The organism is Kocuria flava (assembly GCF_001482365.1).
Lineage (GTDB): Bacteria > Actinomycetota > Actinomycetes > Actinomycetales > Micrococcaceae > Kocuria > Kocuria flava.
In genome coordinates, this window is record NZ_CP013254.1 from 2,684,672 (window position 1) to 3,140,678 (window position 456,007).

Annotated in this window: 408 protein-coding genes, 14 tRNA genes, 2 other RNA genes and 5 pseudogenes (2 of these 429 cut by a window edge); 126 read left to right on the forward strand and 303 right to left on the reverse strand. The window is 75.0% G+C overall.

From position 1 onward, the window contains the following. Positions 1-979, forward strand: the 3' portion of a protein-coding gene (gene valS / locus AS188_RS11950; RefSeq protein WP_058859043.1) for a valine--tRNA ligase. Its footprint begins 1,658 nt before the window's first position; 979 of the gene's 2,637 nt are visible here — the last part of the coding sequence; the start codon falls outside the window, past its left edge; it ends in the stop codon at positions 977-979. A gap of 134 nt (positions 980-1,113) precedes the next feature. On the opposite strand, the gene AS188_RS11955 is transcribed toward valS, so the two are convergent. The 6 genes from AS188_RS11955 to AS188_RS11980 all read right to left on the reverse strand — a co-directional run bounded on the left by AS188_RS11955 (position 1,114) and on the right by AS188_RS11980 (position 6,454). Then, positions 1,114-1,719: a mycothiol-dependent nitroreductase Rv2466c family protein gene (locus tag AS188_RS11955; RefSeq protein ID WP_058859044.1), complete on the reverse strand. Its 606-nt coding sequence runs from the start codon at positions 1,717-1,719 to the stop codon at positions 1,114-1,116. Between the two features lie 65 nt (positions 1,720-1,784). Then, positions 1,785-3,080 (reverse strand): ATP-dependent Clp protease ATP-binding subunit ClpX, encoded by a 1,296-nt coding sequence (gene clpX / locus AS188_RS11960; RefSeq protein WP_058859045.1) that lies wholly within the window; start codon positions 3,078-3,080, stop codon positions 1,785-1,787. Between the two features lie 139 nt (positions 3,081-3,219). Continuing rightward, positions 3,220-3,897, reverse strand: coding sequence for an ATP-dependent Clp protease proteolytic subunit (locus AS188_RS11965; RefSeq protein WP_058859046.1), 678 nt, complete (start codon positions 3,895-3,897; stop codon positions 3,220-3,222). A 55-nt stretch (positions 3,898-3,952) separates the two neighbouring features. Next, entirely contained in the window at positions 3,953-4,576 is a 624-nt protein-coding gene (locus AS188_RS11970) for an ATP-dependent Clp protease proteolytic subunit (protein WP_058859908.1), read from the reverse strand. A 264-nt stretch (positions 4,577-4,840) separates the two neighbouring features. Continuing rightward, positions 4,841-6,277: a trigger factor gene (tig, locus tag AS188_RS11975; protein WP_058859047.1), complete on the reverse strand. Its 1,437-nt coding sequence runs from the start codon at positions 6,275-6,277 to the stop codon at positions 4,841-4,843. 104 nt (positions 6,278-6,381) lie between these two features. Further along, positions 6,382-6,454: transfer RNA gene (locus AS188_RS11980), tRNA-Pro, on the reverse strand. 206 nt (positions 6,455-6,660) lie between these two features. On the opposite strand from AS188_RS11980, the gene AS188_RS11985 reads away from it, so the two are divergent. Both AS188_RS11985 and AS188_RS11990 read left to right on the forward strand, forming a co-directional pair. Next, positions 6,661-6,731 (forward strand) — tRNA-Gly (locus tag AS188_RS11985). Between the two features lie 1,054 nt (positions 6,732-7,785). Then, positions 7,786-8,457, forward strand: coding sequence for a class I SAM-dependent methyltransferase (locus AS188_RS11990; RefSeq protein WP_058859048.1), 672 nt, complete (start codon positions 7,786-7,788; stop codon positions 8,455-8,457). A gap of 237 nt (positions 8,458-8,694) precedes the next feature. Here AS188_RS11990 and AS188_RS11995 read toward each other — a convergent pair whose 3' ends face one another. After that, positions 8,695-9,582, reverse strand: a complete 888-nt coding sequence (locus AS188_RS11995) for an Fpg/Nei family DNA glycosylase (RefSeq protein WP_058859049.1) — start codon at positions 9,580-9,582, stop codon at positions 8,695-8,697. Next, the gene (locus AS188_RS12000; RefSeq protein WP_058859050.1) at positions 9,583-10,101 is read right to left on the reverse strand and encodes a ribose-5-phosphate isomerase; all 519 of its coding nucleotides are present in this window, start codon (positions 10,099-10,101) and stop codon (positions 9,583-9,585) included. Between the two features lie 196 nt (positions 10,102-10,297). Here AS188_RS12000 and pepN point away from each other — a divergent pair, with 196 nt between their 5' ends. After that, positions 10,298-12,868 carry an aminopeptidase N gene (pepN, locus tag AS188_RS12005; protein WP_058859051.1) on the forward strand — a complete coding sequence of 857 codons (2,571 nt, stop codon included), beginning with the start codon at positions 10,298-10,300 and terminating at the stop codon, positions 12,866-12,868. A gap of 128 nt (positions 12,869-12,996) precedes the next feature. Further along, complete coding sequence (locus AS188_RS12010; RefSeq protein WP_058859909.1) at positions 12,997-13,416, forward strand: globin; 420 nt, start codon at positions 12,997-12,999, stop codon at positions 13,414-13,416. Positions 13,417-13,452: 36 nt separating this feature from the next. Here the strand turns inward: AS188_RS12010 and AS188_RS12015 are convergent, their stop codons facing one another. Together AS188_RS12015 and AS188_RS12020 are read right to left on the reverse strand one after the other, a co-directional pair. After that, a complete protein-coding gene (locus tag AS188_RS12015) occupies positions 13,453-14,121 on the reverse strand; it encodes a DUF8185 domain-containing protein (RefSeq protein WP_058859052.1) in 669 nt (222 codons plus the stop codon). Between the two features lie 5 nt (positions 14,122-14,126). Then, complete coding sequence (locus AS188_RS12020) at positions 14,127-14,693, reverse strand: acyl-CoA thioesterase (protein WP_058859053.1); 567 nt, start codon at positions 14,691-14,693, stop codon at positions 14,127-14,129. A 167-nt stretch (positions 14,694-14,860) separates the two neighbouring features. Here AS188_RS12020 and AS188_RS12025 point away from each other — a divergent pair, with 167 nt between their 5' ends. After that, entirely contained in the window at positions 14,861-15,751 is an 891-nt protein-coding gene (locus AS188_RS12025) for an acyl-CoA thioesterase (RefSeq protein ID WP_058859054.1), read from the forward strand. Between the two features lie 284 nt (positions 15,752-16,035). Here the strand turns inward: AS188_RS12025 and ettA are convergent, their stop codons facing one another. From ettA to mptB, 5 genes are all read right to left on the reverse strand, one after another. Continuing rightward, positions 16,036-17,718: an energy-dependent translational throttle protein EttA gene (gene ettA, locus AS188_RS12030; protein WP_058859055.1), complete on the reverse strand. Its 1,683-nt coding sequence runs from the start codon at positions 17,716-17,718 to the stop codon at positions 16,036-16,038. Between the two features lie 89 nt (positions 17,719-17,807). Then, positions 17,808-18,320, reverse strand: a complete 513-nt coding sequence (locus AS188_RS12035; protein WP_058859056.1) for a single-stranded DNA-binding protein — start codon at positions 18,318-18,320, stop codon at positions 17,808-17,810. A 244-nt stretch (positions 18,321-18,564) separates the two neighbouring features. Further along, positions 18,565-18,795 carry a hypothetical protein gene (locus AS188_RS12040; RefSeq protein WP_058859057.1) on the reverse strand — a complete coding sequence of 77 codons (231 nt, stop codon included), beginning with the start codon at positions 18,793-18,795 and terminating at the stop codon, positions 18,565-18,567. Between the two features lie 329 nt (positions 18,796-19,124). Next, positions 19,125-19,200 (reverse strand) — tRNA-Arg (locus tag AS188_RS12045). A gap of 91 nt (positions 19,201-19,291) precedes the next feature. Continuing rightward, positions 19,292-20,857: a polyprenol phosphomannose-dependent alpha 1,6 mannosyltransferase MptB gene (gene mptB, locus AS188_RS12050; protein WP_058859058.1), complete on the reverse strand. Its 1,566-nt coding sequence runs from the start codon at positions 20,855-20,857 to the stop codon at positions 19,292-19,294. A gap of 353 nt (positions 20,858-21,210) precedes the next feature. Here mptB and orn point away from each other — a divergent pair, with 353 nt between their 5' ends. The 3 genes from orn to def all read left to right on the forward strand — a co-directional run bounded on the left by orn (position 21,211) and on the right by def (position 22,710). Further along, the gene (gene orn / locus AS188_RS12055) at positions 21,211-21,813 is read left to right on the forward strand and encodes an oligoribonuclease (RefSeq protein WP_058859910.1); all 603 of its coding nucleotides are present in this window, start codon (positions 21,211-21,213) and stop codon (positions 21,811-21,813) included. Positions 21,814-21,967: 154 nt separating this feature from the next. Continuing rightward, positions 21,968-22,040 (forward strand) — tRNA-His (locus AS188_RS12060). A 97-nt stretch (positions 22,041-22,137) separates the two neighbouring features. After that, the gene (def, locus tag AS188_RS12065; protein WP_058859059.1) at positions 22,138-22,710 is read left to right on the forward strand and encodes a peptide deformylase; all 573 of its coding nucleotides are present in this window, start codon (positions 22,138-22,140) and stop codon (positions 22,708-22,710) included. Between the two features lie 61 nt (positions 22,711-22,771). Here the strand turns inward: def and AS188_RS12070 are convergent, their stop codons facing one another. Continuing rightward, positions 22,772-23,545 (reverse strand): YaaA family protein, encoded by a 774-nt coding sequence (locus AS188_RS12070; protein WP_058859060.1) that lies wholly within the window; start codon positions 23,543-23,545, stop codon positions 22,772-22,774. 126 nt (positions 23,546-23,671) lie between these two features. Further along, positions 23,672-24,268 carry a LysE/ArgO family amino acid transporter gene (locus tag AS188_RS12075; protein WP_058859061.1) on the reverse strand — a complete coding sequence of 199 codons (597 nt, stop codon included), beginning with the start codon at positions 24,266-24,268 and terminating at the stop codon, positions 23,672-23,674. Between the two features lie 71 nt (positions 24,269-24,339). Between AS188_RS12075 and AS188_RS12080 the strand changes: the two genes are divergently transcribed. Together AS188_RS12080 and rnpB are read left to right on the forward strand one after the other, a co-directional pair. Further along, positions 24,340-25,257, forward strand: a complete 918-nt coding sequence (locus tag AS188_RS12080; RefSeq protein ID WP_058859062.1) for a LysR family transcriptional regulator ArgP — start codon at positions 24,340-24,342, stop codon at positions 25,255-25,257. A 13-nt stretch (positions 25,258-25,270) separates the two neighbouring features. Further along, positions 25,271-25,653, forward strand: an RNA gene (gene rnpB / locus AS188_RS15665) — RNase P RNA component class A. Positions 25,654-25,689: 36 nt separating this feature from the next. On the opposite strand, the gene AS188_RS12085 is transcribed toward rnpB, so the two are convergent. Further along, the gene (locus tag AS188_RS12085; RefSeq protein WP_058859063.1) at positions 25,690-26,424 is read right to left on the reverse strand and encodes a zinc ribbon domain-containing protein; all 735 of its coding nucleotides are present in this window, start codon (positions 26,422-26,424) and stop codon (positions 25,690-25,692) included. After that, positions 26,421-27,314, reverse strand: a complete 894-nt coding sequence (locus AS188_RS12090; RefSeq protein ID WP_058859064.1) for a Nif3-like dinuclear metal center hexameric protein — start codon at positions 27,312-27,314, stop codon at positions 26,421-26,423. The genes AS188_RS12085 and AS188_RS12090 overlap by 4 nt, the downstream gene beginning before the upstream one ends. Positions 27,315-27,389: 75 nt before the next feature. On the opposite strand from AS188_RS12090, the gene msrA reads away from it, so the two are divergent. The 3 genes from msrA (at position 27,390) to epsC (ending at position 29,791) form a co-directional block, all read left to right on the forward strand. Continuing rightward, positions 27,390-27,977 carry a peptide-methionine (S)-S-oxide reductase MsrA gene (gene msrA, locus AS188_RS12095; protein WP_083529432.1) on the forward strand — a complete coding sequence of 196 codons (588 nt, stop codon included), beginning with the start codon at positions 27,390-27,392 and terminating at the stop codon, positions 27,975-27,977. 134 nt (positions 27,978-28,111) lie between these two features. Continuing rightward, positions 28,112-29,047, forward strand: coding sequence for a cysteine synthase A (cysK, locus tag AS188_RS12100; protein WP_058859065.1), 936 nt, complete (start codon positions 28,112-28,114; stop codon positions 29,045-29,047). 159 nt (positions 29,048-29,206) lie between these two features. Continuing rightward, a complete protein-coding gene (gene epsC, locus AS188_RS12105; RefSeq protein WP_058859066.1) occupies positions 29,207-29,791 on the forward strand; it encodes a serine O-acetyltransferase EpsC in 585 nt (194 codons plus the stop codon). Positions 29,792-29,900: 109 nt separating this feature from the next. On the opposite strand, the gene gndA is transcribed toward epsC, so the two are convergent. The 5 genes from gndA to AS188_RS12130 all read right to left on the reverse strand — a co-directional run bounded on the left by gndA (position 29,901) and on the right by AS188_RS12130 (position 33,457). Next, a complete protein-coding gene (gene gndA, locus AS188_RS12110; RefSeq protein WP_373865647.1) occupies positions 29,901-31,361 on the reverse strand; it encodes an NADP-dependent phosphogluconate dehydrogenase in 1,461 nt (486 codons plus the stop codon). A gap of 49 nt (positions 31,362-31,410) precedes the next feature. Further along, positions 31,411-31,483: transfer RNA gene (locus AS188_RS12115), tRNA-Val, on the reverse strand. A gap of 119 nt (positions 31,484-31,602) precedes the next feature. Beyond that, positions 31,603-32,505: an NAD-dependent protein deacetylase gene (locus AS188_RS12120; protein WP_058859067.1), complete on the reverse strand. Its 903-nt coding sequence runs from the start codon at positions 32,503-32,505 to the stop codon at positions 31,603-31,605. A gap of 18 nt (positions 32,506-32,523) precedes the next feature. Beyond that, positions 32,524-32,982, reverse strand: coding sequence for a peroxiredoxin (locus AS188_RS12125; protein ID WP_058859068.1), 459 nt, complete (start codon positions 32,980-32,982; stop codon positions 32,524-32,526). A gap of 58 nt (positions 32,983-33,040) precedes the next feature. After that, positions 33,041-33,457, reverse strand: coding sequence for a DUF3052 domain-containing protein (locus tag AS188_RS12130; protein ID WP_058859069.1), 417 nt, complete (start codon positions 33,455-33,457; stop codon positions 33,041-33,043). A gap of 380 nt (positions 33,458-33,837) precedes the next feature. On the opposite strand from AS188_RS12130, the gene aceE reads away from it, so the two are divergent. The 6 genes from aceE (at position 33,838) to AS188_RS12160 (ending at position 41,883) form a co-directional block, all read left to right on the forward strand. Next, positions 33,838-36,576, forward strand: coding sequence for a pyruvate dehydrogenase (acetyl-transferring), homodimeric type (gene aceE / locus AS188_RS12135; protein ID WP_058859070.1), 2,739 nt, complete (start codon positions 33,838-33,840; stop codon positions 36,574-36,576). A gap of 78 nt (positions 36,577-36,654) precedes the next feature. After that, the gene (locus AS188_RS12140) at positions 36,655-37,935 is read left to right on the forward strand and encodes a PucR family transcriptional regulator (protein WP_083529433.1); all 1,281 of its coding nucleotides are present in this window, start codon (positions 36,655-36,657) and stop codon (positions 37,933-37,935) included. A gap of 78 nt (positions 37,936-38,013) precedes the next feature. Next, positions 38,014-38,928, forward strand: coding sequence for an ACP S-malonyltransferase (locus tag AS188_RS12145; RefSeq protein WP_058859071.1), 915 nt, complete (start codon positions 38,014-38,016; stop codon positions 38,926-38,928). 108 nt (positions 38,929-39,036) lie between these two features. Further along, complete coding sequence (locus tag AS188_RS12150; RefSeq protein WP_058859072.1) at positions 39,037-40,104, forward strand: beta-ketoacyl-ACP synthase III; 1,068 nt, start codon at positions 39,037-39,039, stop codon at positions 40,102-40,104. Between the two features lie 164 nt (positions 40,105-40,268). Continuing rightward, positions 40,269-40,514 carry an acyl carrier protein gene (locus AS188_RS12155; protein ID WP_017833742.1) on the forward strand — a complete coding sequence of 82 codons (246 nt, stop codon included), beginning with the start codon at positions 40,269-40,271 and terminating at the stop codon, positions 40,512-40,514. A 109-nt stretch (positions 40,515-40,623) separates the two neighbouring features. Next, entirely contained in the window at positions 40,624-41,883 is a 1,260-nt protein-coding gene (locus AS188_RS12160; protein ID WP_058859073.1) for a beta-ketoacyl-[acyl-carrier-protein] synthase family protein, read from the forward strand. Positions 41,884-42,106: 223 nt separating this feature from the next. On the opposite strand, the gene AS188_RS12165 is transcribed toward AS188_RS12160, so the two are convergent. The 25 genes from AS188_RS12165 to ftsY form a co-directional block, all read right to left on the reverse strand. Then, the gene (locus AS188_RS12165; RefSeq protein WP_058859074.1) at positions 42,107-42,610 is read right to left on the reverse strand and encodes a DUF3145 domain-containing protein; all 504 of its coding nucleotides are present in this window, start codon (positions 42,608-42,610) and stop codon (positions 42,107-42,109) included. A gap of 353 nt (positions 42,611-42,963) precedes the next feature. After that, complete coding sequence (locus AS188_RS12170) at positions 42,964-43,923, reverse strand: tyrosine recombinase XerC (RefSeq protein ID WP_058859075.1); 960 nt, start codon at positions 43,921-43,923, stop codon at positions 42,964-42,966. 10 nt (positions 43,924-43,933) lie between these two features. Continuing rightward, complete coding sequence (gene dprA, locus AS188_RS12175; protein WP_058859076.1) at positions 43,934-45,130, reverse strand: DNA-processing protein DprA; 1,197 nt, start codon at positions 45,128-45,130, stop codon at positions 43,934-43,936. A 31-nt stretch (positions 45,131-45,161) separates the two neighbouring features. Then, on the reverse strand, positions 45,162-46,664 hold the full coding sequence (locus AS188_RS12180) for a YifB family Mg chelatase-like AAA ATPase (protein ID WP_058859913.1): 1,503 nt from the start codon (positions 46,662-46,664) through the stop codon (positions 45,162-45,164). A gap of 474 nt (positions 46,665-47,138) precedes the next feature. After that, positions 47,139-48,506, reverse strand: a complete 1,368-nt coding sequence (locus tag AS188_RS12185) for a hypothetical protein (protein WP_058859077.1) — start codon at positions 48,504-48,506, stop codon at positions 47,139-47,141. An 89-nt stretch (positions 48,507-48,595) separates the two neighbouring features. After that, complete coding sequence (locus AS188_RS12190) at positions 48,596-48,964, reverse strand: YraN family protein (protein WP_101852139.1); 369 nt, start codon at positions 48,962-48,964, stop codon at positions 48,596-48,598. 236 nt (positions 48,965-49,200) lie between these two features. Then, a complete protein-coding gene (locus AS188_RS12195) occupies positions 49,201-49,554 on the reverse strand; it encodes a DUF2469 domain-containing protein (protein WP_058859078.1) in 354 nt (117 codons plus the stop codon). Then, positions 49,551-50,345, reverse strand: a complete 795-nt coding sequence (locus AS188_RS12200) for a ribonuclease HII (protein WP_058859079.1) — start codon at positions 50,343-50,345, stop codon at positions 49,551-49,553. The genes AS188_RS12195 and AS188_RS12200 overlap by 4 nt, the downstream gene beginning before the upstream one ends. After that, entirely contained in the window at positions 50,335-51,171 is an 837-nt protein-coding gene (lepB, locus tag AS188_RS12205) for a signal peptidase I (protein ID WP_083529436.1), read from the reverse strand. Before lepB (AS188_RS12205) ends, AS188_RS12200 begins: the two co-directional genes overlap by 11 nt. Before the next feature lie 62 nt (positions 51,172-51,233). Next, positions 51,234-51,908, reverse strand: coding sequence for a signal peptidase I (gene lepB / locus AS188_RS12210; RefSeq protein ID WP_186815356.1), 675 nt, complete (start codon positions 51,906-51,908; stop codon positions 51,234-51,236). A 16-nt stretch (positions 51,909-51,924) separates the two neighbouring features. Next, positions 51,925-52,314, reverse strand: a complete 390-nt coding sequence (rplS, locus tag AS188_RS12215; protein WP_058859080.1) for a 50S ribosomal protein L19 — start codon at positions 52,312-52,314, stop codon at positions 51,925-51,927. Between the two features lie 188 nt (positions 52,315-52,502). Then, positions 52,503-53,312, reverse strand: a complete 810-nt coding sequence (gene trmD / locus AS188_RS12220; protein WP_058859081.1) for a tRNA (guanosine(37)-N1)-methyltransferase TrmD — start codon at positions 53,310-53,312, stop codon at positions 52,503-52,505. Further along, positions 53,312-53,899, reverse strand: coding sequence for a ribosome maturation factor RimM (gene rimM / locus AS188_RS12225; protein WP_058859082.1), 588 nt, complete (start codon positions 53,897-53,899; stop codon positions 53,312-53,314). The genes trmD and rimM overlap by 1 nt, the downstream gene beginning before the upstream one ends. 122 nt (positions 53,900-54,021) lie before the next feature. Continuing rightward, complete coding sequence (locus tag AS188_RS12230) at positions 54,022-54,267, reverse strand: RNA-binding protein (RefSeq protein WP_058859083.1); 246 nt, start codon at positions 54,265-54,267, stop codon at positions 54,022-54,024. Between the two features lie 2 nt (positions 54,268-54,269). Next, positions 54,270-54,695 carry a 30S ribosomal protein S16 gene (rpsP, locus tag AS188_RS12235; protein WP_058859084.1) on the reverse strand — a complete coding sequence of 142 codons (426 nt, stop codon included), beginning with the start codon at positions 54,693-54,695 and terminating at the stop codon, positions 54,270-54,272. Positions 54,696-54,866: 171 nt separating this feature from the next. Then, positions 54,867-56,048: an ABC transporter permease gene (locus AS188_RS12240; RefSeq protein ID WP_058859085.1), complete on the reverse strand. Its 1,182-nt coding sequence runs from the start codon at positions 56,046-56,048 to the stop codon at positions 54,867-54,869. Continuing rightward, entirely contained in the window at positions 56,045-56,986 is a 942-nt protein-coding gene (locus AS188_RS12245; protein WP_083529437.1) for an ABC transporter ATP-binding protein, read from the reverse strand. The genes AS188_RS12240 and AS188_RS12245 overlap by 4 nt, the downstream gene beginning before the upstream one ends. A gap of 151 nt (positions 56,987-57,137) precedes the next feature. Beyond that, positions 57,138-57,821 (reverse strand): response regulator, encoded by a 684-nt coding sequence (locus AS188_RS12250; protein ID WP_058859086.1) that lies wholly within the window; start codon positions 57,819-57,821, stop codon positions 57,138-57,140. Beyond that, complete coding sequence (locus tag AS188_RS12255) at positions 57,818-59,278, reverse strand: sensor histidine kinase (protein ID WP_147050540.1); 1,461 nt, start codon at positions 59,276-59,278, stop codon at positions 57,818-57,820. Before AS188_RS12255 ends, AS188_RS12250 begins: the two co-directional genes overlap by 4 nt. A gap of 73 nt (positions 59,279-59,351) precedes the next feature. Beyond that, positions 59,352-60,629: a hypothetical protein gene (locus AS188_RS12260; protein ID WP_058859088.1), complete on the reverse strand. Its 1,278-nt coding sequence runs from the start codon at positions 60,627-60,629 to the stop codon at positions 59,352-59,354. A 61-nt stretch (positions 60,630-60,690) separates the two neighbouring features. Continuing rightward, positions 60,691-61,176 (reverse strand): NUDIX domain-containing protein, encoded by a 486-nt coding sequence (locus AS188_RS12265; protein WP_058859089.1) that lies wholly within the window; start codon positions 61,174-61,176, stop codon positions 60,691-60,693. Positions 61,177-61,183: 7 nt separating this feature from the next. Further along, positions 61,184-62,773, reverse strand: coding sequence for a signal recognition particle protein (gene ffh / locus AS188_RS12270; RefSeq protein ID WP_058859090.1), 1,590 nt, complete (start codon positions 62,771-62,773; stop codon positions 61,184-61,186). Between the two features lie 204 nt (positions 62,774-62,977). Beyond that, positions 62,978-63,316, reverse strand: a complete 339-nt coding sequence (locus AS188_RS12275; protein ID WP_058859091.1) for a P-II family nitrogen regulator — start codon at positions 63,314-63,316, stop codon at positions 62,978-62,980. Between the two features lie 44 nt (positions 63,317-63,360). Further along, on the reverse strand, positions 63,361-64,716 hold the full coding sequence (locus tag AS188_RS12280) for an ammonium transporter (RefSeq protein WP_083529592.1): 1,356 nt from the start codon (positions 64,714-64,716) through the stop codon (positions 63,361-63,363). A 227-nt stretch (positions 64,717-64,943) separates the two neighbouring features. Beyond that, a complete protein-coding gene (gene ftsY, locus AS188_RS12285; RefSeq protein ID WP_058859092.1) occupies positions 64,944-66,077 on the reverse strand; it encodes a signal recognition particle-docking protein FtsY in 1,134 nt (377 codons plus the stop codon). Between the two features lie 57 nt (positions 66,078-66,134). On the opposite strand from ftsY, the gene AS188_RS12290 reads away from it, so the two are divergent. Continuing rightward, positions 66,135-67,340, forward strand: a complete 1,206-nt coding sequence (locus AS188_RS12290; RefSeq protein WP_058859093.1) for an MFS transporter — start codon at positions 66,135-66,137, stop codon at positions 67,338-67,340. A gap of 27 nt (positions 67,341-67,367) precedes the next feature. Here AS188_RS12290 and smc read toward each other — a convergent pair whose 3' ends face one another. Further along, the gene (gene smc / locus AS188_RS12295) at positions 67,368-70,988 is read right to left on the reverse strand and encodes a chromosome segregation protein SMC (protein ID WP_058859094.1); all 3,621 of its coding nucleotides are present in this window, start codon (positions 70,986-70,988) and stop codon (positions 67,368-67,370) included. 247 nt (positions 70,989-71,235) lie between these two features. Between smc and AS188_RS12300 the strand changes: the two genes are divergently transcribed. The 3 genes from AS188_RS12300 to AS188_RS12310 all read left to right on the forward strand — a co-directional run bounded on the left by AS188_RS12300 (position 71,236) and on the right by AS188_RS12310 (position 76,269). Next, positions 71,236-72,261 carry a 3-oxoacyl-ACP synthase III gene (locus tag AS188_RS12300; RefSeq protein WP_058859095.1) on the forward strand — a complete coding sequence of 342 codons (1,026 nt, stop codon included), beginning with the start codon at positions 71,236-71,238 and terminating at the stop codon, positions 72,259-72,261. Between the two features lie 61 nt (positions 72,262-72,322). Further along, positions 72,323-75,109, forward strand: a complete 2,787-nt coding sequence (locus AS188_RS12305) for an alpha/beta fold hydrolase (protein ID WP_083529438.1) — start codon at positions 72,323-72,325, stop codon at positions 75,107-75,109. After that, a complete protein-coding gene (locus AS188_RS12310) occupies positions 75,106-76,269 on the forward strand; it encodes an NAD-dependent epimerase/dehydratase family protein (protein WP_058859096.1) in 1,164 nt (387 codons plus the stop codon). Before AS188_RS12305 ends, AS188_RS12310 begins: the two co-directional genes overlap by 4 nt. Before the next feature lie 51 nt (positions 76,270-76,320). Here AS188_RS12310 and mutM read toward each other — a convergent pair whose 3' ends face one another. From mutM to coaD, 5 genes are all read right to left on the reverse strand, one after another. Further along, a complete protein-coding gene (gene mutM, locus AS188_RS12315; protein ID WP_058859097.1) occupies positions 76,321-77,262 on the reverse strand; it encodes a bifunctional DNA-formamidopyrimidine glycosylase/DNA-(apurinic or apyrimidinic site) lyase in 942 nt (313 codons plus the stop codon). Between the two features lie 32 nt (positions 77,263-77,294). Continuing rightward, the gene (gene rnc, locus AS188_RS12320) at positions 77,295-77,993 is read right to left on the reverse strand and encodes a ribonuclease III (protein WP_058859098.1); all 699 of its coding nucleotides are present in this window, start codon (positions 77,991-77,993) and stop codon (positions 77,295-77,297) included. Positions 77,994-77,998: 5 nt separating this feature from the next. Then, a complete protein-coding gene (rpmF, locus tag AS188_RS12325; protein WP_058859099.1) occupies positions 77,999-78,202 on the reverse strand; it encodes a 50S ribosomal protein L32 in 204 nt (67 codons plus the stop codon). A 2-nt stretch (positions 78,203-78,204) separates the two neighbouring features. After that, a complete protein-coding gene (locus AS188_RS12330) occupies positions 78,205-78,720 on the reverse strand; it encodes a YceD family protein (RefSeq protein ID WP_230780467.1) in 516 nt (171 codons plus the stop codon). A 159-nt stretch (positions 78,721-78,879) separates the two neighbouring features. Then, positions 78,880-79,347 carry a pantetheine-phosphate adenylyltransferase gene (coaD, locus tag AS188_RS12335; RefSeq protein WP_058859100.1) on the reverse strand — a complete coding sequence of 156 codons (468 nt, stop codon included), beginning with the start codon at positions 79,345-79,347 and terminating at the stop codon, positions 78,880-78,882. An 83-nt stretch (positions 79,348-79,430) separates the two neighbouring features. On the opposite strand from coaD, the gene AS188_RS12340 reads away from it, so the two are divergent. Continuing rightward, positions 79,431-80,654, forward strand: coding sequence for an aminotransferase class I/II-fold pyridoxal phosphate-dependent enzyme (locus AS188_RS12340; RefSeq protein ID WP_058859101.1), 1,224 nt, complete (start codon positions 79,431-79,433; stop codon positions 80,652-80,654). 28 nt (positions 80,655-80,682) lie between these two features. On the opposite strand, the gene AS188_RS12345 is transcribed toward AS188_RS12340, so the two are convergent. From AS188_RS12345 to thiL, 5 genes are read right to left on the reverse strand one after another with little or no spacing between them, the layout of a single operon-like run. Further along, entirely contained in the window at positions 80,683-82,020 is a 1,338-nt protein-coding gene (locus AS188_RS12345) for a UDP-glucose dehydrogenase family protein (protein ID WP_058859102.1), read from the reverse strand. Between the two features lie 27 nt (positions 82,021-82,047). Continuing rightward, positions 82,048-82,680, reverse strand: coding sequence for an RsmD family RNA methyltransferase (locus AS188_RS12350; protein ID WP_058859103.1), 633 nt, complete (start codon positions 82,678-82,680; stop codon positions 82,048-82,050). 37 nt (positions 82,681-82,717) lie between these two features. Continuing rightward, positions 82,718-85,027: an ATP-dependent DNA helicase RecG gene (locus AS188_RS12355; protein ID WP_058859104.1), complete on the reverse strand. Its 2,310-nt coding sequence runs from the start codon at positions 85,025-85,027 to the stop codon at positions 82,718-82,720. 7 nt (positions 85,028-85,034) lie between these two features. After that, positions 85,035-86,015, reverse strand: coding sequence for a DAK2 domain-containing protein (locus AS188_RS12360; protein ID WP_307725712.1), 981 nt, complete (start codon positions 86,013-86,015; stop codon positions 85,035-85,037). Further along, complete coding sequence (gene thiL, locus AS188_RS12365; protein ID WP_058859106.1) at positions 86,005-87,087, reverse strand: thiamine-phosphate kinase; 1,083 nt, start codon at positions 87,085-87,087, stop codon at positions 86,005-86,007. Before thiL ends, AS188_RS12360 begins: the two co-directional genes overlap by 11 nt. A gap of 61 nt (positions 87,088-87,148) precedes the next feature. Here thiL and AS188_RS12370 point away from each other — a divergent pair, with 61 nt between their 5' ends. From AS188_RS12370 to AS188_RS12380, 3 genes are all read left to right on the forward strand, one after another. Further along, positions 87,149-87,628, forward strand: a complete 480-nt coding sequence (locus tag AS188_RS12370; RefSeq protein ID WP_058859107.1) for a DUF3515 domain-containing protein — start codon at positions 87,149-87,151, stop codon at positions 87,626-87,628. 256 nt (positions 87,629-87,884) lie between these two features. Continuing rightward, positions 87,885-88,487: a hypothetical protein gene (locus AS188_RS16960; RefSeq protein WP_058859108.1), complete on the forward strand. Its 603-nt coding sequence runs from the start codon at positions 87,885-87,887 to the stop codon at positions 88,485-88,487. A gap of 81 nt (positions 88,488-88,568) precedes the next feature. Then, on the forward strand, positions 88,569-89,177 hold the full coding sequence (locus AS188_RS12380) for a class F sortase (RefSeq protein WP_058859109.1): 609 nt from the start codon (positions 88,569-88,571) through the stop codon (positions 89,175-89,177). Positions 89,178-89,192: 15 nt separating this feature from the next. Here AS188_RS12380 and AS188_RS12385 read toward each other — a convergent pair whose 3' ends face one another. From AS188_RS12385 to leuC, 6 genes are all read right to left on the reverse strand, one after another. Then, a complete protein-coding gene (locus AS188_RS12385; RefSeq protein WP_058859110.1) occupies positions 89,193-90,350 on the reverse strand; it encodes a D-alanine--D-alanine ligase family protein in 1,158 nt (385 codons plus the stop codon). Continuing rightward, positions 90,347-91,435, reverse strand: a complete 1,089-nt coding sequence (locus AS188_RS12390) for an NAD(P)H-dependent glycerol-3-phosphate dehydrogenase (protein ID WP_058859920.1) — start codon at positions 91,433-91,435, stop codon at positions 90,347-90,349. Before AS188_RS12390 ends, AS188_RS12385 begins: the two co-directional genes overlap by 4 nt. Before the next feature lie 137 nt (positions 91,436-91,572). Further along, positions 91,573-92,319: a lysophospholipid acyltransferase family protein gene (locus tag AS188_RS12395; RefSeq protein ID WP_058859111.1), complete on the reverse strand. Its 747-nt coding sequence runs from the start codon at positions 92,317-92,319 to the stop codon at positions 91,573-91,575. A 10-nt stretch (positions 92,320-92,329) separates the two neighbouring features. Then, positions 92,330-93,646: a UDP-N-acetylglucosamine 1-carboxyvinyltransferase gene (gene murA / locus AS188_RS12400; RefSeq protein WP_058859112.1), complete on the reverse strand. Its 1,317-nt coding sequence runs from the start codon at positions 93,644-93,646 to the stop codon at positions 92,330-92,332. A 173-nt stretch (positions 93,647-93,819) separates the two neighbouring features. Continuing rightward, on the reverse strand, positions 93,820-94,419 hold the full coding sequence (leuD, locus tag AS188_RS12405; protein WP_058859113.1) for a 3-isopropylmalate dehydratase small subunit: 600 nt from the start codon (positions 94,417-94,419) through the stop codon (positions 93,820-93,822). A 30-nt stretch (positions 94,420-94,449) separates the two neighbouring features. Then, positions 94,450-95,928 (reverse strand): 3-isopropylmalate dehydratase large subunit, encoded by a 1,479-nt coding sequence (leuC, locus tag AS188_RS12410; RefSeq protein WP_058859114.1) that lies wholly within the window; start codon positions 95,926-95,928, stop codon positions 94,450-94,452. A gap of 249 nt (positions 95,929-96,177) precedes the next feature. Here leuC and AS188_RS16610 point away from each other — a divergent pair. Further along, positions 96,178-96,822: pseudogene (locus AS188_RS16610) on the forward strand (IclR family transcriptional regulator); the annotation flags it as partial. A gap of 97 nt (positions 96,823-96,919) precedes the next feature. On the opposite strand, the gene AS188_RS12415 reads toward AS188_RS16610, so the two are convergent. The 7 genes from AS188_RS12415 to AS188_RS12445 all read right to left on the reverse strand — a co-directional run bounded on the left by AS188_RS12415 (position 96,920) and on the right by AS188_RS12445 (position 104,482). Continuing rightward, complete coding sequence (locus AS188_RS12415; protein WP_058859115.1) at positions 96,920-98,608, reverse strand: GTPase; 1,689 nt, start codon at positions 98,606-98,608, stop codon at positions 96,920-96,922. After that, complete coding sequence (locus tag AS188_RS12420; RefSeq protein ID WP_058859116.1) at positions 98,605-100,377, reverse strand: dynamin family protein; 1,773 nt, start codon at positions 100,375-100,377, stop codon at positions 98,605-98,607. Before AS188_RS12420 ends, AS188_RS12415 begins: the two co-directional genes overlap by 4 nt. A 72-nt stretch (positions 100,378-100,449) precedes the next feature. Further along, positions 100,450-101,370, reverse strand: coding sequence for an NADP-dependent oxidoreductase (locus AS188_RS12425; protein WP_058859117.1), 921 nt, complete (start codon positions 101,368-101,370; stop codon positions 100,450-100,452). Between the two features lie 119 nt (positions 101,371-101,489). Continuing rightward, a complete protein-coding gene (locus AS188_RS12430; protein WP_058859118.1) occupies positions 101,490-101,684 on the reverse strand; it encodes a DUF2795 domain-containing protein in 195 nt (64 codons plus the stop codon). A gap of 62 nt (positions 101,685-101,746) precedes the next feature. After that, positions 101,747-102,523, reverse strand: a complete 777-nt coding sequence (locus AS188_RS12435; RefSeq protein WP_058859119.1) for an esterase/lipase family protein — start codon at positions 102,521-102,523, stop codon at positions 101,747-101,749. Further along, the gene (locus tag AS188_RS12440) at positions 102,469-103,257 is read right to left on the reverse strand and encodes an alpha/beta fold hydrolase (RefSeq protein WP_058859120.1); all 789 of its coding nucleotides are present in this window, start codon (positions 103,255-103,257) and stop codon (positions 102,469-102,471) included. The genes AS188_RS12435 and AS188_RS12440 overlap by 55 nt, the downstream gene beginning before the upstream one ends. A 103-nt stretch (positions 103,258-103,360) precedes the next feature. Then, positions 103,361-104,482 (reverse strand): carboxylate-amine ligase, encoded by a 1,122-nt coding sequence (locus AS188_RS12445; protein ID WP_236944981.1) that lies wholly within the window; start codon positions 104,480-104,482, stop codon positions 103,361-103,363. A 225-nt stretch (positions 104,483-104,707) separates the two neighbouring features. Here AS188_RS12445 and AS188_RS12450 point away from each other — a divergent pair, with 225 nt between their 5' ends. From AS188_RS12450 to AS188_RS12460, 3 genes are all read left to right on the forward strand, one after another. After that, positions 104,708-105,721, forward strand: a complete 1,014-nt coding sequence (locus AS188_RS12450; RefSeq protein WP_058859122.1) for a TerC family protein — start codon at positions 104,708-104,710, stop codon at positions 105,719-105,721. A 119-nt stretch (positions 105,722-105,840) separates the two neighbouring features. After that, positions 105,841-107,079: a heparan-alpha-glucosaminide N-acetyltransferase domain-containing protein gene (locus AS188_RS12455; protein ID WP_058859123.1), complete on the forward strand. Its 1,239-nt coding sequence runs from the start codon at positions 105,841-105,843 to the stop codon at positions 107,077-107,079. 42 nt (positions 107,080-107,121) lie between these two features. Next, a complete protein-coding gene (locus AS188_RS12460) occupies positions 107,122-107,772 on the forward strand; it encodes a GNAT family N-acetyltransferase (RefSeq protein WP_058859124.1) in 651 nt (216 codons plus the stop codon). Here the strand turns inward: AS188_RS12460 and AS188_RS12465 are convergent. Further along, a complete protein-coding gene (locus AS188_RS12465) occupies positions 107,673-107,930 on the reverse strand; it encodes a hypothetical protein (protein ID WP_058859125.1) in 258 nt (85 codons plus the stop codon). The genes AS188_RS12460 and AS188_RS12465 overlap by 100 nt on opposite strands. A 52-nt stretch (positions 107,931-107,982) precedes the next feature. Further along, entirely contained in the window at positions 107,983-108,432 is a 450-nt protein-coding gene (locus AS188_RS12470; RefSeq protein ID WP_058859126.1) for a hypothetical protein, read from the reverse strand. A gap of 270 nt (positions 108,433-108,702) precedes the next feature. Here AS188_RS12470 and AS188_RS12475 point away from each other — a divergent pair, with 270 nt between their 5' ends. Continuing rightward, a complete protein-coding gene (locus AS188_RS12475; RefSeq protein WP_058859127.1) occupies positions 108,703-109,134 on the forward strand; it encodes an OsmC family peroxiredoxin in 432 nt (143 codons plus the stop codon). Positions 109,135-109,209: 75 nt separating this feature from the next. Here AS188_RS12475 and AS188_RS12480 read toward each other — a convergent pair. The 11 genes from AS188_RS12480 to AS188_RS12530 form a co-directional block, all read right to left on the reverse strand. Beyond that, positions 109,210-109,285: transfer RNA gene (locus tag AS188_RS12480), tRNA-Glu, on the reverse strand. Between the two features lie 198 nt (positions 109,286-109,483). Then, positions 109,484-109,556, reverse strand: a tRNA-Glu gene (locus AS188_RS12485). Positions 109,557-109,579: 23 nt separating this feature from the next. After that, positions 109,580-109,651 (reverse strand) — tRNA-Gln (locus AS188_RS12490). 109 nt (positions 109,652-109,760) lie between these two features. After that, positions 109,761-111,275 carry a glutamate--tRNA ligase gene (gltX, locus tag AS188_RS12495; protein ID WP_058859128.1) on the reverse strand — a complete coding sequence of 505 codons (1,515 nt, stop codon included), beginning with the start codon at positions 111,273-111,275 and terminating at the stop codon, positions 109,761-109,763. Between the two features lie 53 nt (positions 111,276-111,328). Beyond that, on the reverse strand, positions 111,329-112,102 hold the full coding sequence (locus tag AS188_RS12500; protein ID WP_058859129.1) for a fumarylacetoacetate hydrolase family protein: 774 nt from the start codon (positions 112,100-112,102) through the stop codon (positions 111,329-111,331). A 74-nt stretch (positions 112,103-112,176) separates the two neighbouring features. Beyond that, entirely contained in the window at positions 112,177-113,286 is a 1,110-nt protein-coding gene (locus AS188_RS12505) for a branched-chain amino acid aminotransferase (RefSeq protein WP_058859130.1), read from the reverse strand. Positions 113,287-113,398: 112 nt separating this feature from the next. Then, positions 113,399-114,475: a 3-isopropylmalate dehydrogenase gene (locus AS188_RS12510; protein ID WP_058859131.1), complete on the reverse strand. Its 1,077-nt coding sequence runs from the start codon at positions 114,473-114,475 to the stop codon at positions 113,399-113,401. Positions 114,476-114,563: 88 nt separating this feature from the next. After that, a complete protein-coding gene (metG, locus tag AS188_RS12515) occupies positions 114,564-116,126 on the reverse strand; it encodes a methionine--tRNA ligase (RefSeq protein ID WP_058859132.1) in 1,563 nt (520 codons plus the stop codon). A 130-nt stretch (positions 116,127-116,256) separates the two neighbouring features. Continuing rightward, positions 116,257-117,282 (reverse strand): ketol-acid reductoisomerase, encoded by a 1,026-nt coding sequence (ilvC, locus tag AS188_RS12520; protein WP_058859133.1) that lies wholly within the window; start codon positions 117,280-117,282, stop codon positions 116,257-116,259. A 95-nt stretch (positions 117,283-117,377) separates the two neighbouring features. Next, positions 117,378-117,887 carry an acetolactate synthase small subunit gene (gene ilvN / locus AS188_RS12525; RefSeq protein WP_058859134.1) on the reverse strand — a complete coding sequence of 170 codons (510 nt, stop codon included), beginning with the start codon at positions 117,885-117,887 and terminating at the stop codon, positions 117,378-117,380. A gap of 3 nt (positions 117,888-117,890) precedes the next feature. After that, complete coding sequence (locus AS188_RS12530; protein WP_058859135.1) at positions 117,891-119,783, reverse strand: acetolactate synthase large subunit; 1,893 nt, start codon at positions 119,781-119,783, stop codon at positions 117,891-117,893. Between the two features lie 451 nt (positions 119,784-120,234). Between AS188_RS12530 and AS188_RS12535 the strand changes: the two genes are divergently transcribed. Further along, a tRNA-Lys gene (locus AS188_RS12535) sits at positions 120,235-120,307 on the forward strand. Between the two features lie 313 nt (positions 120,308-120,620). On the opposite strand, the gene AS188_RS12540 is transcribed toward AS188_RS12535, so the two are convergent. Beyond that, complete coding sequence (locus AS188_RS12540; protein ID WP_058859136.1) at positions 120,621-121,142, reverse strand: MarR family winged helix-turn-helix transcriptional regulator; 522 nt, start codon at positions 121,140-121,142, stop codon at positions 120,621-120,623. 305 nt (positions 121,143-121,447) lie between these two features. On the opposite strand from AS188_RS12540, the gene bcp reads away from it, so the two are divergent. From bcp to AS188_RS12590, 10 genes are all read left to right on the forward strand, one after another. Next, positions 121,448-121,921 (forward strand): thioredoxin-dependent thiol peroxidase, encoded by a 474-nt coding sequence (bcp, locus tag AS188_RS12545; RefSeq protein WP_058859137.1) that lies wholly within the window; start codon positions 121,448-121,450, stop codon positions 121,919-121,921. Positions 121,922-121,965: 44 nt separating this feature from the next. Then, positions 121,966-122,052: transfer RNA gene (locus AS188_RS12550), tRNA-Leu, on the forward strand. 76 nt (positions 122,053-122,128) lie between these two features. Beyond that, positions 122,129-123,775 (forward strand): ABC transporter substrate-binding protein, encoded by a 1,647-nt coding sequence (locus AS188_RS12555; RefSeq protein ID WP_083529440.1) that lies wholly within the window; start codon positions 122,129-122,131, stop codon positions 123,773-123,775. 116 nt (positions 123,776-123,891) lie between these two features. Beyond that, a complete protein-coding gene (locus AS188_RS12560; RefSeq protein ID WP_083529441.1) occupies positions 123,892-125,376 on the forward strand; it encodes a malate:quinone oxidoreductase in 1,485 nt (494 codons plus the stop codon). Positions 125,377-125,556: 180 nt separating this feature from the next. After that, positions 125,557-128,706 carry an efflux RND transporter permease subunit gene (locus tag AS188_RS12565; protein WP_058859138.1) on the forward strand — a complete coding sequence of 1,050 codons (3,150 nt, stop codon included), beginning with the start codon at positions 125,557-125,559 and terminating at the stop codon, positions 128,704-128,706. Between the two features lie 326 nt (positions 128,707-129,032). Then, positions 129,033-129,467 carry a MarR family winged helix-turn-helix transcriptional regulator gene (locus AS188_RS12570; protein ID WP_058859139.1) on the forward strand — a complete coding sequence of 145 codons (435 nt, stop codon included), beginning with the start codon at positions 129,033-129,035 and terminating at the stop codon, positions 129,465-129,467. Between the two features lie 168 nt (positions 129,468-129,635). After that, on the forward strand, positions 129,636-130,751 hold the full coding sequence (locus tag AS188_RS12575; protein WP_058859140.1) for a YihY/virulence factor BrkB family protein: 1,116 nt from the start codon (positions 129,636-129,638) through the stop codon (positions 130,749-130,751). A 14-nt stretch (positions 130,752-130,765) separates the two neighbouring features. After that, positions 130,766-131,563 carry an alpha/beta hydrolase gene (locus AS188_RS12580; protein ID WP_058859141.1) on the forward strand — a complete coding sequence of 266 codons (798 nt, stop codon included), beginning with the start codon at positions 130,766-130,768 and terminating at the stop codon, positions 131,561-131,563. A gap of 148 nt (positions 131,564-131,711) precedes the next feature. Next, complete coding sequence (locus tag AS188_RS12585; protein WP_058859142.1) at positions 131,712-132,842, forward strand: S-(hydroxymethyl)mycothiol dehydrogenase; 1,131 nt, start codon at positions 131,712-131,714, stop codon at positions 132,840-132,842. After that, positions 132,839-133,510: an MBL fold metallo-hydrolase gene (locus tag AS188_RS12590; protein ID WP_058859143.1), complete on the forward strand. Its 672-nt coding sequence runs from the start codon at positions 132,839-132,841 to the stop codon at positions 133,508-133,510. The genes AS188_RS12585 and AS188_RS12590 overlap by 4 nt, the downstream gene beginning before the upstream one ends. Before the next feature lie 97 nt (positions 133,511-133,607). Here AS188_RS12590 and AS188_RS12595 read toward each other — a convergent pair whose 3' ends face one another. Further along, positions 133,608-134,906, reverse strand: a complete 1,299-nt coding sequence (locus AS188_RS12595) for a hypothetical protein (protein WP_058859144.1) — start codon at positions 134,904-134,906, stop codon at positions 133,608-133,610. A 152-nt stretch (positions 134,907-135,058) separates the two neighbouring features. Between AS188_RS12595 and AS188_RS12600 the strand changes: the two genes are divergently transcribed. Further along, complete coding sequence (locus tag AS188_RS12600) at positions 135,059-136,117, forward strand: ADP-ribosylglycohydrolase family protein (protein ID WP_058859145.1); 1,059 nt, start codon at positions 135,059-135,061, stop codon at positions 136,115-136,117. Here AS188_RS12600 and AS188_RS12605 read toward each other — a convergent pair. The 8 genes from AS188_RS12605 to clpS form a co-directional block, all read right to left on the reverse strand. Then, positions 136,086-136,727: a 3'-5' exonuclease gene (locus AS188_RS12605; RefSeq protein WP_058859146.1), complete on the reverse strand. Its 642-nt coding sequence runs from the start codon at positions 136,725-136,727 to the stop codon at positions 136,086-136,088. The two genes, AS188_RS12600 and AS188_RS12605, sit on opposite strands and share 32 nt — an antisense overlap. Before the next feature lie 23 nt (positions 136,728-136,750). Continuing rightward, positions 136,751-137,617, reverse strand: coding sequence for a phosphotransferase family protein (locus AS188_RS12610; RefSeq protein ID WP_058859147.1), 867 nt, complete (start codon positions 137,615-137,617; stop codon positions 136,751-136,753). Between the two features lie 22 nt (positions 137,618-137,639). Further along, the gene (gene rdgB, locus AS188_RS12615; protein WP_058859148.1) at positions 137,640-138,296 is read right to left on the reverse strand and encodes an RdgB/HAM1 family non-canonical purine NTP pyrophosphatase; all 657 of its coding nucleotides are present in this window, start codon (positions 138,294-138,296) and stop codon (positions 137,640-137,642) included. After that, a complete protein-coding gene (rph, locus tag AS188_RS12620) occupies positions 138,289-139,074 on the reverse strand; it encodes a ribonuclease PH (protein WP_058859149.1) in 786 nt (261 codons plus the stop codon). Before rph ends, rdgB begins: the two co-directional genes overlap by 8 nt. A gap of 10 nt (positions 139,075-139,084) precedes the next feature. Then, complete coding sequence (locus tag AS188_RS12625; RefSeq protein ID WP_083529443.1) at positions 139,085-139,945, reverse strand: MBL fold metallo-hydrolase; 861 nt, start codon at positions 139,943-139,945, stop codon at positions 139,085-139,087. 54 nt (positions 139,946-139,999) lie between these two features. After that, the gene (gene murI, locus AS188_RS12630) at positions 140,000-140,929 is read right to left on the reverse strand and encodes a glutamate racemase (RefSeq protein WP_058859150.1); all 930 of its coding nucleotides are present in this window, start codon (positions 140,927-140,929) and stop codon (positions 140,000-140,002) included. Between the two features lie 126 nt (positions 140,930-141,055). Continuing rightward, complete coding sequence (locus AS188_RS12635; protein WP_058859151.1) at positions 141,056-141,613, reverse strand: DUF2017 domain-containing protein; 558 nt, start codon at positions 141,611-141,613, stop codon at positions 141,056-141,058. A gap of 1 nt (position 141,614) precedes the next feature. Beyond that, complete coding sequence (clpS, locus tag AS188_RS12640; protein WP_058859152.1) at positions 141,615-141,968, reverse strand: ATP-dependent Clp protease adapter ClpS; 354 nt, start codon at positions 141,966-141,968, stop codon at positions 141,615-141,617. 106 nt (positions 141,969-142,074) lie between these two features. Here clpS and AS188_RS12645 point away from each other — a divergent pair, with 106 nt between their 5' ends. Together AS188_RS12645 and AS188_RS12650 are read left to right on the forward strand one after the other, a co-directional pair. Continuing rightward, entirely contained in the window at positions 142,075-143,370 is a 1,296-nt protein-coding gene (locus AS188_RS12645; RefSeq protein WP_058859922.1) for a nicotinate phosphoribosyltransferase, read from the forward strand. A 40-nt stretch (positions 143,371-143,410) separates the two neighbouring features. Beyond that, on the forward strand, positions 143,411-144,019 hold the full coding sequence (locus AS188_RS12650; RefSeq protein WP_058859153.1) for an isochorismatase family protein: 609 nt from the start codon (positions 143,411-143,413) through the stop codon (positions 144,017-144,019). 54 nt (positions 144,020-144,073) lie between these two features. Here the strand turns inward: AS188_RS12650 and AS188_RS12655 are convergent, their stop codons facing one another. From AS188_RS12655 to AS188_RS12680, 6 genes are all read right to left on the reverse strand, one after another. Then, positions 144,074-145,879: a DEAD/DEAH box helicase gene (locus AS188_RS12655; protein ID WP_058859154.1), complete on the reverse strand. Its 1,806-nt coding sequence runs from the start codon at positions 145,877-145,879 to the stop codon at positions 144,074-144,076. 303 nt (positions 145,880-146,182) lie between these two features. Beyond that, a complete protein-coding gene (locus AS188_RS12660) occupies positions 146,183-146,515 on the reverse strand; it encodes a DUF3039 domain-containing protein (RefSeq protein WP_083529445.1) in 333 nt (110 codons plus the stop codon). Positions 146,516-146,578: 63 nt separating this feature from the next. Further along, positions 146,579-148,228 carry a hypothetical protein gene (locus tag AS188_RS12665; RefSeq protein WP_236944982.1) on the reverse strand — a complete coding sequence of 550 codons (1,650 nt, stop codon included), beginning with the start codon at positions 148,226-148,228 and terminating at the stop codon, positions 146,579-146,581. Further along, on the reverse strand, positions 148,210-149,067 hold the full coding sequence (locus tag AS188_RS12670) for an ABC transporter ATP-binding protein (RefSeq protein ID WP_083529446.1): 858 nt from the start codon (positions 149,065-149,067) through the stop codon (positions 148,210-148,212). Before AS188_RS12670 ends, AS188_RS12665 begins: the two co-directional genes overlap by 19 nt. Positions 149,068-149,184: 117 nt before the next feature. After that, on the reverse strand, positions 149,185-150,141 hold the full coding sequence (locus AS188_RS12675) for a tetratricopeptide repeat protein (RefSeq protein WP_083529447.1): 957 nt from the start codon (positions 150,139-150,141) through the stop codon (positions 149,185-149,187). Positions 150,142-150,345: 204 nt separating this feature from the next. Next, a complete protein-coding gene (locus AS188_RS12680) occupies positions 150,346-150,690 on the reverse strand; it encodes a hypothetical protein (protein ID WP_058859156.1) in 345 nt (114 codons plus the stop codon). Positions 150,691-150,785: 95 nt separating this feature from the next. Between AS188_RS12680 and nucS the strand changes: the two genes are divergently transcribed. Beyond that, on the forward strand, positions 150,786-151,481 hold the full coding sequence (gene nucS, locus AS188_RS12685) for an endonuclease NucS (protein ID WP_058859926.1): 696 nt from the start codon (positions 150,786-150,788) through the stop codon (positions 151,479-151,481). A 267-nt stretch (positions 151,482-151,748) separates the two neighbouring features. Beyond that, positions 151,749-151,952, forward strand: coding sequence for a cold-shock protein (locus AS188_RS12690; RefSeq protein ID WP_058859157.1), 204 nt, complete (start codon positions 151,749-151,751; stop codon positions 151,950-151,952). A 95-nt stretch (positions 151,953-152,047) separates the two neighbouring features. Here the strand turns inward: AS188_RS12690 and murA (AS188_RS12695) are convergent, their stop codons facing one another. From murA (AS188_RS12695) to AS188_RS12765, 15 genes are all read right to left on the reverse strand, one after another. After that, positions 152,048-153,322: a UDP-N-acetylglucosamine 1-carboxyvinyltransferase gene (gene murA / locus AS188_RS12695; RefSeq protein ID WP_058859158.1), complete on the reverse strand. Its 1,275-nt coding sequence runs from the start codon at positions 153,320-153,322 to the stop codon at positions 152,048-152,050. A 127-nt stretch (positions 153,323-153,449) separates the two neighbouring features. Beyond that, positions 153,450-153,722, reverse strand: coding sequence for a F0F1 ATP synthase subunit epsilon (locus tag AS188_RS12700; protein ID WP_083529448.1), 273 nt, complete (start codon positions 153,720-153,722; stop codon positions 153,450-153,452). A gap of 2 nt (positions 153,723-153,724) precedes the next feature. Then, positions 153,725-155,191, reverse strand: coding sequence for a F0F1 ATP synthase subunit beta (gene atpD, locus AS188_RS12705; protein WP_058859159.1), 1,467 nt, complete (start codon positions 155,189-155,191; stop codon positions 153,725-153,727). Between the two features lie 52 nt (positions 155,192-155,243). Next, on the reverse strand, positions 155,244-156,158 hold the full coding sequence (locus tag AS188_RS12710; RefSeq protein ID WP_058859160.1) for a F0F1 ATP synthase subunit gamma: 915 nt from the start codon (positions 156,156-156,158) through the stop codon (positions 155,244-155,246). Between the two features lie 60 nt (positions 156,159-156,218). After that, positions 156,219-157,844: a F0F1 ATP synthase subunit alpha gene (gene atpA, locus AS188_RS12715; protein ID WP_058859161.1), complete on the reverse strand. Its 1,626-nt coding sequence runs from the start codon at positions 157,842-157,844 to the stop codon at positions 156,219-156,221. Between the two features lie 121 nt (positions 157,845-157,965). After that, on the reverse strand, positions 157,966-158,778 hold the full coding sequence (locus AS188_RS12720) for a F0F1 ATP synthase subunit delta (protein ID WP_058859162.1): 813 nt from the start codon (positions 158,776-158,778) through the stop codon (positions 157,966-157,968). Next, the gene (locus tag AS188_RS12725; protein ID WP_058859163.1) at positions 158,778-159,329 is read right to left on the reverse strand and encodes a F0F1 ATP synthase subunit B; all 552 of its coding nucleotides are present in this window, start codon (positions 159,327-159,329) and stop codon (positions 158,778-158,780) included. The genes AS188_RS12720 and AS188_RS12725 overlap by 1 nt, the downstream gene beginning before the upstream one ends. 47 nt (positions 159,330-159,376) lie before the next feature. After that, entirely contained in the window at positions 159,377-159,580 is a 204-nt protein-coding gene (gene atpE / locus AS188_RS12730; RefSeq protein ID WP_017833261.1) for an ATP synthase F0 subunit C, read from the reverse strand. A gap of 106 nt (positions 159,581-159,686) precedes the next feature. Beyond that, positions 159,687-160,478 (reverse strand): F0F1 ATP synthase subunit A, encoded by a 792-nt coding sequence (atpB, locus tag AS188_RS12735; RefSeq protein WP_058859164.1) that lies wholly within the window; start codon positions 160,476-160,478, stop codon positions 159,687-159,689. A gap of 33 nt (positions 160,479-160,511) precedes the next feature. Then, a complete protein-coding gene (locus AS188_RS17545) occupies positions 160,512-160,988 on the reverse strand; it encodes an AtpZ/AtpI family protein (protein ID WP_236944983.1) in 477 nt (158 codons plus the stop codon). Next, positions 160,985-161,335, reverse strand: a complete 351-nt coding sequence (locus AS188_RS12745) for a hypothetical protein (RefSeq protein ID WP_058859165.1) — start codon at positions 161,333-161,335, stop codon at positions 160,985-160,987. The genes AS188_RS17545 and AS188_RS12745 overlap by 4 nt, the downstream gene beginning before the upstream one ends. Then, positions 161,332-162,456, reverse strand: a complete 1,125-nt coding sequence (locus AS188_RS12750; RefSeq protein WP_058859166.1) for an MraY family glycosyltransferase — start codon at positions 162,454-162,456, stop codon at positions 161,332-161,334. The genes AS188_RS12745 and AS188_RS12750 overlap by 4 nt, the downstream gene beginning before the upstream one ends. After that, positions 162,453-164,336: a polysaccharide biosynthesis protein gene (locus tag AS188_RS12755; RefSeq protein ID WP_058859167.1), complete on the reverse strand. Its 1,884-nt coding sequence runs from the start codon at positions 164,334-164,336 to the stop codon at positions 162,453-162,455. The genes AS188_RS12750 and AS188_RS12755 overlap by 4 nt, the downstream gene beginning before the upstream one ends. Before the next feature lie 56 nt (positions 164,337-164,392). Next, positions 164,393-165,223 (reverse strand): glycosyltransferase, encoded by an 831-nt coding sequence (locus AS188_RS12760; protein ID WP_307725717.1) that lies wholly within the window; start codon positions 165,221-165,223, stop codon positions 164,393-164,395. Then, positions 165,220-166,131: a glycosyltransferase gene (locus AS188_RS12765; protein WP_058859168.1), complete on the reverse strand. Its 912-nt coding sequence runs from the start codon at positions 166,129-166,131 to the stop codon at positions 165,220-165,222. The genes AS188_RS12760 and AS188_RS12765 overlap by 4 nt, the downstream gene beginning before the upstream one ends. Before the next feature lie 307 nt (positions 166,132-166,438). Here AS188_RS12765 and AS188_RS12770 point away from each other — a divergent pair, with 307 nt between their 5' ends. Beyond that, complete coding sequence (locus tag AS188_RS12770; protein ID WP_058859169.1) at positions 166,439-167,419, forward strand: NAD-dependent epimerase/dehydratase family protein; 981 nt, start codon at positions 166,439-166,441, stop codon at positions 167,417-167,419. A 184-nt stretch (positions 167,420-167,603) separates the two neighbouring features. Here the strand turns inward: AS188_RS12770 and AS188_RS16615 are convergent, their stop codons facing one another. The 9 genes from AS188_RS16615 to argS all read right to left on the reverse strand — a co-directional run bounded on the left by AS188_RS16615 (position 167,604) and on the right by argS (position 179,683). Next, positions 167,604-168,665: an L-threonylcarbamoyladenylate synthase gene (locus tag AS188_RS16615; RefSeq protein ID WP_083529449.1), complete on the reverse strand. Its 1,062-nt coding sequence runs from the start codon at positions 168,663-168,665 to the stop codon at positions 167,604-167,606. After that, positions 168,662-169,546 (reverse strand): peptide chain release factor N(5)-glutamine methyltransferase, encoded by an 885-nt coding sequence (gene prmC, locus AS188_RS12780; protein WP_058859170.1) that lies wholly within the window; start codon positions 169,544-169,546, stop codon positions 168,662-168,664. Before prmC ends, AS188_RS16615 begins: the two co-directional genes overlap by 4 nt. Positions 169,547-169,559: 13 nt before the next feature. Next, positions 169,560-170,642 (reverse strand): peptide chain release factor 1, encoded by a 1,083-nt coding sequence (gene prfA / locus AS188_RS12785; RefSeq protein WP_058859171.1) that lies wholly within the window; start codon positions 170,640-170,642, stop codon positions 169,560-169,562. 117 nt (positions 170,643-170,759) lie between these two features. Beyond that, on the reverse strand, positions 170,760-172,745 hold the full coding sequence (gene rho, locus AS188_RS12790) for a transcription termination factor Rho (RefSeq protein ID WP_058859172.1): 1,986 nt from the start codon (positions 172,743-172,745) through the stop codon (positions 170,760-170,762). A gap of 320 nt (positions 172,746-173,065) precedes the next feature. Continuing rightward, positions 173,066-174,028 (reverse strand): homoserine kinase, encoded by a 963-nt coding sequence (thrB, locus tag AS188_RS12795; RefSeq protein WP_058859173.1) that lies wholly within the window; start codon positions 174,026-174,028, stop codon positions 173,066-173,068. Between the two features lie 7 nt (positions 174,029-174,035). Further along, positions 174,036-175,145: a threonine synthase gene (gene thrC / locus AS188_RS12800; protein WP_058859174.1), complete on the reverse strand. Its 1,110-nt coding sequence runs from the start codon at positions 175,143-175,145 to the stop codon at positions 174,036-174,038. Between the two features lie 96 nt (positions 175,146-175,241). Next, positions 175,242-176,585 (reverse strand): homoserine dehydrogenase, encoded by a 1,344-nt coding sequence (locus tag AS188_RS12805; RefSeq protein ID WP_373865639.1) that lies wholly within the window; start codon positions 176,583-176,585, stop codon positions 175,242-175,244. After that, on the reverse strand, positions 176,586-178,043 hold the full coding sequence (gene lysA / locus AS188_RS12810) for a diaminopimelate decarboxylase (RefSeq protein WP_058859175.1): 1,458 nt from the start codon (positions 178,041-178,043) through the stop codon (positions 176,586-176,588). After that, the gene (argS, locus tag AS188_RS12815) at positions 178,040-179,683 is read right to left on the reverse strand and encodes an arginine--tRNA ligase (protein WP_162629134.1); all 1,644 of its coding nucleotides are present in this window, start codon (positions 179,681-179,683) and stop codon (positions 178,040-178,042) included. Before argS ends, lysA begins: the two co-directional genes overlap by 4 nt. A gap of 156 nt (positions 179,684-179,839) precedes the next feature. Here argS and AS188_RS12820 point away from each other — a divergent pair. Continuing rightward, positions 179,840-179,912 (forward strand) — tRNA-Arg (locus AS188_RS12820). A 206-nt stretch (positions 179,913-180,118) separates the two neighbouring features. Here the strand turns inward: AS188_RS12820 and AS188_RS12825 are convergent. From AS188_RS12825 to AS188_RS12845, 5 genes are all read right to left on the reverse strand, one after another. Continuing rightward, on the reverse strand, positions 180,119-181,456 hold the full coding sequence (locus tag AS188_RS12825; protein WP_058859177.1) for an APC family permease: 1,338 nt from the start codon (positions 181,454-181,456) through the stop codon (positions 180,119-180,121). A 73-nt stretch (positions 181,457-181,529) separates the two neighbouring features. Beyond that, positions 181,530-181,904 carry a hypothetical protein gene (locus AS188_RS12830; RefSeq protein ID WP_147050670.1) on the reverse strand — a complete coding sequence of 125 codons (375 nt, stop codon included), beginning with the start codon at positions 181,902-181,904 and terminating at the stop codon, positions 181,530-181,532. A 95-nt stretch (positions 181,905-181,999) separates the two neighbouring features. Next, positions 182,000-182,827 carry an ABC transporter ATP-binding protein gene (locus tag AS188_RS12835; RefSeq protein ID WP_058859179.1) on the reverse strand — a complete coding sequence of 276 codons (828 nt, stop codon included), beginning with the start codon at positions 182,825-182,827 and terminating at the stop codon, positions 182,000-182,002. Between the two features lie 3 nt (positions 182,828-182,830). Beyond that, complete coding sequence (locus AS188_RS12840; protein ID WP_058859180.1) at positions 182,831-183,769, reverse strand: ABC transporter permease; 939 nt, start codon at positions 183,767-183,769, stop codon at positions 182,831-182,833. Positions 183,770-183,953: 184 nt separating this feature from the next. Further along, the gene (locus tag AS188_RS12845) at positions 183,954-184,949 is read right to left on the reverse strand and encodes an ABC transporter substrate-binding protein (RefSeq protein WP_058859181.1); all 996 of its coding nucleotides are present in this window, start codon (positions 184,947-184,949) and stop codon (positions 183,954-183,956) included. 200 nt (positions 184,950-185,149) lie between these two features. Between AS188_RS12845 and hrpA the strand changes: the two genes are divergently transcribed. Next, entirely contained in the window at positions 185,150-189,244 is a 4,095-nt protein-coding gene (gene hrpA / locus AS188_RS12850; protein WP_058859182.1) for an ATP-dependent RNA helicase HrpA, read from the forward strand. A 77-nt stretch (positions 189,245-189,321) separates the two neighbouring features. On the opposite strand, the gene AS188_RS12855 is transcribed toward hrpA, so the two are convergent. After that, a complete protein-coding gene (locus AS188_RS12855) occupies positions 189,322-189,750 on the reverse strand; it encodes an HIT family protein (RefSeq protein WP_058859183.1) in 429 nt (142 codons plus the stop codon). Positions 189,751-189,875: 125 nt separating this feature from the next. Further along, positions 189,876-190,538, reverse strand: a complete 663-nt coding sequence (locus tag AS188_RS12860; protein WP_058859184.1) for an MBL fold metallo-hydrolase — start codon at positions 190,536-190,538, stop codon at positions 189,876-189,878. 109 nt (positions 190,539-190,647) lie between these two features. Here AS188_RS12860 and AS188_RS12865 point away from each other — a divergent pair, with 109 nt between their 5' ends. Beyond that, the gene (locus AS188_RS12865; protein WP_058859185.1) at positions 190,648-191,076 is read left to right on the forward strand and encodes a Fur family transcriptional regulator; all 429 of its coding nucleotides are present in this window, start codon (positions 190,648-190,650) and stop codon (positions 191,074-191,076) included. Positions 191,077-191,089: 13 nt separating this feature from the next. After that, positions 191,090-192,037, forward strand: a complete 948-nt coding sequence (locus tag AS188_RS12870) for a diacylglycerol kinase family protein (protein WP_083529451.1) — start codon at positions 191,090-191,092, stop codon at positions 192,035-192,037. Positions 192,038-192,047: 10 nt separating this feature from the next. Here AS188_RS12870 and AS188_RS12875 read toward each other — a convergent pair whose 3' ends face one another. The 3 genes from AS188_RS12875 to AS188_RS12885 all read right to left on the reverse strand — a co-directional run bounded on the left by AS188_RS12875 (position 192,048) and on the right by AS188_RS12885 (position 196,087). Next, positions 192,048-193,130, reverse strand: coding sequence for a hemolysin family protein (locus tag AS188_RS12875; protein WP_058859186.1), 1,083 nt, complete (start codon positions 193,128-193,130; stop codon positions 192,048-192,050). After that, the gene (locus AS188_RS12880) at positions 193,127-194,455 is read right to left on the reverse strand and encodes a hemolysin family protein (RefSeq protein WP_058859187.1); all 1,329 of its coding nucleotides are present in this window, start codon (positions 194,453-194,455) and stop codon (positions 193,127-193,129) included. Before AS188_RS12880 ends, AS188_RS12875 begins: the two co-directional genes overlap by 4 nt. Before the next feature lie 165 nt (positions 194,456-194,620). Beyond that, positions 194,621-196,087 (reverse strand): GuaB1 family IMP dehydrogenase-related protein, encoded by a 1,467-nt coding sequence (locus tag AS188_RS12885; protein ID WP_058859188.1) that lies wholly within the window; start codon positions 196,085-196,087, stop codon positions 194,621-194,623. A gap of 62 nt (positions 196,088-196,149) precedes the next feature. Between AS188_RS12885 and AS188_RS17865 the strand changes: the two are divergent. From AS188_RS17865 to AS188_RS17870, 4 genes and pseudogenes are all read left to right on the forward strand, one after another. Beyond that, positions 196,150-196,455, forward strand: a pseudogene (locus AS188_RS17865) (hypothetical protein); the annotation flags it as partial. A 20-nt stretch (positions 196,456-196,475) separates the two neighbouring features. Further along, positions 196,476-200,132, forward strand: a complete 3,657-nt coding sequence (locus AS188_RS12890) for a multifunctional oxoglutarate decarboxylase/oxoglutarate dehydrogenase thiamine pyrophosphate-binding subunit/dihydrolipoyllysine-residue succinyltransferase subunit (RefSeq protein ID WP_418000809.1) — start codon at positions 196,476-196,478, stop codon at positions 200,130-200,132. A gap of 52 nt (positions 200,133-200,184) precedes the next feature. After that, positions 200,185-200,784, forward strand: a complete 600-nt coding sequence (locus AS188_RS12895; RefSeq protein ID WP_058859189.1) for a GDSL-type esterase/lipase family protein — start codon at positions 200,185-200,187, stop codon at positions 200,782-200,784. A gap of 151 nt (positions 200,785-200,935) precedes the next feature. Beyond that, positions 200,936-201,010 (forward strand): 50S ribosomal protein bL37, encoded by a 75-nt coding sequence (locus AS188_RS17870; RefSeq protein WP_095343185.1) that lies wholly within the window; start codon positions 200,936-200,938, stop codon positions 201,008-201,010. A 122-nt stretch (positions 201,011-201,132) separates the two neighbouring features. On the opposite strand, the gene rsrA is transcribed toward AS188_RS17870, so the two are convergent. Both rsrA and AS188_RS12905 read right to left on the reverse strand, forming a co-directional pair. Next, entirely contained in the window at positions 201,133-201,399 is a 267-nt protein-coding gene (gene rsrA, locus AS188_RS12900) for a mycothiol system anti-sigma-R factor (RefSeq protein WP_058859190.1), read from the reverse strand. Between the two features lie 2 nt (positions 201,400-201,401). Then, positions 201,402-202,088: a sigma-70 family RNA polymerase sigma factor gene (locus AS188_RS12905; RefSeq protein WP_058859191.1), complete on the reverse strand. Its 687-nt coding sequence runs from the start codon at positions 202,086-202,088 to the stop codon at positions 201,402-201,404. 351 nt (positions 202,089-202,439) lie between these two features. Here AS188_RS12905 and AS188_RS12910 point away from each other — a divergent pair, with 351 nt between their 5' ends. The 4 genes from AS188_RS12910 to hisN are packed head-to-tail and all read left to right on the forward strand — an operon-like array spanning position 202,440 to position 206,315. Continuing rightward, positions 202,440-202,979, forward strand: coding sequence for a DoxX family membrane protein (locus AS188_RS12910; protein ID WP_058859192.1), 540 nt, complete (start codon positions 202,440-202,442; stop codon positions 202,977-202,979). 16 nt (positions 202,980-202,995) lie between these two features. Continuing rightward, positions 202,996-204,360, forward strand: a complete 1,365-nt coding sequence (gene aroA / locus AS188_RS12915) for a 3-phosphoshikimate 1-carboxyvinyltransferase (RefSeq protein WP_058859193.1) — start codon at positions 202,996-202,998, stop codon at positions 204,358-204,360. Continuing rightward, positions 204,350-205,459, forward strand: coding sequence for a ribosome small subunit-dependent GTPase A (gene rsgA, locus AS188_RS12920; protein ID WP_058859194.1), 1,110 nt, complete (start codon positions 204,350-204,352; stop codon positions 205,457-205,459). Before aroA ends, rsgA begins: the two co-directional genes overlap by 11 nt. A 55-nt stretch (positions 205,460-205,514) precedes the next feature. Then, positions 205,515-206,315 carry a histidinol-phosphatase gene (hisN, locus tag AS188_RS12925; RefSeq protein WP_058859195.1) on the forward strand — a complete coding sequence of 267 codons (801 nt, stop codon included), beginning with the start codon at positions 205,515-205,517 and terminating at the stop codon, positions 206,313-206,315. Between the two features lie 135 nt (positions 206,316-206,450). Here hisN and AS188_RS12930 read toward each other — a convergent pair whose 3' ends face one another. The 4 genes from AS188_RS12930 to prfB form a co-directional block, all read right to left on the reverse strand. Next, the gene (locus AS188_RS12930; protein ID WP_058859196.1) at positions 206,451-207,140 is read right to left on the reverse strand and encodes a DUF4190 domain-containing protein; all 690 of its coding nucleotides are present in this window, start codon (positions 207,138-207,140) and stop codon (positions 206,451-206,453) included. A 163-nt stretch (positions 207,141-207,303) separates the two neighbouring features. Further along, positions 207,304-207,687: a transfer-messenger RNA gene (ssrA, locus tag AS188_RS16620) on the reverse strand. An 82-nt stretch (positions 207,688-207,769) separates the two neighbouring features. After that, positions 207,770-208,252 carry an SsrA-binding protein SmpB gene (smpB, locus tag AS188_RS12935; protein ID WP_058859197.1) on the reverse strand — a complete coding sequence of 161 codons (483 nt, stop codon included), beginning with the start codon at positions 208,250-208,252 and terminating at the stop codon, positions 207,770-207,772. A 218-nt stretch (positions 208,253-208,470) separates the two neighbouring features. Then, positions 208,471-209,592 carry a peptide chain release factor 2 gene (gene prfB / locus AS188_RS12940; protein ID WP_058859198.1) on the reverse strand — a complete coding sequence of 374 codons (1,122 nt, stop codon included), beginning with the start codon at positions 209,590-209,592 and terminating at the stop codon, positions 208,471-208,473. Between the two features lie 101 nt (positions 209,593-209,693). On the opposite strand from prfB, the gene AS188_RS12945 reads away from it, so the two are divergent. Then, entirely contained in the window at positions 209,694-210,854 is a 1,161-nt protein-coding gene (locus AS188_RS12945; RefSeq protein ID WP_058859199.1) for a glucose-1-phosphate adenylyltransferase family protein, read from the forward strand. 14 nt (positions 210,855-210,868) lie between these two features. Here the strand turns inward: AS188_RS12945 and AS188_RS12950 are convergent, their stop codons facing one another. From AS188_RS12950 to AS188_RS12990, 9 genes are all read right to left on the reverse strand, one after another. After that, positions 210,869-211,336 (reverse strand): pilus assembly protein TadG-related protein, encoded by a 468-nt coding sequence (locus AS188_RS12950; RefSeq protein WP_058859200.1) that lies wholly within the window; start codon positions 211,334-211,336, stop codon positions 210,869-210,871. Continuing rightward, positions 211,333-211,806 (reverse strand): hypothetical protein, encoded by a 474-nt coding sequence (locus AS188_RS12955; RefSeq protein WP_236944984.1) that lies wholly within the window; start codon positions 211,804-211,806, stop codon positions 211,333-211,335. The genes AS188_RS12950 and AS188_RS12955 overlap by 4 nt, the downstream gene beginning before the upstream one ends. Beyond that, a complete protein-coding gene (locus AS188_RS12960) occupies positions 211,787-212,134 on the reverse strand; it encodes a TadE/TadG family type IV pilus assembly protein (RefSeq protein WP_058859201.1) in 348 nt (115 codons plus the stop codon). The genes AS188_RS12955 and AS188_RS12960 overlap by 20 nt, the downstream gene beginning before the upstream one ends. A gap of 170 nt (positions 212,135-212,304) precedes the next feature. Then, a complete protein-coding gene (locus AS188_RS12965; RefSeq protein WP_058859933.1) occupies positions 212,305-212,496 on the reverse strand; it encodes a hypothetical protein in 192 nt (63 codons plus the stop codon). Between the two features lie 112 nt (positions 212,497-212,608). Further along, the gene (locus tag AS188_RS12970) at positions 212,609-213,556 is read right to left on the reverse strand and encodes a type II secretion system F family protein (RefSeq protein WP_058859202.1); all 948 of its coding nucleotides are present in this window, start codon (positions 213,554-213,556) and stop codon (positions 212,609-212,611) included. Continuing rightward, positions 213,553-214,410 carry a type II secretion system F family protein gene (locus AS188_RS12975; RefSeq protein ID WP_058859203.1) on the reverse strand — a complete coding sequence of 286 codons (858 nt, stop codon included), beginning with the start codon at positions 214,408-214,410 and terminating at the stop codon, positions 213,553-213,555. Before AS188_RS12975 ends, AS188_RS12970 begins: the two co-directional genes overlap by 4 nt. Further along, positions 214,407-215,663, reverse strand: coding sequence for a TadA family conjugal transfer-associated ATPase (locus AS188_RS12980; RefSeq protein WP_058859204.1), 1,257 nt, complete (start codon positions 215,661-215,663; stop codon positions 214,407-214,409). The genes AS188_RS12975 and AS188_RS12980 overlap by 4 nt, the downstream gene beginning before the upstream one ends. Before the next feature lie 260 nt (positions 215,664-215,923). Next, positions 215,924-216,340, reverse strand: coding sequence for a DUF2304 domain-containing protein (locus AS188_RS12985; RefSeq protein WP_058859205.1), 417 nt, complete (start codon positions 216,338-216,340; stop codon positions 215,924-215,926). 31 nt (positions 216,341-216,371) lie between these two features. Further along, positions 216,372-217,037: a glycosyltransferase family 2 protein gene (locus AS188_RS12990; RefSeq protein ID WP_236944985.1), complete on the reverse strand. Its 666-nt coding sequence runs from the start codon at positions 217,035-217,037 to the stop codon at positions 216,372-216,374. 141 nt (positions 217,038-217,178) lie between these two features. Here AS188_RS12990 and AS188_RS12995 point away from each other — a divergent pair, with 141 nt between their 5' ends. Then, a complete protein-coding gene (locus AS188_RS12995; RefSeq protein WP_058859206.1) occupies positions 217,179-219,302 on the forward strand; it encodes a DUF6541 family protein in 2,124 nt (707 codons plus the stop codon). A 90-nt stretch (positions 219,303-219,392) separates the two neighbouring features. On the opposite strand, the gene AS188_RS13000 is transcribed toward AS188_RS12995, so the two are convergent. The 6 genes from AS188_RS13000 to AS188_RS13025 all read right to left on the reverse strand — a co-directional run bounded on the left by AS188_RS13000 (position 219,393) and on the right by AS188_RS13025 (position 226,002). Then, the gene (locus AS188_RS13000; protein ID WP_058859207.1) at positions 219,393-220,148 is read right to left on the reverse strand and encodes an ABC transporter ATP-binding protein; all 756 of its coding nucleotides are present in this window, start codon (positions 220,146-220,148) and stop codon (positions 219,393-219,395) included. Further along, positions 220,148-221,008: an ABC transporter permease gene (locus AS188_RS13005; RefSeq protein WP_058859208.1), complete on the reverse strand. Its 861-nt coding sequence runs from the start codon at positions 221,006-221,008 to the stop codon at positions 220,148-220,150. Before AS188_RS13005 ends, AS188_RS13000 begins: the two co-directional genes overlap by 1 nt. Next, positions 221,008-223,017: a glycosyltransferase gene (locus AS188_RS13010; protein WP_058859209.1), complete on the reverse strand. Its 2,010-nt coding sequence runs from the start codon at positions 223,015-223,017 to the stop codon at positions 221,008-221,010. Before AS188_RS13010 ends, AS188_RS13005 begins: the two co-directional genes overlap by 1 nt. Further along, positions 223,014-224,201 (reverse strand): UDP-galactopyranose mutase, encoded by a 1,188-nt coding sequence (gene glf / locus AS188_RS13015; protein WP_058859210.1) that lies wholly within the window; start codon positions 224,199-224,201, stop codon positions 223,014-223,016. The genes AS188_RS13010 and glf overlap by 4 nt, the downstream gene beginning before the upstream one ends. A gap of 104 nt (positions 224,202-224,305) precedes the next feature. After that, the gene (locus AS188_RS13020; RefSeq protein ID WP_058859211.1) at positions 224,306-225,484 is read right to left on the reverse strand and encodes a glycosyltransferase family 4 protein; all 1,179 of its coding nucleotides are present in this window, start codon (positions 225,482-225,484) and stop codon (positions 224,306-224,308) included. A gap of 107 nt (positions 225,485-225,591) precedes the next feature. Continuing rightward, positions 225,592-226,002 carry a hypothetical protein gene (locus AS188_RS13025; protein WP_058859212.1) on the reverse strand — a complete coding sequence of 137 codons (411 nt, stop codon included), beginning with the start codon at positions 226,000-226,002 and terminating at the stop codon, positions 225,592-225,594. Positions 226,003-226,325: 323 nt separating this feature from the next. Between AS188_RS13025 and AS188_RS13030 the strand changes: the two genes are divergently transcribed. Further along, positions 226,326-226,574: a WhiB family transcriptional regulator gene (locus tag AS188_RS13030; RefSeq protein WP_017833636.1), complete on the forward strand. Its 249-nt coding sequence runs from the start codon at positions 226,326-226,328 to the stop codon at positions 226,572-226,574. 87 nt (positions 226,575-226,661) lie between these two features. Here the strand turns inward: AS188_RS13030 and AS188_RS13035 are convergent, their stop codons facing one another. The 3 genes from AS188_RS13035 to AS188_RS13045 are packed head-to-tail and all read right to left on the reverse strand — an operon-like array spanning position 226,662 to position 230,266. Further along, complete coding sequence (locus AS188_RS13035; protein WP_058859213.1) at positions 226,662-228,218, reverse strand: sensor histidine kinase; 1,557 nt, start codon at positions 228,216-228,218, stop codon at positions 226,662-226,664. Between the two features lie 48 nt (positions 228,219-228,266). Continuing rightward, positions 228,267-229,613, reverse strand: a complete 1,347-nt coding sequence (locus tag AS188_RS13040; protein WP_112254985.1) for a CpaE/TadZ family protein — start codon at positions 229,611-229,613, stop codon at positions 228,267-228,269. Next, positions 229,610-230,266, reverse strand: a complete 657-nt coding sequence (locus tag AS188_RS13045) for a hypothetical protein (RefSeq protein ID WP_058859214.1) — start codon at positions 230,264-230,266, stop codon at positions 229,610-229,612. Before AS188_RS13045 ends, AS188_RS13040 begins: the two co-directional genes overlap by 4 nt. Positions 230,267-230,525: 259 nt before the next feature. Between AS188_RS13045 and AS188_RS13050 the strand changes: the two genes are divergently transcribed. Beyond that, positions 230,526-230,741, forward strand: a complete 216-nt coding sequence (locus AS188_RS13050; protein WP_058859215.1) for a helix-turn-helix domain-containing protein — start codon at positions 230,526-230,528, stop codon at positions 230,739-230,741. 12 nt (positions 230,742-230,753) lie between these two features. On the opposite strand, the gene AS188_RS13055 is transcribed toward AS188_RS13050, so the two are convergent. Then, the gene (locus AS188_RS13055; RefSeq protein WP_058859216.1) at positions 230,754-231,317 is read right to left on the reverse strand and encodes a hypothetical protein; all 564 of its coding nucleotides are present in this window, start codon (positions 231,315-231,317) and stop codon (positions 230,754-230,756) included. A 449-nt stretch (positions 231,318-231,766) separates the two neighbouring features. Here AS188_RS13055 and AS188_RS13060 point away from each other — a divergent pair, with 449 nt between their 5' ends. Together AS188_RS13060 and AS188_RS13065 are read left to right on the forward strand one after the other, a co-directional pair. Next, a complete protein-coding gene (locus AS188_RS13060; protein ID WP_058859217.1) occupies positions 231,767-232,711 on the forward strand; it encodes a hypothetical protein in 945 nt (314 codons plus the stop codon). Between the two features lie 38 nt (positions 232,712-232,749). Then, positions 232,750-233,268: an Rv3235 family protein gene (locus AS188_RS13065; RefSeq protein WP_147050525.1), complete on the forward strand. Its 519-nt coding sequence runs from the start codon at positions 232,750-232,752 to the stop codon at positions 233,266-233,268. 247 nt (positions 233,269-233,515) lie between these two features. Here the strand turns inward: AS188_RS13065 and secA are convergent, their stop codons facing one another. From secA to AS188_RS13115, 10 genes are all read right to left on the reverse strand, one after another. Further along, complete coding sequence (gene secA, locus AS188_RS13070; protein WP_058859218.1) at positions 233,516-236,227, reverse strand: preprotein translocase subunit SecA; 2,712 nt, start codon at positions 236,225-236,227, stop codon at positions 233,516-233,518. 167 nt (positions 236,228-236,394) lie between these two features. Continuing rightward, entirely contained in the window at positions 236,395-237,081 is a 687-nt protein-coding gene (gene hpf / locus AS188_RS13075) for a ribosome hibernation-promoting factor, HPF/YfiA family (protein WP_083529594.1), read from the reverse strand. Between the two features lie 103 nt (positions 237,082-237,184). Then, positions 237,185-237,970: a ComF family protein gene (locus tag AS188_RS13080; protein WP_058859219.1), complete on the reverse strand. Its 786-nt coding sequence runs from the start codon at positions 237,968-237,970 to the stop codon at positions 237,185-237,187. A gap of 227 nt (positions 237,971-238,197) precedes the next feature. Beyond that, positions 238,198-239,916 (reverse strand): LpqB family beta-propeller domain-containing protein, encoded by a 1,719-nt coding sequence (locus AS188_RS13085; RefSeq protein ID WP_236944986.1) that lies wholly within the window; start codon positions 239,914-239,916, stop codon positions 238,198-238,200. Next, entirely contained in the window at positions 239,913-241,808 is a 1,896-nt protein-coding gene (mtrB, locus tag AS188_RS13090; RefSeq protein WP_236944987.1) for an MtrAB system histidine kinase MtrB, read from the reverse strand. The genes AS188_RS13085 and mtrB overlap by 4 nt, the downstream gene beginning before the upstream one ends. After that, on the reverse strand, positions 241,805-242,488 hold the full coding sequence (mtrA, locus tag AS188_RS13095; RefSeq protein ID WP_058859220.1) for an MtrAB system response regulator MtrA: 684 nt from the start codon (positions 242,486-242,488) through the stop codon (positions 241,805-241,807). The genes mtrB and mtrA overlap by 4 nt, the downstream gene beginning before the upstream one ends. A gap of 220 nt (positions 242,489-242,708) precedes the next feature. After that, complete coding sequence (locus tag AS188_RS16970) at positions 242,709-243,761, reverse strand: uroporphyrinogen decarboxylase/cobalamine-independent methonine synthase family protein (protein WP_147050603.1); 1,053 nt, start codon at positions 243,759-243,761, stop codon at positions 242,709-242,711. Continuing rightward, entirely contained in the window at positions 243,758-244,159 is a 402-nt protein-coding gene (locus AS188_RS13105; protein WP_058859221.1) for a chorismate mutase, read from the reverse strand. The genes AS188_RS16970 and AS188_RS13105 overlap by 4 nt, the downstream gene beginning before the upstream one ends. Before the next feature lie 10 nt (positions 244,160-244,169). After that, positions 244,170-245,369 carry a tRNA 2-thiouridine(34) synthase MnmA gene (gene mnmA / locus AS188_RS13110; protein ID WP_083529453.1) on the reverse strand — a complete coding sequence of 400 codons (1,200 nt, stop codon included), beginning with the start codon at positions 245,367-245,369 and terminating at the stop codon, positions 244,170-244,172. A 70-nt stretch (positions 245,370-245,439) separates the two neighbouring features. Further along, on the reverse strand, positions 245,440-246,654 hold the full coding sequence (locus tag AS188_RS13115; protein WP_058859223.1) for a cysteine desulfurase family protein: 1,215 nt from the start codon (positions 246,652-246,654) through the stop codon (positions 245,440-245,442). 42 nt (positions 246,655-246,696) lie between these two features. On the opposite strand from AS188_RS13115, the gene AS188_RS13120 reads away from it, so the two are divergent. After that, complete coding sequence (locus tag AS188_RS13120; protein WP_058859224.1) at positions 246,697-247,164, forward strand: tRNA (cytidine(34)-2'-O)-methyltransferase; 468 nt, start codon at positions 246,697-246,699, stop codon at positions 247,162-247,164. 120 nt (positions 247,165-247,284) lie between these two features. Here the strand turns inward: AS188_RS13120 and AS188_RS13125 are convergent, their stop codons facing one another. After that, complete coding sequence (locus tag AS188_RS13125; protein ID WP_058859225.1) at positions 247,285-248,697, reverse strand: S1C family serine protease; 1,413 nt, start codon at positions 248,695-248,697, stop codon at positions 247,285-247,287. A gap of 261 nt (positions 248,698-248,958) precedes the next feature. On the opposite strand from AS188_RS13125, the gene AS188_RS13130 reads away from it, so the two are divergent. Together AS188_RS13130 and AS188_RS13135 are read left to right on the forward strand one after the other, a co-directional pair. Then, the gene (locus AS188_RS13130) at positions 248,959-250,992 is read left to right on the forward strand and encodes a TPM domain-containing protein (RefSeq protein ID WP_058859226.1); all 2,034 of its coding nucleotides are present in this window, start codon (positions 248,959-248,961) and stop codon (positions 250,990-250,992) included. A 134-nt stretch (positions 250,993-251,126) separates the two neighbouring features. Beyond that, positions 251,127-251,870 (forward strand): PspA/IM30 family protein, encoded by a 744-nt coding sequence (locus AS188_RS13135; RefSeq protein ID WP_058859227.1) that lies wholly within the window; start codon positions 251,127-251,129, stop codon positions 251,868-251,870. Between the two features lie 190 nt (positions 251,871-252,060). Here the strand turns inward: AS188_RS13135 and AS188_RS13140 are convergent. The 3 genes from AS188_RS13140 to AS188_RS13150 form a co-directional block, all read right to left on the reverse strand. Continuing rightward, positions 252,061-252,137 (reverse strand) — tRNA-Met (locus tag AS188_RS13140). Between the two features lie 46 nt (positions 252,138-252,183). Continuing rightward, positions 252,184-255,156: a UPF0182 family membrane protein gene (locus AS188_RS13145; protein ID WP_058859228.1), complete on the reverse strand. Its 2,973-nt coding sequence runs from the start codon at positions 255,154-255,156 to the stop codon at positions 252,184-252,186. Between the two features lie 145 nt (positions 255,157-255,301). Then, positions 255,302-256,372: a YlbL family protein gene (locus AS188_RS13150; protein ID WP_058859229.1), complete on the reverse strand. Its 1,071-nt coding sequence runs from the start codon at positions 256,370-256,372 to the stop codon at positions 255,302-255,304. Between the two features lie 225 nt (positions 256,373-256,597). Between AS188_RS13150 and AS188_RS13155 the strand changes: the two genes are divergently transcribed. After that, complete coding sequence (locus tag AS188_RS13155; protein WP_058859230.1) at positions 256,598-257,998, forward strand: zinc-dependent metalloprotease; 1,401 nt, start codon at positions 256,598-256,600, stop codon at positions 257,996-257,998. Here AS188_RS13155 and AS188_RS13160 read toward each other — a convergent pair. Further along, a complete protein-coding gene (locus tag AS188_RS13160; protein ID WP_058859231.1) occupies positions 257,926-258,540 on the reverse strand; it encodes a M48 metallopeptidase family protein in 615 nt (204 codons plus the stop codon). The genes AS188_RS13155 and AS188_RS13160 overlap by 73 nt on opposite strands. A 366-nt stretch (positions 258,541-258,906) precedes the next feature. On the opposite strand from AS188_RS13160, the gene AS188_RS13165 reads away from it, so the two are divergent. Then, a complete protein-coding gene (locus AS188_RS13165) occupies positions 258,907-259,617 on the forward strand; it encodes a ubiquitin-activating E1 family protein (protein ID WP_058859232.1) in 711 nt (236 codons plus the stop codon). On the opposite strand, the gene AS188_RS13170 is transcribed toward AS188_RS13165, so the two are convergent. Together AS188_RS13170 and nudC are read right to left on the reverse strand one after the other, a co-directional pair. Then, entirely contained in the window at positions 259,590-261,503 is a 1,914-nt protein-coding gene (locus tag AS188_RS13170) for an ATP-dependent helicase (protein WP_373865620.1), read from the reverse strand. The two genes, AS188_RS13165 and AS188_RS13170, sit on opposite strands and share 28 nt — an antisense overlap. Further along, a complete protein-coding gene (gene nudC, locus AS188_RS13175; protein ID WP_058859939.1) occupies positions 261,497-262,564 on the reverse strand; it encodes an NAD(+) diphosphatase in 1,068 nt (355 codons plus the stop codon). The genes AS188_RS13170 and nudC overlap by 7 nt, the downstream gene beginning before the upstream one ends. 101 nt (positions 262,565-262,665) lie before the next feature. On the opposite strand from nudC, the gene AS188_RS13180 reads away from it, so the two are divergent. Continuing rightward, entirely contained in the window at positions 262,666-263,958 is a 1,293-nt protein-coding gene (locus tag AS188_RS13180; RefSeq protein ID WP_058859233.1) for a phosphotransferase, read from the forward strand. Here AS188_RS13180 and AS188_RS13185 read toward each other — a convergent pair. Both AS188_RS13185 and AS188_RS13190 read right to left on the reverse strand, forming a co-directional pair. After that, the gene (locus AS188_RS13185; protein ID WP_083529455.1) at positions 263,934-267,500 is read right to left on the reverse strand and encodes an ATP-dependent helicase; all 3,567 of its coding nucleotides are present in this window, start codon (positions 267,498-267,500) and stop codon (positions 263,934-263,936) included. The two genes, AS188_RS13180 and AS188_RS13185, sit on opposite strands and share 25 nt — an antisense overlap. A 35-nt stretch (positions 267,501-267,535) precedes the next feature. Then, positions 267,536-271,129, reverse strand: coding sequence for an ATP-dependent helicase (locus AS188_RS13190; RefSeq protein ID WP_058859234.1), 3,594 nt, complete (start codon positions 271,127-271,129; stop codon positions 267,536-267,538). A gap of 125 nt (positions 271,130-271,254) precedes the next feature. On the opposite strand from AS188_RS13190, the gene AS188_RS13195 reads away from it, so the two are divergent. Next, positions 271,255-272,094: a 3'-5' exonuclease gene (locus AS188_RS13195; RefSeq protein WP_083529456.1), complete on the forward strand. Its 840-nt coding sequence runs from the start codon at positions 271,255-271,257 to the stop codon at positions 272,092-272,094. Positions 272,095-272,149: 55 nt separating this feature from the next. On the opposite strand, the gene hemL is transcribed toward AS188_RS13195, so the two are convergent. The 8 genes from hemL to hemE are packed head-to-tail and all read right to left on the reverse strand — an operon-like array spanning position 272,150 to position 281,061. Then, the gene (hemL, locus tag AS188_RS13200) at positions 272,150-273,466 is read right to left on the reverse strand and encodes a glutamate-1-semialdehyde 2,1-aminomutase (protein WP_058859235.1); all 1,317 of its coding nucleotides are present in this window, start codon (positions 273,464-273,466) and stop codon (positions 272,150-272,152) included. Positions 273,467-273,515: 49 nt separating this feature from the next. After that, positions 273,516-274,526 carry a porphobilinogen synthase gene (hemB, locus tag AS188_RS13205; RefSeq protein ID WP_058859236.1) on the reverse strand — a complete coding sequence of 337 codons (1,011 nt, stop codon included), beginning with the start codon at positions 274,524-274,526 and terminating at the stop codon, positions 273,516-273,518. Next, positions 274,523-275,473: a uroporphyrinogen-III synthase gene (locus AS188_RS13210; RefSeq protein ID WP_058859237.1), complete on the reverse strand. Its 951-nt coding sequence runs from the start codon at positions 275,471-275,473 to the stop codon at positions 274,523-274,525. The genes hemB and AS188_RS13210 overlap by 4 nt, the downstream gene beginning before the upstream one ends. A gap of 5 nt (positions 275,474-275,478) precedes the next feature. Beyond that, complete coding sequence (gene hemC, locus AS188_RS13215; protein ID WP_373865619.1) at positions 275,479-276,420, reverse strand: hydroxymethylbilane synthase; 942 nt, start codon at positions 276,418-276,420, stop codon at positions 275,479-275,481. After that, positions 276,417-277,625 (reverse strand): ferrochelatase, encoded by a 1,209-nt coding sequence (locus AS188_RS13220; protein WP_058859239.1) that lies wholly within the window; start codon positions 277,623-277,625, stop codon positions 276,417-276,419. The genes hemC and AS188_RS13220 overlap by 4 nt, the downstream gene beginning before the upstream one ends. After that, positions 277,622-278,362, reverse strand: coding sequence for a hydrogen peroxide-dependent heme synthase (gene hemQ, locus AS188_RS13225; protein WP_083529457.1), 741 nt, complete (start codon positions 278,360-278,362; stop codon positions 277,622-277,624). The genes AS188_RS13220 and hemQ overlap by 4 nt, the downstream gene beginning before the upstream one ends. A 3-nt stretch (positions 278,363-278,365) precedes the next feature. Further along, positions 278,366-279,883, reverse strand: coding sequence for a protoporphyrinogen oxidase (hemG, locus tag AS188_RS13230; RefSeq protein WP_058859240.1), 1,518 nt, complete (start codon positions 279,881-279,883; stop codon positions 278,366-278,368). Next, a complete protein-coding gene (hemE, locus tag AS188_RS13235; protein WP_058859241.1) occupies positions 279,880-281,061 on the reverse strand; it encodes a uroporphyrinogen decarboxylase in 1,182 nt (393 codons plus the stop codon). The genes hemG and hemE overlap by 4 nt, the downstream gene beginning before the upstream one ends. Before the next feature lie 127 nt (positions 281,062-281,188). On the opposite strand from hemE, the gene AS188_RS13240 reads away from it, so the two are divergent. The 5 genes from AS188_RS13240 to AS188_RS13260 all read left to right on the forward strand — a co-directional run bounded on the left by AS188_RS13240 (position 281,189) and on the right by AS188_RS13260 (position 286,426). Further along, complete coding sequence (locus tag AS188_RS13240; protein ID WP_058859242.1) at positions 281,189-282,523, forward strand: glutamyl-tRNA reductase; 1,335 nt, start codon at positions 281,189-281,191, stop codon at positions 282,521-282,523. A 41-nt stretch (positions 282,524-282,564) separates the two neighbouring features. Then, entirely contained in the window at positions 282,565-283,185 is a 621-nt protein-coding gene (locus AS188_RS13245; RefSeq protein ID WP_058859243.1) for a TetR/AcrR family transcriptional regulator, read from the forward strand. 55 nt (positions 283,186-283,240) lie between these two features. Next, a complete protein-coding gene (locus AS188_RS13250) occupies positions 283,241-283,477 on the forward strand; it encodes a DUF3107 domain-containing protein (protein WP_058859244.1) in 237 nt (78 codons plus the stop codon). 349 nt (positions 283,478-283,826) lie between these two features. Then, the gene (locus AS188_RS13255) at positions 283,827-285,572 is read left to right on the forward strand and encodes a DEAD/DEAH box helicase (protein WP_083529459.1); all 1,746 of its coding nucleotides are present in this window, start codon (positions 283,827-283,829) and stop codon (positions 285,570-285,572) included. Next, positions 285,569-286,426 (forward strand): DNA-methyltransferase, encoded by an 858-nt coding sequence (locus AS188_RS13260; protein WP_058859245.1) that lies wholly within the window; start codon positions 285,569-285,571, stop codon positions 286,424-286,426. The genes AS188_RS13255 and AS188_RS13260 overlap by 4 nt, the downstream gene beginning before the upstream one ends. A gap of 113 nt (positions 286,427-286,539) precedes the next feature. Here AS188_RS13260 and AS188_RS17255 read toward each other — a convergent pair whose 3' ends face one another. From AS188_RS17255 to AS188_RS13270, 3 genes are all read right to left on the reverse strand, one after another. After that, on the reverse strand, positions 286,540-286,671 hold the full coding sequence (locus AS188_RS17255) for a putative transporter small subunit (RefSeq protein WP_211268303.1): 132 nt from the start codon (positions 286,669-286,671) through the stop codon (positions 286,540-286,542). Positions 286,672-286,694: 23 nt separating this feature from the next. Then, positions 286,695-288,389, reverse strand: a complete 1,695-nt coding sequence (locus AS188_RS13265) for a sodium:solute symporter family protein (RefSeq protein WP_058859246.1) — start codon at positions 288,387-288,389, stop codon at positions 286,695-286,697. A gap of 329 nt (positions 288,390-288,718) precedes the next feature. After that, entirely contained in the window at positions 288,719-289,570 is an 852-nt protein-coding gene (locus AS188_RS13270; protein WP_058859247.1) for a PHP domain-containing protein, read from the reverse strand. A gap of 99 nt (positions 289,571-289,669) precedes the next feature. On the opposite strand from AS188_RS13270, the gene AS188_RS13275 reads away from it, so the two are divergent. After that, positions 289,670-291,244, forward strand: coding sequence for an aminopeptidase P family protein (locus tag AS188_RS13275; RefSeq protein ID WP_058859248.1), 1,575 nt, complete (start codon positions 289,670-289,672; stop codon positions 291,242-291,244). 116 nt (positions 291,245-291,360) lie between these two features. On the opposite strand, the gene AS188_RS13280 is transcribed toward AS188_RS13275, so the two are convergent. After that, entirely contained in the window at positions 291,361-292,386 is a 1,026-nt protein-coding gene (locus AS188_RS13280) for a YflT domain-containing protein (protein ID WP_058859249.1), read from the reverse strand. Between the two features lie 109 nt (positions 292,387-292,495). Here AS188_RS13280 and AS188_RS13285 point away from each other — a divergent pair, with 109 nt between their 5' ends. Genes AS188_RS13285 through AS188_RS13295 form a run of 3 tightly spaced genes read left to right on the forward strand, consistent with a single transcriptional unit; the run spans position 292,496 to position 295,560 of the window. Next, positions 292,496-293,794 carry a magnesium transporter MgtE N-terminal domain-containing protein gene (locus tag AS188_RS13285; protein WP_058859250.1) on the forward strand — a complete coding sequence of 433 codons (1,299 nt, stop codon included), beginning with the start codon at positions 292,496-292,498 and terminating at the stop codon, positions 293,792-293,794. Continuing rightward, positions 293,787-294,374, forward strand: coding sequence for a DUF1003 domain-containing protein (locus tag AS188_RS13290; RefSeq protein WP_058859251.1), 588 nt, complete (start codon positions 293,787-293,789; stop codon positions 294,372-294,374). Before AS188_RS13285 ends, AS188_RS13290 begins: the two co-directional genes overlap by 8 nt. Continuing rightward, a complete protein-coding gene (locus tag AS188_RS13295) occupies positions 294,367-295,560 on the forward strand; it encodes an Mrp/NBP35 family ATP-binding protein (protein ID WP_373865618.1) in 1,194 nt (397 codons plus the stop codon). Before AS188_RS13290 ends, AS188_RS13295 begins: the two co-directional genes overlap by 8 nt. A 42-nt stretch (positions 295,561-295,602) precedes the next feature. Here AS188_RS13295 and AS188_RS13300 read toward each other — a convergent pair whose 3' ends face one another. Together AS188_RS13300 and AS188_RS13305 are read right to left on the reverse strand one after the other, a co-directional pair. Continuing rightward, positions 295,603-295,953 (reverse strand): twin-arginine translocase TatA/TatE family subunit, encoded by a 351-nt coding sequence (locus AS188_RS13300; RefSeq protein ID WP_058859252.1) that lies wholly within the window; start codon positions 295,951-295,953, stop codon positions 295,603-295,605. 34 nt (positions 295,954-295,987) lie between these two features. Then, positions 295,988-296,671, reverse strand: coding sequence for a hypothetical protein (locus tag AS188_RS13305; RefSeq protein WP_058859253.1), 684 nt, complete (start codon positions 296,669-296,671; stop codon positions 295,988-295,990). A gap of 269 nt (positions 296,672-296,940) precedes the next feature. On the opposite strand from AS188_RS13305, the gene AS188_RS13310 reads away from it, so the two are divergent. Beyond that, entirely contained in the window at positions 296,941-297,573 is a 633-nt protein-coding gene (locus AS188_RS13310; RefSeq protein WP_058859945.1) for an O-methyltransferase, read from the forward strand. 250 nt (positions 297,574-297,823) lie between these two features. Here the strand turns inward: AS188_RS13310 and AS188_RS16625 are convergent, their stop codons facing one another. The 3 genes from AS188_RS16625 to AS188_RS13320 all read right to left on the reverse strand — a co-directional run bounded on the left by AS188_RS16625 (position 297,824) and on the right by AS188_RS13320 (position 299,733). Next, positions 297,824-297,991 carry a DUF3117 domain-containing protein gene (locus AS188_RS16625; protein ID WP_083529460.1) on the reverse strand — a complete coding sequence of 56 codons (168 nt, stop codon included), beginning with the start codon at positions 297,989-297,991 and terminating at the stop codon, positions 297,824-297,826. 153 nt (positions 297,992-298,144) lie between these two features. Further along, a complete protein-coding gene (locus tag AS188_RS13315; RefSeq protein WP_236944989.1) occupies positions 298,145-299,449 on the reverse strand; it encodes a hypothetical protein in 1,305 nt (434 codons plus the stop codon). Further along, positions 299,446-299,733, reverse strand: coding sequence for a DivIVA domain-containing protein (locus AS188_RS13320; protein ID WP_058859254.1), 288 nt, complete (start codon positions 299,731-299,733; stop codon positions 299,446-299,448). Before AS188_RS13320 ends, AS188_RS13315 begins: the two co-directional genes overlap by 4 nt. 117 nt (positions 299,734-299,850) lie before the next feature. On the opposite strand from AS188_RS13320, the gene AS188_RS13325 reads away from it, so the two are divergent. The 4 genes from AS188_RS13325 (at position 299,851) to AS188_RS13340 (ending at position 303,297) form a co-directional block, all read left to right on the forward strand. Continuing rightward, on the forward strand, positions 299,851-300,639 hold the full coding sequence (locus AS188_RS13325; RefSeq protein WP_058859947.1) for an amino acid ABC transporter ATP-binding protein: 789 nt from the start codon (positions 299,851-299,853) through the stop codon (positions 300,637-300,639). Positions 300,640-300,705: 66 nt separating this feature from the next. Continuing rightward, complete coding sequence (locus tag AS188_RS13330) at positions 300,706-301,560, forward strand: glutamate ABC transporter substrate-binding protein (protein WP_058859255.1); 855 nt, start codon at positions 300,706-300,708, stop codon at positions 301,558-301,560. A 172-nt stretch (positions 301,561-301,732) separates the two neighbouring features. Continuing rightward, positions 301,733-302,419, forward strand: coding sequence for an amino acid ABC transporter permease (locus tag AS188_RS13335; protein ID WP_058859256.1), 687 nt, complete (start codon positions 301,733-301,735; stop codon positions 302,417-302,419). Further along, the gene (locus tag AS188_RS13340) at positions 302,419-303,297 is read left to right on the forward strand and encodes an amino acid ABC transporter permease (RefSeq protein WP_058859257.1); all 879 of its coding nucleotides are present in this window, start codon (positions 302,419-302,421) and stop codon (positions 303,295-303,297) included. Before AS188_RS13335 ends, AS188_RS13340 begins: the two co-directional genes overlap by 1 nt. Positions 303,298-303,424: 127 nt before the next feature. Here the strand turns inward: AS188_RS13340 and dapE are convergent. Continuing rightward, positions 303,425-304,537 (reverse strand): annotated as a pseudogene (dapE, locus tag AS188_RS13345) (succinyl-diaminopimelate desuccinylase); the annotation flags it as partial. A 109-nt stretch (positions 304,538-304,646) separates the two neighbouring features. Between dapE and dapD the strand changes: the two are divergent. The 3 genes from dapD (at position 304,647) to galE (ending at position 307,960) form a co-directional block, all read left to right on the forward strand. Then, positions 304,647-305,603: a 2,3,4,5-tetrahydropyridine-2,6-dicarboxylate N-succinyltransferase gene (gene dapD, locus AS188_RS13350; RefSeq protein WP_058859258.1), complete on the forward strand. Its 957-nt coding sequence runs from the start codon at positions 304,647-304,649 to the stop codon at positions 305,601-305,603. A 277-nt stretch (positions 305,604-305,880) separates the two neighbouring features. Next, the gene (locus AS188_RS13355; protein WP_058859259.1) at positions 305,881-306,804 is read left to right on the forward strand and encodes a hypothetical protein; all 924 of its coding nucleotides are present in this window, start codon (positions 305,881-305,883) and stop codon (positions 306,802-306,804) included. A 139-nt stretch (positions 306,805-306,943) separates the two neighbouring features. After that, positions 306,944-307,960 carry a UDP-glucose 4-epimerase GalE gene (gene galE / locus AS188_RS13360; RefSeq protein WP_058859260.1) on the forward strand — a complete coding sequence of 339 codons (1,017 nt, stop codon included), beginning with the start codon at positions 306,944-306,946 and terminating at the stop codon, positions 307,958-307,960. 157 nt (positions 307,961-308,117) lie between these two features. Here galE and AS188_RS13365 read toward each other — a convergent pair whose 3' ends face one another. The 5 genes from AS188_RS13365 to fdxA form a co-directional block, all read right to left on the reverse strand. Then, a complete protein-coding gene (locus AS188_RS13365; RefSeq protein WP_058859261.1) occupies positions 308,118-308,483 on the reverse strand; it encodes an A1S_2505 family phage non-structural protein in 366 nt (121 codons plus the stop codon). Between the two features lie 100 nt (positions 308,484-308,583). Then, positions 308,584-309,810 (reverse strand): IS110 family RNA-guided transposase, encoded by a 1,227-nt coding sequence (locus tag AS188_RS13370; RefSeq protein ID WP_058857733.1) that lies wholly within the window; start codon positions 309,808-309,810, stop codon positions 308,584-308,586. Positions 309,811-310,224: 414 nt separating this feature from the next. After that, positions 310,225-311,523, reverse strand: a complete 1,299-nt coding sequence (locus AS188_RS13375) for a citrate synthase (RefSeq protein WP_083529461.1) — start codon at positions 311,521-311,523, stop codon at positions 310,225-310,227. A 176-nt stretch (positions 311,524-311,699) separates the two neighbouring features. Beyond that, positions 311,700-312,788: a succinyldiaminopimelate transaminase gene (gene dapC, locus AS188_RS13380; RefSeq protein WP_058859949.1), complete on the reverse strand. Its 1,089-nt coding sequence runs from the start codon at positions 312,786-312,788 to the stop codon at positions 311,700-311,702. A 53-nt stretch (positions 312,789-312,841) separates the two neighbouring features. Next, complete coding sequence (gene fdxA / locus AS188_RS13385) at positions 312,842-313,171, reverse strand: ferredoxin (protein ID WP_058859262.1); 330 nt, start codon at positions 313,169-313,171, stop codon at positions 312,842-312,844. A 226-nt stretch (positions 313,172-313,397) separates the two neighbouring features. On the opposite strand from fdxA, the gene AS188_RS13390 reads away from it, so the two are divergent. Beyond that, on the forward strand, positions 313,398-313,598 hold the full coding sequence (locus AS188_RS13390; protein WP_058859263.1) for a putative acetyltransferase: 201 nt from the start codon (positions 313,398-313,400) through the stop codon (positions 313,596-313,598). Between the two features lie 180 nt (positions 313,599-313,778). Here AS188_RS13390 and AS188_RS17550 read toward each other — a convergent pair whose 3' ends face one another. Continuing rightward, positions 313,779-315,197, reverse strand: a complete 1,419-nt coding sequence (locus AS188_RS17550) for a PIG-L family deacetylase (RefSeq protein ID WP_236944990.1) — start codon at positions 315,195-315,197, stop codon at positions 313,779-313,781. A gap of 22 nt (positions 315,198-315,219) precedes the next feature. Next, entirely contained in the window at positions 315,220-317,127 is a 1,908-nt protein-coding gene (gene typA / locus AS188_RS13400; RefSeq protein ID WP_058859950.1) for a translational GTPase TypA, read from the reverse strand. Between the two features lie 1,258 nt (positions 317,128-318,385). Here typA and AS188_RS13405 point away from each other — a divergent pair. Continuing rightward, complete coding sequence (locus AS188_RS13405; protein WP_169798000.1) at positions 318,386-319,747, forward strand: HNH endonuclease signature motif containing protein; 1,362 nt, start codon at positions 318,386-318,388, stop codon at positions 319,745-319,747. A gap of 131 nt (positions 319,748-319,878) precedes the next feature. Here AS188_RS13405 and AS188_RS13410 read toward each other — a convergent pair whose 3' ends face one another. From AS188_RS13410 to AS188_RS13420, 3 genes are read right to left on the reverse strand one after another with little or no spacing between them, the layout of a single operon-like run. Continuing rightward, positions 319,879-320,577: a maleylpyruvate isomerase family mycothiol-dependent enzyme gene (locus AS188_RS13410; RefSeq protein WP_058859265.1), complete on the reverse strand. Its 699-nt coding sequence runs from the start codon at positions 320,575-320,577 to the stop codon at positions 319,879-319,881. Between the two features lie 4 nt (positions 320,578-320,581). Then, a complete protein-coding gene (locus AS188_RS13415) occupies positions 320,582-321,985 on the reverse strand; it encodes a winged helix DNA-binding domain-containing protein (protein WP_058859266.1) in 1,404 nt (467 codons plus the stop codon). Continuing rightward, positions 321,982-323,406, reverse strand: coding sequence for an MFS transporter (locus AS188_RS13420; protein WP_058859267.1), 1,425 nt, complete (start codon positions 323,404-323,406; stop codon positions 321,982-321,984). Before AS188_RS13420 ends, AS188_RS13415 begins: the two co-directional genes overlap by 4 nt. 233 nt (positions 323,407-323,639) lie before the next feature. Here AS188_RS13420 and AS188_RS13425 point away from each other — a divergent pair, with 233 nt between their 5' ends. Beyond that, a complete protein-coding gene (locus AS188_RS13425; RefSeq protein ID WP_058859268.1) occupies positions 323,640-325,229 on the forward strand; it encodes a cation:proton antiporter family protein in 1,590 nt (529 codons plus the stop codon). Between the two features lie 12 nt (positions 325,230-325,241). Here AS188_RS13425 and AS188_RS17555 read toward each other — a convergent pair whose 3' ends face one another. Beyond that, positions 325,242-325,664: a cation transporting ATPase C-terminal domain-containing protein gene (locus tag AS188_RS17555; protein WP_236945131.1), complete on the reverse strand. Its 423-nt coding sequence runs from the start codon at positions 325,662-325,664 to the stop codon at positions 325,242-325,244. Between the two features lie 100 nt (positions 325,665-325,764). Beyond that, positions 325,765-327,981 (reverse strand): annotated as a pseudogene (locus tag AS188_RS13430) (cation-translocating P-type ATPase); the annotation flags it as partial. Positions 327,982-328,049: 68 nt separating this feature from the next. Between AS188_RS13430 and AS188_RS13435 the strand changes: the two are divergent. Continuing rightward, positions 328,050-328,784: a YoaK family protein gene (locus AS188_RS13435; protein ID WP_236944991.1), complete on the forward strand. Its 735-nt coding sequence runs from the start codon at positions 328,050-328,052 to the stop codon at positions 328,782-328,784. A gap of 183 nt (positions 328,785-328,967) precedes the next feature. Here the strand turns inward: AS188_RS13435 and AS188_RS13440 are convergent, their stop codons facing one another. After that, entirely contained in the window at positions 328,968-329,846 is an 879-nt protein-coding gene (locus AS188_RS13440) for an aminoglycoside phosphotransferase family protein (RefSeq protein WP_169798001.1), read from the reverse strand. Between the two features lie 128 nt (positions 329,847-329,974). Between AS188_RS13440 and zupT the strand changes: the two genes are divergently transcribed. Then, complete coding sequence (gene zupT / locus AS188_RS13445; RefSeq protein ID WP_058859270.1) at positions 329,975-330,760, forward strand: zinc transporter ZupT; 786 nt, start codon at positions 329,975-329,977, stop codon at positions 330,758-330,760. 91 nt (positions 330,761-330,851) lie between these two features. Here zupT and AS188_RS13450 read toward each other — a convergent pair whose 3' ends face one another. Both AS188_RS13450 and AS188_RS13455 read right to left on the reverse strand, forming a co-directional pair. After that, positions 330,852-332,528: an amidohydrolase gene (locus AS188_RS13450; protein WP_058859271.1), complete on the reverse strand. Its 1,677-nt coding sequence runs from the start codon at positions 332,526-332,528 to the stop codon at positions 330,852-330,854. Between the two features lie 34 nt (positions 332,529-332,562). Continuing rightward, entirely contained in the window at positions 332,563-333,195 is a 633-nt protein-coding gene (locus AS188_RS13455) for a mismatch-specific DNA-glycosylase (RefSeq protein ID WP_058859272.1), read from the reverse strand. A gap of 153 nt (positions 333,196-333,348) precedes the next feature. Between AS188_RS13455 and AS188_RS13460 the strand changes: the two genes are divergently transcribed. The 4 genes from AS188_RS13460 to AS188_RS13475 all read left to right on the forward strand — a co-directional run bounded on the left by AS188_RS13460 (position 333,349) and on the right by AS188_RS13475 (position 336,028). Beyond that, the gene (locus AS188_RS13460) at positions 333,349-334,050 is read left to right on the forward strand and encodes an alpha/beta hydrolase family protein (protein ID WP_236944992.1); all 702 of its coding nucleotides are present in this window, start codon (positions 333,349-333,351) and stop codon (positions 334,048-334,050) included. A 159-nt stretch (positions 334,051-334,209) separates the two neighbouring features. Next, entirely contained in the window at positions 334,210-334,623 is a 414-nt protein-coding gene (locus AS188_RS13465) for a hypothetical protein (protein ID WP_058859273.1), read from the forward strand. A gap of 58 nt (positions 334,624-334,681) precedes the next feature. Further along, entirely contained in the window at positions 334,682-335,530 is an 849-nt protein-coding gene (locus AS188_RS13470; RefSeq protein WP_058859274.1) for an SRPBCC family protein, read from the forward strand. A 213-nt stretch (positions 335,531-335,743) separates the two neighbouring features. Beyond that, entirely contained in the window at positions 335,744-336,028 is a 285-nt protein-coding gene (locus AS188_RS13475; RefSeq protein ID WP_058859275.1) for a hypothetical protein, read from the forward strand. Positions 336,029-336,229: 201 nt separating this feature from the next. Here AS188_RS13475 and selB read toward each other — a convergent pair whose 3' ends face one another. From selB to AS188_RS13490, 3 genes are all read right to left on the reverse strand, one after another. Beyond that, positions 336,230-338,014: a selenocysteine-specific translation elongation factor gene (selB, locus tag AS188_RS13480; RefSeq protein WP_058859276.1), complete on the reverse strand. Its 1,785-nt coding sequence runs from the start codon at positions 338,012-338,014 to the stop codon at positions 336,230-336,232. A 2-nt stretch (positions 338,015-338,016) separates the two neighbouring features. Beyond that, the gene (selA, locus tag AS188_RS13485; protein ID WP_058859277.1) at positions 338,017-339,333 is read right to left on the reverse strand and encodes an L-seryl-tRNA(Sec) selenium transferase; all 1,317 of its coding nucleotides are present in this window, start codon (positions 339,331-339,333) and stop codon (positions 338,017-338,019) included. Between the two features lie 46 nt (positions 339,334-339,379). After that, a tRNA-Sec gene (locus tag AS188_RS13490) sits at positions 339,380-339,474 on the reverse strand. 193 nt (positions 339,475-339,667) lie between these two features. Between AS188_RS13490 and selD the strand changes: the two genes are divergently transcribed. After that, the gene (selD, locus tag AS188_RS13495) at positions 339,668-340,684 is read left to right on the forward strand and encodes a selenide, water dikinase SelD (protein WP_058859278.1); all 1,017 of its coding nucleotides are present in this window, start codon (positions 339,668-339,670) and stop codon (positions 340,682-340,684) included. 181 nt (positions 340,685-340,865) lie between these two features. Here the strand turns inward: selD and nrfD are convergent, their stop codons facing one another. Genes nrfD through fdh form a run of 3 tightly spaced genes read right to left on the reverse strand, consistent with a single transcriptional unit; the run spans position 340,866 to position 346,342 of the window. After that, complete coding sequence (gene nrfD / locus AS188_RS13500; RefSeq protein WP_058859279.1) at positions 340,866-341,957, reverse strand: NrfD/PsrC family molybdoenzyme membrane anchor subunit; 1,092 nt, start codon at positions 341,955-341,957, stop codon at positions 340,866-340,868. Continuing rightward, a complete protein-coding gene (locus tag AS188_RS13505; RefSeq protein WP_058859280.1) occupies positions 341,954-342,958 on the reverse strand; it encodes a 4Fe-4S dicluster domain-containing protein in 1,005 nt (334 codons plus the stop codon). Before AS188_RS13505 ends, nrfD begins: the two co-directional genes overlap by 4 nt. Beyond that, positions 342,959-346,342, reverse strand: a complete 3,384-nt coding sequence (gene fdh / locus AS188_RS13510; protein WP_147050596.1) for a formate dehydrogenase — start codon at positions 346,340-346,342, stop codon at positions 342,959-342,961. Positions 346,343-346,448: 106 nt separating this feature from the next. Between fdh and arfB the strand changes: the two genes are divergently transcribed. Continuing rightward, on the forward strand, positions 346,449-346,889 hold the full coding sequence (gene arfB, locus AS188_RS13520; RefSeq protein ID WP_058859282.1) for an alternative ribosome rescue aminoacyl-tRNA hydrolase ArfB: 441 nt from the start codon (positions 346,449-346,451) through the stop codon (positions 346,887-346,889). 85 nt (positions 346,890-346,974) lie between these two features. On the opposite strand, the gene AS188_RS13525 is transcribed toward arfB, so the two are convergent. The 9 genes and pseudogenes from AS188_RS13525 to ychF form a co-directional block, all read right to left on the reverse strand. Continuing rightward, positions 346,975-348,927 carry an AAA family ATPase gene (locus AS188_RS13525; RefSeq protein ID WP_058859283.1) on the reverse strand — a complete coding sequence of 651 codons (1,953 nt, stop codon included), beginning with the start codon at positions 348,925-348,927 and terminating at the stop codon, positions 346,975-346,977. Between the two features lie 150 nt (positions 348,928-349,077). After that, the gene (locus AS188_RS13530) at positions 349,078-350,244 is read right to left on the reverse strand and encodes a 5'-methylthioadenosine/S-adenosylhomocysteine nucleosidase family protein (RefSeq protein WP_147050598.1); all 1,167 of its coding nucleotides are present in this window, start codon (positions 350,242-350,244) and stop codon (positions 349,078-349,080) included. 255 nt (positions 350,245-350,499) lie between these two features. Next, positions 350,500-351,282, reverse strand: a complete 783-nt coding sequence (istB, locus tag AS188_RS13535; protein WP_058859285.1) for an IS21-like element helper ATPase IstB — start codon at positions 351,280-351,282, stop codon at positions 350,500-350,502. Further along, a pseudogene (gene istA / locus AS188_RS13540) lies at positions 351,279-352,893 on the reverse strand (IS21 family transposase). The gene istB and the pseudogene istA overlap by 4 nt, the downstream one beginning before the upstream one ends. Positions 352,894-353,083: 190 nt before the next feature. After that, a complete protein-coding gene (locus AS188_RS13545; protein WP_058859286.1) occupies positions 353,084-353,905 on the reverse strand; it encodes an alpha/beta fold hydrolase in 822 nt (273 codons plus the stop codon). Further along, positions 353,905-354,225: a HigA family addiction module antitoxin gene (locus tag AS188_RS13550; RefSeq protein ID WP_058859953.1), complete on the reverse strand. Its 321-nt coding sequence runs from the start codon at positions 354,223-354,225 to the stop codon at positions 353,905-353,907. The genes AS188_RS13545 and AS188_RS13550 overlap by 1 nt, the downstream gene beginning before the upstream one ends. A gap of 102 nt (positions 354,226-354,327) precedes the next feature. After that, a complete protein-coding gene (locus tag AS188_RS13555; protein WP_058859287.1) occupies positions 354,328-354,882 on the reverse strand; it encodes a GNAT family N-acetyltransferase in 555 nt (184 codons plus the stop codon). Positions 354,883-355,226: 344 nt separating this feature from the next. Continuing rightward, a complete protein-coding gene (locus AS188_RS13560) occupies positions 355,227-356,774 on the reverse strand; it encodes an Abi family protein (protein WP_058859288.1) in 1,548 nt (515 codons plus the stop codon). Positions 356,775-357,151: 377 nt separating this feature from the next. Next, complete coding sequence (gene ychF, locus AS188_RS13565; protein ID WP_058859289.1) at positions 357,152-358,237, reverse strand: redox-regulated ATPase YchF; 1,086 nt, start codon at positions 358,235-358,237, stop codon at positions 357,152-357,154. A gap of 237 nt (positions 358,238-358,474) precedes the next feature. Between ychF and AS188_RS13570 the strand changes: the two genes are divergently transcribed. From AS188_RS13570 to AS188_RS13580, 3 genes are all read left to right on the forward strand, one after another. After that, positions 358,475-359,440 (forward strand): ABC transporter ATP-binding protein, encoded by a 966-nt coding sequence (locus tag AS188_RS13570; protein WP_058859290.1) that lies wholly within the window; start codon positions 358,475-358,477, stop codon positions 359,438-359,440. After that, entirely contained in the window at positions 359,437-360,198 is a 762-nt protein-coding gene (locus AS188_RS13575; protein ID WP_058859291.1) for an ABC transporter permease, read from the forward strand. The genes AS188_RS13570 and AS188_RS13575 overlap by 4 nt, the downstream gene beginning before the upstream one ends. A gap of 64 nt (positions 360,199-360,262) precedes the next feature. Beyond that, positions 360,263-361,522, forward strand: coding sequence for a DNA recombination protein RmuC (locus AS188_RS13580; RefSeq protein ID WP_058859292.1), 1,260 nt, complete (start codon positions 360,263-360,265; stop codon positions 361,520-361,522). Positions 361,523-361,543: 21 nt separating this feature from the next. On the opposite strand, the gene AS188_RS13585 is transcribed toward AS188_RS13580, so the two are convergent. Then, positions 361,544-362,626 carry a 4-hydroxy-3-methylbut-2-enyl diphosphate reductase gene (locus AS188_RS13585; RefSeq protein ID WP_058859954.1) on the reverse strand — a complete coding sequence of 361 codons (1,083 nt, stop codon included), beginning with the start codon at positions 362,624-362,626 and terminating at the stop codon, positions 361,544-361,546. A gap of 10 nt (positions 362,627-362,636) precedes the next feature. Beyond that, on the reverse strand, positions 362,637-363,563 hold the full coding sequence (locus AS188_RS13590) for a hypothetical protein (protein WP_058859293.1): 927 nt from the start codon (positions 363,561-363,563) through the stop codon (positions 362,637-362,639). 80 nt (positions 363,564-363,643) lie between these two features. Between AS188_RS13590 and xseA the strand changes: the two genes are divergently transcribed. Both xseA and AS188_RS13600 read left to right on the forward strand, forming a co-directional pair. After that, positions 363,644-365,131 carry an exodeoxyribonuclease VII large subunit gene (gene xseA / locus AS188_RS13595; RefSeq protein WP_083529465.1) on the forward strand — a complete coding sequence of 496 codons (1,488 nt, stop codon included), beginning with the start codon at positions 363,644-363,646 and terminating at the stop codon, positions 365,129-365,131. A gap of 83 nt (positions 365,132-365,214) precedes the next feature. Continuing rightward, positions 365,215-365,484 (forward strand): exodeoxyribonuclease VII small subunit, encoded by a 270-nt coding sequence (locus AS188_RS13600; protein ID WP_058859294.1) that lies wholly within the window; start codon positions 365,215-365,217, stop codon positions 365,482-365,484. A gap of 16 nt (positions 365,485-365,500) precedes the next feature. Here AS188_RS13600 and AS188_RS13605 read toward each other — a convergent pair whose 3' ends face one another. The 4 genes from AS188_RS13605 to AS188_RS13620 form a co-directional block, all read right to left on the reverse strand. Next, on the reverse strand, positions 365,501-366,370 hold the full coding sequence (locus tag AS188_RS13605) for a PPK2 family polyphosphate kinase (protein WP_058859955.1): 870 nt from the start codon (positions 366,368-366,370) through the stop codon (positions 365,501-365,503). Between the two features lie 44 nt (positions 366,371-366,414). Beyond that, positions 366,415-367,632, reverse strand: a complete 1,218-nt coding sequence (locus AS188_RS13610; protein WP_058859295.1) for a pyridoxal phosphate-dependent aminotransferase — start codon at positions 367,630-367,632, stop codon at positions 366,415-366,417. 64 nt (positions 367,633-367,696) lie between these two features. Next, positions 367,697-368,824, reverse strand: a complete 1,128-nt coding sequence (locus tag AS188_RS13615; RefSeq protein ID WP_058859296.1) for a glycine betaine ABC transporter substrate-binding protein — start codon at positions 368,822-368,824, stop codon at positions 367,697-367,699. Continuing rightward, complete coding sequence (locus AS188_RS13620) at positions 368,821-369,333, reverse strand: NUDIX hydrolase (protein ID WP_236944993.1); 513 nt, start codon at positions 369,331-369,333, stop codon at positions 368,821-368,823. The genes AS188_RS13615 and AS188_RS13620 overlap by 4 nt, the downstream gene beginning before the upstream one ends. Positions 369,334-369,592: 259 nt before the next feature. On the opposite strand from AS188_RS13620, the gene AS188_RS13625 reads away from it, so the two are divergent. Further along, positions 369,593-370,633, forward strand: a complete 1,041-nt coding sequence (locus tag AS188_RS13625) for a magnesium and cobalt transport protein CorA (RefSeq protein WP_058859297.1) — start codon at positions 369,593-369,595, stop codon at positions 370,631-370,633. A 7-nt stretch (positions 370,634-370,640) separates the two neighbouring features. On the opposite strand, the gene AS188_RS13630 is transcribed toward AS188_RS13625, so the two are convergent. Next, a complete protein-coding gene (locus AS188_RS13630; protein WP_058859956.1) occupies positions 370,641-371,345 on the reverse strand; it encodes a DedA family protein in 705 nt (234 codons plus the stop codon). A gap of 133 nt (positions 371,346-371,478) precedes the next feature. On the opposite strand from AS188_RS13630, the gene AS188_RS13635 reads away from it, so the two are divergent. Together AS188_RS13635 and AS188_RS13640 are read left to right on the forward strand one after the other, a co-directional pair. Further along, positions 371,479-372,510 (forward strand): mechanosensitive ion channel family protein, encoded by a 1,032-nt coding sequence (locus AS188_RS13635; RefSeq protein WP_058859298.1) that lies wholly within the window; start codon positions 371,479-371,481, stop codon positions 372,508-372,510. After that, entirely contained in the window at positions 372,507-372,827 is a 321-nt protein-coding gene (locus AS188_RS13640; RefSeq protein WP_058859299.1) for an antibiotic biosynthesis monooxygenase family protein, read from the forward strand. Before AS188_RS13635 ends, AS188_RS13640 begins: the two co-directional genes overlap by 4 nt. Positions 372,828-372,837: 10 nt before the next feature. Here AS188_RS13640 and AS188_RS13645 read toward each other — a convergent pair whose 3' ends face one another. Continuing rightward, a complete protein-coding gene (locus AS188_RS13645; RefSeq protein WP_058859300.1) occupies positions 372,838-373,725 on the reverse strand; it encodes a LysR family transcriptional regulator substrate-binding protein in 888 nt (295 codons plus the stop codon). A 506-nt stretch (positions 373,726-374,231) separates the two neighbouring features. On the opposite strand from AS188_RS13645, the gene AS188_RS13650 reads away from it, so the two are divergent. After that, a tRNA-Ala gene (locus tag AS188_RS13650) sits at positions 374,232-374,304 on the forward strand. 105 nt (positions 374,305-374,409) lie between these two features. Here AS188_RS13650 and AS188_RS13655 read toward each other — a convergent pair. The 4 genes from AS188_RS13655 to galU form a co-directional block, all read right to left on the reverse strand. Then, positions 374,410-376,398 carry a CYTH and CHAD domain-containing protein gene (locus AS188_RS13655; protein ID WP_058859301.1) on the reverse strand — a complete coding sequence of 663 codons (1,989 nt, stop codon included), beginning with the start codon at positions 376,396-376,398 and terminating at the stop codon, positions 374,410-374,412. Between the two features lie 263 nt (positions 376,399-376,661). Further along, on the reverse strand, positions 376,662-377,576 hold the full coding sequence (locus tag AS188_RS13660) for a hypothetical protein (RefSeq protein ID WP_373865636.1): 915 nt from the start codon (positions 377,574-377,576) through the stop codon (positions 376,662-376,664). A 160-nt stretch (positions 377,577-377,736) separates the two neighbouring features. Next, positions 377,737-378,369: a GNAT family N-acetyltransferase gene (locus AS188_RS13665; protein WP_058859302.1), complete on the reverse strand. Its 633-nt coding sequence runs from the start codon at positions 378,367-378,369 to the stop codon at positions 377,737-377,739. Positions 378,370-378,383: 14 nt separating this feature from the next. Beyond that, positions 378,384-379,298, reverse strand: a complete 915-nt coding sequence (gene galU, locus AS188_RS13670) for a UTP--glucose-1-phosphate uridylyltransferase GalU (RefSeq protein ID WP_058859303.1) — start codon at positions 379,296-379,298, stop codon at positions 378,384-378,386. A 196-nt stretch (positions 379,299-379,494) separates the two neighbouring features. Between galU and AS188_RS13675 the strand changes: the two genes are divergently transcribed. The 3 genes from AS188_RS13675 to cpaB all read left to right on the forward strand — a co-directional run bounded on the left by AS188_RS13675 (position 379,495) and on the right by cpaB (position 381,504). Continuing rightward, a complete protein-coding gene (locus tag AS188_RS13675) occupies positions 379,495-380,196 on the forward strand; it encodes a 5-formyltetrahydrofolate cyclo-ligase (protein ID WP_058859304.1) in 702 nt (233 codons plus the stop codon). Positions 380,197-380,253: 57 nt separating this feature from the next. After that, positions 380,254-380,583 carry an FmdB family zinc ribbon protein gene (locus AS188_RS13680; RefSeq protein ID WP_058859305.1) on the forward strand — a complete coding sequence of 110 codons (330 nt, stop codon included), beginning with the start codon at positions 380,254-380,256 and terminating at the stop codon, positions 380,581-380,583. A 174-nt stretch (positions 380,584-380,757) separates the two neighbouring features. Next, positions 380,758-381,504, forward strand: a complete 747-nt coding sequence (gene cpaB, locus AS188_RS13685; RefSeq protein ID WP_083529469.1) for a Flp pilus assembly protein CpaB — start codon at positions 380,758-380,760, stop codon at positions 381,502-381,504. Here cpaB and AS188_RS17260 read toward each other — a convergent pair. From AS188_RS17260 to groES, 11 genes are all read right to left on the reverse strand, one after another. Further along, positions 381,473-381,799 carry a hypothetical protein gene (locus tag AS188_RS17260; RefSeq protein ID WP_058859306.1) on the reverse strand — a complete coding sequence of 109 codons (327 nt, stop codon included), beginning with the start codon at positions 381,797-381,799 and terminating at the stop codon, positions 381,473-381,475. The genes cpaB and AS188_RS17260 overlap by 32 nt on opposite strands. Further along, positions 381,789-385,604, reverse strand: a complete 3,816-nt coding sequence (locus AS188_RS13695) for a DEAD/DEAH box helicase family protein (RefSeq protein ID WP_058859307.1) — start codon at positions 385,602-385,604, stop codon at positions 381,789-381,791. Before AS188_RS13695 ends, AS188_RS17260 begins: the two co-directional genes overlap by 11 nt. Positions 385,605-385,717: 113 nt before the next feature. Beyond that, complete coding sequence (gene guaA, locus AS188_RS13700) at positions 385,718-387,316, reverse strand: glutamine-hydrolyzing GMP synthase (protein ID WP_058859308.1); 1,599 nt, start codon at positions 387,314-387,316, stop codon at positions 385,718-385,720. 64 nt (positions 387,317-387,380) lie between these two features. After that, a complete protein-coding gene (locus tag AS188_RS13705; protein ID WP_058859309.1) occupies positions 387,381-387,977 on the reverse strand; it encodes a DUF3817 domain-containing protein in 597 nt (198 codons plus the stop codon). Then, the gene (locus tag AS188_RS13710) at positions 387,974-388,927 is read right to left on the reverse strand and encodes an SURF1 family cytochrome oxidase biogenesis protein (protein WP_058859310.1); all 954 of its coding nucleotides are present in this window, start codon (positions 388,925-388,927) and stop codon (positions 387,974-387,976) included. The genes AS188_RS13705 and AS188_RS13710 overlap by 4 nt, the downstream gene beginning before the upstream one ends. 75 nt (positions 388,928-389,002) lie before the next feature. Further along, positions 389,003-390,124: a GuaB3 family IMP dehydrogenase-related protein gene (locus tag AS188_RS13715; RefSeq protein WP_058859311.1), complete on the reverse strand. Its 1,122-nt coding sequence runs from the start codon at positions 390,122-390,124 to the stop codon at positions 389,003-389,005. Positions 390,125-390,164: 40 nt separating this feature from the next. Then, positions 390,165-391,691 (reverse strand): IMP dehydrogenase, encoded by a 1,527-nt coding sequence (guaB, locus tag AS188_RS13720; RefSeq protein ID WP_058859312.1) that lies wholly within the window; start codon positions 391,689-391,691, stop codon positions 390,165-390,167. 89 nt (positions 391,692-391,780) lie between these two features. Beyond that, on the reverse strand, positions 391,781-393,871 hold the full coding sequence (locus AS188_RS13725; protein WP_058859313.1) for an acyltransferase family protein: 2,091 nt from the start codon (positions 393,869-393,871) through the stop codon (positions 391,781-391,783). A 194-nt stretch (positions 393,872-394,065) separates the two neighbouring features. Continuing rightward, complete coding sequence (locus AS188_RS13730) at positions 394,066-396,144, reverse strand: acyltransferase family protein (RefSeq protein WP_058859314.1); 2,079 nt, start codon at positions 396,142-396,144, stop codon at positions 394,066-394,068. A gap of 150 nt (positions 396,145-396,294) precedes the next feature. Then, positions 396,295-397,902 (reverse strand): chaperonin GroEL, encoded by a 1,608-nt coding sequence (groL, locus tag AS188_RS13735; RefSeq protein ID WP_058859315.1) that lies wholly within the window; start codon positions 397,900-397,902, stop codon positions 396,295-396,297. A gap of 152 nt (positions 397,903-398,054) precedes the next feature. Then, positions 398,055-398,351, reverse strand: coding sequence for a co-chaperone GroES (groES, locus tag AS188_RS13740; RefSeq protein WP_047801805.1), 297 nt, complete (start codon positions 398,349-398,351; stop codon positions 398,055-398,057). 447 nt (positions 398,352-398,798) lie between these two features. On the opposite strand from groES, the gene AS188_RS13745 reads away from it, so the two are divergent. The 6 genes from AS188_RS13745 to AS188_RS13770 all read left to right on the forward strand — a co-directional run bounded on the left by AS188_RS13745 (position 398,799) and on the right by AS188_RS13770 (position 405,192). Continuing rightward, positions 398,799-399,797, forward strand: coding sequence for a siderophore ABC transporter substrate-binding protein (locus AS188_RS13745; RefSeq protein WP_058859316.1), 999 nt, complete (start codon positions 398,799-398,801; stop codon positions 399,795-399,797). 98 nt (positions 399,798-399,895) lie between these two features. After that, positions 399,896-400,882 carry an ABC transporter permease gene (locus AS188_RS13750; protein ID WP_058859317.1) on the forward strand — a complete coding sequence of 329 codons (987 nt, stop codon included), beginning with the start codon at positions 399,896-399,898 and terminating at the stop codon, positions 400,880-400,882. Beyond that, positions 400,875-401,936: an iron chelate uptake ABC transporter family permease subunit gene (locus tag AS188_RS13755; protein WP_083529470.1), complete on the forward strand. Its 1,062-nt coding sequence runs from the start codon at positions 400,875-400,877 to the stop codon at positions 401,934-401,936. Before AS188_RS13750 ends, AS188_RS13755 begins: the two co-directional genes overlap by 8 nt. Then, positions 401,933-402,688: an iron ABC transporter ATP-binding protein gene (locus AS188_RS13760; RefSeq protein WP_058859318.1), complete on the forward strand. Its 756-nt coding sequence runs from the start codon at positions 401,933-401,935 to the stop codon at positions 402,686-402,688. Before AS188_RS13755 ends, AS188_RS13760 begins: the two co-directional genes overlap by 4 nt. Before the next feature lie 40 nt (positions 402,689-402,728). Continuing rightward, positions 402,729-403,976, forward strand: a complete 1,248-nt coding sequence (locus tag AS188_RS13765; RefSeq protein WP_058859319.1) for a THUMP-like domain-containing protein — start codon at positions 402,729-402,731, stop codon at positions 403,974-403,976. 70 nt (positions 403,977-404,046) lie between these two features. Beyond that, on the forward strand, positions 404,047-405,192 hold the full coding sequence (locus AS188_RS13770) for a glutamate--cysteine ligase (RefSeq protein ID WP_058859320.1): 1,146 nt from the start codon (positions 404,047-404,049) through the stop codon (positions 405,190-405,192). An 18-nt stretch (positions 405,193-405,210) separates the two neighbouring features. Here AS188_RS13770 and tsaD read toward each other — a convergent pair whose 3' ends face one another. The 5 genes from tsaD to alr are packed head-to-tail and all read right to left on the reverse strand — an operon-like array spanning position 405,211 to position 409,319. Further along, positions 405,211-406,299, reverse strand: a complete 1,089-nt coding sequence (tsaD, locus tag AS188_RS13775; RefSeq protein WP_058859321.1) for a tRNA (adenosine(37)-N6)-threonylcarbamoyltransferase complex transferase subunit TsaD — start codon at positions 406,297-406,299, stop codon at positions 405,211-405,213. Then, positions 406,296-406,778: a ribosomal protein S18-alanine N-acetyltransferase gene (gene rimI, locus AS188_RS13780; protein WP_058859959.1), complete on the reverse strand. Its 483-nt coding sequence runs from the start codon at positions 406,776-406,778 to the stop codon at positions 406,296-406,298. Before rimI ends, tsaD begins: the two co-directional genes overlap by 4 nt. Before the next feature lie 32 nt (positions 406,779-406,810). Further along, positions 406,811-407,485 (reverse strand): tRNA (adenosine(37)-N6)-threonylcarbamoyltransferase complex dimerization subunit type 1 TsaB, encoded by a 675-nt coding sequence (tsaB, locus tag AS188_RS13785; protein WP_058859322.1) that lies wholly within the window; start codon positions 407,483-407,485, stop codon positions 406,811-406,813. 41 nt (positions 407,486-407,526) lie between these two features. After that, on the reverse strand, positions 407,527-408,105 hold the full coding sequence (gene tsaE / locus AS188_RS13790; protein ID WP_058859323.1) for a tRNA (adenosine(37)-N6)-threonylcarbamoyltransferase complex ATPase subunit type 1 TsaE: 579 nt from the start codon (positions 408,103-408,105) through the stop codon (positions 407,527-407,529). Then, complete coding sequence (alr, locus tag AS188_RS13795) at positions 408,102-409,319, reverse strand: alanine racemase (protein ID WP_058859324.1); 1,218 nt, start codon at positions 409,317-409,319, stop codon at positions 408,102-408,104. The genes tsaE and alr overlap by 4 nt, the downstream gene beginning before the upstream one ends. A gap of 153 nt (positions 409,320-409,472) precedes the next feature. Here alr and AS188_RS13800 point away from each other — a divergent pair, with 153 nt between their 5' ends. Continuing rightward, positions 409,473-410,729, forward strand: a complete 1,257-nt coding sequence (locus AS188_RS13800) for a glycosyltransferase (protein ID WP_058859325.1) — start codon at positions 409,473-409,475, stop codon at positions 410,727-410,729. Then, a complete protein-coding gene (locus tag AS188_RS13805) occupies positions 410,726-411,523 on the forward strand; it encodes a phosphatase (protein ID WP_058859326.1) in 798 nt (265 codons plus the stop codon). The genes AS188_RS13800 and AS188_RS13805 overlap by 4 nt, the downstream gene beginning before the upstream one ends. Positions 411,524-411,675: 152 nt before the next feature. Here AS188_RS13805 and AS188_RS13810 read toward each other — a convergent pair whose 3' ends face one another. The 11 genes from AS188_RS13810 to AS188_RS13860 all read right to left on the reverse strand — a co-directional run bounded on the left by AS188_RS13810 (position 411,676) and on the right by AS188_RS13860 (position 429,077). After that, entirely contained in the window at positions 411,676-412,761 is a 1,086-nt protein-coding gene (locus tag AS188_RS13810) for an inositol-3-phosphate synthase (RefSeq protein ID WP_058859327.1), read from the reverse strand. Between the two features lie 172 nt (positions 412,762-412,933). Continuing rightward, positions 412,934-413,626 carry a LysE family translocator gene (locus AS188_RS13815; protein ID WP_058859328.1) on the reverse strand — a complete coding sequence of 231 codons (693 nt, stop codon included), beginning with the start codon at positions 413,624-413,626 and terminating at the stop codon, positions 412,934-412,936. A gap of 20 nt (positions 413,627-413,646) precedes the next feature. Further along, entirely contained in the window at positions 413,647-414,672 is a 1,026-nt protein-coding gene (gene mgrA, locus AS188_RS13820; RefSeq protein WP_058859960.1) for an L-glyceraldehyde 3-phosphate reductase, read from the reverse strand. A gap of 153 nt (positions 414,673-414,825) precedes the next feature. After that, the gene (treZ, locus tag AS188_RS13825) at positions 414,826-416,709 is read right to left on the reverse strand and encodes a malto-oligosyltrehalose trehalohydrolase (protein WP_058859329.1); all 1,884 of its coding nucleotides are present in this window, start codon (positions 416,707-416,709) and stop codon (positions 414,826-414,828) included. Beyond that, positions 416,709-419,066, reverse strand: coding sequence for a malto-oligosyltrehalose synthase (treY, locus tag AS188_RS13830; protein ID WP_058859330.1), 2,358 nt, complete (start codon positions 419,064-419,066; stop codon positions 416,709-416,711). Before treY ends, treZ begins: the two co-directional genes overlap by 1 nt. A gap of 99 nt (positions 419,067-419,165) precedes the next feature. Then, positions 419,166-421,352, reverse strand: a complete 2,187-nt coding sequence (gene glgX / locus AS188_RS13835; RefSeq protein ID WP_058859331.1) for a glycogen debranching protein GlgX — start codon at positions 421,350-421,352, stop codon at positions 419,166-419,168. Between the two features lie 158 nt (positions 421,353-421,510). Then, the gene (locus AS188_RS13840; RefSeq protein WP_058859332.1) at positions 421,511-423,073 is read right to left on the reverse strand and encodes an NAD(P)H-hydrate epimerase; all 1,563 of its coding nucleotides are present in this window, start codon (positions 423,071-423,073) and stop codon (positions 421,511-421,513) included. Beyond that, positions 423,070-423,477 carry a holo-ACP synthase gene (locus AS188_RS13845; RefSeq protein ID WP_058859333.1) on the reverse strand — a complete coding sequence of 136 codons (408 nt, stop codon included), beginning with the start codon at positions 423,475-423,477 and terminating at the stop codon, positions 423,070-423,072. Before AS188_RS13845 ends, AS188_RS13840 begins: the two co-directional genes overlap by 4 nt. Positions 423,478-423,835: 358 nt before the next feature. Beyond that, the gene (gene glmS / locus AS188_RS13850) at positions 423,836-425,713 is read right to left on the reverse strand and encodes a glutamine--fructose-6-phosphate transaminase (isomerizing) (protein ID WP_058859961.1); all 1,878 of its coding nucleotides are present in this window, start codon (positions 425,711-425,713) and stop codon (positions 423,836-423,838) included. Positions 425,714-425,841: 128 nt separating this feature from the next. Next, positions 425,842-427,008, reverse strand: coding sequence for a mannitol-1-phosphate 5-dehydrogenase (locus tag AS188_RS13855; protein WP_058859334.1), 1,167 nt, complete (start codon positions 427,006-427,008; stop codon positions 425,842-425,844). Then, on the reverse strand, positions 427,005-429,077 hold the full coding sequence (locus AS188_RS13860) for a PTS mannitol transporter subunit IICBA (RefSeq protein ID WP_058859335.1): 2,073 nt from the start codon (positions 429,075-429,077) through the stop codon (positions 427,005-427,007). The genes AS188_RS13855 and AS188_RS13860 overlap by 4 nt, the downstream gene beginning before the upstream one ends. A gap of 160 nt (positions 429,078-429,237) precedes the next feature. On the opposite strand from AS188_RS13860, the gene coaA reads away from it, so the two are divergent. The 3 genes from coaA (at position 429,238) to mscL (ending at position 431,594) form a co-directional block, all read left to right on the forward strand. After that, positions 429,238-430,194, forward strand: a complete 957-nt coding sequence (gene coaA, locus AS188_RS13865; RefSeq protein WP_058859336.1) for a type I pantothenate kinase — start codon at positions 429,238-429,240, stop codon at positions 430,192-430,194. A gap of 4 nt (positions 430,195-430,198) precedes the next feature. Continuing rightward, positions 430,199-431,098 (forward strand): M15 family metallopeptidase, encoded by a 900-nt coding sequence (locus tag AS188_RS13870; protein ID WP_058859337.1) that lies wholly within the window; start codon positions 430,199-430,201, stop codon positions 431,096-431,098. 127 nt (positions 431,099-431,225) lie between these two features. Beyond that, complete coding sequence (gene mscL / locus AS188_RS13875; RefSeq protein WP_230781382.1) at positions 431,226-431,594, forward strand: large conductance mechanosensitive channel protein MscL; 369 nt, start codon at positions 431,226-431,228, stop codon at positions 431,592-431,594. 93 nt (positions 431,595-431,687) lie between these two features. On the opposite strand, the gene glmM is transcribed toward mscL, so the two are convergent. From glmM to fusA, 36 genes are all read right to left on the reverse strand, one after another. Further along, a complete protein-coding gene (gene glmM, locus AS188_RS13880; RefSeq protein ID WP_058859963.1) occupies positions 431,688-433,043 on the reverse strand; it encodes a phosphoglucosamine mutase in 1,356 nt (451 codons plus the stop codon). 161 nt (positions 433,044-433,204) lie between these two features. Next, positions 433,205-433,711 carry a 30S ribosomal protein S9 gene (gene rpsI, locus AS188_RS13885; protein ID WP_058859338.1) on the reverse strand — a complete coding sequence of 169 codons (507 nt, stop codon included), beginning with the start codon at positions 433,709-433,711 and terminating at the stop codon, positions 433,205-433,207. A gap of 38 nt (positions 433,712-433,749) precedes the next feature. Beyond that, the gene (gene rplM, locus AS188_RS13890) at positions 433,750-434,193 is read right to left on the reverse strand and encodes a 50S ribosomal protein L13 (RefSeq protein ID WP_058859339.1); all 444 of its coding nucleotides are present in this window, start codon (positions 434,191-434,193) and stop codon (positions 433,750-433,752) included. A 264-nt stretch (positions 434,194-434,457) separates the two neighbouring features. Further along, positions 434,458-435,387 carry a tRNA pseudouridine synthase A gene (locus AS188_RS13895; RefSeq protein ID WP_169798002.1) on the reverse strand — a complete coding sequence of 310 codons (930 nt, stop codon included), beginning with the start codon at positions 435,385-435,387 and terminating at the stop codon, positions 434,458-434,460. Between the two features lie 129 nt (positions 435,388-435,516). Beyond that, entirely contained in the window at positions 435,517-436,278 is a 762-nt protein-coding gene (gene rplQ / locus AS188_RS13900) for a 50S ribosomal protein L17, sunset domain variant (RefSeq protein ID WP_058859340.1), read from the reverse strand. Between the two features lie 67 nt (positions 436,279-436,345). Next, the gene (locus AS188_RS13905; RefSeq protein WP_058859341.1) at positions 436,346-437,353 is read right to left on the reverse strand and encodes a DNA-directed RNA polymerase subunit alpha; all 1,008 of its coding nucleotides are present in this window, start codon (positions 437,351-437,353) and stop codon (positions 436,346-436,348) included. Positions 437,354-437,456: 103 nt separating this feature from the next. Then, positions 437,457-437,861 carry a 30S ribosomal protein S11 gene (gene rpsK, locus AS188_RS13910; protein ID WP_058859342.1) on the reverse strand — a complete coding sequence of 135 codons (405 nt, stop codon included), beginning with the start codon at positions 437,859-437,861 and terminating at the stop codon, positions 437,457-437,459. A gap of 93 nt (positions 437,862-437,954) precedes the next feature. Then, positions 437,955-438,323, reverse strand: coding sequence for a 30S ribosomal protein S13 (gene rpsM / locus AS188_RS13915; protein WP_058859343.1), 369 nt, complete (start codon positions 438,321-438,323; stop codon positions 437,955-437,957). A 167-nt stretch (positions 438,324-438,490) separates the two neighbouring features. Beyond that, entirely contained in the window at positions 438,491-438,604 is a 114-nt protein-coding gene (gene rpmJ, locus AS188_RS13920) for a 50S ribosomal protein L36 (RefSeq protein ID WP_017833320.1), read from the reverse strand. 52 nt (positions 438,605-438,656) lie between these two features. Continuing rightward, positions 438,657-438,878 carry a translation initiation factor IF-1 gene (infA, locus tag AS188_RS13925; protein ID WP_017833319.1) on the reverse strand — a complete coding sequence of 74 codons (222 nt, stop codon included), beginning with the start codon at positions 438,876-438,878 and terminating at the stop codon, positions 438,657-438,659. Between the two features lie 273 nt (positions 438,879-439,151). Continuing rightward, complete coding sequence (gene rlmN, locus AS188_RS13930; RefSeq protein ID WP_058859344.1) at positions 439,152-440,300, reverse strand: dual-specificity RNA methyltransferase RlmN; 1,149 nt, start codon at positions 440,298-440,300, stop codon at positions 439,152-439,154. A 47-nt stretch (positions 440,301-440,347) separates the two neighbouring features. Beyond that, entirely contained in the window at positions 440,348-441,178 is an 831-nt protein-coding gene (gene map, locus AS188_RS13935; RefSeq protein WP_058859345.1) for a type I methionyl aminopeptidase, read from the reverse strand. Between the two features lie 111 nt (positions 441,179-441,289). After that, on the reverse strand, positions 441,290-441,853 hold the full coding sequence (locus AS188_RS13940) for an adenylate kinase (protein WP_058859346.1): 564 nt from the start codon (positions 441,851-441,853) through the stop codon (positions 441,290-441,292). Between the two features lie 67 nt (positions 441,854-441,920). Beyond that, the gene (secY, locus tag AS188_RS13945; protein ID WP_058859347.1) at positions 441,921-443,231 is read right to left on the reverse strand and encodes a preprotein translocase subunit SecY; all 1,311 of its coding nucleotides are present in this window, start codon (positions 443,229-443,231) and stop codon (positions 441,921-441,923) included. Positions 443,232-443,487: 256 nt separating this feature from the next. Continuing rightward, positions 443,488-443,976, reverse strand: a complete 489-nt coding sequence (gene rplO, locus AS188_RS13950; RefSeq protein ID WP_058859348.1) for a 50S ribosomal protein L15 — start codon at positions 443,974-443,976, stop codon at positions 443,488-443,490. A 1-nt stretch (position 443,977) separates the two neighbouring features. Beyond that, a complete protein-coding gene (gene rpmD / locus AS188_RS13955) occupies positions 443,978-444,187 on the reverse strand; it encodes a 50S ribosomal protein L30 (RefSeq protein ID WP_058859349.1) in 210 nt (69 codons plus the stop codon). Further along, positions 444,187-444,918, reverse strand: a complete 732-nt coding sequence (gene rpsE / locus AS188_RS13960; RefSeq protein ID WP_058859350.1) for a 30S ribosomal protein S5 — start codon at positions 444,916-444,918, stop codon at positions 444,187-444,189. Before rpsE ends, rpmD begins: the two co-directional genes overlap by 1 nt. Next, positions 444,915-445,286: a 50S ribosomal protein L18 gene (gene rplR / locus AS188_RS13965; RefSeq protein WP_058859351.1), complete on the reverse strand. Its 372-nt coding sequence runs from the start codon at positions 445,284-445,286 to the stop codon at positions 444,915-444,917. Before rplR ends, rpsE begins: the two co-directional genes overlap by 4 nt. Positions 445,287-445,288: 2 nt before the next feature. Beyond that, positions 445,289-445,825, reverse strand: a complete 537-nt coding sequence (rplF, locus tag AS188_RS13970; RefSeq protein ID WP_058859352.1) for a 50S ribosomal protein L6 — start codon at positions 445,823-445,825, stop codon at positions 445,289-445,291. 25 nt (positions 445,826-445,850) lie between these two features. Next, the gene (gene rpsH / locus AS188_RS13975) at positions 445,851-446,249 is read right to left on the reverse strand and encodes a 30S ribosomal protein S8 (RefSeq protein WP_058859353.1); all 399 of its coding nucleotides are present in this window, start codon (positions 446,247-446,249) and stop codon (positions 445,851-445,853) included. Between the two features lie 79 nt (positions 446,250-446,328). Further along, the gene (gene rplE / locus AS188_RS13980; protein ID WP_058859354.1) at positions 446,329-446,898 is read right to left on the reverse strand and encodes a 50S ribosomal protein L5; all 570 of its coding nucleotides are present in this window, start codon (positions 446,896-446,898) and stop codon (positions 446,329-446,331) included. Then, entirely contained in the window at positions 446,898-447,242 is a 345-nt protein-coding gene (gene rplX / locus AS188_RS13985) for a 50S ribosomal protein L24 (protein ID WP_058859355.1), read from the reverse strand. Before rplX ends, rplE begins: the two co-directional genes overlap by 1 nt. 2 nt (positions 447,243-447,244) lie before the next feature. Beyond that, positions 447,245-447,613, reverse strand: coding sequence for a 50S ribosomal protein L14 (gene rplN, locus AS188_RS13990; RefSeq protein WP_017833306.1), 369 nt, complete (start codon positions 447,611-447,613; stop codon positions 447,245-447,247). Between the two features lie 345 nt (positions 447,614-447,958). After that, positions 447,959-448,249 carry a 30S ribosomal protein S17 gene (rpsQ, locus tag AS188_RS13995; protein WP_058859356.1) on the reverse strand — a complete coding sequence of 97 codons (291 nt, stop codon included), beginning with the start codon at positions 448,247-448,249 and terminating at the stop codon, positions 447,959-447,961. Further along, positions 448,246-448,518: a 50S ribosomal protein L29 gene (gene rpmC / locus AS188_RS17730; protein ID WP_058859357.1), complete on the reverse strand. Its 273-nt coding sequence runs from the start codon at positions 448,516-448,518 to the stop codon at positions 448,246-448,248. Before rpmC ends, rpsQ begins: the two co-directional genes overlap by 4 nt. Positions 448,519-448,520: 2 nt before the next feature. Then, positions 448,521-448,937 (reverse strand): 50S ribosomal protein L16, encoded by a 417-nt coding sequence (rplP, locus tag AS188_RS14005; protein WP_058859358.1) that lies wholly within the window; start codon positions 448,935-448,937, stop codon positions 448,521-448,523. After that, positions 448,938-449,768, reverse strand: coding sequence for a 30S ribosomal protein S3 (gene rpsC, locus AS188_RS14010; RefSeq protein ID WP_058859359.1), 831 nt, complete (start codon positions 449,766-449,768; stop codon positions 448,938-448,940). Beyond that, positions 449,769-450,134: a 50S ribosomal protein L22 gene (rplV, locus tag AS188_RS14015; RefSeq protein WP_058859360.1), complete on the reverse strand. Its 366-nt coding sequence runs from the start codon at positions 450,132-450,134 to the stop codon at positions 449,769-449,771. Between the two features lie 52 nt (positions 450,135-450,186). Then, positions 450,187-450,468: a 30S ribosomal protein S19 gene (gene rpsS, locus AS188_RS14020; protein WP_058859361.1), complete on the reverse strand. Its 282-nt coding sequence runs from the start codon at positions 450,466-450,468 to the stop codon at positions 450,187-450,189. Between the two features lie 12 nt (positions 450,469-450,480). After that, complete coding sequence (rplB, locus tag AS188_RS14025; RefSeq protein WP_058859362.1) at positions 450,481-451,320, reverse strand: 50S ribosomal protein L2; 840 nt, start codon at positions 451,318-451,320, stop codon at positions 450,481-450,483. Positions 451,321-451,350: 30 nt separating this feature from the next. Beyond that, the gene (rplW, locus tag AS188_RS14030) at positions 451,351-451,656 is read right to left on the reverse strand and encodes a 50S ribosomal protein L23 (RefSeq protein ID WP_058859363.1); all 306 of its coding nucleotides are present in this window, start codon (positions 451,654-451,656) and stop codon (positions 451,351-451,353) included. Then, on the reverse strand, positions 451,653-452,276 hold the full coding sequence (gene rplD, locus AS188_RS14035; RefSeq protein ID WP_058859364.1) for a 50S ribosomal protein L4: 624 nt from the start codon (positions 452,274-452,276) through the stop codon (positions 451,653-451,655). The genes rplW and rplD overlap by 4 nt, the downstream gene beginning before the upstream one ends. Positions 452,277-452,282: 6 nt before the next feature. Then, positions 452,283-452,939, reverse strand: a complete 657-nt coding sequence (gene rplC, locus AS188_RS14040; protein ID WP_058859365.1) for a 50S ribosomal protein L3 — start codon at positions 452,937-452,939, stop codon at positions 452,283-452,285. Positions 452,940-452,955: 16 nt separating this feature from the next. After that, the gene (rpsJ, locus tag AS188_RS14045; protein WP_003803825.1) at positions 452,956-453,264 is read right to left on the reverse strand and encodes a 30S ribosomal protein S10; all 309 of its coding nucleotides are present in this window, start codon (positions 453,262-453,264) and stop codon (positions 452,956-452,958) included. A 506-nt stretch (positions 453,265-453,770) separates the two neighbouring features. After that, a complete protein-coding gene (gene tuf / locus AS188_RS14050) occupies positions 453,771-454,961 on the reverse strand; it encodes an elongation factor Tu (RefSeq protein ID WP_058859366.1) in 1,191 nt (396 codons plus the stop codon). A gap of 162 nt (positions 454,962-455,123) precedes the next feature. Then, positions 455,124-456,007, reverse strand: partial view of an elongation factor G gene (gene fusA / locus AS188_RS14055; protein WP_058859367.1) — the end only. It continues 1,231 nt past the right edge of the window; only the last 884 of its 2,115 coding nucleotides appear in the window; the start codon falls outside the window, past its right edge; its stop codon occupies positions 455,124-455,126.

A 456,007-nucleotide genomic window follows, 5' to 3' on the forward strand; every position in this document is an offset into this window, starting at 1 on the left:
GGCCCACGAGATCATCCGCACCTGGCTGTTCTCCTCCGTGGTGCGCGCCGACTCCCTCACGGACTCGCTGCCGTGGAGCGACGCGACGATCTCGGGCTGGGTCCTGGACCCGGACCGGAAGAAGATGTCCAAGTCCAAGGGCAACGTGGTCGTGCCCACCGACACCCTGGAGAAGTTCGGCTCCGACGCCGTGCGCTACTGGGCGGCCTCCGCCCGGCTCGGCGCGGACACCGCCTTCGACGAGGGGCAGATCAAGATCGGGCGCCGGCTGGCGATCAAGCTGCTCAACGCCTCGAAGTTCGTCCTCGCCCAGGGCGTCACGGAGGCCTCCGTGCTCGGTGCCGGGGCCGACGCCGGCACGGTCGCCGACCCCCTCGACCGGTCGCTGCTCGCGCGGCTGGCCACGGTCGTGGAGCGGGCCACCGAGGCGTTCGAGAACTACGAGTACGCCCGCGCCCTGCAGCTGGCGGAATCGTTCTTCTGGACCTTCACCGACGACTACGTCGAGCTGGTCAAGGACCGGGCCTACGGCGCCCGCGGGGAGGCCGCCCAGGCCTCCGTGCACGCGGCCCTGGCGACGACGCTGGACGCACTGCTGCGGCTGTTCGCCCCCGTGCTGCCCTTCGCCACGGACGAGGTGTGGTCCTGGTGGCGCGCCGGCTCCGTGCACCGGGCCCCGTGGCCGGACGTCGCCGCGCTCGCCCCCCTCGCCGAGGGGGCGGACCCCGAGCTGCTCACGACCGTGGGCGAGGCCCTCTCCGGACTGCGCAAGGCCAAGTCCGAGGCGAAGGTCAAACAGCGCACCGCCGTGCGCACCGCGGTGATCACCGGCTCCGCCGAGGAGGTCGCCCGGCTCGAGGCGGGTCTGGGCGACCTGCGCGCCGCCGGCAACGCCGCCGAGCTGCGGCTGGAGGCCGGTGAGGCCGGGGTGGGCGTGCGCGACGTCGAGCTCGCCCCCGCCGAGGAGCCCGTCCGCTGACGGGCGCGCCGTCCCGGGGCCGCGCGTCCCGGGACGACGCCCTCCCGGCACGCCCCGGGCACGACGAGGGCCCGGCCGCTCACGGGAGCGGCCGGGCCCTCGTCGTGCCGGCGGACGGGTGCCCGGCGGGCGCCTCAGTCGAAGATCGGGTCGACCGTGCGGGAGCGCTTGAGCTCGAAGAACCCGGGGTAGCTCGCCAGGGCCACGGCGCCGTCGAACACGCGCCCGGCCTCCTCGCCCGTGGGCGCCGGGGAGAGCACGGGCCCGAAGAAGGCGGTCCCGTTGACGGCGATCACCGGGGTCCCGACGTCGTCGCCCACGCGGTCCTGGGCCTCGCGCTGGGCGGCGCGCACGAGGTCGTCCCAGCGCTCGTCCCCGGCGGCCTCCGCGAGCTCGGCGGGCAGCCCGACCTCGGCCAGGGACTCGGCGATCACCACTGCGAAGTCCTTCTGCCCGCCCGGGTGGATGCGGGTGCCCATGGCGTCGTAGAGCGCCTTGACGCACGCCGGGCCGTGCTGTTCGCGGGCGGCGACCAGCACGCGCACCGGGCCCCACGCCGAGCGCAGGAAGCGCTTGTAGCCCTCCGGCAGCTCGTCGCGGCCCTCGTTGAGCGCGGCCAGGGACATGATCCGCCACTCCACCTCGACGTCGCGGACCGTCTCCACCTCGAGCATCCAGCGCGAGGTCATCCACGCCCAGGGGCACGCGGGGTCGAACCAGAACTCCACCTTCTCAGCCATCCGTCATCCTCTCGTCGATCGGTCCCCGCCGGGCCGGCGGGGCCTCCGGGGAGTACAGCCGGGGCTCAGGCGGTTTTGTTCCGCTGCTGCTCCTCGCGGATCATCTCGTGGGTGATGATCTCCGGCTCGGCCTCCTTGGCGACCGCCTCGGCGGTGACGAGCACGGCGGCGATGTCGTCGCGGCTGGGCAGCTCGAACATCACCGGCTGCAGGACGTCCTCGAGGATGGCGCGCAGCCCGCGGGCGCCGGTCCCCCGCCGGATCGCCAGCTCGGCCACGGCGGTGAGGGCCTCCGGGTCGAAGGTCAGCTCGACCCCGTCGAGCTGGAACATCTTCCTGTACTGCTTCACCAGGGCGTTGCGCGGGGTGGTGAGGATGCAGGTGAGGTCGTCGACCGTGAGCTCCCGCAGCGTGGTGACCACGGGCAGGCGGCCGATGAACTCCGGGATGAGGCCGAACTTCAGCAGGTCCTCGGGCATGACGTCGGCCATCACGTCGTCGCGGGGGGCGGCCTCCTTGAGGGCGGCGCCGAAGCCGATCGAGGCCCGCCCCGCCCGGGAGTCCACGATGTCCTCGAGCCCGGCGAACGCGCCCGCCACGATGAACAGCACGTTCGTGGTGTCGATCTGGATGAACTCCTGCTGGGGGTGCTTGCGCCCGCCCTGCGGCGGCACGGACGCGACCGTGCCCTCGAGGATCTTCAGCAGCGCCTGCTGCACGCCCTCGCCGGAGACGTCCCGGGTGATGGAGGGGTTCTCGGACTTGCGGGAGATCTTGTCGATCTCGTCGATGTAGATGATGCCCGTCTCGGCGCGCTTGACGTCGTAGTCGGCGGCCTGGATGAGCTTGAGCAGGATGTTCTCGACGTCCTCGCCGACGTAGCCGGCCTCGGTCAGGGAGGTGGCGTCGGCCACGGCGAAGGGGACGTCGAGGCGGCGGGCCAGCGACTGCGCGAGGTAGGTCTTGCCGGAGCCGGTGGGGCCCACGAGGAGGATGTTGGACTTGGAGATCTCCACGTCCTCGTCCCCGGCGGCGGTGGCCAGCGACAGCGGCTTGCCGCCCTCGCCGGCGCGCACGCGCTTGTAGTGGTTGTACACCGCCACCGACAGGGCGCGCTTGGCGCGGTCCTGGCCGATCACGTACTGCTGGAGGTGCTGGTAGATCTCGTGGGGGGTGGGCAGCTCCTGCTGCTCGAGGTCCTTGACCTCGCTCAGCTCCTCCTCGATGATCTCGTTGCACAGCTCGATGCACTCGTCGCAGATGTAGACCCGCGGGCCCGCGATGAGCTTGCGCACCTGCTTCTGGCTCTTGCCGCAGAAGGAGCACTTGAGCAGGTCCGCGGTCTCGCCGATGCGCGCCATGAATGAAGTCCTCTGGTCAGGGTACGGAGGTCCTCGACCCAGGATAGGCGAGGACCGGGGAGGCGCCCAACACCGCGACGCCCCGGGGCGCGGCGACCGCTCGGGTCGCCGCGCCCCGGGGCGAAGGCCGTCCGGCCGGTCAGCGGGTGACGGTCGCGGGCTTGTTCGCCTTGCGCGACTCGAGGACGTGGTCCACGATGCCGTACTCCTTGGCGGCCGCTGCGGTGAGGATCTTGTCGCGCTCGATGTCGCGGTTGACCTCCTCGGCGGTCTTGCCGGAGTGCAGCGCCAGGGTCTCCTCGAGCCACTCGCGCATGCGCATGATCTCGTTGGCCTGGATCTCGATGTCCGAGGCCTGCCCGCCGCCCTGGCCGGACATCGCCGGCTGGTGGATGAGCACGCGGGCGTTGGGCAGCGCCAGGCGCTTGCCCGGGGTCCCGCCGGCCAGCAGCACGGCCGCCGCGGAGGCGGCCTGGCCCAGGCACACCGTCTGGATCTCGGGACGGATGTACTGCATGGTGTCGTAGATCGCGGTCATCGCCGTGAACGACCCGCCCGGGGAGTTGATGTACATCGTGATGTCCCGGTCGGCGTCCTGCGCCTCGAGCACCAGCAGCTGGGCCATGACGTCGTCGGCCGAGGCGTCGTCGACCTGGACGCCCAGGAAGATGATGCGGTCCTCGAACAGCTTGGTGTAGGGGTTCTGCCGGCGGTAGCCGTACGGGGTGCGCTCCTCGAAGTCGGGCAGCACGTAGCGGCTGGTCGGCAGGGCGGCGGCGGAGCCGGCCGTGGACGTCGGTCCGTGGGTGGTGATCATCGTCCTCTTCCTCGAAGGTCTCGGGTGTGCTGCCGGGCGTGCGGGAGGCCCGGCGCTACTGCTGGTCGTCCTGGCGGTCCTGGTCCTTCATCGTGCCGCCGCCGCCGGCCATGGCCCCGGCCGAGCTGGCGATGTGGTCGAAGAAGCCGTACTCGAGGCCGCGCTGGGCGTCGAACCAGTTGTCCCGGTCGTTGTCGCGCAGGATGGTCTCCAGGCTCTGGCCCGTCTGCTCGGCGGTCAGCTCGGCCAGGCGGTGCTTCATCGACAGGATCAGCTCCGCCTGGACCTTGATGTCGGAGGCGGTCCCGCCCATGCCGCCGGAGGGCTGGTGCATGAGGATCCGGGCGTTGGGCGTCGCGTAGCGCTTGCCCTTGGTGCCGGAGGACAGCAGGAACTGGCCCATGGACGCGGCCAGGCCGGTGGCGACCGTGACGACGTCGTTGGGGATCAGCTGCATGGTGTCGTAGATGGCCATGCCCGCGGTGACGGAGCCGCCCGGGGAGTTGATGTAGAGGAAGATGTCCGCCTGCGGGTCCTCCGCCGAGAGCAGGAGCATCTGCGAGCAGATGAGGTTGGCGTTGTCGTCGCGCACCTCCGAGCCCAGCCAGATGATCCGCTCCTTCAGGAGCCGGTTGTAGACGAAGTCGTCCTGGGCGCCCACCACGGTGGTGCCCTGCATGCGCGGCGCGGAGGAGCGGGGGGAGCCGGAGAACGGCTCGTGAGCGGAGGTCATGGGACGATACCTCTTTCCTGCGTGGGGTCCGGTGGGATCTCTGAGACAGCACACTAGTGCCCGCCCCGTCCCGGCCCCCGCCCCCGGCGGGGTTGTTCGCTGATGGCGCATGGTGCCCGGCCCCCGGCCACGGACGAGGGCGCCGCCGTCCCCTGCTCGGGAACGACGGCGCCCTCGTCGCGTGCCGCCCGGTGCGGGCGGCTCAGCGGGTCACTTCGCGGAGTCGGCGCTGTCCGCGGACTCGGCGGAGTCGGCCGACTCGGGCGAGTCGGCGGACTCCGGGGACTCGGCGGAGCCGTCCTCGGCGCCCGGGGTCGGGGCGGCGGTGGTCTCCTCGGGAGCCGGCTCACCGGCCTCCTCGCCCTGGGGGCTGACGAAGGAGGACAGGTCCACGGCGTTGCCCTCGGTGTCGGTGACGGTCGCGTACTCCAGCACCTTGGCCAGGGCCTTGCGGCGGCGCACCTCGCCGACCATCATCCCGGCCTGCCCGGAGGAGTCCAGCAGCTGCGCGAACTGGTTGGGGTCCATGCCGTACTGCTGGGACATGCTGATGATGTAGTCGATCAGCTCGGACTGCTCGACGCCGATCTCCTCGGCCTCCGCGACCGCGTCCAGCACGATCTCGTTGCGGAACGCGGACTCGGCGTTGCGGCGGACCTCGTCGCGGTGCTCCGCGGTGTCGTGGTCGGCCTCGGCCTGCGGGTTGTCGAAGTGCTGGGTGATCTGCTCCTCGATCACGGACTCCGGCACGGGGACCTCGACCATCTCGATCAGCTTCTCGAGGACCTTGTCGCGGGCCTCGACGCCCTGGTCGACCACGGAGGACTCGGCGGCCTGCTTCTTCAGGTCGGCCTTGAGCTCCTCGATGGTGTCGAACTCGGAGGCGAGCTGGGCGAACTCGTCGTCGGCCTCGGGCAGCTCGCGCTCCTTGACGGCGGTGACCTCGACCTTGACGGTCGCCTTCTCGCCGCTGTGCTCGCCGCCGGCGAGCGTCGTCTCGAAGGTGGCGTCCTCGCCGGCGGACAGGCCGGTGATGGCCTCGTCCATGCCGTCGAGCATGGTCCCGGCGCCCACCTGGTAGGACAGGTCGTTGGCGGCGTCGACCTCCTCGCCGTCGATGAGGGCCTGCAGGTTCAGGGTCACGAAGTCGCCCTCGGCGGCCGGGCGGTCCACGGTCTTGAGGGTGCCGAAGCGGGCGCGCAGCTCGTCCAGGGCGTTCTGCTCGTCCTCGGCGGAGGCCTCGCGGGCCTCGACCTCAACGGCCAGGCCCTTGTAGTCGGGCAGCTCGATCTCGGGGCGCACGGTGACGTCGATCTCGACCTTGGCGTCGGCCTCGCGGGCGCTCTCCTCCGGCTTGGCCAGGACCTCGACCTTCGGCTGGGTCAGCGGGGTGATCTCGTTCTCGGCGAGCGCCTGCTGGAAGAAGGTGTTGAGGCCCTCGTTGAGCGCGTTCTCGACGACGAAGTCGTAGCCGACGCGCTGGTCGATCAGGCGCGCGGGCACCTTGCCGCGGCGGAAGCCCGGGACCTGGATCTGCTCGGCGAGCGACTTGTAGGTCTGGTCGATGAACGGCTTGAGTTCCGCGAACGGGACGTCGACCACGATCTTGACCTGGGTCGGGTTGAGTTTCTCGACGGCGCTCTTCACTCGCTGTACTCCTGGTGGTAGTCGGTTGGATGTGCTCTGGACCGCGCGGCGGTCCGGACAGTCAGAAAGCAGCTGCCCAGCTGGGCCGGGCAACCGCTCCAACGTCGGGGCGACAGGACTCGAACCTGCGATCTCCTGCTCCCAAAGCAGGCGCGCTAGCCACTACGCTACGCCCCGGTTCCTGCAGCCTGCGCTGCGACCGCGTGGCCCGGCGCTCGGCACGGACCACGGGGAGTCTACCGGTAGCCCGGACCGGGCCGCGACCTGACCCGCCCGCCGTCGCCCGTTCCCGCCGGGCCGTGAGCGCGCACGGGAGGCCCGCCGGGACGGACGGGAATTTGACACCGCGCCCGCCGCGCCGGTTAATGAAGAGGCACCCGCACGGGGATGTAGCTCAATGGTAGAGCCTCAGTCTTCCAAACTGATTACGCGGGTTCGATTCCCGTCATCCCCTCCCCCGCCCGGTACACCGGGCCCCGAGCGCCCCGGTCCCGCTGGACCGGGGCGCTCCTCCCGTTCCGGCTTCGTCGGCCCCGCCCCCGCACCGACCTCCGCCCCGGTCCGGCTGGACCGGGGCGCTCGCCCCGTTCCGGCTTCGTCGGCCCCGCCCCCGCACCGACCTCCGCCCCGGTCCGGCTGGACCGGGGCGCTCGCCCCGTTCCGGCTTCGTCGGCCCCGCCCCCGCACCGACCTCCGCCCCGGTCCGGCTGGACCGGGGCGCTCGCCCCGTTCCGGCTTCGTCGGCCCCGCCCCCGCACCGACCTCCGCCCCGGTCCGGCTGGACCGGGGCGCTCGCCCCGTTCCGGCTTCGTCGGCCCCGCCCCCGCACCGACCTCCGCCCCGGTCCGGCTGGACCGGGGCGCTCGCCCCTTTGCAACCCCGCTGGCCCCGGGCCTTCACACCTGACGCCCCGGTCCCTGGGTGCACGGTGGTCCAGTCTTCCGGTGATCCGCTGCGCTCGGTCCGCGGTCTCCACCCCCGTCCCGCCACCACTGACGCCGAGCCCCCTCTGGTCCGGCATTTCCCCCGTCGCGCAACGGGGGAAATGCCGGACCAGAGGGGGCTCGGCCGCTGGAATGGGGAATCGACGTGAGGACCTGCGCCGGGCAGGGGGACTCGACGGCAGCCCGGTAACAGCTATGGGGACTCGGCCGTCGACAGGGGGATTCGGCGACAGCACCCGCGATGGTCGTGGGGACTCGGCGGTCGACGTGGGAACCCAGCGGCGACCCCTGCGGCAGGCACGGGAGCTCGACTGCCCGGGTGGGGGCGCGGCGCCAGCCCCCTGCAGCGGGCTTGGGGGCTCGGCTGTTCACCTGGGGACTCGGCGACAGCACCCGCAATGGTCGTGGGGACTCGGCGGTCAGGTGCCGCCGACGGGCGCGGGGTCCGGCGGAACGCGGTGCCGCGGCGGAGCTGCCACGGCGGGGTACCGCGGCCCGGGGCCGCGGCCCGGGGACAGCGCGGTGCCCGGGACACCGGGGGCGGACCGGGCGTATCCTGCCGCCATGTCCAGCTGCTGCGGGCCCGCGGGCTACGAGCGCGTCTTCGGCCCCCGGTTCGCCCACCACCTGGCGCGCCGCTACCGCCGCCGCGGCCTCGACCGCACGGCCCGCAAGGTCGCAGGCCTGCTCACCGCGCAGGGGATCACCGGCGCCACCGTCCTGGAGATCGGCGGCGGCGTCGGCGACCTGCAGCTCGAGCTGCTGCGCCGCGGGGTGGAGCGCACCACGAACCTCGAACTGGTGGACTCCTACGAGGCCGACGCCGCCGCGCTGGCCGCCGCGGCCGGGCTCGGCGACCGGGTCGTGCGCCGCCGCACGGACCTCGCCGTGGATCCGGGGGCCGTCGGCGTCCACGACGTCGTGGTGCTGAACCGGGTGGTGTGCTGCTACCCCGACCACGAGCGGCTCCTGACCGCTGCGGCCGGCCGGACCGGGCGCCTGCTGGTCTTCAGCCACCCGCCCGGCGGAGCGCTGGGGCGGGCGGCGGCCGGGGCCCTCAACCTGGTCTACCGCGCGGCGGGCTCCCCGTTCCGCAACTACGCCCACTCCCCCGCGGCCATGCTCGCCGTGCTCGACCGGTGCGGTCTGGAGCCCGTGGTCTCGCTCCGCGCCCCGGTCTGGCGCGTGGTGCTCCTGGCCCGCACCGGACCCGGGCGGGAGCACGCCGGCGCGTGAGCCCCTCGGCAGGCAGGAGCACCCCGGCAGGCAGGAGCACCCCGGCAGGCAGGAGCACCCCGGCCACCCCGCCGGCAGGAGCACGCCGGAGCGTGCGCCCCGCCCTGGTCCGGACGGCGCCGTCGGATCAGCGGCGCCGCGGCACGGGCGAGTGAGGGCGGAGCGCCTGCGGCACGACGGCAGGGGCGAGCCGGGGTGGACCGCCGACGGGGCGCACCGCCGGGAGGGCGGCGGGGCTCAGCGCTGGCAGGTGGGGCACCAGTAGAGAGTGCGCGCCTCGAGCGGCGCCGCCGCCACCGGTGTCCCGCAGCGCCGGCACGGGAGCCCGGTGCGCCCGTAGACGTAGTGGGCGTGGTCGGGCCAGGCCCGCTCCTCGGGGATCCCCGGACGGTCGACGGGGTCGGTGGTCACGATCCGGCCCAGCCGCACGCCGGTGCGCATCAGCGCGACGTTCTCCGCCCACAGCTCCTCCGCCGTCGCGCGGTCGAGCGAGCGACCCGGGGCGGCCGGGTCCACGCCGCGGCGGAAGAGCGACTCGGCGCGGAAGATGTTGCCGATCCCGGCCACGACCGCCTGGTCCATCAGCAGCGCCCCGACCGGCCGGCGGCTGCGGGCGAGCGCCGCCAGGAACGGCTCCGGGTCCGCCGCCGGGTCCAGCGGGTCGGGGCCCAGCCGGGCCCGGGCCGCGTCGGCCTCGGCGCGGGTCTCGAGCACGCACAGGGAGGGCCCGCGCAGGTCGGCCCACCCCTCCTCGCCGACCAGCCGCACCCGCACCGCCCCGACCGGCGGGGGCACCGAGAGCGGGCCGTCGGCGGGAGTGTCGTCGTCGTCCTCCCGCTCCCCGATCCGGCGCGGGGCGCCGATGGAGGAGGCCCCGCGGAAGCGCTCCGTGCCGCCGAAGCTCCACGCCCCGTACAGGCCCAGGTGCGAGCGCAGCACCCGGTCCCCGGCGAAGTCGAGGAACAGCTGCTTGCCGTGCGCGCGGGCGTCCTCGAGCACGGCGCCGTCCAGCGCCGCCGCCCCGGCCGCGAAGCGGCCCTGGGGGGAGCTGACGGCCAGGGCCTGGCCGGCGAAGCAGTCGGCGAACTGGCGGGCGAGGCGGTGGACCGAGTGGCCCTCGGGCACTCAGGCGCCCCGGGCGGGGAACGTGCGCGGGGCGAGGTCCTCGAGCCGGCCCGCGACCGTGCCGGTCGTCTCGTACTCGGCGATCTGGCCGATCCGGCGCACGTGGCGCTCGTCGCCGGAGAAGGGCTCGTCGAGGAACGCGGTGACGATGGCCAGCGCCTCCTCCTGCGAGTGCTGGCGCCCGCCGACGGCCACGACCTGGGCGTCGTTGTGCTGGCGGGCCAGGCGGGCGGTGTCCAGGTTCCAGGCGAGGGCGGCGCGGATGCCCGCCACCTTGTTCGCGGCGATCTGCTCGCCGTTGCCCGACCCGCCCAGCACGATGCCGAGGGCGTCCAGGCCCTGCTCGCGGTCGGCCCGTACCGCGAGCGCCGCGGCGATGCAGAACGCCGGGTAGTCGTCGAGGGCGTCGTACTCGGCCGGGCCGTGGTCGACGAGCTCGTGGCCGGCGGCGGTGAGCTGCTCGACGAGGTAGCGGGAGAGGTCGAGGCCGGCGTGGTCGGTGGCGATGTGGACGCGCATGGGCGGGTGCTCCTGGGCTCACGGGGACGGGGAGGGGCCCGCCGCGGCGGGCCCCTCCCAGGGTAGTCGGCGCGGGGAGCGCCCGGAGGGCCCGTGGGCTCCCTGGCCGGGACGGGGACGGCTGTCATAATGGGGGAATTCCCGCGGCCGGGAGGCCGCGGTCGTCCCCCTGACCCCGACGAGAGGACGGCACGCCGTGCCCGGAACCAACCTGACCCGCGAGGAGGCCGCCGAGCGCGCCTCGACCGTGGCGGTGGACGCCTACGAGGTGGTCCTCGACCTCACGCGCGGGGAGCGGATCTTCCGGTCGACGACGACGGTGCGGTTCCGGGCGACCCCCGGCGCCTCGACCTTCGTGGACGCGATCACCGACGCGGTGCACTCCGTGGTGCTCAACGGCCGGGCGCTGGACCCGGGCGAGGTCGCCGACGGCGCGCGGATCCGGCTCGGGGAGCTCGCGGAGCACAACGAGCTGACGGTGGACGCGGACTTCCGGTACATGACCACCGGCGAGGGCCTGCACCGGTTCGTGGACCCCGTGGACCAGGAGGTCTACCTCTACTCCCAGTTCGAGGTCGCCGACACGCGTCGGGTCTTCGCCGTGTTCGAGCAGCCCGACCTCAAGGCCCGCTTCGCCTTCACGGTCACCGCCCCGGCCCACTGGACGGTGGTCTCCACGCAGCCCACCCCCGAGCCGGAGGCCGCCGGGGAGGGCGCGGCCACGTGGCGCTTCGCCCCCACTCCCGTGGTGCCCTGCTACGTCACCTCCCTGATCGCCGGGCCCTACGCCTCCGTGCACGACGAGCTCACCAGCGCCGACGGCCGGCGCATCCCGCTGGGGCTCTACGCGCGGCGGTCCCTGATGGACCACGTCGAGGCCGAGGAGATGTTCGCGATCACCAGGGCGGGCTTCGCGTTCTTCGAGGCGCAGTTCGGCCGGGCCTACCCGTTCGAGAAGTACGACCAGCTGTTCGTGCCGCAGTTCAACGCCGGGGCGATGGAGAACGCCGGGGCCGTGACCTTCGTGGAGCTCTACGTCTTCCGGTCCAGGCCCACGCAGGCGCGCGTGGAGCGGCGGGCCGTGACGATCCTGCACGAGCTGGCGCACATGTGGTTCGGGGACTTCGTGACGATGCGCTGGTGGAACGACCTGTGGCTCAACGAGTCCTTCGCGGAGTACATGTCCACGCTCGCCGCCGCCGAGGCGACCCGGTTCACCGCGGCCTGGACGACCTTCGCCGCCGGGGAGAAGTCCTGGGGCTACGAGCAGGACCAGCTGCCCACGACCCACCCCGTGGTCGCCCCGATCCGTGACCTCGAGGACGTGCTCGTCAACTTCGACGGCATCACCTACGCCAAGGGCGCCTCGGTGCTCAAGCAGCTCGTCGCCTGGGTCGGCCAGGAGCAGTTCATGGCCGGGCTCGCCGAGTACTTCCGGGCCCACGCCTGGGGCAGCACGGAGCTGTCCGACCTGCTGGCCCAGCTGGAGCGGGCCAGCGGGCGCGACCTCGACGACTGGTCGGCGAAGTGGCTGGGCACCGCCGGGGTCAACACGCTCGTGCCGGTCGTGGCCGAGGACGACGACTGCGTGATCCGCTCCTTCCGGATCGAGCAGACCGCCCCGGAGGAGCACCCCGTGCTGCGCCCGCACCGGCTGGCGATCGGCTTCTACGACCACCTCGACGGCCGGCTGGTGCGCACCCACCGGCTCGAGCTCGATGTCGACGGGCCCGTCACCGAGGTGCCCGAGCTCGTCGGGCGGGAGCGCCCCGACCTCGTGCTGCTCAACGACGACGACCTCGCCTACGCCAGGATCCGCCTGGACGAGCCCTCGCTCGACACCGCCCTGACCCACCTGGGCACCTTCGAGGACTCGCTGCCGCGCGCCCTCGTGTGGGGCTCGGTGTGGGACGGCGTGGACGACGGCGAGACCGCCGCCCGCCGCTACGTGGAGCTGGTGCTCGGCAACATCGCCCGGGAGACCGAGTCCACGACCCTGCAGGTCCAGCTGCGCCGGCTCGAGACGGTGCTGGAGGGCTACGTGGCCGCTCCCGCCCGCGAGGCCGTCCAGCGGGAGGCCGCCGAGCGGCTGCAGGAGCTGACGGAGTCGGCGGAGGCTGGGTCCGACCACCAGCTGCAGTTCCTGCGGGCCTTCGCCCGGCAGGCCCGCACCCCCGCCCAGCTCGACGTGCTCGAGGAGCTGCTGGCGGGCCGGCGCGAGCTGCCCGGCCTGCCCCTGGACACCGACCTGCGCTGGGCCGTGCTGACCGGCCTGTGCGCCGGCGGCCGCCGGGGCGAGGCCGACGTGGACGCGATGCTGGCCGAGGACAACACCGAGAACGGGGCGATCGCCGCCGCCCGCGCCCGCGCGGCGGTGCCCACCGCGGAGGCCAAGGCCCGCGCCTGGCAGCGGATCATGGTCGACGGCGACCTGCCCAACTCGCTGCAGGAGGCGGCGATCGACGGCTTCCGCACCGCGGCCGACCCGGCGCTGCTCGAGCCCTACGTGGGCCCCTACTTCGCGGCCGTCCCCCAGATCTGGCGCACCCGCACCCACGAGCTCGCCCAGCAGATCGCCGGCGGGATGTTCCCGAACCTGCCCGAGCCCTCCGTGCTCGTGGCCGCGGACGCGTTCCTCGCCGAGCTGCCCGAGGACCTGCACGGGCTGCGCCGGATCGTGCTCGAGCAGCGCGACGCGGTGCACCGCGCCGTGCGCGCCCAGCAGGTCGACGCCCGGGCCGGGGCGGCCGCGCAGGTGCAGGCGTGAGCGCCGCGCAGGACCGGGGTCCGGCGGAGCGCCCCGCGGACGGGCCGGCGACGAATCCCGAGGCGGCCGCTCCGGCCGGGGCCCGCTCCTTCGCGGTGGGCGTGCCGCTCTCGCAGGTGCGCCGCCCGGTGCCGCAGGTCGGCGACGGCCGGGAGCAGGCCGAGGCGGGTGCGGCGTCGTCGTTCTACGACCAGGTCGGCGGGCACGAGACGTTCGCGAAGCTCGTCCACGAGTTCTACGCGCGGGTCGCGGCCGACGAGCGCTTCCGGGCGCTGTACCCGGAGGAGGACCTGGGCCCCGCCGAGGAGCGGCTGCGGATGTTCCTCGAGCAGTACTGGGGCGGGCCGACCACCTACTCCGAGCAGCGCGGCCACCCCCGGCTGCGGATGCGGCACATGCCCTTCCCCGTGGACACGTGGGCCCGGGACACGTGGCTGGCGCACATGCGGGCGGCCCTGGACACCCTCGAGCTCTCCCCGCTGCACGACGGGATCCTGTGGGACTACCTCGACCGGGCGGCCCACGCGATGATCAACCGGCCCGGCTGAGCGGGCCGCGCCCGGCCGCGGCTCGGTGCGGTCCGCTCAGCGGCGGGCGAGCACGTGCCCGCCGGGGGCGCTCAGGCGCACCCAGCGCCCGTGCTCGGCGACCGCGACCGGCGCGCCCGGGGGCACGAAGCCCAGCGACCAAGCGGCGAAGGCCGCGCCCTCGGGCACGGGCCCGCCCGTGAGGGCCGCCTCCAGCGGCGCGGCCCAGGAGGCGGGGCGGCCCCAGACCCGGGCGCGCACGGCGTCGACGACGGCGCCCCCGGCGTCCTGCGGGACGGCCCGGGCGACCTCGGCGACGCCCTCCCGGGCGGCGGCGCGCACGGCGTCGCCGGGCAGCCGGCCGACGGGGGTCCAGCCCCCGAGCGGCGGGGCGATCCCGGCCCAGGAGACGCCGGCGTCCACGGGCGGCAGCCCGACCTCGGTCGTGCCCGCCTCCTGGCGGGGGAGCCGGTCGAGGACCCCGCCCAGGGGCACCGTCACGTCGAGCTCGAGCTCCTCGGCCAGGGCCACAGCCCGCAGGCCGAGCACCGTGGGGGTGCGGTCCAGCAGCCCGCGGGGCTCGAGCACGCACACGGTCGCGCCCAGCGCCCGGCCCCGGGCCTGGAAGCGGACGGCCCCCTGCGGGTCGACGCCGCGGGCGCGGGTGAGGAAGGTGCGCAGGTCGGCGACGTCGCGCGGGTCGGTCAGCGGCAGCGAGCGCCCCACGGGCCTCACTCCCCCGCCGGGGCGGGCCGGCGGGCGAAGCGGGTGGGCTCGTCGGCCCACCGCGCGAGGGCCGCGCGCTGGGCGGCGTCCAGGCGCGAGGGCCGCCCCGAGGACCGCTCGATCTGCACGACGACGGTCTGGGCCACGGCGTAGACCCGCGAGCCGTCCTCCTCCTGCACGGCGTAGTCGAGCACGAAGCTCGACCCGCCGACCGCGGAGACCCACACCCGCACGAACACCGGCTCGGCCCGCCACAGCAGCTGCTCGGTGTACTCGGCCTCCTGGCGGCCGATCACGGTCAGCCGCTCCCCCACCAGGTCGCGGAAGGACAGCTGCCCCGTCCCGTCGGCGGCCGGCTCGTCCGGCGCGGGTCCGTCCTGCGCGGTGCCGGGTCCGTCCTGCGCGGTACCGGATCCGGCGGCCGCGGCAGGACCGGCGTCTGACGGCAGGGGCAGGCGCATGAGCCGCACGCGGGCGTCCTCGAGGTACTGGAGCATGGTGACGTTGTTGACGTGGCCGTAGCTGTCGATGTCGCCGAAGCGCATCTGGACGGGGATCAGCAGGGAGGGCATGGTCCCATCCCATCACATCCGGTCCGGCCGTCCCGTGCCGCAGGGCCGCCCGTCCCGCATGCCGCGGGCCCCGCCGCAGCCGGCCCGGGACGCCCCGCGGCCCGGGACGCCCCGCGGCGCGGGGCGTCCGACCGGGCGGGCGGGGGCGCTGGACTAGGGTTGACGCCATGACCTACAGCGCGATCGACGACCCGACGCAGGCCCTGGTGGAGATGCTCGACCTGGCGGACGGGGGCGGTGCCCGCACCCTGGAGGACATCTTCGTGGGCCACACGGTGATGAGTCCCCGCTCCCGCGTCTACGGTGGGCAGGTGCTGGCCCAGGCGACCACCGCGGCGATGCGCACGGTCGACGAGGAGCGCGTCGTGCACTCCCTGCACGCCTACTTCCTGCGCCCCGGGGACGTGTCCGAGCCGATCACCTTCGGCGTGGAGCGCATCCGCGACGGCCGCTCCTTCTCGGCCCGGCGCGTGCACGCCTACCAGCGCGGCAGGGCGATCCTCTCGGCGATCGCCTCCTTCCAGGTCCCCGCCGCGGGGCTGGAGCACCAGGACGAGGCCCCGCGCGGGATGCCCGACCCCGAGTCGCTGCCCAGCGCCCGGGAGCTGCTGGGCCACATCGACGCCCCCGAGGCCCGTGCCGTGGCCTACGAGCGGCCCTTCGACATCCGCTACATCACCGAGCCGATCTACTTCCGCCCCGACCGGAGCGGGGAGCCCTACAACGCGGTGTGGATCAAGACGCTCAAGCCGCTGCCCGACGACCCGGACGTGCACCGGGCGGCCCTCGCCTACGCCAGCGACTACACCCTGCTGGAGCCGGTGCTGCGCCTGCACGGGAAGACGTGGGTGGAGCCGGGGATGAACATCGCCTCCCTCGACCACGCCATGTGGTGGCACCGCCAGGCCCGGGCCGACGAGTGGGTGCTCTACGTCCAGTCCTCCCCGAACGCCTCCTCGGCCCGCGGCCTCGGCGTGGGGCGGATGTTCACCCGCGACGGCGTGCTCATCGCCACGACCGCCCAGGAGGGCATGCTGCGGTTCCCCGAGTTCTCCTGAGGCGGGACCCGGTCCCGCCGTCCGGCGGGGACCGCGCCGGCCGCGGCCCGCCCGCCGGCGCCTGAGCACGTCCGGATCCGCGCACGACGACGTCCATGCTCGCCGGGTTCCGAGCGCGCCCTGATTCGCGCACGACGACGTCCGCGCACGACGGCGTCCGCACACGACCGAGGGCCGGTCCGCGCACGCGCGCGGACCGGCCCTCCGGTGCCGCGGTGGCCGCGGACCCGCCGCGGCCACCGCACCCGGTGCGGCCGCCGGGGCGGACGGCACCGGGCGGCGGGTCAGTCGCGGGTCAGGCGGCGGTGGGTGACCCGGTGCGGGCGGGCGGCGTCGGCCCCGAGGCGCTCGACCTTGTTCGCCTCGTAGGACTCGAAGTTGCCCTCGAACCAGTACCAGCGGTCGGGCTCCTCCTCGGTGCCCTCCCACGCGAGGATGTGGGTGGCGACCCGGTCGAGGAACCACCGGTCGTGGGAGACGACCACGGCGCAGCCCGGGAACTCCAGCAGGGCGTTCTCCAGGGAGGCCAGGGTCTCGACGTCGAGGTCGTTGGTGGGCTCGTCGAGCAGCAGCAGGTTGCCGCCCTGCTTGAGGGTCAGCGCGAGGTTGAGCCGGTTGCGCTCCCCGCCGGAGAGCACCCCGGCCTTCTTCTGCTGGTCCGGGCCCTTGAACCCGAACGCGGAGACGTAGGCGCGGGAGGGCATCTCCACGTTGCCGACGTTGATGTAGTCCAGCCCGTCGGAGACGACCTCCCACAGGGACTTGTTCGGGTCGAGGTTCTCGCGGTTCTGGTCGACGTAGGAGATCTTGACCGAGTCGCCGACCTTCAGCTCGCCGCCGTCGAGGGGCTCCAGGCCCACGATGGTCTTGAACAGGGTGGACTTGCCGACGCCGTTGGGGCCGATCACGCCCACGATCCCGTTGCGCGGCAGCGAGAACGACAGGCCCTTGATCAGGGAGCGGTCCCCGAAGCCCTTCTGCAGGTCCTTGGCCTCGATCACGAGGTTGCCCAGGCGCGGCCCCGGCGGGATCTGGATCTCCTCGAAGTCGAGCTTGCGGGTCTTCTCCGCCTCGGCGGCCATCTCCTCGTAGCGGGCCAGGCGGGCCTTGGACTTCGCCTGGCGGCCCTTGGCGTTGGAGCGCACCCACTCGAGCTCGTCGGCCAGGCGCTTGGCCTGCTTCGCGTCCTTCTTGCCCTGCACCTCCATGCGGGCGCGCTTGGTCTCGAGGTAGGCCGAGTAGTTGCCCTCGTAGCCGTAGAGCCGGCCGCGGTCGACCTCGCAGATCCACTCGGCGACGTGGTCGAGGAAGTACCGGTCGTGGGTGACGGCCATGACGGCGCCGTGGTAGTCCTTCAGGTGCTGCTCGAGCCACAGCACGGACTCGGCGTCCAGGTGGTTGGTGGGCTCGTCCAGCAGCAGCAGGTCCGGCTTCTGCAGCAGCAGCTTGCACAGCGCCACGCGGCGGCGCTCACCGCCGGAGAGCACGGAGACCTCGGCGTCCGGCGGCGGGCAGCGCAGCGCGTCCATCGCCTGCTCGAGCTGGGAGTCGAGGTCCCACGCGTTGGCGGCGTCGATCTCCTCCTGCAGCCGGCCCATCTCCTCCATGAGGGCGTCGAAGTCGGCGTCGGGCTGGGCCATCTCCTCGGAGATCTCGTTGAAGCGGTCGAGCTTGGCCTTGATCTCGCCCACGCCCTCCTCGACGTTGCCGAGGACGGTCTTCTCCTCGTTCAGCGGCGGCTCCTGGAGCAGGATGCCGACGGTGTAGCCGGGGCTCAGGCGGGCCTCTCCGTTGGAGGGCTGGTCGAGGCCGGCCATGATCTTCAGGATCGTGGACTTGCCGGCCCCGTTGGGGCCCACGACGCCGATCTTGGCGCCCGGATAGAACGACATGGTGACGTCGTCCAGGATGACTTTGTCGCCCACGGTCTTGCGGGCCTTGGACATGGTGTAGATGAATTCCGCCATGCCCTCCAGGCTACCCTCCCGGCGCCCGGGCACGGGCGGGCCGCCGGGGTCCGGGCGCCCCGGCGGCCGCCCGGTGCGGGCTCCCCGCCTCAGGCGGGGGCCCGGTCCTCGCCGGCCCCGGCGGGCTGCGCCTCCCGGAGGAGCTCGCCGGTCTCCGGGTCGACGCCCTCGGGCGCCGTCCCTTCTGCCCCGTCCGCCGTGGCGGCGGGGTCGCCGGGCCGCTCGCGCTCCCCGGCCGCGGCGGCGGTGACGGTGCGCTGGAAGCACGCGGTGCCCAGGGCCAGGTCGTGGCCGATCGAGACGGCGTCGACGTCGACCGCGGTGTGCCGGCCGTTCTCGCCGTCCCAGAAGCGGACCTTGAGCCGGCCGACGACCACGACCGGCTGGCCCTTCTTCAGGCTCGCGAGCGCGTTGAGGCCGAGGCCGCGGAAGGCCTGGACCGTCAGCCAGTTGGTGTGCCCGTCGCGCCAGGTGGAGCTCTGGGCGTCGAACCACCGCGGCGTCGAGGCCAGGCGGAAGGTCACGACCACGGTGCCGTCGGGCAGGCTGCGGGACTCGGGGTCGGTGGCCACGTAGCCGCGGACGGTGATCTGCTCGGTCATGGGTGCTCCTTCGGGCGGCGGCCGGACGGCCGGGTCGGGCCCCGGGTGCTCGGGGTCCGCCCAGCCTGACCGTCCCGACCCCGCAGGAGCGCGGGACCGGCGGCGCCTGTGGACGACGACGGCGCCCGGCCCGGCGACCGGGCTCCTGGGGAGCGAGGTCACCGGGCCGGGCGGGCCGCGGCGGGACCGTGGTGGCCGCAGCGGCCGGCGGCCCGCCGTCGTGCCGTGGTGCGGGCCGGGGCCCTCAGGCCACGAGGGCGGGACCGATGTCGATCCCCCCGCCGTCGACGTCGAGCCGGACGCAGTCGCAGCCCAGGGCCCGGCGGGCGAGCTCCTCGACCCGCGCGGGGTCGCAGTCCTCCCCGAGCCGGCTCGCGATGAAGTCGCGGGTGTCGGCCTCGGCCTCCTCGGACGTGTCGTAGTGGAAGTGGCGCGGTCCCCCGCCGACCCATCTGCGCGTGACGATGACGCTCATCCCGATCCCCCAGTGCTCTCGTGCCGGTGCTCGTGCGGCGCGCCCCGCCCGTCCCCCGGCGCGGGCGCCGCCCGGGGGCCGTCCCGCCCGGAACTGAGATGGCGGACCCCCGATGCTGATTAATGTATGCAAATCCACGGGGGTGTGCTGTCCCCTCTTCCGCGCCGGGACACGCTTCCGGGGCCGGCCCGGCGGTGCCCGGTCCCGGCCGGGTGCACCCGGGCCGGGACCGGAGGGGGCCCGGGCCCCGGGCGTCCCCGGGACGGAGCAAGCGCCCCGGACCGGGGTCCGGGGCGCTGCGGGCGGGATCGGGGACGACGTGCATGCTCTGGTGCCCCAGGAGGGAATCGAACCCCCGACCAAGAGATTAGAAGGCTCCTGCTCTGTCCGCTGAGCTACTGGGGCGGGACACCGGGCCGGGCCCGGACGCCGCCGGGAAGTCTATCAACACGGCCCGGCCGGCACGGGTGCGGCACGGGTCCCCGACGACCGCCCGTCAGATGACCGCCTGGGCGGGCGGCGGGGAGTAGCGGCCTCGGAAGAGCCGGCGGGTGGCCGGGTCGATGAACCACAGGTACACCCCGTAGGACAGGGCGACGACGGAGGCGATCAGCCGGCCCGAGCTCAGGTCGAGGTCCAGGTAGGGGAAGACGTCGATCTGGTCGGAGACGGCGTAGACCATGAAGAAGGCGGTGAGGAAGAACAGGATGTCGACCTGCCAGTCGCTGCGGATGCCGGTGACGGCGAACAGGGGGATCAGCCACACCACGTACCAGGCCTGGATCATCGGGGACAGCAGCACGATCGTCGCGAAGGCCCAGGCGAGCCGGCGCACGAGCTTCTCGTCGCGGCCGCGGAACATCAGCCAGAGGATCACGGGGACCGCGAGCGCCTGGAAGAACGTGTGCACGGTGTCTCGCCACTGCCCGGAGTCGGCGCCGATCGTCGCGGCGAAGGACGCGGCGAGGCTGCCGAGGAAGCCGACGGGGGCGTACCAGATCCACACCGAGCCGGGGGTGGACATCGCCGCGACCCAGCCGAAGCCGAAGCCGTTGACCAGGCCCATCAGCCCGAGCAGCGCCACGGACAGGGCGAGGGTGAGCGCCCAGATCACGAAGCGCCGCGGCCAGGACGCCCCGCGCCCGGCCCAGAGCAGGCCGATGAAGGGCAGGAGGACGAGGGTGATGGGCTTGATCGCCACGGAGAGGGTCACCAGGACCGTCCCGGCGACCCCGCCCTTCCAGGTGCGGTGCGCCGCGGCGACGTAGGTGCCGGCGAGGGCCAGGGCGATCATGATCGCGTCGTTGTGCACGGCCACCACGAAGTTCGTGAGGAACAGGGGGTTGGCCACGCTCAGCCACAGCGCGCGGGCGGGGTTGATCCCGTGCAGGCGGGCCAGCCGCGGGATCAGCCACATGCACGCGAGCACGGCGAGCACGCACAGGGCCCGGAACAGCAGCACGGCGGCGTCGGGGTCCGCCCCCGTGACGGCCACGACGAACTGCTCGATCCACAGGAACAGCGGCCCGTACGGGGGCGGGGACTCCGACCACATCTGGTCGGCGCCGAGCTGGAAGAAGTTGTCGATGGTGGACACGCCGTGCTCGTAGGGGTTGAGCCCGCTCTCCATCACGCGGCCCTGGCCGATGTAGGAGTAGACGTCGCGGCTGAACAGCGGCACGGCCACCAGCATGGGCGCCGTCCAGGCCGCGATGGCGGCGAGCACCCACCGGCCCGACCCGGGCCCCCACCGGTTGAGCTTCTGCCCGAGCCGCAGCCACTCGCGCACCAGCAGCATCCCGCCCACGGCCACGAGCAGGATGGAGGCGATCACCCCCGTGGTCGTGTAGCGCATGGCGATGATCAGCGGCTCCTGGCGCAGCGGCGACACGGAGGCCAGCCAGCCGACGCCGAGGGAGCCGGCGAGGAGCATCAGGGAGCCGACGGCGCCCATCACGACGGTGCGCAGCGGCGAGCCGGAGACGTACTGGGAGCCGCCGGGCAGGGCGAGCGGGGTCCGCTCGCCCGCTGCGGCCGGGCCGGTCCTCGAGGTGGTGCGCACTGCTCTCCCAGTCGTGCCCGTCCGGTGCCGAGGGGTGCCGCGGCCGGGCGGAGCGCGGACCCGAGGTCCTCCCGATCCTATCCCCGCCCCCCGGGCGGCACCCGCCGACGGGCCCGGACGGCACCCGCGGGCCCCGACGGGTCCGGACGGGCACTCGGGGGCGCCCCGGGGCGTGCGTGCGCCCCCGCCCCGGACCGGGACGGTCCGTCCGGGCGACCGGGACCGCCCGCCCGGGCGCCCCGCCCGACGCCCCGGGGCGGCGCGCACGATAGATTGGCGGGGTGGCTACGACGAACGGACGCGCGAACACCAACGGACGCCCCAACGGGCGGATCGTGTGGATCGACTGCGAGATGACGGGACTGTCCCTGGAGCACGACGCCCTCATCGAGGTCGCCGCCCTGGTGACAGACGACGAGCTCAACGTGCTGGGCGAGGGGGTCGACGTCGTCGTCCGCCCCGACGAGGCGGCGCTCGCGCAGATGGGCGAGTTCGTGCGCGGCATGCACACCGCCTCCGGGCTGCTCGAGGAGCTGCCCCGCGGCGTGAGCATGGCCGAGGCCCAGGAGCAGGTCCTGGCCTACCTCCGCCAGTGGGTGCCGGAGCCCGGGAAGGCCCCGCTGGGCGGGAACTCCGTGGGCACGGACCGGACGTTCCTGGTCCGCGACATGCCGGAGGTCGTGGCGCACTTGCACTACCGGGTGATCGACGTCTCCACCATCAAGGAGCTCGCCCGCCGCTGGTACCCGCGCGCCTACTTCCAGGCCCCCGCCAAGACCGGCAACCACCGCGCCCTGGGCGACATCCGCGACTCGATCGACGAGCTGCGCTACTACCGCCGGGCCGTCTTCGCCGCCGACCCGGGGCCGGACTCCGAGACCGCCCGGGCGATCTCCGCCGAGATCACCGCCTCGCGCACGGGCGCCGAGCCCGCGGCGGAGACCCCCGAGGCCTGAGGCCCCGACGCCCGGCAGGGACCCCCGGGCCGCGTCCCCGCGCCGGTCCCCGGCCGGGAGCGGATCCCGGGCCCGTCCGGTGCGGAGCACCGCCGGCGATGGGGTACACTCGTAGGCGTTGCCCAGCGGAACGCGCTTCCGCGGGGTGTCCATGGTGGGCGTAGCTCAGTCGGCAGAGCGCCTGGTTGTGGTCCAGGAGGTCGCGGGTTCAACCCCCGTCGCTCACCCTTCGCGCGAAAGGCCGCCCCGGGGTCCCCGGGGCGGCCTTTCGTCGTCGTCCGTCCCCGTCCCCCGCGCCGCCGGCGCGGTGAGAGGAAGACCGCCGTGGCCGTCCGTCCCGTGGTGATCACCGGAACCCCCGTCCTGCACCGTCCCGCCGCCCGGGTCACCGCGTTCGACGACGAGCTGCGCGCCCTGGTCGAGGACATGTACGAGACGATGGACGCCGCCCACGGCGTGGGCCTGGCGGCCCCGCAGATCGGCGTGGGCCTGCGGATCTTCACCTACGCCTTCCGCAACGACGACGGCGTCCCCCCGCGCGGCGTCCTGGTCAACCCGGTCCTGACCCTGGGGAAGGTCTCGCAGGAGGCCCCCGACCCGGACGAGGAGGCCGAGGGCTGCCTGTCCGTGCCCGGGCACAGCTGGCCGCTCAAGCGCGCCGACTGGGTGCGGGTGGCCGGCTTCGACGCCGGGGGCCGCCCCGTGGACTTCGAGGCCAACGGGTGGTTCGCCCGCGTCATGCAGCACGAGTACGACCACCTCGACGGCAAGCTCTACGTCGACCGGCTCAACGACAAGTGGGGCCGCAGGGCGCGCAGGGCGGTCAAGGCCGAGGGCTGGGGCCACGGCGGGAGCAGCTGGCTGCCGGGCGTCGACGAGGACCCCTTCGGCCACTGACCCGCACCACCGGGGCGGGGCCGCTCCCGTCCGCGGAGGCGGCCCGCGCCCGGAACGGGGCTCAGTCCTCGGTGCGCACCACCACGAGCTCCCCGGCGGAGCGGGCCGTCGGCCCGGTGAGCTCGGCGTCCCAGCGCTCGCGGGCGGCCGCGAGCAGCTCCTGCGGCGACCGCGCCGGACGCCCCGCGGCGGCGCGCTCGACGAGGTGGCGGGCGAGCAGCCCGCGGGTGTGCTTGGCCATGTGCGAGACCACCGTCCGCTTCCCGTCCCGTTCCCGGACGACCTTCACCGCCACCGTCCGCTCCCGGGGACCGCGCCAGGCCGCGGCGTAGGCCGCCGACCGGCAGTCGACCACGACCCCGTCCCCGGCCGCCGGGCCCAGGACGGCGGGCAGGTGGCGCTTCCAGTGGGCGGCGAGCCGGCCCAGTCCGGGCAGCTGCGTGCCCATGGACAGCCGGTAGGCGGGGATCCGGTCGGCGGGCCGCACCGCGCCCCACAGCGCCGAGACGACGACGAGCGAGGCCTCCGCCGCCGCCCGCTGCGCGGGGGTGAGCCCCGCGGGGTCGAGGGCGTCGTAGAGCACGCCGGTGTAGACCTCCAGGGCCGGTGCGGCCGGTTCCTGCGCCAGCCGGGTGTTGCGCTCCACCTCGGGGCGCAGCCGCTCCCCCACCCCCAGGACCTCGAGGGCGTCGGCCCGGGCGCTCGCCCGCTCCAGGTGCGCGAGGACCTCGCGGCGGGCGGCCCCCAGCTCGGGGAAGGACAGGGTGTCCGGGCCGGCGGGGGCGCCGGCGGCGGGGGCGGTCTTGGTCTCGGAGGGCGGCAGCAGGATCAGCACCGCAGCAGTCTAGTGCGCCGGCCCGGGCCCCGCCGTGCCCGCCCGGGGCCGTCCCGGATCCGCCGGAACGCCGTCCCGGACCGGGGACCCGCAGCACCGCACGCCCGCGGGCGCCGGACTCCCGGCTCAGCCCCGGACCAGGCCCACGGCCAGGACGAGCATGACCACCCCGACGCCCAGGTCGACCGCCCGCCACGTCCGGGGGCTGTCCAGCACGCCCGACAGCGCGCGGGCACCCCAGCCCAGGGCGGAGAACCACACGAGGCTGCCCGTCACGGCGCCGGCGGCGAAGACCCAGCGCCCGCCCGCGCCCTCCTGGTTGGCGAGACCCCCGAGCAGCACCACGGTGTCCAGGTAGACGTGGGGGTTCAGCCAGGTCAGCGCGAGCGTCGTGGCCACGACCGTCCCGCGCGAGCGCGGCGCCTGCGCGGCCGGCGCCGCCGGCCGCAGCGCCGAGGCGAAGGAGCGCGCCGCCCACCAGGCCAGGTAGGCCGCCCCGCCCCAGCGCAGCACCTCCAGGGCCGTCGGGAACCGGACCACGAGCGCGCCGATCCCGGCCGTGCCGCCGAGGATGAGCACGGCGTCGCTCGCCGCGCACAGGGCCACCACCACGCCCACGTGCTCGCGCCGGACGCCCTGGCGCAGCACGAACGCGTTCTGCGCCCCGATCGCGACGATCAGCGCCAGCCCGGTCACGAGGCCCGTGCCCCAGATGCTCCACATGCCGTCGAACGCTAGTGTCGCGGCGCGGTGCAGACAAACGAAGGATCCTGAGCCTTCATTAGACTTTCTTCATGCACCTCGAGCACCTGCGCGCCCTGACCGCCGTCGTCGACGAGGAGTCCTTCGAGGCGGCCGCCGACCTGCTCCGGATCTCGCCCTCGGCCGTGAGCCAGCGGATCAAGGCCCTCGAGGCCTCCGTGGGACAGGTCGTGGTGCGCCGCGGCAGCCCCTGCACCCCCACGGAGGCCGGCGCCGTGCTGCTGCGCACGGCCCGGCAGGTGCAGCTGCTCGAGGCCGAGGCCCGGCACGCCCTCGGTCTGGGCGCGGCCGACCGGACGGTCACGCCGGTGGCCGTCAACGCCGACTCCCTCGCCACCTGGTTCGTGCCCGTCCTGGCCGAGGCGGCCGGCTGGGCGGACACGGTCCTGGACCTGCGGGTGGAGGACCAGGACCACAGCAGCCGGCTGCTGCGCGGCGGGGAGGTCCTCGCGGCCGTGACCTCGGACCCCGCGCCGGTGGGCGGGTGCCGGGTCGAGCCGCTGGGGGCGATGCGCTACCTGCCGGTCGCAGCCCCCGGGCTGCTCCGCCGCTGGGGCGCCGGTCCGGCGGCCGCGACGGGCGCCGCGGGCCTCGACTGGGCCCGCGTCCCCGTGCTGCGCTTCAACGGCAAGGACGACCTGCAGCTGCGCGCCCTGCGCGCCCTGGGACTCGACCGCTCCCCGCCGGCGCACACCGTCCCCTCCTCGGAGGCGTTCCTCGCCGCCGTGCGGGCGGGCCTGGGGTGGGGCATGGTCCCCGAGCTCCAGCTGGGTGCGGAGCTCGCCGACGGCTCCCTGGTCCTGCTCGCGGAGCACGCCCCCGAGGACGTCGTGCTGCACTGGCAGACCTGGACGCTGGCGTCCGGGCGGCTGGACCGGCTCGCCGCGGCCGTGCGGGACGCGGCCCGGCGGCGGCTGCGCCCGGCGCCCGCGGTGCCGTCCGGCGGGTAGACTGGGCGGCGGACAGGCCGGCCGGGTGACCGCGGGCCGCGGCCCCCGGGGCCGCGGCGCGAGGAAAGTCCGGGCTCCGCAGAGCAGGATGGTGGGCAACGCCCACTCGGGGGAACCCGCAGGACAGTGCCACAGAGAACAGACCGCCCGCACCGCCGGTGCGGGTGAGGGTGAAAAGGTGGTGTAAGAGACCACCAGCGCGCCGGGTGACCGGCGCGGCTCGGTAAACCCCATCCGGAGCAAGGTCGGACAGGGTGCGCTCGAGGGCTGCTCGCCCGAGCACCCGGGTGGACCGCTCGAGCCCGCCGGCAACGGCGGGCCTAGATGGATGGTCACCGCCACGGTCCGGGCAACCGGCCGTGCGCACAGAACCCGGCTTACAGGCCGGCCTGTCCCCCGCTCCTCCCGCGTGCCCGTGCGCACCGGCCCGCCTCAGGAGCGGACCAGGATCACCCCGCACTCCGGGCACACGAGCACCTCGTCCGCCGCCGCCGACCGGAACACGGCGGCGTCGGTGGGGCTCAGCGCGCTGCCGCACGACCCGCAGGCCGTGCCGCGCAGCTCCGCGGCCGCGGGCCGCTCGGCCGCCCGGCCGGTGCGGATCCGCTCGTAGCGCCCCACGAGCTCGTCGTGCCCCACCGCGGCCGCGACCTCGGGGCGGCGCGCCGTCAGCTGCGCGCGCTCGGCCACCAGGGCCGCCCCCTCCTCGTCGCGGGCGGCCACCCGCCGCCGGGCCTCGGCGTCGGCCTCCTTCAGCCGCGGCGTCACGGCCGCCCGGTGGGCCAGCGCGTCGTCCATCTCCTGCATGAGCGCGAGCTGCGCGTCCTCCGCCTCGGCGAGCTGCCGGGTGCGGGTGTCGAGCTCGTGCTGCAGCCCCATGAGGTCCTTCGCGGAGCCGCCCTGCTCGAGCCGGGCCCGGTCCGTGTCGATCGAGGCCTGCACCCGCGCCACCTTCTCCTCGGCCGCGGTGAGCCGTTGCGCGACCGCCTGCTCGGCGGCGTCCAGCTCCTTCGCGGCCGCGACCGCCGCGGCCCGCCGCTGCAGGGCGCGGGCGGTCTCCGGGGCCTCCCGCAGCTCCGTGATGCGGGCGGCGATCCGCCGCAGCCGGGCGTCGAGACGCTCGAGCTCCAGGAGGGCTCGCTGCTGCTCGGGGGTGGCGCGGGTCATGCGGTTCCTCCTGCGGTCGGGCCGGGGGTCTCGAGACGGAAGTCCCAGGGATCGGTGCGCCGCGCGGAGACGACCACCTCGACGTCGTGGCCGCGGGCGGCGAGGGCCTCGCGCAGGGCCGCGGCGGCCGCCGGCAGCCACAGCCACTCGCTGGCGAAGTGCGAGAGGTCCACGAGGTGCGGGAGGCCGGAGCCGCCGGGACCCGTGGCGGCCTCGCGGGCCTCGGAGGCGGGGTGGTGGCGCAGGTCGGCGGTGACGTAGACGTCCGCGCCCGCGGCCCGGACCTCGTCGAAGAGCGAGTCCCCGGCGCCGCCGCAGACGGCCACGCGCCGCACGGGCGCGTCCGGGTCGCCGGCCACCCGCACGCCGTGGGCGGTGGCGGGCACGGCCCGCGCCAGCCGCTCGGCCAGCTCCCGCAGCGGGACCGGCTCCGGAAGCTCCCCCACGCGGCCGAGGCCGGCGGCCGGGTCCGCGGGGTGCGGGACCAGCGGCGCCGTCGCCGTCAGCCCCGCCGCCCGGGCGACGGCGTCGGAGACCCCCCCGGGGGCGGAGTCGGCGTTGGTGTGGCAGGTCAGCAGCGCGCAGCGGTTCTCGACGAGCTCGTGGACCACGGCACCCTTGAAGCGGTCGGCGGCCACGGAGGTCACGCCCCGCAGCAGCAGGGGGTGGTGGGTCAGCAGCAGGTCGTGGCCCCCGGACACGGCCTCCGCGACGACCTCGGCCACGGGGTCGACGGCCAGCAGCACGCGGCGCACCGGCTGCTCCGGGCGCCCGGTGACCAGCCCCGAGGCGTCCCACGGCTCCTGCAGGTGCAGCGGCCACAGCTGCTCGACGACCTCCAGGACCTCGGCGAGGGCGGGCGCGGGGGCGGGGGTGCGGGGCGGGCTCATGGGCCCAGTCTAGGGACAGCCCCGCCGGCGGCGACGGGGCGGGAATGCTCCCGGCGCGCCGCTGTTGTACCGGGCATGGCCTTCTCCCCGACCGACGACGACGCCACCGCCCCGACCCCCGTCCGGGAGGGATCCTCCTCCCTCACCTACGTGCTCGCCGGCGGGTGCTTCTGGTGCCTCGACGCGGTGTACCGGGTCACCCGCGGCGTGACCGAGGTGGTCTCCGGCTACACCGGCGGCGCGCAGCCGGACCCCGGGTACTACGCCGTGTGCAGCGGCACCACCGGCCACGCCGAGGCCGTCGCGGTGACCTTCGACCCCGCCGTGGTGCCCTCGGAGGTGATCCTCGACCTCTTCTTCACCGGCCACGACCCCACGACCCTCAACCGCCAGGGCTACGACGTCGGCACCCAGTACCGCTCCGCGATGTTCTTCGCCGACGACGCGCAGCGCGACGTCTTCCGGACCGCGATCGAGCGCGCCCAGGAGCACTGGAGCGACCCCGTGGTCACGACCCTGGAGCCCCTCGGGCCGTTCTGGCCGGCCGAGCCGGAGCACCAGGACTTCTACGCGCGCCAGCCCTGGAACGGCTACTGCCAGGTGATCATCAACCCGAAGCTGGCCAAGGTCCGGAAACGTTACTCCGCGTGGCTTACCGCGTAGTAGCGGTTGCGGCCCGTGGCTAGGCTGAGCTAGGACCGCGCCGCCGGCCCGCCCGCGGCGCCACGAGCACCACCCGTACGAGACCGTCCCCGAGCCCGTCGCACGAGACCGCGGGCAGAAACCGAGGTACCCCCATGGCGAAGATCTACTCCGACGTCACCGAGATCGTGGGCCGCACCCCCCTGGTCCGCCTCAACCGCCTCGACGAGGGCCTGCCGGGCAACGTCGCCGTCAAGCTCGAGTTCTACAACCCGGCCAACTCGGTCAAGGACCGCATCGGCGTGTCCATCATCGAGGCCGCCGAGAAGGCCGGTGCGCTCGAGCCCGGCGGCACGATCGTCGAGGGCACCTCCGGCAACACCGGCATCGCCCTGGCCATGGTCGGCGCGGCCCGCGGCTACAAGGTCATCCTCACGATGCCCGAGACCATGTCCACCGAGCGCCGCGTGATGCTGCGCGCCTACGGCGCCCAGATCGTGCTCACCCCCGGCTCCGAGGGCATGCGCGGGGCCGTGGAGAAGGCCCAGGAGATCGTCGACACCACCGAGAACGCCGTGCTGGCCAGCCAGTTCGCCAACGAGGCCAACCCCGCGGTGCACTACGCGACGACCGGGCCCGAGATCTGGGAGGACACCGACGGCGCCGTCGACGTCTTCGTCTCCGGCGTGGGCACCGGCGGCACCATCACCGGCGCGGGCCGCTACCTGCGCGAGCAGAAGCCGGACGTGCGCCTCGTCGTCGTCGAGCCCGCCGACTCCCCGCTGCTGACCGAGGGCAAGGCCGGGCCCCACAAGATCCAGGGCCTGGGCGCCAACTTCGTGCCCGCGATCCTCGACCGGGAGATCTACGACGACGTCTACGACGTCACCGTGGAGGACTCCGTGCGCACCGCCCGCGAGCTCGGCACCAAGGAGGGCATCCTCGGCGGGATCTCCTCCGGGGCCATCGTCTGGGCCGCCCTCCAGGAGGCCGCGAAGGAGGAGAACCGCGACAAGCTGATCGTCGCGATCGTCTGCGACTTCGGGGAGCGCTACATCTCCACCCTGCTCTACGAGGACATCCGCGGCTGAGCCCGCGAGCCCACGGCCCGCCCGCCCGGGAATAGCGATGCCGCTGTGCGGTGTTGCCCCCGGATGTGGGCGGGCCGTCGGCACGCCCCGGCCCCTCCCGCGGGGCCGCACGCCCGCCCGGCGGGCCGACCACCGACCCCGGAAGAACAGAGGACAGCCGTGAGTTTCTGGAGCAGACTCTCCGAGGACCTGAAGACGGCCCGCACGCACGACCCGGCCGCCCGGTCCGACGTGGAGATCGCGCTCAACTACTCCGGGCTGCACGCCATCTGGGTCCACCGCCTCACCCACCGGCTGTGGCAGCGCCCCGACCGCCGGCTGCTGGCGCGCACCCTGTCCCAGCTCGCCCGCTTCCTCACGGGCGTGGAGATCCACCCCGGCGCCTCGATCGGGCGGCGCTTCTTCATCGACCACGGCATGGGCGTGGTGATCGGCGAGACCGCCGAGATCGGCGACGACGTCATGCTCTACCACGGGGTCACCCTGGGCGGGCGGTCGCTGGCGAAGGTCAAGCGCCACCCGACCGTGGGCGACCGGGTCGTCATCGGCGCCGGCGCGAAGGTGCTGGGCCCCATCGAGATCGGTGCGGACTCCGCGATCGGCGCCAACGCCGTGGTGGTCAAGGACGTGCCCGAGGACTCCATCGTCACCGGGATCCCCGGCAAGGTGCGGCCCCGCACACCCGAGAAGAAGCAGCCCCTCGTGGACCCGTCGACCTACATCGACCCGGCCATGTGGATCTGAGCCGCTGCACCCTCCGGAGCGCGCCGAGGGGCGGCGTCCGGTGGTTCTCCCGCGGGGGGAGCCACAGGACGCCGCCCCTCGTCGTGCGCTGGGCGCGCGCGGGGTGGGCTCAGGCGATGACCTCGGAGCGGTCCCCGGACCACAGGGTGTGGTAGGCCCCGGCGCTGGCGTCGTCGACGCGCCGGTAGGTGTGGGCCCCGAAGTAGTCGCGCAGCCCCTGGGTCAGGGCCGCGTTGAGCCGCGGGCGGCGCAGGGAGTCGTAGTAGGCCAGGGTCGAGGAGAACACCGGGGCCGGGATCCCGCGCTCCACCGCCCGGGCCACCACCCGCCGCCACGCCGGCAGCGCCGCCTCCAGGGCGGTGGTCACCGCCGGGGCGAAGAGCAGGTTCGCCGGGGCGGACTCCCCGGCGTAGGCCTCCATGATCGTCTCCAGCAGCTGGGCGCGGATGATGCACCCCTGCCGCCACAGCGAGGCGATCGCGGCCAGATCCAGCTCCCACCCGTACTCGGCCCCGGCCAGGGTGAGCATGTCCAGCCCCTGGGCATAGGCCACCAGCTTCGAGGCGTAGAGCGCCTGACGCACATCCTCCACGAACCCCGCATCCCCCACCACGTCCTCGGTGGTGGCCCCCACCCCGGCCGGCAACAGGCGCTGGGCCTGGGCGCGCATGGCCGGCTCGGCCGAGGACAGCGCCCGGGCGAAGACCGACTCGGCGATCCCCGTCACCGGGCTGCCCAGGGCCAACGCCTCCTGCACCGTCCAGGTGCCGGTGCCCTTCTGCCCGGCCGCGTCCACGATCACATCGATCAAGGGCTTACCCGTGCGCGCATCGACCTGACCCAGGACCTCGGCGGTGATCTCGATCAGGTACGAGGCCAGCTCCCCGGTGTTCCACTGGCGGAACACTTCCGCCTGCTCCCCCGGCTCCAGCCCGGCCACCGAGCGCAGCAGCTCGTGGGCCTCCCCGATCACCTGCATGTCGGCGTACTCGATGCCGTTGTGCACCATCTTCACGAAGTGCCCCGCCCCGTCCGGACCGATCCACGCACAGCACGGGGCCCCGTCCTCGGCCCTCGCCGCGATCGACTCCAGCATCGGCCCCAACGAGGCATAGGACTCCTGCGGACCCCCCGGCATGATCGAGGGACCCAGCAGCGCCCCCTCCTCCCCGCCGGAGACCCCCACCCCCACGAAGTGCAGCCCGACCGCGGCCAGCGCCGCCTCCCGGCGGCGGGTGTCCTGGAAATACGAGTTGCCCCCGTCGATCACGATGTCCCCCGGGTCCAGCAGCGGCACCAGCGCCTCGATCACCGCATCCACCGGCCCCCCGGCCTTGACCATCACCAGGATCCGCCGCGGGGACTCCAACGCCCCCACCAGCTCCTCCAACGACTCCGTGCGCACGAACGAGCCCTCGTGCCCGTGCTCGGCCAGCAGGGCATCGGTGCGCGCCACCGACCGGTTGTGCAACGCCACCGTGTACCCCTTGCGGGCGAAGTTGCGGGCCAGATTCGCCCCCATCACCGCCAGACCCGTCACACCGATCTGCGCCTTCTTCATCTCAGCCACCATGACACCCACCCTATTCGAGGGCGGGCGGGGCGAAGAACGGGGGCAGTGGGTCCTACCGGGATCGAACCGATGACATCCACGGTGTAAACGTGGCGCTCTACCAGCTGAGCTAAAGACCCTGGACAACCGGGTGGACGGTTTGTGCAACCGCCAGCACCCGGTTCCCGAACAGGCTACTCGACGCTACTCATCGGTAACCGGCGGTTCTCGCGTGACCTTCGCCACGTCCGCGGCCATTCTAGGCGGCTCCGAGGGCGGCTTCGAGGGCGGTGAGGAACTCCCCCGCCCGGGCGTCGATCTTGACCCGTGCCGACCCGTCCGCGCGGGTCCGGCCGTGGTTGGCGATGAGCACGGGCCGCCCGGCGCGCACCGCGTGCCGCACGAAGCGCCGCCCGGAGTTGACCGTGAGGGAGGAGCCGACCACGAGCAGCGCCTCCGCGGCGTCGACCATCCGCAGGGCCCGCAGCACCCGGTGGCGCGGCGCGTTCTCGCCGAAGAAGACGACGTCGGGCTTGAGGATCCCGTCGCAGACCGGGCAGTCGGGCACCCGGAAGCCGGCCGTCTCGGTGATGACGGCGTCGGCGTCCGGGGCGAACTCGATGTCCTCCGGGGAGGAGAGGGAGTCGTAGAACCCGGGGTTGAGCTCGTCGAGGACGTCGGAGAGCACGGCGCGCGGGATGCGGGTGGCGCACTGCAGGCAGCGCACCACGGAGTAGCGCCCGTGCAGGTCGACGACGTTCACCGAGCCCGCCGCCTGGTGCAGGCGGTCGATGTTCTGGGTCACCACGCCCGTGACGACCCCCCGCTCCTCGAGCCGGGCGAGCACGGTGTGGCCCGGGTTCGGGCGGGCCTCGGCGAGGTGGCGCCACCCGTACTGGTTGCGTGCCCAGTAGTGGCTGCGGCGTGCCGGGCTGGAGAGGAAGTCCTGGTAGGTCATCGGCGTGCGCGGCGCGGCGCCCGGGCCCCGGTAGTCGGGGATGCCGGAGTCGGTGCTGATCCCCGCGCCGGTGAGCACCGCGGTGCGGCGCCCGCGCAGCAGGTCCACGGCCGCCGGGAGCCCGGTGCCGAGGTCGGCGGCGTCCGGATCGGGGAACTGGTCGGGGACCTCGGGGCGGCCGTAGCCGGTGCGGAGGGTGCGCATCGGGGGCGTCCTGGCGGCTCAGCCCGCCAGCCGGGCCAGGGCCGCGCGGTAGGACGCGAGCTCCCGCGGGGTGCCGGGCTCGGAGCGGAAGGCGTCGACGACGGTGCCGCCGGCGTCCAGCACGAACGTGGCCCGCTCGGCCATCCCCGAGTCGGCGTCGAACACGCCGTAGCGCTGGGCCACGGCGCCGTGGGGCCAGAAGTCGGAGAGCAGGTCGAAGTCGAAGGACTCCTCGCGGGCGAAGGCCCGCAGCGCGTACTTCGAGTCCGTGGACACCGCGAGCAGGCGCACCCCGGCGTCCTCGAAGACCGACAGGCTGTCCTGCAGCTGGCACAGCTCCCCGGTGCACACGCCGGAGAAGGCGAAGGGGTAGAAGACGAGGGCCACGGGCCGCCCGCGCAGCGCGCTGAGCGTCACGGGCTCGCCGTACTGGTTGTCCAGCGTGAAGTCCGGCGCCGGACTGCCGATCTCGGTCATGCGGGCTCTCCAGGGGTCCGGGAACGGCCCGGCCCGGGAGGGACGGCCGTGGGGCGGCTCAGGTGTTGCGCTTGGGCATCAGGCGGGTGGCGGACCAGTCGGAGCTCACCCGCGCCGTGGTGGTCACGTGCAGGCCGGCGGTCGGGGCCGCGTCGTTGACCTCGGAGGGCGGGACGTGGCCGTCCCGGCCGGCCTTGGGGGTCAGCAGCCACACCACGCCGCCGTCGTCCAGCGTGGTCTGGACGTCGACGAGGGTGTCCACCAGGTCGCCGTCGCCCTCGCGGAACCACAGCAGCACGGCGTCGACGACCTCCTGGTCGTCCTCGTCGAGCAGGTCGCCGCCGACGAGCTCCTCGATCCCCTCCCGGAGGTCGAGGTCGACGTCCTCGTCGTAGCCGAACTCCTGGATGTAGTCGCCATCCTTGAAACCGAGCTGGACTACCGCGTCACCCGCGGCGGTCTGGGCCTCGCTCACTGCTTGCTCCTTCTGGGATCGGGCCGACGGTCGACGACCACGCACTGCGTGCCGGTGCGGGGCTCCGCCCGGACCGGCCCCGCGGGCCGGGCCGGATACCGGCTTCACCCTCCAGACAACACCGGATCAGGGCCGCTTTCAAGCTCCCGGCCCCTCCGGCGCCCCCGCGTCCGTCCCGCGGGGCGCCGTGGAACGGGCTCGCCGCGGTGTGGAACGATGGACCCGACAGACACCGTGCGCACCGCACGGACCCGTCGGCGCGACCCGCCGGCGGGGCGGGCGGGGCGTCCCGGCGGCGCGAGCTCCGGGCCCCCGCACGCACCTGCGCGCGCGCCCGCCCGTGACCGCATCTCGGGCAGTCCCACGAAGAGAGGTTGAACGTGCCTTCATCCAGCAACCACCACATCCTCAGCGGCTTGACCAACAACCTGGAGGACTCCGACAACGAGGAGACCCAGGAGTGGCTCGAGTCCTTCGAGGACCTCATCGAGACCCAGGGGACGGCGCGGGCGCAGTACATCATGCGTGCCCTGCTCCAGCACGCGGGCACCCGCAGCGTGGGCGTGCCGATGGTGACGACCACCGACTACGTCAACACGATCCCGGTGGACCAGGAGCCGGAGTTCCCCGGCGACGAGGAGATCGAGCGTCGCTACCGCGCGATCAACCGGTGGAACGCGGCCGTGATGGTGCACCGCGCCCAGCGCCCCGAGATCGGGGTCGGCGGGCACATCTCGTCCTACGCCGGTGTGGCCACCCTCTACGAGGTGGGCCTCAACCACTTCTTCCGCGGCCCGGAGCACCCGGGCGGCGGGGACCAGGTGTTCTGGCAGGGCCACTCCTCCCCGGGCAACTACGCGCGCGCCTACCTCGAGGGCCGGCTCAGCGAGGAGGAGCTCGACGGGTTCCGCCAGGAGAAGACGAAGGCCCCCCACGGGATCCCGTCCTACCCGCACCCGCGGAACATGCCCGACTTCTGGCAGTTCCCGACCGTGTCGATGGGCATCGGTCCCATGAACGCGATCTACCAGGCGCAGTTCAACCGCTACCTGCACCACCGCGGGATCAAGGACACCTCGGAGCAGCGCGTCTGGGCGTTCCTGGGCGACGGCGAGATGGACGAGCCGGAGTCGCGCGGGCTGCTCCAGCTGGCCGCCAACGACAAGCTGGACAACCTGACCTTCGTGGTCAACTGCAACCTGCAGCGCCTGGACGGGCCGGTGCGCGGCAACGGCAAGATCGTCCAGGAGCTGGAGGCCTTCTTCCGCGGGGCCGGCTGGAACGTCATCAAGGTCCTGTGGGGCCGCGAGTGGGACCAGCTGCTCGCCAAGGACGAGGACGGCGAGCTCGTGCGGATCATGAACGAGACCCTCGACGGCGACTACCAGACCTACAAGGCGGAGTCCGGGGGCTTCATCCGCGACCACTTCTTCGGCCGCTCCCCGCGGACCAAGGAGCTCGTCGCGGACATGACCGACGACGAGATCTGGGAGCTCAAGCGCGGGGCCCACGACTACCACAAGGTCTACGCCGCCTACCGTGCCGCCGTCGCCCACGAGGGCCAGCCGACCGTGATCCTGGCCCAGGGCGTGAAGGGCTACGGGCTGGGCAGCCACTTCGAGGCCCGCAACGCGACCCACCAGATGAAGAAGCTGACCCTGGAGGACCTGAAGAACTTCCGGGACCACCTGCGCATCCCGGTGACGGACGAGCAGATCGAGGACGACCTCTACAACGCCCCGTACTACCACCCGGGCCCGGACTCCCCGGAGATCAAGTACCTGCTCGAGCGCCGCAAGGAGCTCGGCGGGTTCCTGCCGGACCGCCCGCACGCCCAGCGGGAGATCGCCCTGCCCGGTGCGGCGGCCTACGCCTCGGCGAAGAAGGGCTCCGGGAAGCAGATGGCGGCCACCACGATGGCCTTCGTGCGGATCCTCAAGGACCTGCTGCGCGACAAGGAGTTCGGCCACCGGATCGTGCCGATCGTCCCCGACGAGGCCCGCACCTTCGGCATGGACTCCTTCTTCCCCACCGCCAAGATCTACAACCCCAACGGGCAGAACTACCTCTCCGTGGACCGCGAGCTCATGCTCGCCTACAAGGAGTCCCCCCAGGGCCAGATCCTCCACGCCGGGATCAACGAGGCCGGCTCCACCGCCGCCTTCACCGCCGCCGGCACCTCCTACGCCACCCACGGCGAGCCCATGGTCCCGGTCTACATCTTCTACTCGATGTTCGGCTTCCAGCGCACCGGCGACTCCTTCTGGGCCGCCGCCGACCAGATGACCCGCGGGTTCATCATCGGCGCCACCGCCGGGCGCACCACCCTCACCGGCGAGGGCCTCCAGCACGCCGACGGCCACTCGCCCATCCTGGCCTCGACCAACCCGGCGGTCGTCCACTACGACCCCGCCTACGGCTACGAGATCGCCCACATCGTGGAGCGCGGGCTCGAGCAGATGTACGGCACGGGCGACGAGGACCACGACGTCATGTACTACCTGACGGTCTACAACGAGCCCTACCAGCAGCCGGCCGAGCCGGAGGACGTCGACGTCGAGGGCATCCTCAAGGGCATCTACCTGCTCGCCCCCGCCCAGAAGGAGGGCCCGCGCACGCAGCTGCTGGCCTCCGGCGTGGCCGTGCCGTGGGCGCTCGAGGCCCAGCGGCTGCTCGCCGAGGACTGGGGCGTCTCGGCCGACGTGTGGTCGGTGACCTCCTGGGTGAACCTGCGCCGCGACGGCGTGGCCGCCGAGCAGCAGGCGTTCCTGAACCCGGGCGAGGGCAGCCGCACGCCGTACGTGACCCAGCAGCTGGCCGGGGCCACGGGTCCGGTCGTCGCGGTCTCGGACTTTAGCTCGGAGCTGCCGGACATGATCCGCCAGTTCGTCCCGAACGAGTTCGCCTCCCTGGGCGCCGACGGCTTCGGCTTCTCGGACACCCGCGCCGGCGCGCGCCGGCACTTCAAGATCGACTCCCACTCGATCGTGGTCCGCGCCCTGGAGATGCTCGCCAAGCGCGGCGAGGTCGACTGGCGCGCCCCCGGCGAGGCGATCGAGAAGTACCGGCTGAACGACGTCACCGCCGGCACGAGCGGCAACGCCGGCGGGGACGCCTGAGTCCTGTCCGCCCCCCGCGCCCCGGCAGCCCCTCGCGGGCGGCCGGGGCGCGGCCGTGCGTGCTCTAAGCTCGAGGGCATGGCCGGACAGGACGGGAACACCACGACGCGCTGGCTGCGCACCTCGCGCCGGCGCACCCCGGACCGCTCCCGCTCCCGTCCCGTGGCCCCGCCCCACCCCCGCACCCTGGAGAACCTCAAGGCGCACCTCGGGGCGATCTCCACGGCCGCCGTCCGGCGCCTCGAGACCGACCTGCCGTGGTTCGGGCAGCTGCGCGCCGACGAGCGCTCGGAGCTCGGGCTGGTCGCCCAGCGCGGGATCTCCTCCTTCGTCCGGTGGTACGAGGACCCCGAGGAGCCCCTGTGGGTGCTCACCCAGGTGTTCCGCGAGGCCCCCACCGAGCTCACCCGGGCCATCTCCCTCCAGCACGCGCTGCAGCTGCTGCGCATCGTCGTCGACGTCGTCGAGGACAAGGTTCCCGAGCTCGCCAAGCACCACGACGAGACGGCCCTGCGGGAGGCCGTGCTGCGCTACTCGCGGGAGGTGGCCTTCGCCGCCGCCGACGTCTACGCCCGGGCGGCCGAGAACCGCGGCTCCTGGGACGCCCGGCTGGAGTCCCTCGTGGTCGACGGGATCCTGCGCGGCGAGCACTCCGACTCCCTGCGCTCCCGCATCGCCGCCCTGGGCTGGGCCTCGACCGGGCCCGTGACGGTCCTCACGGGCCCCGCCCCCGAGGGCACCGGCCCCACCACGGTCGCCCGGGTGCGCAAGCTCGCGGCCCGGTGGGCGAAGGACTCGCTGGTGTCCATCCAGGACGACCGGCTCGTGCTGATCCTGGGCGGGGTCGAGGAGCGCGAGCAGGCCCTCGAGAAGCTGGCCGCCGCCTTCGGCCCCGGGCCCGTGGTGCACGGGCCCGAGGCCCCGTCGATCTTCGAGGCCGGTGCGGCCGCCCGGCTCGCCCACGCCGCCCTGTCCGTGGCCCCCGCGTGGCCGGCCGCCCCGCGGCCGGTGCCCTCCGAGGACCTGTGGCCGGAACGGGCCATGGCCGGGGACGAGGCGGCCCGCACCGCCATGGTCGAGTCGATCTACCGGCCGCTGACCCGCTCGGCGACGGGGCTCGTCGATACCCTGTCCACGTACGTGGCGGTCGGCCACTCCCTCGAGGCGACGGCACGGGAGCTGTTCGTCCACGCCAACACGGTCCGCTACCGGCTGCGCCGGATCTGCGACCTCACCGGGTGGGACCCGCTGGTCCCCCGGGACGCCTTCGTGCTGCACTGCGCGCTGGTCGCCGGGCGGCTGGCGGACTCGTGCCGGCCGATCGACACCTCCGCGCCCGCCGCCGCGGCCGTCTTGTAGCTTCCCTACAAACGGCGCCCTGCGGCTTGGTGGCCTCCGCGCCACGTCACGGGAGGGCGTTCTTGCCAAGCTGGGACGGTGATCGCCATCGTCTGCCCTGGACAGGGCTCCCAGAAACCCGGATTCCTCACCGACTGGCTCGCGCTCGACGGCGTGCGCGCCCACCTCGGGCGGCTGAGCGAGGCCGCCGGGCTGGACCTCGTCCACTTCGGCACCGAGGCCGACGAGGAGACGATCAAGGACACCGCCGTGGCGCAGCCGCTGATCGTCGCCGCGGGCCTCGTGGCCGGGCGCCTGCTCGCGGACCGGCTCGGCGCCGAGCGCGAGGACCTGGTCTACGCCGGTCACTCGGTCGGGGAGATCACCGCCTCGGCGCTGGCCGGGGCGCTCACGGAGGACGACGCCATGGCGTTCGTCCGCACCCGGGCCACCGCGATGGCCGAGGCCGCCGCGGCCGTGCCCACCGGCATGAGCGCGGTCCTCGGCGGCAAGGAGGACGAGGTCCTCGCCGCGATCGAGGCCGCCGGGCTGACCCCGGCCAACGCCAACGGCGGCGGGCAGGTGGTGGCCGCCGGGACCCTCGAGCAGCTGGCCGCGCTGGCCGAGCACCCGCCGGCCCGCGCCCGGGTGGTGCCGCTGAAGGTCGCCGGGGCCTTCCACACCGAGCACATGGCCCCCGCCCTCGAGCCGCTGCGCGCGCTGGTGGACCGGCTCTCCCCCGCCGACCCGGTGCACCCGCTGTTCTCCAACGCCGACGGCGCCGCCGTGGCCTCGGGCGCCGCGAACCTCGACTCCCTCGTCGCCCAGGTCTGCCGGCCCGTGCGCTGGGACCTGTGCATGGCGGCCCTGCTCGAGCGCGGCGTGGACCAGCTCGTCGAGCTGCCCCCGGCGGGCACGCTCACGGGCCTCGCCAAGCGCGGCATGAAGGGCGTGCCCGCCCTGGCCGTCACCTCGCCGCAGGAGCTGGAGCAGGCACGGAGTATCCTTGCCTGACGTCCACCAGCACACCGGCCCCGCCCCCGGACCGGACCAGCCGAACGCCTGCCGCCCCCCGTGGGGCCGGCCCGCCGCGCCCGGCCGCACGAAGGAGCAACGACACCCGTGGTGACCCTGCAGCAGAACAAGACCAACGCGCACTCGCGCATCCTCGGCCTCGGCGCCTACCGCCCGGACGTGATCGTCACCAACGACGACGTCTGCCAGTGGATCGAGTCCTCCGACGAGTGGATCCAGCAGCGCACCGGCATCCGGACCCGCCACCGGGCACCGGAGGACGTGAGCGTGCTGGACATGTCCGAGCACGCCGCCCGTGAGGCCCTGGCCGCCGCCGGCATCGAGCCGGGCCGGCTGGGGGCCGTGATCGTCTCCTCGATCTCGTTCCCCTACCTGACCCCGTCCGCGGCCGCGGCCCTGGCCCACCGCCTCGGCGCCACCCCGGCCCCGGCCTACGACATCTCGGCGGCCTGCGCCGGGTACTGCTACGGCATCGCCCAGGCGGACGCCCTCGTGCGCTCCGGTGCGGCCGAGCACGTGCTCGTCGTCGGCGTCGAGAAGCTCTCGGACGTCATCGACAACGGTGAGCGCTCGATCTCCTTCCTGCTCGGCGACGGCGCCGGCGCGGCCGTGGTCGGCCCCTCCGACACCCCGGGCATCGGCCCCTCGGTGTGGGGCTCGGACGGGTCGAAGTGGGACGCGATCCGGATGACCCACCCCCTGACGGACATCCGCGCGGTGGAGCAGGGCCGGGAGCGCACGCCCTCCGCGGACCTCGAGGACCCCGCCACGGGCCGGATGCGCGAGGACGCCACCCTGTGGCCGACCCTGCGCCAGGACGGCCAGACGGTGTTCCGCTGGGCCTCGTGGGAGGTCGCGAAGCGGGCGCAGGAGGCCATGGACGTGGCCGGCGTGCAGCCCGAGGACATCGCCGCCTTCGTCCCGCACCAGGCCAACATGCGCATCATCGACCAGATGGCCAAGACCCTGAAGCTGCCGGAGTCCGTCGTGATCGCCCGCGACATCGCCGAGGCCGGCAACACCTCGGCGGCCTCCGTGCCGCTGGCGGCCCACCGGCTCCTCGCCGAGCACCCGGAGCTGTCCGGGAAGCTGGCCCTGCAGATCGGCTTCGGCGCCGGGCTCGTCTACGGCGCGCAGGTCGTCGTCCTGCCCTGATCCGGCACGGGCGCCGCCCGCCGCGGCGGCCCCCGAAGTCGTCGTAGGGTTGGACGGCACACCCGTAGTCCCCCGCCCCGGCCGGGGCGGGACAGATGCACCCGGCACCCGTCCGGGAGCGACCGCGACCGGCTGCCCCGCAGCCGAACAGAAAGGAAGCCACCATGGCGAGCAAAGAAGAGATCCTGACCGGCCTGGCCGAGATCGTCAACGAGGAGACCGGCCTGGAGACCGAGGCCGTGCAGCTCGACAAGTCCTTCACCGAGGACCTCGACATCGACTCGATCTCGATGATGACGATCGTCGTCAACGCCGAGGAGAAGTTCGACGTGACCATCCCCGACGAGGAGGTCAAGAACCTCAAGACCGTCGAGGACGCCGTCAACTTCATCGACAACGCCCAGGCCTGAGCCGCCCGGTCGCCGGGGCGGGCAGGGCCCGCACGGCCCGCCCGCCCCACGACCCCGCACCCCGGGGCTCCCCCGCCGCCGCATCCCCAGGACACGAGGAAGTGCACTCATGACCCGCAAAGTAGTCGTCACCGGCCTCGGTGCCACCACGCCCATCGGCGGAACCGTGCCGGAGGTGTGGCGCGCCGCCACGACCGGCGTCTCGGGCGTCCGCGCCATCGAGCACGACTGGGTGGACACCTACGACCTCGGCGTGCGCATCGCCGCGCCCGTCTCGACGCCCGCGAGCGAGGTCCTCTCCCGGGTCGAGGCCAAGCGCCTGGACCCCTCGGGGCAGCTCTCCGTGATCGCCGCGCGCGAGGCGTGGGCCGATGCGGGGTTCTCCGCCCCCAACGCCGAGGACGCGGACGAGGTCGACCCCGACCGGTTCGCGGTCGCGTTCGGCACCGGCATCGGCGGGGTGTGGACCCTGCTCGACGCCTACGACACCCTCAAGTCACGCGGCGCCCGCCGCGTCATGCCCCTGACCGTGCCGATGCTCATGCCCAACGGCAACGCCGCGGCCGTGGGCATGGACCTGCGGGCCCGTGCCGCGTCCATCACCCCCGTCTCGGCGTGCGCCTCCGGCACCGAGGCCTTCTACCAGGGCATGAACCTCATCCGCTCCGGCAAGGCCGACGTCGTGGTGGTCGGCGGGGCCGAGTCCGCGATCCACCCCGTGACCATCGCGGCGTTCTCGTCGATGCAGGCCCTCTCCCGCCGCAACGACGAGCCCGAGCGCGCCTCGCGGCCCTACGACACCGCCCGCGACGGCTTCGTCATGGGCGAGGGCGCCGGCGCCGTGGTCCTGGAGTCGGAGGAGTTCGCGGCGGCGCGCGGCGCGCGGGTCTACGCCGAGCTCGCCGGCGCCGGGCTGACCTCGGACGCCTTCCACATCACGGCCCCCGACGAGGAGGGCCGCGGCGCCGCCCGGGCGCTGCAGGAAGCCATGACCACCGGGGAGTTCTCCGCGACCGACGTCCGGCACGTCAACGCCCACGCCACCTCGACCCCGAAGGGCGACGCCCCGGAGGCCAACGCCCTGCGGCGGGCCTTCGGCGACGCCGTGGACGCGATGTGCGTCTCGGCGACGAAGTCCATGACCGGGCACATCCTGGGCGGTTCCGGCGCGGTCGAGGCCGTGCTGACCGTGCTGGCGGTCCACCACCGGCTCGCCCCGTGCACGATCAACCTGGAGAACCAGGACCCGGAGATCGACCTCGACGTCGTGACCGAGGCCCGCGAGCTGCCGGCCGGCGACTTCGTGGCCGTCTCCAACTCCTTCGGCTTCGGCGGGCACAACGCCGTGGCGGCGTTCCGCACCGTCTGAGCCCGACCGCACCACCCCGCACGACGACGGGCCGCCCTCGGAGGAGGGCGGCCCGTCGTCGTCGCGCAGCCGGCCCGGCTGCGGTGGGGCGGCCGCTGCGGGGTCCTCGCCGCCGGCCGCACCGGGGGCCGGGTGCCCGCGCCGTCGTCGCCCCGGAGCCCGGCCGCCCCGGAGGTCGGGCGAGGGGACGCCCGCGGTGCGGCCGGGGCCCCGGGGGTGCCGGTCAGCTCACGCGGTGCAGCCAGCGCACGGGGGCGCCCTCGGCGGCGTGGCGGAAGGGCTCCAGCTCCTCGTCCCAGGCCTCCCCCAGCGCGAGCGAGAGCTCGTTGAGCACGAGCAGGGGATTGCCGCCGGCGGTCTCGTAGGCGAAGCGGATGCGGTCCTCGGAGACCACGATGTTGCCGGCGGTGTCCGTGGTGGCGTGGAAGATCCCGAGGTCCGGGGTGAAGGACCACCGGGCGCCGTCGTGGCCCCGGGAGGGGTTCTCGGTCACCTCGAAGCGCAGCCGTCCCATGGTGCGCAGGGCCGAGGCGAGCAGCGCTCCCGTCCCGGCGGGACCGGACCACTCGAGCTCCGCGCGCACGGATCCGGGCTCGGCGTTCTGCGGGGTCCACTCGAGCTCGGTGCGCTGGCGCGCCACCGCCTCCAGTGCCCACTGGATGTGCGGGCACAGGGCCCGCGGCGCGGAGTGCACGTAGAGCACACCGCGCGTGCTGGGTGACGACATGACCTGTTCCTCCGTCGTGTAGGTACGTCTTCCCCAACGCCCTGCACGGAGCTCGCCGACCCGTGGGGCCGGTCGCGCGCGGCGCGCCCGGCCATGCAGTTGTCCGTCGCGTCCGCGGTGCCGTGCGGGGTTCGAGGTCCGCGCGGGTGCGGTCGCTCCGCCGGTCGCCCCGGGTCCCCGCCGCCGGCCCCGGGCTCTCGGGGTCGGGGCCGTGCACCGGGTCGTCGAGGACGATCCTGGGCTCATTCTTTAGCACGTTTCACCGGGGCGTCAACCGTGGCGTGGGCCGCTGCGGCGGCGCGGAGCCGCCGCGGGCGCCGCCTCGGGGCCCGGGCCGCTGCGGCGCCCCTCGCTCAGGCCCGCGGGTGGGCCTGCCGGTAGACCGCACCGAGGCGGTCGACGGAGACGTGCGTGTAGATCTGGGTGGACGCCACCGAGGAGTGGCCGAGCAGCTCCTGGACCGTGCGCAGATCGGCGCCGCCGTCGACGAGGTGGGTCGCGGCGGAGTGGCGCAGCGCGTGCGGTCCGCGCGCCGCCGTGTCCGGGACGGTGCCCAGCTCGCGCTCGACGACGCGGCGGATCTGCCGCACGTCGATCCGGCCGCCGCGGGAACCGAGGAAGAGGGCCGGTCCGCCGCCCGGACCGGCGAGCACCGGCCGGTGCCGCAGCCACAGCTCCAGCGCGTCGTCGGCGGGGGCCCCGAAGGGCACGCTGCGCTGCTTGTCCCCCTTGCCCACGACGGTGAGCACCCGGCGCGCCCGGTCGACGTCGTCGACGTCGGCGCCGGCGAGCTCGGCGACCCGGGCGCCGGTCGCGTAGAGCAGCTCCAGCAGGGCGCGGTCGCGGGCGGCCAGCGCGGCCCCGCGGGCGTCCTCGCCCCCGGCGCGGGCTCGGTCGGCGAGGTCGTCGAGCAGCGCCCGCACGGCGTCGGCGGGCACGACGTCGGGCAGGTGCCGGCCCCGCTTCGGCGCGACGAGGCGCAGGCTGGGGTCCGTGCCGATCAGTCCGGTGGCCGCGGCCCAGCCGAAGAAGCCGCGGACGGACGCCGTCCAGCGGGCCATCGACGACCGTCCGGCCCCCTCGGCGTGGCGGGCCGCGAGCCAGGCCCGCAGCATGTCCAGCTCCACGGCGGCGGGCGAGGCGACGCGGTGGTGGGCGTGCAGCCAGGCGAACAGGGACCGCACGTCGGCGGTGTAGGCCCGCACCGTGCGCGGGCTGCGGGCCAGCTCGTGGGCGAGGTGGCCGGCCCACCGCTCCACCGCGCGCGCGAGCGCCGGGGGCAGCGGGGTCGCCGCGGGCGTGTCGCTGGTCATGGGCGGCAGTCTAGCGGCGGCGCCACCCCTCCCCCGTGCCCTCGGCCAGGCCGCGCTCCTCGAGCCGGCGCAGCCCGCCGAGGACTTCGCGGGCGGACAGGCCCGCGACCCGGGCCAGTCGCTCCGGCCGGCTGCGGGCACGCAGCGGCAGGGCGTCGAGCAGCCGCCGGTCGGGCTCGTGCAGGCCGTCGACGTCGGCGGCCGGCGCCTCCGGCTCCGGGGCGGGCGCGGCGCCGAAGGGCTGGAGGAGCTCGAGCACCTCGTCGACGTCCGTCACGAGCACGGCCGTGCCCTCCCGCACGAGGCGGTGGCAGCCGGCGGAGGTGCCGGTCTGGACGCCGCCCGGCACGGCACCGACCGGCCGGCTGAGGGCGTCGGCGTGGTGGGCGGTGCTCAGCGCCCCCGAGCGCCACCGCGCCTCGACCACGACGGTCCCCGAGGACAGGGCGGCGATGAGGCGGTTGCGCTGCAGGAAGCGGAAGCGCCCGGGGGTCCCGCCCGGGGCGATCTCGGAGAGCAGCAGCCCGGACTCCGCGACCCGGGCGAGCAGCTGGGCGTTGCCCCGCGGGTAGAACCGGTCGACGCCCCCGGCCATGACCGAGACGGTCGGCGGCCGGGCCGTGCCCGTGGCGAGGGCGGCGCCGTGGGCGGCCTCGTCGATGCCGTAGGCCCCGCCCGAGACGACCGTCCAGCCGCGGGCCGCGAGTGCGCCCGCGAGGTCGAGGGCGACCCGCCGCCCGTAGTGGGAGCAGTCGCGGGCCCCGACGACGGACACGGCCCGGGACGCGGGGAAGCCCAGCAGCGCCCGGTCCCCGCGTCCCCACAGGCCCAGCGGGGCGGCCGCACCCAGGTCGGCGAGCGCCGCGGGCCAGTCCGGGTCCTCGGGCACGGCGAACCAGCCGCCGCACGCCCGCACGCGGGCGAGGTCGGCCGCGGGCTCGAGGGCCGCGGCACGGCCGGCCCACCGCTCGAGCGCCCGGCCCAGGGAGGCCTGGCGCGGAGGCAGGCCGGCCTCGGCGGCGGCGCGGGTGTAGGCGGCGTGCTCGGCCGCGCCGACGGGCCGCCGCCCTGCGGCGATCTCGAGGGCGGCGACGGGGCCCAGGACGGCGGGCAGCAGGGTGCCGGGCAGGTCGCCGGGCTCGAGCAGCCGGGAGAGCCCGGCGCGGGCCAGGCGCACGGTCTCGGGGACGGACGGGTCGGGGCGCACGGGCGGGTCCTCTCCTCGGGGGTGCGGGGGCTCAGGCGGGCACGAGGGAGCGGAACCACAGCGCGGTCTCGACGTCGTCCGCGTCGGGGGCGGCCCGCCCCTCGAGGTCGGCGAGCGTCCACGCCACGCGCAGGACGCGCTGGTGCCCGCGGGCGGTGAGCTCGCCCCGGTCCATGGCCCGCTCCAGCGGCGCGGTGACGGCCCGGCCGGGGCGCAGCGGGCCCTGCAGGAGGGCACCGCCGAGCTCGGCGTTGGTGCGCACCCCGTGCCGGTGCAGCCGCTGGGCCTGCGCGGCGCGCGCCGCGGCGACCCGCCGGGCCACGGAGGCCGTGGCCTCGCCCCTGCCGGTCTCCGCGGCGAGCTCCCCGTAGGAGACCCGGGGCACGGCGATCTGCAGGTCGATGCGGTCGAGCAGGGGGCCGCTGAGCCGGCCGAAGTAGCAGCGGCGCTCGCGCGGGGTGCACCGGCACTCGGCTCCGCGGCCCCCGGAGAGGCCGCAGGGGCAGGGGTTGGCCGCGAGGACCAGCTGGAAGCGGGCGGGGTAGGTCGCGGAGGCGATCGAGCGGTCGATGCGCACCCGTCCGGACTCCAGCGGCTGGCGCAGGGCGTCGACGACCCGGCGGTCGAACTCGGGGGCCTCGTCGAGGAACAGCACGCCGCGGTGCGCCCGCGAGGCCGCCCCCGGACGGGGGATGCCGGAGCCGCCGCCCAACAGGGCCGGGGCCGAGACGGTGTGGTGGGGCGCCTCGAAGGGCGGGCGCCGCACCAGGGCCGTGCACCGGCCGGCGGCCCCGTTGAGCGAGTGCACCGCGGTGACCTCCATGGCGGCGGCGTCGTCGAGGTCGGGCAGCAGCCCCGGCAGCCGCTCGGCCAGCATCGTCTTGCCGGAGCCGGGCGGGCCGACCATCAGCAGGTGGTGCCCGCCGGCCGCGGCGATCTCCAGCGCGAGCCGCCCCTCGGCCTGACCGGCCACCTCGGCGAGATCCGGGCCGGGCCGGGCGGCGTCCTCGTCGTCGGACCCCGGTGCCGGGCGCGGGGGCGGCGGCCCGGCGGGCGCGGGCCGGTGCAGCGGAGCCGGGTCGGCCCCGGCGGCGGCGAGGACGTCGGCGAGACAGGCGTGGCCCTCCACACGGGCCCCCGGCACGAGCCGGGCCTCGGCGGTGTTGGCGCCCGCGACCACCACGTGCTCGTGCCCGGCGCGCACCGCGGCCATCACGGCCGGGAGGATCCCCCGCACGGGGCGCAGCGCCCCGTCCAGGCCGAGCTCGGCGAGGTAGACGGTGCGGCCGGTGGGCGGGACCTTCCCGGCCGCCTGGAGGGCACTGACCACGATCGCGAGGTCGAACAGGGAGCCGCGCTTGGGCAGGGTCGCCGGGGTGAGGTTGACGGTGAGCTTGCGTGGGCTCAGGGGCAGGCCGGTGTTGCGGGCCGCGGCGCGCAGCCGCTCCCGCGCCTCGTTGAGCGCGGCGTCGGGCAGGCCCACGATGGAGAACGCCGGCAGGGTCTGGCCGATGTCGGCCTCCACCTCGACCATCGAGCCCTCCAGGCCCACGAGGGCCACCGCCCACGTGCGCGCGAAGCCCGTCACGGGGCCGTCTCCCCCGGGTGCACGGGCCCCGCGACGGCCCGTCGGACGGCACCGGCGGGATCAACGGCGCCGGGACGGCCGTGACCGCGGGACGGGCGGGCACCGGGAGCGGACCGGGTGCCGAGGGTGCGCCCGGCCCCGGGGCCGGGACCCCTGCCGGGAGCGGGAGCGGGACCGGCGCCGGCGGCGGGGCGGACCTCGACGACGGCGGCGGCCGGCCGGGCACCGCGGGCCGGCGCGGAGCAGCCGGGACCCAGCGGCTGCCCTCGGGCGGGACGGGGCGGGGTCGCCTCAGCGGGGCGGCGGGGCTCGGTGCGGGACGGGAGGAGCGGGGCAGTGGGACGGGGCATGGGACCCATGCTGGCCGCGACGGCCCCTCCCCGGCGGCGGCCGGTGGCGCCTGTGGAGGGGCCTCCCCGGTCAGCCCTGTCCGAGCAGGATGGGGAGCGAGGCCGCCGGGGCCTGCACGGGGTCGCCATCGGCCGCCGCGGCGACGGCCGCCACGAGCGTGGCCGCGGCCGTGGGAGCCGCCGTCCCCTCGGGCTGGTCCGCGGCCTCGTCCTGGGCGGCGGAGGTCACGGACGGCACGGGTTCGGGGACGGCCGTCGGCTCGGGTGGCGGCCACGCCCGTCGGGAGGACTCCGCGGACGCCTGGGAGGCTGTCGCGGTCGCCGAGGGCTCTGTGGTCGGTGTCTCGCCTGTGTTGCCGGCCGACCCGAGCGGGTCGTTCCCCCCGGTCCCGTCGGAGCCGGCCCCCGGTGACGGGGACGCGTTGTTCCCGTCACCGGCCGTCGGCTCGTTCCCCGGGGTGCTCCCGGAGCCGTCCCCGCCCGGACCGGCACCGTTGCCCGGTCCGTCGGTTCCGGGATTGTTGCCGTCCGTACCACCGGCCGGAGGTCCGCCGGGCGGGGGCTGCGCCGGTGCCTGGCCGGCCGGCTTCCCGGCGGGCGGCTCGGGCACGACCGGGGCGGGCGCCTCCGGTGCCGGGACCTCCTGCGCCGGCTCCTGCGCCGGCGGGGCGTCCTGGGCGGGTGCCTCCTGCGCCGGCCGGGCGGGGGGCGCAGGGGCCGGCTCCGCGAGCGGGGCCTCCTCCTCGACGACGGGCGGGGGCACGTCGTCGCCGGCGCGCTCGCGGCGCTGCTCGACGGTCGTGCCCACGGGGGCGGGACCCAGGGCGCGCTCGTGCGGGTAGGGCTTGAGCTCGACGTCGTCGAAGGACTCCGGCAGGGACTCGAAGTCCCCGATCAGCAGCTCCCGGCCGGTCGCGCCCGCGGGCACCACCCCGGTGTACTCGGCGACCAGCCCGTGCAGGCGGGCGTCGAGCGCGGCGCCCTGCGCGGGGTCGGGCACGCTGCCGTCCGCGCGCCAGTACCCGGCGGCGGTCGCGCGGTGCGGGTCCCAGTCCTCGAGGACGTCGACGGCCGGTTCGAACGGGAAGAACCCGCCCATGTGGCTGACGACCTTCAGCGACTCGATCTCCACGGGACGGGTGCCCTGCGAGTTGTCGATGTGCAGCTCGACGTAGGTCACGGGCTCGACGCGCAGGTCCTGGCGCAGCTGCTCCACCTCGTCGTCCGGTGCGGGCACGGTCGGCAGGTCGAAGGTGATGACGGCGCCGTCCGGCGTGGCCAGCTCGTAGGCCCCCTGCTGCAGCCCGGACTCGGCGGCGGTGACGGTCCCCGGGCGCTCGACCGCCCGCGGCTCGGGCGGATCCAGCAGGCTGCACCCCGTGAGCGCGAGCGCCACCGCGGTGGCCCCCAGTGCGGCCAGGGCTCGGCGTCGCCCCACGGTGCACCTCCGTCGTCGTCCCCGGTCCTCGACGGTCCCACAGTGGCACGTCCGGCGGGCCGTGTCACGCCGGGCAGGAGGGGCGTGTCTCACTCGATCTGCCGCAGCACCTCGATCCCGGCCGGGCCGCGGGCCGGCAGGAGCACGGCCACGGCGTCGACCCTGATCAGGAGGGGGTCCCGGCCGTGGCGGCGGGCCCAGGCCGCGGCGAGGCGGTGGAGGCGGGCGGACTTGCCCGGCGTAACGGACTCGAAGGGATGGCCGTAGCGCAGGCTCGAGCGGGTCTTGACCTCCACGACCACGAGCACGCCCTCGTGCTCGGCGACGAGGTCGGCCTCCCCGCGCACGCCGTCGCGGGCAGGGTCCGCCCGCCAGTTGCGGGCGAGCACCCGGTAGCCGTGCTCCTCGAGGTGGGCCGCGGCGAGCCGCTCACCGCGCGGGCCGAGGGCTTCGGGCACGGGGCGCCTCCTGCGGATCGTCGCGGGCCGGGACGGGGCCGGCCCCACCCATCGTGGCCCGGCGGGGCCGTGCCCGGCGCACCGGCGCGGGGGCTGTGCAGTGGCGGTGCGGCTGCAGACCACCGCAAAGGCGGGCAGCGCTCGTGCGGACGGCACCGGGTGGGGCCGCCAGCGGGCCGAGGGGGGCATCGTTCGTGCGGCCCTGGCCGCACCCGCGCTGTTGCCGGGAGGCGGGATCAGAGCCCGGCGGGGCTCTCCGGGCCGTCCCCGCCCGCGGGACCGGTCCCGGGCACGGCGAAGGGGTCGGCGTGGGCGAGCTCCTCCACGTTGACGTCCTTCACGCTGAGCACGCGCACGTTCTTCACGAACCGTGCGGAGCGGTAGACGTCCCAGACCCAGGCGTCCTTGAGCTCGACGTCGAAGTAGAGGGTCCCGCCGGTGTGCACCGGCTCGACGCGCACGGAGTTGGCGAGGTAGAACCGGCGGTCGGTCTCCACCACGAAGCGGAAGAGCTTGGCCACGTCCCGGTACTCCCGGTAGAGCTGCAGCTCCAGGCCCGTCTCGAAGTTCTCGAGCTCCTCGGCGCTCATGCCGTCCCCTCTCGGTCGGTGCGTCCGGGTCCGGGCGCCGGGCCCAGCCGCCAGCTCAGCCGGTGGTGCGGGCTGGGCCCGTGCTCGGCGAGGGCGCTGCGGTGCCCGGCGGCCCCGTAGCCCATGTTGGTCCCCCAACCGTACTGCGGCCAGTCCGCGGCGAGCTCGGTCATGATCCCGTCCCGCTCGACCTTCGCCAGGACGCTGGCGGCCGCCACCGACGCGCAGTCGAGGTCCGCCCGCACGCGGGGGACGACCTCCCCGGCCCAGGCCGGCTCCGGAGCGGACCCCTCGCCGGGCTCCCCCACGGCCGGCGGGTCCCCGGGGCCGGGACCACCGGGACCGGGGTCCCCGAACAGGGCCGGTGCGCCCGGGGGGCTGAGCCAGTCGTGGCGCCCGTCCAGGAGCACGACGTCGGGGGCCGCGGTGCCGGCCGCGGCGAGGGCGCGGTGGCCGGCCAGACGCAGGGCCGCGGTGAGGCCGAGACCGTCGATCTCGGCCGGCGAGGCGTGGCCGACCCCGGCGGCGGCGCACCAGGCCAGGACCCGGGGCACGAGCTCCTGCCGCCGGGCGGGGCTCAGCAGCTTGGAGTCGCGCAGCCCGGGCACGCCGCGGCGGGTGCCGGGGTGCAGGACGACGACGCCGACCGTCACGGGCCCGGCCAGGGCGCCGCGGCCGACCTCGTCCATCCCGCCCACGCGGCGGGTGCCGTCCCGCGCGAGCTCGTGCTCGAGGGCGAGTCCGGGGGCGCGGCCCGGCAGCCGTCCGCGGCGCGACGGGTCAGGAGCCACCGGAGGGGGCGGGCACGCCGTCGAAGACGTCCTCAGGGTTGCGCAGGAGCTCGAAGCGGTCCAGGGGCCAGGCGATCACGAAGGCCGTCCCGACCACCTCGTCGTGGGCGATGAAGGCGCTGTCCTCGGTGGCGTCGCCGAGGTGGACCCGGGAGTCCGCGGAGGCGTTGCGGTGGTCGCCCATCACGAAGTAGTGGTCCTCGGGCACGACGACCTCGAAGGGGATGTCGGAGGGGGCGGCCCCGGGGTACAGGTAGGCCTCCCGCTCCTCGAGGGGGTGGCCGTTGACGGTGACGCGGCCGGAGGCGTCGCAGCACACGACCCGGTCCCCGCCCACGCCGATGACGCGCTTGATCAGGTGCTGGTCGGTGCGGTCGGGCAGCACGCCCACGAAGGCGAGGGCGTCGTAGACGGTGTCGGAGAGCCCGCCGTCGCCGTCGTCCTGGGGCGGCAGCCACCCCTTGGCGTCCTCGAACACGACGATGTCGCCGCGCTCGAGCGGCCCGACGGTCGGCTCGACCACGTTGACGAAGATGCGGTCGTTGAGCTGGAGGGTGTTCTCCATCGACCCGGAGGGGATGTAGAAGCCGCGCACGAGCAGGGTCTTGACGACGAAGGCGATGAGCACCGCCCACAGCAGCACCAGCACGATCTCGCGCACCGAGCCCCACAGCGTGTCGGGGCGCTCCTTGCGGGGCCGGGAGGACCCGCGGCGGCGCCGGCCGGTCTCCTCCGGCGCGGCAGGGGCACCGGGGGTGCCGGCCTCCTCGGGGGCCGGGTCCTCCGGGGTGCCGCCGTCGCCGGTGGGGAGGGTCCTGTCGGCCACTGCTGCCGTCCTTCCTGGGCGGGCGCCGGCCGGCGCCCGGGTGCGGATCCCGCGGGATCGGGTCAGAGCCGTCCGGCCCGGTCGAGGGGCCACAGGACGGCGTCGGGAACTCCTACGACCTTATCCGCTCGGACCATCCCGCCGCCGGGCGCGCCGAGCAGACTTCGCGAATCGACCGACACGGAGCGGTGGTCGCCCATCACCCACAGCCGGCCCTCCGGCACGACCGCGGTGAACTCGAGCTCGCTGGGCCGGTCCCCGGGGTGGAGGTAGTCCTCCTCGATCTCCTCGCCGTCGACGACGAGCCGGCCCGTGGGCCCGCAGCACTCGACGACGTCGCCGGGGGTGCCGATCACGCGCTTGAGGTAGACCGTCCCCGAACCGGTCAGCCCGGCCCAGCGCCCGAGCGTCCGGGCGGCCTGCAGCGGCCAGGGGGCGTCGTCGTGCAGGGGGTCGAAGCTGCCGCGCCCGTCGAAGACCACGAGGTCCCCGCGCTCGAGCTCGCTCCCGTCCACGAGCTTGCCGACCAGGACCCGGTCGCCGGGCTCGATCGTGGGCTGCATGGAGTCGGAGCCGATCCAGTAGACGTCGACCACCCACGCGCGCAGCGCCCCGGTCAGCAGGACGGTCAGCAGCAGGGCCAGGACGACGGAACGCCAGCCCCTGGATCGGGGCTGGCGTTCGCGCCGCACGGCGCGGGACCCGGTGCGGGCCGCGGCCGGGATGTCGGTGGGCACCGGCGTGCGGGCCGTCCTACTTGCCGGGCTTGGCGGACTTGGCACCCTTGCCGGGCGCCGTGTTCTCGCGCTTCTCGCGGATGCGGGCGGCCTTGCCGTGGCGGTCGCGCATGTAGTACAGCTTCGCGCGGCGGACGTCACCGCGGGTGAGGACCTCGATCTTGTCGATGACCGGCGAGTGCACCGGGAAGGTGCGCTCCACGCCGACGCCGAAGGAGACCTTGCGGACGGTGAAGGTCTCGTGCACGCCCGCGCCCTGGCGGCCGAGGACGAAGCCCTTGAAGACCTGCACGCGGGAGCGGCTGCCCTCGACGATGTTCACGTGCACGTTGAGGGTGTCGCCCGGGCGGAAGTCGGGGACGTCGTCGCGCAGGGACTTGGCGTCGAGCTGGTCGAGGATGTTCATGCTGCTTCTCCTGGTGAACGCCGCAGGTCGCTCACGTGGGTCGGTGCGGACCCGTGCTGGGGCCCGGCGGGCCCGGTGCGGATCCGGAAGACGTGGTGCCGGGAGCCCGTCGGGCGGTCCCGGGTGCCTGCTGTTGGTCGCTCATCCCCCTGCGGCAGGGGCGTGCCCAGCAGACGCACAGCTGGTCATTATGCCACAGGCGGGGACGGCTGCGCACGCACGAGCCGGTCGCCGGCGACCTCCCAGCCCTCGGCCGCGAGGACGGCGCGGTCGGCGCGGTCGAGGGCCGCCGGGTCGAGGGCGGCGACGAGGTCTGGCCGGCGCGCCGCGGTGCGCCGCAGCTGCAGGTCGCGCCGCCAGCGGGCGACCCGCCCGTGGTGGCCGGAGAGCAGCACCTCGGGCACCGGCCGGTCCCGCCACACGGCGGGCTTGGTGTAGACGGGGTACTCGAGCAGCCCGTCCGCGTGGGACTCCTCCACGAGGGACTCGGGGTTGCCGATCACGCCCGGCACGAGCCGCCCGATCGCCTCGACCATGGCCAGCACGGCGACCTCCCCGCCGTTGAGGACGTAGTCGCCCAGGCTCGTGGGGCGGACCTCGAAGCGCTCCCGGGCCCAGTCGACGACACGCTCGTCGATGCCCTCGTAGCGCCCGCAGGCGAAGACGAGGTGCTCCCGGCCGGCGAGCTCGCGGGCGACGGCCTGGGTGAAGACCTCGCCGGCCGGCGACGGGACGACCAGCACGGGCCGCTGCCCCTCCGCGGCGGGACCGCGGGCCAGCACGTCCTCGAGGGCCTGGGCCCAGGGCTCGGGCTTCATGACCATCCCGGCCCCGCCGCCGTAGGGGGTGTCGTCCACGGTGCGGTGCCGGTCGGTGGTGTACTCGCGCAGGTCCGCCACGGACAGCTCGAGCAGCCCCTGCCGGCGGGCCTTGCCGATCAGCGACAGGTCGAGGGCGGCGAGGTACTCCGGGAAGATGCTGACGACGTCGATGCGCATCAGCGGTCCCGGCCGCCGGGTCCGGGGGCCCCGTCCTCGCCGGCGTCCTCGAGGCCGAGCTCGAGCAGCCCCGGCGGCGGGGTCACCACCACGTAGCCCGCCGCGGGGTCGACGACGGGGACGATCTCCTCGACGAACGGCAGGACGGCCGTGCGGCCGTCCTCGTCGAGGCGGATCTCGAGCAGGTCCTGGACGGGCATGGTGACGAGCCCGGTGACGACCCCGAGGCGGGGCCCGGAGCCGTCCTCGGCCCCGGTGCGCACCTCGAGGTCCACGAGCTCGTGCTCGTACCACTCCTCGGCGTCCTCGGGGGTCTCCTCCTCCGCCTCGGCGAACAGGCGGGAGCCGCGCAGGGTCTCCGCACCGTTGCGGTCGGGGACCTCCTCGAGGCCGACCACGAGCACGGTCTTGTTCCAGCGGGCGGAGCGGACCGTGACCTCCCCGCCGGGGGCCAGCGCCGGGGCGGGCTCGACCAGCAGCCGTGCGCCGGGGGCGAAGCGCTCCTCCGGGGCGTCGGTGAACAGCTGGACGGTGACCTCGCCGCGGATGCCGTGGGGCTTGCCGATGCGGGCGACCTGGACCTTCATGGTGCTCCTGGGGGTTCGGGCCCGGACCGTCGGTCCGGGGTGCGGGCGGGGCCGGGAACGCGCACGGTCCCCGCATCCGGGGGATGCGGGGACCGTGGGGGCGGGGCCGGCCCGGACCCGCCTCAGCGGGGGCGGCGGTCGGTGTCGACGACGTCGATCCGGACCGGTCCGCCGTCGGCGAGCGCGCCGATCACGGTGCGCAGCGCCTTGGCGGTGCGGCCCTGGCGGCCGATGACCCGGCCGAGGTCGTCGGGGTGGACCCGGACCTCGAGGGTCTCGGCCCGGCGCCCGCTCTTGAGACGGACGCCGACGTCATCGGGGCTGTCCACGATCCCGCGGACGAGGTGCTCCAACGCGTCGGCGAGCACGACTACTCGGCCTTCTCGGCGTCAGCCGCGGGGGCGTCGTCGGAGCCGGCGGGGGCCTCGGCCTTCTCGGCCTTGGGGGTGATGGCCTCGGGGACGATCACGGAGCCCTTGTCCGGGGCGGTGAACTCGGGCTTGGCCTCGGGCTGCTTCAGGGTGCCCTCGGCGCCCTCCTCGCCCTTGAACTTCTGCCAGTCGCCGGTGACCTTCAGGATCGCGGCCACGGACTCCGAGGGCTGGGCGCCGACGCCGAGCCAGTACTGGGCCCGCTCGGAGACGACCTCGATGTAGGAGGGGTGCTCGGTCGGGTGGTACTTGCCGATCTCCTCGATGACGCGGCCGTCGCGCTTCTTGCGGGAGTCGACGACGACGACGCGGTAACGGGGGTCGCGCATCTTGCCCATGCGCTTGAGACGGATCTTGACTGCCACTGGTGTGGACTCTCCTGGTTCGTGGATGGGGCGAGCCGTCTGGTTCCGCTCCCGTGGGGCGGGCCGGTCGCAGGGGCTCTGTGGACACGAGAAACGTGCGGCGAGAGGGACCGCACGCATCGAGTACCCGTCCAGTATGCCAGACGGCGTCAAGTCCGCGGCGCACCGCGCTCACTGCTCGAGGCGTGCGGCCTCGCGCCACCCGAGGGCGCGCCCGCCCTGGAGGACGGCGCGCCGGTAGATCCGCTCCCCCAGGAGCAGCAGCGCCCGGGCCGCGGCGAGGGCCAGGGCCAGGGCGAGCGCGGGCTGCCACCAGGGGACGTCGCCGGCGAGCAGGCGGACGGGCATCGCCACCGAGGAGACCACCGGCACGAAGGACGCGGCCGTCAGCCACGGTCCCTCGGCGTAGAGGCCCAGGACGAGGGCGCCGACGAGCACGGTCAGCACCGGCCCCGAGCTGGACTGGAGGTCCTCCGGGCGGGCGGCCAGCGCGCCGAGCACCGCCCAGACGCAGGCCTGCGCGGCGAAGCCGGCCACGAAGAACGCCACGAACCAGCCGGAGGCGGCCAGGGCCCAGCCGACGTTGGCGGCGGCGCCGGTGGCGTTGACGCCCACGAGGCCGACGGCGGCGTAGAGGCCGAGCTGCCCGAGGGCGAGCAGGCAGCTGCCGAGGACCTTGCCGTGGAGCAGGTGCCGGACGGGCACGGTGGTGGCGAGGATCTCCACGACGCGGTTCTGCTTCTCCTCGAGCACGGAGTTGGCGATGGCGGTGCCGAAGAGGACCGCCGCCAGGTAGAACAGGAACGCGAAGACGAGGCCGAGCACGAGCCGGGCGGGGCCGCGGTCCTGCCCGCCGTCCAGCAGCTCGGTGCGCACCCCGGTCCCGGCGGTGAGCTCCTCGGCGCTGGTGCCGGCCGCCCGGGCGTTCGCGGCGAGGACGGTTTCGGCCACGGCCTCCTCGAGGGCGCGGGCCAGCGCGGGGTCGACGCCGTCCCGGCCGACCACGGTCCACCCGTCGAGCCCGCGCAGCAGCGCGGCGTCGGCGGTCCCCCCGGCCACGGCGGCGCGGGCCGCGTCCGGGGAGTGCGCGGAGTGCACGGTGAGGGTGTCCTCGCCCTCCTCGGCGAGCACGGCGGCGGCGCGGGCGGCCACCGGCCCGGCCTCGGGGGCGGCGGTGGCGAGCACGTGGTCGGCGGCGCGCCCGCCGAGCAGGGCCGAGGCGGCGATCGAGCCGGCCACGAGCAGCACCGTGACGGCCGTGGAGACGAGGAAGGAGCGGTCGCGCAGGCGCACGGACAGCTCCCGGGTCGCGACGACCCACCAGGGGCGCGGCACCGGCGGGCGGGGGCTCACCGGGTCACCTCCCGGTAGACGTCGGCGAGGCCGGGGACGATCTCGGCGAACTCCACCAGGCCGCGCTCGACGGCCGCCCGCAGGAGCCGGCGGCGGGCGTCGTCGTCGTCGAGCTCGAGGACCGCGTCGGGGCCGTCGACGTCGACGGCGCGCACCCCGCGCAGCCCCCGCACCCACCCGGCGTCCTGCTCGCAGCGCAGCCGGTGCCGGCGCGGGCCGGCGCGGCGCAGGTCCTCGACCGCGCCGGCGGCCAGGACCCGGCCGGCGGAGAGGACGACGAGGGAGTCGCACAGCCGGTCGACGAGGTCGAGCTGGTGGCTCGAGAACAGCACCGGCACCCCCTGCTCCAGCCGCTCGCGCAGCAACCCGGTCATGGCGTCCACGGCCACGGGGTCCAGCCCGGAGAACGGCTCGTCCAGCACGAGCGCGGTGGGCCCGTGCAGCAGGGCGGCGGCGATCTGCACCCGCTGCTGGTTGCCGAGGGACAGGGTGCCCAGCGGGTCCCGCTCCCGCCCGGCCAGGTCGAGGCGCTCGAGCAGCCGCCGGGCCTCGGCGAGGGCCGCCCGCCGGTCCATCCCGTGCAGCCGGCCGAGGTAGCACAGCTGGTCGAGCACCGGCTGGCGGGGGTAGAGGCCCCGCTCCTCGGGCATGTACCCGAAGCCCGCGCGGTCGGCGGCGGTGACGGGCCGGCCGTCCCACAGGACCTCCCCGGCGGTGGTGCGCAGCACGCCCGTCAGCATCCGCATGGTCGTGGTCTTGCCCGCCCCGTTGGCGCCGACGAAGCCGGTCATCCGGCCGGGCTCGACGCGGAAGGAGACGTCCTCGACCACCGTGCGGCCCCCGAAGGCGCGGCTCAGCCCGCGCGCCTCGAGGACGTGGCCGGCGGGGCGAGCGCGGAAGCGGAGGGTGGTCGCCGCGGGGCGGGTGCCGGCGCTCATGGGCCCGTGCTCCTCTCGGCCGGTGGCGCCCGCCCGCGGGTGCCGGGGGGCTCCTCCCCAGCCTACGGAGGGCGGGGCGCCGGGGCGTCCCCACCGGGGCGGATCCCGGGGCGCGGCCGGGGCGGGGTCTCCGCCGCGGGGCGGAGGCCGCTCAGCCGGCCAGGCCGGCGCGGTGGGCGAAGACGACGGCCTGGACGCGGTCGCGGGAGCCCGTCTTGGCGAGGATGTTGGACACGTGCGTCTTGACCGTGGCCGGGCCCAGGAACAGCCGCTGGGCGATCTCCGCGTTGGACAGCCCCTCGGCGACGAGCCCCAGCACCTCGTGCTCGCGCTCGGTCAGGGACGCGGCGGCGCGGCGCTGCCCGGGGTCGGCCGGGACGGGCCCGGCAGGTGCCGCCGGGGCCGGCGGCGGGGCGGGGGCGGCCGTCAGCGCCCGGATCACCCGCAGGGTCGCCTCGGGCGCGAGCAGCGCGTGCCCGCCGGCGACGGCGCGCACGGCCTCGACGAGGTCGTCGGGGTCCGCGTTCTTCAGCAGGAAGCCGCTGGCCCCGGCCGCGAGGGCGTCGAAGAGGTAGTCCTCCCGGTCGAAGGTCGTCACGATCACGACCCTCGCGCAGCCCGTGCCCACGATCCGGCGGGTCGCCTCGATGCCGTCCGTACCGGGCATCTGCACGTCCAGCAGGGCGACGTCGACGTCGTGGGCCTGGGCCGCGGCCACGGCCTGCGCGCCGTCGGCGGCCTGGGCGACGACCTCGATGTCGTCCTCGACGGAGAGGACCATGGCGAAGCCGGAGCGGACGAGGGCGTGGTCGTCGGCGAGCAGGACGCGGATCATGCCCCCGATCCTCCCACGTCCGGGCCGGGCGCCGGGGCGGCCGCCGCGGGCGGGCCGGCCGGGGGCAGGGGGCAGCGCACGCGCACCCGCCACCCCGGGCGCCCGGACCGGGGGCCGATCTCGGCCTCGCCGCCGTGCAGCCGCACGCGCTCCCGCAGCCCCTGCAGGCCGAAGCCGGTGCCGGCGGTGCCGCCGCGGGGGGTGCCGTCGTCGAGCACCTCGAGCTCGAGCCAGGGCCCGTCCGGGCCGCGCCCGGTGCGCAGGGCCAGCGAGACGGCTCCGGCCGTGGAGTGGCGCAGGACGTTGGCCAGGGACTCCTGGGCGCACCGGTAGACGGACAGCGCGAGCCCCTGCGGGACGCGGGCGAGGTCCCCCGGGACGGCCTCGACGGTGCGCAGCTCGACGGCCAGCCCGTGCGCGGCGTGGTGGCGGGCGAGGTCGGCGATCTCCCCCAGGCCGGGCTCCGGGCGGCGCCCGGCCCCGTCCCCGGCGTCCTCGTCCTCGGCGCGCAGCACGCCCAGCAGCTGGCGCATCTCCCCCACGGCCGTGCGGGAGGACTCCTCGATGGTGCGCAGCGCCCCCGTGGCCGCCTCCGGGTCGCGGCCGAGGACCTTGCGCGCGGCCCCGGCCTGGATCCCGATCACGGAGACGTGGTGGGCGACGACGTCGTGCAGCTCCCGGGCGATGCGCATCCGCTCGTCGACCACGGCGCGGCGGGCGATCTCGGCGGACTGCTCGCGGATCCGCCGGGCCTGGGCCGTGAGCCGGTGCTGCTGCAGGGCGGCCCGCCAGGAGGCGCGTCCGGCGAGGACGGCCCCGCCGAAGTAGGCGGCGTTGACGAGCAGGGTCGAGGCGGCGTAGGCGGGCAGCTGCGGCAGCGGCCCCTCGACCTCGCCGAGGCCGTCCAGGAACTCGGCGTAGGCGTTGGTGACCGTGAAGGCCCCGAGCAGCCACAGGCCCATGGTCCCCACCACCACCGACATCGCCACCCACAGGGCCTGGCGGTCGCGCGACCAGGCGACCGCCGCGTAGAGGGCCGCGAAGTAGGCGCCCTGGAAGCTCAGCGTCAGCGCCGCCGTGGGACTGGCGTAGGTCAGCCCGAGGAACAGTGCCGAGGACGCGATCACCACCGGCACGGGGTGGCGCCGCCGCACGGCCAGCGGCACCACGATCAGTGCGGTGCTCAGGTAGTAGCGCCAGGGCTCGTCGCCCTCCACGAGGCCGGCGTAGCTGTGCATGAGCACGGACATCAGCAGGGCGACGCCGAGCAGGCCGAGCGCGGCGAGGACGTCGCGGCGCTGCTGGGCCGCCGTGGGCGCGGGCCGTCGCCAGTACGGGTCCTCGGGGTCGTTGAGCCAGGCGGTGACGCGCTCCGGCCAGGGCAGGCGCCGGACCGGGGCGGCGTCCTCGGCGGCGGGCCGCCGGGCGGGCTCCGCGACGGGTGGGGGATGCAGCACCCCACCACGGTACCGGGCGCCGGCGCGCACGGGCCTCCGCCGCGGGGCGGAGCCCGCGGGCTCCCGGCGGACGCTAGTCCAGGCCGAAGAAGCGGCGCAGGCCCGTGCGCGCCGCCGACGGGCGGGGCGCGGGCCCCGGGTCGGGCCCCGGGTCGGGCGGCGCGGCGGCGCGGGCGCGCTCGCGGCGGGCCGCCCGCAGCGCCGCCCACCAGGCGCCCTCCGCGGCGGCGTCGGCGAGCAGCGCGGCCGAGAGGGTCCCGAGCACGCGCGCCCCGGCCCCGCCGCGGCGCGCGGCCCCGGCGAGCCCGACGCCGACGGCCGTCTCGGCCCCGGCGACCGCGAGCACGAGCCCGGGCCGGTGGACGAGGGCGCGCCGGCAGCGGTCGAGCAGCCCGTCCCCGGTGGGTGCGATGGTCATCGCCCGCAGCACGGCGGGCCCGACCCCGGTGGGCGCGTAGTGCTCGGCGTCCTCGAGCTCGGTCAGCTCGCGGCGGCCCTCGACGACCTTCGCGGCGAGCACCGGCAGGCCCAGCAGCTGCAGCACCGACTCCAGGACGAGTTCGGTCGAGTCCCCGGCCACGTAGTTGCGCAGCCGGTTGGTCTCGGCCGGGTCGAGGTCGAAGACGGAGGCGACGGACTCGACCTGCAGCTCCGAGGTCCCCGCGGCGCACAGGCGCACGAGGTCGTCCTGGAAGCGGGCGGCCGGGGTGTCGCGGCCGGTCCCGGCGGGCCCGCCGGCGGGGCGCCACTCCGGCCCCCACTCCAGGGCGCACACGGCGTCGGCGGCCTCCAGGTCCGTCACGTCGGCGGGGTCCTCCCCGGCGAGCAGGACCTCCGCCGAGCGGGTGGCGCCGTCGGAGGAGAGCACGACGGCGGGCTCGCCCAGGCCCGTGCGCACGGCCCAGTAGTCGACCTCGTCGTCGAAGACGACCACGGACCAGCCGTGCCGGGAGACGGCGGTGAACCCCGTCTGGGACAGGGCGGCGAGCACGGGCAGCTCCGGGGCGTCGAGGCGCACCAGCAGCACCCGGCGCAGGCCGGGGTGCTCGGGCTGCAGCCCGCGCCCGGTCTGTCGGGCGAGGTCGGCGGAGAGCTCGTCGAGGGTGCACCCGGGCTCCACGGTCCCGTCCTCGGCGGCCCGGGCCAGGCGGCCCCCGGCGTCGGCGAGGAACATCAGCTGCAGCGCCCCGGGGCCCTCGGCGAGGGCCCCGATGAGGCGGTGGCCGGCCACGACCCGGGCGACCGCGTCCGCGGCGGGGGCGTCGGCGCCCTCCGGGTGCGGCACCGTGGCGGGGGCCAGGTCCCACGCGGAGGTCGGGGAGGCGACGTCGTCGGCGGGCAGAGAGGTCATGGTGCCATGCTACGCCGTCGCCCGACCCGCCCCGGCGGCGCCCGCCGCCGGGGTCCGGGGCTCAGCCGTCCCCGTTGACGGTCTCCACGACCGTGCCCTCGCGCAGGGCCTCGAGCGCCCGGCGCAGCCGCAGGGCCAGGCCCGGGCGCAGCCAGCGGTCGAGCTCCTCGGGGGCCGCCCAGCGGTGGCTCAGCAGCTCCTCCTCCTGGATCCGCAGGGGGGTGTCGGCGGCGATCGTGCCGCCGTCGTAGACGAAGGACACGGAGTCCCCCCACACCCCCATGGCCACGCCGTGGGCGACCACGAGCAGCCGGCCCGGGGGCAGGTCGAGCCCGACCTCCTCGGCGACCTCCCGGAAGCAGCCGGTGCGGGGGTCCTCCCCCGCCTCGACGGTGCCGCCGGGCACGGTCCAGTCGGGCTTGTAGTTGGGCTCGACGATGAGCACGCGGCCCTCGGGGTCGCGGATCAGCGCCTCGGCGGCCAGCCGGCGGGTGGGCAGGGAGTCGACGAACTTCCGCAGCTCGGTCTCGGAGAGGTAGGAGCTCACGGCCGGGTCACTTCCCCAGGAACTTCTCGAAGCCCTTGGGCAGGTTCAGGTCGGCGGGGTCCGGCTCCTGCTGCGCGGCGCCGAAGGACGAGCCGACGGGGGCCTTCTGCTTGCGCTGCTGCTCGAGGGCCGCGTTCTCCTGGGCCCGCTTGGCGGGGTTGCCGGAGCGGGAGCCGCCCTTCTTCTTGGCCGCGGCCTTGCCCTTGCCCTTCTTCGCCCCGCCCCCGGCGGCGCCGGGCATCCCGGGGATCCCCGCGGGCATGCCGGGCACGCCCTTGCCCTGGGCCAGGCGCTTCATCATCTTCTGCGCCTGCGCGAAGCGCTCCATCAGCTGGTTCACCTCGGAGACGGTGACGCCGGAGCCGCGGGCGATGCGGGCGCGGCGGGAGCCGTTGATGATCCTCGGCGCGACCCGCTCGTGCGGGGTCATGGAGCGCACGATCGCCTCGACGCGGTCGATCTCGCGCTCGTCGAAGTTCTCCAGCTGCTCGCGCATCCCGGCGGCGCCGGGCATCATCATGAGCATCTTCTTCATCGAGCCCATCTTGCGCAGCTGCTGCATCTGCGCGAGGAAGTCCTCGAAGGTGAAGTCCTCCTGGTCGGTGAACTTCCGGGCCATCTTCTCGGCCTCGGCCCGGTCCCACTGCTGCTCGGCCTGCTCGATCAGCGTCAGGACGTCGCCCATGTCCAGGATGCGCGAGGCCATCCGGTCGGGGTGGAACTGCTCGAAGTCGTCGACGTTCTCGCCGGTGGAGGCGAACATGATGGGCTTGCCGGTCACGGAGGCCACGGACAGGGCCGCGCCGCCGCGGGCGTCGCCGTCGAGCTTGGACAGGACCACGCCGGTGAAGTCCACGCCCTCGTTGAAGGCCTGGGCGGTGTTGACCGCGTCCTGGCCGATCATCGCGTCGATGACGAAGAGCACCTCGTCGGGCTGCACCGCGTCGCGGATGTCGCGGGCCTGGGCCATGAGCGCCTCGTCGATGCCGAGGCGCCCGGCGGTGTCGACGATGACCACGTCGTGCAGGCGGGCGCGGGCCTGGGCCACGCCGTCGCGGGCCACCTGGACGGGGTCGCCCGTGGGGTCGTCGAACTCGGAGGTGGTGCCGGGGTGCGGGGCGAACACGGGCACCCCGGCCCGTTCGCCCACGACCTTGAGCTGGGTCACGGCGTTGGGCCGCTGCAGGTCCGAGGCCACGAGCAGCGGGCGGTGGCCCTGGCCCTTGAGCCACTTGCCGAGCTTGCCGGCCAGCGTCGTCTTGCCGGCGCCCTGGAGGCCGGCGAGCATGATGACGGTCGGGCCGGTCTTGGCCATGCGGATCCGGCGGGTCTGCCCGCCGAGGATGCCCTGGAGCTCCTCGTTGACGATCTTCACGACCTGCTGGCCCGGGTTGAGGGCCTCGGAGACCTCCGCGCCGAGGGCGCGCTGCTTGACCGCGGCGGTGAACTCGCGCACGACCGGCACGGCGACGTCGGCGTCGAGCAGGGCCCGGCGGATCTCCCGCACGGTGGCGTCGACGTCCGCCTCGGACAGGCGGCCCTTGCCCTTGAGGTTCTTGAAGGTGGCGGTCAACCGGTCGGACAGTGAAGTGAACACGGGTCGAAAGCTGCTTTCGTCGAGGGAGGCGGCCGGTGCGCCGCGGGGGTGCACTGCGGGGCGCGGCGCCGGCCCGAAGGCATCGGGTCGGTAGTCCAGGGTACCAACGCGGGGCCCGTCCTGCGCGGCGCACCGGCGCCCTCCCCGCGGGGAGGGCGCCGGTGCGCCGCGCGGCTGCCGCCCGCCGCCCGGGGCGGGCCCGTCCTACAGGGCGGTCTCGTCCCGCTCGCCGGTGCGCACGCGCACGGCCTCGGCGACGTCGAGGACCCACACCTTGCCGTCGCCGGCTCGGCCGGTGTTGGCCGAGGAGACGATGACGTCGACGATGTCGGTGGCCTGGTGGTCGTCGACGAGGATCTCCAGGCGCACCTTCTCGAGCAGGTCCACCGTGTACTCGGCGCCCCGGTAGACCTCGGTGTGGCCGCGCTGCTGGCCGTAGCCGTAGACGTTCTGGACGGTCATGCCCTGGACGCCGTAGGACTCGAGGGCGGACTTGATGTCCTTGAACTTGTCCGGGCGCACGATCGCGGTGACGAGCTTCATGGGAGGGCCTTTCTCGCAGGTGGTGGGTCGGGGCGGGCGCGGGCTCAGCCCGGCACCCGCGCGGAGCGGGCGGCGGGGGCGGTCTCCGGGGCCGCGCCCGCCGGGGCCTCCGGGGCGTCCGAGCCGGCGGGCGGGGCCGCCGCGGTGTGGCGGCCCGGGGTGAAGGAGCCCGTGGCGTCGCCGGCGAAGGAGTACCCGGTCTCGGCGTGCTGGGTGATGTCGATGCCGTCGATCTCGTCGCGCGGCGGGATGCGGAAGCCCACGGTCCGGTCGATCGCGACGGCGACGAGCAGGGTCAGGACGGCGCAGTAGACGACCGAGACGAGCACGGCCACCACCTGGGTCAGCAGCAGGCCGGGGCCGCCGCCGTAGAACAGCCCGGCGGTGCCCTCGGAGGGCAGCGCCACGAAGCCGAGGGCCACGGTCCCGACGACGCCGGAGACCAGGTGCACGCCGATGACGTCGAGGGAGTCGTCCATCCGCAGCCGGTACTTCAGCCCGACGGCGAGCGCGGAGGCGGTGCCGGCCAGCACGCCGATGCCGATCGCCCACACCGGGGAGACGTTGGCGCAGGCCGGGGTGATGGCCACGAGGCCGGCGACCGCGCCGGAGGCGGCGCCCAGGGAGGTGGGGTGGCCGTCGCGCACGCGCTCGGTGAGCAGCCAGGCGAGCATCGCGGCGGCGGGGGCGACCAGCGTGTTGACCCAGATCAGCCCGGCCTGCTCGGCGGTCGACGCCGCCCCCGCGTTGAAGCCGAACCAGCCGAACCACAGGATCGCGGCGCCCAGCATCACGAGCGGGAGGTTGTGCGGGCGCTGCCCGGGGTCCTTGCCGAAGCCCTGGCGGGCGCCGACGACGGCGATGAGCACGAGCGCGGCGACGCCGGCGTTGATGTGCACCACGAGCCCGCCGGCGAAGTCGATGGCCTCGCCCAGGGCCGCGCCGATCGCGCCGTCCTCGGTGAGCAGCCCCCCGCCCCAGACCATGAAGGCCAGCGGGGCGTAGACGAGGGTGGTCCACACGGGCACGAACAGGGCCCAGGCGCCGAAGCGGGCGCGGTCGGCGATGGCGCCGGAGATCAGCGCCACGGTGATGATGGCGAAGGTCCCGCCGTAGGCGGCGCCCAGCAGCCCGTCGGTGCCCATGAGGTCGCCCAGGGCGAAGGAGGGCACCGGGCTGGCGGTGAGCCCGCCGAGCAGCGGGTCCCCGCCGCTCATGGAGTAGCCCCACAGCACCCACACGACCGAGACCATGCCGATCGCGATGAAGCTCATCATCATCATGTTCAGCACGCCCTTGGCGCGGGTCATGCCGCCGTAGAACAGGGCCAGCCCGGGGGTCATGAAGAAGACCAGGGCGGCCGCGACGATCGTCCACACGTGTCCAGCGGTGATGTCCACGATCTGCACCTCTTTCTCGAGTCCGTTGCGTTGCGGGTCCGGCGCCGCCGGCCCGTCCCCCTGCTGCGGGGCCGGTCGGCGCTCACCGTCGCTACGAGTCTCGGCAAGAGATGTTTCGGGCACGCCCGCGGGCCGTTGCGGGCATGTTTCGCGCCCGCCGCCACGGTTACGGGTCCGTGAAGTGCGGCGGGCGCGAGGCGTCCCTGTGGGCCCTTGCGGGGACGGGCTCAGTCGAGCAGGGCGTCCACGAAGGCCTCGGGCTCGAACGGGGCGAGGTCGTCGGGGCCCTCCCCCAGGCCGATGAGCTTGACGGGCACGCCGAGGCTGCGCTGGATCGCGACGACGATCCCGCCCTTGGCCGTGCCGTCGAGCTTGGTCAGCACGATCCCGGTGATGTGCACCGCCTCGGCGAAGACCCGGGCCTGGGTCATGCCGTTCTGCCCGGTGGTGGCGTCGAGCACGAGCAGCACCTCGTCGACGGCGGCGGCCTTCTCGACGACGCGCTTGATCTTGCCGAGCTGGTCCATCAGCCCGGCCTTGTTCTGCAGCCGCCCGGCGGTGTCCACGAGCACGACGTCGGCCTCCTGCTCGATGCCGGCCGAGACGGCGTCGTGGGCGACGGAGGCGGGGTCGGCGCCCTCGACGTCGGAGCGGACCGTGGGCACGCCCACGCGGGCGCCCCAGGTGGCCAGCTGGTCGGCGGCGGCGGCGCGGAACGTGTCCGCCGCCCCGAGCAGGACGTCCTTGTCCTCCGCCACGAGCACGCGGGCGAGCTTGCCGACGGTCGTGGTCTTGCCCACGCCGTTGACGCCGACCACGAGCACGACGGCGGGCAGCGGCCCCTTCCGGTCCACGGCCAGGGAGCGGTCCATGGCGGGGTCCACGAGGCGCAGGAGCTCCTCGCGCAGCATGGCCTTGACGTGGGCGGGGTCGTTCGTGCCCTCGACGCGCACCCGGCGCTGGAGCGCCTCGACGAGCTCCGTCGTGGCGTCGGTGCCGAGGTCAGCCAGCAGCAGCGTCTCCTCGATCTCGTCCCAGACGTCCTGGTCGATCCGGTCGCGGGAGAGCAGGGCGAGCAGGCCCTTGCCGAACACGGAGTTGGAGCGCGCCAGCCGCCCGCGCAGCCGGGCCATGCGGGAGGCGGCGGACTCGGGCCGCTCCAGCCGCGGGGCGGGCTCCTCCGGCGGGGCCTCCGCGGTGCCGGGGCGCAGGTCCCCGGGGGCCTGCACGGGGTCGTCCGGGTCCCGGGTCGAGGGGTAGCCGCCGCGGGGAGCCTTGGGCCCGCGCAGCAGCACGAGGCCCAGCAGGCCGAGCACCACCACGGCGACGAGCACGTACGCGATGACGGGTATCGATTCCACGCACAGAAGCTTCTCACACCGTCCCCGCCGCTCCCGGGCGGTCACTAGACTCGTCGGGTGCCGACCCAGCCCGCCGCCCCCGACCGTGACCGCGTGCCCCAGCAGATCACGGTGCTCATCGCCGCCGCCTTCGTGATCGCCGTGGGCTACGGCATCGTCGCCCCCGTGCTCCCGCAGTTCGCCACGACCTTCGGCGTGGGCGTCTCCGCCGCGGGCGCCGTGGTGAGCGCCTTCGCCCTGGCCCGGCTGCTCTTCGCCCCGGCCGGCGGGCGGATCCTGGCCCGGATCGGCGAACGCCCCACCTACGTGGTGGGCGTCCTCGTCGTGGCGGTCTCCTCGGCGGCCACCGCGTTCGCGCAGTCCTACTGGCAGCTGCTGGTCTTCCGCGGCCTGGGCGGGATCGGGTCCGTGATGTTCACCATCTCCGCGATGGGGCTGATCGTGCGCCTGGCCCCGCCCCGGATGCGCGGCCGGGTCTCCGGCTACTACGCGAGCGCGTTCCTGCTCGGCGGCGTCCTCGGACCCGTGATCGGGGGCCTGCTGGCGGGGCTGGGGCTGCAGGCGCCGTTCCTGATCTACGCCGCGGCGCTGCTGGTGGCCGTGGCCGTGGTGCACTTCCGGCTCAGGGACGAGGTCCTCGGCGAGGGCCGCGCGGGCGCCGCCCAGCCGGTGCTGACCCCGCGCGAGGCGTGGTCGGTCGGCGCCTACCGGGCGGCGGTGGCCTCGAACTTCGCCAACGGGTGGACCTCCTACGGCATCCGCGTGGCCCTCGTGCCGCTGCTGGCCGTCGCGGTCCTGGGCGCGGGCCCGGGCGTGGCCGGTCTGGCGCTCGCGGTCTTCGCGGCCGGCAACGCGCTGGCGCTGACGGTCACCGGCCGGCTCACCGACCGGTTCGGCCGCCGGCCCCTCGTGCTCGTGGGACTGGTCGTCAACGGGGTGGCGACCACGGCCCTGGGCCTGTCCGGGGACGTGGTGACCTTCGTGGTCCTGTCCCTGGTGGCCGGAATGGGCTCGGGCACCATGAACCCCGGCCAGCAGGCGGCGGTCGCGGACGTGATCGGCCCCGACCGCTCGGGCGGGCCCGTGCTGGCCCGCTACCAGATGAGCGCGGACGCCGGGCAGATCCTGGGGCCGGTCGTGGCGGGGGCGCTGGCCGACGCCGCCGGCTTCGGGTGGGCGTTCGGGGTCTCGGGGGCCCTGATGCTGCTGGCCGCCCTCGCGTGGCTGCCCGTGCGCGACACCCTGCCGCGCACCGCGGACTGAGCCGCCGGCCCCGGCGCGGCACCGGCCTCAGCGCAGCTCGGCGAGGCGCTGGCCGACGACCGTGGTCACCCCGTCCCCGCGCATGGCGACCCCGTAGAGGGCGTCGGCGATCTCCATCGTGCGCTTCTGGTGGGTGATGACGATCAGCTGCGAGGTCTCCTTCAGCTGCTGCAGCACGGTCAGCAGCCGCCCCAGGTTGCGGTCGTCGAGGGCGGCCTCGACCTCGTCCATGACGTAGAACGGGGAGGGCCGGGCCCGGAAGATCGCCACGAGCAGCGCGATCGCGGTCAGGGACCGCTCCCCGCCCGAGAGCAGGGACAGCCGCTTGACCTTCTTGCCGGCCGGCCGGGCCTCGACCTCGATGCCCGTGGTGAGCAGGTCGGTGGGGTCGGTCAGCCGCAGCCGGCCCTCCCCGCCGGGGAAGAGGGTGGCGAAGACCTGCTCGAACTGCGCCGCGGTGTCGGCGAAGGCCGCGCCGAAGACCTCCTCGACGTGCCGGTCGACGTCGCGGATGATGGCGCGCAGGTCCGCCCGGGAGCGCCGGAGGTCCTCGAGCTGCTCGGCCAGGAAGCGGTGGCGCTCCTCCAGGGCGGCGAACTCCTCGAGCGCGAGCGGGTTGACCCGCCCCAGCGCGGCCAGCTCCTTCTCGGCCCGGCGCAGCCGCCGCTCCTGCTCGGCGCGCACGTAGGCGGTGCCCGGCTCCTCCTCGAACAGGGTCTCCTGCCCGTCCGTCCCCGGCGCGCCGTCGTCGGCGCCGGGCGCGGCGGGGACCGGCAGGTGCGGGCCGTAGTGCTCCACGAGGGCGTCGGGGGTCAGGCCGAGCTCCTCGAGGGAGCGGGCCTCGAGGGCCTCGACGCGGGAGCGCTGCCGGGTGCGCGCGAGCTCGTCGCGGTGCACGGAGTCCGTGAGCTCGGCGACGCGGGCGGCGAGCCGGTCGTTCGCGGCGCGCAGGTCGGTCAGCTCGGCGTCCAGCCGGGCCCGCACCGCCTCGGCGCGCTCGCGGGCGGCCTCCGCGGCGGCCGCGGAGTCCGCGACCCGGGCGAGCAGGGCCTCGGCCGCCGCGTGCACCGCCTCGGCGGTGCGCGCCTGCGCGCGGCGCCGGCGGGCCCGCTGCTCGGCCTCCTCGCGGGCCCGGCGCTCGGCGGCGGCGGCCCGCTCCTGGGAGGCCGCGCGGGCGCCCAGGGCCCGGGCCTGCTCCTCGAGGGAGCGCAGGGCCAGGCGCGCCTCGGTCTCGGCGGCGCGGGCCGCGGACGCGCCCCGGTGGGCCTCCTCGCGCCGGGCGGCGGCCTCGAGCTGGGCGGCCTCGTCGTCGCCGGGGTCCTCGGCCTCGGCCGCGGCCAGCCGCCCGACCGCCTCCTCGAGCCGGCGCTGGTCCCCGGCGAGGCGCTCCCGGGCGGCGGCGAGCTCGTCGTCGGCGCGGCGGGTCTCGGCCTCGGCGGAGCCGAGCACGGCCCGCACCCGGTCGAGCTCGGCGGCGGCCCGGTCGGCGTCGCGCTCGGCCGCGCGCAGCGCCGCCGCGGCGGCCTCGGCCCGGGCGCGGGCGGCGGTGCGCGCGGCGGCGGCGGAGGTCTCGGCCTCCCGGGCGGCGTGCAGGCGCCCGGCCAGGGCGGCGCGCTCGGCCTCGGCGCGCTCGGCCGCGGCGCGGGTCTCGAGCGTGCCCGCGGCCTCGGCGGCTCCGCCCCGGGCGCTGACGGCGGTCAGCACGTCGCCGTCGCGGGTGACGGCCGTCAGCCGCGGGTCGGCGGCGACGACCTGGGCGGCGGTGGCGGGGTCCTCCGTGAGCACGGTGCGGGCCAGCGCCGCCCGCACCGCGGCGGCCGCGCGCCCGGCGTCGTCGTCCGGGTCCCCGGCCGCGCCGCCGGGGGCGCGCAGCACGTCCGCGGCGGCGAGCGCGCCGGGCAGCTCCGGCACCGCGGGGGCCTCGGGGCCGGCCCCTGCCGCGGCCACGAGCAGCTGCACCCGGCCGCGGCCGGCCTCGCGCAGGGTCGCGAGCACGCCGAGGGCCGCCCCGTGGGAGCGCACGGCGAGCGCGTCGGCGAGCGGGCCGAGCGCGGCGGTCACGGCACGCTCCCAGCCCGGGGCGACGCCCACGAGGTCGGCCACGGCGCCCACGACGTCCTCGGGGTGGGCCGCGCGCACCGCCGCCGAGCCGTCGGGCTGGCGCAGCGCGGCGCGCAGCGTCTCGGCCCGCGCCGCCTGGGCGTCGTGGGCGCGCAGCAGCTCCTGCACCGCGGCCCCGGCCTCCCGGGCCGCGGTGCGGGCGGCGTCGTGGGCGGCCGCGGCCTCGTCGTGGGCGGCGCGGGCGGTCGCGGCGGCCTCGGCGGCGCGACCGGCGGCCAGGCGCAGGCGGTCGGCCTCCGCCCCGGCGCCCTCCCGGCGGGCCCCGGCCCCGGCGTGGGCCTCGTGCAGCCGGGCCAGGGCCTGCTCGGCGGCCTCGACGCGGGAGCGGGCGGCGGCCACGGCCCCGGTGAGCCGGGCCGCGCCCTCGCGCCGGTCCGCGGCGGCGCGCAGCAGCCCGGTGACCACCGCATCCTGGTCCCGGGCGGCGGCCTCGGCGGCCTCGCGGTCCTCGATCGCGGCGGCCAGGGCGTCCGTGGCGTCCTCGACCTGCTCGAGCAGCCGGGCCTGCTCCTCGCGGGTGCGGGCGGCCTGGGCGGCCAGCCGGCCGGGGTCGCGGCCGGGCTCGGCGGGGGCCTCGGCGGCGCCCAGGAGGCGGCGGCGCTCGGCGGCCAGGCGCGCCAGCGAGCGGCAGCGCTCCTGCACGGCGGTGAGCCGGTACCACGTGTCCCGGGCGGCGTTGAGGGCCGGGGTCGCCCGGGCGGCGCGCGCCTCGACCTCGGCCTGCCGGGCGCGCCCGGCGTCGAGGGCCCGCTGCGCCTCGTCCTTCTCGGCGCGCAGGCGCCGCTCGAGCTCCTCGTCGGCGGCCAGGCCGGTGCGGGCCTGCACGAGGTCGTCGGCCAGCAGCCGGGCGCGGGCGTCGCGGGCGTCGTGCTGGATGCGCTGGGCGCGGCGGGCGGTGCGGGCCTGCCGGCCCAGGGGCGCGAGCTGGCGGCGCAGCTCGGCCGTGAGGTCCTCGAGCCGGTCGAGGTTGGCCTGCATCGCCTCGAGCTTGCGCAGGGTGCGCTCCTTGCGGCGGCGGTGCTTGAGCACCCCCGCGGCCTCCTCCACGAACCCGCGCCGCTCCTCGGGGCTGGCGTGCAGGATCCGGTCGAGCCGGCCCTGGCCGACGACGACGTGCATCTCCCGGCCGAGCCCGGAGTCGGAGAGCAGCTCCTGGATGTCCAGCAGCCGGCAGGGCCGGTTGTTGATCGCGTACTCGGAGCCGCCGGTGCGGAAGAGGGTCCGGGAGATCGTCACCTCGGCGTAGTCGATCGGCAGGGCGCCGTCGGCGTTGTCGATCGTCAGGGACACGTGGGCCCGGCCCAGCGGGGCCCGGCCGGCGGTGCCGGCGAAGATCACGTCCTCCATCTTCCCGCCGCGCAGCGACTTGGCGCCCTGCTCGCCCATCACCCAGGCGAGGGCGTCCACGACGTTGGACTTCCCGGAGCCGTTGGGGCCCACCACGGCGGTGACCCCGGGCTCGAACTCGAAGGTCGTGGCCGAGGCGAAGGACTTGAACCCGCGCACGGTCAGCGTCTTCAGGTGCACGGGGGCGGCTCCAGGGGCGGGGGCGGTCTCGGACCCGCACGAGTCTAGCCGCGCCCCGGGACGGCCCGCGCGGGGACGGGAGCCACCCCGGCGTGAGACGATCAGCCTGCAGAGAAACCGGCCGGTGCGCGCCGGGCCCCCGGGAGCGCGCCACTAGACTGGCGCCGACCAGCCCCGCACCGTCAGCCCGCCCGGTCCCGCACCGGACCGTTGCGCGGCGACGGGCCCCGAAGGAAAGCCAGAGACCTTGACCGGTAATTCCACGATGCGCCACCGCAACGCCGCCCTCCTCGCCATCACGAAGGTCGAGGCGGACGAGGTCGTGCCCTCCTCGCAGGCCGACGAGGTCCTGGCCGGCACCTTCGAGCGGCTGAGGATGCCCAAGGGGCTGCTCGAGCGGCTCGCGGGCGTGAAGGAGCGGCGCGAGTGGGCGCCGGGCCGCCACTTCACCGACGGCGCCGTGGAGGCGGGCCAGGCCGCGCTCGAGCAGGCCGGGGTGCGCCCGGAGCAGGTGGGGCTGCTGATCAACGCCTCCGTGACCCGCGACGGCTACGAGCCGGCGGTCTCCGTCTCGGTCCACCACCGCCTGGGGCTGCCCTCCTCCGCGCTGAACTTCGACGTCACCAACGCCTGCCTCGGCTTCGTCAACGGGCTCACCATCGCCGCCACGATGATCGACGCGGGCGCGATCGACTACGCCGTCGTCGTCGCCGGCGAGGACCCCCGGCCCTGGCACCGCGAGACCTACGAGCGGCTGCAGGCCCCCGGCGTGACCCGGGCCGACGTCGTGCGGGAGTTCGCGACCCTGACCCTCGGCTGCGGCGCGGCCGCGGCCGTGGTGGGACCCGCCGACCGCCACCCGGAGGGCCACCGCGTGGCCGGGTCGGTGACCCGCTCCGCGACCGAGCACCACGGCCTGTGCATCGGCGGCTTCGACGGGATGTTCACCGACGCCACCGGGCTGCTCAAGCACGGCGTGGGCCTGCTCGAGCAGGCCTGGAACGACGCCCACGCGGACGGCTGGGACTGGCAGGAGATGGACCGCTACATCGGCCACCAGGTCTCCATGTCCCACACCAACAAGCTGTTCGCCGACGTCGGGATCGACCCCGACCGCTTCCCGGTGACCTTCCCCTTCTGGGGCAACGTCGCCGCGGCCGCGCTGCCCATGACCCTCGCCCTCGAGGCCGAGTCCCTGGGCGCAGGGGACCGCGTGCTCCTGCTGGGCGTGGGCTCCGGGCTGAACGCGACGTACATGGAGATCGACTGGTGAGCCGCTGACCACCCGCACCGACCCGCCCCCGCCGCCCCGACCCGTGAGGAGCATCCCGCCCATGGCACGCACCCGACCGTCCACGCCCCCGCGCCGCGCCGGAGCCGGCCGAGGTCCGGAGGGGGCGCGGCTGCCCGGAACGGAGGTGCCGCTGCCGGGGGTGGACCCCGCCTGGTCGCGCACCCTCACCGTGGCCTCCACGGCCCCCGTGGAGCCCGTGCCGGGCCGGCGGCGCCGCTGGCACGTGCTGGACAACGCCGCCTCCCTGGAGGCGGCCGGGCTCACCCCGCGCGGGACGGTCCTGGCGGTGCACGGCAACCCGACCTGGTCCTACCTGTGGCGCACCGTGCTGGCCGCCGCCACCGACCCGGCCAACCCCTGGCGCGTGGTGGCCGTGGACCAGCTCGACATGGGCTTCTCCGAGCGCACGGGCCTGACCCGGCGCCTCGACGACCGGGTGCGCGACCTCGCCGACCTCACCGCCGCCCTCGGCCTCGACGACGGCCCCGGGCCGGTGGTGACCCTCGCCCACGACTGGGGCGGACTGATCTCCTCCGGCTGGGCCCTCGAGCACCCCGGGGTGCACGCCGGGACGATCCTCACGAACACCGCCGTCCACCACGACGGCGCCGAGCGGATCCCGGCCGCGCTGCGCCTGGCCCTGGCCCCGGCCGCCCACGGGCTGCTCACCGACCGCACCTCCGCGTTCCTGGACGTCACCCTGCGCCTGGCCGACCCGCCGCTGCCCCCGGAGGTGCGGGCCGCCTACCGGGCGCCCTACGCGACCCGCGGGCGGCGCCGGGCGATCCGCGACTTCGTGGCCGACATCCCCGTGCCCGCGGGCCACCCCTCGCACGAGCCCTTCGAGCGGATCGCGGCTGGCGTGGCCCGGCTGCAGGGCCCCGCCCTGCTGCTGTGGGGCACCGGGGACCCGGTCTTCCAGGAGCGCTACCTCGCCGACCTGATGCGCCGGCTCCCGCACGCGGACGTCCACCGCTTCGAGGGCGGCAACCACCTGGTCGCCGAGTCCCGGGACATCGCGACCCCCGTGCTGGCCTGGCTCGCCGACCGTTTCGGCCCCGGACCGACCCGCCGTCAGCGCCACCTGCAGGCGCGCGCACGCGCGGCGGAGCCCTTCGTGCCGTTCCACGCCGGGCTCGAGGAGCGCCGCGCCGACCCCGGCCTCGCCGTCGTCGACATGGCCCCCGCCGGGGACGGGCCCGCGGACGGGGCACCCCCGGTGCGCGCGTCGCTGAGCTGGGCCGGGCTGGCCGAGCGCGTGGAGCGCCTCGCGGCCGGGCTCACGGCCGCCGGCGTGCGCCCCGGCGACCGCGTCAACCTCATGGTCCCGCCCGGCTCGGAGCTGACCGCGCTGCTCTACGCGTGCCTGCGGATCGGCGCCGTGATCGTCGTGGCCGACACCGGCCTCGGGCCCAAGGGCCTCACCCGCGCGCTGCGCGGGGCGCGCCCCGCCTGGCTGGTCGGGATCCGCCGGGCGCTCGTGGCCGGCCGCGCGCTGGGCTGGCCCGGCACCCGGATCGCCGTCGAGGACCTCGACCCCGTCTCCCGGCGGGCCCTGGGCGCGGTGGCCGACGTGCCCGGCCTGCTGCGCACGGCCCCGGACCCGGAGCTGCCCGTCCCGGACCCCGACGACGACGCGGCGGTGCTGTTCACCTCCGGCTCCACCGGCCCGGCCAAGGGCGTGGTCTACACGCACCGCCAGCTCGCGGCCATGCGCGACGCGGTGGCGGCGACGTGCGGGCTCGTGCCCGGCACGGGGCTCGTGGCCGGCTTCGCCCCGTTCGCGCTGCTCGGCCCCGCCCTGGGCGTCACCTCGGTCACCCCCGACATGGACGTCACCGCCCCGCGGACCCTCACCGCCCGGGCCCTGGCCGACGCGGCGGCGGCCATCCGCGCCACCGCGGTGTTCCTCTCCCCCGCCGCGATCGACAACCTCCTGGCCACCCAGGACGGGCTGGGCCCGGCCGGGCGCGCGGCGCTCGGGGACGTGCGGATGCTGCTCTCCGCCGGCGCCCCCCTGCCCGAGCCGCTGCTGGAGCGCACGCAGGCGCTGCTGCCCGCGGCCGAGCTGCACACCCCCTACGGCATGACGGAGGGGCTGCCCCTGACCGACGTCACCCTCGAGGGCATCCGCCGGGCCCGCGCCGACGCCCGGCCCGCGGACCTCGCCGACGAGCTCACCGGCGCCCCGGCCGTGGCCGGGGCGGGCAACGGGGTGTGCGTGGGCACCCCCGTCCCCGGGACCGAGCTCGCGGTCACCCCCCTGGGCCCCGACGGCGTCCCCGGGACGGAGCCGACCCGGGAGGCCGGGACCACGGGGGAGATCCTCGCCCGGGCCCCGCACGTGAAGGACCGCTACGACCGGCTGTGGGCCACCGAGCACGAGGCGACCGCGCTGCCCGGCTGGCACCGCACGGGCGACGTCGGCCACCTCGACGCCGCCGGGCGGCTGTGGGTCGAGGGCCGGCTGGCGCACGTGGTCGTCACCGCCGAGGGCGTGCGCACCCCGGTGGCCGCCGAGCACGCGGCCCAGGACGTCCCGGGCACCGGCCGGGTCGCGGTCGTGGGCGTGGGCCCGCGCGGCCGGCAGGTGCCCGTGGCCGTGGCCGAGACGGTCCCGCCGGCGCGGCGCCCCGGTCCCGCGGACCCGGAGCTCGCCGGCGCCGTCCGGGCCGCCGTGCGCGGGGCCACGGGCCTGGACCTCGCGGCGGTGCTCGTGCTCCCCGAGCACCCGACCGACGTGCGGCACAACTCCAAGATCGACCGAGCCCTGCTGGCCGGGTGGGCCGAGGCCGCCCTCGCCGGAGGAAGGATCAGCACCCCGTGAGCGCGAAGCACCGCAGCACCGAGGCCCTCGTCCCCGACCCCGCGGCGGCGGAGGCCGCCGCCGCCCCGCCCCCCGCGGGTAGCCACGACGCCGAGCAGGGCCCGCCGGAGCTGAGCGGGCAGGGCCGCCGGGTCCTGGTCACCGGCGCCTCGGGCATGCTCGGCGAGCACGTCGCCCGCCGGCTGGTCGCCCGGGGGTGGACGGTCCGGCTCCTCCAGCGCGGGCACGCCGCGCTGGCCGACCAGCGCAACGTCGAGGAGGTGCGGGGCTCCGTCACGGACCCCGACGCCGTGGCCCGGGCGATGGAGGACGTCGACGACGTCGTCCACCTCGCCGCCAAGGTCTCCTTCGCCGGGGACTGGGACGAGTTCGTGCTCACCAACGTCACCGGGACCCGCACCGTGCTGGAGACCGCCCGGCGCGCGGGCGCCCGCAACGTGGTGTTCGTCTCCTCGCCCTCCGTGGCCCACACCGGGACCTCCCTCGTGGGCGAGCCCGCCCGCCCCGCCGACCCCGTGCGGGCCCGCGGCCACTACGCCCGCTCCAAGGCGGCCGCCGAGCTGCTGGCCCTCGACGCCGACGACGAGCAGCTGCGCGTGACCGCCGTGCGCCCGCACATCGTGTGGGGCCCCGGCGACACCCAGCTCGTGGAGCGCGTCGTCGACCGGGCCGCGGCGGGGCGGCTGCCGCTGCTCGACGCCGGGGCCGCGCTGATCGACACGACCTACGTCGACAACGCCGCCGAGGCGGTCGTGCGGGCCCTCGAGCGCATCGAGCAGGCCCACGGGCAGGCGTTCGTGGTCTCCAACGGCCAGCCGCGGCCCGTGGGCGAGCTGATCGCCGGGTTCTGCCGCGCCGCCGGCGTGGAGCCGCCCCGGCGCCGCGTGCCGGGCTGGGCCGCCCGCCTCGCCGGACGGGTGATCGAGCGGGCCTGGGCCGTGCGCCCGGGCCGGGACGAGCCGCCCATGACGGAGTTCCTGGCCGAGCAGCTGTCCACGGCGCACTGGTTCGACCAGCGGCGCACCCGCGAGGTCCTGGGCTGGCACCCGGAGGTCACGGTCGAGGAGGGCATGGCGCGCCTGGCCGAGCACTACCGGCGGCATCCGCGCGGCGGCGCCGCCCTGCCCGCCACGGGCTCCACCCCCGCCGAGCCCGCCTGAGCACGACGGGCCCGCGGTCCCCGGAGGGACCGCGGGCCGTGGCGGCCGGGCTCAGAACCGGGCGTTGCGCGGGGTGCGCTGGCAGGCCGGGCAGCGGTAGGAGGAGCGGTTCATGAACTGCTCGCGCACGATCAGCGTGCCCCGGCCCTCCTCGGCGCAGCGCCGGCACGCCCGCCCGGCGCGGCCGTAGGCGTCCAGGGAGCGGGCGAACCACCCGGACTCCCCGTTGACGTTGACGTAGAGGGAGTCGAAGCTCGTGCCGCCGGCGGCCAGGGCCTGCTCCATCACCGCGCGCACCGCGTCCAGCAGCCGGACGGTCTCCGGGCGCCGGAGCGTGTCGGTGGGCCGGGCCCAGTGCAGGCGGGCCCGCCACAGCGCCTCGTCGGCGTAGATGTTGCCGATCCCCGAGACCAGCGACTGGTCCAGCAGGGCCCGCTTGAGCCCGGTGCGGCGGCGGCGCAGGCGCGCGTGCACGGCGTCGGCGTCGAAGGCCGGGTCCAGGGGGTCCCGCCCGATGTGGGCGGCGCGGGCGGGCACGAGCGGCAGCCCGGTGGCCCCGAGGCCGCCGGGGGCGGCGTCGGCGGTGGGCACGAGCGGGTCGAGGACCATGCCCCCGAAGATCCGCTGGTCGACGAAGCGCAGCTCGTCGGGGACCCCGGGGCGGGGTCCGAGGCGCAGGCGCACCCTCAGGTGCTTCTCGTCGGGCCGGCCCGCGTCCTGGACGAGCAGCTGCCCGCTCATCCCGAGGTGCACGAGCAGCGCCTCCTGCGGGTCCGCCCCGTCCGCGCCCGTGAGGGGCAGCCAGAGGAACTTCCCGCGGCGCACGGCGTCGGCCACGACCGCGCCGGAGAGCTCGTGGGCGAAGTGCGCGGGGCCGGCCTCGTGGCGGCGCACCGAGCGGGGGTCCAGCACCTGGGCCTCCTCGACCGTGCGGCCCACGACCCAGCGGGCCACCCCGCGGCGGACGACCTCGACCTCGGGCAGCTCAGGCACGGGGCTCCCCCGGGGCGCCGGTGCGCACCGGCTCAGACACCGGTGCGGGCGGCCAGGGCGGCGCAGGCCTGGGCGGCGGCGGAGCGCTCGGCCTCCTTCTTCGTGGTGCCGGTGCCGGTGCCGTGCTCGGTCCCGCCCACGAGGGCGCGCGCCTCGTAGCGGCGGTCGTGGTCGGGTCCGGTGCCCTCCACGGCGTAGCGCACGGGGCCCAGGCCCCGGGCGGCGGCCAGCTCCTGGAGCTCGGTCTTCCAGTCGCGGCCCTCGGTCACCACGAAGCCGGCCTCCAGCAGGGGCACGACCAGGCGCAGCACGAAGGCCCGGGCCGGCTCGAGGCCCGCGCAGACGTAGACGGCGCCGATGAGGGCCTCCATGGTGTCGGCGAGGATCGAGGCCTTCTCGTGGCCGCGGGTGCGCACCTCGCCCTTGCCCAGCCGGATGTGCGGCCCCAGCCCGAGGGAGCGGGCGAGCTCGGCCAGCGTGCGGGTGCTGACCACCGCGGCGCGGATCTTCGCGAGGCTGCCCTCGGAGTCCTCCGGGTAGCGGTGGTAGATCTCGTCCGTGACGGCCAGGCCCAGCACCGAGTCGCCGAGGAACTCGAGGCGCTCGTTGTGGGCCTCGCCCTCGTGCTCGTAGGCGTAGGAGCGGTGGGTCAGGGCACAGCGGAGCGTCCCGGCGTCGATGTCGACGCCGAGACGCTCCAGAAGGTCCTGACTGCTCTCGGTGGGGGTCACCGTGGTCAGGCGTCGGCCACCTTGCGGCCCTTGTACTCCAGGAACAGCGCGGTCCCGGCGGAGTCGGTCACGACCTTGGCCTGGTGCGGCAGGCTGTAGGTCACCTTGCCGTTCTCGACGGTCTTGACCAGCTTCGGCGCGGACGCCTTCCACTGGGAACGGCGGGCGCGGGTATTCGCGCGGGACATCTTCCGCTTGGGAACAGCCACGGCTAACTCTCTTCTCTTGGTTCGGTCGTCTGGGCCGGGGTGCCGTCCTGCTCGAGCAGACCCGCGAGGGCGCTCCAGCGAGGGTCGGTCACCTCGTGGTGGTGCCCCGGGTCGTCCTCCAGGCGCGCGCCGCACTGGGCGCACAATCCCTGGCACTGCTCCCGGCACACCGGTTGGAACGGCAGCTGCGTGATCACTGCGTCCCGAAGCATGGGTTCGAGGTCGATGCTCTCGTCCCGAACGTCATACAACTGGTCGTCCTCGGACTCCTCCCCGCTCTCGCCGGCGGAGTCGAAGACGTAGAGCTCCTGCACGTCGACGTCCAGATCGTAGTCGATCGGGTCGAGGCACCGGCTGCACTCGCCGTGGACGGCGACGCCTGCGGTGCCCGAGACCAGGATCCCGTCGTGGACGGACTCCAGGCGGAGGTCCAGAGCGATCTCCGACCCCTCCGGGACGCCGATCAGCGCGTTGCCGAAGTCCTTCGGCGCGGGCACGGCCTCCTCCAGGGTTCGCATGGTCCCCGGACGGTGCTCGAGGTCCCGAACACCGATGATGAGGGGCGAACTGTTCTCGCGGCTGATGACAAACTCCTGGTGGATTTCTGCTCGACGGACCATGGTAGCGTGCCGCGCCGCACGTTCTCAACCGCGCCCGTGGCGCGCCGCGGGCGCGCCTCAGCGGCCGAGGGCCGCCAGCACCGGCGCGGGCACGAACGGGGCCACGTCCCCGCCGAGGCCGTGCACCTCCTTCACGAGCGTGGAGGACAGGTGCAGGTAGCGGGGGTCCCCGGGCAGGAACACGGTCTCCACGCCGGTGAGGTGGCGGTTCATCGTGGCCATGGGCACCTCGTAGGCGTAGTCCTCGCCCGAGCGCAGGCCCTTGACCAGGGCCACGGCCCCGCGCCGGGCCGCGTACTCGGCCAGCAGCCCCTCCCCCATGGGCTCGACGACGACGCCCCGGACGCCGGCGAGGCTGCGCCGGACGAGCTCGAGGCGCTCCTCGCGGTCGAAGCGGTAGCGCTTGTGCGGATTGGTGGAGACCGCGACGACCACCTCGTCGAACAGCGCCGCGGCGCGCTCGACCACCTCGACGTGGCCGAGGTGGACGGGGTCGAAGGATCCGGGGCAGACGGCGCGGCGCATGCGCCCCATCCTAGGGGCGCGAGCCCGTGCGCCCGGCCCGCGCCGGACCCGCCCGCCGCGGGGCCTCCCCCTAGACTGGCCGCATGGACGCCTCCGGACCGACCGAGACCCCCGCCCCTCTGCCCTGGGAGCGCATGGCCCGCGGCGGGGGCCTGCTGGGCCCGGACGGGCGGCCGGGCGGGACGGTCTTCGAGCGGATGTCCCGGCTCGCCGCGCGCACCGGGGCGATCAACCTGGGCCAGGGCTTCCCCGACGTCGACGGGCCCCCGCAGATGCTCGAGGCCGCGGTCGCGGCGCTGCGCAACGGGGGCAACCAGTACAGCCCCGTGGCCGGGACCCCGCAGCTGCGGGAGGCCGTGGCCGAGCACCAGGCCCGGTTCTACGGGATCGACGTCGACCCCGAGCACGGCGTGCTCGTCACCGTCGGCGCCTCGGAGGGCATCGCCGCGGCCATGCTGGCCTTCCTGCGCCCGGGCGACGAGGTCGTGGTCCTCGAGCCCCACTACGACCTCTACGGGGCCGTGGCCGCGTTCGTCGGGGCGCGGCTGGTGACGGTGCCCCTCGAGCCGCCCCGCTTCGCGCCCGAGCCCGACCGGCTCGCGGCCGCGTTCGGGCCCCGCACCCGGATGGTGCTGCTCAACGACCCGCACAACCCGACGGGAACGGTGCTCGACGACGCCGCGCTGGGGCAGGTCGCGGCCCTCGCCGCGGCCCACGACTGCGTGGTCGTCACGGACGAGGTCTACGAGCACCTGCGCTACCCCGGCCCGCACCGACCGCTGGCCGCGGTCCCGGGGGCGTTCGAGCGCACCCTGACCGTCTCCTCCGTGGGCAAGACCTTCTCGGCCACGGGCTGGCGCGTGGGCTGGGTCAGCGGGCCGCGGCGGCTCGTGGAGGCCGTGCGGGCGACCAAGGCCTATCTCACGCACAGCGCGGCGACCCCGCTGCAGCTGGCCGCGGCCGCGGCCCTGGGCAGCCCCGACGCGTTCTACGCGGAGCTGACCGAGGACTTCCGGCGCCGCCGCGACGTGCTCGTGGCGGGGCTGGCGGCGGCCGGGGCGCACCCGGCCCAGCCGCAGGGGACGTTCTTCGTGGTGGCCGACGTCGCGGCGCTGTGCGCCCGCCACGGCGCCGCGGACGCCACGGCCCTGGCCCCGGCGCTGGCCGAGGAGACGGGGGTGGTCGGCGTGCCGGTCTCCGCCCTGGCCTCGGCGGCGCGGGCCGGGGACTACGGGGACTGGATGCGCTTCTCGTTCGGCAAGCGCCCGGAGGTCCTCGAGGAGGCGGTCCGGCGCCTGGCCGGCTGAGCCGGCCGGGCCCGGACCGCCCTCCCCGTCAGGCCACCGGCAGGGCGCGGCGCCCGAGCGCGCGGTAGGTGAAGCCGCCGGCCTCCCACTGCTGCGGGTCCAGGACGTTGCGCCCGTCGAGGATCTGGGGCACGGCCACCAGCGGTTCGAGCTGGGCCGGGGTCATGGCCTTGAACTCGGCCCACTCGGTGAGCAGCACCACGACCTCGGCGCCGGTGACGGCGGCCTCGAGGGAGTCGACGTAGTCCAGGCGGGGGTAGCGCTTCGCGGCGTTGGCGTTGGCCTTCGGGTCGTAGACGGCGACCTCCGCGCCGATCGAGTGCAGGCGCGCGGCGATGTCCAGGGCCGGGGAGTCGCGCACGTCGTCGGAGTCGGGCTTGAAGGCCGCCCCGAGCACCGCGACCTGCTTGCCGACCACGGACCCGCCCAGCATCTCGGTGACCGCCTGGACCGTGGCCCCGCGGCGGCGGGTGTTGACGTCGTCGACCTCGGCGAGGAAGCGCACCGACTGCTCGACGCCCAGCTCCGCCGCCCGGGCCCGCAGCGCCCGGATGTCCTTGGGCAGGCACCCGCCGCCGAAGCCGACGCCGGCGTTGAGGAACTTCCGCCCGATCCGCTCGTCGAGACCGATCGCGTCGGCCAGGGTGCGGATGTCGCCGCCGACGACCTCGGTGAGCTCGGACAGGGCGTTGATGAAGGAGATCTTCGTGGCCAGGAACGCGTTGGCGGCGACCTTGACCAGCTCGGCGGTCTCGTAGTCGGTGACGATCAGCGGCACCCCGGACTCGAGCTGGCGGGCGTAGACGCGGCGCATCACGGCCTCGGCACGGGCCCCGTCCGCGCCGTCCAGGCCCAGGACCATGCGGTCGGGGCGCAGCGTGTCGGCCACGGCGAAGCCCTCGCGCAGGAACTCGGGGTTCCACACGAGCTGCACGTCCACGCCGGGGCGGGCGGAGGCGCGGGCGATGTCGGCCAGGCGGCGGGCGGAGCCCACGGGGACCGTGGACTTGCCGGCGATCACGCAGTCCTTCGTGGCGGCCGCGGCGATCGAGCCCACGGCGGCGTCGACGAAGCGCATGTCCGCGGCGAACGCGCCCGGGCGCTGCGGGGTGCCCACGCCCACGAAGTGGACGTCGCCGAAGGCGCCGGCCTCCTCGTAGCTCGTGGTGAAGCGCAGCCGGCCGGACCCGACGTGCTCGCGCAGCAGCTCGGCGAGGCCGGGCTCGTGGAAGGGCAGCTCACCGCGCGAGAGCGCGTCCACCTTCGCGGGGTCCACGTCCACGCCCAGCACCTCGTAGCCCAGCTCCGCCATCGAGGCGGCGTGCGTGGCCCCCAGGTAGCCCGTGCCCAGCACCGTGATCTTCATGAATTCCCTCTCGTCGTCGGACCGTAGTCAGTATGCATCGTCATGGGTCCCCGTCCCGGCGGGCGGGGTCCCGGCCGTGTCCCCGGCGGGGGCCTCGTCCGCCTCGGCGAACCACGTCGCGGTCTCCCCGTGGCGGGCGTGCGCGAAGCGGCGCAGGCCCGCGGGCCACCGCGGCTCCGGGGAGCGGGCGGAGCGCTCGACCACGACCACGCCCCCGGGGCGCAGCCGCCCGGACAGCCGGGCCAGCACCGCCGTGAGCTCCCGCTCGCCCAGCGGGTAGGGCGGGTCGGCCAGCACGAGGTCCCACGGGCCCTCGGCGGGGTCGGCGAGGTAGGTCTCCACGCTCCCGCGGTGGACCGTCACGACGTCGTCGCGGCCCAGGGCCCGGTGCACGAGCGCGGCGTTGTCCCGGCACACCCGGGCGGCGGGGCCGTGGCGCTCCACGAGGGCGACCTCGGCGGCCCCGCGGCTGGCGGCCTCGCAGCCCAGCGCCCCGGAGCCCGCGTAGAGGTCCGCGACGGCGGCGCCGGCGAGCATGTTCCACGACTCCAGCCGCGCGAACAGGGCCTCCTTGACGCGGTCGGTGGTGGGCCGGGTGCCCTGTCCGGGCACCGAGCGCAGGCGCAGCCCGCCCGCGGCCCCGGCGACGATCCTGCTCACGGGCGTCCTCCTGCTCGTCCTCGGGCGCGCACCGGGCTCAGCCCCGGTCCAGGAACGCCTCGGCGTCCGGGTCGAGGTAGCGCCCGATCGCCTCGGCCAGCTCGGGGTGCTCGTCCAGCCCGGGGTCCTCGGCCAGGATCGAGACGGCATCGCGGCGGGCCCGCTCGATCAGCTCGGCGTCGTCGAGGGCGCGCAGCAGCCGCAGCGTGGAGCGCCCGCCGGACTGGGCGGCGCCGAGGATGTCGCCCTCGCGGCGCAGCTCGAGGTCGGCCCGGGCCAGCTCGAAGCCGTCCGTGGAGGCGGCCACGACGTCCATCCGCTCCCGGGAGGGGTGCTCCGGCGGGCGGCGGGTGACGAGCAGGCACGTCCCGGCGTGCCCGCCGCGGCCGATCCGCCCGCGCAGCTGGTGCAGCTGGGAGATCCCGAACCGGTCGGCGTCCACCACGACCATCAGCGTCGCGTTGGGCACGTCCACTCCCACCTCGACGACGGTCGTGCACACGAGCACCCCGACCTCGCCCTCGGCGAACTCCCGCATCACCCGGGTCTTCTCGGCCGGGTCCAGGCGCCCGTGCAGCACCTCGGTGCGCACCCCCGCCAGGGCCGGCTCGCGCTCCAGCAGCTCGGCCAGCCACGCCACGGAGGCCAGGGGGGCCTCCGCGTCCTCGGGCTCCGCGGCCGCGGCGGCGGCCGCCTCGGCGAGGGTGGGCCGGGGCGCGGGGGCGTCGTCGTCCTCGCCGATCTTGGGCACCACGACGTAGACCTGGCGCCCGGCCTCGACCTCCTCGCGGGCCCGGCGCCACAGCCGCCGCTCCCAGGCGGGGTGCTCCACGAGACCCACGACGTGCGTGGTGATCGGGCGCCGCCCGGCCGGCAGCTGGTCCAGGACGGAGACGTCGAGGTCCCCGAAGACGGTCATGGCCACGGTGCGCGGGATGGGGGTCGCGGTCATCACGAGCAGGTGCGGGGGGCGGCCGGCCTTGTCCCGCAGCCGGTCGCGCTGCTCGACGCCGAAGCGGTGCTGCTCGTCCACGACCACGAGCCCGAGGTCGGCGAACCGGACGACCTCGGAGAGCAGGGCGTGGGTGCCGATGACGATCCCGGCCTGCCCCGAGGCGATCTCCAGCAGCGCCCGCTTCCGGGCCGCGGCTCCCATGGAGCCCGTGAGCAGCACGACGCGGGTGCCGTCCGGGTCGCCGTCGAGCTGACCGCCCCGGCCCAGGGGGCCCAGGGCGGCGAGCACGGAGGCGTGGTGCTGGGCCGCGAGGACCTCGGTGGGCGCGAGCAGGGCAGCCTGCGCACCGGAGTCCACGACCTGCAGCATCGCCCGCAGGGCCACGAGAGTCTTGCCCGCGCCGACGTCGCCCTGCAGCAGCCGGTTCATCGGGTGGGACCCGGCGAGCTCGGCGGCCAGCTCCTCGCCCACGGCCCGCTGCCCGCCGGTGAGCTCGAAGGGCAGGGCGGCGTCGAAGCGCGCGAGCAGCCCGCCGGGGCGGCCCGGGCGGGCGGTCGTGGGGTGGGCGGCGAGCTCGGCCCGGCGGCGCGCCAGCGCGCACTGGAGCAGGAAGGCCTCCTGGTAGCGGAACCGGCGCCGCGCCTCGGCGTGGGCGGCGGCGTCCCGCGGCCGGTGGACCTGTCGGTAGGCCTCCTCGAGGCCCATCAGCCGCTCCCGGCCGAGCACGGCGTCGGGCAGCGGTTCGGGCACGGCCCCGAAGTCCACGACCGGCAGCAGCGCGTGCACGGCGCGGGCGATCTTGTCCGTGGTCAGCTTCGCGGTCGCGGGGTAGATGGGGATGGGCCGCTCGGCCCGCTGCTCGGCGGTCTCCCCCGCCTCGGGGTCCTCCGGGTCCAGGATCGCGTAGTGGGGGTTGGTCATCGTCAGCGCGCGGTCGTAGAGGCCGACCTTCCCGGAGAACAGGGCGTGGGTGCCGGGGCGCAGGTCCCTGGCGGCGGTCCAGGCGTTGAAGAAGCTCAGGCGCATCGTCCCGCCCGTGCCGGCGCCGGTGTCCCCGTCGTCGGCGAAGAGCCTGCGGGGGTCGGCCGAGGCCCGGTCCGTGATGACGACGTCGGTGATCGACCCGCGCCGCGAGCGCATCCGGCGGGTGGACGTGGAGACGACCTCCGCGACGATGGTCACCTGCTGGTCCAGGCGCAGCTCGTCGAAGGGGGTGAGCTCCCCGCGCGGCATGTAGCGGCGGGGGAAGTGGTCCAGCAGCCCGCCGATCGTGGTGATGCCCAGCTGCCGGTCGAGGGCCTCGGCCGTGCCCCTGCCCAGCAGCGGGGCCAGGGGCTGGTCGAGCTCGGGGACCGGGTCGGGGAACGCCCCGCCGCCGTGCCGTGCGGTCACGGCGGCCTCAGCCGTCCTCGGCGCCGGCGGCCCCGGCCGCCTCGGACAGCGAGGTCACCGACAGCGCCACGGGCTCCCCGCGCGGGGAGATCACGGCCAGGGCGTCCTCGGGTCGTTCGACGTGCACGTGCACGCGCCACCGGTAGGCCTCCTCGACCTCGGTCACGGCGCTCATGATGACGCTGGACCCGACCTCGCTGAGCTCGTGGCGCAGCTCGGCGGCGTCCAGGGGGCTCAGTTCCACCGTGCACATCACCTCGACGCCGCCGTGCACGACGTGCGGGGCGTCCACGGAGCGGGGCGCGGCCGCGGCGGCGGTGTCGAGCAGGCGCTGGACGGCCGCCTCGGCGACGACGTCCTCCCCGCCGACGGTGCGGGCGAGGGCGTCGAGGACCACGAGCATGCCCAGGGCCCCGGCGTCGACCGTGCCGGTCTCCCGCAGCACCTCGAGCTGGCCGGTGGTGGCCGGCACCGCCTCGAGGGCGGCCGCGCGCACGTCGTGCAGGAAGTCCTTGAGCTGCTGGTTGGTCCCCTCCCCGACGTCCTCGGGCACGGGCACGGCCGCGGCGGCCTCGAGGACGGAGAGCATGGTCCCCGGCACGGGGTCGGTCAGCACGCTCCAGGCGCGCACGTGGCCGGCGTGCAGGGCGAGCCGGGCGGTCTCGGCGCTGAGCCGCGTGCTGCCCTCGAGGGAGCGCCCCACGGCGGTGAGGAACACGGAGAACAGGGTGCCCGAGTTCCCGCGGGCCTCCTCGAGGGCCGCCTGGCCCGCGAGGGCGAGCAGCTCCCCGACGTCGGTGGTCTCGATCACGGCGGCGGCCTCGGCGGCCGCCCGCACGGTCGCGGCGAGGTTCGTGCCGGTGTCGGCGTCGGCCACGGGGAAGACGTTGAGGGCGTCGAGGACGGGGGCGTGCCGGACGAGGTCGCGGTGGGCCAGGTCGAGCCACCGCCGCATGACGGCCGCGTTCGATCCGATCCTATGGTTCAAAGTGATCCCATCCTTCGCCGGTGCGGTGCCCGAGGGCCAGCTCCGGCGCTCGTCCGTCGAGCAGCACCCGGGGGCGGGGTCCTGCCGGTCCCGGGGGCGCGGGCGCACACGAGCCTATCGCACGGAACGGACGCGGCAGCGGCGCCCCGGCGGGCAGGACGGCGAGCAGCCCGTGGTCCTCGCCGCCGGTCAGCACCCAGTCGCGGGGGTCGGCGCCGAGCAGCGCGGCCGCCGGGTCCAGCGGCCGGGCGAGCCCGCCGACGGCGGCGGCGTCGAGGTCGACGACGACGCCGCTCGCGGCGGCCAGGCGACCGGCGTCGCGCAGCAGCCCGTCGGAGAGGTCGATCATGGCCAGCGCCCCGGCGCGCGCGGCGGCCGGCCCCGCCGCGACGGGCGGGCAGGGGCGCAGCTGCGCGCGGGCGAGCCCGTCGAGGCGGGGGTCGGCGCCGGGGCGGTAGCGGGCGTCCTCGAGCAGGGCGACCCCGGCGGCGGCCCGGCCGGTGGTCCCGGCCAGGGCCAGGACCCCGCCGGCGGCGGCGCCCGAGCGCAGGACGGGGTCGCGGCCCTCGAGGTCGCCGGTGACGGCGGCGGTCACGGACAGCTCGCGGCCGGCCCCGAGGTCCCCCCCGACCACGGCGCAGCGGTGCGCGCCCATCGCCTCGCACCCGGCCACGAACCCGCGGGCGAAGTCCTCGGGCCAGGACACGGGCGTGGCCGGCGGCAGGGTCAGGGAGACGACGACGGCGGTGGGCACCGCGCCCATCGCCGCGACGTCGGCCAGGTTCTGGGCGGCGCACTTCACACCGGTGTCGAAGCCCGTGGTCGGCGTCCCGCAGGGCCACGCCAGCCGGAAGTCCTGGTCCTGGACCTGGGTGTCGACGGTGAGCACGAAGCGGCCGTCCGGGGCGGCGACCACGGCGCAGTCGTCACCGGGTCCGGTGAGCACGTGCGCGAGGGCGGGGCGCTCGAGCAGCGGCAGCACCCGGGCCAGCAGCTCCGCCTCGGAGAGCTCGCCGACGACCGGCTCGCCGGGCGCCGGGACGGGCAGGGGGGCCGCCGGGGGTCGGGTCATGGCGCCATCCTAGCGACGGGCCCCGGCCCCGGCCGGCGCCGGGGCCGATTACGCTGGGGGCATGGCCCTCCCCCGCCCCGCCCGTGCCCTTCCGCCCGCCCTCGCCCTGGCGGCCCTGCTGAGCGGGTGCACCCCCGCGGTGACCGTGGATCCGGCCGAGAACGCCGCCGACCCCGGCTGCGCGCCCGCCATGGTGGCCGTGCCGGAGCGCATCGGCGACCACGACCGCCGGGAGACGACGAGCCAGGCGACGACGGCCTACGGGGACCCGACCGCGGTGGTCGTCCGGTGCGGGGTGACCCCGCCCGGGCCCACGACCGACCCGTGCTCCTCCGTCAACGGGGTCGACTGGCTGCTGCGCCGGGACGAGGGCGAGACGTGGACGGCGACGACCTACGGGCGCGACCCGGCCGTCGAGGTCGTCTTCGACAGCGGGGCGGTGGCCTCCTCGACGCTGCTCACGGAGCTGGGCTCGGCGGTCGAGCGCATCCCCGCGGAGCGCCGGTGCGTGGACCTCGCCGACGCCGCCGAGGGCCTCTGACCCGCCGCCCCCTCTTTTCCTCCCGGCGTCACATCCGCCTTCGCTATTGCCAATCGCCGGGAAACGGCCATAGTGGACTGCACAGCCGTCCTCCGGCACGCCCGCCCGGCCCGCACGCGCCGGGGGCGGGCCGGGACGCGCGGGACGACCGGCCGGGGCGCACGGGGGTGCGCGCCCGGTCCCGGGACCGGCCGCGCGGCCGGCTGCCGGCCCCGGACGGAGCCGGGTCCGCATGGGGGAACAGGAGAACCAACGCATGACCGCTCTCAAGAGGCTGGTGGCCGCCGGATCCACGACCACCGCACTGATCGGGGGGCTGCTCGTGGCCGCACCGGCCGCCGTCGCCGAGGAGGTGCCCGCACCGGCCGCCGAGCTCGCGGCACCGGCGGCCGCCGGGGCGCCCGTCGTCGAGGCCCCGGCCGCCGAGCCGGCCGCGCCGGTCCTGCCGGAGCCCGCCGCACCGGCCGCCGAGGCCGCCGTCGCCCCCGCGCCCGTCGCGGAGGCCCCCGTCGCCGAGGCACCCCTCGTCGAGGCCCCGGCCGCCGAGCCGGCCGCGCCGGTCCTGCCGGGGCCCGCCGCACCGGCCGCCGAGGCCGCCGTCGTGGAGGCCCCGGCCGAGGTGGCCCCGGCGGCACCGGCCGCGGAGGTCGCGCCGGCCGAGGTGGCCCCGGCCGCACCGGCCGCCGAGTCCCTGCCGGACCTCGGGACCAACGCCGGGGTGGCCGTCGACACCTTCCTGACGGCGGCCCCGCCGGAGCAGGCGGGCGCCGGGCTGATCACGGCGCTGCTGGCCGCTGCCGTCGCACTGCCCGGGGCGCTCGCGCTGCGGGCCCGCCGGACGGGGCGCGGCCGCGCCTGAGCCCGGTCCGGGGCCGGGGCCGTCCGCGGGCGGCCCCGGCCCCGGAGCGCGCCGCCGCACGAGCCGCCGCAGGCACCGCCGATGAGCACGAGCACCCGCCCCGCACCGGGCACGACGACCGCACCGCGCCGCGCCCCGGACCGTCTCGCCCGCTGGGCGGCGGCCGTCACGGTCTGCGCGGCCGTGCTGTGGGTCGCGCTGATGAACCAGTGGTGGATCGCCCAGCACGTCCTGGGCCACGTCCCGCAGGCCGCCCCGCCGGTGCGGCTGAGCATCGACGAGGTCGGCTTCGACACCGACGTGCTGCCCTACAGCCCGTCCGAGGAGGAGCTGGCCGAGGACGCGCTGGTGCCGCCGCAGACCTACAGCGGCTACTTCCTGACCCGCTACGGCATGCCCGGGGAGGGCTCGGCGAACACCACCTACGTCGCCGGGCACAGCTGGGACCGGATCCAGCTGCCGTTCAACCGGCTCTCCGACCCGTCGCTGGTCGGGATGCGGCTGGAGGTCGAGACCCTCGACGGCACGCTGGACTACGTCGTGGACTCGGTGGCGACCTACGACAAGGACGAGCTCGCCGGGTCGCAGATCTGGCGGATCGTGCCGAACCGGGTCGTGCTCATCAGCTGCTACACCCGGGACGCGGTCGAGAAGAACGTCGTCGTCGTGGCCTCCCCGGCGGGCGCCTGAGCGGGCGCCGCGGGCTCAGCGCAGCCCGACGGGCCGCTCCAGGGCCAGGCTCAGCAGCTCGTCGATCAGCGCGGGATAGCTCAGCCCGGAGGCCGCCCACATCCGCGGGTACATCGAGATCGGCGTGAAGCCGGGCATCGTGTTGATCTCGTTGATGACCACACGCCCGTCGTCGGTGTAGAAGAAGTCCGCCCGGCACAGCCCCTCGCCGTCGAGGGCCTCGAACGCGCGCACCGCCCCGGCGCGGACGGCCTCGGCGGCCTCCGCCGGCAGGTCCGCCGGGCAGCTCAGCCGGGCCGAGGCCTGGGAGACGTACTTGGCCTCGAAGTCGTAGAAGGCGTGCTCGTCGACGATCTCGATCTCCCCGGGCATGGAGGTGCGCACCGGGTCGGTGCCGCGGCCCTGCAGCACGGCGCACTCTATCTCGCGGCCCGTGATCGCCGCCTCCACGACCAGCTTGCGGTCGTGCTCGCGGGCGGTGGCGATCGCGGCGTCGAGGTCCCCCGGGCGCTCGACCTTCGTGATCCCGAAGGAGGACCCGGCGCGGGCCGGCTTGACGAAGACCGGCAGGCCCAGCCCGGCCACGCGCTCGCGCACGGCGTCCGGGTCGGCGCGCCACTGGCGGTCGGTGACCACCTCGTAGGGGCCCACCTCGAGCCCAGCCGCCTCGAAGGCGAGCTTCATGAAGTGCTTGTCCATGCCCATCGCCGAGGCGGTGACCCCGCAGCCGACGTAGCGCAGGTCGGCCAGCTCCAGCAGGCCCTGGAGGGTTCCGTCCTCGCCGAAGGGCCCGTGCAGCAGGGGCAGGACGACGTCGACGTGGCGGTCGCGCCCGACGGTGCCGCCGCACGGGCCGTCCTGGCGCACGAGCAGCTCGGACTCCCCCACCTTCAGGGGCAGGCTCACGAGGTCCTCGCCCACGGGCAGCTGCGCGATGGGCTGCTCGTCGAGCAGCCGCTCGAGCTCCTCCTGCGGGTAGAGGAACCACTCGCCGGAGGGCGCGATGCCGACCGTCACCACGTCCCACTTCTCGCGGTCGATGGCCCGCAGCACCCCGCGGGCGGTGATCAGGGAGATGGCGTGCTCGCTGGAGCGCCCGCCGAAGAGCACGGCCACGCAGGGCCGCGCGGGCGGGCTCCCGGCGGGGGCGGCGGGGTCCGGGGTGTGGGTCATGGGGCGGTCCCTTCGGATTTGAGTTCGCGGCCGAGGAGCAGGGGGGCGAGCTCGTCGACGGAGATCCGCTCGTCCAGGATCGCCACGACGGCCTCGGTGATGGGCATCTCGACGCCGTGGCGGCGGGCCAGCTCGAGCACGGCGGGGGCGGACTTGATGCCCTCGGCGGTCTGGGTCATCTCCTCCTGCACCTCGGCGAGGGTCTTGCCGAGGCCCAGCAGCCGGCCGGCCGTGCGGTTGCGCGAGAGCGGGGAGGAGCAGGTGGCGACGAGGTCGCCCATGCCGGCGAGCCCGGAGAGCGTCTCGACCCGCCCGCCCAGCGCGAGCGCCAGGCGGGTCGTCTCGGCCAGCCCGCGGGTGATGATCGAGGCCTTCGAGTTCTCCCCGAAGTGCCGGCCGTCGGCGATGCCCACGGACAGGGCGATGACGTTCTTCACGACCCCGCCGATCTCGGTGCCGACCACGTCGGTGTTGGTGTAGGGACGGAAGTAGCGGGTGCGGCAGGCGTGGGCGACCCAGGCCGCGAGCGCGGGGGCCGGGGCGGCGACGACGGAGGCCGTGGGCTGCTCCTCGGCGATCTCCATCGCCAGGTTCGGCCCGGAGAGCACGCACGTGCGCGCCCGCCAGTGCTCGGCGCCCAGGCCGGTGCCGCGGCCGAGCTCCTCGGCGACGACCTCGCTCATCCGCAGCCCGGTCGCGCCCTCGAGGCCCTTGGCCAGGGAGAGCACGACGGCGTCCGGGGCGACGTGCCGCGCCACGGCGGGCAGCTGCGAGCGCAGGGACTGGGCGGGCACGGCCAGGACCACGAGGTCCGCGCCGGCGACGGCCTCGCCGAGGTCGCCGGTGGCGGCGAGCAGCTCGGGCAGGCGGATGCCGGGGACGTAGCGGTCGTTGACGTGCGTGCGGGCGAGGTGGCCCATCGCGGCGGCGTCCCGGCCCCACAGCACGACCGTGCGGCGCAGCGGCTCGTGGCGGGCGTGGGCGGACTCCCGGGCGCTGTCGGCGAGGACCTTCGCGAAGGTCGTGCCCCACGAGCCGGCCCCGAGCACGGCGACCTTGCGCGGGCCCGGGCCGGTCGGCGCGATCGCCGGGGCGGCGGCGCCCGGCGCCGCGGCCGGGGTCCCGGCGCCTGCCGTCCCCGCTGCGGGGGCACCGGGCGCGGCGGCCGGGACGCGGTCCCCCGCCGGACCGGTGCGTGCCTGGTCCGTCCCGGCCGGGCCGGTCACGACCGGCCCCCGCGGCGGGCGTCCCACGGGCGGTCGGGGGCGGGCTGCCCGCGCAGCACGGCCAGCTCCGCGGTCACGGCGCGCATGATCGCCGCGGTGGCCTCCTGCAGCCGGTCCCGGTCCCCGCTGCCCGGGCGGGCCAGGTCGGGGCTCTCCCGGCGCCAGGGCGAGAGGTCCACGGGCGGGCCGAAGCGCACGCGCACGTCCTTGCGGGGCACGAGGCTGACGCGGCGGCGGCCGGCGGCGTCGCGGCCGAGGACCTCCTGGTCGCCCCAGTGGGCCACGGGCACGACCGGCACGCCGGCGGCCAGGGCCAGCCGGGCGGCCCCGGTGCGGCCGGTCATCGGCCAGCCGTCGGGGTCCCCGGTCAGGGTGCCCTCGGGGTAGACGACGACCGTCCCGCCGGCGTCGAGCACCGCGCGTGCGGCGGTCAGGGCGGCCGCGGCGTCGGCGGTGCCGCGCAGCACGGGCACCTGGCCGGTCGCGCGCAGCAGCGCGCCCACCACGGGGACGCGGAAGAGGGAGTCCTTGGCCAGGAAGCGGGGCAGGACCCCGTTGTCGTAGAGCGCCCAGGCCACCGTCAGCGGGTCCAGCTCGGTGAGGTGGTTGGGCACGACCACGAACCCGCCCGAGGCGGGCAGGTGCTCCTGGCCGCTCCAGCGCACCCGGGCCACCAGCCGGTAGGCGGGCCGGACGATCCCGGCCAGGACGCGGAAGAGGGCGCGGTCGGCAGCACGGCTCATGGGGCGGGGCTCACTCGTCGTCGAGGTCGAAGGACGCCCCGAGGCCGCTGAGCTTGTCGGTGAAGTGCTCGTAGCCGCGCTTGATCAGCTCCACGCCGGTCACGTGGGAGGTGCCCTCGGCGGCCATGGCGGCGATCAGGTGGGAGAAGCCCCCGCGCAGGTCGGGGATGTTGATCTCGGCGGCGCGCAGCGGGGTGGCCCCGGAGATGACGGCGGAGTGCACGAAGTTGCGCTGCCCGAACCGGCACGGCACGGAGCCCAGGCACTCGCGGTGCAGCTGGATGGTGGCGCCCATCCGGTTGAGCGCGCCGGTGAAGCCGAAGCGGTTCTCGTAGACGGTCTCGTGCACGATCGACACGCCGCTGGCCTGGGTGAGCGCCACCACGAGCGGCTGCTGCCAGTCGGTCATGAACCCGGGGTGCACGTCCGTCTCCACGATCAGCGGGTTCAGGTCCCCGCCGGGGTGGTGGAAGCGGATGCCGTCCTCGCCGATGTCGAGCCCGCCGCCGACCTTCCGGAAGGTGTTGAGGTAGGTCATCATGTCGGACTGCCGGGCACCGGCCACGAAGATGTCCCCGCCGGTGGCCAGCGCGGCCGAACCCCACGAGGCGGCCTCGATCCGGTCGGGCATCGCCCGGTGCCGGTAGCCGGTCAGCTCGGGGACGCCCTCGATGCGGATCACCCGGTCGGTCTGGACGGTGATGATCGCGCCCATCTTCTGCAGGATCGCGATGAGGTCCATGATCTCGGGCTCGGTCGCGGCCCCGCGCAGCTCCGTGTGGCCCTCGGCGCGGGTGGCGGTCAGCAGCACCTGCTCGGTGGCGCCGACGGAGGGGTAGGGCAGCTCGACCTTTGCGCCGGTGAGCCCGTGCGGGGCGCTCATCCGGATGCCGCTCTCGACCTTCTCGACCCGGGCCCCGAAGTGGCGCAGGACGTCGAGGTGGTAGTTGATGGGGCGGTCGCCGATGCGGCAGCCGCCGAGGTCGGGGATGAAGGCCTCGCCCAGGGCGTGCAGCAGCGGCCCGCACAGCAGGATCGGGATCCGGGAGTCGCCGGCGTGGGCGTCGATGTCCGCGTGGTGGGCGGTGGTGACCGCCGAGGGGTCGAGCTCGAGCACCCCGTCCGTGCGGGAGACCTGCACGCCGTGCAGGGAGAGCAGGTTGGTGACGACCTCGACGTCCTTGATCTCCGGCACGTTGGCGAGCGTGGACGGCGTCGACCCCAGGAGGGCGGCGACCATGGCCTTGGGGACGAGGTTCTTGGCACCTCGCACGGTGACCTGCCCGGAGAGGGGGACTCCGCCCGTGATGTGCAGTGCGCTGCTCATGACCTTCCGATCCTTGGGTTGCCGGACCGTCCCCCGGGCGGGGGCGGCACCCGTACAGTGTAGGTTCCCCGGACCGGGCCCCCGGACACGCGAGGGCCCGGCCGTGTCCGGGCCGGGCCCTCGCCGCCGCCCCGCCGGGACCCCTGCGGGGGCCCGGCGGGAGTGCGCGTCCCTCAGGTGCGCGCGGGCAGCGTCGTCGGCTTGAACGCGGGCCGCGAGGCCTCGTAGGCGGTGATCGCGTCCTCGTGCTGGAGGGTGAGCCCGATGTCGTCGAGGCCCTCCATCAGCCGCCAGCGGGTGTAGTCGTCGATCGTGAACGGCACCGTCACGGTGTCGCAGGTCACGGTGCGGGCCTCGAGGTCCACCTCGACCTCCGTGCCGGGGTGCTCCTCCAGCAGCTTCCACAGCAGCTCGACGTCGGACTGGTCGACCTGCGCCGCCAGCAGGCCCTGCTTGCCCGAGTTGCCGCGGAAGATGTCGGCGAAGCGGGCCGAGATCACGACCGCGAAGCCGTAGTCGCGCAGCGCCCACACCGCGTGCTCGCGCGAGGAGCCGGTCCCGAAGTCGGGCCCGGCCACGAGCACGGAGCCGTGGCGGTAGGGCTCGCGGTTGAGCACGAAGCCCGGGTCCTTGCGCCAGGCCGCGAACAGCGCGTCGTCGAAGCCGGTCTTGGTGATCCGCTTGAGGTAGACGGCGGGGATGATCTGGTCGGTGTCGACGTTGGACTGCTTCAGCGGGACGCCGACACCGCGGTGGGTGGTGAACTTCTCCATGGGGGTGCTCCTTCGGTGGGTGCGGGCGGCTCAGGCGACGGCCAGACCGGCGCCGACCGGGGCGAGGTCCGACGGGGAGGACAGCGTGCCGCGCACCGCGGTGGCGGCGGCCACCACGGGCGAGACGAGGTGGGTGCGCCCGCCCTTGCCCTGGCGGCCCTCGAAGTTGCGGTTGGACGTGGAGGCGCACCGCTCCCCCGGCGCCAGCTGGTCGGGGTTCATGCCCAGGCACATCGAGCAGCCCGCGAAGCGCCAGTCGGCGCCGAAGTCGGTGAAGACCTTGTCCAGGCCCTCGGCCTCGGCCTGCAGGCGCACCTTGGCGGAGCCGGGCACGACCATCATGCGCACGTTCTCGGCCTTCCTCCGGCCCTTGACCACCTCCGCGGCCGCGCGCAGGTCCTCGATCCGGGAGTTGGTGCACGAGCCGAGGAACACGGTGTCCACCGCGATCTCCTTCATCGGCGTGCCCGGCTCCAGGCCCATGTACTCCAGGGCGCGGCGGGCGTTGTCCCGCTCGTTGTCGTCGCCCAGCTCCTCCGGGTCCGGCACCGCGCGGGACAGCGGCACGCCCTGGCCCGGGTTGGTGCCCCACGTGACGAAGGGCTCGAGCTCGTCGGCGTCCAGGAAGACCTCGGCGTCGAAGACCGCGTCGTCGTCGGTGCGCAGCGTCGACCAGTACGCCACGGCCGCGTCCCAGTCGGCGCCGGTGGGCGCGTGCGGGCGGCCCTCGACGTAGTCGAACGTGGTCTGGTCCGGGGCGATCATCCCGGCGCGGGCCCCGGCCTCGATGGACATGTTGCAGATCGTCATCCGCGCCTCCATGGACAGCGACCGGATCGCGGAGCCGCGGTACTCCAGCACGTAGCCCTGCCCGCCGCCGGTGCCGATCTTGGCGATCACGGCCAGGATGATGTCCTTCGCGGACACCCCGGGGCGCAGCGTGCCCTCGACGGTGATCGCCATCGTCCGGAAGGGCGCCAGCGGCAGGGTCTGGGTGGCCATCACGTGCTCCACCTCGGAGGTGCCGATGCCGAAGGCCAGGGCGCCGAAGGCCCCGTGGGTGGAGGTGTGCGAGTCCCCGCACACCACCGTCATCCCCGGCTGGGTCAGGCCCAGCTGCGGGCCCACGACGTGGACGATGCCCTGCTCGGCGTCGCCGAGGGGGTGCAGCCGCACCCCGAACTCGGCGCAGTTGGCCCGCAGCGTCTCGATCTGCTTGCGCGAGGTGTCGTCGGCGATGCGGGAGAAGATGTCCTGCGTCGGGGTGTTGTGGTCCTCGGTGGCGATCGTCAGGTCCGGGCGGCGCAGGCCCCGCCCGGCCAGGCGCAGGCCCTCGAAGGCCTGCGGGGAGGTCACCTCGTGCAGCAGGTGCAGGTCGATGTAGAGCAGGTCCGGCCGGCCGTCCTCGCCCTGGCGCACGAGGTGGTCCGCCCACACCTTCTCGGCGAGGGTGCGCCCGCGCGGGGCCGTGCTGGGGGAACGAGGGGTCGTGGACTGGGTGTCCGGCATGGCGGATCCTTCCGTGCTGCCTGTCGAGGGTGCTCCTCCATGGTCCGGCGTGCGCCCGCGCGGTGGCCAGTCCTCGGACGTGCTTCTCACATTTTGAGACGTTAGTATCAGTGCATGGACATCTCCGGACATCTGGACCCGACGGGCGCGCCCCTGGGCAGCCCGCTCGGCGGGCACGGCAGCGGCGGCGGCCTGGACCTGCGCCCGAACAGCTCCCCCAGCGGCGTGGGCGTGGTCGACAAGGCCTCGATGATCCTCGACGCCCTCGAGGCCGGCCCCGCCACGCTCGCCCAGCTGGTGACGGCCACGGGCCTCGCGCGCCCGACCGTGCACCGGCTGGCGGTCGCCCTCGCCCACCACCGCTTCGTCGGCCGCGACGTCCAGGGCCGCTTCGTCCTGGGCTCCCGGCTCGCCGAGCTCGCCTCGGCCGCCGGCGAGGACCGCCTGATCGCGGCGGCGGGCCCGGTGCTGGTCCAGCTGCGCGACGCCACCGGCGAGTCGGCCCAGATCTTCCGGCGGCAGGGCGAGTGGCGCGTGTGCGTCGCCTCGGCCGAGCGCCCCATCGGGCTGCGCGACACCATTCCCGTGGGCACCCAGCTGTCGATGAAGGCAGGCTCCGCGGCCCAGGTGCTCGTGGCCTGGGAGGACCACGACCGGCTGCTGGAGGGGCTGCGCAGCGCCCGCTTCTCGGCGACCGTGCTGGCCGGGGTGCGCCGCCGCGGCTGGGCCCAGTCCCTGGGCGAGCGGGAGCCGGGCATCGCCTCGGTCTCCGCGCCCGTGCGCGGGCCCTCGGGGCGGGTGATCGCGGCGGTGTCCATCTCCGGCCCGATCGAGCGGCTGACCCGGCAGCCGGGCCGGCTGCACGCCGAGGTGGTCGTGCAGGCGGCCCGCCTCCGGGCCGGCTGCGGCTGCCGCTGGGCGGGGACGCCGCTGCGCGGGGAGCCGCCGGGACGGCCCTGCCGGCCGTTCCCGCGCGGGCGGCGGGGACCGCTCAGCGGCCGAGCACGCCCAGCGCCTCGCGGAAGGCGCCGTGGGCCGCCAGCTCGTCCTCGACGGGCTCGACGACGGTGCGCCGGCCGGCGTCGGCGACCGAGGCCCGCAGCCTGCGCCGCACCGCCCGCTCCCGCAGCCGGGCGCCGAGCCCGGCCAGGACCCGGCCGGTGAGGGCCGTGAAGAGCCCGGTGACCACGCCGGCGAGCACGAGCAGGGTGGGCACCGGCAGCGGGAGGCCCTCGACGACCGGTGGTGGCGGCACGGGGACCTGGAACCACTCGAGCAGGAACAGCCCGAGCAGCCACAGCAGCCCGGCGACGAGGGCGGCCATCGCGAGCCACTGCAGGGCGTCGAGGACGAGCCACCACCAGGAGCGGCGGCGGGCGCGGAAGTCGGTGCGGGCCACGGCCTGGTCGAGCTCGTCCGGCAGGTGCTGCTCGTGGGTGCGGGCGGCCTGGCGCAGCGAGCGCGTCCAGGGCTCGGGCGCCCCGGCGGCGGCGTCGTGGGCGAAGGTGCGCACGGCGGCGTCCGCGGCCGCCCGCTGGGCCGGGCCCATGGGCGGCAGGGACGTGCGGTTGACCTCGGGGTTCACGGTCTCCCCCCGGTCGAGGTTGAGCCGGCGCAGCGGGTCCTTGCGGAACCGCTGCAGCCAGCGGGTGGCGATCCACCCGGTGTGCGCGGTGGCGTGGAGGGTGTAGGACCTCCCGGCGGCGCGGGCGATGCCGGCGGTGTTGGCGGCCCGCTCCAGCCCGTCGGTGAGCCGGTCCTCCGCCTCGGGGGTGATGCCGGCGGGCTGGCCCTCGCCGGAGGCCTCGGCGAGCCCGGCGGCGGCGTCGTCGACGTCGGCGTCCAGGCGCGCCGAGGCCGCGGCGCGGGTGTCGGCGACCTCCCGGATGCGCGCGCGCAGGTCCTCGACGCCCTGCCCCGTCGCCGCGGAGACGGCCACGGGCCTCGACAGGCCCGTGACGGGCAGCCCGTCCTGCACGAGCAGGTCCTCGAGGGAGCGCAGCACGGCGGGCACCTCGGCGGCGGGCAGCCGGTCCGCCTGGTTGAGCACGACCATGGTCACGGCCCCGTGCCGGGCCAGCGGGGCGATGAACTCCTGGTGGATGAGGGCGTCGGCGTACTTCTGGGGGTCCACGACCCACACGACGACGTCGACCATGCCCACGAGCCGCTGCACGATCGTGCGGTGGTGGAGGCTGACGGAGTCGAAGTCGGGCAGGTCCAGCAGGATCAGCCCGCCGGGCTGCTCGGGGGCCGCGGGGCCGGTGAGCCGTTCCCGCACCCGGGTCCACCGGCCCCCGCCTACCGCGGGCGCGGGCAGGGGGGTCTCGGCGTGGTGGCGCTGGGCGACGCCGAGCCAGTCCAGCAGGGGCTCGCTGCCGGCCTCGCCCCACACGGCGGCGAGCGGTTCCGCGGTCGTGGGCCGGCGGGCGGCGGTGCGGGCGACGTCGCGGCCGAGCACCGCGTTGAACAGGCTGGACTTCCCGGAGCCGGTGGCGCCGAAGAAGCCGACGACCGTGTGGTCGGCCGACAGCGACCGGCGCTCGGCCGCGCGGTCGAGGACCGTGCGGGCGGCGGCCACGGCCGCGTCGTCGAGGCGGCCCTCGGCGAGGTCGGTGGCCTGGGCCAGCGCGGTGAGCCGGTCGGAGAGCGTGGGCGCCCCGCGCGCCGCCGGGCTCACTGTCCCGCTCCCAGCCGGGCCGCGGCCGCGCGCACGCGCGCGGCCGCGGTCGTGAGCTCCTCGGCGCGGGACCCGCCCGCGAGGACGTCGAGCCGGTCCAGGAACACCGCGGCCTGCTCGTCGAGCAGCGCGCGGATGCGGGTCTCCAGGTTGCGGCGGGCCTCCTCGGCCATGCGGCGCACGGCGTCCTCGCCGAAGACGGCCTCGAGCAGCTTCGTGCCGACGACCCCGGAGCCGCCGGCGATGCCGACCTCCAGTCCCGTGAGCCCGCCGGTGGTGGAGAACACGGCGATCATCAGCACGACGGTCAGGGCGTTGACGCCCAGGGACATCGCGCGCGCCTTCGTGCGCTTGTCGGCGCCCTCGCGCTGGATCAGGTCCATGAGGTCGCCCTGCCAGGCGCGGATCTGCGCGGCGGTGCGGGCCGGGAAGTCCGCCGGGAGGCTCCCGAGGTCGGACCCGCCCAGCAGGGCCCGGCCGGCGGGCTCGTCCTGCCAGCGGCGCTCGGCGGTCTCCGCGGCGCGGGCGGTCTCCTCGACGACGACGGTCTGCAGCCCGGACTCGATGGCCTCCTCGACCTGGACCTCGGGGGCCGGGCGGCCGGTGAGGAAGGCGGTGACGCGGTCGCGCAGCCGTCCGATGCCGGCCTCGAGGCCGCGGAAGAACTCGCCGGTGCCGACGAAGTCCTGCCACCGGGCGAGGACCTCCCCGCGCAGCAGGGTCCCGTCCCGGGTCGAGTCGACGACGGCGGCGAGGGCCTCGTCGAAGGCCCGCTCCACGTCGCTGCGCAGCTGCTCCCCGACGCGGTGCTGGGCGGCCACGGCCTCCCCGGCGGCCCGGGCACGGTCGGCGACCGAGCCCACGGCGCCGCCGAGGGTGCGGCGGGCGATCCCGGAGCGGGCCGCGGCGTCGCGGCCGAGCGCGGCGAGGTAGTCCGCCACGGGGGCGACGACGTGCGGGGGCAGCATCCCGGTCTCGTTGAGCGGGGACTCGGGGACGGTGAAGACCGGGGCCTCGGCGAGGCCCTGCTCGCCCAGCATCCGCCGCAGGTCCTCCTCGATCTCGGTCTCGAGCCCGGGGGGCACCCGGTCCAGGACCACGGCCACGGTGATCCGCCGCTGCGCGGCCTCGACGAGCAGCCGCCACGGGACGGCGTCGGCGTAGCGGTTGGCGGTCGTGACGAACAGCCACAGGTCGGCCGCGGCCAGCAGCTGCCCGGCGAGCCGGCGGTTCTCGTCGGAGATGGAGTCGACGTCGGGGGCGTCGAGCAGGGCGACGCCCTCGGGGATGCGCGGTTCGGCGAGCAGGACGAGGGCCTGGCCGTCGGCGGTGCCCGGCAGGGCGTGCGGGGAGGCGGTGTCCGCGGCGGTCGAGCCGGCCGGGGTGACCTTGCGCGCGTGGATCCTGCTCAGGTGCGGCAGCACCCGCTGGGTCGCGAAGGCCTCGGCGTCGCGCGGGTGGTGCACCAGGATGGGCTGGCGGGTGGTCGGGCGGATCGCGCCGGCCCGGGTGACCGGGTGGCCCACGAGCGCGTTGACGAGCGTGGACTTGCCGGCGCCCGTCGACCCGCCGACCACCGCGAGCAGCGGGGCGTCGAGGGACCGGACGCGGGGCAGGACGTAGTCGTCGAGCTGCGCGACGGCGCGCCCGATCTCCTCCCGTCCGTGCGCGGCGCCGGCCGTGGACAGGGGCAGGTCCGCGCCGGCGAGCAGCGCCCGCGCGTCCTCGAGGGCCCTCAGGAGCTCCGTCTGGTCGTTCACGGTCCCCATTGTGCCAGTCAGCGTGCTGAGCATCGCCCGGGGACGGACCGCGGCGTGTGCGGCCCGTCCCCGGGCGCCGGCTCAGGGCATGCGCACGACGATCTTGCCGCGGGCGTGGCCCTCGGCGCTGAGCCGGTAGGCCGCCACCGCGTCCGCCAGCTCCACGGTGCGGTCGAGCTCGATGCGCAGTCCGCCGCGGTCCACGGTCCGCACGAGCTCGGCGAGGTCCTCGGCGGAGGGGCGGACCCACATCCACGTGCCGCCGTGCGCCTCGACGGCGTCGTCGGCGATCGAGGCGTGGCGCCCGCCCTCGGCGAGCACCGCCAGGGTCTGCTCCACGACCCCGCCGACGAGGTCGACCACGACGTCGGCGCCCCCGGGGGCGAGCTCGCGCACGCGGGCGGGCAGCCCGTCGCCGTGGGCCACGGGCTCGGCGCCGAGCGCCCGCACGCGCTCGTGGTTGGCGGGCGAGGCCGTGCCGATCACGCGCGCGCCGCGGGCGGCCGCGAGCTGGACGGCGAAACCGCCCACGCCGCCGGAGGCGTTGTGCACCAGCACGGTCTCCCCGGCGGCGACCCCGAGCCGGTCGACGACCTGCAGCGCGCTCAGCCCGGCCAGCGGCAGGGCCGCCGCCTCCTCCCAGGTCGCGGTGGCGGGCTTCGGGGCGAGCAGGCGGGCGGGCAGGGCGACCTGCTGGGCCATCGTGCCGCCGTGCACCCAGTCGGTGCGGGCGTAGGCGACCACCTCGTCGCCGGGGGACCACTCGGGCACGTCGATGCCGGTCGCGGCCACGACTCCGGAGACGTCCCAGCCGGGGACCACCGGGAACTGCACGTCCATCAGCGCGTCGAGGCCCCCGGACATGATCTTCCAGTCGACGGGGTTCACGGCGGCGGCGCGCACGTCCACGAGCACCCACCCCGGGGGGACCTTGGGCTGCGGCAGGTCGGTGAGCTCGAGGACGTCGGGGCCGCCGTAGCGGGAGTAGGTCAGTGCTCTCATGCCCGGCGCAACGGCCCCCTCCCCCGCGGCTATTCCGCCCGCCCGCCGGGACGGGCGGGGAACGGGTGCCGGGGCGGGCGGCCCCGGGCGCCGTCCGCGCGCTGCCCGGGGCCGCCGGCTCAGCCGCCGAAGACCGCCTCGGTCACGTCGGTGGGCTTCTCGAAGGTCCTCTCCGGCAGCCCGCGCAGGGCCTCCAGGACGGTGCCGTCGGCGCCGGACTCCTCGGCGCGCCGGACCACGTCCTCCTTGCTGACGGGGTAGTCCAGGCCGCCGAGGTGCTTCTGCAGCTCGATGGGGTTCGGGTTCTCGGACACGCTCGCTCCTCTCGGGGTCGGTCGCTCCCGCCGGCCGGCGGGATGCGGACGCCCCCAGTCTGTCAGCAGGCTTCCGGTTCGTCAGCCCCCTGCGGGTCCCGGGACGCGGCGAGGTCCTCGAGGGCGGCCAGGATCACCGCGTGGACCCTGGGGTCCCCCAGCGGGCGGAAGTGCCCGCGCGTGCCCAGCCGCACGTTGCGGGCCCCCTCCAGGTGGCTGCCGCCCGGGATGTGGGGGTCGAAGCGGCCGTGGACGGAGACGATGTGCCGGTCCACGTGCCGGCTCGCCGCCAGCGCGGTCAGCTCCGGGGAGCGGGGCAGGAACACGCGCAGGGCCGGCAGGGGCAGCAGGCGGGCCAGCGCCGAGCCGGTGAACGGGGTGTTCACGGCCACGAGACCCCGGATCGTCGTGGCCTCGTTGTGGTGGGCGAGCAGCTGCTTGCCGATCAGCCCGCCCTTGCTGTGGGCCACGAGCACGCACCGCTCCAGCCCCTCCCGCCGCACGTGGTCGTCGACGACGCGGGCCATCTCCTCGATCGTGCCGGAGTTGTGGGCCAGTCCGGGCACGGGAACCACGTCCCAGCCGTGCTCGTGGAGCACCCGGGCCACGGGCAGCAGGAAGGTCCAGCGCTCCCAGATGCCCGGGACGAGCACCACCGACGGCCGTCCGGGTGTGCGGCGGCGGAAGGCGTGCGGATCGGCCCGGCGCAGCAGCCCGGCGGCCTGCCAGCGCACCGCCCAGGCGTAGTCCAGCGCCCAGGCCGCGGCGTCGGCGGCGAGCTCGCTCAGCTGCCCGGCGGGACGGTGCGGTCGGCGAGGGCGTCGAGGAAGGGGGCGCATGCGGTGGCGAGCTCCTGGGGTCGGGTGTGCTGGACGGCGTGGGCGGCGGCCGGGATCTCGAGGAAGCCGGCCCGGGGGGCGAGGCGGGCGAGCTGCTCGGCCCACCGGCGCGGCGCGATGGGGTCGTGGGCCCCCCTGACCACGAGGCCGGGAGCGGCACAGCGGGGCAGGTCCGCCTCGATCCGGTCGGCGAGCATGGTGCGCACGGTGCGCAGGTAGCGCACCGGGCCCATGCGCAGGTAGTTGCGCAGGATCACCCGGTTGGTGGCCGGCGGCTCCCGCAGGGTGTCGCGCAGCAGCCGCCATGCCTGCCGGAGGGGCCCGCGGGCGGAGGCGTCCACGGTCGGCCCCAGCAGCACCCAGCCCGCGCACAGGCCGGGGTCGCCGGCGACCGCGTCGACGACGACCTGGCAGCCCATCGAGTGGCCCACGAGCACCGGGGCGCGCAGCTCCAGGGCGCGCACCGTGCCGGTGAGCACCCGGGCGAGCTCGGGCACGGACAGGGGCCGCCGCGGCCCGGGCGCGGTGCCGTAGCCGGGCAGGTCGAGGGCGTAGACGTCCCGGTCGGCCGCGAGCGCGGCGGCCAGGGGCAGGAAGTACTCCCCCGAGACGCCGATCCCGTGCACGAGCACGACCGCCGGGCGTCCGCGGTCGAAGGTGCCGCGCACCTCGACCGCGCGGCCGTCCACGACGAGGCGCCGGTGCGTCAGGGGCGAGGGCGGGGCGGCGGGCACGGGTTCTCCTCCGCGGTCGGGGGTCCGCCCGCGGGTGCGGGGGCTGCTGCCACGGTACCGCCCGCGGGTGCGGGCGCTCCCGCCACGGTCCCGCCCGCGGCGCTCAGCCGTGGGTGGCGGCCAGGGCGGCGCGGACGACGTCGGCCGGGTCGGCCCGGACCGCCCAGGCCGCGCGCTGGTGCCGGGCCCCGGTGCCCCCGCGCAGCACGGCCGCCGTGGCGTCCTCGACCGCGGCGAGCTCCCCCTGGTCCCCGAGCACGGGGCCCACGTGCGCGAGCAGCTCGCCCACCACCTCGGCGGCCGGGGCCGGGGCGCCCGTGGCGGGCGAGACCAGCGGCCCCTCGGTGCCCGAGGCGCTCGCCTGCCACGACCACGCCCGCAGCACGCCGGTGTCCACGTCCGGGGCGGGCAGCCCGGTCCGGGCCTGCCGGGCGGCCGTCTCCACGAGGGCCCGCACCAGGGCGGCGAGCACCGCGGTGTGCCCGGCGTCGAGGCACACGTCGGCGATGCGCACCTCCACGGTCGGGTAGCGGGCCGAGAGGCGGGCGTCGAAGTAGAGCATCCCGCGGTCGCGGGCGACGCCGCTGCGCAGCAGCGCCGCGCAGTGCTCCTCGTAGGCCGCCGCGGAGCCGAGCACGTCGCGGGGCCCGGACGTGGGCCACCGGGCCCAGGTCTGGTAGCGGAAGCTGGCGAACCCGGTGTCGCGCCCGTACCACAGCGGGGAGTTGGCGCTGAGGGCGAGCAGCGCGGGCAGCCAGACGCGGACGCGGTCGAGCACGGCCACGCCCTCGGCGGCGCCGGTGACGCCCACGTGCACGTGCAGCCCGCACGTGAGCTGCTCGCGGGCCACGAGGCCGTAGTGCTCCCGCAGCCACGCGTAGCGCGGGTCCGGGGCGGGGTGGGGCTGCTGCGGGGCCACCGGTGCGGCGAGGGCCACGGCGCGGGCGCCCACCCGGCGGGCGGCGGCGTCGGCCAGCTCGCGGCCCCGGCGCACGGCCTCGAGCTGCTCGGCCAGGCCCCGGACCGGGGGGCTCGCGACCTCGATCTGCTCCTGCTGCAGCTCCGTGGTGACGTGGTGGCCGCTGCCGGGCCCCGGCGCGGCCCGCTCGGCGTGCCGCCGCACGGCCTCCGGACCGGCCGGGGCCGGGACGAACGAGTCGGCGTCGACGAGCAGCAGCTCCTCCTCGACGCCGAAGGTGCGGAGGGGGCCGGGGGTCGGGGTCACGGACGTCACCACCATCGGGACCGGTCGGGCCGCCGGGGCGGGCGCGGGACGCTCCGCCGTCGTCGCCGCGCGGGACGCGTCGGCGCACGGCGAGCGTAGCACCGCACCCCCGCCCTGCCCGGGGACCGGCGGGACCTTGACGCGTGGACCCGGGCGGGGTTCGCTGGGTCCCGGGAGGGGTCCGGCGGGCGCGCCGCGCGCGGACCGGGCCCCGGAGGGAGCGCGATGGACGTCCCGGTCTGGGGGTGGGCGGCCGTGCTCGCCGGGATCGCGGCGATGCTCGCCGTCGACCTGCTCGCCCACCGCCGCCCCCACGCCATCGCGGTGCGGGAGGCGGCGGCCTGGACGGCGGTGTGGGTCGCCTGCGGGACCGGCTTCGGCGTGCTCGTCTGGGCGCTGTGGGGGGCGCGGGCCGGCCAGGAGTACTTCTCGGGCTACCTGGTCGAGAAGTCCCTGTCGGTGGACAACGTCTTCGTGTGGGCCGTGCTCCTGTCCTGGTTCGCCGTGCCGCCCCGCTACCAGCACCGGGTGCTGTTCCTCGGGGTGGTCGGGGCGCTCGTGCTGCGCGGCGCGTTCATCGCCGCCGGGGCCGCGCTGATCCACGCCTTCGAGGGCGTCCTCTACGTCTTCGCGGCCTTCCTGCTGTGGACCGGCTGGCGGATGGCCCGCCAGCGGGAGGCGCAGCTGAACCCGGACCAGTCCGCGGTGCTGCGCCTGTTCCGGCGGGTGGTGCCCATGACCGACGCCTACTACGGCCAGCGCCTGCTCGTGCGCACCGGCGGCGCGCTGCGGGCCACCCCCCTGCTGGCCGTGCTCGTGCTCGTCGAGGCCACGGACCTGCTCTTCGCCCTCGACTCCATCCCGGCGGTCTTCGCCGTCAAGGACGAGCCGTTCCTGGTGTTCACCGCCAACGCCTTCGCGGTGCTCGGGCTGCGCGCGATGTACTTCCTGCTCGCCGACCTCATGCACCGCTTCGTCCACCTGCGCCTGGGCCTGGCCGCCGTGCTGGTGTGGGTGGGGGTGAAGATGGCGCTGAAGGTCCACGTCGTGGAGATCCCCACGGGGCTGTCCCTGGCGGTGATCGCGGCGCTCGTGGGGACCTCCGTCCTCACGAGCCTGCACGCCACGCGCGGGCAGGGCCGGCGCCCGGCCGAGCGCCCGGAGCACCCGCCCTTCCGGGCCGCCTCCGCGGCCGAGGTGGCCGCGGCGGAGCCGCTGTGGCGGCGGCCCCGCCGCTGAGCGCACGGCGCGCCGGTCGCGCCGCGACACGATGCGGGAACGGACCGCCCCGGATGCGAAGATCGACGGGAGCAGGGCCGGACCAGGCCGCCCCGGACGCAGGAGGACCACGCATCCCCATGGACGACCGATCCACGCCCCGCCGGGCCCAGGCCCCCGCGGCCGGTCGGGCGGCCCGCCGCCCGACCGGCCGGGTGCAGGCCGTGGACGCGGCCCGCGGCCTGGCCCTCGTCGGGCTGACGGCCATCCACTTCCTGCCCGCCGCCTACGAGGGCACGAGCACCCCCACGCTGTCCTGGCTGCTGTTCGCGGGGGACTCCGCGGCGCTGTTCGCCCTGGTCGCCGGGGTGGGACTGGCCCTGTCCTCCGGGGGCCGCCGCCCCCGGACCGGCCGGGAGATGCGGGCCGTGCGGGCCGGGATCGCGGTGCGGGCCCTGCTCATCGCGGCGCTGGGCCTGAGCATCGGCTACCTGCTGCCGCAGGAGTTCCCGCCGGCGATCTCCATCCTGCCCGCCTACGGCGTCTTCTTCCTGCTCTCCCTGCCGTTCCTGGGCCTGCAGGTGCGCACGCTGCTGATCTGCGCGGGGGCGGCCGCGGTCCTCGCCCCGCTGCTGGTCCACGCCGTGGGCGGGCGGCTGCCGGAGTACTCCGCCCACAACCCCACCTTCGCCCACCTCGTGACCGAGCCGGCCGCCCTGCTCTCCCAGCTGCTGCTGACGGGCACCTACCCCGCCCTGCCCTACCTGGCCTACCTGCTCACGGGCCTCGCCGTCGGCCGGCTCAACCTCAACAGCCGGCGCGTCCAGGGCGGGCTGCTGGCCGCGGGCGCGGGCCTGGCGGCGGTGGCGAAGCTGGTCTCGTGGCTGCTGCTCTACGCCACGAGCGGGTACATGACGCTGCTCTACAGCATCCCCGAGCTGACCCGGCAGCAGCTCGACGACATGATCGTCTTCGGCCCCTCCGAGGCCCTGCCGACGAACTCCCTGTGGTGGCAGGTGCTCTCCGCCCCGCACGCCAACACGCCCTTCTCCGTGCTGTGGAGCCTCGGGGTCGCGGTGGCGGCCGTGGGCGCGCTGCTGCTGATCGCCCGGCGCTACGGCGCGTGGCTGAACCCGCTGGCGGCCGTGGGCGCGATGACCCTCACCCTCTACACCGGCCAGCTCGTGCTCCTGTCCTTCGAGGTGCACTACGCCTACCCGCTGCTGTGGTGCCTGGCCGTGCTGGCGCTCTCGGTGCTGTTCGCCCTCGCGTGGCGCCACGCCTTCGGCCAGGGCCCGCTCGAGCGCGTCGTCTCGGGCGCCGCCGGAGCCGCCCGCCGGAGGGTCCTCGCCCGGGGCGCGGCGGACGGCACCGCCTGAGCCCCCCGGGGGACTCCCAGGAACGCTCCCTATCCTGTCCCGGTGCTGACCCTGCGCGCCCTGGACCCCGGCGACCGGGCGGCGGTCGTGGCCTTCCTGCTGGCCGACCCCGCCCACGCCCGCACGTGCTTCGACCGCGACCCCGTGCCCGCGGACGCGGACGACCTGCTCTCCTCGGCCGGCTACGGGCCGGGCCGCCACCGCCACGCCCTCGTCGGGGCCTTCGACGACGGCGTGCTGGTGGGACTGCTCGACCGCGTGCTGGGCTGGCCCACGCCGCAGACGGCCTACCTCGGGCTGGTGCACGTGCACCCGCGGCGGCGGCGGGCCGGCGTCGGCGCCGCCCTGCTGGCGCACGCCGAGCAGGAGGCGCGGGACGGCGGCTGCCGTCAGCTGATGCTCTCCGTCGTGGCCCGCCACCACGAGGCCCGCGCCCACTGGGACCGGAGGGGGTTCCGCCTGCTGACGGCCCGCGGGGAGCGCACGGCGGGGCCGCTGGAGTCCGTGGTGATGCACCGTCCCGTGCCCGCTGCACCCGGCCCCGCGGCGGACGGCGCGGCGGCCGCACCGGGGCCCGCCGGTGACGGGCCGGCTCAGTCCCCGGAGGCCAGCCGGGCGGCCTGCTCGAGGATCTCCCGGCGCAGCCTCGAGCCCACGAGCACCTCGCGGCCGTCCGCGGTGGTGACCCGGTAGAGCGTCCGGCCGCCGACCTCGACGGCCCCGTCCCGGCCGGCCCCGGGCACCGCCCCGGCCGCCCGCGAGGGAGCGTCCTGGGCCTCCCGGCGCCGTCGCTTCTTGGCCGCCCGGTGGGAGGCGGCGCCGGGAACGGTTCGCTGCGCGAACTCGCTCATCGGCAGGCTCCTCTCCGGCGGCAGCCCGACGGGAACGGACTGTGCCCCCACTCTACTCCGCGCCGCCGCGCGTGTCCGCGCCCGGGCCGCCGTCCTCGTCCCAGCGCCGCGCCAGGTGGCGGCTCAGCGCCGCCCCCACGGCGCGGAACATCCGGTCGTCCTGCCGCGGCGGGCGCCACGACCCGGGGCGGCGCAGCTCGTTGAGGGCCGTGAGGCCGGCCAGCTGCCGCACCGGGTGCTCCTCGTCGGAGGCGGCGTCGAGGGCCCACTCGACCCGCTTCCACCACTGGTCGGCCCGGTAGACCTGGAAGGCCACGAGGACCACGGCGGCCGGGATGAACGCCGCGACCGCCCGCCAGGCCTCCGCCAGCACGCCCCAGGCGGCCGCGTCCCAGCGTCCCGTGGCCACCAGGAGCCAGGTGGTGCCCACGGACAGCACGGCGGCCAGGAGGAGCCCGGCCACGGCCAGCCCGATCGCGGGGACGCGCAGGGAACGGCCCACGGCGCCCTCCTTCCTGGATCCTCGCGGCGGGGCCCGGCGCCCCCGGTGCCCGGTGCCCATCAGAGCACCCGGTGCCGGTCCGGCGCGGGTGCCACGCCGCCCGCTGTCGAACATGTGTTCGAATCCCACGATAGCCGATCCGGGCCCTGCGCGCCCGCCCGGGGCGGCGTCGCCCCCGGCGGGGCGGGCGGCCATCGGCTAGCGTGACAGGCAGCGCCACCGGCGCCGGCAGGCGGAGCGCCCGCGTGCCGTGGACCCACAGGAGGAACCATGCCGAAACCCGTCGTCAGCACGGCCAGCACCGTCTGGAACGGAGACCTCTTCTCCGGCTCGGGCAGCACGCGCCTGGAGGGCTCGGGCCTGGGCCCGTTCGACGTCGACTGGAAGACCCGCGCCGAGGAGGGCGCGGGCGAGCGCACGAGCCCCGAGGAGCTCCTGGCGGCCGCCCACGCCACGTGCTTCTCGATGGCGCTGTCGAACATGCTCGCGGGCAACGACACCCCGCCGACCCGCCTGGACTCCTCCGCCGAGGTCACGTTCGTGGCCGGGGAGGGCATCACGGGGATCCGGCTCGTGGTGCGGGCGGAGGTCGCAGGCCTGGGCGCCGAGGACTTCGCCCGCATCGCGGAGGAGGCCAAGGCCGGCTGCCCGGTCTCGCAGGCGCTGTCCGTGGACATCACCCTGGACGCGGCGCTGGCCTGAGCGCCCGCCGCGGCCCCGGCAGGGCCGCCCGGCAACGGGACGAGCCCCCGGACCTGCTGGTCCGGGGGCTCGTGGTGGTGACCCCAGCGGGATTCGAACCCGCGTTACCGCCGTGAGAGGGCGGCGTACTAGGCCGCTATACGATGGGGCCGTGCCGTGCCGGTCCCGGGGTTGCCCCCGCACCGGCCTGGAACACTGTAGCAGACCCGCGGCGGGCCGCCGAATCCGGCCGGCCGGTGCCCGCGTGCCCTGTCCGGCGGGGCGTGCCGGGACGCCCGCCCGCTCCGGAGCGCGCCCGGACGTGCGAGAACCCCCGGACCACGTGGTGGTCCGGGGGTTCTCGGGACGGTGACCCCAGCGGGATTCGAACCCGCGTTACCGCCGTGAGAGGGCGGCGTACTAGGCCGCTATACGATGGGGCCGTCCTGCTCCTGGCGGAGCAGAGCTGGGATACCAGGACTCGAACCTAGAATGACGGTACCAGAAACCGTAGTGTTGCCAATTACACCATATCCCACTGCTGTCCCCGGTCCTGCGGCTTCCCGCACCGACCGGCGCAACGCAAGAAGACTATACCGGGCTGCCGGGCGCTCGGCAACTCGGGGGCGCCGCGGACCGGGAACGGCTCAGCCCAGCTCCGCGGCCAGCGCGCGCAGCCGGGCCAGGGAGGACTCCCGGCCGAGGATCTCCATCGACTCGAACAGCGGCGGAGAGATCCGCCGTCCGGACACTGCGGTGCGGACCGGCCCGAAGGCCAGGCGCGGCTTGATGCCCAGCCCGTCCACGATGGCCTCCCGCAGGGCGGTCTCCAGCGCGGGCGCGGTCCACTCCGTCAGCGGCTCGAGGGCGGCCAGCGCGGCCCGCAGGACCTCGCCGGCGGAGTCCTTGAGCTGCTTGCGGGCGTCGTCGGCGATCTCGATCCCGTCGTCTCCGGCGAAGAGGAAGGACAGCAGCTCGGGTGCCTCCCCGAGCAGGTTCATCCGCTCCTGGACCAGCGGCGCGGCCCGGTCGAGGATCTCGTTCTCGCGCTCGTCGAGGCTCTCCCCCACCACGCCGGCGGCCCGCAGGTACGGGACGAGCCGGTCGCGGAAGTCCCGGGGGTCGAGCATGCGCACGTGCGTGCCGTTGATGGCCGTGGCCTTCTTGAGGTCGAAGCGGGCCGGGTTGGCCAGCACGTCGTGGACGTCGAAGTGGGCCACGAGCTGCTCGACGGTGAACACGTCCTCGTCGGCGGACAGCGACCAGCCGAGCAGGGCCAGGTAGTTGAGCAGCCCCTCGGGGACGAAGCCGCTGTCCTTGAGGTGGAAGAGGCTGGACTCGGGGTCGCGCTTGGACAGCTTCTTGTTGCCCTCCCCCATGACGTAGGGCAGGTGGCCGTACTCGGGCACGCAGGTGGCGATGCCGAGCTCCACGAGCACCCGGAACAGGGCGATCTGCCGGGGCGTGGAGGAGAGCAGGTCCTCCCCGCGCAGCACCTGGGTGATCTCCATGAGGGCGTCGTCGACGGGGTTGGTGAGGGTGTAGAGGGGCTGGCCGTTGGCGCGGACCACCACGAAGTCGGGGATGGACCCGGCCCTGAACACGATCTCCCCGCGGATCATGTCGGTCACGACGATGTCCTCGTCGGGCATCCGGAAGCGCAGCACCGGCTCGCGGCCCTCGGCCCGGTAGGCCGCGACCTGCTCGGGGGTGAGGTCCCGGTCGAAGTTGTCGTAGCCCAGCTTGGGGTCGCGCCCGGCGGCGCGGTGGCGGGCCTCGACCTCCTCGGGGGTCGAGTAGCACTCGTAGACGGCGCCGTGCTCGCGCAGCCGCGCGGTGACGTCCGCGTAGATCCCCAGGCGCTCGGACTGCCGGTAGGGCCCGTGCGGGCCCCCGGTCTCGACGCCCTCGTCCCAGTCGATGCCGAGCCAGTGCAGCGCCTCGAGCAGCTGCTGGTAGCTCTCCTCGGAGTCCCGCAGGGTGTCGGTGTCCTCGACCCGGAACACCATGGTGCCGCCGGTGTGGCGGGCGTGGGCCCAGTTGAACAGGGCGGTGCGGATCAGCCCCACGTGGGGCGTGCCCGTCGGCGACGGGCAGAAGCGCACGCGCACCGGGGTGGCGGCGGGATCGGGGACGGCCGGGGTCAGGGGCTGTGCAGTCATGGCTCTTTCGGTGGGATCGGCGGGCGGGAGCGGGTGGGGCGGGACCGGGGTCCTCAGCGGCGCAGGAGGGTGGGCAGGACGCCGATGCCCTCGACCTCGACCTCGAGGCGGTCGCCCTCGTCGACGAGGCCGACGCCGGCGGGGGTGCCGGTGAGGAGCACGTCCCCGGGCAGCAGCGTGAACGCCTGGGAGGCGTAGGAGACGAGGGCCGGGACGTCGAAGACCATGTCGCGGGTGCTGCCGTCCTGCTTCGTCGTGCCGTTGACGCGGCTGCGCACGGCCACGGCGGAAGTGTCGAGGTCGGTCTCGATCCACGGCCCGAGCGGGCAGGCGCCGTCGAAGCCCTTGGCGCGGGCCCACTGTCCGTCGGTGCGCTGGACGTCCCGTGCGGTGAGGTCGTTGGCGCAGGTGTAGCCGAAGACGACCTCGGGCACGCGCTCCACGGGGACGTCCTTGCACATCCGCCCGATGACCACGGCGAGCTCGGCCTCGTAGGAGACCTCCTCGGTCCACGGTGGGAGGGTGACGGGGTCACCGGGGCCGGCCACCGAGGTGTTGGGCTTGAGGAAGAGCATCGGCGAGGCCGGCACCTCGTTGCCCAGCTCCGCGGCGTGGTCGGCGTAGTTGCGGCCCACGCACACGATCTTGGAGCGGGGGATCACCGGGGCCAGGAGCCGGACGTCGGCCAGGCGGTGGGTCCGGCCGGTCGGGTGGATCCCCGTGTAGAAGGGGTCCCCCGCGAGGGCCGTGACCGTCTCGTCGCCGGGCTCCCCCTGGACGGTGCCGAAGTGGATCTCGTTGTCGACCGTGAACCTGGCAATGCGCATGTCCCCCAGGCTATCCCACGGCCGCGCCGTGTCCCGGCCCCGGTGCGGGCGCGGGCCCGCACCGGGGGCGGGGCTCAGACGAGGCGGGTGAGCCAGCCGTGGGGGTCCTCGGCGCGGCCGGTCTGGATCTCCAGCAGCTGCCGGCGGATGTCCATGGTGACGGGCCCGGGCCGGGCGTCGTCGTCGCCGATGGCGCCCTCCGTGCTGACCAGCCGGCCGATGGGGGTGATGACGGCGGCGGTGCCGCAGGCGAAGGCCTCGGTGATCCGCCCGCTGCGCCAGCCCTCGCGCCACTCGTCGAGGGTGAAGCGCCGCTCCTCGACCGTGAGCCCGCGGTCGCGGGCGAGCTGGAGGATCGAGCTGCGGGTGACGCCCTCGAGGATCGTGCCGGTGAGCTCGGGGGTCACGAGGGTGCCGTCGTCGTGGACGAAGAACACGTTCATCCCGCCGAGCTCCTCGACGGCGTCCCCGCGGTCGCGGTCGAGGAAGAGCACCTGCTGGCACCCGTGGGCCTCCCCCTCGATCTGCGCGATCAGCGAGGCCGCGTAGTTGCCGCCGCACTTGGCGGCGCCGGTGCCGCCGCGGCCGGCGCGGGCCCAGTCGCGGGCGAGCCAGATGTCGACCGGCTGCACGGGCCCGCCGAAGTAGTTGCCGGCCGGGGAGGCGATGACCGAGTAGAGCACCTGCCGGGAGGGGCGCACGCCCAGGAACGCCTCGGTGGCGATCATGAACGGGCGCAGGTAGAGCGACTCGCCCTCGCCGTCCGGCACCCACTGCTCGTCCACGGCCACGAGCTCCCGGAGGGAGTCGAGGAAGAGCTGCTCGGGCAGCTCGGGCAGGGCGAGGCGGCGGGCGGAGCGGTTGAGCCGGGCGGCGTTGGCCTCGGGGCGGAAGGTCCACACGGACCCGTCCGCGTGCCGGTAGGCCTTCAGCCCCTCGAAGATCTCCTGGCCGTAGTGGAGCACGGCGGCCGCGGGGTCCAGCACGAGGGGCCCGTAGGGCTCGATCCGCGGGTCGTTCCAGCGGCCGGTGCCCGCCACGACGTCGCCGAACCAGTCGATCTTGACCATGTGGTCGGTGAAGTTCGTGCCGAAGCCCGGGTCGGCGAGGATCGCCGCCCGGACCTCCTCCGGGACGGGGTCCTGGGTGAGGTGGTGGGCGAAGGTCGTGGGCTGAGTGGTCACTGCGTCTCCCTGCGAGGTCGACCCCGTGGCGACCGGCACGCGGGGCGTAGCTTGTCGTTCGCCCCCAGCCTATCCCCCGCCGCGCCGGCGGCGGTGCGGCGGGGCGCGGGGCTCAGCCCAGGGCGGCGACGACCGCGTCGCCCACCTGGGCCGTGGTGCGCTGCTCGTTCCCGTGGGCGGCGAGGTCCCGCTCGACGGCGGCCTCCACCCTGGCGGCCAGCGCGGGGTGGCCGAGGTGGTCGAGCATCATCGCGGTGGCCAGGATCGCGGCCACCGGGTTCGCCCTCTGCTGCCCGGCGATGTCCGGCGCGGAGCCGTGGACGGGCTCGAACATCGACGGGGCGGTGCGGTCGGCGTTGATGTTGCCGGCCGGGGCCAGGCCGATCCCGCCGGTGACCGCCCCGGCCAGGTCGGTGAGGATGTCGCCGAAGAGGTTGTCGGTGACGATCACGTCGAAGCGGGCCGGATCGGTGGTCAGGAAGATCGTCGCCGCGTCCACGTGCAGGTAGTCCACCTCGACCTGCGGGAACTGCGCGCCGACCTCCTCGACGAGCCGGGCGTAGAGCCGTCCGGCGTTGACCAGCACGTTGTGCTTGTGCACGAGCGTGAGCTTCTTGCGCTCGCGGCGCGCGGCGAGCTCGAAGGCGTAGCGCACGAGCCGGCGCACGCCGTGGGCGGTGTTGAGGGAGACCTCGGTGGCGATCTCCGCGTCCGTGCCGGCGCGCAGCGTGCCGCCGTTGCCCGCGTAGGGGCCCTCGGTGCCCTCGCGCACCACGACGAAGTCGATCTCCCCGGGCCGGGCCAGCGGGCTCGTGGTGCCGGGGTAGAGCTTCGAGGGGCGCAGGTTGACGTAGTGGTCGAGCGCGAAGCGCAGCCGCAGCAGGACGTCGCGCTCCAGGATCCCGGAGGGCACGCGGGGGTCGCCCGGCGCGGCGCCGACGGCGCCGAAGAGGATGGCGTCGAAGGAGCGCAGCCGATCGAGGGTCTCGTCCGTGAGGGTCTCCCCCGTCGCGAGCCAGTGCTCGGCGCCGAGGCCGAAGCGCTCCTTGGCCACGGTGACGCCCGCGGCGGAGGTCACGGCGCCGAGGACCTTCTCGGCCTCGGCCACGACCTCCGGGCCGATGCCGTCGCCGGGGACGACGGCGATGCTCAGGTGGTCGGGGGCTGCTGCGGCGCGCTGTTCGGTCATGCCGCCAGGATAGGAGCGCCCGGCCCCCTTCCTCCACGGTGCGGACGGTCGTCTCGCATGGCGGACACCGGCGGGCGCCGGTGGCGGGTCAGGAGCGCAGCGCGGCGGGCTCCTCGTAGCGCGGGAAGACGCCCTGCGGGGCCGGCAGCTCGGTGCCCGGCGCCAGTCGCTCGCCGAGGGCGGCGAAGTCGCGGGCCGGGCCCTGGGGCAGGCCGAGCAGGTCCAGCAGGCGCGCGGCGGAGTCCGGCATGACCGGCTGGACCAGCACGCCCACGGTGCGGACCACCTCGAGGGTGGTCCACAGGACCGTGGCCATCCGCTCCGGGTCGGTCTTGCGCAGCTTCCACGGCTCCATGGCGGTGAAGTAGCGGTTGGCGTCGGCGACGGTGCGCCAGATCAGCTCGAGCGCGCGGTGGAACTGCTGCTCGTCGAAGGCGGCGCGCACCGGCTCGAGCAGCCCGGCGGCCGCGTCGAGCAGCTCCCGGTCCTCGGCCGTGGGCGCCCCCGGCCCGGGGACCCGCCCGGCGCAGTTCTTGGCGACCATCGACAGCGAGCGCTGGGCGAGGTTGCCGAGGTCGTTGGCGAGGTCGGAGTTGATCCGGTTGCGGATCGCGTCGTGGGAGTAGCTGCCGTCCTGGCCGAAGGGCACCTCGCGCAGCAGGAAGAAGCGCAGCTGGTCGAGACCGTACTCGGCCACGAGGGCGTGCGGGTCGATGACGTTGCCGACGGACTTCGACATCTTCTCGCCCTGGTTGAACAGGAACCCGTGGGCGAAGACCCTCCGGGGCAGCGGCAGCCCGGCGGACATGAGGAACGCCGGCCAGTACACGGCGTGGAAGCGGGCGATGTCCTTGCCGATCACGTGGGCGTCGGCGGGCCAGTAGGTGCGGAACAGCTCGCCGTCGGTGTCGGGGAAGCCCACACCGGTGAGGTAGTTCGTCAGGGCGTCGACCCACACGTACATCACGTGGTCCGGGTCGCCGGGCACGGGCACGCCCCAGTCGAAGGTCGTGCGCGAGACGGAGAGGTCGGACAGCCCCGAGCGCACGAACGAGGCGACCTCGTTGCGCCGGGTCTCGGGGAAGACGAAGCCCTCGCGCTCGTAGAGCTCCAGCAGCCGGTCCTGGTAGGCGGAGAGGCGGAAGAAGTAGGACTGCTCCTCCGTCCAGGTGACCTCGGTGCCCGTGCCGGTCGAGCGGCGGACACCGTCCTCGCCGACCTCCGTCTCCTCCTCGGCGTAGTAGGCCTCGTCGCGCACCGAGTACCAGCCGGCGTAGGTGCCGAGGTAGATGTCCCCGGCCTGCTCCATGCGCTTCCAGATCGCCGCGGACGCGGCGTAGTGGTCGGGGTCGGTGGTGCGGATGAACCGGTCGTAGGAGATGTTCAGGGCGTCGTCCATCGCCCGGAAGCGGGCGGCGTTGCGGTCGGCGAGCTCCCGGGCGGTGAGGCCCTCCCGCTCCGCGGTCTGCTGCATCTTCTGCCCGTGCTCGTCCGTGCCGGTGAGGAAGCGGACGTCGTAGCCGTCCAGCCGCTTGAACCGGGCCAGCACGTCCGTCGCGATGACCTCGTAGGCGTGGCCGATGTGCGGGGCGCCGTTGGGGTACGAGATGGCCGTGGTGATGTAGTACGGGGTGCGGTCGGAGGAAGTCACGGCCTCCACTCTACCGACCCGCCGGGACGCGCGGGCGCCGGGGCCGGTCCGGCCCCGGACGCGGCGAGGGGCCGCGGCGGGCACGGGGCGTCCCGTGCCGTCCGCGGCCCCTCGGGGCGGGACGGGCGGCTCAGCGGGCCGCGGTGCCCTCGACGTAGTCGGCGTCGGGCGAGGTCCAGGCGAAGAGCTTGCGCAGCTCGCGGCCGGTGACCTCGATCGGGTGCTGCTCCTCCTTCTCGCGCAGCTTCCGGAACTCGGGCGCCCCGGCGTCCTGGTCCTCGATGAAGCGCTTGGCGAAGGTGCCGTCCTGGATGTCGGCCAGCACGGCCTTCATGTTCTCCTTCACGGCCGGGCTGATCACGCGGGGGCCGGAGACGTAGTCGCCGTACTCGGCGGTGTCGGAGATGGACCAGCGCTGCTTGGCGATCCCGCCCTCGACCATGAGATCGACGATGAGCTTGAGCTCGTGCAGCACCTCGAAGTAGGCGATCTCCGGCTGGTAGCCCGCCTCGACGAGGGTCTCGAAGCCGTACTGGACCAGGTGGGACATGCCGCCGCACAGCACGGCCTGCTCGCCGAAGAGGTCGGACTCGGTCTCCTCGGTGAAGGTGGTCCTGATGACGCCGGCGCGGGTGCCGCCGATGGCCTTGGCGTAGGACAGGCCGAGGGCGAGGGCCTGGCCGGAGGCGTCCTTCTCCACGGCAACGAGCGCGGGCACGGCCCGGCCGGCCTCGAACTCGCGGCGCACGGTGTGGCCCGGGCCCTTGGGGGCGACCATGACGACGTCGACGCCCTCGGGGGCCTCGATGTAGCCGTAGCGGATGTTGAAGCCGTGGGCGAAGAAGATCGCGTCGCCGTCCTTGAGGTTCGGGGCGATCGACTCGGCGTAGACGTGGCGCTGGACCTGGTCGGGGGTGAGGATCATGACGACGTCGGACTCCTCGACGGCCTCCGCGACCGTGAGCACGCGCAGGCCCTCGGCCTCGGCCTTGGCACGCGACGTCGAGCCCTCGGCCAGGCCGATGCGCACGTCCACGCCGGAGTCGCGCAGGTTCAGCGCGTGGGCGTGGCCCTGCGAGCCGTAGCCGATGACGGCCACGGAGCGGTCCTGGATGATCGACAGGTCGGCGTCGTCGTCGTAGAAGATCTCTGCCATGGGGTTGTCTCCTTGGAGCAGGTGGGCGCGGCGGGTCCTCCGCCGCGGGTGGGGTGGGAACGTGCGGTCCGGCGCCCGCGCCGACCGCGGGGCGGTCAGTGGCGCAGGGCGCGGTCGCTCATCGACTTCGGTCCGCGTCCGAGGGCCAGCGTACCGGCCCGGACGATCTCCCGGACCCCGAAGGGCTCCAGGACGTCCAGCAGCGCGCGGAGCTTGTCGGGGGCGCCGGTGGCCTCGATGACGAGCGACTCGGTGGAGACGTCGACAACGGTGGCACGGAACAGGTCTGCGGCCTGGTTGACCTGCAGCCGGGTCGCGGCGTCGGCGCGCACCTTGACCATGATGTGGTCGCGCTGCACCGAGGACTCAGGGGTGAGCTCGACGATCTTGATGACGTTGATCAGCTTGTTCAGCTGCTTGGTCACCTGCTCGAGCAGCTCGCCCTCGGCGTCCACCACCACGGTGATGCGGGAGACGCCGTCGAGCTCCGTGGGGCCCACGGCGAGCGAGTCGATGTTGAAGGCGCGCCGGGCGAACAGGCCCGCGACGCGGGTCAGCACGCCGGGCTTGTCCTCGACCAGCACGGAGAGGGTGTGTCGGCTCACGGGTCAGTCCTCCTCGTCCCAGTCGGGAGTCATGTTGCGGGCGATCTGGATCTGGCTGTTGGACACGCCGGCGGGCACCATGGGCCACACCATCGCGTCGGCGGAGACCACGAAGTCGATCACCACGGGGCGGTCGTCGATCTCGAGGGCACGGCGGATGACGTCGTCGACGTCCTCGTCGCGCTCGCAGCGCAGGGCGGCGCAGCCGTAGGCCTCGGCGAGCTTGACGAAGTCGGGCACGCGCACGGTGTCGTGGCCCGTGTTGAGGTCGGTGTTCGAGTACCGGCCGTCGTAGAACAGGGTCTGCCACTGGCGGACCATGCCCAGCGAGGAGTTGTTGATCACCGCCACCTTGATGGGGATCCGGTTGATCACGCAGGTGGCGAGCTCCTGGTTGGTCATCTGGAAGCAGCCGTCGCCGTCGATGGCCCACACCACGCGGTCGGGCTGGGAGACCTTGGCGCCCATCGCGGCCGGCACGGCGAAGCCCATCGTGCCCAGGCCGGCGGAGTTCAGCCACTGGCGGGGCCGCTCGTAGTCCACGAAGTGGGCGCTCCACATCTGGTGCTGGCCCACCCCGGCCACGTACACGGCCTCGGGGCCGGTGAGCGCGGAGAGCCGCTCGATGACGTGCTGCGGGGAGCCGAGGCCGTCGGCGGGCCGGGTGTGGCCCAGGGGGTAGGTGGCCTGCAGGCTGCTGAGGGTGCTCCACCAGGCGGAGAGGTCCGGGGTCCCGGCACGCTCGGTCTCCTGGCGCACGGCCTCGACCAGGTCGGGGATGATCTCCTTGACGTCGCCCACGATCGGGACGTCGGCGGTGCGGTTCTTGGAGATCTCGGCCGGGTCGATGTCCGCGTGGATCACCTTGGCGGTCGGCGCGAAGGTCGGCAGGTGCCCGGTGACGCGGTCGTCGAAGCGGGCGCCGAGGGTCACGAGCAGGTCGGCCTGCTGCAGGGCGTAGACCGCCGGGACCGTGCCGTGCATCCCGGGCATGCCCAGGTGCTGCTCGTGGGACTCGGGGAAGACGCCGAGGGCGGTCAGCGTGGTCACGACCGGTGCCCCCGTGAGCTCGGCGAGCTCCCTGAGCTCGGCGGCGGCCTCGGCGCGCACGGTCCCGCCGCCCACGTAGAGCACGGGCCGCTGCGCCGCGGCGATGAGCCGGGCGGCCTCGCGGACCTGCTTGGCGTGCCCGCGGGTGACGGGCCGGTAGCCGGGCAGCTCCATGCGCGGCGGCCACGAGAACGTCATGGTGTCCTGCTGGGCGTCCTTGGCGATGTCCACGAGCACGGGGCCGGGCCGGCCGGTGGAGGCCAGGTGGAACGCCTCGGCGAGCACGCGCGGGATGTCCTGGGCGCGGGTCACCAGGTAGGAGTGCTTGGTGATCGGCATCGTCATGCCCACGATGTCCGCCTCCTGGAAGGCGTCCGAACCGATGACCTTGGAGGAGACCTGCCCGGTGATGGCCACCACGGGGATCGAGTCCATGTGGGCGTCGGCGATGGCGGTCACGAGGTTCGTCGCGCCCGGGCCGGAGGTCGCGATGCACACGCCCACCCGGCCGGAGGCCAGGGCGTAGCCCTCGGCGGCGTGGCCGGCGCCCTGCTCGTGCCGGACCAGGATGTGGTTGATCCGCTCCGTGTCCATCAGGGGGTCGTAGGTCGGCAGGATCGCCCCGCCCGGGATGCCGAAGACGTCGGTGACGCCCAGCTCCTCGAGGGCGCGGACGACGGCCTGCGAGCCGGTCATCTCCACGGGCGCGACGGTGTTGCCCGGCCCCATCACGGACGGGGCGGCGGGGACGGCCGGCTCCGGGGCCCCGGGGGGCCGGTGGTCCGCGGCGGTCTCCGCGCGCTTGGTGGCCATCAGCGCCGGGCTGATCGGCTGTCCCTTGCTCATGTCAGCAGTCCTTCGTGTTCTCGGCGGTTCCGTCCCGGCTCCGGCACCTGGGTCCCGGAGCGGTCGGGCAGGAAAAAGGGCCCTCGCTGCACCGGGGGTGCGACGGGGCCCGTGCGCTCGGCCGTGCGCCGGCTCAGGCCCCGCGTCCGACGAGGACGCGTACCGTGAGCTGGACGACACCGTGGCTGAGCTGCATGGTCCCATGCTCCGCGGCGCGGCCGGGCGTGTCAATTGCCGGACGCCCCGTCCCAGGATGTGAGACGGGCCACCCGGCGTGCGGCCGCCGCGGGGCCGGTCCCGGCCGCGACGTGCCCGGGTGGACAGCCGCGGCGGGCGTGCGTAGAGTGTTCTCTCGTTGCGCAGGCAGCGGCGGTCACGGCCGCCCGGCACGGCACCCGCACGGATTTCGGTCCGGGACCGGGGCGTGCTAGTCTTCTTGCCGCACGAGAGAGCGCCTCTAGCTCAATTGGCAGAGCAATTGACTCTTAATCAATGGGTTCTGGGTTCGAGTCCCAGGGGGCGCACCCACTGGACGGGCCCCTCACCGAGATCGGTGAGGGACCCGTCGTCGTCGTGCCCGCACCCGGTCGGGCCCCGCGCCCCGCTCCGAGCCGGACCTCCTGCGACCAGGACCCCGCTCCGCCCCGGGGGTCGCCCGGACCAGGACGGGAGGCTCGTCGTCCCGGCCGCCGCCGCGCCGTCCCTGCCCGGCCCGGGGCACAGAAGAACCCGGGACGCCTGTGGCGCCCCGGGCTGCCCTTCGGGACCGCGGAAGTCCCCCACCACGTCGCCGGCCCGGCCCCGCCCGCGGGGCGGCCACCGGGCGGCGGGCCGCGCTCAGGAGGCCGGGTCGGCCGCGGCTCCGCGGACCTCCTCGGGGGTCGTCGCGTCGGGCGAGCCGGCGTCGGTGACGGTCCCGTCCGGCTGCACGCGCAGCTTCCACCGGGCCCCGCCCAGCGTCGTGATGATGTCGGCGAGCGTGCGCCGCAGGTCCTCGTCCGTCAGCAGGCCGTCGCCCACGAGCTCTTCCTCGAGCTGGGTGGCGGCCTCCAGGACCCGCTGGCCCTCGGGGGTGATGGACACGAGGTGGCTGCGCCGGTCGCGCACGTTCTTCGAGCGCGTCACGTGCCCGTGCAGCTCGAGGCGGTGGAGCGTCTTGCCCATGGTCTGGGCCTGGACGCGCACGCGGTGGGCCAGCTGGGCCTGGGTCATGCTCCCCGCCGTCCGCAGGACGTCGAGGGCCATGACCCCGGCGTGCGTGACGCCGAGGGAGGCCAGCCGCTCGTTCCACGCGTGCTCCACGAGCCGGGCCGCAGTGGAGAGCAGTCGGTTGGTCGGCCATTGAGTGGTGAAAGGCATGGCCAGCAGTCTACCGATTCATCAGTCGCAAATCAGCACCCTGCTAAGCAAACTTAGGATTGTTTCACCGCCCGTGAACGCCCCGGCCCCGCCGCCCGGGCTCCCGGGCGGGCCGTCCGGTCCGCGTCCCGGGGCGCGGGCGGACCTCCCCCGCTCCCCCGCCGCGGCGCACCGGAGGAGGGGCGCCGGGGCCGCCCCGGGGCGCCCGCGGTGGGCGCGCCGGGGCAGCCGCGGGGCCGGTAGGGTGCGGAGCACGACCCGTTGCGCGGCGCCGCACGCCGCCCGAGACCCCGCGGAGGACCCCCTTGGCAGCACGCCTCGAACCCGGCCGGCCGGCCCCCGACTTCACCCTGCCCGACGCCACGGGCAGGCCCGTCTCGCTGGCCGAGCACCACGGCCGGCGCACCATCGTCTACTTCTACCCGCGCGCCTCCACCCCGGGGTGCACCACCCAGGCCTGCGACTTCCGCGACAGCCTCGCCCGCTTCACCGCCGAGGGCTTCGCGGTGCTCGGCGTGTCGCCGGACGCCCCCGAGGCCCTGGCCCGCTTCGCCGAGGAGCAGTCCCTGGACTTCCCGCTGCTCTCCGACCCCGACCACGCCGTGGCCGAGGCCTGGGGGGCGTGGGGGGAGAAGAAGAACTACGGGAAGACCTACGAGGGACTCATCCGCTCCACGGTCGTGGTCGGTCCCGACGGCACCGTCGAGCTCGCCCAGTACAACGTGCGCGCCACCGGCCACGTCGCGAAGCTGCGGCGGGACCTCGGCCTCCAGCCCTGAGCCGGGGACGGGCGCTAGGATGACGGGGGCCCGCCGGGGCCCCGGCGCGAGTGGTGGAACTGGCAGACACGCAGGATTTAGGTTCCTGTGCCCTGACCGGCGTGCGGGTTCGAGTCCCGCCTCGCGCACCACCGCCGCGGGCCCGCCGGGCCCGCGGCGCCCGGCACCGTCCCACCACCGAGTTCCCGCGAGGCGGCGAAGCACCCGATGATCCCCTGGCGTTCCCCCCGCGGCCCGGCCGCCCTGCTCCTCGTCGCGGTGCTGGGCACGCTCGCGGGCTGCGCCGGGGCGGAGGAGCCCGACGACGCGGCCGCCGTCCCCGAGCGCCGCTTCGTCTTCGCCAACGCCGCCGCCGCCCCCACGCTGGACCCCGCCCTGCCGAGCACCCTGGAGACCTCGCGGATCGCCGCCCAGGTCCTCGAGGGGCTCGTGGGGGCCGACCCGTCCACCGGCGAACCGGTGCCCGCGCTGGCGACCTCGTGGGAGGTCTCCGAGGACGGGCGCAGCTACGTCTTCGAGCTGCGCCGGGACGTGCGCTTCCACGACGGCACCGTGCTCGACGCCGGTGCCGTGTGCGCCAATTTCGAGCGGTGGGCCGGCCTGGGCGCCGACGCCGGGCGCACGACCTTCGACACGGTCTTCCGCACCAACACCCCCGGCACGGACCCGGTGTACGAGGGCTGCACCGCGGAGGACCCCGGCACCGTGACCCTGGACCTGGCGCGCCGGCACACCCCGACGCTGCGGGCGCTGACCCAGCCCGCCTTCGGCATCGCCTCCCCCGCCGCCCTGGCCGCCGGCACCCAGGGCACCCACCCGGTGGGCACGGGACCCTTCCGCTACGAGTCCGGGGACGGGCGGCACCTGGTGCTGCGCGCGCACGACGGGTACTGGGGCGAGCTCGGCGAGATCGGCACGCTCGAGTTCCGCACCGTCCCCGAGGCGCAGCTGCGCTACGTGGCCCTGCGGCGGGGCGAGGTCGACGGCTACGACCAGGTCGGGCTGGAGTCCTTCGTGCCCCTCGCCCGCCACGGGATCCAGGTGCTGCAGCGCGACCCGTACTCGGTCTCCTACCTCGGCATCAACCAGGCCGTCCCGCCGCTCGACGACCCGCAGGTGCGCACCGCGCTCGCGGCCGCCGTGGACCGGTCGATGATCGTGCGCGAGCACTACCCCGACGGCACCCGGGTGGCCGACGACTTCCTCCCGGCCCGCTTCGCCATGGACGGCACCGAGGCCGCCCTGCCCGCCTACGACCCGCAGCGGGCCCGGGAGCTGCTGGCCGAGTCCGGCTACGACGGCGAGCCCCTGCGGTTCTACTACCCGCGTGAGACCTCCCGGCCCTACATGCAGGAGCCGGAGAAGGTCTACGCCGACATCGCCGCGCAGCTGGTGCGGGCCGGGTTCACCGTCGAGCCCGTCCCGGTGGCGTGGTCGGACGGCTACGTCGAGAAGGTCCAGGACCCCGACGGCGACCACGCCCTGCACCTGCTGGGCTGGAACGGCGGGCACCGCGACCCCGACTACTTCATGGCCCCGCTCTTCGGCGCCGCCCACGGCGAGTTCGGCCTGGACCGGCCCTCCCTGTTCGCCGCCGTGGACGACGCCGCGGCGATGCCCGACGGCGAGGCCCGGTCCCGCGCCTACGCCCGGCTCAACGACCGCGTGACGCGGCTGCTGCCGGCCGTCCCCCTGGCCCACCCGGTCTCCGCCGTGGCCGTGGCCGGCTCGGTGGCCTCGTTCCCGCTGACCTCCACGGGCTACGAGGAGTTCAACGACGTGCGCCTGCACCCGGCGGGCCCCGACGGCACCGGGAGCGCCTCCCCGGCGGAGCCGGCCGGGGACGGCGGCTGAGCGCCCCCGGGCGGCGGGCGGCGCGCATTCGGGAATCGTCCGGGCCGGGCGCTAGGGTGAGTGCCGACCACCACCGGCGCACCGCGGCGCCGGTCGTTCAACGGGAGCAACGAACTGTGACTTCACCTCAGACCACGGAATCGACCGACGTCCTGCTCATCGGCGGCGGGATCATGAGCGCCACCCTCGGCGTGTTCCTCAAGGAGCTCGAGCCGGAGTGGGACATCACCCTGCTGGAGCGCCTCGACCAGGTCGGCGCCGAGAGTTCGAACGTGTGGAACAACGCCGGCACCGGTCACTCCGCCCTGTGCGAGCTCAACTACGCCCCGCAGGCCGCCGACGGCTCGGTGGACCCGGCCAAGGCGCTGAGCATCAACGAGCAGTTCCAGGTCTCCCGCCAGTTCTGGGCGACCCTCGTCTCCGAGGGCAAGCTGCAGGACCCGCGCACCTTCCTCAACCCCGTCCCGCACATGTCGCTCGTCTTCGGCGACGACCACGCCGAGTACCTGCGCCGCCGCCACGAGGCGTTCAAGCCGCACAAGCTCTTCGAGCGCATGGAGTTCACCGAGGACCGCGAGCGCATCGCCGAGTGGGCGCCGCTGACCATGCACGGCCGCGGCGCCGGCCGCGTGGCCGCCTCGTGGTCCCCCGAGGGCACGGACGTGGACTTCGGCGAGCTCACCCGCCAGCAGGTCGCCCACCTGGTCTCCCGCGGCGGGCAGGTCCGGTACGGGCAGCAAGTCGTGGACCTCGACCGGCAGGGCGACGGCACCTGGGTCGCGCGGGTGCGCAACCGGCTCAACAAGGAGGACGACCGCCTGGTGCGGGCCCGGTTCGTCTTCGTGGGCGCCGGCGGCGGCGCCCTGCCGCTGCTGCAGAAGTCGGGCATCCCCGAGGTCCGCGGCTTCGGCGGCTTCCCCGTCTCCGGGCTGTGGCTGCGCAACACCGACGAGGCGGTGGCCTCCCAGCACAACGCCAAGGTCTACGGGCAGGCCTCCGTGGGCGCCCCGCCCATGTCCGTCCCGCACCTGGACACCCGCTTCGAGCACGGCCGCCGGGCCCTGCTCTTCGGCCCCTACGGCGGATTCAAGCCGAACTTCCTCAAGCAGGGCTCGTTCCTGGACCTGCCCCGCTCCGTGAAGGCCCACAACCTCTACCCCATGACCCGGGCGGGCCTGGCCAACCTCGACCTCGTCAAGTACCTGCTGAGCGAGCTCGCGAAGTCCAAGAACGAGCGCGTCGAGGCGCTGCAGCAGTTCTACCCCACCGCCGACGGCTCCCAGTGGGAGCTCGTGGAGGCCGGCCAGCGCGTGCAGGTGATGAAGCGCGACCCGAAGAAGGGCGGGGTGCTCCAGTTCGGCACCGAGCTGATCACCGCCGCCGACGGCTCCATCGCCGGCCTGCTGGGGGCCTCCCCCGGCGCCTCGACCGCCGTGCCGATCATGCTCAACCTGCTCGCCAAGGCCTTCCCGGCGCGCATGCCCGGCTGGGAGACCCGCCTCAAGGAGCTCGTGCCCTCCTACGGGGTCAAGCTCGACGAGAACCCGCAGCTGGCCGACGAGGTCACGGGCCACACCGCCCGGGTGCTCGGCATCGGCTGACCGCCCCGCCCCGCCGCGCCCGCGGCGGGTGCCCGACGGGGCCCGGACCGCGCGGTCCGGGCCCCGTCGTCGTCCCCGGGCGCCTCCCCGGCCGCGGGGCTGTCGGGGCGGAGCGCTACGCTGGGACGCGTCCGCGCCCGGTCCCGCACCGGGCGCCCTGCCTGCCGCCGAGGAGCCCGCGTGTTCCAGCTCGCCCGCACGTCCATGGCCAACCGCGCCCTGATCGTGCTCATCACGCTGTTCGTCGCCCTCTTCGGGGTGCTCAGCCTGCGGTCCATGAAGCAGGAGCTGATCCCCTCCCTCGAGATCCCCGCGATCAGCGTGGTGGCCGCCATGCCCGGCGCCTCCGCCGAGGTCGTCGACGAGCAGGTGGGCCGCCCGCTCGAGCGCGCCCTGAGCATCGTCGAGGGGCTGGAGAGCTCGAGCTCGACCTCCCGCGGCGGGCTCTCGAGCCTCCGGCTCGGCTTCGAGTACGGCACCGACCTGGACCGGGCCCGCAACCAGGTCGAGCGGGCCATCGCCAACGTCCGGCCGCAGCTGCCCGAGGACGTCGAGCCGACCGCGTTCGCCGGGTCCGTCGCGGACCTGCCGATCGTCTACCTCGCCGTCGCCTCCGACGAGGGCCTCAGCGCCCTGGGCGCCGACCTCGGGCGGCTCACCGTCCCGGACCTGCAGGAGATCGAGGGCGTGCGCTCGGCGGAGGTCAGCGGCGCCCCGGAGCAGGTCGTCTCGATCCTGCCGGACCCGGCCGCGCTGGCCCGCGCCGGCGCCGGGCCCGCGGACATCCGCACCGCCCTCGAGGAGAGCGGCGGGCTGGTGCCGGTGGGCACGGTCGAGGACGGTCGCACGAGCGTCCCCGTGCAGGCCGGCTCGCCCCTGGACTCCCTCGAGGCGGTGGCGGCGGTGCCGCTGCCGCGCTCGCCGGAGGCCCCGCAGGACGCCGCCCCGGCGACCGTCGGCGCGGTGGCCGAGGTCCGCCTCGAGGACCGCGAGGCGACCTCGATCACCCGCACCAACGGTGCCCCCACCCTCGCGATCTCCGTGACCAAGACCCCGGACGGGGACACGGTGACGATCTCCCGCGCGGTGCGGGAGATGATCCCGCGGCTGGAGGAGCAGCTCGGGGCGGGCGCGCGGATCACCGTGGTCTTCGACCAGGCGCCCTACATCGAGCAGTCCATCCACGACCTGACGGTCGAGGGCCTGCTCGGCCTGGGCTTCGCCGTGCTCGTCATCCTGGTCTTCCTCGCGTCGCTGCGCTCGACCCTCGTCACCGCCGTGTCGATCCCCCTGTCCCTGCTCGCGACGTTCATCGGGATCGGTGCGCTGGGCTACTCCCTCAACCTGCTGACCCTCGCCGCGATCACCCTGTCGGTCGGGCGCGTCGTGGACGACTCGATCGTGGTGATCGAGAACATCAAGCGCCACTACGGCCTCGTGGACCTCACGGCCGGCCCCGGCGCGAAGCGGGCGGCGATCCTGACCGCGGTGCGGGAGGTCGCCGGGGCGATCACCGCCTCGACGCTGATCACCGTGGCCGTGTTCGTCCCCATCGCGTTCGTGGGCGACGTCACCGGTGAGCTCTTCCGCCCGTTCGCCCTGACCACGACCATCGCGCTGCTGTCCTCCCTCGTGGTCTCCCTGACGATCGTGCCCGTGCTCGCCTACTGGTTCCTGCGCGACCCCCGGCTGGCCCGCCGCCGCGCCGCCCCCCGCCCCGCCCCCTGGGCCGGGGGCGCGGCCGAGGCCCCCACCCGCCTGGCCCGCGGCTACCTGCCGGTCCTGCGGGCCACCCAGCGCCGGCCGTGGGCCACACTCGCGGTCTCCGTGCTGCTGCTGGCCGGCACCGCGGCCCTGCTGCCGGTGCTGCCCACCAACCTCCTCGGCGACACCGGCCAGAACACCATGACGGTCGACCAGGACCTGCCCGCCGGGACGGCGCTGGAGGTCACCTCCGAGCAGGCCGCCCGCGCCGAGCAGGTGCTCGCGGACACGGCGGGGATCGAGGACGTCCAGGTCACGATGGGCACCGGCGGCGGGCTCTCCGCCTTCCTGCCCGGCGGCGGCCCGAACTCCGCCACGTACTCGATCACCACCGACGCCGAGCGCAACCAGGAGCAGCTGCGCCGCACCGTGGGCGAGCGGCTGGCGGCCCTCGAGGGCGCCGGGGAGTTCACCGTGCGCGGGGCCCAGGGCTTCACGAGCAGCGACGTGGAGATCGAGATCACGGCCCCCGACCGCGCGGCTCTCGAGGCCGCCGACCGGGCCGTGGTCGAGGCCGTGCGGGGCGTGGACGCCGCCGCCCAGGTCTCCTCCAACCTGGCCGCGACCCAGCCCACCGTGGTCGTCACCGTCGACCGCGCGGCCGCCGCCGCGCGCGGGCTGAGCGAGGAGCAGGTCACCGGCGCGCTGGCCGGCACCGTCAACCCCCTGCCCGCCGGTTCGGTCGAGCTGGACGCGGACACCGTGCCCGTGACCGTCGGGGAGGGCCGCGACGTCGAGGACGTGGCCGAGCTGCGGCGCCTGCCCGTGCCCGCCGGCGGCGGCGCCGTCCCGCTCGAGGAGGTGGCCGACGTCGAGGAGGTCCTCTCCGTGGAGGAGATCACCTCGAGCGGCGACCGGCGCACCGCCACCGTGTCCGTCACCCCCGCCGGCGACGACCTCGGCGCGACGAGCGCCGCCGTGGCGGAGGCCCTCGCCGGCGCGCGGCTGCCCGAGGGGGCCGCCGCGGAGCTCGGCGGGGCCGCCTCCGAGCAGGAGACCACGTTCCGCCAGCTCGGCCTGGCCGTGCTCGCCGCCGTCGCCATCGTCTACGTGGTGCTCGTGGCCGCGTTCAAGTCGCTGGTCCAGCCCCTGATCCTGCTCGTGTCCATCCCCTTCGCGGCCACCGGCGCCGTCCTGGCGCTGCTGGCCACCGGGGTGCCCCTGGGCCTGGCCTCGCTCGTGGGCGTGCTCATGCTCGTGGGCATCGTGGTGACCAACGCGGTCGTGCTCATCGACCTCATCAACCGGTACCGCGGCCCGGAGCACGGGATGGGCCTCGAGGAGGCGGTCGAGAAGGGCGCCGCCCGGCGCCTGCGCCCGATCGTGATGACCGCCCTGGCGACCGTCCTGGCCATGACCCCCATGGCGCTCGGGCTCACCGGCCGGGGCAGCTTCATCTCCCAGCCCCTCGCCGTCGTCGTGATCGGCGGGCTCGTCTCCTCGACGCTGCTGACCCTCGTGCTCGTGCCCGTGCTCTACCGCCTCGTGGAGGCCGGCAAGCAGCGCCGGGCCGCCCGCCGCGAGGAGCGCATCAGCCGGCTGGCCGCCGCCCGGCAGGGCCGCTGAGCCCCCGCACACCGCGCCGGTCCGGCGCCGCCGTCGGGGGTCGCCCCGTCCGGCGCCGCCGTCGGGGGCCTCCGGTCCGGGCCGGGGCGCAGGAGGGAAGGCCGGCGCTCCGTGCGCTCTTTCGTGGACGTGACCACCGTCCCCCCGGCCGGCCCGCGGCCCCCGCGGCGGTGTCGCTCCTGGTCACCCCGGGATCCGGCCCCCGGCGTCCGCGGGGCACCGGCGCACGGGCCGGGAGGGGCCCCCGAAGGGGGGACACCGGGGGCGAACACGTCCATGAAACGCACCCGTAGCATGTGAGTGTGCCCCGCAGAGAGACAGATCGAGTGCAGATCAGCGCCGACGCCTGGGAGGCCCTCTACAGGGCCCAGGTGGCGGTGATGCGGCGTCTGCAGCGACACCCCGAGTTCGCGGAGCTCTCCGCCCGCGAGTACGACGTGCTCTTCAACCTCTCCCGTGCCGACGAGGCGGGGATGCGGCTCAACGAGCTCAACGAGTACGTGCTGCTCACCCAGTCGAGCCTCAGCCGCATGCTGGAGCGGCTCGAGCTCAAGGGCCTCGTGCACCGCTGGCAGGACCCGCAGGACCTGCGCGGGCTGCGGATCCGGCTCACCGACCGCGGCCGGGCGATGCAGGGCCAGATCGCCGAGCAGTTCCGCCGGCACGTCCACGAGCTGATGTCCGCCGGCCTCGACGCCGACGAGCTGAAGATCCTCACCCGACTGGCCGACCGGCTCCGCGAGGCCGTCGGCGAGCTCTGAGCCGCCCGGCCCGCACGGGGCCGCTCCCCCGCCGCCCGGTGGTCGTCCCGGGCCGGCGTCCCCGGCCGGCGCATTCCATCAGTACACTGATGCCTGAGAGTTCGCCCGCACATTCCCCCCGGCGGCGCCGGCCGCACCCGGCCCGCCGGCCGACCCGAAGGACGACCGATGAGCCAGGACACCGACCAGGACACCCGCGCCAAGGAGCGCACCGCACCGCACCCGGAGAGCGACCGCAAGCCCGACAGCATCACGGAGATCAGCAAGCCCTCGTGGGGGTACGTGCTCAAGCGCTCCGTCGCGGAGTTCTCGAAGGACGACTGCACCGACCTCGCGGCGTCGCTGACCTACTTCGCCGTCCTCTCCCTCTTCCCGGCGCTGCTCGCCCTCGTGTCCCTGCTGGGCGTCTTCGGCCAGGGCGAGGCGACCGCGCAGGCCATCACCGACTTCCTCGACCAGTACGCCCCCGCCGAGCTGGTGACCCTCCTCGAGGGGCCGATCGCCAACCTCACCACGAGCACCGGCGCCGGGCTCGCACTGTTCACGGGCATCCTCGGTGCGCTGTGGACCGCCTCCGGCTACACGGGCGCCTTCGGTCGGGCCATGAACCGCATCTACGAGGTCGAGGAGGGCCGGCCGATCTGGAAGCTGCGGCCCATGAACGTGCTCGTGACCCTGATGCTGGTCGTCATCGTCGCCCTGATCATGGTCATGGTCGTCGTCTCTGGCGACCTCGCCCGCATCGTCGGGGACCTCATCGGCCTCGGCAGCACCGCGGTGACCGTGTGGAACATCGCCAAGTGGCCCGTCGTCGTCGCCCTGGCCGTCGTGCTCATCGCCGTCCTGTACTACTTCACCCCCAACGTCCGGCAGCCCAAGTTCCGCTGGATCAGCCTCGGCTCCATCATCGCGCTCGTCGTGATGGCCGTGGCCGGCCTCGGCTTCGCCTGGTACGTCAGCAACTTCGCCTCCTACAACGCCACCTACGGCATCATCGGCTCGGTGATCGTGCTGCTGCTCGGGCTGTGGATCATGAACAACGTGCTGCTGCTCGGGGCCGAGATCGACGCCGAGCTCGAGCGCGGCCGGGAGCTGCAGGGCGGGCTGCGCGCCGAGGAGTCCATCCAGCTGCCGCCGCGCGACACCCGCCAGATCGACAAGCTGGAGGAGAAGACCGAGAAGCTCGTCGACCAGGGCCGGAAGCTGCGCCTGCGCCACGAGCACCTGGACTACTCCGGCGGCGGGGACGACCACGACGACGCCCGGGCGGACCGCACCTCCTGAGCCCGGCGCCCCGCGTGGAGCTGCTCGAGCTCGGCGAGCGCGGCGGCGGCCGGCCCGTGGTCCTCGTCCACGGCCTCGCCGCCGCCGCGCGTGCGGGCTGGGCGCGCACCGGCTGGGTGCGGGAGCTGGAGCGGGCCGGCCTGCGGCCCCTGGGTCCCGACCTGCCCGGCCACGGCGCCGCCCCCGGCCCCGTCCCCGGCACCACGCGCTCGGGGCTCGTGGCCGAGCTGGTCCGCCTCGTGGAGCCGCTCGCCCGTGCGCAGGGCGCACCGGTGCCCCTCGCCGGCTACTCCCTGGGCGCCCAGCTCGCCTGGGCGGCCGCCGCCGCCTCCCCCGCGGTCGGCCCGCTCGTGCTCGGCGGCCTGGGCGTGCGCGACCGCCTGCCGGCGCTCGCCGGCGCGCTCCGGGCCCCGCCGCCCGGGCGGGGCGGACCCGTGGACGTCCCCGCGGCCGCCGGTCCCGGGCGTGCCGGCGGGCCGGCGCACGCCCCGGACTCCGCCGCCGCCCTGGCCGCTCTCCTGCTGCGCACGGCCCCCGACCCCTCCGCCGCCTCCCGGTGGGCCGCGCTGGCCGGGGCCGTGGCCGCCGAGCCCTTCGACCCGGCCGCCGCCGTGCCGCCGCAGCCGGCGCTGCTGCTGGCCGGCGGGGCCGACCCGTGGGCGGACCCGCAGGCCCTGGCACGGCTGCGCCGCACGAGCGGGGCCCCCACCGAGGTGCTCGTCGTGCCGGGGCGCGGGCACGTGGACGTCCTCACGGCCGGGGCGGCCCGCCGCGCGGCCGCGGCCTTCCTGTCCCGCGGCCCCGGCTGCTGAGCCCCGCCCGCCGCGCCGCCCGCCCGGCCGGGCCCGGGGCGCCCTGCGGGCATGCCTAGACTGGTCCCGGAGCCGGGCCCGAGGGCCGGGCACGGCCGCCGGCCCACCGGCGGCCGCCACCGAAGAAGCTCAACGGAAGGGGTTTCCCGTGCACGAGGTCAGAGCCGTCGTCGTGAAGGCGAAGAACGAACCGGCCGTGGTCGAGACGATCCTGGTCCCGGACCCGGGGCCCGGGGAGGCCCTGGTCGACGTCATCACCTGCGGGGTGTGCCAGACCGACCACCACTACCAGGTCGGGGCCGTGGGCGACGACTTCCCGTTCCTGCTCGGCCACGAGGCCACCGGGGTCGTCTCCGCCGTCGGCGAGGGGGTGACCGGCCTCGCCCCCGGCGACACCGTGATCCTGAACTGGCGGGCGGTGTGCGGGCAGTGCCGGGCCTGCCGCAAGGGCGAGCCCTGGTACTGCTTCGACACCCACAATGCCACCCAGAAGATGACCCTCGAGGACGGCACCGAGCTGACCCCCGCCCTGGGCATCGGCGCCTTCGCCGAGAAGACCCTGGTGGCCGCCGGGCAGTGCACGAAGATCGAGGCCGAGCTGGCCCCGGAGCAGTACGCGGCCGTGGGCCTGCTCGGCTGCGGGGTCATGGCCGGCATCGGCGCGGTCCTCAACACCGGGGCCCTCCAGCGCGGGGAGTCCGTGGCCGTGATCGGCTGCGGCGGGGTCGGTGCGGCAGCGATCGCCGGGGCCGCCCTGGCCGGGGCCACCACGATCGTCGCCGTGGACCTCGACGACGACAAGCTCGCCACCGCCCGGCGGTTCGGCGCCACCCACACCGTCAACTCGAAGGACACCGACCCGGTGGCCGCGATCCGCGAGCTCACCGGCGGGCACGGCGCCGACGTCGTGGTCGACGCGGTGGGGATCGCCCCCACCTTCGCCCAGGCCTTCGAGGCCCGCGACCTGGCCGGGCGCCTGGTCCTGGTCGGGGTCCCCGCCCCGGGCACCACCTGGGAGGCCCCGCTGGACCAGGTCTTCGGCCACGGCGGGGCCATCAAGTCCGCCTGGTACGGCGACACCCTGCCCTCGCGGGACTTCCCCATGCTCGTGGACCAGTACCGGCTGGGCCGGCTGGACCTCGACGGCTTCGTCACCGAGCGGATCGGGCTCGAGGACGTCGAGCCCGCCTTCGCGAAGATGCTCGCCGGGAAGGTCCTGCGCTCCGTCGTCGAGATCGCCCCCGCCCCCGGCGCCGCGTCCACGGGGGCCGCCCGATGAGCGCCGAGCCGCTGCGCGGCGGCGACGGCGGGCGGGTGCGCGTGGAGCACCTGGTCACCTCCGGGACGTTCTCCCTGGACGGGGGCACCTGGGAGGTCGACAACAACGTCTGGCTGATCGGCGACGACGAGCAGGTCGTGGTCGTCGACCCCGCCCACGACCCGGCCGCGGTCGTGGAGGCCGTGGGCGGGCGGGAGGTCACCGCGATCCTGCTCACCCACGCCCACGACGACCACATCCGCGCCGTGCGCGAGGTCGCCGGCCAGGTCGGCGCCCCGGTGCACCTGCACCCGGCCGACACCGTGCTGTGGCAGCAGGTCTACCCCGAGACCGGCTTCGACCGCGAGCTCGCCGACGGGCAGCGGATCCGGGCCGCCGGCACGGCCCTGACCGTGCTGCACACCCCCGGCCACTCCCCCGGCTCGGTGTGCTTCTGGGCCGCGGACCTGGGCGAGCACGGGATCCTGTTCTCCGGGGACACCCTCTTCGCCGGCGGGCCCGGGGCCACGGGCCGGTCCTACAGCGACTTCCCCACGATCATCGACTCGATCCGGGACAGGCTGCTGGTGCTGCCCGAGGGCGCCGAGGTGCTCACGGGCCACGGGGAGACCACCACGATCGGGGCCGAGGCCCCGCACCTGCAGGAGTGGATCGACCGCGGCCACTGAGCCGCCGGCACCACCGCGGCGACGCCCCCGAGGGAGCCGGCCCACCCGGTCGCCTCGGGGGCGTCGCCGTGTCCCGCGCGCTGCCGGCCGGGTCCGGTCAGCGCCCCGCCCCGGGGGCGGTGCGCTGCCACCGGTGCACGTAGCGCAGGGCGGCGGCGAGCACGACCGAGGCGGAGAGCACGGGCCACAGGGCGGCCGTGCGGTAGCCCCACTGCTCCCCCGACCAGGCCGAGAGCACGAGTCCGGCGGCGATCCCCACGCTCATCGCCGAGGTCGTCACCGTCGTGAGCACCGTGGCCCGCGGCCGCTGCGCGGCCTGGTCCGCGATGCCGTGGACGGCCACGAGGACGGGGCCGACCGTCGGCCCCACCAGGGCGAGCACGAGCACCATCCCGGCGGCGTCGTCCGGGACGGAGAGCAGCATCGCGGCCAGCACGGAGGCCGCGGCGGTGACCACCCACCGGTTGCGCAGCCGTCCCGCGCCCACCGGCGCGGAGGCCAGCACGGCCGCCGCCGCCGAGGTCAGCCCCGCGACCGCGTACAGCCAGCTCACGGACACGACGGCGTCCACCGAGGACGCGAAGACGACGACGGCGCCCAGCACCGACCCCACCAGCGCGCCCAGGCCCACCGCCCCCACGACGGGCAGCAGCCGCAGCTCGCTCTGCCGGCGGCGGCGCTGCCGCGCGGCGTGCGTCGGTGCGGGCGGGGTGCCCGGGGCCCACGGGACCAGGACGGGCGGCAGCCGCGCGGAGGGGTGCAGCAGCAGCACCGCGACGGAGACCACGGTGAGCGCCGCGGCCACGGCCAGCACCGCGGCCGGGCCCAGGCGCTCCGCGAGCAGCCCCGCGAGCCCGGCGGCCAGGACCGTGCCCACGGCGTCCATCACGCTCTCGTGCCGCTGGGATGGCTCCAGCAGGTCCCCCCGGTCGGAGCCCGCCAGGAGGGACTGCCAGCGCAACCGGCACACCACCCCCATCTGGGGCAGCACGAAGCCGGTGAGCAGGCACGCCGGGAGGAGCGCGGCCGGCTCCGCGCCCTGGGCGGCCAGCACGCGCAGCAGCCACCAGACCGCGAGGGGGTTGAACACCCCGACCAGCAGCAGCCCGGGCCAGCGCCGCCGCGAGGTCGCCGCCGCCCCCATGGCCAGCCCGCACAGGGCCGAGCCGACCGTCACGGCCGCGGCGCACAGCGCGCCCAGCGCCGGGGATCCGGAGGCCAGCGCGACCGTGGTGAGCACGCCCAGCGGGACCATGGTCTGGGGCAGGCGCACGAGCAGGGTCAGCACCGGGTACAGGGCGCCGCCGGCAGCGGCCAGCCGCCGGGAGTCGGCGAGCGGGCCGCGGGCGGCGGTGGAGAGCCGCCCGAGCAGCTGGGGCGCGGACGTGCTGGGCACGGGCCTCCTCCGGGTCCTCGGGTGGGGTGGGACGCGGTACCCAGGGTAGACCGCGCCGGCGGCCGGGCCCGTCACGATGCGACGCACGGGCGGGCGGGGGGGTGCGGCGCCCGCCCGGCGCCGTTCCCGCGGGCGCGGCCTAGACTGACGGCATGTCCGCACCTCTGCTGCAGCCCGACGCCGGCCCGGACCCGCTGGACCCCGGCTACGCCGACTCCGTGCGCGCCGCCCTGCTCGGCGGAGCCCTCGGCGACGCCCTCGGCGCCGCGGTCCGCCCGGCGGCCCCCGCCGGGAGCGCCGACGACGCCGGGCAGCTGCGGATCTCCTCCACCACCCAGCTGACCCTGGGCACCCTCGACGGCCTGCTGGAGGTGCTCGAGTGGGCCGCCGACGGCCTCGCGGCCGACGGCACGGCCTGCCTGTGGCTGTCCTACCTGCGCTGGCTGCGCGGCCAGGACGGGGCCCTTCCCGCCGAGGCACCGCAGCCGCCGGCCCGGCCCCTCGAGGACCACCCGGTGCTCCTGGAGCGCCGGGACACGGGCACCACGGCCCTGGCCGCGCTGCGCACGGGGCGGATGGGCGAGGTGCGCCGACCCGTGCTGCCCGGGTCCGGGGACGCGGGCAGCGTGCCCCGCTCGGCGCCGCTCGGGCTGCTGCCCCACGTGGGGTGGCGCACGCTGGCGCAGCTGGCCGTCGACGGCGCCGCGCTCACCCACGGCGAGGCGGAGGAGCAGTCCGCGGCCGCCGTCCACGCGTTCGCGGTCCAGGCCGCCGTGCGCGCCCGGCAGGAGGGCCTCGCCCACCCGGTCGCCGCCGCGGTGGAGGCCGCCCGGGCGACGGCCGGGCACCTGACCCGCCCGGCGGGCACGACCCGCCGCCTGCTCGGCGAGGCGGTGGCCGCCGGGGCGGCCGGTTCCCCGCCCGGGGACGGCGACGCGGCCCCGGCCGTGCTGGCGGCGGGGCTGCGGGCGGCCCTGGACGCGGAGCGGCGGGCGGACGGCCCGCAGGACGCGTGGCGCCGGGCCGTGGCCGCCGCGTCGCGCACCGGCGTCCCGTCCGCGGCGGGCGCGGTGGCCGGGACGGTCCTCGCGGCCGCGCACGGCACGGCCGCGCTGCCCCCGGACCTGCTCGCGCGGCTCGACGCCCGGGAGGCCGTCGAGGACCTCGCCGGACGCTGGCTCAGGACCGTGGGAGCGGCTCCAGACGCCTGACGGCCAGCCCGGCCCCCGACAGCGCCTCGGGCACCGTGACCGCCCCGGCCCGGCGGACCAGGTCCACGACGACCCCCGCGCAGGCCCGGGCGTCCTCGAGGGCGTCGTGGTGACGGCCCAGCGGGACCCCCGCGGCCTCGGCCGCCCGGGGCAGGGCGTAGGAGGCCAGCTCGTAGCCCCGCCGGGCCAGGGCCAGGCTGCACGCGTAGGACAGCGGCGCGTGCGGGGTGCCCGTCTCGGCGCACGCGGCGCGGATCACGCCCATGTCGAAGCGGGCGTTGTGCGCCACGAGCAGCTCCGCCGGGTCCTCCGCGAGGATCCACGCCTCGATCCGCGGCCACAGCTGCTCGAAGCGGGGGTGCCCGGCGACGGTGCGGGCGGTGATCCCGTGCACGCGCACGTTGCCGGGGTCGAACCCGTCGCGGGTCCGGGGCGGGCGCATGTACGCGGAGCGCTCCTCGACGACGACGCCGTCGCGCACCCGGACCAGGCCCACCGCGCACGGGGAGCCGGGGAACCGGTTGGCGGTCTCGAAGTCGATCGCGGTGAAGGACGGTCCGCCCGCGGTGCGGGCGGTCGCGGCGGCGGGGGCGGTCGTGGGGGAAGGCACCGCACCAGCCTACTGGGCCGGCCTCAGGCGGAGGGCACGCGCAGGTTCGCCTCGATCCAGTCGTCGGCCCGGGCCACGGCCTGGTTGACCTGGGCGGTGTCGAGGTCGTGGTGCAGGGCGTAGGCGACCGCCTGCAGCGGGAAGGTGCGGGCGTGCAGGCGCGCGCGCTCGTAGACGCCCTCGGACACGGCCCCGCGCAGGGCGTCCCACCCGTACCACAGCCCCAGCGAGGCGGCGTCGTGGGCCGGGTCGTAGAGGCACGCGTGGTCCCAGTCGATCACGCCCGTCAGCTGCGCCCCGTCCCAGAGCATGTTGTGGCCCATGAGGTCCCCGTGCACCAGCGTGGGGGCCACGGTGGGCAGGGCGGCCAGCTCGGCGACGGCGTGCCGGGCCGCGTCCCGGTTGCGGGGCAGCAGCCGCGGGATCACCTCGTCCAGGAGCACGTGCCGGCGCCGGTGCCCGCCCCAGTGCTGGCCGGGACGGTCGAGGTGGCGGGCGAAGCCGGAGGCGTCGACCCCGGCGAGCTCGGTGAGCACCCGGTGCAGGACGGCCGGGTCCACGTGCCCGGGCGGGTGGGGCACCCCGGGCACCCAGGTCAGGCCCACGCCGGTGTACCCGTCGGAGCGCACCACCCCGGTGAGCGGGCGGGGCGTGGCGAACGAGAACCGCGGCAGGCGCCGCAGCACCTCGGTGCGCCGCTCGACGTGGGCGCACGAGGTGGGGTTCTTGGCGATCCGCACCGAGATCACGTGCCCGACGTTGACGACCACGTGGGCGGAGCCGCCCGCGTGCACCTCCCAGTCCCCGCGGTCGGCGGTGATCCCCGCCTCCGCCAGGACGGCCTCGACCGCTCGGGCGAACGGCAGGTGCTGGAGGGAGGACCAGGGCATCGGGATCGTCTCGGCTCGGGGCTCAGTCGGGGTCCGCGGCGGCGCGCGGCACGGGGTCGAGGACGGCCAGCAGGTGGGGCAGCAGCGCCCGCAGGGCCTGCCCGCGGTGGCTGATGGCGTTCTTCTCGGCCTGCTCGAGCTGGGCGAGGGAGCGCTGCTGCCCCTCGGGGCGCAGCACCGGGTCGTAGCCGAAGCCGTGCTCGCCCACGGGTTCGCGCAGCAGGGTGCCGCGCAGCTCGCCCCGCTCGACGTGCTCGTGCCCGTCCGGGGTCGCGAGCGCCGCCGCGCAGACGAACCCGGCCCCGCGGTGGGCGTCGGGCACGTCGGCGAGCTGGTCCAGCAGCAGCCGCAGGTTCGCGGCGTCGTCGCCGTGGCGGCCCGCCCAGCGGGCGGAGAAGATCCCGGGCGCCCCGCCCAGGACGTCGACGGCGAGCCCGGAGTCGTCGGCCACGGCGACCAGCCCGGAGGCGGCGGCCGCGGAGCGGGCCTTGAGCAGGGCGTTGGCCTCGAAGCTGACCCCGTCCTCGACCACGTCGGGGGCCCCCACGGCCGCGGCGTCGACCACGAGCCGCTCGACGTCGGCGCCGGGCACCGCCTCGGCGAGCAGGGCCCGCAGCTCGGCGAGCTTTCCGGGGTTGCGGGTGGCCAGCACCACGCGGGCGCCGTCGGGCTCAGGCACCGCCGGCCTCCCGGAGGGTGCGCTGCTGGATCTGGGTGAGCTCGGCGCACCCCGCGAGCGCCAGGTCGAGCAGGGCGTCGAGCTCGGCGCGGTCGAACGGGGCGCCCTCGGCGGTGCCCTGCACCTCGACGAAGTCGCCGGAGCCGGTGACGACCACGTTCATGTCGGTCTCGGCGCGCACGTCCTCCACGTAGGGCAGGTCCAGCATCGGCACGCCGTCGATGATCCCGACCGACACGGCCGCGACGGTGTCGGTCAGCGGGCGGGCCCGGCGGGCCACGAGTCCCTCGGCCTGCGCCCAGGCCACGGCCTCGGCGAGGGCCACGTAGGCGCCGGTGATCGCCGCGGTGCGGGTCCCGCCGTCGGCCTGGAGGACGTCGCAGTCCAGCACCACGGTGTTCTCGCCCAGGGCGGTGAGGTCGATCACGGAGCGCAGGGAGCGGCCGATGAGCCGGGAGATCTCGTGGGTGCGCCCGCCGATCCGGCCCTTGACGGACTCCCGGGCCGAACGGGTGGAGGTCGCGCGCGGGAGCATGGCGTACTCGGCGGTCACCCAGCCGCGGCCCTCGCCCTTGAGCCAGCGCGGGACGCCCTCGGTCACGGAGGCGGTGCACAGCACCCGGGTGCTGCCGAACTCGATGAGCGCGGAGCCCTCCGCCTGCTGGGACCAGCCGCGGGTGATCGTGATGGGGCGCAGCTGGTCGGGGGTGCGGCCGTCGGCCCTGGCCGTCCCGGGGGTCGGGGGCTCCGGCGCGGTGGACTCGGCGGGGTTCTGCATGCCCCCCACCTTACCCCGCACCCTGCCCGGCGGCGCCCGCCGCTGCGGCCCCGCCGGCGCGTCCGGTGCGGGGCGGGGTGCGGCGGACGACGCGGTAGGTGTAGGCGGGCTCGGCCACCCCGATCGGCCCGGCGAAGACGGCCTCGGCCTCCTCGACGGCGCGGGTCGGCGAGTTCCACACCGGCAGGTGCGTCAGCAGCAGCTTCCGGGCCCCGGCGTCCCGGGCGGCCTCCCCCGCACGGCGGCCCGTGAGGTGGATGCCGCGCAGGGCGTCGTCGCGGCCCTCGTGGTAGGCGGCCTCGCACAGGAAGACGTCGGCGTCGCGCGCCGCCCGCACGAGCCCCTCGCACGCGTCGGTGTCCCCGGAGTAGGCCAGGGTGCTCGGGCCCATGACCCCGTCGTAGTCGATGCGCAGGGCGTAGGGCTCGGGGGTCGGGTGCTCCACGAGGTAGGGGGTCACGGTGAACGGCCCGATCCGCACGGGCCGCTCGGGCCGCCAGGCGTGGAAGTCGAACTCCCCGTGCATGCCGGGGCCGGCCGGCAGGCCGTGGGTGGAGGCCAGGTACCGGTCGGCACCCTCGGGGGCCCACAGCGGGATCCGGGGGGCGTCCCACCCGCGCGGGTCCCACTTGACGGCCACGTGCAGCCCGGCGAGGTCGATGCAGTGGTCCGGGTGCAGGTGGCTGACGAGCACGGCGTCGATCTGGTGCAGGTCGATGTGGCGCTGCAGGACCCCGAGGGCGCCGTTGCCCATGTCCAGCAGCACCCGCCAGATCCGGCCCCCGGCGTCCTCGCCGCTGACCAGGTAGCAGGACGCCGGCGAGTCCGGGCCGGCGAAGGAGCCGGTGCAGCCGATGATCGTCAGTTTCATGGGCGGGGTGCCTTCCAGGGGACCGGTGGGAGGGCGGCGGCTGCCGCCGGGGGCTCAGGGGCGGTGCGGGCCGGCGGCCATCTCCGGGGTGATCCGGGCCAGGGAGCCGGTGGGGTACTGCTCGGCCACGGAGCTGGTGTGCCGCACCCGGGCGACCTCGGGCCCCAGGAACCGGCGGGCCAGGACCTCGAAGGCCTCGGCGTCGCCCGTGGCGAGGAACTCGTGCTCGGCGGGCAGCCCGGGCTCGCGCTCGAGGCCGTGGCCCACGAGCGCCCGGTAGACGTCCTTGGCGGTCTCCTCGGCGCTGGAGACGAGGGTGACCGCGTCCCCCATCACGTAGGAGATCACGCCGGTCAGCAGCGGGTAGTGGGTGCAGCCGAGCACGAGGGTGTCCACCTCCGCGTCCCGCAGCGGGTCGAGGTAGGCCTGGGCGGTGGCCAGCAGCTCGGGGCCCGTGGTCACCCCGGCCTCGACGTAGTCGACGAACGCGGGGCAGGCCACGGAGTGCAGCCGCAGGTGGGGCGCCGCGGCGAAGGTGTCGTCGTAGGCGCGGGAGCCGACGGTGGCCTCCGTCCCGATCACCCCGATCCGCCCGTTGCGGGTGGAGGCCACGGCCCGGCGCACGGCGGGCTGGATCACCTCCACGACCGGGATCCCGTAGACGCGCGTGTAGCGCTCGCGCGCGTCGCGCAGCACGGCGGCCGAGGCGGTGTTGCAGGCGATGACGAGCAGCTTCACCCCGGAGTCGACGAGCTCGTCCATGATCCGCAGCGCGTGGGCGCGCACCTCCGCCAGGGGCAAGGGGCCGTACGGGCCGTGGGCGGTGTCCCCCACGTAGACGATCCGCTCGTGGGGCAGCTGGTCGATGATGGCGCGGGCGACGGTCAGCCCGCCGACGCCCGAGTCGAACACTCCGATGGGCGAGCCCGGGTTCGGCCCGGCCGCGGTGGGGGCGCCGGCCCCCGAGACGTCGTCATCCTGCATATCGACAAGAGGGTAGTCCCGCCCGGACCCCCGGCCCAAACCCCGCGGCGCACCGGCGGGCGTGATGCCGGTCACCGCGCGGCGGGCCCGGCGCGGTCCCCCGCGTCGGCGCTGGTCGGGGCGGGGTCACTCGCGCGGCAGCTCCTGGAGCAGGGCCTGCACGAGGGTCTCCTGCAGCCACGAGACGAAGTTGTACAGCAGCGACATGTACGTCTCGACGTCCTCGACGGCCGACCAGTCGTCGTGCGCGCCGATCCGCTCGGCGTCGGCCTCGCTGCGGATCCCGAGCCGGTCGGCGAGGACCAGGCGGACGTCGTTGAGGGCCCGGCCGAAGGCCCCGGCCTGCTCGGGGTCCAGCCGCACCGGCTCCGCCTCGAGGGCGAGCGCCGCCTGGCGCAGCGCCCCGATCTTGGCCTCGCGCAGCCCGCGCTCGGTGTAGCGGCGGAACTCCGCGGCCCGCTCGGGCTCGGTGCTCGCGTCGGGCAGCAGCCGGCGGACGGCGGGGTCCTCGGGGGCCGAGGCGTCCGCGGAGACCCCGAGCATGCGCTCGAGGGGGTCCTGCGGGTGCTCGTCGGGGGCCAGCGCCTCGGCGACGTCGGCGAAGAGCTTGCCGAGCACCTGCTTCTCGGCCGGCTCGAGGCGCGCGGTGATCCCCCGGCGGGTCGCGCGGAAGCCCTGGGCCATCTCAGCGGCCCCCCGCCTGCTCGAAGGTGGCCCACAGGCCGAACCCGTGCAGCGCCGCGGTGTGCGTCTCCGCCTCCTCGAGGGAGCCGCTGGCGACGACGGAGCGGCCGCTGTGGTGGACCTCCAGCATCAGCGCCCGGGCCCGCTCCTCCGGGTAGCCGAAGTAGGAGCGGAACACCCAGGTGACGTAGCTCATGAGGTTCACCGGGTCGTCCCACACCACCACGTTCCAGGGCAGGTCGGGGGCGAGCCCGGTGGTCCCCCCGGTCTCGGTGCCGGTGCCCGGCAGGACGGTGGCCGCGGCGGCGGCGGGCGCCCGGAGGACGGGGGCGGGCGGGGTGCGGAGCTCAGGCATGGTGGTCCCATCGTAGCCACAACGGGCGGGGCGGGCACCGGGCGTGGCTAGAGTGGTCCCCGTGAACCAGCGCACCCACGCGTGGGCCCCGCCGCCCACGGCACTGATGACCGACCACTACGAGCTGACCATGCTCCAGGCCGCCCTGCACTCGGGCACCGCCCACCGCCGCAGCGTGTTCGAGGTCTTCGCCCGCCGCCTGCCCGCCGGGCGCCGCTACGGGGTGGTCGCGGGCACGGGCCGGCTGCTGGAGGGGCTGTCCTCCTTCCGCTTCGGCGACGAGCAGCTGCGCTTCCTGGCCGGCACGGGGGTGGTCAACGACGCCACCCTGGGCTTCCTCGCCGACTTCCGCTTCACGGGCTCGATCTCGGGCTACGCCGAGGGCGAGGCCTACTTCCCGCACTCCCCCCTGCTCGTGGTGGAGGCCACGTTCGCGGAGGCCTGCGTGCTGGAGACCTACTTCCTGTCGGTGCTCAACTACGACAGCGCGGTCGCCTCCGCGGCCTCCCGCATGGTCGGGGCCGCCGCCGGGCGGCCCTGCATCGAGATGGGCTCGCGCCGGGCGCACGAGGAGGCCGCGGTCGCGGCGGCGCGGGCGGCCGTGATCGGCGGCTTCGACTCGACCTCGAACCTCGAGGCGGGGCTGCGCTACGGGCTGCGCACCGTGGGCACGGCCGCGCACTCCTTCACGCTGCTGCACGACTCCGAGGAGGACGCCTTCCGCGCCCAGCTGCAGTCGATGGGCCTGGGCACGACGCTGCTGGTGGACACCTACGACGTGGGGACCGCCGTGCGCCGGGCCGTGGAGCTGGCCGGGCCCGAGCTGGGCGGGGTGCGCCTGGACTCGGGCGACCTGGTCGCCCAGGCCGCCTGGGTGCGCGAGCTGCTCGACTCCCTGGGCAACCACCGCACCCGCATCACGGTCACCTCGGACCTCGACGAGTACGCGATCGCCTCGCTCAACGCGGCCCCCGTCGACGCGTTCGGCGTGGGCACCCGGGTCGTGACGGGCTCGGGCGCCCCGACGTCGTCGATGGTCTACAAGCTCGTGGCGCGCGAGGACGGCTCCGGGCGGTTGCGCCCGGTCGCGAAGGCCGCGAAGGGCAAGGCCTCGGTGGGCGGGCGCAAGCACGCCCTGCGCCGCCGCGACGAGCACGGGCGCGCCACCCACGAATTGGTCGGCATCGGGGCCATGCCCGAGGACGACGGCGACGACCGGCCGCTGCTGCAGGAGTTCGTGCGCGACGGCGAGCTGCTCGAGGGCTGGACCGGCCCGGAGGGCGTCGTGCGGGCGCGGGAGCGCCACGCGGCCTCCGTCGCGGAGCTGCCCCCGGCGGCCTGCCGGCTCAGCGAGGGCGAGCCCGTCCTGCCCACCGTCCTCGGCCCCGGCGCGGGGGCCTGAGCGACCCCGCCGCACCAGCACCGCACAGAGGAGGAACGCCATGAGGACCGCACTGATCGTCGTCGACGTGCAGAACGACTTCTGCGAGGGCGGCTCCCTGCCCGTCGAGGGCGGGGCCGAGGTCGCCGCCGCGATCTCCGAGCACCTCGAGGACCACCACCCCGACTACGCCGCCGTGGCCGCCACGCAGGACTGGCACGTGGACCCCGGGGAGCACTTCTCGCAGACGCCGGACTTCGTGCGCTCGTGGCCCGTGCACTGCGTGGCCGGGACCCGCGGGGCCCAGCCGCACCCGGACCTGGACACCGACTGGATCGGGGCGTGGTTCCGCAAGGGCGAGCACGCCGCCGCGTACTCGGGCTTCGAGGGCCTGCTCGCCCCCGACGCCGACGTGCCGATGGGCGACGACGAGGACGTCGAGGAGGAGGACGTCAGCCTCGACGACTGGCTGCGGGAGCAGGAGATCGAGGCGGTGGAGATCGTGGGCCTGGCCACGGACCACTGCGTGCGCGCGACCGCCCTCGACGCCGTCGAGGCCGGCTACGAGACCCGGGTGCTCGTGGGCCTCACCGCGGGCGTGGCCCCGGCGACCACGGAGCGGGCCCTCGAGGAGCTCGCCGCGGCCGGCGTGGAGCTCGTCGGCCCCTGAGCGATCCCCCGAGCGGCCCGCACCGCCCGCCCCGGCCGCGCTGGGGCGGGCGGCTCACTTGCGCCCGATGAACCAGTCCTGCAGCTTCTGCACGCGCGCCTGCAGCTGGGCCTCGTTGGCCTGTGCCACGGGCGGGCCCCCGCACACGCGGCGCAGCTCGTTGTGGACGACCCCGTGCGGGGTCCCGGTCCGGGCCGCCCAGGCCGAGACGTTCTTGGACAGCGTCGCGCGCAGCTCCTTGAGCCGGCGGTGGTCCGGGACGGCCGGCTCCGGGGCGGCGGGACCCCGGGCGGAGCGGCGCCGCGCGTGCTCGCGCTGGCGCTCGCGCAGCAGCTCGGAGACCTGGTCGGCGTCGAGCAGCCCGGGGATGCCGAGGAAGTCGGCCTCCTCCTCGGAACCCACCGCGACCCCGCCGCCGAAGGCGCCGCCGTCGAAGAGCACCCCGTGGAAGGAGGCGTCCGAGCCGATCGCCTCGAAGCGGCCCTGGGCCAGGGACGCGGAGGCCTTCTCCTCCCGGTTGGCGGCCTCGAGCAGGTCGTCGTCCCAGCCCTCCTCCGTGAGGTCGGCCGGCAGCCCCTCCGGCTCGGCGGCGGGGCGGTCGAGGGCGTGGTCCCGCTCGGCCTCCATCTCGTTGGCCAGGCCCATGAGGGCGGGCACCGAGGGCAGGAAGACGGAGGCCGTCTCCCCGCGCCTGCGGGCGCGCACGAAGCGGCCCACCGCCTGGGCGAAGAACAGCGGGGTCGAGGTCGAGGTCGCGTAGACGCCCACGGCCAGGCGCGGGACGTCGACGCCCTCGGAGACCATCCGCACGGCGACCATCCACCGGTCCTCGCCCGCGGCGAACTCGTCGATCTTGTCCGAGGCGGCCTTGTCGTCGGAGAGCACCACGGTGGGGCTCGAGCCCGTGATCCGCCGCAGCTGCGCGGCGTAGGCCTTGGCGTCCTGGTGGTCGGTCGCGATGACCAGGGCCCCCGCGTCCGGGACGGTGCGGCGCACCTCGGTCAGCCGCTGGTCGGCGGCCTGCAGGACGGAGGGGATCCACTGCCCCTCCGGGTCCAGCGCGGTGCGCCAGGCCTGGGCGGTGATGTCCTTCGTGAAGCCCTCCCCCAGCTCGGCGGCCATCTCCTCGCCCGCGCTCGTGCGCCAGCGCATCTGCCCGGAGTAGGCCAGGAAGATCACCGGGCGCACCACGTGGTCCTTGAGCGCGTCGCCGTAGCCGTAGGTGTAGTCGGAGGTCGAGCGGCGGACCCCGTCGGCGTCCTCCCGGTAGCGCACGAACGGGATCGGCGCGGTGTCGGAGCGGAACGGGGTGCCGGTGAGCGCGAGCCGGCGCACCGCCGGGTCGAACGCCTCCCGCAGCCCGTCGCCCCAGGTCAGGGAGTCCCCGGCGTGGTGGATCTCGTCCATGATCACGAGCGTGCGCCCGGCCTCGGTGCGGGCCCGGTGCAGCAGCGGCTTCATCGCGACCTGCGAGTACGTCACGGCCGCGCCCACGTAGTCGCGCCCGTGGGAGCCGTCCGCGTTCTTGAAGTTGGGGTCGATGGCCAGCCCCACCCGGGCGGCGGCGTCCGCCCACTGGCGCTTGAGGTGGTCGGTGGGGGTCACCACGGTGATCCGGTTGACGGTGCCCCGGTCGAAGAGCTCCTTCGCGACCCGCAGCGCGAAGGTGGTCTTGCCGGCCCCGGGGGTCGCCACGGCCATGAAGTCCCGGGGCTGGGTGTCGAAGTACCGCCGGAGGGCCTCGGCCTGCCAGGCGCGCAGCTTCGGGGCGGTGCCCCACGCGGCGCGGTCGGGGTAGGCCGGAGGCAGGTCGGCGGCGGCGGTGCCGCCGAACAGGGACAGCTGGTCGTCGTGGGACACGCTGCGACGTCCTCTCGCTCGTTCGTCGTCGCGCGGCGGGGCCGCGCGCTGGGGGCCGGTGCGGGCCCGTGCGGGGTTTCCGGGAGGGACCCGGCGCAGGGGGTCCCGGCGCCGGGTCCCGGGCTCGGACGCCGGGGCGGGCGGGCCGGGGGCGTGGTGCGGGCGGGCCCGGGCCGGGCGGTCCCGGTGCGGAGCCGCCGGACGGCGCTGCGGCGCAGCCGGACGGGGGCCCGCGGGGCCGCGGCGCCGGGGGCCACGCAAAAGCGCCCGCCGGCGGCGGGCGCTTCGGCGGGCGGACCCGGCTCAGCCCTGGTCGTCGTCCTGGCCGGGGCGCAGGCCCTCGTAGATCTCCTTGCAGGTGGGGCAGACCGGGAAGCGGCTCGGGTCGCGTCCGGGCAGCCAGACCTTGCCGCACAGCGCGATCACGGGCTCGCCCGAGAGGGCGGACTCCATGATCTTCTCCTTGCGCACGTAGTGCGCGAACCGCTCGTGGTCCCCGGGCTCCTGCAGCTCCCGGGTCTCCTCGCGCTCGATGGTCGAGGTGCCGCCCGCGGGACGTGCCGGATCGGTGCCGTAGGGGCTGTCGTCCAGCCCGCTGGTCGGGGTGCCGGTGGTCGACGCTGGGATGAGGTCCATGCGGGCCAGTTTACCCCCGTCCGTCCTCGGCCCGCGCCGGACCCGGCGCCCCGGTGCCGCGGCTCAGCGGAACTGCGCGACCTCCTGCAGCAGCTCGGGGGCGCGCCGGTCGTACCAGCGCCCGCCGAGGACGATCCCGCCCCAGCACAGCAGCGGCCCCAGGACGGCGCCCACGGCGAGCGCGGCCCAGCCCCACGCGGGCTCGCCGGTGAAGACCTGCACGAGGACGGGCACGGCAGCGGGCAGCACCAGCACGACGATCAGGCCCAGGGCCACGAACTGCACGAGCACGTTGAGCACCGTGAAGCCCTGCGGGGTCTTGAACGGCGACTGCCCGGGGGCGGCGACGGGGTAGGTGTAGCGGGCCGACATCACCGAGGACAGCCCCGCCCCGCCGAGCAGCGCCAGCAGGGTGGTCCCGGCCAGGCCGGGCAGCAGCTCCCACCGGCCCTGCAGGGCGAAGGGCAGCAGCAGCCCGAACGCGGACAGCGGCACGGCGATCACCAGCAGCGCGAGCACCCGCCCCGCGCGGTCGTCGCGCCCGCGCACGCCGGTGAGCAGGTGCAGGGAGACCGCGGTGTTGTCGAAGGAGACGTCCCCCGAGATCTGGTAGGCGAGCAGGGCCGCGAACATCGGTCCGAGGGCGTAGAAGAGGAACCCGGCGCCGGTCTGGGCGCTGGAGAACCACACGACCGCGGCGATGGCGGGCACGACGACGAGGGCCCCGGAGTAGCGCGGGTCGCGGACCCAGTAGACCAGGCAGCGGGCGGCCACCGCCGCCCAGGCCCGCTCGGGCACCCGGTCCAGCAGGCCGGCCCCGGACCCGGCGCGCCCGGCGGCGGTGCGCTCGGTCACCACGGAGGTCAGGGCGCGCTGCTGCACGGCCCGCCACGCGAGCACGAGGGCGGCGACGGTGAGGGCCGTCAGCCCGGCGCGCAGTCCCGCGTCGGCCCAGCGCCCGGCGGCGGCGTCGGCGGGCACGGCCCACACGGCGCCGACGGGGGTCCAGGCGAGGACCCCGGCCCACTGCGGCAGCCGGTCCCAGACCTGCTCGAGCCCGCTCATCAGCCCGGAGAACACCGGTCCCAGCAGGACCAGGCCCAGCAGCGCGGCCAGGGACAGCGCCTCGGTGACCCGACGGCGCCGGCCCAGCCCCACGGCCAGGGCGGTCACGCAGCGGGAGCCCGCGACGAGCAGGGCCAGGGCGAGGGGCAGGCACAGCAGCGCGGCGGCGAGCGCGGCCGGCGAGGAGCGCCAGGAGGCCGTCGCGGCGAGCAGCGCCACGACGGTCAGCACCCCGGGCACCCCGACGAGGGCGCCCAGGGCCTGGCCCCACTGGACCTGGCCGGTGCTCAGCGGGAACAGGGCCAGCCGGGCCGGGTCCAGGGTCGCGTCGGCGCGGGAGGAGAGCACGGGGACCAGCCACCAGGCGGCCACGAGCGCGGAGCCGGCCAGCACGAGCACCGTGCGCACGAGCTCGGCGGGCTGCCCGCCTAGCACGACCAGACCGACCACGACCGTGCCGAGCAGGAACAGGAAGTAGGCGGCGCCGAGGACCGTGCCCACGAGCACCCACGTGCTGCGGGTCATGGTGTTGACGAGGATGCGGGCCTTGAGCCCGACCAGGCGCAGCGCCGGCCGGGTCCCGGCCGCGGGGCCGGGACCCGGCACGGGGGCGGGGGCCGGCACGGGGCTCACTCCGGGCGCAGCCACGACAGCCCCTCTCCCCCGTCGGCGCGCCCGCCGACGAGGTCCACGAAGCGGTCCTCGAGGGAGGCCCCGGCCCGGACCTCGTCGACGGTGCCGGCGGCGAGCACCCGGCCGCGGTCGAGCACGGCCACGTAGTCGCACATCCGCTGGACGAGGTCCATGACGTGGCTGGAGACGACGACGGTCCCGCCGCCGTCGACGAACCCGTGCAGGATCGCGCGGATGTTGGCGGCCGAGACGGGGTCGACCGACTCGAACGGCTCGTCGAGCACGAGCAGGCTCGGGGCGTGGATCAGCGCCCCGGCCAGGGCGATCTTCTTGGTCATGCCCGCGGAGTAGTCCTGCACCTGGGTGCCGGCGTCGCCGAGGAGGTCCATGGCCCGCAGCAGGTCCTCGGTGCGCTCGGCCACGGTCGCCCGGTCCATCCCGCGCAGCAGCCCGGAGTAGGTGACGAGCTGGCGGCCGGTGAGGCGGTCGAACAGGTGCACCCCGTCCGGGAGCACGCCCATCAGCTGCTTGGCCCGCCGCGGCTCCCGCCACACGTCCGCCCCGGCGACCCGCACCGTGCCGGCGGTCGGGCGCAGCAGTCCGGTGGCCATCGACAGCAGGGTCGTCTTGCCCGCCCCGTTGCGGCCGACGAGGCCGAAGAAGGAGCCGCGGGGGACGTCGAGGTCGACCCGGTCCACGGCGGTCTTGGCCGAGGGGTCGCCGGGCCGGCCGAAGACCCGCACGAGCCCGCGCACGGACAGGGCGGGGGTCCCCCCGGGACGGTCCGGGGGCGGCGGGCCCTGCTGGGGCAGGGGCGGGGGGCGGTCCGGGGACGGCGGCGCGGGAGAGCTCATGGGGCCAGCCTAGGCAGGGGCGCGGGCCGGGACATCCGGCGCACGGCGGATCCCGGGCCCGCCGCGCGGGCGGGAGCGGGGGCGGTCTCCGCCCCGGGGCGGAGGCCGCCCCGGGGCTCAGAACAGGGCGCGCATCAGGGCGCCGCGGGCGGCGACCACCCGGGGGTCCTCGCCGCCGACGACGTCGAAGAGCTCCAGCAGGCGGCGGCGGACGGTGTCGCGGTCCTGCCCGGCGGTGCGGCGCACGAGCTCCAGCAGCCGGCGGAAGGCGTCCTCGACGTGCCCGCCGGAGACGTCGAGGTCGGCCACGCGCAGCTGGGCGTCGACGTCGTCCGGGGCGGCGGCGGCCTCGGCGCGCACGGCGGCGGCGTCCAGCGGCATCACGCGCTGGAGCAGGTGCACCTGGGCCAGGGCGAGCTTCGCCTCCCGGTCCCCGGGGTTCTCGGCGATGGCGCGGCGGTAGGCGGCCTCGGCCCCCTCGAGGTCGCCCGCCTCGAGGGCGTCCACGGCCTCCTGGTGCAGGGGCGGCAGCGGCGCCGGCTCGTCGTCGGCGCGCACGGGCTCGACCGTGCCGGTGATCCCGTTCTGCTCGGCCAGGGCCAGCAGCTCGTCGAGGTACTGCGCGGCCTGCTCGGCCGGCACGGTGGTGTTGAACAGCGGCACGGGCCGGCCCCCGAGCAGCGCCACGACCGTGGGCACCGACTGCGCCTGGAACATCTGGGCGATCTCCGGGGCGGCCTCGGCGTCCACCGACGCCAGCAGGATCCGGCCGCGGTGGCGGTCGACGAGCTCGGCGAGGGTGTCGGTGAAGGCCACCGACTGCTCGGAGAAGCGGGCCCAGAGGGCGAAGACGACCGGCACCTGCGCCGAGAGCTGGGCGAGCTCCTGGACCTCGGCGGCGGTCACCTCCCGCCGGTACCCGCCCGGTGGGGCGTCCTGGCCCGCGCCCTGCCCGGCGGCGGGGGGCGGGGTCGCCGCCCCCAGGTCCACGGCGCCGCGGACCGAGGCGGGCAGCGGGGCCTGCTGCGGAGCGGTGCCGGCGGGGCGGGGCTGCTGGTGCTGGAACTCGTTCACGTCGAAAACGTCCTCTCGCGGGGTGTGCGGTCGTCGGGGCGCCGGCGCGGGCGCGGGTCCGGACTCGATTATCGGCCCCCGCGCCCCGGGGCGACCACCGGGGCGGGCCCGTGTCCGCTCCCGGCGTGAACGGGCGGCCCCGGGGCGGGCCGCCCGCACGGTCCCGGTGCCCCCGGCCGGCGACGGGGTGCGCGGCGGGCGGGCTCAGCGGCGGGTGCGCCAGCAGCGCTCGTGCCAGTGGCGCCGGTCCTCGAACGCGGCCCGGGCCCCGAGCAGGGAGTCCTGCTGCCAGACGACGAGGTGGGCGGTGCCGGGGCGGATGGTGCGGCCGCACCCGGGGCACGTGTAGTCCTTCACGGCGTTGGCGGGGCGGACGTGGCGGACCGTCCAGTCGCCGTCGGCGGCCCGTTCGACGACGGGGGCGGGCTCGAGGACCCGCTCGACCGACCACGGCTCCCGGCCGGCGGCCCGCTGCCACTTGGAGGCCCGGGCACCGCCGGGCGGCCCGCCGGAGCGTCGGGCCCGGGAGGAGCGGTTGGAGCGCGGCACGGTCCGGATTCTCTCACACGCCCCGCGCCCGCCCCGCCCCCGGGGCGGGCGCCCGCCGTCGGGACCACCGCCGCGCCCCCGCTAGGCTGGTGCCCGTGCGTCTCGTCATTGCCGATTGCTCCGTCGACTACGAAGGGCGCCTGCGCGCCCACCTGCCCGCCGCCCGCCGCCTGCTGGTCGTGAAGGCCGACGGCTCGGTGCTCGTCCACTCGGACGGCGGCAGCTACAAGCCGCTGAACTGGATGAGCCCCCCGGCCCGCCTGCACGTGGCCCCGCCGGCGCCCGAGCTGGCCGCGGAGGGCGTGGTCGAGACCTGGACGGTGCAGGCCGCCAAGAGCGACGACCGGCTCGTCATCCAGGTCTTCGCCGTGCACGAGGACGTCTCCCACGAGCTCGGGGCCGACCCGGGGCTGGTCAAGGACGGCGTCGAGGCGGACCTCCAGCGCCTGCTCGCCGAGCAGCTGGAGCTGCTGGGCCCGGGCCACACCCTGGTGCGCCGGGAGTACCCCACGGCGATCGGGCCCGTGGACATCCTCGCCCGTGCGGCCGACGGGGCGACGGTCGCGGTCGAGCTCAAGCGCCGCGGCGACATCGACGGCGTCGAGCAGCTCACCCGCTACCTGGAGCTGCTCAACCGCGACCCCCTGCTGGCCCCCGTGCGCGGGGTCTACGCGGCGCAGCTGATCCGCCCGCAGGCCCGGGTGCTCGCCGAGGACCGGGGCATCACGTGCGTCACCCTCGACTACGACGCCATGCGCGGGGTCGACGACAGCGCCTCACGGCTGTTCTGAGCCCGCCCGGCGCGCCGGGCCCCCGCGACGGCGGGACGGATCTGTTGACCGCCCCCCGGGGATGTGTGAAGCTGAACGCGTTCTGAGTTCCATGTACCGCATGCTCGCAGAACGGGTAAAGCGAGCGTGACGTTCGACCTGGACCCGGACCCGCCGCCCCCGGCACGACCGGGGGACGGACCCGGCCGGCGCGCATCTCGTGACACCGCCCTGGTGCACATCCCCGTGCACCTTTCTTCACCCCAGTCTCGCAAGGAGAGATCTTCCATGGCCCAGGGCACCGTCAAGTGGTTCAACGCCGAGAAGGGCTTCGGCTTCATCACCCCCGACGACTCCGACTCCGACGTCTTCGTCCACTACTCGGAGATCCAGTCGGGCGGCTTCCGCACCCTCGAGGAGAACCAGCGCGTCGAGTTCGAGATCGGCCAGGGCCAGAAGGGCCCGCAGGCCACCGGTGTGACCGTCATCTGAGCGGTCCCGCCCGTACCGGCGACGGAAGGGCCCCCACCCGTGCGGGTGGGGGCCCTTCCCCCGTCCCGGCGAGGACGCCGGGGACGGGACGCGTTTCAGGCCCCGCCGGCGATGCGCCGCTCGACGGCGGCGCCGGCGGCGGCCAGCTGCTCCACGAAGTGCTCGTAGCCGCGGTCGACGTGGCCCACCCCGTGCACCTCGGTCTCCCCCTCGGCGGCCATGCCCGCGATCACGAGGGCCGCCCCGGCGCGGATGTCCTTGGCCTCCACCGGCGCCCCGGACAGCAGCGGCACCCCGGTCACCAGGGCGTGGTGGCCGTCCAGGCGCACCCCCGCGCCGAGGCGCTCGAGCTCGGCCGTGAAGCCCCAGCGGGCCTCGAAGACGTTCTCCGTGACCATCCCGGAGCCCTCCGCGACGGCGTTGAGGGCCACCACGAACGGCTGCAGGTCGGTCGGGAACCCGGGGTAGGGCAGGGTCGAGACGTTCACCGCCCGCGGCCGCTCGGGACCGGTCACCACGAGGCGGCCGTCGCCGGTGTCGACCCGGCAGCCGGCGGCGCGCAGCTTGTCCAGCACGACCGTCAGGTGGTCGGGCTCGGCTCCGAGGATCTCCACGGTGCCGCCGGTCACCGCCGCGGCGAACGCCCAGGTGCCGGCCACGATCCGGTCGGGCACGGTGCGGTGCTCGACCGGGTGCAGGGCCGCCACCCCGTGCACCGTGACGGTGCTGGTGCCCAGGCCCTCGATCCGGGCTCCCATGCCCTGGAGCATCCGCCCGATGTCGACGATCTCGGGCTCGCGGGCCGCGTTGTCCACCACGGTGGTGCCCTCGGCCAGGGTCGCCGCCATCATGAGGTTCTCGGTGGCCCCGACCGAGGGGTAGTCCAGCCGGAACGCCGTCCCCCGCAGCGCCTCCGGGACGGAGGCGACGAGGTAGCCGTGCTCGATCTGCAGGACGGCGCCCATGGCCTCGAGCCCGGCGCGGTGCATGTCCAGCCCGCGGGCACCGATGGCGTCGCCGCCGGGGAGCGCGACCTCCGCGGTGCGGCACCGGGCGACCAGCGGCCCCAGCACGGAGATGGACGCGCGCATGGCCCGGACGAGGTCGTAGTCGGCCTGGTGGTGCAGCCGGGCCGGGACGTCGATGCGCACGGTGCGCTCGGCCCGGTCGTAGGCGACCCCGCAGCCCAGCCGGCGCAGCAGCTCGGCCATGATGACGACGTCGTGGATCTCGGGCACGTTGCCGATCGTCGTCTCGCCCTCGGCCAGCAGCGCGGCGGCCATGAGCTTGAGCACGCTGTTCTTCGCCCCGGACACGCGCAGCGTCCCGTGCACCGCGGTGGGCCCGTGCACGACGATCTTGTCTTCCATCAGCACTCCTGCAACGTCCTCGGCCCGGGGCACGGGGCCCCGGGCACGGACGCGGCCTCCGCACCGGTGGTGCGGAGGCCGCGTCGGGTCGGGCGACCGGGCTCGGCCCGGCCGCGGCGGTCCTGGCTCAGGCCGCGGCGCCCTCGAACTCCACGCTGTCGGCCACGATCGTCACGCGGTCGTTGTCGACGGTGACGAACCCGGCGTCGATGGTGCCCTCGAGGCGCTCGCCGTCGACCGGGTCCACGGCGAAGGCACCGGGCTTGAGCAGCCCCGCGACGGCCTCGTGGCCGGGCAGGATCCCGATGTCGCCCTCGGAGGTGCGCACGCGCACCATGCGGGCGGCCCCGGCCCAGATCGAGCGGTCCAGGGAGACGACTTCGACGATCATCTCAGCCACGGCTACTTGCCACCGGTCCGGGACTTGATCTCGTCCCACTGGCGCATGACGTCGTCCAGGCCGCCGACGTTGTAGAACGCCTGCTCGGGCACGTGGTCGAACTCGCCGTCGCAGATCTTCCCGAAGGCCTCGATGGTCTCGGCGATCGGCACGGTGGAGCCCTCCACGCCGGTGAACTGCTTCGCCGTGTAGGTGTTCTGCGACAGGAACTGCTCGATGCGCCGGGCGCGGGAGACGACGACCTTCTGCTCCTCGGAGAGCTCCTCGACGCCCAGGATCGCGATGATGTCCTGCAGCTCCTTGTTCTCCTGCAGGATCGACTTCACGCGCACGGCCACGTCGTAGTGCTGCTGGCCGACGATCTGCGGGTCGAGGATGCGGGAGGTGGAGGTCAGCGGGTCGATCGCCGGGTACAGGCCGCGGGAGGCGATCTCGCGGGAGAGCTCCGTGGTCGCGTCCAGGTGGGCGAAGGTGGTCGCCGGCGCCGGGTCGGTGTAGTCGTCCGCGGGGACGTAGATCGCCTGCATGGAGGTGATCGAGTGGCCCCGGGTCGAGGTGATCCGCTCCTGGAGCACGCCCATCTCGTCGGCGAGGTTGGGCTGGTAGCCCACCGCCGAGGGCATGCGGCCCAGCAGGGTCGAGACCTCGGAGCCGGCCTGGGTGAACCGGAAGATGTTGTCGATGAACAGCAGCACGTCCTGGTTCTGCACGTCGCGGAAGTACTCCGCCATCGTCAGGCCGGTCAGGGCCACGCGCAGACGCGTTCCCGGCGGCTCGTCCATCTGGCCGAAGACGAGCGCGGTGTCCTTGAGGACGCCCGCCTCCTCCATCTCCACCCACAGGTCGTTGCCCTCGCGGGTGCGCTCGCCGACGCCGGCGAACACGGAGGTGCCGCCGAAGTTGCGGGCCACGCGGGTGATCATCTCCTGGATGAGCACCGTCTTGCCCACGCCGGCGCCGCCGAACAGGCCGATCTTCCCGCCCTTGATGTAGGGGGTGAGGAGGTCGATCGACTTGATGCCGGTCTCCATCATCTCCGTGGCGCCCTCGAGCTCCGCGAAGGACGGGGCCTTGCGGTGGATCGGCCAGCGCTCGGTGATCTCCAGGGAGGCGGTCTCCACGTCGAGGGCCTCGCCCAGGACGTTGAAGATGTGGCCCTTGACCACGTCGCCCACGGGCACGGAGATCGGGGCGCCGGTGTCGACGACCGCGGCGCCGCGGACGAGGCCGTCGGTCAGCTGCAGGGAGATCGCGCGGACCATGTTGTTGCCGAGGTGCTGGGCGGTCTCGAAGGTGATCTTCTTCGGCTCGCCGTTGAGCTCGTACTCGGCGGTCAGGGCGTTGTAGACGTCCGGGACGGAGTGCTCCGGGAACTCGATGTCCGCGACCGGGCCGATGACGCGCGCGACGCGGCCGGTGGCGCCGCCCGCGACCGGCTGCCCGGCCTGTTCGCTGATGGTGGCAGTCATTTCTCTCACTTCACTGATTGCGGTGGGTGGTTGCTGGATCGCCGGGGCGGGGTCACTCGAGGGCCGCGGCGCCGCTCACGATCTCGGTGAGCTCGGTGGTGATCGCGGCCTGACGGGCGTTGTTCATCAGGCGCGTGTACTTCTTGATCAGCTCGTCCGCGTTGTCGCCGGCCGCCTTCATCGCCCGCTGACGGGCGGCGAGCTCGCTGGTGGCCGCGTTGGCCAGGCACGCGTAGAGGCGGGCGTCGATGTAGCGCGGGAGCACCGCGTCGAGGAACTCCTCCGGGTTCGGCTCGAACTCGAAGGTGCTCGAGGGCTCCTCCAGCTCGTCGAAGTCCTTGGCCACGTCGTCCGTCAGGGCGTTGGCGTCCACGACCTCCAGCGGCAGCAGGCGCAGCACGCGCGGCTCCTGGACGACCATCGAGCGGAAGACCGTGTAGACCACGTGGATCTCGTCGACGCCGCCCTGCTCGTAGGGGGTCTCGAGGTCCTCGACCAGCACGCGGCGCAGCTCGCGGGCCCGGTCCGCCTGGGCGTTGTCCGTGTCCCCGGTCCAGTTGCGCTCGTAGCCGCGGCGGCGGAAGTCGAAGTACGCCTGCGCCTTGCGGCCGACCAGGTAGACCTTGACCTCCTTGCCCTCGCTGCGGAGCAGCTCCATGAGCGACTCCGCCTCCTTGAGCACGTTGGAGGAGTACGACCCGGCCAGGCCCCGGTCCGAGGTCATGATCACCACGGCGGAGCGCCGGGCGTCCTCGACCTTCGTCGTCAGGACATGGGAGACGTTGTGCTGGCCGGCCACCTGCGAGACGGCGCGGGTGAGCGCGTTCGCGTACGGCCGCGCGGCGTCCACGCGCTGACGGGACTTGTTGATGCGCGAGGTCGCGATCATCTCCATGGCCTTGAAGATCTTCTTCATGGACTTGGTCGACGCGATCTTGTTCCGGTAGACCCGGATCTGCGCTCCCATGTGACTTCCTTTCGTCACCGAGGCCGGTGCGCCGCCGCGGGCGGCGCACCGGTCGGACGGCTACTTCTTGACGATCCGTTCCTGGTCGACCTCGGAGGCGTCGAGGGGCTGGTGCTCCTCGTGGCCGGCCTCGATCCCGTGGTTGGTCCCGCGGAAGTCCCGCTTGACCTCGCCGACGGCGGTCTCGAGGGCCGCGACGGCGTCGTCCTCGAGCTTGCCGGTGGCGACGATCGAGTCCATGACGTTCGTGGTGCGGCGCACGTGGTCGAGCAGGGCCCGCTCGAAGTCCTGCACGTCGGCGACCTCGACCTCGTCCAGGTGGCCGTTGGTGCCGGCCCAGATCGAGACGACCTGGTCCTCGACGGCGTACGGGGTGTACTGCTTCTGCTTGAGCAGCTCCATCAGGCGCGCGCCGCGCGTCAGCTGCTGGCGGGAGGCGGCGTCCAGGTCGGAGGCGAACATCGCGAACGCCTCCATGGACCGGTACGAGGCCAGCTCGAGCTTCAGCGTGCCGGAGACCTTCTTCATCGCCTTGATCTGGGCGGCGCCGCCCACGCGGGAGACGGACACGCCCACGTCCACGGCGGGACGCTGGTTGGCGTTGAACAGGTCCGACTGCAGGAAGATCTGCCCGTCGGTGATGGAGATGACGTTGGTGGGGATGAAGGCGGAGACGTCGTTGGCCTTCGTCTCGACCAGGGGCAGGCCCGTCATCGACCCGGCGCCGAGCTCGTCCGAGAGCTTGGCGCAGCGCTCGAGCAGGCGGGAGTGCAGGTAGAAGACGTCGCCCGGGTAGGCCTCGCGCCCCGGCGGGCGGCGCAGCAGCAGGGACACGGCACGGTAGGCCTCGGCCTGCTTGGACAGGTCGTCGAAGACGATCAGGACGTGCTTGCCGCCGTACATCCAGTGCTGGCCGATGGCCGAGCCGGTGTAGGGGGCGAGGTACTTCAGGCCCGCGGACTCGGAGGCGGGGGCGGCCACGATCGTGGTGTACTCCAGGGCCCCGTTGTCCTCGAGGGTCTGGCGCACGCCGGCGATGGTCGAGGCCTTCTGGCCGACCGCCACGTAGATGCAGCGCACCTGCTTGGAGACGTCGCCGGACTCCCAGTTGGCGCGCTGGTTGAGGATCGCGTCGACGGCGAGGGCGGTCTTGCCGGTCTGGCGGTCGCCGATGATCAGCTGGCGCTGGCCGCGCCCGATCGGGATCATCGCGTCGATGGCCTTGATGCCGGTCTGCAGCGGCTCGTGCACCGACTTGCGCATGGTCACGCCGGGGGCCTGCAGCTCGAGGGCGCGGCGGCCCTCGGCCTCGATGGGGCCGAGGTCGTCGATGGGCTGGCCGAGGGTGTCGACCACACGGCCGAGGTAGGCGTCGCCGACCGGCACGGAGAGGACCTCCCCGGTGCGGTGCACCTCCTGGCCCTCCTCGATCCCGCGGAAGTCGCCGAGGACGACGACGCCGATGTCGCGCACGTCCAGGTTCTGGGCGAGGCCCAGGGTGCCGTTCTCGAAGCGCAGCAGCTCGTTGGCCATGACCGAGGGCAGGCCCTCGACGCGGGCGATGCCGTCGGCGGCGCTGCTGACCCGGCCGACCTCGACTCGTTCTGCGGCGCCGGGCTCGTAGGACGCGGCGAACTCGCTCAGCGCGCTGCGCACCTCGTCGGCGTTGATGGTGACTTCGGACATGTCCTGTCCCTGCTCTCCTAGTTCGTGATCACTGCCGCGGCGGTGACCGTGAGTCCATTCTGTGGCGCCGGCGCGGTGGGCCGCCGCCGGCCGGCACGGCCGGGCCGCCCCGCGAAGGGGGTCAGGCCCGGATGCGCTGGCGCAGCTCGTCGATGCGGGTGGCGACGCTGCCGTCGATGACCTCCTCGCCGACCTGGACCCGCAGCCCGCCGATCAGGGCGGGGTCGAGCTCCTCGGTCAGCTTCAGGTCCTTGCCGTACAGCACGTTGAGCTGGTGCTGCAGGCGGGAGCGCTGCTCCTCGGTCAGCGGGCGGGGAGTGCTCACCCGGGCGATCCACCACTCGCGGCGGGCGGCGACCTCCTCGGCGAAGCGCTCCACGAGCCGCCCGACCAGGGCGCCGCGGGGCGAGAGCACGGCCTGCTCGATGAGCAGGTCGGCCTCCTCCGAGACGCCGGGGGCCAGGCGGCGGGCCAGGCGCGTCCTCGCCTCGGTGGACGCGCGGGGGTCGCCGAGGGCGGTCTGCGCCTCGGGCGAGCCGTCGAGCACGCCCTTGAAGGCGATCAGCTCGTCCACCAGCCGCTCCAGTCCTTCCACGCCGGCGCGGTTCTCCGCGGCGGCCGCCGTGAGGGCGACCCCGGCGTGCTCGAGGGCGTCGCCGATCCCGCGGTCGTCGCTCCAGCGGCGCTCCGCCAGGGCGGCGACGACCTCCACTGCCTCCGGGGAGACCTTGCCGGTGAACAGGCGGCGGATGACCTGCACCCGCGCCTCCCCCGGGTAGGAGGGATCGGTGAGGGAGCGCCGCAGCGCCCCGTTCTCGTCCAGGACGGCCAGCACGCCGAAGACCTCACGGGCGAGCGCGGGACGGGCGGAGCCCGCCCAGCGCTCGACCGCGGCGGCCGACTGGGCGCGGGGGTCGTTGCTCGTCGCCGCCATTATCGCGCCGCACCCGCGTTGCGCTGCTGGTCGGCCTCGAGGTCCGCGAGGAAGCGGTCGACCACGCGGTTGGCGCGCGCGTCGTCGTCGAGGGTCTCCCCCACGATCTTCGACGCGAGCTGCGTGGCGAGCACGCCGACCTCGTTGCGCAGCGACACGACGGCCGCCGAGCGCTCGGCCTCGATGGTGCGGTGGGCGTTCTCCGTGATCCGCGCCGACTCGGCGTTGGCCCGGTCCTTGAAGTCCGCGAGGATCTTCTCGCCCTCGGTGCGGGCCTCCTCGCGGATCTTCTGGGCCTCCAGGCGGGCGCTCTCCAGCTGCTGGTTGTACTCGTCCCGCGCGGCGGCGGCCTCGGCCTGCGCGGCCTTGGCCTTGGCGAGACCGCCCTCGATGGCCTCCGTGCGCTCCTGGTAGACGCGCTCGAAGGCCGGGACGACGAACTTGACGACGAGGAAGAGCAGGATCAGGAACCCGATGAGGGTGATCGCCATCTCCCACACGTTGGGGAAGAGGGGGTTCGCCCCCTCCTCGGCTGCCAGCACCAGTGTCATGTTCGCGATTCCTGTTCTCTCGGAAGGACTAGTAACGGGGGCGCCACTCAGGCAATGAACGCGAGCACGAACCCGAGGATCGCGAGCGCCTCGACCACGGCGAAGCCGAAGAACAGCATGGGCTGCAGGACGCGCTGGGACTCGGGCTGACGGGCGACGGACTGCATGTACGCGGCGAAGATCAGACCCACGCCGATGCCGCCGCCGATGGCGGCCAGACCGTAACCGATGGCGCTGAGCGAACCAGTCATGAGGGGTGTTTCCTTTCTAGGTGCCCGGGTCGGGCGTCGTAGCCGGGATTCGGCTCTGGACAGTTCGGGGAGGCTCGTCGCACCGGCCGGGGCCGGTGCCCGCGGGTCAGTGGCCCTCTTGCAGGGCGCCCTGGACGTAGACCGCGAAGAGCAGGGTGAAGATGTAGGCCTGGAGGACCTGGATGAGGATCTCCAGGAAGTAGATGAAGACGCCCAGCACCGTGGAGCCCACGGAGACCACGCTCAGCAGCCCGCCGTTGGTGAGCAGGAAGGCGGTCATCGACGCGGCGACCATGAGGGCGAGGTGGCCGGCGAACATCGTCGCGAACACACGCAGCGCGTGGGTGACCGGGCGGATGATCAGGTTCGAGAGGAACTCGATCGGGATGAGGAAGACGTAGAGGGCCTTCGGGACGTCCGGCGGCATGGTCATCTTGCCCATGAACCCGCCGAACCCGTGGCGCTTGATGCCCATGAACACCCAGGTGACGTAGGCGATGCCCGCCAGGACATAGGCGGAGCCGGCGTGGGAGAGGGTCGGCAGCTGCAGCACGGGGATCGAGCCGAAGAGGTTGTTCACGAGGATGAAGAAGAAGAACGTGAACAGCAGCGGGATGTAGGGGCGGAACTCCTTCTCGCCGATGATGTCCCGGCCGAGGTGGTTGCGCACGAAGCCGTAGCCGGCCTCGCCGAGGTACTGGGCCTTGGAGGGGACCAGCGCGCGGTGGCGGATGGCCCACATGAAGAAGCCCGCGATCAGCACGACCGACAGGAGGATCAGCAGCATCTGCTTGCCGAACTCGAAGGTTCCCAGCTCGAAGAACGGAGGAAGGTGCATCTCGTCGACGGTCGGAGCGGTGAACCCTCCGGTCGCGGGGAGCCTCAGGGCGGCGTTCAATGCGGGTCCTTTCTGCAGTGCTCTGGCCGGGTGTCACGGTCGGGGCGCCGAGTCCGGGCCGGACTGGTGCGGGTGGTGAGGATCAGCTCCGCCGGAGGTCTTGTCGCGCCGGAGCGCCGCCTGCATGTGGAGGTACACGACGTAGATCCCGGAGGCGGCGCCGATGCACGCTCCCAGGACCACGATCCACCGGGTTCCCAGCACGCGATCCGCACCCCACCCTACCAAACTCCAGAACCCGATCCCGATCACCACGTAGGCGAGTGTCGCCAGGGCCCCGGCGGCCCCGCCGCCCTCCACGAGCTGCCCGGCGGTGCGCAGCCCGCGCCCCGTCCGGGGGGTCTCCCCCGTCCGGCCGGGGGCGCCGTCCGGACCGCCGCCGGGGGCGGCTCCGGGCCCGCCGGGGGCGTCGCGCGGGGGCCCGGCGGCCGGGTCCTCCGGGAAGCGTCCCCCGGGACCGCGCCCGGGGTCGTCGCCGGGTCCGCGGCCGGGGTCCTGGGGGTGGGTCACGGGCTCGCTCCCTCGGGGTCGTGATCGGGGTCGGGTCCGGTCCCGGCGGGCCGGGCGGCGGCCCGCCGGTGCCAGCGGGCGGCCAGCGCGGCCGCCGCGGCGAGCCAGCCGACGACGCCGGCGACCGCGCCCGCGCCGAACCACGGGCGCTCGAGGGCCTCCGGCGCCGGGACGGTGAGCAGCACCCACCCGAGGACGAGGACCTTCAGGACGTAGGTGGCCGCCAGGGCGGGGGCCGCGACGGGGGTCGCCGCCCGGGCGGTGAGGGCGGTCACGGCGAGGGTGAGGGCGGCGACGGCCGCCACGAGCCCGGCCCCGGCCAGGGCGCTGAGCAGGGCCGCGCTCATGCGCGGGCGCCCCGGCCGCGGCGGGCCCGCGCCGTGCGGGCCAGGAGCTCGGGCAGGGTCAGGTAGACGGCGAGCACGGCGACGGCGAAGGCCCCGGCGAGGACGGTCGTGGTGGTCCCCCCGCGCAGGCCCAGCAGGGAGGCGGCCGAGACGAGCACGGTGGCCCCGGCGACCACGAGGGCGGAGCCGAGGTGGCTCAGCCCGGTGTCGGTGAGCCGCTGATAGACGTGCCGGCGGTGGGGGCGCCACCAGACCTCGCCGGCGCGCACGCGGCGCAGCAGGGTCACGGTGGTGTCCGCGACGTAGACGGCCAGCGGGGGCAGCAGGTACTCGACGTAGACGCCCGAGAGGAACGCGGCCACCGCGATGCCGGCGAGCGAGCCGCCGAGCAGGTAGGAGCCGACGTCGCCGAGGAAGACGGTGCCCCGCCCGAGGTTCCACGGCAGGAACCCCGCGAAGCCCCCAGCCACGGCCAGCCCGGCGGCGGTCATCCAGGTGAGGTCGTTGGAGGCCCCCGCCCACGCGTAGAGCAGCCCGGCGGTGAGCCCGTGCAGCCCGGAGATCCCGTTGATCCCGTCCATGAAGTTGGCCATGTTGACGTACGCGGCGACCGCGAGGGTGCCCACCGGCAGCCACCACACGGAGGTGCCCAGCACGGCGGTGAGCACCGCGGTCGCGGCCAGCCCGAGCCCGAGCTGGGCGGCGAGGCGGGCCCGCACGGAGAGCCCCCGGTAGTCCTCGGCCCAGCCCAGCGCCGCGGCGAGCCCGGCCACGGCCAGGACCACGAGCGCGACGGAGCGGTCGACCTCGACGGTGCCCGTGAGCAGGGCCAGGCCGTAGGCGGCCAGGACGGCGGCGGCCACGGCCAGGCCCATCCCGCGCAGCACCTCGTGCTGGTGGGAGGAGCGCTCCCCGGGGATGTCCACGACGCCCCAGCGGGCCAGCAGCGGGCGCACGGCGAAGGGCAGCAGGAGGCTGAGCACGAGCGCGGGCAGGCCCACGCCCAGCACGAGCTGGCCGAGCAGCAGCAGCTCCTGCGGGTCGGGCGGGGCCCCGGGGTCGGTGAGGTCGGGTCCCGCGGCGGGCAGCAGCGCGGCCGCGGCGTGCACCGCGGCGCTCACGACGCGCTCCCCGAGGAGCTGCGGGGCCGCTGCACGGAGGTGGGCGGGGGCTGGGACGAGGCGCGCACCACGGGGATCGTGCCCGTGTAGACCATCCCGCCGCGCACCTTCCAGGTGTGCCGGTCGAGCTGGGCGGGGTCGAGCCGGTCGGCGCGGGCGTGGGAGATCTTCGGGTGGAAGGGCCGCTCGTCCTGCTCGCCGAGCCCGATCAGGTCCTCGTGCAGCTTCTCGCCGGGGCGCAGCCCGGTGATCTCGATCTCGACGTCCTCGCGCCCGCTCATCACCCGCAGCCGCTCGGCGATGTCCATGATGCGCACGGGCTCGCCCATGTCGAGGATCAGCACCTCGCCGCCGCGGGCGATCGCCCCGGCCTGGACGACGAGCTGGCAGGCCTCGGGGATGGTCATGAAGTAGCGGGTGGCCTCGGGGTCCGTGACGGTGATGGGCCCGCCCTGGCGGATCTGCTCGGTGAACAGCGGCAGCATGGAGCCGCGGGAGCCGAAGACGTTGCCGAAGCGCACGGACGCGTAGCGGCGCCCGGTGCGGTCCGCCATCCAGGCGGTGAGCTTCTCGGCGACCCGCTTGGAGTGGCCCAGGGCCGTGGTGGGGTTGGCGGCCTTGTCGGTGGAGATGTTCACGAACACCTCCACGCCGGCGCGCTCGGCGGCCCGCAGCACGTTGAGGGTCCCCAGCACGTTGGTCTTCCAGGCCTCGTCCGGGTACTGCTCGAGCAGCGAGACGTGCTTGAGGGCGGCGGCGTGGAAGACCACGTGGGGGCGGCGCCGCTCCAGGACGGCGGTGAGGGTCTCGGGGTCGCGGATGTCGGCGAGCACGGTGTCCTCGCCGTCGAGCAGCCCGCGGCCGGTGATGGAGATCTGCGTGGCCTGCAGGGCGGACTCGTCGCGGTCGAGCATGATCAGCTCCGCCGGCTCGAAGCCCACGAGCTGGCGGCACAGCTCCGAGCCGATCGACCCGCCGGCGCCGGTGACGAGCACCCGGCGGCCGCGGACGTAGCCGGCGATCTCCTCGACGTCGATGTCCACCGGCCGGCGCCCGATGAGGTCCTCCATGCTGATGTCGCGGAAGTCCACGGCCCGGTTGCGGTTGGCGAGCACCTCCCCCAGCGGGGGCATGGTCACCACGCGCGCGCCGGTGCCGGCGACCGCGTCCGCCACCCGCCGCATGATCTGCGGGTCCGGGGTGGACATCGCCACGATCAGCACGGAGGCACGCGTCTGGGCGAGCACCTCGCGGGCGTCGTGCAGGGTGCCCAGGACGGGCACGGAGGAGATCCGCAGGTGCTTCTTGGCGGGGTCGTCGTCGAGCAGCGCCACGGGCAGGAACTCGGAGCGGGGGTCCTGCATCATGCGCTGGACCAGGAACGTGCCAAGCCGCCCGGCGCCGTAGACGACGACCTGCTGGGCGGCGGCCCCCGGGCGGGCGGAGGCCTCCTGGTACATCCGCTTCAGGTAGCGGAAGGCGGCCATGAACAGGCACGCGAACGGGAAGGCGATCAGGGCGGTGGAGCGCGGGATGCCGATGGCCGTGCCGACCACGAGCAGCAGCACCTGCAGCACCGCGGTGACGATGAGGGTCACGACGACGAGCAGCTTGGCCTCGTCGAAGCTGCCGAAGGAGTAGCGGCCCTTGTAGAGGGCGAAGGAGAAGCCGACGACGAGCTGGGCGGCGACGGCGACCGCCGAGACCACCAGCAGTCCGGGCACCGAGATGAACTGGAGGTTCATCTCGTAGCGCAGCACGAGGGCCAGCACGAGGGCGACCGCCCACGCGGCCGAGTCGAGCAGCATCTGGATCCACAGCCACGCCGCGGGCCGGTCGGTCACCGCGGGGGGCGCGGGTCGCTCGGGCTCACCACTCATGGGGCGTTCCTTTCGTGGTCGGTGCCGCCGGCCGCTCGGTGCGCGGGCACGGCCGGTCAGCGGCGGGGGGCGCCGACCATGGTCCGGTAGGCGAGCTCCCGGAGCCGGGTGGGCACGAAGCGGTACCCGCCGCGGACCACGACGTTGCGCACCCATTGTAGGGAGCTGACGTGGCCGATCCCCCGCAGGCGGGCCTGCAGGGCCAGCTCGGCCCGGAAGACCCGCACCCCGCCCCGGCGCTCGTAGGAGCCCGCCGAGACCCGGTAGCCCACGAGCGGCTCGGCCACGTTGGCGACCCGGGCGCCCGCGCGCAGCATCCGCACCCACAGCCAGTAGTCCTCCGCGAGCGGCACGTCCTCGTAGCCGCCGACGGCCTCGACGGCGGAGCGGCGCAGCACGACGGTGGGGTGGCTGACGGGGTTGCGGTGGCGGGAGACGGCCAGGATGTCCCGCTCCCCCACCGGAGCCCGGCGCAGGGCCAGCGGGCGGGTCTCGTCGTCGCCGATCTCGTGCATCGACGAGCCCACGAGGTCGGCCCCGGCCTCGAGCAGCGGCAGCTGCACGGCGAAGCGGCGGGGGTAGGAGACGTCGTCGGCGTCGGCGCGGGCGACGAGCTCGTGCCGGCACCGGGCGAGCCCGGCGTTGAGGGCGGCGGTCAGCCCGGCGTTGACCGCCAGGTCGACCCGGACCACCGGGACGGGCAGCTCCCGCTCGAGCCGGGCCAGCTCCGCCTCGACGGGCACGGGCACGGGCCCGTCGCGCACGATCACGAGCTCCGCGGGCCGGCGCCGCTGCTCGACGGTGCTGGACTCCGCCGCCCGGCGCACCCGCTGCGCGGTGTCGCCCCGGTAGACGGGCATCAGCACCGAGAACGGCGCCCCGCTCACCGCGGCCCGCCGAAGCCTCGCCCGCGCATGCCCTCGGCGTAGCGGGCCGCCGTCTCGGCCAGCCCGCGCAGGTCCCCGCGGCGCAGGTAGTGCAGGGGGTAGCCGACGAGGTCGGCGCCGAGCTGGACGACGCGGCGGTAGTGCCACGTCGTCCAGCCGCGGTTGCGGAAGAAGTGCGCGCGCTTGAACGCGGTGCCCGGCACCACGACCTTCAGCCGGCCGGGGAGCACCTCGTGCTCCTCGTCCCAGCCCGGCGGGTGGGCCACGGCCGTGCGCGTGCTCGTGCCGAAGGCCACCCCCGCCCGGCGCAGGCGCACGAGGAAGTCGACCTCGTCCCCGCGCAGGAACAGCCGCAGGTCGGGCAGGCCGATGCGGAAGAAGACGTCCTCGGCCACGAGGGCGCCGTTGAAGAACGCGGCGTAGCCGGGCAGGAACCCGAGCGGCTCCAGGGCGGCGCGGGAGCGGGTGAGCCGGCCCCCGAGCCGGTAGGAGAAGGCCAGCGCCCCGTGGTCCTGGGGGGCCACGACCAGCGGGGAGACCACGGACAGCTCCCGGGCTTCCGCCTCCTCGAGGAGCACGGCGAGGCAGTCCGGGTCCACGGGCCGGGCGTCGTCGTCCATGAGCCACACCCGCTCGGCGCCCGTGGCCAGCGCCGTGAGGATCGCCAGCGCGAAGCCGCCGGCCCCGCCCAGGTTGGCCAGGGAGCGCACGTGCTCGAGCCGGAACGCCCCGTCGACCGCCGCCTCGAGCCGCTCCCGCGGGACCTCCTCGCGCCCGGCGTCGACGAGGCACAGGGAGGCCACGGGCACGGTCTGCTCGCGCAGGGCGGCGACGAGGGCGAGGACGTCCTCGGGCCGGTCCTGGGTGACGCAGGCCACCGCCACGGTCGGCGCGGGCTTCGACGGCATGCGGGGTCCTCCAGGGGTGCGGGGCGGGGCGCGGGGGTGCGGGCCCGAGGGGCGGGGAGCCCGGCCGAGTCTAGCAAGGCGCCCCCGCGACGACCGGGCGGCAGCCCCGACGGGAGCGGCACGGCGCCGCCGGCGGCCCGGGGCCGGGCGCCCGCGCCCGCGCCCGCCCGGGGCGGTTCCGGCCCCGGCCCCGGGTCCCGGTCCGGGCCGGGGCCGGTCTGTACGATGAGCGCAAGGATCCGGACCCGACGGCGGCGCCCCCGGGCACCGCCGCCGGCCGGGCGCAGCCGGCAGGAAGGAAGGCACCGTGACATCGAGGACCTGGGCAGTGCTCGGAGCGACCGGGTTCGTGGGCTCCGCGACCGTGGCCCGGCTGCAGGCCGACGGGCAGCGCGTGGTCCCCGTCGCCGCGCCGCGGCTGGCCTCCGGGGCGCACACGGTCCACCACCTGCTGCAGCAGGCCGGCCGGCTCGAGTCCGTGCTGGACTACCTCGCGGAGTCCTTCGCCGGGGCCGACGTCGTGCTCAACGCGGCCGGGCTGGCGGCCCCGGACCAGCGCCACGAGGAGTCGCTGATCGGGGCCAACGCCCTGCTGCCCGTGCTCGTCGCGCTCGCGGCCCGGCGCACGAGCGTGCGCCGGGTCCTCCACGTCAGCTCCGCCGCGGTGCAGGGCGACGTCGACGTCCTCGACGAGACGCCCACGGTGCGGCCCTTCTCCCCCTACTCCTTCTCGAAGGCCCTCGGTGAGAGCGCGCTGCTGAAGCTGCGCCGCGACTGGGTCGACGACCCGGACGCGCCGGGGGTGACCGTGCTGCGCGCGACCTCCGTGCAGGGCTCCGGGCGGCGCACGACGGCCCGCCTGGTGCGCTTCGCGTCCTCGCCGGTCAGCTCGGTGGCCGGGGACGGCACGGCGCACACCCCGGTGACCTCCGTGCACGCCCTGGCCGAGTTCACCTCCCGCGCGGGGCGCCACGCCGGGACGCTGCCGCCGGTCGTGCTCCAGCCCTGGGAGGGGGCGACGACGGCCTCGATCCTGCGCGACGCCGGGCGGCGGGAGCCGCTGCGGCTGCCGGCGCCCCTGTGCCGGCTGGTCGTGGACACCGCCTTCGGGCTCTCGGCCCTGGCCGGGCACCGGTGGCACGGGCTCGTGCGCCGGCTCGAGGTGACCTGGTTCGGCCAGCGGCAGGCGCGCGGCTGGGCCGAGGAGCACGACGCCGTCCCGGAGCCGCGCATCGGCGAGGTGCTGCGCCAGGCCCACCTCGCCGCCGGGCGCCGCCGCCGGGGCTGAGGCCCGGCACGGGCCCCCGGGGCTCCCCGGACGCGCGGGCTCCGCGTGCGCCGGTCCCCGGCTGCGTCGTCTCCTGCGCCGCACCCGTCGGTGCCGCCCCCGGACCGTCCGGGGGCGGCACCGCCCCGGGGCGGTCGCCCGGGGTGGAGGCTCCGGTCCCGGCCGGTCCCCCGGCCGGAGCGGTTCAGTCCGTGCCGAGCCCCCGGGCGACCAGGCGCGCCGCCTCCTCGACCGGCAGCGGCGGCTGCGGCCCCGCCGGGGCCTGCGGACCGCGGCGGGCGCGGTCCTGGTCCACGGCCGGCGCCGGTGCCCCGGCGGAGCGGGCCACGAGCGTCGCGGCGAGGTGCTGGTCCTCGGCCGCCGCGGCCGGTCCCGGCCCGCGCAGCGGCGCGGCACCCCCCGCCGGGACCGTCGTCCCGGCGGGCTGCGCCGGTCCCCCGCCTGCGGGGCCGGCACCTCCCGCGCCGGTGCCGTCCGCGCCGACACCGTCCGTGCCGGGGGCGGCCGCGGGCTCCGGGGCCTCCCCCGGGACGGGGTCCGCGGCGTGCGACCCGGTGCCCCCGGGCTGCGGGCCGGCGGCGGGCGGATCGCCGGCCGTCACGGCGGGCACGACCTCCCGCAGCCGCTGGAGCGGGATCGCCCCGTGGCGCACGACCACCGGGGCCTCCCCCGTGCAGTCGACGATGGTGGAGGCGACCGGGTCGGTGCCGGGCTCGCCGCGCGGGCCGTCGTCGAGGTAGAGCTCGACCGACTCCCCCAGCATCGCGGCCGCCTCGTCCGCGGTGGTCGCCGCGGGCCGGCCGGTGCGGTTGGCCGAGGACACGGCCAGGGGGCCGGTCTCGATCAGCAGCGCCCGCGCCACGTCGTCGTCGGGCACGCGCAGCGCGACGGTCCCCCGGGTCTCCCCCAGGTCCCAGCCCAGCGAGGGCTGCGCGTGAAGGATCAGGGTCAGCCCGCCGGGCCAGAACGCGCGCGCGAGCGCCCGGGCGTCCTCGGAGACCTCGTCGGCCAGCCCGTCGAGGACCCCGGCGTGGGCGATGAGCACGGGCGGGGGCATGGCGCGGGTGCGTCCCTTGGCGGCCAGCAGACCGGTGACCCCGCGGGCGGAGAACGCGTCCGCGCCGATGCCGTAGACGGTGTCGGTCGGCAGCACGACACACCCGTCGGCGGCCAGGGCGCGGGCGGCGTGCTTGAGGCCGGCGGCGCGCTCGGCGACGTTGCTGCAGTCGTAGACGGTGGTGCTCACGGGCTCATTCTCCCATCCGTTGCGGCGTCCGGGCGGCGCCCGGCGGTGGCACGGTCGCGGCCGGTCAGGTCCTGGTGGCCGGTGACCCCGGTGAACCCGGCCCCGGTGAGGATCCGGGCGACGGCCCCGGCCTGGACCTCGGCGTGCTCCATCACGAAGTACCCGCCGGGGCGCAGCAGCCGCACCGCGGAGGCCACGGCCGCGCGCGGGAGCTCGAGCCCGTCCTCCCCGCCCCCGTACAGGGCCAGGGCGGGGTCGTGCTCGCGGGCCTCGGGCTCCCGGGGCACGGCCCCGGCGGGGATGTAGGGCGGGTTGGAGACGACGACGTCGCAGCGGCCGGCGAGCTCCGGGAAGGCCGTGCGCAGGTCCCCGCGCACGAGCTCGGCGCGGCTGCCGCGCAGGTTCTCGGCGGCCCACGCGTGGGCGGACCCGGACAGCTCGACGGCGTGCACCCGGGCCTGCGGGACCTCGTGGGCGACCGAGGCGGCGATCGCCCCGGAGCCGGTGCCCAGGTCCACGACCCGCGGACGGTGCACCCCCTCGGCGAGCCGGCGGCGCAGCTCGTCCACGACCGCCTGGACGACGACCTCGGTCTCGGGACGGGGCACGAACACGCCCGGGCCCACGGCCAGGCTCAGGTAGCGGAAGTGGGCGACCCCCGTGAGGTGCTGCAGGGGGACGCGGCGGGCGCGCTGGGCGACGAGCTCGGCGTAGCCCGCCGGCTCGTCGGCGCCGATCACGGCGCGCGCCTCGACCTCGCCCCGCGACAGGCCCAGGAGGTGCCCGGCCAGCAGCAGCGCGTCCGTGCGGGCGGACTCGACGCCCGCCTCGGCGAGGACCTGCTCCGCCCAGCGCACGGCCTGGCCCAGCGACCTGCTCACCACCGTCCCCCGCTCAGCCCGACTGCCGGCCGAGGGCCTCGAGCCGGACCTTCTCGTCCAGCTCGATCGCCGAGCGCACCACGGGCTCGAGGTCCCCGGCCATCACATGGTCGAGGTTGTAGGCCTTGTAGCCGGTGCGGTGGTCGTTGATCCGGTTCTCGGGGAAGTTGTAGGTGCGGATCCGCTCGGAGCGGTCCATGGTGCGCACCTGGGAGCGGCGGGCGGCGGCGTTCTCGGCGTCGAGCTGCTCCTGCTGGTGGGCGAGCAGGCGGGCGCGCAGCACGCGCATCGCGGCCTCCCGGTTCTGCAGCTGCGACTTCTCGTTCTGCATGGCCACCACGATCCCCGTGGGCAGGTGGGTGATGCGCACGGCCGAGTCCGTGGTGTTCACGGACTGCCCGCCGGGGCCCGAGGAGCGGTAGACGTCGATCTTCAGGTCGTTCTGGCTGATCTCGACCTCCTCGGGCTCGTCCACCTCGGGGAAGACGAGCACGCCCGCGGCCGAGGTGTGGATCCGGCCCTGCGACTCGGTGACCGGCACCCGCTGGACGCGGTGCACGCCACCCTCGTACTTCAGCCGCGCCCACACGCCCTCGGCCGGGTCCGTGGCGGAGGACTTCACGGCGAGCTGGACGTCCTTGTAGCCGCCGAGGTCGGACTCGGTCGCGGAGATGATCTCCGTCTTCCAGCCGCGGGACTCGGCGTACTTGACGTACATCCGCAGCAGGTCCCCGGCGAACAGGGCGGACTCGTCGCCGCCCTCCCCCGCCTTGACCTCGAGGATCACGTTGCGCCCGTCGTCCGGGTCCCGCGGGATCAGCAGCCGGCGCAGCTTCTCCCGGGCCTCGTCGAGCTGGGCCTCGAGCGCGGGGATCTCCTCGGCGAACTCGGGCTCCTCGGCGGCGAGCTCGCGGGCGGCGCCGAGGTCCTCCTCGAGGCGCCCGACGCGCCGGTGGGCCTCGAGCACGCCGTTGAGCTCGGCGTAGCGGCGCCCGAGCCGCCGCGCCCGCCCCTGGTCGGCGTGGACCGCGGGGTCGGCCAGCTGCTGCTGGAGCTCGGCGTGCTCGTCGAGCAGGGACTGGATGGGGTCCTGCATGGGACGCTCCTCCTGGGGGACGCGACGGGTGGGGCCGGGACCGGCGGGGTCCCGGCACGACGACGCCGCCGCGGCCCCGTCCGGCTTCCCGGGCGGGGCCGCGGCGGCGGCGGGGTGCTAGCGGTCGTTCTCGGCCTTGACCGACAGCGTGGTCTTCTGGACCTGCAGCAGGAACTCGGTGTTGGACTGGGTGTCCCGCAGCTTGTTCGTGAGCAGCTCGAGGGCCTGCTGCTGGTCGAGCCCGGAGAGGACGCGGCGCAGCTTCCACATGATCTTGATCTCCTCCGGCGACAGGAGGTTCTCCTCGCGGCGGGTGCCCGAGGAGTTGACGTCCACGGCCGGGTAGATCCGCTTGTCCGCGAGCGAGCGGGACAGGCGCAGCTCCATGTTGCCGGTGCCCTTGAACTCCTCGAAGATGACCTCGTCCATCTTGGACCCGGTCTCCACGAGCGCGGTCGCGAGGATGGTCAGCGAGCCGCCGTTCTCGATGTTGCGCGCCGCGCCGAAGAACTTCTTCGGCGGGTACAGCGCCGCGGAGTCCACGCCGCCGGAGAGGATCCGGCCGGAGGCCGGGGCGGAGAGGTTGTAGGCCCGGCCCAGGCGGGTCATGGAGTCCAGGAGCACGACGACGTCCATGCCCATCTCCACGAGGCGCTTGGCGCGCTCGATCGCGAGCTCGGCGACCGTGGTGTGGTCGTCGGCGGGGCGGTCGAAGGTCGAGGCGATGACCTCGCCCTTGACGGTGCGCTGCATGTCCGTGACCTCCTCGGGGCGCTCGTCGACGAGCACCATCATGAGGTGGACCTCGGGGTTGTTCGTGGTGATCGCGTTGGCGATCGACTGCAGCATGAGGGTCTTGCCGGCCTTCGGCGGGGAGACGATCAGGCCGCGCTGGCCCTTGCCGATCGGGGCCACGAGGTCGACCACGCGCGGGCCGATCTTCTTGGGCTCGGTCTCCAGGCGCAGCCGCTCCTGCGGGTAGAGCGGGATCAGCTTCCCGAAGTCGACCCGGTCCTTGTTCTCCTCGGGCGTGCGGCCGTTGACCGTGGTCAGCTGCACGAGCGCGTTGAACTTCTGCCGGGAGCTGTTCTGCTGCTCGCCCTCGCGAGGGGCGCGGATCGCGCCGACGACGGCGTCGCCCTTGCGCAGGTTGTGCTTCTTGACCTGGGCGAGGCTGACGTAGACGTCGTTGGGGCCCGGCAGGTACCCGGAGGTGCGCACGAACGCGTAGTTGTCGAGCACGTCCAGGATGCCGGCCACGGGCAGCAGGACGTCGTCCTCGGTCAGCTCGGTGTCGTCCACCTCCGGGCCGCTGCCGCGGCCGCGGCGGTTGCGGCGCTCGTTGCGCTCGGCGCGGTCGTTGCGCTCGGCGCGCTCGTTGCGGTTGCGGTTGCGCCGGCTGCGGCGGCTGCCGCCCTCGCCGTCCTGGCCACCCTTGTCCTGGCGGGCGTCCTGGCCCTTGGCGCGCTGCTGGCCGCCCTGCTGGTCCTGCCCGCCCTTGTCCTGGCGCCCGCCCTGCTGGTCCTGGCCGCCCTTGTCCTGGCGCCCGCCCTGCTGGTCCTGGCCGTTCTGGCCGCGGCCGCGGCCGCGGCCGCGCCCGCGGCCGCCGTCCTGGTCGCCGCCGGAGCGGTCCTCGCCGCCGCGCGGCCCCTGGGCGCCGTCCTCGGCCTGCTCGCCGCGGGTCTCGGCCTGCCCGTCCGGGGCCTCCTGCGGGGTGCGCTCGGCCGGGGCCTCGGGCGCCCCGGCGGCGACGACGCCGTCGCTGCCGACCCTGCGGGAGCGCGAGCGGCGGGCGGGCTGCTCGGCGGCCGGGGCGGTCTCCGCGGGGGCGTCGGCGCGGGGCTCGGTCTTCTCCGCGGTCTTCTCGACGGTGCGGGCGATCTTCTCCTCGACCGCCTTGTCCCGGTCGGCGACCGCGCCGCCGCGCTGGTGGGCCGCGATGGCGTCCACCAGCAGCGACTTGCGCATCCGGCGGGCGCCGGTGATGCCCAGCTGGGAGGCCAGGGCCTGCAGCTGCGCGAGCTTCAGCGCGGACAGCCCGGCGCTGCGCGGATCGGCGGTGGTCTCGTCCGTACCCGTGGAAAGGTCGGTGGTCTCGGTCACGAAGTGTCCTTCTCCCTCGGTGGGGGGTCCGTGGATCTCAGAGTCCAGGACCGTGGATGGGGTTCCCGGCGGGCCGCGAGAGCGGGCCGCCTGCGGCGCGGCGCACGGGGGCGCGGCGGCCTGGGCGAGCAGGTGGCACCCGGAGGATGCGGTGCACGACCGGTCGTGGTGCGGGCCGGAGGTGCCGGCGGCAGCGAGGAATCCGCTGTCGCCGGGAGGTCACCGGAAGTCCGGGGTGCGGAGACGAGGTGGGCCGGTCATCTGCCCGGGGCGAGGCCCCTCGGGATGCCCGCCGTCCTCGCCGCGCGGTGCGCGGCCTCCTACCCCTGGATCTGCTGCGGGTGCTCCTCCAGCTTAGCACCCTGCCCGTCGACGCGCAGGCGCAGGACACGCCACGCGACGGAGCCGGCGTCGGGGGCCGTCAGCTCGGCCACCGCCCGCTCCGCCTCCGCGGCCGCACCGGTCCCGGCGGCGAGCACCAGCACGGTGGGCCCGGCCCCGGAGACGACGGCGGGCAGCCCCCGCTCGCGCAGACCTTGGACGAGCCGTGCGCTGGGCGGCATCGCGGCCGCCCGGTAGGGCTGGTGGAGACGGTCCTCGGTGGCGGGCAGCAGCAGCTCGGGGCGGCGGGTCATCGCCTCCACGAGCAGGGCGGCGCGACCGGCGTTGACGGCCGCGTCGTGGTGCGGGACCTGTGCCGGCAGCAGCGACCGGGCCAGCCGGGTGGGGACCTCGTAGTCGGGGATCGCGACGACCGGCACGACGTCCTCGTGCACGGCCACGGGGGCGCTGGACCACCCCTCGCCGTCGGCCCACGAGATGACGAGCCCGCCGTAGAGGGAGGGGGCCACGTTGTCCGGGTGGCCCTCCATGGCCGCGGCCACCTGCAGCACCCGCCGCGGCCCGAGGGCGCGCTCCGGCGGCAGCAGGGCCTCGGCGGCGAGCACGCCGGCGACGACGGCGGAGGCGCTCGAGCCCATGCCGCGCCCGTGCGGGATGCGGTTGCGGGCCTCCAGGCGCAGCCCCGGCATCTCCTCGACCCCGGCCGCCCGGAAGGCGGCCCGCATCGCCCGCACCACGAGGTGCCCGGCGTCGCGCGGCACGGCCTCGGAGCCCTCGCCGTGCAGCGCGAACTCGAGGCCGCCCTCGAGCACGGTCACGGCGAGCTCGTCGTGGTGGGCCAGCGCCAGGCCGAGGCTGTCGTAGCCCGGACCCACGTTGCCCGTGGAGGCCGGCACGGTCACCGCGACCCGCCGGCCGATCTCGAACAGCTCCGAGCCCATGCCCTGCCTACTCCAGGCCGAGGGCGTCGGCGACGGAGACCACGTCGAAGGGCACGCGGCGCGGCTCGACGAGGGAGGGGTCCTCCCGCTCGGCGGCCTTGATCGCCCACTGCGGGTCCTTGAGGCCGTGGCCGGTCACGGTGATCACGACCGTCTGCCCGGCCGCCAGCTCCCCCGCGGCGTGCTTCTGCAGCACCCCGGCCACGCCCGCGGCCGAGCCCGGCTCCACGAACACGCCCTCCTTCGCGGAGAGCCAGCGGTGGGCGGTGAGGATCTCGTCGTCGGAGACCGCCCCGATGAGCCCGCCGGACTCCTCGCGCGCGGCGACGGCGGAGTCCCACGAGGCCGGGTTGCCGATCCGGATGGCCGTGGCGATGGTGTCCGGCTCGGTCACCGGGTGCCCCAGCACCAGCGGCGCGGCACCCTCGGCCTGGAAGCCCCACATCACCGGCAGCCGCGTCGACACGGCGGGCAGCTCCTCGCCGGAGGGCGCGGTCCACGGGCGGGCGTACTCCTGGTAGCCCTTCCAGTACGCCGTGATGTTGCCCGCGTTGCCCACGGGCAGCACGTGCAGGTCGGGGGCGTCGCCGAGGGTGTCCACGACCTCGAAGGCCGCGGTCTTCTGCCCCTCGATGCGGTAGGGGTTCACGGAGTTCACGAGGAAGACCGGGTAGGACTCGGCGAGCTTGCGCGCGACCTCGAGGCAGTTGTCGAAGTTGCCGTCCACCTGGATGATGTCCGCGCCGTGGGCCACGGCCTGGGAGAGCTTGCCCATCGCGATCCGGCCCTCGGGCACGAGCACCGCGCACGTGAGACCGGCCTGCTTCGCGTAGGCGGCCGCGGAGGCGGAGGTGTTGCCGGTCGACGCGCACACGACCGCCTCGGCGCCCTCCTCCTTGGCCTTGGTGATGGCCATGGTCATCCCGCGGTCCTTGAAGGAGCCGGTGGGGTTCATCCCCTCGAACTTCAGCCAGACCGTGCAGCCGGTCAGCTCGGAGAGGGCCCGGGCCCGGATCAGCGGGGTCCCGCCCTCCCCCATCGTGACGACGTCGGTCGACTCCGTGACCGGCAGCCGGTCGCGGTACTCGTTGATGACGCCCTGCCAGACGTGTGCCATGTGCTCGAACTCTCCTGTGGGCTGCTGCGGATGGGACGGGGCGGTCCGGCCGGCGGCGGGCCGGGCCGCGGGCGCCGGGCGGACCGGCGCGGGTGCTCAGTCGGCGTGCTCGACGCGGATCACGCCGGCGACCTCCTCGACGAAGGCCAGCTCGCCGAGGGCGTCCACCGTGGCCACGAGGTCCTTGTTGGCGCCGCGGTGGGTCACGAGGCGGATCTGCGCGAGGTCGGGGGCCCCGCCGGGGTGGTCGGTCTGCTGCATGGTGAGGATCGAGACCCCGTGGTCGGCGAAGACCTGGGCGATCCGGGCGAGCACGCCCAGCCGGTCCTGGACGGTGAGCGTGATGGAGAAGCTCGTGCGCACGTCGTCCATGGGCACGGCCGGCAGCTGCGCGTGCGGCTCCGCGACCTGGGCCGGGCCGCCGAGCACGAGCCGGCGCGCCGCCGAGACGAAGTCCCCGAGCACGGCCGAGGCCGTCGGGGCCCCGCCGGCGCCGGCGCCGTAGAACATCAGGGAGCCGGCGTTGGCCGCCTCGACGAACACGGCGTTGTAGGCCCCGTGCACGCCCGCCAGCGGGTGGTCGCGGCGGATCATGGTCGGTACCACGCGCAGGTTGACCCCGCCCGGGCAGCGCTCGCAGATCGCCAGCAGCTTGATGACGTAGCCGGCCTCGCGGGCGGCGGCGACGTCCTCGGCGGTGACCCCGGTGATCCCGCGGCAGTAGACGTCGTCGATCGTGAAGGTGGAGTGGAAGGCGATCGAGGCGAGGATCGCGGCCTTGGCCGCGGCGTCGTGGCCCTCGACGTCGGCGGTCGGGTCGGCCTCGGCGTAGCCCAGGTGCTGGGCCTCCGCGAGGGCGTCGCCGAAGCTCGCGCCCGTGGTGTCCATCTGGTCGAGGACGTAGTTGGTCGTGCCGTTCATGATGCCCAGCACCCGGTCCACCCGGTCCCCGGCGAGGGAGTCGCGCATGGGCCGCACGATGGGGATGGCCCCGGCCACGGCCGCCTCGTAGGACAGCGGCACGCCCGCGGCGTCGGCGGCGTCCTGCAGCTGCCGCCCGTGGCGGGCGATGAGCGCCTTGTTGCCGGAGACCACCGGCTTGCCGGCGTGCAGGGCGCGCAGGATGCGGCTGCGGGCGGGCTCGATGCCGCCGGTCAGCTCGATCACCACGTCGGCGGCGTCGATCAGCGCCTCCGCGTCGGTGGTGAACAGCTCGGCGGGCAGCTCCACGGTGCGGCGGGCGTTGACGTCGCGCACGGCGATGCCGGCCAGCTCCACCGGGGCGCCGACGCGGGCGGCGAACTCGCCGCCGTGGTCCAGCAGGGTGCGGGCGACCTCGGCGCCGACGTTGCCGGCGCCCAGCAGGGCGACGCGCACGGTGCGCCCGGCGGCCGCCGGGTCGGTCTCGGGTCGGGTGGTCTCGGGGGTGGTGTCGCTCACTCAGGCTCCCAGGTCGCGGGCCAGCAGGTCGTCCTCGGTCTCGCCCCGCACGATCAGCCGCGCGCCGGGCTGCTCGCCCTCGGTGCGCACGGCCACCACGGGCGGGCGGGGGACCCAGTTGTAGTTGCTGGACAGGGCCCAGCAGTAGGCGCCCGTGGCGGGCACCGCGAGGACGTCTCCGGCGGCGAGGTCCTCGGGGAGGTAGACGTCGCGCACCACGACGTCGCCGGACTCGCAGTGCTTGCCCACCACGCGGGAGAGCACCGGCCCGGCCGCGGCGGGACGCCCGGCGAGCACGGCCGTGTAGTCGGCGCCGTAGAGCACCGGCCGGGCGTTGTCGCTCATCCCGCCGTCCACGGAGACGTAGCGGCGCTGCGCCCCCGGTTCGACGGCGACGGTCTTGAGGGTGCCGACGGTGTAGAGGGTGCAGCCGCTGGGCCCGGAGATCGCCCGGCCGGGCTCGATCGACAGGTGCGGGACGGCGGTGCCGAGCGCCCGGGCGGCGGCGGCGACCTTCCCGGCCAGGGACTCGGCGATCTCGCGGGCCGGACGGGGGTCGTCGGCCTCGGTGTAGGCGATGCCGTAGCCGCCGCCGAGGTCGAGCTCGGGCAGCTCGGTGCCGAAGCGCTCGGCGGCCTCGGCCGCGAGCGCCAGCACCCGCTCGGCGGCGAGGCCGAAGCCCTCCGCGTCGAAGATCTGGGAGCCGATGTGGCAGTGCAGCCCGCGCAGGTCCAGGGCGGGGTCGGCGGTGCACGCGGCCACGGCCTGCAGGGCGGGGCTGTCCCCGCCGTCCTCGGGCGCGGCCAGCGAGAGCCCGAACTTCTGGTCCTCGTGGGCGGTGGCGATGAACTCGTGGGTCGAGGCGTGCACGCCCGGGGTCACCCGGATCATCACCGGGGCGACGACGCCGAGGCCGCGGGCCAGCCGGCCCACGAGCTCGATCTCGGCGAGGGAGTCCACGACGATCCGCCCGATCCCGGCCTCGAGGGCCCGCACGATCTCGGCGGCGGACTTGTTGTTGCCGTGCAGCGCGATCCGCTCCGGGGGCATGCCCCCGCGCAGGGCCACGGCCAGCTCCCCGCCGGAGGCGGTGTCCACGTTCAGGCCCTCCTCGCGCACCCAGCGCACGACCTCGGTGGTCAGGAAGGACTTGCCCGCGTAGTAGACGGAGACCTCGGCGCCCAGCGGGGCGAAGGCCTCGGCGAAGGCGTCGCGGAACTGCCGGGCGCGCCGGCGGAAGGCGTCCTCCGAGTACACGTAGAGCGGGCTGCCCCAGCGCCCGACCAGCTCGTCGGCGGGGATCCCCCCGACGGTGAGCCGGCCCGCGGCGTCGCGGCCGAAGTCCTCCGGCCAGATCGCGGGGTCCAGGGCGGCGAGGTCCTGCGGGACGCTCAGCCAGGCGGGCGCCAGCGGGTTGCCGGTGCGGCGCTGCGCGTCCCCGGCGGCCGCGGCGCTCACATCCGCTCCGGGGCGCCGACGCCGAGCAGGCCCAGGCCGTTGGCGAGCACCTGGCGGGCGGCGTCGTTGAGCCACAGCCGGGTGCGGTGCAGGTCGGTCACCTCGGCGTCGCCCTGGGGGGCGACGCGGCAGGCGTCGTACCAGCGGTGGTAGGTGCCGGCGACCACCTCGAGGTGGCGGGCCACGCGGTGCGGCTCGCGGAACTCGGCGGCCTGGGCCAGCACCGAGGGGTACTGCCCCAGGGCGGCCAGCAGCTCGCCCTCCAGCGGGTGGTCCAGCAGGGCGGCGTCGAAGACGGGCTCCCCGGACGCGTCCGTGCGCGCGACGCCGGCGGCGGCGGCGTTGCGCCCGACCGCGCAGGTGCGGGCGTGGGCGTACTGGACGTAGAAGACCGGGTTCTCGTTGGAGCGGCGGGTCAGCAGGTCCAGGTCGATGTCGATGTTGGAGTCCACCGAGTAGCGGGTCAGCGAGTAGCGGGCCGCGTCCACGCCGACGGCCTCGACGAGGTCCTCCATGGTGACGACGGTGCCGGCGCGCTTGGACATCCGCACGGGCACGCCGTCCTTGACGAGGTTGACCATCTGCCCGATGAGCACCTCGACCCGCTCGGGCGAGTCGCCGAGGGCCGCGGCGGCCGCCTTGAGCCGGGCCACGTAGCCGTGGTGGTCCGCGCCGAGCATGTAGATGCACAGGTCGGCGCCGCGCTCGCGCTTGTCCTTGAAGTAGGCGATGTCCCCGGCGATGTAGGCGGCGTCGCCGTCGGACTTGATCACGACCCGGTCCTTGTCGTCGCCGAAGGCGGTGGAGCGCAGCCACCACGCGCCGTCGGCGAAGTAGAGGGAGCCGGAGGTCTTCAGCTGCTCGAGCAGGCCCTCGACGGCGCCGGAGTCGAACAGGGACTGCTCGTGGAAGTAGACGTCGAAGTCGACGCCGAACTCGTGCAGGGAGGACTTGATCTCGGCGAACATCAGCTCGACGCCCGCGGCCCGGAAGGCCTCCTGCGGGTCGCCGGAGTCGAGGATCCCGGGGTTCTCCGCGACCACGCGCTCGGCGATCTCGGTGACGTACTCCCCGCCGTAGCCGTCCTCGGGGGCCGGCTCGCCCTTGGCCCGGGCCAGCAGGGAGCGGGCGAAGCGGTCGATCTGGGCCCCGGCATCGTTGAAGTAGTACTCGCGCACCACGGAGGCCCCCTGGGCCTCGAGCACGCGGGCGAGGGAGTCGCCCACCGCGGCCCAGCGGGTGCCGCCCAGGTGGACGGGGCCGGTGGGGTTGGCGGAGACGAACTCGAGGTTGATGCGCGTGCCGGCCAGGGCGCCGGAGCGGCCGAAGGCCTCGCCCTGCTCCACGACCGTGCGGGCGAGCCCGCCGGCCGCCGCGGCGTCGAGGGTGATGTTCAGGAAGCCGGGCCCGGCCACGTCCACGGCGGCGACGCCGGGCGTGGTGCTCAGCCGCTCCTGGACGACGCCGGCGACCTCGCGGGGGGCACGCCCGACCTTCTTGGCCAGCTGCATCGCGACGTTGGTGGCCCAGTCCCCGTGCTCCCGGTTCTTCGGCCGCTCGATGCGCACCTCCGGCAGCTCGGCGCCGTCGGCGAGCGCGAGCGCGCCCTCCGCCACGGCGTCCTGCAGGCATGCGGACACGGCGAGAGAGAGTTCTTCTGGAGTCACCCGGACAGTGTAACCGTGCGGCCACGGCGGCCCGCGCGCCCCGGCCGCCGGGCCCTGTGCGGGGCCCGGCGCGCGGCGGCCGGGAAACCTGCTAGGATTCTCGAGGTTCATCGCCCACAGCGGTGGAACGCCCGCGTAGCTCAGTGGATAGAGCGTCTGCCTCCGGAGCAGAAGGTCGTAGGTTCGAATCCTGTCGCGGGCACCGGTGCGATGTCTCAGGACATCGGCAGGGCCCGGACCCACGGACGTGGGTCCGGGCCCTTCGTCGCGCCCCGGAACGCCGCTCCGGGGCACCGGCGACGGGTCCGCACCCGCGCCCGTGGGTGCGGGCCCGTCGCCGGACCGGCCCGCCCGGGCGCCCGCTCCCCTGGCCTCCGGGACCGGGGGCTGCGCCGGGGGCCCGGGGTCTCATCCGCGCCGGGCGGCCGCCCGGTCGGCGGCCGGCGCCCTCCGCCCGCTGCGCCGTCCCAGGACGTGGAGCAGGACCCCGACGGCGAGGACGACGCCGCCGCGCAGCCACACGGCGGCCTCCAGCTGGGTGAGCAGCACCAGGCACGACAGGACGGCGAGCACAGGCACCGGCGCCCACACGCGGAAGTGGCGGTGGGCCACCGCGTCCCGGCGCAGCACGAGCACGGCCGTGTTGGTGCTGAGGAAGACCACGAGCAGCAGCACGACCGTCTCCGCGAGGACCACGACCCCGCCCGTGAGGGTCAGCAGGACCGCGGCCGCCGTGGTCGCGGCGATCGCGACCCAGGGGGTGCCGCGACCGGGCAGGACCCGGCCGAGCACCGCGGGGAAGAGCCCCTCCGCGGCCATGCCGTAGGTGAGGCGGCTGGCCATGATCATGGTGAGCAGCGCGCCGTTGGCGACGGCGACGAGGGCCAGGAGGCTGAACAGCCACGGCGGGACGGGCACGCCGGTGGCCGCGACCACGTCCAGCAGCGGCGCGCTCGAGGCTCCCAGCTCCTGCGCGGGCAGCGCGACCGAGGCGGCCGTGCCCACCAGGACGTACATGACCCCGGCCGCCACGAGCGCGCCGAACAGCGCCCGCGGGTACACCCGCGAGGGGTCGCGGATCTCCTCGGCGACGTTCGCCGAGGTCTCGAACCCCACGAAGGAGTAGTAGGCGAGCAGCGCCGCACCCAGCACCCCGGTCAGCGGGTCGACGCCCTCCCCGAAGCGCACGGCCCGGCCGAGGTCGCCGCCGCCCGCCCCGACCAGCAGCGCCACCGCCACGACGACGAGGACCAGACCCGAGACCTCCACGGCCGTCATGACGACGTTCGCGCGCAGGGACTCCTTGATCCCGCGGGCGTTGAGCGCCGCGACCGCCAGGAGGAACACCACGGCCCCGAGCGCGGGCGGGACCTCGACGAACGCCGCGAGGTAGTCGCCGCTGAAGGCGAGCGCGAGGGCGGAGGCGCTGACGATGCCGGCGGCGAGCATGCAGAAGCCCACGAGGTAGGACACGGTCTGCGAGCCGAAGGCGCGGGCGGCGAACACGGCGGCCCCGCCCGCGCGGGGGTACTTGGTGACGAGCTCGGCGTAGGACGCGGCGGTGAGCAGGGCCAGCAGCAGGGCCAGCAGCATGGGCGCCCACGTCACCCCGCCGACCTCCCCGGCGATGGCGCCCACGAGGGCGTAGACGCCGGCGCCCAGGACGTCGCCGAGGATGAACAGGAACAGGAGCGGGCCGGTGATGCGGCGCCGGAGACCGGCTCCGTCAGCAGACTGATCGTTCATGCTCCGCAGTGTAGGCCCGCGGGCGCCCCGCTGCCGCGCGGACGTCGCGGGGGCGGGAGCGTTCCGGACCGGCTCAGGCCCCGTCGTCGTCGGCGGCCCGGCCCGGGCGGTGGCGGAAGCGGTCCGGGTCGAAGGGGCGCAGGGGGGCGTCGCCGAACTCGGCGTCGTCGGCGAGGTCCTCCGGGTGCGGCTCCTCGGTGGCGCGGCGGCGGTTGAACGCCACGATGGTCAGCAGCCCGCCCCCGACCAGGAACACCACGGCGAGCACGGTGACCGTCACGGCGCGGGGGCCCAGGGGCACCGGGTCCTCGGCGGTGGCGCGGGCCAGGTGGATGATCGCCTCCGGCACGGTGAACGTCGCCGCGAACAGCGCGACCACGCCCGCCGCGAGCATCGCCCCTCCCCTGCGGCGTCGGCGGGCGCGGTGCGGGTCGGTACGGTGCGGCACGGTGGGGCTCTCCTGGCGGGACGGGTCGGGGCGGACGCGGCGGCGGGGCGGACCGTGACCGGTCCGCCCCGCCGCCGGGGTCCTGCTGGCCGCGCTCAGCGGCCGTCGTCGGTCTTGACGCTCTCGAACAGCGTAGCGTCGTCGAAGGCGTCCTGGCCCGCCCCCGGCTGGAGCCGGCGGAACTGCTCGAGCAGCCCCGGCACGGTCATCGAGCGCTTCTGCTCGTCGTCCAGCTCGAAGAGGATCCGGCCCTCGTGCATCATGATCAGCCGGTTGCCCAGCCGCAGCGCCTGCTCCATGTTGTGGGTGACCATCACCGTGGTCAGGCCCTGCTCGGCCACGATCTCCCCCGTGAGCCGGGAGACGAGGTCCGCACGCTGGGGATCCAGGGCCGCGGTGTGCTCGTCCAGCAGCAGGATCCGCGGCTCCGAGAAGGTCGCCATCAGCAGGGACAGCGCCTGGCGCTGGCCGCCCGAGAGCAGCCCGACCTTCGCGCCGAGGCGGTTCTCGAGGCCCAGCTCGAGGCTCGCGAGCTTCTCCCGGAACAGCGTGCGCCGGGCGCCGGTGAGCCCGGGCACGAGGCCGCGGGACTTGCCGCGCTGGTAGGCGATGGCCATGTTCTGCTCGACCGTCATGGTCGGCGACGAGCCCTTCATGGGGTCCTGGAACACGCGGGAGAGGTAGCGGGCCCGCTTGTGCTCCGGCAGCCGGGTGACGTCGTGGTCGTCGACGCGCACGGTCCCGGAGTCCGGGATGAGGGTGCCCGAGATGGTGTTGAGGATCGTGGACTTCCCGGCGCCGTTGGAGCCGATGACGGTGAGGAAGTCGCCCTCCTCGAGGCGCAGCGAGACGCCCGCGAGGGCGCGGCGCTCGTTGACGGTCCCGGCGAAGAACGTCTTGTGGACGTTGTCGATGGTGAGCACGGGTCACGCACCTGCCTTCGTGGTCGCGGGGGTGTCGGTGAGGTCGTCGACGAGCTGCGCGGCCTGGCTGGCCATGTGCTTCTCCCGGCGCTTGCGGAAGAACTGCAGCTGCGGGACCACGAGCGCCAGGACCACCAGCACCGCGGAGATCAGCTTCATGTCGGAGGGGTTCAGGCCGGCCTCCAGCGCCACGGTGATGACGAGGCGGTAGACGACCGAGCCGAGGACGACCGCGAGGGTCGCGATGACCACCGTGCGCGAGCCGAACAGGCCCTGCCCGAGGATCACCGAGGCGAGGCCGACGACGATCAGGCCGATGCCCATGCCGATGTCGGCGAAGCCCTGGTACTGGGCCACGAGCGAGCCCGCCAGGCCCACGAGGCCGTTGGACAGGCACAGCCCGAGGATCTTCTGGTGGTCGGTGTTGACCCCGAAGGAGCGGATCATGTCCGGGTTGTCGCCGGTGGCCTGCATGGCGAGGCCGGCGTCGGTGTAGAGGAACCAGTCGAGGACGACCTTGACCACGGCCACCCCGAGCAGGAACAGGCCGATCCCCAGCCACGTGCCCGTGATGCCCATCTCCGCGAGCGGGGTGAAGACGGTGTCCTCGCGCAGCAGGGACAGGTTCGCCCGCCCGTCCATCACGCGCAGGTTGATCGAGTACAGCGCGGTCATCGTGAGGATGCCGGCGAGCAGGCCGTTGATGTGGGCCTTGGTGTGCAGCAGCCCCGTGATCAGCCCCGCGAGCGCACCGGTGACGAAGCCGGCGGCGGTGGCCAGCCACGGGTTGCCCCCGCCGAGGATGATCATCGCCGTCGTGGCGGCGCCCGTGGTGAAGGACTGGTCGACGGTCAGGTCGGGGAAGTCGAGCACCCGGAACGTGAGGTACACGCCGAGTGCCATGACCGCGTACAGCAGTCCGAGTTCGATTCCGGCTATCACTTCTGGTGGATCCGTTCTGGTCGGTGGGACGTGCGGGCCGGCCGGGTGCGGCGGCCCGGGCCGGGCGGAGCGGTGCGGGCTCCGCCCGCCGGGGCGCCGGGTCCCGGGTGGGGGCCCGGCGCGCCGGGGCCGTCGGGGCCCCGGCCGGCGCCGGAGGGCCCCGACCGGCGGGGCCCTCCGGGGCCTACTCGATGACCTGGTCGGCGTTCTCGCGCATCTGCTGGGGCACCTCGACGCCCATGCGCTCCGCGGCCTTGAGGTTGACGATCAGCTGGGTGTCCTCCTGGGACTCGACGGGCATGGACGCGGGGTCCTCGCCGTCCTGGAGGATGCGCAGGGCCATCTCGCCGGTCTGGCGGCCGAGCTTCTCGTAGTCGATGCCCTGGGTCACGAGGGCACCGCGCTCCACGGAGTCGCCCTCGCCCGCGATCAGCGGGATCTTCTTCGCCTCGGCGGCGGAGATGACGGCCTCGAGCCCGGCGACGACCTTGTTGTCGGTCGGGACGTAGATGGCGTCGGTGTCGAAGGACTCGGCGGCCTGGGCGACCTCGGAGGTGTTGGTCACGGCCTTCTCGACGACCTCGAGGCCCTCCTCGGCGGCCGCCTCCTTGGCCATCTCGACCTGGACCTGCGAGTTGGTCTCGCCGGAGCTGTAGATGATGCCCACGGAGGTGGCCTCCGGGTCGAGCTGCTTGATCAGGGCGATCTGCTCGGCCACCGGGTTCATGTCGGTCGTGCCCGTGACGTTGCCGCCCGGGGACTCGAGGGACTCGACGAGGCCCGCCTCCACCGGGTCGGTCACCGCCGTGAACAGCACCGGCTTGTCGGTCACGGACTGGGCGACGCCCTGCGCGGAGGGGGTCGCGATGGCCAGGACCAGGTCGGCGTCGGAGTTCGCGAAGTTCGACGCGATGTTGGTCGAGGTCCCCTGGTCGCCGGACGCGTTCTGGACGTCGAGGGTGAGGTTCTCGCCCTCCGTGTAGCCGCCCTCCTCGAGCGCCGCCACGAAGCCCTCGCGCGCTGCGTCGAGCGAGGGGTGCTCCACGAACTGGCTGATCCCGACGGTGGCCTCCTCGGCGCCCCCGCCGGAGGCCTCCGAGCCGCCCTCCGAGCCGCCGCACGCGGTGAGCAGCAGGGCCGAGGAGGTGAGCGCCGCTGTCAACGGGAACAGTCGCTTCATGGTGGTTCCTTTCTCGAAAAGGGTGATGCGATGGATGTTACCCGTCGTTCGGGAGGAAATGAGAGACAGCTCACAAGAGCGGACAATCCGGGCCCGCGGGCCGCCGCGGCACCCCGCACCGTCCACCCGGAGGGGCCCGCCGGCCGCTGGCGTCCGCCGGGCGGCCCGCGGCGGCCCCGTCCCGGTAGGATCGGGGGGCCATGACAGCATCCCCGCCCCGCACCCGCGCCGTCGTCTACCCTGAGGACCTCCCCGTCTCCGCGCGCCGGGAGGACATCATGCGCGCGATCACCGACCACCAGGTGGTCGTGATCGCCGGGGAGACCGGCTCGGGCAAGACCACGCAGATCCCCAAGATGTGCCTGGAGCTGGGCCTGGGCGAGCGGGGTCTGATCGGACACACCCAGCCCCGGCGCCTCGCCGCCCGCTCGGTGGCCGAGCGGATCGCCGCCGAGCTCGGCGAGAAGGTCGGCGCCACCGTGGGCTACCAGGTGCGCTTCACCTCCGAGGTGGGGCAGGACTCGCGGATCAAGCTGATGACCGACGGCATCCTGCTCGCCGAGATCCAGCACGACCGGCTGCTGCGCCGCTACTCGGCGATCATCATCGACGAGGCCCACGAGCGCTCGCTGAACATCGACTTCCTGCTGGGCTACCTGCGGCGCATCCTGCCGCGCCGGCCCGACCTGAAGGTGATCATCACCTCGGCCACGATCGACCCGGAGCGCTTCGCCCGGCACTTCGCCCCGGGCGCCCCGGACCCGGTCGGGCCCGCCGAGCGGCCCGGCACCCCGGAGGAGCCCGGGGGCGAGCCCGAGCCCGCGCCCGTCATCGAGGTCTCCGGGCGCACCTACCCCGTGGAGATCCGCTGGCGGCCGCTGTCCGAGCCGCGCTCAGGGGACGGCGGGGCCGACGCCGAGGACGCCGGCGACGGCCTGGAGGACGAGGACCGGGACCCCATCGACGCGGTCTGCGACGCCGTCGAGGAGCTCTCCCGCGAGGCACCCGGGGACATCCTCGTGTTCTTCGCCGGGGAGCGGGAGATCCGCGACGCGCAGGAGGCCCTCCAGGGGGCGCTGAAGCGGATCCCGCGGATGGCCGAGGCCGAGATCCTGCCCCTGTTCGGCCGGCTGTCGATGGCCGAGCAGCACCGCGTCTTCGCGCCCTCGGGGCGGCGGCGGATCGTGCTGGCCACCAACGTCGCGGAGACGTCCCTGACCGTCCCGGGCATCAAGTACGTGATCGACCCCGGCACCGCCCGCATCTCCCGGTACTCGGCGCGCACCAAGGTCCAGCGCCTGCCCATCGAGCGGATCTCCCGCGCCTCGGCCGACCAGCGCGCGGGCCGCTGCGGGCGCGTGTCCGACGGCATCTGCATCCGCCTGTACTCGGAGGAGGACTACCTGTCCCGGCCCGAGTTCACGGACCCGGAGATCCTGCGCACCAACCTGGCCGCCGTCATCCTGCAGATGACCTCGGTGGGGGTCGTCAACGAGCCCGGGGACATCGAGCGCTTCCCCTTCGTGGAGCCGCCCGAGTCCCGGGCGGTGAAGGACGGCGTGGCCCTGCTGCGCGAGCTCGGCGCCCTCGATGACCCGCGGGCCGGCGCCCCCGGCCGTCCCCGGCGGGGCGCCGGGGACGACGACGCGCGCCGCGGCCCGCTCACGGCCGTGGGCCGCCAGCTCGCGCAGCTGCCGGTGGACCCGCGGCTGGGGCGGATGATCGTCGAGGCCGACCGGCGTGGCTGCGCCCGGGAGGTCATGGTCCTCGCCGCGGCCCTCACCGTGCAGGACCCCCGCGAGCGTCCCCTCGAGAAGCGCCAGCAGGCCGACGAGGCCCACAAGCGCTTCGTCGACGAGAACTCCGACTTCACGAGCTTCCTGCTGCTGTGGCGCTACGTCCAGGAGCAGCAGGAGGAGCTGTCCTCGACCCGGTTCCGGAAGCTGTGCCAGCGGGAGCACCTGAACTTCCTGCGGATCCGCGAGTGGCAGGACCTCTACGCCCAGCTGCGCCAGATGGGCCAGCAGGCCGGCATCCGGGTCGGCAAGGGCCGCGAGGTGGACCCCGTCGGCAAGGAGCGGGAGATCCACGTCTCCCTGCTCTCCGGGCTGCTCAGCCACATCGGGCTCAAGGACGAGCGCCGCCGGGAGTACCAGGGCGCCCGCGGCACCCGCTTCGCGATCTTCCCGGGCTCCAACCTGTTCAAGAGGTCCCCGGACTGGGTGATGTCCGCCGAGCTGGTGGAGACCTCCCGGCTGTGGGCCCGCGTCAACGCCGTGATCGACCCGCTGTGGGCCGAGGAGCTGGCCCCGGGGCTGATCAAGCGCTCCGTCTCGGAGCCGCACTGGTCCCGGGCGCAGGGCTCCGTGCTGGCCTGGGAGAAGGTCACCCTCTACGGAGTGCCGATCGTCGCCCGGCGCCGGATCCAGTACTGGCGCGTGGACCCCGCCGGGGCGCGGGAGCTGTTCCTGCGCCACGCCCTCGTGGAGGGCGACTGGCAGACCCGCCACCGGTTCTTCGCCCGCAACCGGGCGCGCCTGGCCGAGGTCGAGGAGCTCGAGAACCGGCTGCGCCGCAAGGACCTGCGGATCGACGACGAGGCGCTGTTCGCCTTCTACGACCAGCGGGTGCCCGAGTCCGTGGTCTCGGCCCGGCACTTCGACGCGTGGTGGCGCAAGGCCCGGTCGAAGGACGAGCACCTGCTGGACCTGGACCCCGAGCAGCTGATCGCCGAGGACGCCCGCGACTACGACGAGTCGCTCTACCCGCGCCAGTGGGTGCAGCGCACCCGGGACGGCGAGCTCGTGCTGGACCTCGACTACGAGTTCGCCCCCGGCGCGGAGCAGGCCGACGGCGTGACCGTGCGGGTGCCGGTGCTGTTCCTGAACCAGCTGGACCCGGAGCCGTTCCGCTGGCACGTGCCGGGCCTGCGCGCCGAGCTCGTCACCGCCCTCATCCGGTCCCTGCCCAAGGCCGTGCGCCGCCACTTCGTGCCGGCCCCCGACGTGGCCCGCCGGGCCGTCGAGGCGCTCGCCGCCGACTTCGACCCGGCGACGGACGCGCTCGAGCCCTCCCTCGAGCTGGTCCTGCGCCGGATGCAGGGGCACGTGGTCCCGCCCGGGTCCTGGGACTGGGAGGCCGTCCCGGCGCACCTGCGGGTGCGCTTCCAGGTCCGCGACCGCCGCAACCGGGTGCTCGGCGAGGGCGAGGACCTGGAGGCGCTGCGGGCCGGGCTGCGCGACGAGATCCGCGCGGCCCTGGCCGAGTCCCTCGGCGCGGTGCCGGCCGGGCCGGCGGGCCCCGCCGGGACGCGGGCCGGCCGGACGAGACCGCCCGGGCGGAAGGACCCCTCCGGGCGGGCCGCCGCGGCGCCGCGCGCGCCGGAACAGGCGCCCCCGGCCCTGGAGCGCTCGGGGCTGACCGCGTGGCCGGAGCAGGACCTCCCGCGCACCGTGGAGTCCACCGTCGCGGGCCAGCGCATCACGGGCTACCCGGCGCTGGTCCCGGAGGAGGCCGCCGCGGGCGGGGCCCCCACGGTGGCCGTGCGCATCCTCTCCTCGGCGGCCGAGCAGCACGCCGCGCAGCGCCGCGGCACGATCGCGCTGCTGCAGCGGAGCCTGCCCTCCCCCGAGCGCTACGTCCTGGAGCACCTGAACAATCAGGAGAAGCTCGTCTTCGCCCAGAACCCCCACGGGTCGGTGACGGAGCTGATCGCCGACTGCACGGTGGCCGCGATCGACAAGCTCGTCCCTCCCGACCCGCCGTTCACGCGCACCGAGTACGACCGGGTCCACGAGCACGTGCGCGCGGAGCTCATCGACACGGTCTTCCAGGTGACCGCGGTCGTGGAGCAGGTGCTCTCCGGCGCGGCGCGGGTCCGGCGCACGCTCAAGCGCTCGGCCTCGCTCGCCGCCGTCAACTCGCTCAACGACGTCAAGGCCCAGCTGGAGCACCTCGTGCACCCCGGCTTCGTGGCGGCCACCGGCTGGGCGCAGCTGCAGCACCTGCCCCGCTACGTGCGCGCCATGGAGGTGCGTCTCGAGAAGCTCGGCGGGCACCTGCAGCGCGACACCGCGAACCTGCTGCTCGTGCAGAAGCTCGAGGACGACTACGACGCCGCCCTGACCCGGCTGCCGCCGGCCGCGCCCGTGCCCGAGCAGCTGCGGCGGGTCGGCTGGCTGATCGAGGAGCTGCGCGTGTCGCTGTTCGCCCAGGAGCTGGGCACCGCCCGGACGGTCTCGGAGAAGCGCGTGCGACGCGCCCTCAGGGAGGCCCTGGACGCCGCCCGCGCCTGAGGCGGGCGGGCGTCCGGGGCCGGACGGCCCGGGCACCCGCCCCTCCCGGGGGCGGCGGGCGTCCGGGCTCCCGCGGGTCAGTCGCCGGGCACGTGCTCCCCGTGCCCGGCCTCCCGCAGCGCGGTGCGCAGGCGCTCGGCGGCCTCGTCCATCCAGGCCGGGTCCGGGTCGCGGATCACGTTGGCGAACTGGAACTGCTCGACCGACTGCGCCGGCCACACGTGCACGTGGGTGTGGGGCACCTCGAAGCCCTGGATCATCTGCCCCACGCGGGCGGGGCGCCACACGGCGTCGAGGGCCCGGCCGATGGTGCGCGAGACGGCCATCAGGTGCAGGGCGAGGTCCTCGGGCAGGTCGATCCAGTGGTCGATCTCCTCGCGCGGGACCACCAGGGTGTGGCCCTGCGCGAGCGGGTCGATGGACAGGAACGCCACGGCGCGCTCGTCGCGCCACACGAAGCGGCCGGGGATCTCGCCGTCGATGATCTTGGTGAACACGGTGCTCACGGGAACGCCTTTCGGTCGGAGGCAACGGTGCGGACGGGGTGCGGTGCGGCCGCCCGGGGCCCGCACCCGGGCGGCCGTTCCCGGACCGGGCGGCCCCGGAGGGCGGGGTCCGCCGGGCGGGGCGGCTACAGGGTGACGCGCTCGCCGGGGACCAGGCGCCGGTAGGCGACGCCGTACGTCGCGGCGAAGGCGGAGACCTGCTTCTCGACGACCCCGAGGCCGTTGTCGGAGAGCAGGGCGTCGTGCACCGGGAACACCCGGCGCGGCCGCGCGGAGACCACGAAGTCGATCACCTCGGCCATCCGGCTCCACGGCGCGTGCAGCGGCGCGAGCAGCACGGGGGCCGTGACGTCGTGCGGGACGACGAACGAGTCCCCGGGGTGGTAGACGGTGTCGTCGACGAGGTAGCCGACGTTGTCCACGGTGCGGATCAGCGGGTGGATCAGGGCGTGCTGGCCGCCGAAGGTGCGCACGGTGAACCCGTCGAGCTCGAGCACCTGCCCCGCCCCGGCGTCGTGGACCGCGCACCGCTCCCCCAGGGCCTCGCGCAGCCCGGCGGACACGGCGGGCGGGGCGTGCACGACGGTCTCCGGGTGGGCCCGCAGGTGGGCCTGCAGGGCCTCCGCGTCGAGGTGGTCCGGGTGCTCGTGCGTGATCAGCACGTGGTGGGCGCCGTCGAGGGCCCGGGCCAGCTCCTCCGCCCCGGAGAAGACCCCCGGGTCCAGGACGAGCACCCGCCCGTCCTTCTCGAGCCGCACGCACGAGTGGGTGTACTTGATCAGCTCCATCCCGCCAGCCTAGCGGGCCCGCCGCCGCGGCCAGCGGCGGAGGGCGCGGCAGTTGTTAAGCTGGGGAGCGCCCCGCGCGCACCGCCCGGGGCGGGAGGAGGCAACGGCAGTGGGCGCACGGACGGCCGGGCGCGGCACCGGCGAGATCCGCAACACCCGGCAGCGCCGGGCGGTCGCCGAGGCCCTGGACGGGCTCGAGGACTTCATCTCGACGCAGGACCTGCACGCGCTGCTGCGCCGGCGCGGGGAGTCGGTGTCGCTGGCCACGACGTACCGGGTCCTGCAGTCGATGAGCGAGCTCGGGGAGCTCGACGTGCTGCGCTCCGACGACGGCGAGGCGATCTACCGCCGCTGCGCCGCCGAGCACCACCACCACCACCTCGTGTGCCGCCGCTGCGGGGCGACCGTGGAGCTCGAGGCCCCGGCCGTGGAGGAGTGGGCCGGGCGCACCGCCGCCGCCCACGGCTTCACCCGGGTCGAGCACACCGTGGAGATCTCGGGGCTGTGCGCCGCGTGCGGCGCCCGGGACGACGCGTGAGCGGCCGGCCGCGGTGAGCTCTGCCGCGGGCACCGTGGTGCTGGCCGTCAACCCCCGCGCCGGGCGCGGCCGCGGCCTCGAGCACGCCGAGCGGGCCGCGGGCGTGCTGCGGGTCTGGGGGCTGGAGCCGGTGGTGCTCGCCGCCGCCGACCTCGGGTCCCTGCTGGAGCTCCTCCGGCAGCACCTGCGGGAGCCGACCGCCCCGGTGCGGGCGGTCGTGGCCGTGGGCGGGGACGGCGTGGTCCAGGCGGTGCTCGGTGTGCTCGTCGGGCTCGGCCCCCGGGGCGCGGACGTGCCCCTGGGCCTGGTCCCGTGCGGCACCGGCAACGACCTCGCCCGCCACCTGGGGATTCCGCGCGAGGACCCGGAGGCGGCCGCCGGGCGGATCCTGCGCCGGCTCGACGGCCCGCCCCCGCCCCGCCTGGACGTGGGCCGGGTCCGGACCGGCGACGGGCGCACGGTGCACTTCGGCACGGTCCTGGCGGCCGGCTTCGACGCGGCCGTCAACGAGCGCGCCAACCGCCGGCCCCGCCTGCGGGGGGCGGCCCGCTACCTCGCGGCGATGCTCGTGGAGCTGCGACGGCTGAAACCCCTGGACTACCGGCTCGAGACCGTTGACGCCGCCGGGCGCACGCGCACCGCGCACCGGCCGGGGCTGCTGCTCGACCTCGCCAACACCTCGTCCTTCGGCGGCGGGCTGCGGATCGCCCCCGACGCCCGGGCCGACGACGGGCTGCTCGAGCTGGTCGGGGTGGACCCCCTGGGCCGGGCCCGCCTGCTGGCCCTGCTGCCGGCGCTGCTCGCGGGACGGCACACCCGGCTGCCGTGCGTGCGCGTCGAGCGCGTGCGCTCCGTGGTGCTCGAGGCCCCGGGGGTGGTCGCCTACGCCGACGGCGAGCGGGCCGGCCCCACCCCGCTGCGGGTGGACGTGCTGCCCGGCGCGGTGGACGTGCTCGCCTGAGCGGCGCCGCTCAGCGGGGCGGGTCGGCGCTGTCGACGCGGTCGCCGCGGCGCAGCCGCCGGTCCTGGGTCGTGTCGCGGATCTCGCCCACGAGCTCCTCGATGACGTCCTCGAGGAACAGCACGCCGGTCGTGGCCCCGCCGGCGTCGACGATGCGGGCCAGGTGCGAGCCGGTGCGCTGCATCACCGCCAGGGCCTCGTCGATCTCCATGTCCGGGGGCAGGTTCGCCAGGGAGCGCACCCGGGTCACCGGGACGGGCTCGGTGTAGCGCCCGTGCGGGACGGAGAGCACGTCCTTCAGGTGCAGGTAGCCGTTGAGCTCGCCGTCGGACTCGGCGAGGGCGAAGCGGGAGAAGCCCGTGCGGGCCACGGCCTTCTCGACGTCGGCCGCGGAGGCGTCCACGGGCAGGGTCACCAGGTGCGAGAGCGGGACCATGACGTCGGCGGCGCGCTTGGCGGAGAACTCCAGGGCGCCGGAGAGCAGGCCGGTCTCGTCGGCGACCGTGCCCTCCTTGGTGGACTCCTCGACGATCGACTGCAGCTCGTCCAGGGTGAAGGTCGAGGAGACCTCGTCCTTGGGCTCGATGCCCATCAGCCGCAGCACGTGGTTGGCCGTCCAGTTCAGGGTCGCGATCACCGGGCGCACCAGCTTCGAGACCAGCACGAGCGGCGGCGCGAGCAGCAGCACGGCCCGGTCCGCGGCGGAGACCGACATGTTCTTCGGCACCATCTCCCCCAGCACGACGTGCAGGAAGGTCACGACCGCGAGCGCGGTGAGGAAGCCGCTGACGTCGGCGACCTCGGCCGGCACCCCGAGCCGGCCGAGCGGGCCCGAGACCAGGTGGTGCAGCGCGGGCTCGGAGATGTTGAGGATCAGCAGCGAGCACACGGTGATGCCCAGCTGGCAGCACGCCAGCATGAGGGAGACGTGCTCCATGGCGTAGAGGGCGGTGCGCGCCCGCTTGTGCCCGGTCTCCGCGAGCGGCTCGATCTGCGAGCGCCGCGCGGACATGACGGCGAACTCCCCGCCCACGAAGAAGGCGTTGCCCGCGAGCAGCACCACGAGCCAGGCCAGTCCCGCCCAGTCGCTCATCGGGTCCCCTCCTCGGTCGGCGCCGGGGCCGGTGCGGGCACGAACCGGATCCGGTCCACCCGGCGCCCGTCCATGCGGGCGACCTCGAGCACCCCGCCCTGGACGGGCACGGCGTCGCCCACGCGCGGGACCTGGCCCAGGCGGTCCATCATGAAGCCTCCCATGGTCTCGTAGGCGGGCCCGTCCTCGATGTCGAGCTCGATGATCTGCTCGGAGACCTCGTCGGGGCGGAGCAGGCCCGGGAAGGTCCACTCGCCGCTGGCCGACTGCAGGGCGCCGGGGCTGATCCGGTCGTGCTCGTCGGAGACCTCGCCGACGACCTCCTCCACGAGGTCCTCGAGGGTGACGACGCCGGCCGTGCCGCCCCACTCGTCGACGACCACGGCCATCTGCAGCCCGCCGGAGCGCAGCTGCACGAGCAGGGAGTCGAGGTGGACGGTCTCGGGCACGCGCAGCACGTCCTCCATGATCGCCCCGCACTCCAGGGCGGCGCGGCGGTCGGCCGGCACGGCCACAGCCTTCTTGACGTGGACCACGCCGCGGATCTCGTCCGGGGAGTCGTCGACGACGGGGAAGCGGGAGTGGCCGGTGCGGGAGGCCACGGCCACGACCTCGGCCACGGAGTCGTGGGAGTCGAGCATCTGCACCCGGATGCGGGGGGTCATCACGTCCGCGGCCGTGCGCTCGGCGAAGGTGAGGGTCTTGGCCACGAACGCGGCCGTCCCGGCGTCGAGGGTGCCCATCTTCGCGGAGCGGCGCACCATCGAGGACAGCTCCTCGGGCGAGCGGGCCCCGGAGAGCTCCTCCTTGGCCTCCATGCCGAACAGGTGCAGCACCCGGTTGGCGACGCCGTTGAGGCCCAGCACGAACGGCTTGAACACGGCGGTGAACACCAGCTGGGGGCGGGCCAGGGCGCGCCCGACGCGGTAGGCCTCGGCGATCGCCCAGTTCTTCGGCACGAGCTCGCCGACGAGCATCGACAGCAGCGTGGAGATCAGCATCGAGATCGTCAGGGTCACGCCCCCGGCGGCCGCGGCGGAGAGGCCGGTGAGGTCCATGATCGGCTCGCGCAGGAACGACTGGAGCGCGAGGTCGAGGGTGTAGCCGGTCAGCAGCGTCGTCAGCGTGATCCCGAGCTGGCAGCTCGAGAGCTGGGTGGACAGCGAGCGCAGGCACTTCAGCAGGGGCTCGGCCCGGCGGTCGCCCTCGGCGATCGCCCGGCGGACCGTGGTCTGGTCCAGGGCCACCAGGGAGAACTCCACGGCGACGAAGAAGCCGGTGCCGAGGATCAGGAGCAGGCCCGTGGCCAGCAGCAGCCAGTCCATCAGGCGGGGCCTCCCCGGGAGGCCGGTCCGCGCCCGGGGGCGGGAGCGGCGGGGCGGGGGGAACGGGGGGCGCCGGCGCGGGGGCCGCGGCGGGGGACGCCGCGGCCGGGCCGGCAACTACTGTACGAGTCCATGGGAGCTCCAGGATACCGGAGCCCCGGCGGCTCAGGACCAGCTGACGGGCCGTGCCCGGCCCTCCTCGTAGCCGGAGCGGGACTGCACGCCCACGACCGCCCGCGCGGCGAACTGCTCGAGCGTCGTGGCCCCCGCGTAGGTCATGGAGCTGCGCACCCCGGCGGTGATGTGGTCCACGAGGTCCTCCACGCCCGGGCGCTGCGGGTCCAGGTACATCTTGGAGCTGGAGATGCCCTCCTCGAACAGGGCCTTGCGCGCCCGGGCGAAGGCGCCCTCCTCCCGGGTGCGCTCGCGCACGGCGCGGGTCGAGGCCATGCCGAAGCTCTCCTTGTACATCCGCCCGTCGGCGTCGACGTTGAGGTCCCCGGGCCCCTCGTGGGTGCCGGCGAACCAGGAGCCGATCATCACCTGGCTGGCCCCGGCCGCGAGCGCGAGGGCGACGTCGCGCGGGTGCTTGACCCCGCCGTCGGCCCAGACGTGGCGGCCCAGGCCGGCGGCGGCCTCCGCGCACTCGAGCACGGCCGAGAACTGGGGGCGGCCCACGGCCGTCATCATCCGTGTCGTGCACATCGCACCGGGGCCCACCCCGACCTTGACGATGTCGGCGCCGGCGTCGACGAGGTCCTGCACGCCGTCGGCGGTCACCACGTTGCCGGCCGCGACCGGGACGTCGGGGGCCACGGCACGCACGGCCTCGAGGGCCTCGAGCATCCGCCGCTGGTGGCCGTGGGCGGTGTCGACGACGAGCACGTCCACGCCGGCCTCGACGAGGGCGCGCGCCTTGCCGCGGACGTCGCCGTTGATGCCGACGGCGGCCCCGACCCGCAGCCGCCCGGCGTCGTCGAGGGCGGGGGTGTAGATGGTGGAGCGCACGGCGCCCTTGCGGGTGAGCACGCCCACGACCTCGTCGCCGTCCAGGACGGGGGCCACGTGCACCCGCGACTGCGTCAGGCGGTCGTAGGCGGCGGCCAGGACGCCGTGCTGCGCGTGCGCGCCGTCGGCGAGCACGTCGGCCAGCGGCAGGACGGGCGCGTCGGTGCGCATGATCGAGCCCAGCTGGGTGAAGCGGTCCACCTCCGTGCAGTCGCCCGCCAGGACCACGCCCCGGTAGGTGCGGCCGGGCCCGCACACGACCACGGCGCCGTGGGGGCGCTTGTGCATGATGCCCAGGGCGTCGTGCACGGTGTCCTCGGGGGCCAGCACCACGGGGGTCTCGAAGCGGGGCGAACGCTCCTTGACCCACCCGACCACCTCGGCGATGACGTCCAGCGGGATGTCCTGCGGGAGGATGCCCAGCCCGCCGCGGCGGGCCAGGGTCTCGACCATGCGCCGGCCGGTGACCGCCGTCATGTTCGCCGCGATCAGCGGGACCGTGGCGCCGGTGCCGTCGCGGGGGGCGAGGTCGACGTCGAAGCGGGAGGTGACCCGGGAGCTGGAGGGGACGAGGAAGACGTCGTCGTAGGTCAGGTCCGAGGTGGGGGTGTTGAGGAAGCGCACGCCCGCCAGTCTAGCCGCGGGCCCCCGACACGCCGCCGGGGCCCGCCCCGCGCGGACTAGCCATGCCGCCGCGCGCGTCACTAGACTCGACCGGAGGTACGGCCGCGCCCGCCCGGACGACCGGCCGGGACGTCCCGGAGGACGAGCCGGCCGGTCCCCGGGCGGCCGCGGCCGCGACGAGCCCGGCGGCAGGTCCGGACGCCGCCGGAACACCGACACTGCGGGGACCGGACAGGAGGCTCCCGCGCGAACAACATGGAAGAGGCGTATTCCCCGTGCCACATCAGCCACAGCATCTGATCCCTGAAGAATTCGCAGGTAACGAGTGGCTCGTCGACGAACTCTTCGAGAAGTACCAGGAGGACCGGAACTCGGTCGACCGCAAGTGGTGGCCGGTGTTCGAGGCCATGAGCGCGGAGGACGGCGCGGCACCGGAGCCCGCCGCCGCGCAGCCGGCCGGGAAGCAGGCCGCGGGGCCGGCGGAGAAGCCCGCGTCGAGCGCCCGGCCGCGTCCCGGGCGGCCGCCCCCGGCCCCGCCAAGTCCGGGGCGAAGGCCGAGAACCGCCCGGAGACCGAGCACGGCGAGACCGCGTCCAAGCGCCCCATCCCCGCCCAGCCGGCCCAGCCGCGCGCCGCCGCCCCGGAGCCGCCGGCCGAGGACCAGGTCGTCAAGCTGCGCGGGCCCGCCAAGGCCGTGGCCGCGAACATGGACGCCTCCCTGACCGTGCCCACGGCCACGACCGTGCGCGCCGTGCCCGCGAAGCTGCTGATCGACAACCGGATCGTCATCAACAGCCACCTCGCCCGCAACCGCGGCGGCAAGGTCTCGTTCACGCACCTCATCGGCTACGCCGTGATCAAGGCCCTCGCCAACTTCCCGTCCCAGAACGTCTTCTACGACGAGCAGGACGGCAAGCCGGTCGCGATCCACCCCGCGCACGTGAACTTCGGCCTGGCCATCGACATCCCCAACAAGGACGGCTCCCGCAACCTCGTGGTGCCGAACATCAAGGGCGCCGAGACCATGGGCTTCCAGCAGTTCTGGTCCGCCTACGAGGACATCGTCCGCCGGGCCCGCACCAACGAGCTGACCATGGAGGACTACCAGGGCACCACGGTGTCCCTGACCAACCCCGGCGGCATCGGCACCGTCCACTCCGTGCCGCGGCTGTCGAAGGGCCAGGCGTGCATCATCGGCGTGGGCGCGCTCGACTACCCCGCCGAGTTCAAGGGCGCCTCCCCCAAGACCATCGCCCGCCAGGGCGTGTCCAAGATCATCACCCTGACCTCGACCTACGACCACCGGGTCATCCAGGGCGCCGGCTCGGGCGAGTTCCTGCGCCTGATCGAGTCCTACCTGCTGGGCGAGGACGGGTTCTACGACGAGATCTTCGAGGCCCTGCGGATCCCCTACGAGCCCGTGCGCTGGGCCGTGGACAACCAGGTCAACCCCGAGATCCAGGTCAACAAGGTCGCCCGGATCCAGCAGCTGATCCACGCCTACCGGGTGCGCGGGCACCTGATGGCCGACACCAACCCCCTCGAGTACGTGATGCGCAAGCACCCGGACCTCGACGTGCTCACCTACGGGCTGTCCCTGTGGGACCTCGACCGGGAGTGGCCCACCGGCGGCTTCGGCGGGGCCGACGTGCTGAGCCTGCGCACGATCCTGGGCCGGCTGCGCGACGCCTACTGCCGCACCGTGGGCGTGGAGTACATGCACCTGCAGGAGCCGGAGGAGCGCGAGTGGTTCCAGGACCAGCTCGAGCACGGCTACCAGAAGCCCTCCCGCGAGGAGCAGTTCCGCATCCTCGGCCGCCTCAACGCCGCCGAGGCCTTCGAGACGTTCCTGCAGACGAAATACGTCGGGCAGAAGCGCTTCTCCCTCGAGGGCGGCGAGTCCCTCATCCCCCTGCTGGACGAGATCATCTCGGACGCGGCCGACGCCGGGCTCGCCGGGGTCGGCATCGCCATGGCCCATCGCGGCCGGCTCAACGTGCTGACCAACATCGCCGGGAAGTCCTACGCCCAGGTCTTCCGGGAGTTCGAGGGCAGCCAGGACCCGCGCACCACCGAGGGCTCCGGGGACGTGAAGTACCACCTGGGCACGGAGGGCACCTTCACCTCCGACAACGGCAACGAGACCCAGGTCTACCTCGCCGCGAACCCCTCGCACCTCGAGGCGGCCGACCCGGTGATCGAGGGCATCGTGCGCGCCAAGACCGACGTGCTGGGCGCCGGCCCCGAGGGCGACGGCACCTTCCCGGTGCTGCCCATCCAGGTCCACGGCGACGCCGCCTTCGCCGGCCAGGGCGTGGTGGCCGAGGTGCTGCAGATGGCCCTGCTGCCCGGCTACGCGGTCGGCGGCACGGTCCACGTGATCGTCAACAACCAGGTGGGCTTCACGACCGCGCCCTCGGCGGCGCGCTCCTCGACCTACGCGACCGACATCGCCAAGGGCTTCCAGGCCCCGATCTTCCACGTCAACGCCGACGACCCCGAGGCCGTCACCCACGTGGGCCAGCTGGCCTTCGCCTACCGGCAGGCCTTCCACAAGGACGTGGTCATCGACCTGATGTGCTACCGCCGGCGCGGGCACAACGAGGGCGACGACCCCTCGATGACCCAGCCGCTGATGTACGACCTCATCGAGCAGAAGCGCTCGACCCGCAAGATCTACACCGAGAACCTCGTGGGCCGCGGCGACATCACGCAGGAGGAGGCCGACCGGGCGCTGAAGGACTACCAGGAGCGCCTGGAGCGGGTCTTCGCCGAGACGCACGAGGCGCAGACCTCCTCGATCCCGCTGGTCACCGGCGACTCCGCCGCGATCTCCAACATCGAGCGACCCTCCGCCCAGCAGGCGGACTCCGGGGTGTCCATCCCCCGCTCGACGGCGATCTCGACGGAGGTCGCCCAGCGGATCGGCGCCGCCCACCTGGAGATCCCCGAGGACTTCACGGTGCACAAGAAGCTGCGCAAGCTCCTGGAGCGCCGCGAGGCGATGACCCGCGAGGGCGGCGTGGACTGGGGCATGGGCGAGCTCATGGCCTTCGGCTCCCTGCTCATGGAGGGCGTGCCGGTGCGCATGTCCGGCCAGGACGTCCGGCGCGGCACGTTCACCCAGCGCCACGCCGTGATCTTCGACGCGGAGACCGGCGCCGAGTGGACCCCGCTGAACCACCTGGCCGGCGACCAGGAGCGGCTGGCGATCTACAACTCCCTGCTCTCCGAGTACGCCGTCTTGGGCTTCGAGTACGGCTACTCCGTGGAGCGCCCCGAGGCGCTGACCGTGTGGGAGGCCCAGTTCGGCGACTTCGTCAACGGCGCCCAGATCGTCGTCGACGAGTTCATCGCCTCGGCCGAGCAGAAGTGGGGCCAGCGCTCCTCGCTGGTGCTGCTGCTGCCGCACGGCTACGAGGGCCAGGGCCCGGACCACTCCTCGGCGCGCATCGAGCGCTTCCTGCAGCTGTGCGCGGAGAAGAACATGGTCGTGGCCAATCCCTCCACCCCGGCCAACCACTTCCACCTGCTGCGCCGGCAGGCCTACAGCCGCCCGCGCAAGCCGCTGGTCGTGGCCACGCCCAAGCAGCTGCTGCGCCTGAAGGCCGCCGCCTCCCCCGTGGAGGAGTTCACCGACGGCACCTTCCGCCCGGTGATCGGCGACCGGGCCGGGCTGGACGCGGCGAAGGTCACCGACGTGGTGCTGGTCTCCGGCCGGCTCTACTACGACCTGGCGGCCGCCCGGGAGAAGAACCAGGACACCACCACCGCGATCGTGCGCGTCGAGCAGCTGCACCCGCTGCCGCTGGCCGAGATCAAGGAGGAGCTGGCCAAGTACCCGCAGGCGCGCCTGACCTGGGCGCAGGACGAGCCCGCCAACCAGGGCGCCTGGCCGTTCATGGCCGTGAACCTGGTGCCCGAGCTCGACCGGAAGGTGCGGCTGGCCTCCCGCCCGGCCTCGGCCTCCCCGGCCAACGGCTCCGCGAAGCGGCACACCGCCGAGCTGGAGACCCTCGTCCAGACGGCGTTCGAGCGCGCCTGAGCACGCGCCCCGCACTGCGCCCCGCCCCCATCCCCCGAGCAGGAAGAACGACGTGGAGCAACGAAGGATCAGAATTGTCGCGGTCGGTGACGAGCTGCTGGCCGGCGAGGGCGACCCCCGGGCCCTGGGCTGGTTCGGGCGGGTCATGGCCCGGACCCCGCGCCACGCGGCGCCCGTGTCCGCCTACAACCTCGCCGCGCCGGACGAGGGCAGCGAGTCGCTGAACGAGCGCTGGCTCGGCGAGGCGGGCCGCCGCTTTGCCCCCGGCCACGACAACCGCCTGGTCATCGCGCCCTCCACCCGGGACATCGACCTGAGCATCACGAGCGCCCGCTCGCGGCTGAACATGGCCAACATCATCGACACCGCCTCGCAGAACAACGTGCGCGTGCTCGTCGTCGGGCCCCCGCCCACCCTGGACACGGGGCGCAACCGGCGGATCGCCGACCTCTCCGCGGCGTACGCGGACGTCACCACCCGGCGCAACCACGTCTACGTGGACACCTTCAACCCCCTCCAGCACCACGAGCAGTGGCGCAAGGACCTCGCGGCCAACCACGGCCGCCCCGGGCAGGCCGGCTACGGGCTGATGGCCTGGCTCGTGCTCCACCGCGGCTGGTACGCCTGGCTGGACCTGCCCGAGCCGCAGTGACCCCGCCCCGCCGTGCGGCGGCGGCGCGGGGCGTGTGAGACAATGGCGGGCAGTGCCCCGTCCGGCCACCGCCGCGGTCCCCGACCGTGCGGGAACGGACGACGACGACCACGATCCACCGCGGCACCCCCGCGGAAGACAGGAGGCTCGCATGAGCAAGCGAGGACGCAAGCGCAAGGACCGCCGCAAGGGCGGCGCCAACCACGGCAAGCGCCCCAACGCCTGAGGTCCCCCGCGGACCCGGCACCGCCGTGGACGGAAGGGCCCCGGACCGATCGGTCCGGGGCCCTTCCGCACGTCCGCGCCCGTCCGGGACCCGCGGCGCCGGACGGGCGCGGGGAGATCGTCTCAGGCCGCCGGCGGTCGCTGTCGCTGGGCGTGGATCCGGGCGAGGATCGAGACCTTCAGGTCCGCCGGGGCCGTCTCCGAGCAGGAGCGCCGGACGACCGAGCGGATCACGCACTCCAGGTCGTACTCCCGGGCGCAGGCCGGGCACTCGCGCAGGTGCCCGTGGATGTCCTCGAGGTCGTCCGCCGGGAGCACCCCGTCGAGGTACTCGTAGATCCGCCGGATCCGCTCGTCCGTGCAGCCTCCCAGGCTCTCGCAGTCGGCCATGTCTAGTGGTCCTCTTCCTTGTTCTTGTCCGCGGCGGCCTTCCGGTCCGCCGTGACCTTCGAGGTGTCGAAGCCGCGCTCGGCGGCGTAGTCGGCCAGCTTCTCGCGCAGCAGCTTGCGCCCGCGGTGCAGGCGGGACATCACCGTGCCGATGGGGGTGTCCATGATCTCGGAGATCTCCTTGTAGGCGAAGCCCTCGACGTCCGAGAAGTACACCGCCAGCCGGAACTCCTCGGGCAGCTCCTGCAGGGCCCGCTTGACGTCGGTGTCGGGCAGGTGGTCCAGGGCCTCCACCTCCGCCGAGCGCAGGCCCGAGGAGGTGTGGGACTCCGCCCGGTGCAGCTGCCAGTCCTCCACCGTGTCGGTGTTCGCCTGCTGCGGCTCGCGCTGGCGCTTGCGGTAGAGGTTGATGTAGGTGTTCGTCAGGATCCGGTACAGCCAGGCCTTGAGGTTCGTCCCGGGCCGGTACTGGTGGAAGGCCGAGAACGCCTTGGTGTAGGCCTCCTGCACCAGGTCCTCCGCGTCGGCGGGGTTGCGGGCCATCCGCAGGGCGGCCGCGTAGAGCTGGTCCACGTACTCCATCGCGTCCCGCTCGAAGCGCGCCTTGCGGTCCTCGGTGGTCTCGGTGGCGACGTCGACGGGCGGCTCGGTCCGGGCGGGGACGGCCTCCTGCTGGTTCTGCTCGTTCATCACCGCCCATCCTACGGCGGGCGGGGCGGGCGCCGGGGCGCCGGGGCGGGGGCGACGGCTCCTCCTTCCCCCCGGCGGGCCGGTGCCCACGGGTGCTCGCACGACGACGACCGGGGTCCCCGGTCCTGCTCCCCCGGTGCAACGGGGCACCCCCGGGCCGCTATTCCCCGCCGCGCCCCGTGCGGCACCCGCCGCCGCGGCACGCGCCGGTGCCGCACGGGCCCGCCGCCCCGGGGCGGCGCTGGCCCCCGCGCGGGAGGGCGCGGCTAGGATGGAACGCGCGGCGGCCTCCGCCGCAGTCCCGTCCCGCACGACCCGACCCCGCGGTTGCCGGCCGCAGAGGAGAAGACCATGAGCATCGTCCGTCGCATCGCCCGCCCGCTGCTGGCCACCGGCTACGTGGCCAACGGCGTCGAGTCCTTCCGCAACTCGTCGAGCGCCGCCCAGCACCTCGCCCCGGTCGTCACCGCGGCCGGCAAGGCCTTCCCGCAGGCCGGCCCCGCGCTGGGCAACCCCGCGATGGTGGCCCAGGGCCTCGCCGCCGCCCAGGTCGGCGCGGCCGTGCTCTTCGCCCTCGGCCGCCTCCCCCGCCTCTCGGCGGGCGTGCTCGTGACGACGACCGCCCTCAACGCCTACGCCGACTACCGCGCCGCCGAGGCCGGGACCCCGGAGCAGAAGGCGGCCCGCCGCAGCACCGCCTTCAAGAACAGCTCGCTGGTGGGGGCCGTGATGCTCGCCGCCGTCGACACCGAGGGCAGCCCCTCCCTCCTGTGGCGCGCCGAGCACCTGGCCGAGGACGTGAAGAAGAACGCGCGGAAGCTGGGCAAGGACACCCAGAAGCAGGTCGCCCGGGCGGAGAAGGCCGTCCAGCACGCGGTCAAGCAGTCCTGACCGGCGGGTCCCACCGGTGAGACACCCCGAGGCCCCCGCACCCGGCACGGCGGGGCCGGTCCCGCAGCACGAGCTGTGGCCGGCCCCGTTCGCGGGCTCCCGTCCCGTCTCCGGCGCCCTGACGGTGCCGGGCTCCAAGTCCCTGACCAACCGCTACCTGCTGCTGGCCGCCCTCGCCGACGGCCCGTGCCGGCTGCGCCAGCCCCTGCACTCGCGCGACTCCCGGCTGATGGTGGCCGCCCTGCGCGCCCTCGGGGCCGCCGTGGAGGAGGTCCCCGGGGACGGCGACTTCGGCCCGGACCTCGTCGTCGGCCCCGCCCCGCGGGAGGCCGGCGACCCCGTGCGGGTCGAGTGCGGGCTGGCCGGGACGGTCATGCGCTTCGTCCCGCCCGTCGCCGCGCTGACCCGCCGGGCGGTGACCTTCGACGGCGACCCGGCGGCGCGCGTGCGGCCCATGGCGCCGGTGGTGCGGGCCCTGCGCGCGCTCGGGGTGGGCGTGGACGACGACGGGCGCGGCCGGCTGCCGTTCACCGTGCACGGCACCGGCCGGGTGCGCGGCGGGGAGCTGGAGATCGACGCGACGGGCTCGAGCCAGTTCGTCTCCGCCCTGCTGCTGGCCGCCCCGCGCTTCGAGGAGGGGCTCGTGCTGCGCCACCGCGGCGCGGGGGGCCGGGGGGTGCCCTCGATGCCGCACGTGCAGATGACGGTGGAGGTCCTGCGGGAGCTGGGCGTGGACGTGGACGACACCGTGCCCTCGCAGTGGCGGGTGGCGCCCGGGCCGGTGCGCGCCTTCGACGTGGAGGTCGAGCAGGACCTCTCCAACGCCGGGCCCTTCCTCGCGGCGGCGGTCGTCACGGGGGGCCGGGTCAGCGTGCCCCGGTGGCCCGGGCGCACCACGCAGGGCGGGGACCACTGGAAGCAGATCCTGCCCGCCTTCGGGGCGCAGGCCGAGCTCGCCGGCGGGACGTTCACCGTGACGGGGCCCGAGGTCGTCAGCGGCGTGGACCTCGACCTCTCCGAGGCCGGGGAGCTCGCCCCGACGGTCGCCGCGATCTGCGCCGTGGCCTCGACCCCGTCCCGGCTGCGCGGGATCGCCCACCTGCGCGGGCACGAGACGGACCGGCTGGCCGCGCTGGTCGCCGAGATCAACCGGGTGGGCGGGGACGCCGAGGAGACGGCGGACGGGCTGGTCGTCCGCCCGGCACCGCTGCACGGGGGGACGTGGCACAGCTACGAGGACCACCGGATGGCCACCGCCGGCGCCGTGGTCGGGCTCGTGGTCCCGGACGTGGTCGTGGAGAACATCGCCACGACCGCCAAGACCCTGCCCGAGTTCCCCGCGCTGTGGGCCGAGCTCGTGGAGCGGGGCCGTGGCGCGTAGGAGCTCCACCCGCCGGGACTGGGACGAGACCGACGTCCGGGTGCGGGCGCACAAGTCGGGGTCCCGGCCGCGCACCAAGGACCGGCCCGCCCACGAGGACGCCGTCACGGGCCGGGTCGTGACGGTGGACCGCGGCCGCTACACGGCCGTGCTCGACGAGGACACCGACGCGGAGCGGCTCGTGGTGGCCGTGCGCGCCAAGGAGCTGCGCCGACGCCCCGTGGTGGCCGGGGACCTCGTGGGGCTCGTCGGCGACGTCACCGGGGCCCCCGACACCCTCGCGCGCCTCGTGCGCATCGAGGAGCGCTCGACCGTGCTGCGGCGCAGCGCCGACGACGACGACCCCGTCGAGCGCGTCGTCGTCGCCAACGCGGACCAGCTCGTGGTGGTGGTCGCGGCGGCCGAGCCCGAGCCGCGCACCGGGTTCGTCGACCGGGCGCTCGTGGCCGCCTACGACGCCGGGATCGACCCGCTGCTGTGCATCACCAAGACCGACCTGCGCGACCCCGCCGGGCTGGTGGCCCACTACACGGCCCTCGACCTGCCCGTGCTCGTCTCCGGGCCCGCCGCCGGCGCCGCGCCCGCCGGGGACGGCGCGAGCCTGCCGCTGGACAGGGGCCTCGTCGAGGCCCTTCGGGAGCGTCTGGACGGGCGCGTCTCCGTGCTGCTGGGCCACTCCGGGGTCGGCAAGTCCACGCTCGTCAACGCCCTCACGGGCGCCGACCGCGCCACCGGGGGGGTCAACGCCGTGACGGGGCGCGGCCGGCACACGTCGTCGTCGGCCCTGGCCCTGAAGGTCGAGGACGCCTCCCCGGGCTCGTGGATCATCGACACCCCGGGGATCCGCTCCTTCGGCCTCGCGCACGTGGACCCCGACCGGATCGTCGAGGCGTTCGACGAGCTCGGCGGGGCCATCGCCGAGTGCCCCAAGGGCTGCCGGCACACCGAGGACTCCCCCGGCTGCGCCCTGGACGGCTGGGTCGCCCGGGGGCGGGCCGGCGCCGCGGGAGCCGCCCGGCTGGCGTCGCTGCGGCGGCTGCTGCGGGCCCGCGAGGGCTCCGGGGACGCCCCGGAGGACAAGGAGCTGGGCGTCGGCTGAGGCCCCCGGCCCCGCTCCGACCAGGCGGGGAACCGTCTCGGGGTAGGTTGGACCAATGCGCAGTCCCAGCACCTACACCGACGACCTCCGCCTCGCCCACATCCTGGCCGACGCCGTGGACCGCCTGACCATGCGGCGCTTCAAGGCCCAGGACCTCGCCGTGGACACCAAGCCCGACCTCACCCCCGTCACGGACGCGGACCGCGAGGCCGAGCAGCTGATCCGCACCCAGCTGGGGCGCGCGCGCAACCGGGACGCCGTGATCGGCGAGGAGTTCGGGAGCAGCGGCAGCGGGGCCCGGCAGTGGGTCGTCGACCCCATCGACGGGACGAAGAACTTCGTGCGGGGCGTGCCGGTGTGGGCGACCCTCATCGCGCTCGTCGACGAGGGCCGGCCCGTGGTGGGCGTGGTCTCCGCCCCCGCCCTCGGCCGGCGCTGGTGGGCCGCCACGGGCTCCGGTGCCTACATCGGCAAGTCCCTGGCCAGCGCCCAGCGGATCACGGTCTCGCGGGTCGACCGGCTCGCCGACGCCTCCCTGTCCTACTCCTCGCTGACCGGCTGGCGGGACCTGGGCGTGCGGGAGCAGTTCCTCGAGCTCACCGACGACGTGTGGCGCACCCGCGCCTACGGCGACTTCTGGTCCTACTGCCTCGTCGCCGAGGGGGCGGTGGACCTCGCGTGCGAGCCCGAGCTGAACCTCCACGACATGGCCGCGCTCGTGCCCCTGGTCGAGGAGGCGGGAGGACGGTTCACGTCCCTGGAGGGCGAGCCCGGGCCGTTCGGCGGCAACGCCCTCGCCAGCAACGGCCTGCTCCACGACGAGGTCCTGCAGCGGCTCGCCCCCGCCCGCGGCTGAGCTCCCGGGCCCCGGCGCCCCGACGACGGACGGGGTGCGAGGGACGGACGGGGAGGGCGGGACGGCTCTCGCCGTCCCGCCCTCCCCGTCGGCCGCGCACGCACCGGGGACCCGGTCACCGGGTCCCCGGTGCGGTCACTGCGCCATGGCGTTGAGCTGCATCTCGTCCATCAGGCACTGCTCGAGGGCGGCCTGGTCGTTGAGGTACTGGCTGCAGGGCCCGTTCACGGCGTCGAGCACGGGGCCCATGAAGGAGAGGATCGCGAAGAAGAACAGCACGCTGGCCACGATGCCGAGGGCGCTGAGGACGATGCCGATCACCGGCACCGCCTTGGACGCCCCCTGCGCCCGGGACAGCTTGCGCAGGGCGACGATGCCGAGCACGAGGCCGACGACGCCGGGGACGAAGCCCAGGCCGAACAGCCACGAGCCCAGCAGCGACAGGATGCCCAGCACGAGTGCGGCGATGCCGAGCCCCGTGCCCGCGGGCTTGGCCGGGGCGCCGTACCGGCCCATGTCGTAGGAGCCCTGGTAGGCCCCGCCGTACGGTGCCTGGTCGTACTGGCCCTGCTGGCCGTACTGGCCGTACTGGCCCTGCTGGCCGTACTGGCCGTACTGGCCCTGCTGGCCGTACTGGCCCTGCTGGCCGTAGCCCGGGGCGGTGTACTGTCCGCCCGGCTCGCCCCGGCCGTACTGCGGCGGCTGGTAGGACGGGCCGGCCGGAGCCCCTTCGACGCGCTGCCCGAACTCCGGCTCGCTCCGGCCCTCGTGGCGCGGGGCGTCCGCGTCGCGGTCCGGGTCGGGCGTGTGGTCGGGGTGGCTCATGGTGCTGCCTTTCGTCGGTCGTCCGTACGTCCTCCAGCTTGTCACACCGGGGCCTCGCCGGGGCCGCACGGCCCCCGGTGTGCAGGGCCGCGGCCGCGCCCGGCCCCGAGTCCGGGCACGGAAAAGGCCGGGGAGCGCCGGTGGGCGCTCCCCGGCCGGGGAATCGTGGAGATGGGGGGAATTGAACCCCCGTCCGATGCAGCTTCGTCAGGGCTTCTCCGGGTGCAGTCTGCGTAGCGTCTTCTCAGTCCCGGCCCTCGTGCAGACCCGTGGCCGACGGACTCAGTCGCGAGTTGATGTTCTCCGGACGTCCGCGACACCCGTTCGGAGCAGTGGCCTTCTGGCTGATGCCAGACCCCGGGCCGAAGGCGAACCCGGGCTGACAGTCACCTGGTGGTCTGGTTACGCGGCGAGCGCGAGGTCAGACTGGGCGACGTTGCTCTTGGAATTGGCAACTATTGTTTTACAGAGAGCGTTTACGAGATAACTCTGCGTCCTCGACCCGCTTCCCCTGTCTCAACACACATCGTCGAAACCGATCATCCCCGTATTCTGTTTCCAAGCACCCCGCCGGAGCGGGACGACCCAGTCTACCGCGGGGTACGGGGCGGTGCAAGGGTCCTCCGGGCTCAGCCCATGTTCTTGTAGCGCATCGCCCGCTGGGCCTCGCGGTTGTCCTGCTTCTCGCGCAGCGTCTGGCGCTTGTCGTACTCCTTCTTGCCCTTGGCCACCGCGATCTCGACCTTCACCCGCTTGCCGTCGACGAAGTACAGCGACAGCGGCACGATGGTGAACCCGGTCTCCCGGGTCTTCTGCTCGATCTTCGCGAGCTCCTCCCGGTGCAGCAGCAGCTTCCGGCGCCGCCGCGCCGCGTGGTTGGTCCAGGAGCCGGCGAGGTACTCGGGGATGTAGGCGTGCTCCAGCCACAGTTCGCCGTTGTAGAACTGGCAGAAGCCGTCCACGAGCGAGGCCCGGCCCATCCGCAGGGACTTCACCTCGGTGCCCATCAGGGCGAGGCCGGCCTCGTAGGTGTCCAGGACGTGGTAGTCGTGGCGGGCCTTCTTGTTGCTGGCGATCACCTGGCGGCCGCTGTCCTTCTTGGCCTTGGCCATGGCCCACCCCTCCCTCGACTGTGCGCTCGGCTGGTGCGGGTCCGCCCGCACGGCGTCCCGCTGCCGCGCCCGGGGGCGCGGCAGAACGACCATCCTACGCTACCGCGCCCGGCGGCGGACCGGCCCCGGGACCCGGCCGGTCCGCCGGCGCGGTCCCGGGCAACGGTGCGGCGCACGGGGCGGGACGCGGCGGTGCCGGATCGCCCCGCCCGTGCGGCTCAGGCGTCCGCGGGGGCGTGGCGCTGGTCGGCGCGCCAGCGGATGCCCGCGTCGACGAAGGCGTCGATGGCGCCGTCGAACACGGCGGAGGGGTTGCCCTCCTCGTGGTTGGTGCGCAGGTCCTTGACCATCTGGTACGGGTTGAGCACGTAGGAGCGCATCTGGTCGCCCCAGGAGGCCTTGACGTCGCCGGCGAGCTCCTTCTTCTTCGCGTTCTCCTGCTCCTGGCGCAGCAGCAGCAGCCGCGACTGGAGCACGCGCAGGGCGGCGGCGCGGTTCTGGATCTGCGACTTCTCGTTCTGCATCGACACGACGATGCCCGTGGGCAGGTGGGTCATGCGCACCGCGGAGTCGGTGGTGTTCACCGACTGCCCGCCGGGGCCCGAGGAGCGGAAGACGTCGACCTTGATCTCGTTCTCGGGGATCTCGATGGAGTCGTCCTGCTCGATCAGCGGGATGACCTCGACCGCGGCGAACGAGGTCTGGCGCCGGCCCTGGTTGTCGAACGGCGAGATCCGCACGAGCCGGTGCGTGCCGGCCTCCACGGACAGGGTGCCGAACGCGTAGGGGGCCTTGACCTCGAAGGTCGCCGACTTCAGCCCCGCCTCCTCCGCGTAGGAGGTGTCGAGCACGGCGGTCGGATAGCCGTGGCGCTCGGCCCAGCGCAGGTACATGCGCATCAGCATCTCCGCGAAGTCCGCGGCGTCCACGCCGCCGGCGCCGGCGCGGATGGTGACCACGGCCTCGCGCTCGTCGTACTCGCCCGCGAGCAGGGTCTGGATCTCGAGCTGGGAGAGGGCCTTCTTCACGGCGGCGAGCTCCTCGCCGGCGAGCTCGAGGGTCTCGGGGTCGTCCTCCTCCTCGGCGAGCTGGACCATGACCTCGATGTCGTCGATGCGACCGCGCAGCTCCCCGAGCCGGTCGAGGGCCGACTGCTTGTGGGAGAGCCGGGAGGTGATCTTCTGCGCCGCGGCCGGGTCGTCCCACAGGTCCGGGGCCGTCGCCTGCCGGGAGAGCTCGGCGACGTCTCGCTCGAGGGCCTCGACGTCGCTCACCGCCTCGATGGAGGCGAAGGTGGATCGGAGGGCGGAGATCTCAGCCGGGAAGTCAAGGGAGGCCATGGAAGCCAAGATTATCCCATGGGGGCAAATCGCCCCGGGTGCTCCCCCGCCCGGCTCTGGCACGATGAGCACACGGACAACGGAGCAGAGAGGACGCGACCGTGCGCATTCCCCGGATCCTGGCCCTGGTCCTCGCCGGCGGCAAGGGCTCCCGCCTGGGCGCCCTGACCGAGGACAAGGTCAAGCCCGCGCTGCCCGTGGCGGGCACCTACCGGCTGATCGACGTGGCCCTGTCCAACCTCGTGCACGCCCACATCTCCGACGTGTGGGTGGTCCAGCAGTACCTGCCCCACGGCCTCAACGCCCACCTGGCCAACGGCCGCCCCTGGGACCTGGACCGCACCCACGGCGGGCTGCAGGTCCTGCCCCCGTACCAGGGCGCCGAGGGCGAGGGCTTCGCCGAGGGCAACGCCGACTCGATCTACCGGCAGAAGGACCTGATCCGCGAGTTCGCCCCGGACCTCGTGCTCGTGCTCAGCGCCGACCACCTCTACACGATCAACTTCCTCGACGTCGTCGACACCCACCTCGAGCAGGGCGCGGACCTGACCATGGTCACCACCGAGGTGGCCGAGGACCCCTCCCGCTACGGGGTCGTCCAGGTCGACGACGACGGGGTCGTGACCGGCTTCGACTACAAGCCGGAGGACCCGCGGGGCCGGCTCGTGGCGGGCGAGATGTTCCTCTACGACGCCGGCCGGCTGCTCGAGGCGCTCGAGGAGCTGCACGAGCGCCAGGGGCAGCTGGAGGACTACGGCAACGACCTCGTGCCGTGGTTCGTCGAGCACGCCCGGGTGGTCGAGCACCGGCTCGAGGGCTACTGGATGGACCTCGGCACGGTGCAGTCGTACTGGACCGCCCACCTGCAGCTGCTCGACGGCGAGGGCGTGGCCCTCGACGACCCCGACTGGCCGATCCTCACCGCCCAGCCGCAGCTGGTGCCCGCCCGCGTCGCCGCCTCGGCCGAGGTGCGCGGGTCGATGGTGGCCGCCGGGGCGGTCGTGGCCGGCACCGTGGAGCACTCGGTGCTCGGCCCGCGGGTCGTGGTCGACGAGGGCGCCGTCGTGCGCCACTGCGTGCTGCTCGACGGGGTGCACGTGCCCGCGGGCGCGGTCCTGGTCAACGTGGTGGCCGACGCGGGCGCCCGCGTCCCGGCGGGTGAGCACGGGCGGGCGGGGGCCGTGACGCTGCTCGACGGGACGGGGGCGGTCGCCTCCGTCGAGGACTTCGACCGGGACGCCGTCCTGCCGCGCGGCTTCTGAGGGCCCTCCGGCGCTCACCGGCCCAGCCGGGCCCGCGCCTCGCTCGAGGCGGTGATCGGGATCCCGTCGGGGACGACGAGGTTCACCACGGGCGGGTGCACCACCGCGACGAGGGTGACCTCGGCGGTGCGCCCGTCGGGGGTGCCGGTGGGGGCCCCCAGCGCCAGCCCGGGGGTGTCCTCCCACGCCCGGACCGTGCCGAGGTAGCTGGTGGCCGCGCCGGCCACGGCGTCGTCGTCGAGCACGGTGGCCGGTGGCGCCCCGGGGGCGCCCGGGCGCAGCTCGACGAACGTGTCCGCGGCCGCGAGCGCGGCGTTGTCGGCGAGCACCTGCAGCCTGCGCTCCCCGACGTGCACGGCGGTGACGCCCATGACGACGACGGCGAGCAGCAGCGCGACCACGGCGAAGCCCAGCGCCAGGACCGTGATCTGCCCGTCGTCCTCGCCGCCGGGGGCCCGCCGCGCGGGGTGCGGGCCGCTCACGCGTACCGCCCCACGACGACCGTGGCCGACGAGCTCAGCCGCGCGATCCCGAGGTCGTCGAGGCCCGGCACGAGCGGCAGCTCCACCGTCAGGGCGGCGCGCACGGTGGCCACCCCGCCCGGGGCGGCGCAGCCCTCCCCCGAGCAGTCGAGGCCGAGCTCGAGGGCGCCGGGGGCGAAGCCGTGGTCGGCGGCGGCCAGCTGCGCCGCCGCGGCGAGGTCCTCCTCGGCGACTGTGCCCGGCTCGGCCCGGGCGAGCACCTGGGCGGCCTGCTGGGCGGCGGCGACCACCGCGAACGCCCCGGCCTGGACGTGGGCGACGGTGAGCACGAAGTAGACGACCGGCACGAGCAGCAGCGTGCCCAGTGCGACGAACTCCACCACGGCGCTGCCCTCGTCGGCGGCCTCCGCCCCGGCACTGCGCCCCTCGCCGCCCCGGGGTCGGGGCGCCTCAGCCGGCGAGGACGGCATGGCCGTGGACGGTGACGGCCTCGGGCGGGCCCAGCAGCGCCACGACGGGCAGGGGCGCGACGACCTCGACGCGCAGCGTGCGCACCCCGCCCGCCTCGGCCGGGGCCGCGGTGACGTCCTGGGCGTACGCCGGACCGAGGTGGCCGGCGATGATCTCCCGGGTGCGCGCGACGCCGTCCTCGGGCGTGCGGTCGGCGAGCGTGCCGTAGCGGGCTCCGGCCGCCGCGGCGTCGATGAGGGTGTTGCGCACGTGCAGGGCCAGCGCCAGCTGCAGCGTCCCGGTGAACAGCAGGGCGAGCAGCCCCGCCACGAGGACGTACTCGGCCACGGCGCTGCCCCGGTCGGGGTGCTCCGGAGGCAGGGTGCCGGGCGCGTCCTGCGCTCCGCCGCCCGGAGCGCACCCCGAGCGGACCGGACCGGCCGGGACGGACTCCCGGCCGAGGGGCGCGCGAGCGCGGCGCCGGGCGGGCGCGCGCGGGTCTCGGAGGGGCCGCACGGTCAGTTCTGGCTGACGCGGCCGATGGCGTCCCGGAACAGCCCTTCCAGGGCCGGCTGGGCCACGAGGAGCAGTCCGGCCACGAGCACGGCCGACATCAGGGTGAGCATCACCCAGCCGGGGACGTCCCCGCGGTCGGGGTCGTCGGCGGGCGGGCGGGCGCCGGGCCGGTCCGGTCGGGAGGGGCCGCGCAGGAGCAGGAGCAGGGCGGCGCCGAGGAGGGCGGCGAGCCGGAGGGGCAGTCGCACGGGGTGGGTCCTTTCGGGTGGGCGGCGGGCGGACCCGCCGGGGTGGTCCACGGGCGGGTCAGAAGCCGAGCTCCAGCAGCGCGATGCCGGGGTAGACGGCGAAGACGACGGTGAGCGGCAGGACGAAGAAGACGAGGGGGACCATCATGGCGATCTCCTTGCGGCCCGCGGCCTCCATGAGCTCGCGCTTGTCGTGGTCGCGCACGTCCTGCGCCTGGGCGCGCAGGACGTCGGCCAGGGGTGTGCCCCGCTCGAGGGCCACGACGATGCCGTCCACGAAGCGGCCCACCGGGGCGACGGGGGTGCGTGCGGCGAACTCCTGGAGGGCCTCGCCGAGGCCTGCCCCGGAGCGGGTGCGGGCCAGCACCGCGCGGAACTCGGCCGTGAGCTCGCCGTCGGCGACGCGGCAGACCCGCTCGAGCGAGCCCACGGCGCTCTCCCCCGCGCCCACGGACAGGGCCATGAGCTCGGCCACGGCGGGGAACTCCGCGAGCATGCGGCGCTCGCGGGCCGTGATCCGGCGGGCGAGCAGACGGTCGCGCAGCAGCCAGCCCGCGCCGGCACCGGCCGCGGCGGCGAGCACGACGCCGCCCGGACCGGTGCCCAGGCGCGCGGCGGCGGCCAGCCCCAGGAGCACGCCCGCGAGCAGCCCGGCCGTGGCCAGCAGCAGCTGCTCGGCCCGGTGGTCGGCGACCGATCCGTGGGACCCGGCCCGTTCCAGGCGCCGCTCGAGACCGGCGGACGGCCCGGCGTGGCGGGCGGCGCGCCGGACGGCGTCCCCGGCGAGGGTGCGCAGCACACGGGCGGCCGGGCCGAGCAGGCCGGCGGCCCGGAACGCCTCGGGGCCGGCGAGCAGGGACGACTCGACCTCCACGGAGCGCAGCTGCGGGGCGATCCGGTCCGCGAAGGCCGTGCCGCGGCTCGCACGGACACCGGTGAGCACGAGCCACAGCCCGCCCGCGAGGCCCACCCCGAGCAGGAGCACGAGGGACTCCGGGGCGCTCACCGCAGCACCCGGCGTGGTTCGGGGAGAGCGCCCAGCCGCAGCATGAGCCGGTAGGCGGCCACGGAGACGGTCAGCCCGCCCAGGAGCACGACCGCTCCCTCCGGGGTGTCGTAGGCGCGCACCGCGGCCGGCTGGGAGGACATCAGCAGGAGCACGATCCAGGGCGCCGCCACGGCCAGGCGAGCGGCGTTGACCGTCCAGGACTGGCGCGCCTCGAGCTCCCCGCGCGTGCGGGCGCTCTCGCGCAGGAACTCCGAGAGGGTGCCCAGCAGCCGGCCCAGGTCGGTCCCGCCCACCTCGCGGGTCACCCGCAGCGCCTCGACGATGTTGTCCGCCACGGGGTCGGCCAGCCGGTCCTTGAGCCGCGTCAGGGAGCCCTGCAGCTGCCCGGAGGCCCGGTAGTCGGCGGCGAAGCGGGCGAAGGCCGGGCGCACCGGCTCGGGTCCGCGGTACTGCAGCTGGACCAGGGCCTCGGGCAGGGACATCCCGGCGCGGATCGCGGAGCGCAGGTGGTCGACGACGTCGGGCCACACCTCCCGCAGCGCGATCGTCCGCGCCCGGGCCCGGTGCCGCACGGCCGCGAACGGCGCCCCGCCCCCGAGCAGCGCGGCGCAGGCCCCGAAGGTGGCGGCCCCGGTCAGGGCCGCCACGAGCAGCCCGGACAGCGCCCCGCAGGCCAGGCACGCGAGCACGAGCGGCGCGGGACCGACGCCGGGCAGTCCCGCCCGCAGCAGGAGCTCCCGCAACCGGCCCGGGCGCCGGGCGGGGGCCTCGCGCGGAACGTCCTCGGCCCAGCACGACCACCACACCAGCAGCACGCCCGCGCCCAGCAGCGCGCCCAGGGCCGCGCTCACCGCGGGCCCCCGGCGTCGTCCTCGAGCAGCTCGCGCACCGACCAGCCGGCACGGGCGAACTTCTCCGGGGACGGGGCCTCCGCGGCGACCGCGCGCAGGTCCCCGTCCCGCAGGGCGAAGACCGGGTAGATCTCGATCACGCCGTTCTCCACGCGGTTGCCCAGGGCGAGGACCTCGGCGACGCGGCGGCGGCCGTCGGCCTCCCGCCGGCAGTGCACCACGAGGTCGAAGCACGAGGCCACGGTGGGCACCACGAACCCGGAGCTGATGTTGGCCCCGGCGAGCAGGGGCAGCGTGCAGATCTTGGTCACCGCGTCCCGGGCGGAGTTGGCGTGCAGGCTGCACATCCCGGGCAGCCCGCTGTTGAGGGCCACGAGCATGTCGAGGCTCTCGGCCTCGCGGACCTCCCCCACGACGAGCCGGTCCGGGCGCATCCGCAGCGCCTCCTTCACGAGGCGGCGCAGCGGGATCTCGCCGGCGCCCTCGAGGTTGGCCTGGCGGCACTGCATCCCCACGACGTCGCGCAGCGGCACCTGCAGCTCGAAGATCTCCTCGACGGTCACGACCCGCTCCCGCGGGCCGATGGCGGCGCACAGGCAGTTCAGCAGCGTCGTCTTGCCCGCCTGGGTCGCGCCGGAGACCAGGATGTTGAGCCCGGAGGCGACCGCCGCCTCGAGGAAACGGGCCGCGCGCGGGGAGAGCGAGCCGAGCTCGACGAGGTCGTCGAGCCGCCGCGCCCGGGCGACGAACTTGCGGATGTTCACGGCCCAGTGGGTCCGGGTGACGTCGGGGATCACCACGTGCAGCCGGGAGCCGTCGGGCAGGGCGGCGTCGACGAAGGGCGAGCTGAGGTCCAGGCGCCGGCCGGAGCTCTTGAGCATCCGCTCCACGAGGTTGCGCACCTGGGCCTCGGTGAGCACGAGGGACGTCAGCTCGGACTCGCCCCGGCGGGCGACGTAGACCTCGGCGGGGCCGTTGAGCCAGATCTCCTCGATCTCCGGGTCGTCCAGCAGCGGCTGCAGCGGGCCGAACCCCGCGACGAGGTCCAGCAGCGCCCGGCGGGCGGCGTCGAGGTCGGCGAGCGGCGGCAGCACCCCGCGGGCGGAGCGCTGGTCGTAGTCGCGCACGGCCGCGTCGACGAGCCCGCGGGTCTGCTCGAGCTGCAGCACGGGGTCCAGGCCGCGGCGGCGGATCAGCTCGCGCACCTCGGCCTCGACGAGGCCGAGCGCGTCCGCCGAGAGCGCTGCCGTCATGGGTCCCCCTGTGCCGTCCCGGCGCCCCGCGCCGGCCGCTCCCCCGCGGAGCGCACGCACAGGACCATAGATCGGCGCCGGGGGGCGGGGACAACCCGTGCGGCGGCGCCTGTGGACAGCCCGTCCTGACCTGCGACGTTCTTCCCGAACGCGAACGACATCTCCGTCGCAGGATGTCAACGCATGAAGAAGGCCGCCCGGGGACGGGCGGCCGGTGCGGGGCGGGGACGGGCGGCTGGTGCGAGGCGGGGACGGGCGGTTCAGTCCGCGGGGCGCTGCCCCGGGGAGGCCTGCGCGAAGCCGGTGACGGCGGGCCGCTGCGCGTGCTCGGGGGCCGGGGCCCAGGGGCGCTCGGCCTCGGCGACGGCGATGTGGCGGGCCAGGCGGGTGACGTTGACCTCCTGCTGCCGGTTGCGCAGGGCGGCGGTGGCCTGGGTGATCATGAACACGACGACGAGGCCGTAGAGCACGAGGTCGGTGCCGCGGCCGATGCCCAGGAACCGGGCCACGGCGCTGAGCAGGTCGGGGAAGAAGATCGACAGCGCGGCGAAGGCGAAGAAGGCCAGGCCCACGACCCGGCGGATGGCCTGGTGCTTGGCGTTGGCCCCGCCGCGGATGAGCGCGAGCGCGCCGTATCCCACGGCGAGCACGAGCAGGATCTGGACGACGTAGAGCACGGCGGGATCTCCCGGGGGTCGGCGGCGGGGGCTACTTGACGAACAGCTCGGCGAGGATGTTCACGCCGTTGAGCAGGGACTGGCCCTTGGACCGCGAGTAGTCGGTGTAGACGATCTGCACCGGGTGCTCGACCCACCGGGGGCGCAGGTCCGCGAGCTGGTTGACGATCTCGGAGGCGTGGGCCATGCGGTTCTGGGTCAGGCGGATCCGGGAGAGCGTGCCGCGGTCGAGGGCGCGCAGCCCGTTGTGGGCGTCGGAGAGGTCCATGCCGGTGGACAGCTTCGAGAAGAACGCCGCCGTGCGCAGCACGAGGCGCTTGAGCGCGGAGACGTTGGTGCGCCGGTCGAGGAACCGGGAGCCCAGTACGACCTCGGCCTCGCCCGAGCGGATGCGTTCCACCATGTCCCAGGCGTCGACCACGCGGTGCTGGCCGTCGGAGTCGAAGGTGACCACGCAGTCCATCTCCGGGTCCTGCAGGGCGTACTCGAAGCCGGTCTGCAGGGCGGCGCCCTGGCCCAGGTTGATGGGGTGCTGGACCACGACGGCGCCGGCCTCGGCGCAGATCCGGGCCGATTCGTCGGAGGAGCCGTCGTCCACGCACACCACGTGGGGGAAGGTCCTGCGGAGCTCCGCCAGCACCTCTCCCACCACGGCCGCCTCGTTGTACACGGGCATGACGATCCACACGCGACTCACCCGGACATTCTCGCACAGCCGCCGCACCCGCCCGGCCCGGCGGGACGGGCGCGGGGGCGGACCTATAATCGACCGGACCCTGCCCCCCACCCCCGAGGACGAGACCGTGCCCGCTGCCCGCACGACCCACCCAGGACCGACGTGCTGACGGCGTGGGCGCCCTACGCCCCGGCCCTGCTTCTGCTGCTCGCGGTGCTGTGGCTGCCGGGACTGGCGCTGCTGTGGGCCTTCGGCCAGCGCGGCGGGCGGATCCTGCTGACCGCGCCGGCCTTCTCCGTCGCCGTCGTCGGCGTCTCCGGAGTGGCCCTGGACCTGCTGGGGATCCGCTACGACCTGCTCTCCCAGGCCGGCGCCGCGCTCGTGCTGGCCGCCGCGGCCTGGCTGGTGGGGCGCGTGCTCCCGCGCGGCGGCCACGCCCCCGCACCGGAGGACCGCCCCGCTCCGGACGGCCGGGCGGGTGCCACGGCGGTGGGCGCCCCGGGGGCCGGGACCGCGCCGGACGCGGCCGCGCCGGCCCGCCCGTGGGTGTTCCCGGCCGCGGCCGCCGTCGGCGTCGCCGTCGGGGCGGTCCTGCTGCTGCGGCGCATGGTCTCCGCGATCGGCGAGCCCGAGGCGATGGCCCAGCGCTGGGACAACATCTTCCACCTCAACGCGATCCGCTGGATCGTGGAGACCGGCAGCGGCTCGACGCTGACGCTCAACCGCATGGTCGACCCCGAGCGGACCGTCGCCCTGTACCCGGCCGCGTGGCACCAGCTGGCGTCGCTGGCCGTGCCCGTGGCCGGCGACAGCGTGCTGGCCGCCCACAACCTCACCCTGCTGGCCGTGGCCGGCGTGGTGTGGCCGGCCTCGTGCGTGTTCCTCACCCGCTGTCTCGTGGGCCCCTCCCCCGTCGCCGCCGTGGTGGCGGGTGCGGCGAGCGCCGGCTTCGGCCTGTTCCCCTACGGGCTCATGGCGTGGGGTCCGCTGTTCCCCAACATCCTCTCCCTCGTGCTGCTGCCGGTCGTGCTGGGCCTGCTCGTGCGCCTGCTCGGCCCGGGCCTGGGCGCCGACCCCACGGCGCGCACCCCGGACGGGCCCGCCCGGCTGCGCACGGCCGCGAGCCTGCTCGTGGCCCTGGGGGCGCTGTTCGTCTCCCAGCCCAACGGCGTCCTGGCACTGCTCGTCGTGGGCGTGCCCCTGGTGGCCACCGCGTGGGCCCTCGGCCTGCGCGCCGCGGTGCGCGCGGGACGACGACGGCGCACCGCGCTGCTGGCCGTGGCCGCCGTGCTCGCCGCCGCCGTGTGGCTGCTCGCGTGGAACACCCTGACCACCACGTTCTTCTGGGCGCCGTTCACGACGCTGCCGCGCGGGGTGGGCGAGGCGCTGCTGTACGGCACCAACGGCCGCCTGGACGTGCCGTGGGTGCTCGTGGTGCTCACCGGCGCCGGGATCTACGCGGCGGTCGTGCGGCGGCGGCTGCGCTGGCTCGTGGTCGCCCACCTGCTGCTGGCCTACCTCTACGCGGTCGCGGCCGCCGGCGAGGACGGGCCCTGGCGCGACTGGCTCACGAGCGGCTGGTACACCGACTCCCACCGGCTGGCGGCGACCCTGCCGCTGACCGCGCTGCCGCTGGCGGCCCTGGGTGCGGAGCACCTGGCCGCACGCCTGGCCGCCGGCCTCGCCGCCGCGGCCGCCGTGCTGCGCGGGGGACGGGCGGGGGGCCGGCCCCCCGCCGCCGGCCGGGCCCGCCCGCTCGCCTACCCGGTGGCCGCGGTGCTCGTGCTGGCCGTGGCCGTGCCGGTGTCCCAGATGGGCTCGCTGACCCGCACCACGCAGGAGGTCAAGCGCTACTACGCCTGGGACGGGCCCGAGTCGATCCTCGGCCACGACGAGTTCGAGCTGCTGCAGGAGCTGGGCCGGCTCACGGGCCCCGGCGACGTCGTCGCCGTGAACCCCTGGAACGGCGGGTCGCTGGCCTGGGCCGTGGCCGAGCGCCCCGTCACCCAGTACCACGTGGAGGACCCCGAGCCCCCGCTGGACGAGCTGGTGGCGGGCATCGACACGGCCGCCCCGGGCTCCCCCGCGTGCGCGGCCGCCGAGGAGCTGGGCGTGGAGTGGGTCCTGGACTTCGGCACCCAGCTGCTCGTGCCGTGGGCCACCGAGCCCCTCGAGGTCTACTCCGGGGTCACGGCCGTGGACCCCGCCGCGGACCCGGGGCTGGCCCCGGTCGCCCGGGAGGGCGGCGCGGTGCTCTACGAGGTCGTCGGCTGCGACGGTCCCTGAGCCCCGGGCCGCCGCGGACCACGCAACGGGCCCTCCGGCGCGCCGCGGCGCGGTGGAGGGCCCGTTCCGTCGTCGGCGGGGCGGCGGGGCTCAGCCGGCGCTCTCGGCGGCGCGGAAGGCGTCGATGACCTCGTCGATGGGCCCGTCGCGGCGGACGCGGCCGTGCTCGATCCACACGCCGCGCGCGCAGACCGTGCGGACCACGTCGAAGTCGTGGCTGACGACCAGCAGCGTCTTGCCCTCCGCGGAGAGCTCCTTGACCCGGCCCAGGCTCTTGCGCTGGAACGGCTCGTCGCCCACGGAGAGGATCTCGTCGATGATGAAGATGTCCGGGTCGGTGAACACGGCGACCGCGAAGGCCAGGCGCAGGTACATCCCCGAGGAGTAGAACTTCACCTCGGTGTCGATGAACTGCTCGATCTCGGAGAAGGCGACGATCCGGTCGAACTTCCGGTCGATCTCCTCCTTGGACATCCCGAGGATCGCGCCGTTGAGGTAGACGTTGTCCCGGCCGGTGAGGTCCGGGTGGAAGCCGGCGCCGACCTCGATCAGCCCGGCCACGCGGCCGTTGACCGCGAGGGAGCCGCCGTCGGGGCTCATCACCCCGGAGACCAGCTTGAGGAAGGTGGACTTCCCGGAGCCGTTGAGGCCCACGAGGGCCACGGACTCCCCCGGCTCGATGCGCACGGAGAGGTCCTCGAGGGCGCGGAAGCGGTTCGAGAGGTCCTGGCGCCGGCCGCGGGCCAGCCACATCACCGTCTCCTTCAGGGAGCGGGCGTGGCGCAGGGCGAACTCCTTGGCCAGGTGCTCCGCGAGCACCGCCGGGCGGGTCGGGTCGGTGCTCATCACAGCTCCTGCGCGAATCGGCCCTCGAGGCGGCGGAAGACGAGCTCGCCCGCGAGCATGATCAGGCCCGTGACGGCCAGGGCCACGGGCGTCCAGAGGGAGAACAGGTGCGGCGGCACCTCGTGCGCGCCGGGGGTGGTCGTCGGCAGCCAGAACGCGGCGTGGGAGAGCTCCACGGCCACGGTCAGCGGGTTGAGCATGAAACCCGCGAACCACACGGGGCCCAGCACGTCGCGGACCATCGTCCACGCGTAGAGCACCGGGGCGGACCAGGTGCTGACCATCACGATGAGGTCCACGAAGTTCTCGGCGTCGCGGAAGAACACGTTCGCGGCGCCGAAGAGCAGCCCCAGCCCGGTGGCCAGCAGCCCCACGATCAGCAGCGCCCCCGGCACCGCGAGCAGCGACAGCCACGTGGGCGACCAGCCCACGAGCAGGCACGCCAGCAGCATGACCGCCAGCTGCGGCAGCAGGTGGATGCCCGCGACCCACACCGAGGCGACGGGGAACATCTGCCGCGGCAGGTAGATCTTCTTGATCAGGCTCGCGTTGGCCACGACCGAGCGGGCCGCGTTGCCGAAGGCCTCCGAGAAGAAGTTGATCAGGATGATCCCGGAGAACAGGTAGACCGCGAAGTTCTCCATCCCCCGCTCGAGGCCCAGGAAGATGCCCAGCGCGACGTAGAAGACCACGAACTGGATCCCGGGCTTGACGTAGGACCACAGCAGCCCCAGGACGGTGCCCCGGTAGCGGATCTGCAGCTCCTTGTCCACGAGCAGCTTCAGCAGGTAGCGCTGGCGGAAGACCGCCGGCAGGCCCGTCCCGGGGGACGGGTCCCGCACGACCGTGGCAGCGGGCATCAGACGCCGATCTCCGAGTGCTCGCGGAAGGTCTCCTCCCACGCCTCCAGGGACGTGATCGCGGGCAGGGCCTCGCGGTAGCGCCGCGAGAGCTCGGGCCAGCGCAGCACCAGCTGGGCGTGCAGGCGGGCGGACTCCGTCAGCAGGGCGCGGGCGTCCTTCGGGGAGCGCTTGTACCACGTGTAGCCGGTGCCGTCCGAGGCGGTCACCAGGGCGCTGTCGTAGCGGGCGAGCCGCCACCAGCGGGCGTCCTGGTAGGGCAGGTGCACCTGCGGGTGCTCCTGCGCCCCGGCCCCCGGGGACACGGCCAGGTGGCGCACGACCGCGGTGGCCGCCGAGGTCAGCACCTTCAGCCCGTGCGGCGAGGACAGCCGCCGGGTGCGCGCCGGCTTCGCCGGCGCGACCGCGGGGTAGGCGTCCAGGTCCGCCTCGTAGACGGCGTCGGAGTGCTGGGTCATCATCCGGCGCACGTCGCGGATGCGCTGCGGCAGCAGCTCGTGCAGGGCCTCCGGGCCGGCCAGCACGTCGCGCAGGGCGAGCACGCGGGCCTCCTCGGCGAAGTACTGCATCGACAGCACGTGGCGCAGGTCCTTGATGCCGTTGCGGCCCAGGACCTCACCCCCGCGCTCGAACGGGGAGTGCAGCAGCGCCGCCACGAGCTGGTTGCGCTTGTGGAAGTAGGCCTGCCAGCTGATGGTGTCGTCCTTGTCGGCCCACGCCAGGTGCCACACCGCCACCCCGGGCAGGGACACGGTGCGGTAGCCGGCGGCCTTGGCGCGCACCCCGTACTCGACGTCGTCCCACTTGATGAACACGGGCAGGGCCAGGCCGATCTCGCGGATCACGGAGGTGGGGATCAGGCACATCCACCACGCGTTGTAGTCGACCTCGATGCGCCGGTGCATCCACGGGGTCGCGCGCAGGTTGCTGTGCCGGAAGTCGTGGCCGATCTCCACGCCCTCCCCGGCGGGCCCGTACTGGAAGCTGTACGGGTCCATCTCCTCGCCGAAGTTGTGGATCTTCGTGGGGTTGAGCAGGTCGATCATGTGCCCGCCCACGAGCGTGGGTCGCTTGCAGAAGTCGGCGAAGACGCTGATCCGGCGCACGGCCTCGGGCTCGATCTCGACGTCGTCGTCCATCAGCAGCACGTAGTCGGACCCGGCGCGCACGGCCTCGTACATCCCGCGGGCGAAGCCGCCCGCGCCGCCGAGGTTGGCCTGGTCGAGCACCCGCAGCCGCTCCCCGAAGCGCTCCTGCACCTCGCGGAAGCCGGGCTCGTCGACGACCTTCTGGTTGCCCTGGTCCACGATGACGACCTCGCGGACCTGCGGGAGGCGCTCGCGCTGGTCGAACAGCAGCCGGGCGTTGCGCAGGCAGTAGGAGGGCTTGTTCATCGTCGTGATCTGCAGGGTCACGCTGCCCTCGGGGATCCCGGTGCCGTCGGCGAGCCACTCGGCGCCGCGCAGCTCGAGGTCCTCGTCGGCGGCGGTGAGGTCGAACCAGTACCAGCCGCCGTCGGCGAAGGCCTTCAGGGGCAGCACGGCCTCCGTGGTGTGCTCCGCGCCGGCGACCTCGTGCACGGACACGGGCACGGACTCGCCGCGGGCGTTGGAGCCGTAGACGCTCACGGTGCCGCGCCCGGTGGTGCGCACCCGCAGCACGACCTCCCGCACGTGGGTGTTGTGCCGCCAGTAGCTGGCCGGGAACGCGTTGAAGTAGGTGGCGAAGGACACGGTCGCCCGCGCGTGGACCCGCAGCCGGTGCCGGTCGAGGATCGCCAGCGCGTCGGTGGCCGCGGTCTCCGAGGCCACGTTGACCACGATCGGGGAGCTCTTGCGGGCGCCGTCCTCCGGCTGGACCGCCGCGCCGGTGTCGGCGCGGGTGTCCATGTACAGGGGCTGGGTGGCCAGGCGGTCCTTGGCGGGCAGCACGACCTCCTGCAGCACGCGCAGGGCGCCCGCCCCGCTCTCGTCCGTGGTCCGGGCCGCCGTCTCGGTCGTCGTGCTCACGCGTCCACTCCCCCGCTCTCGATGGTGGCCCCGCCGGTGAAGTGGGGGGCGATCTTGTTGTCGACCATGGACAGCGCCGCGCCGATGGCCATGTGCATGTCCAGGTACTTGTAGGTGCCGAGCCGACCGCCGAACAGGACCTTGTCCTCGCCGCGGGCGAGATCGCGGTACTTCAGCAGCTTCTCGCGGTCCACCGTGGTGTTGACCGGGTAGTAGGGCTCGTCGCCCTTCTCGGCGAAGCGGGAGAACTCCCGCATGATCACCGTGGCGTCCTTGGTGTAGTCGCGCTCCGGGTGGAAGTGGCGGAACTCGAGGATCCGGGTGAAGTCCACGTCCGGGTCGGGGTAGTTGATGACGGGCGCGCCCTGGAAGTCCTCGATCGGGAGGACCTCCTGCTCGAGGTCGATCGTCCGCCACGACAGGTCGCCCTCGGCGTAGTCGAAGTAGCGGTCCACGGGGCCCGTGTAGACCACGGGCACCTGCCCGGAGACGGCCGCGCGCGAGTACTCGTGCCCGTCGTCGAAGAAGTCGGTGTCGAGGCGGACGTCGATCTTGGGGTGGTCCGCCATGCGCTCGAGCCAGGCCGTGTAGCCGTCCACCGGCAGACCCTCGTACTTGTCGTTGAAGTACCGGTTGTCGTAGGTGTAGCGCACGGGCAGGCGGTTGATGATCGAGGCCGGCAGGTCCTTCGGGTCGGTCTGCCACTGCTTGCCCGTGTAGTGCTTGATGAACGCCTCGTAGAGGGGGCGCCCGATGAGCTGGATGCCCTTGTCGTTGAGGTTCTGCGGGTCGGTGCCGGCGAGCTCGCCCGCCTGCTCCTGGATCAGCGCCCGCGCCTCGGCCGGCGAGTACGCCGCCCGGAAGAACTGGTTGATGGTGCCGAGGTTGATCGGCATCGGGAAGATCTCGCCGTGGTGGCGCGTGTAGACCCGGTGCACGTAGTCGGTGAAGCCGGTGAAGCGGTTGACGTAGTCCCAGACCCGCTCGTTGGAGGTGTGGAAGAGGTGGGCGCCGTAGCGGTGGACCTCGATCCCCGTGCTCGCCTCCCGCTCCGAGTAGGCGTTGCCCCCGATGTGGGAGCGCCGGTCGATGAGGGCCACGTCGAGGCCCAGCTCGGTGGCGGCCCTCTCGGCCACGGTCAGGCCGAAGAGGCCCGACCCGACGACGACGAGATCTGCGTTCACGGACTAGCTCCTGGGGGTCGGGGTCGTGGGGCGGCCCGGGACGGCCCCGGGCGCGGGGGACGGCGCGGGCGCCCCGGGCGGGGGCTGCACACCAAAGTACCTGATCACCGCTGCAGCCCCCGGAGCAGCCAGCGGGCGGCGAGGCGCCCGGAGGCCGCGAGGGAGGCGTGCTCGGCCGCCCACGCGGAGCGCTCGCGGCGCAGCCGGTCGTTCTCCTCGGCGCGCGCCGGGTCGGCGGCGCGGTCGAGGGCCTCGATCATGGCCGCGGCCACCGCGTGCGGGTCGTGGTCGACGACCGCGCCCAGGCCGTTGCGCTCGACGAGCTGCGCGGCCACCCCGGCGCCGGCGTAGATCACGGGCGTCCCGCACGCGGCGGCGGCGTAGATCTTGGTGGGCTTGGTGAAGTCGTAGCCGATGCCGGGGATCACGGCGCCCAGGGCCGCCACGGCCCCGCGGGTCCAGGCGGCGGTCTCCTCGGCGGGGCGCAGCCCCTCGAACACCACGCTGCCCGGGGCCAGCCGGCGGGCGACCTCCTCGACGCGCTCGATGTCGGAGCCCCGCCCGAGGAAGCGCAGCTGCGCCTCCGGGTGGACGGCGAGCACCTCGGGCAGGGCGCGCACGAGCACGTCCGCGCCCTGCCACTCCGACATGGACCCGGCGTAGACGAAGTACGGGGCCCCGGGCTCGGCCACGGGGCCGTCGGGGCGGAACACGTCGGTGTCGATGCCGTTCTCCGCGACGAGGATCTTCTCCCGGTCGACGCCGGTGACGGCCCGCAGCTCCTCGCCCATGGCCTCCGAGACGGTGAGCACGCCGGCGGCGCGCCGGGCGGCGAGGGTCTCCAGAAGGCGCATGGCCCGCTTCAGCAGCGGGGAGACGTCCATCTTCTCCGTGGCCGTGGTCCAGATGTCGGGGGCGTACCAGACGTAGGGTCGGCGGCGCAGCCACGAGGAGACGAGCACGGCCAGCCCGGTCGTGGGCGGCGGCTCGCTGACCACGAGGTCCGCGCGGGTGACGAGCAGGCGCAGCAGGACGGGCAGGTCGAAGCTGAGATAGGGCACGATCCCGCGCACGTAGTCGTAGCGGTCGCGCAGCACCGGCCAGCGCCGCACCGCGTAGGGCTCGGGCTCGACGGTCGTCGACGCCGGCGGGCGCGTGGTGAGCACGACGACCTCCGCGCCCTGCTCGGTCAGCCCGCGCGCGAGCGCGCGCAGGCGGAAGGAGGCCGCCGCGGGCTCGGGGGCGAAGATGCGGCTGACGATGACGATGCGGCGCGAGGGCACGGGACCACCTGTTCGGGGGAGTTTCGGGGACGCGTCGGGGCGGGCGCGACGACGACGGGGCCGACCGCGGCGGTACAACTGTACTGCCCGGTCCCCGCCGGTGCGGTTCAGCGCACGGTGCGGCTGGTCCAGGCCAGCACGGCGGGCCGGAACAGCAGCAGGAGCACCACCGCCGCCGGGAGCGCGAGCGCCAGCCCGGCCGCCCACTGCCCGCCCTGCAGCAGGGGCACGCCCAGCACGAGGAGGAACAGCTGGACCACGAGAGCCGCGGCGCGGGGCCACCGGTAGCCCCGCCACAGGCCGCGGGCGACCCGGTGCAGCCACAGGGCCCCGGCGAGGGCCACCACGAGCAGGAACACCGTGCCGCCCACCGTCAGCGGCTCCTCGGCGACCAGGGACCACAGCAGCCGCGCTCCCGCGAGCGCGAGGGCGAGGGCCTCGAGCAGCACGACGGCGGCGAGGACGGTGACGGCCCGCGGGCGGGGGCCCGGGGGCGTCGGGGCGGCCGTGGGGGTCACGGGGGTCTCCTTCGTGCGGGGTGCTCGTGCGGGCGGGGGCGTCCGGGGCCACCCCGGACGCCGGGGGCGCGGCCCGCCGGGGCGGGCCGGAGCGGGTCGGCAGGCGGCGGCGCCCGCCGTCCCGCGGTGTGAGGAAGACCTCACGGACGGGGGTGTGACAGGCGCCGCAGATCCCTTGTTCACCGGTCGTTCACGTGCCAGAGTAGACGTCAGTTCTCCACAAGGCCCGTGCGAAATGGGCCTTTTCTCTTGTCCCGGACCCTGTACAGCAGGACGCTCCGCCCTGCCCCGGGACCCGTCCTCGAAAGGAGCGATCGTCGACCATGGATTGGCGTAGTCGCGCTGCATGCCTGGAGAAGGATCCCGAGCTGTTCTTCCCCGTGGGCAACACCGGTCCTGCTCTCCTCCAGATCGAGGAGGCCAAGGCGGTCTGCCGGTCCTGCCCGGTGATGGACACCTGCCTCCAGTGGGCCCTCGAGTCCGGCCAGGACGCCGGCGTCTGGGGCGGGATGAGCGAGGACGAGCGCCGCGCGCTCAAGCGCCGCGCCGCCCGCGCCCGCCGCGCCTCCTGAGGACGGCACCCCCGACACGGCGCCGCTGAGCGGCGCCGGCGGCCGAGGACCGGGACCCCGCGGGGTCCCGGTCCTCGGCCGTTGCCGTCACGGCTCCTCGAGGCGCACGGAGACGGTCACCTCGGTGCCGCCGCCCTCCCGCGGGGCCCAGCGGATCGTGCCGTCGAGCTCGCTCGCGACCAGGGTCCGGACGATCTGCATGCCCAGGCCCTCGCCGGGGCCGGCCTGCCGGAACGCGGCGGCCCCGGACTCCTCGACGGCGGGCCGGCCCATCCCGGCCCCGTCGTCGCTGACCACGACCTCCAGACGGGGTCCGCCGTCCTCCGTCCCCGGGGTGCGCCGGGCCCCGAGGGTGACCGTGCCGGGGCGCCGGCCGAGGCCGTGCTCGACGGCGTTGGTCACGAGCTCGTTGATCACCAGCGCCAGCGGGGTCGCCAACCGGGCGGGCAGCTCCCCGAACTCCCCGATCATGCGGGTGCGCACGGACTGCTCCGGGGCGGCGACCTCGGCGGCGAGCCGGAACTGCCGCTCGATGAGCTCGTCGAAGTCGACGTTCTGGGTGAAGCTCTGCGAGAGGGTCTCGTGCACCAGGGCGATGGTCGCCACCCGGCGCATCGCCTGCTCGAGCCCGTGCCGGGCCTCGGGGGTGGTCATCCGCCGGGCCTGGAGCCGGAGCAGGGCCGAGACGGTCTGCAGGTTGTTCTTCACCCGGTGGTGGATCTCCCGCACGGTCGCCTCCTGGGAGACGAGGTCGAGGTCGCGCCGGCGCAGCTCGGTCACGTCCCGGCACAGCAGCAGGGCCCCGAACCGGCTCGAGCGGTCCTTCAGGGGCACGGAGCGGAACGAGATGCTCGCCCGGCTGCCCGAGACCTCGGTGCGCCACGGCATCCGGCCGGTCAGCACGGGCGCCAGGGTCTCGTCCGGGACGGACCCCGCCCCCAGCGCGGGCGGGACGAGGTCCATCAGCCGCTCCCCGACCAGCTCGCCGTCGATGCCCAGCCGGCGCAGGGACGAGTCCGCGTTGGGCGAGACGTAGACCACGCGGTCATCGGCGTCGAGGCGGATCGCCCCGTCCCCGACGCGGGGGGCGCCGCGGCGCGAGCCCGTGGGCGCGGAGAAGTCCGGCCACAGCCCCTCGTTGGCCATGCGCAGCAGCAGGTCGGCGGTCTCCCGGTAGACCAGCTCCTGGCGGGTGGCCCCCTCCCCGGCCCGGCGCCGGGTGTGCACGGTGAGCACGGCGAGGGTGCGTCCGTTGCGCACGAGCGGCACGGCCGTGACCTGGCGGGCGCCCTCACCGCGTCCGGCCCCGGCGCGCAGCGTGTCCGGGCGGCGGGCGACCCACGCCGCGCGCAGCGGCCCGGACAGCTCCGCCGGCAGCAGCTCCCCCACGAGGTCCTGGTGGAAGACGGTGGGGCCGGTCAGCGGGCGCACGTGGGCCAGGACCTCGAAGGCGCTGCCGGGGGCCGGCATGCCGCGGCCGTTGCCGCTGCCGGCCGCCGGGATGTAGTCCACCGGGAAGCTGAGGACCAGGTCGGCGAAGCCCAGGTCGGAGACGAGCTGCCAGTCGCCCACGAGCAGGTGGAGCCACTCGTAGTCCCCCGGCCCGAAGTCCTCGCTCCGCCTGAGCGGTTCGGTGAACGCCACGTCGCCTCCGGTTCTGCTCGGGCGGGCCGGCACGGTGCCGCCCCGGGATCAGCGGCGCAGCCGGCCCCGGATCCTCCGTCCCAGCGTAGTCCCGCGCGCCGGCACGGGCTGCTCCGCCGGGTCGCCGTCGCCGAGGACGCGGCCGGCCGCCCCGCGCAGGGCCTCGCGCACCGGGGCGCCGGGGGCGCTCTCGGCCAGGACGGCGCCCGCCAGCAGCGCCTCGTCGAGCGCGCCGGGGTCCCAGGGCAGGAACAGCTCGGGGGCGCCGCCGGGGCCGTAGCGGGCCCAGGCCTCGCGCACGGCGAGCTCGGGGTCGCGCCCCGCGGCCGCCCGGCGCACCTTGTTGACCACCACGAGCAGCCGGGCCTGCGGGGCGGCCGCGACCGCCTCCGGGAGGGCCTTCAGCAGCCGGGGGATCCCGACGGTGTCCGCGGCGCCCACCGCGACGACGACGTCGGCCCGCTCGAGCACCGTCAGGGCCGCGGCGTGCCGGCGGGGCGCGAGGGTGTCGAAGCTGAGCTCCTCGTCGGCCTCGAGCGCGAAGCCGCAGTCCACGACCGTGGCGGCGTACTCCCGGGCCGAGGCCCCGAGCACCGTCGCGACGGCCCCGGAGCGCAGCTCGGGCCAGCGGTCCTGGCGGGTCAGGCCGGTGAGCACCCCCAGGGTGCGCCCGGCGACCGCCACGTCGGCGACCGTGCGGCGCAGGGCGGCCCCGTCGAGGCGTCCCTGCTCGGCCAGCCGGCAGGCCTGGGCCAGCCCGGCCGCCTCGTCGAGCATGCCCAGCGAGGCCGCGACCGACGGGCCGTAGGTGTCGGCGTCCAGCAGGACCGTCTCCCGCCCGACCAGCGCCAGCTCCGCCGCGAGGTTGACGGCCACCGTGGTGCGCCCCGGGGCGCCCGTGGGGCCCCACACCGCCACGACGGGGCCGCGCGGACCGGTCGCCGCCGGGGGCTCCGCGGCGTCCTCGCCGCCCGTGGCCGCCGCCCCGTCCGGGACCGCACCTGCGCCGGCGGCCGCGCCCACCTCGGCGTAGCCTGCCGTCCCGGGGGCCCGCGCACCGTCGGCGACGGCCTTCTCCACCAGCCGGGCCGTCTCCTCCGGGCCGGCGGCCTCGGGCACGACGACGGCGCCCAGGGCGGCGAGGCGGCGGGCGTCGTGGCCCTCGAGCACCAGCAGCACGGCCCCGCCCAGCCGCAGCTGCTCGGCCAGGCTCGCGGTGAGCTCCTCGGCGCCCTCGGCCACGAGCACGGCCCGCGCCAGGCCCGTCCGGGCGGCGGCGAGCAGCTCGGCGAGGTCCAGGCAGCGCCGCACGACCGTCACGGGCCCGTGCAGCCGTTCGAGCCCGTCCACGAGCGGCCAGGTGGACACGCCCAGGGTGACCAGGGGCAGGCTCACGAAGTCCGTCCCGCCGGGTTCCACACGAGCGTGACCCGGGCGTCGTTGCCGAGGGCGTCCACGAGCTCCTCCATCGGCCCGTCCTCCACGAGCACGTGCACGACCGTGCCGCCGCCCGCGCCCAGCGCGGTCTGCTCGGCCTCCACGGAGGCGATCTCGGCGGCGGGCAGCAGCAGCCGGGCGGGCTCGAAGCCGCGCCCGGACCGCTGCGGGTCGGCCACCCACACGTCGACCCGGGACCCGGGGCCGGCCTCGTCGGGCAGCGGGTGGTCCACGGCGATGCCCACCGGCTTGCGGTCGAGCCGGTCGGCGTCGGCCAGCGCGGTGCGGGGCAGCAGCTCGCCGCCGGCGATGCGCTGGACGGCGACGGTGCCGGGGTCCGGGGCCGAGGCCGCCGGCAGGTAGCGCTCGGCGGAGTCCTGCAACCGCACGTCGACGGCCACCACGTCCTCCGCCGTGACCTCCTGGCCCACCGCGATGTCCCGGGCGGCGGCCCAGTAGGGCTCCGTGCGGTTGGTGGCGGCCACGACCGCCGCGACCCCGGCGATGGACAGCAGCACCAGCAGCAGGCCGGTGAGCAGCCTCGGGTCCCGCCAGGCGGGCCGCCGGAACCGGGCGCCTCCCGAGTGCGTGTCCCCGACCGTCGCGCTCATCCGCCGCCCGCCTCCCGTGCTCCGCCGTCGTCTCCCGGCGCACCCCCGGCGCGCACGTCGCCCACATTCTGCACGGACCCGGCCGGGCCCGGAACCGGCCGGTGCACAACTGGGGACAGCGCCGTCGCCCCGCGCCCACCGCGCGCGGCACGCCCGCCGCGCGCGGTGCAGGGGCGCGGCCGCTGTGGACGGGACCCCCGCGGGGGCGTTCGGTGGCAGACTGGGAGCCGGAGTGCACCCACGGACTAGGAGGCGGGGAATGACGCAGCAGCGCTTCCTGACCTTGGCGGACGTCGCCGAGATCCTCAACGTCTCGGCCTCGCAGGCCCGGGCGCTCGTGCGCAGCGGGGAGCTGCCCGCCATCCAGGTCGGCGGCCGCGGGCAGTGGCGGGTCGAGAAGGTCAAGCTCGAGGAGTACATTACCCGCGGTTACGAACGCACAGCCGAGGCCGTGCGCGCGGGCTCGCTGGACTGAGCCGCCGGCCCCTCAGTCCCCCGGGGTCGAGGACACGCACGCCAGGGCCGCGAACGGCAGGCTCCGCACCGCGCGCACGCTCCCGCGCCGTCGCCAGTCCTCGCCGGGGTGCAGGGCGAGGTCGGCGAAGTCGGCGCCCACCGCGTCGAGGGTGCCGTCGAGCACGCCGGACGGACCGGCCCCGGCGAGCCGCACGCGCACGCGGGCCCGCGCCCGGGCCAGCGTGCGCAGGGCGTGGCCGAGGCCCAGGCGCAGGGCGAGCACGTCGTCGCCCGGCGCCCACCGGCGCCCCGGCAGCTCCCACCACACCGGGGCGCCCAGGGGTACGAGGTGCTCCACGTCCCGCTCCGCGAGCTGGACCCACCCGGCCCCCAGGGACACGACCCGCCCCGCGACGGGGGCCCCGTCCGCCAGCAGGGCCCGCACGGGCTCCCCGTGGCACGCGCGCAGCCGGTCGGCGAGCAGCACCCGGGAGTACTCGGCCCGGGCCTGCTCCGCGGCCTCCGCCTCGAGCGCCTGCTGACCGGCGGCGGCCAGCTGGGCCTCCATGTCGGCGAACAGCTCGTCCCAGCGCACCGCGGTCCTCCTCGTCCGTCGTGTTCCCGCGCACCCCGTCGCGGAGCCGCTCACGCTAGGCGGGGCCCCCTGGGCCGTCAAGGACCGCCCCCGCCGCGGAGCCGCCCCCGCCGGGCGGGCCCCGGTGGACGTCAGGAACCGCGGGCGTCGCGGGGCCGCTCACGCCACGCGGCCGTCGAGGACCGTCCACGGACCCGGCCGCGGGTCTTTACACCCCGGCGCAGACGGTGGTAGCAATGCACCACGACGCAAAGAGCATCAAACAGCGTCAAACGTCATCGAACAGCATCACAGCGCCGGCGACGGCTCAGCGGTCCGCGTGGACCCGCCGCTCCCGCCCGTCGGCCCGATCGGGGGACGAGATGACCGGCACGGACCGCCCTGCACGGACGGGACCCGCACACGCCCGTGGCCCGGGAGCATCCGGGACACCGGTTCCCTGGTGGCCGGTGCTCGCGGTGCCGGTGCTCGGCACGGGACTCGCGGGGTGCGGTGCGGTGCTGCTCGGCGCGGGCCCCGCCCACGGCCCGCGGGGAGCAGGGGCGATCCTGGGCCTGGCGGCGGCCGCGGCAGGGTGCCTGCTGGTGCTCGCGTGGGCGGTCGCCGCGGCGCTCGCCCTGCTCGCCGTGCTCGCCCACCACCGCCGCTGGGAGCGCACCGGCCGGGTGTGCCGGCGGCTCTCCCCCGCGCTGCTGCGCCGGGCGGCGGTCGCGGTGCTGGGGCTGCAGCTGGTCGTGGTCCCGGCCGCCCGGGCGGACGCCGGGCCCTCCCCGTTCTGGCCCGAACCCACCCCGTCCGCCGGCCGCACGGCCGGGGAGACCGCACCCCCCGGACCCGGGACGGACTCCCCCGCCGGGAGCACGGCGGGGACCGCCGCACCGGAGGGCGCGTCCGGTCCCCCGCCGGGCGGGCCCCCGGACACCGGCCCGCCGCCGGAGCCGGGTCCCGGCGGGTCCCGGGCGGGCGGGTCCCCGGACGGCGCCCCGCCGTCGGGTTCCGGTCCCGCCGCCCCGGGTCCCCGTGCGGGCGAGGAGCCCGGGAGCGCCCCGTGGGACCGGCAGGCCGGGGACGCCCCGCAGCAGCCGCACGAGAGCCCCGGCGCCGGCGGCGCCCGCGGGCCGGAGCAGCTGGGCCGGGACCGCCCGGCACCCGGACTCGCCGCCGGGGACCTCGCGGCCCGGACGGTCGACGGGCTCGTCACGGTCCGGCGCGGGGACAGCCTGTGGTCCCTCGCCGCGGCCGCGCTCGGCCCCGGTGCCACCGACGCCGAGGTCGCCCGCACCTGGCCCCGCTGGCACGCCCTCAACCGCACCGTCCTCGGCGACGACCCCGACCGCCTGCTGCCCGGCCAGCAGCTCGAGGTCCCCGCCGGCCCGCCGTGCCGAGCCCCGTGAACCGCTGCCCTCCCTTCGCCCGAGTTCCAGGAGACGCCATGAGCACCACCGCAGGTTCCGATCCCGCCGCCCCGACCGTCCCGGCCCCGCGGCCGCCCGTGCCGGCCCGTGCACCCGCGGCATCCGGCCGGTCCGGCCCGCCCACGGCGCCGGGCGGCTACCGCTGGGGCGCGGCGCGCACCGTCACGGCGGGGCCCGGGGACGAGCAGTCCCGCGTCGCGGCGCTGGCGCGCTCGATCGGCCAGGCCGCCGTCGAGGTGCTCGGCGGCAGCCGCCCCGCGGCCCAGCTGGCGCGCTGGACCACACCGGAGATCGTGCAGCGCTTCCAGCTGCGCGCCGAGATGCTGCGGCTGCTCCAGGAGCAGTTCGAGAACAAGCCGCAGCTGCAGGAGCTCCACCGCAACCCGCACGTGCGCCGGTGCCGGGCCTGCCGGGTGCGCCCCGGCGTCTACGAGGTGGCCCTCGTCGTCGACGAGCCGCGGCGGGCCCGTGCGGTCGCCCTGCGGGTCGAGCGCCTCGGCCGAGGCTGGTGCGTCACCGAGCTCGAGGTCGGCTGAGCCCCGGGCGATCGGGGCGCACGGGACGCCGCCGGCCCCGGGCGAACGGACGGGCACCCACCGGCCACCGCAGGCCGCCCCGCGGTCCTGCGGCGGCCTCCGCGCCCCCCGCGGGACGCTGCCGCGGATCCCGGCGACGACCCCCGCGACCCTGCGGAGCATCCCCGCAGGTCCCGGCGGCATCCCGCCGGCCGGGACCGCCCTCAGGCCCCGCCGGCGCCCTCGTCGAGCGGAACCCTCCGCCCGGTCAGGACTCGGCGCCGCCGGCCCGGGCACGGGCGCGCCGGCCGGCGCGGTTGGGAGCGGCCTCGGCGCCCGGCGACCCGTCCGGGCGCTCGCCGTCCGCGCCGGAGGGGGCCGGCTCCACGTGGGTCTCCGTGCCGCCCGTCTCGTCGGGCGCGGAGTACTGCAGGAACTTCGGCTGGCGCGGGATCTGCAGGTCGACCGCCCCGCCGGCGCCGGCGCGCTGGCGCCGGATCTCCATCCGGAACAGGGTGCTCACGGTCTCCTCGCGGATGGCCTCCATCATCGCCTGGAACATCGCGTAGCCCTCCCGCTGGTACTCCACGAGCGGGTCGCGCTGGGCCATGGCGCGCAGGCCGATGCCCTCCTTGAGGTAGTCCATCTCGTAGAGGTGCTCGGGCCACTTGCGCCCGATCACCGACAGCAGCACGCGGCGCTCGAGGTTGCGCATCGCCTCGCTGCCGGCCTCCTCCTCCCGCTGGGCGTAGACGACCCGCGCGTCGGAGAGGATCTGCTCGCGCAGGAACTCCGCCGTGAGCCGGGTCCGCCCGCCGGCCTCCTCGACGACCTCGTCGACGGTGAGGGTCACCGGGTAGACCATGCGCAGGGCCTCCCACAGGTCCTCGAGGTCCCAGTCCTCGGGGTGGCCCGCCGAGGTGCGCTCCTGGACGGTCGAGGTGAGCACCTCCTCCACGAACTGGGCGATCTGCTCGTGCAGGTCGTCGCCCTCGAGCACCCGGCGCCGGTCCCGGTAGACCGCCTCGCGCTGGCGGTTGAGCACGTCGTCGTACTTGAGCACGTTCTTGCGCTGCTCGGCGTTGCGGCCCTCCACCTGGCTCTGGGCCGAGGCGATGGCCCGCGAGACGATCTTGTGCTCCAGGGCGGTGTCGTCGGGCGCGCCCGCCATCAGCCGCTGCGCGGCACCGGCGTTGAACAGGCGCATCAGGTCGTCGGCGAGGGAGAGGTAGAACCGCGACTCCCCCGGGTCCCCCTGGCGCCCGGAGCGCCCGCGCAGCTGATTGTCGATGCGCCGGGACTCGTGGCGCTCGGTGCCCAGGACGTAGAGCCCGCCGAGGCCGACGACCTCCTCGTGGGCGGCCTTCGTCTCCTCCTCGGCCCGGGCGAGGACCTCCGGCCAGACGCGCTCGTACTCCTCGGCGTCGCGCACCGGGTCCAGGCCGCGCTCGCGCATGCGCTCGACGGCGTTGAACTCGGCGTTGCCGCCGAGCATGATGTCGGTGCCGCGCCCGGCCATGTTCGTCGCAACCGTCACGGCGCCCCGGCGCCCGGCCTGGGCGACGATGGCCGCCTCGCGGGCGTGGTTCTTCGCGTTGAGCACCTCGTGCCGGACCCCGCGCTGCGCCAGCAGCTTGGAGAGGTACTCGCTCTTCTCGACCGAGACCGTTCCCACGAGCACCGGCTGGCCCTTGCGGTGGCGCTCCTCGATGTCCTTGACCACCGCGGCGAACTTCGCGACCTCGTTCTTGTAGACCAGGTCGGGGCGGTCGATGCGGGCCAGGGGCTTGTTGGTGGGGATCGCCACGACGCCGAGCCCGTAGGTGTTCATGAACTCCGCGGCCTCGGTCTCCGCGGTGCCGGTCATGCCCGCGAGCTTGTCGTAGAGGCGGAAGTAGTTCTGGAGGGTCACGGTGGCGAGGGTCTGGTTCTCGGCCTTGATCTCGACCTGCTCCTTGGCCTCGATGGCCTGGTGCATGCCCTCGTTGTAGCGCCGGCCGGCGAGGATGCGCCCGGTGTGCTCGTCGACGATCATGACCTCGCCCTTGAGCACCACGTAGTCCTTGTTGGCGCGGAAGAGCTCCTTGGCCTTGATCGCGTTGTTGAGGAAGCCGATCAGCGGGGTGTTCTGGGGCTCGTAGAGGTTCTCGATCCCGAGCCAGTCCTCGACCTTCTCGATCCCGGGCTCGAGCACGCCGACGGTGCGCTTCTTCTCGTCGACCTCGTAGTCGGTCCCCGGCACGAGCCGCTGGGCGAGACGGGCGAACTCGGTGTACCAGCGGTTGGCCTCCCCGGAGGCGGGCCCCGAGATGATCAGCGGGGTGCGGGCCTCGTCGATGAGGATCGAGTCGACCTCGTCGACGACCGCGAAGTGGTGCCCGCGCTGGACGAGCTCCTCCGGGGACCACGCCATGTTGTCGCGCAGGTAGTCGAAGCCGAACTCGTTGTTCGTCCCGTAGGTGATGTCCGCCGCGTACTGCGCCCGGCGGGTGGCGGGGTCCTGGTTGGCGAGGATCACCCCCGTCTCCATGCCGAGGAAGCGGTAGACGCGGCCCATGAGGTTCGCCTGGTACTCGGCCAGGTAGTCGTTGACCGTCACCACGTGCACGCCCTTGCCCGTGAGGGCGTTGAGGTAGGCCGGGGCCGTGGCCACGAGCGTCTTGCCCTCACCGGTCTTCATCTCGGCGATGTTGCCCAGGTGGAGGGCGGCCCCGCCCATGAGCTGGACGTCGTAGTGGCGCTGGCCGAGGGTGCGGGAGGCCGCCTCGCGCACCACGGCGAAGGCCTCCGGCAGCAGCCGGTCCAGGGACTCGCCGTCGGCCACGCGCGCGCGGAACGCGTCGGTCTCCGCGCGCAGCTCGGCGTCGCTGAGCTCCCGGAAGCTGTCCTCGAGGCTGTTGACGGCATCCGTGTAGGACCGCAGCCTCGACAGGACCTTCTTGTCCCCGGTCCTGAGGACCTTCTCCAGGATTGACGCCACGTGCAAGCTCCTCGGTGTCTCGTCGGCCGCACCGGAAGAGTTGGGGGTTCCGGCGCCGTCCTCCAGTCTACGGGAGGGGCCCCGGGCGCGGACGAGCCCGGCGGGCCGTGCCGCCGGGCTCGTCCGGCGCCGGGTCCGTCCCGGGCGCCGAAGGGTGTGCGGGAGGGTCAGCGCGCGGGCTCGGGCTGGTAGGCCCGCACGCTCTCCTCGGCCTCCTCGCCGTCCGGGCTGAGGCTGATCACGCCGTAGCTCCAGCCCTTGCGGCGGTAGACGGCGGAGGGTTCGCCGGTCTCCCGGTCGACGAACAGGAAGAAGTCGTGGCCGACGAGCTCCATGCGGTCCACGGCCTCGTCGACGCTCAGCTCGTCGGCGGGGAAGCGCTTGCGGCGGATCTCGACGGGGGTGACGGCGTCGGTGAGGCTGACGCTCTGGTCGAACGCGGCGGTCTCCGCCGCCGCGAGCTCCTCGGGGGTGGAGTAGATGGGGCCGGAACTCGGGACCACGGGCAGGGTGCCGGTGGCCTCGTGGACTGCCGTGGGGCGGTGCTGCCCGCGGTGCACCTTGCGACGGTCCCGGGCGCGGCGCAGCCGCTCCAGCAGCTTGCCGTAGGCCTCGTCGAAGGCCGCGAACTTGTCGTCGTTGCGCGCCTCGGCCCGCAGGACGGGACCGCGGCCGGTCACGGTGATCTCGACGCCCATGCCCTGGTGGCCGGGCAGGTCGTGCTCCTTGGTGACCTTGACATCAATGCGCTGGACCTTGTTGCCCAGCTCCTCGAACTTGACGACCTTCTCGGCGGCGTACTCCTTGAACCGCTCCGGTACGACGACGTTGCGCCCCATGACGTTCAGTTCCATGATGCCCTCCAGTTCTTCGGGGGTGACGTGGGCGGACGGGCCGCCCACCCGGGAGGTCGTGTTGCGTCCCGTGACTCAACGTTAGTCGAATCACACCCGGGGGTCACCCGGCCGGCGGCGTGGCGGGAGCCGAATCAGCGGTCGGCGGAACCGCCGGTGCGCGCACCGCCGCGAGCACCGCCGCGCCCACGACCACCGCCCCGGAGGCGGCCAGCGCGCGCCGGGCCTCGGCCAGCGTCGCCCCGGTCGTGAGGACGTCGTCGACGACGACGCACCGCCGCCCCGCGGCCACCGCCGCGCGCATCGTGCCCGCCGGGCGCGTGCGGCGGGCCGCGGCCCCGAGCCGCTTCTGCGCGGGTCCCGCCGGTGCTTCCCGGTTCCGGAGCGCACGGGCCACGACCGTGCCGGCGGGCAGCACCCCGCGGCGTCCTGCCTCGTCCAGGAGCACGGCGACGGGGTCGAACCAGCGCCGGCGCAGGGCCGCCGGCGCGGTGGGCACGGGGACGAGCAGGACCGGGCGCCCGTCCGCGGCGGGCGCCTCCCACTGTGCGGCGCCCGTGTGCAGGGCGGTGGCCAGGCAGGCCGCGAGCACGGGTCCCAGGTCGGTGCGCCCGCCGTTCTTGAAGGCGAGCAGGCACGCGGCCAGCTCGTGGCCGTAGCGCCCCGCGGCCACGACCGGCAGCGGGGGCTCCAGCAGGGGTGCGGCGGCGGAGACCTCGGCGGGGCGCGCGCAGGAGCGGCGCAGCCGGGCGCGGCAGCCCCGGCACAGCGGGACCCCCGGGGCGCGGCACACGGCGCACTCGACCGGCACGAGCACCTCGGCGGCCTCGGCCAGGCGGCGGAGGGCGCGGGCGGCGGTGCGGTCGAGGGCGGCGGGGTCCGGGGGCACGGGCCCATCCTCGCCGGCACCGGCGCACCGCGCACCCCGCGCGCCGCGCCTGTGGAGGACCGGTGGGCGCGGCCGCGGGCTGCCGGTCCCGCCGAGCCCGGGGCGGGACCGCGCCGACCGGAACGGACCCGCGGGGCCGTGCCCGCCCACCGGCCGCGGCGCGAGGTCCGGTGCCGGCGGCGGGTCCGCGCCCCGTCGTCGTCCCGCGCCGGCCCCGGCCGGGGCGTTCAGCCGGCGAAGGCGGGGTCGCGCACCTCGTCGTCCTGGGGGGCCCAGGCGCTGCCCGTGAGCATGTGCAGCGTGCCGTCGGCCAGCGCGTAGACCGCGGAGGGGCCGTTGCCGGCGCTGAGCCCGGTCAGCCCGCCGATGGCGGGCAGCTCCTCGTACTGTCCCGAGACGTCGTAGATCCGGGGGCGCACGGGGTCGGCGCCGCCCAGCGGGGCGGCGACGAACTCGCGGTCGCTCAGCCACAGGGCGATGTCGGCGTCGACGTCGGCGGCCACCCGGTACGGCTCGTTGAGCCGGCGGGGCGTGCCGTCGCCGTCGCGCACGATCCCGGCGAGCCACAGCTGCGAGACGCCGTCCTGCTGGGTGACCACGAGCGCACGGGTGCCGCCGCGGGAGACGCGCAGGGAGGTCACGGTGCGCGCCGCGAGCCACTGCGCCTCGACCCGCACGGGCTCCCCGCCGCGGGCCGGGGCCCGCACGGCCCGGACCGTCCCGGCGGAGTCGGCGGTCCACACCCAGCCGTGCTCGTCGAAGCTGGGACGGGTCAGGCCCGTCCCGCTGTAGCGCTCCGCGGGCTGCTCGCCGCGGGCGAGGGTGACCAGCGAGCCGTCGGCGCCGTCGACGACGGCGAAGTGCTCGGCGGCCGCGTCCATCGCCGGCAGGGACGGCTGGAGCGCGTCGAGGACGGGCAGGCCCGGGACGGGCTCCGTCTGACCGCCCTGGTAGAAGACGAGCTGCCGGTCGACCAGCCCGACCTGGCGGGAGGGGACGGTGACCTCGTCGGCGAGCTCCGGCTCCCCCCGTGCGGCGCCGAGCTCGACGGGGGCGCCGTCGACGACCAGCTCGACGGAGTCGACGGACTCCAGCTGGGCGAGGCTGAGCAGCAGCTGCTCGTGCATCCTGCGGTTGACCTCGAGGTCGGCCGGGTCGAAGTCCGGCACGCTCAGCTCCACGGTCGCCGTGCCGTCCTGCACGGGCACCGCCGAGCCGGCGAGGGTCGTGCCGGTCGGGAAGGAGGTGCTCACGGCGCCGCGCAGGTAGGCCGCGGGCCCGTTGAGCAGGGCCCGGACGATCGACGTCGACACCGGGGTGCGCTCCGGGAACCAGCGCGGGTCGACCACCGCGTTGGACAGGTCGGGGTCGGCGAAGTAGAGCTCGTGGGGCTCGAAGATGTCCTCGAAGTCCGAGGGGGTCAGCAGCGTGGCGTCGGGGGCCTCGGCGATCCGCCACTGCCCGTCCACCTGGACGACCTCGAAGTCGAGCACCTCGGTGGAGCCGGCGGGCTTGCGCTCCATGACACCGGTGGCGCCGACGACGGCGGAGACCTCGACGTTGAGCCGGTACTGGCCGTCCTCCAGCCGGGGCACGAGCGAGGGCTCGCCCCGGTGCACGAGCGTGCGCGCGTCCGGGTGCCAGGTGGCGGCCAGCTCGGGGGTCAGGTACTCGCGGGCCACCGAGTAGTCGTCGGCGACCCCGGTGCCGGCCGCGAGGAAGCCCTCCACGACCTGCTCCGGGCCGGCCCCCGGCACGGGCCCGGCGGGGTCCACGAGGTAGGTGGGGCGGGCCTCGGTGGCCGTGGGGCTGGGCTCCGCGTGGCGGTGCACCGGCCCGGAGCGGGGCATGGCGCCGCATCCGGTGACGACCACCCCGAGCACCAGGGCCGTCGCCGCGGCCCCGGTCCTCGCCCGCCGGGCGGCCCGGCCGCTGCGGGCCGTCACGGCCGCGGCCCCGCGGGACCGTCCGCGCGCACCGGAGCCTGCGGCCCCGCACCACCGGCTGCCGCACCACCGGGTGGCGCAGCGCCGGGCGCCTGTGCGGGCCGGCCGGCGGCGGGCTCCTCCGGGGCGGGCGCAGCGGTCTGCGGGCCGGACGCCGGCACCGGGTCCGCCGCGGGCGGGTCCCCGGCACGGTCCCCGGCCGCCGCGCCGTCCGGTCCCGTCCCGGGCCCGGCGGGCTCCGCGGGGCCCGGGACGAGCACGAGCGTGCCCGTCGGGGTGGTCCCGGCGCGCTCCGGCAGCTCCGCGGCGGCCGGGGGCAGCGGCAGCGGGCTGGGGTCCTCCGGTCCCAGGCGGCGGCCCTGCACGCGCGGCAGCGTCAGCCGGAAGCACGCCCCCTCCCCCGGCGCACCCCACACGTCGAGGCGCCCGCCGTGCAGGCGCGTGTCCTCGGTGGCGATCGCCAGCCCGAGCCCGGTGCCGCCGGTCGTGCGGGCCCGGGCGGGGTCGGCGCGCCAGAAGCGGTTGAACACCTTCTCGGCCTCCTCCTCGGTCATGCCGATGCCGTGGTCGCGCACCGCGACGGCCACCACCGCGTCCGCCTCGGCGACGACCACCTCGACCGGCCGGCCCTCGCCGTGCTCGAGGGCGTTGACCACGAGGTTGCGCAGGATCCGCTCGAGCCGCCGCGGGTCGCCCTGGACCGTGCAGCGGGTCAGGCCCGAGCGCACGGTGATCACCGACCCGGAGGACACGGCGAGCGGGGCGGCGGCCTCGACGACGTCCTGGATCACGGAGAACAGCTCCACGTTGGCGACCTCGAGGCGGGCCGCGCCGGCGTCGAAGCGGTCGACCTGGTGGTAGAGCAGCTCCGCGGAGCGGCGGTTGACGGGGTCGAAGTCCTCGCGGGCGTTGAAGAGCACCTCCGCGGCCATCCGCACGGTCGTCAGCGGGGTGCGCAGCTCGTGGGAGACGTCGGAGACGAAGGTCTGCTGCATCGAGGACAGCTGCTCGAGCTGGACGATCTGCTCCTGCAGGCTGTCGGCCATGCGGTTGAAGGAGCGGGCCAGGCGGGCGACCTCGTGGGCGCCGCTGACGGGCATGCGCACGCCCAGGTCGCCCTCGGCCAGCAGCTCGGCGACCCGGGCGGTGCTCGTCACGGGCCGGACCACCTCGCGGGTCACGTACCACACGATCGCCCCGACGAGCAGCAGCAGCACCACCACGGACAGCAGCAGCACCGCGTGCATGGCGTCCAGGGTGCGCTGCGGGTCGGAGAAGTCGTAGACGAGGTAGAGCCCGTAGCGGGCGTTCTGCTGCAGCTCCACGACGGTGCCCACGACGATGACCGGGACCTCGTCCCCGTTCTCGCTCATCGGCACGGAGGCGGGCTGCCAGTACACGCCGTCCTGGGCGGCCAGCCGCTCCTGCAGCTCCGGGGGCACCGTGCTGGAGGTCATCCAGGGGCTCTGGCTCTGGGCGGGGATCAGGGCCTGGCCGCTGGTGTAGTCCATCGGCACGAGGATCCACCGCCGCTGGGCGTCCGAGCCGTCGGTGGACAGCGCCCCCAGGGTCGAGGCGGCCAGGGCCTGCAGCTCGTCGCGGTCGGCGGCGTCGGAGGCGTCGAAGCTGGCCTGGACGTCCTCGAAGTCCGCGCTCGCCCCGGCCAGCACCTGCTCGAGCCGGTCGCTGAAGAGGCGGTCGGCGATCTGGTGGGACAGGAAGCTGCCGGTGACGAAGAACGCCAGGGCGGTCAGCGACAGCGCGACGGCGAGCGCCCGGAACTGCAGGGACTGCCGCCAGCGGCGGGCGACCAGCGTCCGGCCCAGGCGCAGCCGCCGGCCCAGGCGACCGGATGCGCTCCGCCGGGTGCGGGCGGCCTCCGGTGCGGTCATCGGGGGGTCGGGCCCGCCTTGTAGCCGACCCCGCGCACCGTCACGACGATCTCCGGGTTCTCCGGGTCCTTCTCGACCTTGGCGCGCAGGCGCTGCACGTGCACGTTGACCAGCCGGGTGTCGGCGGCGTGCTGGTAGCCCCAGACGTCGCGCAGCAGCATCTCGCGGGAGAAGACCTGGTGCGGGGCGCGGGCGAGCGCGGTGAGCAGGTCGAACTCCAGCGGGGTGAGGTTGATCTCGTGGTCGCCGCGCCGGACGCTGTGGCCGGTGACGTCGATGGTGACGTCGCCGATGCGCAGCTCCGCGGCGTTGGCGCGCTCGACGGGCCGCAGGCGGGCCCTGACGCGGGCGACGAGCTCGGCGGGCTTGAAGGGCTTGGGGACGTAGTCGTCGGCGCCGGCCTCGAGACCGCGCACGACGTCGACGGTGTCGGACTTGGCGGTGAGCATGACCACGGGCACGTCGGAGACGGCGCGGATCTCGCGGCAGACCTGGATGCCGTCCTTGCCCGGGAGCATCAGGTCGAGCAGCAGCAGGTCGGGCTCCACCGCCCGGAAGGTCTCCACGGCGGTGGCGCCGTCGTAGCAGAAGACCGGCTCGAAGCCCTCGGAGGTCAGGACGATCCCGATCATCTCCGACAGGGCGGCGTCGTCGTCGACGACCAGGATTCGCGCGTTCATCGCCTCTCCGCTGGTGTGGTGCGGGCCGGACCGGGGACGGGCTCCCGCCGCGGTCCCGGGAGGTCCGGGGCGCGGTGGTGGACCGGTCGGCTGCGCGGGCGCGCCGCGGAACGGTCCGCCGGCAGGGTCCGCGAGCACGGTCCACCTGCATTGTGTCCGATTCCCGGGCGGTGGCGCACCCCGGGGCGCAACGTGTCGGTCCGGGGGTCCCCGCCCCGGCTCACGCCTCGGCCGCCGTGCGGGCGAGGGCCTCGGCCGTGGCCGTGACGAGGGCGAGGACCGCCCGCACCCCGGCCGGGTCCAGGGCCCCGAGCTCCGCACGCGGGGTGATCCGCACCCGGTCCAGGGCGGCGGCGGGCAGGCCGACGTCCCGCCAGGACCGCCACAGCCCGGCCGCCGCCGCGCGGGCGCCACCGGTGCCCGCGGGCACCGGCACGGCGCCCAGCCACAGCTCGAGCCCGGCCTCCACGAGGGCCGCGACGGGCTCCCACTCGCGGGCGGAGCCGGCGGGCGCGTCGAGGACCAGGGCGTCGGCGCCGGTCTCGGCGGCGGTGCGGGGGTCGGTCCCGGCCGGGGGGCGCACGCCGACGCCGGCGGCGCCCGCGGACCGGGCCGCCTCCACGACGAGGACCAGCGCCGCGCGGGCCTCGGCGGCGGGCACCGCCCGCAGCGTGCGCAGGCCGCTCGCGGTGGGCAGGCTGCCGGCGAGCACGCGGTCCAGCAGCGGCTCGTCGAGCTGGACCACCACGTCCCGGCCGGCCGCGGCCGCGGCGACGGCGCGCACGTGCTCGCCGATGCCGGCGGCGAGGGACGCGGCGACGTCCCGCCGTGCCCCGTGGTCCCTGACCGCCCGCTCCCCCGCGTGCAGGTGCAGCTCGGCGGCGAGGCTGACCGGTCCGAGCAGCTGGGTCTTCACGGGGGCGTCGTCGGGGCCGGTCTCGGCGCCGACGACGTCGGCGAGGACGTTGACGTCGCTGCCCAGCAGCGCGCGCGCCGCCCGGGAGTCCTTGCCCGGGGTGCCCGACACGCGCCAGCCGTGCGGCTGCCGGTCGGCGTGCAGCTCCTCGAGCACCGCCGCCGTGCGCGCCACGGGCCCGGCCACCGGGCCGCGGTCGGGCAGGACGGGGAGGAAGGAGAGGTGGGGGGCGCCGAGCTCCCCGCGCAGGAGGGTGACCGCCTCGAGCACGTCCGTGCCCGGGAGCACCCCGAGCGCCGTGCCGGTGACCCGGGGCGGGCCGTCGTGGCCGGCGCCGGTGGACTCGCCGCGGCTCACGGGGTGCCGTCGTCCCGGCGCCGGTGGTCCTCGGAGATCGCCACGTGGTGGCGGATGACCTCGCTGATGATGAAGTTCAGGAACTTCTCCGCGAACTCGGGGTCGAGCTGGGCGGAGGCCGCGAGGGCGCGCAGGCGGCCGATCTGGGCGGCCTCGCGGTCGGGGTCGCCGGCGGGCAGGCCGTGGGCGGCCTTGAGCACGCCGACGCGCTGGGTGGCGCGGAAGCGCTCGGCGAGCATGTGCACGAGGGCGGCGTCGATGTTGTCGATGGTGCCGCGGATGGCCTGCAGCTCGGCGAGCACGGCCGGGTCGGCCTCGCCGTGGAGGGAGGAGGCCTCGGGGTCGAAGTCGCGGTGCGCGCGGACGTCGGCGGGGGCGTTGTCGTGCAGTGCGCTCATGGGCGCCAGTCTATCGGCCGGTGGCGGGCCCGCCCGCGCCGGCGGCCGGGCGGGCCGGGGACCGGGTCGCGGAGACGGTGGCCTGCCCGAGCACCCGGGTCCCCTGGTAGAGCACGACCGACTGCCCCGGGGCGACACCGTTCATCGGCTCGTCGAGGCGGACCACGAGCTCGGGGACGGGCTCGGTGTCCGGGCCCTCGACCAGCTCCAGCCGGGCGCGCGCGGGGACCGGGTCCCCGTGGGCGCGCACCTGGGCGAGGACGGGGAACGACGACGACGTGCGCCCCGCCTCGCGCGGGCCCTGCAGCAGCTGCTCGGCCTCGGGCACGGGACGCCCGGCCCAGCTGGGGCGGATCCCGCGCAGCTCGTCGACGGCCAGCGCCTCCCTGGGGCCCACCACGACCTCGTTGTCCTTGGGCCGGATCTCCAGCACGAACCGGGGCCGGCCGTCGGGGGCGGGGGTGCCGATGCGCAGGCCCTTGCGCTGGCCGACGGTGAAGGCGTGGGCGCCGGGGTGGGTGCCCACGACGGCGCCCGCGGCGTCCTTGATCTCGCCCTCGGCGGGCGGGATCCGCTCGGCCAGCCACCCGCGGGTGTCGCCGTCGGGGATGAAGCAGATGTCGTGGGAGTCGGGCTTGCTCGCCACGGACAGCCCGCGGCGGGCGGCCTCGGCTCGGACCTCGGCCTTGGACGGGGTCTCGGCCAGCGGCAGCAGCACGTGCTCGAGCTGCTGGGCGGTGAGCACGCCGAGCACGTAGGACTGGTCCTTGGCCCAGTCCGCGGCGCGGTGCAGCTCGCGGTGCCCGCCGGGGCCCTCGACGACCTTGGCGTAGTGGCCGGTGCACACGGCGTCGAAGCCCAGGGCGAGGGCCTTCTCGAGCAGGGCCGCGAACTTGATCCGCTCGTTGCAGCGCAGGCACGGGTTGGGGGTGCGCCCGGCGGCGTACTCGGCGACGAAGTCGTCGACGACCTCGGCCTGGAAGCGCTCGGAGAAGTCCCACACGTAGTAGGGGATGCCCAGCAGGTCGGCCGCGCGCCAGGCGTCGCGGGAGTCCTCGACGGTGCAGCACCCGCGGGAGCCCGTGCGCAGGGTGCCGGGGGCGCGGGAGAGGGCGAGGTGGACGCCGGTGACGTCGTGGCCGGCGTCGACGGCGCGGGCCGCCGCCACGGCCGAGTCGACGCCGCCGCTCATGGCTGCCAGTACGCGCACGGTGGGTCTTGCCTCCGGTTCTTCGGTGGGGTGCGGGGGTCCGTGGCCTCAACGGGGGCCGGGGGCAGGACTATTCCCGGCCGGGGCCGGGGGCCCCGGAGAGCCCCGCGCGCAGGGCCCGGTCGTGCACCTCGGGCAGCACCGCGAGCAGCGCGTCGACGTCGGCCTCGGTGCTGGTGCGCCCGAGGCTGAACCGCTGGGCGCCGCGGGCGGCGGTCTCGTCGAGGCCCATCGCCAGGAGCACGGCGGAGGCCCGCGGCACCCCGGCGTGGCAGGCCGAGCCGGTCGAGGAGGCGATCCCGGCGCCGTCGAGCAGGAACAGCAGGGAGTCGCCCTCGCAGCCCGGGAAGGTGAAGTGGGCCAGGCCGGGCAGCCGGTCCTCGCCGGGACCGCGGGTGCGGGGTCCGCGGGGCACGGCGTCCGGCACGATCCGCAGCACGCCGTCGACGAGCCGGTCGCGGAGCCGGGCGAGCCGGGCCGCCTCGGTCTCCCGCTCGGCGGCGGCCTCGCGGGCGGCGGCGCCGAAGCCGGCCAGGGCCGCGGCGTCGAGGGTCCCGGAGCGCACCCTGCGCTCCTGCCCGCCGCCGTGGAGGACCGGCTCGAGGCCGACCCCGCGGCCGGCCACGAGCGCGCCGGCGCCGACGGGGCCGCCGATCTTGTGCGCCGAGACCGCGAGCGTGGTCAGCCCGGGCAGCCGGGCGTCGACGGGCAGGACGCCGAAGGCCTGGACGGCGTCGCAGTGGAACGGCACCCCGGCCTCGGCGGCGAGCCGCCCGAGCTCGGCGACCGGCTGGACGGTGCCGACCTCGTTGTTGGCCCACATCACCGCGAGCAGCGCCACGGCGGCCGGGTCCCGGGCGATCTCGGCCCGGACCCGCTCGGGGTCCACCCGCCCCTGCGCGTCGACGGGCAGCCACACGGCCTCGGCGCCCTCGTGGGCGGCCAGCCACTCGGCGGTCTCGGCCACGGCGGCGTGCTCGACGGCGGAGACGAGGATCCGCCGCCGCCGCGGGTCCTCGGCGCGCCGGCGGCGGTAGAGGCCCTGGACGGCCAGGTTGTCGGCCTCGGTGCCCCCGGAGGTCAGGACGACCTCGACGGGGTCCGCGTTCAGGGCGGCCGCGACGTCCTCGCGGGCCTGCTCGACGACGGCGCGCGCCGCCCGCCCCGGCCCGTGCAGCGAGGAGGGGTTGCCGCCGCGGGCGAGCTGGTCGGTGAGCGCCGCGAGCGCGGCCGGACGCAGGGGTGCGGTGGCGGCGTGGTCGAGGTAGACGGCGGGGCGGGCCATCCCCCCAGTCTAGGCGGGCCCGCGGCTCCGTAGACTGGCCGGATGCTCCGCATCCTCTTCCACACCCCCGAGATCCCGGGCAACACGGGCAACGCCATCCGCCTCGCCGCCGTGACCGGCGCCGAGCTGCACCTGGTGGAGCCGCTGGGCTTCGGCTTCGCCGACGCCCACCTGCGGCGGGCCGGACTGGACTACCACGACCTCGCGGTGCTCACGGTCCACCCCGACCTCGACAGCGCGTGGGCGGCGCTGGTCCCGGAGCGGGTGTTCGCGTTCACCACCGACGGCGAGCTCGCCCACACGGAGATCGCCTACCGGGACGGCGACGTGCTGCTGTTCGGCCGGGAGTCCGACGGGCTGCCCGCGGAGGTCAAGGCGGACCCGCACGTCACCGCGCGGGTCCGGATCCCGATGCTGCCCGCGCGCCGGTCGCTGAACCTCGCCAACGCCGCCTCGATCGCCGTCTACGAGGCGTGGCGCCAGCTGGGCTTCGCCGGCGCGGGGCGCTGAGGGCCCGGACAGCCCCGGCCCCCGGCCGGTCCGGGCCGCCCGGGCCCGCCCCGGGACGCGCCCGGTCCCGCGCCGCCCGGCTCGCCCCGCCCGGATCCGCGCGGGGCGTGCCGGTCCCGCTCAGCCCTGCTCGGCGGCGTCGGCGACCGTGACTTCGGCGGTCCGCTGCTCGCCGTCGCGCAGGTACACGACGGTGCCGGTGCCCCCGGCCGGGAGCTCGCGCACCGCGGCGGTCAGGGAGGTCGCGTCCTCGATGCGGTGGCCGTTGAACTCGGTGATCACGTCGCCGGCGCGCAGCCCGGCCTCGTCGGCCGGGGAGCCGTCCACGACCTCCTGGACCTGCGCGCCCGCCGAGAAGGCCTGGCTGCGCCCGTCCGCGGCCGCCGCCGCCGAGACGGTGGTGCCGAGGTAGCCGTGGCTCGCGGAGCCGTCCGCGATGATCTCCTCCGCGACCCGCCGGGCGGTGTCCACGGGGATGGCGAAGCCCACGCCGATGTTGCCGGCCTCCCCCGAGGCGCCGGCGGAGGCGATGGCGACGTTGATCCCGATCACCCGGCCGTCGCGGTCCACCAGCGGCCCCCCGGAGTTGCCGGAGTTGATGGCGGCGTCGGTCTGGATGACGTTGAGGTACACGGACTCCGAGGCCCCGCGCGAGGAGCCTCCCCCGCCGCCCTCCTCGGGGAGGTCGAAGAAGAAGTCGTCCCGGCCGGGGGTCCGGCCGCCGTCGCCCTCCGAGGGGGTGTCGGGCGCGGCGGAGGAGGCGACCGCGATGGTGCGGTCCAGGGTCGAGACGATGCCGTCGGTGACGGTGCCCGACAGTCCCAGGGGCGCGCCGATGGCGATGGCGGTGTCCCCGACGTTGACGTCCTCGATGGAGCCCAGCTCGGCGGGCACGAGACCGGGGGCGTCGATCTTCAGCACGGCGAGGTCGGAGAGGGGGTCGGTGCCCACGACCGTGGCCGGGTGCACAGTGCCGTCGTCGAGGCGGACCTCGATGGACGGGTCCCCGGCGGTGCCGTCGAGGGTCACCACGTGGGTGTTGGTGAGGATGTGGCCCTCGTCGTCGACGACCACGCCCGAGCCCGAGCCGGCCTGGTTGCCCGCGGACACGGAGATGGTCACCGTCGAGGGGGACGCCTTCTGCGCCGCGGCGGTCACCGCGTTGACCTCGTCCTGGTCGTTGACGATGACCGAGGCCGGCGCCGAGCCGCCCGCGGTGCCGGTGGCCCCCCGGTCCAGCAGCGCGTCGGTCCCCGCGGCGGTCCCGGCGCCGACGAGCGCCGCCAGGACCATGCCGGTGACGAGCGCGCCCCCGGTGAACCGCTTCCGGGCCCCCGCCGGGGCGGGGCCCGCGGGGGCCGGGCCGGCGGAGGAGCCGGACCCGTGCCCGCCGCCCGGGCCCTCCCCGCCGGCGGGGGCGCCGTAGAGGGGCCGGGCCCACGGGTCGCGCTCGCCGGCCCGGCCGTCCACGGGCGGGAGGGGCCGGGTGTGCTGGGGGTCCGTGCCGCGGCTCGGGTCGCGGGGCTCGGTCATGGGGCAACTCCTCGGGGAGGGGCGCGGCGGGCCGGGGAGCCGCCGCGGGCCGGTGGGATTCGCCCCCAGTATCGCAACGGGCACTGAGACGACGCTGAGAGGCCCCGCGCCGGCCGGGCACGGGCAGGACGGCGGCACCGTGCCGGCCCTGTCCACGGTGCCGTCACGGGGGTTTCGCCCTGCGCGTAGGCCGCGGTGTCCCTGCCCCGCCCCCGGGGGCCGGCCCTAGAATCGGCACCACCGAACGACGTGAGGGAGATCATGACCTGGCGCACCACTTCCCGCCGGACCGCCGCCGGCTGCGGCCTGGCCCTGGCCCTGCTCGTGCCCGCGGGCGCGGCCGTGGCCCAGCCGCCCGTGGACGTCCCCCCGGGGGAGCGCGTGGTGGACGGCAGCGGCGCCCTCGAGGACCCCTCCGCGCTCGAGACGGAGATCCGGCAGCTGGCCACCGAGGAGGGCGTGACCCTCTACGCGGTGACGGTCGACTCCTTCACCAGCCCCTCGGACCCGGACCGGTGGGTCCAGGAGTTCGCCGACCTCAACGGCTTCGGCAGCAACGACGCCGTCCTCGCGATCGCCACCGAGGACCGGCAGGCCCGCTTCGACGCCGCCGACGGCGGCCCGCTCGACGACGCGGCGCTGCGGGCGATCTACCAGGAGCAGATCCTCCCCGCCCTCTCGGCCGGCGACTGGGACGGGGCCGTGCTCGGCGCCGTCGAGGGCATCGGGACCGAGCTCTCCGGCGGCGCCGCGGCCGGTGGGACGGACGACGGCGGGGGCGGCGGGCTGGCCCTGCTGGGCGTGGGGCTGCTCGGCGCCGGTGGCCTGGCCGCCTACGGGTTCGCCGCGAGCCGGAAGAAGCGCCGGGAGGGGGCCCCGCAGCGGCAGGGGACCCCGGCGGGGCCGGGCGGGCCCGCGCAGCCCCACCAGGAGGTGCCGATCCCCGAGCTGCGCCGGCGCGCCGGCGCGCTGCTCGTCGCGACCGACAACGCCATCCAGCACTCCGAGCAGGAGCTCGCCTTCGCCGAGATGCAGTACGGCCGGGAGCAGGTCGAGCCCTTCCGGCGGGCCCTCGAGGACGCCAAGCGGCACATGCAGGCCTCCTTCGCCCTCCAGCAGCAGCTCGAGGACCACATCCCCGACACCGAGCAGCAGCAGCGCGCCTGGCTGACGGAGATCATCGGCCGCTCCCAGGACGCCCAGCGCCCGCTCGAGCAGCACGAGCAGGCCTTCAGCGAGCTGCGCCGGCTCGAGACCCGCGCCCCCGAGGCGCTCGAGGACGTCGAGCGCGCCGCCCACGGTGTCCGGCCCCGCCTGGACACCGCGGAGCAGCGGCTGCGGCAGCTGGGGCAGCGCTACAACGAGACGGCGCTGGCGCCCGTGCGCGACAACGTGGAGCAGGCCCGCGAGCGCCTGGCCTTCGTCGGCACCGCGGTCGACGAGGCCCGGGACGAGCTGGCCGCCGGGCGCACAAGCGACGCCGTGCTCGACGTCCGGGCCGCCGAGGAGGCGGTGGGCCAGGCGGGCGGGCTCCTCGACGCCGTCGAGCACGCCGCCCGGGAGCTGGCCCAGGCCGAGGAGTCCCTCAAGGACGCGGTGACCATCGCCCGCCGAGACGTCGCCGAGGCCGACGCCCTGGTCCGCCGCGGCACGAACCCCGAGCTGGCCGGCGCCGCCGCCGGCGTCCAGGAGGTGCTGCGGCTGGTCGAGGAGCAGATGGCCGGCGGGCGCGTCGACCCCCTCGGGCTGAGCCGCCGGCTCGCCGTGGCCAAGGACGAGCTCGACAAGGGCCTCGCCTCGGTGCGCTCCCAGAACGAGCGGGACCGCTCGGCGCGCGAGACCCTCGCCCACACCCTCGTCTCCGCCCAGGCCCAGGTCAGCTCCGCGAGCGAGTACATCTGGGCGCGCCGCGGCGGTGTGGGGCCCGAGGCGCGCACGCGGCTGGCCGAGGCGGAGCGCTGCCTCGCGACCGCCCAGCAGCTGCGCTCGTCCAGCCCCTCCGAGGCCCTCGGCCACGCGAACGAGGCCGTCCGCCTGGCCGGCGAGGCCCAGTACATCGCCCAGCACGACGTCGACAGCTTCGGCCACGGCGGCTTCGGCCTGCCCCAGGGCGGCTACGGCTACCGGGGCCGCAGCAACAGCGGCCTCGGCGGCGCCATGCTCGGCGGGATCCTGCTGGGCTCGATCCTCAACGGCGGCGGCGGGCTGGGCGGCGGCTTCGGCGGCGGCTTCGGCGGCGGCGGCGGGGGCATCGACTTCGGGGGCTTCGACGGCGGGATCGGCGGCAACTTCTGAGCCCGCACCCGCTGCGACCGGGCCCGCCCGACCCCGCGCACCCGCCGGCCCGCGCCGCCGCCGGCGACCAGCTTCCCCGACCGACCACCGTCCCGGGCGCCGCCCGGGCTCGACCCCGAGGAGAGAAGAGCACCATGATCAAGCAGTCCATCTTCGGCCGCATCGCCCAGCTCGCGAAGGCCAACATCAACGCCCTGATCGACGCCGCCGAGGACCCGCAGAAGATGCTGGACCAGATGGTGCGCGACTACACCGAGAACATCCGCGAGGCGGAGGCCGCCGTCGCCCAGACCATCGGCAGCCTGCGCCTGCTCGAGCAGGACCACGCCGAGGACGTGCAGGAGGCGCGGGAGTGGGGCAACAAGGCCCTGGCCGCCTCCAACAAGGCCGAGGAGTTCCGTGCCGCCGGGCGCGGCTCGGAGGCCGACAAGTTCGACAACCTCGCCAAGGTGGCGCTGCAGCGCCAGATCCAGTACGAGACGGAGGCCAAGGGCGCGGAGCCGCAGATCCAGGCGCAGACCGAGGTCGTCGAGAAGCTCAAGGACGGCCTGAACAAGATGCGGGGCAAGCTCCAGGAGCTGTCCAACAAGCGGGACGAGCTCAACGCCCGCCAGAAGACCGTCCAGGCCCAGGCGCAGGTCCAGGACGCCCTCAAGGCCTTCGACGTGCTGGACCCCACGAGCGAGGTCTCCCGGTTCGAGGACAAGATCCGGCGCGAGGAGGCCCGCGTGCTGGGCCAGCAGGAGCTCGCGGCGTCCTCCCTGGACGCCCAGTTCGAGTCCCTCGAGGAGCTCGGGCAGCAGACCGAGGTCGAGGCCCGCCTGGCGGCCCTGAAGTCCCGCAGCGCCGAGCGGATCGTCTCCTCCGAGGAGGTCTGAGCGCAGCCGGCGCCGCTCCCCCGCCGGGGGCGGGCGGCCGCACGACGGGCGACGCCCCGTGGCACCCGTGCCACGGGGCGTCGCCCGTTCCGGACGCGGACCACGGGGCGGACCGGCACCGGACGGACGGGCGGCAGCCTGCACCCGGACAGGCGAGAGGCCCCGGACCTGGTGGTCCGGGGCCTCTCCGTGGTTGCGGGGGCAAGATTTGAACTTGCGACCTCTGGGTTATGAGCCCAGCGAGCTACCGAACTGCTCCACCCCGCGGCGACATGTACGACTATACGTGCCGCGGGGTGGGCCCGCAAATCGGCTACTCGGCGGGCTGCTCGGCCCCCTCCTCGGGGGCCAGGGCGCCCTCGGCCTCGGGCGCCACGACGCCGTCCGCCTCGAGGGCTCGCTCGATGGCCTGCTGGAGCCGGTCCTGGGCCTGCCCGTAGCGGGCCCAGTCGCCGTCCTGCAGCGCCTGCTCGGACTCCTGGATCGCCTCGTTGGCCTGGGACAGGGCGTCCTCGAGGCTGCCGCTGTCCGCCGGGGCCCCGTCGCCGCCCTCGGCGCCCGCCTCGGCCTCGCTCACGCCGGCCCCGCTGGAGGTCTGGGCGCCGGAGTCGCCGCCGAAGACCTCGTCCAGGGCCTCCTCGAGGGTCGGTGCGAAGCCGACCTCCTCGCCGAAGCCGACCAGCACGCGCCGCAGCGTCGGGTACGCGGCGTCCCCGGAGGACTGCACGTAGACCGGCTGGACGTAGAGCATGCCGCCGCCGGCGGGCAGGGTCAGCAGGTTGCCGTTGATCACCTCGGAGGCGCCCTGGCGCAGCAGGTTCAGCTCCGTGGAGACGTCGGTGTCCGAGTTGAAGAGGTTCTGCGCCTGGCCGGGGCCGGGCACCACCGAGGAGCGCGGCAGCTCGAGCAGCCGCAGCGTGCCGTACTCCTCGCTCTTGACCCCGTCCTCGCCGGTGCCGGCGTCCGCGTTGGCGGAGAGGTAGCCGTACATCACGTTGCGGGTGTTGCCGGTCTCCGACTGCTGCGGGATGAAGGAGGTCGTCAGCGAGAAGTTCGCCTGGTCCTCCCCCGGCATGCGCATCGACAGGTAGTACGGGGGCAGGGCGACGTCGCGGTCCTGCGTGGGGTCGTTGGGCACCGACCACACGTCGTCGTTGGCGTAGAAGCTGTTCGCGTCGGTGACGTGGTACCGGTTGAGCAGCTCACGCTGGACCTTGAACATGTCCTGCGGGTAGCGCACGTGCGCCATGAGGTCGGCGGACATCTCCGAGTAGGGCTTCAGGGTGTCCGGGAAGACCTTCTGCCAGGCCTTGAGCACGGGATCCTGGTCGTCCCACGCGTAGAGCTCCACGGAGCCGTCGTAGGCGTCGACCGTGGCCTTGACGGAATTGCGGATGTAGTTGACCCGCTCCGGAGGCAGGGTCGCCGCGGCGCCCTGGGCCGTCTGGGTGTCCTGGGTCGCCTCCTGCAGCACCGACGGCGTCGAGTACGGGAACGCGTCGGAGGTGGTGTAGGCGTCCACGATCCACTGCACCCGGCCGTCGATGATCGCCGGGTACGGGGAGCCGTCGACGGTCAGGTACGGGGCGACCTTCTCGATCCGCTCGCGCGGGTCCCGGTCGTAGAGGATCTGCGACTCGGGGCGCACCGCGTCGGAGAGCAGCAGGTCCGAGGACTGGAACTTGATGCCGTAGGCGAGGCGGTTGAAGAAGTTGCCGATCGAGGGCCCGCCGTCGCCGGCGAAGGTCGTCTTCGCGTCGGCGCCCTCGTCGTCGGCCGTCTGCGGGCGGTCGAGCTCGAGCGGCTCGTCGCCCTCGCCGCCGCCGACGATCGAGTACTCCGGGGAGTTCTCGCCGAAGTAGATGCGCGGCTCGTAGTCGTCGGAGATCTCCCCCCGGGAGGGGATGCCCGCCTGCATGAACTGCGGCTTGCCGTCGGCCTGCACGCGGTTGCCGTAGGCGGCGACCACGCCGTAGCCGTGGGTGTAGACGACGTGCTGGTTGTACCAGCCCTGGTTCTGGTCGGGGTTCAGCTCGCGCGTGGCGATCACGGTGTCCTGGACCTCGCCGTCGATCTCGTAGCGGTCGACGTTGAGGGTGTCCGGGAACTGGTAGTACGGCCGGAACTGCTGCAGCTGCGAGAAGGCCGCGGAGACCACGTTGGGGTCCAGCAGGCGGATGTTCGAGGTGGTCTCGGTGTCCTGGCGCAGCGCGCCCTGCTCCGTCTGCGTCGTCGCGTCGTAGGGCATGACCTCGGTCTCGTCGAGGCCGTAGGCGGCGCGGGTGAGCTCGATGTTGCGCTGGATGTACTCGTTCTCCAGGGCCTGCTCCGTCGGCAGCACCTGGAAGCGCTGGACGATCCACGGGTAGATCCCGCCGGCGACCACGGCCACCACGAGCAGCACCGCGGTGCCGATCACGGGCAGCCGCCAGCGCCCGATCACGGCGGCGACGACGAAGAGCACCGCCACGATCAGGGCGGCGGCCGCCAGGATCGCCTTGGTGGGGATCACGGCGTTGACGTCGGTGTACAGGGCGCCGGTCCACTTCCCGGAGGAGGACTGGACGGTCGAGTAGCGGTCCAGCCAGAAGTTCGCCGCCTGCAGCAGCAGGAACAGGGCCGCGAGCACGCCCAGGTGCACCCGGGAGGCGCGCGTGGTGGCCAGCCCGCGCTCGTTGATCCGGATCCCGCCGTAGACGTAGTGCATGAGGATCCCGCCGACGCCCGCGAGCAGGATCGCCGAGACGAGGAAGCCGATGAGGAAGCGCAGGAACGGCAGGGTGAAGACGTAGAAGGCGATGTCGAGACCGAACTGCGGGTCCTCCCGGCCGAACGGCTCCTGGTTGAGGAACAGCAGGACGGTGTCCCACTGGGTCATCGCCGTGGACGCCGCGAACAGGCCGAAGAGCACGGGCACGACCACCATGACGATCTTGCGCACCGGCTCCAGGGCCTCCTGGTAGCGGCGCAGGTTGTCGTCGACGATCGACTCGGCCGTGATCGGCCGGTGCCGGTGGGCGAGGTAGAGGCTCGCGAACATCAGCGCGGCCACCAGGACCGCGGCGACCGCGAAGATCACGATCTTCACGAGGTTCTCGGTGAGGAAGACGCTCAGGTAGCCGAGCTGGTCGTACCACAGCACGTCGGTGTAGAGCTGGGTCGCGCCGACGAAGGCGGCCACGAGCACGAGCACGACCACGACGGTGGGCCACAGCGCACCCCGCTTCCTCCGCTGTCCGTCGGGCTGCTGCCTCGGTGGTCGGGGGGCTGTGGGTCCGGCGGTCACTGGCTACCTCTGCATTCGGCGTCGGGTCGGGGTCGAGCGGGGCTCGGTCGGGGGAACGGCCGGCGGGACGGCACTGTCCGGCCGGCGCACCCCGTCCATTCTGCCCAGGGCGTTCTCGGGGGTGCAATCGTGCACGGCGGGCCGCTCACGGCGTCCCGCAGGAGGGCAGCGCGGAGAGGTCCTCCCCGCGGCCGGCGGCCGACGCGGCGGCCACGGCGTCGTCCAGGTCGCGGACCGCGACGACGGTCAGGCCCTCGGGCTCGTGCCCGCGCACCTCGGGGCAGTTGCCCTCCGGGGCCAGGAACAGCTCGGCGCCGGCGGCGGCCGCGCCGTCGAGCTTCTGCCGCACGCCGCCGATGGGGCCGATCAGCCCGTCCGCGTCCACCGTGCCGGTCCCGGCGACGTGGTGGTCCCCGGCGAGCGAGCCGGGGGTGAGCTCGTCGACGATCCCGAGGGCGAACATGGACCCGGCGCTGGGGCCGCCGACGTCCTCGAGCGCGAAGGAGACCTCGAGGGGGAAGTCGTGGTCGGGCTCGAGGAGCACGCCCAGCTGCCGGTGCCCGGAGGCCTCGTCCAGGGCGGTGGGCACCCGCACGTCGCGCTCGGTCCCGTCGCGCTCCACGCGCAGGAGGACTCCGCCCTCACCGGCGGCGTCGAGGGCGGAGCGCAGCTGCTCGACGCTCCCGGCCGGTCCCCCGTCCACGGCCCGCAGGACGTCGCCCTCCTCGAGCCGGTCCTCCGCGGGGCTGCCGGGCACGGTGCCGCGCACCACGAGCCGGGTGCTGTGCTCGATGCCCAGGTGGTCCAGGGCCGCGGCCACCGAGGTCTCCTGCGAGGAGGTCATCGCGACCGAGTTGGAGGCGTCGAGCTCCTCCGCGGAGACCCGGTGCGGGTACAGGACGTCGGCCGGGACCACGGCGGTGGACGGGTCCAGCCAGGCGCGCAGCACCCCCAGGACCCCGACGTCGCTGCTGGGGCCGCCGGAGACGTAGACGGTCGTCAGGTCGAGCACGGACTCGGTGGGGTAGGCGGGCGCCCCGGTGACCTCCAGCAGCTGCCGGCCCTCGTGCTCCCCCACGGTGTTGAACGTCGGGCCGGGGGCCTCGAGGACGAACGGGGCGGGCAGCAGCGTGCCGGCGAGCAGCAGGCCCGCGGAGCCGAGCAGCGCCCACGACGGCAGGTCCCTGCGGCGGCGCGGGCGGGGGGAAGGGGTCACGGACGGTCCTCGGCGGTCGGCGGGGCGGCGGACCGGGCCGTGTGCCGCGGCGGGCGCCCCGGTCCGAACGGCCCAGTCTACCCGGGCGCCGGCGCCGTGAGCTTCCAGCGAACTGGGAGTTCGCCCGTGGTCGGCTCCGTGGCGCCGTGGCTACGCTGGGTGCAGAGACCTCCCGGGCGCCCGCTCGCCCGGGCCCCAGCCCCGACCCGACCGAACGGTGGACCCATGACCTCCCAGCCTCCCCACGACCCCTCCGGCGACGACGACGGGCGCAAGGACCCCTTCCAGGAGATGCTCGAGCGGCTGCTCGGCGGCAGCGGCATGAACCCCGAGGACCTGCGCCGGGCCGGCGTGCCGATGGACCCCCAGGCGATGTCCATGATGTTCCAGCAGATCCAGTCCATGATGGGCGGGGCCGGGACCGAGGGGCCCGTCAACTGGAAGCTCGCCCTCGACCACGCCCGCCGGATCGCGGCCGCCGACGGCGACCCCTCCGTCACCGCCGCCCAGCGCGGGGCCGTCGAGGACGCCATGAAGCTCGCGGAGCTGTGGCTCGGCGAGCACACGGCGTTCGACCCGACCGCCGTGCGCCCGCAGGCCTGGTCGCGGGCCGAGTGGATCGAGGCGACGATGCCCACGTGGCAGGAGATGACCGGCCCCGTGGCCGGCTCCGTCACACAGGCGCTCACGGACGCGCTCACCCAGCAGCTGCCCGCCGAGCTGACGGCCATGATGGGCGGGGCCACGGGCATGCTCGCCGGCGCCGGGGGCATGCTCTTCGGCATGCAGCTGGGCCAGGCGATCGGCGGGCTCTCCCGCGAGGTGCTGTGCTCGACCGACATCGGCCTGCCCCTGGCCGAGGGCCGCTCCGCGCTGCTGCCCGCGAGCATCAGGGAGTTCGGCGAGGGCCTGGACCTGCCGGCCCAGGAGATCATGCTCTACCTGGCCGTGCGGGAGGCCGCCCACGTGCGCCTGTTCACCGCGAACCCCTGGTTGCGCGGGCACGTCCTGGACCTGGTCCGCCGCTTCTCGGAGGGCATCCACATCGACATGGCCCGCATCGAGGAGGCCGCCCGCGACATCGACCCGATGGACCCCTCGAGCATGCAGGAGGCGCTGTCCTCCGGGATCTTCGCCCCGCAGCAGACCCCCGACCAGGAGGTCACCCTCAAGCGCCTGGAGACGGTCCTGGCGCTCGTCGAGGGCTGGGTGCACGTGGTGACGGCGGAGTCGACGGCGAACCTGCCCTCGGCCGGGGCGCTGTCCGAGACGATCCGCCGCCGGCGCGCCTCCGGCGGGCCCGCCGAGCACGCGTTCGGTGCGCTCGTGGGCCTGGAGCTGCGCCCGCGGCGGCTGCGCGAGGCGGCGGAGTTCTGGCGCCACGTGGGCGAGCAGCGGGGTGTGGAGGAGCGGGACCGGCTGTGGGACGCGCCCGAGCTGCTGCCCACGGACGAGGACCTCGACGACCCGGCGGGCTTCACCGCGCGCCGGGGGCTGCTCACGGCCTCCGAGGACGAGGTCGACGCCGCCCTGCAGAAGCTGCTCTCCGGCGGCTACGACGACCCGGACGGCTCCGGGTCCTCCGGTGAGGAGGACGGCCCGCAGGACGGCGGCGGCTCCCGCTGATCCGTCCCGGGCGCGCCCTGCCGGTGCGCCCACGCGGCCCCGTCGAGGAAGGCCCGCGCCCGCTCCGCGTGCGGGTAGCGGGCCTCCAGCGCGCGGAAGCGCGGGCTGTGGTCGGCCTCGAGCAGGTGCGCGAGCTCGTGCACCAGCACGAAGTCCAGGACCCACTCCGGGGCCTCCTGCAGCTGCGCGGAGAGGCGGATCACCCCGGTCGCCGGGGTCGCCGAGCCCCACCGGGCCTGCTGGCGCGCCGACCAGCGCACGTCCGAGGGGCGCGCCCGGCCCTCGAGGTGGCGGCGGGAGAGCTCCTGGGCGCGCTCGAGGAGGCGGTCCCCCGAGCGCCGGGCGGCGCCGCGGGCGGCCTCGCGGCGGCGGCGCTCGACGACGCGGGGCACGAGCTCGCGCGTCCAGTGCTCGATCTGCCGGCGGGTGGCCGCCTGGGGCACGGAGAGCACGACCGTGTCCTCGCTCCAGTGGGCGGAGACGGTCTTGCGGCGGCGCGCCGAGCGGCGCACCACGACCTCGGGCTCGGAGGGTGTGGGCATGGGGACATTGAACACGCCGGCGGCCGGGGGCGCGAGACGGCCCTGTGCGCACCCGGGGCCTGTGGACTGTGGACACGGCGGCCCGCCGCGCGCCGGTCCCGGCGCGCGGGCAGGGTGGGGAGCTCCCGCCCGCACGTCCCGGAGGTGCTCGTGACCCGCTCCCCCGCCCCGCCGCCCGGTTTCCCGGCCCGCCCCGCCCGGCCGGGTCCCGTCCGTCGGGGTGGCGCCGTCCCGGATCCCACCGTTCCGGGCCCCGCCGCCCCGGGCCCCGCCGCCCCGGCTCCTGTGCGCAGCGGCCCCGGACGCCCCGGCCCGGTCGGCGACGCGGCGCCGGCCGCGGGGCTGCCGCGCCCCGAGGAGGTGCACGTGCTGGTGCTGGGCCTCGACGGGATCACCGCCGCGGCCGCCTTGCACCTGCTGCGCTGCGGGGTGCTCTCCCTCAACGTCAACGACCCCGGCCCCGTCACGGAGACCGACCTCGGCACCGGCGCCTACTCCCGCGGGGACCTGGGCCGCCCCCGGGAGGCGGCCCTGCGCGGGCGGCTGCGCGCCCAGGACCCCCGCTGCGCCCCGGTCAGCGGCCCGGAGCTGTTCCCCGGCCCGCTGCTGCCCGGGTGCCTCGTGCTGCGCGGCGGCGTCCACGACGCCGGCGGGAGGACCCTGCGCCCGGACCCCGGGGACGTCGCCGCCCCGGAGCACCCGCTGCTGTCCGTGCACTCAGTCCCCGGGGCCGTGGTGCGCTGGCCGGTCGTCGCCTGGGCCCACAGGCCCTGCCCCGACTGCCTGCGGGCCACGCTCGCGGCCGTGCCCCGTGCCGGGACGGGCCGGCGGGAGCAGGTGCTGGCCGCCTGGGCGCGCCCGGCGTTCGGCGCGGCCGTCGCCGCCCGCCTCGCCGCGGAGGCGCTCGCCGTGGCCCTGCCCTCGCTGGACGGGGGCCGCCCGCTGCCGGGCGGCGGTGGCCCCGGACGGGCCGAGGTGCTGCGCCCGCCCTTCCCGGCCGGGTCGGAGCCGCTGGCGATCGACCGCCGGTCGTGCCTGTGCGGGCTGGGTCAGGACCTGCCCGGCGCCCGCGGCTGACCCGCCCGGGCGCCGCCGGCGCCCGGGCGGGAGGTCCCGCCCCGGGCCGGCCCGGACCGGGGCGCCGGGCCGCCGCGCACCGCACGGCGCCGTCCCCCGGCGGCGGCCTCCTCGGGCGCGCGCAGGGCCTCGAGGAAGCGCGAGGGCCGCCGGTTCGGCCGGCCCCCGGGGGTGCGGGAGAGGGTCCACGACAGCACCAGGTGCTCGCGCGCACGGGTGATGCCCACGTAGAGCAGCCGCCGCTCCTCGTCGACCTCGTCGGCGGTCTCGGCGAAGCCGATCGGCATCAGTCCCTCGCTGAGCCCCACGAGGAAGACCGCGTCCCACTCCAGGCCCTTGGCCGAGTGCAGGGAGGCCAGGGTGACGCCCTCCAGCACCGGCGCGTCCTGCTGGGCGACCCGCCGCTCGAGCTCCGCCGCGAGGGCGGGCAGCCCGAACTCCTCGCCGCGCGCCGCGGCGTCCTCCGCCATCCGGTCCGCGAGCGAGACCAGGGAGGCCAGGGACTCCCACCGCTCCCGGACGGCGCCCGTGGAGCGCGGGGCGCGGTCGCTGTAGCCCAGCGAGGAGAGGATGTCGCGGACCAGGCGGGGCGTGTCCTCCGCGGCGCCGGCGGCGCGGGCGGCGGTGCGCAGCTGCACGACGGCCTGCTTCACCTCGGGCCGGTTGAAGAACCGCTCCGTGCCGCGCAGCTGGAAGCCGATGCCCGCCTCGGCCAGGGCGGCCTCGAAGGCCTGCGACTGCCCGTTGGTGCGGAACAGCACCGCGATCTCGGCGGCGCGCACGCCGTCGTCGAGCAGGTCGCGGATGCGCGCGGCGGTCCCGGCGGCCTCGGCCTCGTCGTCGGGGTACTCGTTCCACGAGGGCCGGGGCCCGTCGGGACGCTGGGCGACGAGCCGCAGCGGCGTGGCCCAGGACCCCGGCGTCGAGCCGGGGGCGGGCCGGCGGGCGGCCAGGAGCCGGTTGGCGGTCTCGACGACCTGGGGGGTGGAGCGGTAGTCGCGCACGAGCTCGATCACCCGGGCGTTCTCGTGCCTCCGGGGGAACTCGAGCAGGTGCCGGGACGTGGCGCCCGTGAAGGAGTAGATGGTCTGGGAGGCGTCGCCCACCACGCACACGTCGTCGCGGCCGCCGAGCCACCGGTCGAGCAGCCGCTGCTGCAGCGGGGAGACGTCCTGGTACTCGTCGACCACGAAGTGGCGGTACTGCTCGCGCACGGTCGCGGCGACCCGCTCGTCCTCCTCGAGCACGGCGACGGTCAGCAGCAGCACGTCCTCGAAGTCGATGAGGTGGCGGTCGGTCTTGAGCTCCTCGTAGGACTGGTAGAGCCGCTGGACCGTGCGCACGTCGTAGCCCAGGGGCATGTCCCGCCCGGCGGCCCGTGCCGGGTAGGTGTCCGGGGTGAGCATCGAGACCTTGGCCCACTCGATCTCCGCCGCGAGGTCCCGCACGGCCGCGCGGTCGGTGGACAGGCGCATGTTCTGCGCGGCCTCCGTGATCAGCCGCGCCTTGTGCTCGACGAGCCCGGGCAGCGGCCCGCCCACCGCCTGCGGCCAGAAGTACTGGAGCTGGCGCAGGGCGGCGGCGTGGAAGGTGCGGGTCTGGACCCCGGACGCGCCCAGCCCGCGCAGCCGGTTGCGCATCTCGTTGGCGGCCCGCGCCGTGAACGTCAGGGCCAGGACCTTCTGCGGCGTGTAGACGCCGGTGGCGATGCCGTAGGCGATCCGGTGGGTGATCGCCCGGGTCTTGCCCGTGCCCGCACCGGCGAGCACGCACACCGGCCCGCGCAGGGTCGTGGCGACCTCGCGCTGCTCCGGGTCGAGGCCCTCGAGGATGCGCTCCTCCAGCGGCAGCTCCGGGGCCCCGCCCGGACGGGTCTCGCTCACCAGGTGCTCTCCGGCAGGGCCTGGCCGAGCCAGTGCTCGATCAGGGCGTGGGCGATGGAGACCTTCCCCGGCAGGGTCACCGATCCGTCGCGGGCGGCCGCCAGCAGCTGCGCGCGGGTGAACCAGCGCAGCTCGAGGATCTCCTGCCCGTCCGGCGCGGCCGCCCCCGAGCGCACGACGGCGCGGCAGCCCAGCATCAGCGAGCGCGGGAAGGGCCAGGGCTGGGAGCCGAGGTAGTGGACGTCGCCGACGACGAGACCGGTCTCCTCCGAGACCTCCCGCACGACCGCCTGCTCGAGGGACTCCCCCGGCTCGACGAAGCCCGCGAAGGTCGAGAAGCGGTTGCCGCGCCACAGGGCGGAGCGTCCGAGCAGGAGCCGTTCGCGGGCGGGGTCGGGATCGCCGTCGGAGACCGCGACGATGATCGCCGGGTCCGTGCGGGGGAAGTGCAGGGACTCGTCGTGGGGGCAGCGGCGGGCCCAGCCGGAGCGGACGACGTCGGTGGGGCCGCCGCACTGCGGGCAGCGGGGGTGGTCGCGGTGCCACAGGCCCACGGACTGGGCGGCCACGAGCAGCGCGGCGTCCTCCGGGGGGAGCACGGGGCCCAGCTCGCGCAGCCCGGCCCAGCGCAGCGGGGGCGCGCCGTCCGCGGCCGCGTGCCGGGCCACGGCCGCCAGCAGGTCCTGGCCCGGGGCCGTCGCGCCGGTCTCCTGCGCGAGGCCGGGCACGGGGCGCAGCAGCACCCGGGCTCCCGGGACGCCCCCGGCGGTGGTGCGCCCGAGGTAGACCTCGGGGTGGCGCGGGTCCGCCGGGCCGGGCGGGAGCCCCTCGGCGGGCACGAGGAGGAGGTCCTCGCCGGCCACGGGCGCGAGCCCGCCGGCGAGGACGAGCACGAGCGTCCCGGGCTCCTGTGCCGCGACCGCCCGGACGTCGCGCAGCTCGCGCTCGATCCCGTCCCGGTCGACGGCGGCGGCCGTGAAGGGCAGGCGGGCCGGGTCGAGGCGCTCCGGGGCGGCGGGGCGGGCGGGCTCGGGGCGGGGCGGAGGACAGTCGGAGGCGGGCACGACGTCCACTGTAGCGACCGGGACCGACCCCGCAGGCGGGTGTCCACGGAGGGCGGCGACCGGCCCGGGGGCCCAGGCCCGGCCTCTTGTAGGGTGGGCGGGTGAGCACCTCCCTCGAGCACCTCGCCGCGGTCGCGGCCGCCGGCGTGCCCGGGCTGGCGCCCGTGGCGGTGGGACCCTCCCCGGACGACGACGCCGACTTCCGCTCGGCCGTGGTCCTCGACGCCGAGGGCCGGCGCTGGCGGGTGCGCGCGCCGGTGACCCCCGAGGCGGAGGTGCGGCTGGAGACCGAGCACCTCGTGCTGCGCTCCTTCACCCCGGCGATCCGCTCCCGGCTGCCCTTCCTGGTGCCCACCGCGGTGGCCACCGTGGAGGACGAGCGGCTGCACGCGGTGGTGCACTCCCACATCGAGGGCGAGCCGCTGGGCCTCGACGCGCTCGCGCGCATGGCCGCGCACCCGGACCCCGCCCACCACCGGCACGTGCCCAGCGCCGAGCCGCTGCCGCCGCTGTCCGTGCAGCTGGGCCGGGTGCTGGCCGCCGTGCACGCCCTGCCGCCGTCCCTCGTGCTGGACGCGGACCTGCCCTCCTACACGGCCGGACAGTGCCGCGAGCGGCGCCTGGCCGAGCTGCGGCGCGCGGAGGCGACCGGGCGGGTGCCGGCGGCCCTCGTGGGACGGTGGGAGCGCGTGCTCGGCGACGACGCCGTGTGGGGCTTCGTCCCCCGCGTGGTGCACGGTGACCTGCAGGAGGACGACCTCGTGATCTCCCGCGGGCGGGTGCGCGGGGTGACCGGCTGGACCGACCTGCACGTCGGGGACCCCGCCGACGACTTCGCGTGGCTGATCGGCGCCCGGGACGCCCGCTTCGCGGCCGCCGTGCTGGAGGCCTACGCCGGCACCTGCCGCAACCGGACCTTCCGCGCGCCCGACGCCGACCCGGACCCGCACCTGCTGGACCGGGCCCGGCTCGACGCCGAGCTCGCCGTGGCGCGCTGGCTGGTGCGCGGGACGGACCGCGGGGACGCCGCGACCGTGGCCGACGCCGAGCGGATGCTCGCCGCCCTCGAGCGCGACGTCTCCCGGGCCGCGCGCGGCGCCGCGGGCGCGGCCCCCGACGGCACTCCGGGCCCCGCGGGCACGAGGACGCCCGGAGGGTCGGGCGCGCCGGGCGGCAGCGGTGCTCCGGGCCCGACCCGCACCCCCGGCGGGTCGACGCTCCCCCGTCCGTCCTCCCCGGCAGCCGCCGACACCGAGGCCCCGGACACCGAGGCCCTCGACGCCGGGGCCGTGCGCGGCGCGGCCGCACGGGCCCACGGGAGTGCCGCCCGGGCGGCCCCGGACGGCGCCCCCGGCACCCCTGGCCCGGCTCAGGGGCGCAGCACGACCCGGTAGGCCCTGCGCACGACGTCCTCCAGCTCCGCCTCCCCGGCGAGGTCGTGCGGCCGGACCACCCTGTCCTCGGGGACGTAGTAGAACGCCGCGGTGACCTCCTCGAGCGGGACCCCGCGCAGCCTCGACCAGGCGAGCCGGTAGACGGCCAGCTGCGCCGAGCGCTGGGCCAGTTCCTCCCCGGCGGGAGCGCGCCCCGTCTTCCAGTCCACCAGCTCCCACGTGCCGTCGGCGCCCCGGAAGACCGCGTCCACCCGGCCGCGCACCGTGATCCCCGCGACGGGGGTCTCGAGGGGGAACTCCACCGCCCACGGCTGGCGGTCCGCCCACGGGCCCCCGCGGAAGGTGCGGGCGAGCTCGGGCAGGTCGTAGGCCTCGTCGACGTGCTCGTCGGCTCCGCCGGGCAGCTCCCCGACGTCGAAGATCGCCGACGAGCCGTAGAACTGCTCGACCCACGCGTGGAAGGTCGTGCCCCGCCGCGCGGCCGTCCCCGGCCGGCGGGGCATGGGCCGGCGCAGCCCCGCGACGACCTCGTGGGGGTCGCGGGCGAGGGCCACGAGCGTCGAGGCCGAGACGTGGGAGGGCATGGGGACAGTGCGCTCGGTGCGCGCGGCCTCGTGGCGGGCCAGCAGGATCCGTGCCTCCTCCGACCAGCGCCGCGGGTCCGGCTCCCGGCCGTCGCGCTCGGCGACGCCCAGCAGGTCCTCGACGTCGAGGTCCGCCGTGCCGGGGAAGCCGCGCTCCCGCACGGCCCGCGCCGCCCGCTCCAGGAGCTCCCGGCGGCCGCGGTGCGGGGGCGGGCTCGTGCGCACGCTCGTGCTGCCGTCGCCCGCGGTGACGGTCTCGGTGATCTCGGGACCCTCCAGCGGGTCGTAGGGCCAGGGCGCGGTCAGCACGGTCGCGGCGGCCGGGTTCTGCGTGCCCGGCGGCACCTCCGCCCACGGGCCCAGGCGCACGACGGGGGCGGGGCCCTCCGTGAGGCCCAGCAGCTCACGGACGAAGACGGAGGGCTCCTGCAGGGTGCGGGCGGTGCCGCGGAAGGCGGTGCAGGAGAGCTCGAGGACGCTGCGGGCACGGGTCACGGCCACGTACGCCAGGCGGCGCTCCTCGTCCTCGGCGTGCTGGGCGGCGAGCTCCGCGAACTCGGTGTGCGAGTCCTCCAGCGCCTTCAGGTCCGTGGTGTCGACCGACCACTGCGGCAGGAAGCGGGCGTCCCCGCGCAGCGGCCACGGCAGCGTCCCGGTCTCCACCGTCCAGCGGGTGACCCGCTCGCTCGGGAAGTTCCTGGTGTTGAGCCCCGGGACGTAGACGTGGTCCCACTCCAGGCCCTTGGAGGAGTGAACGGTCACGAGCTGGACGGCGTCGTGCCGGGTCCGGTCCGGTCCGGGCTCGAGCCCGTTCTCCTCGGCGAGGGTGACGTCGAGCCACGCCAGGAACGCCGAGAGGTCGCCCGTGGCCGAGGACGCCGTGAACGTGCGGGCCGCCTCCTGGAAGGCGTCGAGGTTGCGCCGGGCCAGGTGGGCGGTGCGCTCGGGGTGGGCGGCGAGCTCGACGTCGAGGCCCGAGACGGACTCGATCTCGTGCAGCAGCACCAGGAGGTCGTCGGCGAGGAACGACCGCAGGTGCTCCAGCTCGTCGCGCAGCAGGGTCATCCGCTCGCGGGCCGCCTCGGACAGCGAGCGGCCGTGGGCCGAGGTCCAGCCGGGCCGCGGCAGCGTCTCGAGGGCCTCGACCAGGGAGGCATGGTCGGAGACGTCGGGCTCCACGAGCGTCTCCGCTCGCGCCTCCGCCTCGGTCACGGGGGCGTCGAGGTCCTCGGCCCGGTGATCCCGGGCGGCCTCGGTGCGGCGCCGCTCGAGGTGGGCGGCCCAGTCCGACAGCGCCATGAGGTCCCGGGAGCCGATCCGCCACCGGGCGCCGGCGAGCAGCCGCACGAGGGCGTCGGAGCGGCCGGGGTCGTCGAGCACCCGCAGCGTCGCCACGACGTCGGCGACTTCGGGGGTGCTCAGCAGCCCGCCCAGGCCCACGACCTCGTAGGGGATCCCGCGGGCGGCGAGCTCGCGGCGCACCGGCTCGATCTGCGAGCGCTTGCGGCACAGCACGGCCATGGTCGGCACGGCCTCCTGCGGCTCGCCGCGGTGGGCCGCACGCCGGGCGCCGATCCGCTCGGCGAGCGCCTCGGCCTCCTCGACGTCGGTCGCGTACCGGCTCAGGCGCACCGTCCCCGGCCCGGCCCCGGGGCGGGTCCGCAGCGGCGGGACGGTCAGCGGCGAGCTGCCGCGGGCCCAGGGCGGGAGGGTGCGCAGCGGCTCGGCCAGGACGTTGGCGACGTCGAGGACGCTCTCGTCGTTGCGCCAGGCCGTGGTGAGGAAGCTGGGCCGCGGCTCCTGCCCGGGGGCGACCGGGAACGCGTCGTGGAAGCCGAACAGCTGCCCGGCCGAGGCCCCGCGGAAGCCGTAGATCGACTGCTGAGGGTCGCCGACGGCCATCACGGAGTGGCCCGCGCCGAACAGGGCCGAGAACAGGCGCAGCTGGGCGTGGGAGGTGTCCTGGAACTCGTCGAGGAGCACGACGCGGTAGCGCTCGCGCTCGGTGCGCCGGGCGGCCGTGTCCTCCTCGGCGATCCGGGCGGCGGCCGAGAGGAGGTCGCCGAAGTCCATGGCCTGCGCCTGCTCCTTGCGGCGGGCGAACTCCCCCACGAGCTCGGCGAGCACCCACGCGGCCCGCTGGGTGGCGGCGACCTTCGTGAGCGTCGCGCCCGGGGTGCGCTTGCGCCGGCCCGGCGGGGTGGTGGCGAGCTCGCCCAGCAGCTGCTGCGCGAAGCGTCCGACCGCCTCGGGGTCCAGGAGGTGCTCGGCGCAGGCCCCGGCGAGGTCGAGGACGGCCTTGACCATCGTGGACTTGGCGGGCATCGACTCCAGCAGCTCCCCCGTCCAGGCCTCGACGGTCTGCGCGGCGAGCTGCCACGCCTGGGCGGGCCCGAGGAGGGTGGTGTCCGGCTCCACGCCGATCCGCAGGCCGTAGTCGCGCACCAGCGTGTTCGCGTAGGAGTGGTAGGTGCTCACGACGGGATCCTGGGCCGCGGCGGTCCCGTCGTCCTCGCCGCCCGCCGGGGGCACGAGCTCGAGGGCCCGCAGGTCGGCGAGGCGCTCGCGCATGCGGTGCCCGAGCTCACCGGCGGCCTTGCGCGTGAAGGTCACGCCGAGGACCTGGTCCGGGGCCACGACGCCGTTGGCGACCAGCCAGCCGACCCGGTCCACCATGGTGGCCGTCTTCCCGGAGCCGGCCCCGGCCACGACCAGGCGGGGCGCGAGCGGGGCCGCGATCACCTCGGCCTGCTCCTCGGTGGGCCGCCGCGCCTCGCGCCCGGGCAGGCCCCCGAGCAGCTCGGCGAGCTCCTCCGGGCTCCACCGCGGCTCCGCCCCGCCCCACGGGTGGGCGGGGCCGGGAGGTGCCTCCCCCGCGCGGGAGGCGGACGGGGCGCCGTCGGGACCTGCGGTGCCTGAGGTGCCTGCGGTGCCTGCGGAACGGTCGGCGTCGGTCATGCGGTGAGGGCTCTCCTGCCGGTCGGGGTCGGGGCTCACGGCTCGCTCACCTGCCGGCCCTCGGCGCACAGGGGGCAGATCTGCGGCAGCTTGCAGCCGTGGCCGTTGAACGTGCCCTCCGACTGGTCGTGGCGGGCGGTGAAGGTCTCCCCCGCCACGAGCTCGGCGGCGCGGGTGATGAGCAGCCGGGCCCAGTCGGCCTGGGGGTCCAGGGGGTCCTGCTGCTGGACGCGCGGGGTCTTCTCGTCGGTGCCGAGCTGGACGAGCAGCGCCCCGCCGGGCAGCTCGGCCACCGCCCCCTCCGGCAGCTCGAGGCGCTCCTCGTCGGTGCCGCCCGCCATGGCGGCGCCGGCGCCGGCGGCGAGGGCCACCTGGTAGGCCGCCAGCTGCGGGTGCTCGGGGATCTTCGCCCCGGCGGGCTTGGTCCGCCCGGTCTTGAGGTCCACGACGACGTAGCGGCCCTGCGCGTCCACCTCCAGCCGGTCCACCCGGCCGCGGAGCAGGGCGTCGCGGGCGGGGCCGCGGACCAGGACGTCGAAGGAGCCCTCGACGGCGGCGAGCCGGCGGCCGTGCTCCTGGCGGGCGTCGACGACGTACTGGGCGAACTTCCGCAGCATCTGCCGGGCGCGGCGCAGCTGCACCTCCGTCTCCCACGTCTCGGGCAGCCCGAGGGTGTGCCACCGGCGGTCCAGCTCCTCGACGAGCTCGCCGCCGGAGGACTCCGGCAGCTCCTCGGCGATGGCGTGCACGAGCGAGCCCAGGCTGCGGCTGAGGTCGGTGGCGGGCTCGGCGCGCGAGGCCGCCACGAACCAGTCCAGGGGCGAGCGGTGGATCGCCTCGATCCGCGACGGCGAGACGGGCACCGGCACCCCGTCGTCGAAGACCGGGTCGGTGCTGGTGAGCGCGGCGGTGCCCCACCAGGTGCCCGGGTCGGCGCCGGGGACGGGGCGCGGGGAGGCGGCGATGCGGTGGAGCAGGCGCGCCGCCGCCTCGGCGCGCACCGGGTCCTCCTCGTGGCGCTGCACCCACTGGCGCAGCTCGGCGACGAGGGCGCGCAGGGTCATGGGCCGCGGGGCGTCGACCGGCGTCCGCGCGGGGGCACCCGGGCCGGGCGGGTCCACGAGGTCGAGGAACTCGGAGGGCTGCTCGTCCTCGTTCGCGGCCGCGGTGACCACGAGGGTGCCACTGCTGCGGGAGACGGCCGCGGAGAAGGAGCGGAGCTCGTCGTGGCGGACCTGGCGCAGCCGGCTCAGCGGCGTGGTGCGCGCGGCCTGCTCGACGCCGAGGTCGAGGGCGTCGGTGAGCAGGTCGGCGCCGAGCAGCCGTCCGCGCAGGCGCGTGTTGGGCCACACCGACTCCTGCACCCCGGCGACGAACACGACCGGCCACTGCCGCCCGGCCGCGGTCGCGGGGGTCATGATCTCCACGGTCTCGTCCGTGGGCGCGCGGGCGGCGAGCGTGTCCATGGGCAGCTCCTGGCTCTCGACGTAGTCGAGGAACTGGGCGGCACTGGCCCCGGGGAGGTGGTCGACGTAGCGTTCTGCGGACTCGAAGAGCGCGACGACGGCGTCGAGGTCGCGGTCGGCCCGCTCCCCCGCCGGCCCGCCCTCGAGGGCGCGGCGGCGCCAGCCCTCGGCGACCCCGGCGGCCTCCCACAGCGCCCACAGGACGGTCTCCGCGGTCGCGCCCTCCTCGTGCAGGGCCCGGGTCCCGGCGGCGATCATGCGGGCGACGCGCCGGGCGGGGGCGGAGCGGACCCCGGCCGCGTCGAGCGCAGCGGGAGCGGCGAGCGCCTCGACGAGCAGGTCGTCGCTGCCGCGGCCCCCGCCGTCGGCGAGCTCCTCCGTCCGCAGCCGCTGGCGCAGGCGCCGGAGGTCCATGGGCGAGGCGCCGCCGATCCGGGAGGTGAGCAGCTCCACGGCGGCCTGGACGGTCAGGGCCCCGTGGTGGTCACCGGGGGACCCGTCGCCGCGGGACCCGGCGGCGTCGGCCTCGGTGACGATCCGCAGGGCGGCCAGCAGCGGCCGAACGGCGGGCTCGTCCCGCACCGGTGTCTCGGCGGCCGAGGTGCTCACGGGGACGCCGAGGACCGTCAGCTGCCGCTCCAGGCCCTCGAGCTGCCGCCCGTTGCGCACGATCACGGCCATGTCCCCGAGGGGCACCCCGTGCACGAGGTGGCGCTCCAGGACCTGGTGGGCGATCCAGCGCGCCTCGTGCAGCGGCGAGGACAGCACGGCGGTCAGGACCTCCCCGCGGTCCGCGGCGTCCGGTGCGTCCCGGTCGTCCGGGCCGTCGTCGGCGGCCTCCGGGTCGTGCGCCCCGGCGCCCGCCTCCTGCGGTCCGGCCGGTCCGCGCGCGCCCACCGGGTGCTGCCCGCCGAGGGTGCCGGGCGCGGCGGCCGGTCCCGGCACGGCGGCCCGGGCCGCGGGGCCGCCCTCGCCGGGCCGGTCCCCGTCGGGTGCGGCCGGCGCCGGCCGATCCGCCCCGGGACCGTGCTCCGCCCGGGCGGGCTCGAGCGCCCGGGGGGCGCGCACCAGCGCGGGCACCCGCTCGGCGACCCGCCGCCAGACCTCCGTCACCGCCGGCGGCATCCGCAGGGACGTGCCGAGATCGTGGCGCCGCAGGGGCCGGCCCGGTTCGGCGAGGCGGTCCTCCAGGGAGCGCAGCAGATCGGGGCGGGCCCCGCGGAAGCCCTGCACGACCGTGTCGGGGCAGGCGGTCGCGACCACGTCGCGCCCCCGGCCCAGCACGGCCAGCAGCCGGTGGATGGAAGGCGTGGCCTCCTGGAGGTCGTCGACGAGCAGGAGCTCGAGACGCTCCTGCTCGGCGCGCAGGAACCCCGGCTGCGCCTCGAGCAGGCGGGCCGCCTCGGAGACCAGCGCGGCGGGGTCGTAGGCCTCCGGCATCCGCAGCCGGCGCACGGCCTGGTACTCCGCCCGCAGCGCAGCGGCCGCCGCCCAGTCCGGGCGGTCCATGGCCCGGCCGAGGCGGCGCAGCTGCTCCGGGGCGAGGTCGTGCTCGGACATGCGGTCGAAGACCTCCCGCACCTCCTGCCGGAAGCCGCGGGTGCCCACGGCCTCCTGCAGGTCGCGCGGCCACACCACCGCGGCCCCCTCGCCCAGGGCGTGCCCGGCCATGAGCTCCGCGACGAGCACGTCCTGCTCGGGGCCGGAGAGCAGCTTCGGGGCCCGGTCGACGCCGGGCAGCAGTCCTTCGTTGCGCGCCCGCCGCAGCAGGTCGAAGGCGTAGGACTGCCACGCCCGCACGGGCGGGGAGCTCATGGTCGCGGCGACCGCGGCCGTGAGGTCGTCGCGGACCCGCGCCGCCGAGAGCCGCGAGGGGGTGAGCACGAGGAGGCGGTCCGGGTCGAGGCCGTCTCGGATCCTGCGGGCGGCCAGCTCGACGAGCACGCGGGTGCGGCCCGTGCCCGGCCCGCCCACGACGAGGCGGGGGCCGCACCCGGGCCGCAGTGCGGTGACGGCGGCCTGGTCGGCCGTGGGCCGCCAGGGGGGCCGGGCCTGCTCCGTGCCCGGCGGCGGCACCAGCGTCCAGCGCACGGGTCCGCCGTCCCCGGGGGCGTGCGGGGCGGCGGGGCCGGTGCGGGGTGCGGTGCGCTCGGTCCGGTGCATGGTCCCATCCCATCACGGCCCGCGGACGCGCTAAGCGCGGGTCCTGCGCGTCCGCCGGCCCTGCGTGCCCGCGCTCCCGGCGCCCGGTGCGTCAGCGGGTCGGAGGCGGCCGGTACCGTGGGCCCATGTCCACGTCCTCGCGACCTGCGCCCGACCAGCCCGCCCTCTTCGACCCCGCGCCGCCGCCCCCGCCCCCGGAGCGGAGCGGGGGCACCGGGGCCCAGGACGCCCTCTTCGACCTCGGAGAGCCCGCGGCGGCGGTGGCCTGGACGGAGGGGCCCCGGGCGGCCTTCGACCTCGAGACGACGGGCCGGGACCCGCTGGAGGCCCGCATCGTCACGGCCTCGATCGTGCGCACCGACGCCGCGGGCGAGGTGCTGGACGAGTGGGAGTGGCTGGCGGACCCCGGCGTCGAGATCCCCGCCGAGGCGGCCGCCGTCCACGGGGTGACGACCGAGCGCGCCCGCGCGGAGGGCCTCCCGGCCGGGCGGGTCGTGGCGGAGATCGCCGCGGTGCTCGGCGGGCTGTTCGCCGCGGGCACCCCCGTGCTCGTGTTCAACGCCTCCTACGACTTCACGGTCCTGGCCCGGGAGGGCGCCCGCCACGGCGTGGCCGTGCCCGAGCCGTTCCCCGTGCTCGACCCCTACGTGCTCAACAAGCAGGTGCACCGCTACCGCCGCGGCAAGCGCACGCTCGGGGCCCTGTGCGAGGAGTACGGGGTGGAGCTGACCGCCGCCCACACCTCGGCGGCGGACTCGCTGGCCACCGAGCGGCTGGCGGTGCTGATGGCGCGCCGCTTCCCGGAGCTGGTGCGGCCGGCCGCGGAGCTGCACGCGGACCAGGTGGGCTGGGCCGCCGCACAGGCCGCGAGCCTGCAGGAGTACTTCCGCCGCACGCGCCCGGACGCCGTCGTCGACGGCGCGTGGCCGCTGCGCGCCCCCGGGACCGGCGGGCCGGGCGCCTGAGCGGCCCCGGGGCCGGCGGCCCGGACACCTGCGCGCCCCCGGCCCGGGGCCGGGCTCAGGCCGTGGGCCGGGCCTGGGCGGCGGCGCGGGCCGCGGCGGGCAGCGCGGAGACGATCCGGTCCATCGCCGCGTCGTCGTGGGCGGCGGAGAGGAACCACGCCTCGTAGACGGACGGCGGCATGTACACGCCCTGGTCGAGCATCGCGTGGAAGAACGCCGGGTACCGCCAGGCCTCCTGGGCGCGGGCCTGGGCGTAGTCGTGCACGCCGGTGGCGGAGGTGCCGAAGGCCACCGAGAACAGGTTCCCCGCGGTCTGGACCGAGTGGTCGACCCCGGCCTCCCCGAGCGCGGCGCGCACGGCGTCCTGCAGCTGGGCGGAGCGCCGGTCGATCGTGCGGTAGGCGACGCGGTCGGCGGTGCGCAGGGTCGCCGCGCCGGCGGCCATCGCGACCGGGTTCCCCGAGAGGGTGCCCGCCTGGTAGACGGGGCCCAGCGGCGCCAGGTGGTCCATCACCGCGGCGCGGCCGCCGATGCCGGCGACCGGCAGGCCGCCGCCGATGACCTTGCCGAACATGAACAGGTCCGGCTCCCAGCCGCCCTCCGCCTCGTGGGTCAGGCCCCAGTAGCCGGCCTCGTGCACGCGGAACCCGGTGAGCACCTCGTCGCAGATCAGCAGCGCACCGTGCTCGCGGGTGATCCGCCGCAGCCCGGCGTTGAAGCCCTCGCCCGGGGTGACCACGCCCATGTTCGCCGGGGCGGCCTCGGTGATCACCGCGGCGATCCGGTCCGGGTGGGCCGCGAAGGCCGCCTCCACGGCGCCGAGGTCGTTGTAGGGCAGCACGAGGGTCTCGGCGGCGGTCGCGGCCGTGACCCCCGCCGAGCCCGGCAGGGCGAGGGTCGCGACCCCGGAGCCCGCCTCGGACAGCAACGCGTCGACGTGGCCGTGGTAGCAGCCGGCGAACTTCACCACGAGGTCCCGGCCGGTGACCCCGCGGGCGAGCCGCAGCGCGGTCATGGCGGCCTCCGTGCCGGTCGAGACCAGCCGCACCTCGTCGATCGCCCCGACCCGCTCGACGACGAGCTCCGCGAGCTCCGTCTCCCCGCGCGTGGTCGCGCCGAAGGACAGCCCGCGCTCGACCGCCTCGTGGACGGCGTCGATCACGGCCGGGTGGGAGTGGCCCAGCAGGGCCGGGCCCCACGAGCCGACGAGGTCGACGTACTCGCGCCCGTCGGCGTCGGTGAGGTACGGGCCCTTGGCGGCCGAGATGAACGGCGGGGTGCCGCCCACCGAGGCGAACGCGCGCACGGGCGAGTTCACCCCGCCGGGCATGACCTTGCGGGCGCGGTCGAACAGTTCCTGGGAGACGCTCATGAGTGCTTTCCTTCCGCCGGGAGGACCCGGCTCGGGGGTGCGGGGGTGGTCAGGAGAGGCCGTTCTCCTCGCGGAACCAGTCCGCGAGCTCGACGGCGAAGTAGGTGAGCACCGAGTCGGCCCCGGCCCGGCGGATGGACAGGACGGACTCCTGGACCGCGGCCCGGCGGTCGATCCAGCCGTTGGCGGCGGCGGCCTCGATCATCGCGTACTCACCGGAGATCTGGTAGGCCGCCACCGGCACCGGGGAGGCCTCGGCGACGTCGCGCAGCACGTCGAGGTAGCTCATGGCCGGCTTGACCATGACCATGTCGGCGCCCTCGTCGAGGTCGAGCTGCAGCTCGTGCATGGCCTCGCGCCGGTTGGCGGCGTCCATCTGGTAGGTGCGCCGGTCGCCCTGCAGCTGCGAGTCCACGGCCTCCCGGAAGGGGCCGTAGAACGCGGAGGCGTACTTGACCGAGTAGGCCAGGACGGCGACGTCGGTGCGCCCGGCGCCGTCGAGGGCCTCGCGGATCACGCCGACCTGACCGTCCATCATGCCGGAGGGCCCGAGCACGTGGGCGCCGGCCTCGGCCTGCGCCACGGCCATCCGCGCGTAGATCTCCAGGGTCGCGTCGTTGTCCACGGAGCCGTCGGCGGCGAGCACGCCGCAGTGGCCGTGGTCGGTGAACTCGTCGAGGCACAGGTCCGCCATGACGACGACGTCGTCGCCCACCTCGGCGCGGACCTCCCGCAGCGCGCGGTTGAGGATCCCGTCCGGATCCGTGCCGGCGCTGCCGCACGCGTCGCGCTCGGTGGGAACGCCGAAGAGCATGATCCCGCCGAGACCCTTCGCGGCGGCCTCGGCGGCCGCGCGGCGCAGGGAGTCGGTGCTGTGCTGGACCACGCCGGGCATCGAGCCCAGCGGGGCGGGCTCGGTGAGGCCCTCCCGCACGAAGACGGGCAGGATCAGGTCGGAGGGGTGGACCCTCGTCTGCGCGGCCAGCCGGCGCACCGCCGGGGTGGTGCGCAGGCGGCGGGGCCGGGCCACGAGGTCGTAGCGCGGGATGCGGTCGGTCACGGGGTCGTCTCCTGGGTCGGTCGGTTCGGGTCGGTGCCGGGCGGCGTGCCGGGCGGGGCGGACCGGCCCGGCGGCGCCCCGCGGCGGGCGGCGAGGGCGCGCACGAGCGCGTCGCGCACGCCCTCGGGGGTGGGCCTGCCGGCGGCCACGGCGTGCAGCCCGTGCGCGGCGGCGGCCCGCCGGGTGGGCTCGCCGATGGCCACCAGGGCCGGTCCGGCGAGCACGGAGGGGTCCTCCCCCACGAGCTCGTCCAGGTGCGAGGGCGCGGTGAGCACCACCGCGTCCACGCCGGGACCGGACAGGCGCGCGAGCAGCTGCCCGCGGTCCAGCACCCCGGGGGCGTCCGGTCCGTCCTGCGCCGCCCCGGGGGCGAGGGGCGCGGCCGCCGGCCACGGCACGGTCTCGTAGGCCGTGACCGCCCGGACGCGGTACCCCCGGGCCGCCAGCCCGTCGGCCAGCACGGGGCGCGCGCGGGCGGACTGGGGCAGCAGGGCCAGCCCGGGGTCGGGCTCCTCCGGCCACCCGGCGAGCAGCCCGTCGGCGGAGTGGGCCCCGGCCGGGACGAGGTCGGGCCCGAGGCCGGCCGCGGCCAGGGCGGAGGCGGTGGCGTCCCCGACGGCGGCGACGCGCAGCCCCGCCCGCCGGGCCGCGGCGAGCCGCCCGCCCAGGTCCTCCCCGGCGAGGGCCTGCAGGGCGCGGACGGTGTTGACGGAGGTCACGGCGAGCCAGTCCCCGTGCCCGGCCCGGGCGGCGCGGTCGAGCAGCTGCGCCAGCGGCGCGGTGCGGGCGGGCAGGGTCGCCTCGAGCAGCGGGGCGGCCGTCACCTCGGCGCCCTCGCGCCGCAGCAGCCGGGCCAGGGCGAGGGCCCGCTCCGGGGTCCGGGTGACGACCACCCGGGCCCCGTCCAGCAGCGCCGCGTCTCCCTCGCGGCCCCCCGTGCCCGCCACGCCGCTCAGAGGGTCAGCCGTGCCAGCCGGCCGGCGCCGTCGGCGAGCAGCTCGTCCGCGAGGCGCGTGCCGAGGGCGCGGGCCCCGGCCACGGTGCGCTCGGTCGTGCTCCCGTGCCGGCGCATCACCTCCGAGCCGTCGGGGTCGGCGACCACGACGTCGAGGACGAGCTCGTCGCCGGCCGTGCGGGCGAGGGTGCCCACGGGGGCCGCGCAGCCGGCTTCGAGCCGGCTCAGCAGCTCGCGCTCGGCGGTGACGGCCAGCCGGGTCGGCAGGTGGTCGACGGCGGCCAGGCCGGCGGCCAGGGGGCCGGTCCCGGTCGCGTCCTCGGCGCGGACCTCGAGCGCGAGGGCGCCCTGCCCCGGGGCGGGCAGCATCACGGCGGGGTCGATGAGCTCGGTGACCGCCTCCTGCAGCCCCAGCCGGCGCAGCCCGGAGGCGGCCAGCACCACGGCGTCGAGGTCGCCGGGGGCGACCCGGGCCAGGCGCGTGCCCACGTTGCCGCGGATGTCGACGATCTCGAGGTCGGGACGAGCGGCGCGCACCTGGGCGGCCCGGCGCGGGGAGCCCGTGCCGACCCGCGCCCCGGCGGGCAGCTGCGCGAGGGTCAGCCCGTCGCGAGCGCACAGGGCGTCGCGCGGGTCCTCCCGCTCGGGCACCGCCGCGACCTCCAGGCCCGGGACGGGGGCCGTGGGCAGGTCCTTGAGGGAGTGCACGGCCAGGTCCACGGAGCCGTCCAGCAGGGCGGCGCGCAGCGCGGTCGCGAAGACCCCCGTGCCGCCCATCTGGGACAGCGGGCCGGTCAGGACGTCGCCCTCGGTGCGGATGGTCACGAGCTCCGGGGTGAACCCGCCCGCGGCGGCCACCGCCTCGGCCGCGGTCGTCGTCTGCGTCAGGGCGAGCTTCGAGCCGCGGGTGCCCACCCGCACCGCCGGCGCCGCGCTCACACCCACCGGAGCTCCCCGGACCCGTCCAGGCCGGCCGGGATCGGCTCGCCCTCGGGACGCTGGGCCACCGTCGGCCGGGGCCCGGTGGCGCCCCGGAGGACCTTCACGCAGCAGTCGGGGGCGCAGTCGTCGAACCAGGTGCCGGAGGCGCACGCGGAGACCCGGGGCGGGGCGTCCCGGCCGGCGACGCGCTGCTCCACGAGGTCGGCCAGGGCGGACACGAACGCCGGGTGGGTGCCGGCGGTGGGGGTGCGCACCGCGGGCAGGCCGAGCCGCTCGCAGGTCTGCAGGGCCTCGGTGTCGAGGTCCCACTTCACCTCCATGTGGTCGGAGACGAAGCCCAGGGGCACGATCACGGCCCCCGCCACGCCGCGGGCGGCGACCTCCTCGAGGGCGTCGTTGACGTCGGGCTCGAGCCACGGCACCTCGGGGGGCCCGGAGCGGGACTGGTAGACGAGGTCCCAGGTGTGCTCGCCGAGCTCCTCGGGGCCGATCCGCTCGAGGACGGTCCGGGCCACGGCCAGGTGCTGGGCGACGTAGGCGGAGTCCTCCTCGAAGTCCATCCGGGCGGGCCCGGAGGCCTCGGCGTCGGTGAGCGGGATGGAGTGGGTCGAGAACAGGATCGCGATCCGCCCGTCGCCCGCGCCGAGGCGTCCGCGCACCTCGGCCAGGCCCTGGCGCAGGCCCTCGACGAAGGGCTGGACGAAGCCCTCGGCGTCGAAGTACTGGCGGACCTTGTCGACCTGCACCTGCCCGGTCAGGCCGAGCTCCTCGAGGGCGACCCCGTAGTCCTCCCGGTACTGGCGGCAGCCGGAGTAGCTCGAGTAGGCGCTGGTGGCCACCACCAGCAGCCGGCGCATCCCGCGGGCGTGGCTCTCGCGCACGACGTCGGCGACGTAGGGCGCCCAGTTGCGGTTGGCCCACAGCACCGGCACGTGCAGGCCGCGGCCGAGCAGCTCGGCCTCGAGGGCCGCGCGCAGGGCGCGGTTCTGCTCGTTGATGGGACTGACCCCGCCGTTGGCCCGGTAGTGGCCGGCGACCTCCTCGAGGCGCTCGTCGGGGATGCCCCGGCCCCTGGTGACGTTGCGCAGGAACGGGATGACGTCCTCCTGGCCCTCGGGCCCGCCGAAGGAGGAGAGGATCACGGCGTCGTAGTCCTCGGACGCGTGCGCCCGGGCCCGGGACAGCGCGTTCTCGACGGTCACCGCAGCACCTCCGCGATCTCCTCGGAGCCGATCCGGCGCCCGGTGTAGAAGGGGGTCTCCTCGCGCACGTGCAGGCGGGCCTCCGTGGCGCGGAACGCGCGCATGAGGTCCACGAGGTCCACGAGCTCGGGCGCCTCGAGGGCCAGCAGCCACTCGAAGTCGTTGAGCCCGAAGCACGCGATGGTGTTGGCGAGCACCTGCGGGTAGTCGCGCGCGGCCATGCCGTGGTTGCGCAGCATCTCGGCGCGGCGCTGGGCGTTCATGTAGTACCACTCGTAGGAGCGCACGAACGGGTAGACGCACACCCACTGCTCGGGCGGGACGCCGCGGGCGAAGGACGGGGAGTGGTTGGCGGTGAACTCCGCCTCGCGGTGCACGCCCATGGCGTTCCACACCTGGCGGGTGCCGGCGAGGGCCCCGGTGCGGCGCAGCCGGCGGACGGCGGCCTGCAGGGCCTGCGGGTCCTCGCCGTGGAGCCAGGTCAGGACGTCGGCGTCCTCGCGCATCCCGGAGACGTCGTAGACGCCGCGCAGGGTCACGCCCTCGCCGGCCAGCTGCTCGACGGCGTCGTCGAACTCGCCGGCGCCCTCGCCGGTGGCGCCGGCCGCGCCGTCCGGGCGGGCGAAGACGGACCAGACGGCCCAGTGCAGGCGCTCCTGGCCGGCGGGGGCCTCCTGCTGCTCCTGCTGCTCGGCGGGAGCGACGTGGTGTGCGTGCGGGCTGGTGTCGTGGGACACTGCTCAGTCCTTTCTCGGGGTGGATGGCGTCGGGGTCGCAGCCGCGGCGGGCACGCCCGCCGCGGTCAGCAGCGCCCGGACCTGCTCGCGGGTGTCGGCGACGACGGAGGAGAGGCCCGTGCCGGCGAGCCACGCGCCGACCGCGGCGGTGCCGGGCAGGTGGGCGAGCTCGGCCCGGAACGCGGCGACGCGCTGGGCGTGGCCGACGCCCGCGCGGGGCAGCGCGGCGCGCCAGCGGACGATGTCGGCGCCGGCCAGCTGCTCCGGGCGCAGCGGGACGCCCATGAGCGTGGAGGCGTCGGAGAGGGCCAGACGGATCAGCTGCTGGTCCGGCAGGGCCACCTCGGGCGGGACCACCGAGGGGTCGGGCTGGGCGCGGCCGTAGGACAGGCGCAGCACGTGCCGGCCGGGCCCGGCGGCCTCCCGCACCCAGTCCCACTTGGCGGTCGCGTGCGTGAGGGCCTTGGCGCGCACGGCGCGGGCGTCGGCGCTCACGAGCAGTCCGGTGCCGCGAGGCGCGCCGTCGAGCCGGGGGTCGTCCACGACGAGCGTGGCGAGCGCGACCTGCGGGCCCGGCTCGGGGCCGAAGCGCTGCAGGCCGTCGCGGTGGCCGCCGAGCAGGCGCACGGCGGTGGCGCCGTCGGTGGCGAGCACGAGCAGCTCGCCCCGGGCCACCGCGGTCTTGGCGCCGTGGCGGGGCTGGCGCTGGATGACCATCCAGCCGTCGCGGCGGGGGTCGCGGTCGAGGGCGATGACGTCGTGGTCGGTGACCAGCTTGGCCCCGGCCCGCTCGAGGTCGCGCACGAGGGCCTCGGAGAGCGTGTTCATCCCTCCGCGCAGCCCGGCCACGGCCGAGCCCGCCGGGGCGGCCCGGCGCAGGGCGCCGGCGGCGGCCCCCAGCGACCCGTGCTCGCGCAGCGCCCGGCGCAGGCCGGGGGCCACGGCGTCGACGTCGAGCTCGTCGGGGTGGGCGGAGTGCACCCCGGTGGTCACCGGGGCCACGAGACGCTCCACGACCCGCTGCCCCATCCGGGCCCGCACGAGCCCGCCCAGGGAGCGCTCGGAGGCGCCGACGGCGGCGGGCATCCGCCGGTCCAGGGAGGCCCGCAGCAGCCCGGCCCGGCCCAGTGCCGCGCGCAGCCGCGGGGCGGTGGGGTCGGCGGGGATGCCGAGGACCCCGGAGTCGGGGGCGGGGACGGCGCCCTCGGGCAGGTAGAGCCAGGACCCGGCCCGGCGGGGGTGCACCACGCGCTCGGCGAGGCCGAGCTCCCCGAGCAGCTCGGGGACGGCCGGGGAGCGGGTCGCGAAGGCCTCGGCGCCGGAGTCGAGCACGAGACCGGCGACCTGGTGGGCTCCGACGGCCCCGCCGAGGTGGTCCTCGGCCTCGACGAGCGTCACCCGCAGCCCGCGGGCGGCGAGGTCGCGGGCGGCGACGAGGCCGGCGACGCCGCCGCCCACCACGAGGGCGGACCGGGGCGGCCGGCGGCGCGCGGGAGCGGGTTCCGCGGGGGCCGGGCTCACGGCCGCGCCCCGGAGGGCGGGCGGCCGTGGACGTGGGCGACGACGGCGGTGAGCACGTCCGGGTCGGCGCCCGGGGGCACGCCGTGGCCGAGGTTGACCACGTGGCCCGGGGCCGCGGCGCCGCCGGCCAGGACGTCGTCGACGTGGGCGGCGAGGACCGCCCAGGGGGCGTCGAGCAGGGCCGGGTCGATGTTGCCCTGCACCACCGTGCGCCCGCCCAGGCGGCGGCTCGCCTCGGCCAGCGGGATCCGGTGGTCCACGCCCACGGCGTCGGCCCCGGCGTCGCGCATCGCGGCCAGCAGCTCCCCGGTGCCCGTGCCGAAGTGGATGCGCGGGACCGGCAGGTCGGCCACCGCCCCCAGCGCGGCGGCCGAGTGCTCGAGGACGTGGGCGCGGTAGTCGGCCAGGGACAGGGACCCGGCCCAGGAGTCGAACAGCTGCACCGCCGAGGCACCGGCCTCGACCTGGGCGCGCAGGAACGCCCCCGAGGTGCGCGCGGCCCACTGGGCCAGGGCGGCCCAGGCGGCCGGGTCGGCGTGCATCATCGTGCGCGGCAGCAGGTGGTCCCGCGAGGGCCCGCCCTCGACCATGTAGGCGGCCACCGTGAAGGGGGCACCGGCGAAGCCGATCAGCGGGGTGGCCCCGAGCTCGGCGACGGCGGCCGCCACGGCCTCGCGGATCGGGTCCAGGGCGGCGTCGTCCAGCTCGGGCAGCGCGGCGATCTCGGCGGCCGTGCGCACGGGCCGCTCGAGGACGGGGCCGCGCCCGGGGACGATGTCGACGTCGACCCCGGCCACGCGCATCGGCACGACGATGTCGGAGAAGAAGATGGCGGCGTCGACGTCGTGGCGGCGGACGGGCTGGAGGGTGATCTCCGCGGCCATCGCCGGGTCCAGGCAGGCGTCGAGCATCGCCGTGCCGGTGCGCAGGGCCCGGTACTCGGGCAGCGACCGGCCCGCCTGGCGCATGAACCACACCGGCCGCCGGTCGGGGACCCGCCCGGTGAGGGCCTGCAGCAGCGGCGCGTCGGCGGTGCCGCCCGCCCGCAGGGGGTGCCCGGCCGGCAGGGCGCCGAGCCCCTCGCGCAGCCGGCGCAGCGCCGGCAGCTCCTCCGGGGACGCGGGAGCGGCGGCGGTCGGGGTGTCCGGCGTGCTCGCCGTCTGCGGAGTGGTAGCCATAGTGCCCCCATTGTGCCAAGGAACCCCGACGGGGTTTGCTGACGCAGCGTCAGCGGACGGGCCCGGACGGGCGCCGCGCGTCACCGGGCACTCCCCCGGAGCGGTGACCGTCTAGTATGAATGGACTGTGGTCCTCTTCGCTCTCGTCGCCTCCCACCAGAACGTCGATCTGAACACCGTTGCGCGTCTCAGCACCGGTGCGCTGGGGCTGTCCGAGGACATGGTCCGGAACGGCCGGCTGCGCGGCGCCGTGACCCTGTCCACGTGCAACCGCCTCGAGCTCTACGGCGAGCTCGAGCCCTCCCCCGGCGCGTCGGCCCCCGACGCCGTGGCGGACGTGCGCGCCGCGCTGGCCGAGCAGATCGGCGCCCGCTCGGGGCTCGACCCCGAGTTCGTCGCCGACGTCCTCGTGCCCCGCACGGACGCGGAGGCCGCCCGCCACCTGTTCACGGTCGTCTCCGGGCTGGAGTCGGCCGTGGTCGGCGAGCGCGAGATCACCGGCCAGGTGCGGCGGGCGCTCAACGAGGCGCGCACCGCGGGCACCGTCTCGGGCAGCCTCGTGCGCCTGTTCGAGGGTGCGGCCCGCACGGCCCGGAAGGTCGGCACCCAGACCACCCTCGGCGAGCGCGGCCGCTCGATCGTCTCCGTGGCCCTGGACCTGGCCGACGACGTCACGGCCGGCACGTGGGCGGGCCGGCGGGCCCTGGTCTTCGGCACCGGTGCCTATGCCGGGGCCACCATGGCGGCGCTGCGCGACCGCGGGTGCGCCGACATCGAGGTCTGGTCCGGCTCCGGGCGCGCCGTGCCCTTCACGGAGAACCGCGGCGGGACCCCCGTGCCGGAGGACGGGCTGGCGGAGGCCCTCGAGCGGGCCGACGTCGTGATCGGCTGCAGCGGCGGCGCGGCGCCGATGGGCGCCTCCGCGTTCCCGCCGGGGCCGCGCACGGTCGTGGACCTGGCCCTGACCCGCGACTTCGATCCGGCCGTGGCGGACCTGCCCGGCGTGGAGCTGATCTCCCTCGAGTCCGTGCGCGTGGCCGCCCCGGAGGAGACCCGCGAGTCGGTCGAGGCCGCCACCGGCATCGTGGAGCGCGCCGCCCAGGAGTTCGCCGCCGACCAGAGCGGCCGGGACATGGACGCCGCGATCGTGGCCCTGCGCCGGCACACCATGGCCGTGCTGGACGCGGAGCTCGAGAAGGTCACCGCCCACCACGGCTGCACCGCGGCCAAGGAGCAGATCGAGCTGGCGATGCGCCGCATGGTCCGCTCCCTGCTGCACACCCCGACCGTGCGCGCCCGGGAGCTCGCCGCCCAGGGCCGCCAGGACGAGTACATCACCGGCCTCGAGGCCCTCTACGGCATCGAGGTGCCGGCCTCCCCCGCCGGGGACGCCGCTCCGGCGCCCGCGGCCGCCCCGCCGGCGGCCCCGCAGATCGACCGCCGGCCGCAGGCCGCCGGGTAGGCACCCACGTCGCACGGCCCCGGCCGGCTGAGGAGGAACGGTTGACCAACGAGACCAGGAGAGGCCGCCCGGCGCGCCTGCCGCGGGAGGCCCGGCGGCGCCAGCTGCTGGAGACCGCCCTGACCGTGTTCTCCGCAAACGGCTACCACGGGTCGTCGATGGACGACATCGCCGACGCCGCGCAGGTGAGCAAGCCGGTGCTCTACCAGCACTTCCCGGGCAAGCGGGAGCTCTACCTCGCGCTCGTCGACCACCACCTCGGGGAGCTCTCCTCCGCCCTCGTGGCCGCGCTGCGCGGCAGCGAGGTCAACCGCGAGCGCGTGGAGTCGATGCTGGACGTCTACTTCGGCTACGTGGAGGCCAACCCGGAGGCGCACCGGCTGATCTTCGAGTCGGACCTGCTGGCGGACCCCGAGGTCGCGGAGCGCTTCGAGCGCTTCCACGGGGCGGTCGCGGAGGCCATCGCCGCGGTGCTGGGGCCGAACGCGGGGCTCAGCCGCCCCCACGCCGTGCTCGTCGCCCGCTCCCTGACAGGGATGGCGCAGACCGCGGCGGTGCACTGGAACCGCAACCCGGACACGGGTGGGCGGGCCGAGGCCCAGCGCCAGATCTTCCGTTTAGCTTGGGGCGGAATCTCCATCATCGACGAGGACTGGGAGTAGCCGCTCCCTAGACTGGCGGCGACCGCACGCCCCAGTCCCCGCCCCAGGAGGAACCATGGAAATCAAGATCGGTGTCCAGCACGTCGCCCGGGAGATCGTCGTCGAGTCCGACCTCCAGGCGCAGGAGGCCGTGGAGCTCGTCAACGCCGCCATCTCCTCCGGCTCGCCGCTGGTCCTGACCGACACCAAGGGCAACACCACGGTGGTCCCGGCCGCCGTGATCGGCTACGCCTCCGTGGGCGCCGAGCAGAAGCGCCCGGTGGGCTTCATGCCCTTCACCAAGGACGACTGAGACCGGCCGAGGCCGGTGGCCGTCGTCCCGCCGGGGCGCCCCGCCCGGTGCACCGCGCCCGCCGCACGGTGCACCGGGCTACACTGGTTAGCGCACTGGATGACCGGTCGTACCCGCACAACTGAACTCCCGACCTGCTTCTCTCCCGCCCCGCGACCCGCGGCAGGCCCCACGGCCGCCGCACGGGACCGGGGCCGGGCCCGCCCCACGGCGGCGCCCGGCCGAGGCGGCGCCCGTTCACGATCGGCTTCCCCCACCGCACGCCCCTGCCGCCGTCCGGCGGCCCGGCGGCCCCGCCACGGCGGCGCGCCGCGGGGCGGGCGTGCCCGAACCGTAAGGAACCGAGACCGTGACCGACCACCTCACCGACACCGCCGCCGACGCGGCCGGCCCCGACGACGCCGCGGCGGCGGAGCCCGCCGCCACCGTCGAGGACCTCGACACCGCGGGCACCGTGGCCGACGCCGGCACCGGCCCCGAGCCGCTGCCCGAGACCTTCGGGGACTTCGGGGTGCGCCAGGAGATCGTCGACGCCCTCGCCGCCGAGGGCATCGTCCACCCCTTCCCGATCCAGGCGATGACGCTGCCCGTGGCCCTGTCCGGCCAGGACATCATCGGCCAGGCCAAGACCGGCACCGGCAAGACCCTGGGCTTCGGCATCCCCGTGGTCCAGCGCGTCACCGGCCGCGGGGACGCCGGCTGGGCGGGGCTGAAGAAGCCCGGCGCCCCGCAGGCCCTGATCGTGGTGCCGACCCGCGAGCTGGCCGTCCAGGTGGGCCAGGACCTCGCCGCCGCGGCCCGGATCCGCGACGCCCGCGTGGCCACGATCTACGGCGGGCGCGCCTACGAGCCGCAGATCGAGGAGCTCCAGCGCGGTGTCGAGGTCGTCGTCGGCACCCCGGGCCGGCTCATCGACCTGAACCGCCAGCGCCACCTGGACCTCTCCGCGGTGCGCGCCGTCGTCCTCGACGAGGCCGACGAGATGCTCGACCTGGGCTTCCTGCCCGACGTCGAGAAGCTGCTGGCCGCCGTGCCCGAGGTCCGCCAGACCATGCTGTTCTCGGCGACCATGCCCGGGCCGGTCGTCGCGATGGCCCGCCGGTACATGACCAAGCCGATGCACATCCGGGCCTCCTCCCCCGACGAGGGCGCCACGAAGAAGGACATCCGCCAGGTCGTCTACCGCGCCCACCACCTCGACAAGGACGAGGTCGTCGCCCGCATCCTGCAGGCCGAGGGCCGCGGGCGGACCATTGTCTTCACCAAGACGAAGCGGGCCGCCGCCAAGCTCGCGGACGAGCTGATCGGCCGCGGCTTCGCCGCGGCCCCGCTGCACGGCGACCTCGGCCAGGGCGCCCGCGAGCAGGCGCTGCGGGCCTTCCGCAACAACAAGGTCGACGTGCTGGTGGCCACGGACGTCGCCGCGCGCGGCATCGACGTCGAGGACGTCACCCACGTCATCAACTTCCAGTGCCCCGAGGACGAGAAGACCTACCTGCACCGCACCGGGCGCACGGGCCGCGCCGGCAACAAGGGCACCGCGATCACGTTCGTGGACTGGGACGACGTCCCGCGCTGGCGGCTGATCGACAAGGCGCTCGAGCTGGGCGTGCCCGAGCCCGTGGAGACCTACTCCTCCTCCGAGCACCTGTACACGGACCTGGACATCCCCCGGGGCACGAAGGGCCGGCTGCCGCGGTCGAAGCGCACGCACGCCGGCCTCGACGCCGAGGTGCTCGAGGACCTCGGGGAGCCCGGGGGCCGGGGCGGTCCCGCGGGCGGGCGCGGCGGCTCCCGCGGCGGCCGGGACGAGCCCCGCGGCGGCGGGCGCGGCGCCCGGGACGGATCCCGCGGCGGGCGCGACCGGTCCGGCGGCGAGCGGCGCCGGGAGGACCGGGGCGGTGCCGGCGTGCCGTCCGGCCAGGAGGGCGCGCCGGAGCGGGGCGGGGACGGCCCCGCTCGGGAGACCACCGTGGAGCGCACCGGCGAGGGCTCGACCCGCCGCCGGCGCCGCCGCCGCGGCGGGCGCAGCGGGTCGGGTGCGCCGCAGGGCGGCGGGGACGCCGCGCCGCAGGGCGGTGCCGCCGCCGAGTGACGTCCTTCGTCTTCGACGCCGAGGGCCCCGACTCGGTGGTCGCCGCGGAGAACCTGGAGCTCCTGCGGCGGCTGCCCGGCGGGGCCTTCCGCATGATCTACGTCGACCCGCCCTTCAACACCGGGCGCACGCGGCGCCGCCGCGAGGCGACCATGACACCGGTGGCCCCGGGCGAGGGCGACCGCACGGGCTTCGCGGGCCGGTCCTACGCGACCGCCCTCGGGGCCGTGCGCAGCTACGACGACGCGTTCGCCGACTACTGGGGCTTCCTCGAGCCTCGGCTGCGGGAGGCCTGGCGGGTGCTCGCCGCCGACGGCACGCTCTACGTGCACCTGGACTACCGCGAGGTGCACTACGCCAAGGTGATGCTGGACGCGATCTTCGGGCGGGAGTGCTTCCTCAACGAGATCATCTGGGCCTACGACTACGGCGGGCGCTCCCGACGGCGCTGGCCTGCCAAGCACGACAACGTGCTCGTCTACGTCAAGGACCCGCGGTGCTACTACTTCGACAGCGCGGAGGTCGACCGGGAGCCGTACATGGCCCCCGGGCTGGTCACCCCGGAGAAGGCGGCCCTGGGCAAGCTGCCCACGGACGTGTGGTGGCACACCATCGTCTCCCCCACGGGCCGGGAGAAGACCGGCTATCCGACGCAGAAGCCCGTGGGGCTGGTGCGGCGGATGGTCGCGGCCAGCTCGGCCCCGGGCGACTGGGTCCTGGACTTCTTCGCCGGGTCCGGGACCCTGGGCGCCGCGGCGCAGCAGCTGGGCCGGCGGTTCGTGTGCGTGGACCGCAACCCGGAGGCCGTGGAGGTGATGCGCGCCCGGCTGCCGGGCGCGGTCGTGCACGGCTGAGCGCCGCCGACGGCGCACGGACGCGGGCCCCGACCGCCGCAGCGATCGGGGCCCGCATCGGTGCGGCGGGCCCCGGCCCGGACGAGGTCGCGGCCCCGGCGCCGGGCCCCGGCTCAGACGAGGTCGCGGCCCTGGCGGCGGGCCTCGGCGGCCTCCTTGCCGAAGGCGGTGCACAGCACGGCCAGGACGCCGGCGACGACCAGCGGCCAGACCAGGACGTAGACGGTCAGCAGGAACGAAGTCATGGGATCTCCTCTCGGGACGGGGGTCAGCGCTCGGCGCGGGCGGCGGCCAGGGAGGCGTCGTCGTCGTCGCCCGCACCCGGGTCGGTGAAGTCACCGGTGCGGCGGCGGATCTCGGCGAAGTCGAAGTCCTGCCCGCTGCGCACGGACATCGCCCAGCACACGAGCGTGCTCACCGCGTAGGCCACGAGCGAGCCGGTGAGCGCCTCGTAGTCGCGCAGGAAGCCGAGCACGAACGGAGCGGCGGCGAGGGCGGCCACGGCGCCGATCGCCAGGGCGGGGCGCAGGCCCGTGAAGCCGAAGACCATCAGTCCCAGCACCACGCCCACGCCGACCACGGCGAGGACCTCGACGAGCAGCGGCAGCAGGCCCGCGTCGGGGACCGCGCCGAAGCGCACGGGCAGGAAGACGGCGAGCGCGGCGAGCACCGAGACGGTGAACGCGCGGTTCGTGACCCGGCCCCAGTAGAAGCTGGCGATCACGGGGAAGACGAGGGCGCCCCACAGCGCGCCCACGAACACGAGCAGGTCGAGGATGTCCAGTCGCAGGCTGGCGAACACGACGGCGACGGCGGTCGCCACGACCATGGTCAGCCGGCCGACGAGCAGCATCGTCCTCGGGTCGACGCGCCGGCCGCGGCCGCGCAGGCTCTGCCCGTAGACGTCGGTCATCACGATCGAGGACAGGGCGGAGAGGTCGGAGTCGGCGGTGGAGGACAGCGAGCCGATGATCATCACGAAGAACACGGCCAGCAGGACACCGGGCAGGTAGCTCGCGGCGACCTGCGGGAGCAGGTTGTTGGTCTCGCCGCCGGCGGGGTCGATGCCCGCGTACAGGGCGAGCACTCCGATCATGCCCATGCCGATGACGGTGGCACCGTAGCCGATCGTCGCGGTGACGAACGTCGGGCGGATCAGGTCCTCGCGCACGGCGAAGAGGCGCTGGGCGATGGTCTGGTTGCCGATCGCGTAGGCCAGCACCGCGGCGATGTAGGGGGCGCCCTGCTCCAGGAACGCCTCGGAGGAGAAGAAGTCGGCCTGCTGGGGCGTGACGTTGACCGCGCCCTCGGTGAACAGGGCGGGGCCGCCGAGGACGAGGAACAGCGCGGGCACGAGGACGACGACGGCGCCGAGCATCGCGACGACCTGGGCGAAGTCCGTCAGCACGGAGGCCCGGAACCCGGACCACAGGGTGTAGAGCAGCACGCCGGCGGCGATGATCACGACGCCCTGCACGAACCCGAACGGGGAGAGCATCGCGATGAGCGCCCCGCCGGCGATGAAGTTGGACATCAGGCTGATCACGCTGCCGACCACGTTCGAGCCGGCGAGCATCAGCTGGCTCGAGCGGCCGTGCCGGGCGTGCATGACCTCGGCCAGGGTGTGGGCGTGCGGGGCGACGGCGCGGATCCGGCGGCCGAAGGGGTAGATGAACAGGATCATCAGTGCGCCCCACAGGCCGTAGTGGATCGGGCCGGAGACGCCGTAGGTGTAGCCGGAGGTGACCGAGGCGTACATGGAGGACGCCCAGATCCAGGTGGCGGTCATCGAGGCGGCGGAGACGCCGAAGCCGATGCCGTGGCCGGCGGTCATGTAGCTGTCGGCGTTCTCCTTGCGGCGGCCGATGCGCGTGGACATGAGAAAGGTCCCCCCGAAGAAGAGCACGAGGAGACCGGTGGTGACGATCAGGCCGAAGGGCGGTTCGAGCTGTGCGGGCGGCATGCAGGTCCTTTCGTCGGGCGGAGCGCGTCCCCGCGAGGGGGCGCGGCGCGGTGCTGAGGGTCCCCGGGGGCCGCGCCGGCGGCGGCAGCGCGCGCCGGGGCCGGGAGTGCGGGGACGGTCGAGCCGACCGTAGCACCGGGGCGCACCGGGTCTCAGGGCCCGTGCACGGCCCTCCCAGCTCGCTCCCGGCCCGTCGTGGCAGGGAAGGAGGCGGTTCGGGGGCGTACGCAGGATGTGAGGAAGTTCACGCGGCGCGGACCCGTCCGGGCGTTCCGAGCGGGTTTCCGGCCGTGGTAGTGGGGTCGCCGCGGAGCCCTCCCGGGGCCCGCTCAGGGGTGGCGGATGCGGGTGCCCGAGACGGCCTGCTCCTCGATGCGCACCAGCGACTGCACCGAGGTGAGGTTCTCGCCGAGCCGGTTGGGCTTGCCGGTGCCGTGGTAGTCGCTGGAGCCGGTGACCACGAGGTCGTGCTCGGAGGCCATGCGCACGAGCCGGGCCCGGGCGTCGTCGGGGTTGTCCCGGTGGGCGACCTCGAGGCCGCCGAGGCCGGCGTCGATCATCGCCTCGAAGACCTCCGGACCGACCACGCGACCCCGGGCGGCGGCCAGCGGGTGGGCGAAGACGGGCACGCCCCCGGCGGCCCGCACGAGCCGCACGGCCCGCACGGGGTCGGGGGCGCGGTGCGGGACGTAGTAGCGCGAGCGGCTGTTGAGCACGGAGGCGAAGGCCGCGGAGCGGGACTCGACGACGCCGACGCTCACCAGGGCGTCGGCGATGTGGGGGCGCCCGACCGTCGCCCCCTCGTGCACGTGCTCGCGCACGGTGTCCCAGTCGATGGGGTAGTCCTCGGCGAGCAGCTCGACCATCCGCTCGGCGCGGGTCAGCCGCGAGGAGCGGCAGGACTCGAGCTCGGCCAGCAGGGAGGGCTCCGCGGGGTCGTGCAGGTAGCTGAGCAGGTGCACCGAGATGCCGTCGTCGGTGGTGCAGGAAATCTCCATGCCCGGCACGAAGCTCAGCCCCAGGGCGACGGCGGCGTCCCCGGCCTCCGCCCAGCCGGCGGTGGTGTCGTGATCGGTGAGGGCGAACACGTCGAGGCCGGCCGCGGCGGCGGCGCGGGCCACGTCCGCCGGGGACTCGGTGCCGTCGGACTCCGCCGAGTGGGTGTGGAGGTCGATCTTCACCCCTCCACGATACCGGTCCGGGGCGGGCCGGGCGGCCGGGGCGGGCCCGGCCCCCGTCCGCCGTGGCACCATGAGACGGAGCCGACAGGGAAAGGAACCATGACAGAGCACAGCACCGGCCCCGCCGGGACCCCGCAGCCGCTCGGGGAGCGCGTCGAGAACCGTTCGCAGCGCCCCGACTCCCCCGCCTTCCAGCAGTTCATGGCCTCGCAGTGGGCCGAGGCCGCCCCGGCCCGCACTGAGCGCCTGCCCGTCGCGGACTTCGCCGCCGCCCGGCGCCGGCGGATCTCGGAGCGCTTCCCCGGCGAGCGGCTCGTGCTGCCGGCGGGACCGCTGAAGGTCCGCTCCAACGACACCGACTACCGGTTCCGCCCCCACTCCGCCTTCGCGCACCTGACCGGCCTGGGCCTGGACCACGAGCCCGACGCCGTGCTGGTCCTCGAGCCGGTCGAGGAGGGCGCGGGCGACGACGGCGGCCACCACGAGGCGACCCTGTACTTCCGGCCGCTGGCCGGGCGGGACTCGAAGGAGTTCTACGCCGACGCCCGGCACGGGGAGTTCTGGGTGGGGCCGCGCCCGACCCTCGAGGAGCTGCGGGCCTCCCACGGACTGCGCACGCAGGACCTGTCCGCGCTCGAGGTCGCGGTCACGAAGAACGCGGGCCCCACCGAGCTCGGCGGGGTGCGCGTGCGGCTCGTGCGGGAGGTCGACCTGAACGTCGACGCCCTGGTGGACACCTCGCGGATCAACACCGGGGTGGACCTGGAGTCGGCCGACGCCCTCGACGGCGAGCTCGCCGAGGCGCTCTCCGAGCTGCGCCTGGTCAAGGACGAGCACGAGGTCGCCCAGCTGCAGGAGGCCGTGGACGCGACGGTCGCCGGCTTCACGGACATCGTGCACGTGCTGCCCGCGGCCGCCGGCCACCGGCACCGCGGCGAGCGCATGGTGGAGGGCGCGTTCTTCGCCCGGGCCCGCACCGAGGGCAACGACCTGGGCTACGACACGATCGCCGCGTGCGGCAACAACGCCACGGTCCTGCACTGGATCCGCAACACGGGCGCCGTGCTCCCGGGCGAGCTGATCCTCGTCGACGCCGGGGTGGAGGCCGACTCCCTGTACACCGCCGACATCACCCGGACCCTGCCCGTCAACGGGCGCTACACGGAGGTCCAGCGCCGGATCTACCAGGCGGTGCTCGACGCGGCGGACGCGGCGTTCGAGGTCGCGGTCCCGGGCAACCGGTTCCGCGACGTGCACGCCGCCGCGATGGAGGTCCTCGCCCGGCGGCTGGAGTCCTGGGGGCTGCTGCCGGTGCCGGCGGAGGTCTCCCTCTCGCCCGAGGGCCAGCACCACCGGCGGTGGATGCCCCACGGCACCAGCCACCACCTGGGCCTGGACGTGCACGACTGCGCGCAGGCCAAGCGGGAGCTGTACCTGGACGGGGTCATCGAGGCCGGGATGGTCTTCACCATCGAGCCGGGCCTGTACTTCAAGGCCGAGGACCTCGCCGTGCCCGAGGAGTACCGGGGCATCGGCGTGCGCATCGAGGACGACGTGCTGATCACCCAGGACGGCAACGTCAACCTCTCCTCGGCGCTGCCGCGCACCCCGGACGAGGTCGAGGCCTGGATGACGGGGCTGTGGCACGCCCGCGAGGGCGCCGACCCCAGCTGATCCGCCGGCCCGGCCGGCCCGGGCGGCCGGACCGGCAGTTCAGCGGCCCGCCCGGACGCCCCGGCCGGACGGAGCGGGAGGCCCGGCCCGCCGGCCCGCGGGACGGGCGGGCCGGGTCAGCGGGGCGGGCCCGCCGCGGAGCTGCCGCCGGCCGGCGGCCCGTCCTCCCCGGAGGGCTCCTCCGCGGCGGACGCGTCCCGGGCGCCGTCGCCGCGGAACTCCCCCGTGCCCTGCCCACCGGCGCCGTCCTGCGGCCGGGGCGCGCCGTGCTGCGGCAGCCGGATCCCGTACTGGGGGCGGCCGTCGGGCAGGTCCTCGAACAGCGCCGAGCGCTCCGGCGGCGCGACCGGCGCGGCCCCGCCCGACGGCGTCCCGCCGGGGCTCGCCCCGCCGGGCGCCTGCCCGTGCGGCGGCGTCCCGCCGGCCGGACCGGCCCCGTAGGCCGGTCGGGGCCAGGCCTCGCCCGTCCCGCCGCCCGGGGCTCCCGGCGCTCCGGCCTCCCCGTACCGGGGCGCCGGGTGCGGGGAGCCCTGGGTCCGGGGCCCCGGCGGCGGGGCGGCCTGCGTGCCCTGCTGCCACGGCGCGCCCGGCTGCCCCGGCCGTGCCCGGTCCTGCGGCGGCCCGGCGGGGGCGCCCGGCACGGGCAGGCCGCTCAGCCCCCGCAGGCCCTGGAGCACCTGGCGGGCACGGTGGGCGACCTCGGGCGCGGCGACGACGTCGTAGGAGGTCGCGACGATCTGGTTCGTCGAGGTGAAGTCCCGCCGGCCGCGCTGCATCGCGTAGGTCACGGTCGCCAGGAGCATCCAGAAGGCCCCGCCCATGAGCACCGACACGGCCAGGGTCGGCAGCCACTGCTCCCCGCCCAGCAGGGAGAGGATCATGCCGAGGAAGGCGCCGAAGACCATGCCGTTGAGCGCGCCCTGCCCGGCGACCCGCGGATAGCTGAGCCGGCCGGTGACCTGCTCCACCGACTTCAGGTCGTTGCCGACGATCGCGACCTTGGCCACCTCGAACTGCTCGTCGGCGAGGTGGTCCACGGCCTTCTGGGCGTCGGCGTAGGTGCCGTAGCGGCCGATCACCTCCCCGCGGGGCAGGCCGCGGGAGGCGGGACCGGCGGTGGGTGCAGACCGAGGGGAGCTCATGGGCCCATTGTCCCCCACGGCCCTGGGCGCCCGCCGGGACCGGCGCGCTGCCGTGCCGTCCCCGGCCACCCCGGCCGGGCGCCGGCGGGCCGTTGAGTAGTCTTGTACGGTGAGCAGCTCCGTGAGCAGGATCTTCATCGCGCGCCTGATCGGCCTCGACGTGTTCGACCCCCTGGGCGACCGGCTGGGCCGGCTGCGCGACGTCGTCGTGCTCATGCGCCACGGCCGCCACGGCACCCCGGGCCGCCGGCCGCTGGTCGTGGGCCTCGTGGTGGAGGTCCTCGGGAAGAAGCGGGTGTTCGTCCCGATGACCCGGGTGACGAGCATCGACGCCGACCAGGTCATCTGCACGGGCCTCGTGAACCTGCGCCGCTTCGAGCAGCGCGGGGCCGAGACCCTGGTCGTCGCCGAGCTCTTCGACCGCACGGTGGTGCTGCGCGACGGCTCGGGCACCGCCACGATCGAGGACATGGCCATGGAGCGCCGGCGCAACACCGGCGACTGGCTGGTGACGCAGCTGTTCGTGCGCCGCTCCGCCGCGAGCGGGGGCCTGATGCGCCGCCGCAACGAGACGCTCATCGTCGACTGGGAGGACACCGGGGACCCCTCGGCCGCGGGCCACCAGCCGGCCACGCAGTGGATCGTCTCCCACGAGGAGGAGCAGGCGGCGGACCTCGCCGACGAGATCCACGACATGTCCGACAAGCGCAAGCTCGAGATCGCCCACGAGCTGCAGGACGACCGGCTCGCGGACGTGCTCCAGGAGCTGCCCGAGGAGGACCAGGTGTTCATCCTCACGAGCATGGCCCCGGAGCGGGCGGCGGCGGTGCTCGAGGAGATGGAGCCCGACGACGCCGCGGACCTGCTCAACGAGCTGCCCGACACCGAGGCGGAGGAGCTGCTCGAGCGCATGCAGCCGGAGGACGCCGAGGACGTGCGCCGGCTGCTCGAGTACGAGGAGGGCACCGCCGGTTCGCTGATGACCCCGGTGCCGATCATCCTGCCGCCCGAGGCGACCGTCGCCGAGGCGCTCGCGCACATCCGCCAGGAGGAGCTCAGCCCCGCCGTCGCCGCCGCCGTCATGGTCGCCCGCCCGCCCCTGGAGACCCCCACCGGCAAGTACCTGGGGATGGTGCACACGCAGAAGCTGCTGCGCTTCCCGCCCTACGAGCCCATCGGCAACCTGATCGACCGCTCGCTGGAGCCCGTGGCCGACCTCGCGACGCTCCAGGACGTCGCCCGCGAGCTGGCGACCTACGACCTGACCATCATCCCCGTCGTCAACGACCACGACCGCGTGGTCGGGGCGATCACCATCGACGACGTCCTCGACGCGCTGCTGCCGGAGGACTGGCGCACCGCCGACGACGGGACCCCGATCCGGAAGGTGGGCAAGCGGTATGAGTGAGCCCCGGCGCCGCCACGGCAACGCCCTCGACCAGCCCCGCGAGCACCGCCCGGGGCTGCTGGACCGGTTCCGGCCCAACCCGGACTCCTTCGGGCGGATGACGGAGGGCTTCGCCCGGTTCATGGGCACCCCGCAGTTCCTGCTGTGGATGACGGTGTTCGTGGCGGTGTGGCTGGGCTGGAACACGCTGGCCCCCGAGTCCGCGCAGTTCGACCCGCGGGCGCTGAACTTCACCCTGCTGACCCTCATGCTCTCCCTCCAGGCCTCCTACGCCGCCCCCCTGCTGCTGCTGGCCCAGAACCGGCAGGACGACCGCGACCGGGTGACCCAGGAGGAGGACCGCCGGCGCGCCCAGCAGAACCTCGCGGACACCGAGTACCTGACCCGCGAGATCGCCGCCCTGCGGATCGCGCTGCGGGAGGTCGCGACCCGCGACTTCGTCCGCTCGGAGCTGCGCTCCGTGCTCGAGGAGATCCTCGACGCCCAGGACGAGGCACCCGTCCCCGAGGACCGCTCCGGCCGCCGCCCGGCCCGGCGCCGCCCCTCCGCCCCCGAGACCCGGGAGATCCCACGTGTCTGAGCACTCCCCCGCCCCCCGCACCGACGACCCGCTCTCCCCCGGCGACCTGCACCCGCAGCTGCGCGCGGCGCTGGACCGGGTGCTCGACCCGGAGCTGCGCCGGCCCGTCACGGAGCTCGGGATGATCCGCGCGGCGGAGCTCGACGCCGCCGGCCGCGCCCGCGTGCACGTGCTGCTGACGATCAGCGGCTGCCCGCTGCGCGGCACCATCGAGCACGACGTCCGGGAGGCCGTCGGCGCGGTGGCGGGCGTGCGCTCCGTGGACGTCGAGCTCGGCGTCATGACCCCGGAGCAGCGCGCGGCCCTCAAGCAGCGCGTCGGGCACACCCGCACGGTGCCCTTCGCCGAGCCCGGCTCGCTGACGCGGGTGCACGCGGTGACCAGCGGCAAGGGAGGCGTCGGCAAGTCGACCGTGACCGTCAACCTGGCCGCGGCGCTCGCCGCGCAGGGCCGGTCGGTCGGGATCGTCGACGCCGACGTGCACGGTTTCTCCGTCCCCGGCCTGCTGGGCGTGGACCGCGGCCCCACGCAGGTGGAGGACATGATCCTGCCGCCGGTCGTCGAGGTCCCGGCGGAGGCGCGCTCGGGCCCTCGGGCCGGTGTGCTCAAGGTCATCTCGATCGGGATGTTCGTGGACCCGCAGCAGCCGGTGGCCTGGCGCGGGCCCATGCTGCACCGCGCCGTGGAGCAGTTCCTCACCGACGTCCACTTCGGGGACCTGGACCACCTGTTCCTGGACCTGCCGCCGGGCACGGGCGACGTCGCCATCTCGGTGGCGCAGCTGCTGCCCTCCGCGGAGGTCCTGGTGGTCTCCACCCCGCAGCAGGCCGCCGTGGAGATCGCCGAGCGCTCCGGCGCGCTGGCCCTGCAGACGGGGCAGTCCGTCGCCGGGGTGGTCGAGAACATGGCGGGGATGCCCCTGCCCGACGGCGGGGTGCTGGAGCTCTTCGGCTCCGGCGGCGGGCAGCGGATCGCGGACTCGCTCACCGCGCGCCTGGGCCACGACGTGCCCCTGCTCGGCAGCGTGCCGCTGGACCTGGCCCTGCGCGAGGGCGGGGACACGGGGCGGCCGGTGGTGTGGTCGGCGCCGGACTCCCCGGCGGGCCGGGCCCTGCGCGCGGTCGCCGACCGGCTGGGCGCGCCCCGCGGCCTCGCGGGACGCCCGCTGGGTCTCAGCCCGCGCTGACCGGGCGACGGGCCCCTGCGCCGCGGCCGGGACGGGCGGGGCTCAGGTGGCCTCGGTGTCGAAGGGGGCGCGCTCGCCGGGGGCCAGCCGGACGACGGGGGCCCGGGGCGGCGGCGCGGGCCGGGCGGGCGGTTCGTCGTCGTCCTCGAGCAGCGCCTGGCGCACGATGGTGCGGGGGTCGTACTGGCGGGGGTCGAGCTTGCGCCAGTCGACGTCGGCGAGCTCGGGGCCGAGCGTCTCCCGCAGCTCCTCGGTGGCGCCCGTGGCGTAGCGCTTGGCGCTGCGGACCAGCTGGCGCAGCTTCTCCGCGTACTCCGGCAGCCGCTCCGGCCCGATGAGGAACAGGGCCAGGAGCACCAGGATGATCGCTTCGCCGCCGTTGATGCCGAGCACAGGGGAAGGTTACCAGTCGGGGCGGGGCGCCCGGTCAGCCGGCGGGCCCGGGGCCGGGCCCGCCGAAGATCTCGCGCAGCCCCGTGCCGATCGTGCGCAGCACCCCCGGCTCGTCCTCGACGGGGTTCGCGACGCGGCCGCGCTCGTCCGCGACCACGAGGGCGACGACGTGGGACATGCTCGCCGGGCCGGTGTCCGCGCTGACGGTGTAGACCACGTCGTCCCCCGCCAGCACGACCCGCCAGGGCGGTCCCGGGTCGGCCCACAGGGCCACGCCGGCCACGGCGGAGGGCTGCAGGTCCCCGGCGCTCACCGGCAGCCCGGTGAGCCCGTCGACGGGGTTGGCGGCGTCGACGTCCCCGCGCTGCTCGACCACCACGACGTCGGACGCACCGCGCTGCAGCTCGATGGTGACCGCGGGGCGGCCGGCGAGGCTGCCCTGCGTCATGGACCGCACCCGGTAGCCGTCCGAGGCGAGCGTGGGCAGCGTCCAGCCCTCGGCGCGCAGCCGCTGGGCGGAGGACTCGTCCGCGTGCAGGACCCCGCCGGTGCCCGTCCAGGCCGCCACGGGGGTGCGCTCGGCCGCCGGCTCCCGGAGGGCCGCGCTGCGCCCGACGACCCACCCGGAGCCGAGGAGCAGCACGAGCACCATGCTCGCGGCGGCGGCCGCCAGGGGGACGGCGAGACCGCGGCGGCGGGACCGGGGCGGTCGGGGCACGGCGGATCTCCTTCCGGGCGGTCTCGCGGGCGGTGCGGGCGGCCATCCCATGATCGGCGGCCAAGCTGGGTGCGCACTGGACGGCCGCCGGGGGTCCCGTGCGGGCGCCCGCACGCACGGTCCCGTCCGGCGCCCCGTCCGGGCCGGGCTCCGCCGGTCCGGGCGGGCGCGGGGCGCGACCGGTAGGATGACGCGCGTCCCCTCCGCCGCGGCGGCACCCGGAGGTGCAGGGCGGCACGAGCAGCAACGACGGCGACGAAGGGCGGACCATGGGCGCGGACAAGACGACGAGCTGGTCGTACGCCGAGGCGTTCGCCGCCGAGGACGAGCTCGCCTACCGCGCCCGCGAGCGCTCCCTCGCCCTGCGGATCCCGCCGGTCACCCCCGGCACGGCCGCGGCGCTCACGGTGCTGGCCGCCACGGCCCGTCCGTCGACCGTCGTGGAGGTCGGCACGGGGGCCGGGGTCTCCGGGCTGGCCCTGCTGCGCGGACTGCCGCCCACCGCCGTGCTGACGACCATCGACGCGGACATCCGGGCCCTGCGCGCGGCCCGCGAGACGTTCCGGGAGGCGGGGGTCCCGACCAACCGCACGCGCACCATCCCCGGGCGGGCGTCGCTGGTCCTGCCGCGGCTGACCGCCGGGGCCTACGACATGGTCGTGCTCGACGCCGACCCCGAGGGCACCCTGCACTACGCCGAGGAGGCGGTGCGGCTGCTGCGCCCCGGCGGGCTGCTCGTCGTCAACGACGCCCTGCACCAGGACAAGGTCGCCCAGCCGGCCAACCGTGAGGAGAACACGCGCACGATGCGCGCCGTGCACCGGCTGTTCCGCGAGGACGAGCGCTTCAGCTCCGCGCTGCTGCCGACCGGCTCCGGGCTGCTGCTGGCCGTGCGGCGCTGACGCGCCGGCCGTCCCGCCGCACCCCGGCTGCCGCCCTCCCCCGGCCCGCACCCGGGGCCGGGGACCCTGCCGGCCCCGGACCCCGGCGGCCGCGGGCGTTCCCGGCGCGCCACCGGCCACGAACCCCGCCTCGGCCCTGCTCCGGGGACCGCGGCGCCGTGCGCACGCCTCCGCCGGCACGGCGAGGGGCCCCGCACCGCGTTCGCGGTGCGGGGCCCCTCGCGGCACCCGGTCGACGCCGGGTGCGGGCTCAGGCGGTGACGCCGGCCAGGCACTCCCGGAGCTCGGCGGCCTCGTCCGGCTTCAGCTCGACCACGAGCCGTCCGCCGCCCTCGAGCGGAACGCGCATGATGAGGCTGCGCCCCTCCTTGGTGACCTCCATCGGTCCGTCACCGGTTCTCGGCTTCATGGCCGCCATGTGGGAACTCCTCTTTCTCGAGTGGTGTGGCTCCCATCCTATCCGTTCCGCGCCCGGCGCCCCGGCACGGCGGAGGGCGGGCCGGCGTGCGCGCCGCCCGGGCAGCCGCTCGTGCGCGCCGTCCGGGCGGCCGCTCCTGTGCGGGCCGTCCGCTCAGGGCGGGTAGTCGCCGCCGCCGGGCAGCTGCCGCCAGTGCCACAGCCAGCCGACCCACACGAGCTGCAGGACGGCCCCCGCCAGCACGCACGCCACCCGGTAGGCCCGGGAGGACGAGAGCGCGGCGAGCGGCAGGGCGAGCGGGAACAGCGGCAGCAGCAGCCGGAAGGTGCTGGTCTGCGGGTGCAGGAAGAGCAGCAGGTAGACCGCGTAGCACGCGATCCAGACCCGCAGGAGCAGGTCGAGACGGGCGACGACGACGCGCGCCCGCAGCACGACGGCCCCGGCCGCGACGAGCAGGACGGGTGCCAGGGCGCCGAGCAGCGGGCCGAAGAGCTCCGCACCGGTCTCGAACCACGGGCGCACCAGGTGCAGGTCCTCGCCGCGCCAGGCGGTCTCCGTGTCGGTGTAGGCAGTGGGCTCCCCGGTGGCCCACCAGGCGATCGCCGGCCACGCCAGCGCCGCCGCGCACGCGAGCACGGTCAGGCCCAACAGCCCGTCCACCGCGTCGCGCGCCCTGCGCAGCCGCCCGGCCCGCGCGCGCCGCACGGTGCGCACGAGCCAGGTCAGCCCGAGCGCGGCCGCGAACGGCACGCCCGCGGGCCGGGTGAGGCACATCAGCAGCACGACGGGGGCGGCCGCGAGGTGGCGCCCCCGGAGGACGAGCAGGAGGGCCGCCGCGAGCAGCAGCAGGTGCAGCGACTCGGCGTAGGGCACCTGGAGCACGGGGGCGACCGGGGCGAAGGCCACGAAGGCCAGCCCCCACAGGGCGGTGCCGGGCTCCGCGAGGCACCGGAAGAGCCGGAGCACCAGCACGGCCGCGCCGAAGCCCGCCAGCAGCGAGACGGCGGCCGCGGTGGCGTCCCAGCCGCCACCGGTGAGGGCCATGACGGCGCGCACGAGCAGCGGGAAGACGGGGTAGAAGGCCCAGGCGTTCTCCTCCGCCCGCCCGCTCGCGTCCCGCGGCACGGTCGCGGGGTAGCCCTCCTCGGCGATCCGCTCGTACCAGTCCGAGTCCCAGGTCCCCGCGAAGGCGAGGTAGCCCAGGGCGCCGTCACCCCACGGCCCGGGGCCCTGGCGGCGCCCGACGGTGGTGTACACCGCCCAGCCCCACGCGCGGGAGGCGGCCCACACGAGCAGGGCGTGCGCCCACCACGGCAGCGCCCGCCCGCGGACGGCGAGGACCCGGGCCGCCCGCGCGGCCGGGGACGCGCCCGTCCGCCGCGCCTCGCCGCGGGAGACCGCGGCCCCCGCCCCGTGTGCCGCCCCGGGATCCTGCGGCGCGCCGGGACCGCCGCTCACCGGCCGGCGCCCGGTTCCGCCGGCGGCAGCAGCCGGGCGAGGTGCTCGAGCACGGCGTGGACCTCCGCCGGGTCGTAGCCGCGGCGGCGGACGGAGAAGGCGAGGCGCCGCAGGTCCTCGGGAGCGGGGTGCTCGGGCAGCAGGAGGGGCGCCGTGGGCGCGGGCTCCGGCCGGACGCCCCGGGGCGAGGTCCAGGCGGGCGGGCGGTCGCGGCCGAGCAGCACCACGGCGACGACGGTGAGCACCAGCACGACGCCGGTCAGGGCGAGGAGGAGTCCGCTCATGGGCCCAGGCTATGCGCCGGGACCGGCGGTCCTCCTCGACTACGGATGAGTACACATTTAACGCGTCCGCAACGTGGGGGGCATCACACCGGCAAATTTTCGATTATGTTCGTGCACATGCCGCACGCCACACCGCCCGCCGCCCCCGATCGACCGTCCGGCGGCACCGGTGCGCCCCTCGTCCGCCTCTCGCGCGTGAACAAGCACTTCGGCGACCTGCACGTGCTCCGGGACATCGACCTGGAGGTCGCCCGCGGGGAGGTGGTCGTGGTGATCGGCCCCTCCGGGTCGGGCAAGTCGACCCTGTGCCGGGCGATCAACCGCCTCGAGCCCATCGACAGCGGCGAGATCCTGGTGGACGGCGTTCCCCTGCCCGCGGAGGGCCGCGCCCTGGCGCGGCTGCGCGCCGACGTCGGGATGGTCTTCCAGTCCTTCAACCTCTTCGCGCACAAGTCGGTGCTGCAGAACGTGACCCTCGGACCCGTCAAGGTGCGCGGGCGCTCCGCCCCGGAGGCCCGGGAGCAGGCCATGCGCCTGCTCACCCGCGTGGGGGTCGCCGACCAGGCGCAGAAGCTCCCGGCGCAGCTCTCCGGCGGGCAGCAGCAGCGGGTGGCCATCGCCCGGGCGCTGGCCATGGAGCCGAAGGTCATGCTCTTCGACGAGCCGACCTCCGCGCTCGACCCCGAGATGATCAACGAGGTCCTCGACACCATGGTCTCCCTCGCCAAGCAGGGCATGACGATGATCGTCGTCACCCACGAGATGGGCTTCGCCCGCAAGGCCGCCGACCGCGTGGTGTTCATGGCGGACGGCCAGATCGTCGAGCAGGCCGCCCCGGAGGAGTTCTTCGCGAACCCCCGCTCCGAGCGGGCGAAGGACTTCCTGGGCAAGATCCTGGGCCACTGACCACCGACCGAACCGCACGACCCGACCGACCGCCGGGCGACCGGCGCCAACCGCAAGGAGCACACCATGCGCAGCAGCAAGCCCCTCGGAGTGGCCGCGATGGCCGCGGCCGCGGCCCTGACCCTCACCGCCTGCGGAGGCGGCGACAGCGGCGGGGAGGGCGGCGGGGAGAGCACCGCCGGCGGCTCCGGGGAGAGCGTCCGGATCGGCATCAAGTACGACCAGCCCGGTCTGGGCTACCGGGACGGTGACGAGTACACCGGCTTCGACGTCGACGTCGCGGAGTACGTCGCCGGGGAGCTCGGCTACTCGGAGGACCAGATCGAGTGGGTGGAGTCGCCCTCCGCCAACCGCGAGAACATGCTCGCCAACGACCAGGTGGACATGATCTTCGCGACGTACTCGATCACCGACGCCCGCAAGGAGACCGTGGACTTCGCCGGCCCCTACTTCGTGGCCGGCCAGGACCTGCTGGTGCGCGAGGACGACTCCTCGATCCAGGGGCCGGAGGACCTCGAGGGCAAGAACCTGTGCTCGGTCACGGGCTCGACCTCCGCCCAGAAGGTCAAGGACGACCACCCGGGCGCGAACCTCGTCGAGCAGCCCGGCTACGCGGACTGCCTGACGGCACTGGAGTCCGGGCAGGTGGACGCCGTGACCACGGACGACATCATCCTCGCGGGCCTGGCCTCCACCGACGCCAACCAGGGCAAGTTCAAGGTCGTGGGCAACACCTTCTCCGAGGAGCGCTACGGCGTGGGCCTGCCCAAGGGCTCCGACCGGTGCCAGGCGGTCAACGACGCCATCACCAAGATGATCGAGGAGGGCGCCTGGGAGGAGGCCGTCACCGAGAACACCGAGGGCGCCGACTACGAGTACAACCGGGAGCTCAACCCGCCGACCCCGGAGCCCTGCGCCTGAACCCGGACGGTGCGCACCGCGCCCCCGGCGGCCGGCCCTCCCGGCCGGCCGCCGGCCCGCGGTGCCACCGCCCGGCCCGCGGGAGCGAGGTCCCGCGGCACCGACCCGTCCCGCCGACCGACGAAGGGCTGCCCGCCGTGACCCAGGACCTGCACGAGCTCCGGGAGCGCCCGTGAGCGAGTACCTGAACGACTTCGCGAGCCTGTTCGACCAGTACGACGTGCTCGGCGCCTTCTGGGTCAACATCCGGCTCACCTTCTTCGCCGCGATCGGGTCGATGCTGCTGGGCTCCCTGGTCGCGCTGATGCGCATCTCCCCCATCGCCTCGCTGCGGCTGGCCGGCACCGGCTACGTCAACCTGTTCCGCAACACGCCGCTGACGATCATCCTGGTGTTCCTGGTCCTGGGCGTGTGGAGCCAGCTGGGCATCAACCTCTCCGAGGACTTCGCCCGCAACTTCTTCCTCTACGCCGTGGTCGGGCTGAGCCTCTACCACGCCGCCTTCGTGTGCGAGGCCATCCGCTCCGGGGTCAACACCGTGCCGGTGGGCCAGGCGGAGGCGGCCCGGGCGATCGGGCTCAGCTTCCTGCCCGCCGCCCGGCTGATCGTCTTCCCGCAGGCGCTGCGCGGGGCGATCACACCGCTGGGCAACACCCTGATCGCGCTCACCAAGAACACCACGGTCGCGGCCGCCGCCTCCGTCACGGAGATCTCCGCGCTCATGAAGACCATGATCGAGTTCCGCCCGGACGTCATCATCGCGGTCTTCCTCACGGTGGCGCTCGGCTTCGTCCTGCTCGTCGTCCCGGTGGGCCTGCTCACCACCTGGGCCTCCCGGAAACTGGCGGTGAAGCGCTGATGGCCTCCTCGACGGCACGCAACGTCCTCTTCGACGTCCAGGGGCCGCGGGCCCGGCGGACCACCCTGGTCCTCAACCTCGTGGGCGTGCTGCTCGTGGCCGCCCTCGCGTGGGTGGTCCTCGGGCGGCTGGCCGACCAGGGCCAGCTCACGGCCGAGAAGTGGGCGCCCCTGGTCACGGCCCGGACCTGGGAGAACTTCCTGCTGCCCGGGCTGTGGCAGACCCTGCGGGCGGCGCTGCTGGCCGTGGTCCTGTCGATCGCGTTCGGCCTGGTCTTCGGGCTGGGCCGGCTCTCGCAGCCGGCGATCGTGCGCCTGGTCTCGACGGTCGTCGTCGAGTTCTTCCGGGCGGTGCCCGTGCTGGTGATGATGATCTTCTTCTACCTGGGTCTGGGCCGGGCCGACCTGGTCGAGCCCGCGAACGTGCCCTTCTGGGCCGTGGTGCTGGGCCTGATGTTCTACAACGGCTCGGTCATCGCCGAGCTCATCCGCTCCGGGGTCCACCAGCTGCCCCGCGGCCAGCGCGAGGCCGGGCTCGCGATCGGGCTCACCCCGGCCCGGTCGCTGCGGCTGATCGAGCTGCCGCAGGCGCTGACGGCGATGCTGCCCTCCCTGGTCAGCCAGTTCGTGGTGATCCTCAAGGACACCGCGCTCGGCTACATCATCACCTACCCGGAGCTGCTGGCCAGCGGCCGCCGGCTGGGCTCGGGCGACGGCAACATCCTGCAGACGCTGTTCGTGGTGGCGCTCGTCTTCGTGCTCATCAACTACCTGCTGACCCTGCTCGCGGACCGGCTCTCCCGCTTCCTCAGCTACCGCACCGCGGGCCGGACGAAGCCCGCCGAGGGCCCCGTGGCGGCCGCGGCCGCCCAGGACTGATCCCGCGGACCCGGCCGGGGCGTTCCCTGCCCCCGGGGACCGGACCGGTGCGCCCGGCGGCACGCGCCCACGGCGTCGGCGGGAGCCCGCTCGCCGTCGGCGCGGACCGGCGCCTCAGCCGGCGGACCAGCCAGTCGGCGAGCGCCCGGTGGCACGCGCGCACGGCGTCGGCGGGAACGTGCTCGTCGTCGGTGTGGGCGAGCAGCGCGTCCCCGGGGCCGAAGTTCACGGCGGGCACGCCCATGGCGGAGAACCGGGCGACGTCGGTCCACCCGTACTTCGGCCGCGGCTCCTGGCCGACGGCCGCGACGAAGGCGGCGGCGGCCGGCCGGTCCAGGCCGGGGCGTGCCGCCGGGGAGAGGTCGAGCACCTCGAGCTCGTGGCCGGGCAGGACCTCGCGCACGTGCTCGAGGGCCTGCTCGGGAGTCTTGTCCGGGGCGAAGCGGTAGTTGATCTCCACGGAGGCCGTGTCCGGGATGACGTTGCCGGCCACCCCGCCGGAGATCCGGATGGCGTTGAGGCCCTCCCGGTAGGCCAGGCCCTCCACCTCGACGGTGCGCGGGGTGTAGGCGGCGAGGCGGGTCAGGACGTCGGCCTGCTTGTGGACGGCGTTCTCGCCGATCCAGGACCGGCCCGAGTGCGCGGCGCGGCCCGTCGTCGTGATGCGCACGCGCAGGGTGCCGTTGCACCCTCCCTCGACGGTCCCGTCGGTGGGCTCGAGGAGCACGGCGAAGTCGGCGGCGAGCAGCTGCGGGACGGTGCGCTCGAGCCGGCCCAGGCCGCTGGCGGCGGCCTCGACCTCCTCGTGGTCGTAGAACACGTAGGTGACGTCCCGGACGGGCTCGGTCAGGGTGGCGGCGAGAGCGAGCTGGACGGCGACGCCGCCCTTCATGTCCACGGTGCCGCGCCCGTACAGGACGTCCCGGCCGTCCACCACGGCCCGGGCGGAGGGCACGGTCCCGCGGGCCCCGGGCACGGTGGGCAGCGGGACGGTGTCGAGGTGCCCGGCGAGCACGACGCGCTCCGGGCGGCCGAGCTCGGTGCGGGCGACCACGGCGTCGCCGTCCCGGTGCACGCGCAGGTGCGGCAGCCGGCGCAGGGCGGCCTCGACGGCGTCGGCGATGCGGGCCTCGTCGCCGGAGACGGAGGCGATGTCCACGAGGGCGGCGGTGAGCTCGGCCGGGTCGGCGGTGAGGTCGAGCACGGGCACGGCGGCGGGGGCTGCGTCGGGGGCGGTCATGGCGCCCAGCCTACCGGCGCCCGCGTCCGCGCGGCCGGGCTCGTCCGTCCGCCCTGCACCGCTCCCGCGGGCGTCCGGACGGGGCCGGCGGGCATCCTAGGATGGGGGCATGACTGCTTCCGACTCCCGTCCCGCCTCCGGTCTCGGCCTGGCCACCGTGGTGGCCTCCGGCCCCAAGGAGGGCACCGTCCTCGACGTCTGGTACCCCGCCCCGTCCCTGTCGGACGCGGTGGACACCTCCCTCGACGCCGACCTGCGCCGGGCGGCCACCGCCGACCCCGACCGCAACGTGCGCGCCGAGATCGTGGAGACCGTCGTCGACCTGGCCGCCGCGCCCGCCGACGCCGCCGACGCCTACCTGCGCCTGCACCTGCTCTCCCACCGCCTCGTGCGCCCCAACACCGTGAACCTCGACGGCGTCTTCGGCCTGCTCGCCAACGTCGCCTGGACCGACCGCGGCCCCGTCCTGGCCGAGGAGCTGACCGTGGCCCTGCTGCGGATGAAGGCCTCCGCCGGGCACGTCACCGTGCACAGCGTGGACAAGTTCCCGCGCATGGTCGACTACGTCGTGCCCTCGGGGGTGCGCATCGGCGATGCCAACCGGATCCGGCTCGGCGCCCACCTGGCGGAGGGCACCACGGTGATGCACGAGGGCTTCGTGAACTTCAACGCGGGGACGCTGGGCCAGTCGATGGTCGAGGGCCGGATCAGCGCCGGGGTGGTCGTGGGCGACGCCACGGACATCGGCGGCGGGGCGTCCATCATGGGCACGCTCTCCGGCGGCGGCAAGGAGCGGATCACGGTCGGCGAGCGCGTGCTGCTCGGCGCGAACTCCGGGGTGGGGATCTCGCTGGGCGACGACTGCGTCGTCGAGGCCGGCCTCTACGTCACCGCGGGAACCCTCGTGCAGGTCCACGACGACGGCGCCCGCTCGACCGCCAAGGCCTCCGAGCTCTCCGGGGTCCCGAACCTGCTGTTCCGCCGCAACTCCCTCACCGGGGCGGTGGAGGTCCTGCCGCGCGCCGGGCGGACCGTGGAGCTCAACGCGGCCCTGCACGCGAACTGACCCCTGCCCCGGCGGGCGGCGGGACGGGGCGGCGCGCCCGGTCCCGCCGCCCGCCGCGCGCGTCCCCGGGCCACCCGTCCCGGGTCCTCCGTCCCCGGACCCGCCCCCGGCCCGTTCGCCTCCGCCCCGTCCGTCCCGCGTCCCCGGGCCGTCCGTGCCGGGCCGCCCGTCCGTGATCCGCCCGCCCCGCCCGTCCCGGGGCCCCGTCCCTGACCCACCCGTCCCTGACCCACCCGCCCCTGATCCGCCCGCCCCGGTCCCCCGCCCAGGAGCTGCCGTGCCCTCCACCGCCGTCGCCCGCCGCACCCGGACGGCCGGGCTGGGCCTGTTCGTCGTGCTGCTGTGCTGCGCGCTGCTCGCCGCGGCCGCGCTCGTCGTCGTGGAGCTGCGCGCCGGGCGGCCCTCCGCCGGGGAGCCGCGGTGCGTGGTGACGGCGGCGGAGGACGACGGCGGGACGCGCCGCCACGTGCTCTCGGCGGAGCAGGGGGCCAACGCCGCGCTGGTCACGGCCGAGGCCGTGGCGCGCGGACTGGAGCGGGAGAGCGCGGTGATCGCCCTGGCCACCGCCATGCAGGAGTCGCGGCTGGTCAACATCGACTACGGCGACCGCGACTCGGTGGGCCTGTTCCAGCAGCGGCCCTCGCAGGGCTGGGGCACGGTCGAGCAGATCATGGACCCGCGCTACGCGACCCGGGTCTTCTACGACCGGCTGGCCGAGGTGAACACGACGGGGATGTCGGTCACGGAGGCCGCCCAGGCGGTCCAGCGCTCGGCGCACCCGGACGCCTACGCCCGGCACGAGCCGCTGGCGCGGGCGTGGGCGGACGCGCTGACCGGGGCCGCCCCGGCGTCGCTGAACTGCGTGCTCGCCCCCGCCGAGGGCACGGCGGATCCGCGGCGGGCGGCGGATCAGCTGGCCGCGGCCTTCGGCGCCGCCGCCCCCGCCCCGCGCGCGCAGGACGGTCGCGTGGTCGTCCCCTCCCCCGGGGAGCGCACGGGGTGGGCCGTGGCGCACTGGGCGCTCGCCCACGCCCAGGACCTCGGCGTCGAGGAGGTCTCCTTCGACGGCCGCACGTGGGTGCGCGCCGCCCAGCGCACGACGCGCTTCGCGCCGGCCCCCGGGTGGCAGGACACGGCCGAGGTGCACCCGGAGGAGGCGCCGCCGGCGGACGACGTCGTCGTGGTCCTGGCGGCCCCCTGAACCGGCCGGCCCGGCACCACCGGCGTTGCCGCGGGTCCGGCGCGGGCGCCGCCCGCCACCGATGTCACGGAGCCGATCCGGGCGCGGCCGGTGCGTGCCGCTGGGCCCGCCCGCCGGGAGCGGTGGATACGCTGGGCCCATGAAGATTCTCGTCACCGGAGGAACCGGCTACATCGGCTCGCACACCGTCCTGGCCCTGCTCGAGGCCGGCCACGACGTGGTGGTCGCGGACAACCTCAGCAACTCGTCGCGCACCTCCCTGGACCGGGTCGAGGAGCTCGCGGGGCGCCGGGTCGCCGCGTTCGAGCGGACGGACCTGCTGGACGCCGCCGGGCTCGACGCGCTCTTCGCCGCCCACCGGCCGGAGGCCGTGATCCACTTCGCGGGGCTGAAGGCCGTGGGCGAGTCGGCGGAGAAGCCGCTGTGGTACTACCGGACCAACGTGGCGGGCACGCTGAACCTGCTCGACGCGATGGCCGCCCACGGGTGCCGCTCGATCGTCTTCTCCTCCTCGGCGACGGTCTACGGCGCCCCGGAGGAGATGCCGCTGACGGAGAAGCAGCCCATGGACGCGCAGAACCCCTACGGGCGCACCAAGGAGCACATCGAGGACATGCTCGTGGACCTCGCCGCCTCGGACCCCGCGTGGAGCGTGGCCCTGCTGCGCTACTTCAACCCCGTGGGCGCCCACCCCTCCGGGCGGATCGGGGAGGACCCCACCGGCGTCCCGAACAACCTGCTGCCGTTCATCGCGCAGGTCGCGGTCGGCCGGCGCCCGGCGCTGCGGGTCTTCGGGGACGACTACCCCACGCCGGACGGGACCGGGGTGCGCGACTACATCCACGTGGTGGACCTCGCCGAGGGCCACCTGCGGGCCCTGGACCGGATCACCGGCCGCCCCGGGGTGCACACCTGGAACCTGGGCACCGGCCGCGGGCACTCGGTGCTCGAGGTGCACGCCGCCTTCGAGCGCGCCAGCGGGCGCACCGTGCCCTACGAGGTCGTGGACCGCCGTCCCGGCGACGCGGCGGTCTCCTACGCGGACCCGTCGGCGGCGCTGGCCGACCTGGGGTGGTCGGCCGAGCGCGACCTCGACACGATGTGCCGGGACCACTGGAACTGGCAGCGCAGCAACCCGCAGGGCTACGACGGCTGAGCCCCCGCGCGCGGCGGCACGGGGCCACCGCGCTCCGCGGGCGCGCGGCGGCACGGGCGTCCGGCCGCGGGTCCGGCCCGGCCGGGGAGCCCTCCCCGGCGGGCGGCTCTCCCGGGACGCCCCGCCCGCCGCGGGCTCCGCGGCCGTGCGCCCCTGCTCACCAGCCGCGCGGGCGCACCACGTTGGGCGGGGCACCGGCGAACAGGCGGGCGACGTCCGCCTCGTCGTGCCCGGCGATGCCGGTGCCCACGCGGGTCAGCAGGAACGTCAGCTCGGGGTGCTCGCGGGCGAAGCGGAGGAACTCCGCGGCCTCCCGCTCGAGGACGGCGGGTCCGCTCATGGTGTCGATCGCGTAGGAGCGCCCCTGCAGGCCGTGGCCCTGCCCGGGCACGGCCCCGAAGCGCTCCACGGCCGTGCGGGCGGCGCCGGCCAGGTGGGCGCCGCGGGCGTTGGAGCCGAAGACGAAGACCTCGCCGGGGCCCAGCTCGTCGATCCGGTCGGGGGTGTGCCGCTGCTCGTCCATGCGGCCCACCCTAGCGCCCCGGGCACGCCGACGGCCGGGCCCTCCCCCGCGGGGGCCGACACGGCCGGCCGGTCCGGGGGGGGTGCCTCTATGGTTTCCGTCAAGCGGCCAGGGCCACCGGTGACGTGTTCTGGGGCTCGGTGGGGTCTTGGTAGAGGGTGCCGTCGCGCAGCATGGCGAACAGGACGTCGGTCCGTCGGCGGGCCAGGGCGATGATCGCCTGGTTGTGGCGTTTGCCCTGGGCGCGTTTCCGGTCGTAGTAGGCCCTCGAGGGTGGGTGGTTGAGTGAGGCGAAGGCCGAGAGGAACAGTGCCCGCTTCAGGCGTTTGTTGCCGCCCTTGGCGGCGTGCTCGCCGCGGATCGAGGTTCCCGACCTTCGGGTGACCGGGGCGATCCCGGCGTAGGAGGCCAAATGCCCGGCATCTCGGAAGTCCTTGCCGACGACCTCGGTGAGGATTCTCGCGGCGGTCCTGACCCCTATCCCGGGCATCGAGGTCAGGACCGGGCAAAGAGGGTGGGCCTCCACGAGGGCCTCGACCTGGGCGGCCACCGTGGCCCGTTGGTGGATCAGGCCGGCCAGCTGCCCGGCCAGGATCGGCACGACGGTGGCGGCGGCCTCGGTGCCGGCCACGACCACGGTCTGCTGCCCCAGAGCGTCGAAGATTTCCTCGGTGAGGGTCTCGGCCAGCCGGGGTGCGTGCTTCTTGAGCCTTGCCCGCACGTGGCCCCTGCCGGCCGCGGCGAGCTTGGCCGGGGTCGGGTAGCGGCTGAGCAGATCGGCGACCGCCGGGTGGGTCACCCGCGATCCCAGGACCCGTTCCAGGGCGGGGTGGATCTGGGTGAGCATGCCCCGTAGGCGGTTGGAGGTGGCGGTGATCTGGGTGGCGAGGTCGTCGTCGAAGCCGGCCAGCACGGCCAGTTCGGCGATCTGGGCCTCATCGACCTGGATGTCGCGCAGGGTGTGCGGCATGGTCCGGGCGGCCTCGGCGATGATCAGTGCGTCGCGGGCGTCGGTCTTGGCCGTGCCCGGGTGCAGATCGGCGATCCGGCGCATCGCCAGCCCGGGCAGGTAGGCCACCTGTACGCCATCGGTGCCTTCGGCGACGGCCACCGGCAACGCCCCGATCGTGGCCGGCTGGTCCACGACCATCAGCACCGGCCCATGGGCCGCGGCCAGGTCGGTGAGGATGGCCCGCAGCCGGGTCTCGTCGTTAGGCAGGGCCTTGTCGTAGACCGTCTTCCCCGCAGCCGTCACCGCCACGGCGTGGTGGTCGGACTTGCCGACGTCGAGGCCGACGAACACCGCCGGTTGTGGTTGCTCTGACATGGCCGGGCCCCTTCTCATCCGCTGCTGTACGAGCATGCTGGCCGGCCGGATGGTGATCACGCTCGGCATCCACGTTACGAAGGCCCTAATCCAGCGGGCCCTGCCTCTATTAGCGATCCGCGATCACCGGACCGGTCCTCGGTGACTACACCCCCCGGATCATGGATGACTGGGGGCAAACGATCATGCCGAGGACCGGCCGGTCAGCACCCCTCCATCCTGTCGGACCGAGGAGTTGGGAAGAAGGTAACGGGGGCGCTCGGCCCTCGAGGGCGGGAGCGCTCTGCCCCGGGGTCAGCGGCGCTCCGCCCCGGGAGTCCCGACGCGCAGCCCCCGGGGCAGCTGCGCCCACCCCCGGGAGCCCTGGCGCGCAGCACCCGGGCCGCCGGCGCTCAGCACCCGGGCCGCCGGCGCTCAGCCCCGGGGGTAGTGGCGCTCGGCCTCGCCGACGTAGAGCTGCCGGGGACGGCCGATCTTGGTCTCGGGGTCCTCGATCATCTCGCGCCACTGGGCGATCCAGCCGGGCAGGCGGCCGATCGCGAACAGGACGGTGAACATCTTCTCCGGGAAGCCCATGGCCTTGTAGATCAGGCCAGTGTAGAAGTCGACGTTCGGGTACAGCTTGCGCTCGACGAAGTAGTCGTCGGCCAGGGCCTTCTCCTCGAGGCGCATGGCGATCTCGAGCTGCTCGTCGTTGCCGCCGAGCTTCTGGAGGATCTCGTGGGCGTAGTCCTTCACGATCCGGGCGCGCGGGTCGTAGTTCTTGTACACCCGGTGGCCGAAGCCCATGAGGCGGACGCCGGTCTCCTTGTTCTTGACCTTCTCCATGAACGCCTCGGGCTCGATGCCCTCCTGCTGGATCCGGTTGAGCATGGCGAGCACGGCCTCGTTGGCGCCGCCGTGCAGGGGGCCGTAGAGGGCGTTGATGCCCGCGGAGACGGAGGCGAACATGTTCGCGTGGGAGGAGCCGACGAGGCGCACGGTCGAGGTCGAGCAGTTCTGCTCGTGGTCGGCGTGCAGCATCAGCAGCACGTCGAGGGCCTTCGCCATGGCCGGGTCGATCTCGTAGTCCTCGGCGGGGACGCCGAAGCACATGCGCAGGAAGTTCTGGGTGTAGTCGAGGTCGTTCTGCGGGTAGAGCAGCGGCTCGCCCTTGGACTTCTTGAAGGCGTAGGCCGCCAGGGTCGGCACCTTGGCGAGCAGGCGGATCGTGGAGATCTCGACCTGCTCCTGGTCGAACGGGTCGAGGGAGTCCGCGTAGAAGGTGGACAGGGCCGACACGGCCGAGGAGAGCACCGGCATCGGGTGGGCGTTGCGCGGGAAGCCGTTGAAGAAGCTCTTCAGGTCCTCGTGGACCATGGTGTGGCGGCGGACGCGGGTGTCGAAGTCGCTCAGCTGCTCGGGAGTGGGCAGCTCGCCGTAGATCAGCAGGTAGGCCGTCTCGATGAAGCTGGAGTGCTTGGCGAGCTCCTCGATGGGATAGCCGCGGTAGCGCAGGATCCCGTTGGCGCCGTCGATGTAGGTGATCGCGGAGCGCGCGTTGGCGGTGTTCACGAAGCCCGGGTCGTAGGAGACGTTGCCGGTCTCCTTCAGCAGGTTCGAGATGGCGTAGCCCTTGTTGCCCTCGGTGGCGTCCAGGACGGGCAGCTCGAGCGCCCTGCCGTCCTCGTACGCGAGCTGGGCCGTCTTGGTCGCCTGTGCAGACTCAGTCATGGTAGTCCTCCACGGATGGGATTCAGGGGCCCTGACCCGGAGCGGGCCCGCCGGGCACCTCCTCGGGCGCGACGGGAACGTGTCACGGGACACGGCGTCAGTCGGTCTACAACCTACCTCTTCGCGCCGCGCACGGACCAATCCCGGCGCGGCGCGAGGGGCCCCGCGGGCGGGTCTCAGACGGCGGTCAGGCGCTCGACGGCGGCGTCGATCCGCTCGTCGGAGGCGGTCAGGGCCAGCCGCACGAAGCCTTCCCCCGCCGTGCCGTAGAACACGCCGGGGCCGACGACGACGCCCCGCTCGGCGAAGCGCCGGACGGTCTCCCAGGTGTCCTCGCCGGCGGTGCACCACAGGTACAGCCCGGCCTCGGAGTGGACGACGCGCAGCCCGAACGCCTCGGCGGCCGGCACGAGCCGCTCCCGGCGGGAGCGGTAGCGCGCCTTCTGCGCGAGCACGTGCTCGTCGTCGCCCAGGCCGGCGCGCATCGCCTCCTGCACGGGGGCGGGCACGATCATCCCGGCGTGCTTGCGGGAGTTGACGAGGTTGCGCATCAGGGTGGCGTCGCCGGCCAGGAACGCCGCACGGTAGCCGGCCACGTTGGACTGCTTGGACATCGAGTACGCCGACAGCAGCAGGGCGTCGTCGCCCCCGGTGACCCGGGGGTCGAGCACGGAGGGGACGGGCGTCCCTCCCTGCTGGACGTCCCAGGCGCCCCAGCCCAGCTCGGCGTAGCACTCGTCGGAGGCCACGACGGCGCCCTGGGCGCGGGCCTGGTCCACGATCCGGCGCACGGAGTCGAGGTCCCGCACGATGCCGGTGGGGTTGCCCGGCGAGTTGATCCACACCAGCCGCACCCGCGCCCGGACGTCGGCGTCGAGCTCGTCGAGGTCGTCGGCGGCGACCGCCTCGGCCCCGGCCAGGCGGGCGCCGATGTCGTAGGTCGGGTAGGCGACCGTGGGGCGCACGAGCACGTCGCCGGGGCGCAGGCCCAGCAGCAGGGGCAGCCACGCGACGAGCTCCTTGGAGCCCACGGTGGGCATCACGGCGGCCGGGTCGAGCCCGGGCACGCCGCGCCGACGGGCGTACCACGCGGCGATCGCCTCGCGCAGGGCGGCGGTCCCGTGCGTGGTGGGGTACCCGGGTGCGTCGGACGCGGCGGCCAGGGCGCGCTGCACGACCTCGGGGGTGGGGTCGACGGGCGTGCCGATCGACAGGTCCACGACCCCGCCGGGGTGCCGGGCGGCGAGCTCCCGGTACGGGACCATCGTGTCCCAGGGGTAGTCGGGCAGGTCCAGCCCGAAGGGCCGGGCCCCCGACGTCACTGGGCGCCCTGGTTCTGCGGGGGCAGGCCGGCGATGATCGGGTGGTCCTTGTGGGTGTTGCCGAGCTTGGCGGCCCCGCCCGGGGAGCCGAGGTCGTCGAAGAACTCGACGTTGGCCTTGTAGTACTCGGCCCACTCCTCCGGGGTGTCGTCCTCGTAGTAGATGGCCTCGACGGGGCAGACCGGCTCGCAGGCCCCGCAGTCCACGCACTCGTCGGGGTGGATGTAGAGCGAGCGCTCGCCCTCGTAGATGCAGTCCACGGGGCACTCCTCGACGCAGGCCTTGTCCTTCACGTCGACACAGGGCTGGGCGATGACGTAGGTCACGGGGGTTCGTACCTTTCTGCTGGGGTGCTCCGCCCAGTCTAACGACCGGCCCGGCACTACGATGTCGGGCATGGAGCAGCCGTCATCAGCGTCAACATCGTCATCCCGCGTCGCTGCCGGGGAGGCGTCCGCGCCGGCGGACGGTCCTGCGGCCCCCCCCGGCCCGCCGTCCGCGGCGGGGCGCGCGGCCCTGCGCCTGCTCACCGGCCTGCCGGCGGGCACCCGGGTGAGCGTGCGCCGCGCCCTGCCCGACGACGTCCCCGGGCTGACCGACGCCCTCGGCGAGCTGGTCCGGGCGGACGAGGCGGGGGTCACCGTGCGCACGCGCCGCGGGGACGTCGTGATCGCGGCGCGGGACCTGCGCGCGGCGCGGGCCGTGCCGCCTCCGCCGCCGCGCCGGGCACCCCGCGGGCGGCCCGTGGACTGACCGGACGGCCCCGGGCCGGAGGGAGCAGCTCCCGCGGGCCGGGTTCGGACGAGGTCCCACCGGCGCGGCGTCCCCGCGGCGGGGACCCGGGCCCGCGGACACGGCTCCGCCGGCGCGCGGCAGGACCGGATCGACCGGGCGGGCCGGCCCGGTGCGGCGGTCTCCGCGGCGAGCGCCCGGTCAGGCCGTGCGCAGCTCCCGCCGGCGGGTGCGCACCCAGCGGGCCGTGACGAGCACGGAGAGCAGCGTCGTGGCGAGGACCACGACGAACCAGGCCACGCCCACCACGCCGATCGGCGCGTCCGGGTCGGTGACGACCAGCGCGGACCCGTCCCGGCCCCGGGCGAGCAGCCACGCCAGGACGTAGGCGACGAGCCCCGGCACGGCGGCGGCCCACACGCGGTGCGTCGCGGTCCCGGCCCAGACGGACAGGCACAGCAGCAGGGCCGCGCCGAAGGCGAGCCCCCAGGGCAACCACCAGCCCGTGCCCGAGTACCAGATGGACCCGTGCAGGACGGTGGCCACCGACCCGCCGAGCAGCCCGGCGAGGACGGAGGTGGCCAGGGCCGAGACCACGGTCGCGGGCGGGTCCGCGTCCCGCCGCGGTCCCGGGCCGGCGCCGGCGCGCGGGGTCCCCGGTCCGGGGGCCCCGGGACCCGCGCCGGGTGGGCCCGCCGCCGCGGCGTCCCCGGCGGGCCGCTCGTCCTGGCGGCGGTCCCCGCCGAGCAGCCGGTAGGTCTCGAGGGCGCTGAAGGGCTGCCACACGCCATTGGAGAGGGCGAAGCGGGTGCCGTCGGCGTCGAGCACGAGCTGCGTGGCGTGGGCGGCCATCGCGGCCCGCTTGCGCTCCGCGGAGCCGTGCACGGCGGCCTGGGTCCGGGCGTCGCCGGGCCGGGGCTCGCCCTCGGCCGCCCACACCAGCGGGACGGACCAGGCGTCCCCTCCCGCGCCGGGCCGGGCGGCGAGGGCGACGGCACGCACGGCGACCTCGTGCGTGCGCACGTGGTCGGGGTGGCCGTAGCCCCCGTCGTCGTCGTAGGTCACGAGGACGTGGGGACGCAGGGCGCGCACGGCCGCCGCCACGTGGGCGCCCGCCGCCCCCGGGTCGGCGGCGGTGAGGCTGTGCGGCGAGGAGTCCTCCGCCGGGCCGGCGCGGCCGTCGGCGCCCCAGGCCATGCCCGAGTCGGTGTAGCCGCCGGTCGCGGGCAGCTCCGCCGACCCGTCCCGGGCCGGGGGCTCCCCGGCGAAGAAGCGGTCGGTCACGCCGAGGGCGGCCGCGGCGTCGTCCAGCTCCCCCACCCGGTACAGCCCGAGTGCGGTGCCGCCGTCGCCGGCGCGCTCGGCCTCGAGGTGGCGCAGCGGCTCGGGGACGACCTCGCCGCGCTCGCCGCGGGTCATGGTCAGCAGCACGACCTGCGCGCCGAGCAGCGCGTAGTGGCCCATGGTGGCGCCGGTGGCGATCGACTCGTCGTCGGGGTGCGCGTGGACGAACAGGAGCCGGGCGTCCTCGGGGCGCAGCCCGGCGGGCAGCAGCCCCGGCAGGGCGTCCTCGCGCACGAGGGCGCCCTGCTCGGGGTACTGCGGGACGGGCTGCGTCACGGCCGCTCCAGGTGCCCGGGGCTCAGGCGCGGGCCCGGGCCCGGTTCGCCTTGAGGCGCTCGTTGGCGTCGAGGATGACCTTGCGGATGCGGATCGCCTCCGGGGTCACCTCCACGCACTCGTCCTCGCGGGCGAACTCGAGGGACTCCTCGAGGGTGAGCTTCTTCGGCGGGGTGAGGTTCTCGAAGGAGTCCGCCGTGGAGGAGCGCATGTTGGTGAGCTTCTTCTCCTTGGTGATGTTGACGTCCATGTCGTCGGCGCGGGCGTTCTCGCCGACGATCATGCCCTCGTACACCTCGGAGGTGGGCTCCACGAAGAAGGTGCCGCGCTCCTGCAGGTTGATCATCGCGAACGGGGTCACCGCACCGGCGCGGTCGGCGACCAGCGAGCCGTTGGTGCGGTACTCGATCTCCCCGGCCCACGGCTCGTAGCCGTCGGCGTAGGAGGAGGCGATGCCGGCGCCGCGGGTCTCGGTGAGGAACCGGGTGCGGAAGCCGATCAGCCCGCGGGAGGGGACGCGGAACTCCATGCGCACCCAGCCGGTGCCGTGGTTGGACATTCCCTCCATGCGGCCCTTGCGGGCGGCCATGAGCTGGGTGACGGCGCCGAGGTACTCCTCGGGGACGTCGATGGTCATGTGCTCGTAGGGCTCGTGCACCTTGCCGTCGACCGTCCGGGTCACGACCTGGGGCTTGCCCGCCGTGAGCTCGAAGCCCTCGCGGCGCATCTGCTCCACGAGGATCGCCAGGGCGAGCTCGCCGCGGCCCTGGACCTCCCACGCGTCGGGGCGCTCCGTGGGGAGCACCTTGATCGAGACGTTGCCGATCAGCTCCTTGTCGAGGCGGTCCTTGACCTGGCGGGCCGTGACCTTGGCGCCCTTGACCCGGCCGGCGAGCGGGGAGGTGTTGATGCCGATGGTCATGGAGATCGCCGGGTCGTCCACGGTGATGCGCGGCAGCGGCCGCGGGTCCTCCGGGTCGGTGAGGGTCTCGCCGATGGTGATGTCCTCGATCCCGGCGACGGCGACGATCTCGCCGGGGCCGGCGGACTCGGCGGGCACGCGCTCGAGGCCCTTGGTGGCCAGCAGCTCGGAGATGCGCACGTTCTTCAGCTGCCCGTCGGCGCGGGCCCAGGCGACGGTCTGGCCCTTCTTCAGGGTGCCGTTGAAGATCCGCAGCAGGGCGAGACGGCCCAGGAACGGGGAGGCGTCCAGGTTGGTCACGTGCGCCTGCAGCACGCCCTCGGGGTCGTAGGAGGGCGCGGGGATCCGCTCGATGATCGTGCGGAACAGCGGCTCGAGGTCCTCGCCCTCCGGGAGGGCGCCGTTCTCGGGCTGCTCGAGGGAGGCCCGGCCGGCGCGGCCGGAGGCGTAGACGACGGGGACGTCGAGGACGGCGTCGAGGTCCAGGTCCGGCTCGTCCTCGGCGATGTCGGAGGCCAGGCCGAGGAGCAGGTCCATGGACTCGCCCACGACCTCCTCGATGCGGGCGTCGGGGCGGTCGACCTTGTTGACCACGAGGATCACGGGCAGCTTGGCCTCGAGGGCCTTGCGCAGCACGAAGCGGGTCTGCGGCAGCGGTCCCTCGGAGGCGTCGACGAGCAGCACGACGCCGTCGACCATGGACAGCCCGCGCTCGACCTCGCCGCCGAAGTCGGCGTGGCCCGGGGTGTCGATGACGTTGATGGTGATGGTCTCGCCGTCGGCCGAGGGGCCGTCGTAGAACACCGTGGTGTTCTTGGCGAGGATGGTGATGCCCTTCTCGCGTTCGAGGTCGCCGGAGTCCATGACGCGCTCCTCGACCTCCCCGTGCGCGGAGAACGCGTTCGTCTGCTGGAGCATCGCGTCCACGATGGTCGTCTTGCCGTGGTCGACGTGGGCCACGATGGCGACGTTGCGGAGGTCGGCCCGGCGGGCGGTGGAGGTGGTCATCGGCATGCGCGTGGGTTCTCTCTTCGGGTGGGGAGGCGTCAGGAGGAACGACCTCCCGTGGATGCGCCCGTGCGGCGCCGCGGCGGCCCGGTCGCGTCCGGGCGGGGCGCCCTGGGAACGGGCCGCCGACCATTCTACCCCGCCGGGCCGCCGTCCCGCTGTGATGCACCCGACGGACGGGCTGCGGGCCGGGCCGTGCGCGCGCTCCGCAGCCGGGGCTCGGTCCGCAGCCGGGGCTCGGGTCACCGCGGTCCCGGGGCGCCGGGCGCCGACATCGGGGCGGAGAACCGGTCCGCCGCCGTTGCGGGGCCGCCGTCGCGACGGGACCGGCACCTGGCCCGCCGCCGCTGCGGGGCCGCGGCCGGGCCCGCCGCCGCGACGGGACCGGGAACCGGTCCACCGCTGCTGCGGAGCAGTCCTGGGCCGCGGACCGCCCGTGCCGCCGGGCGGTGGTGCACCGCGCCGGTGGTGTGGTGCACGGGCGGGTCGTGCACGGCTCGGCGGCGAGGTGCCGCACTCCTCGACCCGGCCGTCCGCGCACCCCTTCCCCCCTTGTGGTGTCGGAGGCACGCGGGAGGATGAGCCCATGTCGACGACGACGACGGCGCCGCTGCCCGCACCGGCCGCTCCCTCCCCGGGGGCGACCGCCTCGGTGCGCACGGCTGCCGCGGGACGTCCCGGACCCGGTGCCGGCGAACCGGCCGCCCCGGGGTCCGCGGGCGCCGGGCCTGTCGGGAGCACGGGTCCGAACGCCGGGGCCCCCGGTGCCGCGCCGTGTCCGGCCGGGGCCGCCCACGCCGGACCTGCTGCCGCCGGGTCCGCGGGCGGCGGGCTCGCCGGCGCAGGGGACGTGGACGCCGGGCCCGGGGCGCACGCGCGGGCCGCCGTGACGGGGATGCTGGCCGCGCAGGCGGCGGAGTCCCGGGCCGTGGCCGTGCGCCTGCGGTGCGTCGCCCGGCTCTTCGGCGCCGTGCGGGAGGCGAGGGTGGCGGAGGCGCACGAGGCACTGGCCGCGTGCGGCGAGGCCTCCGGGGCCGGTGGTGCACGCCGCGTGGACGGCTGCGGGCTCCCCGGCAACGGCAAGCAGTCGTCCCCGAGGGCGGCGACGCGCCTCTCCTCCCCGGCCGGGGACCTTCCGGCAGCGGCGGGCACGAGCTCCGCGGGACCCCGGCAGCACGGGAGGCACGGACTGCCGTCCGCGAGCGCTCCGCACCGGCACCGTTGCGCCGCGCCGGGTGCGGCTCGGACCGCTCGCCGCGTGCACGACGAGCTGCTGGCGGGCCTGACCCGGCACCGGCTCGTCCTGGAGACCGCCGCCGAGGTCGGCGTCGCCCTGCGACTGCCGGCCGGCACCGCCGCGACCGTCGTGGCGGAGGCCCTCGTGCTGATCGAGGACCTGCCCGACGTGCTCACGGCCCTGGAGGCGGGGACGATCACGTGGCCGCACGCCCGGGTCGCGGTCCAGCAGTGGCAGGAGCTCGTGGACGAGGCACCACGGGACGCCCTGCCCGTGGACCGTGCCGTCGTGCTGGTGCAGGAGATGCTCGAGCGGGCCCCGCACGTGACGGTCGCCCAGCTGCGCGCCTTCGCGCACCGGCGCCGGGCGAGGCTGCTCGCGGACGCCGAGGAGCGCCGCCGCAGGGCGGCGCGCAAGCACCGGACCGTGTGGGTCGAACCGGCCGAGGACGGTCTGGCCTGGGTGCACGCCCTGCTCGACGCCCCCGTGGCCCGTGCCGTCGAGGACCGTGTCGAACGGCTGGCCGGGACGGTGCTGGCCGCGGAGCGGCAGCGGGTCCCGGACGGGCTGCAGGCGAGGCCGGGCACCGGGCCGGAGGACCGGGAGCAGAGGTCTGCCGGTGAGGTGCGCGCGGACGTGCTGGCCGATCTGCTCCTCGACGGCGAGCTGCCGGAGCGCTCCGGGGTGCCTCGGGGGATCCGTGGCCGGGTGTGCGTGACGGTGCCGGTCGGGATCCTCCTCGCTCCGGACGCCGCCGCAGGGTGGACGAGCTCACCGGCGAGCGGGGCCGCTGCGGAGCTGGAGGGCTACGGGCCCATCGGCGCGGAGGTGGCGCGCCGGCTGGCCGCCGGTGCCGGCTCCTGGCACCGGCTGCTGACGCACCCGGTCAGCGGGGTCGTCCTGGAGCACGACCGGAGCGTGTACGCCGTGCCGGCCGACCTGCGCCGTCATCTGCGGGTGCGGGACGACACCTGCCGCTTCCCCGGCTGCCGCCGGCCGGCCGGCGGCGCGGACGTGGACCACACCGTCGCGTGGGAGGACGGTGGGACCACCGGCGCGTCGAACCTGGCGCACCTGTGCCGGCACCACCACCTGGTCGAGCACCGGGGCGGCCCCCTCGGGCAGTGGTCGGTGCGCCGCGTCCCCGGTCCGGGCGGTGCGAGGGACCCGGGGGTGCTGGAGTGGCGGTCGCCGTCGGGGGTCGTGCGCCGCACCGTCCCGGAGACGGCCGGACCGGAGGCGAGCCGCGTCCTGGATCCCGGCGGGCCGCCGGGAGGCCGTCCCGGCGGAGGGCGAGCAGGGCACGGCACCGATTCCGCTCTGCCCGGGACGGCGGCGGGTGCATCCCACCGTACCGGCGCGGACGATCACCCGCCGTTCTGAGTGCCGAGGCCGTCCGGAGGTCACGGCACAGCAGGTCGGTGCCGGGTCCGTCGCCGGCCCGACGGCGCACCGCGGCACCCCCTCAGCACGCCTGTGGCAGAAGCCCCCGGGTCACCGCCGGGCCCGGACCGTCACCAGGAGGGCAGCGCGGGCAGCGGCCCGTCGGCCTCCACGTTCTCCGTCTCGCCGCGGGCCAGCCACTCGAGCAGCCCCTCACGGTCGGACTCGACGCGCAGGGCGCCGTCACCGACGACCCACTCGTCGCGCTCCTCGGTCACCAGGGTCATGCCCGGGGCGCCCTTGGCGCGCATCGTCCGCACCGCGGCCTCGAGGGCGTTGAGCAGGGAGTCCGGGTCGGCCTCCTCGATCGTCCAGGCGGTGTCGAGGTCGTGGTGGTGGACGACGACCTCGGCGATGCGCAGGGCAACGAGCGAGGTCGCCGGGACGGGCTTGCCGTGCAGGTCCACCTCCTCGACCACGATCTCGCCGCTGAGGCGCTGGGCCTGCTCGGCGAAGTACGCCGCGGACTCCCGGGCCTCGCGGACGAGCTCCGCGCGGGGCAGGGCGGCGAGCTCGGCGATCTCCTGCGCCCGTGCCTCGGGCGAGGGGTAGACGCTCTTCTGCTCCCCCGTCGTGACCCAGTCGATCAGGTTCACGAGCCGGCGGCCGTTGGACGCGAGGTGGGCGACGACGTCGGCACGGGTCCAGCCCTCGCACATGGAGGGAGAGGTCAGCTCGTCCTCGGAGAGCGACTCCACGGTGGCGAGGTAGGTCTCCGTCTCGCGGTCGAGGCGTTGCAGGTCCGAGTGCAGTCGTGCGGGATTGATCATGCGTTCACCCTAGCGGCGGGCCGTGGGACGAGCCACGGACGGTGGACCCCTGATCGATACCGGCTCCGTCCGAATGCCCGTCGTGCCGCAGGGACGGTGGCACGGGCACTCGGTCGAACGCCCGCTGCGCAGCACGTCGGCGGGTCTCGGAGAGGGTCCCGAAGGGCTCGAGGAGCAGTTCGTCGCCCGTCGCCCGGCGCCGTCGCGACCACGTCCCCGCGATCCGCCCGCCGGCCACGACCGTCGGGCGGAACACTCCGTTGCCCCCGGGCACGATCCGGCGCGCGTGGGCCGGGGCCAGCACGTGGGAACGGTCCCCGTAGCCGAGGACGAACTCGTCGAAGGGCGGCAGCAGGAGCACCCGCGAGGCGCGCCGCGTGCTTCCGGGCAGCGCCGCGAGGACCTCGGGGGCGCACCACAGCAGCCGCCCCCGGCGGTCCCGGACGGCGACGACGTCGTCGATCACGGCCGCCGCGGCGCGCACGGTGGCCCGGGGCAGGGCCGCCCACCGGGCCGCCTCCTCCACGGCGACGGGACCGTGGCTGCGCAGGTACCGGCGGATCCAGCGCACGACGACGGGAGGCACCTCCGCGGCGGGCGGCGTCACCGCGGGAAACGCTCCCGTCGTGGACCGGCCCGCAGCGTCCGGCCGTGGTGCTGAGCTCGTCCCCGTCGCGCCCGGCCCCCGCGCTGAGGCCGTCCCGACAGGGCCCTGGTCCGGGGCGGGGATCATCCCGGCCGGCCTCGATGTGCCTGCGGGCTCCTCCGGCTCCGGGCCGTTCCCTCCGGGCGGGAGCCACTGCTCCACGGGCACGACGAGCTGGTCCCGTCCGTCGCCCGTGAGCGGGCCGAAGCACAGCGTCGCGTCCAGGTGCAGCGCGAGCATGAGGTGGTAGGCGAGGCCCGGGACGCCCAGCAGCCCGGCCTCCTCCCACGCGGCGTGCAGCCGCTCCCGCGGTTGCGGCCCGTGCTGCAGGGCGCCGAGTGCGGCCTCGCGCGCCGGCTCCAGGCGCTCGGCGATGCCCAGGTCCCGGCGCCGCGCCGCCGTGGAGGCCTCGGTCCGCGGCCCGAGCACGGCCAGCCACGCGCGCAGCTCCTCGCCCGGGACGAGGTGCAGCGTCCCGCGCATCGGCCAGGTGCGGACGATCCGGGCGTCGTCGAAGGCCTCCCGCACCCCGGCGGAGCCGCCGGACCGGCGCAGCCCCACCGAGACGAGAGCGCCTGGCAGGTCCTGGGCCTGCACCGCGCCGAGCCTCCGGACGACCTCGTCCGGAGAGAGCTGTCCGGGCTCCGCCAGCCCGTGCGCGAGCAGCCGGGCCAGGCCGATCTCCCGGTCGGTGAGGACGGGCAGGTCGGGCTCGGCGGGGCCCACCGCATCCCCGGCGTCCACGGCGTCCCCGGCGGTCATCCGAGGGCCTTGCCGCGCTGCTCGGGCAGGGCGAACGCCGCCGCCGCCGCCACGAGGAACGCCGCGCCGAACGCGGCGAACACCACGATGAGGTCGTACTGCTCGCCGCCCAGGACCAGCAGCGGGGGCACCGACAGCGGCGCCAGGATCGACGCGATGCGTCCGAAGGCGGCCGCCGCGCCGGTGCCCGTGCCGCGCACCGCCGTCGGGTAGAGCTCCGGGCCGATCGCGTAGAGCGCTCCCCAGGCGCCGAGGTTGAAGAAGGACAGCGCCATCCCGGAGGCGATCACCTGCCAGGGCTGCACGACCGTGCCCATCGAGGCGATGCCGAACAGCAGCGCGCTCGCGGCCGAACCGCCCAGGAAGGACGCCAGCGTGAGCCGCCGTCCCCAGACCTCGATCAGCCAGGCCGCCGCCGCGTAGCCGGGCAGCTGCGCCAGGGTGATGACCAGGACGTAGCCGAAGGAGCGGGTGAGGGTGAACCCCTGCTGCACCAGCAGCGTCGGCAGCCAGGTGAACGCCCCGTAGTAGGCGAAGTTGATGCAGAACCACACCGTCCACAGCGCGGCGGTCCGCCCGCGCAGGGCCGGCCCCCAGATCCCCGCCTCGGCCGAGGGCCGATCCGCCCCGGGCAGGGCCGACGCGCCGGGCTCCGGCGCACCGGAGTCCACGGTGCCGCGGTCCCGGCCGCGGGACCGTGCCGTTCCGCGCCAGGCCACCGGGCGCGCCTGCTCGAACAGCCGGACGGCCGCCTCCGCCTCCTCCGTGCGCCCGGTCCTCTCGAGGAAGCGCACCGACTCCGGGAGGCTCCACCGCACGACGACGGCCCACACCGCGGGGACCAGCCCGATCACCAGCGCCCAGCGCCAGCCGTCCGGGGAGGCCGGCACCACGAAGTAGCCGACCAGGGCGGCCAGGATCCAGCCCACCGCCCAGAACGACTCGAGCCACACCACGACCCGCCCGCGGATCCGGCGCGGTGCGTACTCCGCCACCAGCGTGGAGGCCACGGGCAGCTCCGCACCGAGACCCAGGCCCACGACGAAGCGCAGCACGATCAGCACGGCCACGGACCCCGCCAGCGACGAGGCCCCCGTGGCCAGGCCGTACACGAGCAGGGTCAGTGCGAACACCTGCCGGCGCCCGAGCCGGTCGGCCAGCAGCCCGCCCAGGCTCGCACCGACCGCCATCCCCACGAACCCGATCGAGGCCAGCAGCGACAGCTCGCCCGAGCCCAGCCCCCACTGCTGGGCGAGCGCGGCCATGACGAACGAGACCAGGCCCACGTCCATCGCGTCCAGCGCCCAGCCCACCCCCGAGCCGACGAGCAGCCGGCGGTGCTGCGTGGTGAAGGGCAGGCCGTCCAGGCGCTCGGCCCGGGTGCGGACGCGGGCGCCGCCGGGCCGCGGGGTCTCGTGCATGCTCCGGTCCTTCCCGTGGCGCCGCTGCGCGCCCGGCTCGTCCGCACCCCGGTTCCGCGGACCCCGTTGTGCTGCTCCCAGTTCCTGCCCCAACTCTAGGGGCACGCACGCAGCGGCCGCGATGCGCCCCGACGACGGTGCGGCCGCGTCACCGAGCCTCGACGAGGGCCACCGGCACGCACCCGGACCGTAGACTGGCCCGGTTCCTGTCCCGCCCGGCGAGGGAGCTCCCTGTGTCCACGGTCGCCCTGTACCTCGTCGTCGTCTTCGCGGCCGGCGCCCTCGCCGCCGCGGTGCGGCTGCCCCCGCTGATCGGCTTCCTCGCCGCGGGCTTCGTGCTCAACGCCATGGGCACCCCCGAGATGCCGGGCCTGGACCGCGCCGCCGACGTCGGGGTGACCCTCATGCTGTTCGGCATCGGCCTGAAGCTGGACGTCCGCTCCCTGCTCCGCAAGGAGGTGTGGGGCACCGCGGGGATCCACATGGTGCTCAGCTCGGCGCTCGCCGCCGGCTTCCTCGGCCTGCTCGCCCTGGTGCACCTCGAGCTCCCCGGGGACACGGCCCGGGCGCTGCTGCTGGCCGGCTTCGCCCTGTCCTTCTCCTCGACCGTGCTGGTGTTCAAGGTGCTCGAGGAGCGCAGCGAGACGACCTCCCTCTACGGACGGGTCGCGATCGGCATCCTCGTCATCCAGGACGTCGCCGCCGTCGCGTTCATCACGGCGACGAGCGGGCACCCGCCGAGCCCCTGGGCGTTCGCGCTGCTGCTCCTGCTGCCGGGCGCGTGGCTGTTCCGGCGGGTGTGGGAGCGGCTCGGCCACGGCGAGCTGCAGGCCCTGTTCGGGATCGTCATGGCCCTGGTGCCCGGCTACATCGCCTTCACCGCGGTCGGGCTCAAGGGGGACCTCGGCGCCCTGCTCGTCGGCGCGCTGCTGGCCTCGCACCCGAACGCGAGCGAGCTGTCCCGGCGGCTGTTCACCGTGAAGGACCTGCTGCTCGTCGCCTTCTTCGTCTCGATCGGCTTCCACGGCATGCCGACCACCGAGATGGTCCTCATGGGCGCGGCGCTGCTGGCCCTGCTGCCCGTCCAGGCCCTGCTGTTCGTGTGGCTGCTGTGGGCCTTCGGCCTGCGCCGGCGCACCTCCCTGCGCGCCGGCCTGGCCCTGGCCAACTACTCGGAGTTCGCGCTGATCGTCGGCGCCATCGGCGTCTCCACCGGGATGCTGGTCGAGGACTGGCTCGTGATGCTCTCCGTGGCGGTCGCCCTCAGCTTCGTGGTCTCCACGCTCGTCAACCGGCGCGGCTCGGCCCTGACCGGCCGGCTCGTCCGGTGGCTGCCCGAGCACCCGGACCACCGGCTGCACCCCGAGGACCGGCCCATCGACATCGGCCACGCCGAGGTGCTCGTGCTCGGCATGGGCCGGGTCGGCCAGGCCGCCTACCGGGAGTTCGCCGAGGAGCACGGCTACACGGTCGTCGGCATCGAGAACTCCACGGACCGGGTGGAGCGGCTGTGCGCGGCCGGCCTCGACGTGCAGGAGGCCGACGCCACCGACCAGGAGTTCTGGGAGCGCGTGATCGCGACCGGTCACGTGCGCATCGCCGTGCTGGCCATGCCCTTCCACGGCTCCAACCTCGTGGCCCTCGAGCAGCTGACGGCCGGCGGCTTCTCCGGCGCCGTCGCGGCCGTGGCCCAGTACGACGACGAGGTGCAGGAGCTGCGGGCCCGCGGCGTGCGCACCGTGTTCAACCTCTACAGCGGCGCCGGCATCGCCCTGGCCTCCGAGACGCTCGAGTCCCTGGGCGAGCGGGACGCCGACGGCTGAGCAGGCGCCCGCTCAGCACCCCGCGGCCGGCTCCCGGACCCGCACCCGCCGGAGGAGCTTCGCGAGCTCCTCCGTCCACAGCACCAGCGAGGCCGCGCCGACGGCCAGCACCCAGTGGGCCGGTTCGAGGGGACGCGTGCCGAAGGCCGCCTGCAGCGGCGGCAGGTGCACCACCAGCACCTGCAGCCCGGCACCGAGCAGCAGCGCCGCCCACAGCCACCGGTTCGTGAACAGCCGGTGGAACGCGCTGCTGGTCCCGGAGCGGGAGTTCAGGGCGTTGAACAGCTGCGCCAGCACCAGCGTGGTGAAGGACGCGGTGCGGGACAGCTCGAGCGACTCGTGGCCCGCCACGAGCCCGCCCGGCAGCAGCACGTCCAGGGTGAGCAGCGCGGCCCCCGCCATGACCAGCCCGACCCGGCCGACCCGAAGCCACATCGCCCGGTCGAGTATCCGGTCCCCGGGGCGCCTCGGCGGCCACGATCGTCGCGTAGTCGTCGTCGCCCAGCACCATCCGTCCGGCCTGCTTGGTCACCTCCGTGCCCGTGATGCCCATGGCCACACCGATGTCGGCGGCCTTGAGCGCCGGCGCGTCGTTGACGCCGTCACCGGTCATCGCCACCACGTGGCCGTCCGCCTGCAGGGCCGCGACGATGCGCAGCTTGTGCGCCGGAGCCACCCGGGCGAAGACGGCGGTGCCGCGTGCCGCCGCCACGAGCTCCTCGTCGGTCAGGGCGTCGAGCTGCGCGCCGGTGAGCACGGGTCCGCCGGGCGGTGCGATCCCGAGGTCGGCCGCGATCCGGCCCGCCGTCGCGGGGTGGTCGCCGGTGATCATGACGGTGCGCACCCCGGCGGCGCGCGCCCGGGCGACGGCGGCCCCGGCCTCCTCCCGCGGCGGGTCGATGATCCCCGCCGCGCCCAGCCAGACGAGGTCGTGCTCGAGGCCGTCCCCGGCCGGGGCGTCGAGCACGCCCGATCCTGCCGGGGCCTCCTCCCCCGTGCCGGGCAGGCACCGCGCCGCCACGGCCAGCACCCGGAACGCCTCGGCCGAGAGGGCCTCGGCCGCCCCTGCCGCCGCCGCGCGCCGCGCCGCGTCGAGGGGTTCGACCGCGTCCCCGACCAGCACGCCGCTGCACCGGGCGAGCAGCTCGTCCGGGGCGCCCTTCGTGAACAGCCGGCGCTCACCGGTTCCGGTCTCCTCGTCCACGACCGACATCATCCGCCGCTCGGAGGTGAAGGGGACCTCGGCGAGCCGGCTGAAGCCCGCCGCCGCGTCGGCGGCGCCCGGCAGCTTCGGCAGCGCGGCCAGGAACGCCGCCTCGGTGGGGTCCCCCTGGGCCGTCCACTGCCCGCCCGAGCCGTCGAGCTGGGCGTTGTTGGCCCGGGCCCCGCCGACGAGCACCGCCCGCGCCTCCGCCAGGACCGGGGCGTGCGCGCCGGACACGACCCTCGCACCGCCCTCGGGCCCGTAGCCGGTCCCCGACAGCGCCGCCGTCCCGGAGGCCGTCACGACGCGCGTGAGCGTCATCTCGTTGCGGGTGAGCGTCCCCGTCTTGTCGGAGCAGATCACGGAGGCGGCGCCGAGGGCCTCGACCGAGTGCAGGTCCTTGAGCACCGCGTTGCGCCGCGCCATCGCCCGCACCCCCAGCGCCAGCACGAGCGAGAGGATGGCGGGCAGCCCCTCGGGCACCGCCGCCACGGCCAGCGACACCCCGAGCAGCAGCACGGTCACGAGGTCCCCGGGCCCCGAGACCCCGTGCACGAGCACCACCGCGACCATGACGACGACGGCCACCGCCACCACGAGCAGGCCCAGCGACCGGGAGACCGCCGCGATCTCCTTCTGCAGCGGGGTCTCCTCGGCGCGGGTGCGCTCGAGCATGTCCGCGATGGCGCCCATCTCGGTGGCCGGACCCGTGCCCGTCACGACCGCCCGTCCCACGCCCTGGGCCACGGCCGTGCCCCTGTAGACCATGTCGGTGCGGTCGCCCAGCACCGCCGGGGCGGCCAGGACCGCGGGGTCCTTCAGCTCCGCCTCCGACTCGCCGGTGAGGGAGGCCTCCTGCACCCGCAGCGCCGCCGCGCTGAGCAGGCGGGCGTCCGCGCCCACCGCGTCCCCCTCGGCCAGGACCAGGAGGTCCCCCGGGACCAGCTCCGCCGAGGGGACGGTCGTGAGCCGGCCGTCGCGCAGCACGGTGGAGCTCGCCGCGGTCAGCTCCGCCAGGGCGGCCACGGCGTCCTCCGCCCGGACCTCCTGCACGAGCCCCAGCACGGCGTTGAGCAGCACCACCACCGCGATCACGAGCGCGTCCACGGGCAGCCCCCGCGCGCCCTCGACCGCCCACGCGCCCAGGGAGACGACGATCGCGACCAGCAGCAGGATCACCAGAGGATCGCGGAAGCGTGCGAGCAGGCGCCGCCACAGCGGCACGGGCGGCACGGGGCGCAGCTCGTTGGGACCGTAGCGGGCGAGCCGGGCCGCCGCCTCGGCGCCGCTCAGGCCGCGCTCGGGGTCCGTGCCCAGCTCCGCGAGCACCTCGTGCGCCGGGCGGAGGGAGGGATCGGGGACGCGGGGACCGGTCTCGACAGCCACGTCCCCATTGTGCGCCGGGGGCGGCCGTCGTGCCCCCGGCCCGTCCCCCGCCCGTGCCGTGGCCGCGCCCACGGCCGGGGCCGGGCGTCGCACCGCCGGGACGCCGTCCCGCCGTGGGCGCCGTCCCGCCCCACGCCCGCCACCCGCCGCGCAGCGCGTCACCGGCCCTCCGGCGGCCCGGCGGTAGGCTCGCGGGCATAAGGGTCCGGATCGACCGCTACCTGCTCAACGTGGCGGGGCCCCGCCGCACGCCCGCACTCAACCGGCACCTCGCCTACCTGCTGGCCCTCGTGGCGGGCGTGCTCAACTCGGTGGGCTTCGTCGCGGTGGCCGTCTACACGTCCCACATGACCGGGCTGACCGCCATGGTCGCCGACCACCTCGTGCTGGGCGACCTCCGCCTGGTGCTCGCGGGGCTGCTCGCCCTGGTCGCCTTCACGGCCGGGGCCGCCTGCTGCGCCCTGATGTTCAACTGGGCCCGGCGGCGTCGGCTGCACAGCCGCCTCGCCAACGTGCTGCTGCTCGAGGGGCTGCTCATGCTCCTGTTCGGCCTGCTCGCCGAGTCGCTGACGTGGGCCCACCGCGACCTGCTGTTCATCCCGGTGCTCGCCTTCACGATGGGACTGCAGAACGCCGTGATCACCAAGATCTCCGGGGCCACCATCCGCACCACGCACGTGACGGGGATGATCACCGACATCGGCATCGAGCTCGGCAAGTTCGCCTACCGCAACCGGCTCCCGGCCTCGGACCCCGTGACCGGAGACGCGGCCAAGCTGCGGCTGCTCGCCGCGCTCGTGGGCCTGTTCTTCGCCGGCGGGGTGCTGGGTGCGCTCGGCTACCTCGCCGTGGGGTTCCCGGTGCTCGTGCCCACGGCCCTGACGCTGCTCGTGGCGGCGTGGCGCCCCCTCGCCGCCGACCTGGGTCTGCGCCGGCCGCGCCCGCCGCGTCCGTCCCGCGCCTGAGGCCGCGGCGCACCGCGCGGCCGTCTCCTCCCGGCAGGGACCCGGCCGCCCGCACCGGCCGGGCACGGGCCCGGGCGTCCATGCCCGAGCCCGGCGTGGCCCCGGCACGGGCCCCCGAGCCTTCCCCCGGCCCGGCGTGGCCCCGGCACGGGCCCCCGAGCCTTCCCCCGGGCCCGCAGGCGCTCACACCCCGGGCTGGAGCGCCTTCGCCAGCCGCACGAGCCGCCCGAGCTCCCGGACCGGCTCCTCGCCGGACCGCCCGGCCTGCTCCGCGGCGGCCACCGCCACCCGCACGACCGCCCACGCGCGCACCCGGTCGGGGTCGGCGCCCGCCGCGAGCGCGAGCGCCTCCGCCCGGTCCGCCAGCTCCCCGGGTCGCGGTCCGCGGGGATCGTCCCCGGGCGGCCACAGACCGGGCACGAGCGCCCACTCGACGGTGGCCAGCCGGGGGCGGGCCCGCACGGCCAGCCACGGGGCCCGGTCCGCCGCGCGAACGGCGGCGGGAACCAGGTCCCCGGGCAGCAGCGCGGTGTCCAGGAGATCGCGTCGCAGCCGTCGCAGCGCGGTCGCCGCCTGGAGCCGGAACCGGCGGGGGAAGCGGGCGTCGAGCTCCGTGCCGTCCTCCAGGCGCGCCGACCACTCCGCCGCGAACGCCGACAGCGGCGGGAACGGCGGGCGCGGCGGCCGGGCCAGTCCGGCCACGAGCTCCCCGAGCACCCGGCACGCCTCGTCCCCGCGCAGCGACCCCAGGTCCCGGTCCCGGGTCCGCTCGACCAGCAGCACGCCCGCGGCCGGGTCGGCGCGCAGCAGCCGCACGGTGCCCCGGCCGTTCCACTGCCGCAGCGCCAGGTGGTCGTGCCCGTCGCCGGGCCGCGGCCGCAGGACGCGCAGCTGCGCCGGCTCCCCCGCCTCGGTGCGGACGGGCTGGACGAGGGCGTCGTCGTCGGGCACGGGCGGACCGTCCGGGAGGAGCTGCCACGCGGAGCGGCGGGCAGCGGCGACCTCCACGGCGCGGGCGGCCCGGGTGCCGTCCGCGGCGGGTCTTCCGGTCTCGTGCGTCACACCGACCATTGTGGCCCCGTGCCGCGTTCGCGTCCCGGGGACCGCGAGCGGCGCGGGGCCGGACCGGCGCGCGGCATTCGCTAGACTGCGAGCGCCCAGCCCAGCGGAGGAACGAGGACAGCCCGCCCGTGAACGACTTCCTGTTCGCCTCCGCGCTCACGCTGTTCGCGGGGCTGGCCACGGGCGCCGGCAGCCTCCTCGCCCTGACCACCCGCCGCACGGACGCCAAGTTCCTCTCGGTCAGTCTGGGCTTCTCCGCGGGCGTGATGATCTACGTGTCGCTCGTCGAGATCTTCGTCAAGGCGCAGGACTCGCTCGTGGCGGTGCTCGGCGCCCGCGCGGGTGCGTGGGCCACGGTGGGCGGATTCTTCGGCGGGATCCTGCTGATCGCGGTGATCGACCGGCTCGTGCCCGCCCGCGCGAACCCGCACGAGTACCCGCACGACGACGACGGGCGCAGCCGCCGGCTGATGCGCATGGGCACGATGACGGCCCTGGCGATCGCCCTGCACAACTTCCCCGAGGGGTTCGCGACCTTCGTCGTGGCGATGCAGGAGCCCTCCCTGGCGATCCCCGTGGTCGTGGCGATCGCCCTGCACAACGTCCCGGAGGGGGTGGCCGTGTCGGTGCCGATCCACCACGCCACCGGCAGCCGGCGGAAAGCCTTCCAGTGGTCGTTCCTCTCCGGCCTGGCCGAGCCGGTGGGCGGGATCCTCGGCTACCTGCTGCTGCGCCCGTTCATGACCGACACCGTCTTCGGGGTCGTCTTCGCCGGCGTCGCGGGGATCATGGTGTTCGTCTCCCTGGACAAGCTCCTGCCCACGGCCCGGGAGTACGGCGAGCACCACCTGTCGATCTACGGTCTGGTCGCCGGCATGGGGGTCATGGCGCTGAGCCTGCTGCTGTTCCTCTGACCGGTGCGGTGCCCCGGGCACCGGGCCCGGTGCGGGCGGGCGCCCGGGAGGCGACGCCGGTTCGGGCGGCTCCGCGGACGACCACCCCGGGTCAGGCGGGCCCCCGGTCGTGGACGAGCCGGCCGCGCCACCAGGTCCTGCTGATCCCGATCCCCGCCAGCTCCTCCTCCGCCACGGTGAACGGGTCCCGGTCCGGGACCACGAAGCTCGCCTCGTGGCCCGGGCGGATGCTCCCGAGCCCGGGCAGCGCGGCGACCGCGGCCGCACGGCCCGTGTAGAGCTCGAGCGCCTGCCCGACGCTGAGGCACTCCCGCCGCCCGAAGTCCCCGCCCCCGTGGTCCCGGCGGCGCACCGCCGCGGCCACCGAGAGGAAGACGTCGTCCGCGCGGGCCCACGCGGTGGTCGGCGCGTCGGAGGCCAGCGCCGCGTGCCGCAGCCGCTCGTGGAGGGACCGGAGGGGGTAGGCGTGCTCCCGCTGGTCCGGTGCGAGGGCGGCGTCGTACGCGTCGTGCTCGGCGTAGAAGAAGATGCTGTGGCTGACCACACCGAAGACCATCCGCGCGGTGGCCATCCGCTGCAGCACCGGGGCGGGCACGAGGGTCGCGTGCTCGATCCGCACCGACGGGTGCTCGCCCATCCACGGCTCGAGGTCCCCCAGCAGCTCGACCACGTGCCCGACCGCCCGGTCCCCCATGGCGTGGACGGCCACCTGCACGCCGTTGCGGCGCGCCCACGCGACCGCCGCCAGCAGGTCCTCGTCGGTGCAGGTCCGCATCCCGTGGCTGCACGAGTCGGGGTACGGCCGGTCCGTCCAGGCGGTGCGGTTCGAGAAGGCGCCGTCCAGGAAGAGCTTCGTGCCGGCCACCGTGATCTCGCCGCGGCGGTCCTGCGCGGTCAGCTCCGGCAGCCCGCCCGGCCGCCAGCCGAGGAACACCCCGGTGCGCGGGCGCCACCCCTGCTGCCGGGCCTCCCGGAGCAGGCCGAGCGCGTCGTCGGCGAAGTCGCCGAAGCACTCCACGAGGCCCACGATGCCCTGGGCCAGGAAGTGCCGGTCCAGGGCCACGAGGCGGCGGACCATCTCCGCCCGGTCCGGTTCGGGGACCAGCCGCGCCACGGACTCCACCGCCGCCAGCTCGACGAGCTCCCCCGTGAGCTCCCCGTCGGCGTCCCGCCCGTAGTGACCGTGCTCCGGGTCGGGGCTGTTCCGGTCCAGTCCCGCCAGGCGCAGGGCCGCGGAGTTGCACACGCCGCTGTGCCCGTCGGCGCGGCGCACGAGCACGGGCTGGCCGGCCGAGACCGCGTCCAGCGCCCGCCGGGTGGGCGGACCGTCCGGCCAGCGGGTCTCGGCGTAGCCGAAGCCGGTGATCCAGGCCTCCGGGTCCGCCCCGGCCGCCGGGTGCGCCCGCAGCGCCGCGACGAGGTCGGCGCACGAGCCCACGGCCGGCGGCAACAGCGGGACGCTGTCGGCGAGCACCGCCATGAACATCGGGTGGGTGTGCACGTCGAGCAGGCCGGGCAGGACGGTCGCACCGCCCAGGTCCGTGCGCGGCAGGCCCGCGGGCACCTCCTCGTCCGGGCCCGTCCACGTGAAGTGCCCGTCCTCGACGACGAAGGCGCTCACGAAGTCCTCCGGCCCCGTCCCCGTGAAGACCTTGCCGTTGACGAAGGCGCGGGCCCCCGGAGGGCCCGCGGCGGCGCCGGGGGCGCTGTCGGGGAGGCCCGGGTGCTCCCCTCGGGGGGTCCCGGCCGTGCTGTCGGTGCCGTTCATGTCCGTCCTTCCGTTCCGGCCTGCCCGGCGGATCCTACCCGGGGGTCGTCCCGTCGCCGCCGGCAGCCGGGCTCCCGGGCAGCAGGCCGGCCGCACGGCCCGCCGCGGCGAACGCCGCCGCGAGATCCGCCCGGCTCGCGTGCGCGTTGAGCCCGCTCGGGCTGGGCAGCGCCCACAGCCGGGCGCCCTCCAGCAGCTGCTCCTGCGGGCCCAGCACGGCCCTCGGCTCGGCGAAGGCGTGCCGGTAGGCCGTCACGCCGGCGACCGCCACGACGGCCGGGCGGTGCTCCGCCACGATGCGGGCCAGGCGCTCGCGGCCCGCCACGAACTCCTGCGGGTCCAGCTCGTCCGCCCGCGCCGTGGCCCGCTCCACGAGGTTGGTGATCCCGATGCCGCGGGCCACCACGTGCGCCCGGTCGGCCGCGGTCATCCCGGCCGAGCAGTCGACGAGGTGGCCGGTGAGCCGGGCCTCGTGCAGCGCCGGCCAGAACCGGTTGCCGGGGCGGGCGAAGTGCGCCTGCGTCGCGGCGGCCCACAGGCTCGGGTTGATCCCGCACACCAGCAGCCGCAGACCGGGGCCGAGCAGGTCGGGGAGCGTGGTCCCGCGGGCCGCCTCGAGCTGCGCACGGGACGGCCGGCCGGGACGGGGAGCGCGCGGGGAGGCCATGCCGTCATGCTAGGCCGTCCTCCCGGCGCGCCGTGGACCGCCCCTGCTCCGGGCCGGCGCTCCGCACCCGCGGGCCCCGCGGGTCCGGCCACCGGCCGTCCGGCGCCCGCAGGGTCGTCCGGGTCCCGCCCCGCGTGCGGCTACGGTGGGGCCGTGCCCGAGACCCACGACGCCCTGACGGTCCCCGTCCCCTCCGCGGCCGGCCCCGGACGGCTGCTCGTCTCCCCCGCCCTCGACGACGACGGGTCGCCGCGTCCGCATCCGCGCGCCGTGCTGTGGCTGGGCCACGGCGCCGGCGGCGGGTCCGGCGCCCCCGACCTCACGGCCCTCGCCGAGGGCCTGCCCGGGCACGGGATCACCGTGGTGCGCCACGAGCAGCCGTGGGTGGTGGCCGGCCGCCGGGTCGCACCCCGTCCCGCCGCCCTCGACGCCGGGTGGCTCGCCGCCGCCCCCGGCGTCGCCGAGCTGGCGGGCGGACGCCCCGTGGTCGCCGGTGGGCGCAGCGCCGGCGCCCGCGTCGCCTGCCGCACGGCGGGGACCACCGGCGCGGCCGCGGTCGTGTGCCTGGCCTTCCCCCTCCATCCGCCCGGCCGTCCGGAGCGCGGCCGGGCGGAGGAGCTGCTCGGTCCCGACGTTCCCGTGCTCGTGCTCCAGGGCACCCGCGACCCCTTCGGCTCGGCCGACGAGGTCACCGCGGCCGCCGGTGACACCGCCGGCCGCGTCGAGGTGCTCCCCGTGGACGGCGCCGACCACGCCCTGCGCACCGGCCGTCGCGCCGCCCTCGGCGCCGAGGGCGTCGCGGACCTGCTGTGCCGGGCCGTCGAGGAATTCGTGGCCGCCGCTGCCGGCCCCTGAGCACGGGGTCGGCGACCGGCCGTGCCCCCTTGCGGATTCACGGTCCGTCAGTACTCTGACGATAGTCCGAGCCGCAGCACCCGCGGCCCGGCGCACGCCACCGCGGCCCGCACTCCCCCCGACGGCCCTGCAGGGCCCCGAGCACCAGGACGGCACCCCATGAGCACCTCGCCCAGCACCGGCGCACCCTCCGAGACCCCCGGGGACGCCGGCGGACCGCCCGCCACGGTGGTCGACCTCACTGCTGGACCCGCCCAGATCACCCCGCTGGAGGTGGACGGGGAGACGCGCTACGCGCTCGACCTGCCGTCCGAGCACCTCGACGACGACGACCTCGAGAGCCTCGCCGTGGCCCTGCACGCCACGCACTCCGGGCAGGCCGTCCTCGTCGACCTGGAGGACTACGCCGGCGCGGAGGAGGACGCGGCGTCCGGGGAGGACGCGGCGCCCGGGGAGGACGCGGCACCCGGGGAAGAACCCGGGCTCCGGGGAGCACGCGGCACCCGAGGAGGACACCGGCCCGCGGTGAGCCCTGCGGGTCTGGCCGAGCCGCCTCCTCGGGGTATACCGTAAGCACACTGGCGAATCCGACCGGTTCGCCCCCTGTCCGCCCGACCCCGAAGGAGAAGCCATGAGCACCGAGGTCGAGAAGACCGTCGTCGTCGACGTCCCCCTCGCCACCGTGTACGACCAGTGGACGCAGTTCGAGGAGTTCCCGCACTTCATGAGCGGGGTCGAGAGCGTCCGCCAGCTCGAGGACGACCGCCTGGAGTGGGTCGCCGAGATCGGCGGCGTGCGCCGGCAGTGGCAGGCGCGGATCCTCGAGCAGGTCCCCGAGCGCAAGGTCGCGTGGGCCGCCACGGAGGGCGCCACCAACGCCGGGGCCGTGACCTTCGAGGACGCCGGCGAGGGCCGCACGCGCGTGCACCTCGAGCTGGCGTACGAGCCGGAGGGCCCGGTCGAGAAGGCCGGGGACGCCCTGGGCGTCATCGGCTCCCGCGCGGAGAAGGACCTCGAGCGCTTCAAGGCCTTCATCGAGGACGAGGGCTACGCGACCGGCGCCTGGCGCGGCGCGATCCGCCCCGGGGCCGCCCCCGGTGCGCCCGACGTGCGCGACGCCGCGGCCTCCCGGGGCGACGACGGCGGGGCCGGGATCTCCGGCAAGGCCGTGGCCGCCGGAGCCGCCGCCGCGGCGGCCGTCGCCGGTGCGGCCGCCGTGGCCGCCCGCGCCAAGGACTCCGGCGACGACGAGCCGGTCACCCTGGAGGCCCCCCGCGAGACGCCGGCCGCGCCGGTCTCCGGGCAGACCGAGATCTCCCGCGAGGTCCCGGTGCCGGGCGAGCGCTCCACGGGCGAGGCCACCCAGCCGCCGACCGCCTACGACGCCGCGTCGCCGGTGGAGGAGCCCGCCACCGAGCGGATCGACCCCGTGACGGACCGCCCCGTCGAGGGCGGGGACCGCCCCGCCGGTCCCCGCTGACCAGCCGCACCAGCAGCACCGCGAGCCCCCCGCCGGTCCTCCCGGCGGGGGGCTCGCGCGTCGCCCGGGGCGCCCCGGCCCCGGTCCGCGGCGGACCCGGTCCGAGCCCTCCGGCACGTCCGGCCCGGGATTTGACGTGATCCCGGCCACGCCGCACGGCCATCCCGGTTCTCATGCATCAACATGGAAGTACCCCCCATGGAAAGGCACCCCATGAGCGAGAACACGGCTCTCGTCCCCCGCCCGCACTGGGCCACCCACCAGGAACGGACCGATCCCGACACGGTCACCAACTACCGGGAGCTGCCCGCCCGGTCCGTCGCCGGCGTCTCCCCGGTCGTCCTCCTCGAGACCTGGGAGGTCATCAGCTCCCGCGACGGCAGCTACGCCCACCGGGACGGCACCGTCCTGCACATCGGCCACGACGCCTGGACCCCCGAGCAGGCGCTCGTGCTGCGCGACCGGATCAGCGAGGCCCTGCGGCTGCTCGGCCGCTGACCGGACCGCCGTGCGTCCGCACCGCGCCGCCCCCACGGCCGCGGTCCGGGCGCACGGTCGCGCTGACCGGCCGCACACACCGGCTCAGGACCCGACCGGAGCGCACTGCCCCTGGAGACTGCCCCAGGCCACCACCCCAGAGCACCACCCCAGGCCACCACCCCAGTACACGGCCTCGATGCCCTCCCTCGATGCACTGCCTCAGCGTGCGACGGTCCGGTGCCCGGCGTCGAGCCGGCGGGTCCAGCCGCGGCCGTCGAGGTGCTCGAGCAGCGGGATCACCACGCGCCGGGTGGTGCCCAGCGCCTGGCGCGCCTGGCTCGTCGTGAAGGGCTGCGGCAGCCGGGCGAGCTCGCGCATCGCCAGCGCCGGCGCCGAGGGCAGCACGACGATGCCGTCGCCCAGCCGCAGCACGCGGCCGGCGCGCTCGAGCGCGGCCAGCTCCCGTGCGCCCAGCCGCAGCGCCGCCAGGTCGTCGGCCTCCGGGGCGCGGAAGGGCTCCGCCGCGAGCCTGTGCTCCAGCCGCAGCGCCGCGTCCTCCAGCGGGCCGAGCTCGTGGCGGCGCCCCGGCACGCGCACCACCCCGCCCTCCTGCTCGAGCCCGGTCCCCTCGAGCACGGGCTCCAGCAGCGCGGCGTCGGGCAGGGCGAGCAGGTCCCGGGCCGCGCCGCGGGACAGGCCGGCCGCCAGCGGGTCGCGCTCGTGCAGCTGCTCGACCGCCGCCCGCAGCCGCTGCCGCCACCCCGCCAGCACCGGCTCGTGGACCCACCAGTCCCCCAGCACCCGCACGCCCTCCGGCGCCCGCTCCGCGGCGAGGCCCAGCCGCCGCAGGTGCGCCGGCTGCACGGCCCCGCGCCGGACCACCTCGACGAGCGCGTCACCGGACGGGTCCATGCGGGCGAGCTGATCGGCGCGGCGGCCCCGGTCCCCGCGTCGGCGCAGCGCCGGCGGATCGGCGTCGAGCACCTGCGCCCCGCCGAGCACGGCGCCCTGGCCGGAGCCGCGCAGGACCACCCGGTCCCCCAGCACCAGCGGCAGGGGGCGGTCCAGGGCCAGCCGGGCGTGGTCGTCGTCGAACGGGCGCAGCCGGACGGGCACCGCCGCCGTGCCGGCGTGCAGCACGAGCTGCTCGGCGACCGCAGGGAAGGCCGGGCCCGAGGTGCGGCGCACGTCCAGCAGCCCCGTGAGCGGCCAGGCGCCGGGGGGGACCAGGGCGTCGCCCCGGTGCACCTCGTCGGCGGCGACCCCGCGCAGGTTCAGCGCCGCCCGGTCCACCGGCTCCAGGCCCGCCCGGTCGGCCCCGCGGCTCTGCAGGCTCCGGACGCCCACCGTCCGCTCCCCGGCGCGGCCGAGCAGCTGCAGCCGGTCCCCGCGCGCCAGGGTCCCCGAGGCGAGCGTGCCGGTGACGACCGTGCCCGCACCGGCCACCGTGAACGCCCGGTCCACCCACAGGCGCAGCCGGCCCGCGGCGGGCGGGGCCGGGACCCGGTCCAGGACGCCGTCGAGCACGGCGCGCAGCTCCTCCAGGCCCGTGCCCTCCGTCGCCGAGACGGTCACCACGGGGGCGTCGTGCAGCCCCGTGCCCGCGAGGTGCGCCCGCACCTGCTCGCGCACGGCGCCGGCCCGTCCGGGGGCGCGGTCGGCCCGGGTGAGCACCACGACCCCGTGCTCGATCCCCAGCGCCGCCACCGCGTCCCGGTGGTCCTCCGACTGCGCCTGCCACCCCTCGTCCACGGCGACCACGAAGAGCACCACGGGGGCCGGGCCGATCCCGGCCAGCATGTTGCCGAGGAACCGCTCGTGCCCGGGCACGTCCACGAACGCCACGTCCCGGCCCGAGGGCAGGGCCGTCCAGGCGTAGCCGAGGTCGATGGTCAGGCCGCGGCGGCGCTCCTCCGCCCACCGGTCGGGCTCCATCCCGGTGAGCGCCCGCACGAGCGTGGACTTGCCGTGGTCGACGTGCCCGGCCGTTGCGACGACGTGCACGCTCAGCCCTCCCCGCCGAGCCCGGCCAGCGCCGTGCGCACGGCCGCGCGCAGCCGGGCGTCGTCGGCCTCGGGCACGCAGCGCAGGTCCAGCAGGCACGCCCCGCCGTGCACGCGCGGCAGCACCGCGGGCTCCCCGGCGCGCAGCGGGGCCGCGGCGGCCTCGGGCAGGCGCACGGCCCACCCGGGCAGCGGCACCCCGGGCGCGCCGCCCCCGCCGACGCGGCCGTCGTGGGCGACGACGGGGGCGCCCACCGCCGCGGCGAGCTCCTCGGCCCGGGCCCGCAGCCGCTCCGGATCGGCGTGCAGGGCGCGGGCCACCGGCGGCGGGCCGCCCGCGAGGGTCGCCTCGAGGGCCGCGAGGGCCAGCTTGTCGGCGCGCACCGCGCGGGCCAGCGGGTGGGCCGCCAGCCGGGCGACGGTCTCGGCCCGGCCCAGCAGGACTCCCGCCTGGGGGCCGCCGAGCAGCTTGTCCCCGCTGACGAGCACGACGTCGGCGCCGTCCTCGAGCGCGGTCGTCACGTCGGGCTCCCCCGGCAGCGCCGGGTCCGGGACCAGCAGGCCGCTGCCGAGGTCCGCCACGAGCGGGACCCCGTGCGCGGCGGCGAGCTCGTGCAGCCCGGCCGTGCCGACCTCCGCGGTGAAGCCCTCGACCCGGAAGTTGCTCGGGTGGACCTTCAGCAGGCACCCGGTGTCCGGGCCGATCGCGCGGGCGTAGTCCTCGGGGTGGGTGCGGTTGGTCGTGCCGACCTCGCGCAGGCGGGCCCCGGTGGAGGCGATCAGCTCCGGCAGCCGGAAGCCGGCCCCGATCTCCACGAGCTCGCCGCGGCTGACCACGACCTCGCGCCCGGCCGCCAGGGCCGTGGTGGCCAGCACGAGCGCGGCCGCCCCGTTGTTGACGACCAGGGCCTCCTCCGCGGCCGGGCAGGCCGCGAGCAGGGCCTCCCGCGCCGCGGTCCCGCGGCGGGAGCGGGCCCCGGTGGTCAGGTCGAGCTCGACGTCGACGTAGCCCGCGGCCGCCGCGAGCGCCTCGCGCGCCGCCGCGGACAGCGGGGCCCGGCCCAGGTTGGTGTGCACGACGACCCCGGTCGCGTTGAGCACCGGGCGCAGCGCCGTGGCGGTCCGCGCGGCCACGGCGGCCCCGACCGCGGCGGCGACCTCCCCGGGGGTGATCTCGCCCCGCCGCGCCCGCTGCTGGGCGGTGTGGACGACGTCCCGCAGGACGTGCTCGCCGAGGCGCTCGCGGGCCCGCTCGACCGCGGGCAGGCCCAGCAGCTGGTCCGTGCGCGGGATCGAGCGCCGCGGGTCGTCCTGGGCCACGGGACCTCCTCGTCGCGGGGCGCGCGGGAGCGCGGGGAGCGGAAGCTGGCGGAGGCGGACGGGAATCGAACCCGCCAGGCCGAGGTTCTCGGCCTCACCGGTTTTGAAGACCGGGGGGCCCACCAGGACCCGGACGCCTCCGCCGTCAATGTAGCACCGGGGCGGGCAGCGCACCGGCGCCCCGGTCCGGGGCGGCCCCGGCCGCCCGCACGCGCCTGCGCCGACGACTGCTTCGGCGGGGTTGCCGCGCCCGCTGCGGCGAACCTCCGGGGCGGGCAGCGCACCGGCGGACCGCCTGCGGTCCGCCGGCACCGGCCGCCGGTAGGCTGGCGCCGTGACCGAGACCAGGACCCAGACCCCGCTCCCCGGCCCCGAGGCACCCCGGCTGACGGGCTTCGCCCACGGCGGCGGGTGCGCGTGCAAGATCCCGCCGGGCGAGCTCGAGGACGCCGTGCGCGGGCTCACCGGGCAGGCCGGCGCCCGTGTGCTCGTGGGCCTCGACGACGGCGACGACGCCGCCGCCGTGCTGGTGCGCGAGGACCTCGCCGTGCTGTCCACCGCGGACTTCTTCACCCCGGTCGTCGACGACGCCTACGACTGGGGCCGGATCGCCGCGGCCAACGCCCTCTCGGACGTCTACGCCATGGGCGGGCGTCCGGTGGTCGCGATCAACCTCGTGGGCTGGCCGCGCGAGGTGCTGCCGATGGAGCTGCTCTCCGAGGTGCTGCGCGGCGGGCTGGCCGTGGCCGCGGAGGCCGGCTGCCCGGTGATCGGCGGGCACTCCGTCGACGACCCCGAGCCCAAGTACGGCATGGCGGTCACGGGCGTGGCCGACCCGCAGCGGCTGCTGCGCAACGACGCCGCCGAGCCCGGTCTCCCGCTGACCCTCACCAAGCCCATCGGCCTGGGTCTGCTCAACAACCGGCACAAGCGCACCGGCGAGGTCTTCCCCGAGGCCGTCGCGACCATGACCCGGCTCAACCGGGACGCCGCCGAGGCCGCCCTCGCGGCCGGGCTGCGCGCCGCCACCGACGTGACGGGCTTCGGCCTGCTGGGCCACCTGCACAAGCTGTGCCGGGCCTCCGGGGTCGGTGCCGTGCTGGACCGCCGCGCCGTGCCCCTCGTCGACGGGGCGGCGCAGGCCCTGCGGGACGGGTTCGTCTCCGGCGGGACCCGCCGCAACCTCGACTGGGTCCGTCCGCACCTGCGCACCGGCGGCGACGTCACCGAGGACGACCTCCTGCTGCTGGCCGACGCCCAGACCTCCGGTGGGCTGCTCGTCGTCGGGGAGCTGCCGGGCCACCCCGTCGTCGGGCACACGGTCGCCGGAACGGGCCTCGAGATCCGCTGACGTCGGCGGCCCGGCCCGGTCCTCGGGAGTCGGCGGGCGACCACGGCCGGGGCGCGGAGCACGGAGCGACCGCGGCAGGGTCCGCCCACGGCAACGACCACGGCCCCGCTCGGGTGACCGTGCCCTCCCCTGAGGGTGACCGCGACCGGGGCGGCTCCCACTGGGGCGGCCGCGGCCCGGCTCAGCCGGCGGTGGTGATCGCGTCGTCCACGACGCCCGCGGCGCGCCGGGCGGCCAGGCGCGCCTTCTGCGGCTCGATCGTGTAGCGGGGGTCCTCGGCCGAGCGCAGCCCGGCCTCCAGCACGCCGAAGCGGGTCAGCGCCGAGGACGCCAGCAGGGCCAGCCCGGAGACCGCGGCCACGGCGCGGCGGCGACCGCCCAGCAGCGTCCCCAGCCCGCCGGCCACGGCCAGCCGCTCGCTCCAGGCGAGCATGGTGCCGGCCCGGCCCTCGTGCAGCGGCTCGGCGGCGACCGGGTCCATCCGCCGCTCCATCAGCTTCGTGGCCACCAGCTCCCCGGCCACGCCCAGCACGGCCAGCCGCCGGGCCGGGCCCGCCTCGGGGACCGAGGTCGTGACCATCGCCAGACCGCCGGAGGCCAGGGCCGCCGAGCTGACGAAGACGAACGCCAGGTCCTCGCGGGCCGCGTTCCAGGTCGGCGTGGCCGTGTCCGAGAGCAGGGCCGCGGTGTAGGCGGCGAGCGGACCGGCGAGGACCGCGGCGCCGACGCCGGCCGGGGCCTCCACGGCGCGCAGCACCGGGCGCAGCGGGCCCAGAGGCAGCCGGGCCCCGGTCATCCGGTCGGCCTCGGCCGCGACGGCGGTGCCCATGCCGGCCCCGAAGCCGCTGAGGATCCACGTGCCCATGCTCATGGGCGAGGTCGGCTTGAACGTGCGCAGCATGTGCAGGAAGCGCTCCGGCCGGCCGAGGTCGGCGACCAGGGCGGCCCCGCCCAGGGCGAGCGCGGTCACCGAGCCCAGCCGGGCGTTGCGGCGCAGCTCGTCCCGGCCGGTGAGCTGGGCGCCGAGCGCCAGCAGCGCCGAGCCGCCGGCCACGCCGCCGAGGAACAGGTACGCCGCGACCTCGTCCCCCCACGGCGCGGGCTTGACGACCGGGCGCCCGTAGTAGGAGCCGAACTGCGCCTCGGGGACCATGGGCATCTCGCGGGAGCCGTCGCCGCCGCCGGCCCGGTGGCGGCCCCGCCGCCGTCCGGGACCGCGCGGGCGCCGCGGCGGCTCGGGGGGACGGAAGCCGTCGAAGACGGAGGTGCTCACGATCCGCCTCCCAGGAAGGCGACGGCCGCGGCTGCGACGAGCCCGGCCGCGGCCAGACCGGCCCGCTGGTACATCCGGGGCAGGTCCGCGGTCGGCACCCGGGGGTCCGGCGGCAGCCCGTAGACCTCCGGCTCGTCGAGGAGCAGGAACACCGACCCCGTGCCGCCGACGCCGTCGAGCTCGTTGGCGCCGTAGAGGCGGGCCTCGGTGCGCCCCTGGGCGTGCAGCTCGGCGACCCGGTGCCGGGCCGTCTCGACCATGTCCTCGTGCTCGCCGTACTTGATGGACGTCGTCGGGCACGTCTGCGCGCACGCCGGCGTCTGGTCGTCCACCATGCGGTCGTAGCACAGGGTGCACTTCTGGGCGACGCCCACGTTCTTGACCTCGCTCTTGCGCTGCGTGCCCGGCTGCCCGTCGCGCTCCGTGCGCGGGGCGGCCGTGCCGTCGGTGCGCCGCTCGATCACGCCGAACGGGCAGCCGGCCACGCAGGTGCCGCACCCGTTGCACACGTCGTCCTGGACCACCACGGTGCCGTGCTCGGTGCGGAACAGCGCCCCGGTCGGGCACACGTCGAGGCACCCGGCGTGGGTGCAGTGCTTACAGACGTCGGAGGACATCAGCCAGCGGAACTCCGGGGTGTCCGGAGGGGTGGTGTCCCCCGCGGACGGCTGCGCGCGCTCCTCCGGGGGACCGACGCGCGGCATGCCGAGGCTCACGAGCCGCCGCCCGGACTCGCGCGCCTCCTCGAGCCGCTCCTTGTCCTGCTCGACGAACGCCACGTGGCGCCAGGTGCTGGCACCCAGGGACCCGGTGTTGTCGTAGGAGGACTCGAGCAGCTCGAGCGGCCCGTCCTGCGGGTTGTGGTTCCACTCCTTGCACGCGACCTCGCAGGCCTTGCACCCGATGCAGATCGAGGTGTCCGTGAAGAAGCCCTTGCGCGGGCTCGGGTCCTCCCAGCGGGCGTCGGCGGTGGGGTCGGTGGGACCGGACAGCTGGCCCATCTAGGTCTCCCTCCTCGGGTTCTCGGGCGGCTCCGGCGCGATGTCCACGTTCCCGGCGGGGTTCTCGTGGGCCGCGCCCTCCTCCTCGGCGGTGGCGCCGGGATCGGGCACGGGGACGTCGAGCCGGGTGTTGCCCGTGGCCGTGGTCAGTCCCGCCCGCCGCTGGTACTGCTCCACGAGCTCCCGCTGCGCGGGGCCGCGGGGGCGGCGCCCCGGACGGATGTCGCACGTGCCGGCCTTGGAGTCCTGGATCTGCACGTTGGGCTCGAGCGTGAGCCCGAGCAGGTCGTTGGCGGCGTCCCCGCTGACCACGGCGTCCCGGCCCACGCCCCAGTGGTAGGGCAGCCCGATCTGGTGCACGGTGCGCCCGCGCACCGTCAGCGGGCGCATCCGCTCGGTGACCAGCACGCGCGCCTCGATCGCGGCCCGGGGCGAGACGATCGTGGCCCAGCCGTAGGGCTCGAGCCCGCGCTCGGCGGCCAGCTCCGGGGAGACCTCGCAGAACATCTCCGGCTGGAGCTCGGAGAGGTAGGGCAGCCAGCGGCTCATGCCCCCGGCCGTGTGGTGCTCCGTGAGCCGGTAGGTCGTGAACACGTACGGGTAGACCTCCGCGCCCGGGTCGTCGTCGCTCGGGGCGCTCAGGTTGTCCCCCCGCGCGAACAGCACCCGGGAGGGGCTGCGCTGCTGGGCGTAGAGCGCGTTGTCCACGGGGGACTCCTGCGGCTCGTAGTGGGTCGGCAGCGGGCCGTCGACCACGCCCTTGGGCGCGTAGAGCCACCCCTTCCCGTCGGCCTGCATGATGAACGGGTCGTCGCCCGCCAGCGCCGCGGCACCGCCGGAGTCCGGGTCGGGCCGGGAGCCGGGAGCACGGTCGACCGGGAAGTCCGGGACGTCCAGGCCCACCCAGCGGCGCTGGTCCTCGTCCCACCACACGTGCTTCTTCCGCTCGCTCCACGGCCGGCCCTGCGGGTCGGCGGAGGCGCGGTTGTAGAGGATGCGGCGGTTCGCCGGCCACGCCCAGCCCCACTCGGGGGCCGTGGGCACCTGCTGCGCGGCCGGTGTGCGCGCGGCGGCCCGGTTGACGCCGTCGGCGTAGACCCCGGTGTAGATCCAGCACCCGCCGGCGGTCGAGCCGTCGGCACGCATCTCGGTGTAGGAGGACAGCGGCCGGCCCGCCTGCGGCCCGGTGAGGTGGTGGCCGTTGATCTCGGCCAGCACCGCCTCGGGGTCCGGCTCGCCGTGCTCGTCGAGCGGGTAGTCCCAGGTGAGGTCCAGCAGCGGCCGGTCGCGCTCGTCGGTCGAGCCGGCCAGGCGCTGCCGGATCCGCCGGCCGAGCTCGTGGAAGAACTGCAGCTCGCTGCGCGCCTCCCCCGGCGGGGCCACGGCCTGGTGGCGCCACTGCAGCAGCCGCTGGGTCTGGGTGAACGTGCCGGACTTCTCCACGTGCGTGGCCGCGGGCAGGAAGAACACCTCGGTCTCGATGTCCTCGGTGCGCAGCTCGCCCGAGGCGATCTCCGGGCCGTCCTTCCACCAGGTCGCCGACTCGATGAGGTTCAGGTCGCGCACCACCAGCCACTTCAGGTGGGACATGGCCATGCGCTGCATCCGGCCGTTGGACGAGCCCACCGCGGGGTTCTGGCCGAGCAGGAAGTAGCCGTCGACCTCGTCGTCGAGCATGCGGGTCAGCGTCTGGAACGTGCCGTGCGCGCCGGTCAGGCGCGGCAGGTAGTCGTAGGCCCAGTCGTTCTCGGCGGTCGCCGCCTCGCCCCACCAGGCCTTGAGCAGGCTGACCGTGTAGGCGTCGGCCTCGGCCCAGTAGCCCTTCTGCTTCTTGGAGGCGATCGCGTCCAGGTACTCCTGCAGCGTGTCGTGCGTGCCGGCGCTGGGCATGGGCAGGTAGCCGGGGAGCAGGTTGAACAGCGTGGGGATGTCGGTGGAGCCCTGGATGCTGGCGTGCCCGCGCAGCGCCATGATCCCCCCGCCGGGCCGGCCCATGTTGCCGAGCAGCAGCTGCAGGATCGAGGCGGTGCGGATGAACTGGGAGCCCAGGCTGTGCTGGGTCCAGCCCACCGCGTAGGCGAAGCACGTGGTGCGCTCGCGCCCGGAGTTCTCCGTGATCGTCCGGGCGAGCATCGCGAAGTCCTCCGGCCCGATGCCGCAGACCTCCTGCACCATCTCCGGGGTGTAGCGGGCGTAGTGGCGCTTGAGGATCTGGAACACCGTGCGCGGGTGCTCCAGGGTCTCGTCCCGGGCGATGCGCGCGTGCTCCATCGGCGCCCCGCCGCTGCCGAGCTCGTGGCCCGCCGCCTCGTCGACGGCCTCGGCCCCGTGCTCGGGGTCCTGCGACGGCCCCTCGACGTGCCCGCCGTCGCGCTCCGCGTAGGCCCACGAGCGCATGTCGTACTGGCCGCTCTCCGGGTCGAAGCCGGAGAACAGCCCGTCGAGGTCCTCGGCGTCGCGGAAGTCCTCGTGCACGATCGTGGCGGCGTTGGTGTAGGCGCGCACGTACTCCTCGAACCACAGGTCGTGGGTGAGGACGTGGTTGATCAGCGCGCCCAGCAGCACGATGTCCGAGCCCGCGCGGATGGGCACGTGGGCGTCGGCCACGGCCGAGGTGCGCGTGAACCGCGGGTCGACGTGGATGACCTTCGCGCCGCGGGCCTTGGCCTCCGTGACCCACTGGAAGCCCACCGGGTGGCACTCGGCCATGTTCGAGCCCTGGATGACGATGCAGTCGGCGTTGGCCATGTCCTGCAGCGTCTGCGTCGCGCCGCCGCGACCGAACGAGGCTCCCAGACCGGGAACCGTCGCGGAGTGTCAAATACGGGCCTGGTTCTCGATCTGCACGGCGCCCGCGGCGGTGAACAGCTTCTTGATGAGGTAGTTCTCCTCGTTGTCCAGCGTCGCACCGCCCAGGGAGGCCACGCCCATCGTGCGGCGCAGCAGCCGTCCCTGCTCGTCGCGGTCCTGCCAGCCCTTGCGGCGGGCCTCCAGGAACCGGTCGGCGATCATGTCGACCGCGGTCTCGAGGTCGAGCCGCTGCCACTCGGTGGCCCGCGGCGCCCGGTAGAGGACCTCCGTCTGCCGGCCCGGCGCGTTGACCAGCTGCTCGCTGGCCGCGCCCTTGGGGCACAGGCGCCCGCGCGAGATCGGCGAGTCCGGGTCCCCCTCGATCTGGACGACCTTCTCGTCCCGCACGAACACGCGCTGGCCGCAGCCGACCGCGCAGTAGGGGCACACGCTCTGGACCACGCGGTCCGCGGTCGCGGTGCGCGGGGCCGTGCTGCGCGTGCGCTCCGAGGTGACCGCCGGGCCTCGGCCCAGCAGGTCGCCCGAGCGCAGCTGCCGGAGAACCGGCCACTCCAGGGGGCTGAACCGTGCCATGGGCTCACCATAGCGTGTCGGAGGCCACAGCGGGGCGACCGTGGCCGGGGGCGCGCCGGGCGCACCCGGCACCGGCGGGCGGGAGTGCGTGCGGCACACTGGTGGGGTGGACGATCTGCACGTGCCCCCGGGCCCCGGCGCGCCCCGCGGCCTCAGGGTGCCGGCGGCGGAGCTGGTCGAGCGCTTCTCCCACGCCTCGGGGCCGGGCGGCCAGGGCGTGAACACCGCCGACAGCCGGGTGCAGCTCTCCCTCGACCTGGCGACGACGACCGCGCTCGACGAGCTCCAGCGCGAGCGCGTCCTCGACCGGCTCGCCGGGCGGCTGGCGGGCACGGTGCTCACCGTCAGCGCCGCGGAGCACCGTGCGCAGCGGCGCAACCGCGCCGCGGCCCGGCAGCGCCTGGCCGCACTGCTGCGCGAGGCCCTGGTTCCGCCCCTCGCCCGGCGCCCGACCCGGCCCACGAACGGCTCGCGGCGACGGCGGCTCGAGGGCAAGCGCCGCCGCGCCGAGGTCAAGCAGCACCGCCGGCGCCCCGGGCTCGACTGACCCGGGCGCCGAGTCCGGCCGGCTCAGACGTTGAAGCGGAACTCCGCCGAGTTCCGGCACATACCAACCTGTGGCAGTCAGAGGGTCACGCGTGGGTGGCATTGATCTTTCTCGCCAGCGCCTCAAAATTGGCCAACGTAGCGTCGGAGAGCTTCTCGACACGAGCGGGGTCACGCAGGAGGACTTCGGCCGGACGCCAGTGGTCGAACCTCGGCTCGCCGGAGTTCTCCAAGCGCTTCAAGATGCGCTCATGGTGGTTGGACAAGTCCTTGGCCTTGAGCTTCTTGCCGAACGCCGCGTTGTAGAGCGCGATGTAGTCGTCGACGGAGAAGAGGTCCTCGATGTCGGCGTGCTTCTGCTCGAGGACAGAGCTGACGAGAACGATGCGTTCGCTGTCAATCTTGTTCGCGTTCATGGCGGCTTCGACCTTTCCGCCGCCCTCTGTCCCGGAGTCGAGCAGCACAGTGACCGACACTTTGCGTCCGAGAAGAGAGACGAACGCTGGCACGTTGGATGATCCGCCTGCCGGCAGGATGCGCCATCGCTCGTCCACGCCCTCGCGTCCGAGATCGCGCAGCCGACGACTGACCAGGTCCAGGAACGCCAGATCAGACGGTCCCTCGACAAGTAGGTTCCGTTCACCAATGAAGAGGTTCTGCGTCAGGTCGTAGCCGAGGGCCGCCTGAAGAGGGAACGCACTGTCGTCCCCGACTTCCAGAGCCTCCGACGTAGTCACGGAGCCGACGTCCTCGCCGCGGTCCTCGACAACGCGAACTCGCTCAATCTGGTCGACCATGAACGGCGAGTGAGTGGTGTAGAGCACTTGGCCTGCCGGCGCGAGTCGCTCGTTGATGAAGCGCAGGAAGTCGCGCTGGGCCTTTGCGTGCAACGTGAGACCCGGCTCGTCGAGCAGGATGACCACGTTGCTCTCACGGGTCTCGAACTCGCTGAACGCGGCAAGGAACGAGAAGAACCACCGGTAGCCCGAGGAGCGGCGCGAAAAGTTGTTGGTGAAGTCGTGCTTCCGATCCTCGACACGGAAGTTCAGGTACCGCACGACGCTGTGCTGACCATGCTGATTAGAGACCGTCTCCGGCTCGGTCATAATCTTGATGCGCAGCTCCGGGTTCGTGCTCCAGTACTCCTTCATCTCCCGGGAGAGGTCATTGGAGACCGACTCGAGCTCTGCCGTGCTCGACTCGAAGTTCGAGTCGGTCATGGCGTTCACGTCGGTGTTCGCGAGCTTCAGCAGCGCGCGAGCGGTCTGCTTCGGCGAGGCCCCCGGATGCTCATCCGACTGCGTCTTCAGCTCAGCAACGTCTACCCGACCCTCGAGGCTCTGGTAGTCGGTGAACAGGAAGAACTTCGGCAGCCGCGACCAGATCGCAGATTCGGCCACCGAACCAGGACTTCCACCAGCGCCGAGGGAATCAGCGATGCGATCAAGCACCTCGCCGGTGGGCGTGCCGGGAACTTCCTTAGCAGGGCTTGGTTCGTCCTCTGAAGCTTCGGCGGCGGCTGTGGCGGCGGCGGCCGCAGCCGCCTCCTCCTTGACGAGAGCCGTGAGAGCCGTCTTCAGTGACGCGACCGTCTCATGTGCCTCGGCAAGAGCCGCGGCATCGCGATGCCCATCGAGCACATTGCGCACGAAACGGCGTTCATCAACCTCGACCCTCACCCAATGACTGTCGTTGTAGCGTCGGCCGACCTGAACTGTCCCGGGTGTAACGACGCCCTCCCCGAGCGCCTCCTCCAACGCTTCGAGGTCCTCCTGGTCTAACTCAAAGGTCGCGTCGATCGGCGACATCGCCTGCAGGTCTTCGTTGCGGCTGTCGCGGCTGCGTCGCCAGCGCGGGTAGTCGTCGAGCTCGACGAACTTGTCGCCGTAGACCGGATTGAGCCGATAGAGGGCGTCGAGCATCGTCGACTTGCCCGACTCATTCATGCCGACCAGGGTGGTGACGTCGCCTTCCACCAGCACTTCGCCCGAGTCCAGCACGTTCCTGTACCGGGACACCCGGAACGATTTCAGCTTCACTATGCGACCTCTTTCTCACGCCTGTGTGAACGCTCCTGAGCCTACTTGGCTGCACCGTCACTCGTGCCCGCAACGGACTTTTGCGCCGCCTCCGATAGGACGCTCCCCTGGCTCCGCGACATGCGAGCGCCACGGCAAATGCCATCGCCTCTATTTTTCCGCGCGAAACACCCCGGCCCGGACAGCCTCAACAAACACTCGGGCGGCTGCCTCTCGGGCTCGATTATGCAAGTCGTCCGATTTATCCGCATCCGCGAGATCGCAGACACTCTTGATCACGGTCGCAGGGGTCTTCCTAGTCTCCGCTGCCCGAATCACTCCGTAAGATTCCATATCGATGGCAGCAAGCTTGCGGTGGATATCGACAAGAGCATCACGACCGGAGCCGTCGGCGATCACCTTTTCTCCGCAAGCCATCAGCTCTCCGTCCGCGAGGATACTTAGGCCATCGAGATTCTTGGCCAGGACGGAGATCCGGTTGCGAGCATCAGTGTCGCATTGATGACTAGCATGTCCGCTCTTCACCCCATCGGGAGTGGTCTTGCCAGGTTCGTAGTAGATGACAGACTGCGGAATGACGACATCAAGGAGGTTGCTCCGTCCAGGAATCCCTCCGCAGATACCGACGAGGACGACATGTGACGGCTTGCTGCGTCGCATCGCATCCGCGGTTTTCAGTGCAGCCCCGACCGAACCCATCTCGTGTAGATTCAGCACACGCATCTTCCACGGTGAGCCCTTGTCGTCAAGAAGCACCGTGAGTAACGAGGGCTCGGTTGTCTCCATGTCCAGCGCCGTGAGCACGGCGTCGTATTCTTCGGTGAGCGCAGTGACCACCAGGAGGTCAGCACGCTCTGCCGGCACAGCATCCTCGAGTTCGTACAGGGGCACGAGCGTAGCGGCAGGATTCCGTTCAGCCAGAACAGTCTGCTGACGAAACACATTAGCGTCTGTCCGCCAGTCGCCGTCTTGCATTAGGCAGACAGCGCCGAGTTTGGCTACGAGGTCATCGTTCGTGTCGGCGCGGAGCTCAGATTCGTTGACGAGGCTCCTCGCCCGCCCATTGTCTAGTTCAAAGACGTCCAGATACGGTTCAAGATTCCAAATTGCGTCCATTTCGGCTTGGGAAGCGCGTCGCGGAAGCTCCACGAGGAGATCGATGTCGGAGCGGATGCTACCCGTCTGGTCCTTCCTGGACCCGAAAAGGTGGACGGTCAGATCTTGGTCACCGAAGATCTCCCCCAGATCAATCGCAAACTCCTGCAGGTCGACCGTCCGGCGAGGAACCTTGCTGTTGCGCTTGTCTCTGAGTCCCATGGGCACAACACTACCGAGACACTTCTAAGACCACGTGACGGCGTCACCCTACGGGCTAGGCTCGTACGGGTCGTCGTGGACTAGTGCCAACCTGGTGTGGCACAGCAGCCAGAGGTTAAAGCGCGAAACGGAACTCCACCAAGTTCCGGCACGGTGTCAACGGTCAGCGGGACTTCCCGGTGGGCGGTCAGGTGATCTCCCCGTCTGCGGACAGCTGATCTCCCTGTCCGTGGTCAGTTGATCTCCCTGCCGGTGTCAGTTCAGTGGGACCACCCCGCGGCCGGCGGTGGCCTCGGTGAGCCGCAGCGAGGTGCCCTCGGTGATGATCACGTGGGCGTGGTGCAGGAGCCGGTCCACGGCTGCGGTGGCCAGGGTCTTGGGCATGATCGTGTCGAACCCTGCCGGATGGATGTTGGAAGTCACCGCGAGGCTGCGGCGTTCGTAGGTCGCGTCGACGAGACGGTAGAAGGCCTCGGCGGCGGCCTGGCCCGAGGGCAGCATCCCGATGTCGTCCACGACGATGAGCTCGGCCCGGGTGATCCGGGCGATGGTCTTGCCGATCGAACCGTCCACTGCGGCCCGGCCGATCGCGGCGGTCAGCGACTCGAGGGTGAACCAGGAGACCCGCATCCCGGCGTCGATGACCTGGTGGGCCAGGGCCTCGAGGAAGTGGGTCTTGCCGGTGCCCGATGGCCCTGAGATCGCGAGGTTCTCCGCCCGGCCCACCCATTCCAGGGTGGCCAGGGCGGACTGTGTCGGGGCCGGGATCGAAGAATCGCCTGACCGCCAGGACTCGAAGGTCTTCCCGGCCGGCAGGCCCGCGGCCTTGCGTCGGGCCGCGCGGGTGGCCTCGTCGCGGCCACGGGCTTCCTCGGCCAGCAGCACCCGGAGGACCTCGGTGGGGTCCCAGCGCTGGGAGCGGGCGGTGGCCAGCACCTCGGGGGCGGCCGCGCGCAGGTAGGGCATCCGCATGCGCTTGAGCACCGCGGCGAGGTCTTCCGGCAGCGGCGGCGCCGTCGGGGTGGTGGCTGTGTTCATCGGGCGGTCTCCTCGGTCCTGTTAGTCGTGGTGGTTGTGCTGGTTGTGCTGGTTGTCGGGGTGGTGCCGAAGTCGGCCCAGGAGGCGGTGCCGGGTTGGGCGGAGTGGGTCTCGTCGGCGGCCACGAGCCCGGCGGCGGTGGCCCCGGTGGCCTGGTGATCGCAGATCGCGGTCAGATCACCCTCGCCGAAGCGCCCGGCGGCCGCGGCTACCCCGAGGGCGGCGTCCACGGGCCCGGCCCCGGTGAGGGCGGCGAGCTCAACCGCGGCGGCCATCTTCGCCCGGATCCGGGTGGCCCCGGCCGCGGAGGCCTCCACCAGCCACGCGTGCGCGCCGGCGCCCAGGGCCAGGAAGTCCTTCTCCGCCGCGCTGCGGGGCCGCGGCCGGGGCGGGCGGGGCGCCGGTGGGGTCTTGGGGGTGGTCGAGGTAGTGGGCCAGGTCGATCCGTGGATTGCCCGGGGTCGAGAGGCGGTGGCGGGCGACCTCGGTGAGCCCGGCACGGCCTGCCGCCCAGCCCGGCATCGTGGGGAGGACGTCGAGGTCGGCGACGACCACCAGCTCGGCCCCGGCGACCCGCACCCACACCTCGGCCCCGACCAGGCCCGGCGGGGTGGAGTAGCGCACCGAGCCGAACCGGATGGTCTGGTCGGTGCCCACCGTGCGGGTCACCCCCAGGGCGGTGGTGTGCGGGGCGGTCGGGGCCACGTGCAGGCGTTGCTGCTCCTCGACCAGCGCCTCGGCGGGAACCCGGGCGGTCTCCCGGTGGGTGCGCCCGTTGACCTTGGCGCAGAACGCCGCGCAGGCGGCCTCGAGTGCGGCGAAGGAGGCGTAGTGCTCACGCAGGTTGGCGTCAGTGGGCACCAGATCGGCCTTGGCGATGCGCACCGTGGACTCCGACCCGCCCTTGGACTGCGGGTCATACGGCACGCAGGTGTGCACCTGGGTGCCGTAGTGCCGGCCGGCTTGAACGATCTGCGGGTGGCGCACCGGCACCCCGGCCACGTGATCGACGGTGACGGTCCTGGGGTTGTCGGTGAGCACGTAGGTGGGCACCCCGCCGATGAGGGCCAGGGTCGCATCCAGGCACCCGATCAGCGTCGGGAGGGTCTGGTCCCAGACCGGGATCACCACCCGGTACCGTGACCACGCCAGCCAGGCGCAGAACAACCAGGTGCGCCGCGGCGTCCCGTCCACCCCGGGGACCTTCGGGCCTTCGCCCCAGTCGAACTGCAGCCACAGACCCGGCTCGGTGATCCAGGGCCGGTAGGTGCGCCGGTGCCCGGTGCGCCAGGCCGCCTTCACCTGCGCCACCGCCCGGCGGGTGGTCCGCTCGGTCCCCGGGAACCCCACCCCGACCAGGCGGGCGTGGACGACGTCGGCGCGGACCGTGCCCTGGCTGCGCTCGACCCACTCCTCGATCTTCGGCAGATACCCATCGATCATCCGGGGCCGGCGGCCCGGCCCGGTCACCGGCCGGCCCGCCTCCCGGGCGGCGGCGTAGCGCCGGACCGTCTTCGGATCCACCCCGGCCAGGGTCGCGGCCGAGTGCGCGGAACCGGTGGCGTCATAGGCTTCGAGAATTTCCATGATCTCCCTGTCAGACTTCTTCATGCGTCCCTCCGGCGGGTGATGGCTCAAGGTGGTCAGAGACCTCGAGCGAACCCCCGGAGGGACGTCTGCGGAGGGACCGACACGAGCCCGGCCCCGGGGGCCCAGGACAGGGAGATCAGCTGTCCGTCAGCAGGGAGATACGTGTCCGCCTACAGGGAGATTGGCATGTCCGCTAGCACACGGACCAACCTCAGCGGCCGCTGGGTCGCAACGGCCCGGTCTGATCGCGGGACAGCCAGTGATGGAGCACATCGGTCCACTCGTCGAAGGCGTCAAGGTGGGCGTCATGGCTGCCGTCGGCCAGATCTACTCTCTCCGTTTCGGGCCTGCGCCGTACCAGTTCGTCCTTATCGGCATCGCCGAACATCCCATGCTTTGCGAAGACCGCGAGCGTCGGAACCTGCAGAGCCTCCCACTCCTGCCAGCGCGGTTCATGGACGGCCTCGATCGTGCGCTGCATGACCGAGGCATCGAAGCGCGGCACCAGGCCATCATCGGTCTGAAGAAGGTCGGCCACCCAGGCATTGACGATCGCGTCATCACCGAGGAACCCCCGCGCGGCAGCTTCGTCTTCGAACGGCACCGGCCAGGACTCGAAGTAGCTGCCGAGTCCGGCAGCCTCTCCCGGATCGCCGTTGCCCGCCACGTGCCCTTCCAGCATCACGAGCCCCTCGACCAGGTCTGGCCTCGCCGCCGCGACAAGGAACGCGGTGTGGGCTCCCATCGACTGCCCGACAAGCGTCGCCCGCCGCCCAGGGACGAGTTCCTCAATCACTGCGACGACGTCTCCGACGAAGGCATCGCGCGACAGATCATCGGGAAGCCGCGTGCTCGCGCCGTGCCCCCGCTGGTCTACAAGCAGCACACGATAGCCCGATAGCGCATGCGCCGTGGGCAACAGTTCGCGTGAACTCCCCGCGAGGCCGTGCAACAGTACGACGGTGGGGCCATCGCCACCGAGGTCGGTGACCGCGATCCAGACGCCGTCGGAGCGCAGCACTGTGCGGTCCATCACGTCAAGTGCAGTGGCGTGATCGCCGCGACCATGTCGCGCAGGCCTCGACGCTCGAGCCGCAGCTCATGGTTCGACTGTAAGTTCATCCAAAACTCCTCGGACGTGCCGAAGTAGCGCGCGAGCCGGATAGCTGTGTCCTCACTGATCCCGCGCTTGCCGTGCACGATCTCATTGATCCGGCGCGGGGGCACACCGATCGACACCGCAAGCTTGTTTTGCGTGATCCCGAAATCCTCGATGAAGTCCTCCATCAGGATCTCTCCCGGGTGGATCGTCTCGATCCGATCTGCCTCAGTGGTAGTCGACGAGTTCGACATCTTCCGCACCTCCATCTCTCCAGACGAAGCAGGTCCGGCACTGGGTATTCACGCGGATGCTGTGCTCGCTTCGACGATCGCCAACCAACCTTTTACGACCGATCACCAGGCCCGACCCCGCAGGTCGACCGCACCCACCGGCCAATCGGCGATCTCACCCTCAACCGGCAGGATCAGCAACGGCTGGCCGGGCGGGTCTTCGCGAGGTCGGCCAGACGTATCGATCGAACGCTCCTCAGCAGAGATCCGAGTCCAGCCGCACGAGGCGTAGAACGAGACCACCTCTTCTCGACAGCCGGGATACCCAAATGCGACGCCGTTGGCTCCCCTCATCGACTCCGCAACAGCGCTCATGAGCCGACTCCCGACGCGCTCACCCCTCACAGCATCAGAGATCAGCACTCCCCCGACACCGCCGATCTCGATCTCAGCACCGCCGACGGCTATCGTCCGCCTCGCCCAGCCAACTTGACCGACGATCTCCCCGCCTCTCCGCGCGATGACATGAAGGGCGTGAGGCGCATACCCGTACGGCTTATCGGGGTCCCACTCACCGAAGTCATCCAGGTACTCGGCATCGAAGAGTCGACGCAACCCCTCGAGGTCACTGGACGTCAGTTCCTCGTGCGCAACAATCTCGATCGCGACTTCTGGCATGCTTCCAAGTCTACGGACGTCGTCATCGTGCATCTGGTCAACATCTCGAATCGCAGACGTGCCACTTGCCGACCTCGCGCAGGCCACCCTGAAGAGCCTCGATCAAGAGGAGTTGTAGCTTCAGAGGTTAAACCGCAGAACGAAATTCGACCACGTCGCCGCAGTTAGCGAACGTCTGAAGACTGTCACCTGATGTGCCGGCCACGCACTCGGGCGCGAAGCCGACGTCGATAGCCTCGAGGTCGCCGTACGACTGTCCTTGACCTCGGCCAGCGCCTTCCTCCACCTCGACGCGAGTCAGCTCGCGGATGGGTCTTCGTGCCCCGGCACTCCGACACGTAGCGTTACTCGCACGCATTGCCCCGGTCAAGGTCGTGCGGCACGACGAAGCTGCGTATGGCGTCCGCCTCGTCGATCGCCGCGGCGAACTCCTCCTCGGTGGCCGAGCTCAGCAGCTCGAGGGGCGATCGGTCCGAGCCGTCCACGCCATGGGGCAGGTCCGGGTGCGGCGTCTGCCACCAGTCCAGTAGCGCCCTGGCGACGTCGGTCGGATCCGAGCCTCCGCAGGACCGGGCGAGCGCCTGGTTGATCTCGGCAAGCGCGTCGATGATCTTCCCGTCGCGGAACTGGAAGGCCGGATAGAACTTCGTCCCTCCGAGCTCGACCTCGATCACGACGTTGTGCTTGAGGTAGGTCCGCAGCAGGCTGCGCTGGGCGGCCTTCTTCGCGCGCGCCGCCTGCGCCGGGGTACGTGTCCGCTCCGCGTCGATCACTTCCGCCCCCGTCAGCGATGCGCGGGTCTCGGCGGCGGTCATGCACTCGGCTCGGTCGAGCAGGCTCGCGGCCATCATCGGTGAGCGGTCGAGCGCGAAGGCCCGATCCCAGATCGGGCTGCTCCTCCAACTGTCAGGGAATCCGAGCTGCTCCATGCCGAAGCCGACGGTGCGGGACTTCTCTTCGACGAAGTCGGCCAGGTCCACGACGTCGCCCTTCTCCGGCGCGATGCTCAGCAGGAGGTGGCGCAATACGAGCAGCACTCCGTAGAGCCTGTTGTTCGTCCCTTCTTCCGCGAGCGACGCGAGCAGGTCGTCGGCGTCCTTTCGAGCCTGCCCCGGCGCGTCGATGAGCACATCGAACGCGCGGTTCCACACACGGCCGTAGTGGGCGCAGATGTTCCGCACGTTCCTGAGGTTGTTGAGCCAGTTCCCGAGAGCGCCGCGATCTCCGTGGCCGTCGGCGGTGCGGACCTGGAACCGTGCCGCGAGGATCTCCTGGTCGGGCTGCAGCATCAGGTCGTAGAGGCTGCTCAGCACTCCGAAGGACATCACTTCTGTCGCGACCCAGATGGGCAGGTGCGGACCGTACTGCTGGCGGAAATGTACGACGAAGTCGCCCCGGGCGCGCTGCTCGTGCCGGTCGTACTCCTCGAGCCACTCGCGGTAGGCGGCGGTCGGCTCGGGCGGCGCGCCGGGATCTTCTTGCCTCGTCGCGCCGAGCGCCCAGGGGTGCCTGTGCGCGAACGCGTCGATCCTGCCGAGCCGGTGGCCGATGAAGAACCGGAAGGCCGTCTCGACGGTACTGAGGACGTCGCCGAGGCGCATGCGCAGCTCGTGGTCGAACTCGTACAGCGAGACCACGTGCGCGAGGCCGGTCCCGGGCACGAACGTGTCCAGGCGGATCTCGCGGTGCTCTTCGTCGAACCGGGGCGCAGGAGGAGCGGGCCGGTCGCGGTAGAGGTGCCAGTAACCCGAGAGCCGGTAGTAGCCGTATCGCTGCAGGACCTCGGCCGCGTAGGCGTTGTCTCCGCAGTCCATGCCGCGCCCGCGCAGCCGGCGGATCTGCTCGGGGACCGTGAGGAACGGCTTGGCGTAGGTGCTGTTCGGGGTCGTCACGTGCGCATCGTCCTGGTGTCCCCGGCACCCGGGGGTAGAAAGAGAACAGGCCCGCGTCTCATCTAGAGAAGCGAGCCTGTCGTGTTACTTCGAGGATACGGGTTCCACCTGCGCAGGTCAAACACTGCTCGGTCGCTCAGCGTCGGCAGCTCCGGGCACTGCTTGCCCCGGCCACGACCTCGGTGCTGGAACCAACGCGCTGGTGAAGCGCCCTGGGTTCCGTTAGGGAGGCAGTCGGCTCCTGCGGAGGTTCCGCAGGGGCCGGTTAAAAGCGAAGGTCAGCGCCATTAACGCTCAGCAACTGATGGTAGATCGGAACTCACCCATCGGACCCAAACGGGGGCCGAGAAGATAAAATCCCTGGTCAGAGGCGATTCTTAGACATTGAACCGGAACTCCACCACGTCGCCGTCGCGCATGACGTAGTCCTTGCCCTCGATCCGGACCTTGCCCGCGGCCTTGGCCTCGGCCATGGATCCGGCGGCGTCGAGGTCCTCGAAGGAGACGATCTCGGCCTTGATGAACCCGCGCTCGAAGTCGGTGTGGATCACCCCGGCGGCCTGCGGGGCGGTGGCGCCCACGGGGATGGTCCAGGCGCGGGACTCCTTGGGCCCGGCGGTGAGGTAGGTCTGCAGCCCGAGGGTAGAGAAGCCGACCCGGGCGAGCTTGTCGAGGCCGGCCTCGTCCTGCCCGGACATCTCCAGCATCTCGCGGGCCTCCTCTTCGTCCAGCTCCACGAGCTCGGCCTCGAGCTTGGCGTCGAGGAACACGGCGTCGGCCGGCGCCACGAGCTCCCGCAGCTCCTGCTGCTTCGCCTCGTCGCCGAGCACGCCGTCGTCGGCGTTGAAGACGTAGATGAAGGGCTTGGCGGTGAGCAGGCTCAGGTCGCGCAGCTGCTCGACCTCCAGCTTCTCCTTCTCCGCGGACGCGAAGATCGTGTCCCCGCGCTCGAGGATCTCCTGCGCCTGTTGCATCGCGGCGAGCTTGGCGGGGTCGGCCTTCTTGATCTTCACCTGCTTCTCCAGGCGCGGGATCGCGTTCTCCAGGGTCTGGAGGTCCGCGAGGATCAGCTCGGTGTTGATGGTCTCCATGTCGGAGGCGGGGTTCACCTCGCCGTCGACGTGGATCACGTCCGGGTCGTCGAAGGCGCGCACGACCTGGGCGATCGCCTGGGCCTCGCGGATGTTGGCGAGGAACTGGTTGCCCAGCCCCTCCCCCTCGGAGGCGCCCTTGACGATGCCGGCGATGTCCACGAAGGAGACGGTGGCGGGCAGGATCCGCTCGGAGCCGAAGATCTCGGCCAGCCGGTCCAGGCGCGGGTCCGGCAGGTTGACCACGCCGATGTTCGGCTCGATGGTCGCGAACGGGTAGTTCGCCGCCAGGACGGTGTTGCGGGTCAGCGCGTTGAACAGGGTGGACTTGCCGACGTTGGGCAGTCCGACGATTCCGATAGTAAGAGCCACGGGAGTCCATCCTACCGGCCGCCCGCGGCCGGTGCCCGCCGGTGCCGGGGCTCGGGAACGGTGCACTGCGGCCGGCTCCTCCCGGGGACGGGTGGGCACCGTCGAGGACGGGGCCGGGACCGCGCTCGGCCGCCCGCGGGCTGCCTCCGCCGGCGGCCGGGCCCCCGAACCGGGATCCTGGGCGTGTCGCGGCCCGCGCGGCGTGCGGGACGGCCCGCCGTGGCGCAGAGTCGTCCCATGAGCTACTCCCCCGCCACCCGCCCGACCGCGAGTCCCGCCGAGGCCCCGGCCGTCGAGGTCGCCGGCGCCCGGAAGGGCTTCGGGCGCGGCGGGCAGCGGGTGCGGGCCGTGGACGGCGTGGACCTGCGCGTGGGGCGCGGTGAGGTCGTCGCGCTGCTCGGGCCCAACGGCGCCGGGAAGACCACCCTCCTCGACATGGTGCTCGGCTTCACGGACCCCGACGAGGGCACCGTGCGGACCCTCGGCGCCGCGCCGCGGCAGAGCGTGCGGGCCGGGCGGATCGGCGCGGTCCTGCAGACGGGCGGGCTGCTCGACGACCTGTCCGTGCGGGAGACCGTGGCCATGGTCGCGACGCTGCACCGGGACCCCCTGCCCGTGGACGAGGCCCTGGAGCGGGCCGGGGCCGCCGGGTTCGCGCGGCGGAAGGTCTCCCGGTGCTCGGGCGGGCAGCAGCAGCGGCTGCGCTTCGCCCTGGCCCTGCTGCCCGAGCCGGACCTGCTGGTCCTCGACGAGCCCACCGCGGGCATGGACGTGCGCGCCCGGCGCGAGTTCTGGGCCGCGATGCACGCCGAGGCGGAGCGCGGCCGGACGGTCGTGTTCGCGACCCACTACCTCGACGAGGCCGAGGAGTTCGCCGTGCGCACCGTGGTGCTCAAGGACGGGCGCGTCGTGGCCGACGCCGCCACCGCCGAGGTCCGGGCCCTGGCCGGCACCCGCGTGGTCAGCTTCCGCTGGACGGGTCCCCGGCCCGTCGTCGTCCCCGGGGCGAGCCCACTGGACCCGGCCGGCGGGCGGGTGCGGCTCACCGGCCCCGACACGGACGCGATCGCCCGCCACCTGCTCGCGACCCCGCACGCCCGCGAGCTCGAGATCGCCCACGCCGGTCTCGAGGAGGCCTTCCTGGGCCTCACCGCCGACCGACCGCACCCGCCGACGAGCCGTCCCGAGCAAGGAGCACCGTGAGCCTCGCCTACGCCGCCCACGACCTGCGCCGCAACGTGCGCATGGTCTCCAGCACGTTCTTCGTCGTGGTGCTGCCCGCCGTGCTGTACGTGATGTTCACGGCGCTGGGGGACTTCTCCGACCTGCCGGTGGGCCACGGCAACGCCGGCGGGTACAACATGATCTCCATGGCGGTCTACGGGGCCGTGACCGCGACGACCTCGATCGCCGGCGCCGCCGCCGTGGAGCAGGCCCGGGGGTGGGGACGGCAGCTCGGGCTCACCCCCGCGCCGCGGCACGGGTACGTGGTGGCCAAGGTGGCCGTGGCCCTGGCCATGGCGGTCCTGCCCGTGCTCGCGGTCTACGCCGTGGGGGCCCTCACCGGCGCCGAGCTGGGCGGCTGGCGCTGGCCCGCGACCGGGGCGATCGTCGTGGCCGGGTCCTCGGTGTTCGCCCTCTACGGCCTGGCGGCCGGGCTGCTGTTCCGCTCCGAGTCGGCGGTCAGCGCCGCCTCCGGGCTGCTGGTGGTGCTCAGCTTCTTCGGCAACCTCTTCGTCCCGCTCTCCGGTCTCATGCTCGAGATCGCCCGGTTCACCCCGCTCTACGGCCTGGCCGGGCTGGCCCGGTACCCGCTCGTGGAGGGCGACGTCGTGGCCACGAGCGGGCCGCCGGTGGAGTCCGACCCCCTGTGGGCGCTGGTGCTGAACACCGGGGTGTGGACCGCGGTGTTCGCCGCCGTGGTGCTGCTGGCCCTGCGCCGCACCACGGTGCGCCGCTGAGGCCGCGTGCCCCGCGCGGTGCCGCTGCCGTGCGGTGTCCGGCGGGCGTGCCACACTGCTGGGCATGACCGTCAGCCTCGCCGTCGTCCTCGTCCTGCTCGCCCTGCTGGTGGGGGCCCTCCTGGGCACCGTCGTGGCACGGTCCCGGGCCGCCCGGGACGCGCGGGCGGGCGAGGAGGAGCGTGCCGGACTGCAGGCGGAGCTCGCCGCCGTCCAGGACCGGCTCGTGGACCTGGCCGCCGAGCGCGCCGCCGCCGTCGAGGCCCGCGCCCAGCTCGAGGACCGGCTGCGGGACGCCGACGCCCGCTCCGTGCAGGACAACAACGTGCTGCGGGCCCTCGCGCCGGTGGCCCACCAGCTGCGCTCGGTCGAGGAGCACGTGGCGGCGCTCGAGCGGGACCGCGCCGAGCAGTACGGGGGCATCGCCCAGGCCCTGGCCCACACCCGCGAGGTGGGCGACCACCTGCGGACCGCGACCACGTCGCTGTCCTCGGCGCTGCGCTCCGGCTCGGCCCGGGGCACGTGGGGCGAGGTGCAGCTGCGCCGCGTGGTCGAGGCCGCCGGCATGACCGCCCACGTCGACTTCCGGGAGCAGGTGGCCTCCACCGGCACCACCGCGGACGGCGAGCGCAGCGCGATCCGCCCGGACATGGTCGTGCACCTGCCGGGGGGCCGCGACATCGTCCTGGACGCCAAGGCGCCCCTGGCCGCCTACCTGCGCGCCCAGGACGCCGGGGACGACGCCGGACGCCGGGCGCAGCTCACCGCCCACGCCAAGGCCGTGCGCGGGCACGTGGACGCGCTGGCCTCGAAGAAGTACTGGGAGGCGCGGGAGTCCTCCCCCGAGCTCGTGCTGTGCTTCCTGCCCGCCGAGTCGGCGCTGTCCGCGGCCCTGGACGCGGACCCGACCCTGCTGGACCACGCCGCGGGCCGCAACGTGGCGCTCGTCTCGCCGGTCTCGCTGCTGGCCTCGCTCAAGGCCGTCGCGTTCACGTGGCGCCAGCACGGGCTGGCGGAGAACGCCAAGGAGCTCTTCGACCTCTCCCGGCAGCTCTACGAGCGGCTGGGCACGGTCGGCAAGCACCTCGACGACATGGGGCGGTCGCTGCAGAAGTCGGTCGAGACCTACAACCGGCTGGCCGGTTCCGTGGAGACCCGGGTGTTCCCCACGGCACGGCGGATCAACGACCTCGACCCCACGCTGGCCGAGGACGACCGGCTGAGCACGTCCCCGCTCGTGGTGGCGCCGCGGCCGCTCACGGCCCCGGAGTTCACCGGGGCGGTGCAGCCGCCGGAGCAGCTCGACGAGCGCGCGGCGGGCTGAGCGGACGGGTGCGCCCGCGGCTCAGCGGGTGGGGCGCGCCCCGCGGCCGCCGAGCCGGTGGGAGGTGTCCCCGGCCGCGGTGAGCCGGGCGCGCAGCTCCTTGGGCAGGGAGAACAGGACGTCCTCCTCGGCGGTGACGACCTCCTCGACGTCGCCGTAGCCGTACTCGGCGAGCAGGCGCAGCACGTCCTGGACGAGGACCTCCGGCACGGAGGCCCCGGAGGTCACGCCCACCGTGGCGACGCCCTCGAACCACGCCTCGTCCACCTGGTTGGCGAAGTCCACGCGCTCGGCGCGGCGGGCGCCGTACTCGAGGGCGACCTCCTTCAGCCGCACGGAGTTCGAGGAGTTCGCCGAGCCGACCACGATCACGAGGTCGGCGTCCGGGGCGATCCTCTTGATCGCGGTCTGCCGGTTGGAGGTCGCGTAGCAGATGTCGTCGCTGGGCGGGTCCTGCAGGGAGGGGAAGCGCTCGCGCAGCCGCTGGACGGTCTCCAGGGTCTCGTCGACGCTCAGCGTCGTCTGGGACAGCCACACGACCCGCTCCGGGTCCCGGACCACGACCCGGTCGACCTCGTCGGGGCTGTTGACGACCTGGATGTGCTCGGGGGCCTCCCCCGCGGTGCCCTCGACCTCCTCGTGGCCGTCGTGGCCGATGAGCAGGATGTCGTAGTCGTTGCGCGCGAAGCGCACGGCCTCGCGGTGGACCTTGGTGACCAGCGGGCAGGTGGCGTCGATGGTGCGCAGCTCGCGCTCCTTCGCGGACTCCACGACGGCCGGGGAGACGCCGTGGGCCGAGAAGATCAGCAGCGACCCCTCGGGGACCTCGTCCGTCTCCTCGACGAACACCGCGCCCTGCTCCTCCAGGGAGGAGACGACGAACTTGTTGTGCACGATCTCCTTGCGCACGTACACGGGCGCCCCGTAGTGCTCCAGCGCCTTCTCCACCGCGATCACGGCGCGGTCCACCCCGGCGCAGTAGCCGCGGGGGGACGCGAGCAGCACCTTCCGCGGGCCGGCCACGGGCGCGGCGGCGGCCACCTCCTCCGGCGAGCGCCGCCGGCGGGGGACGGTGGGCATGGCGAGGTCAACGGTCGTGGGCATGGCTCCCATGCTACGCGGTGGTCCGCCTCCGGCGCCGTGACACGGACGACACCACGACCGCCCCGGCCACGCCCACGGCGCCCGTGATACCGGCGGCCCAGGCGGCCGCGAGCATCCGCTCGGCGAGCGAGTGGGTGAGCAGCTCGAGGACGCGGTCGGAGACCAGCCACACCAGCGGGTCCGCGCCCAGCGGGCCCGAGATCCGGCGCACCACCTCCTGCGCGGCGGCCCAGACCAGTCCCAGCCCGGCGAGGGAGCCCAGGCCCAGCACCCCGAGCACGGCGAAGCGGTGCCGGGCGACCAGCAGGGCCAGCACCCCGAGGACCACGGCGGCCGCCGTCAGCGGCACGGTCAGGTCGGTCAGGCGGGTGCCCGTCTCGATCATCCGGCCCGTCCCGGACCCGGGCACCGTCAGCCGGCCCTCGCGCTCGGCCAGCCCCAGGTCCCGCCCGAGGGCGTCCTGCAGGGCGGCGTCGGCGGCCCGCAGCAGCGGCTGGACGTCCAGGACCAGGTCCTCCGGCGGTGTCCCCCCGTCCTGCGGCACGTTCGCCGCGTGCGTGCGCACGAGCGCGTCGCGCCAGGCCTGCTGGTAGGCCGGCTGGGCGGAGAGCCCCGCGGCCGCGTCGCCGGCCTTCCGTGCGGTGTCGGCCACGATCCGGTCCAGGAAGCCGATGCCCGAGCTGCGCTCCCCCAGCACGGTCCCGACCGCCCGCCGCACCGCCGCGCGGGCGAGGTCCTCCTGGAACTGCGCGTCCTCGGCGAGCACCCCGGCGGTGCGCGTGAAGCCCTCCTGCGACACGACCGTGTCCTCGGCCCAGTGCAGGGGCACGAGGACCGCGACCAGACCGGCCGCGGCGAGGGCGAGCACCGTGCCGAGGCCGGTGCGCAGGACGGTGGGGGCCCGTCGTCGGGCACGGGGGGAGGCGGGGGAGGTCACCGCACCACTGTACGCAGGGGTGCCGCGACCCCGGTGGACGCGGGCGGTGCCGCGTCGGCCACGGGTGGTAAGCATGGACCATGACCTTCGCCCAGCCGCAGCAGGAGCCCCCCGGGGGACAGGAGCGGGAGCTGCCCGCCCGCGCCGACCGCACGACGCCGGAGAACCCGTGGCCGCTGCGGCTGCTCTCGGAGAACCTGCACGCCTACATCGCCCGGTGCGCCCCGACCTGGGTCGAGGGCCAGATCATCGAGCTCAACCGCCGGGCGCGGGTCACCTACGTGACCCTGCGCGACGTCGAGGACGAGATCTCGGTGCCGGTGACCCTCTTCGCCGCGGAGACCGCCCACCTCGACCGCCCCCTCGAGAAGGGCATGCGGGTCGTGGCCCAGCTCAAGCCCGACTTCTGGACGAAGACCGGCCGGCTGTCGATGCTCGGGCGCGGGATCCGCCCCGTGGGCCTGGGGGACCTGCTCGAGCGGCTGGAGCGGCTGCGCCGCGCGCTGGGCGAGGAGGGGCTCTTCGATCCCGCGCGCAAGAAGCCCCTGCCGCTGCTGCCCCGGCGGATCGGGCTCGTGACGGGGCGCAACTCGGACGCCGAGAAGGACGTCGTGCGCAACGCGACGCTGCGCTGGCCCGCCGTGCGCTTCGAGATCCGCGAGGTCGCCGTGCAGGGCGCGGGCGCGGTCCGGGCGGTGACCCGGGCCCTCCAGGAGCTCGACGCGCACCCGGAGGTCGACGTCGTGGTGATCGCCCGCGGCGGCGGGTCCTTCGAGGACCTGCTGGCCTTCAGCGACGAGTCGCTCGTGCGCGCCGTGGCCGCCGCCCGCACCCCCGTGGTCAGCGCCATCGGGCACGAGAACGACCAGCCGCTGCTGGACTGGGTGGCCGACCTGCGGGCCTCCACCCCCACCGACGCCGGCAAGCGCATCGTCCCCGACGTCGTCGAGGAGCGCGCCGGGGTCGCCCGCGCCCGCGCCTCCCTCGACCGGGCCGTGCGCTCCTTCCTGGACCGGGAGGCCTCCGGACTCGCGGCCGTGCGCTCCCGTCCGGCCCTGGCCCAGCCCGAGAGCATGCTGCTGCTGCGCGAGGAGGACGTCGACCGGCTGCGCACCCGGGCGCTGGCCGCCGTCGACGCCCGCGCCCTGCGCGAGCGCGACGCCGTGCGCCACCTGCGCGCCCGGGTGCGCGCCCTGTCCCCGCAGGAGACGCTCCAGCGCGGCTACGCGGTGGTCGTCGACGGCACGGGCGCCGTGGTCGCCGACGCCGCCGCGGTGCGGCCCGGGGACGCCCTGGGCGTGCGCCTGGCGGCCGGCGAGCTGGGCGTGCGCGCCGAGACGGTCTCCGCCCGGCGCCCGGGCGAGCGCCCCGGTCCCGTCCCCGAGGAGGCGTCCGGCGGTGCCGGCCGGCACCGCCCACCTGCTGCTCCGGCCGCAGGTGCGGCGCACCCCGGTCCCGTGCCGGAGGACGCGGCCGACGGCGCCGGCCGGGGCACCGGCCCTGCCGCTCCCGCCGGGAGCCCAGCACAGCCCGGTCCCGTGCCGGAGGACGCCCCCGGCCCCGCGTGAGCCCGTGTCGCGCGCCGGGCCGCCCGGCTCCCCCGCTCCCGAGATCCACCGTTCCCCGTCCCACCGCACGAGAGGCCGCACCCATGGCGAGCACCGACCACCCCGCAGCACCCGACCTGACCGACATCGAGACCATGGGCTACGAGCAGGCCCGGGAGGAACTGGTCCAGGTCGTCTCCCGGCTCGAGGCCGGCGGCACGTCCCTCGAGGAGTCCCTGGCCCTGTGGGAGCGCGGGGAGGCCCTGGCCGCCCGGTGCGAGCAGTGGCTCGACGGCGCCCGGGAGCGGCTCGAGGCCGCCCGGGCCCGCCGCGCCGAGGCCGGTGAGGCCCCGGAGGCCGGCGACCAGGGCTGAGGCCCGGCGCGGGCGCTCAGCCGCGCTCGAGCGCCCGCCGCATCCGCGCCACGTCGTAGTCGGGGGCGGGCCAGTCGAGGTCGAGGCCGTCCAGCGCGGTGATCAGCAGGTCCTGGACCACCGCCCGGGCGTACCACTTCCGGTCCGTGGGCACCACGTACCAGGGGGCGTGGTCGGCGTCGGTCGCCGCGATCGCGCGCTCGTAGGCGGCCTGGTAGTCGTCCCACCGCTGCCGGGCCTCGAGGTCGGAGGGGTCGAACTTCCACTGCTTCGTGCGGTCCGCCAGCCGGGCCAGGAGGTTCTCGCGCTGCTCCGCGAGGCCGATGTGCAGGAAGACCTTGACCACGATCGTGCCGTCCTCGGCCAGCTCCTGCTCGAACTCGCGGATCTCGGCGTAGCGGCGCTCGAGCTGCCGGCCCCCCAGCGCCCCGTGCACCACGGGCACGAGCACGTCCTCGTAGTGGGAGCGGTCGAAGGCCCCGATCACGCCCGGGCGCGGCAGCTGCCGCCGGACCCGCACGAGGAAGTGCTGGGCGGCCTCCTCCGGGGTGGGCCGCCCGAAGCCGTGGGTGTGCACGCCGTGCGGGCTCAGCCCGCCCAGCACGTGCTGGAGGATCCCGCCCTTGCCGGAGGTGTCCATCCCCTGGAGCACGAGCAGCACCCGGTGCCGGGCCCCGGCCGTCGCGTTGGCGTAGATCAGCCGCTGCAGCCGGGACAGCTCCGGCTCACGGCCCGCGCGCAGGGCCGTGCCCAGCTTCTTGCCCCCGGCGAAGCCCGGGGTCGCGGAGGTGTCCACCGCCGCGAGGGAGAGTCCGGGGCGGGCGCGCAGCAGCGTGCGGACGTCCTGCGCGAAGCCGGGGGCGGGGCGGGTGCCGTGCTCGCTCATGCGGGCCTCCTGGGCGGGACCGGCCGCGCGGGCCGGCCGGTCGGTCACTGGCGGTAGCTGGAGAGGAACTCCTCGATCCGGTCCAGGGCCGTGCCCAGCACCTCGACCGAGGGCAGGGTCACCAGCCGGAAATGGTCCGGATCCGGCCAGTTGAAGGCCCGGCCGTGGGTGACGAGGATCTTCTGCTCCTTGAGCAGGTCCAGGGCGAACTTCTCGTCGTCGACGATCCCGAACTTCTCGACGTCGAGCTTGGGGAAGAGGTAGAGCGCGCCGTCGGCCTGCTCGCACGTGATGCCGTCGATCTCGTTGAGCCGCCGGTGGGCGAGGTCGCGCTGGGCCTTGAGCCGCCCGCCGGGCAGGATGAGGTCGTTGATCGTCTGGTACCCGCCCAGTGCGGTCTGGATGGCGTGCTGGGCGGGGACGTTGGCGCACATGCGCATGTTGGCCAGCAGCTTGACGCCCTCGATGAAGCTCTCGGCCTTCCAGTTCGGGCCCGTGATGGCCAGCCACCCGGAGCGGTAGCCGGCGACCCGGTAGGCCTTGGACAGCCCCGAGAAGGTCAGGCACAGCACGTCCTCGCCCGTGAGGGTGGCCGTGTTGATCATCTGCGCGCCGTCGTAGGTGATCTTCTCGTAGATCTCGTCGGAGAACAGCAGCAGCTCGTGCTCCTTGGCGAGGTCCACGATCGACTGCAGCACCTCCCGCGAGTAGACCGCGCCCGTGGGGTTGTTCGGGTTGATGATCACGATGCCCCGGGTCTGCGGGGTGATCTTCGCCGCGAGGTCCTCGAGGTCGGGGTTCCAGCCGTTGTCCTCGTCGCACCGGTAGTGCACCGGGGTGCCGCCGGACAGCGCCACGGAGGCCGTCCACAGCGGGTAGTCCGGGGAGGGCACCAGGATCTCGTCGCCGGGGTTGCACAGCGCCTGCAGGGACATCGTGATCATCTCGGAGACGCCGTTGCCCAGGTAGACGTCGTCGGTGTCGAGGTTCATGATCCCGCGCGTCTGGTAGTACTGCACCACCGCGGTGCGCGCCGAGTAGATGCCCCGGGAGTCCGAGTAGCCCTGCGCGTCGGGCAGGTTCTTGATCATGTCCACGAGGATCGCGTCCGGCGCCTCGAAGCCGAAGGGGGCAGGGTTGCCGATGTTGAGCTTGAGGATCCGGTGGCCCTCCGCCTCCATGCGCTCCGCCTGCTCCAGGACGGGCCCGCGGATGTCGTAGAGGACGTTCTTCAGCTTCTCGGACTGCTTGACCACTGCCATGCGCTCCACCCTACTCCCAGGGCGCCCGGCGCCCCGGAGGCACCCGGGTGTCCCGGGGGCGGGCTCAGTCCTGCTCCTCGCGCAGCCAGTACTGCGCCGTCTCCTCGGGGGTGTAGGGGTCCTGGGCCGTGGTCATCCGGGTCATCAGCACGAGGTCCTCGGTGTCGACCGCCGCCGAGACCTCGTCGACGACCCGCACGGCCTCGTCGGGCAGGTCCCGGGCCGCCACGGGCACGACCTGCTGCGGCACGAAGACGTCCAGCGGGTCCCCGAGCACCACGAGCGCGTTGTCCTCGATCTCCGGGGAGGCCGTGAACAGGGCGGCGGCCCCGACCTCGTCGGCCAGCAGGGCCCCGACCAGCTCCTCCGTCGACCCGTGGGGGACCACCCGCTCGGGGGTGCACCCGTAGGCGTCCTCGAGGCCCTCGCGGCCCTCCGGCCGGGCGACGAAGGCGCGGTCCGTGCCGAGCACCAGCTGCGCGCACTCCGGGGCGAGGTCCTCGAGGTCGGAGAGCTCGAGCTCGACCGCGGTGGGCCGGGTGACGACCACCGCCACCCGGTTCTCCGCCGGTGCGGGCGCGAGCACCCGCAGGTGCTCGGGCAGGACCTCGCGCACGCCGGCCAGCACGTCGTCGTCGTCGGCCCGGGCGTCCCCGAGGCCCAGCAGCTCGGAGAGGTCCGCGGCCAGCCCGCCCTCCGGCGCCGGGTCGGTGGGGGCGGCCGAGGGCGTGGCACCCGGGGCCGCCGTGGGGGTGGCCCCGGGCACGGGGACCTGCTGCGAGCGCAGGCGCAGGTACAGGTGCCCGGAGTAGTCGGCCGCGAGACGGACCTCCCCGCGCTCGAGGGCCGCGAGGTGGCCCGCCGGGTCCTCGCCCGTGTCCTCGACGGACGCCTCGAAGCCCGCCGCCCGCAGGCGCTCGGCGTAGACGTGGGCCAGGACCGCGGTCTGGTCAGTGGGCCCGGTCGCGATCCGGATGGGCGCGGCCGCGGTGCCCGACGGCGAGGGCTGCGGCTCCTGCGGCGCCGGAGCCGCACACCCCGCCAGGAGGGCGAGCGCGGCGAGCGCGGCAGCGCCCCGCGGCCCCCTGGAGGGGTGCGTCCGGGGCCGGTGGGGCGCGGCGCGGCGGGCCCTGGCCCGGCGGGCCCCGGAACGGCCGGCGCGACCCCGGGCGGAGGCGGCCGAGCGGGTCATCGGTCCTCCCCCGCCGGGCCGGTGCTCGCCGGGCCGGTGCTCGCCGGGCCGGTGGTTCCCGGATCCCCCGCGATCAGGCCGGCCATCGCCAGGGCCACGGGCACCAGGCCGACGAGGGGCAGCCCGGCGACCTCGGGCAGCGGCACCCACCGCGCCTCGTCGGAGGAGCCGCCGACCTCGTGGGCCAGCGACCCGGCCACGACGTGGGCCCGGTAGACGACGCGCAGCGCGTGGAACGGCCGGGCCAGCCCGTCGAGCCGCTCCCCGGCCACCATGTGCCGGCTGTGCACGCCCAGCAGCCCGTCGAGCTCCACCGTGAAGCCGGTCTCCTCCAGGACCTCGCGCACCGCGGTCTCGGCGGGCTGCTCGCCGATCTCCATCCCGCCGCCGGGCAGGCTCCACCCCCCGGGGACGCCGGGGCGGCGGGGGTTCCAGTGGCTCAGCAGCACCGCCCCGTCCCGGACGACCACCGCGTAGGCACCGACCCGGGTGTCCATGGAAAGACTCATGGGCTCCATTCTAGGAACGCGCCCGCCCGGTGCCCGTGCCACCGGCGCGCCGTCCGCGCCGCGCACCGCCCCGGACGTCCCGCGCACGCGGCCCGACGCCGCCTTGCCGCGCCCGGGGCACGGCGACGAGGGTGGTACCGCGGGGAGACCGCCGCTCCCCGCGGAGGGCCCGGGACCGGTGCGCCGGGCCCGGGCCCTCCTCCTCCCGCCCCGACCGGTCACGGCCGCCGGCGGGGCGCCGCGGGGTGACAATGGCGGGGTGAGCATCGTCGACAACGTCGTCTACCGGGGCGGTCAGCGCCTCGCCGAGCCGCAGGACCTCGCGCAGACCTTCGCGCTGCTCGACCGGCTGCGCGCCGAGGACCCCGCGTGCGGGCAGCCCGGCGAGCGCTGCGTGCTGGCGTGGATCGGGCTGCACCGGCCCACCGATGCCGAGCTGGAGGCGGTCGCCGGGCGCTTCGGGCTGCACGAGCTCGTCGTCGAGGACATCCGGCAGGCCGGTCAGCGCCCCAAGCTGGACCGCTACGGCGAGATCCTGTTCACGGTGCTGCGCCCTGCCGTCTACCTCGACGCGACCGAGACCGTGGACTTCGGGGAGATCCACGTGGTGACCGGCCCCGACTTCGTCCTCACCGTCCGCCACTCCGAGCACGCCCACGTCGGCCGGGTCCGGGCGCGCGTGGAGTCCCAGCCGCGGCTGCTGAGCAGGGGCTCCGAGGCGGTGCTGCACGCGGTGCTCGACCAGACGGTCGACGACTACTACCCCGTGGTCGAGGGCGTCGAGAACGACGTGGACGAGATCTCCGACGCCCTCGTCGAGGCCACCGGCGACGGCTTCGTCTCCCAGCGCATCTACCAGCTCACCCGGGAGGTCAGCGCCTTCCACCGCGCCGTGGCCCCGCTGGAGATGGAGCTGCAGCAGTTCCTCGAGGAGCTGGGGCAGGCGGGCTCCGACGTCGAGCTGCGGCACAGCCTGCGGGACGTGCTGGACCACGTGATCTTCGTCAACAACAAGATCGAGTCCTTCCAGGCCTCCCTCACCAACGCCCTCATGCTCGACTCGGCGCTGCTGGCGGCCCGGCAGAACGAGGCGGCGATCGAGCAGAACGAGCAGATGAAGCGGATCTCCTCCTGGGCGGCGATCCTCTTCGCCCCGTCCGTGATCGGCTCCGTCTACGGGATGAACTTCCACCGGATGCCCGAGCTCGCCTGGGCGTGGGGCTACCCCATGGCCCTGGGGCTGATGCTGGTCACCGGCGTGGCGCTCTACGTCGTGTTCAAGCTCAAGAAGTGGCTGTGAGGCCCGGTCAGGACTCCCCGCGCTCACGGCGGGCCGCGTCGGAGAGCCCCCGGCGGTTGCGCAGCACCCGCTTGAGCACCCACCACACGAGGAGCGCGGCGACGACGACCACGACGACGCGGGAGAAGATCCCGGCGTACTGCTCGGCGACGTGCCAGTTCTCCCCGAGGTAGAACCCGGCGAGCACGAAGACCGTGTTCCACAGCAGCGAGCCCGCGGTGCTCAGCAGCACGAACACGAGGAACGGCATCCGCTCCACGCCGGCGGGGATCGAGATCAGCGAGCGGAAGATCGGCACCATGCGCCCGAAGAAGACGGTCGCCCGGCCGTGGCGCTCGAACCAGGCCTCGGTGCGGTCGAGGTCGTGCAGGTCGACCAGGGGCATCCGGTCCACGATCACGCGCAGCCGGCGGCGGCCCAGCGCCGCCCCGAGCCAGTACAGCGCCGCGGCCCCGACCACCGAGCCCAGGGTCGTCCAGAAGATCGCGGCGAACAGGGAGAAGTCGCCGCGGCTCGCGGTGAACCCGGCCAGGGGCAGGATCACCTCGGAGGGCAGCGGCGGGAAGAGGTTCTCCAGCGCGACCAGCAGCCCGGCGCCGGGGGCGCCGATCGCCTCCATGACGCTCACGGCCCAGTCGGCGACGCCGCCGAGGCCCTCGGCCGCGGGGTCCGCGGCGGTCTCGACGACGGGCAGCAGGGTGCTCGGGTTCATGGGGTCCTCGGGGTCGGGGGCGGGCGGCGGGCACGGGAGGCCGCCGCCCATTGTGCCGCACGCTCCCGGGCGTGTCCTGGGAGGCCCCAGCGGGACGCGGCCCCCGCCCCGTCCGCGGCGCTACGCTTCCCCCATGCTCTCCCCCGTTCCGTCGTCCCTGCCCGCCCCCGCCCTGCCGTCCTCCCCCCTGGCCGCCGCCGTCGACCCGCTGTGGGAGTTCTGGCTCGACAAGCCCCTGCGGATCCTCGTGGTCCTGCTCGGGGCGGTCCTGCTCAGCGCGGTGGTGCGCCTGCTGATCCGCCGGGTCACCGGCGGGATCGCCCGGGGCACCCGCTCCCGGATCGTGCGCCGGCTCGAGAGCGGCAGGCCGCGCTGGGTCGAGGACGCCGGGCTCGCCGGGGCCCGGCAGGCCCAGCGCGCCCGCACCATCGGCTCCGTGCTCTCCTCGGTGTCCACCGTGGTGATCTGGGCCGTGGCCCTGCTCATGGTCGTCTCCGAGCTCGACTACGACATCGGGCCCGTGCTCGCCTCGGCCGGCATCGCCGGCGTGGCGCTGAGCTTCGGGGCACAGTCCCTCGTGAAGGACTACCTGTCGGGGATCTTCATGGTGGCGGAGGACCAGCTGGGCATCGGCGACGTCGTCGACCTCGGGGAGGCCACCGGCACGGTGGAGTCCGTGGGCCTGCGCGTGACCCAGGTCCGCGGGGTGGACGGCACGCTGTGGCACGTGCGCAACGGTGAGATCCTGCGCGTGGGCAACCAGTCCCAGGGCTGGGCCCGCTGCGTGCTCGACCTGCCCGTGCCCTACGACACCGACGTGGAGCTGCTGAGCGAGCTGATCGTGCACGAGGCGGCGCTGCTGCGCGACGACCCGAAGGTCGGCGAGTACGTCACCGAGGACCCCGAGGTGTGGGGCGTGGAGGCCGTGACCGGTGAGTCCCTGACGGTGCGCGTGGCCGTGCGCACCGTGCCGCTCAAGCAGTGGGACGTCGCCCGCGCCCTGCGCCTGCGGCTGAAGAAGATGCTCGACCGCGAGGGCCTGCACATCCCCCTGGTCAACCAGACCGTGCTGCGCCAGGACGGGGCCGGCCCGGCCGGTCCGCCCGAGACGGGGCAGTTGCGCCCGGTGCGCCGGGACGGCGGTGTGCCAGGATCGGGCGCATGAGCATCGTGAAGATCAACGCCATCACCGTCCCCGCCGACTCCGGCGACGAGCTGGGCAGGCGCTTCGCCGCCCGCGGCGACTCGATGGCCGGGGTGCCCGGCTTCGAGGGCTTCGAGCTGCTGCGCCCCTCCGACGGCCGCACCCAGTGGCTCGTGCTGACCCGCTGGGCCGACGAGGAGTCCTTCGCCGCGTGGACCTCCTCGCAGCACTTCGCCCGCTCCCACGGGGGCGGGTCCGCGGAGGAGGACGGCGGGCGTCCGCGGCCGGTGGGCACCGCCTCGGAGCTGTGGTCCTACACGGTGGCCCTGAGCCGCTAGCCGCCCGGGCTCAGCGCCGGCCCGAGCCGCGGCCCTGACCGCTCCGCCGGCCCCGGCCGCCTCCCGGCCGCGGGCCGCGGGCGCTCGCGCGTCCCGCGCCCCGGCCGTCCTTGGCGCCTCCGCTCCTCCCCCTGGCCGACGACGACGCCGCCCGCCCCCGCTCCGCGCCGCTGTCGCGGGCGGGGTCGGTGCGGGCGCCGCGGGAGCTGTTGCGCCCGCGGCCGCGGACCACGCCCACGAAGTCCTGCACGAGCTCCTCGCGCTCGTCGGGGAGGTCCTGGGGCCAGACCAGCGCCACGGTCACCGTCGCCGCGTCCGGGACGACGCGGTGCTCCAGGTCCTTGCGGTGGTGCAGGCGGGCCACCGACATCGGGACGACGACCAGCCCGAGCCCGGCCGCGACGAGCTCGATGGCGTCCCGGACCCGCTCGACCGCGGGCAGGGGCGGGTCTGCGGCCCCTGGCGGGCGCAGCCGCTGGCGCTCGGGCAGCGACGCGGGGTCCTGCAGCAGCACCTCGCCGACCAGCTCGGCGACGGGCACCTCGTCGAGCAGGGTCAGCTCGTGCTCGCGCGGCAGCACGACGACCTGCTGCTCGGCGTAGAGCTCCACGGCGCGGTGCTCGCGGCGCAGCGCGGCGAGGTCGTCGACGCCCGGGCGCGGGTGGGCCGGCAGCCGGACGAAGCAGGCGTGGGCGCGGCCGGAGGCCAGCTCCGCCGCCCAGTCCTCGGTCTCCAGCGGGAGCTCCTCGAGGGTCCGCCCGGGGTTGCGGTCGCGCCAGCGGAAGAACCACTTGCCGGGCATCACCCCCGGCACGAAGGCGACCGCGAGGTCCGCGGGCGCCGGGGCGCCGCTCGCACCGTCCTCGCCGGCGGAGGCACCCGGTACCGCGGTCCGCACGCCGTCGCCCGCTGCCGCAGCGCCGCGGTCCGCTGTTCCCGTGCCGTCCTCGCCGGCGGAGCCACCCGGTACCGCGGTCCGCACGCCGTCGCCCGCTGCCGCAGCGCCGCGGTCCGCTGTTCCCGTGCCGTCCTCGCCGGCGGAGCCACCCGGTACCGCGGTCCGCACGCCGTCGCCTGCACCCGGAGCACCGGTGGCAGCAGTTCCTGCGCCGCCGTCCACGGCCGGAGCGTCCGGGTCCGCCGGATGTGCGGCATCACCGTCCCCGGTTCGGGTACCGCCGGCGGGGGCGTTCTCGGGCGGGGTGTCCCCGGTGGGGGTCTCGTCGGCGGGCCGTCCCGGCCCGGGCGCTGCGGTCATGGCCGCCAATCTACCGACTGCCCGGCCACCGCGCGGTCCGCGGGTGCCCGGGCCTGCGCCACCCACACCGCTGGGTCCCCGCGGCGCGCCCGGGACCCAGGATGCGAAAAAGCGGGCGGATGTATAAGATGAACGACGTTGCTTCCGGGGCTATAGCTCAGTTGGTAGAGCGTTTCGTTCGCAATGAAAAGGTCAGGGGTTCGATTCCCCTTAGCTCCACGCACAGCACGACGGCCCCCGTCCGGCACCTCGCCGGGCGGGGGCCGTCGTCCGTCCTGGGGCGTTCCGGCGGAGCACCGGCCCGGGTCCGGGACGGCTCCGGCCTCAGCCGAGGTCCTCCTCCAGCTGGGCCAGCAGCACCTCGAGCAGCTCCCGGCCGCCGTCGGCCCCGGTGCGCAGGCGGACCAGCTCGGCGCCGTGCAGCAGCCCGACCGCGTAGCGGTCCTGCCGTGCCGTGCGCAGCGAGCGGGCGGTGCGGGCCAGCCACTGCTCGAGGACCACGGCGTCCATGATCCGCCCCAGTGCGTCCTGGTACTCGTGGGCGTCCGCGGCGGCGCGGCGGACGGCCTTGTGCGGCCGGACCCCGGCGTCGCGCAGGGCGGCCTCGACGTAGCGGACGCGCTTGACCGCCTTGCGCACCGAGTGCAGGTGTCCCAGGTGCCACCGCAGCTCCGCGTCCGCGCCGGCGTCCGTGCCCACGGCCGGACCGGCGCCGGTGGACCGACCGGAGTCCTGTCCCGCGGACGGCGCCCCGGCGGCCTCTCCCGCGTCGGGGCCCGCGCCCTGCCCCGCCGCCCCGGCGGCCTCCTCCTCGAGCGCCCGCCGGGCGATCCGCTCGACCCGGTGCAGCGAGCGCTCCAGCATCCGGTCGGCGGCGACCCGCGCCGGCAGCGCCCGCGCCTCGTCCGTGACGGGCGGGGCGGCCGCGAACGCCTGGACGTCGGCCAGCAGCTGCAGGTGCTCCCGGCCGCCGAGCCGGCGGCGGACCCCCGCGGTCGCCTTCTCCGCCTGCTCCTGCGCGGTGCGCCGCAGGGACGCGACTCCTGCGGCGGGGACGCCTCCACTGAGCTCCGCCGCCCGGGCGGGCAGCAGCTCCGCCGTCACCTCGGCGTCCCGGGCCGCCGAGAGGGCGCGGGCCAGCTCGCGCAGCCGCAGGGCGAGCTCGTCCCCGGCCGTGCCCTCCAGCAGCGGCGTCGCCGCCCGCAGGAGGCTGCGCAGGTACCGGGACCCGATCCGCATCTGGTGCACGGCGTCGGGCACGTCCAGACGGGCCTTGAAGTCCCAGAGCACGAGGCGCTCGGCCAGCTCGCCCAGGAGCGTGCGCAGCAGCTCCTCCCCCGTCCCGGGACCCGCCCCGTTCGCCCGGGCGGTCCCGGCGAACGCCGCCCCGGTCCTGTCGCGCTCCGCGCCGGGCTTCTCCTTCCCCCCGGCCTGCTTGCTGCTGTCCTCCGTGCCGCTGTCCTTGCCGTCCTCCGTCGTGCCGTTGCTCTCCGGACGGCCGCTCCTCTTGCTCCCGCCCCTGCTCTTCTCGCTCTTCTTGCCCTTGCCCTTGCCCTTGCCCTTGCCCTTTGTGTTCTTGTCCTTCGTGCCCTTGTCCTTCGTGCCGCCGCCCGGCTGCGGCCGGTCGCCCCCGTCGGCGGCGACCGCGGCGACGGCAGCACCGTCGTCGTCGCCCGCCGTCCCGTCCTCCGGGTCCTCGGCCCCGAGGGCGCGGGCGATCTTCGCCCGGGAGGCCGAGGGCCTCCCGCCCGCGGCGCGCAGCACCGTCTCCACCGCGGCGAAGACCTCCTCCTGCCGCTGCTCGGGGAGGGTGCCGTCCAGCAGCTCGACCTCCCACTCCGCCCAGGTCCGCACGGTGCCGGTGCGCTCGTCGACGGCCTCGACGTCGTCCGCGGCGACCTCCGCGAGGTCGGTCCCGTCGGGACCGCGCAGCACGAGGACGCGGCGCACGGTGCGCAGCGTCGCGATCGGGACCAGCGGGCGCCCGCCCGTCAGCCCGGCCAGCAGGCCGCGCACGGTCGCCGGCATCCGCTCCGGCGAGCGCAGGAGTGGCACCTGCAGCTCGTGGCGGCCCGAGGGTTCGTGGTGCTTGACGTGCCAGCCGTCGTCGGCGCCGCCGCGCCGGCGCCGCAGGGCGACCAGGCGGCGGCCCAGGACCATGTCCTCGGTGTCGTAGTAGACCGCCTCCATGCGGTGCTCGACCGGTTCCGCGGCGACGCCCAGTTCCTCGAGCAGGCCCCAGTCGACCCTGGTCCCGGCGCCCTCGGGCAGCTCGTACTTGCGCTCGATCTCGCGGTGGGTCGTTGCGGTCATGTCCTGCCTCCTGCGTCGCGGCCGGGAGGGCGGGCCGCCCGCCGGGTCTGCCGCGATGATACCGGGGGCGCCCGGACCCGAGGCACGGCCCGGGCGCCCGGTCCCGACGCACCGCACCTCCGATCCGCCGCACGGCCTCGATCCGCAGCACGGCCTCGACCCGCCGCTCTCCCACGACGCACCGCAGGGCCCGGACACGGCAACGCCCCCGCCCGGTGGGGGCGGGGGCGCTGCGGCCGGCGGTCTCCGGCGGGTGGTGCGGCTCAGGCCCGGCGGCGCCGGAGGACGTCGTCCAGGTCGAGGGTGCTCCGGCCGTCGTCCGCACCGGCCCGCGCGGCGTCCTTGAGGGTGGTCGAGCGGGCGGCCGGGCGCTCCGGGACCTGCAGGGGCTCGGGCTCGGGCCGGTGCACCACGGGCGCCTGCGCATAGGTGGGCCGGGGCACGGGCACGGGCTCCCACGTCCGCTGCTCGCCGTCGGCGGCGCGGGCCACCTTGAGCGCCTCGGCCCGCAGCTCCTCGACCGTGAAGGCGGGGCCGGCCACGGGCCGCTCGTGCTCGGCGGGCAGGTCGAGCTCCTGGTCCCGGCGCAGCCCCTGCGCCCGCTCCTCCTCGGCCACGGCGTGCTCGTGGTCGAACAGGGCGACGTCCTCGCGCGGCGCGTGGGGGTCCTCCGCCGCGGGAGCCGTCACCGCGGGACGGGGGCGGGCCCTGCGGGCGGCGGCGTGCTCGCGCACGGCGAGGCGGCGCAGCGCCACGACGCAGCCGGCGCCCAGCAGGAGCAGGAGCACCGGCCACGCCCAGCCCACGGCCGCCGAGAACGGTGCCATGACGGCGGTGACGGCGGCGGCGAGCAGGGCCGCGCACCCGGCCAGGAGGATGCCGACCCGGTCCCACTTCACGCGCAGGTGCCCGGGGCGGGCGGAGGCGGCGCCGCCGGGGCGCCGGGGGGAGGTGTCGTTGGTCGCCATGGTCGTCCTTCGTCGGAGGGACGCGGGGGCGCCCGGCCGGGCCGGGTCGTCCTGGGGCGGCGCGGTTCCCGCCGCGGGGAGCACGTCGACGGGCGCGGCGCCGTGACCGTCCGGGGGCTCCACCCGGCGGCGCTGCCACCGCGGCACGACCCAGTACAGGGACAGGGCGCACACCACCGCCAGCACGGCCGAGCTGCTCACCCAGATCATCGTTCGCGGTCCTGCCTCGTTCGTCCGCCCGCCGGGACGGGCGGGCGCTGTGCGGACACCGGCGGGACCCGCCGGCGCGTGCGGGGGCCGGGGCTCCCGTGAGCGACAGCCTACTACCGCGCCGGTCCGCGGGGACGGCACCTGTGGACGCGCGGCGCGCTCACCGCCACACGGCGGGCCGGTCCGAGCCGGTGAAGCGGCGGACGAGCCCCTCGGGCACCTCCGGGGCGGTGAGCGCGAAGCTGCGGTGGTCGGTCCAGCGGCCGCCGATGTGCAGGAAGTCCTTGCGCAGCCCCTCGTCCCGGAAGCCCAGCTTCTCCACGACGCGCAGGGACTTGGTGTTCTCCGGGCGGATGTTGATCTCCATCCGGTGCAGCCCCAGGCCCTGGAAGCAGTAGTCCGTGGCCATCGCGACGGCCATGGGCGCCACGCCGCGGCCCGCCTGCTCCTGGTCCACCCAGTAGCCCAGCGTCGCGGAGAGGAACGACCCCCACGAGATGCCGGAGACCGTGAGCTGTCCGATGAGGTCGAACCGGTCGGTGCCCGGGGCCCGCTCGGTGATCACGAACGGCAGCGCCGTCGCCTGCCGGGCCTGCTGGTCGAGGGTGCGCACGAACTGCGCGAAGCCCGGCGACCCGCCGCCCGGGACGGGGTTGGTCGCCTCCCACGGGTCCAGCCACTCGCGGTTGCGCGAGCGCACCGCGTCCCACTCCCGGCGGTCCCCCCGGCCCAGCGGGCGCAGCCGGAGGTCCCCCCAGGAGACGGTCACGGGCCAGCGGAACGCTTCTGCCACGACCGGCGCGTCCGTCAGCCGGCCGGCAGGGAGCGGGCGTACTCCTTGAGCCACTCGGACAGCTCCGGGCCGAGGTCGTCCCGCTCCGTCGCGAGGATGATGTTGGCCTTGAGGTAGCTGAGCTTGTCGCCGGTGTCGTAGCGGCGGCCCTTGAACACGACCCCGTAGACCCCGCCGCCCTCGCCCTCGCGGGTCGCCAGGGTCTGCAGCGCGTCGGTGAGCTGGATCTCCCCGCCGCGGCCCGGCGGGGTGTTCTCGAGGACCTCGAAGACGCCGGGGTGGAGGACGTAGCGGCCGATGATCGCGAGGTTGGACGGGGCCTCCTCCGGGGAGGGCTTCTCGACGAGGCCCTCGATCCGCACGTACTCCTCGCCCTCCACGGGCACGACCGCCGCGCAGCCGTAGGAGCTCACCTGGTCGCGGGGCACCTCCATGAGGGCGACGACGGAGCCGCCGGTGCGCTCCTGCACCGCGATCATCTCCCGCAGCAGGTCCTCGCGGGCGTCGATCAGGTCGTCGCCCAGCAGCACCGCGAAGGGCTCGTCGCCCACGTGGATCTTCGCGCGCAGCACCGCGTGGCCCAGGCCCTTGGGGTCGGCCTGGCGCAGGTAGTGGATCTCGCCGAGCTCGGAGGCGTGCTCGACCTCCTTGAGCAGCTTCTCCTTGCCCGACTCGGCGAGCTGGCGCTCCAGGACCGGGACGCGGTCGAAGTGGTCCTCGAGGGCGCGCTTGGAGCGGCCGGTGATCATCAGGACGTCGTCCAGCCCGGCGTCGACGGCCTCCTGCACGACGTACTGGATCGCCGGCCGGTCCACGACCGGGAGCATCTCCTTGGGCATGGCCTTCGTGGCGGGGAGGAACCGGGTGCCGAGGCCGGCGGCGGGGATCACGGCCTTCCGGACCGTGCGGGGGTTGGGATTTCCACTCATGGGCACAGGCTAACGGATCGGCGCTCCAGGCCAGCGGAGGAACCGGCCGCGCCGGTTGAACGGCGCGGGGGCCGCGGCTAGCCTCACAGCACCGGCGCGCCCGCCCGCCGGGGCCCGCTCCTGCCGGGGCGGTCCGGTCACCGGCGGAAGCCGGCCCCTCCGGGCGCCGGCCCGCCCGCAGCAGCGAAGGACGACGATGACCGACCCCGAGGCCCCCGCCCAGGACGCCGCCCCCGCAGACACCGCCGAGGCCAAGGCCCGCCTGCGCCGGCGGCTGCGGGCGGTCCGGGCCCGCCGGTCCCGGGCCGCGCGCGAGCACGCCGCCCGGGGCTTCGACCGGCACGTCGCAGAGCTGCTCGCGGACCGGTCCCACCTGGACCTGGCGGCCTTCCTGCCCATGCCCACGGAGCCGCCGCTGGAGCCGGCGCTGACCACGGCGCACCGCCGGGGGCACCGGGTGTGGGTGCCCGTGTGCGAGCCCGGACGGCGCCTGGCCTGGGCCCGGTGGACGCCCGGGACGGCCGTGCACGAGGGCGGGCTCGCCGCGCTGCGCGAGCCCGTCGGGACCCGCCACGGGGCGGAGGTGATGCGCTCGGTGGGACTGCTGCTCGTCCCGGCCCTGGCCGTCTCCCGGGACGGCGGGCGCCTGGGCTTCGGCGGCGGCTACTACGACCGCTTCCTGGCGGACCTGCCGCGCACGGCCCACCCCGAGCTGCGCACCGCCGTGTGCGTGTTCGCCGACGAGGTGCTGCCCGCGGGCGGGCTGCCCCTCGAGCCGCTCGACGCCCCGGTCGGGCTCGCCCTCACCGAGGACGGCACCGAGGTCCTCCGGGACGGCGCGGACGGCACCGCCGGCGGCGAGGGCCCCGCGGCGTGGACGGGTGCCCCGGCACGGTAGAATCAGCACTCGCATCCCTCGAGTGCCAGTCCGGCGCCGACCGTCCCAGGAGGATCCATGCCCGTCTACGCCTACGGCTGCAAGGACTGCGGCCACGCCTTCGACATCCGCCAGTCCTTCAGCGAGGACGCCCTGACCGAGTGCCCGCAGTGCGGCGGTGCGCTGCGCAAGAAGTTCAACACCGTGGGCGTGGTCTTCAAGGGCTCCGGCTTCTACCGCACCGACTCCCGCGACAGCGGCGCGGGGAGCTCCTCCGCCGCGCCGTCGTCCTCGGGGTCGTCCTCCGGGGCCGCGGACGGCGCCTCGTCCTCCTCGGGCTCCTCCGCCGGCTCGGCCGGGAGCACCCCCGCGCCCGCGGCCGCCGGGAGCGCCGCCTCCTCGTCCTGAGCCCCGGTCCCCGTGCGGGGAGGCGGTGCCCGCACCGAGCCCGCACGAGGACCCCGGTGCCCGGGCGTGCGGCCGCCCGGCGTCCGCGCTCCACCGCGGCCCGGGCGGCCGCCGGCTCCCCCAGGACTGCTGCCGCGCGGCGGCCGTGGGCCGGGCGGCGCTAGCGTCCGGCGCATGAGCCGCACCGCCCGTTCCCCGCGCCGCCGCTATCCGCTCTCCCTGCACCTGCGCACCGCGCTCTCCCGCCGCCGGCGCCTGGTCGCGGCGGCCCTGCTCGGCACCGCCCTGGCCCTCGCGGTGCTGCGCCTGGCCCCGCCGGACGGGCCGACCGTGCCCGTGGTGGTCGCCGTCCGCACCCTGCCCGCCGGCAGCCCCGTGACCGCGGAGGACCTGGCCGTCGCCGCCTACCCGCGCGCGCTGGCCCCGGAGGGCGCCGCGGCTGACCCGGCCGAGCTGGCCGGCCGGACGCTCGCGGGGGCGGTCGTGCCGGGGCAGCCGCTGACCGCGACCGCCGTGGTGGGACCCGGGCTCCTGGCCGGACGACCGCCGGGGGAGACCGCCGTGACCCTGCGCATCGACGACCCCGGCGCGCTGCGCCACGTGCGCGCCGGGGACCACGTCGACGTCGTGCACTCCCCCGACGCCGTGGGAGCGCACCGCGACGTCCTCGGCCGCGGGCTGCCCGTGCTCTGGGTCGCCGCCGACCCGCCGCCGGGCGACGGCGGGCTGCTGGCGGGGGACGCCGGGGCCGCCGCGGACCGGGGGCTGCTGGTGGTCGGGGCCGCCCACGAGGACGCGGTGCGCCTGGCCGGCGTCGCGGGCACCGGCCGCACGACCGCCGTGCTGGTGCCCGCGCCCGGCCCGGGCGGACCGGGCGGGACCGACGCGCTCAGTCCCAGTGCGGGGGCCGCTGGGCCCTGAGCCACTCCTCGCGGGCGTGCCCGTCCCGGTCGCGCTCCCGGTCCTCCTCGGGCACCGGCGGCGGGGCGTCCAGGCCCGCCAGCCGCGGCTCGGCACCGGCCGCGGTGCCGCCGGTCGCACGCCGCGGTCCGCGCCGGCGCCGGACCGGACCGCCGGCGCCGGGGTCCGGTGCGGCCGGTGCGCCCGCGGCGGAACCCGCCGCCTCGTCCCCGTCCGCCGGTGCGCCGGGCCCGGTTCCCCGACCGGCGAGGTCCTGCGGCTGCTGCCGGTGCCCGGCCGACGGCTCAGCCGGCACGGCGGTCCTGTCCCCCGGCATCAGGTCCCGGCCGGGCCCCGGGGCGCGGTGGCAGTCCGAGGTAGCGGCGGATCAGGTCGGCGACCGTGTCGGGGTCCGTGAAGACCTCGACGGTCCACAGCGTGAGGTGGTTCCAGCCCGTGCGCTCGAGCTGCTGCGGGCGCAGCCGTGAGCGCTCGCGCACGGACAGCTCCGTGCGGGAGCCGTCGGACTGCGCGGCGACGGGGATGCGCAGGGGCCCGGCGCCGCCCCGGCGCGCGGGCAGGGCCCCGGCGGACAGCGACTCCGTCTGCGCCCACGCCACGAGGTCCAGCTCCCCGGCCACGTCCAGGCGCACGGAGGCGCCCTGCCGCTCGAGCCGGCGGGCGAGGTCGACCACGAGGGCGTCCTCGTGGCTGCCGGCGGTCGTGCGCCCGGCGTCGTCGGCCCCGTCCCCGAGGTGGGCCGCCAGGACGCGCACGAAGTCGCGGGCGCCGTGCTGGAGGCCCTTGCTCTCGATCTCCCCGGGGTGCAGGGAGGTCACGATCCGCGTGGCGTGCCGGGCCCGGGTGACGGCGAGCACGAAGTGCCGGCGCCCGTGCTTCTCCGAGAGCTGGCCGAGGTAGGGCACCGTGCGGCCGTTGGCGGTCTTGCCGAAGCCGAGGGCGAGAATCACGGTGTCGCGCACGATCCCGGCCGCCCGGTGCAGGTCCACCACGCGGAAGGACTCGGGCCCGGGGGCGAAGAACGCGGCCGCGTCCGGCTCCTCCCGCAGCCGGCGGCGCACGCCCTCCGCGATGCGGGCGGCGTGCACCGCGCTCGGCGTCACCACGGCCAGGGACCGGTCGGGGTGGCGGGCCGCGTGCTCGAAGACGAGCTCGACGACGCGGCGCACCTCCGCCGCCGGCGCCTGGATGCCCTCGATCCCGGCGGTCAGGGCGCCGATGCCGTCGGGCACGTACTCGACGTCGAGCACGGGGGTGGTGCCCGTGAGGGACTCCCCGTGCGGCAGCCGGGTGAGCCGGCCCCCGTAGAAGTGCTCGTTGAGGTGGTCGAAGACGTGCTGGTCCATCGAGCGGTGCATCGTGCGCAGCAGCCGCCCGGGGACCACGCGGGAGAGGGCGTCGAAGGCGCTGTCGACCTCCACGACGGGCTGGGCCGAGGACCCGGCCGTGGGCGCCACGGTGAACGGCCGGGGCCGGCCCACGTGCGGGTCGCCGAACGCGATGACCTGCTCGCACCGGGTGATCGCGGGCAGCACCGCCGCCAGCGGGGAGCTCTCCGCGTCGAGCACCACCACGGCGTCGAAGGCGTGCTCCTCGGGCAGCGCCGCGGAGAGCACGAGCGGGCTGGCGGTCCACACGGGCACGAGCGCGTCCACGAGCTCCCCCGCCTCGGCGAGGACGTCCTCGAGCGGGGCGGCCCCCGCGCGCAGCATCCCGCGCAGCGCCACCACGGCCCGCGGGCCCGTGCGCACGGCCCGCCGCCAGCGCTCCGCGAGCTGCCACAGCAGCCGCCCGGCCCCGGAGGCCACGTGCGCGGCGTCGGCACGGCGGAAGGCCGACTCGAGCCGGCGCAGCGCGGGCCCGCCCTCGGCCGCGGGGAACTCGTCGCCGGAGACCATCGCCTCGAGCACCGACTGCCAGCGGGCCAGGTCGAACTCCGCCGCGACCCCGTGGCGCGGCACGCCGCGGCGCACGAGGTCGTCGATCAGCTCGCCGAGGCCCCGGCCGCGCAGCTCGTCGAGCAGGACGGTGCGCTCGGGCAGGCGCTCGAGGTTGGCCTCGTCGTTGATCAGGGCGTCGAGGACCTCCCGCAGCTCCTGGACGGGCCGTCCGAGCAGCCCGGCGCCCGCCGGCGCCCCCTCGAGGGCGATGGACAGCCCCTCGAGGTCCTCCACGAACCGGGCGTGCACGGCGGCGATCTCGTCGACCCGTTCGGAGACCGCCGGGTGGCGCCGGCCCGTGGCCCACTCCTGCCAGCGCTGCCGCTCGGACTCCACCCGCAGCAGCGCGCTGTGCAGGTCGGACAGGTGCACGCCCTGGCGGATGTACTCCTTGGCGGCCTTGCGCAGGCGGGAGCGCTGCAGGCCCGTCATCTCGATCCCCTGCTCCCGCCGCCACCCCGCCGGGGCGGTCGCGGCCACGAGGTCCGTGACCGGCCGGTCGTAGACGTCCGGGGTGAAGCGGGAGAGCGAGTCCCGGACCTCCTGCATCAGCCGCAGCTGCCGGCCCCACTCGGGCACCGTGGCCCCGGCCCGCATCCCCGAGGTCGAGAGCAGGTGGCGCATGCCGGTCTCGAGGGTGGTCAGCTCCAGCAGCAGCGACTGGGCGAGCCGGTGGGCCTGGCGGGCCTCGTCGTCGTTGACCAGCCGCGCCCCGCTCCACGGGCCCGCGAGCACCCCGGCGTCGAAGGCCCCGAGCTCGGCGGCGTGCTCGAGCCGGGCCACGGCCTCGTCCCGGTCCCGCAGGGCGTCGAGCACCGAGGGCGGGAAGCGCACCGCGGTGGCCGGGGCCGGGCGGCGGGCCGTGAGCTCGGCGAGCGCCTGCACCGCCCGGTACGGCGAGGCCTGCCACCGGGGGCGCACGGTGTGCAGCGACCTGACGTGCTCGGCGAGCCGGTCCCGGGACTCCCGCAGCGCCGCGTGCAGCTCCCCCAGCTCAGGGCGCTCGGCGCGCTCGTTGCGGGCGACCGCCCGGATCAGCTGCTCGGCGACCTCGGCCGGTGAGAGCTGCGAGGACAGCGGCAGCACGGCGGTGCCCAGCCCGAGGGCGTCGACCCGGCGGCGGAACGCGGCGAGGGTGGTGCGCCGCTCACCCAGCACGAGCACCGTGCGGCCCGCGGCGACGAGGGTCCCCACGGTGTTGACCGCGGTGTCGATCTGCCCGGTGCCCGGGGGTGCGGTGACCACGAACGAGTGGCCCTGCGCGGCCAGGTCGAGGACCTCCTGCTGCGGGCCGTCGGCGTCGACGAGCAGCAGCTCGTCCGCGGGGTCGCGCTCGTCGGGCGGCGGGGCCGTGCTGACGACCTCGCGCGCCTGCGGCATCCGCCCCACCGTGGGGTCCTTGAGCCGGGCGAGGTCGCGCACGAGGTCGGTGCGGGCCTCGACCGAGGAGTCGGCCGGGCGGTCGTGGAGGTCGGCGAAGGTCGAGACGAGCAGCCGGTGCTCGACGTGCATCCCGGGGACCGCGCCGGCGAGGGTGCGCAGGGTCTCCAGGGCGGGGGCCGGGTCCAGCCGGCGCGTGCCGTGGGCGAGGCGGGCGAGGTCCGCCCCGGCGAGGTCCACGCCGTGGTCGGCGGCCAGCCGCCGCACCATGGCGGGGTTCAGCCGGGCCCGGCCCACGATCTGCAGCTCGAAGTCCTCCAGGTCGGCCCGCCACCGCAGCGCCACGGGCGCCAGCAGCACCGGGGCGATGAAGCGGCGCTGCCCGGAGCCGGTGGGGTCCGAGCCGCGGGGCCGGGCCAGCCAGGAGGCCGTGCCGGTCGCGAGGTAGGCGGCGTCGAGGCCGTGGTGGACGGAGAGCTCGTGGACCTTCGTGCGCAGCGAGCGCGCGGCGCGGGAGGCCGCGGCGTACTGCTCGCGGTCGTGGACGATCGTGGACAGCCGGGTGGGCCGGCTCATCAGCAGCTGCGCCTGGCCCGAGGGGTTGGCCTCGGTGAGGTCGAGGCAGACGTTGTCGACCTGGTTGAAGTCCAGCAGCGTGTCGGGGCCCGTGTAGGCGTCCATCTGCCGGGTCCAGGGCTGCAGGGAGACCCGCCCGGTCGGCTCCGGGGCGGGTCCCTGCTCCCGGGCACCCCGCGGGGTGCGGTCGGAGACGATCGGCATGGTGTCCCTCCTGCGCCGCGGCCCCGCGGCCGGGCGCCGGTCGTGCACGAGGTCGAGCGGTCCGTGCGGACCGCTCGACCGGGGGTGGTGGTGCGTGGTGGGGCCCTGCGGGGCTACTCCCACTCGATGGTGCCCGGGGGCTTGGACGTGACGTCCAGGACCACCCGGTTGACCTCTTCGACCTCGTTGGTGATGCGGTTGGAGATCCGGGCCAGCAGGTCGTAGGGCAGCCGCGACCAGTCCGCGGTCATCGCGTCCTCGCTCGAGACCGGCCGCAGCACGATCGGGTGGCCGTAGGTGCGGCCGTCGCCCTGGACGCCCACGGAGCGCACGTCGGCGAGCAGGACGACCGGCATCTGCCAGACGTCCTCGTCGAGCCCGGCACGGGTGAGCTCCTCGCGGGCGATCGCGTCCGCGCGGCGCAGCACCGCGAGGCGGTCCTCGGTGACCTCGCCGATGATGCGGATGCCCAGGCCGGGGCCGGGGAAGGGCTGGCGGCCGACGATCTCCTCGGGCAGGCCGAGCTCGCGGCCCACGGCGCGGACCTCGTCCTTGAACAGGGTCCGCAGCGGCTCCACGAGCTCGAACTGCAGGTCCTCGGGCAGCCCGCCCACGTTGTGGTGGCTCTTGATGTTGGCCGCGCCCTCCCCGCCGCCGGACTCGACGACGTCGGGGTAGAGGGTGCCCTGGACGAGGAAGCGCACGGGCTCGCCCTCCTGGGCGGCGCTGCGGGCGACCTCCTCGGCGGCGGCCTCGAAGGAGCGGATGAACTCGCGGCCGATGATCTTGCGCTTCTGCTCGGGGTCCGTCACCCCCGCGAGGGCGCCGAGGAAGCGCTCCTTCTCCTCGGCCACGTGCAGCCGCACGCCGGTGGCGGCCACGAAGTCGGTCTCGACCTGCTCGGCCTCGCCCTCGCGCAGCAGCCCGTGGTCGACGAACACGCAGGTGAGCTGGTCGCCGACCGCGCGCTGGACGAGCGCGGCGGCCACGGCGGAGTCGACGCCGCCGGAGAGCCCGCAGATCACGGAGGCGGAGCCGACCTGCTCGCGGATGCGCTGGACGTGCTCCTCGATGATGTTGCCGGTGGACCAGCTGGGCTCGACCCCGGCGCCGGCGAACAGGAAGCGCTCGAGGACCTGCTGGCCGTGCACGGAGTGCTTGACCTCGGGGTGCCACTGCACGCCGTAGAGCCGGCGCTTCTCGTCGGCGAACGCCGCCACGGGGGTGGTCTCGGTAGAGGCGAGCACCTCGAAGCCGGCAGGGGCCTCGACCACGGAGTCGCCGTGGCTCATCCACACCGTCTGGGTGCCGGGCGCGCCCTCGAGGATCGAGGCGTCCACGGCCGTGGCGGTGGTCGCCCCGTACTCGCGCGCCCCGGTGTGGGCCACCGTCCCGCCGAGGGCCTGGGCCATGGCCTGGAAGCCGTAGCAGATGCCGAACACGGGCACGCCGGCCTCGAACAGGGCGGGGTCCTGCTGCGGGGCGTCCTCCGCGTACACCGAGGACGGACCGCCGGAGAGGATGATCGCGGCGGGGTTCTTCGCCAGGATCTGCTCGGTGGGCAGGGTGTGGGGGACGATCTCGGAGTAGACGTTGGCCTCGCGGACCCGGCGGGCGATCAGCTGCGCGTACTGCGCGCCGTAGTCGACCACCAGGACCGGCCGCTGCTCCAGATCGGTGCGGGTCTCAGGTGTCTCGGTCACGCCCTCCATCCTAGGGCAGGCGGCCGGGGACCGCGGACGGGCCCCGCCCGCGGTGCGGACGGGGCCCGTGGCCTCAGTAGCGCTTGGCGGCCTGGGGGTTGGCGCGCAGCTCGGCGGCCGTGGAGGCGTGGATCTTGCGCTCGACGACGAAGGACAGGAACGGCACCACGCCGCCGAGGGCCATCACCACGAGCTGCGGGAAGGGCCAGCGCATGAGCGTCCAGATCCGGAAGCAGGAGATCAGGTAGACCACGTAGAACCACCCGTGCACGATGAGGATCCACGTGGAGATGTTCACCCCGCCGGCGAGGTTCTCGACCTCGAGGTCCTGCCAGCCCAGGGGCACGGTGGCGCCGGTGAGCTTGTCGGTCCCGCCGGCGACCAGGTCGTGGCCGAGGCCGTAGCGGGTGATCATCTCCGCGACGAGCAGCAGCAGGAACGTGCCGGAGATCCAGGCGCAGACCATGTAGAACCGCAGGGCGCCGCGGATCTGCGCCTCGGTGCCGCCGAAGCGGCGGCGGGCCTGGAGCCCGGCGGCCCGGCGCGGCACGTGCCCGGGGGCGGCGGCGCGCTCGGGCGCCGCGTCCTCGGGCAGGGCCACGCGCACGCCGTCGGTGCGCTCCTTCGGCCGCGGGGTCTCGGGCGGGGTGGGCTGCGTGGGCTCGGTCATGAGGAGGCTCCGGTCCTGTCCTGGGTGCGGTCTCGTCCGTCGCGGGGCTGGTCGTCGAACCAGTAGTACTCCCCCGCGGCGGGGTCGTAGTAGTAGTAGCGCCCGGTGGCGTCGTCGTAGTGGTAGTCGCCGTCGAGGTAGTAGTACTCCTCGGGGTGCTGGGCCCGCAGGTGCTCGTCGCGCACGAAGCGCCACCAGATGTAGAGGGCGAACCCGGCGAAGACCACCCACTCGACGGCGTAGAAGAGGTTGAGCAGGTTCACGGACTCGTCCGTGGGCTGCTGGTCGATCTCGAGCCGGGACAGCTCCGGGCTCAGCAGCCGCGGGTCGGCGGCGAGCGCGCCGTCCTGGCCGACCTGGGGACCCTGCTCCGCGGGGCTCTCCGCGAAGGCGGCGACGAAGCCGGCGTGCAGGGGCCGGTCCCAGCGGTTGGTCAGCTGCGCCGGGGAGACGGTGGCCACCTGGCCCGCGGGCAGGTCCTCCCCCGGCAGCGGGCTCTCGGGGGGCAGGTAGCGGCCGACGACGGCGACGGGCCCGGAGGGCTCCTCCGGCACGGCGGCGGGGTCGGCGGTCCAGCCGCGGGCCACGGCCACGCTCAGGTCCCCGCCGGCGTCCGGCCACTGGCCGGCCGTCCCGGGCAGCGCGAGCGCGGAGACGACCCACCAGCCCTCGGCGCCGTCCTGCAGCCGGCCGGGGACCAGCACGGTCGAGTCCTGGCGGTAGCTGCCCGTGGCCGTCACGAGCTGGTCGGCCTGGCGGGCGGTGACCGGCCGGCCGGCACCGGCGGCCTCCCCGAGGGGCACCGCCAGGTCCTTGGCGGGATCGGCGACCGTGCGGGACTGCTCGCTGGACTCCAGCTGCCACTGGCTCAGCAGCACGAACCCGGCCGCGACCCCGAGCGCGACGACCAGCAGGAGCAGCGAGCGGGGGCGCAGGGCGGTCGTGAGCACCCGTCAAGGCTAGTGCGCGTTCCTGGACGTTTCCCAATCCCCGGCCCGCCGGGGCCCGGCGGGCCGGGGGCGGGCTCAGCCGCGGATGACGACCTCGGCGCGCTGGAACTCCTTGAGCTCGAGGTAGCCGGTGGTGGCCATCGACCGGCGCAGGGCCCCGACGAGGTTGGAGGTGCCGTCGACGTGGCCGGAGGGCCCGTGCAGGACCTCCTGGAGCGGGCCGACCGTCCCGACCCGGGTGCGCAGCCCGCGGGGCAGCTGGCCGTGGTGGGCCTCGGCGCCCCAGTGCCAGCCGCGCCCGGGGGCCTCCTCCGCGCGGGCCAGGGCGGTCCCCAGCATCACGGCGTCGGCGCCCATGGCCAGGGCCTTGACGATGTCCCCGGAGACCCCCACGCCGCCGTCGGCGATGACGTGGACGTAGCGCCCGCCGGACTCGTCGAGGTAGTCGCGGCGGGCGGCGGCCACGTCCGAGATGGCCGTGGCCATCGCGGCGTGGATGCCCAGGGTGGTCTGGGTGCGCAGGGACGCCCCGCCGCCGAAGCCCACGAGCACCCCGGCCGCGCCGGTGCGCATCAGGTGCAGGGCCGGGGTGTACCCGGCGGCCCCGCCGACGATGACGGGCACGTCCAGGTCGTAGATGAACTTCTTCAGGTCCAGCGGCTCCTGGGTGCGGGAGACGTGCTCGGCCGAGACCGTGGTCCCGCGGATCACGAAGACGTCCACGCCCGCGTCCAGGACCGTGCGGTAGTGCTCCACGGTGCGCTGGGGCGTGAGCGAGCCGGCGACGATCACCCCGGCCTCGCGGATCTCGGCCAGGCGCGCGGTGATCAGCTCCGGCTGGACCGGGGCCCGGTAGAGCTCCTGCATCCGCCGGGTCGCGGCCGGGTCGTCGTCCGCGGGCAGCGCGGCGATCTCCTCGAGCACCGGGCGCGGGTCCTCGTAGCGGGTCCACAGGCCCTCCAGGTCGAGCACCCCCAGCCCGCCGGCGCGGCCCAGGGCGATCGCCGTCTCCGGGGAGGTCGCCGAGTCCATGGGCGCGCCCAGGAACGGGATCTCGAAGCGGTAGGCGTCGATCTGCCACTCCGTGGAGACGTCCTGCGGGTCGCGGGTGCGCCGGGAGGGCACGAGCGCGATCTCGTCCAGGGAGTAGGTGCGGCGGGCGCGCTTGGACCGGCCGATCTCGATGTCGTAGCTCATGGTGTCCTTTCCGGGGACGGGCGGGCCCGTCCGGCGGCGCTCAGCGCTGGTAGTTGGGGGCCTCGACGGTCATCGTGATGTCGTGCGGGTGGGACTCCTTGAGCCCGGCGGGGGTGATCCGCACGAACCGGCCCTTCGTCTTGAGCTGCTCGACGCTGTGGGCGCCCACGTAGAACATCGTCTGGCGCAGGCCGCCGTCGAGCTGGTGCACCACGGCCGCGAGCGGGCCCCGGTAGGGGACCTGACCCTCGATGCCCTCGGGGATCAGCTTCTCGTCGGAGGCGACGTCGGCCTGGAAGTAGCGGTCCTTGGAGTAGGAGGTGTTCTTCCCGCGCGACTGCATGGCCCCCAGCGAGCCCATCCCGCGGTAGGCCTTGAACTGCTTGCCGTTGACGAAGATCAGCTCCCCCGGGGACTCGTCGCAGCCCGCGAGCAGCGAGCCGATCATCACCGAGTCGGCGCCGGCGACGAGGGCCTTGCCGATGTCCCCGGAGTACTGCAGCCCGCCGTCGGCGATGATGGGCACGCCCGCGGGGATCGCCGCCTGGGCCGCCTCGTTGATCGCGGTGACCTGGGGCACGCCCACGCCGGCGATGATGCGGGTGGTGCAGATCGAGCCGGGGCCGACCCCGACCTTCACGGCGTCCGCGCCGGCGTCCACGATCGCCTGCGCGCCGTGGCGGGTCGCGGCCTGCCCGCCGATGACGTCGACGTGCGCGGCCGCCGGCTCGGCCTTGAGCCGGGCGACCATGTCGAGCACGCCCTGGGAGTGGCCGTTGGCCGTGTCGATGAACAGGGCGTCGACGCCGGCCTCCACGAGCGCCATCGCGCGCTCGAAGCCGTCGCCGAAGAAGCCGACGGCGGCGCCGACGCGCAGCCGGCCCTCGTCGTCCTTGGTGGCGCGCGGGTACTGCTCGGCCTTCGTGAAGTCCTTGATGGTGATCAGCCCGGTCAGCCGGCCGTCGTCGTCGACGAGCGGGAGCTTCTCGATCTTGTTGGAGGCCAGCAGCTTGTGCGCCTCCTCCTTGTCCATGCCGACCTTGCCGGTGATCAGCGGCATCGGCGTCATGACCTCGTGCACCTTCCGCCGCGGGAAGTCGCTCTCGGGCAGGTAGCGGGTGTCGCGGTTGGTGATGATGCCCAGCAGCCGCTGGTCCTCGTCCACGACCGGCAGCCCGGAGACCTTGAAGTAGCCGCACAGCCGGTCGAGCTCGGCCAGGGTCGCGTCCGGGGAGATGGTCACCGGGTCGGTGATCATCCCGGACTCGCTGCGCTTGACGCGGTCCACGTGGGCGGCCTGGTCGGCGATGGAGAGGTTGCGGTGGATCACGCCGAGCCCGCCCTGGCGGGCCATGGCGATGGCCATGGGGGACTCGGTGACGGTGTCCATGGCCGCCGACAGCAGCGGCGCCTCGAGCGTGATCCGCCGGGACAGGCGGGTGGCCGTCGAGGCCTCGGAGGGGATGACGTCGGTGTTGCCGGGCAGCAACAGGACGTCGTCGTAGGTCAGGCCGGTGAACCCGAAGGGGTCCTCGGACAGGGCGGTGGGGACGGCATGATCCGGCACGGTGGGGCCTTTCGGGTCGAGGAGGTCCCGGCCATTCTACGGTCCGCCCGGCGGGCGGTCCCCGGGACCGGGGGTCCCTGTGGCAGGGCTCACGGCAGTCCCGGCAGCCGGACGCCGTCCTCGGCGAGGGCCGCGGCCAGGCGCTGCGCCAGCATCGGCGTAAGCGTGCGGACGTAGTCGATGCTCAGGTGGTCGTCGTCCCAGTACGTGTGCACGTTGCCGACCACGGGCCGGCAAGTGCCCTCGGGGCAGACGAGGTCCCCCATGTCCACCGTGGCGACGTGCGCCAGCTCGTCGGCCAGCGGGTCCAGGGGGTTAGGGGTGTTCACGGCGGGGTGGCCCGTCGTCGTGCACGCCGGGTCGTCGGCGCCGTTCTCCTGGGCGCAGCGCGGCGGGGAGAACTCGAAGCGCGGGGTGTCGCGCAGGCCCACGAACGTGACCCCGCGCGCGTCCAGCTCGCGCATCCGGGCCTCGGCGCCCGGGGTGAGCTCCTCCCCCGTGGTCGAGGTGCGGGTGCCCTGGCCCAGGACGAGGTCCGGGTCCACGGCGTCGATCACCGGGCCGGTGCCCTCGAGCCAGGTCGCGCAGTCCTCCGGGTAGTCCTGCTCCTCGACGGTCGAGTACAGGCACCCCGGCTGCAGGTAGGTCACGACCCGCCACCCGTTCTCGCGCGCGAGCTGCTCGACCGCCGTGGCCCAGTGGTGGACGTGGCTGTTGCCGAGGAGCAGGACGGTGGCGCTGGGGTCCTCCTGCGGGACGGTCTCCCGGCAGCGCTCCTGGTAGCGGGGCTCGACGCCCAGGTCCGCCGGGCACGGCTCGCCGGTGCCGGGGGCGCCCCAGTAGTCGGCGTCGATGACGGGGATCGTGGGGGCGTCGGGGTCGCCGCGGTACTCGAAGCCGGGGGCGAGGGCGGCGGCGCCGGGGTTGTTGCGCTCGGCCTCGGCCGCGATCTGCGCCGCCCGCCGCGCATCGGCCTGGGCCCACCCCAGCACCGGCACCGCCACCAGCCCCAGGCACACCACCACGACCACCGCCAGCCGCCGCGCCGAACGCTCCGGCCACGCCCACCGCTTCAGCGGGTTCTCCACCCACCGGGTCGCCACCACCGCCAGCACCAGCGACACCACGATCAGCACCACCCCCGACCGCGGCCCCGCCACCGGCCGGTCCCGCACCACCAGATACGTGATCAGCAGCGGCCAGTGCACCAGGTACAGCGCATACGCCGCGTCCCCCAGCCGCACCAGCGGCCCCGAGGCCAGCACCCGGTCCACCCCGAAGCGCGAGCCCGAGGACCCCGCCACGATCACCGCCGCCGCCGAGCACAGCGGCCACAGCGCGATCCACCCCGGGAACGCCCCCTGCACATCGACCAGCACCCCCACCAGCACCATCGACACCAGACCCGCCCAGCCCAGCACCACCCGCAGCCCCTTGGCCGGATTCAGGTACGGCACCGCCAGCGCCAGCAGCGACCCCAAGGCGAACTCCCACAACCGCGCCCGCGTGTCGAAATAGGTGAACGCCTGGTCCCCGGCCGTGCGCACCACCGAGAACACCAACGACCCCACGAACACCGCCCCGAAGGCCACCGCCAGCACCGGCACCGGCCGCCACCGGAACCGCCGGCACACCACCGCCGCCCCCGCGAAGATCACCGGCCACAGCAGGAACACCTGCCCCTGCACCGACAACGACCAGAAGTGCTGGAACGGCGAGGACCCCGAGTCGTCCACCGCGTAGTAGTCCACCTGCGCCACCGCCAGCGCCCAGTTCTCCACGTAGAACACCGACGCCAGCGCCTGGGAGCGCCACCGCGCCACGTCGAACTCCGGGTAGAACAGCGCCACCAGCACGAGCGTGCCCAGGATCGTGAGCACGGCCAGGGGCAGCAGCCGCTTGAACACGTGCAGCCAGTACCGCCCCAGCGCCAGCGGCCTGCCCGCCTCCAGCTTGCGCACGAAGGACAGGGTCAGGAAGAACGCCGAGATCAGCAGGAAGATGTCCACCCCGCCCGAGACCCGGTCCAGGAACACGTGGTAGACCACCACCAGCAGCACCGCCACGAACCGCAGCCCCTGCACCTCCGGACGGAACCCCGAGAAGCGGCTGGGACGGTCCGCCGGGCGCTCCTGCGCCGGGGTGCGGGCCCAGGGGGCCGGGCCGAGTGCGGTGGGCATGGGGGTACCTCCTGGGGGGACACCGCGCCGGCGTCGAGGGGGGGGATGGGCGGCGCGGAGGGGACTGGTGGAGCCTACCGGATCCGGTGGCGGTCCCCCGGGCGGCCGGTCCCACCGCACCGGTCCTGCGGTCCGGGCCCTGCCGTCCCGCCCCCGTGCGCGCCCCCGCCGGACGGGTCCCGCGGTGGGCGGGTTCAGCGCCGGAGCAGGTCCTGGGCGCCGTCGGCGGCGAGGGCCTGCTCGGTCCGCCGGGCGAACTCGGGGGCGAGGGTTTTGACGTACTCGGCGGTGAGGTGGTTGTTGTCCCAGTAGGTCCACACGTTGCCGATCACCGGCGGGCACGTGCCCCCGGGGCAGACGAGGTCGCCGAGGTCGACCGCCGAGACCCGGGCCAGCTCCGCGGCCACGGGTGCCAGGGGGCTGTCGGGGTCGAGGACCGCGTGGGTCGCGGCGCACTGCGGTGCCTGCGCCCCGTGCTCCTCCGCGCAGTGGGCGGGGACGAAGTCGAAGCGCGGGTTGTCGCGGACCCCGATCACCTGGATGCCGCGGGCGGCCAGGTCCCGGATGCGCTGCTCCGTGCCGGGGGTGAAGGTCTCCTCGTTCTCGTCGGTGCTGCGGGTGCCCTGGACGAGGACGAGGTCGGGGTCGACGGCGTCGACGGCGGGACCGGTGCCCTCGAGCCACCGGGCGCACTCGTCCGGGAAGAGCTGCTCGTCGAGGGTCGAGTAGAAGCAGTTGCCGCGGATGTAGGTGACGACCCGCCAGCCGTTGCGCTCGGCCAGGTGCTCGACGGCGGGCAGCCACTGGTGGACGTGGCTGTTGCCGACGACCAGCAGGGTCGCGGCCGGGTCCTCGGCCGGCACGGTGTCGAAGCACCACTGCTGCCACCGCTCGCCGAGGCCGATCTCCGCCGGGCAGGGGCTGCCCAGCGGCGGTTTCGGGTAGTGCTCGCCGGTGAGGACGGGGATGACGGGCGCGTCGGGGTCGCCCTGGTGTTCGAAGCCGGGGGCGAGGGCGGCGGCGCCGGGGTTGTTGCGGTCGGCCTGCGCGGTGATCTCCGCGATCCGGCGGGCCTCGGCCTGCTGGACCGCCAGCACCGGCACGGCCACCACCCCCACGCACACCAGGACCACCGCCGCCAGCCGGCGCCGCGACCGCTCGGGCCAGGCCCACCGCTTCAGCGGCTGTTCCACGAACCGGGTCGCCAGCAGCGCCAGCACCAGCGACACCGCGATCAGCACCACCCCCGACCGGGGACCGGCCATCGGCCGGTCCCGCAGCACCAGGTAGGTGATCAGCAGCGGCCAGTGCACCAGGTACAGCGCATACGCCGCGTCCCCCAGCCGCACCAGCGGCCCCGAGGCCAGCACCCGGTCCACCCCGAAGCGCGAGCCCGAGGACCCCGCCACGATCACCGCCGCCGCCGAGCACAGCGGCCACAGCGCGATCCACCCCGGGAACGCCCCCTGCACGTCCACGACCACGCCGACGGCGACCATGCTCACCAGCCCGGCCCAGCCCAGCACGACCCGCAGCCCCTTGGCCGGGTTCAGGTACGGCACCGCCAGCGCCAGCAGCGACCCCAGGGCGAACTCCCACAGCCGGGTGCGGGTGTCGAAGTAGGCGAACTCCTGGCGCACCGCGGTCTGCTGGACGGAGAAGGCCAGCGAGACCACGAACACCGCCCCGAAGGCCACCGCCAGCACCGGCACCGGCCGCCACCGGAACCGCCGGCACACCACCGCCGCCCCCGCGAAGATCACCGGCCACAGCAGGAACACCTGCCCCTGCACCGACAACGACCAGAAGTGCTGGAACGGCGAGGCGCTGGAGTGGTCGGCCGCGTAGTAGTCCACCGCACCGAGGGCCAGCGCCCAGTTCTCGGCGTAGAGCACCGAGGCCAGCGCCTCCGCGCGCCAGCGCCCCACGTCGTGGGCGGGGTAGAGCACCTCGACGAGCACCAGCGTGGCCAGGATCGTGAGCACGGCCAGGGGCAGCAGCCGCTTGAACACGTGCAGCCAGTACCGCCCCAGCGCCAGGGGCCTGCCCGCCTCCAGCTTGCGCACGAAGGACAGGGTCAGGAAGAACGCCGAGATCAGCAGGAAGATGTCCACCCCGCCCGAGACCCGGCCGAGGAAGACGTGGTAGGCCACCACCAGCAGCACCGCCACGAACCGCAGCCCCTGCACCTCCGGACGGAACCCCGAGAAGCGGGTGGGGCGGTCCTGCGCGTCGGCGGTTCCCGGGGCCTGCCGGCCGAGGCTGCTGGTCATGGGGGGCTCTCCTGGGCGCGCCGCGGTCGCGGCGGGCGGTCGTCGGGCGGATCCCCCGCACTCTACCGGAGCCGGTGACGACGACGGGCCCGCCCTCCCCCGTGCGGGGAAGGACGGGCCCGTCGTCGTCCGGGACCGCCGGCGGGGCGGTCAGTGCCGGTGCCCGTGCCCCTTCTCGTCCTCGTCGGCGGGCTTGTCCGTGACGAGGGTCTCGGTGGTCAGCACGAGCGCGGCGATGGAGGCCGCGTTCTGCAGCGCGGAGCGGGTGACCTTGACGGGGTCGATGATGCCCGCGGCGACCAGGTCGGTGTACTCGCCGGTCGCGGCGTCGTAGCCGTGCCCGGTCTCGAGCTCGGCGACGCGGGAGACGACCACGGCCCCGTCCTGCCCGGCGTTCTGCGCGATCCAGTACAGGGGCTGGCGCAGGGCGCGGCGGACGATCTTCAGCGCGGTCGCGGCGTCCCCGGTGAGGCCGAGGTCGGACTCGTCGAGGACCTTCGCGGCCTGCAGGAGCGCGGAGCCGCCGCCGGCCACGATGCCCTGCTCGAGGGCGGCGCGGGTCGAGGAGACGGCGTCCTCGATGCGGTGCTTGCGCTCCTTGGCCTCGACCTCGGTCGCGGCGCCGACCTTGATCACGGACACGCCGCCGGCGAGCTTGGCGAGGCGCTCCTGGAGCTTCTCGCGGTCCCAGTCGGAGTCCGTGCGCTCGGCCTCGGCGCGGATCGTGGCGACCCGCTCCTGGATGGCGGCCTCGGAGCCGCCGCCGTCCACGACCGTGGTGGTGTTCTTGGTCACGGTGACGCGGCGGGCGGTGCCCAGCTGCTCCAGGGTGACCTGGTCCAGGCTGATGCCCAGCTCGGCGGTGATCAGCTCGCCGCCGGTGAGCACGGCGAGGTCCTGCAGGATCGCCTTGCGGCGGTCGCCGAAGCCCGGGGCCTTCAGGGCCACGACGTCGAGGGTGCCGCGCAGCTTGTTCACCACGAGGGTGGACAGGGCCTCGCCCTCGACGTCCTCGGCGATGATCGTCAGCGGCTTCTTGGCCTGGACGACCTTCTCGAGCACGGGCATGAGCTCGGCCACGGTGGAGATCTTGCCCTGGTAGAGCAGCACGACGCCGTTCTCGAGGACGGCCTCCTGGCGCTCGGCGTCCGTGACGAACGACGGCGAGAGGTAGCCCTTGTCGAACTGCATGCCCTCGGTGACCTCGAGCTCGACCTCCGTGGTGGAGCCGTCCTCGATGGTGATGACCCCGTCCTTGCCGACGGTCTCGAAGGCGCGGGCGATGAGCTCGCCGATCGAGCGGTCCTGGGCGGAGATGGTGGCGACGTGGGCGACGCTCTCGCCCTCGACGGGCCGGGCGTTCTCGAGCAGGCGCGCGGAGACGGCCTCGACCGACTTCTCGATGCCGCGCTTGAGCGCGAGCGGCTCGGCCCCGGCGGCGACGTTGCGCAGGCCCTCGCGGACCAGGGACTGGGCGAGGACGGTCGCGGTGGTGGTGCCGTCACCGGCGACGTCGTTGGTCTTGGTGGCGACCTCCTTCGCGAGCTGCGCGCCGAGGTTCTCGTACGGGTCCTCGAGCTCGACCTCGCGGGCGATGGTCACGCCGTCGTTGGTGATCGTGGGGGCGCCCCACTTCTTGTCGAGCACGACGTTGCGCCCGCGCGGGCCGAGGGTCACCTTGACGGTGTCGGCGAGCTTGTTGACGCCGTTCTCGAGGGACTTGCGGGCGGCGTCGTCGAATGCCAGCTGCTTGGCCATGGACGGAAAGCTCCTTCGGGGATGGGCTGGACCGGGCCGCCGGGCGGGCGGCGGGTCGGAGGGGGAACCGGCGAAGGGTGCCGGCCGCGGCCCGCCGGGCGGGCGGTGCGTGCGGCGGGCACCCTTCGTCGCAGGTGTGCGGTGCGCCGGGACTACTTCTCGACGACGGCGAGCACATCGCGGGCCGGGAGCACCAGGTACTCCTCGCCGTTGTACTTCACCTCGGTCCCGCCGTACTTCGAGAAGATGACGACGTCGCCCTCCTTGACGTCGACGGGGATGCGGTTGCCGGAGTCGTCGACGCGACCCGGGCCCACGGCCAGGACCTTGCCCTCCTGGGGCTTCTCCTTGGCGGTGTCGGGGATGACGAGGCCGGACGCCGTGGTCTGCTCGGCGGCGAGCGGCTGGACGACGATGCGATCCTCGAGGGGCTTGATGGAGACCGACACGATCTCTCCTTCTCTGTAGGCGTGGAAAACGGTGGGCGACCGCGGGCGGGGCCCGCTGGGTCGTGCTTCGGGCCGGTTGGCGCACCAACCGTCGTCGCGGTGCCGATCGATCGCCTGGCCCTTAGCACCCTCACCCGGAGAGTGCTAAGGCCAACTGTAGGAGGGGGCTGGCAGACGGTCAAGGCGAGTGCCAGCGGGCTGCCGGGGGCGCCCCGGCAGGGCCGCGCACCGGCCGACGGAGCCCGCCCAATTAGGTCACGCCCGTGTTCGCCAATGATTTGCCTCACGGCGGCACGCCGGTCTAGGTTGACCACTAAGGCACGCCTAACTCGGCCGAGGACCGGTGCCCGACCCGACGCATCCCGCGCTCCGGCGCGTGATCCGCCGTGCCCACCGCGACCCGGCGGGGCCCGAGGCCCCGCCGCCCTGCAGAAGAGAGATCGACCCATGACCCGCACCCTGCTCCAGCGCTCCTCGGTCCTGCTGGCCGCCGCCTCCGCGCTCGCCCTGGCCGGCTGCTCGAGTGCCGGCAGCACCGCCGAGGCCGGCGGCACCGCCTCCTCCTCCACCAGCACGGTCGAGATCGAGGACAACCACGGCACCCACAGCGTCGAGGTCCCGCCGGCCTCCGTGGTCGCCACCGACAACCGGACCTTCGAGACGCTGGCCGACTGGGGCGTCGAGCTCGCCGCGGCCCCGCGCGCGCTCATGCCGGACACCATCCCCTACGCCGACGACGAGTCGATCGTCGACCTGGGCACCCACCGCGAGCCCGACCTCGAGGCGGTCGTGGCCGCCGACCCCGACGTGATCGTCAACGGCCAGCGCTTCGCCCAGTACCGCGAGGACCTCGCCGGGCTGGTGCCCGAGGCCGCCCTCGTCGAGCTGGACCCCCGGGAGAACGAGCCCCTCGACGCGGAGCTCAAGCGGCAGACCACCGTCCTGGGCGAGATCTTCGGGAAGACCGCCGAGGCGGAGGAGCTCAACGCAGAGCTCGACGCCGCGATCCAGCGCGTGCTCGACGGCTACCGGCCCGGGGACACGGTCATGGCCGTCACCGTCTCCGGCGGCGAGATCGGCTACATCGCCCCCGAGAAGGGCCGCACCCTCGGCCCGCTGTTCGAGCTCTTCGGCTTCGAGCCCGCGCTCGAGGTCGAGGGCGCCAGCGACGACCACCAGGGCGACGACATCTCGGTCGAGGCGATCGCCGAGTCCGACCCCGACTGGATCCTCGTGATGGACCGCGACGCCGCGATCGCCGCCGACGAGCCGGAGTACACCCCCGCCCAGGAGGTCGTCGAGAACGCCGAGGCCCTGCGCAACGTCACGGCCGTGCAGGAGGGCCACGTCGTGTACATGCCCAAGGACACCTACACCAACGAGGGCATCCAGACCTACACCGAGTTCTTCGACACCCTGGCCGACGCCATGGGCGAGCAGGACTGATCCCCCGGACCCGACCGGTGGCGGGGCCCGCGCGCAGCGGGCCCCGCCACCGCCGGTCCCCGGCACGACGGCTGACGGCCGACGGAAAGGCGTGACCCATGACGACGACCCTCTCCGGGCCCGCCCGCAGGGCCCGCGAGACCCTCTTCGACCGGAGGCTGCTCCTCGGCGTGCTCGGGGTCGCGGCCCTGCTGGGCGCGTCCCTGCTCACCGGGGTCTACGACGTCTTCGGCGCCGAGGACGGCGGCGAGATGTTCGCCATCACCCGCGTCCCGCGCACGATCGCCCTCGTGCTCGCCGGGGCCGCGATGGCCATGTCCGGGCTGGTCATGCAGCTGCTCACCCAGAACCGGTTCGTGGAGCCCACCACGACCGGCACCACCGAGTGGGCCGGGCTCGGGCTGCTCGTCGTGACGCTGCTCGTGCCCACCGCGAGCCTGCTCACCCGCATGGCCGGGGCCGTGACCGCGGCCTTCCTCGGCACCATGGTCTTCTTCCTCTTCCTGCGCCGCGTCTCGCTGCGCTCCTCGTTGATCGTGCCCATCGTCGGGATCATGCTGGGCGCGGTGGTCGGGTCCGTCTCGACGTTCCTGGCCCTGCAGACGGACATGCTCCAGAGCCTGGGGGTGTGGTTCGCCGGCAGCTTCACCTCGGTGCTGCGCGGACAGTACGAGGTCCTGTGGATCGTGCTGCTCGTCGTCGTCGCGGTCTTCCTCGTGGCCGACCGCCTCACCGTCGCCGGCCTCGGCGAGGACGTCGCGACCAACGTCGGGCTGGACTACCACCGCACCGTCCTGCTCGGCACCGGTCTGATCGCGGTGGCCACCGGCGTCGTCACCGTCGTCGTCGGCAACCTGCCGTTCCTGGGGCTGATCGTCCCCAACATCGTCTCGATGGTCCGCGGCGACGACCTGCGCTCCAACCTGCCGTGGGTGTGCCTGCTGGGCATCGCCGTCGTGACGGTCTGCGACCTGATCGGCAGGCTCGTGATCATGCCCTTCGAGATCCCCGTCTCGGTGATCCTCGGGATCGTCGGCGCCGTGGTGTTCGTCCACCTGCTCCTGAGGCAGCGCCGGCGTGGCTGAGACCGTGACCGCCCCCGCACCCCTGTCCCCGCCGCCCGCGGCGGCCCGCGAGCGCGGCGGCGCCGGGGCCTTCCCCACCGCCCGGGCCCGCCGCCGCTACTGGGTCCTCCTGGCGGTGCTCGCCCTCGCCTCCTGCGGCTTCGCCTTCGGGCTGCTCGCCTGGGACAACCCCATGCCCGTGGGCTCGGAGGGCTTCTGGCTCATCGCCGAGCGCCGGGCGACGAGCGTGGTCGTCATGGCCGTCGTGGCCTTCTGCCAGGCGATGGCGACCGTGAGCTTCCAGACGGCCACCAACAACCGCATCATCACCCCGTCGATCATGGGCTTCGAGTCCCTCTACGTGGCGGTCCAGACCTCCACCGTCTACTTCCTGGGAGCCGCGGGGCTGCTGGTCCTGCAGGGGGTGCCGCAGTTCCTCCTGCAGGTCGCCCTCATGGTGGGGGTCTCCCTGGCCCTCTACGGGTGGCTGCTCTCCGGCCGGTACGGCAACCTCCAGGTGATGCTGCTCGTGGGCATCGTCATCGGCGGCGGCCTCGGGTCCGTGTCGACCTTCATGCAGCGGCTGCTCTCCCCCAGCGACTTCGACGTCCTCTCCGCCCGCCTGTTCGGCTCCGTGACCAACGCCCACGCCGACTACCTGCCCGTGGCGATCCCCCTGTGCCTCGCCGCCGGCGCCGCCCTGTGGTGCTCCTCGCGGCGGCTGAACGTCGTCGCCATGGGCCGGGACGTCAGCCTCAACCTGGGGATGCGGCACCGCGCCGAGGTGATGCGCACGCTGTTCCTCGTCTCCGTGCTCATGGCCGTCTCCACCGCACTGGTGGGTCCCATGACCTTCCTGGGCTTCCTCGTGGCCACGCTCGCCTACCAGCTCGCGGACACCCACGACCACCGCCACGTCTTCCCCGTCGCCGTGCTGACCGGGTTCACCGTCCTGACGGGCTCCTACTTCGTGCTCAACCACGTCTTCTACGCCCAGGGCGTCGTCTCGATCATCATCGAGCTCGTCGGGGGCTCCGTCTTCCTCTACGTCATCCTCCGAAAGGGCCGGCTGTGATCACCCTCGCGAACGTGCGCAAGACCTACGGCGAGGAGGTCACCGTCGGCCCCGTCGACCTCGAGATCCCCTCGGGCGGGATGACCGCCCTGATCGGGCCCAACGGGGCGGGCAAGTCCACGCTGCTGACGATGATCGGGCGCCTGCTCGACCTCGACGAAGGCACCATCGACATCGCCGGCTACAACGTGGCGAGCACCCGCTCCCAGGACCTGGCCCGGATCGTGTCGGTCCTGCGCCAGGAGAACCACTACGTCACCCGGCTCACGGTCCGCCAGCTGGTCGGCTTCGGGCGCTTCCCGCACAGCCGCGGGCGGCTCACCCGCGCGGACGAGCAGGTCATCAGCCGCTGCATCGACTTCCTGGACCTGTCCCCCCTCGAGCACCGCTACCTCGACCAGCTCTCGGGCGGGCAGCGCCAGCGCGCCTACGTGGCCATGGTCCTCGCGCAGGAGACCGACCACGTCCTGCTGGACGAGCCGCTGAACAACCTGGACATGCGCCACTCCGTGTCGATGATGCAGCACCTGCGCCGGGCCTGCGACGAGATGGGGCGCACCATCCTGATCGTGCTGCACGACGTGAACTTCGCCAGCCACTACGCCGACCGGATCTGCGCCGTGAAGGACGGCCGGGTCGTGGAGTTCGGCACCCCCGCCGAGATCATGGACGACGCGGTCCTCACCCGGGTCTTCGAGACCCCCGTGACGGTCCTCGAGGGCCCCCGCGGCCGGCTGGCCACCTTCTACTGAGCGGGGCCGGCCTCCCCCGCGCCCCGGATAGGGTGGGACAATGCACGACGAGGCGACCGAGATCGCACCCCTGCTCACGCGCGAGGGGATGGCCCTGCTCGACTCCCTCGGCGCCTACGACGGCACCGGCGCCCTCGAGGAGGTCTCGCGGCTGCGGGCCGCCGGGCACCCGCCGGAGCTGGTCTCCGCGGCGCTGACCCAGGCGCGGCTGCGCACCCGCGCCCGCGAGAAGTTCGGGGACTTCGCCGGGCGCATGCTCTTCACCCGGGCCGGTCTCGAGCAGGCCACCCGCCTGCGCGTGGCCGCCCTGCACGCCCGCCGCTTCGCCGACGCCGGGGTCCGCCACGTCGCCGACCTCGGCTGCGGGATCGGCGCGGACGCCCTCGCCCTGGCCGCCCTCGACCGGCGGGTCACGGCCGTCGAGCGCGACGAGACCACCGCGGCGGTCGCGACCGTCAACCTCACCCCCTTCCCCGAGGCGGCCGTGCTGCACGCCGACGCCGAGGACCTGGACCTCGCCGCGCTGCCGGGCGGGCCGCCCGACGGGGTGTGGCTGGACCCGGCGCGGCGCACGACGTCGTCGTCCGGGACCCGGCGCCTCTTCGACCCCGAGGCGTTCTCCCCGCCCCTGTCCTTCGCCGAGGCGCTCGCCGCCCGGGGGCTGCCCGTGGGCGTGAAGCTCGGACCCGGCGTCCCGCACGAGGCGCTGCCGCCGGGGTGCGAGGCCCAGTGGGTCTCCGACCGCGGGGACGTCGTGGAGCTCGTGCTCTGGTTCGGCGCCGTGGCCCGGCCCGGGGTCCGGCGGGCCGCCCTCGTGCTCGGCGCGCACGGGTCCGCGGAGCTGACCAGCCCCCGCGACGCCGCCCCCGCCCACGAGGACGCGCCGCTCGGCCCGGTCGGGACCTGGCTCTACGAGCCGGACGGGGCCGTGATCCGCGCCGGGCTCGTCGCCGACCTCGCCCGCCGGACCGGCGCCCGGCTGGTCCACCCCCGCATCGCGTACCTCAGCGCCGACGAGCACGTGCCCACGCCCTTCGCCCGCGCCTACCGGGTGCGGGAGGTGCTGCCGCACAACGTCAAGGTGCTGCGGCGGTGGGTGCGCGAGCACGGGATCGGCATCCTGGAGATCAAGAAGCGCGGCACCGACGTCACCCCGGAGGAGCTGCGCCGCCGGCTCGCCCCGAAGGGCCCCCACCGGGCGACCCTCGTGGTGACCCGCACCGGCACCGGGGAGGGCGGCCGGGACGGGGAGCAGCGCGTCGTGCTCGTCGTGGAAACCGTAGACTGAGGCTCCCCGCGGGCGCCGCCGTCCGCACCCGGCCGGGCACCCGCCCCACAGCACGATAGGAACCTGCCGCGTGGAGATCTCGTTCGCCCGCTCCGACCAGTCGACGCTCGGCGTCGAGTGGGAAGTCGCCCTCGTCGACGCCGCCGACGGCGACCTCGTCCCCCGGGGCCGGGAGACCTACGAGGCGGTGCTCGAGGCCCGCCCCGAGTGGGCCCGCGACGGCGACCACCCGCACCTGACCGGGGAGTTCCTGCTCAACACCATCGAGATGGTCACGGGCGTGTGCCGGGACGTGGCCGGGACCACCGAGCAGCTCGCGCTGATGATGGACGAGATCCGCGCCGTCGCCGACCCGCGCGGCCTCGAGATCTTCGCCGCCGGCACCCACCCGTTCGCGCGCTGGCAGGACCAGCAGGTCACCGACAAGCAGCGCTACCACAAGCTCGTGGACCGCACCCAGTACTGGGGCCGGCAGATGGTGATCTTCGGCGTGCACGTGCACGTGGGCCTCGACTCCCGCGCCAAGGCCCTGCCGGTGCTCGACGGGATGCTGGCCCACTACCCGCACCTGCTGGCCCTGTCCGCCAACTCCCCGTTCTGGGACGGCCAGGACACCGGCTACGCCTCGCAGCGGTCCATGATCTTCCAGCAGCTCTCCACCGCCGGGCTGCCCTACCCCTTCGACACGTGGGACGAGTACGAGCGCTGCATCGAGGACATGATCACCACGGGCATCATCGAGGAGATCAGCGAGTGCCGGTGGGACGTGCGCCCGGTCCCCCGGCTGGGCACCAACGAGGTGCGCTTCTGCGACGGGCTCTCGACCCTGTGGGAGGTCGGGGCCCTCACCGCCCTCACCCAGTGCCTGGCCCACTCCCTGGCCGCGGACGCCGAGGCCGGCCGCACGCGGCCGCGGCTGCAGCCGTGGCACGTGCGGGAGAACAAGTGGCGGGCGGCGCGCTACGGCCTCGACGCCCAGGTGATCACCGACGCGGAGAACACCGAGCGGGACCTGCGCGAGGACCTCGAGCGGCTGCTGGACCGGCTCGAGCCCGTCGCCGCGCACCTGGGCTGCGCCCGCGAGCTCGCCGACGTCGAGCGGATCTACCGGGACGGCGCCGGCTACCAGCGCCAGCGGGAGGTCGCCCGCGCGCACGACGGCGACCTGCGGGCCGTCGCCCTGGACATCGTCCGCCGCACCCGCGAGAACGCCTGACGCCCCGGGCCGGCCGGCTCAGACGGTGACGGTCGTGACCGGCAGGGAGGAGTCCGCCGGGAAGCCCAGGTCGGAGGGCTCCCCGCCCTCGGCGACGACGCGGGCGGCGAGCGCGGCGACCATCGCCCCGTTGTCGGTGCACAGCGACAGCTCCGGGACCACGAGCTCGATCCCGTGCTCGGCGCAGCGCTCGGCGGTGAGCGCGCGCAGCCGCGAGTTCGCGGCCACGCCCCCGCCCAGCAGCAGCGTGTCCAGGCCCTGCTCGGTGCACGCGAGCACGGTCTTGCGGGTGATCACGTCGGCCACGGCCTCCTGGAAGGACGCGGCGACGTCGGCCACCGGCACGGGCTCGCCGCGGGCCTCGAAGTCCTCCACGACGCGGGCGACGGCGGTCTTGAGCCCGGAGAAGGAGAAGTCGTAGCGGTGCGGGCCGGGCCGCTCGGCGGAGCCCATGTACTTGCCGGCGCTCAGCCCGCGGGGCAGGCGGAAGGCCGCGGGGTCGCCCTCGCGGGCGGCGGCGTCGATCGCGGGTCCGCCGGGGTAGTCCAGGCCCAGGACGCGGGCGACCTTGTCGTAGGCCTCCCCGGCGGCGTCGTCGAGGGTCGCCCCCAGCAGCCGGACGTCCCGGGCGAGGTCCTCGACCGCGAGGATCTCGGTGTGCCCGCCGGAGACGAGCAGCGCCCCGAGCCCTCCGTCCGCGCGGCCGGCGGCCGGGCCGGGGACCCCGGTGCCCTCGAGCAGGCCCACGCTGACGTGGGCGACGAGGTGGTTGACGGCGTACAGGGGCTTGCCCGTGGCCACGGCCAGCGCCTTGGCGGCGGCGACGCCGACCATCAGCGCCCCGGCCAGGCCCGGCCCGGAGGTCACGGCGAGGGCGTCGACGTCCTGCAGCCGCACCCCGGCCTCGTCGAGGGCGGCGCGCAGGGTCGGCACGAGGGCGTCGAGGTGGGCTCGGGAGGCGATCTCGGGGATCACCCCGCCGAAGCGCACGTGCTCGGCCATCGAGGAGGAGACGGTGTTGGCCAGCAGGGTGCGCCCGCGCACCACGCCCACCCCCGTCTCGTCGCACGAGGACTCGATGCCCAGCACCAGGGGTCCGTCGGTCATGGCGCGTCCTCCTCGGGAACGGAGCCGGCGGCGCCAGCGGGTTCGGCGGGGCCCTCCGGCCCCAGCGGGCGGCACATCACGAGCGCGTCGCCGCCGTCGCGGTAGTAGCGGGGGCGGACGTGGATCTGCTCGTAGCCGTGGCGGCGGTAGAGCTGCTGGGCGCGGGGGTTGTCCGCGCGGACCTCGAGCATCATCCGGTCGGCGCCGAGGCCGCGGGCGTGCTCGTGCAGGGTCCGCAGCAGGGCGGTGCCGATGCCGCGGCCCTCGTGCTCGGGGACCACCGCGATCGTCTGGACGTCCCCGACCGGGGGGATGCACATCAGCCCGGCGTAGCCGATCACCGCGCCGTCCTGCTCCGCGACCCAGTACCGGCACACGGGCTGGGCGAGCTCGGCGGCGAACATCTCCGGCGGCCAGGCGTCGAGCGGGAACAGCTCCTGCTCGAGCGCCTGGACCGCGGCGAGGTCCGCTGTGGTCATGGGGCGCAGGAACCACCCCCCGGTGCGGGCGCTCACGCGCCGGCCCGCTTCCGGGGGCCGGGGACCTTCGCGTCGGACTCGCGCAGGTACAGGGGGGTGGTGGTGCGCTCCAGGGCCTCCCCGCGGGCGGTCCGGCGGGCGGCGGCGCGGCCCAGGGACGCGGCCGAGGGCTGGGCCCGATCGTGGCCCGGGACGGGCCGGGCGAGCCGGTCGGCCCACAGCCCGGCGCCGCGGCCGTAGGCGGGCAGCGCCGGCAGCTCCGCGGCCGGGCCGACCCCGGGCCCCTCGGCGAGGCGGGGTCCGTCCGGGGCCAGGGCGTAGCGCGCCCAGTAGACCTCCCGGCGGCGGGCGTCGGTGAGCACGAGGAACTCGTCGTGGCCGGCCGCACGGGCGGGCCCGGCCACGTCCTCGGCGACGGCCTCGAGGCTCATCAGCCCGTGCAGGGGCAGGTCCCAGGCGAAGGCCAGGGCCCGGGCGGTGGCGATCCCGGCGCGCAGGCCCGTGAACGGGCCCGGCCCGGTGCCCACGAGCACCCCGTCGAGGTCGGCCCCGCCGAGGCCCTGCGCGGCGAGCAGGTCCCGCACGGCGGGGGCGAGCACCTCGGCGTGGGAGCGGGTGTCCGGGCTGGCGTAGGCGCCCAGGACCTCGCCGTCCGAGACCAGGGCGGCGGAGGCGGTGGCGGAGGAGTCCAGGCACAGCAGAAGCACCCGCCCAGTCTAGTGCCCGGGCCCGCACCCCCGCCGCGCACTCACAGCGCGGGCGGTCCCCCCGCCCAGCGCGGGCCCACGCCGGTGAGGGTGATCCGCCGCGGCTCGGGGGCGTCGTCGTCCTCCGGGTCCCCGGCGGCGTGCAGGGCGGGGCCCGAGGCGCCGCCGTCGGTGCCGGGGGCCGCAGGGCCGGCGCCGGGGCTCCCGAGCGCCCCGGCGCCGACGGCGCGCTCGAGGACCACCTCGAGCCGGGAGCCGGCGAGGTGCTCGACCTTGCCGGCGCCCCACTCCACGACGGTCACGGACGCGTCGGCGGTGTCCTCGAGGTCGAGGTCGTCGACCTCGGCCGCCGAGGCCAGCCGGTAGGCGTCCACGTGGACCAGGTCGGGGCGGCCGGGACCGCCGCGGTGGCGGCGCACCAGCACGAAGGTCGGCGAGATCACCCCGCGCTCCACCCCGAGCCCGCGGGCCAGGCCCTGCGTGAAGGTCGTCTTGCCGGCGCCGAGCTCGCCCGTGAGCACGAGCAGGTCGCCGGCGCGCAGCTGCGCGCCCAGCCGCTGCGCCAGCTCCTGGGTCCGGGCCGGCCCGTCCACCTCGAGGGTGCGCGTCCACTCCGTCACGGTGCCTCCTTCCCCGCGCCTGCGGGGGCGCCGTCCACGTGCACGCGGGGGACCCGCGGGGACACGCGCGTGACGATCTCGTAGTTGATGGTCCCGGCCGCCTCGGCCCAGGCGGTCGCGGAGGGGTTCTCCCCCGCCCCGAAGAGCACCGCCTCCGCCCCGAGCAGCCCGTGCTCGGGAGCGGCCAGACCGGGGGCCCCGAGGTCCACGACGACCTGGTCCATGGCGACCCGCCCGACCACGGGGCAGGTCCGGCCCTGGATCCGCACGGGGCCGCCCGTGGCCGCGCGCGGGACGCCGTCGGCGTAGCCGAGCGGGACCAGGGCCAGGGTCGTGGGCCGGTCGGTGACGTGGGCGAGCCCGTAGGAGACGCCCTGTCCGGCGGGCACCTCCTTGACGGCGCTCACCGTGGTGCGCAGGGTCATGGCCGGGACGAGGCCGAGCTCCTCCGGGGTGCGGTCGGCGAACGGCGAGAGCCCGTAGAGGCAGACCCCGACCCGGACCATGTCCAGGAGCATGTCCTCGGGCCGCTCCTGGTCCCGCGCCGTGAACAGTCCCGGCGAGTTCGCCGCGTGGCGGGTCGCCGGGCGCAGGCCCGCGGCGCGGGCGGCGTCCACGGCGGCGCGGAAGCGGGCCAGCTGCTGGGCGGTCTCGGGACGCTCGGGCTCGTCGGCCACGGCCAGGTGCGTGAAGATCCCCACGACCTCCACCAGCCCCTCGGCCTCCGCGGCGGCGGCGGCGCGGACGAGACCGGGCCAGGCGGCCTCCGTGGCCCCGTTGCGGCCCAGGCCCGTGTCGATCTTCAGGTGGATCCGGGCCGTGGTCCCCAGCGCCCGGGCCGCCTCGGCGATCGGGGCCAGCTCCCAGCCGCTGACCCCCAGCTCGACGCCGGCCGCCAGGCCCGCCCGGAAGTCGGTGCCCACGGTGTGCAGCCACGCCAGCAGCGGGGCGTCGACCCCGGCCGCGCGCAGCTGCAGGGCCTCGGCGACGTGGGCGACCCCGAGGGCGTCGGCCCCGGCCGCGAGCGCAGCGCGCGCCACGGGCACGGCGCCGTGGCCGTAGGCGTCGGCCTTGACCACGGCCATCAGCCGGGCCGGGGCGGCGACCTCCCGGGCCCGGCGCACGTTGGCCCGCACGGCGGCGAGGTCCACGACGGCGCTGCGCTCGGGGGCGCCCGCGGGCGGGAGGGGGACGGAGGGGGCGGGGGAGCTCACCCGACCATTCTGGCACCGCCCCGGGGCGCGCGGCGCACGGGTGCGGGCCCGGTGGGCTCCGCCGGGCGCGGGAGCCCGCATGCCACGGGCCGCCCGCACCCTGCGTCCCCGGGCCTGCACGCTCCCCGGGCCCGCCGCCGTAGAGTGGAGGCCGTGCCCGAGCCCGCCGACCCCGTCCTGATGATCAGCCTGCACACCTCGCCCCTGGCGCAGCCGGGATCCGCGGACGCCGGCGGGATGAACGTCTACGTCCGCCACCTCGCGCAGGAGCTCGCCGCCGCCGGGCAGCGCGTCGACCTCGCCGTCCTCGACCGCTCCCCCGGCGCGCCCCGGGGCCCGCGGACGACGACGACGGTGGTCGCCCCGGGGCTGCGGCTGCACGAGGTCGCCGTCCCCGGCGGGGCGGGCGCCGCCAAGGAGCAGCTGCCGCCGCTCGTGCCCGCCGTCGCCGCCGCGCTCGCCGCCGCCCTGCCGGAGGCGCCCCGGGCCGTGCACGCCCACTACTGGCTCTCGGGCGAGGCCGGCCGACGGATCGCGGACGCCGCCGGGGTCCCCCTGGTGCTGGGGCTGCACACCACCGCCCGGGCCAAGAACCTGCGGGCGGCCGCGGACGAGCCGCCCGAGCCGGCGGCCCGCGCCGACGCCGAGGAGCGGCTGATCGCCCGCGCCGAGGCCACGGTCGTCAACACCCGCGCCGAGGCGCAGCAGCTCGCCGCCCTCTACGGCGCCGACCCGCAGCGCCTGGCGGTGGTCGCCCCCGGGGTGGACCTCGCCGTGTTCCGGCCGGGCCCCGCCGCCGCCGGACCGGGCCTGCCCGACCGGGCGCTGCGGGTGCTCTTCGCGGGCCGGCTGCAGCCGCTGAAGGGCCCGCAGGTGCTCGTCGAGGCCCTCGGCGCGCTGCGGCGGGACCCGTCCGCGCCCGCCGTGGAGCTCGAGCTCGCCGGCGTCGGCGACCCCGCCTTCGCCGCGGTCCTGCGCGCGCGGGTCCGGGCGCTGGGCCTGGCGGGTGCGGTGCGCTTCTCCGGGGCCCTGCCCGAGGCCGGGCTCGCGCAGCGGATGCGCCGGGCCGACGTCGTCGCCGTTCCCTCCTCCTCGGAGACCTTCGGGCTCGTGGCCCTCGAGGCCCAGGCCTGCGGCACCCCCGTGCTGGCCACGGACGTCGACGGGCTGCGCACGGCCGTCCTCGACGGGGTCACCGGCCGGCTCGTGCCGGACCGCTCGCCGGAGGCCTGGGCGCACGCGCTCGCAGACCTCGCGGCCCGGCCCGCCGCCCTGGAGCGGCTCGGGCAGGCCGCGGCCCGGCGCGCCCGCGCGTTCTCGTGGGCGGCCACCGCCCGGGCCACCGCGGAGGTCTACGAGCGGGCCCGGGCGCGGGTCCCCGGCACCGGCGCGCATACACTCGGGGCGTGAGCAGCCTCCCCGCCCCCGCCCCGACCGCCGACGACCTCCTCCGCCACCTCGACGAGCACCGGCTGACCGGCCCGGTGGCCACCCCCCGCGAGGCGAACCTGCGCAACATCCAGGGCTTCCTCGACGGCGACCAGCACCAGCACATGGGCGTGGTCCGCACCCGCGAGTGGTCCTTCGACGACGTGTTCGCACTGATGTGCGAGCGCGTGGGCATCTCCGCGGACCGCGGCCACCTCGAGGGCCAGGACACGATCTCGGCCGCCCTGGCCGTCGCGGCGCTCGAGCGCTACGCCGCGGTGCTCGGCGAGGTCGTCGCCGCGGGCGGGCGGGTGCTGCTGGCCACCGGCCACCCGGCGGGGCTGTTCCCCGTCTACTCCCGCATCGCCGGCGCGGCCCGCCGCGCCGGGGCGCACGTGGTGCAGGTGCGCGACGGCTTCGCCTTCGAGGACGGCGACGTGCGCCAGATCCAGGACGTCGTGATGGTCGAGCAGTACGGCGGGCTGCGGCACACCCACTTCCCCGGGCCGATGGAGCTGACCCTGGACCGGCTGGAGCGCGACGGGCAGGCCCCGCCGGACCTCGTGGTCGCCGACCACGGCCTCGCGGGGGCGGCCGGCTCCCGCGGGCTACGCACGATCGCGATCGCCGACTGCAACGACCCCGGCGTCTTCGTCGCCGAGGCCCAGGGCCAGGTGGAGGTCGCCGTGCCGCTCGACGACAACCTCCCGCCGCGCCGCTACGACCCGGTCACCGCGTTCGTCCTGGAGCGGGCGGGCCTGGCCGCCCACGCCTGACCGGCCCCGCCCGCCCACCCGCACCCCTGCGCTCCCGCGCTCCGGCGCGAGGTCCCACGGCAATGACGGGATCCCAGCCGCAGCCGGTGCCGGCGTGGGATCCCGTCGCCCCGATGGGGTCCCGCGGTCCGGGGCGGGACCGCTGCGGTGGCTCAGCGCTCGCGCTCGCCCCGGATGAAGGCCTCGAGGCCGGCCCGGGCCACGTCGTCGGCCTGCTGCTCGGCCGGGGACTTCATGAAGTACGCCGAGGCCGAGGTCAGCGGACCGCCCAGCCCGCGGTCCAGGCCGATCTTCGCCGCCCGGATCGCGTCGATGATCACCCCGGCCGAGTTCGGGGAGTCCCAGACCTCCAGCTTGTACTCCAGGGAGATGGGGGCGCCGCCGAAGCCGTGGCCCTCCAGCCGCACGAACGCGAACTTGCGGTCGTCCAGCCACGGCACGTGGTCCGAGGGGCCGATGTGGACGTCCTTGGTGCCGAACTCGCGGACGACGTTGGAGGTGACCGCCTGGGTCTTGGAGATCTTCTTCGACTCCAGCCGGTTGCGCTCGAGCATGTTCATGAAGTCCATGTTCCCGCCCACGTTGAGCTGGTAGGTGCGGTCCAGCACGTACCCGCGGTCCTCGAGCAGCTTCGCCAGCACCCGGTGGGTGATCGTCGCCCCGATCTGGGACTTGATGTCGTCGCCGACGATCGGCACCCCGGCCTCGGTGAACTTCGCCGCCCACACCGGGTCCGAGGCGATGAACACGGGGAGGGCGTTGACGAAGGCCACCCCGGCGTCCAGGGCCGCCTGGGCGTAGAACCGGTCGGCCTCCTCGGAGCCCACCGGCAGGTAGGAGACCAGCACGTCGACCTGCGCGTCCCGCAGGGCCTGGGCGACGTCCACGGGCTCGGCCGCCGACTCCTCGACCATCGCCCGGTAGTACTCCCCCAGTCCGTCCAGGGTGGGCCCGCGCTGGACGGTCACCCCGGTGGGCGGGACCTCGGCGAAGGTCATGGTGTTGTTCTCCGAGGCGTGGATCGCCTCGCACAGGTCCACGCCGACCTTGGCGGCGTCGACGTCGAAGGCGGCCACGAACTGCACGTCGCCCACGTGGTAGTCGCCGAAGACCACGTGCATCAGCCCGGGCACGGACTCGGCGGGGTCGGCGTCGGCGTAGTAGTGCACGCCCTGGACGAGGGACGAGGCGCAGTTGCCGACACCGGCGATGGCCACGCGGATGGGGTGGTGGGGCACAGGACTCCTTTGTCGTGGTGGTCCCCTCCCCGGGCCGGGCACGCGCCCGGGCAGCACCCGGCGGGCGTGCGGCAGGGAGGACTACAGCGGCCCAGTCTATCCGCGCCCGCAGGCCCCCTTCCCCGCCCCTGCCCCCTCGCGAGATCCCATGCCGGGCGCGCAGGGCGCCGGCTCAGCGGGCGCCGAGCAGCAGGGCGACGGCCAGCACCAGGAACAGCACCCCGGCGGCGAGCTCGACGGCCGCGGCCCGGCGCCGGAAGGCCGCGGCGAGGCGCTCGACCGACCCGGCCCACGCGACGGCCGTGAACCAGCCCAGGCCCACGGCCACGAGCAGGACGTAGACCAGGGCCGTCTCCCACCACCGGGCGCCGGCGGGCACCACGTTGGCGAACAGGGCGACGAAGAACACGATCGCCTTCGCGTTGGAGAGGTTCGTGACCAGCCCCAGCACGAAGGCCCGTCCCGGGGCCAGGTCCCGGGACGGGCCGGGCCCGCCGCGCAGCGGGTCCGGCCCCCCGCCGGGGTCGCGGTCCTCCGGCGGGGCGCCGGACCCGGCCGCCCGGGCGGGGACCCGGGCCGCCAGGCCGGCGCGCACGCCGCCGATGCCGAGCCAGCCCAGGAACAGCGCCCCGCCGACCTGCAGGAGACGCTGCAGCGGCTCGGCGCCGGCGATGAGCACCGTGACCCCGGTCAGGGACAGCCCGATCCACAGCAGGTTGCCCGTCATCACGCCGGCGGCGGTGAGCACCCCCGCCCGGCGGGAGCCGAGCGAGGCGTTGCGCAGGATCACGAGCACGTCGGGGCCCGGGGAGACGATCCCGGCGATCCACAGCCCGAGCAGGGCGAGGTACTGCGAGGCCTCCACGGGTCAGCGCGTCCCGGTGCTCACGCGTGCTTGGAGTCCTGGGCGCCGGCCCAGATGTTGATGTCGGAGTCCGTGGCCAGCCGGTCGATCGCGGCGAGCTCGTCGTCGGTGAAGTCCAGCCGCTGCACGGCGCCCGCGCTGTCCACGAGCTGGTCGGGCGAGGACGCGCCGACGAGGGCGGTGGTCACCTGGCCGTCCGCCTGCTCCCGCAGGACCCAGGCCAGGGCCATCTGCGCGAGCGTCTGGCCGCGCTCCCGGGCGATGGCGTGCAGGCCGCGGACCTTCTCCAGGGTCCGCTCCGAGAGCCACTCGGGGTCCAGGGACTTCTCGGCCGCGGCGCGGGAGTCGGCCGGGACGCCGTCGAGGTAGCGGTCGGTGAGCATGCCCTGGGCCAGCGGGGTGAAGACGATCGAGCCCATCCCGGCCCGGGTGAGGGCCCCGAGCAGCGAGGTCCCGGACGGGCCGGGGGCCTCGATCCAGCGGTTGAGCATCGAGTAGGACGGCTGGTGGATCAGCAGCGGGGTGCCCAGCTCCCGCATGATCTCCTGGGCGCGCAGGGTCAGCTCGGCGTTGTAGGAGGAGATGCCCGCGTACAGGGCCCGCCCCGAGCGCACGATGTGGTCCAGCGCCCGCATCGTCTCCTCCAGCGGGGTCTCGGGGTCCGGGCGGTGGTGGTAGAACACGTCGACGTGGTCGGTGCCCATCCGCCGCAGGGACTGGTCGAGGGAGGAGACCAGGTACTTGCGGGAGCCGCCGAAGCCGTACGGGCCCGGCCACATGTCCCAGCCGGCCTTCGTGGAGATCACGAGCTCGTCGCGGTAGGGGGCGAGGTCCTCGCGCAGGACCCGCCCGAAGTTCAGCTCCGCGGAGCCCGCGGGCGGGCCGTAGTTGTTGGCCAGGTCGAAGTGCGTGATGCCCAGGTCGAAGGCCGTGCGCAGGATCGCGCGCTGGGTCCCGAGCGGCTTGTCGTCGCCGAAGTTGTGCCACAGCCCCAGGGAGATCAGGGGCAGCTTCAGCCCGGACTCGCCCACCCGGCGGTAGGGCATCGTCTCGTAGCGGTCCGCCGCGGGGACGTAGTGGGCGTCGGGTCCGTAGGTGTGCACGGGGTTCCTTCCGTCGGTCCGCGCGCCGCCGGGAGGCCGCCGGGGGGCGCCTCCCGGCGGTGCGCGCGGGGGTCGTGGGGGTGCGGTGGGGCGGCGTCAGCAGCGCACGACGGCGGCGCCGTGGGGGGGCAGCTGCGCGAGCGCGCCGCCGTCGTCCCCGGCGGAGAGGGAGACCTCGCCGGAGCGGAAGAGCACCTCGGCCCCGGCCGTGCCGGGGAAGGGCACCCGCACCGGTTCGGTGCCGAAGTTCAGCAGCACGGCGACGCCGTGGTCCGACCCGGGCTCCGCGGCCCGATGGAGCACGAACCAGCGGGCGTCGTCGTCGTGGGCCGTGCGGATCGTCGCGAAGCGCGGGTCGGTGAGCTCGGGCACGGTCCGGCGCAGGGCGATCAGCTCGCGGTAGGCGGCCAGGACGCGGGCGTGGTCGCCGCGGCCGGTCTCCGACCAGTCGAGCTTGGAGTTCTCGAAGGTCGAGGGGGCCTGCGGGTCGGGCACGGTCGACTCGTCCCAGCCCATCGAGGCGAACTCGGCCTTGCGGCCGCGGGCCACGGCCTCCCCCAGCTCGGGCTCGGGGTGGGCGGTGAAGAACTGCCACGGCGTGGACGCCCCCCACTCCTCGCCCATGAACAGCATGGGGGTGAAGGGCTGGGTCAGCAGCAGCACCGCCCCGAGCACGAGCCGGTCGGCGTCGAGGCCCGCGCTGATCCGGTCCCCGGCGGCGCGGTTGCCGACCTGGTCGTGGTTCTGGATGCAGGTGACGAACTGCCAGGTCCGCTGCCGGCGCTTGTCCACCGGCCGCCCGTGGTGGCGGCCGCGGAAGGCCGACATGGTGCCGTTGTGGTAGAACGCCTCGCGCACCACCTTGTCGAGGCTGGCCAGGGAGCCGAAGTCCGCGTAGTAGCCCTGGGTCTCCCCCGTGAGGGCGACGTGGGCGGCGTGGTGGAAGTCGTCGAGCCACTGCCCGGTCATGCCCAGGCCGTTCTCGTGCACGGGGGTGATCATCCGGGGGTCGTTGAGGTCGGACTCCGCGATCGTGAACAGCGGCTTGCCGGTCTCGGCGGCGACCCGCTCCACCCGCTCGGCGATCTCCTCGAGGATGTGCACGGCGCGGTGGTCCTGCAGGGCGTGGACGGCGTCGAGCCGGAAGCCGTCCACGTGGTAGTCCCGCAGCCACATCTCCACGTTGTCGAGGATGTGCTCGCGCACGCCGTCGGAGCCCCACCCGTCGAGGTTGATCAGGTCGCCCCAGCTGCTGGCGCCGGGCTTGAAGTAGTCGGCGAACAGCGGCAGGTAGTTCCCGGAGGGGCCCAGGTGGTTGTAGACCACGTCCTGGACCACGCCCAGGCCCCGCTGGTGGCAGGCGTCCACGAAGCGCTGGTAGGCGGCGGGCCCGCCGTAGGACTCGTCGACGGTGTACCACAGCACGCCGTCGTAGCCCCAGTTGTGCTCGCCGTTGAAGCCGTTGACCGGCAGCAGCTCCACGAGGTCCACGCCGAGCTCCACGAGGTGGTCCAGCCGCTCGATCGCCGAGTCGAGGGTGCCCTCGGGGGTGAAGGTCCCCACGTGCAGCTCGTAGACCACGGACCCGGCCAGGGCGCGGCCCGTCCAGGCGCCGTCGCCCCAGGCGTGCTCGGCGGGGTCGAAGGTGCAGGAGAGGTCGTGGACGCCCTGCGGCTGGCGGCGGGAGCGGGGGTCGGGCAGCACGTCGGAGACCTGGGTGCGCTCGTCGGGGGTGCCCTCGTCGAAGACCTTGGTGAGGACGTAGCCGTAGCGCACGGTCCCGGCGGGGACGTCGGCGTCGTCGGGCAGGGTCCACCAGCCCCGGCCGCGGCGGGCGGGGCCGCGCAGGGTGCCGGCGGGCAGGGTGGTGGCGGCGACCATGGGGTGGTCGACGCCCTCCACCCGCACCGTCACGGCCTTGGCGTGGGGGGCCCAGACGTCGAAGCGGTCGAGGGAGGCGCGGTCGGTGGGGACGGTCATCAGGAGTCCTTCCGGCGCAGCAGCGCCACGGGGTAGTCGGAGAGCAGGTCGGCCACGGCGACGGTGCCGGTGTGCGGGCGGGCCGTGAGGACGTCCTCCCACGACCCGGCGGGCAGGGCGAGGGTCTCCTCCGTGAAGCCGCCGCGCGCGGCCAGGCCCAGGGGCAGCCGGGTGACGACCGTGACGGCGCCGCCGCGGTCGAAGGCGAACACGTGCTCGGCCCGGGGTCCGGAGGCCTGCAGGGGGCTGTAGCCGGTGAACAGCTCGGGCCGGTCGCGGCGCAGCCGCAGCGCCCGGGAGGTCACGAGCAGCTTCGCGGCGCCGTCGGGGCCGACGGCGGGCCTGGCCTCGTCGCTGCCGGGGGCGGCGGCGTCGAGGCGGGCGAGCACGCGGGCGCGCTCCTCGAAGTCGACGGGCCGGCGGTTGTCGGGGTCCACGAGGGACTCGGCCCACAGCTCGGCCCCCTGGTAGACGTCCGGCACGCCGGGCATCGTGAGCTGGACCAGCTTCGCGGCGAGCCCGTTGGACCACCCGGCGGCGGTGACGTGCTCGGCGAAGCCCTCGACGACGGCGCGCATCTCGGGGTCGTGCAGGACGTGGTCGAGGAAACGGGTCAGCCGCGCCTCGAAGTCCTCGTCGCCGTCGACCCACGCGGTCGAGACCCCCGCCTCGCGGGCCGCCTTGAGCGCGTAGTCGGTCAGGCGCTCCTGGTCCAGCGGCCAGGCCCCCACCGCGGTCTGCAGGACGAGGTTGACGAGCGGGCCGTCGCCCACGCGCGTGCCCCGCTCCTCGGCGAGGCGCTTGACGGTGCCCACGACGCCCGCCCACTGCTCGGCGGCCTCGGCGAGCACCGTGATGCGGGCGCGCACCGCCTCGGAGCGCTTGGTGTCGTGGGTGGACAGCGTGGTCATCGCGGCCGGCTCCTCGGCGGCCCGGCGGGCGAGCTCGTCGTGGGCCTCGGCGGGGGTCAGGGAGAAGTGCGAGGGGTCGCCGCCGACCTCGGTCAGGGAGGTCAGCCGGGGGAAGCGGTAGAACGCGGTGTCCTCCACGCCCTTGGCCACGACCATCCCGGAGGTCTGCTGGAAACGGCGGGCGAGCTCGCCGAGCTCGGCCTCGTCCGTGGCCCCGGCCCCGAGCAGCCCGCCCAGGGTGGCGACGGCGTCCGAGAGGTCCGGGCGCCGCTCCCGGGCCGCGTCGAGGGCCGCCCGCAGGTGCTCGGCCCCCTCGGGCAGGTAGCTGCGGTAGACGGGGAAGTTCGCGAGGACCTCCGCGAGCGCGTCCTCGGCGGTCTCCGGGGCGAGCCCGGCGTCGGCGGGCACGAGGCGGGCCAGGCGCCGCACCTCGGCGTGCAGGCCGCGGTCGGCCATGGCGCGCTTGGTGCCGTGGATCAGCTCGTCCCAGTGCACGGGCTCCCCGTCGCGCAGCCGGGCGTCGAGGCTCGTGAGCGCGTACTCCCCCGCGGGGTCGGTGAGCAGCCGGTCGATCGTGCCCAGCGCGTCGTAGCCGGTGGTGCCCGCGGTGGCCCAGCCGCGGGGCAGCCGCTCGCCGGGCTCGAGGATCTTCTCGACCACGACCCACGCGCCGCCGGTGAGCTCCGCCAGCTGCTCGAGGTACCCGCCGGGGTCGCGCAGCCCGTCCGGGTGGTCGATGCGCAGGCCGTCGACGAGGCCTTCGTCGAACCAGCGGCGGATCTCGGCGTGGGAGGCCTCGAAGACCTCGGGGTCCTCCACGCGCACCCCCGCGAGGGTCGCGACCGTGAAGAAGCGGCGGTAGTTGAGCTCGTCGTCGCCGCGGCGCCAGTCGATCAGCTCGTAGTGCTGGCGGGCGTGGACGGCGCGGGCGTCCTCGCCCTCGGTCCACGTGCCCTCGGCGAGCGGGTAGACGTTGTCGTAGTAGCGCAGCGTGCCGTCCTCGACGCGCAGCCGGTCGAGCTCGTCCGCGCCGTCGCCGAGCACGGGGATCAGCACCTTGCCGCCGCCGGCGTCCCAGTCGACGTCGAAGGCGCGCGCCCAGGGCGAGGCCTGCCCCTGCTCGAGCAGCGACCACCACCAGGGGTTCTCCCGGGGCACGGCGACGCCCTGGTGGTTGGGCACGACGTCGACGACCACGCCCATGCCCTTCGCGTGCGCGGCGTCGGCGAGCGCCCGCAGCCCCTCGGGGCCCCCGCGGACGGGGTCGACCTCCTGCGGGGAGGCGACGTCGTAGCCGTGGTCGGATCCGCCCACGGCCCGCAGGACCGGGGAGAGGTAGACCCAGTCGGCGCCGAGGTCGTGGAGGTAGTCCACGAGTCCCGCGGCCCGGTCCAGGGTCAGGTCGGAGGTGATCTGCAGTCGGTAGGTCGATGTCGGTGTGCGCACGCCCCAAGTCTGTCGGGAACACCCCCGAAACGCCAGCAGGCTTGCGACCCGTTGCCGGGTCGCAAGCCTGCCGGTGTCCCGCCGGGCGGGCTCAGCGCGTCACTGGTCCTGCGGGGTCTGCGCGTAGACGGCCACGGAGGCGGCGACCGAGGCGTCGGGCTCCTCCTCGGGCTCCTCGTAGGCGCGCAGCACGACCATGGACTTCCCGCGCAGGGTGATGGTGCTGCGGGAGCGGCGGATCTGCCCGTCGGCGTGCTCGCCCGCGGTGTCGAGGATCTCCTCCCACTGCCGGCCGTAGCGGGCCGGGGGCAGCTTGTACTTCACGGGCTCCGGGTTGGAGTTGAAGTAGACGATGAAGTTCACGTCCGTGATGGGGCGCCCGCGCATGTCCACCCCGGCGATGCCGTGGCCGTTGAGCCACATCCCCAGCGAGCGGGACAGCGGCTCGTCCCAGTCGGCGGGCTTCATCGGGGAGCCGTCGGTGTTCAGCCAGGCGATGTCCGGCATGGGCCGGCCGGCGTCGTCCTCGTCCATCTCGACGGGGCGGCCGTCGAAGAAGTTGGAGCGGCGGAACGTGGGGTGCTGGTGGCGCAGCTGGGTCACCGCGGCCACGAACTCGGTCAGCGGCCCGTCCATGGTGTCCCAGTCGATCCACGACAGCTCGTTGTCCTGGCAGTAGGTGTTGTTGTTGCCGTTCTGCGTGCGCCCGAGCTCGTCGCCGTGCAGGACCATGGGCGTGCCCTGGGACAGGAGCAGGGTCGCGAGGAAGTTGCGCTGCTGGCGGGCGCGCAGCCCCAGGACCTCCGGGTCGTCGGTGGGGCCCTCCACCCCGCAGTTCCAGGAGCGGTTGTGGGACTCGCCGTCGTTGTTGCCCTCGCCGTTGGCGTCGTTGTGCTTCTCGTTGTAGGAGACGAGGTCGCGCAGGGTGAAGCCGTCGTGGGCGGTGACGAAGTTGATGGAGGCGAAGGGCCGGCGGCCGCTGTGCTCGTAGAGGTCGGCGGAGCCGGTGATGCGGGAGGCGAACTCGCCGAGGGTCGAGGGCTCGCCGCGCCAGAAGTCGCGCACGGTGTCGCGGTACTTGCCGTTCCACTCCGTCCACTGGGGCGGGAAGTTGCCCACCTGGTAGCCGCCGGGGCCGATGTCCCACGGCTCGGCGATGAGCTTGACCTGGGAGACGACCGGGTCCTGCTGGACGAGCTCGAAGAACGTGGAGAGCTTGTCGACGTCGTAGAACTCGCGGGCCAGGGTGGCGGCCAGGTCGAAGCGGAAGCCGTCCACGTGCATCTCGGTCACCCAGTAGCGCAGGGAGTCCATGATCAGCTGCAGCGAGTGCGGGTGGCGGACGTTGAGGGAGTTGCCCGTGCCCGTGTAGTCCATGTAGTACTTCTGGTCGTCCTCGACCGTGCGGTAGTAGGCCTGGTTGTCGATGCCCTTCATCGACAGCGTGGGGCCCAGGTGGTTGCCCTCGGCGGTGTGGTTGTAGACCACGTCGAGGATCACCTCGATGTCCGCCTCGTGCAGGGCCTTGACCATGGCCTTGAACTCCTGGACCTGCCCGCCGAGGTCGTTGGTGGAGTGGTACTCGTTGTGCGGGGCGAAGAAGCCGATGGTGTTGTAGCCCCAGTAGTTGCGCAGGCCCTTCTCCAGCAGCGTGGAGTCCTGCACGAACTGGTGCACCGGCATGAGCTCGATCGCGGTCACCCCGAGCTTCTGCAGGTGGGCGATCACGGCCGGGTGGGCGACCCCGGCGTAGGTGCCGCGCTGCTCCTCCGGGATCTCCGGGTGGCGCTCGGTGAGGCCCTTGACGTGCGCCTCGTAGATCACGGACTTGTGGTAGGGGGTGCGCGGGGTGCGGTCGCCCTCCCAGTTGAAGAACGGGTTGATCACCACGCCCTTGGGCATGTGCGGGGCCGAGTCCTCCTCGTTGAAGGAGTCCTCCTCCCCGAAGTTGTACGAGAACAGCGGCTGGGCCCAGTCGAACCGGCCGGAGACCGCCTTGGCGTAGGGGTCGAGCAGCAGCTTGGCGGGGTTGCAGCGCTGGCCCGCCGCCGGGTCCCAAGGCCCGTGCACGCGGTAGCCGTAGCGCTGGCCGGGCTGGACCTGCGGGAGGTAGCAGTGCCACACGTAGCCGTCCTGCGCCTCGACGTCGACGCGGGTCTCCGTGCCGTCGTCGTCGAAGAGGCACAGTTCGACCTTCTCCGCGACCTCGCTGAAGAGGGCGAAGTTGGTGCCGGTCCCGTCGAAGGTCGCTCCGAGGGGATAGGGCTGGCCGGGCCAGACTTCCATGGGCTTCTCCTGTCGCGCCCGCCGGCCGGGGGCGACCGTCAGCGGGCTGTTGGTGGTGACGTGGGGTTAACCATAGCCGCCCGCCGGGGCGCCCCCGTGCGGACGGGCGCCGCGCACGCGGGCGTCCGGGCGGGGGCGGGAGCGTCCGGCGCGGGGTCTCAGGCGCGGGCGCGCAGCACGTCCCGCACCCGTTGCGCGAGGACCGTGGGCGGGACCGGGCCGAGGCCCCCGAGGCGGGAGGCCTGCCCGTGCACGGCGACCGCGAGCGCGGCGGCCACGGCGAAGCGGTTCTCCCCGCGCGCCCACGACCCCGCGGCGGCGAAGGCGTCGGGGTGCTCGGCGCACGCGGCGAGCACCGCGCCCATGACCCCGGCGAGGGTGTCCCCGCTGCCGGCGGTCGCCAGCCAGGGGCTGCCGTCGGCCTGGGTGAGCAGCAGGCCGCCGGGGGCGGCCACGACCGTGGTGGCGCCCTTGAGGACGACGACGGCGCCCGTGGCCGCGGCGGCCGCCGCCGCCCACCGGGCCGGCTCGGCCTCGACGCCCTCGCGCTCGGGGGCCTCCTCGAGCACGCCGAGCGCGGCCAGCCACGCGAGCACCTGGGCCAGCTCGCCGGCGTGGGGGGTGAGGACCTTCCCGGGGCCCAGGGCGCCGTCGGCGGCGGCGCGCGCGGCCGCGCCGAGCGCCCCGGCGTCGACGACCGCGGGGACGGCGCCGGTGAGCACCGCGTCGATGCGCGACTCCTGGGCGGGGTCCCCGACCGCCCCGGGGCCGACCACCCACGCCTGGACGTGGACCTCGGTCGGGTGGTCCTCGGAGGCGACGACCTCCGGGCTGGTCAGGCACACGAGCCGGCGGGTCTCCGGGTCCCCGAGGTGGCGCACCATCCCGGCGCCGGCGTCGACGGCGGCGCGGGTGCACATCAGGGCGGCCCCGGGGTAGGTGGCCGAGCCGGCGACGACGCCGACCACCCCGCGGGAGTACTTGTGGGAGCCGGCGCCGGGGCGCGGCCACAGGGCGGCGACGTCCTCGGGTTCGAGCCGGCGCAGCGCCGGGGCGGGCAGGGCGGGCTCGAGGCCCAGCGGCACGGTGACGGCCCGCCCGCACAGGGCCTCCCCCGGCGGCAGCAGCAGCCCGGCCTTGGCCGACCCGAAGCTGACGGTGGTGCCGGCGGGCAGGACGGGCCCGTGCACCGCACCGGTGTCGGCGCCGACCCCGGAGGGGACGTCGCAGGCCACGACCTCGGGGCCGGCGCCGTCGGGCAGGCCGTCGAGGACCTCCTGGACCAGCGCGGCGGCGGCCCCGCGCAGCCCGCCCCGGGCGCCGGTGCCCAGCACGGCGTCGACCACGAGGTCCGCGGCCAGCACCCGCCCGGCCGCGCCGGCGCCCTCGGGGCCGCCGAGGGACAGGACCCGTCCGCCGGCGGCCCGCAGGGCGGCCTCGCCCTCCGGGTGGAGCCGGTCGCCGGTGGCGACCGCGAGCACGGCCGCACCCCGGCGGGCCAGCTCGGCGCCGGCCCACAGGCCGTCCCCGCCGTTGTTGCCGGTGCCGGCCAGGACCACGACCCGGGCCCCGGCCACCTTCCCGCGGCGTTCCCGCAGCCGGCGCGAGCACGCCAGGGCCAGGCCGTGGGCGGCCCGGCGCATCAGGGCGGGCCCGTCGCCGCGCTCGAGGAAGGGGGTCTCGGCGGCGCGCACCTGCGCGCCGGTGTGCGCCTCGATCACGCCGGGACCTGCCCCTCGTGGCCGGGCGCACCGGGGGCCGGGGCCTCCGGGGCGGTCCGCTCGGCGACGACCATGGCCATCGCGATCCCGCCGTCGTGGGTCATGGTCAGGTGCCAGCGGTCGATGCCCTGGCGGCGGGCCTCGTCCGCGACCGTGCCCTCGGTGCGCAGCACGGGCGCCCCGGAGGGGTCCTTCTCGATCCAGCAGTGCTGCCAGATCATCCCGGGCGGGGCCTTGAGGGCCTTGGCCGCCGCCTCCTTCGCGGCGAAGCGGGCGGCCAGCGAGCGCACGTGCAGTCCCCGCTCCCCCGGCGTGAAGAGCCGCTCCACGAGCCCGGGGGTGCGGGCGATCTGCGCCTCGAAGCGGGCGACGTCCACCACGTCGATGCCGGTGCCGATGATCATGGCCCCACCCTAGCCGCGCGGCACGGCGGCGTGGCGCACGAGGGCGGGCGCTGCACGCGGGGTCCGGGGCGGCAGGACGGGGGCCGGGGCGCCGAGGACGGCAGGACGGGGGCCGGGGCGCCGGGGACGGCAGGACGGCGGCCGGGGCGACCGGCTGCGGCGGCCCCGGCCGCGGGTGCGCGGTCTGCGGCTCCGGCCGGCGTGCGGGCTCCCCGGCCCGGGCGAGGTCCTGCCCCTGGGCCTGCCCCCGGACGGCCGCCGGCCCGACCTCGGTCCCGCCCCCGTCCCACCCGCGGACGGCCGCCGGCCCGCCGCCCGGCGGGGGCGGCGGGCCGGCGGCACCGTGCGGCGGCGGGGGCTACTCGACGGTGACGGACTTCGCGAGGTTGCGCGGCTGGTCGACGTCGTAGCCCTTGGCGGTGGCCAGCTCGCAGGCGAAGATCTGCAGCGGGACCGTGGCCAGCAGCGGCTGGAGCAGCGTCGGGGCCTGCGGGACGCGGAAGACGTGGTTGGCGTAGTCCGCGACGGCCTCGTCCCCCTCCTCGGCGATCACGATGGTCACCGCGCCGCGGGCGCGGATCTCCTGGATGTTGGAGACGACCTTGGCGTGCAGGGAGTCGCGGCCCCGCGGGGAGGGCACGATCACGAAGACCGGCTGGCCCTCCTCGATCAGGGCGATGGGCCCGTGCTTGAGCTCGCCGGCCGCGAAGCCCTCCGCGTGGATGTAGGCGATCTCCTTGAGCTTCAGCGCGCCCTCGAGCGCGACCGGGTAGCCCACGTGGCGGCCGAGGAAGAGCACCGAGGCGGCGTCCTTCATCTGCTGGGCCAGGGACTTGACCTGGTCCTGGGTGTCGATGACGGCCTGGATCTTCGCCGGCATCGCCTCGAGCTCGGCGAGGATGCCCGCGATCTCGTCCTTGTACTTGTTCCCGCGCAGCTGGGCCAGGTAGAGGCCCAGGAGGTAGGCGGCGGTGATCTGGGCGAGGAACGCCTTGGTCGAGGCGACCGCGATCTCCGGGCCGGCGTGGGTGTACAGCGCCGCGTCGGCCTCCCGGGGGATGGTCGAGCCATTGGTGTTGCAGATCGCCACGACCTTCGCGCCCTGCTCCTGGGCGTGCCGGACCGCCATGAGGGTGTCCATGGTCTCCCCCGACTGGGAGAGGGCCACCACGAGGGTGCGCTCGTCGACGATGGGGTCGCGGTAGCGGAACTCGTGGGCCAGCTCGACCTCGGTGGGGATCCGGCACCAGTGCTCGATCGCGTAGCGGGCGACCTGGCCCGCGTAGGCGGCGGTGCCGCAGGCGACGACGACGATCTTGTCCACCGCGCGCAGCACGGACTCGTCGATCTTCAGCTCGTCGAGGACCAGGTTCCCCTCGGGGTCGGTGCGGCCCATGAGGGTCTGCTCCACGGCCATGGGCTGCTCGTTGATCTCCTTCTCCATGAAGGAGGGGAAGCCGCCCTTCTCGGCGGCGGCGGCGTCCCACAGCACCTCGAAGGGCTTGCCCTCGGCGGGCCGGCCCTCGAAGTCGGTGATCTCGTAGCCCTCGGCGGTGATCGACACGACCTGGTCCTGGCCGAGCTCCACCGCGCGGCGGGTGTGGTCGATGAACCCGGAGACGTCCGAGCCGAGGAAGTTCTCGCCCTCCCCCAACCCGAGCACGAGCGGGGAGTTGCGGCGGGCGGCCACGACGCGGCCGGGATGGTCGACGTGCACGGCGAGGATCGTGAAGGCGCCCTCGAGCCGGCGGGCCGTGGCCTGGACGGCGGCCACGAGATCCTGGTCGCCGAGGTCGTTGTAGGTCTCCGCGAGCAGCGCGGCGGCGACCTCGGTGTCCGTCTCCGAGGTGAAGGCGTGGCCCTTCTCGGCGAGCTCCTGCTTGAGCTCGGCGAAGTTCTCGATGATCCCGTTGTGGATCACGGCCAGCCGGCCGCCGTCGACGACGTGCGGGTGGGCGTTGAGGTCGGTGGGCCCGCCGTGGGTCGCCCACCGGGTGTGGCCGATGCCCGTGGCGGAGGCGGGCAGCGGGTCGCGGCGCAGCTCCTCCTCGAGGTTGGCCAGCTTGCCGGCCTTCTTGCGGTGGCCGATCGCACCGTCCGCCACGACGGCGACGCCGGCCGAGTCGTAGCCGCGGTACTCCAGCCGGCGCAGGCCCTCCACGAGGACGTCCAGGGCGCCGTGCGAGGTCTCGGCCGAGGGGGAGGCCGGGCCCACATATCCAACGATTCCACACATGCGCTTCACAGTACCGCATGGATTCCGCCGCCCCGGGCAGGCCGCGACGGGCCACTTGGGGGGACACCGGGACGCCGTCCGGGGGACGGCGGCGGGTCCCGCAGGACGCTCCCGGGCGGGCCGGTCCGTCAGCCCCGGCGCTCCCGGGCGGCCTCGGCCACGAGCGCCTCGAGGCGCGGGAAGAGCGGGTGCTGCGGGTCCAGCCCCGTGATCTCGCGCGCGGCCTCGGCCGCCCCGCGGTGCTCGAGCAGCTCCCCCAGGCGGACCGCCTCGGGGTCCGAGGGGGCGTCGAAGCGCAGGGCCGCGGCCATCGCCCGCTGGAGGGCCTCGGTGCCCAGTCCGCGCTCGGCCAGCTCCGCGGCGGGGCCGACGAAGCGCTCGTGCCGGCCGAGCTTGCGCAGGGGCGCCCGGCCCACCCGCTCGACCGTGTCGGGCAGGGCGTCGTTGGCGAAGCGGGCGAGGATCTTGCCCACGTAGCGCTCGTGCTCGGCGGCGTCGAAGCCGTGCTTGGCGACGAGCAGGGCCGAGGTCTCCGCCAGCACGGCCTCGACCCCCGCCCGCACCTCCGGGTCGGCCAGCGCCTCCGCGATCGTGCGCCGGCCGGCGGCCCGGCCGAGGTAGGCGGCCGCGGCGTGGCCGGTGTTCACCGTGAAGAGCTTGCGCTCGATGTAGGGCGCCAGTGCCGGCACCCAGGTGATCCCGGGGATCTGCGGCAGGGCCTCCCCGAAGGGCCCGGACTCGACGGCCCACTCGTAGTAGGGCTCCACGCGCACGTCGAGCCCGCCGCCGGGGGCCTGGTCGGGCACGATCCGGTCCACCGCCGTGTTGGCGAAGACGGCCCGGGCGTCGACGGCGGCGTCGTCGAGGCCGTGCTCGCGCGCCGCGGCGCGGACCTGCTCCTCGAGCAGGTCCGTGGCGTTGATCGCGTTCTCGCACGCCATCACGGCCTGGCGGGGCTCCCCGGCCGGGCGCGCGGCCAGGCCCGCGGCGATCGCCGGGGCCACGAAGCGCAGCACGCTCGGGCCCACGGCGGTCGTGACGACGTCGGCCGCGGCCAGCCGCGCCGTGAGCTCCTCGGGCTCCGCGGCGGAGTGCACGGCCGTGTAGTCGCCGACGACGTGGTCCCGCCCGCCCGCGCCGACCTCGTGCACCGTGTACCGGGGGGTGCTCCGGAGGGCGTCGACGAGGGGCTCGGCCACGTCGGCGAAGACGAGGCCGTAGCCGGCCTCGTGCAGCAGCAGGCCGACGAAGCCGCGGCCGATGTTCCCGGCGCCGAAGTGCACGGCCTGTTTCATGAGTTCACCTTCCCGAGGATCTCGAGGACCTCGTCCGCGGTGCGCGCCTCGTTCAGGCGCGCGACCTGCTCCTTGCTGCTGAAGATCCGGGCGATCTTGGCGAGCATGCCCAGATGCTCCTTGTCCTTGCCCGCGATGCCGATCACCCAGGTGACGGGCTTGCCGTTCCAGTCCACCGGCTCGGTGTAGCGCACCACCGACAGGGCGGAGCGGAGGATGGAGTCCTTCGCGTCGTTGGTCCCGTGCGGGATCGCCAGACCGTTGCCCATGAAGGTGGACACCGACTCCTCGCGCTCGTGCATCGAGGCCACGTAGGCGTCGTCCACGGCCCCGGCGGCCACGAGCAGCCCGCCGGCCTCGTCGATGGCCTGCGCGGCGCTGCGCGCCCCGCCGTCCATGACGATCCGCTCGCGGGTCAGCACGGGCTCGGCCTCCGCCCCGGTCTCCCGGGCCGGTCCGTCCGCCCGTGCTGCCGCGGCCGTCGTCGTCCCCGCCGGGCCCGCCGCCCCTGCCGTCGCCCCGGCGGGGGCGCCGTCCGCGCCGTCGACGTTGCGCCGGCGCACCGCCTCGACGATCTCGTCGTAGCGGGGGCTGCCCATGAAGTTGTCGACCGTGACCACGGACGCGCTCGGGACCTTGGGCCGGGCCCGGGTGGCGAGGTCCTGGTGGGTGACCACGATGTCGAAGTCGTCGGTGAGGTTGGCGATCGCCGCGTTGGTGACCGTCACGTCCTCGAAGCCCGCCGACCGGACCTTGTTGCGCAGCACGGAGGCGCCCATCGCCGAGGAGCCCATCCCGGCGTCGCACGCGAAGACGATGCGGCGCACGGGCTCCCCCGCGTCGAGGTCGTGCTCGCCGGCGGCGTCGGCGCCGCCGCTGGTGCCGACGAGGGAGGAGGAGACCGAGCTCTTCCGCCCCTTCATCCCCTCCATCCGCGCGGTCGCCTCGGTGAGGTCGCCCTCGCCCTTGTCCCCGGAGGCCTTGAGGATCACGGAGGCCACGAGGAAGGACACGGCCGTGGCCGCGACGACGGCCAGGACCACGCCCACGTAGGAGTCCGAGGCCGTCTGGGCCAGCACCGCGATGATCGACCCGGGCGCGGCCGGGGCGCGCAGGCCCGCGTCGAAGATCGTCAGGGTGAAGATCCCCGTCGCGCCGCCGGCGATGGCGGCCAGGATCAGGGCCGGCTTCATGAGCACGTAGGGGAAGTAGATCTCGTGGATGCCGCCGAAGAAGTGGATCAGGGCCGCCCCCGGGGCCGAGGCCCGTGCGGTCCCGCGGCCGAAGACCATGTAGGCCAGCAGGATCCCCAGGCCCGGGCCCGGGTTGGCCTCGAGCAGGAAGAGGATGGACTTGCCCTGCTCCAGGGCCTGGGCGGTGCCCAGCGGGGTGAGGATGCCGTGGTTGATCGCGTTGTTGAGGAACAGCACCTTCGCCGGCTCGATCAGGATCGAGGTCAGCGGCAGCAGCCCCCGGTCCACCAGGAACTCCACCGCGGCCGCGGCGGCGTTGGAGAACACCAGCACCGCCGGGCCGATGACGAAGAACCCGACGATCGCCATGATCCCGGCGAAGATCCCGGCGGAGAAGTTGTTGACCAGCATCTCGAAGCCGGGCTTGATCTTCCCGTCCCAGATGGCGTCGATCCGCTTCATCAGCCACGCCGTGGCCGGGCCCATGAGCATCGCCCCGATGAACATCGGGATGTCGGCGCCCACGATCACGCCCATCGTGGCGATCGCGCCCACGACGCCGCCGCGCACGTCGTAGACCATCCGTCCGCCGGTGTAGGCGATCAGCAGGGGCAGCAGGTAGGTGATCATCGGGCCCACGAGCCCGGTGTGCGGGGCGCCCTCGGCGTCGGTGCCGAACCCGCCCAGGGGGCCGTAGGGGGTGAAGCCCGCCTCGATGAAGAAGGCGGTGATCAGGCCCCAGGCGATGAACGCCCCGATGTTGGGCATGATCATCCCGGAGAGGAAGGTGCCGAAGCGCTGCACGTGCGCCCGGGCCGCCGTGCCCCTGGAGCTGCCGCCCGCGCCGGGCTCCGTCGTCGTCGCTGTCGTGGCCATCGTCTCGTCCTCGGCTCTCGGAAGATGGGGCCGGGGCCACCGGCCGGAGAGCCGGTCGTGGCGGTCCGGCCGACGGTCCGCGCCGTCGTGGCCCCAATGTACCGCCCGCACCGGGCCCGCGCGCCGGGGCGCGGCGGGGCGCAGGTCTAGACTGTCCCCGATGAGCACCCACGCCCTCCAGCACCGAGTCTCGCCGTTCGTGGAGCTCGACCGGCAGACCTGGTCGAGGCTCGCGGACGCGATCGACGTCCCCCTGTCCTCACAGGAGATCGAGAACCTGCGCGGCCTCGGCGACCACCTCGACGTGGAGGAGGTCCGGGAGGTCTACCTGCCGCTGTCCCGGCTGCTCACCCTCTACGACGCCTCCTCGAACCGGCTCAACGCCTCCACGAACGCGTTCCTCGGCGAGGAGCACGCGCGCACCCCGTTCGTCATCGGCATCGCCGGGTCCGTGGCCGCGGGCAAGTCCACGACGGCGCGCCTGCTGCGCGAGCTGCTCTCCCGCTGGCCCTCCACCCCGAACGTGCAGCTCGTGACCACCGACGGGTTCCTCCACCCCAACGCGGAGCTGCACCGCCGCGGGCTGATGGAGCGCAAGGGCTTCCCCGAGTCCTACGACCGGCGGGCGCTGCTGCGCTTCGTCGCGGAGATCAAGTCCGGGGCCCCGGAGGTGCGCGCCCCGCGCTACTCCCACCACAGCTACGACATCGTCCCCGGCGAGGAGGTCGTGGTGACCCGCCCCGACGTGGTCATCGTGGAGGGGCTCAACGTGCTCGCCCCCGCGAAGGTGCGGCCGGGCGACCGGGCGGCCCTCGCCCTGAGCGACTTCTTCGACTTCTCGATCTACGTCGACGCCCGCACGGCCGACATCGAGCGCTGGTACGTGGAGCGATTCCAGGCCCTGCGCTCCTCGGCCTTCTCCGACCCCGGCTCCTACTTCCACCGCTACGCGGCCCTCTCCGACGACGAGGCCGAGGCCACGGCGCTGGGGATCTGGCGGCGGATCAACGAGCCGAACCTCGTCGAGAACGTGCTGCCCACCCGCGGCCGGGCCCGCCTGATCCTCTCCAAGGGCCCCGACCACTCGGTGCGCCGCGTGCTGCTGCGCAAGAACTGACCCCGTGCGCGCCCCGAGCCCCGCCCCGCGGCCCCGCCTCCCCCGCCGGCGCCCGGCCCGGCCCCGGCTCCTCGCGGCGGGCCTGCTCGCCGCGGTGCTGACCGGCTGCGGGGACGCCGGCCCGGGCCCCGCCCCGTCCGCACCCGCGTCCTCCGCCCCGGGCCCGGCAGCGGCCTCCCCCGGCGGCCCGCGCTCCTCAGGGGTCCCCGGCACCGCGGCGGCGTCCCCCGGCGGCGGGGATGCGGGGGACGCCCGGGGCCCGGCCGCGGACTCCCCCGTCGACGAGGGGCCGGGGGCCGACCCGGGCGCGGCCGCGCCCCCGCCGGAGCTGGACGACCCGGCCTCGCCGGCCGTGGTCGTGAACAAGCGCCGCCCGCTCGACCCGCCGCGCTGGGCGCCGGCGGCACTGGAGGACGTCGAGGGGGTCCGGCTGCGCCCGGAGGCCGCCCGCGACGCCCGCCGGCTGCTCGCCGCCGCGCGCGCCGACGGGGTGCGGATCGTCGCGCTCTCCGGCTACCGCTCCTACGACGACCAGGCCGCCGCCTACGCCGGCTGGGTCGCCCGCCAGGGCCGCGCCGCCGCGGACACCGCCTCGGCGCGCCCGGGCCACTCGGAGCACCAGACCGGGCTGGCCCTCGACGTCGGGCAGGGCGGGGGGTGCGACCTGCAGGTCTGTTTCGCGGACACCCCCGCCGCGGCCTGGGTGGCCGAGCACGCCGCGGAGCACGGGTTCGTGGTGCGCTACCCGTTCGGGGAGCACCCGACGACCGGGTACTGGTACGAGCCCTGGCACCTGCGCCACCTCGGGGCCGAGCGCGCCAGGGAGTACACGTCCTCCGGGGCCGCGACCCTCGAGGAGTTCTCCGGACTGGGGCCGGCCCCGGACTACGGCCCCGGCCGCTGAGCGCGCCCGCCGCCGGGCGTGCCGCCACGACGGGGCGCCCGCACCGGCGTGTGACGGAGCTCCCCGTCCGGAAAACGCACTTCCGGGCTACCCTGTGAGCGTGCTCAAAGGTTTCAAAGAATTCATCATGAAGGGCAACGTCCTGGACCTCGCCGTCGCCGTGATCATCGGCGCCGCCTTCGCCCAGGTCGTCAACGCCATGGTCGAGGCCGTGCTGATGCCGGCCATCTCCGCGCTGGTGGGCTCGCCCAACTTCGACTCGTTCGCGATGGTCACCCTCAACGGCAACGACATCCGGTTCGGCGTGCTGCTCACCGCGCTCGTGAACTTCCTGCTCGTGGCCGCCGCGGTCTACTTCGCGATCGTGCTGCCCATGAACAAGATGATCGAGGCCCGCAACCGCCGCCTCGGCATCACCCCGGCCGAGGAGGAGGCCGACCCGCAGGTCCAGCTCCTCACCGAGATCCGCGACGCTCTCACCCAGCGCTCCGCCTGACCCGTCCACCCGTCCGTTCGAGGCCCGCACCGGCAGCGCCGGTGCGGGCCTCGTCCCGTCCGCGCCGCCGGTCCGGCGGGCGCGGCACCGCCCTCAGACGGTGAGGGCGGTCTCCTGCTCCACGACCGCGGCCAGGTGCTCGGCCTCCGCGCGGGCGGTCTCCTCCGTGGCGGCCTCGACCATGACCCGCACCACCGGCTCGGTCCCCGAGGGGCGCAGCAGCACCCGGCCGGTCTCCCCCAGGCGCTGCTCGACCTCCGCGACGGCCGCCCGCACGGCGGCGTTGGAGCCCACGGCGGACCGGTCGACCCCGCGCACGTTGACGAGCACCTGCGGCAGGCGGGTCATCACCCGGGCCAGCTCCGCGAGCGGGGTGCCCGTGACCGCCACGCGCGAGGCCAGCATCAGCCCGGTGAGCAGGCCGTCGCCGGTGGTCGCCCAGTCGGACATGATGACGTGCCCGGACTGCTCGCCGCCGAGGTTGTAGCCGTGCTCGGTCATCGTCTCGAGGACGTAGCGGTCGCCGACCGCGGTCTCGCGGACCTCGATCCCGGCCTCCCGCAGGGCGAGCTTGAGCCCGAGGTTGCTCATCACGGTGGCCACCAGGGTGTCGTCCACCAGCCGGCCCTGCTCCTTCAGGCCGAGGGCGAGGATCGCCATGATCTGGTCGCCGTCGACCTCCCGGCCCGTGTGGTCGACCGCGAGGCAGCGGTCGGCGTCACCGTCGTGGGCGATGCCGAGGTCCGCCCCGCGCTCGAGCACCGCCCGGCGCAGGGGCTCGAGGTGGGTCGACCCGCAGCCGTCGTTGATGTTGAGCCCGTCCGGCTCGGCGCCGATGACCTGCACGTCGGCCCCGGCGTCCCGGAACGCGTCCGGGGAGACCCCCGAGGCGGCGCCGTTGGCGCAGTCCAGGACGATGCGCAGGCCCTCCAGCCGCTGCGGGATCGCCCCCACGAGGTGGAGGACGTAGCGGTCCTCGGCGTCGGTGAGGAGGCTGATCCGCCCGACCTCCGCGCCCGTGGGGCGGCGGAAGTCCCCGGACTCCCACACCGCCTGGATCTCGTCCTCGACCCGGTCCGGCAGCTTGCGCCCGCCGTGGGCCAGGAACTTGATGCCGTTGTCCGGGGCGGGGTTGTGGGACGCGGAGATCATCACGCCGAAGTCGGCGTCCAGGTCGGCCACGAGGTAGGCCAGCGCCGGGGTCGGCAGCACGCCGGCGTCGTGGACGTCCACGCCCGAGCCGGCCAGGCCCGCGGCCACGGCGGCGCCCAGGAACTCCCCGCTCGCGCGGCCGTCGCGGGCCAGGACCGCGGTGGGCCGGCGGCCCTCGGGGGCGTGGCCGTGGCCGAGCACGATCGCCGCCGCCTGCGCGAGGTCCAGGGTCATGTTGGCTGTGAGGAGGTCGTTCGCGAGCCCGCGAACGCCGTCCGTTCCGAATAATCTAGACATCGGACCCATAGTACGGTCCGCCCGGCCGCCCGACCGCGCACCACGGCCCTGCGTGTGGCGCGCATCACGTCCGTGACGCGCCGTGGAACGGCGGAACCCCGCCCCGCCGGGTGGCGGGACGGGGTTCCGTGGCGCGATCTCGCCGGGCCGGGGCCCGTCGATCAGCGCTTGGAGTACTGCGGGGCCTTGCGGGCCTTCTTGAGACCGGCCTTCTTGCGCTCGGTGACGCGGGCGTCACGGGTGAGGAAGCCGGCCTTCTTCAGCGACGGGCGGTTGTTCTCCGCGTCGATCTCGTTGAGGGCGCGGGCCACGCCCAGGCGCATCGCGCCGGCCTGGCCGGAGGGGCCGCCGCCGTGGATGCGGGCGATCACGTCGTAGGCGCCCTCGAGCTCCAGCAGCGCGAAGGGCTCGTTGACCTCCTGCTGGTGGAGCTTGTTCGGGAAGTAGTTCTCCAGGGTGCGCCCGTTGACGGTCCACTGGCCGGAGCCGGGGACGACGCGCACGCGGGCGACGGCCTCCTTGCGGCGGCCGACGGCCTGGCCGGAGACGGTCAGCGCGGGGCGCTCGCCGGTCGCGACAGCCTCGGGGGCGGCGGAGGACTCGGAGGTGTAGCTGGTCAGCTGCTCCTCGCCCTCGGCGGTGTACTGCTCGTCAGTGTTCTGAGCCACGATTCTCCTCGATCAGTTCTTGTCTCGTAGGCCCGGAATTACTGGGCGACCTGGGTGAACTCGAAGGTCTGCGGCTGCTGGGCACCGTGGGGGTGCTCCGGGCCGGCGTAGACCTTCAGCTTGGACATCTGCTGGGCGGCCAGCTTGTTCTTGGGGAGCATGCCGCGCACGGCCTTCTCCACGGCGCGCACCGGGTTCTTCTCGAGCAGCTCCGCGTAGGAGGTGGACTTGAGGCCGCCGGGGTAGCCGGAGTGCCGGTAGGCGCGCTTCTTCTCGAGCTTCGCGCCGGTCAGGGCCACCTTGTCGGCGTTGACGATGACGACGAAGTCGCCGCCGTCGACGTGAGGAGCAAAGGTCGGCTTGTGCTTTCCGCGCAGCAGCGTTGCGGTCTGGCTGGCAAGACGACCCAGGACGACGTCGGTGGCATCGATGACGTGCCACTGGCGCTGGATGTCACCGGGCTTCGGGGTGTACGTACGCACGTTATTTGCCTTCGTTCGGGTTCTCTCGGTGGCGCTAGTTGGGGTCACGCCGTTGCATCCGTGTGCCGTCCGGGGCTCGGGTGAGGGCCGAGCTGCATCCGGTGCCCGAGACCCCGGTGCACCGGCCGCCATGCGTCCTGCAACTGGACGGCGGATCCGGGTACACGTGAACCGAGGCGGGACACGCACAACAGCACTCCACGGTACCGGATCGGGCTCCCCGGCGCCACTTCCCGCCGGCGCACGACCGCCCGTGCCCCGGTGCTACGCGGGGGGCGGCTGCGCGGGGTCCCGCCGGGCGCGCGTCGCCCGGGCGCGCTCGGCGACCGCGGCGTCCTCCGGGTAGCGGACCTCCTCGAGGACGAGCGGGTGGGGCGGTGCCATGAGGATGCGGGCGTCGCGCACCCGGTCGGCCAGCCGCTCCCCCAGCCAGCCGGTGGCCTCCCGGCCGGCGCCGACGCGCACGGCGGCGCCCACGACCGAGCGGACCATGTGGTGGCAGAAGGCGTCCGCCTCCAGGCCGAGGACCACGAGCCCGGCGGGGTCCCGCTCGACCGAGGCCGCGAGCACCTCGCGCACGGTGGTGGCGCCCTCGCGGGGGCGGCAGAAGGCGAGGAAGTCGTGCAGGCCCAGCAGCTCCTGCAGCGCCGCGGCCATCGCCGGGACGTCGAGGACGTCGGGGGTCCACCAGGTCAGGTGCCGGGTGAGCGGGTCGAGACCGCCGGCGCCGTCGTCGATCCGGTAGCTGTACCGGCGGGCGACCGCCGAGAAGCGGGCGTCGAAGCCGGGGGGTGCCTCGCGCGCCGAGCGCACGACGACCGCGCCCGGGCACTCCGCCAGCCCCGCCGCGCGGCGGCCCCGGCCCAGGACGTGGCCGAGGGTCCCGGTCAGCCGCCGCACGAGCGCGTCCCCCGGGTCCTCGGCGCGCCCCCGGGCCAGGCCCGTCCACTCGGCGGCGCCGAGGTCGAGGTGGACGACCTGCCCGCGGGCGTGCACCCCCGCGTCCGTGCGCCCGGCGACGACGACGCGCACGGGCCGGCGCACGAGCAGCGCGAGGGCGTCCTCGAGGGCGCCCTGGACGGTGGGCCGTCCCGGCTGGCGCGCCCACCCCGAGAAGGGGGCGCCGTCGTAGGCCAGGTCCAGGCGCACGCGCACGGCGTGGGGGTCCGGGCCGGCGGCGGGCAGTGCGGTCACGGTGCGGCTCCAGGGGTCTCGGGGCGGGTCCGGGGGCCCGCCGGGGGCGTGCGGGGGGGGCAGGCCCGGGCACGGCGACGCCGCCGGGGACGGTGTCCCCGGCGGCGTGCTCGGTGCGGTCGGCTCGGCTCAGCGCAGCTTCTGCGCGGCGGCACCGCCGGCCGGCTGGAAGCCGGCGGCCTCGGCGCTGGCCGGGGAGTCGAACCAGATCTCGGCGGTGGTGCCCGCGTACCAGCGCGAACCGGGCACGTGGTACTTCATCGAGTTCTTGTTGCCCTTGACGTCGAAGCCCTCCGGGGCCTCGCCGGACTCCAGCGGCGCGTGCGAGCCGGGGAACTCCGCCTCCGCGTTCTCGGCGGCGACGGCGGCGGCCTCCTCGGAGCCCACCTCCGGGGCCTGCTCCTGCGCGGGGATCTCCTCGGCGGCGACGTCCTCGGCGGTGGAGCCGGCCGGGGTGTCGACCGGCGCGGCCGGGGCGGGGGCGGCCTTCTCGGTGGCCCGCTCGGCCTCGGCGACGGTCGCCTTGGTCGCGACGGGCTCCATGACGAGCTCGATCACGGCCATGGGGGCGTTGTCGCCCTTGCGGTTGCCGATCTTGGTGATGCGCGTGTAGCCGCCGTTGCGGTCCTCCATCGCCGAGGCGATGGTGGTGAACAGCTCGTGCACCACGGACTTGTCGGACAGCTGGGCGAGCACCCGGCGGCGGGCCGCCAGGTCACCGCGCTTGGCGAAGGTGATCAGGCGCTCGGCGTAGGGGCGCATCCGCTTGGCCTTGGTGACCGTGGTGGTGATGCGCTTGTGCTCGAACAGCTGCTGGGACAGGTTGGCCAGCATCAGGCGCTCGTGGGCGGGGCCGCCTCCGAGACGGGGACCCTTGGTGGGAGTAGGCATGGTTGTTGATCTCCTGGAAGGTCGTCCCCTCCGGGCCCAGGACCCGGCGGGACTTCAGAGGGAAGGATTACTGGTCGACGTCGTCGAACGGGTTCTCGTCGTCGATCGCGGCGGCGCGGGCGGCGAGGTCGAAACCGGGGGGCGAGTCCTTGAGGGAGAGGCCCAGGTCGACGAGCTTGGCCTTGACCTCGTCGATGGACTTCGCGCCGAAGTTGCGGATGTCCATCAGGTCCGCCTCGGAGCGGCCGACGAGCTCGCCCACGGTGTGGATGCCCTCGCGCTTGAGGCAGTTGTAGGACCGCACGGTCAGCTCGAGGTCCTCGATCGGCAGGGCCATGTCGGCGGCCATCGCGGCGTCGGTCGGCGAGGGGCCGATCTCGATGCCCTCGGCGGCCGCGTTCAGCTCGCGGGCCAGGCCGAAGAGCTCGACCAGGGTGGTGCCGGCGGAGGCGACGGCGTCCCGCGGGGAGATGGCCTCCTTGGTCTCCACGTCCAGGACCAGCTTGTCGAAGTCGGTGCGCTGCTCGACGCGGGTGGCCTCCACGCGGAAGGTCACCTTGAGCACCGGGGAGTAGATGGAGTCGACCGGGATCCGGCCGATCTCCGCGTCCCCGGCCTTGTTCTGCGCCGCCGAGACGTAGCCGCGGCCCCGCTCGATGGTCAGCTCGAGCTCGAGCTGGCCCTTCGCGTTGAGGGTGGCGATGTGCAGGTCCGGGTTGTGGATCTCCACACCGGCCGGGGCCGTGATGTCCGCCGCGGTCACGACGCCGGGACCCTGCTTGCGCAGGTAGGCGACGACCGGCTCGTCCTGCTCCGAGGAGACGGCGAGCTTCTTGATGTTGAGGATGATCTCGGTGACGTCCTCCTTGACACCCTCCACGGTGGAGAACTCGTGGAGCACCCCGTCGATGCGGATGCTGGTCACGGCAGCACCCGGGATCGAGGACAGCAGGGTGCGGCGGAGGGAGTTGCCGAGGGTGTAGCCGAAGCCGGGCTCGAGGGGTTCGATCACGAAGCGGGACCGGTTCTCGGCCACGACCTCTTCCGAGAGGGTGGGGCGCTGTGCGATGAGCACTGATGTTTCCTTTCAGCGGGCATCCGCCATATGACGACCGCAGGTGGTGGAAAACAGTTGGTGGGTGCGGACCGGTGCCCGGTCCGGTGTCGGCGCGCTCGCATCAGACGCGGCGGCGCTTCGGCGGGCGGCACCCGTTGTGCGCGCTCGGGGTGACGTCCGAGATCGAGCCGACCTCGAGGCCGGTGGCCTGGAGGGAGCGGATGGCGGTCTCGCGCCCGGAGCCCGGGCCCTTGACGAACACGTCCACCTTGCGCACGCCGTGCTCCTGCGCGCGCTTGGCGGCGGCCTCGGCGGCCATCTGGGCGGCGAACGGGGTGGACTTGCGCGACCCCTTGAACCCCATCTCGCCGGCGGAGGACCAGGAGAGGACGGCGCCGGTGGGGTCGGTGATGGTGACGATGGTGTTGTTGAACGTCGACTTGATGTGGGCCTGGCCCTGGACGATGTTCTTCTTGTCCTTGCGACGGGGCTTGCGTGCAGCCGCTGCGCGAGTCTTCGGGGGCATGGAGATCTCCTACGAGGTGTTCAGGAAGAGCGGTGAAGAGCGGGGTGGTGCCGCTCGGGGGACGCCGGGTCCCGGTGCACGAGCGGCAGCGGGCTACTTCTTCTTGCCGGCGACCGTGCGCTTGGGACCCTTGCGGGTGCGCGCGTTGGTCTTCGTGCGCTGTCCGTGCACCGGCAGGCCGCGGCGGTGGCGCAGGCCCTGGTAGCTGCCGATCTCGACCTTGCGGCGGATGTCGGCGGCGACCTCGCGTCGCAGGTCGCCCTCGACCTTGTAGTTGCCCTCGATGTAGTCGCGCAGCTCGACGAGCTGGGCGTCGGTGAGCTCGCGCACGCGCAGGTCGCCCGAGATGCCCGTGGCCTCGAGGGTGTCCAGCGCGCGGGTGCGTCCCACGCCGTAGATGTAGGTGAGCGCTACTTCCAGCCGCTTCTCACGGGGAAGGTCAACGCCAGCGAGACGTGCCATGTCGGCGGTTCTCCTTGTTCTTCTCCAGAGGTCTTCAGCATCGCTGTCCGGTCGGGACGTCGCCGTCCGCCGGTCCCCGGCCTCTGTTCCCGGGGGCACCCGCCCGGATCCCTCCGGTCGGGAGCGGTGCCTTGTCTAATCCACTTGCGTGGGGCAGCTCGGGCGGATCAGCCCTGGCGCTGCTTGTGGCGCGGGTTCTCGCAGATCACCATGACCCGGCCGTTGCGCCGGATCACCTTGCACTTGTCGCAGATCGGCTTCACGCTCGGCTGAACCTTCATCGCATTCCTTCGCGTCGTTCTCTCGAGTGGCGGCGGCCGGCGGCCGCCGGTCCTACTTGTAGCGGTAGACGATACGACCGCGGGTGAGGTCGTACGGGCTCAGCTCCACCACCACGCGGTCCTCGGGAAGGATCCGGATGTAGTGCTGGCGCATCTTGCCGGAGATGTGGGCGAGCACCAGGTGACCGTTGTTCAGCTCAACGCGGAACATCGCGTTGGGCAGAGCCTCGACCACAGTGCCCTCGATCTCGATGACTCCGTCTTTCTTGGCCATATCCTCCGCTAACTTCAGGGGCCCGCCGCCGGGGCGCCGGGCAGGGTTCGGGTGTTCTTGATCGTTAAACGCCGCAGCGGACCAGGGCGCGCGCACCATCACCGTTCGAAGGAGCGGGAGGGATCGGCGTGGTCCGGACAGTGCGGAATCGCTGGAGCACAGACAACCAACAGAACACTCTACGGCATGGGGCGGGTGCGCCGCAACGCCGGTGCGCCGGGAGCACCGGCGGTGCCCCCGGCGCACCGGCGCGGCGGGCCGGGCGGAGGGGGCTCAGGCGGTCGCGGCGAGCTGGCCGCAGGCGCCGTCGATGTCGGAGCCGCGGGTGTCGCGCACGGTCGTGGGGATGCCGTGGGCGCGCAGGCGCTCCACGAAGTTCTGCTCGACCCCGAGCCGGGACGCGGTCCACTTCGACCCGGGGGTCGGGTTCAGCGGGATGGGGTTGACGTGCACCCAGCCGGTGCCGCGGGCGTTGAGCTTCTCCCCCAGCAGGTCGGCCCGCCAGCCGTGGTCGTTGATGTCCCGGATGAGCGCGTACTCGATGGAGACCCGCCGGCCGGTGACGTCGTAGTAGTCGCGGGCGGCGTCGAGGGCCTCGTCGACCTTCCACCGGGTGTTGATGGGGATCAGCTCGTCGCGCAGCTCGTCGTCGGGCGCGTGCAGGGACAGCGCCAGGGTGACGGGCAGCTTCTCCCGGGTGAACCGGCGGATCCCCGGCACGAGGCCCACCGTGGACATCGTGATCCCGCGGGCGGAGATGCCCAGGCCCTCCGGGGAGGGGTCGACGAGGCGGTGCACGGCGCCGAGGGTCGCCTTGTAGTTGGCCAGGGCCTCCCCCATGCCCATGAACACGATGTTGGACACCCGCAGCGGCTCCTGCTCGGCGCGGCCCACCCGGCCCCCGCGCAGCAGGCGCGCGCCCTGGACGACCTGTTCGACGATCTCGGCGGTGGAGAGGTTGCGGGTCAGCCCGGCCTGGCCCGTGGCGCAGAACGGGCAGTTCATCCCGCACCCGGCCTGGGAGGAGATGCACATGGTCACCCGGTTCGGGTAGCGCATGAGCACCGACTCGACCATCGCGCCGTCGAAGAGGCGGTGGACGGTCTTCAGGGTGGCGCCGCCGTCGGCCTCGAGGGTGCGGACCGGGCTCAGCAGCGGGGGCATCGCCCGGGCGACGAGCTCGGCGCGGCCCTCCGCCGGCAGGTCGGTCATGTCCTCCGGGTCGGTGGCCAGGCGGTCGAAGTAGTGCCGCGAGAGCTGGCCCGCGCGGAACGGCTTGTGGCCGAGCTCGGCGAGGAACTCGCGCCGGCCGGCCAGGTCGAAGTCGGCCAGGTGCCGGGGCGGCTTGCCGCGGCGGGGCGCGGTGAAGGTCAGCTGGCCGGGCTCGGGTCGGACGGTGAGCTCGAGCGGGGTCTCGGGCACGGGCTTCTCCTCGCGGGACGGGGTCGGTCGGGGCGGCGCGGTGGGGCTCAGTCCTCGGGCACCGGGACGGGGGTGACGCCCAGGGGCTCGAGCTCCGAGGCGCCGCCGTCCTCGGCGGTGAGCACCCAGATGCCGTCGGGGTGCAGGGCGACGGAGTGCTCCCACTGGCTGGAGCGGGCCCCGTCGGTGGTGACGACGGTCCAGTCGTCCTCCAGCACCCGCGTGCCGATGCCGCCGCGCACGAGCATGGGCTCGATCGCGAGCGCCATCCCGGCGCGCAGGCGCGGCCCGCGGTCGTTGCTGCGGAAGTTCAGGACGTCGGGGGCCATGTGCATCTTGGAACCGATCCCGTGGCCCACGTATTCCTCGAGGATCCCGAAGCGGTGGCCGGAGACCTCGCGCACGTAGTCCTCCACGGCCGCCCCGATGTCCCCGACGTGCGTGCCGGTGGCGACGGCGGCGATCCCGCGCCACATCGCCCGGCGGGTGGTCTCCGACAGCTCGGCGTCGGCGGGGTCGGGCCGGCCCAGCAGGACGGTGCGCGCGGAGTCCCCGTGCCAGCCGTCGACGATCGCCCCGCCGTCGATCGAGAGGATGTCGCCCTCCTCCAGCACCTGCTCGCCGGGGATGCCGTGGACGACGACCTCGTTGACGGACACGCACACGGTGGCCGGGTAGCCGAAGTAGCCGAGGAAGTTGGACGTCGCCCCGTGCTCGTCGAGCACGGCGCGGAATGCGGCGTCGAGGTCCGCGGTGGTCGCCCCGGGCACGGCGGCGGCCACGGCGGCGTCGAGGGCGCGCGAGGTCACCACCCCGGCGCGGCGCATGGTGCGCAGCTGGGCGTTGGTCTTGTACTCGATCCGGCGGCGGCCGAACATGCGGTGGTCCTTCCCGTCCGCCCGGCCCCGGGGTCCGGGGGCGGCGGGCGTGGTGTTAAACGTGAGACCCCCGGGGGTGCCCGGGGGCGTCACGGCGTGGGGCGGGGCTGCTCAGGCGAGCGCCGCCATGATGCGCCGGGTGACCTCGTCGACGGTGCCGAGTCCGTCGACCTCGCGCACGAGGCCGCGCTGGGCGTAGAGGTCGACGACGACGGCCGTCTCGGCGTCGTAGACGTCGAGACGGTGGCGGATGACGTCCTCGGTGTCGTCGGTGCGCCCCTCCTTCTGGGCGCGGCCGAGCAGGCGCTGGACGAGCTCCTCGTTGTCGGCCGTCAGCTGGAGCACGACGTCGAGCTCCTGGCCCAGCTCCTGCAGGATCCCGTCCAGCTCCTCCACCTGCGCGGCGTTGCGCGGGTAGCCGTCGAGCAGGAACCCCTCGGCGGTGTCGCCCTCCCCCAGGCGCTCCCGCACCATGCGGTTGGTCACCGAGTCCGGCACGAGGTCCCCGGCGTCGATGTAGCGCTTGGCCTCCTGGCCCAGCGGGGTCTGCGCCTTGATGTTGGCGCGGAAGATGTCGCCGGTGGAGATCGCCGGCACGCCCAGCTCCTCCGAGATGCGCACGGCCTGGGTGCCCTTGCCGGCCCCCGGCGGGCCGATGATGAGCATGCGGGTCATGAGGTCTCCTTGCGGTCGGGAACGGGTGCGGGCCCAGTCTAGCGGCCGGACCCGCACCGGCCCGGGCTCAGCGCAGCAGGCCCTCGTAGTGGCGCTGCTGGAGCTGGGCCTCGATCTGCTTCACCGTGTCCAGCCCGACGCCCACCATGATCAGCAGGGACGGCCCGCCGAAGGGGAAGTTCTGGTTGGCGTCGACCATCACGAGGGCGATCAGCGGGATCATCGACACGATCCCCAGGTACAGGGCGCCGGGGAAGGTGATGCGGGTCAGCACGTACTGCAGGTAGCGCTCGGTGGGCCGGCCCGCGCGGATGCCCGGGATGAAGCCGCCGTAGCGCTTCATGTTGTTGGAGACCTCCTCCGGGTTGAACGTGATGGACACGTAGAAGTACGTGAAGAACACGATCATGAGGAAGTACAGCACCATGTAGACCGGGTGGTCGCCGGTGACGAGGTAGGTGTTGATCCAGGTGACCCACCCGGGGATGTCCGTGCCGGTCTCGGGCATCCCGAACTGCGCCAGCATGCCCGGGAGCATGAGCATGGAGGAGGCGAAGATGATCGGGATGACCCCGGCCATGTTCACCTTCAGGGGGATGTAGGTCGTGGTGCCGCCGATGGTGCGCCGGCCCACCATGCGCTTGGCGTACTGGACGGGCACGCGCCGCTGCGACTGCTCGACGAAGACCACGCACGTGATCACGACGAGGCCCACGGCCAGCACGGCGAGGAACACGCCCCACCCCTTGGTGCGCAGGATGTCGCCGAGGGCGGAGGGGAAGGTCGCGGCGATCGAGGTGAAGATCAGCAGCGACATCCCGTTGCCGACGCCCTTCTCGGTGATGCGCTCGCCGAGCCACATGATGATCGCGGTGCCGGCGGTCATGGTGATCACCATGATGACGACCGTGAGGATCGTGTCGTCCGGGATCACCGGCAGCGGGCAGTCCCCCAGCAGGGCGCCGGAGCGGGCCAGGGAGACGATCGTGGTCGCGTTGAGCAGCGCCAGGCCGATCGTGAGGTAGCGGGTGTACTGGGTCAGCTTCGTCTGCCCCTGCGCGCCCTCCTCGTGCAGCTCCTGGAAGCGCGGGATGACGACCCGCAGCAGCTGGGTGATGATGCTCGCGGTGATGTAGGGCATCACGCCCAGGGCGAAGACCGACAGCTGCAGCAGGGCGCCGCCGCTGAAGAGGTTGACCATGTCGTAGATCCCGCCCGTGGTGGTCCCGAGGGCGAGGCACTGCTGGACGTTGCCGTAGTCCACCCCGGGGGCGGGGACGAAGGTGCCCAGGCGGTAGAGCACGATGAGGCCGAGGGTGATCCCCAGCTTGCGTCGCAGGTCGGGCGTTCGCAACGCCCGGCCGAAAGCGCTGAGCACATGTCCTCCTAGAGAGACGGGTCCGACCGGCGTCCGGCCGCGGGGGGTGGGGAGTTCGGGAGCGCGGTCCCGGGGTCCGCGCGCGACGGGCACGGACGACCCTGCGCGCCAGTCTAACGAACGCGCCGGTGCCCGGCCCTCCGGGTCCCGGCGCGCCGGCGCACCCGGGACGGGTCAGGCCCCGCCCACGCTGGCGTGGACGGGGCCTGACCGGTGCGCCGCGGCCCCGGGCGCTGCCCGGGGCCGCGGCCCGCGCTCACAGCGCGGTGGTGCTGCCGCCGGCGGCGGCGATCTTCTCGGCCGCGGAGCCGGAGAAGGCGTGCGCCGTCACGTCGACCGCCACGGCGATCTCGCCGGTGCCCAGGACCTTGACGGGCTGGTTCTTGCGGACCGCGCCCTTGGCCACGAGCGAGTCGACCGTGACCTGGCCGCCCTCCGGGAACAGCTCCGCGAGCCGGTCCAGGTTCACGACCTGGTACTCGACGCGGAAGGGGTTCTTGAACCCGCGCAGCTTCGGCAGCCGCATGTGCAGCGGCAGCTGGCCGCCGGCGAAGCCGGCCTTGACCTGGTAGCGGGCCGCCGTGCCCTTGGTGCCGCGACCGGCGGTCTTGCCCTTGGAGCCCTCACCGCGACCCACGCGGGTCTTGGCGGTGCGGGCGCCGGGGGCCGGGCGCAGGTGGTGCACCTTCAGGGCGTGCACCTTCTCGCCGTTGCCGGCGGTGTTCTCTGCAGTGTTCTCTGCCATGTCAGTTGGCCTCCTCGACCTTGACCAGGTGGGCGACGGTGTTGACCATGCCCGCGGTCACCCCGTCGGCCTTCCGGACCACCACGTTGCCCGGCCGCTTCAGGCCGAGGGACCGCAGCGTGTCCCGCATGTTCTGCTTCTGGCCGACCACCGAGCGGACCTGCGTGATGCGCAGCTCCGTGCCGTCGGGCTGGATACGCTTGCCGGACATCAGGCACCTGCCTTCTGGATGGAGCGCAGCAGCGGACCGGGGACGACCTCGTCGATGGGCATGCCGCGGCGTGCCGCCACGGCCGCCGGCTCCTCGAGCTGGCGGAGCGCCTCGATCGTTGCGTGCACGATGTTGATCTGGTTCGACGAGCCCAGCGACTTGGAGAGCACGTCGTGGATGCCGGCGCACTCGAGCACGGCGCGCACCGGGCCGCCGGCGATCACACCGGTACCGGGGGTCGCCGGACGGAGCATGACGACGCCCGCGGCGGCCTCGCCCTGGACGCGGTGCGGGATGGTGCGGTCCTCGACGCGGGGAACGCGGAAGAAGTTCTTCTTCGCCTCCTCGACGCCCTTGGAGATCGCGGCCGGCACCTCCTTGGCCTTGCCGTAGCCGACACCGACCATGCCGTTGCCGTCGCCGACGACGACGAGGGCGGTGAAGCTGAAGCGGCGCCCGCCCTTGACGACCTTGGAGACGCGGTTGATGGTCACGACGCGCTCGAGGAACTTGTCCTTCTCCTCGTCGCGCCCGCCGCGGCCGCCACGACCGCCGCGCTCGCCGCGGCCCCCGCGCTCACCGCGGCCGCCGCGCTCGCCGCGGCCCCCGCGGTCGCCGCGGGAGTCCTGGGAGCGGGTGGTCTCGGTGGACTGCTGGGCCCCGGTCGCCTCCGTGGAGGCAGTGCTGGCTTCCGTCACCTGGGTTTCCTTCTCGTTGTTCTGCTCGCTCACAGTGCCAGACCTCCCTCACGGGCGCCGTCGGCCACGGCCGCCACACGACCGTGGTACTTGTTGCCGCCGCGGTCGAAGACGACGGCCTCGATGCCGGCGGCCTTGGCGCGCTCGGCCACGAGCTCGCCGACGCGCTTGGCCTTGGCGGTCTTGTCCGCCTCGGTGCCGCGCAGGTCGGCCTCCATGGTGGAGGCCGAGGCGACGGTGACGCCCTTGGTGTCGTCGACGACCTGGACGAACACGTGCCGGGCCGAGCGGTTGACGACCAGGCGGGGGCGGACCGCGGTGCCGGTGAGGTGCTTGCGCACCCGGGCGTGGCGGCGGCCGCGGGCGGCGGCCTTGGACTTGCCCTTGATCTTCAGAGCCATGATTACTTACCAGCCTTTCCGGCCTTGCGGCGGATCTGCTCGCCGGCGTACCGCACACCCTTGCCCTTGTAGGGCTCGGGGGCGCGCAGGCCGCGGATCTTGGCGGCGACGTGGCCGACCTGCTGCTTGTCGATGCCGTTGACGGTCAGCTTGTTGACGCCCTCGACGGCGAAGGAGATGCCCTCCGGGGCCTTGAAGGTGACCGGGTGGCTGTAGCCCAGGGCGAACTCGAGGTCCTGGCCCTTGGCCTGCACGCGGTAGCCGGTGCCCACGATCTCGAGGCCCTTGGAGTAGCCCTGGGAGACGCCCTGGATCATGTTGGCGATCAGGGTGCGGGTCAGCCCGTGCAGCGAGCGGGACTCCCGCTCGTCGTTCGGCCGCGAGACCGTGAGGGTGCCGTCCTCGAGGGCGACGGTGATGGGGGCCGCGACGGTGTGCTGCAGCTGCCCCTTGGCGCCCTTGACGGTGACGAGGGCGCCGTCGACGGCGACCTCCACACCGGCGGGAACGGAGATGGGGAGACGTCCGATACGTGACATGTTCTCTTCCTTTCCTGTTCCCGGACTACCAGACGTACGCGAGGACTTCGCCGCCCACGCCCTTCTTCGCGGCCTGCTTGTCGGTCAGCAGCCCGGAGGAGGTGGACAGGATGGCGATGCCCAGGCCGCCCAGGACCTTGGGGAGGTTGGTGGACTTGGCGTAGACCCGCAGGCCCGGCTTCGAGATGCGCCGGACGCCCGCGATGGAGCGCTCACGGTTGGGGCCGAACTTCAGGGACAGCGTGAGGGTCTTCCCGACCTCGGCCGCCTCCTCCGTCCAGTCGGCGATGTAGCCCTCGGCCTTGAGGATCTCCGCCACGCGGGCCTTGAGCTTGGAGTACGGCATGCTCACGGTGTCGTGGTAGGCGGAGTTGGCGTTGCGCAGACGCGTCAGCATGTCCGCGACAGGATCTGTCATTGTCATTTTGGGGGCACGTGCCCTTCCTCGTCCCGGTTTCCGCCGGCGCCGTGGGCGCTCGGTCCGGACCTGGAACGTAGCCGGTTCAGTTGGTCTTGAAGGGGAACCCGAGCGCCTTCAGCAGCGCGCGGCCCTCGTCGTCGGTCTTCGCGGTGGTGACCACCGTGATGTCCATGCCGCGCACGCGGTCGATCCGGTCCTGGTCGATCTCGTGGAACATGGACTGCTCGGTGAGGCCGAAGGTGTAGTTGCCGTTGCCGTCGAACTGGCGGTCGGACAGCCCGCGGAAGTCGCGGATGCGCGGCAGGGCCAGGGTCACCAGGCGGTCGAGGAACTCCCACATGCGGTCGCCGCGCAGCGTGGTGTGCGCGCCGATGGGCATTCCCTCGCGGAGCTTGAACTGCGCGATGGACTTCTTGGCGCGGGTCACGAGCGGCTTCTGGCCGGTGATCGCGGTGAGGTCGCGCACGGCGCCGTCGATGAGCTTGGAGTCCTTGGCGGCGTCGCCGACGCCCATGTTCACGACGACCTTGACGACGCGCGGGATCTCCATGACGTTGCCGTAGCCGAACTGCTCCTGCAGCGCGGGGACGACCGTCTCCTGGTACTTGGCCTTGAAGCGCGGGCTCATGCTGGTCTCGATGGTCTCGGTCATCACAGGTCCTTGCCGGTGCTCTTGGAGACGCGGATCCGGACGGTCTTCTGGCGCCCGTCGCGCTCCACGGTCTCGGTGCGGTAGCCGACGCGGGTCGGCTTCTGGGTCTCCGGGTCCACGAGCGCCACGTTCGAGATGTGGATGGGCGCCTCGACCTTCTGGATGCCGCCGGCCTCGCCCTGCATGGAGGCCTTGCGGTGGCGGGTCACCACGTTGATGCCCTCCACGACGACCTTGGAGGTCTCGGGGATCACGCGCAGGACCTTGCCCTGCTTGCCCTTGTTGTCCTTGCTGCCGGAGATGACCTGCACCAGGTCGCCGGTCTTGATCTTGAACTTCGCCATGGTCAGAGCACCTCCGGGGCCAGCGAGATGATCTTCATGAACTTCTTGTCGCGCAGCTCGCGGCCGACCGGCCCGAAGATGCGCGTACCACGGGGGTCGCCGTCGTTCTTGAGGATCACCGCGGCGTTCTCGTCGAACTTGATGTAGGAGCCGTCGGGACGCCGACGCTCCTTCTTCGTGCGGACGATGACGGCCTTGACCACGTCGCCCTTCTTGACGTTGCCGCCGGGGATCGCGTCCTTGACGGTGGCGACGATGATGTCGCCGATGCCTGCGTAGCGGCGTCCGGATCCACCGAGAACGCGGATGGTCAGGATTTCCTTCGCACCCGTGTTGTCGGCGACCTTCAGCCGCGACTCCTGCTGAATCACTGAATCTCTCCTGTCGTCACGCCGGTTCCAACACCGTTCGAGAGCACGGTGCGGGCCTTGCGGAACAGCTTGTCGGATGATGTGCCCTCCCCCGGCGTCGCACGCCGGACCGGGCCCAGCCCTCCATGCCAGGAGCATCTGAACCCGCCACCAGGGGGCGCGGGGCGCCCTGCACGCGGTCATTATGCGCTGGCACGAAGAGCTGTGGGGCGTACGGGCACGCGAGTCGGCCCATACAAGCTCACCAGCCTAGCACAGCGGGGGGCGCCGGCACACAGACCGGCGGCCCGCCCCTTCGCGTCGAAGGGACGGGCCGCCGGTGCGGGAGGCTCTAGCGAGCCCGGCTCACTTGGCCTTCTCGAGGATCTCCACGATGCGCCACCGCTTGCTGGCGGACAGCGGGCGGGTCTCGGAGATGAGGACGAGGTCGCCGACGCCGGCGGTGTTCTCCTCGTCGTGGGCCTTGACCTTCGACGAGCGGCGCATGACCTTGCCGTACAGGGCGTGCGTGACGTTGTCCTGCAGCTGCACGACGACGGTCTTGTCCATCTTGTCGGAGACCACGTAGCCGCGGCGGGTCTTGCGCTCGCCGCGCTCGGGAGCCTGCTCGGCGCCGGAGTTGATCTGCTCGGTCACTTGGCGTCCTCCTCGGAGGTGTTGGCGGCGGCCGCGTCGGCGTCCGCCTGGGGCCGGATGCCCAGCTCGCGCTCGCGCAGCACCGTGTAGATGCGGGCGATGTCACGCTTGACGGCCTTCAGGCGGCCGTTGTTCTCGAGCTGACCGGTCGCGGACTGGAAGCGGAGGTTGAACAGCTCCTCCTTCGACTTGCGCAGCGCCTCGGTCAGAGCGTTGTCGTCGAGAGCCGCGAGGTTCTCGATGCTCAGATCCTTGGATCCAACAGCCACTCTCATTCACCACCTTCGCGACGCACGATGCGCGCCTTCATCGGGAGCTTGTGGATCGCCAGGCGGAGCGCCTCACGGGCGACCTCCTCGGACACGCCGGAGAGCTCGAACATGACGCGGCCCGGCTTGACGTTGGCGACCCACCACTCGGGCGAGCCCTTGCCGGAGCCCATGCGGGTCTCGGCGGGCTTCTTGGTCAGGGGACGGTCCGGGTAGATGTTGATCCAGACCTTGCCGCCACGCTTGATGTGGCGGGTCATGGCGATACGGGCGGCCTCGATCTGACGGTTCGTCACGTAGGCCGGCGTGAGCGCCTGGATGCCCCACTCGCCGAAGGCGACGGTGGTGCCGCCCTTGGCAGCACCGGACCGCTTGGGGTGGTGCTGCTTGCGGTACTTCACACGACGTGGGATGAGCATTTACTTACCACCCTCTGCGTTGGTCGCCTCGGCGGCCGGGGCCTGGGAGGCGGTGGCGTCGGGACGCTCACGGCGCCCGCCACGGTCGGTACGGTCATTGCGACGACGGCGCTCGCCACCGGCCGGGCCGCCGCGGCGGTCGCCGCCGCGGCCGCGCGACGGGGCGGCGGCCTGCTGGGCCGCCAGTTCCTTGGCGGTGAGGTCGCCCTTGTAGATCCAGACCTTCACGCCGATGCGACCGAAGGTGGTCTTGGCCTCGAAGAAGCCGTAGTCGATGTTCGCGCGCAGGGTGTGCAGGGGCACACGGCCCTCGCGGTAGAACTCCGAGCGGCTCATCTCGGCCCCGCCGAGACGGCCGGAGCACTGGATCCGGATGCCCTTGGCGCCGGCCCGCTGCGCGGACTGGATGGCCTTCTTCATGGCACGGCGGAACGCCACGCGGGAGGCGAGCTGCTCCGCGACGCCCTGGGCGACCAGCTGGGCGTCGGTCTCGGGGTTCTTGACCTCGAGGATGTTCAGCTGGATCTGCTTGCCGGTGAGCTTCTCGAGCTCGCCGCGGATGCGGTCGGCCTCGGCGCCGCGGCGGCCGATGACGATGCCCGGGCGGGCGGTGTGGATGTCCACGCGCACCCGGTCACGGGTCCGCTCGATCTCGACCTTGGCGATGCCGGCGCGCTCCATGCCCGTGGACATGAGCTTGCGGATCTTCACGTCCTCGCGGACGTAGTCCTTGTAGCGCTGGCCCTCCTTGGTGGAGTCCGCGTACCAGTGCGACACGTGGTCGGTGGTGACGCCCAGCCGGAACCCGTGCGGGTTGATCTTCTGTCCCACTTAGCGGACCTCCTCGTTCTCCGGGGTCGCCACGACCACGGTGATGTGGCTCGTGCGCTTGTTGATGCGGTAGGCGCGGCCCTGGGCGCGCGGCTGGAACCGCTTCATCGTGGGGCCCTCGTCGACGAAGGCCTCGCTCACGACGAGCTCCTCCTCCTTGAACGGCAGCCCGTCGCGGTCGGCGAGCTGACGCGCGTTGGCGACCGCCGACTGGAGGACCTTGAACACCGGCTCCGAAGCGCCCTGGGGGGCGAACTTCAGGATCGCCAGAGCCTCGTTCGCCTGCTGGCCACGAATCAGGCTGACGACGCGCCGGGCCTTCATAGGCGTCACGCGGATGTAGCGCGCAGATGCCTTGGCTTCCATTGCTTTCCTTCTCTCGTCTTCTCGAAGTGCGAGCACGGCCGATCCCGGAGGATCAGCGGCGCTTGCCCTTCTTGTCGTCCTTCACATGGCCGCGGAAGGTCCGCGTCGGGGCGAACTCGCCGAGCTTGTGCCCGACCATCGACTCGGTGATGAACACGGGGATGTGCTTGCGCCCGTCGTGCACGGCGATCGTGTGGCCCAGCATGTCGGGGACGATCATCGAGCGGCGGGACCACGTCTTGATGACGTTCTTGGTGCCCTTGTCGTTCTCCTTGGCGACCTTCAGGTAAAGGTGCTGATCGACGAAAGGGCCCTTCTTCAGGCTGCGTGGCATGGGTCAGGCTCCTTAGCGCTTGTTCTTGCCGGTGCGACGACGGCGGACGATGAGCTTGTCGCTCTCCTTGTTGGGGCGGCGCGTGCGGCCCTCGGGCTTGCCGTTCGGGTTCACCGGGTGGCGACCACCGGAGGTCTTGCCCTCGCCACCACCGTGGGGGTGGTCCACCGGGTTCATGACGACGCCGCGGACGGTCGGGCGGATGCCCTTCCACCGGTTGCGCCCGGCCTTGCCCCAGTTGATGTTGGACTGCTCGGCGTTGCCGACCTCGCCGATCGTCGCGCGGCAGCGGACGTCGACGTTGCGGATCTCGCCGGAGGGCAGGCGCAGCTGGCCGTACTTGCCCTCCTTGGCCACGAGCTGGACCGAGGCGCCGGCCGAGCGGGCCAGCTTGGCGCCGCCGCCCGGGCGCAGCTCCACGGCGTGGATCACGGTGCCGACGGGGATGTTGCGCAGCGGCAGGTTGTTGCCGGGCTTGATGTCGGCACCGGGGCCGGACTCGACGACGTCGCCCTGGGCGAGCTTGTTCGGCGCGATGATGTAGCGCTTGGAGCCGTCCACGTAGTGCAGCAGCGCGATGCGCGCCGTGCGGTTCGGGTCGTACTCGATGTGCGCGACCTTGGCGTCGACGCCGTCCTTGTCGTGGCGGCGGAAGTCGATGACGCGGTACTGGCGCTTGTGCCCGCCACCCTTGTGCCGGGTGGTGATGCGGCCGGAGCTGTTGCGCCCGCCGCTCTTGGGCAGCGGCCGGACCAGCGACTTCTCGGGGGTCGAGCGCGTGATTTCTGCGAAGTCGGCAACGGACGAGCCGCGACGGCCCGGGGTTGTCGGCTTGTGCTTGCGGATAGCCATGTGTCAGTTCCTCGTTTAAGTGGTCTCCGCTCAGGCGAGCGGACCGCCGAAGATGTCGATGGTGCCGTCCTTGAGGGTCACAACGGCACGCTTGGTGCCCTTGCGCTGACCCCAGCCGAAGCGCGTGCGCTTCCGCTTGCCGGCACGGTTGATGGTGTTCACGGACTCGACCTTGACGCCGAAGATCTTCTCGACGGCGTACTTGATCTCGGTCTTGTTGGCGTCCGGCGCGACGAAGAACGTGTAGCGGCCCTCGTCGATGAGCCCGTAGGACTTCTCCGAGACGACCGGCGCGATGATCACGTCGCGGGGGTCCTTGATGGTGGTCGCGCTCACTTGGCGTCCTCCTGCTTCTTCTTGCTGGCGGCGGCCACGAAGGACTCGAAGGCGTCCTTGGTGAACACCACGTCGTCGGAGACGAGCACGTCGTACGTGTTCAGCTGGTCGGCGTAGACGGAGTGCACGCCGGCCAGGTTGCGGACCGAGAGCGCGGCGACGTCCTCGGTGCGGCCCAGGACGACCAGCACGCTGCGGCGCTCGGTCAGCCCGAGCAGCGCGGCCTTGGCGCCCCTGGTGGAGGGCACGGAGCCCTCGACGAGGGACTCCACCACGTGCACGCGCCCGTTGCGGGCCCGGTCGGAGAGGGCACCGCGCAGGGCGGCGGCCTTCATCTTCTTGGGGGTCCGCTGCGAGTAGTCGCGCGGGGTCGGGCCGTGCACGATCCCGCCGCCGGTCATGTGCGGGGCGCGGATCGAGCCCTGGCGCGCGCGGCCGGTGCCCTTCTGCTTGAAGGGCTTGCGGCCGGCGCCGGAGACCTCGGCGCGGGTCTTGGTCTTGTGCGTGCCCTGGCGCGCCGCGGCCAGCTGGGCGACGACGACCTGGTGCAGCAGCGGCACGTTGGTCTGGACGTCGAAGATCTCGGCGGGCAGGTCGACGTTGACGGTCTGAGTTGCCATGGTCTATCAGGCTCCCTTCACTGCGGAACGGACGAGGACGACCGAACCCTTGGGGCCCGGCAGGGCGCCCTTGATGAGCAGCAGGGAGTTCTCGGCGTCCACGGCGTGAACGGTGAGGCTCTGCGTCGTGTGACGGACGGCGCCCATGCGGCCCGCCATGCGCATGCCCTTGAACACGCGAGCGGGGTAGGACGCGCCGCCGATCGATCCCGGCTTGCGGTGGTTCTTGTGGGCACCGTGGGAGGCGCCGACGCCGGCGAAGCCGTGGCGCTTCATGACACCGGCCGTGCCCTTGCCCTTGGTCGTGCCGATGACGTCGACCTTCTGGCCGGCCTCGAACAGCTCGACGGACAGCTCCTGGCCGAGCTCGTAGGTGTCGGCGTCGGCGGTGCGCAGCTCGACGACGTGGCGGCGGGGGGTGACGCCCGCCTTCTCGAAGTGGCCGGCCAGCGGCTTGGTGACCTTGCGAGGGTCGACGGCGCCGAAGCCGATCTGCACGGCGGCGTAGCCGTCGCGGTCCTGGGTGCGCAGCTGGGTCACGACGTTGGAGTCCGCCTTGACGACGGTCACCGGCACGAACTTCCCGTTCTCGTCCCAGACCTGGGTCATGCCGAGCTTGGTGCCCAGCAGGCCCTTCACCTGGCGTTCGAAAGTGGTAGTCATTGGGATGCGGTCCTCTTTACAGCTTGATTTCGATGTTCACGTCGGCCGGCAGGTCGAGGCGCATGAGCGAGTCGACGGCCTTCGGCGTGGGGTCGATGATGTCGATCAGCCGCTTGTGGGTGCGCATCTCGAAGTGCTCACGGCTGTCCTTGTACTTGTGCGGCGAGCGGATGACGCAGTACACGTTCTTCTCCGTCGGCAGCGGCACGGGGCCGACCACCGTCGCGCCGGCGCGCGTCACCGTCTCAACGATCTTCCGGGCCGAGACGTCGATGACCTCGTGGTCATAGGACTTCAGCCGGATGCGGATTTTCTGTCCCGCCATGGCGTCGTGACTCTCTTTCTTCAAGTACTTCCCTGTGACGGAGCTGGCGCTCCTTGTGCATGGCGCCCTGAGGGCGGACGCCGCTCCCCGCAGGCTGAATCCGGGAGTCCCGGGTTCCTCACCCTGCTGGAGCACCGACCCCCGAACTCGGGCGTGTCGCCGCGTGCGGAGCACACGGGAGCACCGGGTTCCTGGATGCGGGGCGGGTCGTCGGTGGTCCGTCCGTGGCAGCGGCATCGGCTGCTGGCCCTCGGTTCTGCTTCGGAGCCCTGTCCTGCTTCGGGGCTGGCCGGTTCGAACCGCTGAGAGCACACGGCGGCGCTTGAACAACGTCGTCCATCCTGCCAGAGATCCCGGGCGGGCGCAAACGGCGGCGGCCCTCCCCCGCCCCGGCCGGCGGGCCGCCGGCGGGCCAGCACGGCGGAAGAGGCCCCGGAACGCGCAGGACCCCCGCCGCGGGTGCGGCGGGGGGTCCTGCGCTGACCGGTCAGGCAGTCCGGGAGGAACTACTTGATGATCTTGGTGACACGGCCGGAGCCGACGGTGCGCCCGCCCTCGCGGATCGCGAAGCCGAGGCCCTCCTCCATGGCGATCGGCTGGATGAGCTCGACCGTCATCTCGGTGTTGTCGCCGGGCATGACCATCTCGGTGCCCTCGGGCAGCGTGATGACGCCGGTGACGTCGGTGGTCCGGAAGTAGAACTGCGGACGGTAGTTCGAGTAGAACGGGTTGTGCCGGCCGCCCTCCTCCTTGGAGAGGATGTAGACGTTGGCCTCGAAGTCGGTGTGCGGGGTGATGGAGCCCGGCTTGCACACGACCTGGCCGCGCTCGACGTCGTCGCGCTTGAGACCGCGCAGCAGCAGGCCGCAGTTCTCGCCCGCCATGGCCTCGTCCATCTGCTTGTGGAACATCTCGATGCCGGTGACGGTGGTCTTCTGGACCGGACGGATGCCGACGATCTCGACCTCCGAGTTGATCGGCAGGGTGCCGCGCTCGGCACGGCCGGTCACCACGGTGCCGCGGCCGGTGATGGTGAAGACGTCCTCGATCGGCATGAGGAACGGCTTGTCCATGTCGCGGACCGGGTCCGGCACGTTCTCGTCCACGGCCTCCATGAGCTCCTCGACGGACTTGACCCACTCGGGGTCGCCCTCGAGGGCCTTGAGGGCGGAGACGCGCACGACGGGGGCGTTGTCGCCGTCGAAGCCCTGGTCGGAGAGCAGCTCGCGCACCTCCATCTCGACGAGGTCCAGCAGCTCCTCGTCCTCGACCATGTCGGACTTGTTCAGGGCCACGAGCAGGTAGGGCACGCCCACCTGGCGGGCGAGCAGCACGTGCTCGCGGGTCTGGGCCATGGGGCCGTCGGTGGCGGCGACCACGAGGATCGCGCCGTCCATCTGCGCCGCACCGGTGATCATGTTCTTGACGTAGTCGGCGTGGCCCGGGGCGTCCACGTGGGCGTAGTGCCGCTTCTCCGTCTGGTACTCGATGTGGGAGATGTTGATGGTGATGCCGCGCTGCTTCTCCTCCGGGGCGGAGTCGATGGCACCGAAGTCGCGCTGCTCGTTGATGTCCGGGTACTTGTCGGCCAGGACCTTGGAGATGGCGGCGGTGAGCGTGGTCTTGCCGTGGTCGACGTGGCCGATGGTGCCGATGTTGACGTGCGGCTTGCTGCGCTCGAACTTGGCCTTCGCCATGGTTGTTCCTCCTAGAACATGTGTGGAAACTTGCTCAGCGATCCCCGCGACGCGTCGCGCGCCCGGTGGAGCGAGGCGATCAGCAGTACTGAAACCTCGGCAAGTCTACGTGGGGTGTCGTCTTTTGATGAAATTTTCCCGGCCGGGGCCGAGGGGTGGTGCTTACTCGCCGCGGTTCTTCTGGATGATCTCGTCGGCGACGGCCTTCGGGACCTCCGAGTAGCTGTCGAACTGCATCGAGTAGACGGCGCGGCCCTGGGTCTTGGAGCGCAGGTCGCCGATGTAGCCGAACATCTCGGACAGCGGCACGAGCGCCTTGACCAGCTTCACGCCGGTGACGTCCTCCATGGACTGGATCTGGCCACGGCGGGAGTTCAGGTCGCCGATGACCTCGCCCATGTACTCCTCGGGGGTGCGCACCTCGACCGCCATCAGCGGCTCGAGCAGGACCGGGCTGGCCTTGCGCGCGCCCTCCTTGAAGACCATGGAGCCGGCGATCTTGAAGGCCATCTCCGAGGAGTCGACGTCGTGGTAGGCGCCGTCGATGAGCGTCGCCTTCACGCCGACCACCGGGTAGCCGGCGAGGATGCCCAGCTGCATGGCGTCCTGGATGCCGGCGTCCACCGAGGGGATGTACTCGCGGGGGACGCGGCCGCCGGTGACCTTGTTGTCGAACTCGTAGAGCTCCTCGGCGTCCAGCGGCAGCGGCTCGAACGAGACCTGGACCTTCGCGAACTGGCCGGACCCGCCCGTCTGCTTCTTGTGGGTGTAGTCGACCTTCTCGACGGCCTTCTTGATGGTCTCGCGGTAGGCCACCTGGGGCTTGCCGACGTTGGCCTCGACCTTGAACTCGCGCTTCATGCGGTCCACCAGGATGTCCAGGTGGAGCTCGCCCATGCCGCCGATCTCGGTCTGGCCGGTCTCCTCGTTGAGGGACACGGTGAACGTGGGGTCCTCGGCGGAGAGCTTCTGGATCGCGGTGGACAGCTTCTCCTGGTCGCCCTTGGTCTTGGGCTCGATCGCCACGGAGATCACGGGCTCGGGGA

Excerpts from the sequence above, each read along its gene's own strand:
- AS188_RS11955 (WP_058859044.1), bottom strand. The coding sequence starts at position 1,719 with ATGGCTGAGAAGGTGGAGTTCTGGTTCGACCCCGCGTGCCCCTGGGCG.
- clpX (WP_058859045.1), bottom strand. The coding sequence starts at position 3,080 with ATGGCGCGCATCGGCGAGACCGCGGACCTGCTCAAGTGCTCCTTCTGC.
- AS188_RS11965 (WP_058859046.1), bottom strand. The coding sequence starts at position 3,897 with ATGATCACCACCCACGGACCGACGTCCACGGCCGGCTCCGCCGCCGCC.
- AS188_RS11970 (WP_058859908.1), bottom strand. The coding sequence starts at position 4,576 with ATGCAGGGCACCACCGTGGTGGGCGCCCAGGACGACTTCGTCTACAAC.
- AS188_RS11990 (WP_058859048.1), top strand. The coding sequence starts at position 7,786 with ATGTCCAGCTGCTGCGGGCCCGCGGGCTACGAGCGCGTCTTCGGCCCC.
- AS188_RS12000 (WP_058859050.1), bottom strand. The coding sequence starts at position 10,101 with ATGCGCGTCCACATCGCCACCGACCACGCCGGCCTCGACCTCTCCCGC.
- AS188_RS12020 (WP_058859053.1), bottom strand. The coding sequence starts at position 14,693 with ATGCCCTCCCTGCTGATCCCCGTCCAGATGCGCTTCGGCGACATCGAC.
- AS188_RS12025 (WP_058859054.1), top strand. The coding sequence starts at position 14,861 with ATGACCTACAGCGCGATCGACGACCCGACGCAGGCCCTGGTGGAGATG.
- ettA (WP_058859055.1), bottom strand. The coding sequence starts at position 17,718 with ATGGCGGAATTCATCTACACCATGTCCAAGGCCCGCAAGACCGTGGGC.
- AS188_RS12035 (WP_058859056.1), bottom strand. The coding sequence starts at position 18,320 with ATGACCGAGCAGATCACCGTCCGCGGCTACGTGGCCACCGACCCCGAG.
- AS188_RS12040 (WP_058859057.1), bottom strand. The coding sequence starts at position 18,795 with ATGAGCGTCATCGTCACGCGCAGATGGGTCGGCGGGGGACCGCGCCAC.
- orn (WP_058859910.1), top strand. The coding sequence starts at position 21,211 with ATGACGGGACTGTCCCTGGAGCACGACGCCCTCATCGAGGTCGCCGCC.
- AS188_RS12075 (WP_058859061.1), bottom strand. The coding sequence starts at position 24,268 with ATGTGGAGCATCTGGGGCACGGGCCTCGTGACCGGGCTGGCGCTGATC.
- AS188_RS12080 (WP_058859062.1), top strand. The coding sequence starts at position 24,340 with ATGCACCTCGAGCACCTGCGCGCCCTGACCGCCGTCGTCGACGAGGAG.
- AS188_RS12085 (WP_058859063.1), bottom strand. The coding sequence starts at position 26,424 with ATGACCCGCGCCACCCCCGAGCAGCAGCGAGCCCTCCTGGAGCTCGAG.
- AS188_RS12090 (WP_058859064.1), bottom strand. The coding sequence starts at position 27,314 with ATGAGCCCGCCCCGCACCCCCGCCCCCGCGCCCGCCCTCGCCGAGGTC.
- msrA (WP_083529432.1), top strand. The coding sequence starts at position 27,390 with ATGGCCTTCTCCCCGACCGACGACGACGCCACCGCCCCGACCCCCGTC.
- cysK (WP_058859065.1), top strand. The coding sequence starts at position 28,112 with ATGGCGAAGATCTACTCCGACGTCACCGAGATCGTGGGCCGCACCCCC.
- AS188_RS12120 (WP_058859067.1), bottom strand. The coding sequence starts at position 32,505 with ATGCGCACCCTCCGCACCGGCTACGGCCGCCCCGAGGTCCCCGACCAG.
- AS188_RS12125 (WP_058859068.1), bottom strand. The coding sequence starts at position 32,982 with ATGACCGAGATCGGCAGTCCGGCGCCGGACTTCACGCTGGACAACCAG.
- AS188_RS12140 (WP_083529433.1), top strand. The coding sequence starts at position 36,655 with ATGGCCGGACAGGACGGGAACACCACGACGCGCTGGCTGCGCACCTCG.
- AS188_RS12155 (WP_017833742.1), top strand. The coding sequence starts at position 40,269 with ATGGCGAGCAAAGAAGAGATCCTGACCGGCCTGGCCGAGATCGTCAAC.
- AS188_RS12160 (WP_058859073.1), top strand. The coding sequence starts at position 40,624 with ATGACCCGCAAAGTAGTCGTCACCGGCCTCGGTGCCACCACGCCCATC.
- AS188_RS12165 (WP_058859074.1), bottom strand. The coding sequence starts at position 42,610 with ATGTCGTCACCCAGCACGCGCGGTGTGCTCTACGTGCACTCCGCGCCG.
- AS188_RS12170 (WP_058859075.1), bottom strand. The coding sequence starts at position 43,923 with ATGACCAGCGACACGCCCGCGGCGACCCCGCTGCCCCCGGCGCTCGCG.
- AS188_RS12180 (WP_058859913.1), bottom strand. The coding sequence starts at position 46,664 with ATGGTCGAGGTGGAGGCCGACATCGGCCAGACCCTGCCGGCGTTCTCC.
- AS188_RS12195 (WP_058859078.1), bottom strand. The coding sequence starts at position 49,554 with ATGAGCGCCGAGGAGCTCGAGAACTTCGAGACGGGCCTGGAGCTGCAG.
- rplS (WP_058859080.1), bottom strand. The coding sequence starts at position 52,314 with ATGAACATCCTCGACCAGCTCGACGCCAAGTCCCTGCGCGACGACGTC.
- trmD (WP_058859081.1), bottom strand. The coding sequence starts at position 53,312 with ATGCGCATCGACGTCGTCAGCATCTTCCCGGAGTACCTCGCCGCCCTC.
- rimM (WP_058859082.1), bottom strand. The coding sequence starts at position 53,899 with ATGAAGGTCCAGGTCGCCCGCATCGGCAAGCCCCACGGCATCCGCGGC.
- AS188_RS12245 (WP_083529437.1), bottom strand. The coding sequence starts at position 56,986 with ATGAGCGCCGGCACCCGCCCCGCGGCGACCACCCTCCGCTTCCGCGCT.
- AS188_RS12250 (WP_058859086.1), bottom strand. The coding sequence starts at position 57,821 with ATGATCCGCGTCCTGCTCGCCGACGACCACGCCCTCGTCCGCTCCGGC.
- AS188_RS12260 (WP_058859088.1), bottom strand. The coding sequence starts at position 60,629 with ATGACCTCTCTGCCCGCCGACGACGTCGCCTCCCCGACCTCCGCGTGG.
- AS188_RS12275 (WP_058859091.1), bottom strand. The coding sequence starts at position 63,316 with ATGAAGCTCGTCACCGCGATCGTGCGCCCGGACAAGTTCAAGGACATC.
- AS188_RS12305 (WP_083529438.1), top strand. The coding sequence starts at position 72,323 with ATGGCACGCACCCGACCGTCCACGCCCCCGCGCCGCGCCGGAGCCGGC.
- AS188_RS12330 (WP_230780467.1), bottom strand. The coding sequence starts at position 78,720 with ATGCGAACCCTGGAGGAGGCCGTGCCCGCGCCGAAGGACTTCGGCAAC.
- coaD (WP_058859100.1), bottom strand. The coding sequence starts at position 79,347 with ATGCGCCGCGCCGTCTGCCCCGGATCCTTCGACCCCGTCCACCTCGGC.
- AS188_RS12340 (WP_058859101.1), top strand. The coding sequence starts at position 79,431 with ATGGACGCCTCCGGACCGACCGAGACCCCCGCCCCTCTGCCCTGGGAG.
- AS188_RS12345 (WP_058859102.1), bottom strand. The coding sequence starts at position 82,020 with ATGAAGATCACGGTGCTGGGCACGGGCTACCTGGGGGCCACGCACGCC.
- thiL (WP_058859106.1), bottom strand. The coding sequence starts at position 87,087 with ATGACCCGACCCCCGGCGGCCCCCCTGCCCGTCCCGGCGCCCGGCGAG.
- AS188_RS12370 (WP_058859107.1), top strand. The coding sequence starts at position 87,149 with ATGGCCCTCCCCCGCCCCGCCCGTGCCCTTCCGCCCGCCCTCGCCCTG.
- AS188_RS16960 (WP_058859108.1), top strand. The coding sequence starts at position 87,885 with ATGACCGCTCTCAAGAGGCTGGTGGCCGCCGGATCCACGACCACCGCA.
- AS188_RS12380 (WP_058859109.1), top strand. The coding sequence starts at position 88,569 with ATGAGCACGAGCACCCGCCCCGCACCGGGCACGACGACCGCACCGCGC.
- AS188_RS12385 (WP_058859110.1), bottom strand. The coding sequence starts at position 90,350 with ATGACCCACACCCCGGACCCCGCCGCCCCCGCCGGGAGCCCGCCCGCG.
- AS188_RS12395 (WP_058859111.1), bottom strand. The coding sequence starts at position 92,319 with ATGAGCCGTGCTGCCGACCGCGCCCTCTTCCGCGTCCTGGCCGGGATC.
- murA (WP_058859112.1), bottom strand. The coding sequence starts at position 93,646 with ATGAGCAGCGCACTGCACATCACGGGCGGAGTCCCCCTCTCCGGGCAG.
- leuD (WP_058859113.1), bottom strand. The coding sequence starts at position 94,419 with ATGGAGAAGTTCACCACCCACCGCGGTGTCGGCGTCCCGCTGAAGCAG.
- leuC (WP_058859114.1), bottom strand. The coding sequence starts at position 95,928 with ATGCCGGACACCCAGTCCACGACCCCTCGTTCCCCCAGCACGGCCCCG.
- AS188_RS12420 (WP_058859116.1), bottom strand. The coding sequence starts at position 100,377 with ATGGGGACCGTGAACGACCAGACGGAGCTCCTGAGGGCCCTCGAGGAC.
- AS188_RS12425 (WP_058859117.1), bottom strand. The coding sequence starts at position 101,370 with ATGAGAGCACTGACCTACTCCCGCTACGGCGGCCCCGACGTCCTCGAG.
- AS188_RS12435 (WP_058859119.1), bottom strand. The coding sequence starts at position 102,523 with ATGCGCCCCCTTCCTCGACGCCCTCGCCGACCGCACCGTCCCGCCGGG.
- AS188_RS12450 (WP_058859122.1), top strand. The coding sequence starts at position 104,708 with ATGGACGTCCCGGTCTGGGGGTGGGCGGCCGTGCTCGCCGGGATCGCG.
- AS188_RS12455 (WP_058859123.1), top strand. The coding sequence starts at position 105,841 with ATGGACGACCGATCCACGCCCCGCCGGGCCCAGGCCCCCGCGGCCGGT.
- AS188_RS12465 (WP_058859125.1), bottom strand. The coding sequence starts at position 107,930 with ATGAGCGAGTTCGCGCAGCGAACCGTTCCCGGCGCCGCCTCCCACCGG.
- AS188_RS12475 (WP_058859127.1), top strand. The coding sequence starts at position 108,703 with ATGCCGAAACCCGTCGTCAGCACGGCCAGCACCGTCTGGAACGGAGAC.
- gltX (WP_058859128.1), bottom strand. The coding sequence starts at position 111,275 with ATGACTGCACAGCCCCTGACCCCGGCCGTCCCCGATCCCGCCGCCACC.
- AS188_RS12500 (WP_058859129.1), bottom strand. The coding sequence starts at position 112,102 with ATGCGCATTGCCAGGTTCACGGTCGACAACGAGATCCACTTCGGCACC.
- AS188_RS12510 (WP_058859131.1), bottom strand. The coding sequence starts at position 114,475 with ATGACCGAACAGCGCGCCGCAGCAGCCCCCGACCACCTGAGCATCGCC.
- ilvC (WP_058859133.1), bottom strand. The coding sequence starts at position 117,282 with ATGGCAGAGATCTTCTACGACGACGACGCCGACCTGTCGATCATCCAG.
- AS188_RS12530 (WP_058859135.1), bottom strand. The coding sequence starts at position 119,783 with ATGAGCAAGGGACAGCCGATCAGCCCGGCGCTGATGGCCACCAAGCGC.
- AS188_RS12540 (WP_058859136.1), bottom strand. The coding sequence starts at position 121,142 with ATGCCTTTCACCACTCAATGGCCGACCAACCGACTGCTCTCCACTGCG.
- AS188_RS12555 (WP_083529440.1), top strand. The coding sequence starts at position 122,129 with ATGATCCCCTGGCGTTCCCCCCGCGGCCCGGCCGCCCTGCTCCTCGTC.
- AS188_RS12575 (WP_058859140.1), top strand. The coding sequence starts at position 129,636 with ATGAGCCAGGACACCGACCAGGACACCCGCGCCAAGGAGCGCACCGCA.
- AS188_RS12590 (WP_058859143.1), top strand. The coding sequence starts at position 132,839 with ATGAGCGCCGAGCCGCTGCGCGGCGGCGACGGCGGGCGGGTGCGCGTG.
- AS188_RS12600 (WP_058859145.1), top strand. The coding sequence starts at position 135,059 with ATGTCCGCACCTCTGCTGCAGCCCGACGCCGGCCCGGACCCGCTGGAC.
- AS188_RS12610 (WP_058859147.1), bottom strand. The coding sequence starts at position 137,617 with ATGCCCTGGTCCTCCCTCCAGCACCTGCCGTTCGCCCGAGCGGTCGAG.
- rph (WP_058859149.1), bottom strand. The coding sequence starts at position 139,074 with ATGCAGAACCCCGCCGAGTCCACCGCGCCGGAGCCCCCGACCCCCGGG.
- AS188_RS12625 (WP_083529443.1), bottom strand. The coding sequence starts at position 139,945 with ATGAAACTGACGATCATCGGCTGCACCGGCTCCTTCGCCGGCCCGGAC.
- murI (WP_058859150.1), bottom strand. The coding sequence starts at position 140,929 with ATGCAGGATGACGACGTCTCGGGGGCCGGCGCCCCCACCGCGGCCGGG.
- AS188_RS12635 (WP_058859151.1), bottom strand. The coding sequence starts at position 141,613 with ATGGCCCAGGGCTTCCGCGCGACCCGCCGGGGGATCACCGCGCGCCTC.
- clpS (WP_058859152.1), bottom strand. The coding sequence starts at position 141,968 with ATGCCTGAGCTCCGCACCCCGCCCGCCCCCGTCCTCCGGGCGCCCGCC.
- AS188_RS12645 (WP_058859922.1), top strand. The coding sequence starts at position 142,075 with ATGACCGACCACTACGAGCTGACCATGCTCCAGGCCGCCCTGCACTCG.
- AS188_RS12650 (WP_058859153.1), top strand. The coding sequence starts at position 143,411 with ATGAGGACCGCACTGATCGTCGTCGACGTGCAGAACGACTTCTGCGAG.
- AS188_RS12660 (WP_083529445.1), bottom strand. The coding sequence starts at position 146,515 with ATGGACCTCATCCCAGCGTCGACCACCGGCACCCCGACCAGCGGGCTG.
- AS188_RS12670 (WP_083529446.1), bottom strand. The coding sequence starts at position 149,067 with ATGAGCTCTCCCGCGCCGCCGTCCCCGGACCGCCCCCCGCCCCTGCCC.
- AS188_RS12690 (WP_058859157.1), top strand. The coding sequence starts at position 151,749 with ATGGCCCAGGGCACCGTCAAGTGGTTCAACGCCGAGAAGGGCTTCGGC.
- murA (WP_058859158.1), bottom strand. The coding sequence starts at position 153,322 with ATGGAAGACAAGATCGTCGTGCACGGGCCCACCGCGGTGCACGGGACG.
- atpD (WP_058859159.1), bottom strand. The coding sequence starts at position 155,191 with ATGACTGCCACCATCAGCGAACAGGCCGGGCAGCCGGTCGCGGGCGGC.
- AS188_RS12710 (WP_058859160.1), bottom strand. The coding sequence starts at position 156,158 with ATGGGAGCGCAGATCCGGGTCTACCGGAACAAGATCGCGTCGACCAAG.
- atpA (WP_058859161.1), bottom strand. The coding sequence starts at position 157,844 with ATGTCCGAAGTCACCATCAACGCCGACGAGGTGCGCAGCGCGCTGAGC.
- AS188_RS12720 (WP_058859162.1), bottom strand. The coding sequence starts at position 158,778 with ATGGCGGCGACGAGCAACGACCCCCGCGCCCAGTCGGCCGCCGCGGTC.
- AS188_RS12725 (WP_058859163.1), bottom strand. The coding sequence starts at position 159,329 with ATGACACTGGTGCTGGCAGCCGAGGAGGGGGCGAACCCCCTCTTCCCC.
- atpE (WP_017833261.1), bottom strand. The coding sequence starts at position 159,580 with ATGACTGGTTCGCTCAGCGCCATCGGTTACGGTCTGGCCGCCATCGGC.
- AS188_RS12745 (WP_058859165.1), bottom strand. The coding sequence starts at position 161,335 with ATGAGCGCGGCCCTGCTCAGCGCCCTGGCCGGGGCCGGGCTCGTGGCG.
- AS188_RS12755 (WP_058859167.1), bottom strand. The coding sequence starts at position 164,336 with ATGAGTGGTGAGCCCGAGCGACCCGCGCCCCCCGCGGTGACCGACCGG.
- AS188_RS12765 (WP_058859168.1), bottom strand. The coding sequence starts at position 166,131 with ATGCCGTCGAAGCCCGCGCCGACCGTGGCGGTGGCCTGCGTCACCCAG.
- prfA (WP_058859171.1), bottom strand. The coding sequence starts at position 170,642 with ATGCAGGACCCCATCCAGTCCCTGCTCGACGAGCACGCCGAGCTCCAG.
- thrB (WP_058859173.1), bottom strand. The coding sequence starts at position 174,028 with ATGGGCTCGGAGCTGTTCGAGATCGGCCGGCGGGTCGCGGTGACCGTG.
- thrC (WP_058859174.1), bottom strand. The coding sequence starts at position 175,145 with ATGGCACACGTCTGGCAGGGCGTCATCAACGAGTACCGCGACCGGCTG.
- AS188_RS12825 (WP_058859177.1), bottom strand. The coding sequence starts at position 181,456 with ATGAACGATCAGTCTGCTGACGGAGCCGGTCTCCGGCGCCGCATCACC.
- AS188_RS12845 (WP_058859181.1), bottom strand. The coding sequence starts at position 184,949 with ATGAAGCGACTGTTCCCGTTGACAGCGGCGCTCACCTCCTCGGCCCTG.
- hrpA (WP_058859182.1), top strand. The coding sequence starts at position 185,150 with ATGACAGCATCCCCGCCCCGCACCCGCGCCGTCGTCTACCCTGAGGAC.
- AS188_RS12860 (WP_058859184.1), bottom strand. The coding sequence starts at position 190,538 with ATGGAGCTGATCAAGTACACCCACTCGTGCGTGCGGCTCGAGAAGGAC.
- AS188_RS12875 (WP_058859186.1), bottom strand. The coding sequence starts at position 193,130 with ATGAGCGACTGGGCGGGACTGGCCTGGCTCGTGGTGCTGCTCGCGGGC.
- AS188_RS12880 (WP_058859187.1), bottom strand. The coding sequence starts at position 194,455 with ATGGACTGGCTGCTGCTGGCCACGGGCCTGCTCCTGATCCTCGGCACC.
- rsrA (WP_058859190.1), bottom strand. The coding sequence starts at position 201,399 with ATGGCCGACTGCGAGAGCCTGGGAGGCTGCACGGACGAGCGGATCCGG.
- AS188_RS12905 (WP_058859191.1), bottom strand. The coding sequence starts at position 202,088 with ATGAACGAGCAGAACCAGCAGGAGGCCGTCCCCGCCCGGACCGAGCCG.
- AS188_RS12910 (WP_058859192.1), top strand. The coding sequence starts at position 202,440 with ATGAGCATCGTCCGTCGCATCGCCCGCCCGCTGCTGGCCACCGGCTAC.
- hisN (WP_058859195.1), top strand. The coding sequence starts at position 205,515 with ATGCGCAGTCCCAGCACCTACACCGACGACCTCCGCCTCGCCCACATC.
- AS188_RS12930 (WP_058859196.1), bottom strand. The coding sequence starts at position 207,140 with ATGAGCCACCCCGACCACACGCCCGACCCGGACCGCGACGCGGACGCC.
- smpB (WP_058859197.1), bottom strand. The coding sequence starts at position 208,252 with ATGGCCAAGGCCAAGAAGGACAGCGGCCGCCAGGTGATCGCCAGCAAC.
- prfB (WP_058859198.1), bottom strand. The coding sequence starts at position 209,592 with ATGGCCTCCCTTGACTTCCCGGCTGAGATCTCCGCCCTCCGATCCACC.
- AS188_RS12955 (WP_236944984.1), bottom strand. The coding sequence starts at position 211,806 with ATGCCGTCCTCGCCGGCTGAGGCGCCCCGACCCCGGGGCGGCGAGGGG.
- AS188_RS12980 (WP_058859204.1), bottom strand. The coding sequence starts at position 215,663 with ATGACGGCAGCGCTCTCGGCGGACGCGCTCGGCCTCGTCGAGGCCGAG.
- AS188_RS13000 (WP_058859207.1), bottom strand. The coding sequence starts at position 220,148 with ATGAGCACCGACCCGACCCGCCCGGCGGTGCTCGCGGAGCACCTGGCC.
- AS188_RS13005 (WP_058859208.1), bottom strand. The coding sequence starts at position 221,008 with ATGCCCGCTGCCACGGTCGTGCGGGACCCGTCCCCCGGGACGGGCCTG.
- AS188_RS13030 (WP_017833636.1), top strand. The coding sequence starts at position 226,326 with ATGGATTGGCGTAGTCGCGCTGCATGCCTGGAGAAGGATCCCGAGCTG.
- AS188_RS13045 (WP_058859214.1), bottom strand. The coding sequence starts at position 230,266 with ATGAGCGCGACGGTCGGGGACACGCACTCGGGAGGCGCCCGGTTCCGG.
- AS188_RS13050 (WP_058859215.1), top strand. The coding sequence starts at position 230,526 with ATGACGCAGCAGCGCTTCCTGACCTTGGCGGACGTCGCCGAGATCCTC.
- AS188_RS13065 (WP_147050525.1), top strand. The coding sequence starts at position 232,750 with ATGAGCACCACCGCAGGTTCCGATCCCGCCGCCCCGACCGTCCCGGCC.
- hpf (WP_083529594.1), bottom strand. The coding sequence starts at position 237,081 with ATGGAACTGAACGTCATGGGGCGCAACGTCGTCGTACCGGAGCGGTTC.
- mtrB (WP_236944987.1), bottom strand. The coding sequence starts at position 241,808 with ATGACCGCACCGGAGGCCGCCCGCACCCGGCGGAGCGCATCCGGTCGC.
- mtrA (WP_058859220.1), bottom strand. The coding sequence starts at position 242,488 with ATGAACGCGCGAATCCTGGTCGTCGACGACGACGCCGCCCTGTCGGAG.
- AS188_RS13105 (WP_058859221.1), bottom strand. The coding sequence starts at position 244,159 with ATGAGCGCACTGCACGACAACGCCCCCGCCGACGTCCGCGCGCACCGC.
- AS188_RS13115 (WP_058859223.1), bottom strand. The coding sequence starts at position 246,654 with ATGGCCCGCCCCGCCGTCTACCTCGACCACGCCGCCACCGCACCCCTG.
- AS188_RS13120 (WP_058859224.1), top strand. The coding sequence starts at position 246,697 with ATGCTCCGCATCCTCTTCCACACCCCCGAGATCCCGGGCAACACGGGC.
- AS188_RS13125 (WP_058859225.1), bottom strand. The coding sequence starts at position 248,697 with ATGACCGAGCCCCGCGACCCGAGCCGCGGCACGGACCCCCAGCACACC.
- AS188_RS13130 (WP_058859226.1), top strand. The coding sequence starts at position 248,959 with ATGACCTGGCGCACCACTTCCCGCCGGACCGCCGCCGGCTGCGGCCTG.
- AS188_RS13135 (WP_058859227.1), top strand. The coding sequence starts at position 251,127 with ATGATCAAGCAGTCCATCTTCGGCCGCATCGCCCAGCTCGCGAAGGCC.
- AS188_RS13155 (WP_058859230.1), top strand. The coding sequence starts at position 256,598 with ATGACCTCCCAGCCTCCCCACGACCCCTCCGGCGACGACGACGGGCGC.
- AS188_RS13160 (WP_058859231.1), bottom strand. The coding sequence starts at position 258,540 with ATGCCCACACCCTCCGAGCCCGAGGTCGTGGTGCGCCGCTCGGCGCGC.
- AS188_RS13185 (WP_083529455.1), bottom strand. The coding sequence starts at position 267,500 with ATGACCGACGCCGACCGTTCCGCAGGCACCGCAGGCACCTCAGGCACC.
- AS188_RS13190 (WP_058859234.1), bottom strand. The coding sequence starts at position 271,129 with ATGCACCGGACCGAGCGCACCGCACCCCGCACCGGCCCCGCCGCCCCG.
- AS188_RS13195 (WP_083529456.1), top strand. The coding sequence starts at position 271,255 with ATGTCCACGTCCTCGCGACCTGCGCCCGACCAGCCCGCCCTCTTCGAC.
- hemL (WP_058859235.1), bottom strand. The coding sequence starts at position 273,466 with ATGAGCGTCTCCCAGGAACTGTTCGACCGCGCCCGCAAGGTCATGCCC.
- hemE (WP_058859241.1), bottom strand. The coding sequence starts at position 281,061 with ATGGCTACCACTCCGCAGACGGCGAGCACGCCGGACACCCCGACCGCC.
- AS188_RS13250 (WP_058859244.1), top strand. The coding sequence starts at position 283,241 with ATGGAAATCAAGATCGGTGTCCAGCACGTCGCCCGGGAGATCGTCGTC.
- AS188_RS17255 (WP_211268303.1), bottom strand. The coding sequence starts at position 286,671 with ATGACTTCGTTCCTGCTGACCGTCTACGTCCTGGTCTGGCCGCTGGTC.
- AS188_RS13265 (WP_058859246.1), bottom strand. The coding sequence starts at position 288,389 with ATGCCGCCCGCACAGCTCGAACCGCCCTTCGGCCTGATCGTCACCACC.
- AS188_RS13275 (WP_058859248.1), top strand. The coding sequence starts at position 289,670 with ATGACAGAGCACAGCACCGGCCCCGCCGGGACCCCGCAGCCGCTCGGG.
- AS188_RS13280 (WP_058859249.1), bottom strand. The coding sequence starts at position 292,386 with ATGAGCTCCCCTCGGTCTGCACCCACCGCCGGTCCCGCCTCCCGCGGC.
- AS188_RS13290 (WP_058859251.1), top strand. The coding sequence starts at position 293,787 with ATGAGTGAGCCCCGGCGCCGCCACGGCAACGCCCTCGACCAGCCCCGC.
- AS188_RS13310 (WP_058859945.1), top strand. The coding sequence starts at position 296,941 with ATGGGCGCGGACAAGACGACGAGCTGGTCGTACGCCGAGGCGTTCGCC.
- AS188_RS16625 (WP_083529460.1), bottom strand. The coding sequence starts at position 297,991 with ATGGCGGCCATGAAGCCGAGAACCGGTGACGGACCGATGGAGGTCACC.
- AS188_RS13320 (WP_058859254.1), bottom strand. The coding sequence starts at position 299,733 with ATGAGCGGACTCCTCCTCGCCCTGACCGGCGTCGTGCTGGTGCTCACC.
- AS188_RS13325 (WP_058859947.1), top strand. The coding sequence starts at position 299,851 with ATGCCGCACGCCACACCGCCCGCCGCCCCCGATCGACCGTCCGGCGGC.
- AS188_RS13330 (WP_058859255.1), top strand. The coding sequence starts at position 300,706 with ATGCGCAGCAGCAAGCCCCTCGGAGTGGCCGCGATGGCCGCGGCCGCG.
- AS188_RS13340 (WP_058859257.1), top strand. The coding sequence starts at position 302,419 with ATGGCCTCCTCGACGGCACGCAACGTCCTCTTCGACGTCCAGGGGCCG.
- dapD (WP_058859258.1), top strand. The coding sequence starts at position 304,647 with ATGACTGCTTCCGACTCCCGTCCCGCCTCCGGTCTCGGCCTGGCCACC.
- galE (WP_058859260.1), top strand. The coding sequence starts at position 306,944 with ATGAAGATTCTCGTCACCGGAGGAACCGGCTACATCGGCTCGCACACC.
- AS188_RS13365 (WP_058859261.1), bottom strand. The coding sequence starts at position 308,483 with ATGGACGAGCAGCGGCACACCCCCGACCGGATCGACGAGCTGGGCCCC.
- AS188_RS13370 (WP_058857733.1), bottom strand. The coding sequence starts at position 309,810 with ATGTCAGAGCAACCACAACCGGCGGTGTTCGTCGGCCTCGACGTCGGC.
- AS188_RS13375 (WP_083529461.1), bottom strand. The coding sequence starts at position 311,523 with ATGACTGAGTCTGCACAGGCGACCAAGACGGCCCAGCTCGCGTACGAG.
- dapC (WP_058859949.1), bottom strand. The coding sequence starts at position 312,788 with ATGGTCCCGTACCGGGAGCTCGCCGCCCGGCACCCCGGCGGGGTCGTG.
- typA (WP_058859950.1), bottom strand. The coding sequence starts at position 317,127 with ATGACCACCTCCACCGCCCGCCGGGCCGACCTCCGCAACGTCGCCATC.
- AS188_RS13410 (WP_058859265.1), bottom strand. The coding sequence starts at position 320,577 with ATGATCAATCCCGCACGACTGCACTCGGACCTGCAACGCCTCGACCGC.
- AS188_RS13415 (WP_058859266.1), bottom strand. The coding sequence starts at position 321,985 with ATGACCGCCGGGGACGCCGTGGACGCCGGGGATGCGGTGGGCCCCGCC.
- AS188_RS13420 (WP_058859267.1), bottom strand. The coding sequence starts at position 323,406 with ATGCACGAGACCCCGCGGCCCGGCGGCGCCCGCGTCCGCACCCGGGCC.
- AS188_RS17555 (WP_236945131.1), bottom strand. The coding sequence starts at position 325,664 with ATGTGGCTTCGGGTCGGCCGGGTCGGGCTGGTCATGGCGGGGGCCGCG.
- AS188_RS13450 (WP_058859271.1), bottom strand. The coding sequence starts at position 332,528 with ATGAACGGCACCGACAGCACGGCCGGGACCCCCCGAGGGGAGCACCCG.
- AS188_RS13455 (WP_058859272.1), bottom strand. The coding sequence starts at position 333,195 with ATGGCCTCCCCGCGCGCTCCCCGTCCCGGCCGGCCGTCCCGTGCGCAG.
- AS188_RS13465 (WP_058859273.1), top strand. The coding sequence starts at position 334,210 with ATGAGCACCTCGCCCAGCACCGGCGCACCCTCCGAGACCCCCGGGGAC.
- AS188_RS13470 (WP_058859274.1), top strand. The coding sequence starts at position 334,682 with ATGAGCACCGAGGTCGAGAAGACCGTCGTCGTCGACGTCCCCCTCGCC.
- AS188_RS13475 (WP_058859275.1), top strand. The coding sequence starts at position 335,744 with ATGAGCGAGAACACGGCTCTCGTCCCCCGCCCGCACTGGGCCACCCAC.
- AS188_RS13505 (WP_058859280.1), bottom strand. The coding sequence starts at position 342,958 with ATGGGCCAGCTGTCCGGTCCCACCGACCCCACCGCCGACGCCCGCTGG.
- AS188_RS13530 (WP_147050598.1), bottom strand. The coding sequence starts at position 350,244 with ATGGGACTCAGAGACAAGCGCAACAGCAAGGTTCCTCGCCGGACGGTC.
- istB (WP_058859285.1), bottom strand. The coding sequence starts at position 351,282 with ATGAACACAGCCACCACCCCGACGGCGCCGCCGCTGCCGGAAGACCTC.
- AS188_RS13545 (WP_058859286.1), bottom strand. The coding sequence starts at position 353,905 with ATGGACCGCACAGTGCTGCGCTCCGACGGCGTCTGGATCGCGGTCACC.
- AS188_RS13550 (WP_058859953.1), bottom strand. The coding sequence starts at position 354,225 with ATGTCGAACTCGTCGACTACCACTGAGGCAGATCGGATCGAGACGATC.
- AS188_RS13555 (WP_058859287.1), bottom strand. The coding sequence starts at position 354,882 with ATGCCAGAAGTCGCGATCGAGATTGTTGCGCACGAGGAACTGACGTCC.
- AS188_RS13570 (WP_058859290.1), top strand. The coding sequence starts at position 358,475 with ATGAGCTACTCCCCCGCCACCCGCCCGACCGCGAGTCCCGCCGAGGCC.
- AS188_RS13580 (WP_058859292.1), top strand. The coding sequence starts at position 360,263 with ATGACCGTCAGCCTCGCCGTCGTCCTCGTCCTGCTCGCCCTGCTGGTG.
- AS188_RS13585 (WP_058859954.1), bottom strand. The coding sequence starts at position 362,626 with ATGCCCACGACCGTTGACCTCGCCATGCCCACCGTCCCCCGCCGGCGG.
- xseA (WP_083529465.1), top strand. The coding sequence starts at position 363,644 with ATGACCTTCGCCCAGCCGCAGCAGGAGCCCCCCGGGGGACAGGAGCGG.
- AS188_RS13600 (WP_058859294.1), top strand. The coding sequence starts at position 365,215 with ATGGCGAGCACCGACCACCCCGCAGCACCCGACCTGACCGACATCGAG.
- AS188_RS13605 (WP_058859955.1), bottom strand. The coding sequence starts at position 366,370 with ATGAGCGAGCACGGCACCCGCCCCGCCCCCGGCTTCGCGCAGGACGTC.
- AS188_RS13610 (WP_058859295.1), bottom strand. The coding sequence starts at position 367,632 with ATGGCAGTGGTCAAGCAGTCCGAGAAGCTGAAGAACGTCCTCTACGAC.
- AS188_RS13615 (WP_058859296.1), bottom strand. The coding sequence starts at position 368,824 with ATGACCCGCTCGGCCGCCTCCGCCCGGGGTCGCGCCGGCCGTTCCGGG.
- AS188_RS13620 (WP_236944993.1), bottom strand. The coding sequence starts at position 369,333 with ATGAGTCTTTCCATGGACACCCGGGTCGGTGCCTACGCGGTGGTCGTC.
- AS188_RS13630 (WP_058859956.1), bottom strand. The coding sequence starts at position 371,345 with ATGAACCCGAGCACCCTGCTGCCCGTCGTCGAGACCGCCGCGGACCCC.
- AS188_RS13635 (WP_058859298.1), top strand. The coding sequence starts at position 371,479 with ATGCTCTCCCCCGTTCCGTCGTCCCTGCCCGCCCCCGCCCTGCCGTCC.
- AS188_RS13640 (WP_058859299.1), top strand. The coding sequence starts at position 372,507 with ATGAGCATCGTGAAGATCAACGCCATCACCGTCCCCGCCGACTCCGGC.
- AS188_RS13655 (WP_058859301.1), bottom strand. The coding sequence starts at position 376,398 with ATGACCGCAACGACCCACCGCGAGATCGAGCGCAAGTACGAGCTGCCC.
- AS188_RS13660 (WP_373865636.1), bottom strand. The coding sequence starts at position 377,576 with ATGATCTGGGTGAGCAGCTCGGCCGTGCTGGCGGTGGTGTGCGCCCTG.
- galU (WP_058859303.1), bottom strand. The coding sequence starts at position 379,298 with ATGAGTGGAAATCCCAACCCCCGCACGGTCCGGAAGGCCGTGATCCCC.
- AS188_RS13675 (WP_058859304.1), top strand. The coding sequence starts at position 379,495 with ATGACCGACCCCGAGGCCCCCGCCCAGGACGCCGCCCCCGCAGACACC.
- AS188_RS13680 (WP_058859305.1), top strand. The coding sequence starts at position 380,254 with ATGCCCGTCTACGCCTACGGCTGCAAGGACTGCGGCCACGCCTTCGAC.
- cpaB (WP_083529469.1), top strand. The coding sequence starts at position 380,758 with ATGAGCCGCACCGCCCGTTCCCCGCGCCGCCGCTATCCGCTCTCCCTG.
- AS188_RS13695 (WP_058859307.1), bottom strand. The coding sequence starts at position 385,604 with ATGCCGATCGTCTCCGACCGCACCCCGCGGGGTGCCCGGGAGCAGGGA.
- guaA (WP_058859308.1), bottom strand. The coding sequence starts at position 387,316 with ATGGAGGGCGTGACCGAGACACCTGAGACCCGCACCGATCTGGAGCAG.
- AS188_RS13705 (WP_058859309.1), bottom strand. The coding sequence starts at position 387,977 with ATGACCGAGCCCACGCAGCCCACCCCGCCCGAGACCCCGCGGCCGAAG.
- AS188_RS13715 (WP_058859311.1), bottom strand. The coding sequence starts at position 390,124 with ATGAGCTACGACATCGAGATCGGCCGGTCCAAGCGCGCCCGCCGCACC.
- AS188_RS13725 (WP_058859313.1), bottom strand. The coding sequence starts at position 393,871 with ATGCCCACCGCACTCGGCCCGGCCCCCTGGGCCCGCACCCCGGCGCAG.
- AS188_RS13730 (WP_058859314.1), bottom strand. The coding sequence starts at position 396,144 with ATGACCAGCAGCCTCGGCCGGCAGGCCCCGGGAACCGCCGACGCGCAG.
- groL (WP_058859315.1), bottom strand. The coding sequence starts at position 397,902 with ATGGCCAAGCAGCTGGCATTCGACGACGCCGCCCGCAAGTCCCTCGAG.
- AS188_RS13745 (WP_058859316.1), top strand. The coding sequence starts at position 398,799 with ATGACCCGCACCCTGCTCCAGCGCTCCTCGGTCCTGCTGGCCGCCGCC.
- AS188_RS13750 (WP_058859317.1), top strand. The coding sequence starts at position 399,896 with ATGACGACGACCCTCTCCGGGCCCGCCCGCAGGGCCCGCGAGACCCTC.
- AS188_RS13765 (WP_058859319.1), top strand. The coding sequence starts at position 402,729 with ATGCACGACGAGGCGACCGAGATCGCACCCCTGCTCACGCGCGAGGGG.
- tsaD (WP_058859321.1), bottom strand. The coding sequence starts at position 406,299 with ATGACCGACGGACCCCTGGTGCTGGGCATCGAGTCCTCGTGCGACGAG.
- rimI (WP_058859959.1), bottom strand. The coding sequence starts at position 406,778 with ATGACCACAGCGGACCTCGCCGCGGTCCAGGCGCTCGAGCAGGAGCTG.
- mgrA (WP_058859960.1), bottom strand. The coding sequence starts at position 414,672 with ATGCCCTACCGCCGGGTGGGCGAGTCCGGGCTGAAGCTGCCCCTGATC.
- treZ (WP_058859329.1), bottom strand. The coding sequence starts at position 416,709 with ATGACCGTCCCCACCGACCGCGCCTCCCTCGACCGCTTCGACGTCTGG.
- glgX (WP_058859331.1), bottom strand. The coding sequence starts at position 421,352 with ATGGAAGTCTGGCCCGGCCAGCCCTATCCCCTCGGAGCGACCTTCGAC.
- AS188_RS13845 (WP_058859333.1), bottom strand. The coding sequence starts at position 423,477 with ATGATCATCGGCACCGGCATCGACGTGGTGGACGTCGCCCGCTTCGAG.
- glmS (WP_058859961.1), bottom strand. The coding sequence starts at position 425,713 with ATGTGTGGAATCGTTGGATATGTGGGCCCGGCCTCCCCCTCGGCCGAG.
- AS188_RS13855 (WP_058859334.1), bottom strand. The coding sequence starts at position 427,008 with ATGAAACAGGCCGTGCACTTCGGCGCCGGGAACATCGGCCGCGGCTTC.
- AS188_RS13860 (WP_058859335.1), bottom strand. The coding sequence starts at position 429,077 with ATGGCCACGACAGCGACGACGACGGAGCCCGGCGCGGGCGGCAGCTCC.
- coaA (WP_058859336.1), top strand. The coding sequence starts at position 429,238 with ATGAGCACCCACGCCCTCCAGCACCGAGTCTCGCCGTTCGTGGAGCTC.
- mscL (WP_230781382.1), top strand. The coding sequence starts at position 431,226 with ATGAAGGGCAACGTCCTGGACCTCGCCGTCGCCGTGATCATCGGCGCC.
- glmM (WP_058859963.1), bottom strand. The coding sequence starts at position 433,043 with ATGTCTAGATTATTCGGAACGGACGGCGTTCGCGGGCTCGCGAACGAC.
- rplQ (WP_058859340.1), bottom strand. The coding sequence starts at position 436,278 with ATGCCTACTCCCACCAAGGGTCCCCGTCTCGGAGGCGGCCCCGCCCAC.
- rpsK (WP_058859342.1), bottom strand. The coding sequence starts at position 437,861 with ATGCCCCCGAAGACTCGCGCAGCGGCTGCACGCAAGCCCCGTCGCAAG.
- rpsM (WP_058859343.1), bottom strand. The coding sequence starts at position 438,323 with ATGGCACGTCTCGCTGGCGTTGACCTTCCCCGTGAGAAGCGGCTGGAA.
- rpmJ (WP_017833320.1), bottom strand. The coding sequence starts at position 438,604 with ATGAAGGTTCAGCCGAGCGTGAAGCCGATCTGCGACAAGTGCAAGGTG.
- infA (WP_017833319.1), bottom strand. The coding sequence starts at position 438,878 with ATGGCCAAGAAAGACGGAGTCATCGAGATCGAGGGCACTGTGGTCGAG.
- map (WP_058859345.1), bottom strand. The coding sequence starts at position 441,178 with ATGTTCGGCCGCCGCCGGATCGAGTACAAGACCAACGCCCAGCTGCGC.
- AS188_RS13940 (WP_058859346.1), bottom strand. The coding sequence starts at position 441,853 with ATGACCCGCATGCTCATCATCGGCCCGCCGGGGGCCGGCAAGGGCACC.
- rplO (WP_058859348.1), bottom strand. The coding sequence starts at position 443,976 with ATGGCAGAGAACACTGCAGAGAACACCGCCGGCAACGGCGAGAAGGTG.
- rpmD (WP_058859349.1), bottom strand. The coding sequence starts at position 444,187 with ATGTCCGGCAAGCGTATCCAGCCCGACGGCACGGAGCTGCGCATCACG.
- rplR (WP_058859351.1), bottom strand. The coding sequence starts at position 445,286 with ATGGCTCTGAAGATCAAGGGCAAGTCCAAGGCCGCCGCCCGCGGCCGC.
- rplF (WP_058859352.1), bottom strand. The coding sequence starts at position 445,825 with ATGTCACGTATCGGACGTCTCCCCATCTCCGTTCCCGCCGGTGTGGAG.
- rpsH (WP_058859353.1), bottom strand. The coding sequence starts at position 446,249 with ATGACAATGACAGATCCTGTCGCGGACATGCTGACGCGTCTGCGCAAC.
- rplE (WP_058859354.1), bottom strand. The coding sequence starts at position 446,898 with ATGACCGAGACCATCGAGACCAGCATGAGCCCGCGCTTCAAGGCCAAG.
- rplX (WP_058859355.1), bottom strand. The coding sequence starts at position 447,242 with ATGGCGAAGTTCAAGATCAAGACCGGCGACCTGGTGCAGGTCATCTCC.
- rplP (WP_058859358.1), bottom strand. The coding sequence starts at position 448,937 with ATGCTCATCCCACGTCGTGTGAAGTACCGCAAGCAGCACCACCCCAAG.
- rplV (WP_058859360.1), bottom strand. The coding sequence starts at position 450,134 with ATGGAAGCCAAGGCATCTGCGCGCTACATCCGCGTGACGCCTATGAAG.
- rpsS (WP_058859361.1), bottom strand. The coding sequence starts at position 450,468 with ATGCCACGCAGCCTGAAGAAGGGCCCTTTCGTCGATCAGCACCTTTAC.
- rplB (WP_058859362.1), bottom strand. The coding sequence starts at position 451,320 with ATGGCTATCCGCAAGCACAAGCCGACAACCCCGGGCCGTCGCGGCTCG.
- rplD (WP_058859364.1), bottom strand. The coding sequence starts at position 452,276 with ATGGCAACTCAGACCGTCAACGTCGACCTGCCCGCCGAGATCTTCGAC.
- rplC (WP_058859365.1), bottom strand. The coding sequence starts at position 452,939 with ATGACTACCACTTTCGAACGCCAGGTGAAGGGCCTGCTGGGCACCAAG.
- rpsJ (WP_003803825.1), bottom strand. The coding sequence starts at position 453,264 with ATGGCGGGACAGAAAATCCGCATCCGGCTGAAGTCCTATGACCACGAG.
- tuf (WP_058859366.1), bottom strand. The coding sequence starts at position 454,961 with ATGGCGAAGGCCAAGTTCGAGCGCAGCAAGCCGCACGTCAACATCGGC.